The 452,692-nt window shown below is 70.4% G+C and carries 298 protein-coding genes, 2 tRNA genes, 2 rRNA genes and 3 pseudogenes (2 of these 305 cut by a window edge); 141 read left to right on the top strand and 164 right to left on the bottom strand.

Translation table 11 applies throughout. The features are described from left to right. Positions 1-2,598 (top strand): 23S ribosomal RNA (locus tag ACX9TP_RS24985) (it extends 366 nt beyond the left edge of the window). Positions 2,599-2,761: 163 nt separating this feature from the next. After that, positions 2,762-2,878, top strand: a 5S ribosomal RNA gene (gene rrf / locus ACX9TP_RS24980). Positions 2,879-2,961: 83 nt separating this feature from the next. Here the strand turns inward: rrf and recD2 are convergent. Then, complete coding sequence (recD2, locus tag ACX9TP_RS24975; protein ID WP_482973119.1) at positions 2,962-5,172, bottom strand: SF1B family DNA helicase RecD2; 2,211 nt, start codon at positions 5,170-5,172, stop codon at positions 2,962-2,964. 248 nt (positions 5,173-5,420) lie between these two features. Further along, positions 5,421-7,841 (bottom strand): CBM96 family carbohydrate-binding protein, encoded by a 2,421-nt coding sequence (locus tag ACX9TP_RS24970; RefSeq protein ID WP_482973118.1) that lies wholly within the window; start codon positions 7,839-7,841, stop codon positions 5,421-5,423. An 865-nt stretch (positions 7,842-8,706) separates the two neighbouring features. On the opposite strand from ACX9TP_RS24970, the gene ACX9TP_RS24965 reads away from it, so the two are divergent. Then, complete coding sequence (locus tag ACX9TP_RS24965; RefSeq protein ID WP_482973117.1) at positions 8,707-10,047, top strand: serine hydrolase domain-containing protein; 1,341 nt, start codon at positions 8,707-8,709, stop codon at positions 10,045-10,047. A gap of 216 nt (positions 10,048-10,263) precedes the next feature. Here ACX9TP_RS24965 and glgB read toward each other — a convergent pair whose 3' ends face one another. Genes glgB through ACX9TP_RS24945 form a run of 4 tightly spaced genes read right to left on the bottom strand, consistent with a single transcriptional unit; the run spans position 10,264 to position 17,460 of the window. Continuing rightward, positions 10,264-12,468, bottom strand: coding sequence for a 1,4-alpha-glucan branching protein GlgB (glgB, locus tag ACX9TP_RS24960; protein WP_482973116.1), 2,205 nt, complete (start codon positions 12,466-12,468; stop codon positions 10,264-10,266). Beyond that, entirely contained in the window at positions 12,465-13,799 is a 1,335-nt protein-coding gene (locus ACX9TP_RS24955) for a phosphotransferase (protein WP_482973115.1), read from the bottom strand. Before ACX9TP_RS24955 ends, glgB begins: the two co-directional genes overlap by 4 nt. Next, positions 13,796-15,451 (bottom strand): maltose alpha-D-glucosyltransferase, encoded by a 1,656-nt coding sequence (gene treS / locus ACX9TP_RS24950; protein WP_482973114.1) that lies wholly within the window; start codon positions 15,449-15,451, stop codon positions 13,796-13,798. The genes ACX9TP_RS24955 and treS overlap by 4 nt, the downstream gene beginning before the upstream one ends. A 14-nt stretch (positions 15,452-15,465) precedes the next feature. After that, positions 15,466-17,460, bottom strand: a complete 1,995-nt coding sequence (locus ACX9TP_RS24945; protein WP_482973113.1) for an alpha-1,4-glucan--maltose-1-phosphate maltosyltransferase — start codon at positions 17,458-17,460, stop codon at positions 15,466-15,468. Between the two features lie 189 nt (positions 17,461-17,649). Between ACX9TP_RS24945 and ACX9TP_RS24940 the strand changes: the two genes are divergently transcribed. Both ACX9TP_RS24940 and ACX9TP_RS24935 read left to right on the top strand, forming a co-directional pair. Continuing rightward, positions 17,650-18,249 carry a sigma-70 family RNA polymerase sigma factor gene (locus tag ACX9TP_RS24940; RefSeq protein WP_482973112.1) on the top strand — a complete coding sequence of 200 codons (600 nt, stop codon included), beginning with the start codon at positions 17,650-17,652 and terminating at the stop codon, positions 18,247-18,249. Between the two features lie 42 nt (positions 18,250-18,291). Then, a complete protein-coding gene (locus ACX9TP_RS24935) occupies positions 18,292-20,181 on the top strand; it encodes a hypothetical protein (RefSeq protein WP_482973111.1) in 1,890 nt (629 codons plus the stop codon). Positions 20,182-20,215: 34 nt separating this feature from the next. Here ACX9TP_RS24935 and ACX9TP_RS24930 read toward each other — a convergent pair whose 3' ends face one another. Beyond that, entirely contained in the window at positions 20,216-22,972 is a 2,757-nt protein-coding gene (locus ACX9TP_RS24930; protein ID WP_482973110.1) for an Ig-like domain repeat protein, read from the bottom strand. 103 nt (positions 22,973-23,075) lie between these two features. After that, complete coding sequence (locus tag ACX9TP_RS24925; protein WP_482973109.1) at positions 23,076-23,450, bottom strand: hypothetical protein; 375 nt, start codon at positions 23,448-23,450, stop codon at positions 23,076-23,078. A 904-nt stretch (positions 23,451-24,354) separates the two neighbouring features. Here ACX9TP_RS24925 and ACX9TP_RS24920 point away from each other — a divergent pair. The 5 genes from ACX9TP_RS24920 (at position 24,355) to ACX9TP_RS24900 (ending at position 30,605) form a co-directional block, all read left to right on the top strand. Then, a complete protein-coding gene (locus tag ACX9TP_RS24920) occupies positions 24,355-26,010 on the top strand; it encodes a patatin-like phospholipase family protein (protein ID WP_482973108.1) in 1,656 nt (551 codons plus the stop codon). An 83-nt stretch (positions 26,011-26,093) separates the two neighbouring features. After that, positions 26,094-27,902 carry a hypothetical protein gene (locus tag ACX9TP_RS24915; RefSeq protein WP_482973107.1) on the top strand — a complete coding sequence of 603 codons (1,809 nt, stop codon included), beginning with the start codon at positions 26,094-26,096 and terminating at the stop codon, positions 27,900-27,902. A gap of 12 nt (positions 27,903-27,914) precedes the next feature. Beyond that, the gene (locus ACX9TP_RS24910; RefSeq protein ID WP_482973106.1) at positions 27,915-28,607 is read left to right on the top strand and encodes a hypothetical protein; all 693 of its coding nucleotides are present in this window, start codon (positions 27,915-27,917) and stop codon (positions 28,605-28,607) included. Positions 28,608-28,618: 11 nt separating this feature from the next. Beyond that, on the top strand, positions 28,619-29,581 hold the full coding sequence (locus ACX9TP_RS24905; RefSeq protein WP_482973105.1) for a hypothetical protein: 963 nt from the start codon (positions 28,619-28,621) through the stop codon (positions 29,579-29,581). A 304-nt stretch (positions 29,582-29,885) separates the two neighbouring features. Continuing rightward, on the top strand, positions 29,886-30,605 hold the full coding sequence (locus ACX9TP_RS24900) for a hypothetical protein (RefSeq protein ID WP_482973104.1): 720 nt from the start codon (positions 29,886-29,888) through the stop codon (positions 30,603-30,605). Positions 30,606-30,720: 115 nt separating this feature from the next. Here the strand turns inward: ACX9TP_RS24900 and ACX9TP_RS24895 are convergent, their stop codons facing one another. The 3 genes from ACX9TP_RS24895 to ACX9TP_RS24885 form a co-directional block, all read right to left on the bottom strand. Then, positions 30,721-31,701, bottom strand: coding sequence for a DUF4382 domain-containing protein (locus ACX9TP_RS24895; RefSeq protein ID WP_482973103.1), 981 nt, complete (start codon positions 31,699-31,701; stop codon positions 30,721-30,723). Between the two features lie 140 nt (positions 31,702-31,841). Further along, on the bottom strand, positions 31,842-33,620 hold the full coding sequence (locus ACX9TP_RS24890) for a DUF6311 domain-containing protein (protein ID WP_482973102.1): 1,779 nt from the start codon (positions 33,618-33,620) through the stop codon (positions 31,842-31,844). A 119-nt stretch (positions 33,621-33,739) separates the two neighbouring features. Next, on the bottom strand, positions 33,740-34,990 hold the full coding sequence (locus tag ACX9TP_RS24885; protein WP_482973101.1) for a hypothetical protein: 1,251 nt from the start codon (positions 34,988-34,990) through the stop codon (positions 33,740-33,742). A gap of 416 nt (positions 34,991-35,406) precedes the next feature. Between ACX9TP_RS24885 and ACX9TP_RS24880 the strand changes: the two genes are divergently transcribed. After that, entirely contained in the window at positions 35,407-36,681 is a 1,275-nt protein-coding gene (locus ACX9TP_RS24880; RefSeq protein ID WP_482973100.1) for a hypothetical protein, read from the top strand. Between the two features lie 14 nt (positions 36,682-36,695). Here the strand turns inward: ACX9TP_RS24880 and ACX9TP_RS24875 are convergent, their stop codons facing one another. Then, on the bottom strand, positions 36,696-38,066 hold the full coding sequence (locus ACX9TP_RS24875; protein ID WP_482973099.1) for a sigma 54-interacting transcriptional regulator: 1,371 nt from the start codon (positions 38,064-38,066) through the stop codon (positions 36,696-36,698). A gap of 131 nt (positions 38,067-38,197) precedes the next feature. Between ACX9TP_RS24875 and ACX9TP_RS24870 the strand changes: the two genes are divergently transcribed. Both ACX9TP_RS24870 and ACX9TP_RS24865 read left to right on the top strand, forming a co-directional pair. Further along, complete coding sequence (locus ACX9TP_RS24870) at positions 38,198-40,591, top strand: serine/threonine-protein kinase (RefSeq protein ID WP_482973098.1); 2,394 nt, start codon at positions 38,198-38,200, stop codon at positions 40,589-40,591. Positions 40,592-40,677: 86 nt separating this feature from the next. Then, complete coding sequence (locus tag ACX9TP_RS24865) at positions 40,678-42,846, top strand: alpha-amylase family glycosyl hydrolase (protein WP_482973097.1); 2,169 nt, start codon at positions 40,678-40,680, stop codon at positions 42,844-42,846. Positions 42,847-42,911: 65 nt separating this feature from the next. Here the strand turns inward: ACX9TP_RS24865 and ACX9TP_RS24860 are convergent, their stop codons facing one another. After that, positions 42,912-43,118 carry a hypothetical protein gene (locus ACX9TP_RS24860; protein WP_163996430.1) on the bottom strand — a complete coding sequence of 69 codons (207 nt, stop codon included), beginning with the start codon at positions 43,116-43,118 and terminating at the stop codon, positions 42,912-42,914. A 231-nt stretch (positions 43,119-43,349) separates the two neighbouring features. On the opposite strand from ACX9TP_RS24860, the gene ACX9TP_RS24855 reads away from it, so the two are divergent. Both ACX9TP_RS24855 and ACX9TP_RS24850 read left to right on the top strand, forming a co-directional pair. After that, the gene (locus ACX9TP_RS24855; RefSeq protein ID WP_163996431.1) at positions 43,350-43,625 is read left to right on the top strand and encodes a hypothetical protein; all 276 of its coding nucleotides are present in this window, start codon (positions 43,350-43,352) and stop codon (positions 43,623-43,625) included. 64 nt (positions 43,626-43,689) lie between these two features. Next, positions 43,690-44,424, top strand: coding sequence for a PHP-associated domain-containing protein (locus ACX9TP_RS24850; protein WP_482973096.1), 735 nt, complete (start codon positions 43,690-43,692; stop codon positions 44,422-44,424). Positions 44,425-44,430: 6 nt separating this feature from the next. Here the strand turns inward: ACX9TP_RS24850 and ACX9TP_RS24845 are convergent, their stop codons facing one another. From ACX9TP_RS24845 to ACX9TP_RS24830, 4 genes are read right to left on the bottom strand one after another with little or no spacing between them, the layout of a single operon-like run. Beyond that, a complete protein-coding gene (locus ACX9TP_RS24845; protein ID WP_482973095.1) occupies positions 44,431-45,183 on the bottom strand; it encodes a hypothetical protein in 753 nt (250 codons plus the stop codon). 45 nt (positions 45,184-45,228) lie between these two features. Then, positions 45,229-45,435 (bottom strand): hypothetical protein, encoded by a 207-nt coding sequence (locus ACX9TP_RS24840; RefSeq protein WP_482982219.1) that lies wholly within the window; start codon positions 45,433-45,435, stop codon positions 45,229-45,231. A gap of 59 nt (positions 45,436-45,494) precedes the next feature. Next, entirely contained in the window at positions 45,495-45,833 is a 339-nt protein-coding gene (locus ACX9TP_RS24835; protein ID WP_482973094.1) for an FmdB family zinc ribbon protein, read from the bottom strand. Positions 45,834-45,848: 15 nt separating this feature from the next. Continuing rightward, complete coding sequence (locus ACX9TP_RS24830; protein WP_482973093.1) at positions 45,849-47,024, bottom strand: hypothetical protein; 1,176 nt, start codon at positions 47,022-47,024, stop codon at positions 45,849-45,851. 441 nt (positions 47,025-47,465) lie between these two features. On the opposite strand from ACX9TP_RS24830, the gene ACX9TP_RS24825 reads away from it, so the two are divergent. Together ACX9TP_RS24825 and ACX9TP_RS24820 are read left to right on the top strand one after the other, a co-directional pair. Further along, positions 47,466-47,957: a Fur family transcriptional regulator gene (locus ACX9TP_RS24825; RefSeq protein ID WP_482973092.1), complete on the top strand. Its 492-nt coding sequence runs from the start codon at positions 47,466-47,468 to the stop codon at positions 47,955-47,957. Then, positions 47,954-48,472 carry a TlpA family protein disulfide reductase gene (locus ACX9TP_RS24820; RefSeq protein WP_482973091.1) on the top strand — a complete coding sequence of 173 codons (519 nt, stop codon included), beginning with the start codon at positions 47,954-47,956 and terminating at the stop codon, positions 48,470-48,472. Before ACX9TP_RS24825 ends, ACX9TP_RS24820 begins: the two co-directional genes overlap by 4 nt. Positions 48,473-48,517: 45 nt before the next feature. Here the strand turns inward: ACX9TP_RS24820 and ACX9TP_RS24815 are convergent, their stop codons facing one another. Then, on the bottom strand, positions 48,518-50,971 hold the full coding sequence (locus ACX9TP_RS24815; protein ID WP_482973090.1) for a penicillin acylase family protein: 2,454 nt from the start codon (positions 50,969-50,971) through the stop codon (positions 48,518-48,520). A 184-nt stretch (positions 50,972-51,155) separates the two neighbouring features. On the opposite strand from ACX9TP_RS24815, the gene ACX9TP_RS24810 reads away from it, so the two are divergent. From ACX9TP_RS24810 to ACX9TP_RS24800, 3 genes are all read left to right on the top strand, one after another. After that, on the top strand, positions 51,156-51,437 hold the full coding sequence (locus tag ACX9TP_RS24810; protein WP_482973089.1) for an FtsB family cell division protein: 282 nt from the start codon (positions 51,156-51,158) through the stop codon (positions 51,435-51,437). Then, positions 51,434-53,599 carry a sensor domain-containing diguanylate cyclase gene (locus ACX9TP_RS24805; RefSeq protein WP_482973088.1) on the top strand — a complete coding sequence of 722 codons (2,166 nt, stop codon included), beginning with the start codon at positions 51,434-51,436 and terminating at the stop codon, positions 53,597-53,599. The genes ACX9TP_RS24810 and ACX9TP_RS24805 overlap by 4 nt, the downstream gene beginning before the upstream one ends. 176 nt (positions 53,600-53,775) lie before the next feature. Then, positions 53,776-54,294, top strand: a complete 519-nt coding sequence (locus ACX9TP_RS24800; RefSeq protein ID WP_482973087.1) for a hypothetical protein — start codon at positions 53,776-53,778, stop codon at positions 54,292-54,294. A 291-nt stretch (positions 54,295-54,585) separates the two neighbouring features. Here ACX9TP_RS24800 and ACX9TP_RS24795 read toward each other — a convergent pair whose 3' ends face one another. Next, positions 54,586-56,823 (bottom strand): di-heme oxidoreductase family protein, encoded by a 2,238-nt coding sequence (locus ACX9TP_RS24795; protein WP_482973086.1) that lies wholly within the window; start codon positions 56,821-56,823, stop codon positions 54,586-54,588. Positions 56,824-57,049: 226 nt separating this feature from the next. Here ACX9TP_RS24795 and ACX9TP_RS24790 point away from each other — a divergent pair, with 226 nt between their 5' ends. Beyond that, positions 57,050-57,853 (top strand): class I SAM-dependent methyltransferase, encoded by an 804-nt coding sequence (locus ACX9TP_RS24790; protein ID WP_482973085.1) that lies wholly within the window; start codon positions 57,050-57,052, stop codon positions 57,851-57,853. Here the strand turns inward: ACX9TP_RS24790 and ACX9TP_RS24785 are convergent. The 10 genes from ACX9TP_RS24785 to ACX9TP_RS24740 form a co-directional block, all read right to left on the bottom strand. Then, positions 57,822-58,493, bottom strand: a complete 672-nt coding sequence (locus ACX9TP_RS24785; RefSeq protein WP_482973084.1) for a DUF6445 family protein — start codon at positions 58,491-58,493, stop codon at positions 57,822-57,824. The genes ACX9TP_RS24790 and ACX9TP_RS24785 overlap by 32 nt on opposite strands. An 11-nt stretch (positions 58,494-58,504) precedes the next feature. Continuing rightward, on the bottom strand, positions 58,505-59,086 hold the full coding sequence (locus ACX9TP_RS24780) for a GNAT family N-acetyltransferase (RefSeq protein WP_482973083.1): 582 nt from the start codon (positions 59,084-59,086) through the stop codon (positions 58,505-58,507). Continuing rightward, positions 59,083-59,748: a TfuA-like protein gene (locus ACX9TP_RS24775; protein ID WP_482973082.1), complete on the bottom strand. Its 666-nt coding sequence runs from the start codon at positions 59,746-59,748 to the stop codon at positions 59,083-59,085. The genes ACX9TP_RS24780 and ACX9TP_RS24775 overlap by 4 nt, the downstream gene beginning before the upstream one ends. After that, positions 59,738-64,132: a YcaO-like family protein gene (locus ACX9TP_RS24770; RefSeq protein ID WP_482973081.1), complete on the bottom strand. Its 4,395-nt coding sequence runs from the start codon at positions 64,130-64,132 to the stop codon at positions 59,738-59,740. The genes ACX9TP_RS24775 and ACX9TP_RS24770 overlap by 11 nt, the downstream gene beginning before the upstream one ends. After that, positions 64,129-65,022, bottom strand: a complete 894-nt coding sequence (locus ACX9TP_RS24765) for a multinuclear nonheme iron-dependent oxidase (protein ID WP_482973080.1) — start codon at positions 65,020-65,022, stop codon at positions 64,129-64,131. The genes ACX9TP_RS24770 and ACX9TP_RS24765 overlap by 4 nt, the downstream gene beginning before the upstream one ends. After that, on the bottom strand, positions 65,016-65,693 hold the full coding sequence (locus ACX9TP_RS24760) for a hypothetical protein (RefSeq protein ID WP_482973079.1): 678 nt from the start codon (positions 65,691-65,693) through the stop codon (positions 65,016-65,018). Before ACX9TP_RS24760 ends, ACX9TP_RS24765 begins: the two co-directional genes overlap by 7 nt. 111 nt (positions 65,694-65,804) lie before the next feature. After that, positions 65,805-65,981: a hypothetical protein gene (locus ACX9TP_RS24755; RefSeq protein WP_482973078.1), complete on the bottom strand. Its 177-nt coding sequence runs from the start codon at positions 65,979-65,981 to the stop codon at positions 65,805-65,807. A gap of 147 nt (positions 65,982-66,128) precedes the next feature. Then, positions 66,129-68,270: an ATP-binding cassette domain-containing protein gene (locus tag ACX9TP_RS24750; protein WP_482973077.1), complete on the bottom strand. Its 2,142-nt coding sequence runs from the start codon at positions 68,268-68,270 to the stop codon at positions 66,129-66,131. After that, positions 68,263-71,070, bottom strand: a complete 2,808-nt coding sequence (locus ACX9TP_RS24745; protein ID WP_482973076.1) for an ATP-binding cassette domain-containing protein — start codon at positions 71,068-71,070, stop codon at positions 68,263-68,265. Before ACX9TP_RS24745 ends, ACX9TP_RS24750 begins: the two co-directional genes overlap by 8 nt. Continuing rightward, the gene (locus ACX9TP_RS24740; protein WP_482973075.1) at positions 71,067-72,251 is read right to left on the bottom strand and encodes an HlyD family secretion protein; all 1,185 of its coding nucleotides are present in this window, start codon (positions 72,249-72,251) and stop codon (positions 71,067-71,069) included. Before ACX9TP_RS24740 ends, ACX9TP_RS24745 begins: the two co-directional genes overlap by 4 nt. A 194-nt stretch (positions 72,252-72,445) precedes the next feature. Between ACX9TP_RS24740 and ACX9TP_RS24735 the strand changes: the two genes are divergently transcribed. Then, the gene (locus ACX9TP_RS24735) at positions 72,446-73,639 is read left to right on the top strand and encodes a DmpA family aminopeptidase (protein WP_482973074.1); all 1,194 of its coding nucleotides are present in this window, start codon (positions 72,446-72,448) and stop codon (positions 73,637-73,639) included. Between the two features lie 23 nt (positions 73,640-73,662). After that, entirely contained in the window at positions 73,663-74,535 is an 873-nt protein-coding gene (locus ACX9TP_RS24730) for an aminotransferase class IV (RefSeq protein ID WP_482973073.1), read from the top strand. On the opposite strand, the gene ACX9TP_RS24725 is transcribed toward ACX9TP_RS24730, so the two are convergent. The 3 genes from ACX9TP_RS24725 to ACX9TP_RS24715 all read right to left on the bottom strand — a co-directional run bounded on the left by ACX9TP_RS24725 (position 74,532) and on the right by ACX9TP_RS24715 (position 78,285). Continuing rightward, complete coding sequence (locus tag ACX9TP_RS24725) at positions 74,532-75,125, bottom strand: Uma2 family endonuclease (protein WP_482973072.1); 594 nt, start codon at positions 75,123-75,125, stop codon at positions 74,532-74,534. The genes ACX9TP_RS24730 and ACX9TP_RS24725 overlap by 4 nt on opposite strands. Before the next feature lie 118 nt (positions 75,126-75,243). Then, on the bottom strand, positions 75,244-76,515 hold the full coding sequence (locus tag ACX9TP_RS24720; RefSeq protein ID WP_482973071.1) for a glycerophosphodiester phosphodiesterase family protein: 1,272 nt from the start codon (positions 76,513-76,515) through the stop codon (positions 75,244-75,246). A gap of 120 nt (positions 76,516-76,635) precedes the next feature. Further along, positions 76,636-78,285 (bottom strand): HAD-IG family 5'-nucleotidase, encoded by a 1,650-nt coding sequence (locus ACX9TP_RS24715; protein WP_482973070.1) that lies wholly within the window; start codon positions 78,283-78,285, stop codon positions 76,636-76,638. A gap of 443 nt (positions 78,286-78,728) precedes the next feature. Between ACX9TP_RS24715 and ACX9TP_RS24710 the strand changes: the two genes are divergently transcribed. The 5 genes from ACX9TP_RS24710 to ACX9TP_RS24690 are packed head-to-tail and all read left to right on the top strand — an operon-like array spanning position 78,729 to position 85,047. Then, positions 78,729-80,834, top strand: coding sequence for a serine/threonine-protein kinase (locus tag ACX9TP_RS24710; protein ID WP_482973069.1), 2,106 nt, complete (start codon positions 78,729-78,731; stop codon positions 80,832-80,834). 4 nt (positions 80,835-80,838) lie between these two features. Next, positions 80,839-81,510, top strand: coding sequence for a response regulator (locus tag ACX9TP_RS24705; RefSeq protein ID WP_482982218.1), 672 nt, complete (start codon positions 80,839-80,841; stop codon positions 81,508-81,510). A gap of 26 nt (positions 81,511-81,536) precedes the next feature. Next, a complete protein-coding gene (locus ACX9TP_RS24700; protein WP_482973068.1) occupies positions 81,537-82,850 on the top strand; it encodes a M16 family metallopeptidase in 1,314 nt (437 codons plus the stop codon). A gap of 20 nt (positions 82,851-82,870) precedes the next feature. Further along, entirely contained in the window at positions 82,871-84,343 is a 1,473-nt protein-coding gene (locus ACX9TP_RS24695) for a M16 family metallopeptidase (protein ID WP_482973067.1), read from the top strand. Continuing rightward, a complete protein-coding gene (locus ACX9TP_RS24690) occupies positions 84,340-85,047 on the top strand; it encodes an RluA family pseudouridine synthase (RefSeq protein WP_482973066.1) in 708 nt (235 codons plus the stop codon). The genes ACX9TP_RS24695 and ACX9TP_RS24690 overlap by 4 nt, the downstream gene beginning before the upstream one ends. Here the strand turns inward: ACX9TP_RS24690 and ACX9TP_RS24685 are convergent. The 3 genes from ACX9TP_RS24685 to ACX9TP_RS24675 are packed head-to-tail and all read right to left on the bottom strand — an operon-like array spanning position 85,034 to position 87,955. Further along, positions 85,034-85,888 carry a hypothetical protein gene (locus tag ACX9TP_RS24685; protein WP_482973065.1) on the bottom strand — a complete coding sequence of 285 codons (855 nt, stop codon included), beginning with the start codon at positions 85,886-85,888 and terminating at the stop codon, positions 85,034-85,036. The two genes, ACX9TP_RS24690 and ACX9TP_RS24685, sit on opposite strands and share 14 nt — an antisense overlap. Beyond that, positions 85,885-87,327, bottom strand: coding sequence for a hypothetical protein (locus tag ACX9TP_RS24680; RefSeq protein WP_482973064.1), 1,443 nt, complete (start codon positions 87,325-87,327; stop codon positions 85,885-85,887). The genes ACX9TP_RS24685 and ACX9TP_RS24680 overlap by 4 nt, the downstream gene beginning before the upstream one ends. Positions 87,328-87,373: 46 nt before the next feature. After that, positions 87,374-87,955 carry a hypothetical protein gene (locus tag ACX9TP_RS24675; RefSeq protein ID WP_482973063.1) on the bottom strand — a complete coding sequence of 194 codons (582 nt, stop codon included), beginning with the start codon at positions 87,953-87,955 and terminating at the stop codon, positions 87,374-87,376. A 186-nt stretch (positions 87,956-88,141) separates the two neighbouring features. Here ACX9TP_RS24675 and ACX9TP_RS24670 point away from each other — a divergent pair, with 186 nt between their 5' ends. The 17 genes from ACX9TP_RS24670 to ACX9TP_RS24590 all read left to right on the top strand — a co-directional run bounded on the left by ACX9TP_RS24670 (position 88,142) and on the right by ACX9TP_RS24590 (position 103,922). Beyond that, positions 88,142-88,957 carry an MlaE family ABC transporter permease gene (locus ACX9TP_RS24670; protein WP_482973062.1) on the top strand — a complete coding sequence of 272 codons (816 nt, stop codon included), beginning with the start codon at positions 88,142-88,144 and terminating at the stop codon, positions 88,955-88,957. A gap of 56 nt (positions 88,958-89,013) precedes the next feature. After that, on the top strand, positions 89,014-89,751 hold the full coding sequence (locus tag ACX9TP_RS24665) for an ABC transporter ATP-binding protein (protein ID WP_482982217.1): 738 nt from the start codon (positions 89,014-89,016) through the stop codon (positions 89,749-89,751). 105 nt (positions 89,752-89,856) lie between these two features. Beyond that, positions 89,857-91,386, top strand: coding sequence for an MlaD family protein (locus ACX9TP_RS24660; protein ID WP_482973061.1), 1,530 nt, complete (start codon positions 89,857-89,859; stop codon positions 91,384-91,386). A gap of 129 nt (positions 91,387-91,515) precedes the next feature. Next, positions 91,516-92,442, top strand: coding sequence for a PfkB family carbohydrate kinase (locus tag ACX9TP_RS24655; protein ID WP_482973060.1), 927 nt, complete (start codon positions 91,516-91,518; stop codon positions 92,440-92,442). A gap of 103 nt (positions 92,443-92,545) precedes the next feature. Beyond that, positions 92,546-92,899 (top strand): TIGR02266 family protein, encoded by a 354-nt coding sequence (locus tag ACX9TP_RS24650; RefSeq protein ID WP_482973059.1) that lies wholly within the window; start codon positions 92,546-92,548, stop codon positions 92,897-92,899. Positions 92,900-92,929: 30 nt separating this feature from the next. Beyond that, the gene (locus tag ACX9TP_RS24645; RefSeq protein ID WP_163996458.1) at positions 92,930-93,661 is read left to right on the top strand and encodes a metallophosphoesterase family protein; all 732 of its coding nucleotides are present in this window, start codon (positions 92,930-92,932) and stop codon (positions 93,659-93,661) included. 76 nt (positions 93,662-93,737) lie between these two features. Next, positions 93,738-94,433: a hypothetical protein gene (locus tag ACX9TP_RS24640; protein ID WP_482973058.1), complete on the top strand. Its 696-nt coding sequence runs from the start codon at positions 93,738-93,740 to the stop codon at positions 94,431-94,433. A 77-nt stretch (positions 94,434-94,510) separates the two neighbouring features. Further along, a complete protein-coding gene (asd, locus tag ACX9TP_RS24635; protein WP_482973057.1) occupies positions 94,511-95,353 on the top strand; it encodes an archaetidylserine decarboxylase in 843 nt (280 codons plus the stop codon). Positions 95,354-95,379: 26 nt separating this feature from the next. Then, entirely contained in the window at positions 95,380-96,642 is a 1,263-nt protein-coding gene (gene hisS, locus ACX9TP_RS24630) for a histidine--tRNA ligase (RefSeq protein WP_482982216.1), read from the top strand. A 254-nt stretch (positions 96,643-96,896) separates the two neighbouring features. Continuing rightward, entirely contained in the window at positions 96,897-97,235 is a 339-nt protein-coding gene (locus tag ACX9TP_RS24625; RefSeq protein WP_482973056.1) for a S24/S26 family peptidase, read from the top strand. Beyond that, a complete protein-coding gene (locus ACX9TP_RS24620; protein ID WP_482973055.1) occupies positions 97,232-97,540 on the top strand; it encodes a PqqD family protein in 309 nt (102 codons plus the stop codon). The genes ACX9TP_RS24625 and ACX9TP_RS24620 overlap by 4 nt, the downstream gene beginning before the upstream one ends. Next, entirely contained in the window at positions 97,540-98,070 is a 531-nt protein-coding gene (locus ACX9TP_RS24615; RefSeq protein ID WP_482973054.1) for a hypothetical protein, read from the top strand. Before ACX9TP_RS24620 ends, ACX9TP_RS24615 begins: the two co-directional genes overlap by 1 nt. 16 nt (positions 98,071-98,086) lie before the next feature. After that, positions 98,087-101,173 (top strand): outer membrane protein assembly factor BamB family protein, encoded by a 3,087-nt coding sequence (locus ACX9TP_RS24610; RefSeq protein ID WP_482973053.1) that lies wholly within the window; start codon positions 98,087-98,089, stop codon positions 101,171-101,173. A 38-nt stretch (positions 101,174-101,211) separates the two neighbouring features. Next, entirely contained in the window at positions 101,212-101,349 is a 138-nt protein-coding gene (locus tag ACX9TP_RS24605) for a hypothetical protein (RefSeq protein ID WP_482973052.1), read from the top strand. 77 nt (positions 101,350-101,426) lie between these two features. Further along, positions 101,427-102,239 carry a hypothetical protein gene (locus ACX9TP_RS24600; protein WP_482973051.1) on the top strand — a complete coding sequence of 271 codons (813 nt, stop codon included), beginning with the start codon at positions 101,427-101,429 and terminating at the stop codon, positions 102,237-102,239. Then, positions 102,232-103,152: a tRNA (adenosine(37)-N6)-dimethylallyltransferase MiaA gene (miaA, locus tag ACX9TP_RS24595; protein WP_482973050.1), complete on the top strand. Its 921-nt coding sequence runs from the start codon at positions 102,232-102,234 to the stop codon at positions 103,150-103,152. Before ACX9TP_RS24600 ends, miaA begins: the two co-directional genes overlap by 8 nt. Before the next feature lie 179 nt (positions 103,153-103,331). Then, positions 103,332-103,922 (top strand): HdeD family acid-resistance protein, encoded by a 591-nt coding sequence (locus ACX9TP_RS24590; protein ID WP_482973049.1) that lies wholly within the window; start codon positions 103,332-103,334, stop codon positions 103,920-103,922. Here the strand turns inward: ACX9TP_RS24590 and ACX9TP_RS24585 are convergent, their stop codons facing one another. From ACX9TP_RS24585 to ACX9TP_RS24575, 3 genes are all read right to left on the bottom strand, one after another. Then, on the bottom strand, positions 103,923-105,659 hold the full coding sequence (locus tag ACX9TP_RS24585; RefSeq protein WP_482973048.1) for a response regulator: 1,737 nt from the start codon (positions 105,657-105,659) through the stop codon (positions 103,923-103,925). It lies immediately after the preceding gene. A gap of 51 nt (positions 105,660-105,710) precedes the next feature. Further along, on the bottom strand, positions 105,711-106,667 hold the full coding sequence (locus ACX9TP_RS24580) for a diguanylate cyclase (RefSeq protein WP_482973047.1): 957 nt from the start codon (positions 106,665-106,667) through the stop codon (positions 105,711-105,713). A gap of 400 nt (positions 106,668-107,067) precedes the next feature. Continuing rightward, entirely contained in the window at positions 107,068-107,811 is a 744-nt protein-coding gene (locus tag ACX9TP_RS24575; protein ID WP_482973046.1) for a tetratricopeptide repeat protein, read from the bottom strand. Positions 107,812-107,907: 96 nt separating this feature from the next. Here ACX9TP_RS24575 and ACX9TP_RS24570 point away from each other — a divergent pair. The 5 genes from ACX9TP_RS24570 to ACX9TP_RS24550 all read left to right on the top strand — a co-directional run bounded on the left by ACX9TP_RS24570 (position 107,908) and on the right by ACX9TP_RS24550 (position 110,733). Continuing rightward, a tRNA-Leu gene (locus ACX9TP_RS24570) sits at positions 107,908-107,993 on the top strand. A 96-nt stretch (positions 107,994-108,089) separates the two neighbouring features. After that, complete coding sequence (locus tag ACX9TP_RS24565) at positions 108,090-108,758, top strand: response regulator (protein WP_482973045.1); 669 nt, start codon at positions 108,090-108,092, stop codon at positions 108,756-108,758. 108 nt (positions 108,759-108,866) lie between these two features. Further along, on the top strand, positions 108,867-110,147 hold the full coding sequence (locus tag ACX9TP_RS24560; RefSeq protein ID WP_482982215.1) for an RsmB/NOP family class I SAM-dependent RNA methyltransferase: 1,281 nt from the start codon (positions 108,867-108,869) through the stop codon (positions 110,145-110,147). A 46-nt stretch (positions 110,148-110,193) separates the two neighbouring features. Next, entirely contained in the window at positions 110,194-110,604 is a 411-nt protein-coding gene (locus ACX9TP_RS24555; RefSeq protein ID WP_482973044.1) for a hypothetical protein, read from the top strand. Positions 110,605-110,660: 56 nt separating this feature from the next. Then, positions 110,661-110,733, top strand: a tRNA-Ala gene (locus ACX9TP_RS24550). Between the two features lie 152 nt (positions 110,734-110,885). Here the strand turns inward: ACX9TP_RS24550 and ACX9TP_RS24545 are convergent. Further along, complete coding sequence (locus ACX9TP_RS24545) at positions 110,886-111,812, bottom strand: class I fructose-bisphosphate aldolase (protein ID WP_482973043.1); 927 nt, start codon at positions 111,810-111,812, stop codon at positions 110,886-110,888. Between the two features lie 290 nt (positions 111,813-112,102). Here ACX9TP_RS24545 and ACX9TP_RS24540 point away from each other — a divergent pair, with 290 nt between their 5' ends. Beyond that, entirely contained in the window at positions 112,103-113,854 is a 1,752-nt protein-coding gene (locus ACX9TP_RS24540; RefSeq protein ID WP_482973042.1) for a TolC family protein, read from the top strand. A 56-nt stretch (positions 113,855-113,910) separates the two neighbouring features. Further along, positions 113,911-114,537, top strand: coding sequence for an MlaC/ttg2D family ABC transporter substrate-binding protein (locus ACX9TP_RS24535; RefSeq protein WP_482973041.1), 627 nt, complete (start codon positions 113,911-113,913; stop codon positions 114,535-114,537). Between the two features lie 96 nt (positions 114,538-114,633). On the opposite strand, the gene ACX9TP_RS24530 is transcribed toward ACX9TP_RS24535, so the two are convergent. From ACX9TP_RS24530 to ACX9TP_RS24520, 3 genes are read right to left on the bottom strand one after another with little or no spacing between them, the layout of a single operon-like run. Next, complete coding sequence (locus tag ACX9TP_RS24530) at positions 114,634-115,635, bottom strand: NAD-dependent epimerase/dehydratase family protein (protein WP_482973040.1); 1,002 nt, start codon at positions 115,633-115,635, stop codon at positions 114,634-114,636. Between the two features lie 19 nt (positions 115,636-115,654). Then, positions 115,655-116,839 (bottom strand): N-acetyltransferase, encoded by a 1,185-nt coding sequence (locus ACX9TP_RS24525; RefSeq protein ID WP_482973039.1) that lies wholly within the window; start codon positions 116,837-116,839, stop codon positions 115,655-115,657. Positions 116,840-116,846: 7 nt separating this feature from the next. Beyond that, entirely contained in the window at positions 116,847-118,397 is a 1,551-nt protein-coding gene (locus ACX9TP_RS24520; protein WP_482973038.1) for an aminotransferase class I/II-fold pyridoxal phosphate-dependent enzyme, read from the bottom strand. 424 nt (positions 118,398-118,821) lie between these two features. Here ACX9TP_RS24520 and ACX9TP_RS24515 point away from each other — a divergent pair, with 424 nt between their 5' ends. The 3 genes from ACX9TP_RS24515 (at position 118,822) to ACX9TP_RS24505 (ending at position 123,574) form a co-directional block, all read left to right on the top strand. After that, entirely contained in the window at positions 118,822-121,344 is a 2,523-nt protein-coding gene (locus ACX9TP_RS24515) for an efflux RND transporter permease subunit (RefSeq protein ID WP_482973037.1), read from the top strand. Beyond that, entirely contained in the window at positions 121,341-122,318 is a 978-nt protein-coding gene (locus ACX9TP_RS24510; RefSeq protein ID WP_482973036.1) for a phosphatase PAP2 family protein, read from the top strand. The genes ACX9TP_RS24515 and ACX9TP_RS24510 overlap by 4 nt, the downstream gene beginning before the upstream one ends. Positions 122,319-122,383: 65 nt before the next feature. Continuing rightward, positions 122,384-123,574: an aminotransferase class I/II-fold pyridoxal phosphate-dependent enzyme gene (locus ACX9TP_RS24505; protein ID WP_482973035.1), complete on the top strand. Its 1,191-nt coding sequence runs from the start codon at positions 122,384-122,386 to the stop codon at positions 123,572-123,574. Between the two features lie 85 nt (positions 123,575-123,659). Here ACX9TP_RS24505 and ACX9TP_RS24500 read toward each other — a convergent pair whose 3' ends face one another. The 5 genes from ACX9TP_RS24500 to ACX9TP_RS24480 form a co-directional block, all read right to left on the bottom strand. Next, on the bottom strand, positions 123,660-124,061 hold the full coding sequence (locus ACX9TP_RS24500; RefSeq protein ID WP_482973034.1) for a nuclear transport factor 2 family protein: 402 nt from the start codon (positions 124,059-124,061) through the stop codon (positions 123,660-123,662). Positions 124,062-124,338: 277 nt separating this feature from the next. Further along, positions 124,339-127,695: a methylmalonyl-CoA mutase family protein gene (locus ACX9TP_RS24495; RefSeq protein ID WP_482982214.1), complete on the bottom strand. Its 3,357-nt coding sequence runs from the start codon at positions 127,693-127,695 to the stop codon at positions 124,339-124,341. A gap of 190 nt (positions 127,696-127,885) precedes the next feature. Beyond that, positions 127,886-128,869, bottom strand: coding sequence for a methylmalonyl Co-A mutase-associated GTPase MeaB (meaB, locus tag ACX9TP_RS24490; RefSeq protein WP_482973033.1), 984 nt, complete (start codon positions 128,867-128,869; stop codon positions 127,886-127,888). Continuing rightward, the gene (scpA, locus tag ACX9TP_RS24485) at positions 128,866-131,052 is read right to left on the bottom strand and encodes a methylmalonyl-CoA mutase (RefSeq protein ID WP_482973032.1); all 2,187 of its coding nucleotides are present in this window, start codon (positions 131,050-131,052) and stop codon (positions 128,866-128,868) included. The genes meaB and scpA overlap by 4 nt, the downstream gene beginning before the upstream one ends. Further along, entirely contained in the window at positions 131,052-132,938 is a 1,887-nt protein-coding gene (locus tag ACX9TP_RS24480; RefSeq protein ID WP_482973031.1) for a methylmalonyl-CoA mutase family protein, read from the bottom strand. Before ACX9TP_RS24480 ends, scpA begins: the two co-directional genes overlap by 1 nt. A 216-nt stretch (positions 132,939-133,154) precedes the next feature. On the opposite strand from ACX9TP_RS24480, the gene ACX9TP_RS24475 reads away from it, so the two are divergent. The 4 genes from ACX9TP_RS24475 to ACX9TP_RS24460 all read left to right on the top strand — a co-directional run bounded on the left by ACX9TP_RS24475 (position 133,155) and on the right by ACX9TP_RS24460 (position 136,359). Beyond that, positions 133,155-133,883 (top strand): class I SAM-dependent methyltransferase, encoded by a 729-nt coding sequence (locus ACX9TP_RS24475; RefSeq protein WP_482973030.1) that lies wholly within the window; start codon positions 133,155-133,157, stop codon positions 133,881-133,883. A 9-nt stretch (positions 133,884-133,892) separates the two neighbouring features. Continuing rightward, positions 133,893-134,876, top strand: coding sequence for a hydroxymethylglutaryl-CoA lyase (locus ACX9TP_RS24470; protein ID WP_482973029.1), 984 nt, complete (start codon positions 133,893-133,895; stop codon positions 134,874-134,876). A 108-nt stretch (positions 134,877-134,984) separates the two neighbouring features. Next, positions 134,985-135,629 (top strand): hypothetical protein, encoded by a 645-nt coding sequence (locus ACX9TP_RS24465; RefSeq protein WP_482973028.1) that lies wholly within the window; start codon positions 134,985-134,987, stop codon positions 135,627-135,629. After that, positions 135,619-136,359 carry a hypothetical protein gene (locus tag ACX9TP_RS24460; RefSeq protein ID WP_482973027.1) on the top strand — a complete coding sequence of 247 codons (741 nt, stop codon included), beginning with the start codon at positions 135,619-135,621 and terminating at the stop codon, positions 136,357-136,359. Before ACX9TP_RS24465 ends, ACX9TP_RS24460 begins: the two co-directional genes overlap by 11 nt. A 6-nt stretch (positions 136,360-136,365) precedes the next feature. Here ACX9TP_RS24460 and ACX9TP_RS24455 read toward each other — a convergent pair whose 3' ends face one another. Beyond that, entirely contained in the window at positions 136,366-138,306 is a 1,941-nt protein-coding gene (locus ACX9TP_RS24455; RefSeq protein WP_482973026.1) for a TIM44-like domain-containing protein, read from the bottom strand. Between the two features lie 102 nt (positions 138,307-138,408). Between ACX9TP_RS24455 and ACX9TP_RS24450 the strand changes: the two genes are divergently transcribed. Beyond that, positions 138,409-139,185 (top strand): enoyl-CoA hydratase-related protein, encoded by a 777-nt coding sequence (locus ACX9TP_RS24450; RefSeq protein ID WP_482973025.1) that lies wholly within the window; start codon positions 138,409-138,411, stop codon positions 139,183-139,185. A 108-nt stretch (positions 139,186-139,293) separates the two neighbouring features. Here ACX9TP_RS24450 and ACX9TP_RS24445 read toward each other — a convergent pair whose 3' ends face one another. Further along, entirely contained in the window at positions 139,294-139,653 is a 360-nt protein-coding gene (locus ACX9TP_RS24445; RefSeq protein WP_482973024.1) for a YtxH domain-containing protein, read from the bottom strand. A gap of 210 nt (positions 139,654-139,863) precedes the next feature. On the opposite strand from ACX9TP_RS24445, the gene ACX9TP_RS24440 reads away from it, so the two are divergent. The 14 genes from ACX9TP_RS24440 to ACX9TP_RS24375 all read left to right on the top strand — a co-directional run bounded on the left by ACX9TP_RS24440 (position 139,864) and on the right by ACX9TP_RS24375 (position 154,829). Next, entirely contained in the window at positions 139,864-141,393 is a 1,530-nt protein-coding gene (locus ACX9TP_RS24440) for an acyl-CoA carboxylase subunit beta (protein WP_482973023.1), read from the top strand. 71 nt (positions 141,394-141,464) lie between these two features. After that, positions 141,465-142,610 carry an acyl-CoA dehydrogenase family protein gene (locus ACX9TP_RS24435; RefSeq protein ID WP_482973022.1) on the top strand — a complete coding sequence of 382 codons (1,146 nt, stop codon included), beginning with the start codon at positions 141,465-141,467 and terminating at the stop codon, positions 142,608-142,610. Further along, the gene (locus tag ACX9TP_RS24430; protein ID WP_482973021.1) at positions 142,610-143,473 is read left to right on the top strand and encodes a hypothetical protein; all 864 of its coding nucleotides are present in this window, start codon (positions 142,610-142,612) and stop codon (positions 143,471-143,473) included. The genes ACX9TP_RS24435 and ACX9TP_RS24430 overlap by 1 nt, the downstream gene beginning before the upstream one ends. Further along, a complete protein-coding gene (gene rnc / locus ACX9TP_RS24425; protein ID WP_482973020.1) occupies positions 143,474-144,307 on the top strand; it encodes a ribonuclease III in 834 nt (277 codons plus the stop codon). A 44-nt stretch (positions 144,308-144,351) separates the two neighbouring features. Further along, a complete protein-coding gene (locus tag ACX9TP_RS24420) occupies positions 144,352-145,077 on the top strand; it encodes a peptidylprolyl isomerase (RefSeq protein WP_482973019.1) in 726 nt (241 codons plus the stop codon). Positions 145,078-145,119: 42 nt separating this feature from the next. Then, on the top strand, positions 145,120-145,704 hold the full coding sequence (locus tag ACX9TP_RS24415; RefSeq protein ID WP_482982213.1) for a peptidylprolyl isomerase: 585 nt from the start codon (positions 145,120-145,122) through the stop codon (positions 145,702-145,704). A gap of 123 nt (positions 145,705-145,827) precedes the next feature. Beyond that, positions 145,828-146,772 carry a GTPase Era gene (gene era / locus ACX9TP_RS24410; protein WP_267862598.1) on the top strand — a complete coding sequence of 315 codons (945 nt, stop codon included), beginning with the start codon at positions 145,828-145,830 and terminating at the stop codon, positions 146,770-146,772. A gap of 1 nt (position 146,773) precedes the next feature. Beyond that, entirely contained in the window at positions 146,774-148,153 is a 1,380-nt protein-coding gene (gene der / locus ACX9TP_RS24405; protein WP_482973018.1) for a ribosome biogenesis GTPase Der, read from the top strand. A gap of 103 nt (positions 148,154-148,256) precedes the next feature. Further along, the gene (locus ACX9TP_RS24400) at positions 148,257-149,066 is read left to right on the top strand and encodes a tetratricopeptide repeat protein (protein ID WP_482973017.1); all 810 of its coding nucleotides are present in this window, start codon (positions 148,257-148,259) and stop codon (positions 149,064-149,066) included. 25 nt (positions 149,067-149,091) lie between these two features. Continuing rightward, positions 149,092-150,240, top strand: a complete 1,149-nt coding sequence (locus tag ACX9TP_RS24395) for an outer membrane protein assembly factor BamB family protein (protein ID WP_482973016.1) — start codon at positions 149,092-149,094, stop codon at positions 150,238-150,240. Beyond that, positions 150,237-150,665 (top strand): (deoxy)nucleoside triphosphate pyrophosphohydrolase, encoded by a 429-nt coding sequence (locus tag ACX9TP_RS24390; RefSeq protein WP_482973015.1) that lies wholly within the window; start codon positions 150,237-150,239, stop codon positions 150,663-150,665. Before ACX9TP_RS24395 ends, ACX9TP_RS24390 begins: the two co-directional genes overlap by 4 nt. Continuing rightward, complete coding sequence (locus ACX9TP_RS24385; RefSeq protein ID WP_482973014.1) at positions 150,665-151,546, top strand: ribonuclease H-like domain-containing protein; 882 nt, start codon at positions 150,665-150,667, stop codon at positions 151,544-151,546. The genes ACX9TP_RS24390 and ACX9TP_RS24385 overlap by 1 nt, the downstream gene beginning before the upstream one ends. 65 nt (positions 151,547-151,611) lie before the next feature. Next, positions 151,612-153,741, top strand: coding sequence for a M28 family peptidase (locus ACX9TP_RS24380; protein WP_482973013.1), 2,130 nt, complete (start codon positions 151,612-151,614; stop codon positions 153,739-153,741). Positions 153,742-154,010: 269 nt separating this feature from the next. Continuing rightward, a complete protein-coding gene (locus ACX9TP_RS24375; protein ID WP_482973012.1) occupies positions 154,011-154,829 on the top strand; it encodes a DUF3014 domain-containing protein in 819 nt (272 codons plus the stop codon). A gap of 165 nt (positions 154,830-154,994) precedes the next feature. On the opposite strand, the gene ACX9TP_RS24370 is transcribed toward ACX9TP_RS24375, so the two are convergent. Beyond that, entirely contained in the window at positions 154,995-155,537 is a 543-nt protein-coding gene (locus tag ACX9TP_RS24370) for a hypothetical protein (RefSeq protein WP_482973011.1), read from the bottom strand. A gap of 304 nt (positions 155,538-155,841) precedes the next feature. Between ACX9TP_RS24370 and ACX9TP_RS24365 the strand changes: the two genes are divergently transcribed. Together ACX9TP_RS24365 and ACX9TP_RS24360 are read left to right on the top strand one after the other, a co-directional pair. After that, on the top strand, positions 155,842-156,204 hold the full coding sequence (locus ACX9TP_RS24365) for a hypothetical protein (RefSeq protein WP_482973010.1): 363 nt from the start codon (positions 155,842-155,844) through the stop codon (positions 156,202-156,204). Between the two features lie 360 nt (positions 156,205-156,564). Then, positions 156,565-158,661, top strand: coding sequence for a S46 family peptidase (locus ACX9TP_RS24360; RefSeq protein ID WP_482973009.1), 2,097 nt, complete (start codon positions 156,565-156,567; stop codon positions 158,659-158,661). 115 nt (positions 158,662-158,776) lie between these two features. On the opposite strand, the gene guaA is transcribed toward ACX9TP_RS24360, so the two are convergent. Further along, on the bottom strand, positions 158,777-160,330 hold the full coding sequence (gene guaA / locus ACX9TP_RS24355; protein ID WP_482973008.1) for a glutamine-hydrolyzing GMP synthase: 1,554 nt from the start codon (positions 160,328-160,330) through the stop codon (positions 158,777-158,779). A 100-nt stretch (positions 160,331-160,430) separates the two neighbouring features. Here guaA and ACX9TP_RS24350 point away from each other — a divergent pair, with 100 nt between their 5' ends. After that, positions 160,431-161,060 (top strand): hypothetical protein, encoded by a 630-nt coding sequence (locus ACX9TP_RS24350; RefSeq protein WP_482973007.1) that lies wholly within the window; start codon positions 160,431-160,433, stop codon positions 161,058-161,060. A 90-nt stretch (positions 161,061-161,150) separates the two neighbouring features. Here ACX9TP_RS24350 and guaB read toward each other — a convergent pair whose 3' ends face one another. Beyond that, complete coding sequence (gene guaB / locus ACX9TP_RS24345; protein ID WP_482973006.1) at positions 161,151-162,608, bottom strand: IMP dehydrogenase; 1,458 nt, start codon at positions 162,606-162,608, stop codon at positions 161,151-161,153. Between the two features lie 175 nt (positions 162,609-162,783). Between guaB and ACX9TP_RS24340 the strand changes: the two genes are divergently transcribed. The 4 genes from ACX9TP_RS24340 (at position 162,784) to ACX9TP_RS24325 (ending at position 214,032) form a co-directional block, all read left to right on the top strand. After that, entirely contained in the window at positions 162,784-165,105 is a 2,322-nt protein-coding gene (locus ACX9TP_RS24340; protein ID WP_482973005.1) for a TIGR02266 family protein, read from the top strand. Positions 165,106-165,258: 153 nt separating this feature from the next. Further along, a complete protein-coding gene (locus ACX9TP_RS24335) occupies positions 165,259-208,407 on the top strand; it encodes a non-ribosomal peptide synthase/polyketide synthase (RefSeq protein ID WP_482982123.1) in 43,149 nt (14,382 codons plus the stop codon). A 154-nt stretch (positions 208,408-208,561) separates the two neighbouring features. Further along, positions 208,562-210,592, top strand: coding sequence for a CHAT domain-containing protein (locus tag ACX9TP_RS24330; protein ID WP_482982122.1), 2,031 nt, complete (start codon positions 208,562-208,564; stop codon positions 210,590-210,592). After that, complete coding sequence (locus ACX9TP_RS24325; protein ID WP_482982121.1) at positions 210,592-214,032, top strand: nSTAND1 domain-containing NTPase; 3,441 nt, start codon at positions 210,592-210,594, stop codon at positions 214,030-214,032. Before ACX9TP_RS24330 ends, ACX9TP_RS24325 begins: the two co-directional genes overlap by 1 nt. On the opposite strand, the gene ACX9TP_RS24320 is transcribed toward ACX9TP_RS24325, so the two are convergent. Continuing rightward, positions 213,957-215,441, bottom strand: coding sequence for a hypothetical protein (locus ACX9TP_RS24320; RefSeq protein WP_482982120.1), 1,485 nt, complete (start codon positions 215,439-215,441; stop codon positions 213,957-213,959). The genes ACX9TP_RS24325 and ACX9TP_RS24320 overlap by 76 nt on opposite strands. A gap of 71 nt (positions 215,442-215,512) precedes the next feature. Between ACX9TP_RS24320 and ACX9TP_RS24315 the strand changes: the two genes are divergently transcribed. Beyond that, a complete protein-coding gene (locus ACX9TP_RS24315) occupies positions 215,513-215,761 on the top strand; it encodes a hypothetical protein (protein WP_482982119.1) in 249 nt (82 codons plus the stop codon). Then, a pseudogene (locus ACX9TP_RS24310) lies at positions 215,725-215,883 on the top strand (IS30 family transposase); the annotation flags it as partial. The gene ACX9TP_RS24315 and the pseudogene ACX9TP_RS24310, both read left to right, overlap by 37 nt. Positions 215,884-215,983: 100 nt before the next feature. Here the strand turns inward: ACX9TP_RS24310 and ACX9TP_RS24305 are convergent. The 11 genes from ACX9TP_RS24305 to ACX9TP_RS24255 all read right to left on the bottom strand — a co-directional run bounded on the left by ACX9TP_RS24305 (position 215,984) and on the right by ACX9TP_RS24255 (position 227,264). After that, positions 215,984-216,823 (bottom strand): hypothetical protein, encoded by an 840-nt coding sequence (locus ACX9TP_RS24305; RefSeq protein WP_482982118.1) that lies wholly within the window; start codon positions 216,821-216,823, stop codon positions 215,984-215,986. Between the two features lie 235 nt (positions 216,824-217,058). Further along, positions 217,059-217,985 carry a hypothetical protein gene (locus ACX9TP_RS24300; protein WP_482982117.1) on the bottom strand — a complete coding sequence of 309 codons (927 nt, stop codon included), beginning with the start codon at positions 217,983-217,985 and terminating at the stop codon, positions 217,059-217,061. Continuing rightward, the gene (locus ACX9TP_RS24295; protein WP_482982116.1) at positions 217,982-220,501 is read right to left on the bottom strand and encodes an AAA family ATPase; all 2,520 of its coding nucleotides are present in this window, start codon (positions 220,499-220,501) and stop codon (positions 217,982-217,984) included. The genes ACX9TP_RS24300 and ACX9TP_RS24295 overlap by 4 nt, the downstream gene beginning before the upstream one ends. A gap of 50 nt (positions 220,502-220,551) precedes the next feature. Further along, positions 220,552-220,794, bottom strand: coding sequence for a hypothetical protein (locus ACX9TP_RS24290; protein ID WP_482982115.1), 243 nt, complete (start codon positions 220,792-220,794; stop codon positions 220,552-220,554). Positions 220,795-220,981: 187 nt separating this feature from the next. After that, positions 220,982-221,785, bottom strand: a complete 804-nt coding sequence (locus ACX9TP_RS24285; RefSeq protein ID WP_482982114.1) for a DedA family protein — start codon at positions 221,783-221,785, stop codon at positions 220,982-220,984. Positions 221,786-221,801: 16 nt separating this feature from the next. Beyond that, the gene (locus ACX9TP_RS24280; protein ID WP_482982113.1) at positions 221,802-222,797 is read right to left on the bottom strand and encodes a hypothetical protein; all 996 of its coding nucleotides are present in this window, start codon (positions 222,795-222,797) and stop codon (positions 221,802-221,804) included. Positions 222,798-222,825: 28 nt separating this feature from the next. Beyond that, positions 222,826-223,296 carry a Crp/Fnr family transcriptional regulator gene (locus ACX9TP_RS24275; RefSeq protein WP_482982112.1) on the bottom strand — a complete coding sequence of 157 codons (471 nt, stop codon included), beginning with the start codon at positions 223,294-223,296 and terminating at the stop codon, positions 222,826-222,828. A 37-nt stretch (positions 223,297-223,333) separates the two neighbouring features. Further along, positions 223,334-223,849: a gamma carbonic anhydrase family protein gene (locus ACX9TP_RS24270; RefSeq protein WP_482982111.1), complete on the bottom strand. Its 516-nt coding sequence runs from the start codon at positions 223,847-223,849 to the stop codon at positions 223,334-223,336. A 46-nt stretch (positions 223,850-223,895) separates the two neighbouring features. Continuing rightward, positions 223,896-225,284 carry a tRNA (N6-isopentenyl adenosine(37)-C2)-methylthiotransferase MiaB gene (miaB, locus tag ACX9TP_RS24265; protein ID WP_482982110.1) on the bottom strand — a complete coding sequence of 463 codons (1,389 nt, stop codon included), beginning with the start codon at positions 225,282-225,284 and terminating at the stop codon, positions 223,896-223,898. Between the two features lie 73 nt (positions 225,285-225,357). Next, positions 225,358-225,879: a hypothetical protein gene (locus ACX9TP_RS24260; protein ID WP_482982109.1), complete on the bottom strand. Its 522-nt coding sequence runs from the start codon at positions 225,877-225,879 to the stop codon at positions 225,358-225,360. A 104-nt stretch (positions 225,880-225,983) separates the two neighbouring features. After that, positions 225,984-227,264, bottom strand: coding sequence for a hypothetical protein (locus ACX9TP_RS24255; protein ID WP_482982108.1), 1,281 nt, complete (start codon positions 227,262-227,264; stop codon positions 225,984-225,986). Between ACX9TP_RS24255 and ACX9TP_RS24250 the strand changes: the two genes are divergently transcribed. Further along, positions 227,263-227,430, top strand: coding sequence for a hypothetical protein (locus tag ACX9TP_RS24250; RefSeq protein ID WP_482982107.1), 168 nt, complete (start codon positions 227,263-227,265; stop codon positions 227,428-227,430). The genes ACX9TP_RS24255 and ACX9TP_RS24250 overlap by 2 nt on opposite strands. Here the strand turns inward: ACX9TP_RS24250 and ACX9TP_RS24245 are convergent. After that, complete coding sequence (locus tag ACX9TP_RS24245; protein ID WP_482982106.1) at positions 227,388-228,815, bottom strand: golvesin C-terminal-like domain-containing protein; 1,428 nt, start codon at positions 228,813-228,815, stop codon at positions 227,388-227,390. The genes ACX9TP_RS24250 and ACX9TP_RS24245 overlap by 43 nt on opposite strands. Before the next feature lie 258 nt (positions 228,816-229,073). On the opposite strand from ACX9TP_RS24245, the gene ACX9TP_RS24240 reads away from it, so the two are divergent. Further along, positions 229,074-230,966, top strand: coding sequence for an ELWxxDGT repeat protein (locus ACX9TP_RS24240; RefSeq protein WP_482982105.1), 1,893 nt, complete (start codon positions 229,074-229,076; stop codon positions 230,964-230,966). A gap of 57 nt (positions 230,967-231,023) precedes the next feature. Here ACX9TP_RS24240 and ACX9TP_RS24235 read toward each other — a convergent pair whose 3' ends face one another. From ACX9TP_RS24235 to ACX9TP_RS24185, 11 genes are all read right to left on the bottom strand, one after another. Further along, positions 231,024-234,155: an efflux RND transporter permease subunit gene (locus ACX9TP_RS24235; RefSeq protein WP_482982104.1), complete on the bottom strand. Its 3,132-nt coding sequence runs from the start codon at positions 234,153-234,155 to the stop codon at positions 231,024-231,026. A 19-nt stretch (positions 234,156-234,174) separates the two neighbouring features. After that, positions 234,175-235,365, bottom strand: a complete 1,191-nt coding sequence (locus tag ACX9TP_RS24230) for an efflux RND transporter periplasmic adaptor subunit (protein ID WP_482982103.1) — start codon at positions 235,363-235,365, stop codon at positions 234,175-234,177. A gap of 146 nt (positions 235,366-235,511) precedes the next feature. Further along, on the bottom strand, positions 235,512-236,909 hold the full coding sequence (locus tag ACX9TP_RS24225; protein WP_482982102.1) for a VWA domain-containing protein: 1,398 nt from the start codon (positions 236,907-236,909) through the stop codon (positions 235,512-235,514). 334 nt (positions 236,910-237,243) lie between these two features. Continuing rightward, on the bottom strand, positions 237,244-238,539 hold the full coding sequence (locus ACX9TP_RS24220; RefSeq protein WP_482982101.1) for a class I SAM-dependent RNA methyltransferase: 1,296 nt from the start codon (positions 238,537-238,539) through the stop codon (positions 237,244-237,246). 47 nt (positions 238,540-238,586) lie between these two features. Next, on the bottom strand, positions 238,587-238,982 hold the full coding sequence (locus ACX9TP_RS24215; RefSeq protein WP_482982100.1) for a TIGR02266 family protein: 396 nt from the start codon (positions 238,980-238,982) through the stop codon (positions 238,587-238,589). A gap of 62 nt (positions 238,983-239,044) precedes the next feature. Continuing rightward, a complete protein-coding gene (locus ACX9TP_RS24210) occupies positions 239,045-239,701 on the bottom strand; it encodes a CoA transferase subunit B (RefSeq protein ID WP_482982099.1) in 657 nt (218 codons plus the stop codon). A 7-nt stretch (positions 239,702-239,708) separates the two neighbouring features. Further along, a complete protein-coding gene (locus ACX9TP_RS24205; RefSeq protein WP_482982098.1) occupies positions 239,709-240,407 on the bottom strand; it encodes a CoA transferase subunit A in 699 nt (232 codons plus the stop codon). A gap of 79 nt (positions 240,408-240,486) precedes the next feature. Then, positions 240,487-241,668 (bottom strand): thiolase family protein, encoded by a 1,182-nt coding sequence (locus tag ACX9TP_RS24200; protein WP_482982097.1) that lies wholly within the window; start codon positions 241,666-241,668, stop codon positions 240,487-240,489. Positions 241,669-241,943: 275 nt separating this feature from the next. Beyond that, entirely contained in the window at positions 241,944-244,526 is a 2,583-nt protein-coding gene (locus ACX9TP_RS24195) for a WD40 repeat domain-containing protein (protein ID WP_482982096.1), read from the bottom strand. 174 nt (positions 244,527-244,700) lie between these two features. Next, entirely contained in the window at positions 244,701-247,223 is a 2,523-nt protein-coding gene (locus tag ACX9TP_RS24190; protein WP_482982095.1) for a WD40 repeat domain-containing protein, read from the bottom strand. Positions 247,224-247,407: 184 nt separating this feature from the next. Then, entirely contained in the window at positions 247,408-249,120 is a 1,713-nt protein-coding gene (locus ACX9TP_RS24185; protein ID WP_482982094.1) for a 30S ribosomal protein S1, read from the bottom strand. Positions 249,121-249,760: 640 nt separating this feature from the next. Between ACX9TP_RS24185 and ACX9TP_RS24180 the strand changes: the two genes are divergently transcribed. Then, a complete protein-coding gene (locus ACX9TP_RS24180) occupies positions 249,761-250,885 on the top strand; it encodes a sterol desaturase family protein (RefSeq protein WP_482982093.1) in 1,125 nt (374 codons plus the stop codon). Between the two features lie 213 nt (positions 250,886-251,098). On the opposite strand, the gene ACX9TP_RS24175 is transcribed toward ACX9TP_RS24180, so the two are convergent. Then, entirely contained in the window at positions 251,099-251,746 is a 648-nt protein-coding gene (locus ACX9TP_RS24175) for a hypothetical protein (RefSeq protein ID WP_482982092.1), read from the bottom strand. A gap of 196 nt (positions 251,747-251,942) precedes the next feature. On the opposite strand from ACX9TP_RS24175, the gene ACX9TP_RS24170 reads away from it, so the two are divergent. The 4 genes from ACX9TP_RS24170 (at position 251,943) to ACX9TP_RS24155 (ending at position 279,611) form a co-directional block, all read left to right on the top strand. Next, positions 251,943-257,651: a type I polyketide synthase gene (locus ACX9TP_RS24170; protein WP_482982091.1), complete on the top strand. Its 5,709-nt coding sequence runs from the start codon at positions 251,943-251,945 to the stop codon at positions 257,649-257,651. Positions 257,652-257,748: 97 nt separating this feature from the next. Beyond that, on the top strand, positions 257,749-277,212 hold the full coding sequence (locus ACX9TP_RS24165; protein WP_482982090.1) for a non-ribosomal peptide synthetase: 19,464 nt from the start codon (positions 257,749-257,751) through the stop codon (positions 277,210-277,212). 36 nt (positions 277,213-277,248) lie between these two features. Further along, complete coding sequence (locus tag ACX9TP_RS24160) at positions 277,249-278,616, top strand: MFS transporter (RefSeq protein ID WP_482982089.1); 1,368 nt, start codon at positions 277,249-277,251, stop codon at positions 278,614-278,616. 356 nt (positions 278,617-278,972) lie between these two features. Further along, positions 278,973-279,611 carry a hypothetical protein gene (locus ACX9TP_RS24155; RefSeq protein WP_482982088.1) on the top strand — a complete coding sequence of 213 codons (639 nt, stop codon included), beginning with the start codon at positions 278,973-278,975 and terminating at the stop codon, positions 279,609-279,611. Between the two features lie 4 nt (positions 279,612-279,615). On the opposite strand, the pseudogene ACX9TP_RS24150 reads toward ACX9TP_RS24155, so the two are convergent. The 15 genes and pseudogenes from ACX9TP_RS24150 to sppA all read right to left on the bottom strand — a co-directional run. After that, positions 279,616-280,050: pseudogene (locus ACX9TP_RS24150) on the bottom strand (acyl-CoA dehydrogenase family protein); the annotation flags it as partial. A gap of 304 nt (positions 280,051-280,354) precedes the next feature. After that, positions 280,355-280,561, bottom strand: a complete 207-nt coding sequence (locus ACX9TP_RS24145) for a hypothetical protein (protein ID WP_482982087.1) — start codon at positions 280,559-280,561, stop codon at positions 280,355-280,357. Positions 280,562-280,624: 63 nt separating this feature from the next. Then, a complete protein-coding gene (locus ACX9TP_RS24140; RefSeq protein WP_482982086.1) occupies positions 280,625-281,770 on the bottom strand; it encodes an acyl-CoA dehydrogenase family protein in 1,146 nt (381 codons plus the stop codon). Positions 281,771-281,780: 10 nt separating this feature from the next. Further along, positions 281,781-282,221, bottom strand: coding sequence for an AgmX/PglI C-terminal domain-containing protein (locus ACX9TP_RS24135; RefSeq protein WP_482982085.1), 441 nt, complete (start codon positions 282,219-282,221; stop codon positions 281,781-281,783). 5 nt (positions 282,222-282,226) lie between these two features. After that, entirely contained in the window at positions 282,227-283,369 is a 1,143-nt protein-coding gene (locus ACX9TP_RS24130) for an acyl-CoA dehydrogenase (protein ID WP_482982084.1), read from the bottom strand. A gap of 36 nt (positions 283,370-283,405) precedes the next feature. Beyond that, positions 283,406-284,104 carry a hypothetical protein gene (locus tag ACX9TP_RS24125; RefSeq protein ID WP_482982083.1) on the bottom strand — a complete coding sequence of 233 codons (699 nt, stop codon included), beginning with the start codon at positions 284,102-284,104 and terminating at the stop codon, positions 283,406-283,408. Between the two features lies 1 nt (position 284,105). Then, the gene (locus ACX9TP_RS24120) at positions 284,106-284,882 is read right to left on the bottom strand and encodes an enoyl-CoA hydratase-related protein (protein ID WP_482982082.1); all 777 of its coding nucleotides are present in this window, start codon (positions 284,880-284,882) and stop codon (positions 284,106-284,108) included. Between the two features lie 19 nt (positions 284,883-284,901). Continuing rightward, the gene (locus ACX9TP_RS24115; RefSeq protein ID WP_482982081.1) at positions 284,902-285,750 is read right to left on the bottom strand and encodes a 3-hydroxyacyl-CoA dehydrogenase family protein; all 849 of its coding nucleotides are present in this window, start codon (positions 285,748-285,750) and stop codon (positions 284,902-284,904) included. Between the two features lie 70 nt (positions 285,751-285,820). Further along, complete coding sequence (locus ACX9TP_RS24110) at positions 285,821-286,255, bottom strand: hypothetical protein (protein WP_482982080.1); 435 nt, start codon at positions 286,253-286,255, stop codon at positions 285,821-285,823. 2 nt (positions 286,256-286,257) lie between these two features. Further along, positions 286,258-286,752, bottom strand: a complete 495-nt coding sequence (locus tag ACX9TP_RS24105) for a hypothetical protein (RefSeq protein ID WP_482982079.1) — start codon at positions 286,750-286,752, stop codon at positions 286,258-286,260. 18 nt (positions 286,753-286,770) lie between these two features. Continuing rightward, the gene (locus ACX9TP_RS24100) at positions 286,771-287,856 is read right to left on the bottom strand and encodes an Mrp/NBP35 family ATP-binding protein (RefSeq protein ID WP_482982078.1); all 1,086 of its coding nucleotides are present in this window, start codon (positions 287,854-287,856) and stop codon (positions 286,771-286,773) included. Between the two features lie 203 nt (positions 287,857-288,059). After that, complete coding sequence (locus ACX9TP_RS24095; RefSeq protein WP_482982077.1) at positions 288,060-288,659, bottom strand: hypothetical protein; 600 nt, start codon at positions 288,657-288,659, stop codon at positions 288,060-288,062. Positions 288,660-288,735: 76 nt separating this feature from the next. After that, on the bottom strand, positions 288,736-289,317 hold the full coding sequence (locus ACX9TP_RS24090; RefSeq protein WP_482982076.1) for a DUF7710 domain-containing protein: 582 nt from the start codon (positions 289,315-289,317) through the stop codon (positions 288,736-288,738). Between the two features lie 36 nt (positions 289,318-289,353). Continuing rightward, positions 289,354-289,959 (bottom strand): hypothetical protein, encoded by a 606-nt coding sequence (locus tag ACX9TP_RS24085; RefSeq protein ID WP_482982075.1) that lies wholly within the window; start codon positions 289,957-289,959, stop codon positions 289,354-289,356. Between the two features lie 6 nt (positions 289,960-289,965). Then, entirely contained in the window at positions 289,966-291,744 is a 1,779-nt protein-coding gene (gene sppA / locus ACX9TP_RS24080; RefSeq protein ID WP_482982074.1) for a signal peptide peptidase SppA, read from the bottom strand. Between the two features lie 106 nt (positions 291,745-291,850). Here sppA and ACX9TP_RS24075 point away from each other — a divergent pair, with 106 nt between their 5' ends. After that, positions 291,851-292,195, top strand: coding sequence for a hypothetical protein (locus ACX9TP_RS24075; RefSeq protein ID WP_482982073.1), 345 nt, complete (start codon positions 291,851-291,853; stop codon positions 292,193-292,195). A 10-nt stretch (positions 292,196-292,205) separates the two neighbouring features. Here ACX9TP_RS24075 and rtcA read toward each other — a convergent pair whose 3' ends face one another. The 5 genes from rtcA to ACX9TP_RS24050 form a co-directional block, all read right to left on the bottom strand. Further along, on the bottom strand, positions 292,206-293,282 hold the full coding sequence (rtcA, locus tag ACX9TP_RS24070; RefSeq protein WP_482982072.1) for an RNA 3'-terminal phosphate cyclase: 1,077 nt from the start codon (positions 293,280-293,282) through the stop codon (positions 292,206-292,208). A 156-nt stretch (positions 293,283-293,438) separates the two neighbouring features. After that, a complete protein-coding gene (locus ACX9TP_RS24065) occupies positions 293,439-295,379 on the bottom strand; it encodes a CocE/NonD family hydrolase (protein ID WP_482982071.1) in 1,941 nt (646 codons plus the stop codon). Between the two features lie 136 nt (positions 295,380-295,515). After that, the gene (locus tag ACX9TP_RS24060; protein WP_482982070.1) at positions 295,516-296,103 is read right to left on the bottom strand and encodes a response regulator; all 588 of its coding nucleotides are present in this window, start codon (positions 296,101-296,103) and stop codon (positions 295,516-295,518) included. 106 nt (positions 296,104-296,209) lie between these two features. Next, entirely contained in the window at positions 296,210-297,655 is a 1,446-nt protein-coding gene (locus ACX9TP_RS24055) for a sigma-54-dependent transcriptional regulator (protein WP_482982069.1), read from the bottom strand. A 341-nt stretch (positions 297,656-297,996) separates the two neighbouring features. Next, complete coding sequence (locus tag ACX9TP_RS24050; protein ID WP_482982068.1) at positions 297,997-299,340, bottom strand: sensor histidine kinase; 1,344 nt, start codon at positions 299,338-299,340, stop codon at positions 297,997-297,999. A gap of 712 nt (positions 299,341-300,052) precedes the next feature. Between ACX9TP_RS24050 and ACX9TP_RS24045 the strand changes: the two genes are divergently transcribed. The 5 genes from ACX9TP_RS24045 to ACX9TP_RS24025 are packed head-to-tail and all read left to right on the top strand — an operon-like array spanning position 300,053 to position 305,102. Continuing rightward, positions 300,053-301,117, top strand: coding sequence for an HlyD family secretion protein (locus ACX9TP_RS24045; RefSeq protein WP_482982067.1), 1,065 nt, complete (start codon positions 300,053-300,055; stop codon positions 301,115-301,117). After that, positions 301,114-301,875 (top strand): ABC transporter ATP-binding protein, encoded by a 762-nt coding sequence (locus ACX9TP_RS24040; protein WP_482982066.1) that lies wholly within the window; start codon positions 301,114-301,116, stop codon positions 301,873-301,875. Before ACX9TP_RS24045 ends, ACX9TP_RS24040 begins: the two co-directional genes overlap by 4 nt. Then, a complete protein-coding gene (locus tag ACX9TP_RS24035; RefSeq protein WP_482982065.1) occupies positions 301,872-302,810 on the top strand; it encodes an ABC transporter ATP-binding protein in 939 nt (312 codons plus the stop codon). Before ACX9TP_RS24040 ends, ACX9TP_RS24035 begins: the two co-directional genes overlap by 4 nt. Positions 302,811-302,817: 7 nt before the next feature. Then, complete coding sequence (locus ACX9TP_RS24030; protein WP_482982064.1) at positions 302,818-303,948, top strand: ABC transporter permease; 1,131 nt, start codon at positions 302,818-302,820, stop codon at positions 303,946-303,948. Positions 303,949-303,965: 17 nt separating this feature from the next. Next, positions 303,966-305,102: an ABC transporter permease gene (locus tag ACX9TP_RS24025; protein WP_482982063.1), complete on the top strand. Its 1,137-nt coding sequence runs from the start codon at positions 303,966-303,968 to the stop codon at positions 305,100-305,102. A 2-nt stretch (positions 305,103-305,104) separates the two neighbouring features. Here ACX9TP_RS24025 and ACX9TP_RS24020 read toward each other — a convergent pair whose 3' ends face one another. Beyond that, a complete protein-coding gene (locus ACX9TP_RS24020) occupies positions 305,105-305,764 on the bottom strand; it encodes a YdeI/OmpD-associated family protein (RefSeq protein WP_482982062.1) in 660 nt (219 codons plus the stop codon). Between the two features lie 135 nt (positions 305,765-305,899). Here ACX9TP_RS24020 and ACX9TP_RS24015 point away from each other — a divergent pair, with 135 nt between their 5' ends. Further along, complete coding sequence (locus tag ACX9TP_RS24015; RefSeq protein ID WP_482982061.1) at positions 305,900-307,327, top strand: M1 family aminopeptidase; 1,428 nt, start codon at positions 305,900-305,902, stop codon at positions 307,325-307,327. 4 nt (positions 307,328-307,331) lie between these two features. Here the strand turns inward: ACX9TP_RS24015 and ACX9TP_RS24010 are convergent, their stop codons facing one another. Continuing rightward, positions 307,332-308,657 carry a hypothetical protein gene (locus ACX9TP_RS24010; RefSeq protein ID WP_482982060.1) on the bottom strand — a complete coding sequence of 442 codons (1,326 nt, stop codon included), beginning with the start codon at positions 308,655-308,657 and terminating at the stop codon, positions 307,332-307,334. Positions 308,658-308,776: 119 nt separating this feature from the next. Here ACX9TP_RS24010 and ACX9TP_RS24005 point away from each other — a divergent pair, with 119 nt between their 5' ends. Then, positions 308,777-309,451, top strand: coding sequence for a DUF2267 domain-containing protein (locus ACX9TP_RS24005; RefSeq protein ID WP_482982059.1), 675 nt, complete (start codon positions 308,777-308,779; stop codon positions 309,449-309,451). Between the two features lie 30 nt (positions 309,452-309,481). Here the strand turns inward: ACX9TP_RS24005 and ACX9TP_RS24000 are convergent, their stop codons facing one another. After that, positions 309,482-309,781 carry a hypothetical protein gene (locus tag ACX9TP_RS24000; RefSeq protein WP_482982058.1) on the bottom strand — a complete coding sequence of 100 codons (300 nt, stop codon included), beginning with the start codon at positions 309,779-309,781 and terminating at the stop codon, positions 309,482-309,484. Positions 309,782-309,807: 26 nt separating this feature from the next. Continuing rightward, a complete protein-coding gene (locus ACX9TP_RS23995; RefSeq protein ID WP_482982057.1) occupies positions 309,808-310,200 on the bottom strand; it encodes a hypothetical protein in 393 nt (130 codons plus the stop codon). 209 nt (positions 310,201-310,409) lie between these two features. Here ACX9TP_RS23995 and ACX9TP_RS23990 point away from each other — a divergent pair, with 209 nt between their 5' ends. Both ACX9TP_RS23990 and ACX9TP_RS23985 read left to right on the top strand, forming a co-directional pair. After that, positions 310,410-312,230 (top strand): ATP-binding protein, encoded by a 1,821-nt coding sequence (locus ACX9TP_RS23990; protein WP_482982056.1) that lies wholly within the window; start codon positions 310,410-310,412, stop codon positions 312,228-312,230. Between the two features lie 69 nt (positions 312,231-312,299). Next, positions 312,300-313,541: an MFS transporter gene (locus ACX9TP_RS23985; protein ID WP_482982055.1), complete on the top strand. Its 1,242-nt coding sequence runs from the start codon at positions 312,300-312,302 to the stop codon at positions 313,539-313,541. A 9-nt stretch (positions 313,542-313,550) separates the two neighbouring features. Here the strand turns inward: ACX9TP_RS23985 and ACX9TP_RS23980 are convergent, their stop codons facing one another. Next, positions 313,551-314,138 (bottom strand): TetR/AcrR family transcriptional regulator, encoded by a 588-nt coding sequence (locus ACX9TP_RS23980; protein ID WP_482982054.1) that lies wholly within the window; start codon positions 314,136-314,138, stop codon positions 313,551-313,553. A 117-nt stretch (positions 314,139-314,255) separates the two neighbouring features. Between ACX9TP_RS23980 and ACX9TP_RS23975 the strand changes: the two genes are divergently transcribed. Then, the gene (locus ACX9TP_RS23975) at positions 314,256-314,900 is read left to right on the top strand and encodes a glutathione S-transferase family protein (RefSeq protein WP_482982053.1); all 645 of its coding nucleotides are present in this window, start codon (positions 314,256-314,258) and stop codon (positions 314,898-314,900) included. A gap of 45 nt (positions 314,901-314,945) precedes the next feature. Here the strand turns inward: ACX9TP_RS23975 and ACX9TP_RS23970 are convergent, their stop codons facing one another. Both ACX9TP_RS23970 and ACX9TP_RS23965 read right to left on the bottom strand, forming a co-directional pair. Next, positions 314,946-315,140 (bottom strand): hypothetical protein, encoded by a 195-nt coding sequence (locus tag ACX9TP_RS23970; protein ID WP_482982052.1) that lies wholly within the window; start codon positions 315,138-315,140, stop codon positions 314,946-314,948. Positions 315,141-315,252: 112 nt separating this feature from the next. Further along, positions 315,253-316,476: a threonine aldolase family protein gene (locus ACX9TP_RS23965; protein ID WP_482982051.1), complete on the bottom strand. Its 1,224-nt coding sequence runs from the start codon at positions 316,474-316,476 to the stop codon at positions 315,253-315,255. Between the two features lie 407 nt (positions 316,477-316,883). Between ACX9TP_RS23965 and ACX9TP_RS23960 the strand changes: the two genes are divergently transcribed. From ACX9TP_RS23960 to ACX9TP_RS23950, 3 genes are all read left to right on the top strand, one after another. Beyond that, complete coding sequence (locus ACX9TP_RS23960) at positions 316,884-318,305, top strand: esterase/lipase family protein (RefSeq protein WP_482982050.1); 1,422 nt, start codon at positions 316,884-316,886, stop codon at positions 318,303-318,305. Between the two features lie 105 nt (positions 318,306-318,410). Further along, positions 318,411-319,817, top strand: a complete 1,407-nt coding sequence (locus ACX9TP_RS23955) for a hypothetical protein (RefSeq protein ID WP_482982049.1) — start codon at positions 318,411-318,413, stop codon at positions 319,815-319,817. A gap of 29 nt (positions 319,818-319,846) precedes the next feature. Then, complete coding sequence (locus ACX9TP_RS23950; protein ID WP_482982048.1) at positions 319,847-321,211, top strand: MFS transporter; 1,365 nt, start codon at positions 319,847-319,849, stop codon at positions 321,209-321,211. Here the strand turns inward: ACX9TP_RS23950 and ACX9TP_RS23945 are convergent. Further along, a complete protein-coding gene (locus ACX9TP_RS23945; RefSeq protein WP_482982047.1) occupies positions 321,165-321,935 on the bottom strand; it encodes a 3-hydroxybutyrate dehydrogenase in 771 nt (256 codons plus the stop codon). The two genes, ACX9TP_RS23950 and ACX9TP_RS23945, sit on opposite strands and share 47 nt — an antisense overlap. A gap of 118 nt (positions 321,936-322,053) precedes the next feature. Between ACX9TP_RS23945 and ACX9TP_RS23940 the strand changes: the two genes are divergently transcribed. After that, positions 322,054-322,521, top strand: a complete 468-nt coding sequence (locus ACX9TP_RS23940) for a hypothetical protein (protein WP_482982046.1) — start codon at positions 322,054-322,056, stop codon at positions 322,519-322,521. Positions 322,522-322,576: 55 nt separating this feature from the next. Continuing rightward, positions 322,577-324,385 (top strand): hypothetical protein, encoded by a 1,809-nt coding sequence (locus ACX9TP_RS23935; RefSeq protein WP_482982045.1) that lies wholly within the window; start codon positions 322,577-322,579, stop codon positions 324,383-324,385. Between the two features lie 15 nt (positions 324,386-324,400). Here ACX9TP_RS23935 and ACX9TP_RS23930 read toward each other — a convergent pair whose 3' ends face one another. Together ACX9TP_RS23930 and ACX9TP_RS23925 are read right to left on the bottom strand one after the other, a co-directional pair. Continuing rightward, the gene (locus tag ACX9TP_RS23930; protein ID WP_482982044.1) at positions 324,401-325,876 is read right to left on the bottom strand and encodes a M16 family metallopeptidase; all 1,476 of its coding nucleotides are present in this window, start codon (positions 325,874-325,876) and stop codon (positions 324,401-324,403) included. 139 nt (positions 325,877-326,015) lie between these two features. Beyond that, positions 326,016-326,669, bottom strand: a complete 654-nt coding sequence (locus tag ACX9TP_RS23925) for a GNAT family N-acetyltransferase (RefSeq protein ID WP_482982043.1) — start codon at positions 326,667-326,669, stop codon at positions 326,016-326,018. Positions 326,670-326,747: 78 nt separating this feature from the next. Here ACX9TP_RS23925 and ACX9TP_RS23920 point away from each other — a divergent pair, with 78 nt between their 5' ends. Further along, complete coding sequence (locus ACX9TP_RS23920) at positions 326,748-327,743, top strand: bile acid:sodium symporter family protein (RefSeq protein ID WP_482982042.1); 996 nt, start codon at positions 326,748-326,750, stop codon at positions 327,741-327,743. 61 nt (positions 327,744-327,804) lie between these two features. Here ACX9TP_RS23920 and ACX9TP_RS23915 read toward each other — a convergent pair whose 3' ends face one another. Then, positions 327,805-329,187: a S8 family peptidase gene (locus ACX9TP_RS23915; protein WP_482982041.1), complete on the bottom strand. Its 1,383-nt coding sequence runs from the start codon at positions 329,185-329,187 to the stop codon at positions 327,805-327,807. Between the two features lie 182 nt (positions 329,188-329,369). Between ACX9TP_RS23915 and ACX9TP_RS23910 the strand changes: the two genes are divergently transcribed. From ACX9TP_RS23910 to ACX9TP_RS23890, 5 genes are all read left to right on the top strand, one after another. Further along, positions 329,370-330,302, top strand: coding sequence for a bifunctional helix-turn-helix transcriptional regulator/GNAT family N-acetyltransferase (locus ACX9TP_RS23910; protein WP_482982040.1), 933 nt, complete (start codon positions 329,370-329,372; stop codon positions 330,300-330,302). 106 nt (positions 330,303-330,408) lie between these two features. Next, entirely contained in the window at positions 330,409-331,137 is a 729-nt protein-coding gene (locus ACX9TP_RS23905; protein WP_482982039.1) for an SDR family NAD(P)-dependent oxidoreductase, read from the top strand. A gap of 119 nt (positions 331,138-331,256) precedes the next feature. Next, positions 331,257-331,811 (top strand): DUF2378 family protein, encoded by a 555-nt coding sequence (locus tag ACX9TP_RS23900; RefSeq protein WP_482982038.1) that lies wholly within the window; start codon positions 331,257-331,259, stop codon positions 331,809-331,811. Between the two features lie 78 nt (positions 331,812-331,889). Next, positions 331,890-332,957 carry a hypothetical protein gene (locus tag ACX9TP_RS23895; RefSeq protein ID WP_482982037.1) on the top strand — a complete coding sequence of 356 codons (1,068 nt, stop codon included), beginning with the start codon at positions 331,890-331,892 and terminating at the stop codon, positions 332,955-332,957. After that, a complete protein-coding gene (locus ACX9TP_RS23890) occupies positions 332,954-333,862 on the top strand; it encodes a fumarylacetoacetate hydrolase family protein (RefSeq protein WP_482982036.1) in 909 nt (302 codons plus the stop codon). Before ACX9TP_RS23895 ends, ACX9TP_RS23890 begins: the two co-directional genes overlap by 4 nt. Before the next feature lie 88 nt (positions 333,863-333,950). On the opposite strand, the gene ACX9TP_RS23885 is transcribed toward ACX9TP_RS23890, so the two are convergent. Then, positions 333,951-335,057 carry an AraC family transcriptional regulator gene (locus ACX9TP_RS23885; protein WP_482982035.1) on the bottom strand — a complete coding sequence of 369 codons (1,107 nt, stop codon included), beginning with the start codon at positions 335,055-335,057 and terminating at the stop codon, positions 333,951-333,953. Between the two features lie 130 nt (positions 335,058-335,187). Between ACX9TP_RS23885 and ACX9TP_RS23880 the strand changes: the two genes are divergently transcribed. Continuing rightward, entirely contained in the window at positions 335,188-336,108 is a 921-nt protein-coding gene (locus tag ACX9TP_RS23880; protein ID WP_482982034.1) for a hypothetical protein, read from the top strand. Between the two features lie 108 nt (positions 336,109-336,216). On the opposite strand, the gene ACX9TP_RS23875 is transcribed toward ACX9TP_RS23880, so the two are convergent. The 4 genes from ACX9TP_RS23875 to ACX9TP_RS23860 all read right to left on the bottom strand — a co-directional run bounded on the left by ACX9TP_RS23875 (position 336,217) and on the right by ACX9TP_RS23860 (position 343,078). After that, positions 336,217-337,260 carry an alpha/beta fold hydrolase gene (locus tag ACX9TP_RS23875; RefSeq protein ID WP_482982033.1) on the bottom strand — a complete coding sequence of 348 codons (1,044 nt, stop codon included), beginning with the start codon at positions 337,258-337,260 and terminating at the stop codon, positions 336,217-336,219. 29 nt (positions 337,261-337,289) lie between these two features. Next, a complete protein-coding gene (locus tag ACX9TP_RS23870; RefSeq protein WP_482982032.1) occupies positions 337,290-338,834 on the bottom strand; it encodes a GMC family oxidoreductase N-terminal domain-containing protein in 1,545 nt (514 codons plus the stop codon). Between the two features lie 18 nt (positions 338,835-338,852). Next, complete coding sequence (locus tag ACX9TP_RS23865) at positions 338,853-341,201, bottom strand: GMC oxidoreductase (RefSeq protein WP_482982031.1); 2,349 nt, start codon at positions 341,199-341,201, stop codon at positions 338,853-338,855. A 155-nt stretch (positions 341,202-341,356) separates the two neighbouring features. Further along, on the bottom strand, positions 341,357-343,078 hold the full coding sequence (locus ACX9TP_RS23860) for a M23 family metallopeptidase (RefSeq protein ID WP_482982030.1): 1,722 nt from the start codon (positions 343,076-343,078) through the stop codon (positions 341,357-341,359). Positions 343,079-343,323: 245 nt separating this feature from the next. On the opposite strand from ACX9TP_RS23860, the gene ACX9TP_RS23855 reads away from it, so the two are divergent. Continuing rightward, a complete protein-coding gene (locus tag ACX9TP_RS23855) occupies positions 343,324-343,746 on the top strand; it encodes a type II secretion system protein GspG (protein WP_482982029.1) in 423 nt (140 codons plus the stop codon). Between the two features lie 143 nt (positions 343,747-343,889). Beyond that, positions 343,890-346,001, top strand: coding sequence for an alkaline phosphatase D family protein (locus ACX9TP_RS23850; protein ID WP_482982028.1), 2,112 nt, complete (start codon positions 343,890-343,892; stop codon positions 345,999-346,001). A 1-nt stretch (position 346,002) separates the two neighbouring features. Here the strand turns inward: ACX9TP_RS23850 and ACX9TP_RS23845 are convergent, their stop codons facing one another. The 3 genes from ACX9TP_RS23845 to ACX9TP_RS23835 all read right to left on the bottom strand — a co-directional run bounded on the left by ACX9TP_RS23845 (position 346,003) and on the right by ACX9TP_RS23835 (position 349,020). Next, positions 346,003-346,482 (bottom strand): hypothetical protein, encoded by a 480-nt coding sequence (locus tag ACX9TP_RS23845; protein WP_482982027.1) that lies wholly within the window; start codon positions 346,480-346,482, stop codon positions 346,003-346,005. A gap of 84 nt (positions 346,483-346,566) precedes the next feature. Further along, positions 346,567-348,459, bottom strand: a complete 1,893-nt coding sequence (locus ACX9TP_RS23840; RefSeq protein ID WP_482982026.1) for a methyl-accepting chemotaxis protein — start codon at positions 348,457-348,459, stop codon at positions 346,567-346,569. Positions 348,460-348,480: 21 nt separating this feature from the next. Next, positions 348,481-349,020, bottom strand: a complete 540-nt coding sequence (locus ACX9TP_RS23835; protein WP_482982025.1) for a PDC sensor domain-containing protein — start codon at positions 349,018-349,020, stop codon at positions 348,481-348,483. 168 nt (positions 349,021-349,188) lie between these two features. Between ACX9TP_RS23835 and ACX9TP_RS23830 the strand changes: the two genes are divergently transcribed. Then, positions 349,189-350,424 carry an MFS transporter gene (locus ACX9TP_RS23830; RefSeq protein ID WP_482982024.1) on the top strand — a complete coding sequence of 412 codons (1,236 nt, stop codon included), beginning with the start codon at positions 349,189-349,191 and terminating at the stop codon, positions 350,422-350,424. A 6-nt stretch (positions 350,425-350,430) separates the two neighbouring features. Here the strand turns inward: ACX9TP_RS23830 and ACX9TP_RS23825 are convergent, their stop codons facing one another. From ACX9TP_RS23825 to tesB, 6 genes are all read right to left on the bottom strand, one after another. Continuing rightward, positions 350,431-351,129, bottom strand: a complete 699-nt coding sequence (locus ACX9TP_RS23825; protein ID WP_482982023.1) for a type 1 glutamine amidotransferase — start codon at positions 351,127-351,129, stop codon at positions 350,431-350,433. A gap of 34 nt (positions 351,130-351,163) precedes the next feature. Continuing rightward, positions 351,164-352,636 carry a TetR/AcrR family transcriptional regulator gene (locus ACX9TP_RS23820; RefSeq protein ID WP_482982022.1) on the bottom strand — a complete coding sequence of 491 codons (1,473 nt, stop codon included), beginning with the start codon at positions 352,634-352,636 and terminating at the stop codon, positions 351,164-351,166. A gap of 781 nt (positions 352,637-353,417) precedes the next feature. Continuing rightward, positions 353,418-355,448, bottom strand: coding sequence for a DUF1592 domain-containing protein (locus tag ACX9TP_RS23815; RefSeq protein WP_482982021.1), 2,031 nt, complete (start codon positions 355,446-355,448; stop codon positions 353,418-353,420). A 13-nt stretch (positions 355,449-355,461) separates the two neighbouring features. Continuing rightward, on the bottom strand, positions 355,462-356,856 hold the full coding sequence (locus tag ACX9TP_RS23810; protein WP_482982020.1) for a DUF1552 domain-containing protein: 1,395 nt from the start codon (positions 356,854-356,856) through the stop codon (positions 355,462-355,464). Between the two features lie 193 nt (positions 356,857-357,049). After that, entirely contained in the window at positions 357,050-357,976 is a 927-nt protein-coding gene (locus ACX9TP_RS23805; protein ID WP_482982019.1) for a hypothetical protein, read from the bottom strand. A gap of 212 nt (positions 357,977-358,188) precedes the next feature. After that, positions 358,189-359,073, bottom strand: a complete 885-nt coding sequence (gene tesB / locus ACX9TP_RS23800) for an acyl-CoA thioesterase II (RefSeq protein WP_482982018.1) — start codon at positions 359,071-359,073, stop codon at positions 358,189-358,191. A 322-nt stretch (positions 359,074-359,395) separates the two neighbouring features. Between tesB and ACX9TP_RS23795 the strand changes: the two genes are divergently transcribed. The 3 genes from ACX9TP_RS23795 to ACX9TP_RS23785 all read left to right on the top strand — a co-directional run bounded on the left by ACX9TP_RS23795 (position 359,396) and on the right by ACX9TP_RS23785 (position 363,040). Next, positions 359,396-360,997 (top strand): M28 family metallopeptidase, encoded by a 1,602-nt coding sequence (locus ACX9TP_RS23795; RefSeq protein WP_482982017.1) that lies wholly within the window; start codon positions 359,396-359,398, stop codon positions 360,995-360,997. Between the two features lie 154 nt (positions 360,998-361,151). Continuing rightward, the gene (locus ACX9TP_RS23790; protein ID WP_482982016.1) at positions 361,152-362,045 is read left to right on the top strand and encodes a bile acid:sodium symporter family protein; all 894 of its coding nucleotides are present in this window, start codon (positions 361,152-361,154) and stop codon (positions 362,043-362,045) included. After that, complete coding sequence (locus ACX9TP_RS23785; RefSeq protein ID WP_482982015.1) at positions 362,045-363,040, top strand: hypothetical protein; 996 nt, start codon at positions 362,045-362,047, stop codon at positions 363,038-363,040. The genes ACX9TP_RS23790 and ACX9TP_RS23785 overlap by 1 nt, the downstream gene beginning before the upstream one ends. Before the next feature lie 81 nt (positions 363,041-363,121). Here ACX9TP_RS23785 and ACX9TP_RS23780 read toward each other — a convergent pair whose 3' ends face one another. Next, positions 363,122-363,646 carry an FKBP-type peptidyl-prolyl cis-trans isomerase gene (locus ACX9TP_RS23780; protein WP_482982014.1) on the bottom strand — a complete coding sequence of 175 codons (525 nt, stop codon included), beginning with the start codon at positions 363,644-363,646 and terminating at the stop codon, positions 363,122-363,124. Between the two features lie 216 nt (positions 363,647-363,862). On the opposite strand from ACX9TP_RS23780, the gene ACX9TP_RS23775 reads away from it, so the two are divergent. Continuing rightward, positions 363,863-364,825: an RNA ligase family protein gene (locus ACX9TP_RS23775; protein WP_482982013.1), complete on the top strand. Its 963-nt coding sequence runs from the start codon at positions 363,863-363,865 to the stop codon at positions 364,823-364,825. 27 nt (positions 364,826-364,852) lie between these two features. On the opposite strand, the gene ACX9TP_RS23770 is transcribed toward ACX9TP_RS23775, so the two are convergent. After that, positions 364,853-366,553 carry a ribonuclease H-like domain-containing protein gene (locus tag ACX9TP_RS23770; RefSeq protein ID WP_482982012.1) on the bottom strand — a complete coding sequence of 567 codons (1,701 nt, stop codon included), beginning with the start codon at positions 366,551-366,553 and terminating at the stop codon, positions 364,853-364,855. A 15-nt stretch (positions 366,554-366,568) separates the two neighbouring features. Then, positions 366,569-368,986, bottom strand: a complete 2,418-nt coding sequence (locus ACX9TP_RS23765; RefSeq protein ID WP_482982011.1) for a DEAD/DEAH box helicase — start codon at positions 368,984-368,986, stop codon at positions 366,569-366,571. 84 nt (positions 368,987-369,070) lie between these two features. Here ACX9TP_RS23765 and ACX9TP_RS23760 point away from each other — a divergent pair, with 84 nt between their 5' ends. Further along, a complete protein-coding gene (locus ACX9TP_RS23760) occupies positions 369,071-370,318 on the top strand; it encodes an ArsB/NhaD family transporter (RefSeq protein ID WP_482982010.1) in 1,248 nt (415 codons plus the stop codon). A 7-nt stretch (positions 370,319-370,325) separates the two neighbouring features. Here the strand turns inward: ACX9TP_RS23760 and ACX9TP_RS23755 are convergent, their stop codons facing one another. Further along, positions 370,326-371,165 carry a hypothetical protein gene (locus ACX9TP_RS23755; RefSeq protein ID WP_482982009.1) on the bottom strand — a complete coding sequence of 280 codons (840 nt, stop codon included), beginning with the start codon at positions 371,163-371,165 and terminating at the stop codon, positions 370,326-370,328. A gap of 171 nt (positions 371,166-371,336) precedes the next feature. On the opposite strand from ACX9TP_RS23755, the gene ACX9TP_RS23750 reads away from it, so the two are divergent. Beyond that, on the top strand, positions 371,337-372,026 hold the full coding sequence (locus ACX9TP_RS23750; protein WP_482982008.1) for a GspE/PulE/PilB domain-containing protein: 690 nt from the start codon (positions 371,337-371,339) through the stop codon (positions 372,024-372,026). Between the two features lie 9 nt (positions 372,027-372,035). On the opposite strand, the gene ACX9TP_RS23745 is transcribed toward ACX9TP_RS23750, so the two are convergent. The 6 genes from ACX9TP_RS23745 to trpS form a co-directional block, all read right to left on the bottom strand. Further along, on the bottom strand, positions 372,036-374,477 hold the full coding sequence (locus ACX9TP_RS23745) for a cyclic nucleotide-binding domain-containing protein (protein ID WP_482982007.1): 2,442 nt from the start codon (positions 374,475-374,477) through the stop codon (positions 372,036-372,038). Next, positions 374,477-376,609 (bottom strand): HEAT repeat domain-containing protein, encoded by a 2,133-nt coding sequence (locus ACX9TP_RS23740; protein ID WP_482982006.1) that lies wholly within the window; start codon positions 376,607-376,609, stop codon positions 374,477-374,479. Before ACX9TP_RS23740 ends, ACX9TP_RS23745 begins: the two co-directional genes overlap by 1 nt. 60 nt (positions 376,610-376,669) lie before the next feature. After that, a complete protein-coding gene (locus ACX9TP_RS23735) occupies positions 376,670-379,429 on the bottom strand; it encodes a pseudouridine synthase (protein ID WP_482982005.1) in 2,760 nt (919 codons plus the stop codon). Between the two features lie 25 nt (positions 379,430-379,454). Beyond that, positions 379,455-380,438, bottom strand: a complete 984-nt coding sequence (gene scpB, locus ACX9TP_RS23730; RefSeq protein ID WP_482982004.1) for an SMC-Scp complex subunit ScpB — start codon at positions 380,436-380,438, stop codon at positions 379,455-379,457. Beyond that, on the bottom strand, positions 380,425-381,294 hold the full coding sequence (locus tag ACX9TP_RS23725; RefSeq protein WP_482982003.1) for a segregation and condensation protein A: 870 nt from the start codon (positions 381,292-381,294) through the stop codon (positions 380,425-380,427). The genes scpB and ACX9TP_RS23725 overlap by 14 nt, the downstream gene beginning before the upstream one ends. 168 nt (positions 381,295-381,462) lie before the next feature. Beyond that, complete coding sequence (gene trpS / locus ACX9TP_RS23720; RefSeq protein WP_482982002.1) at positions 381,463-382,527, bottom strand: tryptophan--tRNA ligase; 1,065 nt, start codon at positions 382,525-382,527, stop codon at positions 381,463-381,465. Positions 382,528-382,797: 270 nt separating this feature from the next. On the opposite strand from trpS, the gene ACX9TP_RS23715 reads away from it, so the two are divergent. Next, a complete protein-coding gene (locus ACX9TP_RS23715; protein WP_482982001.1) occupies positions 382,798-383,982 on the top strand; it encodes a DUF4388 domain-containing protein in 1,185 nt (394 codons plus the stop codon). An 84-nt stretch (positions 383,983-384,066) separates the two neighbouring features. Here ACX9TP_RS23715 and ACX9TP_RS23710 read toward each other — a convergent pair whose 3' ends face one another. Then, on the bottom strand, positions 384,067-387,174 hold the full coding sequence (locus tag ACX9TP_RS23710; RefSeq protein WP_482982212.1) for a VWD domain-containing protein: 3,108 nt from the start codon (positions 387,172-387,174) through the stop codon (positions 384,067-384,069). An 85-nt stretch (positions 387,175-387,259) separates the two neighbouring features. Between ACX9TP_RS23710 and ACX9TP_RS23705 the strand changes: the two genes are divergently transcribed. Further along, positions 387,260-387,445 (top strand): hypothetical protein, encoded by a 186-nt coding sequence (locus tag ACX9TP_RS23705; RefSeq protein ID WP_482982380.1) that lies wholly within the window; start codon positions 387,260-387,262, stop codon positions 387,443-387,445. On the opposite strand, the pseudogene ACX9TP_RS23700 reads toward ACX9TP_RS23705, so the two are convergent. From ACX9TP_RS23700 to ACX9TP_RS23655, 10 genes and pseudogenes are all read right to left on the bottom strand, one after another. Further along, a pseudogene (locus ACX9TP_RS23700) lies at positions 387,391-387,519 on the bottom strand (hypothetical protein); the annotation flags it as partial. The gene ACX9TP_RS23705 and the pseudogene ACX9TP_RS23700 overlap by 55 nt on opposite strands. A gap of 324 nt (positions 387,520-387,843) precedes the next feature. Then, the gene (locus ACX9TP_RS23695) at positions 387,844-389,106 is read right to left on the bottom strand and encodes an RNA polymerase sigma factor (RefSeq protein WP_482982000.1); all 1,263 of its coding nucleotides are present in this window, start codon (positions 389,104-389,106) and stop codon (positions 387,844-387,846) included. Positions 389,107-389,112: 6 nt separating this feature from the next. Next, complete coding sequence (locus ACX9TP_RS23690) at positions 389,113-389,499, bottom strand: YciI family protein (RefSeq protein ID WP_482981999.1); 387 nt, start codon at positions 389,497-389,499, stop codon at positions 389,113-389,115. Between the two features lie 153 nt (positions 389,500-389,652). Further along, the gene (gene xerD / locus ACX9TP_RS23685; RefSeq protein WP_482981998.1) at positions 389,653-390,582 is read right to left on the bottom strand and encodes a site-specific tyrosine recombinase XerD; all 930 of its coding nucleotides are present in this window, start codon (positions 390,580-390,582) and stop codon (positions 389,653-389,655) included. Positions 390,583-390,650: 68 nt separating this feature from the next. Further along, entirely contained in the window at positions 390,651-391,631 is a 981-nt protein-coding gene (locus tag ACX9TP_RS23680; RefSeq protein WP_482981997.1) for a hypothetical protein, read from the bottom strand. Positions 391,632-391,649: 18 nt separating this feature from the next. Next, entirely contained in the window at positions 391,650-392,261 is a 612-nt protein-coding gene (locus ACX9TP_RS23675; RefSeq protein ID WP_482981996.1) for an L-threonylcarbamoyladenylate synthase, read from the bottom strand. Between the two features lie 53 nt (positions 392,262-392,314). Next, on the bottom strand, positions 392,315-393,613 hold the full coding sequence (locus tag ACX9TP_RS23670) for a cation:proton antiporter (RefSeq protein WP_482981995.1): 1,299 nt from the start codon (positions 393,611-393,613) through the stop codon (positions 392,315-392,317). Continuing rightward, positions 393,610-394,827: a sodium:proton exchanger gene (locus ACX9TP_RS23665; protein ID WP_482981994.1), complete on the bottom strand. Its 1,218-nt coding sequence runs from the start codon at positions 394,825-394,827 to the stop codon at positions 393,610-393,612. The genes ACX9TP_RS23670 and ACX9TP_RS23665 overlap by 4 nt, the downstream gene beginning before the upstream one ends. Positions 394,828-394,858: 31 nt before the next feature. Next, positions 394,859-395,197: a hypothetical protein gene (locus tag ACX9TP_RS23660; RefSeq protein WP_267862744.1), complete on the bottom strand. Its 339-nt coding sequence runs from the start codon at positions 395,195-395,197 to the stop codon at positions 394,859-394,861. 38 nt (positions 395,198-395,235) lie between these two features. Continuing rightward, the gene (locus tag ACX9TP_RS23655; protein ID WP_482981993.1) at positions 395,236-395,685 is read right to left on the bottom strand and encodes a general stress protein; all 450 of its coding nucleotides are present in this window, start codon (positions 395,683-395,685) and stop codon (positions 395,236-395,238) included. Positions 395,686-396,037: 352 nt separating this feature from the next. Here ACX9TP_RS23655 and ACX9TP_RS23650 point away from each other — a divergent pair, with 352 nt between their 5' ends. Further along, complete coding sequence (locus tag ACX9TP_RS23650; RefSeq protein ID WP_482982211.1) at positions 396,038-396,772, top strand: TVP38/TMEM64 family protein; 735 nt, start codon at positions 396,038-396,040, stop codon at positions 396,770-396,772. 49 nt (positions 396,773-396,821) lie between these two features. Here the strand turns inward: ACX9TP_RS23650 and ACX9TP_RS23645 are convergent, their stop codons facing one another. Continuing rightward, a complete protein-coding gene (locus tag ACX9TP_RS23645) occupies positions 396,822-397,724 on the bottom strand; it encodes a LysR family transcriptional regulator (RefSeq protein WP_482981992.1) in 903 nt (300 codons plus the stop codon). A 104-nt stretch (positions 397,725-397,828) separates the two neighbouring features. Here ACX9TP_RS23645 and ACX9TP_RS23640 point away from each other — a divergent pair, with 104 nt between their 5' ends. Beyond that, positions 397,829-398,479, top strand: a complete 651-nt coding sequence (locus ACX9TP_RS23640; protein WP_482981991.1) for an NADPH-dependent F420 reductase — start codon at positions 397,829-397,831, stop codon at positions 398,477-398,479. A 42-nt stretch (positions 398,480-398,521) separates the two neighbouring features. Here the strand turns inward: ACX9TP_RS23640 and ACX9TP_RS23635 are convergent, their stop codons facing one another. The 3 genes from ACX9TP_RS23635 to ACX9TP_RS23625 all read right to left on the bottom strand — a co-directional run bounded on the left by ACX9TP_RS23635 (position 398,522) and on the right by ACX9TP_RS23625 (position 404,291). Further along, positions 398,522-399,466: a patatin-like phospholipase family protein gene (locus ACX9TP_RS23635; RefSeq protein WP_482981990.1), complete on the bottom strand. Its 945-nt coding sequence runs from the start codon at positions 399,464-399,466 to the stop codon at positions 398,522-398,524. A gap of 101 nt (positions 399,467-399,567) precedes the next feature. Then, positions 399,568-401,235: a hybrid sensor histidine kinase/response regulator gene (locus ACX9TP_RS23630; RefSeq protein WP_482981989.1), complete on the bottom strand. Its 1,668-nt coding sequence runs from the start codon at positions 401,233-401,235 to the stop codon at positions 399,568-399,570. A gap of 86 nt (positions 401,236-401,321) precedes the next feature. Continuing rightward, complete coding sequence (locus ACX9TP_RS23625) at positions 401,322-404,291, bottom strand: chemotaxis protein CheB (RefSeq protein WP_482981988.1); 2,970 nt, start codon at positions 404,289-404,291, stop codon at positions 401,322-401,324. Between the two features lie 267 nt (positions 404,292-404,558). On the opposite strand from ACX9TP_RS23625, the gene ACX9TP_RS23620 reads away from it, so the two are divergent. Both ACX9TP_RS23620 and ACX9TP_RS23615 read left to right on the top strand, forming a co-directional pair. Beyond that, entirely contained in the window at positions 404,559-405,245 is a 687-nt protein-coding gene (locus ACX9TP_RS23620) for a hypothetical protein (RefSeq protein WP_482981987.1), read from the top strand. 75 nt (positions 405,246-405,320) lie between these two features. Then, entirely contained in the window at positions 405,321-405,941 is a 621-nt protein-coding gene (locus tag ACX9TP_RS23615; protein ID WP_482981986.1) for an SgcJ/EcaC family oxidoreductase, read from the top strand. On the opposite strand, the gene ACX9TP_RS23610 is transcribed toward ACX9TP_RS23615, so the two are convergent. From ACX9TP_RS23610 to ACX9TP_RS23590, 5 genes are all read right to left on the bottom strand, one after another. Further along, the gene (locus ACX9TP_RS23610) at positions 405,904-407,421 is read right to left on the bottom strand and encodes a phosphatase PAP2 family protein (RefSeq protein WP_482981985.1); all 1,518 of its coding nucleotides are present in this window, start codon (positions 407,419-407,421) and stop codon (positions 405,904-405,906) included. The genes ACX9TP_RS23615 and ACX9TP_RS23610 overlap by 38 nt on opposite strands. 64 nt (positions 407,422-407,485) lie before the next feature. After that, complete coding sequence (locus ACX9TP_RS23605; RefSeq protein WP_482981984.1) at positions 407,486-408,406, bottom strand: fatty acid desaturase; 921 nt, start codon at positions 408,404-408,406, stop codon at positions 407,486-407,488. After that, complete coding sequence (locus ACX9TP_RS23600) at positions 408,390-409,361, bottom strand: Rieske 2Fe-2S domain-containing protein (protein ID WP_482981983.1); 972 nt, start codon at positions 409,359-409,361, stop codon at positions 408,390-408,392. Before ACX9TP_RS23600 ends, ACX9TP_RS23605 begins: the two co-directional genes overlap by 17 nt. Before the next feature lie 66 nt (positions 409,362-409,427). Then, a complete protein-coding gene (locus tag ACX9TP_RS23595) occupies positions 409,428-410,204 on the bottom strand; it encodes an SRPBCC family protein (protein ID WP_482981982.1) in 777 nt (258 codons plus the stop codon). Continuing rightward, complete coding sequence (locus ACX9TP_RS23590; RefSeq protein ID WP_482981981.1) at positions 410,201-410,779, bottom strand: helix-turn-helix domain-containing protein; 579 nt, start codon at positions 410,777-410,779, stop codon at positions 410,201-410,203. The genes ACX9TP_RS23595 and ACX9TP_RS23590 overlap by 4 nt, the downstream gene beginning before the upstream one ends. A gap of 149 nt (positions 410,780-410,928) precedes the next feature. On the opposite strand from ACX9TP_RS23590, the gene ACX9TP_RS23585 reads away from it, so the two are divergent. Together ACX9TP_RS23585 and ACX9TP_RS23580 are read left to right on the top strand one after the other, a co-directional pair. Next, positions 410,929-413,838: a carboxypeptidase regulatory-like domain-containing protein gene (locus ACX9TP_RS23585; RefSeq protein WP_482981980.1), complete on the top strand. Its 2,910-nt coding sequence runs from the start codon at positions 410,929-410,931 to the stop codon at positions 413,836-413,838. A gap of 136 nt (positions 413,839-413,974) precedes the next feature. After that, positions 413,975-414,664: an acetoacetate decarboxylase family protein gene (locus ACX9TP_RS23580; RefSeq protein ID WP_482981979.1), complete on the top strand. Its 690-nt coding sequence runs from the start codon at positions 413,975-413,977 to the stop codon at positions 414,662-414,664. Between the two features lie 25 nt (positions 414,665-414,689). Here the strand turns inward: ACX9TP_RS23580 and ACX9TP_RS23575 are convergent, their stop codons facing one another. Both ACX9TP_RS23575 and ACX9TP_RS23570 read right to left on the bottom strand, forming a co-directional pair. Further along, on the bottom strand, positions 414,690-416,483 hold the full coding sequence (locus ACX9TP_RS23575; RefSeq protein WP_482981978.1) for a thiamine pyrophosphate-requiring protein: 1,794 nt from the start codon (positions 416,481-416,483) through the stop codon (positions 414,690-414,692). A gap of 112 nt (positions 416,484-416,595) precedes the next feature. Further along, the gene (locus ACX9TP_RS23570; RefSeq protein ID WP_482981977.1) at positions 416,596-417,876 is read right to left on the bottom strand and encodes a dicarboxylate/amino acid:cation symporter; all 1,281 of its coding nucleotides are present in this window, start codon (positions 417,874-417,876) and stop codon (positions 416,596-416,598) included. A gap of 243 nt (positions 417,877-418,119) precedes the next feature. On the opposite strand from ACX9TP_RS23570, the gene ACX9TP_RS23565 reads away from it, so the two are divergent. The 3 genes from ACX9TP_RS23565 to ACX9TP_RS23555 all read left to right on the top strand — a co-directional run bounded on the left by ACX9TP_RS23565 (position 418,120) and on the right by ACX9TP_RS23555 (position 423,283). Continuing rightward, positions 418,120-418,929, top strand: a complete 810-nt coding sequence (locus ACX9TP_RS23565; RefSeq protein ID WP_482982210.1) for a Uma2 family endonuclease — start codon at positions 418,120-418,122, stop codon at positions 418,927-418,929. A gap of 139 nt (positions 418,930-419,068) precedes the next feature. After that, a complete protein-coding gene (locus ACX9TP_RS23560) occupies positions 419,069-420,175 on the top strand; it encodes an isopenicillin N synthase family dioxygenase (RefSeq protein ID WP_482982209.1) in 1,107 nt (368 codons plus the stop codon). 525 nt (positions 420,176-420,700) lie between these two features. Further along, the gene (locus ACX9TP_RS23555; protein ID WP_482981976.1) at positions 420,701-423,283 is read left to right on the top strand and encodes a response regulator; all 2,583 of its coding nucleotides are present in this window, start codon (positions 420,701-420,703) and stop codon (positions 423,281-423,283) included. Here the strand turns inward: ACX9TP_RS23555 and ACX9TP_RS23550 are convergent. Both ACX9TP_RS23550 and ACX9TP_RS23545 read right to left on the bottom strand, forming a co-directional pair. Next, positions 423,275-424,108 carry a LytR/AlgR family response regulator transcription factor gene (locus ACX9TP_RS23550; protein WP_482981975.1) on the bottom strand — a complete coding sequence of 278 codons (834 nt, stop codon included), beginning with the start codon at positions 424,106-424,108 and terminating at the stop codon, positions 423,275-423,277. The genes ACX9TP_RS23555 and ACX9TP_RS23550 overlap by 9 nt on opposite strands. Next, the gene (locus ACX9TP_RS23545; protein WP_482981974.1) at positions 424,101-425,255 is read right to left on the bottom strand and encodes a sensor histidine kinase; all 1,155 of its coding nucleotides are present in this window, start codon (positions 425,253-425,255) and stop codon (positions 424,101-424,103) included. The genes ACX9TP_RS23550 and ACX9TP_RS23545 overlap by 8 nt, the downstream gene beginning before the upstream one ends. 93 nt (positions 425,256-425,348) lie before the next feature. Between ACX9TP_RS23545 and ACX9TP_RS23540 the strand changes: the two genes are divergently transcribed. Beyond that, positions 425,349-426,629 carry a hypothetical protein gene (locus ACX9TP_RS23540; protein ID WP_482981973.1) on the top strand — a complete coding sequence of 427 codons (1,281 nt, stop codon included), beginning with the start codon at positions 425,349-425,351 and terminating at the stop codon, positions 426,627-426,629. A gap of 46 nt (positions 426,630-426,675) precedes the next feature. Here the strand turns inward: ACX9TP_RS23540 and ACX9TP_RS23535 are convergent, their stop codons facing one another. Continuing rightward, positions 426,676-428,532 carry an SBBP repeat-containing protein gene (locus ACX9TP_RS23535; RefSeq protein ID WP_482981972.1) on the bottom strand — a complete coding sequence of 619 codons (1,857 nt, stop codon included), beginning with the start codon at positions 428,530-428,532 and terminating at the stop codon, positions 426,676-426,678. Positions 428,533-428,832: 300 nt separating this feature from the next. On the opposite strand from ACX9TP_RS23535, the gene ACX9TP_RS23530 reads away from it, so the two are divergent. Continuing rightward, positions 428,833-430,101 carry an MFS transporter gene (locus tag ACX9TP_RS23530; RefSeq protein WP_482981971.1) on the top strand — a complete coding sequence of 423 codons (1,269 nt, stop codon included), beginning with the start codon at positions 428,833-428,835 and terminating at the stop codon, positions 430,099-430,101. A 121-nt stretch (positions 430,102-430,222) separates the two neighbouring features. Further along, positions 430,223-433,726 carry a pyruvate carboxylase gene (locus ACX9TP_RS23525; protein WP_482981970.1) on the top strand — a complete coding sequence of 1,168 codons (3,504 nt, stop codon included), beginning with the start codon at positions 430,223-430,225 and terminating at the stop codon, positions 433,724-433,726. Between the two features lie 60 nt (positions 433,727-433,786). On the opposite strand, the gene ACX9TP_RS23520 is transcribed toward ACX9TP_RS23525, so the two are convergent. The 6 genes from ACX9TP_RS23520 to ACX9TP_RS23495 form a co-directional block, all read right to left on the bottom strand. Then, the gene (locus ACX9TP_RS23520; RefSeq protein WP_482981969.1) at positions 433,787-435,034 is read right to left on the bottom strand and encodes a hypothetical protein; all 1,248 of its coding nucleotides are present in this window, start codon (positions 435,032-435,034) and stop codon (positions 433,787-433,789) included. A 1,410-nt stretch (positions 435,035-436,444) separates the two neighbouring features. Further along, the gene (locus ACX9TP_RS23515) at positions 436,445-438,559 is read right to left on the bottom strand and encodes an AIPR family protein (RefSeq protein WP_482981968.1); all 2,115 of its coding nucleotides are present in this window, start codon (positions 438,557-438,559) and stop codon (positions 436,445-436,447) included. Then, on the bottom strand, positions 438,556-439,560 hold the full coding sequence (locus tag ACX9TP_RS23510; protein ID WP_482981967.1) for a PD-(D/E)XK motif protein: 1,005 nt from the start codon (positions 439,558-439,560) through the stop codon (positions 438,556-438,558). The genes ACX9TP_RS23515 and ACX9TP_RS23510 overlap by 4 nt, the downstream gene beginning before the upstream one ends. Then, positions 439,538-442,366 carry a Z1 domain-containing protein gene (locus ACX9TP_RS23505; protein WP_482981966.1) on the bottom strand — a complete coding sequence of 943 codons (2,829 nt, stop codon included), beginning with the start codon at positions 442,364-442,366 and terminating at the stop codon, positions 439,538-439,540. The genes ACX9TP_RS23510 and ACX9TP_RS23505 overlap by 23 nt, the downstream gene beginning before the upstream one ends. Before the next feature lie 16 nt (positions 442,367-442,382). Then, complete coding sequence (locus ACX9TP_RS23500; protein ID WP_482981965.1) at positions 442,383-443,870, bottom strand: ATP-binding protein; 1,488 nt, start codon at positions 443,868-443,870, stop codon at positions 442,383-442,385. Then, a complete protein-coding gene (locus tag ACX9TP_RS23495) occupies positions 443,858-444,133 on the bottom strand; it encodes a hypothetical protein (protein WP_482981964.1) in 276 nt (91 codons plus the stop codon). The genes ACX9TP_RS23500 and ACX9TP_RS23495 overlap by 13 nt, the downstream gene beginning before the upstream one ends. A gap of 407 nt (positions 444,134-444,540) precedes the next feature. Between ACX9TP_RS23495 and ACX9TP_RS23490 the strand changes: the two genes are divergently transcribed. The 5 genes from ACX9TP_RS23490 to ACX9TP_RS23470 all read left to right on the top strand — a co-directional run bounded on the left by ACX9TP_RS23490 (position 444,541) and on the right by ACX9TP_RS23470 (position 452,478). Continuing rightward, positions 444,541-445,089 (top strand): very short patch repair endonuclease, encoded by a 549-nt coding sequence (locus ACX9TP_RS23490; protein WP_482981963.1) that lies wholly within the window; start codon positions 444,541-444,543, stop codon positions 445,087-445,089. Positions 445,090-445,214: 125 nt separating this feature from the next. Continuing rightward, positions 445,215-446,678, top strand: a complete 1,464-nt coding sequence (locus tag ACX9TP_RS23485; protein WP_482981962.1) for a DNA cytosine methyltransferase — start codon at positions 445,215-445,217, stop codon at positions 446,676-446,678. A gap of 195 nt (positions 446,679-446,873) precedes the next feature. Beyond that, the gene (locus ACX9TP_RS23480; RefSeq protein WP_482981961.1) at positions 446,874-449,855 is read left to right on the top strand and encodes a tetratricopeptide repeat protein; all 2,982 of its coding nucleotides are present in this window, start codon (positions 446,874-446,876) and stop codon (positions 449,853-449,855) included. A gap of 48 nt (positions 449,856-449,903) precedes the next feature. Next, positions 449,904-451,514 (top strand): sigma 54-interacting transcriptional regulator, encoded by a 1,611-nt coding sequence (locus ACX9TP_RS23475; RefSeq protein ID WP_482981960.1) that lies wholly within the window; start codon positions 449,904-449,906, stop codon positions 451,512-451,514. Between the two features lie 142 nt (positions 451,515-451,656). Next, entirely contained in the window at positions 451,657-452,478 is an 822-nt protein-coding gene (locus ACX9TP_RS23470) for a mechanosensitive ion channel family protein (protein ID WP_482981959.1), read from the top strand. Between the two features lie 59 nt (positions 452,479-452,537). On the opposite strand, the gene ACX9TP_RS23465 is transcribed toward ACX9TP_RS23470, so the two are convergent. Next, positions 452,538-452,692 carry the 3' portion of a bifunctional methionine sulfoxide reductase B/A protein gene (locus tag ACX9TP_RS23465; RefSeq protein WP_482981958.1) on the bottom strand. The gene runs 1,006 nt beyond the window's last position, so only the last 155 of its 1,161 coding nucleotides appear in the window; the start codon falls outside the window, past its right edge; the stop codon is at positions 452,538-452,540.

The raw sequence follows: 452,692 nt of genomic DNA, 5'->3' as shown, positions 1-452,692 counted from the left end.
CGTGATAGTCGCGTACGCGAAAGCGAGTTGGAGCTGAGTGGGGTACCCAAGTAAGACGGGACACGTGCAATCCTGTCTGAATCCGCCGGGACCATCCGGTAAGGCTAAATACTCCTTGGCGACCGATAGTGAACTAGTACCGCGAGGGAAAGGTGAAAAGAACCCCGGTAAGGGGAGTCCAAAGAACCTGAAACCGCATGTCTACAAGCAGTCCGAGCACTACGGCGCAAGCCAGTGCGAGGGCGTACCTTTTGCATCATGATTCGGCGACTTAATATACGTAGCGAGGCTAAGCCGTTAGGTGGAGCCGGAGCGAAAGCGAGTCCTAAAAGGGCGATTCAGTTGCGTGTATTATAACCCGAAGCGGGGTGATCTACACATGGCCAGGTTGAAGTGCGGGTAACACCGCATGGAGGACCGAACTCATGAAAGTTGAAAATTTCTGGGATGAGCTGTGTGTAGGGGTGAAAGGCCAATCAAACTCCGTGATAGCTGGTTCTCCCCGAAAGATATTTAGGTATCGGCTCGGGCAATTCAATGCCGGAGGTAGAGCACTGGAACGGCTAGGGGTCTCACCAGATTACCAAACCGTACCAAACTCCGAATGCCGGCAATTGTTATCCCGGGACGCAGTCAGTGGGTGATAACGTCCATTGGCAAGAGGGGAATAACCCAGACCGACAGCTAAGGCCCCCAAATCTAGTCTAAGTGAACACTAGAAAGGATGTGGCAGGTCATTGACAACCAGGAGGTTGGCTTAGAAGCAGCCATCCTTTAAAGAAAGCGTAATAGCTCACTGGTCAAGACAGGCCGCGCCGAAAATGTAACGGGGCTCAAGACTAGTGCCGAAGCTTCGGGTCATGCGCAAAACGCATGGCGGTAGGGGAGCGTCCCAGTTGCAGCGAAGGTCGACTGTAAAGGCGGCTGGAGCGACTGGGAGTGCTGATGCCGAAATGAGTAGCGATAAAGGGGGTGAGAAACCCCCTCGCCGTAAACCCAAGGTTTCCTGGGTCAAGTTAATCTTCCCAGGGTTAGCCGGAACCTAAGCCGAGGCCGAAAGGCGTAGGTGATGGAAAGCAGGTTAATATTCCTGCGCCATCTTGTGAGCGTTGAACTAAGGGAGGACGGAGAAAGCTAGGCGAGCTGACCGGTGGTTGTGTCAGTCTAAAGGCGTAGGGGTGTCGCGTACGATTAAAGGCGCGGCAGCTATCCCCGAGACCCCATGGCGCCCCGTAAGGGGTAAGTCGCTGATGCTCTGCTTCCAAGAAAAGTCCCGTAGGGAGCTCATAGGGTGTCCGTACCGCAAACCGACACAGGTGGGTGAGGAGAAAATCCTAAGGCGCTTGAGAGAACTCTCCTCCAAGGAACTAGGCAAATTTCCACCGTAACTTCGGAAGAAGGTGGGCCTCTGGTAGGTGTAGGCGTACAGCCGAAGCCGAGAGAGGTTGCAGAGAAATGGCGGTAGCGACTGTTTACCAAAAACACAGGACTCTGCGAAGGCGACAAGCCGACGTATAGGGTCTGACTCCTGCCCGGTGCTGGAAGGTTAAGGGGATTCGTCAGCCGCAAGGTGAAGCGATGATCCGAAGCCCCAGTAAACGGCGGCCGTAACTATAACGGTCCTAAGGTAGCGAAATTCCTTGTCGGGTAAGTTCCGACCTGCACGAATGGAGTAACGACTTCCGCGCTGTCTCGGAGAGGGACTCAGCGAAATTGAAATAGCTGTGCCGATGCAGTTTACCCGCAGCAAGACGGAAAGACCCCGTGAACCTTTACTATAACTTGACAGTGACACTAGGGATTGACTGTGTAGGATAGGTGGGAGCCTTTGAAGCCGGGCCGCTAGGTTCGGTGGAGGCAACGGTGAAATACCACCCTGTTGATTTCTGGTGTCTAACCATGTCCCGTCATCCGGGATTGGGACACTGTCTGGTGGGTAGTTTGACTGGGGCGGTCGCCTCCCAAAAAGTAACGGAGGCGCGCGATGGTTCCCTCAGCCCGATTGGAAACCGGGCGGCGAGTGCAATGGCATAAGGGAGCTTGACTGCGAGAGAGACATCTCGAGCAGGTGCGAAAGCAGGTCATAGTGATCCGGTGGTCCTGAATGGAAGGGCCATCGCTCAACGGATAAAAGGTACTCCGGGGATAACAGGCTTATCTCCCCCAAGAGTTCACATCGACGGGGAGGTTTGGCACCTCGATGTCGGCTCATCGCATCCTGGGGCTGGAGCAGGTCCCAAGGGTTTGGCTGTTCGCCAATTAAAGCGGTACGCGAGCTGGGTTCAAAACGTCGTGAGACAGTTTGGTCCCTATCTGCTGTGGGCGTAGGATACTTGAGAGGCTCTGACCTTAGTACGAGAGGACCGGGTTGGAGGCACCGCTGGTGTACCAGTTATCTCGCCAGAGGTATCGCTGGGTAGCCATGTGCCGATTGGATAACCGCTGAAAGCATCTAAGCGGGAAACCGACCTCAAGACCAGGTATCCCGGGCGCAAGCCCCTGAAGACCCGTCGAAGACTACGACGTTGATAGGCCGGGTGTGTAAGCGTGGTAACACGTTGAGCTAACCGGTACTAATGGGTCGAGCGGCTTACTTTCCCCGTTCTCTTCCATGCCTCCTTTTGGGGCGTAAGGGACTCGGGGCCAAGGCCGAGGCTTGAGTGCGAAAGCACTCGCCCGGAAGACGCTTCTAAATAGGCACGGCGAGACTTCTTCTCGCAGAGAATTGAAACTTACCCTTTGTATGCACTGTCGCTTGTTTTCCGGTGGCTATGTCGGAGGGGTCCCACCCGTTCCCATCCCGAACACGGAAGTTAAGCCCTCCAGAGCCGATGGTACTTCGCGGGAAACCGCGCGGGAGAGTAGGTCGCTGCCGGATTCTTTTTGAGAACCCCCGTTGCCCTCGTGGCAACGGGGGTTTTCTTTTTTCTGCGTGTCTTTGCGCGTCTGCCTTTGCGGCCTTCAGTCGCGCAGCCGCGCGGCGAGCCGGGTGAAGCGCTTCTGCGTGTCGCCGTTGCGCACCGCGATGCCCAGCGCCTTCTTGCTTCCCACCAGCACCACCAGCTTCCGGCCCCGCGTCACGGCGGTGTAGAGCAGGTTTCGCTGAAGCAGCGTGAAGTGCTGCGTGTGCAGGGGCAGCACCACGCACGGGTACTCGCTGCCCTGCGACTTGTGCACGCTGGTGGCGTAGGCGAGGACCAGCTCGTCCACGTCAGACCAGGCGTAGGCCACCGGCCGCCCGTCGTAGAGCACCACCAGGGACTGCTCCTCCTTGTCGATGGCCTCCACGCGCCCGATGTCTCCGTTGAAGACGCCGAGCTCGTAGTTGTTGCGCACCTGCATGACCTTGTCGCCCACGCGGAAGGTCCGGTGGCCGCGGGTGAGCTCCTCCCCGGAAGGGTTGAGGTGCGCCTGCAGCGTGGCGTTGAGGTTCGCCGTGCCGATGAGGCCCCGGTTCATGGGGACGAGGACCTGGACCTCGTCCACCGGGTGCAGCCCGAAGCGGCGGGGGATGCGCTCCTTCACCAGCGTCTTCACTGTCTCGAGGATGGCCTCCGGCGCCTCCTTCTCCACGAAGTAGAAGTCGGCCAGCGCGTCCGCGGGCGGCACCTGGGGCAGCTCTCCCTGGTTGATGCGGTGGGCGTTGGTGATGATGAGGCTCGCCTGGGCCTGGCGGAAGATGTGCTTCAGGCGCACCACCGGCACGTGCCCGGAGGCGATGATGTCCTGGAGCACGCTGCCGGGCCCCACGCTCGGCAGCTGGTCCACGTCTCCCACGAGCAGCAGCTGGCAGTGGGGCGGCAGTGCCTTCAGCACGTTGAGCATCAACACGGTGTCCACCATGGACACCTCGTCGAGCACCAGCACGTCGGCTTCGAGCGGGTTGTTCCTGTCCCTGAGGAAGCCGTGGGTGCGCGGGTTGTACTCGAGCAGTCGGTGGATGGTTTCCGCCTCGCGCCCGGTCGCCTCGCCCATCCGCTTGGCCGCGCGTCCGGTGGGCGCGGAGAGCAGGAGCTTGCGGCCCTTCTTCTCCAGGATGGAGAGGATGGCGTTGACCAGCGTCGTCTTTCCGGTGCCCGGGCCGCCGGTGATGACCAGCACCTTGGCCACCATTGCCTGGCGGACCGCCTCCTTCTGCTCGGGGGCGAGCGACAGGCCGTGGCTGCCCTCGAACCAGGCAATCGCCCGCTCCACGTCCACTTCGAGGGGACGCGCGGGCCAGGCGGCGAGCGCCTTGAGGAGGTTCGCGACGCCGACCTCCGAGACGTGCAGCGCCTTCAGGTACACCGCCTCGACGGCGTCCTCGGGGCGGGGGTGGGCCAGGGCGCTGGCCCCCTCCACGGCGAGGTACTCGGCGGCGGCGAGTCGGGTGATGGCCGCCTCCACGAGCTCGGGCGTCACCTCCAGCATCTCCACCGTACGCGCGGTGAGCTTGTCGCGCGGGGCGTAGAGGTGGCCTTCCTCGGAGAACTCCCGGAGCACGTGCAGCACCCCCGCCTCGGCGCGCTTGGGCGAGTGGGTGGGGACGCCCAGCGACTGGGCAATGCGGTCCGCGGTGCGAAAGCCAATGCCATACACGTCGATGGCGAGCCGGTACGGGTTGTCCTGCACCACGGGAATCGCCTGGGCGCCGTACTGCTTGTAGACCTTCACCGCGAAGCTGGCCGGCACCTCGTGAGACTGGAGGAAGACCATCACCTGGCGGATGTCGCGCTGCTCGGCCCACGTCTCGACGAGGAGCTTGCGTCGCTTCTCCCCGAAGCCCTTCACCTCGGCCAGCCGCTCGGGCTTGGAGTCGATGACCTCCAGCGTGTCGAGGCCGAAGTGCGCCACCAGGCGCTTGGCCATGGCCGGGCCCACGCCCTTCACCAGCCCGCTTCCCAGGTACTTCTCGATGCCCACCAGCGTCGCGGGCTTCACCGTGCCGTAGGAGACGACGCGGAACTGCTCCCCGTACTTCCGGTCCTGCACCCACTCGCCGGTGAGGCGCAGGGACTCCCCCGGCTGGGCGCCCAGGAGGTTGCCCACCGCGGTGATGGGCTCCTTGCGGCCATGCACCACCACCCGGACCACGCTCCAGGCGGCCTCCTCGTTGGTGTAGGTGATGCGCTCGAGGCTTCCCTCCAGGACGGTGGTGGGGCGCGGAGGGGCGCCGGCCGCTCCACGGGCCACCGGGGCCCCGTCCCGCACGGAGGGGAGGGCACTACCCGCGTCGGCGGCGTAGACCGGGGGAGGACGGGGGGCGGACATGGTCCTTGAAAATAACAGGGCCTTCGGCCGCTGACGCCGCCTCGAATGCAGTCCCGCCGCGTGCCTGCCTGCCTGCCTCCCAGGCCCGGTGTCTTCAGCGGCGCGCGGAGGTGTGCACGCCCGTGCTGGAGCGAGGCGGCCCTCGCTCCGCCGGGGGCGCACCCGGTCCGCTACGGCCGCAGCTTCAGCAGCAGGATGTCCTGCGAGTTGTTCACCTGCTCGAACACGCGCCCGTCCACCGTCACCGGCACCTCCTGGTTGAAGCGCATGCCGGCGACCACCTCGCCCGTGCTCAGCACGGCGGCCTCCTCCAGCGGCACCCGGCCGGAGGAGCGCAGCCAGCGGACCTCCCCCTCTGCATCGAAGGCGCCGACGAAGTTCCTTCCCGTGCCCAGGGAGGCGGAGCCGAAGGCCGTGGGCCGGCTGAGCTCGCCCACCAGCACCACCTGGCCGTCCGGCCCCACCGACAACGCATGGGAGGACTCGGGGCCCGATGTGCCCAGGTGCCGCAGCCATGCGTCTCCGCCGTGCAGGCTCACCGCGCCCAGGAGGAGGTCATGGTCCAATGGGTAGAAGTCCCCACCCGCCACCTGCGTGTACGTCTGCCCGCCGAAGGTGAACGCCCCCTGGAACTGTCCGGTGAAGAAGGCCCTGTCCCCGGACACGCCCAGGCCCACCATCGAGCCCGTGGCGCCTGACAGCACCCGCTTCCACAGGAGCGCCCCCGCGTCGGAGTACCGCGCCAGGAACAGCGCACGCCCCGCCACCGCCCCGTCCCCAAGGTCCGTGCCTGCCGCCAGCACGCCTCCCACCAGGACGCCTCCTGCGCCGTCCATGGCAAGCACCTGACCCTCGGTGGTCTCCGTCAAGCCACTGGGGAAGGCTTTCGACCATCGGTGCGAGCCGTCCGCATGGAAGCGGGCCAGGAACATGCCGTCCCGCGACTCGGTGGCCCCGGACGCACCAGGCCCCGAAACGAGCACTCCGCCGCCCAGGTCCATCAGCCCGACGAAGACGCCGGTCACCGCCACGTTGCCACCTGCATCCACCGCCACCGCGTAGGGAAACGCTCGCCCCGGAGTGCCACCCCGCAACGCCGCGAAGCCCCGGCTCCACAACGTCTGCCCGTTCGCGTCGAACCGCGCGACGAAGAGGTTGGATGCGCCGGGTTCCACGGGAGGCAGCGCCCCGGCGCCCAGGTCCAACGTGCCGTAATAGGCGCCTGTCACGAGGATGCTCCCATCCCCTGCCACGGCGACCGCTTTGGCCGACACACCCTCCGAGGGGAAGGCTCGCGTCCAGAGGGCGCTGCCGTCCCCCCGGTAGCGCGCCAGCACCATGCCGAACCCCTCCGGCAGCGGGCCCGCGCCGAAGTCGGCCGGGAAGGTACCGCCCCGTGCGAAGAACCCTCCGGCAATCACGTAACCGCCGCTCCCGTCCGCGGCCATGGCGAGCAGCGCCTCGTCACCCTCGGCGCCAAGGTGGCGTGTCGACGACACGGTGCCGCCGATGCCGTCCCCCACGTAGCCGCAGGACGGCGCGTCCTGGGAGAGGACCAGCTCGGGCCGGAAGCCGGCCGCGCCCTCGCGCGAGGTGTAGTCCACGCCGTCACCGCTCGTGGACACCAGGGCGAAGCCGTACGTCCCGGGTCCTGTCACCGCGTTGCTCACGTCGAGCTCCACCCACGAGCCCGTCCGTACGGCGCCCAGGTCCACGAGCGGCGCGCCCTCCAGCGTGGGCCGGGTGTTCCAGGTGACGTCTCCGCCCGTCCAGGACGACGAAACGCGGTGGAGCGCCGGGCCGTTCGAAGAGCCATCCCGCGCGTACAGGCGAAGCCGTGCGTTCCGGATGGGCCGGTCCGTGGCCACACGGAAGAACAGGTACGACTCGCGGCGCGGCGAGCCGTCCGCCACGAGTCGGCCATCCCCCGGCGCACCCGTGTCCGGCGTCGCCTCCGTCACCGTCGTGTCCAGCTCAGGCTCGATGACGGTCGGGCGCGGGGTGGGGCAGGGCTCCAGCTCCAACACGAGCTGGGGATCCCGCTCGTCATCCGTCCCGTTGTCCGACAGGAAGACGACGCCGTCGTCCGTGGTGGAGACGAGGACGAAGGAGTACTCGCCCCCTCCCTGCACCCAGGCCGTCACGTCCCAGTCGGTGAAGGCGTTGTCCGCCACCGGGCCCACGTCCGCCAGCACGGGCTCGCGCGGAGGTGGGGCGTTGTTCCAGGTGAGGGTGCGGTAGTGCCAGTCCGGTGCACTGGCGTAGACCGCCGGCCCGTCCGCGCTGGGGTCCGTCGCGTACATCCTTAGCGTGGCGCGCTTCACCCGCTGGCCATCGAGCCCGCTGCCGACCATGAAGCGCAGGTACGTGCGCCGCTCGGGCGAGCCGTCCACCGTCAGCCGCGTCGCGGTGCCGAAGTTCGTGTCCGGCTCGCGCGCGTCCACCGTGACGTCCGAGAGGACGTTGACCACGTACGTCCCATCCACCGCCTGTCGCGACTCGGCCCAGGGCCGCTCGTCCCTGTCGCCCGTGTCGGTGAGCTCGAATCCTCCGCCGCAGCCCACCATCGACAGCATCCACGTCGCCAGCACGCCCCATCCAAGGCGTGGCCTTCCACCGCCCGCTCCACGTCGCACGACTGCCCCCTCGCTGCATGCCCCCGCCAGGCACTGTCGCTAGCAAGGAGGAAACCAGCGCACGGGGGCCGTGGGACGTGGAGTCCTGGACGGCGCGCATTCAATGACAGGCGCGCACGCGTGCGTCACGGGCGAACAGGAGGGCACGGCTGGGCAAGTGTTTCCCAATCCTGTGGCGTGAGCGCGCCACCTCCTTCCCGACGGCCCACGGCTGGATTTCTGGTGGCTGTTCCAGTCCCTCGGGAGTTGCAAGGACGAGCTGCTCGTCGCCTTCTCGTGCGAGGGACGAGGGGTATGCCCCGCGAGGCAGTGACAGGATCGGCAGTGGATGTGGCGCCCGTCTTCGGCGCGTCCGCCGGCAGGCTGCGGAGAGGGCCCTCGCCGCGAGACGCCACACTGCTGCCAGCGCGCACGCCGATGTCCCAGATTCATTCGAGCGAAGTTGGAGCCTTGTAGGAGGGTCGGATGATGAAGCATCCCGCCTCGCCGAGAGTCCTCGCCCTCGTCGGGTTGCAAGGTGCCGGCAAGACGACGCTGGTCGAGTCGCGGCTGCGTGACATCCCCCAGCGGGGGGCGCTCCATTCTGGAGTACCTGGGACTGCCCATGCTGCCTGCGAAGCGGGCCCCAGTCGTCTCCGCCTCCCCGCACCAGCCCTTCGCTGAGCAAGTGGTCCCAATTCCGCGCCCCCCTCATTGTGGCGCCCCAAGCGTCGACCTCGACGAGACGCGAGCGACCCGGGAACGGCCCAGGAAAAGGTTGGCGCAGCAGGACCTCAACGCCTTCACGAAGAAATGATCTCGACTTGCATGGAGGTTCATCATGCCGTCATCGGCTTTCCGCCTCCTCATTCTCGCGACAGGCCTTGCCATGACGCTTGGACCGGAATCGGGAGGACCTGCCCAGTCCCCTCAACTTTCAGCACGGGAGTCCGACCCGAAGGTCATGGGCTGGATGGAAGGGTTTCCGCCGCCTGAGCACAAGCTCATCACACAGCCGGATTCGGTGTACTTCAGCTTTCCCCGGCTGCGCTGGTCGGTCTGCCACATGCGGGAGCTCCTGCCGACCGAAGAAATCAGCCGCGGCCTCGGCGCCCCTGTTCCGCTTCAATATCTGCCACCGACCGAACTGGACGAGGAGCGGCAGGCAATCGATGCGTTGACCTTCACGCCAATCGGCGCCGAGAAGGCGATGAGCTGGGAGGAATCGCTCTACGCCAACTACACCGACGGAATGCTGATCCTGCACAAAGGCCGCGTCGTCTATGAACGCTATTTCGGTTGCCTGGACGAGGACGGCAAGCACGCAGCCATGTCGATGACCAAATCACTCACCGGCCTCCTGGCCGAGATCCTGGTCGTCGAAGGCAAGCTCGATGAGGACGCGCTGGTTTCCACCATCGTGCCCGAGATCAAGGGCAGCGCCTTTGCCTCCGCCACGGTCCGGCAGGTGATGGATATGACCACGGGGGTCCGTTACTCCGAAGACTATGCCGACCCCAAGGCAGACATCTGGATCTACTCGGCCGCCGCCAGCCCCCTTCCGAAGCCGGAGGGTTACAAGGGGCCCAACGGCTATTGGGAGTATCTCCAGCAGGTGCAGCCCGAGGGCAAGCACGGCGAGGCGTTCCACTACAAGACCATCAACTCGGACATGCTGGGCTGGATCATCTCGCGCGTCTCCGGAAAGGCGATAACCCAGCTCGCGTCCGAGCGGCTGTGGCGCCCGATGGGCGCTGAGCAGGACGCCTACATGAACGTTGATGGAAAGGGTGTGCCCTTCGCGGGAGGTGGTCTGAGCGCGGGGCTCCGTGATCTCGGTCGGCTTGGACTCTTGATGCTGAACGAGGGCGTCATCAACGGAAAGCGGCTGTTCCCCGCCGAGGTTGTACGGAACATCCGCCGCGGCGGCGACCCCGCGAAGTTCGGCAATGCCTACCCAGCGCTGGTGGGTGGAAGTTATACGAGCATGTGGTGGGTCTACCCTGGTGAGCACGGCGTGATTGCCGCCCGTGGCGTGCACGGACAGACCATCTATGTGGATCCAACCGCCCAGATGGTGCTGGTGCGCTTCGCATCATTCCCAAAGGCGCAGAACCCGCTCATCGATCCCACATCACTGCCGGCGTTCCGAGCTGTAGCGGGATATTTGATGTCGAAGTGAGGGGAGGTGGAGGCGCCAAGTGCGTCTGAAACCCGGTCCCACCCGGCGCCCGCGGCGACCGGCCAGTGCTCTCCAGCTCCACCACGCCGCTTCGGACATCGTCACCGGAGCGGCGCCCCGAGGGGACAGAAGAAGAGCCCAGCAACCCCTGAGGGGTGCCAGGCTCTCAATGGCGAGGAGTACGGGGACTGAACCCGTGCCCCGGCGTGACAGGCTTCAGCCCGGGGTGAACCAGAGCACGGACAGCGGGGGCAGGGTGATGGCCGCTGAAGCGGGCTGGCCGTCCCAGCCCGTGGGCTCGGTGTGGATCTGCCCCATGTTCCCCTGGTTGGAACCCCCGTACTCGCCGGCGTCCGAGTTGAGGATCTCCACGTAGCTGCCGTGCAGCGGGAAGCCCACGCGGTAGTTCTCATGCACCGTGGGGGACAGGTTGGCGATGCACACCACGTGGCGCCCCGGCTGACGCGAGCGCCGTACGAAGGCCAGCACATTCACCGCCGCCGAGTCCGGCTGCAGCCACTGGAAGCCCACCGGCTCGCTGTCCGCGTCGTGCAGCGCGGGCAGTTCCTTGTAGAGCCGGTTCAGCGAGGCCATCAGCTTCATGATGCCCGCGTGCCCCGGGTCGTGCGTCAGGTGCCAGTCCAGACTCTTGTCGTGGTTCCACTCCGCGGGCTGGCCGAACTCGCCGCCCATGAAGACCAGCTTCTTCCCGGGGTGCGCCCACATCCACGCGAACAGCGCACGCAGGTTGGCGCGCTTCTGCCACGGGTCTCCCGGCATGCGCCCGTACAGGCTGCCCTTGCCGTGCACCACCTCGTCGTGGCTCAGCGGGAGCATGAAGTGCTCGCTGAACGCGTACAGCAGGCCGAAGGTGAGCTGGTTGTGGTGGTACTGCCGGTAGATGGGGTCCTTCGAGAAGTACGACAGCGTGTCGTGCATCCACCCCATGTTCCACTTGAAGTGGAAGCCCAGGCCGCCCTCGCTCACCGGGTGGCTCACCTTGGGCCAGGCCGTGGACTCCTCCGCAATCACGACCACGCCCGGGTACTTGCGGCGCACCGTCTCGTTCAGCTCGCGCAGGAACTGGATGGCCTCTTCATTCTCGCGGCCGCCCCAGCGGTTGGGAATCCACTCGCCCTGCTTGCGGCTGTAGTCGAGGTAGAGCATGGACGCCACCGCGTCCACGCGCAGGCCGTCGATGTGGTACTCCTCAATCCAGAACAGCGCGTTGGCGATGAGGAAGTTGCGCACCTCGTTGCGGCCGAAGTTGAAGACCAGCGTGCCCCAGTCCGGCTGCGCGCCCTTGCGCGGGTCCGCGTGCTCGTACAGCGATGTGCCGTCGAACTGCCCCAGCGCGTGCACGTCCCGCGGGAAGTGGCCGGGCACCCAGTCCACGATGACGCCGATGCCCTCCTGGTGCAGGTGGTCCACCAGGTAGCGGAAGTCGTCCGGGTGGCCGAAGCGCGCCGTGGGCGCGTAGTACCCGCTCACCTGGTAGCCCCAGGAGCCTCCGTAGGGGTGCTCCGAGACGGGCAGCAGCTCCACGTGCGTGAAGCCCAGGTACTTCACGTACTCGGCCAGCGCCGGCGCCAGCTCGCGGTACGTCATGGGGCGGTCGCCGTCCTCCACCACGCGGCGCCAGCTGCCCAGGTGCACCTCGTAGACGCTCCACGGCTGGTGCGTCACGTCCTGCTTCTGCTGGCGCGACTCCAGCCACGGCGCGTCCTTCCACGCGTAGCGCGACAGGTCGTGCACCACCGACGCGGTGGCCGGCGGCACCTCGGCCTGGAAGGCGAACGGGTCCGACTTGAGCACGCGGGTGCCCCCATGCCCGGGGCGAATCTCGAACTTGTAGCGCGCGCCTTCACCCACCTCGGGGACGAACAGCTCCCAGATGCCGGACGCACCCATGCGCCGCATGGCATGCAGCCGGCCGTCCCAGCCGTTGAAGTCACCCACCACCGACACGCCCGCCGCCGTGGGCGCCCACACCGCGAAGGACACGCCACGCACGCCGTTGTGGTGGATGAGGTGCGCGCCCATCTGCTCCCAGAGGCGCTCGTGTTTGCCCTCGCCCGCGTAATACAGGTCCATCTCCCCCAGCGTGGGGAGGAAGCTGTAGGGATCCCGCAGCTTGAAGACCTTCTTGCCGGGGTACTCCACCTCCAGCAGGTAGGTGAAGGGCTGCTCCTTGCCATTCACGCGCGCCTCGAAGACGCCGCCCATCCGGTGCGTCATGGCGATGCGGCCGCCCGCCTCGGGCAGCACGTGGATGGCGATGGCGTCCGGCCGGAAGGCGCGAATCACCACGCCGTCGCCGTCCGGGTGGATGCCCAGGATGGAATGCGGCTCCGGGTGTCTCAGCTCGATGACACGCTGAAGCTCCGCGTCGACCTGGGCCTTGTCGGCTGGCTTCCTCACTTGGAATCCTCCATGCGCAAGAGGGCCTGGACGGGGATGCGTACCCAGTCCGGCCGGTTCTGCAGCTCATACCGCACTTCGTAGAGGAGCTTTTCCAGTTCGAACGCCCGCAGCATCACGTCGAACGTGGCGTCGTCCGCCGGCAGGTACTTCGCCCCGCGCGTGGCCTTGCGGTAGCCCTCCAGGAAGGCCTCGCGGCTGGGGCCCACGCGGCCGCGGGGCTCGCCGCCCTCCAGCGCCACCGTGGCCTCCGCGTAGTCGAACGAGCGAATCATCCCCGCCACGTCGCGCAGCGCGCTGTACTTCTCGCGGCGCGCCGTGAAGCTCCTCGCGGGCTCACCCTCGAAGTCGAAGATGAGCCACTGGTCATTGGACCGCAGCACCTGTCCCAGGTGCAGGTCTCCATGGATGCGAATCTTCTGTCCCGAAGGCGCCACGTGCGCCAGCCGCTTCGCGTACCCGATGAGCGACTCGCGCCGGCCCTCCAGGTCCGGGTTCAGCCGGGCCGCATCCGCCAGCGTCACGCCCAGCTCGCCCACGATGGAGGCGCTCCAGCGCTGCAAGTCCTCCTGGAGGAGCGGCTCCGGAACGAAGGCCGGCTCGTCCGCGGAGGCGGAGGCGAAGGCATTGTGCAGCTCGCCCAGGCGCATGCCCAGCTCGCGCATTTCCCCGAGGAAGCGCTCGCCCAGCGCCCGCTCCTGGCGCAGCCGGTCCAGCGCGTACTTCCACCCGTCCGTCGCGTCCGGCACGAAGCGGTGGGCCACCGCCACGGTGGCGCCCGCCGCGCCCTCCAGGTGCAGTGCCCCCAGCAGCGTGGGCGTGGCCCGGAAGGACGTCTTGGTGGCGAGGAAGCGGCCCACCTCGTGCTCCGGACTTACCCCCGCCTCGAGCCTGCGGATGATCTTGAGGATGACCTTCTCACCCAGCACGACGGAGGTGTTGCTCTGCTCCACCATCAGCCGCCGCACCGTCAGCGGCGAGGGCAGGGCCATCAGCGTCTCCGGCCCGCCAATCCATTCCCCCACCAGGCGGCCGGAGGCGGAGCTGATGCCGCCGCTCTCGCGCATGACGCGGAAGAGGGAGCGCAGGCACTCGTCGTCCTCGAGCGCGTCGCGCGCGCCGTCGGCCGAGGACTTCACCGGCAGCAGGTAGCGCTCCGGGGTGCCCAGCTCGTACACCACCTCCACCACGGCGAGGGTGAAGGAGCAGGGACCGAACTCCATGGCCGCGTGGTCCACCACGCTCACGTTCTTGATGGGCCATGCCTTGCCGCTGAACCAGCGCTGGTGCTTGAGGTACTCCGGCAGCTTCGTCAGGTCGAGGGTCGTCACGGCAGGTTCCTCCCCGCGCCCGGCTTGTCCAGCCGGAACCACAGGAACATGAAGGGACCGAGAGAGAGCTGGTAGGGCAGGTTGCTGATGCGGGGGAAGGGCGTTTCGCCGATGAGCTCCACCGGCACCGCGCCCTCGTACTCGCGCAGGTCCAGCACCGCCGGCTGCGCGAAGCGGGACAGGTTGCACACCACCATCACCGTCGTGCCCTCGTACTCGCGCACGAAGGAGAGCACCTTGCGGTTCTCCGTCGGCAGGAAGCGCAGGGAGCCCAGCGCGAAGACGGGGTAGCGCTGGCGGATGCGAATCATCCGCTTCACCCAGTGAAGGAGGCTGGACTTCACGCGCTCCTGCGCCTCCACGTTGATGGACTGGTAGCCATACACCGCGTCGGCGATGACGGGGGCGTACAGGCGCGCGTAGTCCGCCCGGCTGAAGCCGGCGTTGCGGTCGCCCGTCCACTGCATGGGCGTGCGCACGCCGTTGCGGTCGCCGAGGTAGATGTTGTCGCCCATGCCTATCTCGTCCCCGTAGTACATGACGGGGGTGCCCGGCAGGGTGAACAGCAGGCTGTGCATCAGTTCAATCCGCCGGCGGCCGTTGTCCATCAGCGGGGCGAGGCGGCGGCGGATGCCCAGGTTGATGCGCATCCGCGGGTCCGTGGCGTACTCCCGGTACATGTAGTCCCGGTCCTCGTCCGTCACCATCTCCAGCGTCAACTCGTCGTGGTTGCGCAGGAAGATGGCCCACTGGCAGTTGTCCGGGATGTCCGGCGTCTGCTGCATGATTTCGACGATGGGCGTCCGGTCCTCCTTGCGGATGGCCATGAAGAGGCGGGGCATCACCGGGAAGTGGAAGCCCATGTGGAACTCGTCGCCGTCGCCGAAGTAGACGCGCACGTCGGCGGGCCACTGGTTGGCTTCCGCGAGTAGCATCTTCCCCTGGTACTCGGAATCAATCGTCTTGCGCAGCTTCTTGAGGAAGGCGTGCGTCTCCGGGAGGTTCTCGCAGTTGGTGCCCTCGCGCTCGAAGAGGTAGGGCACGGCGTCGCAGCGGAACCCGTCCACGCCCATGTTCAGCCAGAAGCGCATGACGTCCAGCATGGCTTCCTGCACTTCGGGGTTGTCGTAGTTGAGGTCCGGCTGGTGGCTGAAGAAGCGGTGCCAGAAGTACTGCTTGGCCACCGGGTCCCACGTCCAGTTGGAGCGCTCGGTGTCGAGGAAGATGATGCGGGTGCCCTTGTAGATTTCGTCCGAGTCGCTCCAGACGTACCAGTCGCGCTTGGGGCTCTTCGGGTCGCTGCGGGCCTCCTGGAACCAGGGGTGCTGGTCGCTGGTGTGGTTGACGACCAGCTCGGTGATGATGCGGATGCCGCGCTTGTGGGACTCGTCCACCAGGCGCTGGAAGTCCGCGAGCGTGCCGTAGTCGGGATGGATGCCGTAGTAGTCCGCGATGTCATACCCGTCATCGCGAAGCGGTGAGGGGTAGTGCGGCAGCAGCCACAGGCAGTCCACGCCCAGGTCCTGGAGGTACGGCAGCTTCTCAATCAGGCCCGGGATGTCCCCGTGGCCGTCGCCGTTGGAGTCGTGGAATGCGCGGAGGTGCAGCTCGTAGATGAGGGCCTTCTTGTACCAGAGGGGATCCAGTTCCATACGCCTCTCGGGTGTCACTCGTAGTAGTCGAACGCCTGCTCGGTGCGGCGGAAGCGATACACAGCCCAGAGGGCCGCGGGTTGTTCGGGCGTGAGGCGTACCTGCACGTCAGGGCCCTGCCAGAGCGAGCGCTGGTCCGACATCAGCTCGTGCACCTGATACGTCTCCTCCGGCTTCGCGCCCAGCCACTCCATGGGCACGTGCAGCAGTGCTTCCTGCGGGGTGTACGGGTCCAGGCTCACCGCCATGAGCACCGTGCTCAGTCCGTCCGGTGAGCGCTTGCCGTAGAAGAGGACGCGCTCGTTGTTCGACTCGAAGAACTCGAGCGTGTCGTAGTGGCGCAGCGCGGGCTGGGTGCGGCGCGCGGTGTTGAGGCGCGTTATCCAGTCCTTGATGTTGCCGGGCCGGTCCAAATCCCACGCGACGAGCTGGTACTTCTCCGAGTCGATGTATTCCTCCTTGCCCGGCAGCGGGCGGCCCTCGCACAGCTCGAAGCCGCAGTACATGCCCCACACGGAGGAGAGGGTGGCCGCCAGCGCCGCGCGCAGCCGGAAGGCGCCGGGCCCGGCGTTCTGCAGAATCTCCGGGAGGATGTCCGGCGTGTTGGGCCAGAAGTTGCCGCGGAAGTAGTCCGACACCGGCGGGTGCGTGAGCTCCTCGAGGTACTCCTGGATCTCCTCCTTGAAGTTGCGCCAGGTGAAGTAGGTGTACGACTGGCCGAAGCCCACCTTGGCCAGGGCCTTCATCACCTTCGGGCGGGTGAAGGCCTCGGCGAGGAAGATGACGTCCGGGTGCGCGTCCTGGACGCGGCGGATGAGCCACTCCCAGAACTGGGTGGGCTTGGTGTGCGGGTTGTCCACGCGGAACGTGCGCACGCCCTGCTTCACCCAGTGGAGGATGACGGACTCCAGCTCGGCCCAGAGGGACTCACGGGCCGGCCCCATCCAGTCGAAGTTGACGATGTCCTCGTAGCGCTTGGGCGGGTTCTCCGCCGTCTTGATGGTGCCGTCCGGGCGGTGCTGGAACCACTCCGGATGCTCCTTCACGTAGGGGTGGTCCGGCGAGCACTGGAAGGCGATGTCCAGCGCCACCTCGATGCCGTGGTTCTGCGCGGCCTCCACGAAGTGGCGGAAGTCCTCCAGCGTGCCGAGCTTCGGGTGCACCGCCTTGTGGCCACCCTCCGCGGCGCCGATGGCCCAGGGGCTGCCCACGTCATCCGGGCCCGCCTTGAGGCTGTTGTTCTTGCCCTTGCGCGCGGTGCGACCGATGGGGTGGATGGGCGGCAGGTAGATGACGTCGAAGCCGAGCTGCTGGATGTACGGCAGCCAGTCCTCGGCGTCCTTGAAGGTGCCGTGCGTCTTCCCGTCGCGCTTCGCGGAGCGGGGGAAGAACTCGTACCAGGCGCCGAAGCGGGCCTTCTCGCGGTCCGCGAACACCTCCAGCACCTTGTCGTAGCGCTTCGCCAGGGTGCGGTCCGGGTACGTGGAGGCGATGGTGGCCAATTCCGGCGCGAGCGCCACGGCGATGAGCTCCGGCTCGGCGGGGCCGCGCAGGCGGGCGGCGGCCTCGGCCAGCACCCGCGCGTCGCCCTCGCTGGCGGGCCGGGCCCGGGCGGCGGCGGCCTCCAGCAGCGCGGCCCCCTCCAGCAGCTCGCTCTTCACGTCCCGCCCGGCGTCCACCTTGCGCTTCAGCTCGGAGGCCCAGGTGCGGAAGAGATCCGGCCAGGCTTCAATCGTGTATTGATAGCGGCCGTTGTGGGCGAGAGGGAACTCTGCCTCCCAGAGGTCGTTGCCCAGAAAGCGCATGGGCACCTCCTGCCAGTCCGTCACTTGTGACCTGGGCGTCACCTGTTTCCAGCGGACGACGGCGACCAGGACGTCATGGCCCTCCTTGAAGACGTCGGCCTTGACGGTGAGGCTCTCGCCGGCGACGCGTTTGACGGCATGGCGGCCCGCGTCCAGCTCGGGTCGGACTCCCTCGATGAACACGCTTCCGATTCGTTCGGTCATAAAGGCTGTCGGCCCTTATAGGGCTTGGGTTCGGTCTGGCCGGGCGGCGTTTTCACGGGCAGCGTTGATGCAGGACGGCTTCCGCGCCGGCCGCGTTGGCTCGTCAACGTTAGGAACGCGATTGCCAGCCGCCCACCGCGTTACTTGAAGCTGGGATCCGCACCGCTGGTTGCGGTATCCGGGACTGACATGGCGCCTCCCCCTCCCTCCGCCCCCCGAGCGACCGACCCGGCGGCTGACAAGGCCCTCCTCCAGCAGGTGGCCCTGGGCAGCGGCGCGGCGATGCGCGAGGTGTACGCGCGCTGTGGCGCCAGGGCTTTCGCCGTGACGCTGCGGCTGCTGCCGTCCCGGGCGGACGCGGAGGAGGTGCTGCAGGAGACCTTCCTCGACGTGTGGCGGCGCGCGCGCGAGTTCAATCCCGAGCGGGGCGGGCTGGAGACGTGGGTGACGACCATTGCCCGGACGCGCGCCATCGACCGGCTGCGCTCCATGGGCACGGCGTCACGTGTGGCGGAGGGCGCCAGCCACCAGCCGCCCCCGGTGAGCGCCGCGCCGACCGCGCCCGATGAAGCGAGCGCCCTGGGGCAGAACCGCCAGCGCGTGCTGGCGGCGCTGAAGCAGCTGCCGGCCGAGCAGCGCGAGGTGGTGGAGCTGGCCTACTTCGAGGGCCTCTCCCAGCGCGAAATAGCCGAGCGCACCGGCGACCCGCTCGGCACCGTGAAGACGCGGGCGCGGCTGGCGTTGGAAAAGCTGGGCGACCTGCTGCGGGAGCTGGCGCCAGACGTGTAGGCCCCGCTGTCTCCAGGGTGTCCGGCGAGTAGTCTGGGCGGAATGCGCAGGGTCCTTCTTTTGGCGGTACTGCTGTTCGTCGGTCCGGTGAGCGCCCAGGCCGCCGAGGAGGGTGTCGCGCCCGCCCGGTATACCCAGGCCGACGAAGGCTACGTTCGCATCTCGGGCATCACGGGACGCAACCTGCAGCGGCGGAAGCACGTGCGCGGTCCCTTCAAGCCCTACTACGAGCAGACCCTCACGGTGGACAACCGCCTGGACCTGGAGCTGCTCCGCGTCGAAATCCACGTGGGTCATGAGCAGCCGCCAGGCCCGTCGGTGCGGTGGGTGAGGCGCGAGAGCTCCTGGCTCGTGTTCAACGCGCGCGGGCCGACCCCGGTGACGCTCAACTACGACCCTCCCGTGCCGGGGCTCGAAGCGCATCCGATCGCCGTCCTGGTGAGCTACCGGCTGGCGGCGGACCCCGCCAGGACGCCGGGCTTCACCCGCACGCTGTTCCTGCTGTCCAACTCCAAGGGTGCCGTCGACCTGGCCGTGGCGGCGGAAAAGCTCTCCGAGCTCGGCCCGGATGCGACGCTCACCCGCGAGGAGGTGCGCAGATGGGTGGCCGGTGGGCCGCTGGGGATTGCCGATGCCTTCGGCCAGGGCATCACCCCGCTGTACGCGCTGCGCCTGCTGGGCCGCGTGGGGACCGGTGAGGACGTTCCGTTGCTGCTCTCCGTGCTGAAGGCCGAGAAGGACTATGCCTGGTACCTGCCCTCGCTCGAGGCGCTGCGCACGAGCCTTCCCGACCACCCGATGACGAACCTGTTCGCCTCCGGCGCGAAGCTGGAGCACATCGTGGAGGACGCGGTGAGGGACCTCCAGCCGGCGCTGGCCGCCCCCGCGCTCGTGGCGTTGGCGTACCAGGACGGGCCCCACCGAAGCGTGGCGCGGAACCTGCTGCGCAAGTGGAAGCCCGAGGAGCTCGTGGGCTTGCTGCGTGGCCCCGGCGCGGCGGACGCGCTGCGAGTGCTCTGCGCCAGCCGCGCTCCGGACGCGGTGCCCATCATGCTGGGGCTGGGGGCGACGGGCGTGGACGGTGTGGACCTGAAGGCGTGCCTGTCCGCGATGCCGGTGAAGGAAACGAACGCCGCGCTGGTAGGGGCTCTGGGCGAGGAGCTGGGGCCGCTGGAGGACACGGTGCTCTCCCTGCTCGCGGCCCGGGGGGCTGCGGTGCGGGCGGCGCTGCGGGCCCGGGCCTCCAAGCTGGAGTTGAAGGAGGCCGCCTCGGACACGGGGGCGCTCGCTCGCGCCATTCATGCGCGGCTGCGCTCGGAGCGCGTGGGCGCCCTTCAGAAGACGCTGGATGGCGTGAATGGCGCGCTGAGCGAGGGGCAGTTCGACACGGCGCTGGAGCTCCTGGAGAACGCCGCGAAGGAGGCTCGAGGCCGCGAGCACAACGCGGAGCTGGCCCTGGCCCATGCCCGGGTGGCGCAGGCGGCGGCCAGGGCGCAACGCCCGGATGCCGTGTCCACGGCGCTCAAACGCATCGAGGTGCCGGTCGCCGGTCGCGAGCATGGGGCCGCGCTGGAGCTGGAGCTGACGGAGGTGGCTCGGGTCCTCATGTCCCAGTGGAAGGACCGGCGTGTGGACTCGCTGCTCGAGCAGGTCGAGGAGCGGGTGAGCGCGCCCACTCGGCCGGAGCTGGCCCGGGTCTACATCGCCGCCCTCGGCGATGAACGCGGAGGCTGGGAACGGGCCATGTATGCGGAGCGGGCGCTCGTGCTGGATTCGAGCAACGTCGCCGCGCGGCAGCACATCGAGGAGTACGCGCGCGAAAAGGCCCGAGATGAACGGCTCCGGTCCCTCGCCGTCGGTGGTGGAGGGCTCCTGGCCGTGGCCCTGTTCTTGTGGTTCATCGTCTCCAAGTTGCGCGCCGCTACGGAGTGAGGGCTCGGGGGACCCGAGCCCTCTGACGGCCGTATCAGCTGCGCGCCTGCCGGCTGGAGCGACGGCGGGACTGGATGGCGGTGAGGCCCATCCACATTCCGAGCAGCAGCAGCGGGGAGCCGCCGCCGGAGCCCGCGCCGCAGCCACAGCCCGAGGCGGTGTCGTCGCCCGGCTCGCCGGGGGTTCCGGCGTCGGTGTTGCCGGTGCCCGTGCCCGCGTCCGGCCCCTGCGTGCCAGCGTCGTTGCCCGGCGTGCTGCCGGCATCTTCGTCACCGGAGCCCGCGTCCGTGGTGCCCGTGCCGGCGTCCGTGTCACCCGTGCTTGCGTCCGGGTTGCCCGTGCCTGCATCGGTGTCACCCGTGCCGGCGTCCGTGGTGCCCGTACCTGCGTCGGTGTCGCCCGCGCCAGCGTCCGGGTTGCCCGTACCTGCATCGGTGTCGCCCGTGCCCGCATCCTCGTGGCCGGAGCCCGCATCGGTGTCACCGGAGCCCGCATCCACATCGCCGGTTCCCGCGTCGGACTCGCCGGTTCCACCGTCCGTGGCCGCGCCGGCATCGGGCGCGGAGCCGCCGTCCTGGTCGCCCGGGCCCGCGTCCGTCGGCTCGGGAGGTCTCACGACCTGCACGACCACCGCGGAGGTGCTCGGCTCGAAGCGCGTGTCGCCCGAGTACGCCGCGGTGATGCCGTGCTCCCCTGGCAGCAGCGTCGCGGTGGTGTAGCTCGCCGCGCCCTGCGCGTTGACGGGGACGGTCGCGAGCGCCAGCGTCCCGTCCAGGAAGGTCATGCTCCCGCCCGGCGTGCCGGCCGCGGGCGGCGCCGCGCCCACCAGCGCGATGAAGGTCACCGCCTGCCCGCTGTCCGATTGAATCCGGGACGACTCCAGCGCGACCAGCGAGGCACCGCGCATCACCGTGACGGCGACCGCATTCGACATGCTTCCGCTGAAGACGTCGCCGCCCTCGTAGTCCGCGGCCACTGCGTACTCACCCGGCTGGGGAAGCGGCGTGCGGAGGCTGGCCCTGCCTGCCGCGTCGAGCGTCAGCGAGACCTCCAGCCCAGGCCCGTCCGCGTCGGTCGACTGGACCCGGACCTGCCCCGAGGGCGTCTGCTCCACCGCGGTCTCGGGTCGCACCTCCACCTGGATGTCCACCGGCTGCCCGTAGACGCTGGTGGTCGGCGACACGGTGAGGACCGTCTGCGTCCGCACCAACGTGACGACCTGCGTGAACACGTCAGACGTGGCCGGCTGGAACCCGTCATCTCCCGAGTACGTCGCCGTCACCGCGTAGGTGTGAATCGGCAGGCCGCTCACGACGAGGGAGGCCTCGCCCTGCTCGTTCAGCGCAGCGGTCCCCAGTTCCTGCGTGACGCCACCCGCGACGGCCTGGAAGGTGACGCTGCCCGAGGGGGAACGCGGAGCAAGGCCGCTGTGCTGCACCACCGCCTGGAAGGTGATGGGCAGGCCCAGCGGACGCTGCGCCCCGTCCGAGCCGAGGAAGACCTCGGTCGCGGCCCGGTTCACGGTGTGAGTGGCCTGTCCGGAGGAGGGGAGGAACGGCGTCTGTGAAGCGAACCTGGCCGTGAGCGCATGCTCCCCAGCCCCCAGCGTCGTGAGCGAGAGGGTCGCCTTGCCGAAGTCATCCACCTGCGCGAAGCCCAGCACTGTCTCTCCGCTCAGGAAGTAGACGTCGCCCCTCGCCGACCCCGTGTCCGGGGCCGTCTGCATCACGGTGGCCTCCAGGGTGACCTGCTCCCCGTAGGTGGTGGAGCTTGCCGGCGTGACGGTCAGCGTCGTCGTCGTCGCATACCCCGTCTGGAGGATGACGGGCACCGAGAGGCTCGACTCGAAGTTGCCGCTGTACTCGGCGGTGAGGGCGGCCGTCCCGCTGGGGAACGCGGGGGCCGTCAGCGTCGCCACGCCGTCCGGCCCCACGGACGCGGTGCCCAGCTCGTGGCCTTCCACCTTGAACGTCACCGTCCCCGAGGGGATGTCCATGCCCTCCGTCAGCGCCACGACGGCGGAGAGCGTCACGCCCTCGTCCGGGCGCGACGGATTCGGTGAGACGGTGAGCGTGGTGGTGGTGGGCGCGGCGACGTTGATGGTGAGCAGGTGGCTCCAGGCTTCGTACGAGAACCGGATCGCCTGGCCGGCCGCGGGCACGGTGAAGGGGATGTTGGCCCCGCCGCGCTCACCGTTCAGGCCGTAGTTCTCGTCCCAGTTCTCATGGTGGGCGATCTTCAGCTCGTAGGTGCCGGCGGGGAGGGACGGGATGCGGAGCTCCTGCACGCCGTCCCCGTCGATGTCCTTCAGCCACGTGATCATGCACGCCGGGTCCCAATCACCAGGGCAGCCCAGCTCGGACTGAAGTGAGCCCGCGAGCACGGCGATGGACGTGAGCGTCGAGTTGGTGACCCAGTGCGTGGCCGGGTCGTAGAAGAACTTCACGTCGATGGAGTCCTCGGTGTGGCTGAAGGAGAGGTTGGCGCCGTCCCGCTGGGCGTTGGCGCCGTAGTTCTCCTCCCATGAGCCGTTGAGGGTGACCTTGAACTCCTGCGGACCTCCCGGGACGGGGAAGACCTTGCGCCAGACTCCGTCCACCGGGTTGGGCTCCAGCCCCGTGTTGCTGCATGCCGGGTCCCAATCCCCGAGGCAGCCCAGCTCGGACTGGAAGGTGCCGACGATGGTGACCGACGTCGGCTCGGCCTGGGCATGGGCTTGCGCGCAGAGGAGGGTGAGCAGCACGGCGCACGCCCGGAAGGACACCGGAACGGTGAAACGGAATGGATGCATGGAGGACGACCCGGAACGCGAAGGGCGAAGGGGCCGCACCTTAACGCGAACGCCATTTCATTCGCGGCGGGGCCCGGATGACCCGGGCCTCGGACTCGCGACTTCAGGAGTAGCGGGCCATGAACGCGGCGAGGAGGGGGCCTCCGGCGCGTGCCTCCGCGGGGGACTTCGGGCCGCCCTCGGTGAGCTTGCCGCAGAGCTCCTCCAGCGCGGGCTTCATCGCGTCGAAGGCGGCGGTGGCCTCGGCGGCGTTGTCGAAGAAGCGGTGGTGGAGGAGCCAGCCCGTCACGGAGCAGGTGAGGGCGTGGAAGGAGCGCGAGTCATCCACCTCGTAGGTGAGGCGCGCCTGTCCGGCGAGCTCCTCGTCGCGGGCAATCGTGCCGCCCTGCGAGCCCATCCATCCGAGCGAGCCGCCGTCTTCATAGGGTTTCCACTCCGCGTCCACCGGTGCACCTCGCGTCAGGGGCTGGGGCGGCATCTTGCTCGAATCCACCTCATGAAACCCACCCGCTTCGCGGTGAGGGACTCGCAGGTGTGACAGTCGCAAGGGGGCGCGGAGCGCGAGGGACAGACGCTCGCAAGCCTCACTGGCTGGTCCCAGGCAGCCAGCCGCGAGCGCATGGGGAAGGAGGCGCTGAAGCGCCGCGCTGGCACCCGAAGCCACGGAAATGATGGGGTTGCACGCCGCGTGGGCGCTCCCCAGTTTTGTCGCAGGTTCCCCTGGCTGACGACGTGCCGGAGGGGGGCAGGCCCTTCGTGACGCAGTCCTCAGCGCGACCGGCCTGGTCCAGTCGAGACGTGGGGTGCGCGTCATGCCAGCCGAACCGTCCAGCACTCCTCACGACAGCGAAGTGACCGGACCCGAGGGTGAGTCCGTCCCCGTCCGTGGGGACGGGGAGCCGGGCAGGGAAGCGGTGGTTCCGTCCTCGGTGCGGGAACGGTTGTCTCCCCTCGCGCTGGGCGCGATTGCCGGGAACCTGCTGGGCGGAGCGCTGTCCTTCGGCTACCTCTCGCTCAGGCGCAAGGGCGCACGGTCCGGAGCGATGGCTCGGCTTGAAGAGGGCGAGAGGGGGCGAGCGCCCGCCGGTTCCCGACGCGAGGCGCATGGAGTCGAGGCTCGCGCTACGCGGGTCGAGAAAGAAGGTGCCAGCACGCGCCCACTCACTGGGGGTGCGCAGCGTGGCGAATCCGAGGAGGCCAGGGGGCGCGCTCCCGTCACCGTGCGGCGTGACTCGTCCGTCGTGGCGCAACGAGCCGCCGCTTCAGCACGTAGCGCTCCGGAAGTCAGCGCAAGGTCCTCCGCGGAGGCTGTCTCCCGTGAGGCGCCTGGCGTCATCACGCAGCCGTCCGTCACACCTGCGCCGCCTGAGAAGCCGGGCGTCATGGCACGACTGTCCAATGCCATTTCGCGACGCGGAAAGGGCGGAGCCAGGGCACACCGGACCGCCGCGAAGAGCGCCGCTTCGGCGCAGCTCCCTGGCAGCAGGGATGGCCGGAAGCGCTCGCTCATCCTCGTGGGCGGCGGCATGCGCGTCGCGTGGCAGGCCGGTGCGATTCGGGCCCTCTCCGACGCGGGCGTCGTCTTCCAGCACGCGGACGGAACTTCGAGCGGCATCCTCAACCTGGCCATGCTGCTCGCCGGCCAGTCGCCCCGGGAAATCTGCCATCGGTGGCGGACGCTCGCCGTGAAGGACTTCCTCACCTTCGCCGCGCCCCGGAAGCCAGTGGACCTGCTCGACGTGGAGGCCCTGGGCGATGCCGGCCCGTTCGTGCATCGCGTCCTGCCCCACCTGGGCATCGATGCCGCGGCGGTCCGCAAGAGCAAGCTCCTCGAGGGCACCTTCAACGTCTGCAACTTCGCCCGCAAGGTGAACGAAGTCTTCCCGCACACGCGCGTGGACACGGACCTGCTGGTGGCCGGTGTCTCGCCGCCCATCCTCATGCCTCCGGTGAACCGCGACGGCACGCTCTACACCGACTCGCTGTGGATCCAGGACGGCAACCTCATGGAAGCCGTGCGCCGGGGCGCGGACGTCATCTGGGTGCTGTGGTGCATCGGCAACACGCCGCGCTACGGCCGCGGTCTGCTCCAGCAGTACGCCCACCTCATGGAGTTGAGCGCCAACGGCGCCCTCTTCGAGCAGCTCGAGCGCATCCATGAAATCAACGAGCGCATCCTCGCCGGCGAGGAGGTGCTGGGCCACCGCCGTCCCATCGCCGTCCACCTCGTGAAGCCCGAGCGTCCGCTCCCGCTCGACACGGACCTCTACGACGGGCGCGTCACCGCCGCCTCCCTCGTCGACATGGGCTACTCGGACACGTGGCGCTACCTCGCGGTGCGCGGTGAGCAGGGCCTGCCGCTCACCCCCGAGATGACCCTGACCACCGAGCCCGCCGCCGACCTGACCTTCCGCGAGTCCCTGACCGGCCCCTTCGCTCTCGGCTCCACGGACCCGATGGCCGGCGCCCTCCATCCCAACGCCCGGCCCCTCACCATCCACCTCACCATCGCCGTGGACGACATGGACGCGTTCGTCAGCGACGTGCGCCACACCGCACGGCTGGTGGCCCGGCTCGATTACGCGCCCTTCGGTGAAGACGTCCCCGTGAGACAGGGCAGCTTCAACCTCTTCCAGTCCCGCGAGGACCCGCGCACCCGGCTGATGCACTACGGCCTGCGCTTCGCCCACGAGGGACGCGAGTACTTCCTCGAAGGCACCCGGGCCATCCGCTACACCGGCGCCTCGGTGTGGAGGGACGCCACCCGGCTCCACTGCCTGCTCCACGAGGGCCCGGATGCCCGGGGGCCCGTGGTGGGCGCCGGCATGCTGACGCTCGGCGTGGAGCAGATTGTCGAGCTCATCTCCAGCATGCACCCGGCCCGCCGGGGAAGCGCGGGGCTGTCCGCCATGGCCCGCTTCGGGCGCTTCTTCCTCGGGCCGCTGTGGGACCACTACGCGCCGCTCGCGAGGCCGGGCCTCGCGAGCGAGCTGGCCCTGGAAACGCGGGGGACGGCTGCTCCGCCGCCCCCGGCTTGAGGAGGGGCCGGGCTGCCCGACGCCGGACGCCACGGCGGCGTCACGACGGCGGCGGCCCCGCTCGACCTCAGCGGAGGCGCACCATGTCCGAGACCCTGACCGTCGACGTGAAGGCCGTTCCAGGCAGGGGCCGCGCGCCCCGGCCCGCCGCTCCGCCCGGGCGGAAGATGGTGTGCTGGTTCGACCCGAGCGTGCTTGCGAAGGCGGGCGTGAAGTCGCTCCTGTCGGCGACCATCGGCAAGCAGGCCGACCGCCGGCTCCTGGACGCGGTGGCCTCTCCGCAGCCGTACTTCTTCGACTTCACCGTGGACGACGCCGGACGCCCGAGGGACGAGCTGTGGCTGGACTACGTGGCCGACCTGGGTGACGGCTGGGACAGCACCTATGCCGTGGCCCTCGCCGTCACGCGGCCGGAGCTGTCACTCGAGGACCCCACCGGCGCCACGCATGTGACGCGGGGAGGTGACGTGCTCGTCTTCGGCGGCGACGCGGTGTACCCCACCGCGAGCGTGGACGAGTACCAGGCGCGCACCGTGCGCCCCTACGAGGCCGCGATGGCCCATGGCCGTCCGTCGCCGCACCTGTTCGCCCTGCCGGGCAACCACGACTGGTACGACGGGCTGGTGTCCTTCCTGCGCCTGTTCTGCCAGGGGCGCGAGTCCAAGGCCTGGCGCACGCACCAGCGGCGCAGCTACTTCGCGCTCAGGCTGCCTCGCGGGTGGTGGCTGCTGGGCACGGACATGCAGCTGGAGTCGGACGTGGACGCCGCGCAGGTGGAGTTCTTCGAGAACGTGGCGAAGACGATGGCCGACGGCGACCGCGTCATCCTCTGCAACGCGGAGCCCGCGTGGATCTACCAGCAGGTGAAGCCCCACGCCGGCCGCGAGTTCATCGACAACAACATCGACTTCCTCCAGGAGATGGTGCTCGGGAAGAAGGTGAGCGTCTTCCTCGCGGGCGATCTGCACCACTACCGGCGTCACGAGAACGAGGAGGGGCGGCTGAAGATCGTCGCGGGTGGCGGCGGGGCTTTCCTGCACCCCACGCACCTGCCTCGCGTGGACTCGCGCCCGGACGGCTACGTCCTGAAGGAGAGCTTTCCCTCCCGCGAGGTGTCCCGGCGCCTGACGTGGCGCAACCTGGGGTTCCTCGGCCACAACCCGTGGTTCGGCGTGTTCATCGGCATCGTCTACGCGTTGCTGGGCTGGGGGCTCGCGGCCGACCTGAATGGCAGCGGGACGTCCCACTCGTTCAGCTCGGTGCTGTCGGGGGCCATCGAGAACAGCGGCTCGATGTTGATGGCCGCGCTGCTGGTGGTGGGGATGGTGGGCTTCGCGGATGGGCGCCTGGGCGTCTGGTGGAAGCGCGTGGCCGGAGGGCTCCATGGCATCGCACATCTGCTGGCGGCCCTGCTGCTGACGTGGGCCGCGTCCGCGCTCTCAGGGGTGTTGATGGGCGGAGGGGACAGCCTGCGTCGGGATGTGTGCAGCGTGCTCCTGCTGTTCGCCGGGGGCTTCGCCGTCGGACCCACCCTGATGGGGGTGTACCTGCTCATCTCCCTCAATGTGTTCGGTTGTCACCCCAACGAGGCGTTCTCGTCGCTGGCCATTCCGGATTGGAAGAACTTCCTCCGGCTGAAGATAGACAGGGAGGGACAGCTGACCCTGTACCCGGTGGGCATCCGGCGCGTGCCGCGGGCGTGGAAGGCCGGCGACACGGTGCGTGAGCCGGAGTGGGTGGCGGACCCGAAGGACGGCGGGTCCACGGCGCCGGAGTTGATAGAGAAGCCCATCGTCGTGGGCCGGACGAAGGCCCCACCCACGAGGGTAGGGAAGGGGAGGACGGAACAGTCGCGCGCGGGGGCGTTTGTGCCGGGGACCGCAACGTCCTAACCTGCCCGGTCCATGAAGGCCCTCCTCGTCTCCCTGTTCCTGCTGGGCGCGGCGCCGGAAGGCAGCGCGCCGGCCCTTCCTCCCGAAGCGCTCGCGGCGCCGCCCGTCGCGGACGACTCGCCCACCGCGTGGGCCTGCAACATCGACACCCTGCGCGCGGGCAAGGAGTGCGTCTTCGAGGCGGACCTGTCCTCCAGCACCGCCAGCGACGGCCAGGACACCGCCAACCGCAAGCTCCTCCAGGACGTCGCGAAGGCGATGTGCTCGGAGGCCGTGAGCACCATCCGCGAGGGCCGCCCGGACGCGACGCTCACCGCCCTGTGCGAGCGCCGCTACACCACCGCCGTGGACCAGTGCGGCCTGGACGGCACCGCGCCCGTCGTGGACGCGAAGGGCCGCTTCGCACCGGGCGCCCGCGACTGCTACCGCGCCCTGTCCGCCGTGCTGCAGGACGTGCAGTTCATGGCCACGGTGGCCTCGCCGTGCTGCGAGTGCGCCGCGCGCGCGGGCTGCCCCGGCACCGGTGACCGCTGCTACTCGGACGTGTCCCAGCAGCTGGCGCCGCCGGCGACGCTCGCGTGTCTCAATGACCGCTGCTCGGACGCGTGCTCCATGGTGCTGCCGTCGCCTTCGTCGGGCTCGCGGTCCGCGCCCACGGTCCGGGAGCACAACCGCTCCACGCAGTCCGGCTCCGCCTCGCTCTAGGAGTTCCTTCCATGCTCCGCCATCCCTGGATGCTCCCCGCCTGGGCCCTGCTGGGCTCGCTCTCCGCCAGTTGCGGCGCTTCGCATTCGCACGTCACGTGGACGGAGCCGCCGCCCCGACAGGAAGCCATCACCGAGCGGCCTCCCGCGGCGCCCGCCGAGCCGCCCGCGCCCAGCGCCCTGGCAGACCCGAAGGCCTTCGCCGCGCGCTATCCGAATCCCGCCCTGTGCGAGGCCGCCGCGCGCCGGGTTCACGCCGAGTCGCGCGACGAGGGCTGGGCCGCGCTCAAGGCGTGCATCGAGAATACCCCCTTCACGCAGCTCAACGCACTGCTCGGCCGAGCCTGGGCGGAGGACCTGCGCGTGCGGCCCGAGGGCGCTGCGCTCATCGCTCGCGTGGTGGCCCAGCGCGGCGGCAGCGTGACGGGTGAGTTGCAGTACCTCCAGGACCGGCGGATTCCCATCTTCTCGCTGTCGTCCGCCATGGACCGGCCGGACACGTACAAGGGCCGCTACGTGATGCTGCGCGCCCGCGTCGCGGACCAGCGCACGGAGGGCGAGCGCCCCACGGTGTGGCTGGTGGAGCAGACGCTCACCTCGGTGGAGACGAATGCGCCGGTGGGCTACAGCGAGCGCTCCGACATGCTGTCCTCGTACTCCGGTGACCTGGACGGGCAGACGCAGCTCACGGGGCCGGGGCGCATCGGCGGCGCGGTGACGTCGCGCCAGCGCGAGGAGCGCAGCGTCACGCGGAAGCACTACGACAACATCTCCGATGAGACGGGGCGCGAGGCGCTCGGGCGGCTGCCGCGCGCGGACCCCTTCCTGGAGACGCGCCGCGACTACGTCATCCTCGCCCGCTTCGACGGCATGCGCGTCACGTCGGGTGGCACCGACGGGGATGACGAGGCGCCGCGCATCCCGGTGCTCACCATCGTCAGCTACCACCCGCCGCATCCGCTCGTCGTGTACTGAGATGCGGCTTCGGGCCGCGGCCTCCAGTCGCGCCCGAAAGAATGACAAGAATCGGGATTGCAAACGCTCATCGAGCGGCAATCCCAGGCGTTGCCAGTGAGAGTGCATTTCGGCGCTCGGGCGGCAATGCCTTGTTCCTGACAGGGATATGTAGCGATTGGGTGCCCGCCGGCTCGGCGGCGCCCGGGCACGGCTATACCAAAGGCGCCGCCCTCGTTGAGCGCTCGCTCAGGAATGCATGGGAAGCCCTGGCCTCGACCAACGGCCTGGCGGCCAGCGTGAGTCCGTCAACCTGGAGGTCGCAATGCATTCCCTGCATTTGAGCAGCGTTCTGGTTCTCCTGACCCTGACGGGTCTGTCCCAGCAGGCGAGCGCTCAAAACCTGGTCATCAATCCAGGCTTCGAGAGCGGTCCGGCACTTTGCAGCAACAGCAATGGCCCCTTCTACCTGGGCCAGGGGTACGTCGACTCCTGGGACGGCATCAACATCGCTTTTCCTGGCAACTACCCGGTCAACACGGGGGTGGTGAGGAGCCAGACCGCCCCCTGCTACTACGGGCAGTTCCCTCAGGGGTATGGCGCAGCCTCGGGAGCTAGGGCCATCTACCTGGACCTGGAGTACAACTCGAACGCTTTCACCTCCGATGTGCGGGCAAGAGGTTCGCTTCTGGCCTATCCCGGCCGCCGCGGCCTGACTCCCTACCAGGTGTGCATCAAGCTCAATGCCTCCCCTGATGCGGGAACCAACTACCCCAAGAACAGCACACTCGAGGTGGTCCTGCGCAGCAGTGTCTGGCCCGCGGAAAGACTCGTCGGTCAGTTCTTCGTCCCGGCGGTGAACGCCTGGAACACGTATACCTCGCTCTTCTCGCTCCTGGCCGAGGAGCGCGCCATGTATGACCGGGTCGAGCTCCGGCTGCTCCGGCGCACGGACATCGGGGCCTATGACTCCGGTGTGTACGTCGACAGTGTCGCCATTCTGGATGTCATCGGTGGCGCCATCGACTGCTCCATCCTCCCTTGACGAGAGGGGACGGCGGCCCCCGGAAATAAAAAACGAGGCGCCGGGGAGCACGCCCCGACGCCTCGTCCGGGTCGGCCCCGCGCCGACCCAACTGCACTGTTGACGCTCGCTCGCGCTACTCCTGCTGCGCGTCGGTGAGCGTGAAGGCCTGCGTGAGGTCCTTGCCGGACCCCAGCTCCACCGTCACCGGCGCATCCGGTGAGGTGTTGAAGGTGACGCCCTCGGGCCCCGCGATGCTCAGCGAGAAGGTGCCCGGGATGAGGAAGTTGAAGCTCGCCTCGAAGGTGCCGTTGCCGTCGCCGTCCGTCAGCGCCAGCTCCTCGCGGCTGCCCGCGGCGTTGATCATCACCGCGCGGAAGTCGCCCAGGGTGACCTGGTGGCCGTCCACCACCGGCAGCGCCACGTCCGCGCCCTTCGTCAGCGTCACGTTGATGCTGCCGGACGCCGTGATTTCGGCGGACTTGATGACCGGGCTCATCACCCAGCGGCCCGAGCCACCCGCCTCCTTGCCGAAGCTCTGCGCGACGTCGAAGTCGATCAGGAGGATCTTCTGCTCACCCTCGATGCTCAGCTTCTCGGTGAACTTCACCTTGAGGCCAGAGCTGCCGTAGCTCGGCATGTGGAGGGCGCCGGAGACCGTCGCACCCTCGGGCAGCCCGGCGTAGTCGTTGGAGGAGGCGAAGATGGACGTGGAGCCGTCCGCGTTCTTCGCCTCGACGTAGCCACCGGTGATGACGAAGCGGATCTCCGAGTAGTCACCGTTGGGGACCACCGCGTCCGACACCAGCTCCGACGTCTTGTTGGCCAGGTCCAGCAGGCTCACCGTGACGGGCTCGTCGAGCAGCACCACGCGGCCGCCCTTGTCGCCGTTGGACTTCCGGATGACGTCGTCGTCGTCGTCGTTGCTGTCGTCGTCGCCACCGCCCTGCAGGTAGATCTCCGAGATGGTGACGACCGCGGTCTTGAGGTTGTCGCCCGGAGCGTCGGTCAGCAGCACCGTGACCTTGCCCTCACCCCCGCCACAGCCCACGAGGGGCAGCAGGACGACGGCCAGGAGGGCAGCAAAGCTCGAGCGAAGGTGTGAAATCCGAGGCATGGGTCGATGTGCTCCATCAGGGCTCCCGAATTGCGAGCCCTTTTGGCTGAAAATGACCCGCCGCGGCGGCGATCGGCCACGGCCCTTCACCCATGGATTCCGAACTTTGCGGGTGCAGGGTGACTGTAGAATTACAGTTGTCACTCCTGTCGTGGAGGGCCCTGGTTGCGCGGCGCAGGGCGCGACACGGCTGAGTGCCGAGCCTCCTGTGACACCCAGGGCTCCGGCAGCGCGAGACGCAGGTCCGTGCCGGGAAGGGGGCTCGTGGCGTAGCCGAATGCGCCGGGCTCGGAGAGGAAGTCCTCCAGCTCGGGGTCCCTCGCGAAGAGCGGGTCCTGTCTCAGGCCGCCGTCGAGGATGATCAGGTCGACGTGCTGTCGGCGCAGGTAGTCGGAGAGGGGCTCGCCCACGCGCCTCGTCCAGGTGGGGATGCGGCGGAACGGGCGCCCCAGGTACACGGACAGGCCGCCCTGCGCGTCCAGCACGCCGATGGACGCTCCCGGCGCGAGGTGCGTCTCCAGCCCGAGCGCGCGGAGGGCGCGCACCCGGTGCAGCTGCTCCTTCTTCACCGCGGACGGGCCGCCCTGGCGTCGCACGAGGTCCGGTACCGACAGCACCAGCACTCCGGCCACCGTCGCGGCGAGCACCAGGCCCATGGGCCTCGCGGCGGGACTCGCACCGTGGGGCCGCGAGGCCGCTGCTGCCCACGCGGCCAGCACGGCGAGTCCCATGAGCCCCTGGAGCACGAGGTAGTGGTGTCGCGGCTGGATGAGCACCGCGGACAGCAGCACGGGCGGCAGCACGACACCCATCGCGATCAGCGTCCCCACCACGCGGCGACGCCGCAGGGCTGGGAAGAGGCGCCGCGCGTTCCAGGCCAGCATGCCGAGCGGGCCGGCCACCGCCACGCAGAGGAGGAGCAGGTGCCCGGCCTGCTCCCGCGTCCAGGGGCTGCGCCCGGGCAGGGGCGACACGCCGCCGTAGCCCGTCGCGAACAGCTTCAGTGACTCGCGCGGATAGCGCCGCAGGTTCTGCCCGAGGTGCACGAGGAGCTCGCCCGGGTTGGCGCGCGCGGCTTCACCGAGGGTCTCCACGTCACCGAACACCTTGCGGATGACCACGTCGCACTCGCTCCATGGGTTCACGGGCATCCGCGTGCGCTGGACGTAGTTGTCCGCGAAGTGCTGGCAGAACGCGTAGAAGCGCCGGTTGCTGGTGTTGCCGAACGGGTTGCCCATCACCGCCACGAGCGCCAGCACTCCCAGCACGTGAGTCACACCCGTGTGCAGGGCTCGTGGCCACCGGGCCCATTCTCTCCAGACACTCCGGATGAGCAGGCCCGCCAGCAGTACGGACGCGAGGAGGAAGGACAGGAAGTACTCGGGACGAGCGAACGACGCGACGAGCAGACCCACGCCCACGCTCAGGCAGGCGCCCACGCGGGAGCGGACCATGGACGCGAGGAGCAGCGCGACGATGATGACGAGGGCCGCGAGCAGGGTGGGGCGCGGCAGGACATGCGGCGCCATGGACAGCAGGTACACCGAGGCACCGGCCAGCGCGAGCCAGGGCCGCGCGCCGACGCGCCTCAGGAGGGCGTAGCCCGCCACGGAGGTGAGCAGCAGCAGGAGCCGGGTGTTGGCGTAGAAGACCTCCACCGGGTCCGGCCACACACGGGAGAGTGCGAAGTACCAGAGCGAGTACAGCGGTCCCCACTCCGCGTCCGGCAGCCCGCGCTCCGGCAGCAGCAGCGCGCGGTGGAGGTAGTCGGCCTCGTCCCAGAGTCCCAGGTCGAGCACTCCCTCGACGCCGCGCCCCAGCTTCACGCAGGCCAGCACGAGCGCGACGAGGCACACGCCTTCCGCGACGAGCGCGGGCAGCCGCTGCTGCGGAGAGGGAGGAAGAGGAGGAGTGGACACGAGCTCGGGGGGGAACGTGTGCCCCGCAGGGTTACCAGAGGCCGGGAGGACGCATCCATGCGGCCGTCTCTCATCTGACGAACAGCCGACAGGCGACGCGGCACCCACCGCCTCACCCGTCACGAGCCCCGGGGCCAGCCCGCGAGGGGGAGCGCGGGCGAGGTGAGGAGCACGTCCTGGGGGAACACGGCCGCGGGCTCCACGCTGGCTTCCACCGCCGCTCTCGAATCCAGCCACCGGCACGCCTGGGGAAAGCGCGTCAATTCCTGGAAGCACTCCGGGTTGAGCGCCACGCGCAGCACGTAGTCCTTCGCCTCGGCGAGCTGCTCCGCCGTCGGGTGCGCGTCCACCACGGGGACACCGCGCTCGCGCAGCCCCTCCTTGAGCGTGCCCAGCTCGGAAGGAATGAAGGGCGCCGCGCCTGGCGGCAGCAGCACCAGGTGCGGGCGCGTCAGCGCGGTGAGGCGAGGCGCACCGGAGCGGCCGCCCGTGCTCAGCACCGGTGGCAGCCCCAGCGGCACCGGACGCCCGGTCTCATCCACGGTGGCGAAGAGGTAGAGGGGCGCCTCGTCGACCACGCCGTTGCGCTCCGCCGTCGTGTTCCAGGTGAAGGCCCGCGTGCCGAAGTCGAGGTACGTCACGCGCCGTCCCCGCAGCCAGACCTCCCCCCTGCCGGGCGCGCCCACGCTGTCACCGGAGAGCGGGCGCAGCGGTGTCACGCCGCCTTCCTCCATGGCGGGCACCACGTCGGCCGGAGCCAGCGGTGCGAGCAGCCCGCCGCCCCGGTGCATGCGCAACCCCGCGGAGTGGAGGTCCACGGCGCTGCGGTAGCGGTCCGGCGGCGTGTCCCGGGGGACGACGACGTACGTCACCTCCCAGAAGGGGCTGTAGAAGACACTGTCCTCTCCGATGTCCACCAGCGGCAGCGCGCCCGCCAGCCGGTGCGCGTCCGGCCGCGCCGGGTCGTAGTCGGTGACGAGCACGTACCAGGGCTGCACCCAGACCTCCGGCACGTGCTCCCAGACCTCGAGCACGGCGAACGCCACGGGCCGCCCCTCGCTGAATGCGGGGAAGACGTTGAAGCCGTCCTGGCCCTGGGTCTGGCGCCGCTCCAGGCGGTGGTAGGGCGGCGACCACTGCGGCAGCGGCCGCCCGCCAGACGTGACGGGCGCACCGATGGCGAGGGCAGTGAGTCGGTTCGGGAGCGGGCGATGGGCGGATGCGTCCTCTCGAAGGTGCCGCAGCGTCCAGGTGCGAGGGACGGGGCCCGCCGGTGCGTCATCCCGGGCGCGGTCGCCGCAGCCGGTGGACAGGAGCGCGGCGAGCAGTGACAGCGCCGCGAGGATGAGTCGGGAAGAGGGAGGGAGCATGGCAGCCCCCGAAGGCTGTGCACGGGGGCCGCGCCCTCAAGGCGTACAGCCCTGGCGGGCAGGCCGGCCTCCACGCATCGCGCGTCGCGCCTCCCCGCGGTCTCACGGGAGTGCGGACCGGAGGACCGGGAACAACGGTTCCTTCCGGAGGATGAGACCCGAGGGATGTGTCCGTGCTGGCTGAGTGATGGACGCGTCCGGGCGTGTGCACACGTGGACTGACGCCGATGGCTGCTCGTCACTGCGTGACTACCTCTGGGGCGCCCGGACGGCTTGGTTGTCCATGCGCGCACCTTCCGGTGTTTCCCGTCCCCGAGGGAGAAGACTCCATGTCACCCCCGAACCCCATCAAGTTGTCGTCTGTCGTTGCTCCGAGTTCCTGGCTGAGGCGGCTCGCAGCCTGTGTCCTCGTCCTCATGGCCTGCGGTCCGTCCGAGGACGTGCCGGAAGACGCGGCCACCGGAACGCTCCGCCAGGCGGTGGACAGCACGTCCATCGATCCGGCACGTCAGTTGTTCGTCACCGACGTGAGCGTCGTGGATGACGCGCGCTTCACGAAGTGGGCCCCCCGGAAGGTGAACAGCGCGCCCGACGGCGGATGGAGCTTCGGCCGGCTCATCGACAACATGCTGCCGGACGCGCTGTACGGGCTGCGGGGACGCGAGAGGGACCATGCGCGGTCGATGTTCGTGCTGCATTGGCTGCGCACGTGGGAGCACGAGCAGCTCATCAACGGCCAGCGCGTGCCGGCACGCCCGGCCATCCGCTCGCTCGTCATCGAACCGTGGCGCGCGGCCAGCGGCTGCATCGGCGCGGACTTCCAATGCGTGCTCGACTTCGACAAGGCGCCCTTCCGGCTGCTGGCCATCGTCTACCGGCCGGACCTGCGGCGCCTGCCCTCGGTGGGCGAGCCGGGCCGCGCGGGCGAGGGACGCTTCGTCTTCGGCGTGCTGGGCCCCGATGGCGAGCGCAAGCCCTTCACCGTCATCTTCGAGTACGCGCTGCCCATCACCGGCAAGCAGGACATCCTCATCTGGGCGAAGCGCTTCCAGGCGCTGGGGCAGCTGCCCTTCGGCCCGGAGTACAACGAGAAGCTGTTCGAGGCGACGCGGAGGTTCACCCGGCGCGGCGCCGCGCGCAGGCGGCAGAACGGCAGCGCGCTGCTCCAGGTGCGCACCAACGAGGTGCCCCTGTCGCCGGCCAGCCCGCAGGAGTGGGAGATGCGGGAGTTCGTCCTGGGCCCCTCGGGTTTGCTGACGCCGGACACGGTGAAGCAGGAGGTGGACGCGGCCCTCAACGGCACGCAGATGCTGGGGGACTGGGCCGCCCGGAACGCGAGCGCCATCCTCGCGGGCACGCACGAGGTGCCCGTCAGGTGGCGGGGCGTGCCCTTCCGCGCGGGCGCGGCGCCGGTGCTCCAGGACAGCCGCTGGCAGGTGCCCGGAGTGACGGAGGAGGTGCGTCATGCCTTCGCGCAGGCCACGTGCAGCGGGTGTCACAAGGCGGAGACGGGGACGAACTTCCTCCATGTCCGCACGCGTGAAGTGGGCGCGGCGTCATCGGTGTCCGCCTTCCTCGCGCAGGAGCTGGCCCCGGACGGGCCCCGCGTGGCGGACTTCGTCGAGCTCCTCAACACTCATGACCTGGCGCGGGTGAGGGACGGCAAGCGCCAGGAGCACAGCCAGGAGTAGCCGCGCGCAAGGGCCTAGGCCGACGACGTGTCCAGCCCGTGCTTGCGCAGCAGCTTGCGCAGGTAGACGCGGTCGATGCCGGCCTCGCGCGACGCGCGGGACACGTTGCCTTCGCAGCGCTCCAGGAGGGTGCGCAGGTAGTCGCGCTCGAAGCCCTCGATGAGGCGCTCCTTGGCCTCCTTGAAGGGGAGGTCCAGGGCCATGGGCACCGTGTTCTCCGGGTCGTCGTCCACGGCGCTCGGGCGCACGTCGGGGATGTCCGGCAGCGCCTCCTCGCCCAGGTTGACGACGCGGTCCACCACGTTGCGCAATTCGCGCACGTTGCCCGGCCACGGGTACTGCGCGAGCAGCGCGCGCGTCTGGTCCGACAGCGCGCTGGGCGGGCGGCCCATGCGCGTGAGCACCGTGTCGATGAGCAGCGGGATGTCCTCCGGGTGCTCGCGCAGCGGGGGCAGCACCACGCGCAGCACCGCGAGCCGGTGGAACAGGTCTCCGCGGAACGCGCCGTTCTTCACCGCGCCCTCGAGGTCCTGGTGCGTGGCCGCCACCACGCGCACGTTGACGGTGCGGTAGTCGTTGGCGCCCACGCGCTTCACCTGCCGGCGCTCCAGCGCGCGCAGCAGGCGCGGCTGCACTTCCAGCGGCAGCTCGCCCACCTCGTCGAGGAAGAGGGTGCCGCCGTGGGCCCGCTCGAAGGCGCCCGCGCGGTCCGTGTTGGCGCCGGTGAAGGCCCCCTTCACATGGCCGAACAGCTCGCTCTCCAGCAGCTGCGGGGCGATGCCCGCCAGGTCCGCGATGACGAAGGGCCCCTTGCTCCGGGGGCTGTGCGCGTGGATGGCCTCCGCGCACAGTTCCTTGCCCGTGCCCGTCTCGCCCTGGATGAGCACGTCGGACTCGCCGGCGGCCAGGCGCTCCAGCAGCGTGAAGACCTCGCGCATGCGGCGGCTGTTGCCCACCAGCCCGCCGAAGCTGCCGCGGGTGGACAGGGGCATGGAGCGCGACTTCTCGCCCTCCGGCACCAGCTTCAGCTCGGTGGTGCCCAGGGTGAGGACCGCGCCGGGGCGGACCTCCAGCTCGGAGAAGCGCATGCCCTCGCAGAAGGAGCCGTTGCGCGAGCCCGGGTCCACCGCGCGAACGCCGTCATCCCGAACCTCGAGGATGAGGTGCTGGCGGGAGACGGCCCGGTCCGGGAGCACGATGTCCGACGTCGCCTCGGAGCCGATGCGGTAGCGCCCCGGCAACAGCGGATAGGCCTTGCCGGCATCCGGCCCCGACAGCACCGCCAGACGCATGCGGACGCGAGGAATGCGGATGGCCGGAAGGGCATCGGTTCGGACCAGCTCGTCCCCGTCCTCGTCTCCCAGACTTGCCACGGCGCGCAACATAGCACGGGGTTTGTCCGGCGCAGCGTCTGGGATTCCCCGGAGATGGGGTAATGTCGCCCCCCGCAATGGCCTTGCAACCCGGAGACAGGTTCGGCCGATATGAGCTGGTGTCGTGGCTCGGTCGGGGGGGAATGGCGGAGACGTGGCGCGCCCGGCTGATGGGCGCCGCCGGCGTCACCAAGTCCGTGCTCATCAAGAAGGTGTTGCCGGAGTACTCCGGGGACGAGGCCTTCATCTCCATGTTCATCAGCGAGGCGCGCATCTCCGCCACGCTGTCGCATGGCAACGTGGCCCAGGTCTTCGACTTCGGACAGGTGGACGGGGACTACTTCCTGGCGATGGAGTACGTGGACGGCCAGCCCCTCCACCGCATCCTGAAGCGGGCGCTGCGCTCCGGGTTCTCCTGCCTGCCCGTGCCGGTCGCCACCTTCATCGCCCTGGAGATGTGCCGGGGCCTGCACTACGCGCACACGCGCACGGATGAGAAGGGCACTCCGCTGGGCATCGTCCACCGGGACATCTCTCCGGACAACGTGCTCATCAGCTACGAGGGCCAGGTCAAGATCGTCGACTTCGGCATCGCCAAGGCGCGCTCGCTGCGCAGCTTCGACACCGCGCCGGGCGTGGTGAAGGGCAAGTACCTGTTCTTCTCGCCGGAGCAGGCGCGGGGCGAAGAGGTGGATGCACGCACCGACGTCTGGGCAACGGGCGTGGTGCTCTACCTGCTGGTCTGCGGGCGGCTGCCGCTGGAGGGGCCCGAGTACGCGGTGATGCGTAACCTGGTCAGCCGGCAGGCGCTGCCGCGGGCGCGCGACGTCCGGCCGGACGTGCCTTCCGCGCTGGATGCCATCCTCCAGAAGGCGCTCGCGATGAAGAAGGAGGACCGCTTCGAGTCCGCCCACGCCCTGGGCGACGCGCTGGCCGGCTTCCTCTACACGTCCTCGCCCCGCTTCTCCGCCATGTCCGTCGCGTACCTGCTGCGCGAGCTGTTCCGCCCGGACATGAGCGAGGAGGGCCGCGACACGAAGGTGCCGCCCGCCTTCGTGGAGGAGCTGTCCGTCTGGCGCGCCGCGCCGCCCATGCCCCGGCCCACGGAGCCGGCGACGGAGCTGATGGCCGAGGAGCCCCGGACGCTGGAGACCGACGCGCTCGCGGCGCCGGATGCCTCGGCACCGGAGAAGGCGGACGACGCCAGCGAGTCCGAGGGCGGCATCCTCCAGGACGGCATCGGCCTGTCGACGGCGGTGGGCGGCGTGGCCGTGCTGGCCGTCCTGGCCCTGCTGTGGGTGAGCTTCACCCGGCTCAGGGCCGACTGGGCGGAGCAGGAGGCGGCGCCCCCTCCCGGGCCTCCGGCGTCCTTCCGGCCCGTTCCTCCGCCCCCGTCGCCCCCGCGGACGGCCGAGGCCCCGGTGCCGAAGTCCTCCGACAAGGCGGAGTCCGACGTCCCGAGCTCCGCCACCTGGCCGGTGGAGTCCTTCCAGCTGGAGGCCCGGCGGCACCTGTTCCGGGTCTCCAGCGGGCGCGCCGGCCTGGGGAAGCTGGACCCCGAAGCGGACTGGCGCCTCGTGGAGACCACCGTCCTCGCTACCGCAGATCGCGGCAAGGCGCAGCCCGCGCTCTTCTTCCTCCTCTCGGGGCCGGGTGTGGACGCCGCCGCGGCGGTGGGCCCCGTGTCGCGCAAGCCCGAGGTCCTCCGCAGCGCCTCCGGGCTGATGCTCTTCACCCTGGGCCCTCCCTCCCCGGAGAACCTGCCCGGGCGCACCGTGTCCCTCACCAGCCTGCGAACCGACGAGGTCCAGCGCCTCGTCCTGCACCCGGAGTGGATGACGGCCGCGCCGGAGCGGGTCTTCGCGCTGTCCGGCCTGCGGCCGGAGGAGTCCTACCGGCTGACGCTGGAGCCGGTGGGCGAGGGTGCCTTCACCCGGGGACGCGAGCGCGGCCCGGTGCTCACGGTGGCCTGCATGCAGCGGGAGCAGCCCGAGGACATGCCCCCGGAGCGCGTCTCACGCTTCCTGGTGTCCCAGGGCGAGGAGGTGCGCATCACCGGGATGCGCGGCCTGGACTGCGGCTTCGTCGACGACGACCCCGCCGACAACACGGGGGCGATGCGCGTGCTCATCGAGAAGACCCGCCCGCTGTCCGAGCGGGGCGCCACGGTGGTCCGTCAGGCCGTGCCCCGGAGCTCCGGCACGCAGCGGCTGGAGAAGCGGACGGGGCCGTTGGAGCTCCCGGAGCCCGTCGCCGGAGGCACGGCCCCAGGGCGCGGCGGTGGGGAGGCCCTGGAGGCGGCGCGCGCCCTCTTCAAGGCGGGGAAGCTCGACGCCGCGCGGACGCGGGCCCGCCAGTGCGTGGCCCAGGCCCCCCAGGATGCCGAGTGCCACCTGCTGCTGGGCTCCGTGGAGGCCCGGCTGGGCAACCAGAAGGAGGGCGCGAAGCACTACCAGCGCTTCCTGGAGCTCGCGCCGGGGGACCACCCCCAGGCCAGCAAGGTCCTCCGCGTCCTCCAGGAGTACGAGGCCCAGTAGGCCCCCGAGTCACGACGCATTGAGTTAAACCCTTCGCCCCCCGGGGCTTGGAAAAGCGAGCGGGGCTCCCGTAGAAAGGTGCTCGCATGACGCCCTTCCGCTTCCCCCGCGCCCTGGCGCTTCCGGCGCTGCTCGTCGCCGCCGCCTGCGGTGACTCCGAAGATTCCATCCCCGTCCGGACCTGCGAGGTGACGCTGACCTATGCCCCGCAGCAGTCGGTGCAGGGCACCGTGTCCGTCATCGGCGAGTGGGATGGTTTCTCCTCCACCCGCCCGCTGGAGCTGAAGGACCGCGGCGACGGCGTCTTCACGGCGCGCCTGGAGGGGCTGGAGCCGCGCGACTACGGCTACCGCTTCCAGCTGGGGGAGAAGCAGCTGATGGACCCCCAGAACCCGTACACCCGCTGGGTGCGCGCGGAGGAGTACTCGCGGCTCACCGTGCCGGACTGCCGGCAGCCGGTGCTGGAGCTGCGGCGCTTCGTGGTGAAGGCGGAGGGCGCGCTGGAGGTGGAGGTCGCCTACCTGGACGGGACGGACGAGGCCGGCCCGGCGAAGGAGGGCGTTTCCATCTCCCTGGACGGCGTGGAGAAGCCCGACGCGTTCGACCGGAGCACCGGCATCTTCCGCCTCGACGCGGTCGCCCTCGTGGGCAAGCACCACGTGAAGGTGACGGCGAAGGACGCCCGGGGCCGCGAGGCCGCGCCGCTCTATCTGCCCTTCTGGATGGAGGCGAAGAAGTTCCGCTGGGAGTCGGGGCTGATGTACTTCGCCTTCACGGACCGCTTCAACAACGCCCGGGCGGAGAACGACGGCCCGGTGGCGGACGTGGACCCCATCGCCAACTACCAGGGCGGTGACTTCGCCGGCATCACCCAGAAGCTCGACGAGGGCTACTTCACCAACCTCGGCGTGAAGACGCTGTGGATCTCCCCCGTGGACCAGAACCCGGAGGGGCGCTTCGTCGGCACCGGCGGCAAGTACTACGCGGGCTATCACGGCTACTGGCCGTCCATGCCGCGCACCACCCAGCACCGCTTCGGCTCGCTCGAGGAGCTGCGCGCGCTCACCGCCGCGGCCCACAAGAAGGGCATCCGCGTCATCGCGGACCTGGTGCTCAACCACGTGCACCAGGAGCACCCGTACTGGATCGAGCACCAGGGCGACGGCTGGTTCAACACGTCCGCCAGCTGCGTGTGCGGCAGCCAGGACTGCGACTGGGAGGAGAAGCGCCTCACCTGCAAGTTCACCAACTACCTGCCCGACTTCAACTGGCGCTCGTCGGACATGGTGGACCAGTTCGTCTCCGACACGCTGTGGTGGCTGGAGGAGGCGGACTTCGACGGCTTCCGCATGGACGCCGTGAAGCACATGGACCAGGTGGCGGGGCGCACGCTGCGCGGGCGGCTGAAGGAAATCACCGCCATGACGGGCACCGAGTTCTACCTCGTGGGGGAGACCTTCGTCGGTGAGGACGGCCGCTCGCAGATTGCCCGCTACATCAGCCCGCGCGAGCTGGACGGCCAGTTCGACTTCCCCCTGTACTGGCCCATCCGCCGCGTCTTCGCGGACGGCGAGCCGATGAGCGTCGTGGAGACGGCCGTGCGCGCCAACGAGGTCTTCTACGCGCCGGGCACGCTCAACTCGCCCTTCCTGGGCAACCATGACGTGGCGCGCTTCATGTCCCAGGCGGCGAAGCAGCTCGACGGCGCCGGGGGAGACCCGTTCAGCAACTCGCGCCCGCCGGCCACGATCACGGACCCGGCCGCCTTCGAGAAGGCGAAGTACGCCTTCACCTTCCTGCTCACCCAGCCGGGCGTGCCGCTCGTGTACTACGGCGACGAGGTGGGCATGCCGGGCGCCGGGGACCCGGACAACCGGCGGATGATGCGCTTCGGCGCCATGCTGGAGCCCATGGAAGGGGAGCTGCTGGAGCTGGTCCAGAAGCTGGGGCAGGTGCGGGCCACGAATGAGGCGCTGCAGACGGGCGCCCGTCACACGCTGCGCGTGGAGAACGACCTCTACATCTTCCAGCGGAGCCTGCCGGACGGGCAGGGCGCCATCGTGGTCATCAACCGCGGCACCGTGCAGCGGCCGCCGCTGGAGATAGACCTGGTGGCGGGCCTGGCGAGCAGGTCGGGGACGTACGCGGACATCTTCACCGGCCGCGAGCTGACGCTCGAAGGGACGGCGACCGTCGTGGAGCTGCCGCCTCGCAGCGTCTCCGTGTACGTGCCGAAACAGGTTCCCCTGCCCTGAGGGCGGGCGGGTGCTTGTCGTAGCCGGCCGGTGGGAGGGGGGACGCCCCTTCCTCCGGCGGCTGGTTACGGCTGCTGCGGCTGCTGGCTCTTCCCGTGCTTGTAGAAAAGCACGAGGGTGTAGCAGTGGAACTCGTTGTCGGACGACTGACAGACGACGCGGTCGACAATCTCCAGATCCGCGTTGCTCTTCAGCCAACGGGTGACGTTCTCACCCAGCTCCTCGCGCTCCTTCGCCTTGGTGGCGGAGAAGACCTTCACGCCCGTGAACATCGCCTGCCACTCCTTGTGCGGTACTGACAAAGGACAATAGGGGGTTATGGCACGTGATTTCCAGAGGTGTCAAAAACCCGGCTTCCCGGACGCCCGGATATTGATCCAACCGGTGCGGGGGTTTGCAGCGCGGGGGACGTGCCTAGATTGCCCAAGTCGCACCTGGTGTGACTGGGGCGCTCGGGGCAGGGGGCCGCGAGTGAGGCGGCGGTTGGGGAAGGGGGAAGGCCCGTGGACATGAAGACCAAGAAGGATCTCGCGGTAGACTTCATCAATACGATTCGCACGATGGAGCCCACTGCGCTCAACGCGCTGATCGTCAAGGAGGCGGGCGAGGAGCTGGCCCAGTTCTTCCTGAACTACAGCGCGAACCTCATCTCCAAGGACCCGTCGCGGGTGCTGGAGAACACGTCCTCGCTGATGCTGATGGGGTACCTCATCCGCACCTATGAGGAGAAGAACACGCAGGCCAAGCAGGGGACCTTCCAGTCCTACGCCTTCGCCTGAGGGGCTCGGAGCGGGCGCGGCAGGCTCGACAGGCCCGGGTGTGGCCTGTTAGGGAGCGGCGCCCATGCTCATCGACCTGCACGCCCATTCCTACCTGTCCAAGGGTTGCGAGCTGGACCCTCGCAACGTGCTGGAGCGGGCCGCGCTGTTCGGCCTGGACGGGGTGGCCTTCACGGAGACGAACACCCAGGACGGCTGTGATGAGCTGTTCGACCTGGGCGCGAAGGCGAAGCTGAAGGTCTTCGTCGGGCTGGAGCTGGTGACGGACCGCGGCCAGTACCTCTGCTTCTTCCCGAAGCCGGAGCTGGCCCCGGAGCCCGTGCAGCTGTGGGGCAGCAACCGCGAGAAGCCGTGGAGCGCCGCCGAGTGCCTGCCCAAGGTGAAGTCCCTGGGGGCGGCCATCGTCGCCGCGCGTCCGTACGACAGGGACTCGCAGAACCCGGCCATGGACTTCATCCGCTCGCTCAACGTGCTGAGCGCGGTGGAGGGCTACAACGCCCGGGTGAAGCAGACCGCCAATGACCTGGCCGTGGAGGCCGCCGAGGCGCTGAAGCTCCCGTGCACCGGGGGCAGCGACGCGCGCGGCTCGCTGGACGAGGTGGGCCGGGGCGCCACCTTCTTCAAGCGCGACATCAAGACGCAGGCGGAGCTGGTGGCGGAGCTGCTCAAGGGCGAGTTCTGGCCCGTCATGGCCGGCGAGCTGCCGCGCCTCACCCGGCCCGGCGAGGCCCAGGCCGCGCGCAAGTCGGGCGGTGGGGGCGGGGGCCGCGGCGGCAAGCAGCGCCGCCGCCGGCAGTAGACCGCCCTACGGGAACAGCGGCTTGCCGGCCTCCTCGGCGCGGGCGAGCCGGCCGTCGGTGAGGAAGGCCTTGCGGCGGCTGCCCGGGTACGTCCACTCCTCGTTCTTCGCCGTGCCCTCGAGCGTGCGGAGCACCCGCTCCGGCGGGCCCCACGCCATGCGCACCGCGTCCATGGACATGTTGGGCACCAGACGCTTCTCGCGGACGGCCTCCTTCACGGCCGGGGGCAGGGCGTCCAGTTGCGCCGTCAGCTCGCGGGGGGCGAGGTACTTCTCCAGCTCCGAGCGGAAGTCCTCCGGGCGCTCCAGGTTGGGCGGCAGCACCAGCACCAGCGGCGGGGCGCCGGGCGCGGCGCCTTCCTCGGCCAGGTACACCCAGGGCCAGGTGCGCGGGGTGTAGAGGACGCGCTCGGCCACCACCCACGAGGTGGGGAACTCCACCTTCGTGATTCGCAGCTTCGTGCCGGCGGGGAGGATGCGCTCCACCGCGCCGGGGTTGATTGGCTTGCCCTTCGTGTCGTCCAGCAGGCGCACGTCCTCGGGCGCGTACGGCGTGAGGAGGCGCTTGGACGCGTCACCGAAGAACGGGGTGACGTGGCTGGAGACGCGCAGGTACTGCACCGCCTCGGGGCCGGTGAGGGCGCTGTGGAGCGAGGTGCGCGCCTCGGGGGGCATCCGGGTGTAGGAGCCACAGCCCGCGGTGAGCGCGGTGAGGAGGAGGACGGCGAGGGAGGACAGTGGGAGTCGGTTGAGCGGCATGGCACCTCCGCGAGGACAGACGGCGCGGGAGGGGGCCTGCTTAGCTCAGCGAGCGGCCTGCGTCAGCGGGGACGGTGCCAGCTCCTCGCGCTTGCTGCCACCGCGGCAGCCGCGCTGGGGAGGGCAGACGGGGCCCCGGCCCAGCGGATCCGCGACGAGCAGGAACCGGCCGAGCCCGCGCGCATCCGTCAACTCCGGGTGAGCGCACAGGGCGCAGTGGCGGGGAGGACGCTTCGAAGGAGGGAAGGGCACGGGACGCAAGTGTGCGCCGCTCCCGTGCCCGGGGCGAATTTTCCGCCTTCCCGCGACTGCTACTTCTTGTCGCCGGATGCCGCGGCGGGTGCTGGCGCGGGCGTGCTGCTCGCGGACGACGAGGACGACGACGCGTCGCTGGAGGACGCGCTGGAGCTGGACGACGCGCTGCTCGAGGAGGAGCTGCTCGACGACGAGCCGCCGTCCTTCTTCGTGGAGCTGTACAGGTCCGAGTACCAGCCGCCGCCCTTCAGGACGAAGCTGGAGCGGCTGACGACCTTGGACAGGGAGCCCTCGGCGCCGCACGCGGTGCAGGCGGCCGGAGTCGGGTCCGAGATCTTCTGCAGCACGTCGATGGTCTTTCCACAGCTCTGGCAGGCGTATTCGTAGATGGGCATGGTGTCAGTGCCTCGTCAGGGTGTTGAAGGGGTGGCGCTGGCGAGCAGCCGCTTGCGCAGCCCCTCCGCCAGGCCCAGGCGCTCGAAAGCGCGGAAGACGAGCTCGGCGGGCGCGCCGTGCTTGCGGCCCACGGCATCCGCCAGCCCGTGCAGCTCGGTGGCCTCGGGGAACTCGTCGGCCACCAGTCGTTCCAGCTCCTTGCGGAGCGAGTCGGAGAACTTCCGCTGGATGCCCAGGTCCGCGAGGTACTTCTCGCGGCCGAGCAAATCCAGCCGGTGCGTCAGGTGAGAGGTGGCCAGGGCCTCGCGGCGGAAGCGCTCGCGCAGGGCCTCCACCTCGTCGCCCACGCCCAGCACGGAGATGAGCCGCTGCAGCTCGGAGGGGCTGAGCCCCAGGGACCAGCCCACGCGGCCAGAGGCCCCGCGCTGATCCGAGTACGCGGCCAGCACCTGGTTCTTCTCCTTCTCCGTGAAGGACTCCAGCAGCCCGTGGTCCTTGAGCACGTTCTCCACGTCCACCAGCGTCAGCTCGCCGCGCGAGCCGTTGTAGCGCTGCGACAGGTTGCGCAGCAGCGCGAAGCGGTGCTCGGCGCCCTCCAGGGCGCCCTCCACCGCCGGCTTGCTGCTCAGGCGCGTCAGCTCCATGAAGGACGCCCGGGGCGCCTCCACGCGGGTGAAGCGGCCCCGGGGACGGGGCAAGTCCCTGCGCAGGAAGCCCAGGTCCTCACCGTCCTCGGGAGGCAGGGCCTCGGCGTCGTCGGCCTCGGCGGTGGCGCGCTTGCGCGGGGCGATGCGCTCCTGGACGGCGGCCTCCTGCTTCGCGGCCTTGCCCGTCTTCTTGCCGGCCTTGCCGTCGCCCTCGTCGGCGGCGGGCGCGGGCGGCGTGGCGAACACGGGCACGTCGGGCGCGGGGGCGGGCGGGGGCGTCTTCTGCTCGCGCACGTACGCCAGCTCCCGGGCCACGTCATAGAAGCCGCACGCCTGCCGCTGGGCGGCCAGGGCGGGGGCGGTGCCGCGGAGGATGTCCACGACGGCGAAGGGGCCGAGCGGGGAGGCCTCCGGCTCGCCGTCCGTCAGGGTACGGACGCGGAAGTCATCGTCCTCGGCCAGGAGGGCGAGCGCTTCGCGGACCTCCGGAGCCGGTGCCGGCGACTTCGCGCGCCTGCAGAAATCCGAGACGGCAACCGCCACGGGGGTGGGTACGTCGTCGGGCTGTCGTCTTCTCTGCCAGGGGCTGGTCATGGAAAGTCGCCGAAAAATGCTCGTTTACGAGGGCGGATGCCTCTATCTTCGCCGCCAGACGGGTGTCAATGAGCCAGTCCGACTCCAATCTAAACAGCTACCGGCGAGTGCAAGCCGGAGGGCCGGCCGGCCGGGGGCGCGGGCGCTCCCTGCGGCCGTCCGCCGGATGTTGCGAGCCGGGGCGGGCGGGGATATCTGGCCCCGCGTTCGGAGACCAACACTCTTCCATGGCGGTTTCTTCGACAGGGGGAAACGTTTCGTTGGCGAATGGCACGGGTCGCGGTAGCCCCGTGGACCGGTTACAACAGGAGCGGAGGGTGGGCTGGGTCGGCCCCCTGCCCGGGGAGCTCGATGCAGGCGCGGACCCACGAGGCGTTTGAAGGAACGGACATGAGTCACAGCCATAGCCACAGCCATGAGCATGATGAGTCGAAGGACGAGGTGCTCGCCCGGTACATGGCGCAGCACGGGCTGAAGAGCACCCGCCAGCGCAGCCTCATCATCGACACCTTCTTCGCCGTGGGCGGCCACCTGTCGGTGGAGGAGCTGTGGAACAAGGTGCGCGAGCAGGACACGAAGGTGTCCGTGGCCACCGTGTACCGCACCATGAAGCTGCTCAACGAGTGCGGCCTGGCCCACGCGCGCAACTTCGGCGACGGGCAGACGCGCTACGAGGCGGCGGCCGGCCGGGAGCACCACGACCACCTCATCTGCACCCGGTGCGGCACCATCGTCGAGTTCGAGAACGACCGCATCGAGGCGATGCAGGACGCGGTGGCGCGCAAGCACGGCTTCAAGGTGACGTCGCACAAGATGGAGCTGTACGGGCTGTGCAAGGACTGCCAGCGCGCCGCGGGCGTGGCTCCGACGACAGCGGCATGAAGAGGGCCGCGCGAGTCCGGGTGTGCGCGGCCCTGCTCGTCCTGGGGCTGTCCGGCTGCCGCGGCTCGAGGCCGGTGGATGCGGGGCCCGCCTTCCTGTACGCGCTGGCCCTGCCGTCGGTGGGGCCCACGCGGCACGACGCGCGCGCCCTGAGCGGCAAGGTGGTGCTCGTCTCCTTCTTCGCGACGTGGTGCTTCCCGTGCCTCGCGGAGATGCCCACGCTGGAGGCCCTGCAGCGCGAATACGGCGCCAGGGGCTTCCAGGTGGTGTCGGTGGGCATGGACCTGGACGGCGAGAAGGTGCTCCAGCCCTTCGCGGACCACTACGCGCTCCGCTACCCGGTGCTGGTGGCGAACGACGTCATGCGCGAGGGCCAGACGGCGTTCGGCCACATCCGCGCGCTGCCCACCACCGTGCTGCTGGACCGCCGCGGCCGCGCCGTGGCCGGGTGGCAGGGCGTGGAGGGCCACGGGGACGTGGCGAAGGCCATCGAGAAGCTGCTGGCCGAGGAGTGACGGCTCCACCTGACTCCAGGCGGAGCCGCCGGTAGCGAAGCCGCGCTACTCCTGCAACACCGTGACGGTGAGCTCCGGGTCGCTGGCGATGTCCGCCTCGGTGAAGCGCATGTCCACCCACTGCTTGCGGGAGAACAGCCACGTCTGGTCCGCGAAGTACGGCGAGGCCGGGCTGCTGGACTGCGAGTAGGCCAGCACGGAGCGGCCCACCGGGCCGGCGTCCGTGAAGGACACCGCCATCACGAAGCTGGTGCCGAGGAAGGGCACGTAGGTGTAGTCCGGCAGGAGCCGTCCGCCCATCGCGTTGAAGCAGCCCTCCGGGTCACCGCAGCCGTGGTAGGGGATGCGCTCATCGTTGCGGTGCGCGCGCTGAACGGAGCCCAGGGAGACATCCAGCGGGAGCCCGCGATCCCGCATCACCTGCACCGCGCCACCCAGCGCCTGCACCACCTGCGGGTGCAGCGTGTTGAGGCCGCGCGGCGTGTTCACCGGGTCCGTGGGCAGGAAGGGCACGAGGTACGGCCCCCCCGTCACGGCCGTCACCCGGGAGATGAACTGGCGCCACAGCAGGCCGCCCGCGCTGTCCAGGTCGCCGCGCAGGTTCCACTTCTCCAGCACCGGGCACGCGGCGCGCACGTCCACCCACCGCCCGTCCTCCAGGAGGACGAACGGGGTGCGCCTGCACAGGGCCACCGCGCCGTCGCGCAGCACCTCGCCGGAGTGGTTGCGGTTGTTGAACATCACCGTCTGCAGCTGCTCCAGCGTGAAGCGCTGGCCCTCCAGCCCGTCCGTGCCGGCCAGGCGCCCCTGCACCATTTTCAGGCCCAGGCGGGTGCGCAGGCCGCGCGCGGTGTTCTCGTCGCCGATGATGCGGTCATACCCGGTGAGCGGCTGGGCCGGGTTGGACAGCCAGTAGCTGTCGTTGGAGTTCGTCACGTAGTCCTGGCGCACCAGGTGCGGCATCCGGCCGGGGCCGAACATGCCCGGCTGCACCGCGTCCGCGTCCGAGCCCCACTCGCAGTCCGCGCGGCTGCCGTCCAGCACCGGGAGCTTCGCGGACTGGTACACGAGCAGCGCCACCGGAGAGAGCACGCAGCGAGTGACTTTCTCGTCCGTGACGTGCGGGACGACGGCGGAGTCCGCGTAGAACGCGCGGCCCTGGTCGTCCGCCGCCACCGTGTTCACCCAGGGGATGCCCTGCCAGTAGTCCTGTGCCTGCCGCAGCTCGTCCACGCTGCCGGCCCTGTTCATGGCGAGGAACTGGTCCAGCACCCGGAAGTTGGCCGCGTTGACGTCGCGGAACGCGTACCCGGTGAGCGCGTTCCACGTCATGTACCCGGCCGGGAAGTCGAACATCGGCCCGAAGCGCGTCCAGTAGAACGTGTGCGTGCGCGGCTCCAGCGTCCCGTCCGCCTTGAGCGCGAGCACCGTGGTGGGGCGCGGCGTCATCTGCTGGAGCTGGCCGTTGTAGAGGTACGTGGTGGGGCTGCCCGGGACGAGCTTCAGCTCGTACGGGGTGAAGCGGAAGCCCGTGGAGACCGTATGGCTCCACGCCACGTGCGCGTTGTGGCCGATGAGCACCGCCGGCACGCCGAGCAGGCTGGCCCCGCTCACGTCGAGCTGGCCCGGGAGCGTGAGGTGGACCTGGTAGAAGCGCTCCGAGCCCTCCCACGGGAAGTGGGGGTTGCCCAGCACCATGCCCCTGCCGTTGCGCGTGCCCTCGCGGCCCAGGCCGATGGCATTGCTGCCGATGCCCAGGTCCGTCGCCTTCGGAATCGCACCGGCGGGGAGCACGTCGGGCAGGGTGAGGGGCACCGGGAGGGCGCCATCCGGCAGCGGCCCGGGCGGCTGAGCGTCGACGATGGAGGTGAGGAACGCGCCGGAGCTGGCCAGCAGGCTGAGCTGGTAGAAGCGCCGGTAGAGGTCCAGCTCGGTGAGGGGGCGGACCCAGGCCGCGCCCCGGCACCGCGGGTCCGGCAGCGCGTCCACGCCCGTCTCGCGCAGGTAGCGGTTGTAGCCGGCGACATAGCCGCGGGTCAGCTCGCGCATCTCCGCCGACGGGCCGCGCGGCGGCGCCTGGGCCAGCAGCGCCTCCACCGTGCCCGCGTCGTTGATGGACTGGTAGAAGAAGTCGCTCTTGAGGTTGGGGATGTCACCGACCAGCGTGGCGGGGTACGTCGCGTCCGGCCCGAAGTACCGGGAGCGCTGCGCGTTGACGGTGACGACGACCTGCGCCAGCTCACAGAGGTTGTCCTGCGCGAAGGCGTAGCCGTACCCGTAGCCGAGGCCGGCGTAGTCCTGGGCCAGCACGTGGGGGATGCCGTGCGACGTCCTGCGCACCGTGGCGGAGAACCCGCCCGTCGAGGCCAGCTTCACCGCGGGCAGGGACGGAGCGTGCGCGGCGGCCGTGGGGCTGCCGGTGTCACAGGCGGTGGCTAGCAACAGCAGGGCCAGCGGCGCCATGCGGGCGCCTCGTTTCGAATCGGAGAAGGGGTTCATGGTGGCGCTCCAGGATGGGTGCGAGACCTCGGGGTCTCCGTGGCCCCAGCCTCCGGGCCCACGGGAGTCCGCGTCTCCCAAGGACAGATTGTGCGGGAGGGGGCCGGTTGGATCGCGCGCGCTGCTACATGCCTGGAGCGGTTTTCTTGCGGGGCAGGGGGTCACTGGTACCTTCGGCGCGTTCATGACGGCGAGGCGAAAGTTCCTGGTGGTGGCGGTGGGTGTGGCGGGGGCCTTGAGCCTGCTGTCGGTGGCGGACGCCAAGGGCTTCCGCCGCTACATGTCGCTGCGCCAGGACGTGGATTCGCTGCAGGAGCGCAACCGCACGCTGGCCGAGCAGAACGAGGCCCTGCGCAAGGAAATCAACGCCCTGCGCAAGGACCCGGCCGCCCTGGAGCGGTCCGTGCGCGAGGAGCTCGGCTACGTGAAGCCGGGCGAGATGGTCTTCCACCTGGAGTCCCCATGACGTCGCTGACCGCGTTTCCGTCTCCCGGAAGGTTGCTGCGTCACGCCGTGAGGGCCATCCCCGCGGTCGCGGCGCTCGCCACGTTCATCCACCTGGCGCGCGGAGGCTTCCGCGGCCTCCACACGCTGGAGTGGACCGAGGCGGCCCTGGTGGGCTTCCTCCTGGTGGGCATCGCCCTGGCCGCGTGGCGCCGTGCCATGCGCGGCGCGGTGGGCGCCGTCATCGACCTGCGCGACGACCTGGACCTGGGCGGCGGGCTCATCGCCGCGGCCTTCATCGTCGTGGCCATTGGCGGCGGGGAGCTGTTCCCCATCGTGTATCTCCTGATGGCCTTCCTGGTGGCGTTCCTGCCGCGCAACGCGGGGCTGACGCTGCTGGGCGTGGCGCTGGTGTTCGACGCGCTGGTGACGCTCGCCGGGCGCCCGCCGAACTTCGCCGGCTTCGCCACGCACGCGGCCTTCCTGGCGCTGTTCTCCGGGCTGTACCACCTGGTGCTGGCGGCGCGGATGGCCGCGGCGCGCCGGGCGGAGAGCGACGCGGTGCAGAAGCGCATCCGCGAGGTGGAGGAGCGCGCGCGCACCTTCCGCCTCGTGTCCTCCGGCACGCAGGACAGCTTCAGCGGGATGAGCAGCGACGAGAAGTGGCTCGTCGCCTCGGTGAAGGAGATCGAGGGCGCGGTGCAGGCGGCCCTGGAAATCGCCGAGACGGGCCTGCGCACGCACACCTGCGCGGCGTTCCTGCTCACGTCGGATGACCGGAGCCTCAAGCTCTACGACTGCCGCTCGGGCTCCGAGCGCGTGCAGCGCGAGCGCTTCTCCGCCGGCGAGGGCATCATCGGCGGTGTGCTCAAGCGCCGGGCCCCGGTGCGGATGAACTCGCCGCAGGGGCTCAAGGGCGTGACGCACTACGAGGGCAGCGCGCCCACGGTGCAGGCGCTGCTCGCAGTCCCCATCCTCGAGGGCAGCGGCCTGGTCCGCGGCGTGCTGGTGGCGGACCGCGTGGCCAACGAGCCCTTCAGCGACCAGGACGAGAAGCTGCTGTCCATCATCGCCGGCGAGGTGCTGCGCTCCATCGAGGTGGAGCGGGTGATGAGCTACATCCGCAAGACGCGCGACGAGAAGGACCGGTTCTTCCGAGCGATCGAGGAGCTGAACCGCGCGGGCAGCCCGGACCAGGTCTTCGTCGCCGTGCTGGAGAGCACCCGGCACCTGGCGGGGCTGGACTTCTGCGCGGTGACGCTGGTGTCCGAGGTGGAAGGCAAGCGGATGCACCGCGTGGTGCGCATGTCCGGCGTCACGGCGCAGGGCCAGGCGCTGGAGGGCCAGTCCTTCCCGGACAACAACGGGCTCGTCGCCAACGTGGTGCGCTACGGCGCGCCGCTGCCGGGCCGGGACATCAAGGCGATGGACCGGCAGATCATCTTCGACGACGAGACGCAGATTCGCGGGCTGGGCGCGCTGAAGATCTTCCCGCTGGTGGCGGGGGACCGCATCCTCGGCACGCTCGTCGCGGGCTCGCGCAAGAAGGCCGCGTTCGAGCAGGACGTGCTGCGGATGATCGAGGTCATCGCCATCCAGGCCGCCCAGGCGGTGCTGCGCGCGCAGCTCTACGAGCAGATGGAGCGGATGGCCACCACGGACGGCCTCACCGGCCTCTACAACCACCGCACCTTCCAGACGAAGGCGGATGAAATCCTCGCGCAGGCGCGGCGCTACCAGCGCAAGTGCTCGGTCATCCTCACCGACGTGGACCACTTCAAGAGCGTCAACGACACCTACGGCCACCCCACGGGAGACCAGGTGCTCAAGGGCGTGGCGCGCATCATCAAGTCGCTGGCGCGCGACACGGACATCGTCGCCCGCTACGGCGGCGAGGAGTTCGTCATCGTCATGCCGGAGACGGACGCCAAGGGCGCCTACACCATCTCCGAGCGCATCCGCGAGGCCGTGAAGGCGGAGACCTTCCAGACCGAGATGGGTCCGCTGAAGATCACCATGTCGCTGGGCATCGCCACGTTCCCGGACAACGGGATGGAGAAGCAGCAGCTCATCGACCTCGCGGACCAGTGCCTGTACCACTCCAAGCGCAACGGCCGGAACCAGTCCGTCACCGTCGCGCAGATGCAGGGCGGCCGGAAGCTCCAGGTGGCGGACGCTTCCTGATTCCGGGCGCGGATGTCGCGCCACCGTGCCGCGCCAGGGGAAAAGTGCGCGGCGCGCGGAACGGCGCCCGCTGTCCCGCAACGCGATGGCACTTTGACCTGGACTGTCTCCGGCGCTCGGCTATCCCGAGCGCACCCGCCGGGCACGTCGCCCCGCGGGCATACCGGAGGAAGTCCATGAAGCGTCTCACCCTCCCGTCGTTCCTCCTGAGCAGCGCCCTGTTCGTCGCCTGTGGCCCCGCCGCCGAGCCCACGCAGCCCGAGCCCACCTCCACCACCGAGCAGTCCGTCACCAACCTGGAATTGGTGGAGACCGCGCTGGACGCGCAGCTCGCCGCCACCGCCGCGCAGGTGGGCGCGGACGTGCACGCGCTGGAAATCAACGAGCCCCTGACCGGCACGGTGAGCCCGGTGGACGCGGCGCCGCTCGCGCTGGAGCTGGTGAGCGACACGCGGATGCCCTGGCAGTACGGCGCCACGCTGACGCGGGCGCAGGTCCGCGCGCAGATTGGCACCACGCTCGCCAATGACATCGAGCGGTACATCAACACCGGCGAGAGCTACACGGCCGTGGTGTACGGCTGGAGCCGCGAGACGCAGCCGGACTACTGCTCCACCGGCCACTTCTACACGCTCGTCTTCAACCAGGCCCGCTTCGTCATGACGGTGGAGGTCAGCGGCGGCAACGAGTGCTGAGTTGAAGGCAGGGGTGCCACCCCGTGTGTTTCAGGGAGCGCGCTGCGGGTCTGCCGCGGCGGCATGGAACTGAGTTGATGGCAGCAGCGCCACCCCGGGTGTTCCAGGGAGCGCGCGCTGCGGCGCTACCGTGGCGGCACGGGCTGCGCTGATGTGAAGAGGCCCGCCACCCCGTACGTTCCGGGATGGCGGGCCTCGGGTCTTTCGTTGCAGCGACCGTGGGAGCTCACGCAGCGCTGAAGCGCCGCCGGCCACCCCGTGCAGTCCGGGGCGGCCGGCTCCTGTGTCTCGCTACAGCGACTGCAGGAACTTGAGCAGCGCCGCGCGGTCCGTGGCGTTCATGCTGGTGAAGGCGTTCTTCGCGCTCTGCCCCTCACCGCCGTGCCAGAGGATGGCCTCGGTGAGGTTGCGGGCGCGGCCGTCGTGCAGGTAGGCCTCGCCGCCGCTGACGCCCGCCGTCAGGCCGATGCCCCACAGCGGGGGCGTGCGCCACTCGGAGCCGGTGGCCTGGCCCTCGCCGAGGTTGTCGGCCAGGCCCGAGCCCATGTCATGCAGCAGCAGGTCCGTGTACGCGTGGATGGTCTGGCTGCGCAGCTCCGCGTTCGGGTGGTACTGGCTGGTGGTCAGCGTGGCCGTGTGGCACTTCGCGCAGCCCGCGCTGGCGAACAGCGTCTCGCCGCGCAGGGCGGTGGCGTCGCGGTAGTCCCGGCGCGACGGAACGCCGAGCAGGGCGATGTAGCGCGTGAGCTTGTCCAGGTCCGAGGCGGACAGCTCCGTGCTGGTGCCCGAGCAGCCCGACTGCTGCGGGCCGCAGTCCATGGACGTGAAGACGGGCGAGGTGACGCCCATGTCATTCACGAGCGCGTCCGCCACCTGGTGCTTCAGCTTCGCCGTGCCGGCCTTCCAGCCGAAGCGGCCCAGCCGCGTCGCGCCCGTCTCCGGATCACGCACCGTCTGCATCTTCCCGGAGATGCCGTCCCCGTTGCTGTCGTTCGGGTCCGCCAGCGCGGCAATGGCGCTCTCCGGCACCGCCTCCAGCAGGCCCATGCCCACCAGCTGCGGCGTGACGCGGGCGGAGTAGTTGGTGGGGGTGACGTTCAGGAAGCTGTAGGTCGGCCGGCGCAGCTGGTACGCGGTGCCGTCACCGAAGGTGCCGCTGCTGTTGGTCCACCCGGAGATGCGCACGTCCGCCTCGGGGGTGCCGCTGGTGCGGCGGGGCTGCAGGCGGAAGCCGAGGAAGGCGTCCGCGCCGCCGCTGGAGTTGCCCACCTTGACCACGTAGTTGCCCAGCGTGGTGTTGACGGCGGGCGGCAGGCCGCGCCCGTTCTGCACGTGGCAGGAGCTGCAGGCCACCGAGACGTAGTTGGGCCCCAGCTTGCCCGCCTGCGCGCTGAACACGGGGTTGGGCTGCTCGGAGTGGTTGCCGTCCCCGAAGTTCGTGTGGTGCAGGCGCCGGCCCTCCACGAAGGGCTGCGCATTCACCGGGGCCATGTTCATCGCCATCTGCAGGAACCGGTTGTCCGGCTCGTTGGACAGGGGCTGGTTCTGCGTCGTCGCACCGCCGCTCAGGCCGGCCGCCGGCATGGGGAACGAGTCCTCCTGCGCGCCGGACACCTCGAACGGGGCGATGCCGCCGGTGCCGACCATGTAGAGCATGGCCGTGGAGTAGTAGTTGAACCGCCCTTCCACCGGTTGCCGAAGGAAGACACCAATCTCGATCTCCATCCGGTCACCCACACGGATGGCGCGTCCTTCCTTCGCGTTGAAGTTCACGCTGGAGGTGTAGAGGTAGTCGTTGACGGTGGTCATGTCCGCGTTGTGGAAGTACTCGGCCACCGTGTTGAGGCCGCGGAAGAACGCGCGGAAGTCCGGGCTGTCGTACGGGTAGTTGGTGCGCAGGTTGACCACGATGCGGCTGCCGCCCTTGGCCACCTCGTCGATGATCTCGACGCTGTGCGTGCGGTTCTGGAAGTAGAACTGCAGGTAGTGGTCATAGGCCTGGTACTCGTCCTCGCGCGCGTGCCTGTCACGCACGCGGTCTCCGACGCGGGTGATGATGGCCGTGGAGGTGTTCTCCACCGTGGCCGGCTCCCGGACAGTGGCGCTGTCGAAGAGCGGGACGATGTTCCCCGGCGGCGGAGGCTGGCCGGCATCGGTGGGCGAGCCCGCGTCGGGCGTGCCCGAGTCCACGGGTGGGGGCTGCGTGCCGCCGTGCGTGTACCGCGTCCACGCGGTGTCGCGGGCACAGTTGCAGGACACGTCCCAGTACGTGAACGAGTAGTCGATGAAGTCGCCCGCGACCAGGCCCGTCACCGTGTACTGGTTGCGGCCGTTGACGATGGCCATCCGGTAGTTGAGCTGCCCTCCGTTGTTCTTCGTGTAGTGGATGTCCGCCCATGAAGTGGTGTCGACGTAGAAGATGGCGGAGGAGCCAGACTGCGTGGCGCCGTAGGTAGCCGCGAATACGTCACTCGCCATGAGGGCGGTGACGAGAACCACCACTGCGAGTCCTGCTGATCTGTTGCGCATGGTTTTCTCCCAGCGAGCCACTTCGGGCGGAAGGGGGGTGACATTCTTCACCGTCCGAAGGAAGTCCAGACTTAGGGCAGCTGGATAAGAATTCCTATAAATTTCGGTAAGCAGGTCTCCCCCTGTCGGGTCCGCGACGGCCCCGCGGGGCTTGATGCGAAGCGTCATCTGCGCTCCACGGAGGCGTTGCCACGGGCGCGGTGTCGGGCAGGATGGGTGGCCTCGAATGGCTCCGATTCCGCTCGCGGTGACGACCAGCACGAAGGTGGACGCGGCCCAGATTCGCGAGGCCCGCGCCGTGGCGTCGCGCTGGGGGCTGCCCTTCCTGCCGCGTCGCTCGAAGGAAGGCATCGCCCCGTGGCTCGGAGTGAAGGCGGACGCGCTACTGGTGGTGGGCGGGGACGGCGTGACGCTGTGGGACAAGGAGGGCTCGTTCGCCTTCCACGCGGGCATGGCGCACCTGCGCCGCATGCGCCTGCGCGAGGGCGAGCCGGATGTCTTCGTGCGCGTGGCGGAGTTGAAGCCCGGGGACACGGTGCTGGACTGCACGCTGGGGCTGGCGCAGGACGCGCTGGTGGCGTCGCTGGCGGTGGGGCCGACGGGGCGCGTGGTGGGACTGGAGAGGAGCCTGGCGCTGGGCGTGGTGGCCGGGGAGGGGCTGCGCCGCTACGAATTGGGTGCGGACTCGGGGCCCATCGAGGTGCGGCACGCGGACGCGCGCGAGTACCTGAAGACGCTGCCGTCCGGCGCGTTCGACGTCGTCTTCTTCGACCCGATGTTCGCGAAGCCGAAGAAGGCGCAGCCCGCGTTCGAGGTGCTGCGCCGCTTCGCCGAGCACGCGCCGCTGACGCCGGAGACGCTGGCGGAAGGGCGCCGGGTGGCGCGGCGCTGGGTGGTGGTGAAGGGGGCGAAGTACTCGGATGACCTGAAGAAGCTCGGGCTCGCGGAGGAGCCCGGCTCGCGCTTCACGGACGTCATCTGGGGCCGGCTGGGACCGGCTACGTCTCCACCAGCGTCATCCCCGGCTTGACGCTCTCGTCGTAGTAGTACTCGAAGTGCTGGGTGAGCCGGCCGTTCTCCGGCGTGCTCCCGAAGACGCCGATGGACGCGTGGAAGAAGTGCGCGTTGAGCAGCAGCGCCCGGTTGAAGACCATCTCCACGCGCTGCACCTCCTCCCAGTTGTCCTTGTTCCGCATGTAGGCCCAGTACTCGGTCCAGTACACGTCCTCGGAAGCACCCTTGAGGTGCTTGAACGTCTCGGCCTCCCACTCCGGCGAGGCCTCCAGCGCCCCGGTGGCCTTGTGCCGGTAGAGGCCCACGGCGCCATGCCCCCGGCAGTCCTCGTCACGGCTCAGGTAGACAATGGCGGACCAGGGCTGCACGTCCACGTGGACGCCGTCCACGCGGCTCTGCTCGTCCCTGCCGAGCGCGATGCGGAACTTGCCCTGGGGGAAGGGCTGCTTCTTGGGGCACGGCCCGTCCACCGGCTCGTGAACGTAGTCGCGGAGGAGCTTGCGCACCGGCTCCCAGTCGACGCCCGGGGCAATGGCCTCGACGCCCGGGTAGGTGGCCTTCGGCTTGGAGCGGTACTCCAGCGACAGCGCGAGCTCTCGCACCGAGACGGGGTCCTCGTAGAAGTCGTCGATGATGACCAGCTTTTGTCGTGCCATGGCGTCGGTGCCTACGGGGTGATGCCGTCGGGGTGGGTGAGGGCCGTGAGGACGTGGTCCTGCCAGGCCCCGGCGATGAAGAGGTAGTCGCGGGCGAAGCCCTCCGGAACGAAGCCGAGCCTGCGCAACAGCCGCGCGCTCCGCACGTTGGTGGGCATGTAGTTCGCCATGATTCGGTGCAGCTTCAGCACGTGGAAGACGTGGCCGATGGCCACCTTCAGCGCGTCGTGCATCACGCCCTGACCCACGGCCCCCTGGTCCAGCTGGTAGCCGAGGTAGCACGCCATGAACGGCCCCCGGACGATGGCGGTGAAGCTGATGTCGCCCACCACCGGCTGTCCCGCCTGCGCGCGCGACAACAGCATGAGGCGCAGGCTGGTGCCCTGCCGCTGCTCCTCCTGCGCCGCCGCCAGCCGCTCCCGCCACGCGGACTCGGCGTGGTAGCCCTCGGGGCGGGGCGGGGACCAGGGCGCGAAGTGCTCGCGGTTGCGCTGGAAGTAGTCCACGACGCGCGGCGCGGCGGCGGGTGACGGGACGGCCAGCAGCACGCGCGCGGTCTCCCCGATGAGGATGTCGTTGTCGTTCATGCTCATGGCCAGAAGTCCGTCGTCGCCACCCGTACGGCAAGCTCCGCGTCCTGGACCTTCGGATGGCAGGAGGGCTCGCGGCTCCAGCGCGCCGCGGACTCGAGCCGCTCCGGAGACATTCCCGCCTGGGCCCACAGGGACAGGAGCCGCCGCCAGCTGCGCTCCAGCCAGTAGATGCCGCGCGCCACCTCGAAGGCCGCGCGCGTCTCCTCGCGGGTGGCCCCCTCGCGCTCCAGGCGGGAGAGGACGGCGCGGACGTGGACGAGCGCTGCGGTGAGCTCCTCGTGCGTGTCGGGGTGGTAGCCCACGGCGACCTCGTCGTCCGCCATCACCACGCCCGAGCGCATCATCAGGTAGATGTCGCCCACGCCCATCATCCCCAGCGACCACAGCTCACTGGCGCGCAGGGCGCCCATGCTCGACGCGCCCCACAGCGTCCAGCCCGCGAAGAGCAGCTCGCGGCACTCGGTGGGGGTGACGGCCATGGACTGGCCGAAGAGGCCGTCGATGATGACGGCGCGGCCCGGCGGCAGCTTCAGCAGGGCGGTGAGGTCGTCCCGGCGCACGGGAGGGCGCAGGTCGATGCGCTCGCGCAGGGGCGCGGGCAGCCGGGAGAGGGAGGGGCCCGCGAAGACGATGGGGCGCATGGTGAGCCGGTCACCCCACATGGCGGCGCCTCCCGGGCTCGATGACCGTGTCCACGAGCCCTGGCACGGCGACGTGCACCACGGGGACGCGGAGCTGCGGATGGGTGAGGTCCGTCACATACACCTCGTCATGGCCGCGGGCCTCGAGGCGGCCGAGCAACTGTGTGAGCTGGCCATGGACCGAGCCCGGGGGCTCGGGTTCCGGCGGCAGGGAGGTGCGCCCCACCGCTTCCGCGCTCGCGCGCATCGCGTGGAAGAGGCGCTCGGCGGCCTCGTGGGTCTCCTCCCATTCCGAGGCGTGGCGGTACAGGTCCTCGCGGCTCCCCTGGATGGCCACGACGCGGCTCTGCGCGGCCTCCAACAACGCGCGGCGCAGCGCCTGCCGGGGTGAGAGCGCCGCGCCCTGGCCGGCGGGCAGCACCGGGGGGCTGGCACCCTCCCACTGCCACGACACCGCCATGTAGACGGGCAGGGCGGCGAGCCCGCTCAGGTCCAGCACGACGAGCTGGACGCCCGCCTTCTCGAAGTGCTCGAGGATGCGCCGCTCCAGCGGGTCCGTCACGGTGGTGAGGTCGAGCAGGGGGACCTTCGCCCCCTCGCGGAACCGGGACACGGCATCGCGCTCGATGACCTCGCAGAGCGCCTGGGAGATGGCCTCGCCGCGCGTGTTGCCGGACGCCAGCCCCGTGGTCGACGGGCGCATGGGCCGCACGCAGCCCTCGGGCGTCACGTAGGGGAAGAGCACCTCGGCCGCGGGCACCCACGTCCGGCGCCCGCTGCGCAGCCCCATGCCCAGCACCCACTCCAGCCGCCGTCCCGTGACGGCGTCCGCGCCGAGCTGCTCCGGCGGACAGACGGCCTCCTCCCCCCCGCGCAGCTCCTCCGGCGTGGCGGTGCGCTGGGCGGGGAACTGGCTCGCGGAGAAGCGCTCCACGGCCTCCTGCAGCGCGGAGACCAACGCGTCCTCGGGCCGCACGCCCTTGCCCTGGTTGACGGTGATCTGGAGCTTCGACACCGCCGGGCGTGTCGCCACGACGACGGGCAGGCCGACGGGGTCATAACCCGTCACGTCCGCCACGCGGGTGATGCCCAGCTTCGCGCGCAGCGGCCACACGGTGTCCAGCGTCTGCTCCACCGTCTTCGTCCGGGTGCGCCCCTCCGGGAGCGGCTGGTGGTCGGCCTCCTCCAGCAGCAGCGAGAGCCCGTTCCAGGACGCGGCGGGCCTGGGGGCGGGCCGCGGCGCGTCCGGCTCGTCCACGAGGAGCAGCCGCGTGGTGGCGAGGTCATCGAGGAAGGCGCGTGCGGCCACCGGGTCTTCCTCTCCTCGCAGGTGGGTGTCGAGCAGCTCCGCGACGCTCCGGCTGCCGTCCGCGTGGCTCAACACGCGGAAGGCCCAGGGGGGAAGCGGGTAGTCGCGGTGGCCGCGCGCACCCGCGATGAGCCGGGCGGTGGGCGTGCCATGCGCGGCCTCGCACACGACGCGCGTCTTGGGCGGCAGGCGGATGCGCGTGTCCCCCTGGAGCGTCCCGGCGCGAAGCTGTTTGGGGCGCACGAGGTAGCGCCCGAGCACGAGCGCATCGAGGTGGGTGGCCAGCAGCAGCTCGATGGCCTGCAGCGGCGTCTCGACGATGGGCTCCCCGCGCACGTTGAGCGAGGTGTTGAGCAGCACGGGCAGGCCGGTATGCGCCCCGAAGCGCTCCAGGACTTCATGCAGCCGCGGCTGGACGTCGCGGTCCACCGTCTGCACGCGGGCGCTGCCGTCGACGTGGGTGACGGCCCCGAGCCGCTCGCGCGCATGCGGGCGCACTGGCACCACGCGCAGCATGTGCGGCGACGGCTGGGTGATGTCGAAGAACTCGGCGGCGCGCTCCGTCGGGACGACGGGGGCGAAGGGGCGGAAGTCCTCGCGGAACTTGATGTAGCGGTTGATGTACTGCCACGTCCGCTTCTCGCGCGGGTCCGCCAGGATGCTCCGGTGACCGAGCGCGCGCGGGCCGAACTCGGCGCCGCCCTCGAACCAGCCAATCACCTGTCCGGCCCGCAGGCGCTCCGCCACGTCCTCGAGACGGACCTCTTCCCACTCGGTCACCGAGGCGTACGCGTCCAGGGCCTTGCGGCAGTCCTCGTCGCGGTACGCGTAGCCGAGGAAGTCGCTCGGCACGGGCTCGCGGCCGGTGTTCCCGGTCAGGACGAACTCGCCCGCGGCCGCCGCGCCGATGGAGATGCCCGCATCGTTGCTGGCCGGCAACACGTAGAGCCGGCTGGCGCCCGTTTCCCGCAGGAGCCGCTCGTTGGCCACGCTGTTGAGCGCGATGCCTCCGGAGAAGGCCACGTCCGGCCTGCCCGTCTGTGACAGGAGGTGGCGCAGCCGCTCCACCAGCGCCTCCTCCAGGTCCTTCTGGACGCGCGCTGCCAGGTCGCGCTGCGCGGCGGGCTCGCGAGCGCCCGTCGCCTTGCGGAACCGGTCCTTCCAGTCCGCCCGGAACTGGAGGCGCCCCTGCGCGTCGCGCGTCAGCAGGCTGGGGCCGAAGGCGGCCGCATCGCCGTAGGGCGCCAGCCCCATCAGCTTGCCGCTGCCCTCCATCCAGTCGCCGAAGATGTACTGGCTGACGGCCGCGTACATCTCACCCAGCGATGACGAGCCGCACCGCGTGTTGAACGAGGGCGCCAGCTCCCGCTCCACGAGTTGGTAGCCGTCACGGGTGAAGGTGTAGCCGGATTGCACATGGAGCGCCGGGCGCTCGTGGAGGGGGCGGGCCAGGTACTCGGCGAGCTCGGCGCCGCGAAGCACGAGGTCCGGCTCGCCCACGGTGCTGCCGCCCGAGCCGTCCGCCACGAAGACGGTGGCCTGCTCGAAGGGCGAGGCGAAGAAGGCGCCGAAGGCGTGTGCCAGGTGGTGCGAGACGAAGAGCGCCCGGTCCCCGAAGGGGTCGAACACGTCGAAGGCCTCGTCCGCGCTCGGCTGTGACAGCCCGACGTAGCCGGGGATGACGGGCTGGAGGTTGAAGGCGAAGAGGTCCACGTCCGCCGGACGCAGCCCCACCGCCTGGAGGCAGTAGTCAATCGTCTCCCGTGTGCTCAGGAACCCGGCGCCGTCATGCTTGCGGCGGGAGAGCCGCTCGAGCTGGATGGCGGACACGAGCCTGCCGTCCTTCAGCACGCACGCCGAGGCGTCATGGCTGGCGGAGATGCCCACCACCACGCGCGGACGGCGGGGAAGGGAGGGGCGCCGCTCTTGCGCGGCCGGGGCCTTCTCAGCCCCGAGTACGGCGAGCCCCAGGCCTTCCACGGGGCCGTCCACGTCGACCGTCACCTCGAGCACCGTGGCCGCGTCCACGGTGAAGTCCAGGCGTGCCCAGTTGCCCGCCGTGACTTCGTGACGTCCCGCGCCCTCCACCCGCAGCGTCACGGAGAGCGGCGGCGCGAGCCAGAGCTTCGACTGGGGGCCGCGCTGGGCCACGGCACAGAGCTGTACGGAGCCCGCTGCTGGCACCCGGACGGTGTACGTCCACCGGGCCGCGTCCTGGCGCCGCTCCGCGACGGCGAACAGCGGCAGGGGCTCGAACAGGGCCGCGTGGGCCACCGCGATCCGGTGCGCCGCCACGGGCGAGGGCGCGGAGGCGGCCAGGAGCACGGCGCGCAGCAGCGCGGGCACGGGCTCCACGCCGAGGGCGCGCAGCCGCTCGCACCACAGCGCCGCCAGCCCGGCGACGATGTTGGCCGCCGCCGACGTGCCGTTGAGGGTGCCCAGGCCGCCGTCCTCGCGCCGGGCCGCGTAGGGCCGGTCCAGCACCAGCAGCTCGGGCTTTCGCGCCTCGGCGTCGACGCTGCAATACGACGTGGGCCGGCCCTCCTCGTCGCAGACGCCGACGGAGAGGACCGACTCACACGTCGCGGGGAAGCGCAGGCCCCGGGGGCCCTCGTGCCCGGCCGCCGCGATGTGCAGGCTGGCCAGCGCGGGGTCGGCATCCGCGAGGAGCGCGAACTCCGCGCGGCCCTCGTGCGCCAGCCCGTGGTGCTCCGGCGCCGAGTACGCGTGCGAGACGACGTCGGGACGCCCGTGCTCCCGCACCACCTCGCGCAGGAAGTCGGTGTAGCCCTGCTCGCCCGGAACCGCGTAGTCCGCGCTGAGGACGTGGGCCTGTGGCGCGACGCCCAGCGGGCCACCCTCGGCGTCCCGCGACTCGGCGCCCTCCGCGCAGAGGGAGGCGCCCCGCGCGGCATGGTGCGTCTGCTGCCGCGGGGTGTCGCTCCCATCCGGGGTGAGGTTGCGGAGCCGGCCGCCCCAGTCCATGGGCGTGCGGAGGCCGTCGTCGAGGAGCAGCAGCTTCGCGCCCCGGCCGGTGACGGCGGGCGCGCGGGTGCCGAACAGTGTCTCGCGGAGGTTCCAGACGCTGCGCTTCATGCGGAGAGGACCGAAGGTGGGGTGTCCTGGCCAATGCGGGGAACGAAGCCGGCCGCGCCGAGCAGGGCGTCGAGCCGGCCCAGGTCCGCTTCGAGGGTCTCCGCGGGCAGCTTCATGCCGATCTCGTACGTCACGGCCTTCAGCTCGGGGCAGAGCGCCACGGCGTCGCGCAGCAGCTCCATCACCGGCTCCATGATGGCCGTGCTGTGGCTGTCGATGTAGCGGAACGGGTGGTTCTTGTTGATGGAGCCGCCCGCCACGTGGACCTCCCACACCTTGTCCAGCGGCAGCGAGCGGAGCACCTCCCCCGGAGGCGTGGAGGTGACGAGCCCGTACGAGAAGACGTGGCTGAGGTCGAGCACGACGGGGCAGCGCGTGCGCCCGACGACGCGGTGGAAGAACTCGCCCAGCGTGAGCCGGCCGGCCACGAACTGGCAGGAGGGCACCTCCGCCAGGAACGGCACCGAGGAGCGTTCCTGCACGCGGAAGATCTCGTCGCAGACGCGCTCGGCGACCTCGGCCTCGAAGAGCGGGGGAATGAAGTAGGGGAGGTTGTATGGACCGAAGGTCCAGATGCCCAGGTCCTCTCCGGCCCACTGCGCATCGAAGACGCGTGAGATTTCGTCCAGCACCGCGAGCTGGCGCAGGTCCGCGCCCGTGGGGTTCGCGGGGGCCACGCCCGTCAGGTGGTGGATGATGGGATGCGCGCCGGCCAGCTCCTTGATGCGCCGCGCGCTGACCACGTCCGGCACCGCGACGATGGAGAGGTGGCTGAGCCGGTCGCGGTAGTGGTTGAACAGGCCGTCCAGCCGGCCGGGATAGCGGCCGTAGTACTGGTGGTCGAGTCCAAACCCCACGCGGGGGATGCGGCCGTCCTGGGTGTTCAGCATGGCTGGCAATCCACGATGACGTTCATGTCGGGGGTGATGCCCACGGTGAGCTGGAAGCTCGCCGGCGCGGTGGTGCTCAGGTGCGCGTACCGGCGGCTGCCCGGGAGCTCCCCGGAGGCGTCGGTCAGGGCCCATCGAGAGGGAAGCTGTTCCGCGATGCTCCCGTCCGGCAGCTCCACGCGCGAGTGTCCCCAGTCCGCCCAGGGCGTGCTCCTGGAGGGGTCGGAGCGCAGGCCATCCACGGCCCCGAGGAAGCGCACCAGGTCGGCGCGCAGCGCGTCGCCCCGGCCCGCCAGCGTCCTCGCGGCGTGGAGGCAGAAGTTCTCCCGCGTGCTCCGGGCCCCCTCCCACCAGAACTGGTCCGAGTCCGCGAAGGCCGCCACCAGCGGGAGGTGCTCGGGCTCGGGAAGGACCTCGAAGACGTCCGCGCTGGAGTCGCGCAGCCACGTCAGCAGATTCCGGGCGCGCGCGCGCTGCTCGATGCCGAGCCGCTCCATGTCGATGGTGCGCAGGAAGGCCGCGGTGTTGCCGGGGAGCCGCGAGGGCTCGCGCTCCAGCCACTCCCGGGTGGCCGCCGCGCAGCGGGGGCTGTAGTGGAGGCGCAGGTAGAGCGTCAGGCGGGCGTCGGCGGAGTCGGTCAGCAGCAGCTGCTCGAGGCCGGACTCCGCCATGGGCGCTTCAGGCGCGGGACGGTTCGGAGAGGCTGAGGAGGTCATGAATCAGGGGGCTCGCGAGGTGCGAAGGGGACCGGAGTCCCCCTCGCGGTTGCTCAGCGGGAGTGACTACTCCTGCCACTCCTTGTTGCCGGCCGTCGCGCCGCCCGTGCGGGGGTCGCCATCGGGGCCGCCCTTGATGCCCGTCTTCACCTTCACGCCGATCTTGAGGGCCTTCTCCGCCTTCTCGATGGCCTCGGTCTTCTGCTCGACGCTGGCGTTCTGCTGCTTCTGCGTGTTGCTCATGATGTCCCTGCCTCGTGTTGAGAATCCCGGAGCACGGCGGTTGGAACACTCCAACGCACTGCGAACCGGGGCAGGGAGATGCACTGGGGGGGTGACGAAATCGTATTGAAGCCTTCGTACAACTGTCAACCGATGACCTCTGCCCGCTCACTCCGCCAGCGTGCCGTGCGCGATGAGCAGTTGCGCTCGCGCGTGCCGCTCCACGCAGCGCAGGGTGCGCTCCAGCGAGCCCGGGTCCAACGCGGCGAGGCTCTCGTCGAGGATGACGAGGTGGGCCCCTTGCAGCAGCGCACGGGCGATGAAGAGGCGGCTGCGCTCCCCGTGCGACAGCTGCCAGCCCTGCTCGCCCACGAGCTGGTTGAGCCCTCCGGGCATCCGCTCCAGGAGCGGCCCCAGTCCCAGCTCCCGGCACAGGGCGAGCGCGTCCTCCAGGTCCCCGGCTTGCGGCGGCCAGGCCCTGCCCACCAGCAGGTTGAAGGCGAACGACTCCGTGAAGACGTGGTTCTCGTGCGTCTGGAGGATGGCGGCCACCTGCCGGCCCCAGCCGAGCTCGCCGAGCGTCCCCACGTCCAGCCCCGCGGACAGCAGCAATCCGGAGGTGGGCTGCCGCAGTCCCGACAGCAGCGAGACGAGCGTGGACTTCCCCGCGCCGGAGCTGCCTTCGAGGAGGATGCGGTCTCCCGCGCGAATCTCCAGGTCGACGCCCTGGAGCACCTCCGTGTTCCGGCCCTCGTGCGCGAAGTGGAGGCGCCGGCCTTCCATCAGCGGCGTGCCCGGCGGCAGTGACTCGGGGCCGGGCACGGGCACGGACGCGTCTCCCGCTCCCCAGTCCAGGGCCCCCGCCTTCCAGAGGGGCGCGGTCTGCTTCAGCGCGAGGGCCGCGTCGATGAGCTGGGTGGCTCCCGAGCCCAGCCACGAGAAGGCACGCGAGGCCAGGAGGACGCCGCCCAGGGCGAGCGCGAGCCCCGCCGTGCCCGCCGTGCCGGCGAGGTAGGCGGGCACCAGCGCGCACAGGCCGACGAGCGTCCAGCCCCGCGGCACCAGCGTCAGCAGCAGCGCCTCGGTCCGGTCCATCCGCGCGCACAGCGCCAGGTACCGGTCGAGCGCGGGGTCCTCCTCGTCGTGGAGCCGCTCCGGTGCCTCCTGCACGAGCCGCGTGCGGTGCCCCACGACCTTCTCCACCATGTCGTGCGTCATCGCGATGCGCGCGGCGCTCCACGCACGACGGCGGCGCGCGTGCACGGCGGCCAGGGCGGCGGTGAGCCCCAGCCAGGCCACGAGCGCCAGCACCTGCGTGAGCCCGCCCGCCCCCGTCGCGAGGAGCGTGACGGCGGCGGACAGCTCGAACAGCGCCGCGAGCGCGAGGAAGCCACCGCTCAGCCCGAGGCTCTCCAGCGTGTCCGACTCAAGCGCGAGCCCGAAGAGCCCACCGCTCCCCCGGCGGCGGATGTCCTCGGACGGCATCCGGAGCGCGCCCCAGAGGAGCCGCTGCTTGAAGAGGGCTCCGAAGCCGAGCGCGAAGCGCCCCTGCGTCCAGCCCACGAGCGCGAGCAGCGGCACGAGCGACAGCAGCAGCAGCACCCATGCCTGGAGCGAGCCCCGGTCGAGCCGCCCTCCCAGCTCCCCCCGTCCGGCGAGGTACCAGGTCAGCGCCCAGAGGCCGTAGAGCGCGACGTTGCCCGCGACGAAGAGGCCGAGCTGGCCCCACAGGCGGGAGTGACGGAGCTGGCGCCGGAAGGGGGCGCTGGCGGGCAGCCGGAGCACCCAGCAGCCGCCCACCGGCCGGTCCTTCAGCCACGCCGCGAGCACGTTCTTCCGCGCGCGCTCTCGACGCGCCCCGGGCACGTCCAGCTCCGCCAGCAGCGCGTCCACGCCCAGGCCCGGCTCGCGCTCGGCGGCCCGCCGCAGCCACCCCAACACCGTGGCCATGGGCCGCCTGCGCACGTCCCCGTCCGGGCACAGCACTTCGACGTGCGCGCGCGTGGCGCGGAGGACGGCGAGGAAGCGCGTGGCCTCGCCTCGCGGAGTGAGCTGGAAGAGGGCGGGGGTGGTGCCTGTCAGCAGCCGCTCCACGTCTCCGTGGCGGGCCTCCACCTGGATGACCTCCGTGCCGAGCGAGGGCCCGGCGCGGTCGAACCAGTTCGCCAGCGCGTGGCGCTCGTGGCCGAGCTTCGGCGGTGGCGGCACGCGCGCCAGCGGCTCCGTGTGGTAGCCCGCGCGCGTCGCCAGCCCTTCGAGGGCCTCACCCAGGCGCGTCAGCGGCCAGAAGTCGCTCCAGTCCTCAGCCACGGGGCGGACCTCCGATGCGCAGCGGTGCCGGTGCGCTCTCACGCTCTTCGGGCCGCGCTTCCACGAGCCGGCCCGCGTCCATGCGCCAGTGACGCCACCCGGTGTCGGCCCGCAGCTCGCGCCAGACGGACTGCTCGGCGTCGAGCAGCGCGCGGTAGCGGGAGTGGGGCCGCAGGGCCAGATCCTCCGGGCGGCCGTCCTCGACGATGCGGCCTTCGTGCACGACGAGGACGCGTGGGAAGGCGAGTGTCTCGCGCAGGGCGTGGGTGATGCAGAGCAGCGTCGCGCCGCGCCAGTGGGCCCGCGCGGAGTCCAGCAGCGCGCGCCGCCGCGCCGGGTCCACGCCCCGCAGCGGCTCGTCCATGATGACCAGGCGGACGCCGGGACGCAGCAGCGCGCGGCCCAGCCGCAGCCGCTGGCCCTCGCCACCCGACAGACGCGCGCCGCCTTCGCCGACGTGCTCCTGGAGGCCCTCGCTCTGGCGCTCCAGCACCTCGTGGAGCGTGGCCGCGTGGAGCACGCCCTGGAGGGGCAGCTCCGCGCCGGGTGGGAGGCCATAGCGGAGGTTGTCCAGGAGGCTGCGGTTCCAGAGCTGCAGCGCCGGGTCCACCCACGCCGTCGCGCGGCGCAGCGCCGTGAGCCGCGGCGCGAGCGGCCCTCCATCCACGAGGACCGTGCCTTCGCTCGGCTCGTGGAGGCCGAGCAGCAGGCCCGCCAGCGTGGACTTGCCCGCGCCGGAGGTGCCGACGATGGCCACGTGCTCCCCGGGCGCGAGGGTGAGGTCCACGCCCTGGAGGATGCGCTGCCCCTGGGCCTGGACGACCACACGCCGCAGCTGGATGAAGACACCTTCCGACGGTGGAGGCTCGGTGGCGGGCGGGGCTTCGGGGGCAACCTCCTCGCGGCCGCCGAGCAGCTCCATCAGCCGCGCGGTGCTGTTGCGCATGGGCGGCACCATGCGGGCCAGGGCGGTGAGCTGCTGGGACAGCACGGGGAGCTGGAGCGCCCAGAAGGCGACGAGGAGCACGCCTCCGGAGGAGCCATTGCGGCCGAGGTAGCCCGCCACCATGCCCGCCGCGAGCGCGAAGCCGAGGAGGGCATGCATGGTGTCGAGGCCGATGGAGGCGCCGAGCAGCGAGCGGGCCGCCCGCGCGTACTCGACGAGGAACTCCTCGTGTCGCTGGCGGATGCGCCGGGCGGCGCGGTGGGCGCGGATGGCCGCGCTGCCCAGGAGCGCGTCGAGATAGAAGCGGCCCAGCGCGCCCCGGAGGCTGCGCATGCGCAGGTCTCGCTCGGTGAGCAGGGGATTGGCCAGCGCGGGAAGGGCGAGCGCGGCCAGCGCGGCGAGGACGGGCAGGGGCCAGCCGGGCGGGTCGAGCCAGATGAGGGCCGCCGCGGTGAAGAGGACCTGGAAGACGGCGCGCAGCAGCCGCGCGGCCAGGTGCGCGAGGCTCCGGACCTGGTGGATGCCATGGCACCGGTCCACGAGGTCCGAGGCGAGCCGCGTCTGGAAGTAGCGGTCGTGCAGCCGGGGCAGCTTGCGCAGGAACGCCAACCGCAGGCGCACCTCCACGCGCTGACCGATGCGCGCGAGCATGGGCGCGAGGCTCAGCTCCAGCAGCACGAGCGCGCCCAGGAAGAGGAGCACGGCGGCCGCGGCCCCCAGCCGCTGCTCGGCCAGCCCCAGTCGCGTCCCCGTGGCGAGCAGCCCCCGGAGCAGGAACACCTCGAAGCCCAGCCCGCCCGCCGCGACGAGGACCGCGAGCAGGATGGAGGGGAGGGAGACGCGCCGGTCCTCACGGATGAGCCGGAACACCTCGGCCAGGGGGCCGGGGGACGGTCCACCGAGCGCCGCGCGAGCTTCCGCCGCCGCGCTTCGGGGAGGCACGGATTCCACCGCGCCTGCCGATGCCGCCGTCGCGCTACCGGGGGACGTCGGTGTCGCTCCCGCCGCGCCTGCCGATGCCGCAGCCGCCCGCGTGGGCTCACGGCCGGAGACGCGGATGAGGACCGCGCCCGACATGTGCACCCGGGGCGGGTCCTCGCCGGCGGAGGTGGGCGTGACGGGCCACGGCGAGTCGGGCAGGGCCGAGGAGAGCGCCTCCGGCCCCTGCGTCCTGAAGCGCTCGCACAGCCGCCGCAGCGCGGTGTGGGCTTCCTCACCGGGCCGCAGCGCTCCGGCCTCCACGAGGGACTCGCAGGTGAGGGACGCGGCCTCCAGCGCGGCGATGGCGGTCCACTCCGGGTCCTCCCGGGCCGCGGCGATGAGGCCCACGCCGTCCTCGGGAATGCCAAGACGGCGCAGACGGTGGCGCAGCGGCGTCAGCCCCAGCTCCGAGAGGGCCCAGTCACGCCAGTCGCTCGCGGGGACCTCGGCGGTGTGGACATAGAGCGTGCTGGCGAGCTCCTTCCAGCGGACCCACCTGCGTCCGCTCGCCGGGTCCATGACCTGGATGAACGGGCCATGCCGTCGCCACGCCACCACGAAGTGCGGCGCCCCACCGGGGATGCGCGTCACCAGGATGGCGGGAAGGGCGCGCGCCTCGGGCAGGGCCAGGTGCTCGACGGGCAGCACCACCTGCTCCGCCTCCAGCCCGAGCTCGCGGAGCAGCTCCTCCAGCGTGTCGATGGAGGTGCCATCCACGTCGGTGCCACAGGCGGTGCGCAGCCGCTCGTAGTGGAGCGGGATGCCGAAGCCCGCGCAGAGCGCGTGGATGGACGACGGCCCGCAGTCCATGGCCGACGTCTGGATGACCTCGGGCACGAGCAGGCGGCGGGAGGTGACGGCGGTGGCGCTCACGGCGCGGCTCCGGCCCGCGCCTCCGCGCGACTGGCCGTCCCGAGCAGGCGCCCCGCGCTCCGGAAGAGGAGCCGGTACGGAGACACCTGCTCCACGGCGACCTCCACCGTCCCCGTCATCCCGTGACGCAGGGGGACGGTGGCGCCCTCGGGAGCCTCCACCGCGCACTCGACGCGCACGGTGCCGTCCCGGCTCTCGCCCGCCACCTCCACCACCGTGGCCGGGAGCATGCCGTACTCCGTCCAGGGGAACCCATCCAGGCGCATCTGCGCGGCCTGGCCCGGGCCAATCCGTCCCACGGCGAGGGCCGGGAAGTCGGCGACGATTCTCACGCTTCCGGTGGGAACGAGGGTGGCCAGTGCCTCGTGCTCCTCGATGACGCTCCCCGGGGCAACGGCGGCGAGCTCGCCCACCTCGCCGGCCAGCGAGGCACGGACCTGATGGCGCTCAATCTCATGCGTGAGGCGCGCGAGGGTGGCCTCACTGTGCCGCAGCTCGCCCCGCATGCGGGCAAGCTCGCGACGCAGCTCCTCCAGCCGCGTCTCGCGCTCCAGGTGTCCCACCCGCTGCTGCCGCTTGAGGCGCTCCACGAGGAGCTGCTGTTCCTCCAGGGACGACTGCTGGGCACGCGCCTCGACCTGGAGGCGGCGGGCGTCCAGCTCCGCGGTGAGCCCCTTCTCATGGAGCTCCTGGGAGGACCGGGCCTCCGCCTCGGCCAGCTGGGTGCGCGCCTCGGTGGCACGCTGCTGCGCGCGGGCCGAGTCGAGGGAAATTGCCTCGGCGCGGGTGGCCTCGGTGCCCAGCTCCAGCTCGCGAGCAAGCTGCGCTTCCAGGCGCGGAAGCTGGGCCTGGAGCGACTCCAGGCGGGCCTGCTCCTCGGCGCGCTCGAGGGTGAGGCGCGTCGCGTCCAGCTCGAAGAGGAGGTCTCCGGGCGCCACCTTCGACCCGAGCTTCACGTGCAGCCTGCTCAGCACACCGTCGAGCGGGGCACGGACCTCCTGGGCCCGGTGGGCGACCTCCAGCCGGCCGGCCCGCGTCGTCTCGTAGAGCGTCACCTCCGCAGTGAGGCTCCACACGAGCCAGCCGCCCAGGAGCAGCACGGCGGCGAGCAGCCCGAGCCGCGGCGCGAGTGAAGGTTCCTCCCCGAGGGAGCGCAGCGTGCGTTGGAAGTGGACCGCCATGCCGCGCTCAGGGTGGAGGGGGCGACGCGGGGCGGTGGAGGCAGGCGCCGTGCTCCCGCGAGCGGAAAGGGGGGGCCAACGAGGCCGTGGCTCGCTTCAACCGCATCGTGCGAGTGTTGGCAGACCGGGTGTTGGAATTCAAGCGACCCACCCGGCGCCCCCATGCGCGGGCCCGGGAGCACAGGAGGCGGTGGATGAGACAGAGTGCGAAGGCCTGGAGGGTGCTGGGGTGGGTGCTCCTGCTGGTAGGGACACCGGCACTCGCGGCGAAGGAGGAGAAGGTGGCGGACCCGAAGAAGGCGCCCACGGAGGCGCGCGTGCGGGCACGGGAGCTCGGGGTGGCGCCGGGCATCTTCACGCCGGGGCCGCACAACGGCATCACCGACGTGGCCGGCGTGCGGGTGGGGCACACCACGCTGGTGTCCGGCGACACGGTGCGTACGGGTGTCACGGCCATCCTCCCGCACGGGGGCAACCTGTTCCGCGAGAGGGTGCCCGCCGCCATCCACGTGGCGAACGGCTTCGGTAAATTGCTGGGCAGCACACAGGTAAACGAGCTGGGGGAGCTGGAGTCTCCCGTCTTGCTCACCTGTACGCTGTGCGTCTGGCGGGTGGCGGACGCCCTGGTGGGTTGGATGCTGGAGCAGCCCGGCATGGAGGACGTGCGCTCCATCAACCCGGTGGTGGGCGAGACGAACGACGGGCGTCTCAACGCCATCCGCACGCGGCCGGTGGGGGAAAAGGAGGTGCGGGCGGCGCTCGCGCAGGCGTCCACGGGGCCGGTGGTGGAGGGCAGCGTGGGGGCGGGGACGGGGACGGTGGCCTTCGGGTGGAAGGGTGGCATCGGCACGTCGTCGCGGGTGCTGCCGAAGAAGCTGGGCGGCTACACGGTGGGTGTGCTCGTGCAGTCCAACTTCGGGGGCGTCCTGCAGGTCATGAGCGCGCCAGTGGGCCGGGCGCTGGGGCGGTATGCGTTCCAGAAGGACGTGGAGGAGCGAGGGGACGGGTCCATCATGATGGTGGTGGCCACGGACGCGCCGCTGGAGCACCGGAACCTCCGGAGGCTCGCGGAGCGTGCCACGCTGGGGCTGGGGCGCACGGGCTCCTCGGCGTCGAATGGCTCGGGGGACTACGTCATCGCGTTCTCCACGGCGGACTCGGTGCGCCGGGCCTTCAACGCGGAACGGATGACGGTGGAGACGCTGGGCAACGACGCGCTGTCGCCGCTGTTCCAGGCGGTGGTGGAGGCGACGGAGGAGGCCATCTACAACTCGCTCTTCATGGCCAGCACGGTGAGCGGGAATGGCCAGAAGGTGGATGCGATTCCCCTGTCGGGCGTGCGCGAGGTGCTGCGCCGGCATGGAATCGGGCAGGCTGGGAAACCCTGAGGCACGAGTACGTCGAGGCGCGCATGCACGTCTATCTGAACGGGGAGTTCCTTCCGTTGGAGCAGGCCCGGGTGTCGGTGGAGGACCGGGGCTTCCTCTTCGGGGACGGGGTGTACGAGGTGACGCGGGTGCTCCCGAGCGGCCTGTTCCTGGAGTCGGAGCACTGGGAGCGACTGCAGCGGGGCATCCAGGAGCTGAAGCTGCCGACGCCGGAGGGCTTCAACAAGGCGCAGGTGCGCGGCATCAGTGAGCGGTTGCTGGAGGCCAACGGGCTGACGGGGCGACAGGCGACGGTGTACCTGCAGCTCACCCGTGGCGCCGCGCCGCGCAACCATGCGTTTCCTCCCGCGGGGACTCCGCCGACGCTCTACCTGTCCGCGTCACCGTTCCAGGTGCCGTGGACGCAGCGGAAGGAGGGGGTGAGCGCGCTGATGCTGCCGGACCTGCGCTGGGCGCGGTGTGACTTGAAGACGGTCAACCTGCTGCCGAACATCATGGCCAAGCAGCAGGCGAAAGAAGCGGGCGTCTTCGAGGCCCTGCTCGTGCGCGATGGCTTCATCACCGAGGGGGCCTCCACGAGCGTGTTCGTCGTGATGGATGGCGTGCTGCACACGCACCCGAAGAACCAGCGCATCCTTCCCGGCGTCACCCGGGACCTCGTGCTGGCGCTGGCCCGCGAGCTGGGGATGACGGTGAAGGAGCAGCCGGCGGCGGTGAATGACCGGGGCCACTTCCAGGAGGTGTTCCTCGCCGGCACGACGACGGACGTGCAGCCCGTGGTGGCGTTGAACGGGGCGAAGGTGGGGGAGGGGAAGCCGGGCCCGATGACGCGGGCACTTCAGCGGGCGCTGCTGCAGCGGATGGGGCTGGAGGTGCCTCCGGACCTCGGGGCCTAGGGATGGGCGGCACCGCCCGGGCCTGGTGACCACAGGAGTCCCAGGTCCAGGGGGACAGTCTCGAAGGGGGCCTCGCGTATTACCGTGTTTCCGCCGTACAGGCCCGTCCGCACCCAGCCGTTCTTCCCGCGTCCGTACACTTCCAGGGTGCGACGCACGGGGTCGATGAGCCAGGCGTGCTGCACTCCCTCGCGGTGGTAGACGGGCATCTTGCGAACCCGGTCGATGGTCCGGGTGGAGGGGGAGAGCACCTCGCATAGCCAATCTGGAGCGGCTGTGAGCCAGGGTGTTTCCGGATCGGTCGGCTCAGGAACCCGTTCGCGCCTCCAGCCGGCGACATCCGGGACCAGGATGTTGGGCTCGAAGTGCAGTTCCGGTTCGGTCAGGAACCACCAACCCGCCGGGCCCGTTGGGGGGAGCTCGAAGGCTTGCATGAGCAATCCCCTCACCCGGGATGCGACCCGCAGGTGGCCGACCGCGGGACGGGGTGAGGCGTACAACTCACCCGCGACGATCTCCCCCACCCATCCCGGCGGAAGCGCCTCGATGTCCTCGTAGGACACCGGCTTCTTCCCCTTGTCCTGCCCCATGCGCACGCCTCCCGGAGAAATGACCTGACAGGTTGGCCATATGGCACCCGATGCATTGGGGAGTCAACCTGCCAGGGCGGGAGTCTACGGAGGGGTCTGACATTCACTGCCAGCGCGACTACAGGCCCATGCAATTCGCGTAATACGTCACGCTGCCGGGCCAGTCGCTGAAGATGCCGATGACGCCGACCTGCCGGGCAAGCACATCGAGCGCGACGTACATGTCCCCGTCGTTGTTGATCGCCGGAGCGACGGACTGGAAGTAGAAGCCGCCGCCCGTCTTCAACGGGCCCGCGCGCTCGAAGGACCAGGTGATGATGTCCAGGCCCGCGGCCCGCGCGGCCTTCGCGTACGCGGACGGGACGATCTTCCCCGCCGAGTCCAGCGTGAGGAGCACGTAGATGGGCGGCGCGATGATCTTCACGCCCGAGCCGACCAGCGCGTCCATGCTGGGGACCCAGGTGGTCGGGTTGTTCGGGTCGAAGATGGTGCCCGGGATTTCGTAGCGGCCGTCCAGGTACACGCCCTGCCTGCCGAAGCGGGGCTCATGCTGGAGCCAGTAGAGGACGTCGTTGAGGTCGAACGACTGCGGCCAGACGTCGCTCGGGTCGACGCGGGCCTGCTTGTACTCGTCGATCATCTGCTGGGCGTACTGCTGCTGCGTGTACTCGCCCTGGAACGGCATGGGGACGCTGGGGGCCTTGAGCTCCGGCGTGAACTTCACGTCGAGCTTCTTGAACAGCTCGATGCTCTCCTTGTGGGACAGGACGGTGCCGCAGGTGGAGTACAGGTCCGTGCGCCAGGTGGCCGTGCCCCCGAGGTACTGGGCCACCGTGGTGGCCGCCGGGTTGGAGGCGTCCATCTTCCCGCAGAGCTGCTTGAACTCGGCGAGGGTGATGTCGCTGGTGCAGCAGAGCGCCGAGGCCGCGCGGCCCGTGGTGGGATTCGCCGGCAGGAAGGGCTGCGTGCACTTCGCGGCCAGCGCGGGGATGGCGAGGATGTTGGTGGTGGTGTGCAGGTCACACTGCGAATGGCGGCACACGAGCTGCCGGTCCTTCGTGAAGGTGACGTCGCACTCCAGGATGCCGGCGCCCATGCGGGCCGCGGCCTCGTAGGACTCCTTGGTGTGCTCGGGGAACTGGAGCGGGGCGCCCCGGTGCCCGATGGAGAACTCCGTCTTGTAGAACGGGCCCTCGGAGCACTGCTGGAGCTTCCGCTTGAGGGGGCTCTCGTCCATGTCGTCGACGAGGTAGTACGGGCGCGGGCCCACCTGCACGTTGAGGCGGCGTGGAGGCTTGAGCTCGTTGTCCCTGGCGGACACGACGGCAGGGGAGGCGAAGCACGCGGTGAGCGTCACCGCGGCAAGGGTCATCAGTCTCGTCGGAGTCATGAGGCGCACGGCTCCTTGCGGGAGTTCGGGGTCGGAAACCGCGCGCACCTTGCAACTCCTCGCTAGAACCGTGACGTCAAGAGTCCGCCACGTTTCCACGGCGGACTCGTGAGCAACGACTCAGTCCTTCCCCGCACCCTTCGGAGGCCCCTCGCCACCCATGGGCGACAGCGCCGCGGTCAGTGCACCGGCCTGCTCGTGCGCCATCTTGTCTCGCGGGCTCCGGTAGTACTGCATGGGCGAGTGGTGCAGGAAGTTCGACACGCGGCTCGTGTACAGACAGGCGTACTGCTCCACCTGGTACCCGAAGCGGCTGTTCTCGTTGCCCTCCTTGAACAGCAGTCCCCAGTACGGGTTGAAGCCCTCTTCGACGTCCTGCTCCAGCGTGTCCGCGATCTCGTTCGCGTCCTTCAGCGCCCGGCGCATCCGGTCCAGCTCGAACTTCGTCTGCTTCCGGAGCTCCTCCGCCTGCACGCGCTCCGTCGGAGACAGCGGCTCTCTATCCAGCCTGCGCTCCAGCGTGTTCAGCAGCGTCTTGTGGTGGTTCACCTCGTCGTCCAGACGCTCGCGCACCACCTCCACCTGCGACAGCGTGCCAATCTCCTCCTGCCGCGAGTCCGTGTAGGTGATCTCGTCTTCAATCTCCTGCACCACCATGCACGTGCGCCACAGTGACGACTTCTTCGACTTCAGGATGTCGCCGTAGATGTGGTCCCCCACGTAGAGGATGTTCTCCCCGCGGTACCCCGTCAGCTCCTCGAACCGCGCCAGGTTGCCGCCCGAGTACACCTTGCCCCGGTCCAGCGAGCTCGCCTCGCCGATGACGCGGCCGTGCTCGGTCGTCGCATCCAGCTCCAGGAAGGGACGCCCCTCCGTGAAGAACCCCGGCTTGCCCGCCGCCGTCACCACCACGTCGAAGTAGTTGCGCCAGCTCGGGTACTCCGCCAGCTGCCCGTCCAGCAGGTACTTCATCATCGCGTCCGTGTAGTCCCACGCCGAGTTCGTCAGCAGGAACAGCCGCTTCCCACCCGAGCGCAGCTTGTGCAACGCCGGCCCCAGCTCCGGGTCCAGGAACACGTAGCGCCCCAGGTCCTTGCGCACCTCGAACTTCAGCGAGTTGTCCCGGTGAATCGTGTCGATGGCCTCGCGGATGTCGTCGTACAGCTTCCCGTAGTCCACCCGCTGCCCGAGCGACTCCATCAGCTCGATGATGCCCGCGAACAGGCACGTCTCCGGCAGCGCGAAGAGCGTGTCGTTCCACGCGAACTGCGGGTTGCGCAGCCGCACCCGCTTGTTGCGGTACAGCTCGCGCCACACCTCGAGCTTCAGCGGGCGCAGCCCGTGGTACGCACGCCCCACGTGGCCGAAGCGGTCCATCTTCAGGATGTTTCCGTTGACGCGGTCCACCGCCAGCCCGCGCATCACGAAGTGGTGGTCATAGAGCAGGCCGCCCACCATCGGCGGGTAGCCGTACTCGGTCACCAGCTTCGCCAGCGTCATGTCGAACGAGAGCTGCTCCAGCCGGCGCATGTGGTAGATGGCCAGCGTGTAGTCCATGTCGAAGCCGATCAGCTCCAGGCTCGACATGCGCAGGTTGCGGTTGACGAACACCTCCCGCGCCCGCGGCACCACGTTCTGCCGCTCGCGCGGCAGGGTGAGCAGCCGGGTGAGCCCCTCGTCGGCCAGCAGCTCCTGGGCGCGTCGTGAGGCGTTCGCCGCTCGCGCCTGGTTGAGTGGAGAACGAAAACTCCCGTGAAGCGGGTCCTGCATGGGCCCGCCCGGGATGGGTCGGAAGGGGGAGAGGGTCTGTGGCACGGGACATCAACACATAGCACGCGCGTGTCCCCTCGGCTCGTCCTTGCCGGGTCCAGAGAGAGCGTGGCACGCTCACCCCCTGCAATGCGCTCGCCCGCCCGACGCCAGCCCTCGGAAGATGCCGAGGAGGTCCATGCGCGCCTGTCCGCCCGGATCGCCGCGCTCGAAGACCGGGTGCGACTCCTGGAGGCCCGGCTCCGCGTGAGCGCCCGTGCGCCCACGGCCGCCGTCCGGCTGGCCTCCAGGCGGACCGACGAGCCTTCGCGTCCCGCCCGCGCGCGGCCTCGCTGCCCCGGCTGTACCCTGGAGCTTCCCAAGGGACGGCGCGGTGAGTCGTGCGTCTGGTGCGGCTTCGTCTTCTCCGCCGTGTCCCGGCGCCGCCCGACACGAAAGAAGCGATGAGCGCCACCTACAGACTGACGGGTCGCATCGAGGCCGGCGAGCTCGCGGAGCTGTACGAGGGCCTCCACCTCCCCGCGACGGAAGTGGTGGTGAAGCTCTTCCACCCCAAGACGTCGGACCCCGCCTACGCGCTGGACCTCGCGGAGACGACGCGGCTGCTCCAGTCCGTGCGCCACCCCGGCATCCTCCACGTGGTGGACATCGGCGTCGTGCGCCAGCGGCTCGCCGTGGTGCGCGAGGACGTGGAGGGCTTCACGCTCGGCACCGCGCTGCAGCGGCTCCACACGAAGGAAGTGGTGCTGCCTCCCGCGGTGGCGCTCCACATCGTCATCCAGTTGCTCGAGGCCGTGCAGCAGGCCCATGAGGCCGGCGTCCTCCACGGCGCCCTCACGCCGGGCAACGTGGTGCTGGCGCGCGACGGCACGCCCGCGGTGTGTGACTTCGGCGCGCTGCGCGCCCTCATGGCGGTGCCGCAGCTGCGCCGCTCGTTCGCCAACCGGGGCCGCGGCACGTACCGCTCGCCCGAGGTGACGCGCGGCGAGGCCTACACCGAGCAGTCCGACGTCTACTCCCTGGGCGCCATCGCCTACGAGCTGCTCACGCAGCGCGAGCCCGTGGTGGCGGGCGGCGGGGGCGTGTCCACGCGCCGCAGCGAGGCGCTGCCTCCGCCCAGCCGGTTGGACCGGCGCATCAACGCGCGGTTGGACCCGCTCATCCTCCGCGCGCTCGACCCGAGCCCCCAGCGGCGCTTCCGCTCGTGCGGCGAGTTCGCCTCGTCCCTGCGCAACTTCCTCTCCGCGAGCGGCGGCCTGCCGAGCGTGGACGACGTGCGCCGCTTCGTGGGCGAGCTGTTCCCCAACGAGGTGAGCCTCGCCGGGACGGTGGGGCCCGCGCCGTTCAAGGAGACCTTCACCCTGGAGCCCATCTCCGGCGCGGAGATGGACGACCTCCACGCCGAAGAGCCCGAGGCCTCCATCATCCAGCGCGCGCCGTTCAGCCGCGCGCTCTCCGAGGAGGAGTCCGGCGCGGACACCCAGGAGGCGGCCGAGCCCGCCTTCGAGGCGTACCGCCCGGAGGACTACGAGCCGGACATCGCGAGGCCCCAGACGCGCACCCGCGCGCCCGAGGCCTCCGCACAGCGAGAGGCTCCGGTGGGGGAGGGCGAGACGACGGGGCCGGGCCAGGCCGGTCCGCTGGAGCGCGGCTGGGAGGCCCCGCCGGGCGCCGCGCCGGCCAGGCCGCGCCGGCAGTTGGTGCCCCAGGGCGGGGCCAACGGGCAGCAGGGCACCCGCGTCGGCGCGCGCAACGCGCGCATGCGGATGGTGGAGGACTTCTCCGGGCCGAGCCCTTCCGAGGACGACGAGGAGCTGTCCGTCTCCGTCTCGACGTCCGGCCGCCGCAACGTCCGGCCGCGCCGCCCGGCCGCCGAGCGCGCTTCCCGTTCGCTGCCCGAGCCGTTTCCCGCCTCCGCGCGCCCGGAGGCGAGGGTGCGCGACGACATCCCCATGCCGCCGCCGTCGGAGCCCCACTCCGAGCGGCTGCTCACGGACGAGATGGACCTGTCCGGCGCCACCCGGCGGCGCGGGAGGATGGTGGCCATCGCCGGCGCGCTGGCCCTGGTGGGGCTCATCAGCTTCGCCATCGCCGCGTGGCGGCTCGGCGGACAGGCCGGGGAGGGCAATCCCTCCATCCCGGCCCCGGACCTCTCGGCACAGGTGCCGGAAGCGCAGGGGCCGACGCCCCCCATTCCGGTGCCGCGGCCTCCGCCCCCGCCGGAGCCCGTGAAGCCGGAGGAGCCCGTCCGTCAGGCCGCGCAGGACGTCTCCCCGGCGGAGGACGAAGACGCCTCCGAGGCGAAGCTCCCGCCGAAGTCCCAGCGCGCGTACGTCACCATCGCCACCAACGGGCCGGCGCGGGTGTACGTCGACGGGGCGCGGGTGGCCGGGCTCGCGCCGCTGTCCCGCCTCCCCATCAAGGCGGGCACGCGGCTCATCCGGCTGGTGTCCGTCGCCACCGGCGAGGCGCAGGACTCCGAGTTGCGCTTCACGCGCGGGCAGCACCGCAAGCTGGTGGTGAACTTCGTCAATGCTCCGAGACGGTGACTCCATGGACCGGACCCGCATCTTCGTCGTCGAGGACCAGCCGCAGCTCCTGAAGAACCTGGTCAAGGTGCTGGGCACCTTCCCCGAGCTGGAGGTGGTGGGCACCTCGCAGGAGGGTGAGTCCGCGGTGGAGGCCATCCTCGAGGTGAAGCCGCAGCTCGTGCTGCTGGACCTGGAGCTGCCGGGCATCAACGGCATCCAGGTGACGCAGCGGGTGAAGCGCCGCGCGCCCGACGTGGAGATCCTCATCCTCACGTCCTTCGACGACGAGCAGAAGGTGTACGAGGCCATCCAGGCCGGGGCGTCCGGCTACCTCGTCAAGCGCGTGGGGCCGGAGAAGATCCGCTCCGGCATCCAGGAGGTGATGCTGGGCGGCACCGTGCTGGAGCCCATCATCGCCCGCCGCTTCTGGAACTACTTCCAGTCCGTCTCCGTACAAGCGAAGCCGGCCTCGCCGGAGAAGAAGGCGGACAACCCCTGGGCCCTCACGCCCACGGAGTTCGAGGTGCTGCGCTACGTGGCCAAGGGCCTGTCCAACGCCGAGGTGGGGCAGGTGATGACGCTGGAGCGGCGCACCGTGCGCACCCACCTGTCACATATCTACCGGAAGATGGGCGTCAACTCTCACGTAGAGGCCGTCGTGATGGCCCTGCGTGCGGGCGTCGTGGATCTATAGCCGCGCTCTGGGTACGGTGGGGGCCTATGCGCAAGGCTTCCCAAGTCACTGCCCCCGCTCGCGCGGCGGATCCCGCCCTCGAGTCCCTGTTCGACGTGCACGAGGCCACGCTGCCCAACGGCCTCCAGGTGCGGTTGCTGGCCAACCACCAGGCCCCGGTGGTCAGCCTCTACACCTTCTTCCAGGTCGGCAGCCGCAACGAGCGGCCCGGCATCACCGGCATCAGCCACCTGTTCGAGCACATGATGTTCAACGGGGCGAAGAAGTACGGCCCCAAGATGTTCGACAAGACGCTGGAGTCCAGCGGCGGCCGCTCCAACGCGTACACGTCCAATGACATGACGGTGTACTACGACGACTTCGCCGCCGACTCGCTGGAGACGGTGCTGGACCTGGAGTCGGACCGGATGCGCTCGCTGCGCATCTCCCAGGACACGCTGACCAGCGAGCGCGAGGTGGTGAAGGAGGAGCGCCGCGTCCGCGTGGACAACGACATCGCGGGCATCATGGACGAGGAATTGGGCACGCTCGTCTACAAGGCGCACCCGTACCGCTGGCCCGTCATCGGGTGGATGGCGGACATCGAGAACATCACCCGCGAGGACTGCCAGGAGTACTTCCGCACGTACTACGCGCCCAACAACGCGGTGCTCTACATCGTGGGGGACATCGACCCGAAGAAGACGCTGGCCCTGGTGCGCAAGTACTACGGGAACATCCCCCGCGGCCCCGCGCCCGCGAAGGTGCTCAACGCGGAGCCGGAGCAGAAGGGCGAGCGCCGCGCGCTGGTGCGCCACCCCGCGCAGTCGCCCGCGCTGATGCTCGGCTTCCGCGGCCCCTCCGCGCGCGAGGACGACACCTTCACCCTGGACGTGGCGCAGTACGTGCTGACGAAGGGGGAGGGGAGCCGGCTGGTGCGCTCGCTGGTGTACGAGCAGAAGCTGTGCGTCTCCATCATGCTCGACTGGAGCTGGCGCATCGACCCGGGCACCATCCTCTTCTACCTGGAGCTGAAGCCGGACTCCGACCCGCAGAAGGTGGAGGCCGCATTGTACGCGGAGCTGGAGAAGCTGGCCCGCGAAGGCATCACCGACCGCGAGCTGCAGAAGGCGCAGAACAACCTGCGCGCGGACCACATGCGCGAGCTGGCCACCAACAACGGCCGCGCCCACGCGCTGGGCCACTACGAGGCGCTGCTGGGTGACTGGCGCCGCCTGCTCACGCTGCCCAATGCCTACTCGTCCATCACCAACGACATGGTGAAGGCCGCCGCGGCGAAGTACTTCGCCCCGGAGCGCCGCTCCGTGGTGACGCTGCTGCCCGCCCCCTCCGAGGCCTGAACCAGAAAGCCCCAATGCCCATGGCCTCTCGCAAGAGCTCCTCCCTGAAGACCTCCGTGAAGTCCACCGTCGCCCGCGCCGTGAAGGCCCCCGCCCGGGCCCTCAAGCGCGCCACCCGCAAGGCGGCCTCCGGACGGACGGCCTCGCCCCGCAAGGCGGCGAAGGCGTCCACCGGCGCACTGAAGCTGCCCACGCTGCACGAGAGCACGACGTCCAGCGGGCTGAAGGTGATTGCCGCCGAGCGCGGCCCGCTGCCGCTGGTGTCCATGCGGCTGGTGCTGCGCGCCGGCAGCGCCACCGACCCCGAGGGCAAGCACGGCCTGGCGGACTTCACCGCCCGGCTGCTGCGCCGGGGCACGCGCCGCCTCACCGCGCAGGCCATCGACGAGACGGTGGAGTTCGTCGGCGCCAGCCTGGGCGTGGGCGTGGGCGAAGACACCCTGTCCATTGCCCTCACCACGCCGGCCGAGCACTTCGCCCAGATGCTGGGCGTGCTGGGCCAGTTGGTGCGCGAGCCCACCTTCCCCCAGTCCGAGGTGGACGACGCGCGCGAGCGCGCCCTGGCCCAGTTCTCCAACGATCTGGACGACCCGTCCGTCATCGCCGACCGGGCGATGGTGCGCGCGCTCTGGGGTGACCATCCGTACGGGCACGACGTGGGCGGCTCGTCGCGCACGGTGCGCACCTTCACCCGCGACGACGTGGTGCGCTTCCACCAGGAGCGCATGGGCCCGAAGGTGGCCATGCTCGTCGTGGTGGGCGCGGTGAAGCCGGAGCGCGTGGCCGCGGCGGCGGAGGAGGCCTTCGTCGGCTGGACGGGCGGGCCGGACGCGCCGCCCACCGTGCCGCCGCTGAAGCGCATTCCGCAGGCCGGGCGCGTGCTGCTGGTGGACAAGCCGGACCAGACGCAGTCCCAGGTGCGCCTGGGCGGCCCCGGCTTCCGCATGGGGCACGAGGACTACTTCCCGGCCACGGCGATGAACATCGCCCTGGGCGGCGGCTTCACGTCGCGGCTGATGAACGAGATTCGCGTCAACCGCGGCCTCACCTACGGCGTCAGCTCCTGGTTCGACGCGATGAACGCGGGCGGCGTCTTCGCGCTGTCCACCTTCACGAAGACGGCCTCCACGCGCGAAATCATCGACGTGGCGCTGGGGGAGATTCGCGGCGTCCGCGAGAAGGGGCTCAAGCCGAAGGAGCTGGCGGACGCGCAGGCGTACCTCGCCGGCCTCTACCCGCTGCGCACGGAGACGAACGAGTCCATTGCCGGCAGCATCGCCGACACGCGCATCCATGGGCTGGGCGATGACTGGGTGGAGAAGTTCCGAGATCGGCTGCGCGCGGTGACGCCGAAGCAGGTGGCCGCGGTGGCGAAGAAGTACTGCCTGGCGGATCCGCCCGCCGTGGTGGTGCTGGGCCGCGCGGAGGAGGTGAAGAAGCACCTCAAGGGCCTGGGCCCCATCACCGTGGTGCCCGCGTCGGAGTACGAGTGACGGACGCCCGCATCCTCTTCGAGGGCGGGGGCGTGCTCGTGGTGGACAAGCCGCCCGGGGTGCCGGTCATCCCCGGGCGTGACGGTGGGCACTCGCTGCGAGACGCGCTCGAAGCGCAGCGGGGCCAGAAGGTGTTCGTGGTGCACCGGCTGGACAGGGACACGTCCGGGGTCCTCGTCTTCGCGCTGGACGCGGCGGTGCACCGCGCCCTCTCCGTGGCCTTCGAGTCCGGCAAGGTGCGCAAGCGCTACCTGGCGCTGGTGGAGGGCCGGCTGGAGGCGCCGCGCCTGGTGGACGCGCCGCTGGTGGCCGCGCGCAAGGGCCGCATGCGCGTGGCCCGTCCGGGAGAGCCGGACGCCAAGGCGTCGCGCACGCGGGTGCGGCCGGTGGAGCCCTTCGAGAAGGCGTCGCTGGTGGAGGCCGAGCCCCTCACCGGGCGCACCCACCAGATTCGCGTGCACCTCCTGTCCCTGGGGCACCCGCTGCTGATGGACCACCAGTACGGCCGCGACGCGGCGCTGACGGAGAAGGACCTGGGCGGGGAAGGGGAGGCGGTGGTGCTCGCGCGGACGCCGCTGCACGCGGCGCGCGTGGAGTGGCCCGCGCTGCCCGGCGTGGAGGCCCGCGCGGTGGAGGCGCCGCTGCCCGGGGACATGCTGCGCGCCCGGGAGCTGCTGCGCCGCGCGGCGGCTACTGCACCTTGAAGCCGTTGCTGGTGCCCTGGGCACCGTAGGCATCCGTCACCGTGAGCTTCACGTTGCCGCCGTGCGCGTCCACGGTGACGAGCTGCACGCACAGGCCGAAGTCGAACGGGCCCAGCTTGAGGGGGCTCACGCCGCCGTTCTGCTTGTTGACGGTCAGCTCCACGCTGTCCTGGAAGTGCCCGGCGCGCGGCCCCAGGGCGCGGACGGTGACGAGGAAGGGGACGCCGCGCCGCTGGTCTCCCAGCGCGTCCAGCTCGAAGCCGGTGATGTCTCCCGGGAGGATGGGGTCGAAGGGGCCGGGTCCGCCGTCGGGCACCGTCACGACTCCCGAGTCCGGGGCCGTCCCCGCGTCCTCGGGCGAGCCTCCATCCAGCATGATGAGGGGACCCCCGTCCTCGCCTTCGGGGACGTCCACCGTTCCCGAATCGGTGACCTGCCGGTCGTCTTCCCAGTGGATGAGGGTGAGGACGGAGGAGCGCGTCGACTCGCGCCCGTCGGACAGCGCGACGCGGACGTCGTAGCTGCCGGTGTCGAGCGCTTCGGGCACATCCACCTTCAGGGTACCGTCCTCCTCCACCAAGGATACGTGGGCCTCCTCGGAGCCAATCCACACCCGCGCGGCGTCGGTGCGCACCTGCTCCTCGCCGTAGTCCACGCGGACGGGAATCACCGCGTCGAGCGACACCTGGACGGGGGCGCGCAGCTCGACGGGGACCTCGCGGGGCACGCCGACCTGGTTGGGGGTGACGGAGAGGATGTCCGGGGCGGGCAGGGTCGTGCTGGAGTCGCAGGCGCAGAGCAGCGCGGCGACGAGCAGCGCGGTGGCCCGCCCCGGGCTCATGGCTCGAACCTCGCGCCGAGCAGCCCGCTCAGGCCGCCGAGCTGCGCGTCCAGCCAGGGCGTGCGCGCGGGCGCCCACGCACCACGCACCTCCGCCAGCGCGCTCCAGCGCCCGAGTCGGTACGCCCCCTGTACGGAGAGGAACCCCATCCCCGCCAGCTTGCTCTCTTTCAGGTCTTCCTGGAAGTCGCTGCGGAGCTGGTGCCGGAAAGGCAGCAGTCCTCCTCCTGCTCGCCCGTGCAGGGAGAAAGCGGCACGCTGGAAAATGACACCCCGCACCGAGAGGAGCACCGGCACCGCCAGCACGCGTGAGCTCACCGTCCCCAACGCGTCCACGCTCCCGTCGAAGGTGGCGCTGCGCAGGCCCGCCTCGAGCTCGGCGGCGAAGCGCCCTCCCCACCATGGCGGTGACAGGGAGGCGCCCACCGCGCCCGCGGGCCCCGTGTTCGCCCCGCTCGCGATGGCGCCACCCGCGAGCACGAAGACGGAGGGCCGCCAGGGCCCTGTCACAGGGGGGGCGGGCGTTGGCGTTTCGGGCCGTGGCGCCGGAGCGGGAGGCGGCACCACCACCACCGGCACGCGCATCACCTCCGCCACCGCGCGAGCCCGGTCCTCGTGCCCCTTGCGGCGCACCGTCACGGTGACGGCGGTGGCGTCCGGCGCGGGCGTGACGCGGTAGCGCAGCGGCGTGCCCTCCGAAACGGCGAACGGTGTCGCGCCGGCGGAGGGATGCACGAGGGCGCGCGTGGAGGGGCCTTCACCCTCGGACAGCATGGCGCCCTCCGCCGACACCTCCAGCGCGTCCGCGAGCAGGCCCTCTTCACCGGCGACGAGCAGCCAGCCGCCCTCGTTGACGGGGAGGGGCGCTGGCGTGAGGGCCGCGACGAGCGGCACCTCCTGCGGCGGGTCCAGGGGAATGGTGGCGCGGGTGCGCAGCGTCTCGCGCGTGGCCAGCACGCTCGCGGAGCGGGCCCCGGGAGGCACCTCCACCGGCACGCGGGCCCGGCCGCGGTCATTCGCCTGCACGGGGCCGAAGCGCGTGTCGCCCACCTCCACCACCACGCTGGCCCCGGCCGCGGTGGACACGTCCAGTTGCGTCTTGCCCAGCAGCGGAATGCGGATGACGGCCGGGTCCAGGGGGGCCTGCGCGCCGCCTTCCAGCCAGAAGGCGAGCACCGCCACCAGCGGGTAGCGCACGGAAGGGGGCGTCCACTCGAAGGCGCGCACCTCGCCGCCTTCCATCCGCTCCCGGGCGAAGGTGCCGGAAGAGGCGGCGCCGCGTACGGGGCCGGAGCCCGGGGGGACACGCACCTCCACCGTCACCCGCGTGTCCTGGCCAAGCACCACCCGTGCCGGCGTCCAGGACACCGTCACTCCGGGCGGGGCCGCCCACGTGAGGGGGGCGGCGAGAAGCAGCAGGAGGAGGGGAAGGAGACGCATGCTCACGAACCGTGGCATCGACTTCACCCCCTCCGTCCCGATGCGGTCAACCCTCGGTGGAGACCGGGGGCTCGCCGTTGGCCGCGGGCTCGGCCGGGGGCTCGGTGCCCTGGGGAGGCTGGGGCTTGTCCGCCGGGCCGGTGGACCGGGCGTTGGGCGGGCTGAAGGCGGGCTTCTCCGTGGGGGCGCCGCCGCGGCCGTGCACCAGCGTCTTGGTGTCGGTGCGGAAGGTGATGTCCACCTTGTCGCCCCGCACCGCCGTCACGAAGCCCGTGCCGAACGTCGGATGCTGGATGACCTGGTCCACCTGGTACGTGTCCTTCGGGCTGTACTTCGGCGCGTTGGCCACGTCCTTGCCGGCCAGCTGCTCCTCGAAGGAGATGATGACCTTCTCAGCCTTGGCGGCCGCCGCCGTCGCGGCCCGGGCCGCGCGCGCGGTGCTGCTGCTGGACGCGGACGGCCGGTCCGTGACGCCCGGAGCGGCGCGGTACACGTGGTCTCCGCCACAGGTGTTGCAGCGCACCCGCGCAATCTTCGGCCCCACCATCGCCAGGATGGTGTGCGCGAGGGTGAGTTTGCAGCGGGTGCACTGAGCGTCCACCTCGCCGCCGACCTTTTGAGTTGCCATGTTCGTCTGTTTCTCGGCCCCGGCAGGAGGCGCCGGGCGTGTGATTGAAGCTTAAGGGGCGCGGAACATAACGGCTTCGCTCCGACGGGAGGAAGTGTCTTCGACGCCCGCCTCCTCTCCTGCCCCGGAGTCATCACTTCGCTTGTGCCCACCCGCCGGTCAGTTAAGAGTAGGTTCCACACCGCAATGACCACGCAGACCCCCAGCAGCCCGAACCGCGAGCCCGGATTCCTCCATCAGTCCGTGGCCAGCTTCGGCAAGGGCCTCATCGACGTCGTCAGCACCCTCGGGGGCGTGGCGACCCTGGGGCTGGACGTGTTCCGGTGGGCCGTCCGGCCCCCCTTCCGGCTGACCAACCTCTTCGCCCAGCTGGACTTCGTGGGGGTGGGCTCCATCTTCATCGTGGGCCTGACGGGCACCTTCACCGGCATGGTGTTCGCCCTCCAGACGTCCACCGCCTTCGCGCTCTTCGACGCGGAGAGCCTCGTGGGCCCCACGGTGGCCCTGACGCTCACCCGCGAGCTGTCCGCCGTGTTCTCCGCGCTGATGGTGACGATGCGCGCCGGCTCCGCCATGTGCACCGAGCTGGGCACCATGCGCGTCACCGAGCAGGTGGACGCGCTGGAGACCATGGCCGTCAACCCGGTGCAGTACCTGCTCGTCCCCCGGGTGCTGGCCGGACTCTTCATGGTGCCGGCGCTCACCATGCTCTTCAACACCACGGGTATGGCTGGCTCCTACCTCGTGGCGGTGGGCGCGCTGGGCATCTCTCCCGGCACCTTCTTGTCACGCACCCAGCAGTGGCTGGCGCCCGCGGACATCTACGAGGGCCTGGTGAAGGGGGCCGTGTTCGGCCTCGCCGTGGCCCTCATCTGCTGCTTCAAGGGCTACAACGCGTCCGGCGGCGCGAAGGGCGTGGGCCAGGCCACGACCGAGGCCATGGTGGCCAGCGCGCTGTCCATCTTCATCCTCGACTTCATCCTCGGCCTCATGTGGCACTGATGGCGGCTCCCGAGTCCACCCGCGCGGGCGCAGGCCCCGCCGCGTCCACGACGCCGATGATTGAAATCGTGGACCTGCACAAGACCTTCGGCGAGACGAAGGTGCTCACCGGCATCAACCTCAAGGTGCCCGCTGGGAGCACGTGCGTCATCCTCGGTGGCTCCGGCTCCGGCAAGACGGTGCTGATGAAGCACATGATCGGCCTGCTCAAGCCGGACAGCGGCAAGGTCATCATCGACGGGGAGGACATCGTCCCCATGGGCGTGCGGGGCCTGCAGCAGGTGCGCAACAAGTTCGGCATGGTGTTCCAGGCCGCGGCCCTCTTCGACTCGATGACGGTGTTCGAGAACGTGGCCTTCCCCCTGCGCGAGCACACGAAGGACTCCGAGGACGTCATCCACCAGAAGGTCCGCGCGCGGTTGGATTTGATGGGCCTCAAACCAGCGGTGGAGGACAAGTTCCCCGCGGACCTGTCCGGCGGCATGCGCAAGCGCGTGGGCCTGGCCCGCGCCACCATCCTGGGCCCCAAGATCGTCCTCTACGACGAGCCCACCACGGGCCTGGATCCCATCACCACCGACTATGTGGACGACATGATCCTGGCCGCGCAGAAGGGGCTGGGCGTCACCAGCGTGGTCATCAGCCACGACATCGCCTCCGCCTTCAACGTGGCGGACCAGATCGCCTTCCTCTCCAAGGGCGTCATCGTGGAGAACGGTCCCCCGGACCAGGTCCGCGAGTCGCAGCATCCCGCGGTGAAGGTCTTCCTCCAGACCTGGTTCGGAAAGAACTGAGCCGGGGTTCAGGTGGGAGGCCGGGGTGCCCCTTCGGAAAAGGTGGCACTCCGGATGCAAAACGTTAGAGTCGCGCCCGGCCGGTAGCCCTCGGAGTCACATCAGGTGAAGAAGCTCGTCACGCCCTTCCGTGTTGGCCTCCTGGTCATCGCCGCGGGTGCCTTTCTCGTCACCTTCGTCCTGTTCGCCCGCAAGGGAGGCTTGAGCGACAGCGAGTCCCTCGTCGTCTGGGCCTATTTCCGTGACGCCTCGGGTCTCGCGGTGCGCGGCCGGGTGCAGATCGCCGGCATCCCCGTCGGAGAGATTGACGCCATCACCCTGGAGGGCACGCGCGCCAAGGTGTTCCTGCGGATCCGCAAGGACGTGGACCTGCGCGAGGACGCCGTCGTCACCAAGCGCTCGGAGTCGCTGCTCGGTGACTACCTGCTGGACCTCAACCCCGGCACGGAGAGCGCGCCGGCCATGGAGGACAACGGGCAGATCCGCCGCGTCATCGACACCGCCGGCATGGAGGCCGTGTTCGAGTCGCTGTCGCAGATCACCGCCGACATCCAGCAGGTGACGGGCTCGCTGCGCGAGGTGCTGGGAGGGGAGAAGGGCCAGGGCTCGCTCCAGCGCATCGTGGAGAACCTGGTGCGCCTGTCGGACTCGGTGGACGCCACGGTGCGCCGCAACGCGGACCGGCTGGACATCATCGTCGGCAACGTGGAGGGCATCTCCGAGGACGTGCGCAGCATCACCCAGAGCAACTCCGCGGACGTGTCGCGCATCGTCGACAACATCGAGATGATCACCCGCGACGTACGCGAGGTGCTCGCGAGCGTGAAGAACATCGTCGGCACCGGCGAGGGCGACGTGAAGGAGACCGTCGCCAGCCTGAAGGAGACGCTCAACAAGCTGGACGGCACGCTGGGCAACCTCGAGGAGATCACCCGCAAGGTGAAGGACGGGGAGGGCGCCGCGGGCGTGCTGCTGGCCGACGAGGGCGTGGGCCGCGAGGTGCGCGAGACGGTGCAGGACGTGGCCCGCTTCGCCGCCAGGCTCACCGACCTCCAGACGGAGGTGGGCATCCAGTCCACCTACCTGGCCGCCCAGGGCCGCTCGAAGAACCTGCTGTCGCTGCGGCTCATCCCCAAGCCGGACAAGTACTACCTGCTGGAGCTGGTGGACGACCCGCGCGGCACCGTGTCCACGCAGGTGGTGCAGACCAACCCGCCCTCCGAGGGCGACCCCGTCATCCAGACGCAGAAGGTGACGAAGGAGAGCCTGAAGATCAGCGCCCAGTTCGCCAAGCGCTGGTACTTCACCACCCTGCGCGTGGGCCTCATCGAGTCCACCGGCGGCGTGGGCGGCGACCTGCACTTCTTCGAGGACGCGCTGACGCTGAAGCTGGACGCCTTCAACTTCGCGGCGGACGAGCTGCGCTACCCCCGGCTGCGCGCCACCCTGCGGGCCCAGGCCTTCGACCACCTCTTCGTGGTGGCGGGCATGGACGACATCCTCAACGCCCAGCAGAGAGACCTGACGACGCAGCGGCTGATCGCCGGCCGGGACTTCTTCGTCGGTGGCGGCCTCTTCTTCACCGACGACGACCTGAAGGCCATCCTCACCGCCACGGGCGTGCCGACGCCCTGAGCTTCCGGGCTCGGGCCGCCGCCCTCCATCCGTTCGACTCTTGACGGAAGGCGGGAAAACACGTACCCGGCTACGGCACGGGGTTCCCGGGGAGCGCCGTGCACCACACCGGCCTTCCCAGGAAGCTCCATGTCTCTGCTCGTCGTCGGCTCCGTCGCTCTGGACTCCGTGGAAACCCCCTTCGGGCGCAAGGAGGACATCCTCGGCGGCTCGGCCACGTACTTCTCCACGTCGGCCTCGTTCTTCACCCCGGCACGCGTGGTGGCGGTGGTGGGGGAGGACTTTCCCGAGGCGCACCTCAACTTCCTGCGCGGCCGGGGCATCGACCTGGAGGGGCTCACCCGCGAGTCCGGCCGCACGTTCCGCTGGAAGGGCCGCTACGGCTACGAGCTGAACGAGGCGCAGACGCTGGACACCCAGCTCAACGTCTTCCAGTCCTTCTCTCCGAAGCTGCCGGAGGCGTACCGGGACACGCCGTACGTCTTCCTCGGCAACATCCACCCGGAGCTGCAGGCGCAGGTGCTGGACCAGGTGCGCGCCCCGAAGCTGGTGGCCGCGGACACGATGAACTTCTGGATCAACGGCAGCCGCGCGGCGCTGCTCAAGACGCTCAAGCGCGTCAACCTGCTCTTCGTCAACGACGCCGAGGCCCGGCAGCTGGCGGGGGAGCACAACGTGGTGAAGGCGGCCCGGGCGATTCTCGCCATGGGCCCCCAGCGCGTGGTCATCAAGCGCGGCGAGTACGGCGCGCTGCTCTTCGACCACGGACACATCTTCGCCTGCCCGGCCTTCCCCCTGGCCGAGGTGTTCGACCCCACCGGCGCGGGTGACACCTTCGCGGGCGGCTTCATGGGCGCGCTCGCCACCTCGACGGGCAGCCCGGACGCGTCGGTGCTCCGCCGTGCCATGGTGATGGGCAGCGTCATGGCCTCCTTCACCGTGGAGAAGTTCAGCCTGGAGCGGCTGCGCGAGGTCACCCGGCCGGAGATCCACGCCCGCTTCGCCGAGTTCCGGCAGCTCACCCACTTCGACGACCTGGGCCCCCTGGAGCGCTGATCCGCCCGTCGTGGGGGTGGGGGTTGCTCCCACCCCACGAACTTGACGGTGGATTCATGCCGTCCGTAGGCTGTGATTTTGGGTGCCGGAAGAAGGAAGCGGGTTGAGCGAGAACCGAAAGCACACGCGGATCCCCACCCAGCTGCGGTGCTGGTGCGAGGGCGATAACGTCACGCTCTACGCGCGCATCACCAACCTGAGCGAGGGAGGCCTCTTCCTCCGCACGAGCACCCCCCTGGCCCGCGGCGCCCGAGCCGTTGTCCGCCTGACGCCTGGGGGGGATCCGGCGATCCACGCCCAGGCCACGGTGGTATGGCTGCGGGAGGCAGAAGAGCGGGCCTTCCCTCCCGGCATGGGTTTGCGCTTCGAGTCGCTCGACGGCGAAACCCTGGGACGGCTCCGGCAGATGATCTCTCAGCAGAAGCAGAACCAGGTGAAGGTCGGCTGGGCCGGCTGATCCTGACCCGGTCCCCCACCGAGGCCCCTCATGCGTATCGCGGTCATCTCCGACATCCACTCCAACATCGAGGCGCTCACGGAGGTGCTCCGCGCCGCCGAGCACCAGAAGGTGGACCGCTTCGTCTCGCTGGGGGACATCGTCGGGTATGGGGCGTCTCCCAATCCGTGCTGTGACCTGGTGCGCTCGGTGGCGGAGGTGACGCTGCTGGGCAACCACGACGCGGCGGTGGCGGGGCGGATGGACTACTCGTACTACTACGACGCCGCCCGGCACGCGCTCGACTGGTCCGCCAACGTCCTCACGGACGAGAACATGGCGTGGCTGCGCAGCCTCCCGTACACGTACCGCATCGGCGACGTGGGCTTCTGCCACGGTTCACCCATCGACCCGAAGGCGTACGAGTACATCTTCGCGCTGGAGCAGGCGCGGGAGCTGACGCCCTACGTGGCGGAGCTGCCCGAGGTGACGTTCATCGGCCACAGCCACCTGTGCCGCGCCTTCGCCATCGGCAATGGCGAGGTGAACGACGTGGTGGCCCAGAAGTTCGGCATCCGGAAGGGCTACAAGTACATCATCTCCGTGGGCAGCGTGGGCCAGCCGCGCGACTACGACAACCGGGCCTGCTTCGTCATCTGCGACACCGACGCGCGCACGGTGGAGTACGTCCGCGTGGAGTACGACATCGAGACGTCCGCCCAGAAGATCTTCGACGCGGACCTGGCGCTCAACTTCGGCAAGCGCCTGTTCCTCGGGGTGTGACGCGGCGGTACACAAAAGTCGGCACAGGCGCGGGGAAATGACATAAACCCGTCCTGTGCGTACCCCCGTCCTTCGAGTGTCCCTCCGGCCCCTCGTGGGCATCGCCTCCGCCGTCCTGCTCGTGCTGGCGCCCCTGGCCTGCAAGCGCGACTCGGGCCCGTCCGCCGACTACGAGGAGGCTGCCCGCCGCTTCCGCTCGCTGTACGCGCAGAAGCTGGATGCCGCCTTCCTGGACCCGCAGATTGGCGAGATTGAAGCGCAACTGCAGCGCGTGCCGGCGGACAGCCTGGACGCCCAGGGCGCGCGCGAGCTGCTCCAGCGCATCCAGGACGGCCGCAACCGCATGCAGGCCGAGGCGAGCGCCACGGACAAGGCCATTGCCACGGCGCGCGAGGTGCCCGCCGGCACGTCCATGCCCACGCTCACTCCGCCGGCGCCTCCGGCCGTGGCCGAGCCCCCGGACGCCGGGCCGCCGGACGCGGGGCTGAGCGGTCCCCAGGCAGGCACCCCCGCGTCCGAGCTGGTGTCGGGCTTCCGGGGCTGCTTCCTGCGCGGGACGCCCATCGAGGTGGAGGGGCGGGGAATGCGGGAGACGTGGGCGCTGGCCGACCGCACGTCCTGCCGCCTGGAGTACCCCGGGCATGTGGACTCGCTGCTCCTCGTCGAACAGGGACGGGTGCTGACGCTGTTACCCAGGAGCGCCGTCCGAACCGTGACAGTCACCGCCGATGGCGGCACGGTGCCGCAGCCCGCGGCGGACGCCGGACGTTAAGACTCCAGGCCTTTTTCGCCGCACGGGGCCGTCAGGCGCGACGGGCCCCTTTCGACTCCTTTGGGAGCGTTGAGCCGATGAACGAACAGACCTTCATGAAGCTGATGCAGTTGTTGCCCAAGTCGGCGCTCTCCACCGCGGTGGGCATGGCCACGCGCCTGCCCGCTCCGGCGCCGGTCCACCGCATGGCGATGCGGGCCTTCGCCAAGGCCTACAACGTGGACATGGAGGAGGCCGAGCACACCTTCGAGCGCTACCCCACCTTCGCCGAGTTCTTCACCCGTGGCCTGAAGCCGGGTCTGCGCCCCATCGACCCGGGCGAGAAGGTGGTGGTGTCCCCGGTGGACGGCCGCGTGTCCCAGGTGGGCTACTCGGACCAGGGCCGGTGCCTGCAGGCCAAGGGGATTGAGTACACGGTGGACGAATTGCTGGGGGACGCGCAGGCCGCGAAGCCCTTCCACGGCGGCGCCTGGACGACCATCTACCTGTCCCCGCGCGACTACCACCGCATCCACGCGCCGCTGGGCGGCACGATCACAGGCTACGCGTACATCCCCGGCGAGTTCTGGCCGGTGAATCCCGCGTCGGTGAAGAACAAGCAGTCCCTGTTCTGCGTCAACGAGCGGCTCGTCACGTACCTGGACACGGTGGCGGGCAAGTGCGCCGTGGTGAAGGTGGGCGCCACCTGCGTGTCGCGCATCAAGGCGTCGTACGACGAGGTGCTCACGCACTCGGGCAAGCCCGGCAAGGTCCATAAGTACGACTCGGGCTTCAAGGTGGAGAAGGGCGGCGAGCTGGGCCGCTTCGAGATGGGCTCCACCGTCATCCTCCTGTTCGAGCCCAAGCGCGTCACCTGGGACGACAGCCTCAAGGAGGAGGCGGTGGTGCGGCTGGGCAAGCGCATTGGAGTGATTACGTGAGCCAGAAGATCTCCGGCGTGAAGGGCATGAACGATCTCCTCCCCGGGGAGATCGAGATCTGGCAGCACGTGGAGGGCACGGCGCGCGAGCTGTTCGGCCGGTTCGGCTACGGGGAGATCCGCACGCCCATGGTGGAGGACACCGCGCTCTTCGTGCGCAGCGTGGGCGAGGAGACGGACATCGTCGGCAAGGAGATGTACACGTTCCTCGACAAGGGCGAGCGCAGCCTGTCGCTCCGTCCCGAGGGCACCGCGCCCGCGGCGCGCGCGTACATCGAGCACTCCGTCAGCAACCAGGAGCCCGTCACCCGCTGGTTCTACATGGGGCCCATGTTCCGCTACGAGCGGATGAAGACGGGTCGCTATCGCCAGTTCTATCAAATCGGCGCGGAGGCCTACGGCGCGAAGGAGGCCGCCCAGGACGCCGAGATGATGGACATGGTGGTCCAGTTCCTGAACGCGCTGGACCTGAAGGACGTGTCCCTCAACCTCAACTCCCTGGGGGACGAGGCGTGCCGGCCCGCGTACCACACGAAGCTGGTGGAGTACCTGAAGGCGCACCGGGACGAGCTGTGCGGGGACTGCCAGCGGCGCATGGAGACCAACCCGCTGCGCGTGCTCGACTGCAAGAACGAGAAGTGCCAGGCCGTCGCCGCGGCGGGGCCCAACGTGCTCGAGTTCCTGTGCGAGCCGTGCCGTGCGCACTTCGATGACTTGCAGCGCAAGCTGACGGCGCTGGGCATCAAGTACGTGGTCAACCCGCGCATGGTGCGCGGCCTGGACTACTACACGCGCACCGTCTTCGAGTTCATCGCCGCGCACCCGGCGCTGGGCACCGCCAGCACGGTGGGCGGCGGCGGCCGCTACGACAAGATGATGAAGGGGCTGGGTGGGCCGGACGTGCCCGCCGTGGGCTTCGCCATGGGGCTGGACCGGCTGGTGCTGCTGCTCAAGGAGAGCGGTCGCAAGTACACCGCCGCGCCGGACCTGTTCGTGGCCGTGGCGGACGAGGGCTCGCAGGACCTGGCCTTCACGCTGGCCAGCCGCCTGCGCCGCGAGGGGCTGCGCGTGGACTTCGACACGCGCGGCGGCAGCCTGAAGAGCCAGATGAAGCGCGCGGACAAGAGCGGCGCGCGCTTCACCCTCGTGCTGGGCGAGGCCGAGCGCACCAGCGGCCAGGCGAAGCTGAAGCCCATGGCCGGCGGTGACGCCATCCCCGTGACGCTGGACACCGTGGCGGAGACAGTCCGCCGCGCCAGGCTGGCCACCGAGCCGGCGGGTTCCGCCTGAGACTCCAGGCGCTTCCGGGGCCGCCCGCACCCTGTCAGGCGGGCGGGGTGGCCTCCGGAAGGCCCGGGACTCCCGTAAGACTCGCGAAGAGCGAGCAGGCGTGTAACCCCCGGGAAAGTCAGGGAAGAGTGGAGCCGGGTGTACTCGCCGTGACAGTTCCGGTGCGGTAGACTGCGCTTCCTTCCATGCAGCCAGAGTCACCTCCTTCCACCGTCCCCATGGACCTGCGCTGGATCCCCGTGCGAGGGGACAGCATGTGGCCGTCGTTGCGCTCGGGAGACCTGGCGGGTGTGGAGCCGCTGGCTCGCGAGCCGCGTCCCGGTGACGTGGTGCTGGCGCGGTTCGACCATGCGCTGGTGCTGCACCGGGTGAAGCGGTGCGAGGCGGGAGTGCTCGCGCTGCGCGGGGACAACTCGCCGGCGGAGGACCCACCGCTGCCGCCGTCGCGAGTGCTCGGGCGGGTGCGGCGGGTGCAGCGGCGCGGGGTGATGCTGGAGGAGGAGTGGGACCGGGGCCCGTCGCGGCTGGGGCGCTGGCGGGTGGCGGTGAAGTGGCGCCTGGCGGCGCTGCTGGGGCGGGGAGGGCGCTCATGAGCGCGGGCTTCAACGCGGGCTTCGGGGCCGACCGTGTTCCCCGGCCGCGCGAGGGCGTGTCGGGGCAGCGGTTCGGCTCGGACTACATCGTGCTGGACGCGGAGGGGAACACGCTGCGCGGGCTGAACGCGACGGCGGTCCGTGTCTGGGAGCTCTGCGACGGGAAGCGCACCGCGCGCGCCGTGGCGGAGCAGGTGGCGGCGGAATTCAAGGTGGACGCGCGGCAGGTCCTCACGGACACGCTGCGTTTCCTGACGGAGTTGGCCCGGTTGGGCCTCATTGACGAGCTTCAGGAGGTACGGTGATGCGAGCGCGCACGGCGTTCCTCGCGGCGGCGTTGTGCCTGTCCGCGTGCACGGAGGGGGTGTCCCCCCTCGCCCTGGTCGGTCGGGGCAACACGGATGAGCAGCCCACGGAGCCCCTTCCCGCCACGGACGTCCTCGCGGACGGGCCGGAGAACGTGCGGACGCCTCCGCAGCAGGAGATTGAACCCGCGCCCGTGGTCATTCCGGTGACGGGCAGCGCGGCCGTCGTGGGCCTGGAAGAGGGCGCCCGGGGCCTGTCGTCCGTTCCCCAGGTGGACGTGGACCTGACGGTGGGCGGCGTGCGCGGGAAGGGCACGGTGGAGGTGGAGTTCGTGTCGCCGACCGGCCATCCCTACGAGCGGCGCTCGTCGGTGGTGGAGGCGCCACCGGATGTGTCGCGCACGGTGCGCTTCTCGCTGCCGGTGGCCGGTACCACCGTGGCCACGACTGGCATGAGCGGGACGTGGCAGGTGCGCTTCTTCCTCGACGGCGAGCCGCTGACCACGGCCGCCTTCACCCTGGAGCCGTGACGTGAGGCCCTCCGCCATGAAGCCCTTCAACGCCCGCCTCGCGGTGCTCCTTGCCTTCCTCGTGCCGACCCTCGCGGCGGCGCAGACCTCCCGGTCCTGGAGCGCGACCGCCGTTCCCGCGCCGGGTGAGACCGCAGCGCGGGTGGTGATGGACGAGGTCTCCGTGCTGACCATCCACGCGGTCAACACCTCGAACAACAACTCGCGCCGGTTGTCCCAGTTCTCCTTCGTCCTGCCCACCGGCTACACGCTGCTGGACACCGACCCGCCCACGGGTTGGGAAGTCACGGATCTGAACGTCCAGTCGCGGCGCATCATGTTCACGTCGACGGTCGGCTCGTGCGCGAACGACACCCACGGTCTGCCCGCGGGAAGCTCTGTCACCTTCACCATCCGGGTCATTCCGCCCGCGGTTGCCGCGGATGTCGCCGCGGACCGGTTCGTGACAGGCAACACCAACACCTACGGCAGGGACCACTGCGACAACTCCCTCTTCACCGCGAACCTGACCGCCGCGGCGTGGACCCGCTCGGGCCTGTACACCCAGGCCGCCATCCGTCCGCCCGCGCTGGGCGTCGGTGAGGAGACGGAGGCGCGCATCGTCGTCGAGAACCGCACCACGGGGGCGCAAACCGGCGTCACCGCCGTGGGGCCGTCCTCTGGCTCCATCACGTTCGACGTGGTGAGCCTGGAGCCCAATCCGTTCCAGGTGAACATCCCCCTGCGGAACGCGGGGGTCCTCGTGGCTCGCGTGCGGCCGACCTCCGCGGGCGCCACGGTGGCCCAGGTGCAGGCCGTCAACGCCGCGAACACCACCACGTCGCAGGTGTCCGACACGGCGATGTTGAACGTGGCGCCGATGGCGTCCGCGCTCGACGTGGACACCGTGGACGCCTTCAGCGGTGACACGGTGCGGGTGCGGATGACGGTGACGAATACGTCCACCACCGACTCGCTCGTGGACGTGCGGCCGCGGGGCCTGGTCACCCAGGGCTCGGCCACCTTCGCGGCCCTGTCGGGGCCCACCCCGGCCAGTGTGAGCCGGCTCGCGCCGGGGACGTCCGCGCACTTCGTCTGGACCTACCAGCTCACTGGCGCCGAGCGGGCGACCTACAACTTCCGGGCGCAGGCGGATGCGACCCGGAATGGCACCGCCGTGGCGGGTGACCTCGTGGACTCGGAGCAGGGGAGCATCGTCCGGCACCGCGTGCGCATCAGCCCGGCCGCCCTGGCGGGCAACGCTACCGCGCAGACCGTCACATACACGGTGCAGAACCGCGGGACGCTGCCCATCACCCAGGTGCAGCTGCTGCGGCCCGCGGTCAACTACTTCACCTGGTCCAGCACGCCGGCGGTCTCCGGGTGGAGCGCGAACCGCAACGCCACCACCGGCATCATCGTCTGGACGCCCACCGGCGCGGGCATTCCCGTGGGAGGGGAGCGGACGTTCTCCGTGGTGTATTCGAACTTCGGCTCCGGCACGTCGCTCACCGGGCCCACGGCGTTCCGCCACCGCATGCACCTGGTGGACAACTTCCAGCTGCCGCCCAAGCGCATCGAGGCGCCGGTGACGCTGCTGGCCGGCACCGCGCCGGAGGTGGAGCGCCTCACGGCGGTGGCTCGCGATGCCAGCGTGACGCTGACCTGGGACAACCCCGCGCTGCACAGCGGCACCCTGGTGCTGCGCGCGGCGGGCGCCGCGCCGAACACCGCGCCCGTGCAGGGCCAGAGCTACGCGGTGGGGGCCACGTTGGGCAATGCCACCGTCGTCTACTCGGATGCCTTCAGCACGGCCTCCACCTTCACGGACTCCACCGTCACCAACGGCACCACGTACTACTACCGCGTGCACAACGCGGATGACGTGCGCTGGTACTCGCCGGGCAACCGGCCCACGTCGGCGGCGCTCGTCGCCACGCCCCGGGCCCGGCTGACCAATGAACCGCTGTGGTGCTACTCGGTGGGCCTGGACGCGCGGCAGCAGCCCATCACCGAGCTGGGCGTGGGCATCTTCAGCTCCTTCAACAACTCCGTGGTGGCGAACACCACGCAGGTGAGCAACCCGGCCCAGGACGGCGCCGAGCGCTGGAGGCCGCTGCCCCTGTCGGGCCTCATCGGCAGCCGCTTCCCCGTGGTGCCGCTGCACGGGCTGTCCGGCCAGTACATCCTGGTGGGAGACCAGGCCGGCGTCGCCCATGCCATCAACGCCGGCACCGGTCAGGTGCTGTGGCGGTGGGACAACGGCGGCGCGCCCATCGGCACCATCCAGTCATTCCCCGTCACGCAGCTCCATGACTTCGCCAACGCGGCGTACAAGGCCGCGCACCCCAACAGGGACCTGGTGTTCTTTGCCACGCGGCTGGCGAACCCGGCGCAGAACCGCGTAGTGGCGCTGAATGCCGCCACGGGCGCGGTGGTGTGGACGTACCAGCCCGGAGACCTGGGCATGGTCAGCGGCGGCATGGTGGTGGACTACACCACCAACCGGCTCTTCATCGGCATGAAGACGCATGCGGGCTCCACGGACACGCTGCGCGTCCTCAACACGCTGGCCCCCGGGCCCACCGCACAGGAAATCGCGCGGCTGCCCGTGGGTGACATCGACCTGAGCCTGGTGCGCAACGCGGTGAGCAACCTCATCTTCGCGACGGACAGCGACGGCACCGTCCACGCGGTGAGCGTGAGCACGCTGCAGCCGGCGTGGAACCTGACCATCGCCTCGCGCCCGGCGCCGAGCACGCCCGCCTTCACCAGCTTCGTGCGTCCGCAGGGCGCGGGCTTCGTGGCCAGCCTCGCCGAGGGCCAGGTGGCGTTCTACGACACGACGAACGTCACCGTGGCGCCGACGCTGCGGTGGAGCACGCCCATCGCGTCTCCGTCTGGCACGTTCTCCTTCAACCGCAACGCGGTGGCCCGCGTGTACGTGGGCAGCTCGGACGGGAAGGTGCACCAGCTCGAGCTGACCAACGGCGTGGACTCGCAGCAGGTCTCGATTGGCGGGGCGCAGCGCATCGGCACTCCGACGGTCGACACCACCGTGAGCCGCCTGCACGTGGGCTCGGAAGATGGCCGCATCTGCGCTTTCCCGGTACCCTTCCCGTGAGAAAAGAGCCTTCCTCCATGACGGCCCGGAACCCTGACATGAACGCCTCGCAGGCCCCCGCCACCGAGGCGCGTCCGAAGTACGAGGCGCCCGCCATCCTCTGGGAGCAGCCCTTCGTCGCGCTGGCGCAGATCTCCCAGTGCAACATCCCGGGCGAGTCGGAGTGCACGCCCTGAGCGCCTCGGGAACCGGCTCGCCCGGTCCCGGTGGCTCCGGCAGTTCCGACGACGCTCCCCAGTCCACCGGTGTGCACGTGAGCATCGCCGGGTGGACGGTGGCGGTGGAGGCGGCCGACGCGGGCCTTCAGGGCTCGCTGCGGCGGCTGTTCTCCCGGTTCCTCGTCCCCGCGTCGGAAGGCGGCGCGGTGGCGAAGCTGGAGGTGGTTGCGCCCGAGGTGGCGAGGCCCGCGCCTGCCGTCCGCGAGCTTCCCCGGGTCCAGCGTGCTCCGGACGGCTCGCTGCGGCTGGAGGGCGAGGACTACTTCGCGACGCTCGCGGCGGAGGGCCTGCGTGCCACGGTGGTGGGGCAGGGCCGCTTTCCCGTGGAGACGGTGCTGAAGGTGATGCTCGCGGGGGCGCTTGCCCGGCGCGGGGGCCTGCTGGTGCATGGCGTGGCCGTGGCGCACCTGGGGCGGGCTGCGTTGTTCGTGGGGCACTCGGGGGCGGGGAAGAGCACCCTGGGGGCGTTGTGGGCGGAGGCGGGAGAAGCGCTGCTCTCCGACGAGCTGGTGGCCGTGTGGCCGCAGCGAGGGGCAGGGCTCCCTGCATGGCGGGTCGCGGGGACGCCGTGGAACGTGGGTGCCCCGGTGGAGGCGTGGTTGAAGGCGGTGGGCACGTTGGCGTGGGACACGGGCTCGCGGTGGGAGTCACAGCCCGCGGGCGAGGTGGGGCGCATGCTGCTGCTCAACGCGCTGTTGCCCGAGGCCACCGCGGCAGGGCGGGGCGGACTGCTGGCGTCGGCGGGCAGGCTGCTGTCGGAGGTGGCCCCGGTGCGGCTCGTGTTCGCGAAAGATGCGTCCGCGGCGGCGGTGGTCCGTGGCGCGCTGGAGGCGGCGGGACATGGGTGAGGGCGTGGAGGGCAGGCCGCTGCTGACGGTGATTGCCGGGCCCACCGCGTCGGGCAAGACGGCGCTCGCGCTCGAGCTGGCGCGCCGGGCGGGCGGAGAGATTGTCAGCGCGGACTCGCAGCAGGTGTACCGGCACTTCGACATCGGCACCGCGAAGCCCTCGGCCGAGGAGCTGGCCTCGGTGCCGCACCACCTGGTGTCCGTGGTGGACCCGATGGAGGCCTTCTCCGCCGCCGAGTACCAGCGGCGCGCGGATGCGGTCATCTCCGAGATTGCCGGGCGGGGGCGGCCGGTGTTCGTCGTGGGCGGCACGGGGCTGTACCTGCGCGTGCTGCTGCACGGCGTGGTGGACGCCCCCGGCGCGCTGCCCGAGTTGAGGGCGGAGCTGGAGGCGCTCGCCGCCGCGGAGGGACGCGAGGCCGTGCATCGTCGGCTGGCGGAGGTGGACCCGGAGACGGCGGCGAAGCTGCCCCCGCAGGACCTGGTCCGCGTCGTCCGCGCGCTGGAGATTCACGCGCAGACGGGCGTGCCCGCGTCGGAGTTCCGCAGGGCGCATGCGTTCTCCGCGGACCGGTATCCCTTCCGGCTCTACGTGCTGGACCCGCCGCGAGAGGCGCTCTACGAGCGCATCAACGCGCGCACGGAGGCGATGTTCTCCGGGGGGCTGGTGGAGGAAACGCGCGAGCTGCTGGCCCGTGGGTACGCAGACGCGGCCCCCATGCGCAGCGTGGGCTACGTGCAGGCGCGCGCGGTGGCGGAGGGGCGGATGACCGTGGCCGAGGCCATCCACGACACGGCGCAGGAGACCCGCCGCTACGCCAAGCGCCAGCTCACGTGGTTCCGCAAGGAGCCTGGAGCGGTGTTCGTGCCGCCGCCGTACGAGGTCCTGCTCGAGCGCTCTCGCGAGAGCTGAGGGCCCCCCGGGGTGGGGCAGGGGAGGGACGGAGCGGGAAGGGCGCGCATTGTCCCCGCCGCCCCGCGCTCCCATGTTCGCGGGTGGACGAGCCCCGGCCCCGGACGCCGATGTGCGGCCGCTGGACGGACGCACGGCCTCCCGGCCGCCAGGGTGCTCACAACGCGGGAGCGGACGTCATGGCCATCACCATCCAGCGCAATCGGGAGACGGCGCCAGACGACAGGCCGAAGGTCACCTCGTCCCTCTGGGGCGGCCCCTTCATCCTCGGACTCCTGCTGACGGCCCTGGGCATCGTCGCGCTGGGCACCGCCTTCCTCACCAGCCTCATCTCCATCATCTTCTTCGGCGCGGTGCTGACCTTCGCGGGCGTCGCGGAAATCGTCTCCGCGTTCCGAGTCCGCAAGTCCGGCGGGCCGTTCATGCTCTACCTGCTGGGCGGCGTCCTCACCACCGTGGTGGGGCTGTTCGTCCTCGTGTACCCCGGCGCGGGGCTGGCCGCGCTGACGCTCCTGCTCGCCGGCTACTTCTTCGCCAGCGGCCTGTTCCACGCCATCACCTCCGTCGTGGACCGCTACGCCCGGTGGGGCTGGGACCTGCTCTACGGCGCCGTCTCCGTCTTCCTCGGCGTCGTGGTCATGGCCCAGTGGCCCATCTCCGCCGTGTGGCTGGTGGGCACCATGGTGGGCATCGGAATCCTGTTCCGAGGCGTCGCCCTCATGGCCGGCTCACTCACCCTCCGACGCTCGCTGCGCCAGGTCACCGCGTAGTCAGGACGCGTAGCGGTCCGAGCCCAGCGCCTCTTCGCTCATGCCGGGCCGGGCCTCCGGCTCCACCGCGGAAGACGCCACCGGGACGTGTCCGGTGAGCAGGCGCAGCAGCCGCTCGGGGTCCACGGGCTTGGGCAGGAAGGCCTCGGCCCCCGCGTCCAGCGCCCGCTGGCGCACGTGCGGCCGGTTGAGCCCGCTCATCACCACCACCCGCGTGTTGCGCGTGAGCGGGTGCTGCTTCAGTCCCTCCGCGAGCCGCAGGCCGTCCACCCAGTGCAGCACCACGTCCAGCAGGATGGCCGTGGGCGGCCGCCGCGCCACCGCGCAGAACAGCGCCAGCTCATCCGCGAACGACACCACCTTCGCGCCCGTGCTCTCCAGGAGCGCCGTCAGCGCCTCGCGCGCGTCCGGGTCGTCGTCCACCACGTAGTAGAGGTCCGGCTCCAGCTCGGGCACCACCGTGGGCACCGGCTCCATCGTCGTGCGCATCCACGAGCCCACCACCTCGCGCAGGCCCGCCCAGCGCGCCGCGCCCAGCAGCGCCGTGGGCGTGGGCGCGCTCATGCCCAGCACGCCGCCGCCGTACACACCGCCCATGCCGCGCCGGCCCTTCGCCGCGATGAAGGCCGCCGGTGCCCGCTTGCCCGCGCGGCGCAGCCAGGTGATGGAGCGCGCGCCCGCCGCCGCGTCCTCCATCAGCTCGCCCAGCCCCTCGCGCACGTACCGGCGCTCCAGCGCGGCCGCTTCCAGGCCGCCGTCCAGCAGCGCCACCGCCGCGCGGCTGCACGACGCCAGCGTCTCCGACAGGCCCACCTGCAGCGGGTGGCCGAAGGCCGCGGGGCCCACCACCACCTGGCCCGGGGCCACCAGCGTCCGGCCCGGCCCGTAGGGCAGGCGCGTCGTCTCCAGCGCCGCCAGCTCGAAGCCTTCCTCCACCAGCCCGTCCCGCGCCGCCATCATCAGCGCCTGGCACAGGTCCGCCGGCGTCACCGCGGGGCCGAAGGCCAGCGCGTACACCGACCCCGCGGCCGGCAGCAGGAACAGCCCGTCCACCGTGGGCAGCGGCGCAATCCACAGCCGCGCCAGCGGCGCCAGCTCCAGCCGGGGCGAGGCGTGCCGCAGCCGCGCCTGCACCGCCGCCACCGTGGGCGCCGGGCGGAAGCCCTTGAAGAACGCGTCGCCCATCAGCGGCCCCGCGCCCGTGGCCAGCGCCACCGCGTGGAAGCGGTCGCCGCTGCCCTGCGCGCGCACCACCAGCGGCCCCGCGCCCCGCACCGACGCGGGCGCGTCCGGCGCCGGAGCCTGCCGCTCCACCTTCTCCACGTGGCGCGAGACGAAGCGCGCGCCCTGGGCGCTCGCCGCCGTGGCCAGCACGTCCCGCACCTGCTCCAGTCCGCCCTGGCCCTGCGGCCAGCCGTCCACCACCCACAGCCCACCCGAGGCCGCGGGGAGCAGCTCGCGGCGGCCCTCGGCGATGACTTCCACGCCGCGCAGCTCATGCGCGCGCCACTCGGTGGGGATGCGGCAGCCCAGGGCGGCCAGGCGCGAGCGGCACTCCGGGGTGAGCACCGCCGGGGGCGCCGTGCGCTCCGACGTCCCGCCCGCGTACACCCGCACGTCCAGCGTCAGGCCGCGCGCCCGCCCGTTGAAGAGGAGCGAAGCCGCCAGCCCCGCGCCGGCAATGCCGCCCCCGACGATTGCCACCCTCGAACCGCTCGCCAGCCTGTTGCCCTGCATAGCCTCGCCCTCGCTGCCCCGCCGTTGCCTGCCTCGCCCGAGCTGCTCTCTTCAATGCCGCTGCACCGGTGGGGAGATCACCGGCCGGCCGAACACCACCACCCGATCCCGCCCCTCACGCTTCGCCTCGTAGAGGGCCGCGTCCGCCGCCTTCATCAGCGCGTCCGGATCCTCCTTCGGCCCTTCCAACGTATGGTCGGCGATGCCCACGCTCACGCTCAGCCCGAAGGGGGCAGGGCGGCCGTCGCTCTTCTGCACGCCCACGGTGCGCAGCCCGGTGCGGATGCGCTCGGCGAACACGGCCGCTTCCAGCGCCGTCTGATGGGGAAGCAACGCCACGAATTCGTCGCCGCCGAAGCGGGCCGCGAAGTCGGACTCGCGCAGGTTGCCCTTGAGCTGCGACGCCAGCGCGGCGATGGCGCGGTTGCCCACGTCGTGCCCCATGCCGTCGTTGATGGCCTTCAGGTGGTCCAGGTCGATGACCACCACGCTCAGCGGGTACTGGTAGCGCTGCGCCCGGCGGAGCTCCTCCTCCAGCCGCACCGTCAGCGCGCGGAAGTTGGCCAGCCCGGTGAGCGCGTCCGTCTGCGCGAGGATTTGAAGCCGCCGCTGCTGCTCGCTCTGGCGCAGCGCCCGGTCGATGCGCGCCAGCAACTCGCGCGCGCTCGCCGGCTTGTGGATGAAGTCGACCGCGCCCATTTCCAGACACCGCTCCAGCGTCGCCTCGTCCGCGTCACCGGTGAGGAAGATGACCGGCACGGCCTCCGTGCGCGCGTCGCGCTGGAGCGCCTCCAGCACCATCAGCCCGTCGCCGCTGGGAAGGAAGCGGTCCAGGAGGACGAGGTCCGGCCGGTGCTCGCGCGCCAGCTCCAGCCCCGCGTCCGCGTCCGGCGCCGCGAGCACGTCGAAGCGGGAAGCAAGCAGGTCCATGAGACTCTCACGGACTCCCGCGTCGTCCTCGATGATGAGGAGGAGAGAGCGCCCCGAGGTACGGCCACGCCGTTCCATGCACCACTCCGCTTCGCTCGCCTGCTCCGAAATGGCAGGCCGAAAGTCTCGGGTGCCACGCCCGTCCGAGTGCTCCCGACGCCCCAGCGCCCCACGCGCATCCGCCGCCACCCAGTCCTGCAAGCACCCGCCGACTCCCGCAACCTTCACCCGAGACCTCCGGCTGCCAAGCCCGTTCGCCGCCGCGCCGCGGGCCCGCTTCAAAGCCCAGCGCGCGCACGGCCCTGGAGCAAGCAGCATGCCCCGCGCCGGCACAGGCCCGTCACAGTGATTTCAGGTGGTTGCGTGCCCTCTCCGTCGCCCCGTTTTAACGGGTCGGAAGACGTTCCAGCATCGTCTTGAAGGGCCCGGTAGGAATTGCCGTACGCGGGCGGACGATCGCCCGCCCCGCGCAGGGCGATCAGCGTCGCGTAGTGAACTGCATCCGACGGCCGCCGCCCATGGGGGGCATCGTCGGAGGGGCCTCGAGCCCGAACTGCCACCACATGGGCTCATAGGGCTTCATCTTCAGGCGCTTGTCGTTCTGCAGCTGCGCGAGGCTCCCCTTGAGCTTCTCGTCCTTGGGGTTCTCCTCCACGCCGCGCGCGAGCACCCGCAGCGCGTCGTCCTTCTCCTTGTTCTGCAAGAGGCACCAGGCGTACACGGCCCAGACGATGGACTCCTTCTTGCCGCTCTTCACGGCGGCCTCGAAGGAGGCCTTCATCGCCGGGAAGTCCTTGCGCTGGTAGAACAGGGCGCCCTGCATGGCCTTGGCCATGTAGTTGCGCGCGCTGGCCTTCGCGAAGTGCGCCTTGGCCCCGTCCAGGTCCTTCACCATGTACTTCAGCATGCCGATCTGGGCGTGGATCTCCGGGCCGACGAGGAACTGCCACTTGTCGTAGACGAGCCCCTGCTCGAGCGTCTTCACCGCCCGGTCCACCCGTCCCTGGGCATCCTTCTGGCTGGTGGGTTGCGACTGGAGGTCCTGTTGCACCACCGTCATCAGCGCCTGGATGCGGCCGGCCACCCGGCGGGCGAGCAGGACGAAGGTGCCGATGAGGGCGATGATCCCGGGAACGAGGCCGGCCCAGAGGGAGAAGCCCGCGAGCTTCACCAGGAGCGCGACGACAATCCCCACGGCGAGGGAAATGAGAAGGTTGTACATGCGGGGCCCCTCTTAGCGATGTGCGTGCGGCACCGCAATCTTCGGATGCACAAGGACGCGGGTCGCGGTATACGTCTGGTCGTTCCAGCAACAAGCGGCCCTCTGTCGAAATTGGTAGACGAGGCGGACTCAAAATCCGCTGCGGCTGACCCCGCGTCCCGGTTCGAGTCCGGGGAGGGCCATAATCCGAATGGGCGGACCGGCGGGGGTGACCGTGTCGGTCCCACCCGGGTCCAGGTAGGACCGGCAGCTGTCAGGCCCGACGGAGGCCCCCCGCAATGAAGGTGCTGCTGGTCGAGGACGACGCGAGCCTCCGGGAAGGCATGGGCGAGATCATCGCCGAGCTGGCCGAGGTGCGTGAGGTCGGGACCGAGACCGAGGCGCTGGAGGCCCTGCGCGAGGAGCGGTTCGACCTGGTCATCACCGACCTGCGCATCGCCGGCCATGAGCAGGGGGGGCGGACGGTGCTGGAGGCCGCCCGGCGCGGCCAGCAGGCGGTGGCCATCGTCAGCGCCGCCGCGCCCGACGAGGTCACCCGGACGCTGCGGCCCCACCTGCCGGACGCGGTACTGGTGAAGCCCTTCCAACTGGACGACATCGTCGCCCTGGTGCAGCGCTTCCTCGCCCTGCGCAGCCGGGCGGAGCAGGTGGCCGCCGCCGGGGCTCCCGTCCCGGGAGACGCCTGGACGGAAGCCGGGCCCGGAGTCCGCACGGCGGCGACGGGCCCCGAGGCGGACGCGGCCTGGGTGCGCGTGGCGGCCGGTGGCCGCTTCCCCTGGCGGCCGGGCGCGAAGGGCGGCGAGGGCGCGCTGCTCGTGGAGGGAGACCTGGAGGTGGCTGGCGAGCGGCACACCGCACCCCGGTACTTCTTCGTGGGGGCCGACCAGGCGCCCGAGGTCCACTCCCGCGAGGGGTGCCTCGCCATCACCCTGGCGCTGAAAGGTTAGAGGCGCTCCTTCGTGGACTCCGTGTGGCCTTCGACACCGCTGGACGCGGCCCGGCTCGGGCGTCCGTCGCGCAGCGCCGCCACCGCGGCCCTCCAGGCCCACATCAAGGTGCTGCGGGGCGAGCCGCTGAAGGCCGCGCTCGCGGAGGCCCTGCGCGAGGCGGACGGCCTCGGTGGGCAGGAGCGGCGCTTCGCGGCCTTCGCCGTGCGGGAGCTGTCCCGGCACCAGCGGCTGCTGGACCTGGCGGCGCGCCTGCTCGGCCACAGCATGGGCAAGGTGGGGCTGACGGAGGACCAGGCGGTGGTCCGCTACGCCCTCTGGCGGCGCATCTTCTGTGGCGAGGGCTGGAAGCGCATCGGCCCCGAGGTGCGGCTGCCCGGCCCCGTGCGGCCCCGCACCATCAAGGACGACCTGCTCCAGGAGGTGGTGGAGTCCCCGCTGCCGGAGGCGCCCCTGCCGGACTCGCCCGCGGAGCGGCTGGCGGTGCGCTACTCGTTCCCCACCTGGTTCGTGGTGCGGCTGGCGGAGGTGTACCCGGAGGACGTGCTGGAGGGGCTCTTGTCCTCGCTGGACGAGGAGCCCGCGCTGCACTTCCGCGTGCGCCCCCCCGGCTCGCGCGACGCGGTGCTGGCGGCGCTGGCGGAGGAGGGCGTCGCCGCGGAGCCCGTGGCCGCCGCTCCGGACGCGGTGCGCGTGGTGGACGCCAGCCACCGCATCTTCGAGACGAAGGTGATGAAGTCCGGGAAGCTCCAGGTCCAGGACGTGGGCAGCCAGCTCATCTCCGAGCTGTGCCGGCCCGCGGGCGGCTCGCTGGCGGGGCTCATCGTGGCGGACGTCTGCGCGGGGGCGGGCGGCAAGACGCTGGCGCTGGCGGACTTCGTGGGCCCTACCGGCAGGGTGCTGGCGGGAGACCGCTCCCGGCGCCGGCTGGCCGAGGCGCGCGAGCGGGTGAGCCGGCTCTCGCTGCGGCAGGTCGCCTTCCCGCACCCGCTGCCCCTGTCCGACGCGGACGTGCTGCTCATCGACGCGCCGTGCAGCGGCACGGGCTCGCTGGCGCGCGAGCCGGACCAGAAGTGGAAGCTCACCGCGGCGGAGATCTCCAAGTACCAGACCACCCAGGCCGGCCTGCTGGAGGAAGTGGCGGCGCAGGCGAAGCCCGGGGCGCTCATCGTCTACGCCACCTGCTCGGTGATGCCGGAGGAGGACGAGTCGGTGGTGGAGGCCTTCCTGGCGAAGCACCCGGACTTCACGCTGGAGCCGGTGGGAGACGTGCTCGGAGCGGAACGGGCGGCGCTGGCGGCCCAGGGGCCATACCTCAAGGCGCTGCCCCCTCGCGTGCCCGGGGGCGGGTTCTTCGCGGCGCGCCTTCGCAAGGCGGCGCGGAGTTGACAGCCCGCGAGCCCACACGCTACGCAACTGTTGGAATTCCCAAGGGGTGACCCACGTGGCGGCCGACCCGAAGCAGTCCGAGGTGGTGAAGCAGATCAACGAGGCCTTCCAGGCGGCCCAGGCCCGTCTGGCACAGCTTCGCGAGGCGGTGGAGCGCAACACGGACCTGGCCCGCGCCAACGCCAAGGCCACCGTGCTGAAGGATCAGAAGGAGCGCGCGCTGAAGGAGCTGGGCGAGGTCGTCTGGCGCCAGGTGCAGAAGGGCCGGCTGGAGCTGCCCGCCGGCTTCGCGTCCGTCCTCAAGGCCGTGGAAGCCGCCGAGCAGGCGGCCGAGGCCCACGCCCGCGAGCTGACGGACATCCTCCGGGAAGGAGAAGAAGTCGCTGAGCGGTTGAAGGGTGGAAAAAACGCCACGAAGCCACAAACAATTGTGGCCAACGGCGGAAAGAAGCGGTAGAAGGCACCCACTTTCGACGTCGGGCCGCTCCCCACAGCGGCCCAGCAGCAAAAGACGGGGCTATAGCTCAGCTGGGAGAGCGCTTGAATGGCATTCAAGAGGTCATCGGTTCGATCCCGATTAGCTCCACTCTGAAATGAAGAGGCCCGCCCGGGAAACCAGGCGGGCCTTTTTGTTTTCCGGCGCGGCGCCGTGGCTCTCGCGTGCGACGGGCCGAATGAAAAAGGGCCCGCCAGGAAGACCTGACGGGCCCCATGCGCTGGCGCGCGATGCCTGGGGGGCTAGCCCCTGCCGCCGGCGAAGATGTTCATCACGTCCTTGAGCAGCTTCACGGACTCGCCGTGCGGACGCTGGAAGGCGTTGCGGCCCATGATGGAGCCGAAGCCGCCACCGGCGTTGATCTGCTTGATCTCCTCCAGCAGCGCCGCCGTGTCCTTGGCCTCGCCGCCGGAGAAGATGACGATGCGCTTGCCGTTGAACGCGGAGCGCACCACCTCGCGCACGCGGTCGGCCATCGTCTTGGTGGAGATGCCGGCCTTCTCGAAGGCCTTCTTCGCCTCCGGCTGCTCGATGTGGTCCTGCGGCGGCTTCACCTTGATGATGTGCGCGCCGAGCTGGGCGCTGATCTGCGCCGCATACGCCACCACGTCGATGCCCGTCTCACCCTCCTTGGACATGTTGCCGCGGGGGTAGGCCCAGACGACGGTGGGCAGGCCGTAGGACTTGCCCTCGGCGATGATCTCGCGGAGCGCCTCGTACTGCTCGTTGCGCGCGCCGGAGCCCGGGTAGATGGTGTAGCCCACCGCGACGCAGCCCAGGCGGACGGCGTCCTTCACCGAGGCCGTCACCGCGGACATCGGGTTGGGGACCTTGGCCAGCGAGTCGGAGTTGTTGAGCTTGAGCAGGAGGGGAATCTCGCCCGCGAACTTGCCGGCGATGGCCTCCAGGAAGCCCAGCGGCGCCGCGTACGCGTTGCAGCCCGAGTCGATGGCGAGCTGCGCGTGGTACTCGGGATCATAGCCGGCGGGGTTCGGGCCGAACGAGCGCGCGGGACCGTGCTCGAAGCCCTGATCCACCGGGAGGATGACGAACTTGCCCGTGCCGGCGAGCGTGCCGGTGTTCATGAGGCGGGCCAGGTTGGTCAACGTGCCGGGGCTGTCGGACGTGTACCAGGACAGGATCTGCTTGACGCGATCGGTATAGGCCATGTGTGGGGGTCCTCGGTATGCGGGCCCTTCGGCCCGAGTCGGGAACGGCCGCAATCTGCTGCATACGTCACGTCCAACCAACTCATTTTCTTGCCCGAGTGTCAGCGGTCCTACGCGAGCCCGCGGAATCGCCCCCCGGCAGGACGGCCACCGCGCCGCCAGGGCAGGGCTTCCGGGGGACACCGGACGATGGAAATGGGACGAACATGCTCGGTGACGGCGCCTCGCGGAACGAAGATGCTGCGCTGTCGCTGGCAACTCGGATATGGGGCCCGCACGAGGCGGTACGAATGCGCAGACACCTGGATCGAGGCGTGACAGTGGCGCTGGTGCTGGCGGCCGGACTCTCGGCGGCACAGCTCACCCCCGGGACAGCGGGGCCGGGGAGCAGCCCGTCGCCGACGCCTGGCACCTCCGGGACGGGCACGACCTCGACGCCTGGCACCTCCGGGACGGGGACGACCCCGACTCCCGGGACGGGCACCTCCGCCACGCCTTCGCCGGGCCCGGCGCCTTCGGGCGGCACCACTCCCGCGCCGACGACGGGCACCGGGGCCACCAGCCTGCCACCCGGGCCTCCGGTGATTGCTCCGAACACGGTGGACGCCCCGACCGCCATGCCCTCGGGAGGACGGACCGTGTCTCCCACGCCTGCGCGCCAGCCCGCGCAGGAGGCGCAGCAGGCCACCGAGGCCGTGAGCGAGGCTCCTGACTCGCAGGGGGCCGCCTCCGGTCCGGCGCCGCTGACACTGGCGCAACTGGTGGAGAAGGCGCGGGCCACGGACTCGCGGGTGGAGGAGGCCAGCGCGGAGCTGCGCAAGTTCCAGGCGCTCTACCAGCAGGCGAAGTGGGCCTGGTTCCCCAAGTTCGAGATCACCGTGGGCGTGGGTGGCCCCGTGCCCGAGGCACGCAATGACGGGCTGGGTGGACCGCCGACCACCGAGGCGTCCCTCGAGGGCGACCTCAACTTCGGTCGCGTGGGCGTGACGGCCTTCTCCACGGGCAACGCGGTGCTGCCCATCTACACCTTCGGCAAGCTGTCCGCGCTGGAGAAGGCGGGCGCCCAGGGGCCGGTGGTGGGCGAGGCGCTGCGCGAGCGCGTCCGCGACGAGGCGGGCTTCCAGGCCGCGCAGGCGTACTACGGCTACCAGCTCGCGCGCTCCGGCCTGCAGCAGATTGAGGACGTGTCCAAGCGCCTGGAGGACGCCGCCGAGCGCATCGACGCGCTGCTGAAGGAGGAGTCGCAGCAGGTGTCCCAGGTGGACACCTACAAGGTCCGTTTCTTCCGGCAGCTCGTGGAGGCGCGCAAGGCGGAGGCGCGGCAGGGGCGGGAGCTCGCGCTGGTCGCCATCCGCCTGCTGGCCAACGCCCCCGAGGGCGCGCCGGTGGCGGTGGTGGAGGAGGACCTCGCGCTCGACGAGGACGTGGCGCCGCCCCCGCTGGAGCGTGCGCTCCAGCTCGCCGAGCAGTACCGGCCGGAAATCACCGCCATCGCCGCGGGTATCATCGCGCGCGAGGCGGAGGTCCTCATCCGCGAGCGCAGCTTCTTCCCGGACCTGGGGCTCGCCGGCTTCTACGACGTCCGCTTCACCACCAGCGCCACGCGCCAGCGCAACCCCTTCGCGTATGACGCATACAACGACCGCACCGTGGGCCTGGGCCTGGTGATGCGCGGGACGTTCGACGTCCCCATCAAGGACGCGCAGCTGGACCAGGCGAAGGCGGAGCTGGACAAGCTGCGCGCCCAGGAGAAGCAGATCCACGCCGGCATCCGCCTCGAGGTGACGAAGGTGCACGGCGAGCTGGTGGCCGCGTGGGCCCGCGCGAAGGCCTTTGGCGAGGCGGAGAAGAATGCCCGCCGCTGGGTGACGGCCGCCTTCGCCGCGTTCGACCTGGGAACGGGGGAGACGCGGGACCTGGTGGATGCCTTCAGCGCCTACGCCCAGGCCTCCGGCGACAAGTCGAAGAGCTGGCACGACGTCCGGCTCGGAATGGCCGCCCTGAACCGGGTCACCGGGACACCGCCCGCGCCGGGTGAATAACCCGGCCCCTGCAGCTGTCCTCTCTAGCGTCCTCCAACACGGAGCGTAAAAACCACATGATTGCATCCCTGCTCGCCGCCACCCTGCTTGCCGCCGCGCCAGTCAGCCCGCTCTCGGTCGTCAAATCCGGGAATGCGGACGTGCAGAAGGCCGCCAGCGCGCCCGGCGCCACCGTTGACTCGCTCGCCACCGTCGTCGAGAAGTTCGTCGATTTCGAGGAACTGGCGAAGCGTGCGCTGGGCGACAAGCAGTGGACCTCGCTCACGCCCGTGCAGCGCAAGGAGTTCACCGACACGATGACGGGCCTGCTGCGCGCGTCCTACGCCCAGAAGGCCATCGGCCAGGCCCAGGCGGACGTGAAGTACGTGAAGGAGCAAGCGGAGGGGAACGAGGCCACCGTCCACACCATCCTCACGCTGAAGAAGGACAACATCCCCATCGAGTACCGGCTCTACCGCCCCGACGCGAAGAAGGAGTGGCGCATCTACGACGTCATCACCGACGAGGTGTCGCTCGTGGACACGTACAAGGGCCAGTTCCGCAAGCTGCTCGCCGACAAGGGCTTCGACGGCCTGCTCTCCACCCTGAAGAGCAAGCGGGCGCAGCTGGAGAAGGAGAACGCCGGCAAGTCCGCCAAGGGCGCCGCCGCCACCCCGGCCAAGGCCGAGGGCAGCGCGAACTAGCCCTCGCGCTGGAGTGGAAGCGAGCCGAGGCCGGGTGTCCCTCCCAGGAGGGGCCCCGGCCTTCGTTCGTTCAGCGGTGGGGCTTCTGGAGCCCGTCTAGAGCCCGCTGGCCAGCTGGTACGTGGCCAGAGTGCCCGCGATGCCCTGCGCCAGGGGGATGCTGGGCGCGAAGCCCAGCTCGCTGCGCGCGCGCTCGGTGGTGCACGTCCACGCGGGGCACGTCATCTCCCGGACCTTGTCCCGGTTGAGGATGGGCACGGTGCCCTTCATCCGGGCCATGAGCTCCGAGCCCAGGCCAATCAGGTAGCCGATGAAGTCCGGCACCGGCACCACCGTGGGGCGGCCCCGGCCCAGGGCGCCGGCCAGCGCCCCGCAGACGTCCTCCCACGTGTACTCGCGGCCGTCGGACACGGTGTAGACACCGCGCGCCGGGTCGCCCTTCGCCAGCGTGGGGCCGCGCTCGGCGGCCGCCAGCAGCGCGGTGCACAGGTCATCCACGTGGATGAGCGAGTAGCGCTTGGGCCCGAAGCCGCTCTTGATGGCCAGGCCCTTCTTCGCCATGGGCAGCATCGAGGGGATGAACTCGGTGTCGCCCGGCCCGTAGACAATCGGCGGCCGGAGGATGACGCAGGGCACGCGGTCCGCGTACTCGCGCACCGCCTCCTCGCCGCCCAGCTTGCTGCGGCCGTAGATGGAAACGGGCGCCGGAGGGTCCTCCTCGCGCCGCGGGCGGTCCGGGGTGGACGGGCCGGCGGCGGCCAGGGACGAGCAGTAGACGAGCCGGGGCGGGCGGGGCAGGGCGGCCATGGCCTCCACCACGCGGCGGGTGCCGTTGGCGTTGCCCTCGAAGTAGCTGGCGCGCTCGCGGGCCTTGGTGACGCCCGCCAGGTGCAGCACGCAGTCCACGTCGCGCACGGCCTCGGCCAGGCCCTCGCCCGTGTTCAGGTCGCCCATGGCGAAGCGGGCGCCCATGGCCTCCAGGGGGCCTCGCTTCGAGCTGGGCCGCACCAGCGCGGTGAGGGTGTCCCCCCGCTCGAGGATGCGGCGTGCGAGCCGCTGGCCGATGAAGCCGGTGCCACCGGTGAGCAGGAAGTGCAAGGCGTGACTCCGTGGGGGATTACAGCGCGCGCTGGTAGACGCGGTACGTCTTGGAGCGCTGGGCGCCCATGGACTCGATGGCGCGGTTGACGAGGTGGTTGTCCTCCAGCGTCCAGGAGATCTCCCCACCCACGTAGCCCAGCTGCTTCGCCATGCGCAGCGTGTCCAGGTACAGGATGGCGTCCAGGCCGCGGCGCCGGTAGCCCTCCTTGATGCCGAGGATGACGAGGCGCAGCCGGTTGATGCGGCGCGAGGCCAGCGCCAGCTTCACCAGGCCAATGGGCAGGCCGAAGTGGGTGAGCCGCCCGTTGGCCTCCCGGATGGCCTGGTTGGCGTCGGGGACGGTGAGCGCGAAGGCCACCGGCTCGCCCTTCACCTCGGCCATCAGCGCCAGCTCCGGCCGGACGATGGCCTTCAAGTCCTTGGCCAGGTGGTCGAACTCGGCGTCGGTGAAGGGGACGAAGCCCCAGTTCTTCTCCCAGGCGGAGTTGTAGATGTCGCGGATGCGAGCGACCTCGGCCGACAGGTTCTTCATGTCGACCGGGCGCACGGTGACGCCCTCGCGCACGCGGAGCTTCTCCGCGATGCGCACCACCTTCTCCGGCGGCGCGGCGGACGAGGACAGCTCGAAGGCGTACAGGTCCTTCGCCTTGGTGAGGCCGCACGCCTCCAGCAGCGCCGCGTAGTAGGGCGGGTTGTGCGGCATCATGATGGCCGGGGGCGTGTCGAAGCCGTCAATCAGCAGGCCCCAGTCCTGGTTGGACGAGAAGTTGGCCGGCCCGAGCATGGCGTTCAGGCCCCGCTCGCGCAGCCACGCCGCCGCCGCGTCCAGCAGCACCCGGGTGATGCCCGCGTCGTTCACGCACTCGAAGAGGCCGAAGAAGCCCTCCTTCGTGCCGTGGACCTCCATGTGGCGCGGGTTGCGGATGGCGGCGATACGGCCCACCACCTCGCTGCCGCGCCGCGCGAGGAACAGCTCCACCTCGCCGTACTCGAAGAAGGGGTTCTTCTTCGGGTCCAGGAAGTCCTTGCGCTCCATCTCCAGCGGCATCACCCAGTTCGGGTCGCTCTTGTAGATGCCGTAGGGGAAGCGGATGAACTGCATCTTCTCCGCGGAGCCACGCACGGGAGTCACCTGCACGTCCGAGGGCAGGGGAGGGAGCGAAGCGGTCGCGGGCGAAGAAGGCTCGGCGGGGAGGGCCATGGGGGCTCTAGTTCCTGTCTTCGGACTGCGTGCCGTTGGTGCCGTTGCGCATGAAGAAGTGAGCGCCCTTCTCCAGCAGGAGGCCCGGCAGCTCGCCCCGCTTCTCCCACAGCTTCATGGGCGCGTTGCCCAGCTTGCGCAGGTCATCCGGCTGCAGGTTGGCGGCGCGCCAGGTGAGCTGCTCCACCGCGTCGAAGAGCTTGCCGGCCACCTCGCGCGAGGACATGCGCGACAGCTGGTCCAGCGTGATGCCGCCCTTGTCCGCGAGCATGCCCGAGGAGCCGGCCGCCCACTTCTCGCTGGCCTTGTTGTTCAGCACGCGCGTGCCCGGCCGGGCGATCTTCACCGGCTCGTACACGGTGGGGCGCGTCTCCGGAATCACGTTCAGCTTGCGGCCGATGGTCTCGAAGGTGTCCAGCACGCGGTCCAGCTGCGCGTCCGTGTGCGTGGCCATGTACGAGGTGCGGATGAGCGCGTGGCCCGCCTCCACCGCCGGCGGAATCACCGGGTTGGCGAAGACGCCCGCCTCGTGCAGCGCGCGCCAGAAGCGGAAGCACTTCACCTGGTCGCCGATGTGCACCGGCACCACCGGCGTCACCGACACGCCCGTGTCGAAGCCCATGGCGCGGAAGCCGTTGTGCATCTTCTCCGCGATGTCCAAGAGCCGCTCGCGGCGCTGCGGCTCGGCCTCGATGATCTCCAGCGCCTTGAGCGCCGCGGCAATGGACGCCGGCGTCATGGACGCGGAGAAGATGACCGAGCGCGCCTTGTGGCGGATGTAGTTGATGACCTCGAAGGGCCCGGCCAGCACGCCGCCCAGCGACGCGAAGCTCTTGGAGAACGTCCCCATCACGAGGTCCGTCTCCTTCTCCAGGCCGAAGTACTCGGAGGTGCCGCGGCCCTTGTCGCCCAGCACGCCCATGGAGTGGGCGTCATCCGTCATCACCCGGGCGTTGTACTGCTTCGCCAGCTCCACGATGCGGGGCAGGTTGCAGACGTCGCCCTCCATGGAGAACACACCGTCGGTGACGATGATCTTGCCCGCGTTGGGCTCCGCCTGGGCCAGCAGCTGCTCCAGGTGCTCCATGTCGTTGTGGCGGAACTTGCGCTCGGTGGCGAAGGACAGGCGGATGCCGTCCACCAGCGACGCGTGGTTCTGCCGGTCGCTGAAGACGATGTCGTGCCGGCCGAGGATGGACGCCAGCGCCAGGTTCGTCTGGAAGCCGGTGGAGATGACGATGGCGGCCTCGCGGTTGAGGAACTTCGCCAGCTTCGCCTCCAGCTCCTCGTGCAGCGCCAGCGTGCCGTTGAGCAGGCGCGAGCCGGAGCACGTGGTGCCGAACTTCTCCACCGCCTTGATGGCGGCTTCCTTCACCCGCGGATCCGCGGAGAGGCCCAGGTAGTTGTTGGACCCCACCATGATGACCCGGCGGCCTTCGATCTCCACCTCGGTGGCGCCGTGCGACGCTTCGATGGCTCGGAAGTACGGGTAGAGGCCCGTGGCCTTCGCGATGCGGTAGTCCTTCCAGTTACTGCACTTGTCGAAGACGTCGCTCATGGGTGGTCTTTCTTGAAGCTGCGTCGGGAGGGTGGATCCTCTTGGGGGGGACAGCGGATCTCCGGCCGCCGCCCCTTGCAGGGCTCGTTCCGGCCTCGGAAACCTGCGTCCAGCGACCTCCCACGGGGGACGCGGGGCCGTGAATAAAGAGGGTTAGCGACAGTGTCAAGGCGCGGACTGTTGCTCGGGTCCCTTGCAAGGGCTCCCGAGCAGGCCCCTGGCTTGACAGCACCGTGACTTTGATGGCACGCCGCCGCGACACGAGCGTTGTCCAGTGGATACTGGAAACCACCGTGCACAGACGGCTGCACGCCCGCCGGAGGGCCTCCGGAGGCCTGGAAGACTTCGTCCAGGCCTGTTGTTTGCGGGGGCCATTTGACTGGCGGGGAATTTGCTTTCCCCCGCCTTCATCGAGGAGTGGACGGTGGCCAGGTCGCTGCGACAGCGGTGGTTCGAGGGATTCATCCAGGCGGCCGTGTCCCGTCCTTGGCAGGTGCTGCTCGTCTGCGCGCTCCTGGCGGCCGGCGGTATGGCGCTGGCGTCGCGGTTGGAGTTCCGTGGGTCGTTCGTGGAGCTGCTCCCCCAGGGCGCCCGCGAAGTCCAAGACCTGACACGCGTGTCACAGAAGGCGGGCGGCGACGGGTACCTCGTCATCCTGGCCAAGGGGGACTCCCCGGAGCGCCTGCGGGCCTACGCGACGGAGCTGAAGGGCCGCCTGGAGGCGCTGCCGGAGGTCCGCTACGTCGAGCACAGCTATGACGTGGACTTCTTCCGCCGACACGGCCTGCTGCTGCTGCCCGCGGAGAAGCTGGCGGAGCTGCGCAAGGACCTGGAGGCCCGCGTCCGCTACGAGCGCCAGCAGGCCAACCCCTTCTACATCGACCTGGGGGCCACGCCGCCGCCAGCGGACTTCGAGGCCATCTCGAAGAAGTACACGCCCAACGCGCCCATGAAGGAGTACCTGGCGAACGCGGACGGCACCGAGGTCTACCTGATGCTCAAGCCGTCGGGGACGGCGGGGGACCTGGACTTCGCGCGACGCTTCGTGGAGCTGGCCATGGGCACCGGCCGCACGCTGGCGGCGGAGCGCTACCCGTCGGTGAAGCTGGAGGCGACGGGCAACTTCCAGAACCGCATCGAAGAGGACGCGGTGATGCGCGGTGACTTGTCGCGCGCCGGCATCCTCTCCGCGCTCATCGCCGTGGGCCTCATCCTGCTGGCCACCCGGCGCATCGCCGCGCTGGCGGTGGTGGGCCTGCCCGTGATGGTGGGCATCCTGCTCACGTTCGGCTTCGCGCAAATCTTCATCGGCCACCTCAACGTGGTGACGGGCTTCCTCGTCGCCATCCTCATCGGCCTGGGCATCGAGTACGGCGTGCACCTGTGCATGCGGTACTGGGAGGAGCGCGAGCACCTCTCCGCGCGCGAGGCGCTGAAGGCGGCGGTGGGCGGGACGTTCAGTGGGGCCGTCACCTCGGCGGTGACGAACGCGGCGGCCTTCTTCGTGCTGCTGCTGGCGCAGTTCCACGCCTTCAACCAGTTCGGTCTGCTGGCCGGCATGGGCGTGCTGCTCGCGGTGCTGGCGGCGTATGGCATGGGCCCCTCGCTGCTGGCCATCGCCGAGCGGCTGCGCCCCGCGCGCAAGGACACCGTGGCCACGGCCGTCCCGGCGCCCGCCTCGGTGGAGTCCACGGTGGCGGCGAGGCCGGAGCGACAGTGGAAGCGCTGGCCCACGTCGGTCATCGCGGTCCTCGCCCTGGCGGTGGTGGGCTTCGCGGGCTTCTCCGTGGCCATCGCCCCGAAGCTGGGCTTCGAGACGGACATGCGCAAGCTGAAGGGTGACTCGCCGGCCTCGCGCCTGGACGACCATGTCACCGAGCAGCTCGGCCAGCCGCTCAACCCGGCCATCTTCCTGGTGGACGACGTGACGCAGGCCGCGCAGGTGGAGGACGTCATCGCGGAGGTGAAGCGCGCGAATGGCGCGGACTCCGTGTTCCTTCGCACCACGTCCCTCAACGACCTGGTGCCGCATGACCTGCAGCGCCGCGAGGCGGAGATTGCCGGCATCCGCACGCTGCTGGACGGGCTGCCCGAGTCGGCGCGCGAGGACGCCCGGCTGAAGGACTTCACGCAGATGGTGGAGTCGAAGCCCTACGGGCTGGACTCGCTGCCGGTGGAGGTCCGCCGCCGCTTCGAGGCCACGGACGGCAAGGGCACGTTCCTGCTGCTGTTCCCCTCGGTGTCGAACTACGACACGAAGGACCTGAAGCGCTGGGCGGCGCAGATCGACCAGGTGGTGGACGGCGCGAAGGCGCGCGGCATCGACATGTCGGTGCTGGACAGCAACCGCATCGCCGCGCGCATCTTCGCGCTGGTGCGCGGGGACGGGCCGCTCATCCTCTGGTCCGCGGCCGGCGTGGTGTTCTTCGTCATCCTGCTCAGCCTGCGCAGCTTCAAGCGCGCGCTGCTCGTCACCGGGCCGCTGTTCCTGGGCATGACGTGTCTGGCGGGCGGCATGTACCTCTTCGACGTGCAGCTCAACTTCATCAACGCGGTGGTGCTGCCCAACCTGCTCGCCATCGCCGTGGACAACTCGGTGCACCTGTTCCACCGGTACGAGGAAGAGGGGCCCGGCTCGCTCGGCAAGGTGGTGCGGCACACGGGGCTGGCAGCCGTGGTGGCCACGCTGTCGAACGCGGCCGGCTACGGCGCGCTGCTGGTCGCCAACCACCAGGGGCTGCGCAGCATCGGACAGATTGCGCTGCTCGGGGTCGTGTGCACCTTCCTGGGGACCACGGTCTTCTTCCCCGCGATGCTCGCCCTGCTGGAGCGGTGGAAGGCGAGGAAGACCGCCGCGGTGGGGGAGGGTGCCCTCGTGCGGAGCCTCGAGCTCGGTGTGACTGGCGTCAGCAGCAACGAGGCGTCGGGGGAGCGGAAGTCCGCGTGAGCTCCTCATTCTCCTATACCCCCCGAGGCATGGCGTTCCTGACGAAGGGGCGCGAGGTGCAGGTCCGCCTGAATCCGACGGACCTCATCGTCGTGGTTGCCTGTTCGCTGGCCGCGATGGTGCTCGTGGGCCCGGGCCGCTGGGCGCCGAGCGCGCTGCACAACGCCGGCCTGTTTGCCTTCATGGCGGCCGGGCCCCTGGTGCTGCGGACGCTGGAGGCCTCGTATCCCGGCCAGCGGTGGCTGACGGTGGCGGCGGATTGGTGGCTGCTGCCGGTGGCGGTGCTGTCGCACAGCTGGCTGTCGCCCGTGGTGGACACGCTCAACCCCATCCTGAAGGACGCGCAGCTGGTCGCCGCCGACCAGCGGCTGTTCGGCTTCCAGGCCGCGGTGGTGCTGGCGCACATCGTTCCGCCGTGGCTCAACGACATCCTGCTCATCTGCTACTACGGCCACTTCGTCTGGCCGCTGGTGCTGGGCGTGGCGCTGTACCGGCGGGCGAGTGGCGTCTCCTCTGACTTCAGCGAGTACCTCACCGGGTTGGGGCTCCTGTTCCTGCTCAACTACGCGGCGTACGCGCTGGTGCCCGCGGTGGGGCCGCGCTACTTCCTCATCGGCTCGTTCGACGGGCCGCTGCAGGGCGCGTACCTGACGCCGGTGCTGGACTCGCTGATGCGCGCGCCGAGGTACGCCCGAGACTGCTTCCCCTCGGGCCACACGGGCACCACGCTGCTGGTGCTCTTCTACGCGTGGCGGTTCCACCGGCCGCTGTTCTGGATCATGCTGGGGCCGGGCATCGGCCTCATCACCGCCACGCTGGCCGGGCGCTTCCACTACGCCACGGACCTGGTGGCCGCGGTGCCCCTGGTGATGGTGGTGGCGGGGCTGGCCCTGGGCCTGTGCCGGGCCGCCCGACAGCGGGAAGGCGAGAGGGCCGCGCGCTCCGTCCCCGTGGACGCTATCGTACGGCCCTGAGAGCCGGCCGGCCCCCGCGTCACCCCCCAACCCCATCAGGGCCCGGCCATGAGGAGCCTCCTTCCATGTCCCGGCCCGCGTCCGCGCAGCGAGTCACCCGCTTCGGCACCACCGTCTTCTCCGAGTTCAGTGCGCTGGCCGCGAAGCACGGCGCCGTCAACCTGGGACAGGGGTTCCCGGACTTCGACGGGCCGGAGGCCGTCAAGGAGGCCGCGCAGAAGGCCATCCGCGACGGCGTGAATCAGTACGCCATGGGCATGGGCGCGAAGGACCTGCGCGTCGCCATCGCCGAGCACGCCGCGCGCTTCTACGGCCAGCAGGTGGACCCGGACACCATGGTGACGGTGACGAGCGGCGCCACCGAGGCCATCCTCGATGTGCTGCTGGGGCTCGTGGACCCGGGCGACGAGGTGGTGACCTTCGAGCCGTTCTACGACTCGTACGACGCCAACATCACCTTCGTGGGCGCCACCGCGCGCTACGTGCCGCTGCGCCCGCCGGACGCGTCCCACGCGGAGTGGTGGTTCGACCGGGACGAGGTCCGCGCCGCCTTCGGTCCGAAGACGCGGCTGCTCATCCTCAACTCGCCGCACAACCCCACGGGGAAGGTGTTCACCCGCGAGGAGCTGGAGTTCCTCGGCGGGCTGTGCGCCGAGCACGACACGAAGATTCTGTCGGACGAGGTGTACGAGCACATCGTCTTCGCGCCGGCGAAGCACCTGCGCCCGGCCACGCTGCCGGGGCTGGCGGAGCGCACCGTCACGGTGAGCAGTGGTGGGAAGACCTTCAGCCTCACCGGGTGGAAGGTGGGCTGGGTGATTGCTCCGCCGCCGCTGCGGGATGCGGTGCAGCGGGCCCACCAGTTCGTGACGTTCGCCACGGCGTCACCGCTGCAGGCGGCCATGGCGGCGGCGCTGCGGCTGCCGGATTCGTACTACGCGGAGCTGGCGGCGACGTACGCGGCGAAGCGGGAGCGGCTGCTCGGCGGTCTGCGTGAGGCGGGGCTGACGGCCTTCGCGCCGCAGGGCAGCTACTTCATCCTCGCGGACATCGCGAAGTACGGCTTCGCGGACGACATCGCCTTCTGCCGCCACCTGGTGTCCGAGGTCGGCGTGGCCGGCATCCCGCCGAGCGTCTTCTACAGCCCCGAGCACCGCCACCTGGGCCAAGGGCTGGCGCGCTTCGCCTTCTGCAAGACGGACGCGGTGCTGGACGAGGCGGTGAAGCGACTGCGCGCGAAGCTGCCACGCAAGTGACGGAGATGATGCGGCACCAGAGTGCGACGCCGGCGCATTGTTGCCGAAGGCCCATCCGGTACCTGAGTGAGACCGGACGGACGCGCTAGCGGGTGCCTTTCGTCCACGCCCAGGCCGACACGCGCCAGCCTTCCGCGGTCTTTCGCAATGCAACGGTGAACATCGCCCCGGACTGCGTGACCTTCGTGCCGTTCAGGTCGAAGGTCATGGTCGCCGGTAGGACGACATAGGCGGCATCGCCTGTGATGTCGTTGTGCAGCGGCTCCCCAACACTGGCGCAATAGCCGGAAGCACCGTGTGCCTTGCCTTCTCTCAGGACGTCCCTGTACCAGTCCTGAGTCGCTGTCGGCCCCTGCCAGACGTGCGGTGCCATGCCGTCGAGAATCTGGCCAGGGACAGCGAACGTCGCTGTCATTCCATGCACGTCGCCTCGGTTGAAAGCATCGAGGTATTGGCGCACTGCCGCCCACGGCGTCTCGGTACCCACGTGTTTGCCCTCCCGTCCGCGGGCTGCCCCGTCCATGACCGGGTTGGCCTGTCATCGCGCCGAGGCCAGCGTCACTCCATGATGCGCAGGCGGCCAACCGAAACGAGTCGCACCGGGGTCGCAGTGGACGCCGACAGGAGAACACAGGCCCCCGCATGGGGCGAATGGGCAGGCAGACAGGGGGGAGCGTGTCGCGCTCGGTCGCGGCTGCTGAAAACAACAATGCGGCGCCAGCTCGTGAAGCCGGCGCCGCATCGCTGACCCAACCTGGCGCTGTCTACATGTTCCGCCGGTACTGCCCACCCACCTCGTACAGCGCGCGGGACAGCTGGCCCAGCGTACATACCTTGCACGCGTCCATCAGCGCGGCAAACACGTTGCCGTTGTCCAGCGCGGCGCGGCGCACGGCCTCCAGCGCCTGGGGCGCCGTCGCCGCGTTGCGCTTCCAGAACGCGTCGCGCGAGGTGATGGAGTAGTCCTTCTCCTCCTTCGTCGCGCGAATCACCTCCGGCGGAGTGACGGTGGGCGAGCCCTTCGGGTCCAGGAAGGTGTTCACCCCGACGATGGGCAGCGTCCCGTCGTGCTTCAGCGTCTCGTAGTAGAGCGACTCCTCCTGAATCTTCGAGCGCTGGTACATGCGCTCCATCGCGCCCAGCACGCCGCCGCGCTCGGAGATGGCGCGGAACTCCGTGAGCACCGCAGCCTCCACCAGGTCCGTCAGCTCCTCGATGATGAACGAGCCCTGGTTGGGGTTCTCGTTCTTCGACAGGCCGAACTCCTTGTTGATGACCAGCTGGATGGCCAGCGCCCGCCGCACGCTCTCCTCGGTGGGCGTCGTGATCGCCTCGTCATACGCGTTGGTGTGCAGGGAGTTGCAGTTGTCATTCAACGCCAGCAGCGCCTGCAGCGTGGTGCGGATGTCGTTGAAGGCAATCTCCTGCGCGTGCAGCGAACGGCCGGACGTCTGGATGTGGTACTTCAGCTTCTGCGAGCGGTCATTGCCGCCGTACTTGTCCCGGATGGCCTTGGCCCAGATGCGCCGCGCCACGCGCCCGAGCACCGCGTACTCGGGGTCCATGCCGTTGGAGAAGAAGAACGACAGGTTGGGCGCGAAGTCGTCGATGTGCATCCCTCGCGAGAGGTAGTACTCGACGAAGGTGAAGCCGTTGGCCAGCGTGAAGGCGAGCTGGGAGATGGGGTTCGCCCCGGCCTCCGCGATGTGGTAGCCGGAGATGCTCACCGAGTAGAAGTTCCGCACCTTCTGGTCGATGAAGTACTGCTGGATGTCGCCCATGACGCGCAGGGCGAACTCGGTGGAGAAGATGCAGGTGTTCTGCGCCTGGTCCTCCTTGAGGATGTCCGCCTGCACCGTGCCGCGCACCTGCTGGAGCGTCTTCGCGCGGATCTTCTCGTAGACCTCCTTGGGCAGCACCTCGTCGCCGGACACGCCCAGCAGCAGCAGCCCCAGCCCGTCATTGCCCTGGGGCAATTCGCCCTGGTAGCGGGGGCGGGGCACGCCGCGCTCGCGGTAGAGCGCGTCGATCTTCTTCTCCACCGCCTCCACCTGGCCCTGCTCGCGAATCCACTTCTCGCATTGCTGGTCCACGGCGGCGTTGAGGAAGAAGCCCAGCAGCATGGGTGCCGGGCCGTTGATGGTCATCGACACCGACGTGGACGGGTCCGCCAGGTCGAAGCCCGAGTAGAGCTTCTTCGCGTCGTCCACGTTCGCAATCGACACGCCCGAGTTGCCCACCTTGCCGTAGATGTCCGGCCGGTGGTCCGGGTCCTCGCCGTACAGCGTCACCGAGTCGAACGCCGTGGACAGGCGCTTCGCCGGCAGGCCGCGCGACACGTAGTGGAAGCGCTTGTTGGTGCGCTCCGGGCCGCCCTCGCCGGCGAACATGCGCGCGGGGTCCTCGCCCTCGCGCTTGAGCGGGAAGACGCCCGAGGTGAACGGGTAGGCGCCCGGCGCGTTCTCCCGCAGGAGCCACGTGAGGATGTCACCCCAGTCCTCGTAGCGGGGCAGGGCAATCTTCGGGATGCGCAGGTGCGAGAGGGACTCGGTGTACAGGTCCAGCTCGATGACCTTGTCGCGCACCTGGTACTGGTACTTCGCCGCCGCGTAGCGCCGCTTCGTCGCCGGCCAATCCGCCAGCAGGCGCCGGCAGTCCGGGTGCAGGCGGCCCTCCAGGTCCTGGTACAGCGCCACCAATTCGCTCAGGTACGCGGGCTCACCCTCCACGCGCTCCGTCACCTGCACCACGTCGGAGGCGTCCTTCGGCTCGACGATTTCCAGGTGCTTCTTGCCCACGTTGGCGCGCAGGGCCTGGATGGTGCCGTGGAGCTGGTACATGCGCCGGGCGATGGCGGCCTGCGCGCGCACGAAGCCGTCGTAGGACTCGCAGGTCTCCACGATCTCCGCGAGGTAGCGGGTGCGCTCGGGCGGGATGATCCACTTCTTCTCGCTCATGCCGGGGGTGAGCTGGAAGTGGGACTGGAGCGGGGCGCCGGTCTTCTTCACCACCGCGTCCATGATGGCGCGGTAGAGCTGGTTCATCCCCGGGTCGTTGAACTGCGAGGCGATGGTGCCGTGCACGGGCACCGCGTCGTCGGAGACGGTGAAGGCGTTGTGGTTGCGCTTCCACTGCTTGCGCACGTCGCGCAGCGCGTCCAGCGAGCCGCGCTTGTCGAACTTGTTGATGGCGATGACGTCCGCGAAGTCGAGCATGTCGATCTTCTCGAGCTGCGTCGCCGCGCCGTACTCGGCCGTCATCACGTAGAGCGACACGTCCGAGTGCTCGGTGATTTCGGTGTCCGACTGACCGATGCCGGACGTCTCCACGATGATGAGGTCGAAGCCCGCCGCCTTGCAGACCTCGATGGAGTGGGCCACGTGCCGCGACAGGGCGAGGTTGCTCTGCCGCGTGGCCATCGAGCGCATGTACACGCGCGGGTTGTCGATGGCGTTCATGCGGATGCGGTCACCCAGGAGCGCGCCGCCGGACTTGCGCTTGGACGGGTCCACGGAGAGCACGGCGAGCGTCTTGTCCGGGAAGTCCGCCAGGAAGCGGCGCACCAGCTCGTCCACGAGGCTGGACTTGCCCGCGCCGCCGGTGCCGGTGATGCCGAGCACGGGCACCCGGGGGGCGTCCACGTGGGCCTCCGCCATGGCCTTGCGCAGCTCCTCACCCGCGTCCGCGAAGTTCTCCGCGACGGTGATGAGCGAGGCGATGCGGTCGGGCTGGCGGGGCAGGGGACGGGCCACCAGCGACTGGAAGTCCGCGGGGCGCTTCTCGAAGTCGCACTTGGCGATGAGGTCGTCGATCATCCCCTGCAGGCCCATGGCCCGGCCGTCGTCCGGCGAGTAGATGCGCGTGACGCCGTACTTGTGGAGCTCGTCGATCTCCGTGGGGAGGATGGTGCCGCCACCGCCGCCGAACACCTTGATGTTCGCGCCGCGCTGACGGAGCAGGTCGATCATGTACTTGAAGAACTCGACGTGCCCGCCCTGGTAGGAGGTGATGGCGATACCCTGGACATCCTCCTGGATGGCGCAGTCGACGATCTCCGACACTGAGCGGTTGTGGCCCAGGTGGATGACCTCCGCACCCGACGCCTGCATGAGGCGGCGCATGACGTTGATGGCCGCGTCGTGGCCGTCGAACAGGCTGGCGGCCGTGACGATGCGGACGTGGTGACGGGGCTTGTAGGGCTGGGGAGGGGCGTTCGGCTGGAGCTGTCGCACGCGCGTACACTAAAAGTGCGGTGCGGCACCGGCAAGCGATTGAAGTTGCGGGTGCTCGCCGTACGACGCGGGCCGTCAGTCAGGCCGGCATACGGGGCAGGAAGGCGCCTAATACCCGCAGTGCGGCGGAGGTGGGCGTCGCGCGTCCCTCGCGCACGTCCGTCTCCAGCGAGGGCACGAGGGCGGACACCTCGGGGTGCGCTCGCAAGGCCGACCGGAGGCCGTCCTGCACCATGGCCCACATCCAGCCCACCTGCTGCTCCTGGCGACGGCGCGAAAGCTCCCCCGACGCGGCGCGCCGTGCGACGCGCTCCGTGAGCGAGTCCCACAGCTGCTCGATGCCGGTGCCCTCCAGCGCGCTGCACGTGGTGACGACCGGCTCCGCGCCCGGCCGCATGAGGTGCAGGGCGGCGCGGTACTCGGCGCGGGCCCGCTCGGCGCGGGGCGCGTTGTCGCCGTCCGCCTTGTTGATGGCGACCATGTCCGCCATCTCCAGGATGCCGCGCTTGATGCCCTGCAGCTCGTCGCCCGCGCCCGCGAGCATCAGCACCAGATAGAAGTCCACCAGCTCCGAGACGACGGTCTCCGACTGGCCCACGCCCACCGTCTCCACCAGCACGACGTCGAAGCCCGCGGCCTCGCACAACAGGAGCGTCTCGCGCGTCTTGCGCGCCACGCCGCCCAGGGTGCCGCTGGACGGGCTGGGACGGATGTACGCGGCACTCTCGCGCGACAGGCGGGCCATGCGCGTCTTGTCGCCCAGGATGCTGCCGCCGGAGACGCTGCTGGACGGGTCGATGGCGAGCACCGCCACGCGGTGGCCCCTGCCCACGAGGTGCATGCCCAGGGCGTCGATGAAGGTGCTCTTGCCCGCGCCCGGCACGCCGCTGATGCCCACGCGCCGGCTGTTCCCCGTGTGGGGCAGCAGGCGGGTGAGAACCTCCTGCGCAAGCGCCGCGTGGCGCGGATGCTCGCTCTCCACCAGGGTGATGGCGCGCGCGAGCACGGCCCGGTCTCCGGCGCGGACGCCGTCGACGTAGGTGTCCGCGGGCAGCAGCTTCACGCCGCCTCCAGCTCGGCGGCGAGCTTGTCGAGCAGCTCCAGGGCCGCCTTCGCGATGACGGTGCCAGGGCCGAAGATGGCGGCGGCGCCCGCGGCGCGCAGCGCGTCGTAGTCCTGGGGCGGAATCACGCCGCCCACCACCACCATGATGTCCTCGCGGCCCAGCTTCGCCAGGGCCTGCTTCAGCTCCGGCACCAGCGTGAGGTGGCCCGCGGCGAGCGAGCTGGCGCCCACGATGTGGACGTCGTTCTCCACCGCCTGGCGCGCGGACTCGTCGGGCGTCTGGAAGAGGGGACCGATGTCCACGTCGAAGCCCAGGTCGGCGAAGGCGGTGGCGATGACCTTCTGGCCGCGGTCATGCCCGTCCTGCCCCATCTTCGCGATGAGGATGCGAGGCCGGCGGCCGAAGCGTGCGAGGAAGGAGTCCGCCTTCGCCCGCGCCTCGGCGATGCCGCTCGCGGAGCCGGCCTCGGCCGAGTACACCCCGGAGATGGTTCGCACGGTGGCCTCGTAGCGCCCGTAGACCTTCTCGAGCGCGTCGCTGATTTCTCCCACGGTGGCCTTCGCCCGCGCCGCGTCGATGGCGAGCGCGAGGAGGTTGCCCTCGTTGCGCCGGCCCGCCTCGGTGAGCGCGTCCAGGCGGCGGCGGACCTCGTCGGCGTTGCGCTCGGCGCGCAGCTCGCGCAGGCGGGCCACCTGGGCCTCGCGCACCGCGGAGTTGTCCACCTTGAGGATCTCGATGCGGTCCTCGCGCTCGGGCGGGTACTTGTTCACGCCGATGATGGCCTGGCGCCCGGAGTCGATGCGCGCCTGGGTCTTCGCCGCGGCCTCCTCGATGCGCAGCTTGGGCAGGCCGGCCTCAATCGCCTTCGTCATGCCGCCCAGCGCTTCCACTTCCTGGATGTGCGCCCAGGCCTTGTGCGCCAGCTCGTGGGTGAGGCGCTCCACGTAGTAGCTGCCACCCCACGGGTCGATGACGCGCGTCGTTCCGCTCTCCAGTTGCAGGTACAACTGGGTATTGCGAGCGATGCGCGCGCTGAAGTCGGTGGGCAGGGCAATGGCCTCGTCCAGCGAGTTGGTGTGGAGGCTCTGCGTGTGGCCCTGGGTGGCGGCCATGGCCTCCACGCAGGTGCGCACGACGTTGTTGTAGACGTCCTGCGCGGTGAGGCTCCAGCCGGACGTCTGGCAGTGCGTGCGCAGCGCCAGGCTCTTGTCGCTCTTGGGCTTGAAGTCCTTGAGGAGCCGGGCCCAGAGGAGGCGGGCCGCGCGCAGCTTGGCCACCTCCATGAAGAAGTTCATCCCGATGGCCCAGAAGAACGACAGGCGGGGCGCGAAGGCGTCCACGTCCAGGCCGGCGGCGAGGCCCGCGCGCACGTACTCCACGCCGTCCGCGAGCGTGTAGCCCAGCTCCAGGTCCTGGGACGCGCCGGCCTCCTGCATGTGGTAGCCGCTGATGCTGATGCTGTTGAAGCGCGGCATCCGCTCCGCCGTGAAGCGGAAGATGTCCCCGATGATGCGCATGCTGGGACCGGGCGGATAGATGTACGTGTTGCGGACCATGAACTCCTTGAGGATGTCGTTCTGGATGGTCCCGCTGAGCTTCTCGGGGCTCACGCCCTGTTCCTCGGCCGCCACGACGTAGAGCGCGAGCACGGGGAGCACGGCGCCGTTCATCGTCATGGACACGGACATCTGGTCGAGCGGAATCCGGTCGAACAGGATGCGCATGTCCTTGATGGAGTCGATGGCCACGCCCGCCATGCCCACGTCGCCGGAGACGCGCGGGTGGTCGCTGTCGTAGCCCCGGTGCGTGGCGAGGTCGAAGGCGATGGACAGGCCCTTCTGACCGGCCGCGAGGTTGCGGCGGTAGAAGGCGTTGGAGGCCTCGGCGGTGGAGAAGCCCGCGTACTGGCGGACGGTCCACGGCTGCTGCACGTACATGGTCGCGTACGGGCCACGCACGAAGGGCGGCAGGCCGGGCAGCGAGCCCAGGTGCGCCACGCCCTCCAAATCCTCGGGAGCGTAGACGGGCTTGACGGGGATGCCCTCGGGCGTGTCCCAGCGCTCGGCGGCGCGGGTGGCCTCGCTCGCCTGGCGGCGCTGGGCGTCGCGCACGGCAGGGGAGGGCTGCGTCTCGGGGGCGTCGAAGGCGACGCGGGAGAAGTCCGGAACGTTGGAGCGCATCAGGCCACCACTCCGAGCTGCTGGTGCAGCGTCTTCAGGAGCTGGAACAGGTCCGCTCCCGCATAGATGAACAGGTCCACACCGGCCGCGCGGAAGGCGGCCTCGTTATCACCAGGACGGCCGGCCACGGCGACCGTGCGCGCGCCCTTCGACTTGAGCGCGCGGGTGAGCGCGGGCACCTGGTCCGGGTACAGCGTGTCCGGGCCGGAGATGACCGCGAGCGGCGTCCCCGAGCCAGCAAAGGCCTCCGCCGCGTGGAGCGCGTCCGTGAAGTCGCGGTGCTCCACCGTCTCGATGCCGCCCACGGCCAGCGCGTTGGTGACCCACATGGAGCGCGTGGTGTGCTCCGCCACCGTGCCCAGGCTCAGCATGAAGGCGCGAGGCCGCGAGCCGGACAGCCCCAGGTGCCTGTCGCTGGCGTCGCGCAGGCTCTCGAAGGCCTCCGCCACGCGGACGGGGCGCAGCGGCGCGAAGCCGCCCTCGGCGGGGGCCACGGCCGTGGGGTGCGGCTCACGGTGGACGGGGGTCTCGCCCAGGTGGGGGAACTCGCTGACGCCCACCATGGGCAGGCGGCGGCTGCGCACGGCCTTGTCGCGCGCGGCCACCGTCTCGGCGAGCACGCGGGCCAGGTCGCCCTCGACGAGCGCGCGCGTCATGCCGCCCAGCGACTCGATGCGCTGCAGCTCCGTCCACGCCGCGCGGGCCACTTCGCCGGTGAGCTGCTCCAGGTAGTAGCTGCCGCCCGCGGGGTCCGCGACGCGGTTGAGGCTCGACTCGTCGCGCAGGATGAGCTGCGTGTTGCGCGCGAGCCTGCGGCTCTGCTCGTCCGGGGTGCCCAGGGGCTCGTCGAAGGGCGAGGTGCTCACGCTGTCCGCGCCCGCGACGACGGCGGCGAAGGACTCCGCGGTGGCGCGCAGGATGTTCACCCACGGGTCGCGCTTCGCCTTGGTGCCGCTGGCGGTGCGCGCGTGCAGCGACATGGCCTGGGCCTCGGGAGCCCCACCGGAGGCGGCGACGACCTTGGACCAGAGCAGCCGCGCCGCGCGCAGCCGGGCAATCTCCGGGAAGAACTGGCCGCCCACCGACAGCGCGAACTGCATCGAGCGCGCCGCGTCTCCGGGAGCAACGCCCGCCTGCTCCAGCTTGCGCAGGTACTCCACGCCGGTGGCGATGGCCCACGCCAGCTCCTGCACGGGCGTGGCCCCCGCGTCCGCCCAGGCGCGCGAGGACACCAGCAGCGCGCGCAGGCCCGGCGCTTCCTTCAGCAGCGACGTCACCACCGGAGCTGCCTGCACGAGCGTCCCGGCCACATCCACCTTCGCCGCGCCCGCACGGGCCATGGCGCCGATGGGGTCGATGCCCAGGCTGCCACTCAGCGCCTTGCGCGGCACGCGCAGGGCGTCCGCGACCTGGAGCAGGAGCGACGCGGGGGCGAGCACATCACGCGCCGGCTCCAGGTGTACGGGCGTGCGCTCCAGCGGGACATGCGCGAGGAGCCGCCGCAGCGAGTCCGCGTCCTTCACGTCGAGGCCGTGCGGCGCATCCAACAGCAGCCAGACGCCCTGGCCGCCGCGCTCCAGTTCATTGCGGAGCACCTCGGCGGTGGCGGCCACGTCGGGGCCGGCGTACTCCTGGCACACCGTCCAGCCGCCCTCCGTGTGGCCGAGCGGCTGGGTGCCGCGCACATAGGGGGCCACGCCGGGAGGCTCCGTGGGGGCGGGAGCGTCCTGGGGCGTGTAGAGCGGCTGGAGGGACAGGCCACCTTCCAGGCTCGACTGGAGGGACGAGAAGGGCTTGCCCTTCAAGTCCTTCTCGACGAGCCGGCGCCACGCGTCGAGCGACGGGGGCGGGAAGTCCTTGTCGGAGGGGGGAGGCACTTGCGACATGCTGCGTCCTCGCGGAGAGATGAGGCGCCATGCCCTTCAGGGCAGCACCGTGCCCATCCCATAGGCGCAATGCCCGCCCGGGGCAATGGGTCTGATGAGGCCACCATGTCCAACGTCCAGCGAGTGGGAGCAGGGTGCCGGGAACCCCTCGCGCGAGCGGGGCGCCGGTATTCATTCCGGTGGCCTCACTCCCATTGAGGTAGGAGCCACACGCCCGTGTCCTTCTTCGGAGAGCTCTACCTTCGCAGCACGCTGCCCTTCCTCTCGGAGGCCGTCACGGCCCGGGAGGTGGAGTACCTCGCTCACGCCTTCTCGGACGTGGCCGGACCCGCGCCGGTGGTGGACCTGGGCTGCGGCCATGGCCGTCACGCGGCGCGTCTGAATGCCAATGGCCCCCTGGCCGGGCGCGTCATCGGCCTGGAATTAGACGCGCTGTCGCTTTCCATGCGGCGGCCGGGGTTTCCCGCGGTGCAGGGGGACCTTCGTGCACTGCCGTTCCAGGAGGCCTCATTGGCGGGGGCCTACGCCTGGTACTCGACACTCTTCGCCTTCACGGATGAGGACCACGTGCACATCCTGCGCGAGGTGGCGCGGGTGCTGCGGCCGGGAGGGAGGCTGGTGTTCCAGACGGTGCCGTACGAGCGGTTGGTGGAGTCACCGGCGGCGGCCTTCCAGCAGACGCTGCCGGACGGAAGCATCTTGGAGGAGCAGAGCCGTTTCGACGTGGTTACGGGTAGGGACGAGGGACAGCGGACGCTCACCCTACCGACCGGTCGGAGTCTCACCGCGTCATATTCCATCCGCTACTATCCCCTTGCGGAACTGACACGTCTGTTGGAAAGCACGGGGTTTTCCAGGGCCTGGGTGCACGGTGGGCTGGACGGTGGGCCACCGACATCCGGGTCGACCGATTTGATTGTGGGAGCAGCGCTTCGACAGCGCTGAGCTCGTCCAGTGGATCCGAACCAGAATTCCCGAGCGCATACAGGCTGGCTGGGCCAGCTCCCGAAGCGGGTCGACGTCTATGAGGTCGGCCCCCGGGATGGCTTGCAGAACGAGCTGCGCACGCTGCCCACGCGGGACAAGGCGCGGCTCATCGACGCGCTGGTCGCCGCGGGCGAGAAGCGCATCGAGGTGACGTCGTTCGTGTCACCCAAGTGGATTCCGCAGCTCGCGGACGCGGAGGAGCTGCTGCGGCTCGTGGGGCGGCGGGAGGGCGTGGTGTTCTCCGCGCTCGTGCCCAACCTCAAGGGGCTGGAGCGGGCGAAGGACGCGGGCCTGGAGGAGGCGGCGGTGTTCATCTCCGCGTCCGAGGCCCACTCGAAGAAGAACATCAACAAGAGCATTGCCGAGGCGCTGGCGGGTGCACGCGAGGTGACGGCGTCGGCGCTCGCGGCGGGCATGCGCGTGCGCGGCTACCTGTCCACGGTGTGGGGCTGTCCGTACGAGGGCCACGTGCCGGTGGAGCGGGTGGTGGACATCTGCCGCCAGCTCGTGGACGCGGGGCTGTACCAGCTGAGCCTGGGGGACACGATTGGCGTGGGGACGCCGAGGCAGACCGAGGGCATTCTTGAGGCGCTGCTGAAGCACATCCCCGCGGAGAAGCTCGCGCTGCACATGCACGATACGCGCGGCACCGCGCTGGCCAATGCGCTGGTGGGGCTGTCCGCGGGCGTGACGACGTTCGACGCGAGCATCGGCGGGCTGGGTGGGTGCCCCTACGCGCCTGGCGCGGCGGGCAACCTGGCCACCGAGGACGCCGTGTTCATGCTGCACGGCATGGGCGTGGAGACGGGCATCAACCTGGACCGGCTGGTGGAGGCCGGGGAGATTGCGCAGGAGCTCATCGGCCGGAAGCTGGCCGGGAAGTACCTGCAGGCCGCGCTCGGTGAGCGGGAGAAGAAGGCGTCCCGTCGCGCGCAGAGCGCGCAGACCTGAGCGCGCGACTCCCGGGTTGAACGCAATGAGGGTGGCACCGGAAAGGTCTCCGGGCCGCCCTCAATTTGCATCTCTGCCGTTGAGTCTTCCTGAGTAGGCTCATTTCGAATGAGCCAGCTTCCTCGGTTCCGCAGCCTCGTGCTTCTGGTTCAAGCCTGCTTCCTGCTTTCCTGTGGTAGCAGTGTCCGTTCCGTACTTCTGCCTGCGCCCGAGGAACTCTCCAGCCTGGCCCTGGTCATCCAGGAGCGGGCCGATGGCCAGGTGGTCCACTCGTGGCGGCCCGCAGCCGAGTTCGAGGATGCGCTGCGGAGCCTGCCGTCCTACGGCAGTCGCAGTGCGCCCTCAAGGCCCATCGTCCTTGCGAGTAGCCGCCGTCGGGACTGTGACCAGGAACTGATCGACTGCCACCGGAACTGCATGAAACGCAAGCTCCCGGCTCCTCACAACTACATCCCGCGTGGGCACCCCAGGCACGATCAGATTTGCCGCGACAATTGCCGGCCCGCCTACGAGGACTGCGTGGAGGCCGCGAGCGCCCGGGCTCTGCGTTTTCCAGCGGTGAATGGTGCGGTTGAGTGGCTGAAAGAACATCGGACAGAACTTCTCGTGGGAACCGGAGTCGTCATCGCAGGAGTGGCCTTCGTCGTCGTTTCCGCGGGAGCAGGGCTGCTCGTACTTGCCCCGCTTGCCCTGATGGCCTCGGCCGACAGCATGGATGCGCCGTTGTGCGGGGGAGGTGGGCATGAATCGTGATGAACTGGACCGAAGCGTAGGAGCCATCCGTAAGGCCCAGGAGCTGCTCAGCGGAGTTCCCGAGGTCGCGGAGGCCCTCACGCCCGCCTTGCACGCCTCCTACTTCCTGCTCGACGGCCATGGGCACAACTTCGAGGACTACCTCGCTGCCTTCAGGGGCTCCTCACTTCCATTTCTCGGCACGTTCTCCAGCCGAGCGGAGTTCGACGCCTGGCTGAAGATGCACTTCGTGCCCCCACCACGAGGCGCTCTGCAGGTCGCGGGTGAGCGGTACACCCTTGGCTACGCCCGCTCGAGTGGCGAACCTCTGTTGTTCCGGCTCCCTCACGTCGAGGCCTTGAGAAGGCCGGGAGGAACGAAGGAGCAGGAGCAGCTCTGGCACGCGCTCGACGATGCGCAGGCCGTGCTCGGTTCCTCACCAGCGGACGTCGAAGGTCTGCATTCTGCCGCACTGGCCCTGCACTTCATCTACGAGGCAGGTTGCGGACGCGAGTTCGCGCATTTCCTGGCGCATCTCGATGAGCACCTGCCGCCTCTCCGCTCGTTCGCCACGCGCGAGGACGCGGAAGAGTGGCTGAAGCGCCATCCGAGTCCTCCGGATGGCGCATGCGTGCTGGTGGGGGACGAGCAATTCACAGTGGGGTACTGGCCCCGGAGCGGACTCCGGAGCTTGCTGCGCTACCCCAAGGACGAAGCGCTTGGCGAAGTGACGGAGGACGAAGACCGCTGAACGGGCCTACAGCTCGCCAAGCATGGACGACAGCTTCTCCTTCAAGCCCAGGTGCGCAGCTGCGGTCTCCAGCATCCGCCGCTCCTTGCGGTCGATGCGTCCGTCCACCATCGCAATCTCCACGATGTTGCGGAGGATGAGCTCAGCCTCAGGCGAGCCGCGCGGCACCAACCTCTCGAAGAGCTGCGTGCCCGCGCCCAGCGCCATCTCCACGTTGGACCACTCCACGCCCCAGCGCTCCGAGCACAGCTTGAGCAGCTTGCGCTCGCTGGACGACACCTCGCCGTCGGCCGCGGCGATGGCCGCCATCATGTAGAGCAGCCGCTGACGCTCCTGCACGTCCATGACCACGTCGGCGCCAGGAGCAGGCACGCGCTCTCGTTCCCTCTCGGTGCTCACGGCCTTGCGGAGCACATTGGCTTGGTACCGCTGGTCCTGCTCCACGTTCCACGCCTCGTAGGGCAGGGCGGACGCCAGCACCCAGTCCCGCTCACCGGTGCCCAGTTGCGTGTTGCAGAAGTCGCACGTGGTGGCGGCACTGTCGGTGAGCGTCGCGTTGCAGTTGGGGCAGCGGTCCGTGGACATACCGTTCTCAGCGTTCGTCTGCGCGCCATGCCTGCGCACCAGCGAGAAGATGAATCGCTGCGGCACCGTGGGCAGCTTCGGAGGCTTCTCGTTCAACGGGCCCACGCCCATGCGCGCGCTCCAGCGCACGTCCACGTGCGCCACGTCGTACCCCTGTGGATTCACCTGCAACGCGCAGACATCCACCGCGCCCACCGCGCACTCCAGGAAGACGCGGCGCCGGCCCTTGCGGCGCAGCTCCTCCAGCTCCGAGCCCAGCCGCTGCACGGCCTCCGAGTTTGCCACCTTGGACAGCGTCTTCGCCTCGCCGCGGCTCTGCGAGTCAATCCACTTCCAGAACAGCAGCGACGCGCGGTCCTCCAGGATCTCCAGGTTGAGCGCGGGGTCCGCGGCACGCGCCTCGCGCAGGCCGTCCACCGTCTTGTGGTAGCGCACGTGCTCCACGCCCTGCGTGATCTCCGACAGCGTCCAGTCGTAGTTGCCGGAGTTCACCACCGCGTTGCAGTACTCGCACTTGTTCGCCGCACCGCCGGCGAACGGGGCGCCGCAGTTGGGGCACTTGCCCTGGTACAAGTCCTCCCCCAGCTTCGTCTGCGCACCGGGCTTGCGAACGAAGGTCCACACCTCGGTGAAGGCCTCACCAGGCACCTTGCGCGCCGCATCCGTGGCCTGCGCGTCCGTGAACGAAGCCGGCACATCCGTGTCCCGCATCCGCGCCTGGACGCGCAGCTGGATGCTGTCGAACCACTGGCTCTGCGTGAGGCCGATGAGCTGGAGGTCCAGAACCTGGATGTCGGTAATCGCATCTCGCACGCCCTGGGACTCCAGGAGCTTGAGCTGCACGTTGAAGCGCTGCCACGTGGCGTCCGAGAGGAACGGCCGCACCGGCGTCATGTCCCGCAGGAACCACGCCTTCTGCAGCTCCATGAAGAGCCACCGCGTCTTGTCGAGCACCGGCTGCAGCTCGAACGCGGGGTCCTTCAGCTTCAGGGCATTCACCCAGCCCTGGACGTCCCGGTGTCCCACCTGCGTGCGCCGGTCCGCGTCGTGCTGGTCCAGGGCGCGCCGGGTGGTGGCGTCCGGGTGCAGGTTGCGCTTGTAGAACCACCAGACGCCGAAGCCGATGGCGAGCAGCGGCAGCATCACCTTCGGGTAGCGGAAGACGAGCGAGAACAGCTCGTAGATGAGCCAGAAGGGGATGCCCCCGTCGCCCCCGCCATCGTCGCGAGAGGGACGGGTGTAGTGCTCGCCGCCGCCGCCCCGGGCCAGGGCCATCAGGGGGGCGAGCAGGGCCACCAGGGCGAGCGCGGAGGGCAGCCAGGGGGCCCACCGGTAGGGACGAAGCGTGAAGCGCGAGGACATGCGTCCAATGCTAACCGTTTCCGCCTTGCCAGACCCGGCTTCCCGCCGCACTCTGCCGCGTCCCAGGCGGCCCGCCGGACGGGCCCGGGGAGGGGAGCGCACATGCCGGAATTCAAGGTCGACGCACGGGGTGCCATCGAGATCTGGACCATCGACGGCGAGGGCCGCCGCAACGCCATCAGCCGGGCCATGCTGAAGGAGCTGGGCGACCTGGTCACCCGCGTGTCCTCGGACCGCAAGGTGCGCGCCGTCATCATCACCGGCGCGGGCGACAAGGCCTTCTGCGCGGGCGCGGACCTCAAGGAGCGCGCCACCATGACCGAGGACGACGTCCGCGCCTTCCTCGACGGGCTGCGCCGCACCTTCCGCGCCATTGAAAAGAGCGACTGCGTCTTCATCGCCGCCATCAACGGAGCGGCCTTCGGCGGCGGCTCCGAGCTGGCGCTGGCGTGCGATTTGCGCGTCGCCGCGCCCGCGGCGGAGATGGGGCTCACCGAGACGCGGCTGGGCATCATCCCCGGCGGTGGCGGGACGCAGCGGCTGTCGCGGCTCATCGGCGTGGGCCGGGCGAAGGACCTCATCCTCACCGCGCGCAGCGTCAACGCGGCCGAGGCCTTCACCATCGGCCTGGTGAACCGGCTCGCTCCGGAGGGGCACCTGCTGGAGGTGGCCTTCGGGCTGGCCGAGTCGGTGGTGAAGAACGCGCCCCTCGCCGTGGGCACGGCCAAGCACGCCATCGACGAGGGCACCGGCCTGGAGCTGGACGACGCGCTCGCGCTGGAGCTGCGCAAGTACGAGGACATCCTCAAGACGGAGGACCGGCTCGAGGGCCTGCGCGCCTTCGCGGAGAAGCGCGCCCCCGTCTACAAGGGCCGCTAGTTCCCCACGCGGTGCCCCCGGAAAACACCCGGGGGCACCGGCCTGGATGAACCAGACCCGTGCCCCCGGAGGACTTCTGTCAGGTCATGGACCGGAAGGCCGGGCGCCTCAGGCGCTCGCGGTCTTCTCGGGGCCGACGTTGACGCCCTGCTTGTTCATGTAGCCCATCGCCCGGTCCTTAACGGTGGTGCGCAGCTCGGTGCCCGTCTTCGGGGCGAGGAGCAGCGCCGCCACGCCACCGGCGGCCACGCCGAGGATGAAGGCGCCCAGGCCCCCCAGGCCCACCGTCGCGGGCTTGCGGGTGGTCAGCCCCACCACACGCAGGACGTCATCGGCGTCGAAGTCGTCCCACGTGTCCCGCGCCGCACGGGGCAGGTCATTGATGAGCCGCTGCGCCACGACCTTCCGGATCAGGTCGCTCTTGGCCAACCCCTTCGCCATCCACTTGGTCTTCTTCGCTGCGAACATGCGTCCCTCCTGGGCCAGATGAGTGCCGGAGGCGCGGTATTGCTCGCGAGTACGCCCCCGTTGAGGCTCCAAGGTAGGCAGGGGAGCCTTCAACGGCACCCCCCGCGCCCCCTCGTTCACACGGTGCGTCGTAAGCTGGACGTCACGACGCGCCGCACCCTCGGAGAGAAGGCAGCCAGGCGGGGACCTTTCTGCTATGTGGCCCGGGCCATGTCCCAAGACTCGAAGCTGCTGGAGAAGATCGCGCAGGTGGAGAAGGGTGGCGCGCAGAAGTACCACGCGAAGAACACGGAGGCGGGCAAGCTGTTCGCCCGTGAGCGCATCCGCCTGCTGGTGGATGAGGGCTCCTTCGTGGAGGACGCGAAGCTCGCCAACAACCTGGACCCGGAGCTGCCCTCGGATGGCGTCGTCATCGGCCTGGGCAAGGTCGCCGGCCGCACCGTGGCCATCATGGCCAACGACTCCACGGTGAAGGCCGGCAGCTGGGGGGCCCGCACGGTGGAGAAGATCCTCCGCATCCAGGAGACCGCCCGCTCGCTCCGCTGCCCGCTCTTCTACCTCGTGGACTCCGCCGGTGCGCGCATCACCGACCAGGTGGAGATGTTCCCCGGCCGCCGCGGCGCCGGCCGCATCTTCTACAACGAAGTGCACATGTCCGGCTTCGTGCCCCAGGTGTGCCTGCTCTTCGGCCCTTCCGCGGCCGGCGGCGCGTACATCCCCGCCTTCTGCGACCTGGTCATCATGGTGGACGGCAACGCCTCCATGTACCTGGGCAGCCCCCGCATGGCGGAGATGGTGATTGGCGAGAAGGTGACGCTCGAGGAGATGGGCGGCGCGAAGATGCACTGCTCCATCTCCGGCGTCGGCGACGTGCTCGTGAAGACGGAGCAGGAGGCCATCGCCGCGGCGAAGAAGTACATCGGGTACTTCCCGGAGAACTTCGGCCAGCGCGCGCCCGAGGCCCCCGCGATTGCCCCCAAGGCCAGCGGCAAGCGCGTGGACGAAATCGTCCCCGCCGACCAGAACAAGCCCTTCGACATGCATGCGCTCATCAAGGAGCTCATCGACGAGGACAGCTGGTTCGAGGTGAAGAAGCTCTTCGCGCAGGAACTCATCACCGGCCTGGCCCGCATCGACGGCATGCCCGTGGGCATCGTCGCCAACCAGCCCAAGTACAAGGGCGGCGTGCTGTTCGTGGACAGCGCGGACAAGGCGGCGCGCTTCATCTGGTTGTGTGATGCATTCAACATCCCGCTGCTCTACCTGGCGGACGTCCCGGGCTTCATGATCGGCACCAAGGTGGAGCGGGCCGGCATCATCCGCGCTGGCGCGAAGATGATCTCGGCCGTGTCCGAGGCCAGCGTCCCGAAGATCTGCGTGGTGGTCCGCAAGGCTTACGGCGCCGGCCTCTACGCCATGAGCGGCCCCGGCTTCGCGCCGGACGCCACCCTGGCGCTGCCCGGGGCGATGATCGCCGTCATGGGCCCGGAGGCGGCGGTGAACGCCGTCTACTACAACAAGATCCAAGAGCTGCCCGAGGCGGACCGCCCGGCCTACGTCCAGAAGCTGCGCGACGAGTACAAGGCCGACGTGGACATCTACAAGCTGGCCAGCGAGCTGATCATCGACGAGATCGTCCCCGGTGACAGCCTGCGTCAGGAGCTGTCCCAGCGTTACCGGCTGTACGCCCAGCGCCACCAGCCCCGTGCCGAGAAGAAGCACGGTGTCTATCCCGTCTGAGTAGAAAACCTGCTCCTTTCGCAAGCCCCCGGCCTGCGCTGGGGCGCTTTGCTATAGATCCTGCCGACACCATGGATTTCGAACTTCCTGAAAGCCACCGCGCCCTCCAATCCTCCCTCCGGGACTTCTGCGAACGCCGGGTGAAGCCGTACGCCCGTGACTGGGACAAGGACGAGAAGTTCCCGATGGAGGTCGTCCGGGAGCTGGGCCAGCTGGGCGTGATGGGCATGCTGGTCGCCGAGGAGTACGGCGGGGCGGCCATGGACTCCCTGGCCGTGGCGGTCGCCGTGGAGGAGATCGCCCGCTATGACGGCTCGCTCGCGCTCACCGTGGCCAGCCACAACGGCCTGGGCACCAGCCACCTGCGCGTCTTCGGCAGCGAGGCCCTGAAGAAGAAGTTCCTGCCCAAGCTCGCCACCGGTGAGTACCTGGGCGCGTGGGGCCTGACGGAGCCCGGCTCGGGCTCGGACGCCTCCGGCATGAAGACGACCGCGGTGCGCCAGGGCAACAACTGGGTGCTCAACGGCTCCAAGATGTTCATCACCCAGGGCACCGTCGGCGACGTGTTCGTGGTGCTGGCGGTGACGTCCCCGGCGAAGAAGCAGAAGGGCGTCACCGCCTTCCTGCTGGAGAAGGGGATGCCGGGGTTCAGCCAGCGCGCCATCCACGGCAAGCTGGGCATGCGCTCGTCGGACACGGCGGAGCTGGTGATGGAGAACGTGGAGGTCCCCGACTCGGCCCGCGTGGGCGAGGTGGACCACGGCTTCATCGACACCATGAAGATCCTCGACAAGGGCCGCATCACCATCGGAGCGCTGGCGGTGGGCCTGGGGCGGGGTGCCCTGGAGGAGTCCATCCGCTACTCGCGCGAGCGCACCGCGTTCGGCCAGCCCATCAGCGAGTTCCAGGGCCTGCGCTGGATGATGGCGGACATGAAGACGGAGATGGACGCGGCCCGGCTGCTGGTGCACCGCGCGGCGAAGCTGGCGGACGAGGGCAAGCCGTACTCGAAGGAGGCCTCCATGGCGAAGCTCTTCGCCTCCGAGGCGGCCATGCGCGCCTGCAACAAGGCGGTGCAGATCCACGGCGGCTACGGCTACACCCGCGAGTTCCCCGTCGAGCGCTACCTCCGCGACGCCAAGCTGTGTGAAATCGGCGAGGGCACGAGCGAGATCCAGCGCACCATCATCGCCCGCGAGCTCTTCAAAGGGGCGTGATGGACACCGCTCGACTGGAGGGACTCGGGCTGCAGGTGAGGGAGGACGCGGCCGGCACCGAGGCGGTGCTGGACCTGGAGTCCTCTCCGCTGGTGAATCCCGTCACCCGGGCCTTCATCCCCGAGGTGACCTTCCAGGTGATGGGGGACCGGCTCATCCCCATTGCCCCGGCGGCGGTGGTGGGGCTGGCCCCCATCCTGGTGGGGGCCCTCAGCGACGTCTCGGACATCGAGGCGCTGCTGTCGGACGCGTTCAACGAGCACATCTTCCACGTCCAGCGGCGCTCGGCGGAGCTCCAGGTGCTGGGGCTCGCCCCGCGCGTGGACCCGGAGACGCTGGAGCTGTCCTCCGAGGTGGTCGACGGCGACCTGACCGTCACGCTGGTGGCGGACCGCCTGGGCAACTTCCGGGTGGCCCGGGTGGTGCGCGGCGGTGAAGAGGTGCGCACCGCGAGCGGCCACACGCTGGAGCTGTCGGAGTTCCGGGAGCGCGTCGCGCTGACGGGCTACCTCGCCGCGCTGTTCGGCGAGCCAGCGTCCCGGCCCCAGCCCGTTCCGGTAGGCGCCGGGCTGGTGCGCTTCGCGGACATCGTGGCGAAGTTCGGGGCGGAGGCGTTGGTGCCGCCGCGCAGCAGCCTGGAGCTGCTGGCACAGCTGGAGGTTCAAGGCCGTCCCTACCGCTTCGCCGCCGCGAGGGTGGCGGGGCGCACGTTCCGGGGGCTGCTGGCGGGGGCCCAGGGCAAGGTGTGGGCGGGACGGTTCGAGCTGGATGAATTCCCCGGCATCGTCCAGATGGTGGCGGACCTGCTGAAGGTCTCTCCCGAGGCCGTGAGACTGGTGGGGCCGGACGCGCCACAGGAGTGAATGACGTTGAGTGGTTCCGAGAAACCCGGCCTCACCGAGCGCGTGCAGCTCCTCGAGTCCCGCCTGGGAGTGTCCATCTCCCGGCAGGACCTGGCGATTGAAGCGCTGACCCACAAGACGTACGTCAACGAGAACCCGGACCTGCGCCTGAAGGACAACCAGCGCCTGGAGTTCTTCGGCGACGCGGTGGTGAACCTCGCCGTCGCGGACCGGCTGTGGCGGCGCTACCCGGACGTGCCGGAGGGCTTCCTCACCAAGGTCCGCGCCCGCCTCGTGCACGAGGAGGGGCTGGCCCTGGTGGCGCGGCGGATTCCCCTGGGAGATCTGCTGCTGCTGGGCCGGGGCGAGGACAAGTACAAGGGGCGCGAGAAGAACTCGCTGCTGGCGGACGCCATGGAGGCCGTCTTCGGCGCCGTGTACCTGAGCTCGGGCATGGAGCCGGTGCTCCAACTGGTGGACCGCTTCTTCGCGGAGCTCATCGACGAGGCCGCCGGCAGCCTGGACAAGGACTACAAGACGGCGCTGGGCCAGGTCATCCACGAGCGGCTGAAGATGCCCCCGCGGTATCGGGTGGTGTCGGAGTCCGGCCCGGAACACTCGAAGATCTTCGAGGTGGAGGTCCTCATCGGCGACGAGCCCTTCGCGCGCGCCACGGGGCGCAGCAAGAAGGAGGCGGAGCAGGCGGCGGCCCGGGTGACGCTGGACATGCTCCCGCAGCGGCTGCCGCCGGGCGGCGCCCCGGCCCCGGCGCCCGCCTGTGAGCCCCGCGCCCAGGGGGAGGAGCCCTCCGCGCCGGCTCCGGCCGAAACGTCAGGGGGCGACACCCCGGCGTGAAACCGCTTGGACGGGGGAGGGGTGGCGCATAAGGTGCCCGCCGAATGAGACCCTCCTCCCTCCGAATGACGCTCGCGATGGTGGCCTGCCTGATGGCGGTGACCGCCTCGGCTGCCCCCGCCGCCTCCGGCAAGTGGACGAAGAAGGTCGAGTCCGGCAAGGACCTCTACGCCACGCTGAAGACGAGCCAGGGCGACATCGTCCTCCGGCTCTTCTCCAAGGACGCTCCCAAGACGGTGGCCAACTTCGTGGGCCTGGCCGCCGGCGAGAAGGAGTGGAGGGACCCGAAGTCGGGCGAGAAGACGAAGAAGCCGATGTACGACGGCACCATGTTCCACCGCGTCATCCCCGACTTCATGATTCAGGGCGGAGACCCGCAGGGCACCGGCATGGGCGACCCGGGCTACCGCTTCGAGGACGAGTTCCAGAGCGGCCGCACCTTCGACAAGGTCGGCCTCCTGGCCATGGCCAATGCGGGGCCGAACAGCAACGGCAGCCAGTTCTTCATCACCACCAGCATGCCCACGTACCTGAACAACAGGCACACCATCTTCGGCGAGGTGGTGCAGGGCTACGACGTGGTGACGAAGATTGGCAACGTGCCCCGCGACAACCGGGACCGGCCCCAGCCGCCGGTGGTCGTCAACCGGGTGGTGCTGAGCGACAAGGCGCCCGCGGGCGTGAAGGCGCCGGCCCCGGGGCCGAAGAAGGCCCAGGACAAGACTCCGGAGAAGGCTCCGGGCGCGACGCCGGCTTCACCGAAGCAGTAGTGGCACGGCGCGCGGGACAGTGGACCTGACACGGGCCCGTCCATCCGGCCGGGCCCCAACAGACGGGAGGGCAGCATGGGAATGATGGACGAGGCCCAGGCGGGCAAGGACCTTTACGCCACCTTCGACACCACGCAGGGGCAGATCGTCGCGCGCCTGTTCGCGAAGGACGCGCCCAAGACGGTGGCGAGCTTCGTGGGCCTGGCGACGGGCGAGCTGGAGTTCCAGGACCCCCAGTCGGGTGAGAAGACCAAGAAGCCGTACTACGACGGCATCATCTTCCACCGCGTGATTCCGGGCTTCATGATTCAGGGCGGAGACCCGACGGGCACCGGCCGCGGTGGCCCGGGCTTCAACGTCCCGGACGAGTACCAGAGCGGCCGCACCTTCGACAAAGTGGGCCTGCTGGCGACGGCCAACATCGGCCGCCCCAACACCAACGGCAGCCAGTTCTTCATCACCACGTCCAAGCCGACGTACCTCAACAACAAGCACACCATCTTCGGTGAGGTGCTGAGCGGCTACGACGTGGTGGAGAAGATCGCCGGCGTGCCGCGCGACGGGAGCGACCGCCCCCGGACGGATGTGCGCATCAACAAGCTGACCATCTCGACGACCCAGCCGTAGGCCGCCCGCCTGCCGCCCGTCCGTGCCTGAATGGCCGGGCGGCGGGGCTGTTATAGGGCGCTGTCAGACGTTCCCCCTTCGGGGCTCCCTTTTCTCGGGGACTCCCAGATCACCTCCGAAGCAATGGCCTCCCCCAAGACACATCGCAGCGGCTTCGCCGCGCTCATCGGGCGCCCCAATGTGGGCAAGAGCACGCTGCTCAATGCGCTGACTGGCGAGAAGATCGCCATCGTCTCGCCCAAGCCTCAAACGACTCGCAACCGCATCCTCGGCGTGGTGACGCGCCCGGAGGGGCAGGTGGCGTTCCTCGACACGCCCGGCATCCACCAGGCCAAGGGCGAGCTCAACCGGTACATGGTGGAGGTCGCCCTCAGTGCGGCCGAGGAGGTGGACCTGGTCCTCTTCCTCATCGAGCCGCCCGCGGGCGAGAAGCTCGAGGTGAGCCCGGGCAACCGCACCATCCTCGAGCGGCTGCAGAAGGTGGGCAAGCCCACCTTCCTGGTCATCAACAAGATCGACTCCATCCCCAAGGCGATGCTGCTGCCGCTCATCGACCTGTACCGCAACGAGTTCCCCTTCGCGGAGGTGGTGCCCATCTCCGCGCGGGAGAAGGACGGCGTGGAGCGGCTCTTCGACGCGGTGCTGGGCCACATGCCGGAAGGGGAGAACGTCTTCGACGACGACATGCTCACCGACCAGCAGGAGCGCGTGCTGGTGGCCGAGTACATCCGCGAGCAGGTGCTGCGCCACTGCCGCCAGGAAATCCCCTATTCCACCGCGGTGCTGGTGGACATCTTCGACGAGTCCGAGCGGGAGCCCCGGCCGGGCACTCCGCCGAACCAGCTGGGCGGGCTCATCCGCATCGCGGCGTCCATCTACGTGGAGCGCGACAGCCAGAAGGCCATCATCATTGGCAAGCAGGGGCAGATGCTGAAGACCATTGGCACGGACGCCCGCAAGTCCGTGCAACGCCTGCTGGGCGCGCACGTGTACCTGGACCTCCGGGTACGCGTGGAGCCGCGCTGGAGCGAGCGCCCCGAAGGCCTCAAGAAGCTGGGATACGACTGAGATGAAGCCCCTGGTTGCAATTGTCGGACGCCCCAACGTGGGCAAGAGCACGCTGTTCAACCGCCTCGTCGGCAAGCGCCTCGCGCTGGTCGAGGACATGCCCGGCGTCACGCGGGACCGCCACTACCACGACGCCGAGTGGGAGGGCCGGACCTTCACCTTCATCGACACGGGCGGCTTCGTCCCCGGCGACAAGGACTCGCTGCTCCAGCAGGTGCGCGAGCAGGCGCAGCTCGCGGTGGAGGAGTGCCACGTCATCATCTTCGTCGTCGACGCGCGCGAGGGCATCACCCCCGCGGACGACGCGGTGGCGAAGTACCTGCGCAAGAGCGGCAAGCCGGTGGTGGTGGCCGCCAACAAGCTGGACAACACCACCGGGCAGATGCAGGCGCTGGCCGCCGAGTTCTACAAGCTGGGCCTGGGCGAGGTGCAGGCCATGTCCGCCGAGCACGGCCTGGGCGTGCCGGGCCTCTTCGACGAGGTGGTGGCGAAGCTGCCCCCCAGGGAAGACGACGAGGACGCCGAGGCCCCGCCGGACGACGGCGTCATCCGCGTGTCCATCATCGGCCGGCCCAACGTGGGCAAGAGCACCCTGGTCAACGCCATCCTCAAGCAGAAGCGGGTGGTGGCCAGCGAGATTCCGGGCACCACGAGAGACCCTGTGGACTCGCCGCTGACCTACAAGGGCGAGCAGCTCATCCTCACGGACACCGCGGGCATCCGGCGCAAGAAGACCATTGCCCAGCGCGTGGAGCAGTTCTCCGTCATCTCCGCGCTGAAGACCATGGAGCGCAGCGACGTGGCGGTGCTGCTGATGGACGCCATGGAGCCGGCGGTGGACCAGGACGCGAAGCTGGCGGGCCTGGCGGAGGAGCGCGGCCGGGCGCTCGTCATCGTCGTCAACAAGTGGGACCTGGTGGACGCGGACCAGCGCCGGCAGGAGACCTACCGCGAGTCGCTCAAGTACGCGCTCAAGTTCGTGGGCTATGCGCCCATCCTCTTCACCTCCGCCCTGAAGGGCTCGAAGGTGGAGAAGGTGGTGGACGTGGCGGTGGAGCTGGCGAAGCAGTTCCGCTTCCGGGCGCCCACCCCGCAGCTCAACCGGCTCCTGGAGCACATGGTGGACAACCACCCGGCGCCCATCGTCCGGGGCAAGCCCCTGCGGCTGTACTACATCTCCCAGGTGACCACGGCGCCGCCGACCTTCGCCATTACGACGAATGCCCCCGAAGGCGTCCCGGACATGTACAAGCGCTACATCACCAACCAGCTCCGCAAGACGTTCGACCTGCGGGTGCCCATCCGCCTCATCTTCCGGGAGCGCCCCGGGCAGGCCAAGCGGCAGGCCCGCAAGAAGCCGCACCTCCAGGGGAAGAGCTGAAGCGTCACTGCGTTGACACTCGCGGCGCGCGCTCCGTACAGTGCGCCGCTCTTTCACGCTCTGCCAGGGTAGAGCAGCGTCGTATCTAGAGAGGTTGCCAGACGTGGCCGGAACCACCAAGACCGAGAAGATTCGCCAGAAGGAGCTTCGTCAGCCGGACACCTTCCAGAAGGTGGGGGTCGAGGCCAGTGACTGGCTGGCTCAGCGGCAGAAGATGATCGGCATCGCCGCGGGCGTGCTGATCCTCGGCGGCCTGGGCGTGGCCATCGCCAGCCAGGTGTCCAAGAGCGGCGAGGAGAAGGCCTCCCAGGCGCTGGGTCAGGCGCTCGCCGTCCTGGAGCGGCCGGTGGAGGGCGTGGAGCCCCCGCAGCCCGGCGACACGGAGCCCGCCTTCAAGACGCTGAAGGAGCGGGACGAGGCGCTGGTGACGGCCCTCAACGACTTCCGCAAGGCGCACGGCGGGACGCGCTCCGCGACGACGGCGGCGCTCACCCTGGGCAAGGCGCAGTTCCGGCTCGGCAACTACCCGGCGGCGCAGGAGGCCTTCGCGGCCTTCCTGAAGGACGCCCCGGAGAACGAGCCGCTGCGCGCCGGCGCGCTGGAGGGCCAGGGCTACGCCCAGGAGGCCCAGCAGAAGTACGACGACGCCAGCAAGTCCTTCGAGCAGATGGAGGCGGCGGGCGGCGGCGAGTACCTCACCGGCATGGGCGCGTACCACAAGGCGCGCATGCTCATCCTCCAGGACAAGAAGGAGGAGGCGGCGCAGGTGCTCTCGAAGATCTCCACGGACCACCCCAACACCGCGGCGGCGCGGCAGGCCAGCGAGCGGCTGGCGGTGCTCGCCTCGGAGGGTGTGAAGGTCCCGCCCCCGGCGCCTCCGGCGGCGCCGGCCACGGGTCAGGACGCGGGGTAGTACGGACTTCATGAAGGAGCGGCTCGTGAGCTGGAAGCGTTGGCTGGGTGGCGCCGCGGTCGCGGGGCTTCTGGGAGGATGCAGCACGGCGCCGCTCTACACGAACCCGGAGCTGCCCCGGCCCGCGGCGTCGCGGCCGTTGGACTACTTCTCGGTGAACTGGTGGGCCCCGCTGGCTCCGCCCACGCGGCTGGAGTACTCGCCGCGCGAGGTGGCCTCTCCGGCGTACGACGCGGACAACAAGCACGTCATCGCGCTCACGCGGGACGGCTACGTCCGCGCGGTGGGCTCGGACGGCAAGGTGAAGTGGTCCTTCCAGACGGCCGTCCGCTTCAACGCGGGCGCCCGGGTGAGCGAGGGCGTCGTCTACGTTCCCGGTGGGGACGGCGTGCTGTACGCGCTGGACTCGGCCACCGGCGAGGTGAAGTGGAAGTACACCGCGGGCGAGTCGCTGGCGACGGTGCCGGTGCTGGCGGACGGCCTGGTGCTGGTGGCCTCGGAGAGCGACACGCTCTTCGCGGTGAAGGCCGCGGACGGGGTGTGGGCTTGGCAGTACCGGAGAGATCCTCCGTCCGGCTTCACCATCCGTGGCGCGTCCACGCCGCTGGTGCACGAGGGCACCGCCTACGTCGGCTTCTCCGACGGCTTCCTGGTGGCGCTGAGCCTCTCGGATGGCAGCGCCTCGTGGGAGAAGTCGCTGTCCGGCGCGGGCACCCAGTTCCTGGACGTGGACACGCCGCCGGTGATGAACGAGGCCGGGCAGCTGTTCGTGGCCTCGTACAAGAACGGCATCTTCGCCCTCGAGGCGGAGACGGGCGACATGGTGTGGAACACCACCGTGGGCGGCGTCACGTCGCTGCTGACGCGGGGGCAGATGGTCTTCGCGTCGGGTGACGGCCGGGTGGACGCCTACCTGGCGGACAGCGGGAAGCTGCTCTGGTCCCTGCCCCTGGGGGAACGGGCGGCGTTCGCTCCGGTGTTCGCCCAGGGAATGCTGCTCGTGCCCATCCAGCGCTCGCTGCTGTTCCTGGACCCGAAGACGGGCAGGTCCCGGCTGGCGTGGAACCCGGGGGACGGCATCAGCGCGACGCCCTTCGTCCGGGGCAAGCAGGTGTTCGTGCTGTCCAACAACGGCTTCCTGTACGCCCTGGACGTGAACAGGATTCGCGGGTGACGGTGGTGGCGACCAGGACGGTCCGCGTCGTCGCGGCACTGATTCCGGGGCTCGAGGACGGCAGCCGGTTCCTGGTGCAGCAGCGGCTCCCCGGCGGAAGCCGGGCCCTGCTGTGGGAGTTCCCCGGCGGCAAGGTGGAGCCCGGGGAGTCCGACGAGGCCGCCCTGGCCCGTGAGTGCCGCGAAGAGCTGGACGTGGAGCTCTCCGTGGGCCGGCGGCTGTGGGAAGGCCGGCACACGTACCCGGACCTCACGGTGGAGCTGGTGCTCTATGCCGCCCGGATGGTGACGGGCGAGCCGAAGCCGCTGGGCGCCCACATGCTGGCGTTCCACACGCCGGCGGAGATGCAGGCCCTGCCGTTCTGCGAGGCGGACATCCCGCTGCTGAACGACCTGGTGGCGGGAAGGCTGGGCTCGCTCGATTGATGCTGCAGCGGACCTTCCAGCACATCCCCGGCGTGGGGCCCTGGCGGGAGAAGGACCTGTGGTCCCGAGGCATCCGGACCTGGGACGACTTCCCGGCGGCCGGCACCGGGGTGGCCATCAGCAAGAAGACGGACGACGTCGCCCGGGCGCGAATCGCGGAGGCCCGTGAGGCGCTGGAGCGCAGGGATTTGCGCAAGCTGGCGGAGCTGCTGCCGCCCCGCGAGCACTGGCGGCTGTACCCGGCGTTCCAGGACGACGCCGTCTACTTCGACATCGAGACGGACGGGAAGGACGCGCAGGCGCCCACGGTGGTGAGCCTGTTCGACTCGCGTGGGCTGCACGTGTTCATCCAGGGCCGGAACATGGACGCGCTGCCGGAGGCGATGGCGGAGCGGCGGCTGTGGGTGACGTTCAACGGCTCGTGCTTCGACGTGCCAGTGCTGCGGGACTACTTCGGGCCGGGGCGCTTCCCGGTACCGGACGCGCACATCGATTTGCGCTTCGTCACGCGGCGGCTGGGCATTGGCGGCGGGCTGAAGGAAATCGAGGGGAAGATTGGCGCCGAGCGGCCGCAGCACCTGAAGGGCGTCAACGGGTACGACGCGGTGCTGCTGTGGCGGGCGTACCTGCGCCGCGGGGACGTGGAGGCGCTGCGGTACCTCGTCGAGTACAACCTCTACGATTCGTTCCAGCTCCGGACGCTGATGGACTTCTCGTACAACCGCGGCGCGGACGAGCTGAACCAGGACGTGCCCCGAGTGCCGGTGTTCGACCGCGGCGACGTGCTGTACGACGTGAGCAAGATCATCCTGGACCTGGGGCCCACCGAGAGGGATTTGCACACGCTCGCGAGGGTCCGGGCCATGGAGCAGGATTCCTGAGCGGGTAGGGTGCCAGGTCGTGCAAGGTGCCGGTGCTTCGCTCCTGACGAAGTGAAAGGCCCCGCATGCTTCCCGCCGCCGCCCTCGTCGCCTTTGTTGCGCTCAGCGCCGCCGCCCAGTCCCCCTCATCCCCGGTGGGCCCCGTGTCGCCCACCACGGGAATGGTGCTTCGGGACGACGTGGTGCGAGCCCTCATCCACGAGAGCTCTGGCGACCGCATCCACGACAACGTGCAGCGCATCTCCCTCCTCGCCCGCGACACCCAGGGGGGCTATGCCGAGGCCGCCGTCTGGATGAAGGCCGCCGCCGAGGCCGCGGGGCTGCGGGACGTGCGGATGGAGGCGATGAAGGACGGCCCCCAGTGGCGCGCCACCCGTGGCGAGCTCTGGGTGGCGGGCCCCCACCGGTACCGGGTGACGTCCTACGACGACCTGCCCATGTCCCTGCCGGCGGGCAGCGGCAGCTTCGAGGGCACGGGCCTGGAGTTGGTCGACGCGGGCACCGGCATGCAGGACGCGGACTTCGCGGGCAAGGAGCTGAAGGGCAAGGTGGTCCTCGTCCGCGGCCCTCCCGGTTTCGCCGTGCGCAAGGCGGTGGGCGAGCGTGGCGCCGTGGGCGTCATCTCCTCCTATACGACGCCGCCCTGGAACACCCCCCACCGCATGGACGGTGACTTCCCGGACCAGGTGGGCTGGGCGCAAGTCTCCTCGAAGCTGCTGCCGCCGGGCACGCCGATGCCCTTCGTGTTCATGGTGTCGGACCGCCAGGGGCGCGAGCTGCGCGCCCAACTGCAGGCAGGGCCGGTGAAGGTGGACGTGAGCGTCGCCACCGAGACCTTCGAGGGGCACTACAGCATCGTCAGCGGCGTCATCCCCGGCACCCGCGCCGGAGAGGAGGTCGTCCTCACCGCGCACCTGGACCACTACAAGCCCGGGGCCGACGACAACGCGTCGGGGGCGGCCACCCTGCTGGAGATGGTGCGCACGTACACCTCGCTCATCCGTCGTGGCGTGCTGCCGCCGCCGGTACGCACCCTGCGCGTGCTGTGGCTGCCGGAGTTCGAGGGCACCCGCGACTGGTTCTCCCACCACGCCGGGGACCCGGTGCGACGGGTGGCCAACTTCAACTTCGACATGCTCGGAGCGAGCCTGACGCGGACCCACTCGCGCTTCCTCGTGACGTACACGCCGGACTGGAACGCAAGCTTCGTGAACGCGGTGTCCGAGTCCACGGTGGCCTTCATGAACCGCTTCAACGGCGTGGCCTACCCGCCGCGGAAGGACTTCCGCATCGGCTCCGTCACCGGCTCTCGCGATCCGCTGGACGTCCACATGGAGCGCTACAGCCGCGGGTCGGACCACCAGCTCTTCAACGACCACGGCATCCCGGGCGTGTCCTTCACCACCTGGCCCGACGACGGCTACCACACGAGCGGCGACCGGACGGAGAACGTGGACCCCACCCAGCTGCACCGTGCCGCCTTCGCGGGCCTGGCCTCGGTCACCGTCGCCGCCTGGGCCGACGGTCCGGGAGCCCTGGAGCTGGCGCGCCTGGTGGCGGTGCACGGCGGGCGGCGCGTGGCGGAGGACGAGTTCACCGCCCGCGGCGACCTGGCCGCGGCGCCCGCCGAGCAGCTGCCCGGTGCCTACCGCCTGGCCCGCGCCGTGGTGCGCGCCGGCTACCAGCGCGAGCGAGAGGCCCTGCGCTCCTGCCTTCCCCTGGGCGCGACCGCCGCGCCGGTGCAGGCCATGGCGAAGGCGCTCGAGGCCGCCGAGAGCCAGGCCCTGAAGCGCCTGGAGGCGGACGGCAAGGCGCGTGGCGCGTCCTTGAAGGAACCGGCGCCCACCGAGGCCGAACGCCAGGCCCGGGCCTTCGTCCCGCGCCGTGTGAAGGGGCAGGAGCTGGCCTCCTTCGACGAGGTGGCGGGCAAGGTCGGCCCGGAGAGCCAGGCCCGGTTGGCCGCCGTGCAGGCCGTGATGACCGCCGCGACCACCGCCCTGAGGGAGCGTGGCGAGGACGAGCTACGCTTCTTCCAGCTGCCGGACGCCATCGCGAGCTACGCCGACGGCAGGCGCTCCGTGGCGGACATCCGCGACGCGGCCTATGCCGAGTACGGCCACGCCTTTCCCGTGGAGGCCCTCATGGACCTCTTCGGGCTGCTGGAGCAGGGCGGCATCATGACGCGTGCCCGCTGAAGGTGGCCTCGCCGGGGCGCGTAAAGGACGCGGCGGCGGTGAAGCTCCAGCAGGGCGTGCCCCCGGACAAGCGGCGCTACGCGATGGGCGCGAAGTGGCCCGGGGCATGCGGTGGCGCCGGGCGATGTGAGGTGCCCGCCATAGGCTCGAAGTGGCCCGGGGCATGCGGGGGCGCCGGGCGATGTGAAGTGCCCGCCATCCCGGACGCGGTCCGGTGGAATGCGCCGGGGGCCCGTTTGTAGGTTCTGGGGTCCACGACGGAGGAACGCATGAGCGACCCGATGAATCCGACGCCCGCAGGAGCCTCGCCGCCGCCGCCCTCGGAGCCGCCGCGAGGCTCTCGGGCGAAGACGCTGGCCGTCGTCCTCCTGCTGGGCGGGCTGGCGCTGGTGGCTTCGTACTACGGGCTCCGACGGCAGGCTCGCCCGCCCGAGGTGGTCAGCGCTCCCGTGGTCGACGCGGGGCCCGCCGCACCGCCTGTGGAAGAGGCCTCACTGCCAGAGAGCGACGGCCGCGTCCGGGATTTGATGGGCCGGCTCTCGGGCGAGCCCGAGTTCGCGAAGTGGCTCCAGGAAAAGGACCTGGTCCGGCGCTTCACCGCGGCGGTCAACAACGTGGCCGAGGGCGCCAGCCCGCGGATGGTCCTGGGGTTCCTGGCCCCGGCCGGTGGCTTCGAGGTCTCCCAGATCGACAGGGCGACGACCATCATCGACCCGCGAAGCTACGGGCGCTACGACCTGGTGGCCCGGGTGTTCGGCTCGCTGGACGCACAGGCCGCGGGCAGCGTGTACCGGGAGCTGAAGCCGCTGATCGACCAGGCCCACCGGGAGATCGCACCGCCGGGCCAGCCGTTCGACAAGACGTTCAGCCAGGCCATCCAGCACCTGCTGGCGGTTCCGGTGCAGGAAGGGCCCGTGGAGGTGAAGCCGCAGGGCGCCCTCTACGCGTATGCGTCGCCGGAGCTGGAGGGCCTGAGCCGCGCCCAGAAGCACCTGCTGCGAATGGGGCCGGAGAACATGCGGACCCTCCAGGCGAAGCTTCGCGAGCTGCAGAGCGCTCTGGGGCTGCCTCCGGTGGCCGAGCGCTGAACGGCGGATTGCCGGCAGGGCGCCCAGGAACATTCTTTCGGCCAAAAAGAACATTCTTTCGGGCCGAAAGGGCGCCAAAGAACATTCTTTTGGGCTCAGGAACATTCTTTCGGATCCGGCGGGTGCCAGAAGAACATTCAGGGCGCCGGGTGGCACATGGCCGGGCTACTTGCGTTTCTTCTTCTTGGCCGGCGGAGGCGGAGGAGCCAGCTTTTCCTTCTCGCCAGCGACCTGGAACGGGGCCCGGAGCTCTTCGACGTCGCGGCCCAGGGCGTCGGTGAAGCCCGAGCCGCTCTGGGCGTCGACGACCAGCGTGTACTCGAAGCCCGTTTTCAGGGGCTGCGGAAGGTTGATGCGGTACACGACGCCGGCATCGGATTCCTCGACGTCATCGTCGGAGACCATGGCGCGCTCGGCCTCGTCGAAGAGCCGGACCCGGTAGTTCCGGAGGCCCACGGAGCTGCGCAACTCGAGCGCCGACGTGGGCTCGATCAGCGGCTTTTCATCCGGCGCGAGCGAGATCTCAGCCAAGCCGGCATCCGGGGACTGGTAGGTCAGCGAGAACCGGGCAGGCGGAGGCGTCGCGGGAACCTGGACGGCCTCGGCGGTGCCGGCATCGGCCGTGGCCGCCGGCTTGTCGGGGCAGCCAGCCAGCATGAGGGCGCCGCAGCAGGTGACACCAGCCAGGCCGAATCGAAGGAAGCGCATGGGCCGGTCACGGTATGCGCGTGAACGGGCTCCGGAAAGCACGGAGTGCCATGCAAGCAGGCGAGCCTCAGGCGGAGTGCCGGACGCGGAACACGCCGTGGTCCGGAGGCCGGGAACCGGGCCCGGAGCAGCCCGAAACGCCCCAGGTCTCCCTCTGTCGGAACGTCCGATAACATGCGTTATGTAAACTAAGCCTCTGCGCGACCAGGGGCCCTGAAATCCAGCTCCCCAGGCCGGGCCAGCCGGGCCTCCCCGCCCCGGCGAACCCGCGCACAGCGCCTGTTCCGCACGGTAGAACCGCCGCATGAACTGCTTCCGCCACGCCCCGGCCGCGGCCGTGGGCATCTGCAAGAACTGCCAGCGCGGCGTCTGTCCCGAGTGCCTGACGGACCTGGGTGACGGGCTCGCCTGCCGCGGCCAGTGCGAGGCGAAGGTCCAGAGCCTCAACGCGCTGCTCAGCCGGTCCCCCGGCGCGTACTCCGCCGCGGGCTCCGGGTACCGCATCGTCGGCGGCCTCTTCGGCGTGGTCGCGGTCCTGACGCTCATCGCGGGGCTGGACGCCGTCAGGACCAAGGGCTGGCTGAATGTCTCCATCGTCACGGCGCTCGTCTTCGCCATCTTCGGCGTGATGTTCTTCCGCCTGGCACGCCGCTACCGGCCCACGTGAGCCGCTGCCAACCGCTGCCGCTCGAGGAGCCTTCCCAGGTCCGGACACGGTGATCCCGGAACCGACGCACAACGCACCGCGCCAGCCCCGCCAGGTTGCTTGTCCGCGCCCTTCCGGCACGCCGTATCGCGCGACCTTGGCGACCCAGCTCCGTTGATTCTTCCAGGGCCCGGAATTCGCACTGCGCATCGAGCAATTACGAGGGAAACCGACGTAGCGCCTCCGTGCGGTGGCGTGGAATCGAATCACCGCTCGCCTGTTCCGTGCGCCGGGAATTATTCCCGGCTTTTTACCGGCTTGACCCAGCCGGGGGAGTCCCGCAGAACGCGGCCGTCCCCCGGTTCTGGAAAGGACCTGTTCATGAAGCGCTTGTTCGTGATTGCCACCCTCCTAGGTGCGGCGCCCGCGCTGGCCGACGAGGGAATGTGGACCTACAACAACTTCCCCGCCGCGAAGGTGAAGGAGAAGTACGGCTTCGAGCCGACGCAGCAGTGGCTGGACAAGGTGCGCCTGTCCTCGGCGCGGCTCGCGGGTGGCTGCTCGGCCAGCTTCGTGTCCCCCGAGGGCCTGGTGATGACCAACCACCACTGTGCCCGCGGCTGCATCGAGCAGCTCTCCACGGCGAAGAAGGACTACATCGCCAACGGCTTCTACGCGAAGACGCAGGCCGAGGAGAAGCAGTGCCCGGCCATGGAGATCAACCAGCTGGAGAGCATCACCGACGTCACCGAGACGCTGAACAAGGCCACCCAGGGCATGTCCGGCAAGCAGTACGCCGACACGCTCAAGGGGAAGATGTCCGAGCTGGAGCAGACCTGTTCCGCCGGTGACGCCAAGGTGCGCTGCGACGTCGTCACGCTGTACCAGGGCGGCAAGTACAACCTGTACAAGTACCGCCGCTTCCAGGACGTGCGCCTGGTGATGGCCCCCGAGCACGCCATCGCCTTCTTCGGCGGCGACCCGGACAACTTCGAGTTCCCCCGCTACGACATGGACATGACGTTCCTGCGCATCTACCAGGACGGCAAGCCGGTCAGCACCAAGGACAACTACTTCAAGTGGTCCGAGAAGGGCGCCAAGGAGGGTGAGCTCACCTTCGTGTCCGGCAACCCCGGCCGCACCTCGCGCGGGCTGACGGTCGCCGAGCTGGAGATGCAGCGTGACGTCGTCCTGCCCAAGACGCTCATGTTCCTCTCCGAGATTCGCGGCCTGCTGACGGAGTTCCAGAAGCGCGGCCCCGAGCAGAAGCGCATCTCCAACAACATGCTGTTCGGCGTGGAGAACGGCCTCAAGGCGAGCAAGGGCCGCCACGAGGCGCTGCTGGACAAGAAGTTCTTCGCGTCGAAGGTCGCCGCGGAGCAGGAGCTGCGCAAGAAGGTCGACGCCAACCCGGAGATGAAGAAGAAGTACGGCGCGGCGTGGGATGAGATCGCCAAGGCCCAGGAGCAGCTCGTCAACATCCGCAAGGAGCTGGGCTTCATGGAGCAGGGCCAGGGCCTGTCCTCCTCGCTGTTCAGCGTTGCCCGCACGCTGGTGCGCGCCTCCGAGGAGCTGCCCAAGGACAACAGCCAGCGCCTGCGTGAGTTCAACCAGGCCGGCCTGCCCGCCCTCAAGGCCCAGCTGTTCAGCCCCGCCCCCATCTACCCGGAGCTGGAGATTGCCCGCTTGGCCTTCGGCCTCACCAAGATGCGCGAGGAGCTGGGCGCCGACCACCCGTTCGTGAAGAAGGTGCTCGGCAAGGAGTCCCCGGAGACGCTGGCCACCCGCGTCATCAAGGGCACGAAGCTGCGTGACCTGAAGGCGCGCCAGGCCCTGTTCGACGGTGGCAAGGCCGCCGTGGACGCCTCCAAGGACCCGATGATCGAGCTGGCGAAGCTGGTGGACCCGGATGCCCGCGCGGTTCGCAAGAACTACGAGGAGAACATCGAGGCCGTCGTCCGCAAGAACAGCGAGCTCATCGCCAAGGCGAAGTTCGAGGTCTACGGCACCAACCAGTACCCCGACGCCACCTTCAGCCCGCGCCTGTCCTACGGCTCGGTGAAGGGCTACATGGAGGACGGCAAGCAGGTGGCTCCCATCACCCAGATGGCCGGCACCTTCGAGCGCCACACCGGTGAGGACCCGTTCGCCCTGCCCCAGTCCTGGCTGAAGTCCCAGAAGATCCTCAACGGCAGCACGGGCATGAACTTCGTCACCACCAACGACATCATCGGCGGCAACTCCGGCTCGCCCATGATCAACAAGGAGGGTGAGATCGTCGGCTTGGTGTTCGACGGCAACATCCAGTCGCTCGGTGGCGAGTACGGCTTCGACGAGAGCGTGAACCGCACCGTGGCCGTCCACAGCGACGCCATGATCGAGGCGCTGCAGAAGATCTACGGCGCCACCCGCGTCCTCGAGGAGCTGCGCCCCGGCAGCACCAAGGTGCCGCCCGTGAAGACCAACCCGGCGGGGTGAGTCGTCCCGCGGGATAGGGGCCCGGGCTTTCACGCCGGGCCCTGAAGCACGAAGAGGCTGCCCGGAGTGAACCCGGGCAGCCTCTTTGCTTTCACCCTACGTCCGCCCTACCCGCTCACTCCCATTCAATCGTCGCGGGCGGCTTGGAGGAGATGTCGTAGGTGACGCGGTTGATGCCGCGCACCTCGTTGGTGATGCGCGTGGAGATGCGCTCCAGCACGGGGAACGGCAGCCGGGCCCAGTCCGCCGTCATGCCGTCCACGCTGGTGACGGCGCGCAGCACGCAGGTGGACTCGTAAGTGCGCTCGTCGCCCATGACGCCCACGCTCTGCACGGGCAGCAGCACGGCGAAGGCCTGCCAGACCTCCTTGTAGAGGCCGGCGGCGCGAATCTCCTCCTGGACGATGGCGTCCGCGCGCCGCACCAGGTCCAGGCGGGCCTCGGTGACTTCGCCCAGGACACGGATGGCCAGGCCCGGGCCGGGGAACGGCTGGCGGGACACCATCTCGTCCGGCAGCCCCAGCTCGCGGCCCAGGGCGCGGACCTCGTCCTTGAACAGCTCGCGCAGCGGCTCCACCAGCTTGAGCTTCATCGTCTCCGGCAGGCCGCCCACGTTGTGGTGGCTCTTGATGGTGACGGACGGGCCCTTGTACGAGACGGACTCGATGACGTCCGGGTAGAGCGTGCCCTGCGCGAGGAACTCCGCGTCCTGGATGTCGCGCGACGCCTCCTCGAACACAGCGATGAACTCGCGGCCGATGATCTTCCGCTTCTTCTCCGGGTCCGTGACGCCGGCGAGCTTCTCCAGGAAGCGGGCCCGCGCGTCCACCGTCTTGAGCGGCACGTGGAAGCGGTCCACGAAGAGCGCCTCCACCTGGGTGCGCTCGCCCTGCCGCAGCACGCCGTTGTCCACGAAGATGCACTGCAGGCGCGGACCGATGGCCCGGTGCAGGAGCAGCGCCGCCACGGAGCTGTCCACGCCGCCGGACAGCGCGCAGATGACCCGGCCGTGCTCACCGACCTGGCGGCGGATGGTCTCCACCGCCTCGCCGATGAAGCCCTTCATCGTCCACGAGCCCGTCACCTTGCAGTCGTTGAACAGGAAGGCGCGCAGCATCGCCTTGCCCTGCGGGGTGTGGACCACCTCCGGGTGGAACTGGAAGCCGTAGAAGGGCTTGCTCGCATGGGCGGTGGCGGCGAAGGGCGAGTTGCCGCTCCGGCCGATGGCCTCGAAACCGGGGGGCAGCTCGTCCACCCGGTCGCCGTGGCTCATCCACACCTGCACCCGGTCGCCCACGTTGAACTCGGCGAAGGGGCCGCGGCGGGCGAGCACCTCCACCTCCGCGTTGCCGAACTCGCGGTGCGCGCCGCGGTCGATGCGGCCGCCGAGCAGCTTGGCGATGAGCTGGAGGCCGTAGCAGATGCCCAGCACGGGCACCCCGGCGTCGAAGACGAACGGGTCACAGCGCGGGGAGCCGGGCGCTTCCACGGATGCCGGCCCTCCGGAGAGGATGATGCCGCGCGGAGCGAAGCGGCGGATGTCCTCCGCCGGGAGGTCCGGGCGGTGGATCTCGCAATACACACCCAGCTCCCGGACGCGCCGGGCGATGAGCTGCGTGTACTGACTCCCGAAATCGAGGATCAGGATCTTCTCGGCGTGCAGGTCCACCGGGGGTCTCCAAGGGGGGCGTCGTTGACGGCTGGGGGCCCTTATCGCTACAAACTTCGGGAAATCAACGCCCAAGTACCTTCAATTGTTCGAGGTCTGGATGCTCCGCCGCCTGTCCGCCCCCACTGCTGTGACGTTGCTCCTGCTGTCCGCCCCAGGTTGCGTGAAGGAGATCACCTCGGATGAGCGGCTGGACCGAGAGACGCAGAACCTCGCCGTGAAGGACACCCCCGGCGCCGCCGAGCTCCAGAAGCTGACCTGTGACGACACCACCGACGCGCTCGGCAAGGCGCGCAACGTGAACCGTCCGGAGACGGACCGGCTGGTGGACTACATCGAGCTGTACTCCTCGCTCCGCAAGCGCACCACCACCTTCGAGGAGGCGATGAACCGCAACCCGGACCTGAGCTACCGCGAGGGCAGCCAGCAGCTCGTCAGCGCCAAGGACACCTGCATCCAGCAGACCGCCGACGTGCGCGTGGAGTTCGAGACCTACATCCGTGAGCTGGTGGACGTGCCCACCGTCCAGGAAATCAAGGGCGGCAACACCGTCACCATCGCCCGGCTCGACTTCAACACCCTGCGCCAGGCGATTGAGACGCTGGAGCCGGACGACAAGGAGTCGCTGCTCACGCGCGTGGCCAACGCGGAGAAGAAGGTGGCCCCGGCGTCGGCGCCCCCCTCCGAGGAGCCCGCCACCACCACCGGCGGTCGCAAGCGCGGCAAGTAGTCCGCGAGCCCGCTTCCGCTGGAAAAAAGGGCCCCGCCGCGAGGCGTGGGCCCTTCTTCGTTCCACCGTGGGCCCGGGAGGGCCGCGCCACTACTCCACGCGGTAGTTCGGGGCCTCTTCCGTGATGATGACGTCGTGCACGTGGCTCTCCTTGAGCCCGGCGGACGTGATTCGCACGAAGGTGGCCTGGGTGCGCAGCTCGTCGATGGTGCGGCAGCCCACGTAGCCCATGCCACTGCGGATGCCGCCCAGCATCTGGTGGACGTTCATGCCGAGCGTGCCCTTGTACGGGACGCGGCCCTCGATGCCCTCGGGGACCAGCTTCACGGCCTCCACGTCCGACTGGAAGTAGCGGTCCTTCGCGCCCTGCTTCATGGCGCCCATGCTGCCCATGCCGCGGTAGCTCTTGTAGCTGCGGCCCTGGTACAGGATGACGTCGCCGGGAGCCTCCTCGGTGCCGGCGAAGAGCGAGCCGATCATCACCGTGCTGGCCCCCGCGGCGAGCGCCTTGACGATGTCGCCAGAGTACTTGATGCCGCCGTCGGAGATGATGGGGATGCCGTGCTTCTCCGCCTCGCGGACGCAGTCGTCCACCGCGGTGATCTGCGGCACGCCCACGCCGGCCACCACGCGGGTGGTGCAGATGGAGCCGGGGCCGATGCCCACCTTCACCGCGTCCACGCCCGCCTGGATGAGCGCGTGGGTGGCCTCGGAGGTGGCCACGTTGCCGGCGATGAGGTCGAAGCCGCGGAAGTTCTTCCGCGTGTCGCGCACCCCGTCCACCACGCCCTTGGAGTGTCCGTGCGCGGTGTCCACCACGATGACGTCCACGCCGGCCTTGATGAGCGCCTCGAGCCGGGCCTCGCGGTCCGGGGAGACGCCCACGGCGGCGGCGCACAGCAGGCGCCCCTTGGCGTCCTTGGCCGCGTTCGGGTTGGTGCGGCGCTTCTCGATGTCCTTGATGGTGATGAGGCCCTTCAGCTCGAAGTCCTCGTTGACGATGAGGAGCTTCTCGATGCGGTGCTCGTGCAGCAGCTTCTGGGCGTCTTCCTGGCTGATGCCCTCGCGGCCGGTGACGAGCTTGCGCGTCATCATCGCCTCCACCTTCTGGGTGAAGTTGGTCTCGAAGCGCACGTCACGGCTGGTGACGATGCCCACCAGGCGCCGGCCCTTCACCACCGGGATGCCGGACACGCCGTGCTGGCGCATCAGCTCCAGGGCGCGGCCCAGCGGGGCCTCGGGGTCGATGGTGACGGGGTCCACCACCATGCCGCTCTCGAACTTCTTGACCTTGAGCACCTCGAGCGCCTGCTGCTCGGGCGTCATGTTCTTGTGGATGACGCCAATCCCGCCCTCCTGGGCCATGGCAATGGCGGTACGGGACTCCGTTACCGTGTCCATGGCGGCGGACAGCAGGGGGATGTTCAGACGGATGTTGCGGGTGAGCCGGGTCGTCAGGTCGACGTCCTTGGGGACGACCGAGCTCTCGGCCGGAACCAGCAGGACGTCATCGAAGGTGAGGGCGAGCCGGATATCGGGGTTCAGCATGAGCGGCGCTCCCGGGGCGTGAAATACCCGCCGGGCACCAGCGCCTGCGGGTGCGGTTCCATACGAGGTACGCTGTCAGTGCGCAACTCGGAAGGGTTGTCTTTTTGACGCCCGTTCCCTCGGAGTTCGGGCGATAATCAGCAGGGTTTTCCCCTCTCGTCTGCAGGAACCCGCTTTGACGGAATCGAATCAGGCTGCGGTCGGGCTGGTCGTGAAGCTGCCCTTCGCGACGCCCGAAGAGTTCCTGGCGAAGTACGGCAGCAACGTCACCCGCGGCGGCATCTACCTGCGCGCCCGCGCGGTGAAGCCCCCCGGCACCGTCGTCACGCTCGACCTGAAGCTGGCGAGCGGAGAGCGGATCATCTTCGCCTCCGCCGTCGTCCACTTCGTCACCGGCCAGGGTGGGCAGGGCGTCACGGGCATGGGCCTGCGCTTCCTGAACGTGGATCCGCACACCCGGCGCTTCCTGGACTCGGCCGTCGTGGCGATGCCCCACGCCCAGTCGGACGCCCCTCCCGTCCCCAATGGCGTGGGAGCGGCTGACTACACCGTCCCACCTCCGGCGGCCGCCCCGGTGGCTGCTCCCTCCCCTGCCCCGGCTCCCGTCGCGACGGTGGGAGCCTCCCCGGCGGTCCCCTCGAGCCCGGGGTCGGCCCCCGGGGCGGTGGCCGGAACGCCCGGCGCGGGTCCCGTCATGATGACGGACGCCGCGCTGGAGCTGAACACGGAGGAGCCCAAGCGGGCGGGGCTCATCATCGGCATCGACCTGGGGACGACGAACTCCTGCGCGGGGTACGTGCGCAACGGGAAGCCCGGGGTGCTGCACAGCCGCGAGGGCCACAACACGGTGCCCTCCATCATCGCCGTCAACACGCGCGGCAAGCTCGTCGTGGGCCACCCCGCCAAGGGGCAGATGCTCACCAACCCCCGGCAGACGGTGTACGGCGCGAAGCGGCTGGTGGGCCGTGCCTATGCGTCGCCCGTCGTCGAGCACATCAAGGACCGCTTCCACTACGAGATCAGCCCCGGGGCGAACGGCGACGCGGGCGTGAAGCTGGGAGAGCGCGTCTACACGCTGCAGCAGATCTCCGCGCTCATCCTCCGCGAGGTGCGCGAGGTGGCGCAGAACCAGCTCGGGCAGCCGGTGTCCCGCGCGGTCATCACCGTCCCGGCGTACTACAACGACAACCAGCGCCACGCGGTGCGCGAGGCCGGGAAGCTGGCCGGGCTGTACGTGGAGCGCATCCTCAACGAGCCCACCGCGGCGGCGCTGGCGTACGGCTACGGGCGCAAGCTCAACCAGCGCGTGCTGGTGTACGACCTGGGCGGCGGCACGTTCGACGCGTCCGTGCTCGAGCTGAGCGACAACGTCTACGAGGTCATCTCCACCGGCGGCGACACGTTCCTCGGCGGGCTCGACTTCGACAACGCCATCGTCGCGTACCTCCTGGAGGAGTTCCAGAAGAAGACGGGCCGCCCCTTCCAGGGGGACCGTGTGGCCATGCAGCGCATCAACGACGCCGCCGAGCGCGCCAAGTGCGCCCTCTCCGAGCGCACGGAGATGCGGGTGCACGTGGCCTTCGTGACGATGATCGACGACAAGCCGTATGACCTCGACGTCACGCTGACGCGCGCGAAGCTCATCGAGCTGACCGAGGGACTCGTCGACCGCACCGTCCAGGTCTGCGACGACGTGCTCAAGGCGAAGGGGCTGGGGCCCAAGGACGTGGACGAGGTCATCCTCGTCGGTGGCCAGAGCCGCTTCCCGCTGGTGCACGAGAAGATCTCGAAGTTCTTCGGCAAGCCGCCCAGCAAGGGCGTGCACCCGGACGAGGCCGTGGCCCTGGGCGCGGCGCTGCTGGCGCACAGCCTGGGACAGCTCGAGGGCGTGGTGCTCATCGACGTGCTGCCCATGGCCATTGGCGTGGGGCTGCCGGGCGGGCGCTTCAAGCCCGTGATGGACCGCAACACCTCGCTGCCGTCGACCAAGAGCTACACCCTGACGACCCACCGCGATGAGCAGACGGAGCTGGAGCTCACGGTGTTCCAGGGTGACTCGGACAAGGCGGCGGACAACGAGTACCTGGGCACGCTGAAGCTCGCGGGGCTGCCCAAGCGGCCGCGCGGCGCGGTGCAGGTGTCCGTCACCTTCGAGGTGAACAACGAGTCGCTGCTGAAGGTGACGGCGCGCGAGGGTTCCACCGGCCGCGAGGTGTCCAGCACGTTCTCCACGCGCGACACGCCGGAGTCCGTGAAGGCGAAGTTGTCGCAGCTCGAAGCGGAGAGCGCACCCGCCGCGGCGCCCCATGCGGGCGCGGTGGCCACCGGCCCCGCGACGAGCGGCGCAGTTCCCGCGACACCTGCCGCGTCGAAGCACACGCCCGCACGCGGAACCACCCAGGCGCCGTCGCCCTCACACGCGGCGCCCTCCGTTGTCACCGCGCCGAAGCAGAAGGGCTTCATGGGCTGGCTCAAGGGCCTGTTCGGAAGGGCCTGAGCGCACGCTCGCCGAGGGGCCAGTAGCTCTGCTCCGTGCTCGTGTAAATCCCGAGCAGGCGTAACACTGTGACGACTCTGTCCAATCTTCAAACGTTGGCGCGGCCTGATATGAGGCGCCCCGTCTACAACTGGACGGAAGAGCGCCGCGCCAATGCCCTCGCACACCCCCCGAACCCTCAGCGACGTCCTGTTTCACCGCGCTTCCGGAAACAAGGCCCACGAGCGTCAGTACACGTTCCTCGGCGATTCCGACGGTGAAGAAGTCTCACTGAGCGCACTCGAACTGCACGAGCGCGCGCAGCGCATCGCCGCCGTACTGCAAGCGCGAGGGGCGGTGGGACAGCGGGTGTTGTTGCTGTATCCGCCGGGGCTCGACTACGTCGCGGGCTTCTTCGGCTGCCTCTACGCCGGCGCGGTGGCGGTGCCCGCGTATCCGCCGGACCCGGTGCGCCTGGAGCGCACACTGCCCCGGCTGCGCGCCATCATCCAGGACGCGGAGGCCACGGTGGTGCTCACCACCTCCGGCATCCTCGCGCTCGCGGACTTCGTCTTCGAGCAGGCGCCGGACTTCCGCGCGCTGCAGTGGCTGGCCACGGATGAGCTGCCCGCGGGCGGAGAGGCCGCGTATCGCGAGCCGGACGTGGGCCCGGACTCGCTGGCGTTCCTCCAGTACACGTCCGGCTCCACGGGCACGCCGAAGGGCGTGATGCTGTCTCACGCCAACCTGCTGCACAACCTGGGGCTCATCGCCAACGCGTTCCAGGTGCGCGAGGACAGCACGGGCGTCATCTGGCTGCCGCCGTACCACGACATGGGCCTCATCGGCGGCATCCTCCAGCCGCTGTACGCGGGCTTCCCCGTCGCGCTCATGTCGCCCATGTCCTTCCTCCAGCGCCCCATGCGCTGGCTGGAGGCCGTGTCCCGCTTCAAGGGCACCATCAGCGGCGGGCCGAACTTCGCCTTCGAGCTGTGCGCGCGCCGGGCGACGCCGGAGGAAGTCCAGGCGTTGGACCTGAGCTCGTGGGAGGTGGCGTTCTGCGGCGCGGAGCCCATCCGTGCCGCGACGCTGGAGCGCTTCGCCGAGGTGTTCGCCCCCAGCGGCTTCCGCCGCGAGGCCTTCTACCCGTGCTACGGCCTGGCCGAGGGCACCCTCATCGTCACCGGTGAGGAGAAGGGCCGCGTCCCGCGCGTGCACACGCTGGAGGACACCGCGCTCACGCGTGGCCGGGCCGTGCGCGCGGAAGCCGGCGCGGCGGGGACGCGGGAACATGTGGGCTGCGGCCTGACGCTGGCCGAGCAGCGCCTGCTCGTGGTGGACCCCGAGTCCCGCGTGCCCTGCGCGCCGGGCCACGTGGGGGAGATCTGGGTGTCCGGCGGGAGTGTCGCGCGGGGCTACTGGCGCAAGCCGGAGCAGAGCGTGGAGACGTTCCAGGCCGTCCCCGTCGGCGCGGAGGACGGGCCGAAGTACCTGCGCACCGGCGACCTGGGCCTGCTGCTGGAGGACGGTCAGCTCATCGTCACGGGCCGGCGCAAGGACCTCATCATCCTGCGCGGTCGGAACCTGTACCCGCAGGACGTGGAGTCCGTGGTGGAGCGCGCGCACAAGCGCGTGCGTCCGGGCGGCGTGGCGGCCTTCTCCGTGGAGACGCCCGCGGGCGAGGCGCTCGCGGTGGTGGCGGAGGTGGGCCGGGAGCTGGCCGAGGCCGCGGACCCCGCCGTGCTGGAGGCCCTGGCGGACACGGTGCGGCAGGCGATTGCGCGCGAGCTGGAGGTGCAGCCGCACACGATTGCGCTGCTGCCTCCGGGCGCCGTGCCCAAGACGTCGAGCGGGAAGATTCAGCGCTTCGCCAGCCGCGCGGCGCTCGTGTCGGGTGAGCTGTCCGTGCTGTGGCGCACGGACGCGGCGGTGTCACCGGCTTCCGCGCCCGTGCCCGCGCGGGAGCTGGAGACCCCAGCGCAGCCGACGCCGGCCATCGCGGAGCTCGAGCAGGCCCTGCGCGAGGAGCTCGTCGCGGTGCTCGGACCGGACGCCGCGCGGCAGGACGCGGAGGCGCCGCTCACGCGGCTCGGCATGGACTCGCTCGCCGCCGCGGACCTCCAGGGGCGCATCGAGAAGCGGCTCGGCCTGCGCGTCTCCGCCGCCGCCCTGCTCCAGGACTTGAGCCTGCGGGGGCTCGCGGAGTCGCTCTCCCGGGGTACCGGGGCTCCCTCGCTGCCGCCCCTCCGCCGTCGCGAGGACGGGGCTGGCGCCATCCCCGCGTCGTTCGCCCAGCAGCGGCTGTGGTTCATCCAGCAGCTCGAGCCGGCCTCCACCGCCTACCACATCCCCCTGGCCCTCTCGCTGCGCGGCCCGCTGGACGTCACCGCGCTGGAGCGGGCCCTGGCGGAGCTGGTGCGCCGTCACGAGGTGCTGCGCACCACCTTCAGCTCCCACAACGGCGAGCTGCTGCAGCACGTCCACGCGCCGGCCCCCGTGCCGCTGCCCCGGGTGGACGTGACGGACCAGCCGCCGGAAGCACGCCAGTTCGTGCTCGACAAGCAGGCCGGCCTCGACGGGCGGCAGTCGATGGACATGACCACCGGCCCGCTGTGGCGCTGCTCGCTGCTGCGCTTCGCGCCGGAGGACCATGTCCTCATCGTCTCCATCCACCACCTCATCGCGGACGGCTGGTCCGTGGGACTGCTGGTGCGCGAGCTGGCCGCCCTGCACGCCGCCTACTCGGAGGACCGTCCCTCTCCCCTGCCCGAGCCCGAGCTCCAGTACGCGGACTTCTCCGCGTGGCAGCGCACCCACCTCACCCCGAAGGCCCTGGGCAAGGAGCTGACGTGGTGGCGCCAGTCGCTCGCGGAGGCGCCGTCGCTGCTGGCCCTCCCCACCGACAGGCCCCGGCCGCCCCGGCTGTCCTTCCACGGTGCCCGTCGCTCCCGCCTCCTGCCCGCGTCGCTGATGACGAAGCTGCACGCGCTGGGCCGGCGCGAGGGCGCCACGCCGTTCATGTGCGTGGTGTCCGCGCTGTCGACCGTGCTGCACCGCTGGAGCGGCCAGTCCGACTTCGTGCTCGGCTCGGCCATCTCCGGCCGCGACGTCCCGGGCATCCGCTCGCTGGTGGGTGACTGCACCAACTTCGTTCCGCTGCGCGTGCGCCTGCCGGCCGAGGCCACCGTGACGGGCCTGCTCGCGGCGGTGAAGGCGAGCACGCTGGGCGCGCTGACGCACGGCCACTGCCCGTTCGACCACGTGCTCGCGGCGGTGCAGCCCGGCTCGCAGCGGCGCGAGCTGTACAACATCGCCTTCGTCCTCGACGACTACGACATCCCGCATGGCATGCCCGCGGGCAACGGCCTGACGGTGGACGTGTCGCTGCTGGACAACCGTACCACCGAGCTGGACCTGACCTTCGAGGCCGCCCACGGCCCGGAAGGCCTGCTCATCGGCTGCAAGTACGCCACGGACCTCTTCGACGCGGAGACCATCGACCGGCTGCTGGGCCACCTGGAGGTGGTCATCGGCGGCATGGTGGAGGCCCCGTCGCGGCGCCTCACCGAGCTGCCCCTGATGCCGGAGGCCGAGCACCAGCAAGTGCTGCACGCGTGGAACCCGCGCGTGGACGCGGCTCGCGACGGCACCCTCGTGGAGCGCTTCGAGGCGCAGGTGGACCGCACGCCGGACGCCATCGCCGTCAGCTTCGAGGCGAAGCACCTCACGTACCGGGAGCTGGACGGGCGCGCCAACAAGCTGGCCCATGTCCTGCTCCGCCACGGCGTGGGCCCGGACGTGCTCGTGGGCGTGTGCCTGGAGCGCGGCCTGGACCTCGTCGTCACGCTGCTGGGCATCCTCAAGGCCGGCGGCGCGTACCTGCCCATCGACCCGTCGTACCCGCGTGAGCAGCTCGCCTTCATGCTGGAGGACGCCCAGGCCCCCGTCCTGGTGACGCAGCCCTCGCTGGAGGACCGCGTGCCCGCGTCCGGTGACGCCGCCGTGGTGCGCATCGACGCGGTGTTCGAGACCGGCACCAGCGCCCCCCGGCCGCCCCGGTGCAACGCGCCGACGGACCTGGCCTACGTCATCTACACCTCGGGCTCCACCGGCCGCCCCAAGGGCTGCATGGTGCAGCACGACAACGTGGTGCGCCTCTTCACGGCCACGGACCCGTGGTTCAACTTCGGGCCCAAGGACGTGTGGACGCTGTTCCACTCGTACGCGTTCGACTTCTCCGTCTGGGAGTTGTGGGGCGCGCTGCTCTACGGCGGCCGGCTGGTGGTGGTGCCCTACTGGGTGAGCCGCTCGCCCGAGGCCTTCCACAAGCTGCTGGCCGACGAGGCCGTCACCGTCCTCAACCAGACGCCCACCGCCTTCCGCCAGCTCATCCACGCCGAGCAGCAGGCCGCGGCCCTGGGCGAAGTCCCGGCCCTGGCCCTGCGCTACGTCATCTTCGGCGGCGAGGCACTGGACCTGGCTGCGCTGCGCCCGTGGTTCGAGCGGCACGGCGACGAGCGTCCGACGCTCGTCAACATGTACGGCATCACCGAGACGACGGTCCATGTCACCTACCGACCGGTGCGGATGGCGGACCTGGACCGCCCGTGGTCCAGCGTCATCGGCTGCCCCATTCCGGACCTGCAGATCTACCTGCTGGATTCGTCCGGCCAGCCGGTGCCGGTGGGCGTGCCCGGAGAGATTCACGTCGGCGGATACGGCGTGGCGCGTGGTTACCTGCGCCGCCCCGAGCTGACCGCCGCGCGCTTCGTGGACGACCGCTTCGGGCCGGTGCCGGGCCGCAAGCTGTACCGCGCGGGAGACCTGGCGCGGCGCCTGCCCAACGGAGACCTGGAGTACCTGGGCCGCATCGACAACCAGGTGAAGATCCGCGGCTTCCGCATCGAGCTGGGGGAAATCGAGTCCACGCTCACCACCCACCCCTCCGTGCGCGAGGCGGTGGTGATGGCGCGCGAGGACTCGCCCGGTGACAAGCGGCTGGCGGCGTACCTGGTGCTGGGAGACCTGAAGGACGCGGGCCCGGTGGACCAGACGTCGCAGTGGAAGGCCGTCTACGACGAGACGTACACGGAGGGCTCGCGCAGCGAGGACCCGACGTTCGACATCTCCGGCTGGAACGACAGCTACACCGGGGACGCGCTGCCCGCCGCGCAGATGCGCGAGTGGGTGGACACCACCGTGCGGCAGATTCTCGCGCTGAAGCCCCGGCGCATCCTGGAGCTGGGGTGCGGCACGGGCCTGCTCCTGTACCGCCTGGCCCCGCGCTGCGAGGCGTACTGGGGCATCGACTTCGCGAAGCCGGCGCTGGACCGCATCGAGCGCCAGCGTGAGCGCCTGGGCGAGTCGCTCGCCTCCGTGAAGCTGCTGCACCGCTCGGTGGACGACCTCACCGGCATCGAGCCGGGCTCGTTCGACACCGTCATCTGCAACTCGGTGCTCCAGTACTTCCCCAGCGGGGACTACCTGCTCCAGGTGATTCGCGGCGCCGTGAAGGCGGTGCGCCCCGGGGGCCGCATCTTCCTGGGCGACGTGCGCAACCTGGCGCTGCTGAACGCCTTCCGCGCGTCCATCCGCCTGCACCGCGCGCCGTCGAACCTGTCCTCCGCGCAGCTGCTGTACCGCGTGCAGCGCGACGTGCTGGCCGAGGAGGAGCTGGTCGTTTCTCCCTCGTTCTTCACCGCGCTCGTCCAGCAGATTCCCGGCATCTCCCGCGTGGAGGTGCTGCCCAAGCACGCGCGCTATGACAACGAGCTGAGCCGCTTCCGCTACGAGGTCATCCTCCACGTGGGCGGCGCCGCGAGCGCGTCCGTCCAGCCCGAGTGGGTGGACGGCAGCGGCTTCAACCTGGAGGCGCTGCGCGAGCGGCTGGAGTCGAAGCCCGCGATGCTCGCCGTGCGACGGCTGCCGAACGCGCGTGTGGTGGATGACGCGCGCCTCGTCGACCTGCTGACGGGCTCGGGCCGGCCGCCCACCGTGGCCGCGCTGCGTGACGTGCTCCGGGACTGGCCGGGGCCTCGCGGCGTGGAGCCGGAGGACCTGTACGCGCTCGGAGGGGCGCTCGGGTACGAGGTGCGGGTGAGCTGGGCGTCGGCGTACGCGGACGGCTCGGTGGACGTGGTGTTCGCGCGCCCGGGTGAAGGCGCGGCCGTGGACCTGATGCCGGAGGCCCGGGAGCCGGCGGTGTCGCTGGAGCGGCTGACCAATGACCCGCTGCGCGGGGCCCGGAGCGCCCGCGAGGTGGCGCGCATCCGGCAGGCCCTGGTGGAGAAGCTGCCGCCGCACATGGTGCCCTCCGCCTTCGTGGTCCTGCCGTCCCTTCCGCTGACCCCCAGCGGCAAGGTGAACCGGGGCGCGCTGCCCGCGCCCGAGGCGGACCGGCTCGTCATCGAGGACGAGTACGTCGCCCCGCGGACGCCCGCCGAGGAGGCCGTGGCCCGCATCTTCACCGAGGTGCTCGGCCAGACGCGCGTGGGCGCGAATGACGACTTCTTCGCCCTTGGTGGGCACTCGCTGCTGGCCACCCAGGTGGTGACGCGGCTGCGCGCGCAGCTCAAGGTGGAGCTGTCCCTGCGCTCCGTCTTCGAGGCCCCCACCGTGGCCCGCCTCGCCGAGCGCGTCCAGGCGATGCAGGGCTCGTCGGCCCGGGTCTCCGCCGAGGCTCCGCCCCTGGAGCGGCTGCCGCGCGCGTCCGCTTCCGAGGACACGCTGGCGGTGTCCTTCGCGCAGCAGCGGCTGTGGTTCATGGAGCAGCTCCAGCCGGGACAGGCCGCGTACAACATCCCCGTGGCCCTGCGGCTGTCGGGCGCGCTGAAGGTGGACGTGCTGCGCCGCACCTTCGCGGAGGTGGTCCGCCGCCACGAGGCGCTGCGCACCACCTTCGTCTCCCGCGACGGTCAGCCCATGCAGCGCGTGCAGGCGGCTCCCGCCGAATGGACGCTGCCGGTGGAGGACCTGAGCGCGCTGGAGCCCTCCGCGCGCGAGGCCGCCGTGCAGCGGCGCCTGCGCGAAGAGGCCCACCGTGCCTTCGACCTGGAGCAGGGCCCGCTGCTGCACACGGTGCTGCTGCGCTCGGGCGCGGACGAGCACGTGCTGGTGCTGAACATGCACCACATCGTCTCGGACGGCTGGTCCATGGGCGTGCTGGTGCGCGAGGTGGCCGCGCTGTACGAGGCGCTGGCCCTGGGCCGCGAGGCCGTGCTTCCCGCCCTGCCCGTGCAGTACGCCGACTACGCCGCGTGGCAGCGGCGGGTGCTGGAGGGCGAGGCGCTCGCGTCGCAGCTGGAGTGGTGGCGCTCGCGCGTGCGGAACGTGCCGGCGCTGGAGCTGCCGACCGACTCCGTGCGCCCGGCCGTGCGCTCCCTGCGCGGCGCGACGCACTTCTTCACGGTGCCCCCGGCGCTGGTGGCCTCGCTGGACAAGGTGGGGCAGAGCCACGGCGCCACGCTGTTCATGGTGCTGATGGCCGGGTGGCAGACGCTGCTGGCGCGCTACTCCGGCCAGACGGACTTCTGCGTCGGCACGCCCGTGGCGCACCGCACGCGCCCGGAGCTGGAAGGGCTCATCGGCTTCTTCGTCAACACGCTGGCGCTGCGCTGCGACCTCGCCGGTGACCCGACCTTCACCGGGCTGCTGGCCCGCGCGCGCGAGGAGTCCCTGGGCGCCTTCGCCCACCAGGACGTGCCCTTCGACCGGCTGGTGGAGGCGCTCGGCGGCGAGCGGGACCTGTCCCGCACCGCGCTGTTCCAGTCCCTCTTCGTGCTCCAGAACGCGCCCATCCAGCCGCCGTCGCTGCCGGGCATGCGGGTGGAGCTGCTCCCGAGCGCCACCGAGACGTCCAAGTTCGACGTGACGCTGTCGCTCATGGAGCGCGACGGGGCCCTGGAGGGCCAGCTCGAATACAGCCTGGACCTCTTCACGCAGGACACCGCGCGGCGCATGGCGGAGCACTTCCAGCGCCTGCTCCGGGGCATCGCCGAGGACGCGCAGCGGCGGCTCAGCGAGCTGCCGCTGATGGGCGAGGCCGAGCGCCAGCAGGTCCTCGTCGCCTGGAACGACACGCACACGGACTTCCCGTCCGACACCACCGTGCACCAGCGCTTCACCGCGCAGGCCCTGCGCACTCCCGACGCCGTGGCCGTGTGCTTCGAGGGCCGCACCCTCACCTACGCGGAGCTGGACGCGCGCTCGAACCAGCTCGCGCGACACCTGGTGTCGCTGGGGCTGGGCACGGAGCCGCGCATCGGCGCGTGCTTCACCCGGAGCCTGGAGCTGGTGGTGGGCCTGCTGGGCATCCTCAAGGCGGGCGGCTGCTACGTGCCGTTGGACCCGGCGTACCCGGCGCAGCGCCTCGCGTACATGTTCGAGGACTCGGGCATCGCCGCGGTCCTCACGCAGCAGGCGCTGGTGTCCGTGCTGCCCGCGGGCTCGCGGCCCGTCGTGTGCCTGGACTCCGACTGGGAGCTCGTGGCGCGTCAGCCCGCGCACGACGTGGCGGGCCCGGCCCTCACGGACAGCCTCGCGTACGTCACGTACACCTCCGGCTCCACAGGCATGCCCAAGGGCGTGGCCATTCCGCACCGGGGCGTGCTGCGCCTGCTGTTCGGCACGGACTTCTGGAAGCTGGGGCCCGACGACGTCGTGCTCCAGGTCGCGCCGCTGAGCTTCGACCCGGCCACCCTGGAAATCTGGGGCACGCTGCTGCACGGCGCGCGACTGGTCCTCTCCCCCGCGTCCACGGCCGACGTGGCGGAGCTGGCGCGGCTCATCACCGAGCACCGGGTGACGGGCATCGTCCTGGCGACCGCCCTGTTCGACCTGATGCAGCAGCACCAGCCGGAGGTGCTGGCCCGCGTGTCCGAGCTCGTCGTCGGCGGAGACGTGATTCCCGCCGCGCGCGTGCGCGAGCGGATCGCGCAGGGCGGCAGCGTCGTCAACGGCTACGGCCCCACGGAGGTCACCACCGCCACCACCATCCACCGGCTGTCGCCCGGTGATTCCGTTGGTGACTCCGTCCCCATCGGCCGGCCCATCGCCAACACGCAGGTCTACGTGCTCGACGAGGCGCTGCGCCCCGTGCCCGTGGGCGTGCCCGGTGAGCTGTTCATCAGCGGCGAGGGCCTGGCCCGCGGCTACCTGGGCCGCCCCGCGCTCACCGCCGAGCGCTTCCTGCCCCACCCGTTCTGCTCCACTCCGGGGGCGCGGCTGTACCGCTCGGGAGACCGCGTGCGCTGGCTGCCGGACGGCACGCTGGAGTTCCTGGGCCGCATGGACTCGCAGGTGAAGGTGCGCGGCTTCCGCATCGAGCTGGGCGAAGTCGAAGCCGCCCTGCGCGCGCACACCAACATCAGCGAGGCCGCGGTCGTGGTCCGCGAGGACGTGCCCGGCGACAAGCGCCTGGTGGCCTACGTCGTGCCCGCGGACGCGGACGTCGCGAGCCTGCGTGAGTCCCTGCGCGAGCGCCTGCCCGAGTACATGGTGCCGTCGGCCTTCGTGCCGCTCGCGGCCCTGCCCCTGTCGTCCCACGGCAAGGTGGACCGCAAGGCCCTCCCGGCGCCGGCCGCCTCGGGGGCCTCGGCGGACTTCGCCGAGCCCCAGTCGCCTCGGGAGCAGCAGCTCGCCGCGCTGTTCCGCGAGGTGCTCCGCGTGGAGCGCGTGGGCCTGCACGACGACTTCTTCCTCCTCGGCGGGCACTCGCTGCTGGCCACCCAGGTGGTGACGCGGCTGCGCGCGCAGCTCGGCGTGGAGCTGCCCCTGCGCGTGTTCTTCGAGGCCCCCACCGTGGCCCGCCTCGCGGCGCGCATCGACGCTGTCAAGCCCGGGGCCGCGCTTCCGCCCCTGGAGCGGGTGTCCCGCGCGTCCGGCGATGCGCTGGAGGTCTCCTACGCGCAGCAGCGGCTCTGGTTCATGGAGCAGCTCCAGCCCGGACAGGCCGCCTTCCACATGCCGGCCGCGCTCAGCCTGCGCGGCCAACTGAACGTAGACGTGCTGCGTCGCACCTTCGCGGAGGTGGTCCGTCGCCACGAGGCGCTGCGCACCACCTTCGCCACGCGTGACGGCCGGCCCGTGCAGGTCGTCCATGCGGCTCCGGCCGAGTGGGCGGTGCCCGTGGAGGACCTGGGCGCGCTGGAGCCCGCCGCGCGCGAGGCCGCCGTGCAGCGGCGCATGAGCGAGGAAGCGCACCGCGCCTTCGACCTGGAGCACGGCCCGCTGCTTCGCACGGTGCTGCTGCGCTCGGGCGCGGACGAGCACGTGCTGGTGCTGTGCATGCACCACCTCGTGTCGGACGGCTGGTCCATGGGCGTGCTGGTGCGCGAGGTGGCCGCGCTGTACGGGGCCCTGGCGCAGGGGCGCGAGGCGGTGCTGCCCGCCCTGCCGGTGCAGTACGCGGACTACGCGGCGTGGGAGCGGCGCTCGCTGGAGGGCGCCGCGCTGGCGCCGCAGCTGGAGTGGTGGCGTGCCCACCTCCAGGATGCTCCGGTGCTGGAGCTGCCCACGGACCAGGCGCGGCCCGCGTCGCGGAGCCTGCGCGGCGCCACGCACTTCTTCAGCCTGCCGGCGGGACTCATCGCCGGACTGGAGAGCGTGGGCCGGAAGCAGAACGCCACGCTGTTCATGGTGCTGATGGCCGGGTGGCAGGCGCTGCTGGCGCGCTACTCCGGCCAGACGGACTTCTGCGTCGGCACCTCGGTGGGCCACCGTGAGCGGCCCGAGCTGGAAGACCTCATCGGCTTCTTCGTCAACCCGGTGGCGCTGCGCTGCAAGCTCGATGGGGACCCGACCTTCGCGAGCCTCATCAACCGCGTGCGCGAGGAGTCCCTGGGCGCCTTCGCCCACCAGGACGTGCCCTTCGACCGGCTCGTGGAGGCGCTCGGCGGGGAGCGGGACTTGTCCCGCACGCCGCTCTTCCAGACGCTCTTCGTCCTCCTCAACATGCCGCTGGAGGCGCCCTCGCTGCCGGGCCTCGACGTGCGCCTGCTTCCGCTGGCCACGGACACGTCCCGGTATGACCTGACGCTCGCGATGACGGAGCGCGGGGGCGTGCTGGAGGGCCAGCTCGAGTACAGCCTGGACCTCTACACGCCGGACACGGCCCGGCGCATGGTGGAGCACCTCCGCGTGCTCCTGGAGGCCGTCGCCCAGGGCGCCGCCGAGCAGCGTCTCAGCGAGCTGCCGCTCATGGATGAGCGCGAGCGGCACCAGGTCCTCGTGGCCTGGAACGACACCCGCGCCGACTACCCGGCGGACGCCACGGTCCACGCCCTCTTCACCGCGCAGGCCCGGCGGACTCCCGAGGCCGTGGCCGTGGAGCACGAGGGCCGCACCCTCACCTACGCCGAGCTGGACGCGCGCTCGAACCAGCTCGCGCACCACCTCCGTGCGCTCGGCATCGGCGCCGAGTCGCGCGTGGGCGTCTGCCTGCACCGGAGCCTGGAGCTGGTGGTGGGCGTGCTGGGCATCCTCAAGGTCGGCGGCGCCTACGTGCCGTTGGACCCGTCGTACCCGTCGCAGCGCCTCGCGTTCATGTTCGAGGACTCGGGCGTCGCCGCGGTCCTCACCCAGCAGTCGCTGGAGGACGAGCTGCCCGCGGGCTCGCAGCCCCTCGTGTCCCTGGACTCCGAGTGGGAGCGGATTGCCCGCCAGCCCGCGCACCCGGTGGACGTCACCGTGGGCCCGGAGCACCTCGCGTACGTCACGTACACCTCCGGCTCGACGGGCACGCCCAAGGGCGTCGCCATCCCCCACCGGGGCGTGGTGCGCCTGCTCATCGGCTCGCGCTTCGTGAACCTGGGGCCCGGCGAGGTGGTGCTCCAGCTGGCGCCGCTGGCCTTCGACGCGTCCACGTTGGAGCTGTGGGGCGCGCTGCTGCATGGCGCGCGGCTGGTGCTCTACCCGCAAGGGACTCCGGACCTGGCGGAGCTGGGGCAGGCGCTCGTCCGGCACCAGGTCTCCGTGCTCTGGCTGACGGCGGCCCTGTTCGACCAGATGCAGCAGCACCAGCCGGAGGCGCTGGCGCGTGTGCCGCAGCTCCTCGCGGGTGGCGACGTGCTGCCGGTGCCGCGCGTGCGCGAGCGGCTGGCGCGGGGCCAGTCCCTCATCAACGGCTACGGCCCCACGGAGAGCACCACCTTCACGGCGACGCACCGGCTGTCGCCCGGTGAGGCCGTGGGTGACTCCGTCTCCATCGGCCGGCCCATCGCCAACACGCGGGCGTACGTCCTGGACGGGGCGCTGCGCCCCGTGCCGGTGGGCGTGCCGGGTGAGCTGTTCATCGGCGGCGACGGCCTGGCCCGGGGCTACCTGGGCCACTCCGCGCTCACCGCCGAGCGCTTCGTGCCGAACCCGTTCTCGACGACTCCGGGCGCGCGGCTGTACCGCTCCGGGGACCGGGTGCGGTGGCTCTCGGACGGGACGCTCCAGTTCCTGGGCCGCGTGGACTTCCAGGTGAAGGTGCGGGGCTTCCGCATCGAGCTGGGAGAGGTGGAGGCCGCGCTGCGCCTGCACTCCGCCGTGGCCGAGGCCACCGCCGTGGTGCGCGAGGACGCGCCCGGTGACAAGCGGCTCGTCGCGTACGTGACGCCCGCGGACGTGGACACCGGCGCGCTGCGCGAGCACCTGCGCCGGCACCTGCCGGAGTACATGGTGCCCTCCGCGTTCGTCGCGCTGGCATCGCTCCCGCTGTCGCCCAACGGCAAGGTGGACCGCCGCGCGCTGCCGGCGCCGGACCTGTCGCCCGCGGACGCCGGATCCACGGACACAGGCTCCCTGCCCCTCCTCCAGCAGCAGCTCGCGGCTCTGTTCCGCGAGGTGCTCCGCGTGGAGCGCGTGGGCCCGAACGACGACTTCTTCGAGCTGGGCGGCCACTCGCTGCTGGCCACGCAGCTGGTGACGCGGGTCCGCGCGCGGTTCGGCGTGGAGCTGCCCCTGCGCACCCTGTTCGAGGCCCCCACGCTCGCGCAGCTCGCGGAGCGCATCGAGGCGCTCCTCCTGCACGCGTCCCGCACGGAGATGCCGCCGCTGCTGCCCGTGCCGCGTGACGGCGCACTGCCGCTCTCCTTCGCGCAGCAGCGCCTGTGGTTCCTGGAGCAGCTCCAGCCGGGACAGGCCGTCTACAACGTCCCGGTCGCCCTGCGGCTGACTGGCGCCCTGGACGTGGAGGTGCTGCGGAGCACCTTCGCGGAAGTGGTGCGCCGTCACGAGGTGCTGCGCACCACGTTCGCCATGCGCGACGACCAGCCCGTGCAGGTCATCAACCCCGCGCCCGCGCGCTGGGCCCTGCCGGTGGAGGACCTGCGCGCCCTGGACGCGTCCACGCGTGACGCCACCCTGCGCAAGCGCATGGCCGAGGAGGCCCACCACCCGTTCGACCTCACCACCGGCCCGCTGCTGCGCACGGTGCTGGTGCGCACGGGTGAAGCCGAGCACGTGCTCCTGCTGTGCATGCACCACATCGTCTCGGACGGCTGGTCCATGGGCGTGCTGGTGCGCGAGGTCGCCGCCGTGTACTCGGCCCTCCAGGAGGGCCAGCCGTCTCCGCTGTCCGCGCTGCCGGTGCAGTACGCGGACTTCGCCACGTGGCAGCGACGCTGGGTCGGGTCCGAGGGCATCCAGGCCCAGCTCGAGTCCCTGAAGTCGCGCCTCCAGGGCGTCCCCACGCTGGAGCTGCCCGCCGAGTCGGGCCGGCCGGCGACGCGGACGCTGCGCGGCGCCAACCACTTCTTCACGCTGCCCGAGGAGCTCATCCAGGCGCTGGAGAAGGTGGCCCGTGAGCAGGGCGCCACCCTCTACATGGTGATGCTGGCCGCGTACGAGACGCTGCTGTCGCGCTACTCCGGCCAGGACGACTTCGCCGTGGGCAGCCCCATTGCCCACCGCACCCGGTCCGAGCTGGAGCCGCTCATCGGCTTCTTCGTCAACACCCTGGTGCTGCGCGCGCGGATGGAGGGAGACCCGACCTTCGCGGAGCTGGTGGACCGCGTCCGCGAGTCCGCGCTGGCCGCGTACGTCCACCAGGACGTGCCCTTCGACCGGCTGGTGGAGGCGCTCGGCGGCGAGCGCACGGAAGGGCGCGCGCCGCTCTTCAACGTGATGTTCGCCCTGCAGAACGCGCCCATGCAGCCGCCGTCGCTGCCGGGCGTGCAGGTGGACCTCATGCGGAGCGTCACGGACACCGCGCGCTTCGACCTGAGCCTCTCGCTCATGGAGCGCGGCGGGGCCCTGGAGGGCGCGCTGGAGTTCAGCCTGGACCTCTTCTCCCCGGCCACCGCCGAGCGGCTGGCCCGGCACTTCCGCGTCCTGCTGGAGGCCGTGGTCCGCGACGCGAAGGTCCGCGTCAGCCGCCTGCCGCTGATGGACGAGGCCGAGCGCCACCAGGTGCTGGTCGCCTGGAACACGACGCCGCCCGCCGTGTTCGGGCCGGAGTCCATTCCGTCCCTCTTCGAGTCCCACGCCCGTCGCGCGCCCGGCGCGGTGGCCGTGGAGCACGAGGGCCGCACCCTCACGTACGGAGAGCTGGACGCACGCGCGAACCAGCTCGCGCGATATCTGGTGGCCCTGGGGCTGAAGCCCGAGGCGCGCGTCGCCCTGTGCGTGGAGCGCGGGCCCGAGCTGCTCGTGGGCATGCTGGGCATCCTCAAGGCCGGCGGCTGCTACGTGCCGTTGGACCCCGCGTACCCCCGCCAGCGCCTGGCCTTCATGCTCCAGGACTCGGGCGCCGCCGCGGTGGTGGCGCAGCAGTCCGCGCTGGCGTCGCTGCCCGAGCATGGACAGCCCACGGTGTGCGTGGACTCGGAGTGGGCGCTCATCTCCCGCCAGCCCGCGACGGCGCTGTCGGGCGTGTCCGTCCAGCCGGGGCAGCTCGCGTACATCCTCTACACCTCGGGCTCCACCGGCACGCCGAAGGGCGCGGGCGTGGAGCAGGCCTCCGTCGTCAACCTCGTCCGGGACACGAACTACATCCGCCTGACGCCGGAGGACTGCATCGCCCAGGTGGCCACGCCGTCATTCGACGCGGCGACGTTCGAGCTCTGGGGCGCGCTGCTCAACGGGGCGCGGCTGTCCATCATCCCGCGTGACGTCACGCTGTCCCCGCCGCGGCTCGCGACGAAGCTGCGCGAGGTGGGGGCCACCACCCTCCTCCTCACCTCGGCCCTCTTCAACGAGGTGGCCCGTCAGCAGCCGGGAGCCTTCAACCCGCTGCGCAACGTCCTCTTCGGCGGCGACGCCGGAGACCCGCGCGCCGTGCGCGCCGTGGTGGGCGCGGGCTTCCGGGGACACGTGCTGAACTTCTACGGCCCCACCGAGGCCACGGTCGCCGCCACCGTCCACTCCTCCGCGGGGCTCGCGGCGGACGCGGTGTCGGTCCCCATCGGCCGGCCCCTGTCCCGTGCGCGCGTGTACGTGCTCGACGGCAACGGTGAGCCCGTGCCCACGGGCGTCATCGGCGAGCTGTTCATCGGCGGCGAGGGCGTGGGCCGTGGCTACCCCGGCCAACCCGCCCTCACGGCCGAGCGCTTCATCCCGGACCTGTTCAGCCCCACGCCGGGGGCGCGCCTGTACCGCACGGGCGACCGCGCGCGCTGGCTGGCGGACGGGACGCTCGACTTCGCGGGCCGCGTGGACGCGCAGGTGAAGGTCCGCGGCTTCCGCATCGAGCCGGGAGAGGTGGAGTCCGCCCTCAAGGCCCACCCCACCGTGCGCGAGGCGCTGGTGGTGGTGCGCGAGGACGTGCCCGGTGACAAGCGGCTCGTGGCCTACGTCACGGGCTCGCCCGCTCCGGACGCGGCCACCCTGAAGTCCTTCCTGGCGGAGCGGCTGCCCGCGCACCTGGTGCCGTCCGCCTTCGTCGCACTCTCCGCCCTACCCCTCACTCCCAACGGCAAGCTGGACCGCAAGGCCCTGCCGGCACCGGACACCACCATGGCCTCCACGTCCGCTCCCGCCGTCCCCGAGCGCCTCACCCCGTTCCAGCAGCGCGTCGCCAGCATCTTCCGCGAGCTGCTGCGCGTGGAGCACGTGGGCCTGCACGATGACTTCTTCTCCCTGGGCGGACACTCGCTCCTGGCGACGCAGCTCATCTCCCGCCTGCGGTCCACCTTCCAGGTGGAGCTGCCCCTGCGCGCCCTCTTCGGCGCACCCACCGTGGCGCGCGTCACGGAGTTCGTCGAGGAGCAGTTCCTCGTCCGCACCTCCGAGCCGAAGACGCCGCCGCTGCGGCCCGTGCCTCGCGACGGGGAGCTGCCACTGTCCTTCGCCCAGCAGCGCCTGTGGGTGCTCGACCAGCTCCAGCCCGGGAGTACCCACTACAACATGGTGGGCGCGCTCCGGCTGGACGGCACGCTGGACGCCGAGGCGCTGCGCCGCGCGCTGGAGCACCTCGTCGGTCGCCACGAGGCCCTGCGCGCGACGTTCGTGATGAAGGAGGGCCAGCCCGTCCAGGTCATCCAGCCGCACGCCGCCTGGACGCTGCCCGTCACGGACCTGGAGTCCATGCCCGCGGAGTCGCGCGAGGCGGAGGCCCTGCGGCTGTCCACCGAGGAGGCCAGCCGGCCCTTCGACCTGGGCGCGGGGCCGCTGCTGCGCTCGCGGCTGTTGCGGCTGGACGCGGAGCACCACGTCCTGCTGCTCGTCATGCACCACATCGTCTCGGACGGGTGGTCCATCGCCGTGATGATTCGCGAGGTGGCCGCGGGCTACGAGGCCTTCGCCTCCGGCAAGGCGCCCATGCTGCCGTCGCTGCCGGTGCAGTACGCGGACTTCGCCGCGTGGCAGCGTGGGTGGCTCCAGGGCGACGTGCTCGCGCGTGAAATCGAGTGGTGGAAGGAGCAGCTCGCCGGGGCGCCTCGCGTCCTGGACCTGCCCACGGACAAGGTCCGGCCCGCGGTGCGCACCCCGCGCGGCGCGCTCCTGCCCGTCCACCTCCCCCGCGAGCTGGTGGTGCGCCTGCTCACCCTCGCGCGGCAGGAGGGCACCACGCCCTTCATGGCGCTGCTCGCCGCGTGGCAGGTGCTGCTGGCGCGCTACAGCCGGCAGGAAGAGGTGCTCGTCGGCTCGCCCATCGCCGGCCGCCGCCAGGGCGAGCTGGAGGGGCTGGTCGGCTTCTTCGTCAACACCCTGGTGCTGCGCGGCCGCGTGCGGCCGGAGGACTCGTTCCGCGCCCTGCTCGGCCAGGTGCGGGACACCACCCTGGCAGCCTTCGAGCACCAGGACCTGCCCTTCGAGAAGCTCGTCGAGGAGCTGAACGTCTCGCGCGACATGAGCCGCACCCCGCTGGTGCAGGTCATCTTCGCCCTGCAGAACGCCCCCACCGAGGAGCTGCGGGCACCGGGCATCACCATGCGCCCGCTGGAGGTGGACAACGCCACCGCCCGGTTCGAACTGGGCCTCCTGCTCTCCGAGGCGCCCGACGGGCTGCGCGGCGTCATCGAGTACAGCACCGACCTGTTCGAGGCCGCCACGGTGGCCCGCCTCGCCGGCCACCTGCGCACGCTGCTGGAGGCCGCCGTCACCACGCCGGACCGGCCGCTGGCCACCCTGCCCCTCCTCACGCCCGAGGAGCGCCACCAGCTCCTCGTCGGCTGGAACGACACCACCCGTCCGTACCCCGACATCACCATCGCCGAGGCCATCTCGCGGCAGGCCACGCTGCGCCCCGACGCCATCGCCCTGGAGTGCGGCGACCAGCGCGTCACCTTCGGGCAGTTCGAGGCGCGGGCCAACCGGCTGGCGCACCTGCTGCGCTCGCACGGCGTGGGCCCGGACACCCGGGTGGCAGTGAGCCTGGAGCGCGGCATCGAGCTCATGGTCTCCCTGCTGGGCATCCTCAAGGCGGGCGGCGCGTACGTCCCGTTGGACCCGGCGTACCCGGCGCAGCGGCTCGGCTTCATGCTGGAGGACGCGCGGCCCCGGCTGCTGCTCACCTCGCGGGCCGTGCGTGAGCAGCTCCACCTGCCGGAGGCGTCGCTGCCCTGCCTCTTCGTGGAGGAGCTGGCGCTGGAGTCGCAGCCGGCCACGCCTCCCGAGTCGGGCATCGGCCCGCGCCACGTCGCCTACGTCATCTTCACGTCGGGCAGCACGGGCCGGCCCAAGGGCGTCGCCGCCGAGCACCGGGGCGTCCTGCGCTTCGCCCATAGCGAGCCCTACGTCAGCGCCGGCATGCGGGAGACGGGCCTGCTCGTGGCGCCCATCTCCTTCGACGGCTCGGTCATGGAGATGTGGCTTCCGCTGCTGCACGGCAGCCGGCTCGTCATCCTCCCCGCGAAGGCGATGCCCAGCGACCTGGACACGCTGGGCCAGGTGGTGGAGCGCCACGGCGTCACCTTCATGCACATGTCCGCGGGCCTGTTCTCCCAGCTCGTGGAGCACCGGCCGGACATCCTCCGCCGGCTGAAGGTCATCCACCAGGGCGGAGACGTGCTCTCCGTGCCGCACGCGCGCGTCGCGCTGGAGACGGTGGGCCGCCCCGTCACCAACGGCTACGGCCCCACCGAGGTCACCGTCGTCGCCACCGCCTTCACGATGGACCGGCCCGAGCAGGTGGGTACGTCCGTCTCCATCGGCACGCCGCTCGGCAACACGCGCGTGTACGTGGTGGACGGGCACATGCAGCCGGTGCCCGTGGGCGTGCCGGGAGAGCTGCTCCTCGGCGGCGACGGCGTGGCCCAGGGCTACGTGTCGCGCCCGGCCCTCACCGCCGAGCGCTTCATCCCGGACCCGTTCTCCACCGCGCCCGGCGAGCGCCTCTACCGCACGGGCGACCTCGCCCGCTGGCGGGCCGACGGGCAGTTGGAGTTCCTGGGCCGCCTCGACTACCAAGTGAAGGTGCGCGGCTTCCGCATCGAGCTGCCCGAGGTGGAGGCCGCCCTGCGCGCCCTGCCCGCCGTGCACGAGGCCGCCGTGGTGGTCCGCGAGGACGGGGCCGGCGAGAAGCGGCTGGTGGCGTACGCCATGCCCCGCGAGGGCCAGTCGCTCGACACGGCCACGCTCCGCACGGAGCTGCGCCAGCGGCTGCCCGAGTACATGGTGCCGTCCATCTTCGTGACGCTGCCCGTGCTGCCGCTCAGCCCCAGCGGCAAGGTGGACCGCAAGGCGCTGCCCGCGCCGGACGCCGCGTCCACCGGCCGCCTGGGCCGCTTCGTGGAGCCCTCCAATCCGCTGGAGCAGCAGATTGCCGCGCTCTACGCGAGGGAGCTGGGCGCCGACCGGGTCGGCGTCCACGACCACCTCTTCGAGGAGCTGGGCGGCACGTCGCTGTCCGTGGTCCGCATCGCCGCGCGCCTGCGCGAGGAGCTGAAGCGCGAGCTGCCCGTGGTGTGGCTCTTCGAGCACCCCACCGTCCATGACCTCGCCGCCCGCCTGGAGCGCGAGGCCGCGGGCACGGCCGTGCAGGAGCCCGCGCCCGGCCACCGTCCGCGTGACACCCGGCCGGCCGAGAAGGGCTCGGGCTCCATCGCCATCATCGGCATGGCGGGCCGCTTCCCCGGCGCCACCTCCGTGCAGGAGTTCTGGCGCAACCTGCGCGAGGGCATCGAGTCCATCTCACGCTTCTCCGCCGACGAGCTGGAGCACATGCCGGGCCTGCCCGACGGCATGGAGCTGTGGCAGCACCCGAACTTCGTCCCCGCGGCCGGCGTGCTGGAGGACGTGGACCGGTTCGACCACGCCTTCTTCGACATGTCCCTGCGCGAGGCGCAGTGGATGGACCCGCAGCAGCGCCTCTTCCTCCAGTGCGCCTGGGGCGCGCTGGAAGACGCGGGCATCGACCCGGAGCGCTTCCCGGGGGCCATCTCCCTCTACGCGGGCGCCACGGACTCCGGCTACACGGACGCGGTGCGCGCCACGATTCCGCTGGATGGCGCCGCCATCTTCGAGCTGTACGGCACCGCGACGCACGAGAGCCTGGCGACGAAGACGTCCTTCAAGCTGGGGCTCACCGGTGAGAGCACGCTCGTCTACACCGCGTGCTCCACGGGCCTGGTGGCCGTGCACCATGCCTGCCAGAACCTGCTGGCCGGGCTGTCCGACGTGGCGCTGGCCGGCGCGACGCGCATCACCGTGCCGCAGCGCACGGGCTACGTGTACCAGGAGGGGATGATCTTCTCCCCGGACGGGCACTGCCGCGCGTTCGACGAGAAGGCGCAGGGCACCATCGGCGGCAACGGCGTGGCGTCCGTGGTCCTCAAGCGGCTGGAGGACGCGGAGCGGGACGGCGATGCCATCTACGCCGTCATCCGCGCCACGGCGACCAACAACGACGGCCGCCACAAGTCCGGCTTCACCGCGCCCAGCGTGCAGGGCCAGTCCGCCGTCATCACCCAGGCCATGTCTCGGGCCGGCGTGGAGCCGAAGGACATCGGCTACGTGGAGACGCACGGCACCGCGACGCCCATCGGTGACCCCATCGAGGTGGCCGCGCTCCAGCGTGCGTACGGGCTGGGGGCGGACCGCCGCGGCACCATCGCGCTGGCGTCGCTGAAGACCAACGTCGGCCACCTGGACACGGTGGCGGGCCTCGCGGGCCTCATGAAGGTGGCGCTGGCGCTCCACCACGGTGAGGTCCCTCCGAGCCTGAACTTCGAGCGCCCCAACCCTCAAATCGACTTCGATTCCGGACCCTTCTTCGTCAACACATCCCTGCGGTCGTGGCCGAGGGGCGAGGCGCCGCGACGCGCGGCCGTCAGCTCCTTCGGCATTGGCGGCACCAACGCCCACGCCGTGCTCGAGGAATCCCCCATGTCCCACAGCGGCTCCACCACGAGGACCCACCACGTCGTCACGCTGTCGGCGCGCACGCCCGAGGCGCTGGAGGCGGCGTCGAAGCAGCTCGCGGCGCACGCGGAGGCGAATGCCGCGGACCTGCCGATTGCCGACGTGGCCTTCACGCATGCCGTGGGCCGCAAGGTCTTCGAGCACCGCCGGGCCGTCGTCGCGACGGACGCGGCGGACCTGGCGAAGCAGCTTCGCAAGCCGTACACGGCGGTGAAGGTGAAGGACGAGGCGGCGCGCCGGCGTCGCGTGGCCCTCGTCTTCCCGGGCCAGGGCACCCAGCAGGTGGGGATGGGCCGCGAGCTGTACGCGGCCGAGCCCGCCTTCCGCGTGCACGTGGACGCGTGCCTCGCGCTGCTGGAGGAGTCGCTGCGCTCCCGCGTGCGCTCGCTGCTCCAGGCGGCGCCGGGACAGCAGGACGCGGAGTCGGCGGCGCTGCTCGCGGACACGCGCGTGGCCCTGCCCGCGCTGTTCTCCGTGGAGTACTCGCTGGCGCGGATGTGGCTGGACTGGGGCCTGAAGCCCCACGCCGTGCTGGGGCACAGCTTCGGCGAGTACGCCGCCGCCTGCGTGGCCGGCGCGCTGCCGCTGGAGGACGCGCTGAAGCTGGCGGTGGCTCGCGGTGAGCTGATGCACCGCATGCCTCCGGGGGCGATGCTCGCGGTGGCCATGTCCGAGGCGCAGGTGGCGCCGCTGCTGTCGGGGCGGCTGGAGCTGGCGGCCGTCAACGCGCCGGACCGGTGCGTCGTCGCCGGGCCGGTGGACGAGGTGGAGCGGCTCCAGGCGGACCTGAAGCGCCGGGACGTGGGGGCGGTGCGCATGCCCGCGCCGCATGCGTTCCACTCCGCGGACGTGGAGCCGCTGATGCCGGAGCTGGAGCGCGTGGTGGCGTCCCTGCGCCGCGCGGAGCCGACGCTGCGCTACGCGTCCAGCGTCACCGGCACCTGGGCGAAGCCGGGAGCCCTGGCCGAGCCGCGCTACTGGGCGGACCAGATGCGCCAGCCCGTGCGCTTCAGCGAGGCCGTGGGGGCCCTGCTGGAGGAAGGCTGCAGCGTGGTGCTGGAGGTGGGGCCCGCGCAGGACCTCACGCCGATGGTGCGCGCGTGCCTGGGACAGGACAGGGACCGCGTGAAGGCGCTGGCCACGCTGCGGCGCGGCGGCACCACCACGGAGCACTCCGGGCTGATGCAGGCCGCGGGTGAGCTGTGGACGCAGGGCGTGGAGGTGGACTGGTCCGCCTTCTACGCGCACGAGCAGCGCCGGAAGCTGCACCTGCCCACGTACCCGTTCCAGGAGAAGCGCTGCTGGGTGGAGGCGAAGCCCGGGCAGGCGCAGGCGACTGGCGCGTTCGCCCCGGTGCCGGCGGCGCAGCCCCGGGCTCCCGGGGAGCTGGGCCACGTGAAGGTGCACGGCACCATGGTGGTGACGCCCGCTGGGCAGGCTTCGGCGCCTGTCTTCGCTCAGCCGCCGTCGGCGCCTCCCGCCTCGGCGCCCGTGCCGGCGGCGGTGCCCGTGTTCGCCCCGCCCGCCGTGGCGCCCGCGCGCGTGGCCGTCGCGTCCTCCGGCCAGGTCGCGGCGCCCGGGCCCGTTCCGTCGACGGTGGTTCCCGCGCCCGTCCCGCCCTCCGCGCAGGTCGGCGCGTCCGGGCCCGTTCCGCCGCCGGTGGCTCCCACGCCCGTCCCGCCCTCCGCGCAGGTCGGGGCGTCCGGGTTCGTACCTCCGGGCGCGCCCGTGCCGCCGACGCTCCCGCCCGTCCGGGCTCCGGCCACCACGCAGCCCATGGTGGCGTCGTCCGCGGTGCCCGTGCGCGAGGACGCGCCGCGCGGTGACGTCGAGGAGCGCGTCGCCGCCCTGTGGAGGGAGCGCCTCGGCCTGGAGTTCGTGGGCCGCGACGACAACTTCCTGGAGATTGGCGGCAACTCGCTGATGGCGGCCCAGCTCCTCAACCAGATGCGCGAGGCCTTCGGCGTCCAGCTCCCCCTGGCCGCGCTCTTCGAGGCCCCCACGGTGGCCGGCATCGCCGAGCGCATCGAGCCGCTGCTGAGCCAGGCCCCCTCCGTGGAGCAGAGCCGCGAGCTGCCCCTGGTGCCGCTGCCGCGCACCCAGGAGCTGCCCCTGTCCTTCGTGCAGGAGCGCGTCTGGCGCCTGGAGCAGCACCTGCCGGGCCTGTCCGCGTACACCATCCCCTTCGTCCTGCGCCTCGAGGGCTTCCTGGACGCGGACACCCTCCAGCGGAGCGTCCAGGAAGTCGTCAACCGCCACGAGGCGCTGCGCACCACCTACGACGTGGTGGACGGCCGCCCCGTGCAGCGCTTCCACGCGCACATGCACATCCCGCTCGACGTGGTGGAGCTGACCGGCTCCGCCGAGCACCGCGAGTCGGAGGCCATGCGCATCGCCCGCGAGGAGTCCGCGCGGCCGTTCGACCTGGTGAAGGGCCCCGTCATCCGGACGGTGCTGCTCAAGCTGGGCGCGCAGCACCACATCCTCGTGGGCGCCATCCATCACGTGGTCTGCGACACGCTGTCCGTGGCCATCTTCGTCCACGAGCTGGGCCAGCTCTACGGCGCCTTCCGCCAGGGCCGGCCGTCGCCGCTGCCGCCGCTGCCCGTGCAGTACGCGGACTTCGGCGCGTGGCAGCGCCGCAGCATCGCCGAGCACCTGATGCCGGAGCAGGAGCAGTGGTGGCGCAACCGCCTCGCCGGCATGCCGCGCAGGCTGGACATGCCCACGGACCGGTCCCGTCCGGAGAGCTGCCCGCTCACCTCCGTGCGCATGCTCGTCGACCTCCCGCCCGCGCTCGCCCGCGAGGTGGGCGCGTTCGGCAAGCGCGAGGGCGTCACCTCGTACATGACGGTGCTGGCCGCGTGGCAGACGCTGCTGCACCGCTACAGCGGGCAGACGGACATCATCGTCGGCACGCCCATCGCCAACCGCACGCGTCCGGAGCTGCTGGGGCTCATCGGCTACGTGGCCCACTCGGCGGCGTTCCGCACCAGCTTCGCGGGCGACCCGACGTTCCGTGAGCTGCTCGTCCGTGTGAAGCAGGAGGTGTCGGACGCGCAGTCCCGGCCGGACGTGCCCTTCGAGCACCTCGTCGAGGAGCTCATCCCCGGCAAGGACATTGGCCGGGGCCGAATCACGGACTCCATCTTCGTGTATCACTCCAGCGTCGGCGGAGGCGCGGCGGCGCTGGAGCTGACGGGCGTGCGCGGCTCGCTGGTGGAGGTGCCCGATGCCCCCGTGCAGTGGGGCGCCACGCTGTCCGAGCTGACGCTGGTGCTCTCCGAGGAGGGCGCCCGCATCCACGGCGCGCTCGAGTACGCCACCGAGCTGTATGACGCGTCCACCATGCGGCGCTTTGTGGAGCACTTCCAGGTCATGCTGGCCGCCGCCCTCGCCAGGCCGGACGAGCGCGTCTCGCGCCTGCCCATGGTGACGGAGACCGAGCGGCGCGCGTGGCCCCTGCCCCGCCCCGCCTCCGAGTCCGCCGCCGTGCCCGCGCTGCTGGCGGAGCGCGCGCGCCGCGGCCCGGCCTCCGTGGCCGTGAGCCAGGGCGACACGCCGTGGACCTGGGCGGAGCTGTCCGCCCGTGCGAGCCGCGTGGCCGCGCGCCTGCGGACGCTCGGCGTGCGGCCGGGAGACCCGGTCGCGGTGTGCCTGGCGCCCTCGCCCGCGAAGCTCGCCGTGCTCTGGGGCGTGCTGGAGGCCGGCGCCGCCGCGGTGACGCTCGGCGCCAGCGACCTGGGCGGGCTCGCCGTCTACGCACCGGAGGGCGCCACCGCGCCGGTGCTCGTCACCTGGCGCGGGGTCGTCACCTCCGCGAAGCTGGACGCCGCGCGCACGGTGTACGTGGAGGAGACCCTGGAGGTCGCCTCCGCGCCCGTGACGCCACACGTCCAGGCCGACTCGCTGGCGTGGCTGCTGCCGGCGGGCGCGGGCAGGCCGGCGTGGGCGCTGAACCACCAGGCCCTGAGCGAGCTGTTCGAAGCGATGGACGGCCGGCTGCGCCCCACCGAGGGCGGCACCTGGCTGGCGGCCGCCGAGCCCACGGCGGACCGCGCGGAGCTGGAGTCCCTGTGGGCCCTCTCGCGCGGCATGCGCGTGGCCTTCCCGTCGGAGCGGATGGCCGCGCAGTTGGTGCGCCTGAATGGCGGCGGGCCGCGCACCCAGGCCATGGACCTGAGCCTCATCTACTTCGCCAACGATGAGGACTCGCTCTCCGGCCCCAAGTACGAGCTGCTCGTCGAGGGCGCGAAGTTCGCGGACGCCCACGGCTTCTCCGCGGTGTGGACGCCCGAGCGGCACTTCCACGCCTTCGGCGGCCTGTACCCGCAGCCCGCCGTCGTGGCGGCGGCCCTGTCCACGGTGACGCGCAACCTGCACCTGCGCTCGGGCAGCGTGGTGCTGCCGCTGCACGACCCCATGCTCATCGCCGAGCAGTGGTCCGTGGTGGACAACCTCTCCCAGGGCCGCGTGGGCCTGTCGGTGGCCACGGGCTGGCACGTGCAGGACTTCTCCTTCAACCCGTCCGCGTACGAGGACCGGCGCAACGTCCTGCTGCGCAACCTGGAGACGCTGCGCGCCATCTGGCGCGGCGAGAAGCAGCGGCGCAAGGGCGGCGGCGGCGTCACCGTCGAAGTGGCCCTGCGGCCCAAGCCGGTGCAGAAGGAGCTGCCGGTGTGGCTCACCGCGACCTCCAGCCCGGAGACGTTCCGGATGGCGGGCGAGCTGGGCGCGGGCGTCCTCACGGGCCTGCTGGCGCACTCGCTGGAGGAGATGAAGCCGAAGGTGGCGCTGTACCGCGAGGCGTGGCGCCGCAACGGCCACCCGGGCCGGGGGCACATCACCTGCATGGTCCACACCTTCATCGGTGAGGACTCACAGGAGGTGCTGCGCACGGTGCGCAAGCCGCTGCTGAGCTACTTCCGCAGCTCGGCGGACATCGTCGCCAGCCTGCTCGCGGCGCAGGGGTTCCAGGGGGAAATCGACAAGGTCTCCGAGGAGGACATCAACGCCATCCTGGAGCACTCGTTCGAGAACTTCGCGATGGTCACCGGCCTCATCGGCACGGTGGACAGCGGCATGCAGCGGATGCGCGACATGCGCGAGGCCGACGTCGACGAGGTGGCCTGCCTCATCGACTTCGGCGTCGCGACGCCGGTGGTGCTGGACGGCCTGCGCCACCTCGCCTCGCTGCGCGAGCGGATGGTGGCCGAGGCCTCCGTCCGCCAGGAGCAGGTGCTGGTGGAGAGCAGCCAGGGCGTGGGCGAGCTGCTGGAGCTGGCGCGTCAGTCCGGCGCCGTCCACCTGCACACCTCCGCGCGGCTGGCGCGCACGCTGACGGAGCTGCCGAAGGCCCGTGAGTCGCTGGCCCCGTTGGGCACCCTGGTCCTGGAAGGCGCGTCGGCGGAGCTGGCCACCGCGCTGCACCAGAGCGCGGGCGTGGAGGTGTTGCTCGCGGGCGGCACCGGGGAAGGCGCCCTGCTCCCGAAGGCCCCGGGCGAGCGCGTGCCCGCGGGCCTCCAGCTGTGGGTGCTGGACGAGGTGGGCCTGCCCGTGCCCACGGGCGTCGTGGGTGAGCTGGCGCTGGAAGGCGCGGGCCTGCCCCGGGGCCTCTGGCGCTCGGCGGAGGAGGAGCGCCGCCGGCTGGTGCCTCACCCCACGGGGGCGGCGCGTCGCCTCTACCGCACGGGGCGGCATGTCCGCCTCCGCGCGGATGGCCGTGTGGAGTCCGTGAGCCTTCCCGCCGCGAAGGCGCCCGTGGCTCCGGCGCCGAAGGCCCCCGCGCCCGCGGCCAAGGCTCCGGTGGCCAAGGCCCCGGCGGCTCGCGCGGCCTCGGCGCAGTCCATTCCGCGCGCGCCGCGAGACAGGCCGCTGCCGCTCTCCTTCGTGCAGCAGCGGTTCTGGTACCTCCAGCAGCTGGAGCCGACCAGCGTGGCCTACAACAACGCGTCCAACTTCCGCCTCACGGGCGCGCTGGACACGGCGGCGCTCCAGGCGGCGCTGGACGAGCTGGTCCGCCGGCACGAGGTGCTGCGGACGACGTACACGCTCTCTGACGACGGCACCGCGGTGCAGATCATCCAGCCGGGGGGCAGCCTGCCCATGCCGCTGGAAGAGGTGCCCGGCGCCACGCCCGAGGAGCGCGAGGCGGCGACCATCCGTCGCTGCCAGGAGTTCTCCGCCATCCCCTTCGACCTGGAGAAGGGTCCGGTGGTGCGCGCGGTGCTCCTGCGCGTCGGGCCCCAGGAGCACGTGCTCAGCCTCATCCTCCACCACGCCGTCTCGGACGCGTGGTGCAACATGGTGCTCGCGCGCGAGCTGACCATCCTCTACGCCTGCTTCGGCGCGGGCATTCCCTCGCCGCTGCCCGAGCTGCCCGTGCAGTACGCGGACTACGCGGTGTGGCAGCGCCAGTACCTGGAGGGCGCGGTGCTGGAGGGGCAGCTCCGCTACTGGAAGGACGAGCTCCAGGGCGTGCCCGCGCTGGAGCTGCCCACGGACCGTCCGCGGCCCGCGGTGCAGTCGTACGCGGGTGGCCTCTACGCCTTCGAGTGGCCGCGGGAGCTGTCCGACCCGCTGCTCGCGCTGGGCCGCCGCGAGGGCGCCACGTCGTTCATGGTGATGCTGGCGCTCTACCAGTTGCTGCTGGGGCGCTACTCGGGCCAGGACGACTTCGCGATTGGTACGCCCATCGCCGGCCGCTCCCAGCCGGAGGTGGAAGGGCTCATCGGCTGCTTCCTCAACACGCTCGCCTTCCGCACGCGGCTGTCCGGGGCTTCGACGTTCCGCGAGCTGCTGGGCCGCGTGAAGCAGCAGGCGCTGGGCGCCTATACGCGCCAGGACGCGCCCTTCGAGCGGCTGATGGAGCTGCTCCAGCCGCCGCGTGACTTGAGCCGCACGCCGGTGTTCCAGGTCATCATCAACGTGCTCAACACGCCGGAGCCGGATGCGACGCCGCAGTCGCTCAAGATTGGCCAGGTGGTGGTGCCCGCGAGCACCGCCAAGTTCGACCTGGGCCTGGAGGTCTGGGAGCACCGCGGCGGAATGACGGTGCGCTTCGAGTACTCCTCGAGCCTCTTCGACCGGGCCACCGTGGAGCGCATGGCCGAGCACCTCACCGGGCTGGCCCGCGCCGTCGTCGCCTCGCCCGACCTGTCGCTGCCGCTGCTGCCGCTGCTGCCGGAGGCGGAGCGGGAGCAGGTGCTGGTGGACTGGAATGCCACCGCGTCGGACTACCCGCGCGAGGCGTGCATCCACCACCTGTTCGAGCAGCAGGCGACGCTGCGTCCGGACGCGGTGGCCCTGGAGTTCGGGGACGAGAAGCTCACCTACGCGCAGCTCGACACGCGCGCCAACCAGCTCGCACATCTGCTGCGGCTGCACGGGGTGGGGCCGGATGCGCTGGTGGCCGTGTGCCTGGAGCGCTCGGTGGAGCTCATCGTCTCGCTGCTGGCCATCCTCAAGGCCGGTGGCGCGTACCTGCCGCTGGATGCCTCGTACCCGGCGCAGCGGCTGGCCTTCATGCTGGAGGACGCGCCGCCCAGGCTGCTGCTCACGACGCAGGCCCTGCGCAAGGGTCTGCCCGTGGCGGAGTCGGTGCCGTGCCTCTTCGTGGAGGAGCTGCCCCTGGCCGCCCTGCCGCGCACGCGGCTGGTGTCCGGCGCCACGTCGCGCCACCTGGCGTACGTGGACTTCACCTCCGGCAGCACGGGCCGTCCCAAGGGCGTGGCCGTGGAGCACCGGGGCGTCATGCGCCTCCTGCACGGGGCGCGCTACGCGCACCTGGGGCCGGAGGAGACCTTCCTCCTCATCGCCCCCATCTCCTTCGACGCGTCCACGCTGGAGGTCTGGGGCCCGCTGCTCTTCGGCGGCCGCCTGGTCGTCTTCCCGGCGCAGTCCCCCAGTGACTTGGAGCTGCTGAGCACGGTGCTCACGCGGCATGGCGTCACCACGCTGCACCTCACCGCGGGCCTCTTCTCGCAGGTGGTGGACTTCAAGCCGGAGAGCCTGAAGGGCGTGCGCCAGCTGCTCACCGGTGGCGACGTGGTGAGCGCGCCCCACGTGCGGCGGGTGGTGGAAGGAATGTCCATTCCGGTGACGGCCTGCTACGGCCCCACCGAGTCCACCCTCTTCACCTCCACGTACCGGATGACGGACGCCTCGCAGGTGGGCACCGCCATCCCCATCGGCCGGCCCATCGCGAATACGCAGGTGTACGTGCTGGACGAGTACCTCCAGCCGATGCCCCCCGGCATCCCCGGGGAGCTGTTCATCGGCGGCGACGGCCTGGCGCGCGGCTACCTCTCGCGGCCGGACCTGACGGCGGAGCGCTTCATCCCCAACCCCTTCAGCGCCGTGGCCGGAGAGCGGCTCTACCGCACGGGCGACAAGGCGCGCTGGCGGGCGGATGGGGTGCTGGAGTTCCTGGGCCGCATCGACAACCAGGTGAAGGTGCGTGGCTACCGGATTGAACTGGCGGAAGTGGAAGCCGCGCTGCTGACGCACCCCGGGGTGCGCGAGGCGGTGGCGGTGGTGCGCCAGGACACGCCGGGCGACAAGCGCCTCGTCGCCTACGTCACCGGCGACGCGGGGCCGCTCGACTCGACGGAGCTGCGCACCTACGTGCAGGAGCGCCTGCCCGAGTACATGGTGCCCTCCGCGGTGGTGCACCTGGGCACCCTGCCCCTCACGGCCAACGGCAAGGTGGACCGCAAGGCCCTGCCCGCGCCGGACGTCGCCGTCGCCCAGCGCGGCCGGTACGTCGCTCCGCGCACTCCGAATGAGCAGGCACTCGCGGACCTGTTCGCGCAGCTGCTCGGCGTCAGCCGCGTGGGCACGCAGGACAGCTTCTTCGAGCTGGGTGGCCACTCGCTGCTGGCCACGCAGCTGGTGGCCCGCGTGCGCACCACCTTCGGCATGGAGCTGCCCCTGCGCACCCTCTTCGAGGCGCCCACGGTGGCCGCCCTCGCCGCGCGGCTGGACTCGCGGCAGCAGGCCTCCACGGGCGCACGGGCGGTGCCGCCGCTGACTCGCGCGGACCGGACGTCGCGGCTGCCCCTGTCCTTCGCGCAGCAGCGGCTGTGGTTCATCGGCCAGCTCGGCGCCGGGGCCAGCGCGTACAACATCCCCATGGCCATGACGCTGGAGGGCGCGCTCGACGTGGCCTCGCTCCAGCGGGGCTTCGACGAGCTGGTGCGCCGCCACGAAGCGCTGCGCACCACCTTCAGCGCGGAGTCGGGTGAGCCCTTCCAGGTCATCCACCCCGCCACCTCGCTGCCCATCGAGTCCGTGGACCTGATGCGCCTGGCCGACGCCTCGGTGCGGCAGACGGAGGCCGTGCGCCTCGCCACCGAGGAGGCGCTCCGTCCGTTCGACCTCGTCAACGGCCCGCTGGTGCGCGCGCTCCTGCTGAAGGTGGAGGAGAAGCGCCACCTGCTGGTGCTGAACCTGCACCACATCATCTCGGACGGCTGGTCCACCGGTGTGCTGGTGCGCGAGATGGCCGCCCTGTACGCGGCCTTCAGCCAGGGCCAGCCCTCGCCGCTGCCCGAGCTGCCGGTGCAGTACGCCGACCACTCCGTCTGGCAGCGCAACTGGCTCCAGGGCGAGGTGCTCGACGAGCAGCTCGGCTACTGGCGGAAGCAGCTCACGGGCGCGCCTGCGCACCTGGAGCTGCCCACGGACAAGCCGCGCCCGCCGCGCCAGTCCTTCCAGGGCGCGCCCCTGCCGCTCCACCTCTCGCGCGAGCTGAGCGAGGCGGTGGAGGCCCTGGCGAAGCGCGAGGGCGCCACGCCCTTCATGCTCCTGCTCGCGGCCTTCCAGGTGCTGCTGGGGCGCTACTCGGGACAGGACGACGTCTCCGTCGGCTCGCCCATCGCCGCCCGCCGCCATGCCGAGTCCGAGGCGCTGATCGGCTTCTTCGCGAACACCCTCGTGCTGCGCACGCGGATGCAGTCCGGCGCCACGTTCCGCGAGCTGCTGGCGCAGGTGCGGGAGACCACGCTCGGCGCGTACGAGCACCAGGACGTGCCCTTCGAGAAGCTGGTGGAGGACCTGCAGCCGGTGCGCGACCTGAGCCGCACGCCGCTCTTCCAGGTCATCTTCGCCCTCCAGAACGCGCCGCTGCCGGAGCTGGCCCTGCCCGGCCTGTCGCTGCGCTCGATGGAGCCGGAGCACGGGCTCATCCGCTTCGACCTGGAGCTGTCCTTCCACCGCACGGAGGACGGCTTCCACGGCGGCTTCAACTACAACACGGCGCTGTTCGAGCGGGCCACCATGGCCGGCATGGCCGAGCACCTCCGCGTGCTGCTGGAGGCCGCCGTCGCGTCGCCGGACCTGCCGCTGGCCCGGCTGCCGCTCCTCACCCGCGAGGCGCGCCACCAGGTGCTGTCCGCCTGGAACGACACCTCGGTGGACTACCCACGTGACACGCCCGTGCACGCGCTCTTCGCGCGGCAGGCGTCCCGCGCTCCCAACGCCGTGGCCCTGGTGTCCGGCTCGCGCACCGTCACGTACGGCGAGCTGGACGCGCGGTCGAACCAGCTCGCGCAGCACCTGCGAGCGCTGGGCGTGCGCCCGGGCACCCGCGTCGGCCTGTGCGTGGAGCGCTCGCCGGAGCTGGTCATCGGAATCCTCGGCATCCTCAAGGCCGGCGCGGCGTACGTGCCGGTGGAGGCGCATCATCCGGCGGAGCGCATCACCTGGATGTTGCGTGAGGCCGGCGCCAGCGTGGTCCTCACGCAGCAGTCCCTCGCGGACGGGCTGCGTGACGTCGGCGGCTCGCGCGTCCTGCTCGACGCGGAGTGGAACGCCATTGCGTCGCGTCCGGCCACCGCGCCCGACGTGGCGGTGAGCGCCGAGGCCCTGGCGTACGTGATGTTCACCTCGGGAAGCACGGGCCGCCCCAAGGGCGTCTGCGTGCCGCACCGGGGCGTGGTGCGCCTGGTCCAGGGCAGCCGCTTCATGCGGTTCGGCCCGGACGAGGTCATCCTCCAGCTGGCACCGGCGGCGTTCGACGCGTCGACGCTGGAGCTGTGGGGCGCGCTGCTGCACGGAGCGCGGCTGGTGCTCGCTCCGGCCGGAGCCCTGGCACTGGAAGACCTGGCGGCGCTGCTCGTGCGCGAGCGCATCACCACGCTGTGGCTGACAGCGGCTCTCTTCGAGCAGATGGCGCTGCACCAGGGCGAGGCCCTGGCGAAGGTGCGTCAGGTGCTCGCGGGCGGTGACGTGCTGCCCGCGCAGCGGGTGCGCGAGCACCTTGCCCGGCTGTCCCCGGACGCGGTGCTCATCAACGGCTACGGCCCCACGGAGAACACCACCTTCTCCGCCACGCACACCCTGCGCGCGGCGGACGACGTGGGCCGCTCGGTGCCCATCGGCCGGCCGCTGTCCAACTCCACCGCGTACGTGCTGGACGCCTCGCTCCAGCCGGTGCCGTCGGGCGTGCCCGGCGAGCTGTATGTGGGCGGAGACGGCCTCGCGTGGGGCTACCTCAACCGCGCGGACCTGACGGCCGAGCGCTTCGTGCCCCATCCCTTCGCCTCCACCCCGGGTGCGCGGCTGTACCGCACCGGTGACCAGGTGCGCTGGCGCGCGGACGGCACGCTGGAGTTCCTCGGCCGCACCGACTTCCAGGTGAAGGTGCGCGGCTTCCGCATCGAGCCCGGCGAGGTCGAAGCCGTCCTGCGCCAGCTCTCCGGCGTGCGCGAGGCCGTGGTGCTGGCCCGCGAGGACGTGCCCGGCGACAAGCGCCTGGTGGCGTATCTGGTGCCCGCCACGCCAGGCCTGGACACCGAGGCCGTGCGCACCTTCCTCGGACAGAAGCTGCCCGAGTACATGGTGCCCTCCGCCTTCGTGGAGCTGGCGGCCCTGCCCCTCAACACCAACGGCAAGGTGGACCGGAAGGCCCTGCCCGCGCCGGAGGCTCCTGCCGCGTCCGACGGTCAGTACGTGGCACCGCGCAACGAAGTAGAGGCGAAGCTCGCGGCCATCTTCGCGGAGGTGCTGCGCGTGGAGTCGGTGGGCATCCACGACGACTTCTTCCGGCTGGGTGGCCACTCGCTGCTGGCCACGCAGGTGGTGTCGCGCATCCGCGCCGCGCTGAACGTGGAGCTGCCGCTGAGCGAGCTGTTCTCCGCGACCACGGTGGCGGGGCTCTCGGCCCGCCTGGGAGCGGCCGGTGGCACCCGGGCTCCGGCCCTCACGCGGGCGCCGCGCACGGGGGACCTGCCCCTGTCGTTCGCGCAGCAGCGGCTGTGGCTCATCCACCAGCTCCAGCCGGGCAGCTCGCTCTACAACGTCCCGCTCGCCTTGAAGCTGGAGGGTGCGCTGGACGAGACGGCGCTCCAGCGCAGCTTCGACGAGCTGGTGCGCCGCCACGAGTCGCTGCGCACCACCTTCGGCACCGTCGCGGGACAGCCGGTGCAGCAGGTCCAGTCGTCGCTCTTCGTGCCGCTCCAGAAGGTGAACCTCTCACGCATCGAAGAGGACGACCTCCGGCGGGCCGAGGCGGTACGCGTGGCCACCGAGGAGTCGCGCCGTCCCTTCGACCTCACCCGCGGTCCGCTGCTGCGCACCCTGCTGCTGAAGCTGGGCGCTCGGGAGCACGTGCTGGTGCTCCACCTGCACCACATCGTCTCCGACGGCTGGTCCATGGGCGTGCTGGTGCGGGAGCTGACGGCGCTCTACGAGGCCTTCCGCATGGGGCGGTCCTCGCCGCTGCCGGAGCTGCCGCTGCAGTACGCCGACTACGCCGTCTGGCAGCGCACCTGGCTGCGGGACGAGGCGCTGGAGGCTCAGCTGGGCTGGTGGAAGCAGCAGCTCGAAGGCGCGCCCCACGCGCTGGAGATGCCCACCGACAAGCCTCGTCCGGCCGTCTTCTCCCACCAGGGAGCGACGCTGCCGGTGCGTCTGCCGCTGGGCCTCACCCAGAAGGTGGAGGCCATGGCTCAGCGTGAAGGCGTCACGCCCTTCATGCTGCTGCTGTCCGCCTTCCAGACGCTGCTGCACCGCTACTCGGGCCAGGACGACCTGCTCGTCGGCTCCCCCATCGCCAACCGCGACCAGGGGGCCACCGAGGGACTCATCGGCTTCTTCGTCAACACGCTGGTGCTGCGCGCGCGCTTCACGCCGTCCCTCACCTTCCGTCAGTTGCTGGCGCAGGTGAAGGAGCGGACGCTGGGGGCGTACGAGCACCAGGCCGTGCCCTTCGAGAAGGTGGTGGAGGCACTGCAGGCCGGACGCGACACGAGCCGCACGCCGCTGTTCCAGGCGATGTTCACGATGCAGAACGCTCCGGTGCCGCAGCTGGCGCTGCCCGAGCTGTCCGTGAGCCCCGCCACCATCGAGGACACCGGCACGGCGCTGTACGAGTGGAGCCTGGACCTGTTCCGTCCGCCGGAGGGCTTCGTCGGGACGCTCAACTACAGCACCGACCTGTTCGAGCCCGCCACGGCCTCGCGCTTCGTCGTGCACTTCCGACAGCTGCTCGAGAGCCTCGTGTCGGGACCGGACACGCCGCTGTCCTCGCTCCCTCCGCTGACGGACGGTGGAGGGGAACCTTCCTCCACTCCGGACGCCTCGGGCGCGGCATCGGCGTCCGCCTCGGCCTGCCTCCACACACACTTAGAGGCGCAGGTGGCCCGCACCCCGGACGCCCCCGCCGTGGTGTTCGAGGACACGGTGCTGTCCTTTCGCGAGCTCAACGCCCGCGCCAACCAGCTCGCCGTGCACCTGCGCTCGCTGGGGGTGGGGCCCGAGACGTGCGTGGGCCTGTGCATGGAGCGAGGCCCCGACGGCATCGTCGCCCTGATGGCGGTGCTCAAGGCCGGGGGCGCCTTCGTGCCGCTCGACCCGTCCGCGCCCGCGCAGCGCAGGTCCTTCGTCCTCCAGGACTGCGGCGCCTCCGTGCTGCTCACCACCCAGCACCTGGCCGATGCGTGGAAGCCCGAGGTGCGCCACGTCGTGTGCCTCGACACGCAGGCGGCGCGGCTCGCCTCGCTGCCGGATGGGAACCTGCCCACGTCGGCCCGCGTGGAGAACCTCGCGTACGTCATCTACACCTCGGGCAGCACGGGCACGCCCAAGGGCGTCATGGTGCGGCACAGCTCCGTGCTCTCCCTGCGCGAGGCACTGCTACAGAGCTTCTACGCCGGGCTGCCGGTCGGCTCGCGGGTGAGCATCAACGCGCCGCTGTACTTCGACGCCTCCGTCCAGCAGGTCATGCAGCTGCTCGACGGGCACTGCCTCTGCATCGTCCCCGAGGAGGCCCGGAGGGACCCGCGCGCCTTCATGCGCTGGGTGGAGCGCTCGCGCGTCGACACGCTCGACTGTACGCCGTCGCTGCTGAAGCTGCTGGTGGAGGCCGGCCTGCTCCAGTCCGAGTTCGCTCCCCGGCTGGTGCTGCCCGGCGGTGAGGCCATCGACGAGGTGCTGTGGCGGCAGCTGGCGGCCGCGCCGCGCTCGCGCGTCTTCAACGTCTACGGCCCCACCGAGTGCACCGTGGACGCGACGGCCGTGGAGGTGCTGCCGGACTCGCGCCCCTCCATCGGCGTGCCGCTGGCCAACACCCAGGCCTACGTCCTGGATGAGCGGCTGCAGCCCGTGCCGCCTGGAGTTCTCGGAGAGCTGTGCCTCGCCGGAGAGGGGCTCGCCCGGGGCTACCTGGGCCGGCCCGCCCTCACCGCCGAGCGCTTCATTCCCAACCCCTTCACCCCCGAGCCCGGTGCGCGGCTGTACCGCACCGGAGATCAGGCGCGTTGGCTCCCGGACGGCACGCTCGACTTCGTCGGCCGCATCGACTTCCAGGTGAAGCTGCGCGGCTTCCGCATCGAGCTGGGGGAAATCGAGGCCGCGCTCCGCCAGCACTCCGGCGTGCGGGAGGCCGTGGTGCTGGCCCGCGAGGACGTGCCCGGAGACCAGCGCCTGGTGGCGTACGTGGTGCCCGCGGCGCCCGGCGTGGACACCGAGGCCCTGCGCACCGGCCTCGCGCGTCAGCTGCCCGAGTACATGGTGCCCTCCGCCTTCGTGGAGCTGGCGGCCCTGCCCCTCACGTCCAACGGCAAGGTGGACCGGAAGGCGCTCCCGGCCCCGGTGGCCTCCGCTCCCGCGGGCCAGGGCGCGCCGCCGCGCAATGAGGTGGAGGCGAAGCTCGCGGCCATCTTCGCGGAAGTGCTGCGCGTGGCGTCGGTGGGCATCCACGACGACTTCTTTCGCCTGGGCGGCCACTCGCTGCTGGCCACGCAGGTGGTGTCGCGCATCCGCGCGACGATGGACCTCGAGGTTCCCCTGGGCGAGCTGTTCTCCGCGCCCACGGTGGCGGGCCTCGCGGCGCGTCTGGGAGCCACCGGAGGCACCCGGGCGCCGGCCCTCACGCGGGCGCCACGCACGGGAAAGCTGCCCCTGTCCTTCGCGCAGCAGCGGTTATGGCTCATCGACCAGCTCCAGCCGGGCAGCGCGCTCTACAACGTCCCGCTCGTCTTGAAGCTGGAGGGCGCGCTGGATGAGTCAGCGCTCCAGCGCAGCTTCGACGAGCTGGTGCGCCGTCACGAGTCGCTGCGCACCACCTTCGGCACGGTCGAGGGAGAGCCTGTCCAGGAGTTCCACCCGACGGTCCTCGCGCCTATCCAGAAGGTGGACCTGTCGACGATGGACGTGCCCGACCTCCGGAGGGCCGAGGCGGTGCGTCTGGCGACCGAGGAGACACGGCGTCCCTTCGACCTCGCCCGCGGCCCGCTGCTGCGCAGCCTGCTGCTGAAGCTGGGCGCTCGGGAGCACGTGCTGGTGCTCCACCTGCACCACATCGTCTCCGACGGCTGGTCCACGAGCGTGCTGGTGCGGGAGCTGACCGCGCTCTACGAGGCCTTCCGCCGGGGCCTGCCCTCGCCACTGCCGGAGCTGTCTCTTCAGTACGCCGACTACGCCGTCTGGCAGCGCGCGTGGCTGCGGGGCGAGGCACTGGAGTCCCAGCTGGGCTGGTGGAAGCAGCAGCTCGAAGGCGCGCCCCACGCGCTGGAGATGCCCACCGACAAGCCCCGTCCGGCCGTCTTCTCCCAGCGGGGAGCGACGCTGCGGGTGCGCCTGCCGCTGGGCCTCACCCAGAAGGTGGAGGCCATGGCCCAGCGTGAAGGCGTCACGCCCTTCATGCTGCTGCTGTCCGCCTTCCAGACGCTGCTGCACCGCTACTCGGGCCAGGACGACCTGCTCGTCGGCTCCCCCATCGCCAACCGCGACCAGGGGGCCACCGAGGGCCTCATCGGCTTCTTCGTCAACACGCTGGTGCTGCGCGCGCGCTTCACGCCGTCCCTCACCTTCCGCCAGCTGCTGGCGCAGGTGAAGGAGCAGACGCTGGGCGCGTACGAGCACCAGGCCGTGCCCTTCGAGAAGGTGATGGAGGCGCTGCAGGCCGGACGCGACACGAGCCGCACGCCGCTGTTCCAGACGATGTTCACGATGCAGAACGCGCCGCTGCCGGAGCTGGTGCTGCCCGAGCTGTCCGTGTTCCCCGGCGACTACGAGGACACCGGCACGGCGCTGTACGAGTGGAGCCTGGACCTGTTCCGCCCGCCAGAGGGCTTCGTCGGGACGCTCAACTACAGCACCGACCTGTTCGAGCCCACCACGGCCACGCGCTTCTTCGCGCACTTCCGCCTCCTGCTGGAGGGCATCCTGTCGCGTCCCGAGGCGCGGGTGGACGCGCTGCCCCTGCTCGCGGACTCGGAGCGCCAGCGGTTGCTGGTGGAGTGGAATGGCACGCGGGAGGCGCTGCCTCGCGACGCCCGCATCCACGCCCTGTTCGAGGCGCAGGTGCGGAGGACGCCGGACGCCCCGGCCGTCGTGGCTGGCACCACGGTGCTGACGTATCGCGAGTTGGATGACCGGGCCACCCGACTGGCGCGGCGGCTGCGGGAGCTCGGGGTCGGTGTGGAGACCCAGGTGGCGGTGTGCGTGGAGCGCTCGGTGGAGCTCATCTCCGCGCTGCTCGGCGTGCTGAAGGCGGGCGGCGCCTACGTGCCGTTGGACCCGGAGTACCCGTCCGAGCGGCTGGCCTTCATGCTGGAGGACAGCGGCGCGCGGGTGGTTGTGGCGCGCGGCCGCTTCCGCGAGAAGCTGGGCGAGGCCTCCGGACGCGTCTGGGTGGACGTGGACGCGCTGCCGGACGCGGGGGGCCTTCCCCTTGCTGACATCGACGTGCCTCCCGAGGCCGCGGCGTACGTGCTCTACACGTCCGGCTCGACGGGTCGGCCCAAGGGCGTGGTGGTGCAGCACCGCTCGCTGGTGAGCTTCACCCACGCGGCGTGGCGCGCCTTCCCGGTGGAGCCGCGGGACCGCGTGCTGCAGTTCGCCTCCATCAGCTGGGACACCAGCGCGGAGGAGATCTACCCGTGCCTCACGCGCGGCGGCACGCTGGTGCTGCGCACGCCGGAGATGCTGGACGCGCCGGACGCCTTCCTCGCGAAGGTGGAGGCGTCGGGCGTCACGCAGCTCAACCTGCCCACGGCCTTCTGGCACGAAGTCACGGCGAGCCTGCATGAGGGCAAGGCGCGCCTTCCCCCGGCCGTGAAGTGGGTGGTCATCGGCGGCGAGCGCGCGGTGCCCGAGCGCGTGGCGCAGTGGCGCCGTCACGTAGGCACCCGGGTGCCGCTGCTGAACACCTACGGGCTCACGGAGGTGACGGCGGTGGCCACCTCGGTGGACCTGGCGTGCGCGTCCGAGCCCCTGGAGGACGGCCGCGAGGTCTCCATCGGCCGGCCGCTGACGAACGTGCTGCTGTACGTGCTGGACGCAGACCTCGTGCCGGTACCGGTGGGCGTCCTCGGTGAGCTGTACGTGGGCGGCGAAGGCGTGGCGCGCGGCTACCTCGGGCGGCCGGACCTGACGGCGGAGCGCTTCGTCCCCAGCCCCTTCGGCAATGGCGAGCGGCTGTACCGCACGGGAGACCAGGTCCGCTGGAGGCAGGACGGAAGCCTGGAGTACCGCGGCCGTGGGGACTCGCAGGTGAAGCTGCGCGGCATCCGCATCGAGCTCGGTGAGGTGGAGGCCGCGCTGCGCGCCCACGCTCCGGTGCGGGACGTGGTGGTGCAGCTGCGCGAGGACATGCCCGGCGACCAGCGCCTGGTGGCCTACGTGATTGCCTCCGACACCCTGGACGTGGCGGAGCTGCGCACCACGCTGCGCCAGCACCTGCCCGAGCACCTGGTGCCCGCGGCCTTCGTCGCGCTCCCCGCCCTGCCCCTCACGCCCAACGGCAAGGTGGACCGCAAGGCCCTGCCCGCGCCGGAGGCCTCGCAGCTCCAGTCCGCCGCGGCCCACGAGCCGCCGGCGACGCCGGTGGAGGCCCGCCTCGCGGAGCTGTTCCAGGCGCTGCTGCGCGTGCCCGCCGTGGGCCGCCGCGAGAGCTTCTTCGAGCTGGGAGGACATTCGCTCCTGGCCACGCAGCTGGTGGCGCGCATCCGCACCGCCTTCGACGTGGAGCTGAGCCTGCGCGGCTTCTTCGAGGCCCCCACCGTGGCCGCCCTCGCCGAGCGCATCGGCACCGCGCCTACGAGCACCCGGATGCCGCCGCTGGTCCCGGCCCGCACGGAAGGCCGCGTCCCGCTGTCCTTCGCGCAGCAGCGCCTCTGGTTCCTGGATCAGCTCCAGCCGGGGCAGGCGCTCTACAACATGCCCTCGGCGCTGCGCCTCACGGGCACGCTGGAGCGGGCCGCCTTCGAGCGCGCCTTCGCGGAGCTGGTGCGCCGCCACGAGTCGCTGCGCACCACCTTCCACTCCGAGGGCGGAGAGCCCTACCAGGTCATCCACCCGGCCACGTCGAGCCCGCTCCAGTTCGTGGACCTGAGCGCGCTGCCCTCCGAGCAGCGTCAGTCCGAGGCCCTGCGAGTCGCCACCGACGACGCTCAGCGGCCGTTCGACCTGGCCACGGGCCCGCTCCTGCGTGTCACGCTGGTGAAGCTGGAGCCGACCGAGCACGTGCTGCTGGTGTGCATGCACCACAGCATCTCCGACGGCTGGTCCATGGGCGTCCTCGTCCGGGAGGTCGCCGTCATGTACGAGGCCTACCGTCACGGCCAGCCCTCGCCGCTGCCGGAGCTGCCGGTGCAGTACGCCGACTACGCCGTCTGGCAGCGCACGTGGCTGCGCGGCGAGACGCTGAAGGCGCAGCTGGGCTGGTGGAGGGAGCAGCTCGGCGGCGCACCGCACGCGCTGGACCTGCCCACCGACAAGCCGAGGCCCGCGACACTCACGCACCAGGGCGGGGCCGTGCCCGTGCACCTGCCGGCCGCGCTCGCTCAGCGCGTGGAGGCCCTGGCGCAGCGTGAGGGCGCCACGCCCTACATGCTGCTGCTGGCGGCCTTCCAGGCGCTGCTGCACCGACACTCGGGGCAGGATGACGTGCTGGTGGGCTCGCCCATCGCGGGCCGGCGCCACGCGCAGACGGAAGGGCTCATCGGCTTTTTCGTCAACACGCTGGTGCTGCGTGCGCGCTTCGCCCCGTCGCTCAGCTTCCGCCAACTGATCGCCCAGGTGCGCGGCACCACCCTGGGCGCGTACGAGCACCAGGACATCCCGTTCGAGCGCCTCGTCGAGGAGCTCCAGCCCGCGAGAGACCTGGGTCGCACGCCGCTGTTCCAGGCCCTGTTCGTCCTGCAGAACACGCCCGACTCGGCGATGTCCCTGCCGGAGCTGACGCTGCGAGGCGTGGACGTGGAGCACGTGGCCAGCCGCTTCGAGCTGGAGCTCGGCCTCACGCGCGCGCCGGACGGCTACCGCGGCGGGCTCGTCTTCAGCACGGAGCTGTTCGAGCACTCCACGGCCGAGCGGCTCATGGCCCACCTCCAGCTCCTGCTGGAGGGCGCGCTGGATGCTCCGGACGCGCCCCTCTCCGCGCTGCCCATGCAGACGGCCGGGGAGCGGCAGCAGGTGCTGGTGGAGTGGAACGGCGCGGCAGCGGACTTCCGCCGCGACACCTGCTTCCACACGCTCGTCGCGCAGCAGGCTCGCCGCACGCCGGAGGCCCCCGCCGTCCAGCTCGGTGACTCCGTGCTGTCCTACGCGACGCTCGACACGCGGGCGAACCAGCTCGCCGCGCGGCTGCGCTCGCTGGGGGTTGGACCGGATGTCACGGTGGGCCTGTGCCTGGAGCGCACGCCCGAGGCCATCGTCGCCCTGCTGGCGGTGCTCAAGGCCGGGGGCGCCTTCGTGCCCATCGACCCGGCGGCGCCCGCGCAGCGCAAGTCCTTCGTGCTGCGGGACTGCGGCGCGTCCGTGCTGCTCACCGTCCAGCATCTCGCGGATGCGTGGAAGCCCGAGGTCCGTCACCTGCTCTGCCTCGACTCGGAGGCGGCGCGACTGGCGGCCCTGCCCGGGGACGAGGTGCCTTCTTCCGCCACCGCGGAGAACCTGGCGTACGTCATCTACACGTCGGGAAGCACGGGCACGCCGAAGGGCGTCATGGTGCAGCACCGCTCGGTGCTCCACCTGCACGAGGCCACGGCCCGGACGCTCTACGCGGGCATGCCCCGGGGACTGCGGGTCAGCCTCAACGCGCCGCTGTTCTTCGACGTGTCCATCGAGCAGCTCATCCACCTCGCGGACGGGCACTGCCTGTGCCTGCTGTCCGAGGACACACGCAAGGACCCGGAGGCGATGCTGGCGTGGCTGGAGCAGCAGCGCGTGGACGTGCTGGACTGCACGCCCGCGCAGCTCACGCTCCTCGTCCAGGCGGGCCTGCTGGAGCGCACCCACGTGCCGCGCCTGGTGGTCTGCGCGGGCGAGGCCATGGACCTGTCCCTCTGGCAGCCGCTCTCGCGCACCCGGCGCACGCGCACCGTCAACGCGTATGGCCCCACGGAGGGCACCGTGTACGCCACCACGTGGTGTGTGCAGGACTCGTCGGTCGCGGTGCCCGTCATCGGCCGGCCGCTGCCCAACACCCGGGCCTACGTCCTGGATGCGCAGCTGCGGCCCACGCCGCTGGGAGTGCCCGGAGAGCTGTACCTCGCGGGCGAAGGCGTGGCGCGCGGCTACCTCGGCCGGCCCGAGTTCACCGCGGAGCGCTTCGTGCCCGACGCGTTCAGCACCGAGCCCGGCGCGCGGCTGTACCGCACCGGTGACAAGGCACGTTGGAGGCAGGACGGCACGCTGGAGTACCTGGGCCGCCTGGACTTCCAGGTGAAGGTGCGCGGCTACCGCATCGAGCTGGGAGAAATCGAGTCCGCCCTGCGCACGCACCCGGCCGTGAAGGACGCGGTGGTGCTGGCGCGGGAGGACGTGCCCGGCGACAAGCGGCTGGTTGCGTACGTGGTGGCGGCGCCGTCCGCCGAGCCGGCAACGCAGGCCCTGCGCGCCCACCTGCAGCAGCGCCTGCCCGAGTACATGGTGCCCGCCGCCTTCGTGCCCCTGGCCTCGCTGCCGCTGACGGCGAACGGCAAGGTGGACCGGAAGGCCCTGCCCGCGCCGCGCACCGGTGACTCCCCTGCCCTGGCCTACGTGGCGCCGAGGGATGCGCTGGAGCTGATGTTGGTGCGCACGTGGGAGAAGGTGCTGGGCGTGCAGCCGGTGAGCGTGCGCGGCAACTTCTTCGAGCTGGGAGGCCACTCGCTGCTGGCCGTGCGCCTCATGGCCGCCATGCGCGAGGCCACGGGCCGGCAGCTCCCGCTCGCCGCGCTCTTCCAGGCGCCCACCGTGGAGCAGCTCGCGACGCTGCTGCGCGGCGGAGGCACGGGGGCGTTCTCACCGCTGGTGCCCTTCGGTGCGCCCGGGACGGGCACCGCGGCGCCGTTCTTCTGCGTTCATCCGGTCGGCGGCAACGTGCTCGCCTATGCGGAGCTGGCGCGGCTGCTCGGAACGGAACGTCCGTTCTACGGCCTGCAGGCCCGGGGGCTGGATGGCAGCGCGCCGCTCGGCACCGTGGAGGAGATGGCCGCCGAGTACGTGAAGGCGCTGCGTGGGGTCCAACCGTCCGGTCCCTACCACCTGGGCGGCTGGTCGATGGGCGGCGTCATCGCCTACGAGATGGCGCGGCAGCTCCGGGCAAGCGGCGAGCAGGTGGCGCTGCTGGCGATGGTCGACTCCTACGTCCCGGTGGCGACGGAGCCGGAGCCGGACCGCGTGCAGCTCGCGCTCCTGTTCGCGCGGGACTTGATGGGCGCGTCGCTCGCGGACCTGCCGGTGGACCTGGACGGGCTCGTGGGACTGGAGCCGGACGCGGTGCTGGAGCGGCTGCTGCAAGCAGCGGCCAGCGCGGGCGCCCTGCCCCCCGGCATGGATGCCGGGCACCTGGGCGCGCTGTTCCGCGTGTTCGAGGCCAACCTGCTCGCGTCGCGGCGCTACGTGGCCCCGGCCTCCGAGGACCGCGTGGTGCTGTTCAAGGCGACGGACGACGCGGAGGGCCTGCCGGAGGACGGCGGCTGGTCCGCGCTGGTGGGCAACGCGCTGGAGCGGCACCTGCTGCCCGGTGACCACTACAGCCTGCTGCGGCAGCCGGGAGTCGGCGCGCTGGCGGAGCGGCTGCGGGAGGCCCTGAAGACCGCGAAGTAGGCGGTTGTGGAACCGGGTTCCGCTGCGCCTCCCTGGCGCGGCGGAGCCCGGGCGACCCGGCGGGGGCGCGTCGGGTGTTCGACCGTGCGTGTGCGCGAAGCCGGTGCCATCACAACCGCGTCCTGGCGGCTCTCCCTCTTCCGGGAGGACGCTGATGGACCAGAGACCGTGGTTGGAGATCGACATCGCTCGCGTCGGCGAGCGACTGGAGGCCCGCGGCCGGACCAGTGACGACCGCTATCCCAGTCCGCATCTCCTTCCCGAGGAGGTCACGGTCAGGAAGTTGATGGCCTTTGGCGAAAAGGTCCGCGAAGCAGCGCACGACGGTCGTGCGCTCAACGAGGAACTGGGAGAGGCCCAGCAACTCTACGCGGCCCTGTTCAAGGACGACCTCCGAGACGCGATGCAGCTGCAGCGCGGGAGCCGCGAGAGGGAGCCCCACCTCCTGCGCTTGATCCTCAAGCGGGACCGCCAGCTCCAGGCTGTTCCGTGGGAGGCGCTCTGTGAGCGTGACTCGAACGTGGAGTTCCTGGCCAACTCGTCGGAGCTGCTCGTGGCGCGAGCCGTCACGTCGAAGGCGCCCGCGGATCTCCGCGAGGTCAGCGGACCCGTCCGCGTGCTGGGCGTCTCGCTGGTCGGGCATGCGACCGTCACCCGGCTCGAGGCCGCGCTCGAGAAGTCCATCCAGGCCGGGGAGGTCCAGTTCGATTCCCTCGTGAAGCACCAGGCGCGCCACTCCGCCCTCATCGAGCGCCTGTCGCGCCCTCCCTCCCCGCACATCATCCACTTCGTCTGTCACGGGCAGCTGGGCCCGGGCGGGCACCCCCAGCTGCAGATGCTCGATGACAATGGCAAGCCGATGTGGATGGACGTGGCGCTGCTCGCCCAGGACCTCCGCGACCACTGTTCCGAGCACCTGCGGTTGATTGTCCTGGATGCATGCGAGGGAGCCCAGCCCGGGGGACTGGCCAGCGCGGCGGAGAGCTTCGCCGAGGAGACCGTCGCCGCGGTCGTCGCCCACCTCTGGCCCGTCAAAGGGGACATCACCGGGCACTGCTCGGAGGCCTTCTACCGTTCGCTCACCCGTGAGTCCGCGCGATACGGCGACGTGGCCGTCAGCCTCAACGCGGCCCGGCGGGCCCTGCTCAAGCGGTTTCACCATTCCGCCGAGGCGTTCTCTCCCGTGCTGTACCTGCGCGGGAACAACTCCACCCTCTTCGACTTCTCCCGCCGCCACGTCACCCCGCTTCCCAAGGACGCTCACATCCCCGGCAGGGGCAAGCCCTCGCCCGCCTTCTACGAGCTCCTGGAGAAGCCCTTCACGCTGGTGCTCGGAGATCGGTGGATCAACGAGCGCGGCCTGCTGGAAACCTTCCGGAAGCAGCTCAGCGAGGCCCTCGCGGTGAGGGTGGGCCCGGTTCCCACCGGAGTCCCGATGAGCGCGCTCACCCAGCACTATGCGCTGCGCTTCGCGGAGCAGAGCCTGGAGTTCGAATTCCAGAAGGCGTTCGGCAAGTTCGCCAGCACGATGCCGCTGCTGGAAACGCTGGCGCCCCGGCTCAAGCCCGGTGTCCACGTCACGCTCCTGCGCTACCCCCTGCTGGAACAGGCGCTCGCCGAGCACCAGCCGAAGGCCACCATCCACGTCATCAACCCGCCCGGACGCACCGGGAAGATGGCCACGCTGCTCCGGCGCCAGGCTGGAGCGCGCGACTGGGAGAACGTCACCTCGCCCCCCAGCTCGCTCCGGCCAGACCGCGACCTCATCGTGCTCCGGCTCTACTGCGGCTACCTGCCCGCGAGCGTGTACATGCGCCCCATGCTGACGGAGGACGACTACCTCCTGGGGGTCAACAAGCTGGTGAGCATGCTGGCCGGACCACCCGGGAGCATGTTTTCCATGGAGCTCGCCGAGGAGCTGGCGGCCAGCCTGTCCAAGCGGGCCGCCCTCGTCCTGGGCATGTCGATGCTGACCTGGCACCACCGGATGTTGCTCCACCGGCTCTTCGACGAGCGGCCCCTGCCGGATGGCAGCCTGGTCATCCTGGAGCCGGGCGGGACGGAGCAGGAGTTGTGGATGCGAGGGCAGTTCCTGTCCCCACAGGGAAAGGCCCAGGTGCTGGAGGTGAGCGCCTCGCAGCTCGCGGCCCCGTTCGGCACCGAGCCCCGTGCGGAGGGACCTTGATGAGCGCCGATGGGTCCCTCAACCCCTTCCTCGGCCCCCAGCCCTACCGTGCGGAGGACCAGGCCCGCTTCTTCTGTCGGGACGACGCCACCTGCCGGTTGACGAACAGCATCCTCGCGCACGCGTGCGTCTCGCTCTTCGGCCCCTCGGGTGCGGGCAAGTCCTCGCTGATGCAGGCGGCGGTGCTTCCCCGGCTCCGGGAGCAGCACGGCTTCCGCACCATCTGCATCGATGCCTGGCTGACCTGTGAAGCCCCGCTGCACCAGCTGGCCCGCGCCATGTTCGAGGGCCTCGGCCTGGGCGGCCTGCCTCCTGGCCGGGAGCCCCGGGCGCTCATCCAGGAAGCGTTCGAGCGCGCGGAGCGGCGCTCCTCGCGCCCCATCCTCCTCTTCCTGGACCAGCTGGAGCAGACGCTGCTGCCGACGACCCGGCCCGGCTGGACGCGAGAGCTGATCAACACCCTGGCGGAGGTCATCCGGGCGCCCGTCCGGGGCCGGCAGCTGGTGCTGTCCCTGCGCGAGGACTACCTGGGGCGGCTGCGCGACCAGGCCCGGGAGAATCGGGAGCTGCTGGACCGGGGCTTCCGGCTGGGGCCACTGACGGTGGAGGAGATGACGGACATCGCCTGCCGGCTGGCCGCGGAGGGCAAGCCCCCGCAGGACTGGTGCCCGGAGGAGCTCAAGCAGCTCATGCGCGAGATGCGCACGCCCGGCCAGGTTGCCACGACGGACGAGGAGAGCGACAAACACGAGGTCCAGGCCGCCTTCGCGCAGATTGTCTGCCGGGCCTTGTGGGAGGAGCGCAGGACGTGCGGCGAGAGCGGCCCGGTGGTGGCCGAGCCCCTCCTCCACCGGTACCTCTTCACGACGCTGAACGCGCTCGGCCCCGCCCAGCGGGAGGCCGTCCAGGAGCTGCTGGAAGAGAAGCTGGTGACCGAGAGCGGGAGCCGGACCCTGGTGACGCAGGAGCAGGCCTATGAGGTGCTGTCTCTCGCGTCCGCGGACCTGGTGCTGTCGCGCCTGCAGGAAGCGGCCGTGCTGCGCGCCGAGTACCACGAGGGAGCCCGCTACTTCGAGCTGGGCCACGACTGGCTGGCGAACAAGGTCCTCGAGCTCAAGCGTGAGCGGCAGCAACGGGAGGCGCGCGCGCAGCGGACCCGGATGCTCCACCTCATCCTGGCGGTGGGGTGCTTCGCCCTGCTGATGTTCCTGCTGGCCGTCGCGGCCTGGACGTCCAAGCGAGACGCGGAGCTGAACAAGGAACTGGCCTTCACCCAGTCCGTGATGACGGGCGCGCGCGAGGCGATGCAGAGCGGCCAGCCCGCCGTGGCCATGAAGCTGCTCGCGGAGGTCGAAGAGCCCTGGCTCGGGCCGAAATGGAAGGCGCTCGCCATGGAGGCCCTGGACTCCAACTTCCTGGAGGTGACGCTCCACGGTCCCGAGGGCCAGTCCGTCAACGCGGCGTCCTTCAGTCCGGACGGGAGTCACATCGTCACCGCCTCGGATGACGGAGCCGTCCGCGTCTGGAACGCCAACGGCCACGAGGAGCCGCGGGTGGTGGGCAGGCACGCCGCGCCCGTCACCGCCGCGGAGTTCAGCTGGAATGGCGCGCTCATGCTCTCCGCGTCGTGGGATGGCGCCGTGCGGGTGTGGAGCACGGAAGACCCGGGGCGCTACCGCGAGTTCAAGCACCCGGGCGCGGTCCGCTCCGCAACCTTCAGCCCGGACGGCCGGCGCATCGTCACCGTCTCGTCGGCCGGGGTGGCGCGGCTGTGGCGTGTCGACGCACCCGAGCGGCCGCCCGACGTCCTGAACGACGCGTCCGAGGTGACGTTCAACTTCGCCACCTTCAGCCCGGACGGGCAGCGGCTCGTCACCACCTCGTGGGACCGCACGGCGCGGCTGTGGCGGGCCCGCGGGGACTCTTTCGTCGAGGACGGCACGCTCACGGGGCACGAGGGCCCGGTCGTCTTCGCCGCGTTCAGCGCGGACGGCCTGCGCCTCCTCACCGCGTCCCTGGATGGCTCCGCCTGGCTGTGGCACACCAAGGGCCCGGAGCGCCCGTTCCGGAGGGACAGGCGGCTCGAGGACCATGACGCCCCCGTCACCTCCGCCGCCTTCAGCCCGGACCGCCAGTACATCCTGACGGCATCGCAGGATGGCACCGCCCGGGTGTGGCAGTGGGAGGGCACGGGCCCCCCCTACATCCTCCGGGGCCATACGGCGCCCGTCACCTGGGCGGCGTTCAGCCGGGGTAGCGAGCCTCAGCGGCTCGTGACGGCGTCACAGGACGGCACCGCCCGGGTGTGGCACGCGGACGAGACGAAGCAGCCCCTCTACTCCCGGGTGATGCACCATGAGGAGCCCGTGGTCTCCGCCGCCGTCAGCCCGGATGGCCGACAGGTCCTCACCGCCTCCCAGGACCGGCGGGCGCGGTTGTGGGACGTCGACGGCGACGCGCCGCCCACGACGTTGCCGAACGGGCACACGCAAGCGCTCACCTCCACGGCGTTCAGCGCGGACGGCCAGCGCCTCGTCACCACCTCCTGGGACAAGACGGCCGCGCTGTGGCGGCGCGGCGAAGAGGGCTGGCGGCGGACCCGCGTCTTCCCACACCCGAGCCCGGTCTCCTTCGCCGCGTTCAGCGCGGGCGGCCAGCGCCTCGTCACGGCCACCCAGGACGGACGCGCGTGGGTGTGGTCCGTGGAGGGCGCGGACACGCCGCCCGTCGTCCTGGGACGACACGAGGGCCCGGTCACCTCCGCGGCCTTCAGCGTGGATGGCCGGTTCGTCGTCACCGCCTCGCGAGACACCACCGTGCGCGTGTGGGCGGTGGACGACGGCACGGGCCGGGAAGTCCGCCGACTGGAGGGACACCGGGGACCGGTGGCGTCCGTGGCCTTCAGCCCGGAGGGCGAGCGCCTCATCACGGCCTCCCAGGATGGAAGCGCGCGGGTGTGGGACTGGCAGACCGATGCGGCCGCGTCGCGCATCCTCCAGCTCGACGGCCCGGTCCTCTCCGCCAGCTTCAGTCCGGACGGGCAGCTCATCGTCACCGCGTCCTGGGACGGGGCGGCACGGGTGTGGCCCGCGGACGGAGACGACGTGCCCCGGGTGCTGAAGGGGCACGAGGGGCCGGTCCGCTCCGCCGTGTTCACCCGGGATGGCCGCATCGTCACGGCGTCCTGGGATGGAACGGCTCGGGTGTGGCTCCTGCCGGAGGACCTCGCCGCCCCGAGCACCGCGGAGCTGCGCGAACAGCTCCAGAACCGGAACTGGGACTGCCTGATCCCCCGGATGCGCAAGGCCTATCTCGGCGAGAGCGAGGAGGCCGCGAAGGACGGCCATGCCCGGTGCGAGCGGGCCTACCGCCGCGTTCCGGACCGCTCCGTGGCATTGCGCAGCGACAGCCTCGCCGCGGGGTCCCCGAGAAGGATGTAGCCGCGCAGATCATTGCGGAGCATCCAGCGGCAGGCATGTGTCTCGGGCTCGATGGGGTCCGGCTTGTGGCCCTGCTCCGCCCGCCGCCGGACGTCGAAGTCCGCCGTCAGGTCCGCGTTCACTTCCCGGTAGCTGTCCATCAGGTCGTCGAGGGCGACTCCCGCGCGGCTGCCGTTCGCCAGGATCTCCAGGACGGAGATGATGCGCGAGGCACGACTGTGCTGCGCCTCGCTGGCGTCCGAGAAGCTGTAGACCCAGGCCAGGTCGCTGTGGCCGATGACGGCCAGCGGCCCCCGCGGATTCGCCAGGGCCGCCTGCGGCAGCGCGGCGACGAAGGGCTGCTGGCCGGGCGCGGGCAGGCACTTCAGCACGTCGTCGAGCCCCACCTCGAGGCCGGGCTGTGGGGCGAGCCCCGCCAGCCAGGGGTGGAACATGCTCCGGGACGGCGTGGCGGCGCCGAAGCACGCGACGCAGAACCACATGCCCCCGGGAAGGAAGGGCCCGTCGCGCAGGTGCTGCGCGGTGAGCACCTGCCCGGCCCCCAGGTCGAGCGCCCCCTGGAGGGCCTGCTGCCGCTCCGCCGTCGTCTCTCGCGAGGCCAGCCCCAGGCCATGGGACAGCGACAGCATCACCCCCGAGCGAGTCCTGGCGGCCGTGTCCCGCAGCGCCTCCAGCCGCGCGCGCTCGTCCACGAGCACGTGGAGCTCCAGGCCCTTGCGCGCCAGCTTCCACTCGGCCTCCACCGTCCAACGGCAGGGGTCCACCAGCAGCTCGCGGCCATACTTCGTGGGAAGCGAGCCATCCGCCGCGGCGAAGAGGACGACCTCGGGCTCCGTGCGCTCGGCGGTGCCTGTCTCGAAGGCCCGCACCTTCTCCGCATAGGCGGAGTGGCCCTCCAGGTCCGGCGCCCCCGACGGCTTCGCGACGTGGAGCCTGCCCACGTAGGCGCCGTGGGCGAGGACATGCTGGAGCTCGATGGAGACCTGGTGGAGGTCTCCGAGCAGCAACAGGTACTTCGGTCGCTCCCGCTTGGGGAGTTTCTCGGAGAGGTAGACCTCGTCCCTCCACTTCGCGGCCGCCGCTTCATCCATGTCCGCGGGGACGCGGTAGGGAGGGCGCAGGGGGACGCCCTGCTCCCGTTGCCGGTGCTCGAGCAGCGGCGCCAGGGCTTCGAGCAGTGCGTCGCCCTGGGGGCCCTCGGGCGCCACGACGCCCCAGCGCTGCGCGGACAGGTCATTGGGGTTGGCGTCCGACCTTGCGAGCCGTGGCACCGCCTCCCTGTCCGGGAGCTCCTCGGGCTCCGGCGCATTCCAGGCTGCGTCCCCTGGAAGCCCCTGCTCCAGGAAGGGCCGCTGCGCATCGGCGCGCGACAGGAGCAGGTGCAGTGCCTTCCCGTGCCGGGAATCCATGTGCGAGTCCCCCTCGCTCGGGGAACCCACGGGCCCGGAGTGTTCGTCCCGCCCTGCTTCGCGGTCCGGGCATGGATGCCGCGCAGCTGGGCGCGCTGTTCCGCGTGTTCGAAGCCAACCTGCTCGCGTCGCGGCGCTACGTGGCCCCGGCGAGCGAGGGCCGCGTGGTGTTGTTCAAGGCGAAGGACGACGCGGAGGGACTGCCGGAGGACGGCGGCTGGTCCGCGCTGGTGGGCGGCGCGCTGGAGCGGCACCTGCTGCCTGGTGACCTGACCACTACAGCCTGCTGCGCCAGTACATGCCCAAGGGCATGGACTTGAGCTGCCTCTGCGAGCAGCAACTCGATGCTATCGCCGCCCAACTCAACAGTCGCCCACGTCAGACGCTCGACTGGCACACCCCCGCCGAGGTATTCGCCCGGGCTGTTGCGATGACCGGCTGAAACCGCCCGCGGCGAAATGTCCCGACATTTCCGAACAGGACGGTGCTTGAAGCGCCGTCAGGCTTCCCTGCTGAACCTCCCGGCCGAGCCTGCTGCAACCTCAACGCTTTTCGAGCAGTTCGAGCGTTTCCTTCGCCAGCGTCGCGGTTGCAATCGTCGAGGCAGGGTCATCCCTGAGCTGGAGCAGCAGCGCCCACGCCTGCTCGTGTTGGCCCTGGTCGTAAAGAATCATGGCCCGGTTCAAGTGGAGGTTGCCGCGTGTCTCGGCATCGGGCTCCAGCGTCAGGGCCTTGTCGATGAGCCGCAGTCTCTCGGCATCATCCCCCGATAGGGATGCGAGCTCCTTCAGGGCCGGGGCGAAGCGCGGCGCGGACTTCACGAGTTCCTCCAGCAGCTTCCGCTTCTTCGCCGGGTCCTGTTCCCATTCCACGCTCAGCAGCCGCAGGTAGGTCCCTTTCGGGAGCTGTCCCTGCTCTTCCCGCTGTAGGGCGGCGAGCGCGGTCTTGGTGGTGAAGAAGCCTCGCGGTTCGAGCGCATCCACCCGCGCATACGCCTCGCGCGCCTTCGCATCCTCCTGCATCAGCAGGTACGTGAAGGCCGCGTCGTAGGAGGGATAGGGCCAGCGCGGCGCGAGCGCTTGCGCTTCCTCGAAACGCTTCAACGCCTCGTCGTACCTGCCCTGCTGGCCCAGCCAGCGGCCCTCGTCGTGCAGCTGCACGGCGCGCGGTGGCACGACCTCGGCGGAGGGAATCTCCCAGCCAACCGCCCCCGTCTTTCCGGCGAGTTCGTCATGCGACACGGGCTTCCCGCCGTCGTCCTTGAATTCGACCCGAGCGGACGCTTCCTTCCTCGGCGGCGGATTCATCTCGTCTGGCTCCTTCTTCCGGGTGCAACCCAGGGTTGCAGACAGGATGGCGAGCACGGCGAGGCTGCGATTCATGGGGACGTCCCGGGTTTCGCGCGGTGGGCGCTACGTGAGGATGCCATACACCGACAGCCTCCCGCAGATGCTCGGAGCGATGTAGTCGGTGAGCATCGGGGGGATGGTGGGGAGCGTGGACACGTCGATGACGATGCCCGCCGCCACCTGGGACGGGTCGAACGTGCTGTGGCTCTCACCGAGACCGCGCGCGGCGGCAATCTTCAGGCCTTGGCGGAGCGCGAAGCGGACCGAATCATGGACTGCCCCCGCTCTCCTCGAAGCGCTTCATCGCTTCGTCCGTTACCTGGCGGACCATTTGGGCAAAGGGCTGATCGTCGTCGCGCATCTCAAGCAGCACCTGGAGCTCGCGATCAATGATCTCCTCGATCAGGAGCGACAGATCCTCCGTGAGGTCCTTGTGGTCGAGCACCCGCGCGAGCGCCTCGACGACGAAGATGCGGTGCTGCACGAAGCGCAGCACGAGCTGCCGCGCGCGGACGAGCTCGGTGCGATTCAGCCCGTAGATCTCGATCGAGCGGAGCCCGCGCTCGCTCGGCCGGTGGTTCTCGTCGAGCGCGGCCGTGACGAGCCCATTCGGCTGGAACCGGAGGTGCTCCTCGATCGCGAGGTTGCGCTCGCAGGGATCGAGGAGCGCGGGCCGCTCCAGCTCCAGCTTGTCCTTGCTGAGGAAGTTGGCGCGCCTGGCCTCGTCGAGGAGGGGGAACAAGCACTCCTTGCCTGACTTCGTGGCTTGCGTAGCGCCCCCGCTGCGCCTCTCGACCTGGTTGCGCTCACGGTTGCAGTCGATGCAGGAGGGAACCAGGTTCGTCCACTCCGCGGCGAGCCACCAGTAGCCCGGGCGCAGCACCTTGCCGTCGTGAAGCCGGATTTCGCTCTTGGGGCGGAAGTGCTCGACATCCATGGGCTGCGACGCAGCATAGAGCGTCTCGCAATACGCGCACTTCCCTTCGAAGAGTGCTTGCAGCGCCTTCTTCACGCTCTCATCGGAGTAGGCGCTGAACTCGAAGCTCTTGATGATTGCGCTGTTGCCCGCCTTCTTCACGCGGGCTTCTTCTTTCTTGTAGTGCTCTTTCGCGCGCTCGTGCTCCTTCACGCCCCTCCCCTTGGGAGGCGTGAGCGCCGCGGGCGGCGCGACCTTGCTGCGGTCCCTGCGGATCATGGGCCCTCCTTGAGCTTGCTCCTCCCCTTCCAGAGGGCGAGCACGCGCGCCTTGGTCTCGGCGCGGAGCAGCTTCACTGCTGCGGGGTCTTCCTCTGTTTCCTCCTCCCGCTGGGGCCTGGGAAGGAAGTCGCGTGCGATCTCTTCGTCGACGATCTCCAGGAGGCGCTGCTCACGCAGCGTGGACCCGAGACGCAGCGCGACGACGTTTCCTCGCTCGGCGGTCGCGCCGGTCTGCTGGAAGATCCGGCCCCTCAGCTCCTCGACCTCGCGCGCGAGCGTATCGAGATCATGAGAGGGCTCGCCGTCGGCATGGGCGCGCGCATCGAGGAGCTCATCCCTTGCGCTGTCGAGCGCTCGGCGCTCGGCTTCGAGCTGCTGCTGGAGTTCCTTGATCCGTGCCTCATGTGCGTCGATCCGTTCGACGAGCGGTCCAGGCTCGGAGGCGCGCCTGGACAGCGCCGCTTCACGGCTCGCGACGAGCCTGGCCAGCTTCTCGTAGTAGTGGCGGAACAGCTGATCCAGGCCTTCGTCGATCGTGCTTTGCAGGCCGAAGAAGCGCGACGTCAGGATCTGATCCGCGCGCATTCCTGCCGGGCTCGGGGCTCCGTCGCCGAAGACCGTGGGCCGCTCGTTCGCGCGGAGAAGCACGATGCGATCCTCCTTCTGGAGCCCTTGAAGGCAGAGGGGCTCATGCGTGCTCGCGATAAATTGGATGTTGGGCAGCGCCTCGCGAAGGTCTCGCACGATCCGCCGCCGCCAGCGCGGATGGAGATCCGTGCCGATCTCATCGAGCAGCACGACGCCTGTGAGCTCGTGTGGATCGATCGCTTCGCCATCCGGCATACCGGAGAGGATGTCGGCGATCAGCGAGACCGTGGACTGGTAGCCCGCGCTCAGCTCGTCGAAGGCGAAGTCCTCGCCATCAACCTTCACATACAGTCTGGCATCCGTGTCCGAGACGTGGAGATAACGGTCTTCCGAGGGAGCAGTCCCCTCCTCCTCACTCCGCTCTGGCAGTCGCGCGCCGCGGAGGACATCCCAGACTGCGCGGACATAGAGATCGAACGTCGAGGAAACATTCTTTCCGAGGTGGGAGGCCTCCTGTTCGGTCGCGCCCTTGAGCGAGCTGAAGAAGTGCTCGACATTCACGAGCCCTTCACGTGGGGAGAACAGGTTCGCCACGTCGATGTTCAGACGCTTGATTTCATTGCCAGGGAGTCGCGCCCTTCCGTAGCCGCGGACCAGATGAGCCAGCGGCTCCCCTCCCTCGTCGAAGTGGAACCCGGTTCCATTGATTCGCAGGCGTATCGTGCGCTCCTCGGTGCCCTCGCGGAGCACGACGGTGATGCGGCCGACCCGCTTGCTCTTCGTCAGCCATCGCTTGGGGTGCAGTCCCAGCTTCGCGATCCCCTCTTGCCCGATCAGCGCCAGCGCGAGGGCTTCGAGGACGGTGCTCTTCCCGGTCGCATTCTCACCCAGCAACAACAGCCACGGCAGTGTCTCCTGGCCGCCTGCCAATGAGTCCTCGGGGCGCACCACGCGAGTGGCTCGATCGTCGGGGATATCGAGGGTGAGCTTGCGCACCGCGCGGACGTGCTCGAGCTCGATGCGGCGGATCCGGACCGCTACCGCCCGCTTGCTGAGGGCGGGTGCTGCCGTTGTCGGGAGGCCGCGAGGACCGGAAGTGCTCACTGCGGGCTGATTGCGATCCCTGGCGAAGAGCACCTGCACCGTATGTGGGGGCACGCCGCAGCGGCGGAGGTAATCATCCCAGGCGTCGGCCGTGCCATTCGCCTGGGCGCTTCGAGCCAGGCACTGCCAGAGCGCTTGGGAATACTCGCTGCTGAGAATCACGAGTTCCGGCTCTCTTTTTATTTTTACTGGATCGAGGTGAGCGAGCGGCTTGAGTTCTCGCACCAGATGCCTTCTGGAATCGACCAAGGGTTGTCGATTCAAGCGAAGGATGTCGATGGTCGTGGCGCCGCGGGGCGTGAGCCCCTCCACTCGGCCGTCGTCCAGGAAGCGCAGGTGCTCTTCCGGCCAGTCCTCGCAGGGATCGAGCAGGAGCGGCCGCTCGCGCAGAGTGGAGTCGCCGGGACTGAGCGCCCGCGCAGATTCATCCTCCAGAGGGAACGCATCGCCCTTGTATACCGAGCAGTCCTTGCAAGTGAGGTAGAGGTTCTGCCACTCGTAGGCCAGCCACCAATATCCACGATCCAGTCGAGTCCCCGAAGCATCGCGAACGCTCGACTTCGGTCGGAAGTGATCGACCTCGCCCTTCAATGAGGTCGACTCCAGCTGAGACTCGCAATAGGCACACTTTTCGGCGAACAGATTGAAGAGCGAGCTACCAGCCCCCAGCCAGATCCTCGACTCGAAATCGAATCGGTCCTGCTTTCGAACCGCACCTACCCTTTTCTGGAAGTACGCGTGCGCGCGATCTCTTGCGTTCGCCGCGGCAGAGGACGAGAGGATCTTCGGGGCCAACTCTGCGTTGCGATCGACGTGACGCATAAGGGCATCATCGCAAAGTGCGGGAGCAATAGGAGCGCTGTTGAGGGGCGCTACCGTGACACCAGCCGCACCAGCTGCCCGCACGTCAGGTGCCGCCGCCCGGTCCAGGTCCCCACGAGCTGGCCCCTGCCACCAGGGTGCGGATACCGCGTGGAGAACCGGCGCTCGCAGCGGGGGCAGGTAATCCACCCGTGCGCGTCGACCGTAGCCTCCAGCTCGGGCCCGTCCTCGGGGAAGCAGCGCACCACCTGCGTCGTGGTCCCCAGCCCCTCACAGGCGGCACAGGTCTCCATGACATACGCAGCGCCCTGGAGCGTGCAGGACTTCCCTCGCCCTGCGCACGCCGGACAGTCCTCGAGGATCCACGGGTTGTGCCCGTTCTCATCCGAGAAGACGGCGTCACGCCGCCGCGGATATTGCGACAGGCGGAGCCGTCTCTCGATCTCCTCCTTGCGGCGGGCGGCGTCCATCCCCGCGAGGCTACGTCTTCTGCAGCTCTCCGCGCACGGGCTCGGAGGCAACCACCTTCTCGGAGCCCGAGGCCGCCGAGGTGACGTCCTTGAACAGGGGCTCGTTCATGCCGGTGGCGGTGTTGCGCACGCTCGAGACCGCCGGCTCCTGGCCGCGGGCGGGGACGGCCACGGACTGTAACGCGGAGGTGCTCGCGGCCACCTTGCGGCGACGGCGCCACAGGAAGTACCCGGCCACACCCACCGCCAGCACGCCCATGACGACGAACTGACCTTCCTTGAACTTGGCGATGAGCGTGTCGAGCTCGCTGCCGAAGTGGAAGCCGAGCCACACGAAGACGGGCGCGGACAGCAGCGCCGCCAGCCCGTCCCAGAAGATGAAGCGCCAGTAGGACATGCCCACGGAGCCGGCGGTGAAGTACGTCACCGCGCGCACGCCGGGCATGAAGCGGGCGATGCAGACAATCTTCTGCCCGTGCTTGGCGAACAGCCCTTCCACCTTCGCGCGTTTCTCGGCCGTGACGATGCGCGCGAAGAAGCCTCCGCTGGCGCCCTCGTTGCGGCCCAGCTTCCCGCCCAGCCGGCGGCCGGCGAAGAAGATGAGGCTGTCACCCACGAGGATGCCGGCGAAGCCCACCACCATCATCACCGGCAGGCTCGCGGCGCCCTTGTGCGCCAGGAAGCCGCCCAGGATGAGCGAGATGTCCTCGGGGAGCGGAATGCCCAGACCGCAGGCCACCAGGATGCTGAAGACGGTGGCATAGGCGACGAAGCCCTGCGCATCGCCAAGCATGTGGGTGAGGAGTTCTTGCACGCGTTGTCCCGTCCGTTCACTTCCGGAGGGCCTGTCCGGGATTTACCCGGTTCAGCCCATCCAGCGCCCAGGCATCAACCGGGCGCGGGTCGTCAAAACTCCGGGCCAGGGCCTTCAAACCGAAGTATCCCTGGCGGCCGGCCGCCTCGTAGGCCGCTTCCTGGGCACCCGTGGCCATCAGCGCCAGTGCCCGGCTCAACAATGCCACTCCGTATTCCCCGACAGTGGCCTCCCCCGCCCCCGCCACCCGGGCCTCGCGGAGTGCCACCGCGCCGCCCGTCCACCTGCTCTCCAAGCGTGCGCCCATCCGCGACGAAAGCACACCCCGCGCGAACTCCCGGACGACAGGCTCCACCTCCGGCCGTCTTGTGGCAGGTCCCACCACCAGCACCCACCCGCGCCCCGTCTCCACCCGCCGGATGCTGCCCTCGGCGTCGAGCAGATTAACCACCACCTCCAGAGGCGGCTTGCCTTCCGGCAGGCCCAGGAGTCGTGCCGCCTGTTGAAGCGGCGCATCCAACAGAGGCAGCCAGGCGCGCTGTTCCGCACGGTACAGGTCCAGCGTCTCCGCCCGGAGCGCCGCCACCGGCCACTCCGCCTCCACGCGGGCCAGCAGGGCCTCCAGCCCGTCCAGCCCGCGCGCCGCCCCGGAAGCCTGGGGCCCGCCCATGAGCCGGGCCAGGTAGTCCTCCACCGGCACGGGGTGCGCGTCGAAGAAGGCCTGGGCCTGCGCCACCACCGCCGGGGAGGCCGCGACCAGCGCCTCGCGCACGCGCGTGCGGGCCGGGCCGTAGCGGAAGGCGGGCACGGGGTGCTCGCGGTAGCGCGGGCCGGCGTCATGGCCCAGGCGGTTCAGCAGGGCGAACAGGGTGAAGACGCGGCCGTCGGCCCGGACTTCGACGCCGCCGGCCGAGTACACGCTGGAGAACCAGTCCTCCGTCCCCGGCGCCTGGGCGAGCGCGGGCCCGGAGGCCCCGAGCAGGACGAAGATGACCAGGAGGGGGGCACGCATGGACGTGCCCGACGCTAGCACGGCGCCGTCAGGCGGCCGGGGCCTTTCCGACGAGCGTGCGCAGCATGTCCCGGTTGTCCCGCGCCTTCTGGCCGAAGTGGGCGACGATTCCCATCAGCAGCTTCACGCACGCCTGCGGCTTGGACGCCAGCAGCTTCTGGAAGTCCGAGGCGCGAATCTCGAGGGCCGAGACATCCGTGGCGGCGGTGGCGGTGCACAGCCGCTCCCCCTTCTGGACGAGGGCCAGCTCGCCCAGGGGCTCGCCGGCGCCCACCTCGCCCAGGGGCACGTCGTCGCCCGAGGCGCTCTTCGCGCTCAGCCGCACGGTGCCCTCGCCGACGATGAGGAGCGACTCCCCCGCCTTGCCCTCGGTGAAGAGCGCGGTGCCCTTGGGGAAGGCCCGGGGCACCGCGACGCCGGCGAAGATCTGGATGCCGGTGTCGGTGAAGCCCTTGAAGATGGGGCACGCCTTGAGGGTGGTCGCGGGCACTAAAGCCATGCGGAAATTCCTAACACGGGGCGCACGGGCCCGCGAGTCAGCGGCTCGCGCGGTGCTCGGCGGCGAGGTGGACGTAGTGCGCGGCGGACAGCTGGAGGAAGGCCCGCTCCTCCTCTGTAATGGGCCGCTTCACCTTGCCTGGAGAACCAACGACCAGCGAGCCCGGGGGCACCTTCGTCCCGGGAGTCAGCAGCGCCCCGGCGCCGATGATGCACTCGTCCCCCACCTCGACGCCGTCCATGAGGATGGCGCCCATGCCCACCAGCACGCGGTTTCCCACCACGCAGCCGTGGAGGATGACCCGGTGGCCCACCGTGACGTCGTCCCCCACGTGGGTGGGGTGCTGCTCGGTGGTGACGTGGACCATGGTGAGGTCCTGGATGTTGGTGCGCTTGCCGATGCGGATGGGGTTCACGTCCCCGCGCAGCACGGCGTTGAACCAGACGGAGGAGTCCTCGCCCAGCTCCACGTCGCCCACCACCTGGGCGGAGTCCTCCACGAAGCAGCTGGGGTGCACGCGGGGAGTCACTCCGCGGAACGGCCTCAATGCCATGACGTCACCTCGGGTGCGAAGCGAACGGGCGGATGGGAGCTGGGAGCTACGCCTCGGCGACGACGTGGAACGGCGAGGCGGCCGGAGCCAGGGGCAGCGGCTCCACGGTGGGCAGGGACAGCACGGAGAGCTGCTTCCCGGCGAGCGCGTTGGGCGTGGAGCGCTCCACCTTCACCGTCACCAGGGCGCCAGTGGGGGCGTCCCCGTCGAAGTTGACGGTGCGGTTCTCCGGCGTGCGGCCGAAGCGCTTGGTGGCGTCGTAGCGCGAGTGACCCTCCACCAGCACCTCCACCTCCGTGCCCACCAGCGCCGCGGTGACTTCCGTGCTGATGCGCCGCTGCAGCTTCTGCAGGCGCTCCAGCCGGGCAATCTTCACCTCGTGCGGCACGGGGCCCCACTCGTTCTCCCGCAGGGCGGCGCCTGTCTTGGGGCGCGGGCTGAAGACGAAGGAGAACTGGTTGTCGTAGCGGACCTGCTCGGTCAGCTTCATCGTCATCTCGAACTCCTCCTCGGTCTCCCCGGGGAAGCCCACGATGATGTCGGTGGTGACGGCGATGCCCGGCCGCGCGGCGCGCAGCTTCTCCAGCCGCTCCAGGTACTGCACCACGGTGTAGTCGCGGCGCATCATCTTCAGGACGCGGTCGCTGCCGCACTGCACCGGCAGGTGGAAGTGCGGGGCAATCTTGGGCTGCGTGCGGAACGCGTCGATGAGCTCGTCCGACAAGTCGTGCGGATGGCTGGTGGTGAAGCGCACGCGCTCGATGCCCGGCACCTCCGCGGTGCGCAGCAGCAGCTGGGCGAAGGAGATGCCGCCCGCGTACGAATTCACATTCTGGCCAATCAGCGTCACCTCGCGCACGCCGACCTTGGCCAGGTCATTGACCTCCAGGAGCACCTCCGGGAAGGCCCGGCTCACCTCGCGGCCCCGCGTATGCGGCACCACGCAGAAGGAGCAGACGTTGTCGCAGCCCTTCATCACCGTGACGAACTCGGTGACCTTGCCGCGGGACGTCTCCGGGTCGGCGCGCGGGAAGACGTACTCCTCCGAGTGGACGAAGGCGGCCTCCACCACGCGCGCGCGGTCCTCGGACACGCGGCCGATGATGTCGGGGAGCTTGGCGATGTTGTCGGGGCCGAAGACGAAGTCCAGGTACGGCACCTTCTTGAGGAGCTTGTCCTTCTCCTGCTGCGCCACGCAGCCGCCCACGCCGATGAGCGCGCCCCGGCTGGCCTTCACCGGCTTGTAGCGGCCGAGCGCGGACAGCATCTTGTCCTCCGCCTTCTCGCGGATGGCGCAGGTGTTGAGGATGATGAGGTCCGCGTTCTCGGGCACCGGAGTCGGCTCGTAGGACATCTTCGCCAGCACCTCGCTCATGCGGAGCGAGTCGTTGACGTTCATCTGGCAGCCGAAGGTGTGGATGAAGTAGCGCTTCATGTCAGAACCCTGAGGAAGAACGTGCCCTTATGCGATGACCGGGCGCGGAATGCAACCTGACGCATGGCCCGGTTCATCCCCGACTGAGCAGGCGCGTCATCCGGGTGTGCAGGTCCACCAGCTCCGTCTCCCGGGCGCGCAGCAGGGCCAGGGTGTCCGGGCCGAAGCGCCGGCCCAGGGCCTCGGTGGCACGCTCCTGCTTCGTCAGCTCCTCACGGAGCCGGGTGCGCAGGTCCTCCACGTCGGGGGTGTTGGCGCCCTCCACCTGGCGGAGCTTGTCCTGGAGCTTCAGGGCGGCCCAGCGCCGGCCGCAGAAGGAGCGCAGCATGGCGGTGAGCTGCTCCGCCGTCTTGGAGTCCAGGCCGGAGACGCTCAGCGCCTCCGTGTGGGCGCGGCCCAGCGCGTCCGGCCCCTTCCCGGCCTCGGCGTGGGACAGGTAGCTCTGCTGGTAGCGGACCAGGGAGTCGAGCAGGGCGCCGTCCACCGGCCGGTACGCCATGCGCAAGGTGCGGTCATCCGCGGCGTCCAGGTTGCTGGAGCGCTCGAAGTTCCGGACGTCTTGGAAGCCCGCGTCGTCGAAGAGGGAGGGTGCCATGCACCCGCTTCTAACAGCCCCGACGGGGCCCGTGTAGCGCACCGGCGGGGACGGAGGTGCGAGAGGGGGCCGTCCACTCGCTGACGGTCCCCTCCCCGGCCAGCTCAGGGGCAGGCGTTGTTCGGCTCGTCGTAGAGGTAGACGGCGGCCGGATGGCTGTCGACGTCCGTGTCGATGCGGTAGACGTGCTGGGCCTTGCCGCTCTGCAGGCACTGGGTCACCCACGTGCCGCGGTAGCCGCCGGCGCCCAGGCTGGTGAAGACCAGGGGGTAGAGGCCGTTGCTGCGCGTCCCGCAGGCGGTGATGACCTGCTCCGGCCAGCGGAAGTCCGCCCACCGCGAGTAGGCGTCCTTCCCCGTGGCCGTGGTCTGCCACACGTATCGGCCACTCAAGTCAGGAGTGCACTGGGTGATCCACAGCCCCGAGGCCATCGGGTAGCGCACGTCCAGGCGCTCGCTGCTCATCACCCCACCCCCTCCGCCGGTGACGGAGCAGATGGAGGCCTGCGAGTACGCCTTGCAGCTCAGCGTGGGCGTCGGCGTGGCGCCCGTCGTGGAGGTGATCCAGTCGCTGTAGGTCCCCTTCTCGAAGCCAATCCACCCCTTGCCCCGGGCGTAATAGAAGATCTCCCCCGCGCCCGGCCCGCTGACGGCGCGCACGCGGATGACGTCCGAGTGGCTGTTGTACGAGGCCATGTGCTTGATGGCGATGGTCGACGACTGGGACGTGCCCGCCGGAGACGAGTGCCACGAGTCGCAGCTCGTGCAGTTGCTCTTGCGCTGGGCCCGCGTCACCGAGGAGCCCAGCACCACCTGCGTCTCGTTCTCTCCGGACAGGGTGACGGTGCGGGGCAGGAAGCGCGCGCCCAGGCTGGTGTTGGTGGCGTCGCGAGGCGCGTTGAACACGAACTCCGCGGCCCCGGCGCCGTGGGACCAGAGGCACTTGCAGGTGGACGTCGGCACGCCGACGGGGCCACAGACCTCGTCGCAATACGGCGTCGGCGGGCTGCCGCACGCGGGCTGGGGCGGGTGGTTGTCGTGGGCCCACGACGCGTCGGTCCAGAACCGGATGTACGCCGAGTCGATGGTGAACTCGAGGAAGGCCGCGCCGTCGGACGACGTGACGTACACGTACTTGCCCCGCCCCGCGGAGTCCACGCCCATGGGGATGTAGCGCCGCATGCCCGTCGCGGTCGTCAGGTAGGCCCGGGGCGAGCCGCAGTCCGGAATCACGTACTGCGCCAGGTCATACGTTCCCGAGGCCGCGGCGGTGACGGCGCCCGTCTCCTCGGCGTCCGCCACCTCGGTGCGGACCTCACAGGCCCCCTGGGACAGGGACGTCACCAACAGGGCGGACCACAGCATTCGCTGGAGTGGCTTCTTCATGGATGTTCCTTGGGAGGACTGCGGGACGAACTGGACGGCAGCGAAGCCGAACGTGCGGCAGGTGCTGACCACCGCACCCGCCGCGTCGCTCGGCTCCACGTATCCGGTGCCGTTGGCGGCGAGCTACTTCGTGAACTTCACCGCGTCGACGCCGAGCATGCGGTAGGTGTTGGCCGCCTCGCCCGTCGCGTCGCTCAGCTCCACGTACTCGGTGCCGTTGCCGGAGAAGTAGAACGCGCCCAGGCTCACCCACTGGTCGTAGTACGCGTTCTGGTTCACCGCGACGGTGTGGTTCACCCCGTTGTGGTAGACGCGGTACGGCGCCTGGAGCGACGTGCCGTAGTTGTTCGGGATGAAGACGGAGACGGTGTAGTTGCCAGCGCCGGGAAGCGTGGGCCTCCACTGGGCGTAGTTGCTCTTCACCGTGCCATTCACATACGTGTACCACATGCTGCCGCCGTGCCCGATGGCAGCCGAGTACCAGTAGTTGCTCGGGCCGTACTTCGTGAAGCCGGCGCTCGTGTTGTCGACGACGACCTCGGTGGTGGAGGTGCCACCGCCCTGGCTGGACCACAGGCTCTCGCTGAAGTGCACGTTGGTGCTGGAGAAGACCTTCCCGTCGAGGGTGATGCTCTTGGACGGCAGGTACACGTGCAGGTGCGTGCCGAAGGAGCTGCCGCAGGCGGTGACGACACCGCTCGGCGTCGAGTACAGCATGCGACCCAGCCTGGTGCCGGTGGTCACCGCCTTGCCCTGGTAGATGCCGGCGTTGACCATGGACGTGCGGTCCAGGTGCAGGTAGCCGACCCGCTCGGAGGTGCCGCTGGTGGTGATGCCCACGAGCGCCTGGGTGCCGTCATCACAGATGTGCGAGACGGTGCCGGGGCCCCCCGCGAGGATGTCGGAGTTGCCGCCGCCAGCGATGGCGAAGTCGAGGCTGGTGCCGGCCGGATAGCGGAAGTCCCAGGTGTAGTCGTCGTGCCAGCCCTGGGTGGTGCGGAAGTCCACGTTGGCGGGCCAGAAGAACTTGTAGCTGCCGTAGACCTGGGCCTGCACGGCCTGCTGGGCCTGGCCGGACTTCTTCAGGAACATCGCCTCGCGGGCCTCGGGCGCCAGGCCGGACTCGGGGATGCGCTCGAGCAGCGCCGCGGCGCGGGCGTCTCCCTCGAGCGCCGCCTCCCAGCCGCTCTCCGTCTGGACCAGCACGACGGAGAAGAGGCCTTCGAGGCCCAGGTGCGACTCCGCGCCCGCGGGCAGCGGCTTCTCCAGGTCGGCCGTCGTCACCGTGCCCAGCGCCCAGGTGCCCTCCCAGCGCAGGCTGATGAGGGACACGGCGCCCTTCAGCTCCGAGCGCGCCGCCGCGGCGACGAGGGCCGCGCGGGCCTCCTCGGGCAGCACCTCGCGCGCGGACGGCGTCACCAGCCGCAACTCGGTAACAGGCGCGGTGTCAGCGCCGTCGGCGGCTCGGCCCTCGAAGTCACCACAGCCGCTCGCCATCATCCCCAGCGCCAGCACCGGCGCGACCCGCAGACCCGTCTTGAACGTCATCATTGTTCACCCCTCCTCTTGCTGCGGCGAGGGTAGACGCGTGCGGACGAGGCACTGAATTAAGCCGAATTAAATGGCATACAGGGAATTCCGCGTGACCGACCGGGGGGCGGCGTGCCAGGAAACAGGCTGTCGTTGTACCCTGGATAGATGGGAAATCGCGCTTGGAACCTGAAGCAGGGATGCATTGGGTTGCTGGGGCTTCTCGGGGTGGGCGGCTGCATGGAGGACCCACCTCCGCGCCCTGGGATTTCGCGGCCGGTGGCTTCCCAGCCGCTGGCGTTGGCCCCGGCGACGAAAGTCACGACCTTCTCCGGCTCGCTGCGGGCGGTGCAGCTGGTCTCCTTCGAGGACTGGCTCCTCGTGGGCCTGCGCTCTTCGGACTTCCGGGACGTGGAGCTCTGGCGCTCGGATGGCACGGCGCCGGGGACGCAGCGCCTGCACCAGGCCTCACATGCAGAAGGTGTTTCCTTCTCCATGGCGCCCCTGGGAGAGCGGGTGCTCTTCTCGTCCGGGGCCGAGCTGTGGTCCACCGACGTGACGCCGGAGGGCACGGCGCGCGTGAAGGCGCTGCCCTCCCCTTCCTTCTCGCTCCAGAGCACGGGCACCCACGTCTTCCTGTGGAACCTCGCCGGCGCCCTGTGGCAGTCGGACGGCACCGAGGCGGGCACCCATGCCGTCGAGGGCGCGCCCTCGGGTGTCGCGCTCGTCTCCGTGTCCCAGGGCCGTGCCTGGTTCTCCGGCGCGGACTCCTTCACGGGCCAGGAGCCCTGGACGAGCGACGGCATGCCCGGGGGTACCCGGCTGCTCCTGGACATCGGTGGGGGCCCCCGGGACTCCTCTCCCGGGGAGTTCACCCCGCTCGGGCGCCTGACGTACTTCAGGGCCACCGGTCGCGACACGGGCATCGAGTTGTGGAAGTCGGATGGAACGGCGGCGGGGACGAGCGTGGTGAACCTGGCGCCCGGCAACTGGGACAGCGCGCCCTTCGACCTCTACCCCTGGAAGGACGACCTGTACTTCTGGACCCTGGGGATTGGCATTGCGCAGGGGCTCTACCGCTCGGATGGCACGGTGGCGGGGACGCAGCGGGTGAGCCCCACGGCGAGCAGGGGCGAGGTCGCAGCGGACTTTCAAGACTGGGGGGACGTCCTCTTCTTCGTGGCGAGCGACAACATGGGCACGGGAGGGACGGAGCTGTGGCGCACGGATGGGACCGCCGAGGGCACCGAACTCGTGGCGGACCTGAACCCGGGCACGGGGTCGTCCAATCCGGCCTCACTGACGCTGATGTCTCCGGAGGGGCCGCTGTTCTTCGTCGCCACGACTCCGGACACGGGCCGCGAGCTGTGGCGCGTGGACTCGCCCACGGCGCGGCCCGTCCTGGTGGACGTCCTTCCTGGCACCGGCTCGTCGAATCCCGAGAACCTCACGGCGCAGGGGCCGGTCCTCTACTTCACCGCGAATGATGGGACGGGCGAGGGACTCTTCAAGCTGTCGGGGCTCGTGCCCGACACGCGGTCGCCCCGCGTGACGTGTCCCGAGGACCAGACGGTGGCCGCCACCAGCCCCGCGGGAGCAGAGGTCATCTTCCCGGCGGCTGCCGTGCGGGATGACTCGGGTGAAACGCCGTCGCAGACCGCGGACCCGGCGCCCGGCACGGTGTTCCCGGTCGGGGTGACGGAGGTGACTGTCACGGCGGTGGATGCGGCCGACAACCGGGCGACCTGTACCTTCGACGTCACCGTGGAGCCGTGGGTGGTCGTGGATGCGGGGACGGAGGAGGACGGAGGCACCCTGCCCGTCGACGGCGGCGTGGAGGTGGACGCGGGGACGGAGCCGGATTCAGGTGTCCCGCCGGAGGACGCGGGGACGGAGCCGGACTCAGGTGTCCCGCCGGAGGACGCGGGCTCGGAGCCGGATGCCGGCGAGGAGGACGCAGGCTCGGAGCCGACGGATGCGGGAGCGGCGGACGCGGGCACCCTGGATGCAGGAACGGAGGACGGGGGCACCTCCGAGGAGCCTCCACCCGACCCCGACACTGGCTGTGGCTGCCAGTCCACCTCCGCGTCGGTGCCGTGGGGCCTGATGATGCTGGGGCTGTTCGTCCAGGCACGACGTCGCCCGAAGCGCGACGTGCTGAAGGAACGCTGACGGGAGGGCCCGTCCCCCGGAAGCATCGAGCCTCCGAGGGACGGGAAGCAGCGGGAGTCAGTGCCCCTGCCGCCCCGCGGATGCCGGGACGAGCTGCGCAGCCGCCGCCTCGGAGCCCGCGTCGGTGACGGAGGCCGTCCGCGTCCGGGCGATGAGCAGATAGATGGCCGGGACGAAGTACAGCGTGAAGAGCGTGCCGATGGCCATGCCCGTCACCAGCACGAGCCCGATGCTGTTGCGCGCCGCCGCGCCCGGCCCTTCCACGAGGACCAGCGGGAAGTGGCCCGCCACCGTCGCCACCGTCGTCATCAGGATGGGACGCAGCCGCTCCGCCGCGGCTTCCCTCACCGCCTCCAGCTTCGTCCTGCCCTCCTCCTGCAGCCGGTTGGCGAAGTCCACGATGAGAATCCCGTTCTTCGCAATCAGCCCCACCAGCGTCACCAGCCCCACCTGCGAGTAGATGTTCAGGGTGGTGGTGAAGCCGTCGGTGAAGAACGGCATCGTCGGGTTCGGCATCCTCAGGAACGTGGTCAGCAGCGCGCCGAAGAGCGCCAGCGGCACCGAGCCTGCGAGGATGATGAGCGGATCCCTGAAGCTGTTGAACTGCGCCGCCAGCACCAGGAAGATCAGCACCACCGCGAGCAGGAAGGCGGAGAGGAACTTGTTCCCCTCCACCCGGAGCTGCCGCGACTCACCCGTGTAGTCGAGCACGTAGCCCTTGGGGAGGATCTTCCCCGCCTCCGTCTCCAGGTACGTGAGCGCCTCGTCCAGCGGCCGGATGGCCACGCCACTGAGCTTCACGGCATTCAGCTGCTGGAAGCGGTTGAGCGAGCGCGGAGCCACCGTGTCGCGCAGGGTCGCGATGGAGGAGAGCGTCACGAGCTTGCCGTCGGGGCCCGTGACGTACACGTCGCTCAGCTGGTCTGGGTTGAGCCGTGACACGCGCTGCAGCTGAGGGACGACCTTGTAGCTGCGCCCGGAGATGTTGAACCGGTTGACGAAGTTGCCGCCCATCGCCGCGCCCAGGTCCTGTCCCACCGTCCCCAGGTTCAGCCCCAGCTGCGCCACCTTCTCGCGGTCCACCACGACCTCCGACTGGGGCTGGTCGATCTTCACGTCGATGAGCGGCGGGAAGGCGAACAGCCCGCTCTGCGCCGCCTTCGCCTGGAGCTGCTGGGCGAACGACAGCAGCTCATCCGCCTCCGCCGTGGAGGCGATGACGAACTCCACCGGGAAGTTGCCGCCGCCGGGCAGCGCGGGCGGCAGGATGGGGAACGTCTGGATGCCGGGGATGACGCCGACCCGCTGCTGGACATCCACGAGCACCTCCGCGGCGGAGCGCTCGCGCTGCTCCCACGGCTTCAGGCCCAGGCCCCAGAAGCCTCCGCCCGGGTTGGTGATCTGGAAGCTCAGCTGCGACTCCGGCATCTCCATCAGCGTCTGGTTCACCTCACGGACGAACGGCGTGAGCTGCTCAATCGTGGAGTTGGCCGGGGTGTTGACGACGCCGAAGATGAAGCCCTGGTCCTCGGTGGGGGCCAGCTCCTGCGGCGACTGCGAGAACATCAGGAACGCGAGCAGGCTCAGCACGACCCACATCGTGTAGACCACCGGCCGCGCGCCCAGGGCCCCGTCCAGCGAGCGCGAGTACGCGGCCCGCAGGCGCGCGAAGCTGCGGTTGATGAAGCCCGACAGCCCCTGGTCCTCGTGGCCGGCCCGCAGGAGGAAGGCGGACATCATCGGCGAGAGCGTCAAGGCCACCACGCCCGAGAGCGTGACGGCCCCCGCGAGTGTGAGCGCGAACTCGCGGAACAGCGAGCCCGTCAGCCCGCCCTGGAAGGCGATGGGGGCGTACACCGCGGCGAGGGTAATCGTCATCGCGATGATGGGCCCGACCAGCTCCCGGGCTCCCTTGAGGGCCGCTTCCACGGGGCTCAGGCCCTCGCGCAGGTGGCGCTCCACGTTCTCCACGACGACGATGGCGTCGTCCACCACCAGGCCCACGGAGAGCACCACCGCGAGCAGGGTGAGCAGGTTCACCGTGAAGCCGAAGAGCTGCATCAGGAACACCGTGCCGATGAGCGACACCGGGATGGCCACCACCGGAATCAGGATGGAGCGCACGGAGCCCAGGAAGAGGAAGATGACCACCACGACGATGAGGAGCGTCTCGAGGAGCGTGCCGACCACCTCGTCGAGCGCGTTCTGGATGTACTCCGTGTCGTCGAAGGACACCTCCGCCTTGAGCTGCTCGGGAATCTCGCGCTTGATGGCCTCCATCTCCACCCGGACGCGCTTGATGACGTCCAGCGAGTTGGCGTTGGGGAGCGCCCAGATGCCGATGAACACCGCCGTCTGCCCCATGACGTTGACCTCGGTGTCGGAGTCCTCGGCGCCCAGCACCACGTCCGCCACGTCCGACAGCCGCACCACGGCCCCGTCGTCCTGCCGCACGATGAGCTGCTTGAACTCCTGCACCGAGCGCAGGTCCGTGTTCGCCGTGAGGTTCACCTGCACGAGCGAGCCCTTCGTCTGCCCCACCGCCGCCAGGTAGTTGTTGGCGGCGAGCGCCTGGCGGATCTGCGCCGGGCTGATGTTGAGCGCGGCCATCCGGTCCGGCTTGAGCCACACCCGCATGGCGAACGTCCGCGCTCCGAGCAGGTCCGCGCGCTGAACGCCCTCGATGGCCGTCAGCCGCGGCTGCACCACCCGCACGAGGTAGTCGGTAATCTCGTTCTGCTTCAGGAACTCGGAGGAGAAGCTGAGGTAGGCCGCCGCGAACTGGCTGTCCGCCGACTCGATGTTGATGACCGGGACCTGGGCCTCGGGCGGCAAGTCACCCCGCACCTGGTCGACCTTGGCGCTGATCTCACTGAGCGCCCGGTTGGCGTCGTGGTTGAGCTTGAGCCGGGCCCGGATGGTGGAGATGCCCTGCAGGCTCTGCGACTCGAGGTAGTCGATGCCATCCGCCGAGGCGATGGCCCGCTCCAGGGGCGTGGTGATGAAGCCGCGGACCAGCTCCGCGTTGGCGCCGATGTAGGCCGTCGTCACGGTGATGTCGGCGTTCTCGCTGCGCGGGTACTGCCGCACGTTGAGGGACTGGATGGCCTGCAGTCCCGCGATGACGATGAGCAGGTTGACGACCAGCGCCACCACGGGCCGGCGGATGAAGAGCGAAGTGAAGTTCATGGGCGCGCCTTCCAGGCCTCTAGCGGTCCACCGGCTGGGGGGCGACTTCGGGCTTCGGCGCCAGCGCGTTGTTGACGAGGACGGCCGCGCCATTGGTCAGCTTGAAGGCGCCGTTGTTGGCGACGACCTCTCCCGCCGTCAGGCCGGAGGTCACCTCGACGAAGTCGCCCCTGCGCTCGCCCAGTCGCACGAAGCGCTGCTGCGCCACGCTGGCCGGCTGACCGGCCGCGTCCTTGCCGTCCACGATGACGAACACCGAGTCACCGTACGGCGCGAAGAGCACGGCGGTCGTCGGAATGGCCACGACGCTCTTCTTGCCCTCCGCGAGCACCTCGACGTTGGCGAACATCCCCGGCAGCAGGCGCCCATCCGGATTCGGCACGGTGACCCGCATGCGCACGTTCCGCGAGGACAGCTCCACCTCGGGGTTGATGGTCGTCAGCTCCCCCTCCCACGTGTCCTTGGGGAACACATCCACGCGGACGCGGGCCTTCTGCCCCAGCCGGGCCTCCGACAGCGCCTGCTGCGGCAGGAGGAACTCCACATGGACGGGGTCGACGGACTGGAGCGAGGCGATGGGGCTGCCCGGGGAGATGACCTGGCCCAGCTCCACCTGCCGGATGCCGATGCGCCCGTCGAAGGGCGCGCGGATGACCTTCTTGGCGATGATGGCGCGCAGGTTGGCCGCCACGGCCTCCGCCTGGACCGAGCGGGCCTGGGCGGACTCGAGCTCCGACTGGGTGTTGGCGCCCTGACCGTGGAGCGACTGGGAGCGGGCCAGCGACAGCTTGGCCAGCTCCGCGTCCGCCTCGGCCCCGGTCAGCTGTGCCGCCTCGCTCGTGGTGTCGAGCCGGAGCAGCACCTGCCCCTTCTTCACGGCCGCGCCATTCTCGAAGCCAATCTCGCGGACGATGCCGGCCATCTCGGCCCCGAGCGTCACGCCGCGCACCGCGCGAATGGAGCCCACGGCGCCGCGGGCCGCCTGCCACTCGACGGTCTCCACCGTGGCCGAGGTCACCGCCTCGGGGGGAGGGACGAAGGCGGCGCCCGCGTCAATCATCGCGCCAATCTGCGCCGCCTTGATGCCGACGAGCACGCCGACGATGGCGAGCAGCGTCAGGATTCCAAGGGCCCACTGCTTCTTGCGCCCGCGGGCAGGTTGCGTGGCACGGGACTGCGCAGCTTCGGAAGGAGCTGTTGTGGAGGTCATCGACGGGCTCGCCAGGGGGTTGTAGGCGGGCCCTCTATACGAATTGCCGCGTGCGCGTGCTCGCTAAATTGCGCGACGGAATGTAACTCCGTGGCAGAAAAAATAATGCGCCATTCCGCCCGAAAGTGTGTCCCGCGAAACGGCCCTCACGCCGGGACGAGCTGGTCCGCGATGCGCGCCAGGTCCGACACGGAGGTGACGACCACGGCCTGGTGGCAGTGCTTCTCGTAGGTGAGCATCTCGCTGTCGCCGATGCCCCAGTTGCCGCGCTCCTCGGGGCAGATCCACAGGAGGCGCCTGGCCTTGCGGCGCAGGTCCTTCAGCGCCCAGGCGTTGTTCGCGTTGTAGTTGTTCCGCCCGTCGCCAATCACCATCACCGTGGTGCGGCGGGTGATGCTGCCCAGGTGGTCCCGGGTGAAGTCCGCCAGCGCCCGCCCGTAGTTCGAGTTCGCACTCAGCGACACCGTCTTGCCCGCGGTGGCCATGTCGATGGCCTCGTCCACGTCCAGGTCCTTGAAGTACTGCGTCACCTCGCCTACGTCGGACACGAAGACGAACGAGCGCACGCGCACGAACAGCGACTGCAGCGTGTGCATGAACAGCAGCATCATCCGCGACGCGTTGCGCACCGAGTCGGACACGTCGCACAGCACCACCAGCTCCGGGCGCTCCGGCCGGCGGCGGCGGAACTGGGGCACCATGGGCACCCCACCCCACGGCATGTTGCGGCGCAGGGTGCGGCGCACGTTCAGCGCCCCCCGCCGGTACGAGCGCTGCTTGCGGATGAGCCGGCTGCGCAGCTTCTCCGCGAGCGTCCGCACGGCGGACTCCATCTGGTCCACCTCCGCCTGCGTCAAGAGATGCAGCGGCTTGTCCTGCACCGTGTCCGTGCGGCGGCGGATGCGGGCCTCGGCCTGGCGCTTCACCTCCTGGCGCGCGGCCTCTTCAATCTTCCGCATCGCGGCCGCGACGTGGCGCGAAACAATCTCCACGCCCTCGGGGGCCAGGCCGCGCGCGCGCAGCTCGTCCTCCAGGGACTTCATGTCGGAGCGGGCCTTCTCCATGCCCGCGCCGGCCAGCAGGCGCCGCGAGAAGAAGCCGGCCTGGAGCGGGCTCTCCAGCTGCGACAGGTCCAGCTGGAGCGACGCCATCCGGAAGATCTGTGCCAGCCGCGCCCGGTCGCCTTCGAGGATGGCCTGGGCCAGCGGCGACATCTCCGGCAGCAGCTGCGCCATCTGGATGATGACCATCTTCAGCAGGTCGCCCTCCAGGTAGCCCTCTTCCTTGAGCTGGTCCGCCAGCGACTTGTCGATGCCCTCGAACGTCTTCGCCGCGCCGGAGAAGTAGAAGTCGAACGCGCGGTTGAACGTGTCCACGTCCAGCTCGCGCTTCACCAGCGTGGTGCGGAGCACGGAGCGGAACAGGCTCCGCTCCTTCAGCCCCACCTCGGCGGTGGCGCGCAGGGCGTCCTGGACCTCGGACGTACTGACGCGCACGCCGTTCTGGCGGAGCACTTCGGCGAACTCGACGATGCGGGCATCCACCCGACCATCATGTCCGGGCGCCGCTCTGGTGCAATCCGGAATGCAGCAGGCGGAAGGAGGCGGTCGCTTCCTCCCCTGGTACACGCGGTGTAATCACTAAAATTTAGTGATTTACCGGTTAAGCCAGTTTGATTCCGTCGAGAGCATCACTTCTGCCGAAAGAGAAGCGCGCCTCCCAACTGGCCAGAAACGCACTACCGGTGCGTGTTCGGACAGGGCCGTAGGGGGCCTGCCCCGCCCTCTGCCCCACGTCGGACGGGCGGAATGAACGTTCCTTCCGCGGCCGCCGCCCGCCGGAGGGCCCATCCCTCCGCGGGACGCCCCGAGCCTCGAATCAGGCCTGCCGCTCGAAGGACATGACGGCTTCGACGTGGTGCGTCTGGGGGAACATGTCCACCACCTGGAGGGCCAGGGGCTTGTAGCCCGCCTCGACCAGGCCCGCCGCGTCACGGGCCAGGGAGGCCGGGTCGCACGCCACGTAGACCACCCGGCGCACGCCCAGGGCGGTCATCCACTTCGCCAGCCCGGGCGCTCCGGTGCGCGGCGGGTCCGCCAGGCACACGTCGAACTTCCGCCCCTCCGACACCAGCCCGTCACACGCCTTGCGCGCGTCGCCCTGGATGAAGCGCACGTTGCCCACCCCGCCCTCGCGCGCGCTGCGCTGGGCCAGCTCCACACCCACGGGCGAGGACTCCACGCCCAGCACCGACGCGGAGACCGCCGCCAGCGGGAAGGTGAAGTTGCCGTTCCCCGAGTACAGCTCCAGCACGGAGTCCCCGTCCCGCGCGGCCAATTCGTAGATGGCCGCCGTGACGAGCCCCACGTTGGCCTCGGCATGGGCCTGGGCGAAGGCATCCGGCCGCAGGTACAGGGGCACCTCCGGCCGCAGCGGCGAGTACGAGCGCAGCGCCGGCTTCCCCAGCACGCGCGGCGAGCCCTCCTTCGGCACCAGCACCGCGCCCTCCAGCCGCAGCGCCCGCACCGCGGCCTCCGCCGCCTCCACGTGCCGCGCCGTCACCGGCCCCGACAGGTTCACCGCGAAGGCGGCCTTGTCGCCCTCGGCCAGCAGGAGCACCTCCTCGGTGTCCTTCGACAGCGGCTTGAGCAGCGGGGCCAGCTTCCCCGGCAGCTCCCGCAGCACGGGCGTCAGCGCGCCGCACTCCGGCACGGGGACGCGCTCATGGCTCCGCCGCCCGAAGTACCCCAGCGTCCCCTTCCCCGTCGGGTGCAGCACCGCGCGGCGCCGGTAGCCCCAGTCCCGGGGCGCCACCAGCAGCGGCCGCACGGTGAAGGACTCCCTCGACAGGTGGCCCAGGTGCTCCAGGGTGGAGAGGACGATCTCCTGCTTCGCGGCCCGCTGCGCCGGCTCGGCCAGCCCCAGCCAGTCGCAGCCGCCACACTCGCCGGCCCACGGGCACTTCGGCTCGCGCCGGTCCGGCCCGGGCGTCACCACCTGCCGCAGCAGTCCGCGCAGCACGCGCCCCTGGGACTCCAGGTGCACGCGCACGGTGTCGCCGGGGAAGGCGCCCGGGATGAACACGGTGCGCCCCTGCCAGGAGGCCACGCCCTCGCCGAGCTGGCCCAGGCGCTCAATCGTCAATTCAACGGGGGTCTCGGGTAACGGCAGCATTCAGGGGCTCGGTGGGCGGCGCCCAGCCCAAGACCGAGCGCCACCTGTCACTTCCGGGTAACCACGGCCGGCTCGTCCGGGGGGAACTCCGTGCGCAGGCGCTCCACGAACTCCCCGATGCGCGACCGCTTCTCGTCGTCAACGTCCACGAACTCCACCGCCATCCCCGGCGACTGATTCGCCACGTGCGCGCCCGGAGCATTGGTGCGCGTCACCCGGCCCTTCAGCTCCACCGGGAAGTGCGCGCCGGGCAGCGTCACCAGCAGGCGCACCACCGTGTCCACCGGCAGCGGCTTGTCGGTGTTGATGTACAGGCCGCCGCGCGACAGGTTCACTGCCCAGTCCGTCACGAACCCGGCCACGCTGCTGTAGGCCACGGGCAGCTCGTACTCGACGCGCGGCGCGCGGTCGCTGGGATTGGACTTCTGCGAAGTGTCGGCCATGGCTGGAGTCCCCCGCGGGCCGTGGACGAAGGCCCGCGGGGCGCCACCCTAGCCCCGTGCGCTCAGAATTTCATCTCGCGCACGTCCGGGGCCACCTTCAGCGCCGGCTCCGTCAGCTTCCGCACCTGCTCCACCGTCACGCCGGGGGCCACCTCGCGCAGCACCAGCCCCTCGGGCGTCACGTCGATGTACGCGTGGTCCGAGACGATGTGGTGCACGCACTTGAGGCCCGTCAGCGGCAGCGAGCACTTCTTGAGGATCTTCGGCTGGCCTTCCTTGTTGGCGTGCTCCATGGCCACGTAGATGCGCTTGGCACCCACCGCCAGGTCCATGGCGCCGCCCATCCCCTTCACCATCTTCCCGGGGATCATCCAGTTGGCCAGGTCACCCTCTTCGCTGACCTCCATGGCGCCCAGCACGGCCATGTCGATGTGGCCGCCGCGGATCATCCCGAACGACAGCGCGGAGTCGAAGAACGACGCGCCCTTCACCGTCGTCACCGTCTCCTTGCCGGCGTTGATGAGGTCCGGGTCCTCGCTCCCCTCGAGGGGGTACGGGCCGATGCCGAGCAGGCCGTTCTCCGACTGGAGCACCACCTCCACGCCGGCCGGGATGTAGTTGGAGACGAGCGTGGGGATGCCGATTCCCAGGTTGACGTAGAAGCCGTCCTTCAGCTCCTGGGCGATGCGCATCGCAATCTGTTCACGAGTCAGTGGCATGGGCTCCTCACGCCTGCTTGCGGACGGTGCGCCGCTCGATCCACTTCTTGAGGTTCTTCGCCTGGACGATGCGGTGCACGAAGATGCTCGGGATGTGCACCAGGTCCGGGTCCAGCTCGCCCGGCTGAACGATGTGCTCCGCCTCGACGATGGTCGTCTTGGCGGCCATGCACATCATCGGCGAGAAGTTCCGCGCGGTCTTGTTGAACACCAGGTTGCCCCAGGTGTCCGCCTTCCACGCGTGGACGATGGCGAAGTCCGCCTTCAGCGGCGTCTCCAGGACGTGGAGCTTGCCGTCGATCATCCGCGTCTCCTTGCCCTCGGCCACCTGCGTGCCGGCGCCCGTGGGGGTGAAGAAGCCGCCGATGCCGCAGCCGCCGGCGCGGATGCGCTCGGCCAGGGTGCCCTGCGGATTCAGCTCCACCTCCAGCTCGCCGGAGAGGAACTGCCGCTCGAACTCCTTGTTCTCTCCCACGTAGCTGGACACCATCTTCTTCACCTGCTTGTTCTGAAGAAGGATGCCGAGCCCGAGCTCGGTGGTGCCGCAGTTGTTGGAGATGATGGTGAGGCCCTTCACGCCCTTGCGGTGAAGTGCCTCGATGAGATTCTCCGGGTTGCCGCACAGACCGAAGCCGCCGCTCATGAGCGTGCAGCCATCCGGGATGTCGGCGACCGCCTCGTCCGCGTTCGCGTAGACCTTGTTCATCCGCCCTCCCGATACGGAAACGGGGTGAAGGCCGCAAAGGCCCCCACCCCGCCCCTCTTCCCCGAAGGGAAGAGGGAGATTACCGCTCCACCATCAGCGCAATGCCCTCGCCGCCGCCGATGCACAGCGACGCGACGCCCCGCTTCTTGCCCAGGTCCTTCATCGTGTGCAGCAGCGTCACCAGCACGCGCGCGCCCGAGGCGCCAATCGGGTGGCCGAGCACCACCGCGCCGCCGCGCACGTTCACCTTCGACGGGTCCAGCCCGAGGATGCGGTTGTTGGCCAGCGACACCACCGCGAACGCCTCGTTGATCTCCCACAGGTCCACGTCACCCGCGGACACTCCCTTCTTCTTCAGCAGCTTGTTGATGGCGTCGGCCGGGGCAATGGTGAACTCCACCGGCTTGCGCGCGGCCTGGTCATAGCCGGTGATGCGGCCGAGGATGGTGCGGCCTTCGGCCTTGGCGCGCTCCTCGCTCATCAGCACCAGCGCCGCGGCGCCGTCATTGATGGAGGACGCGTTGGCGGCCGTCACCGTGCCGTCCTTCTTGAAGACGGGCTTGAGGCCCGGAATCTTGTCCGGCTTGGCGTTGCGCGGGCCCTCGTCCTCGGTGACGGTGACGATGTCCTCCGGCTTCTTGCCGGGGATGTGCACCGGGGCGATCTCCGCGGTGAACAGGCCGTCCTTCTGGGCCTGGATGGCGCGGCGGGTGGACTCCAGCGCGTACTCGTCCTGGTTGGCGCGGCTGATGCCCTGCGAGGTGGAGCACTCCTCCGCGCACAGGCCCATGTGGACGTTGCCGTACACGTCCCAGAGGCCGTCGTGGATCATCGCGTCCTTGAACTCCACGTTGCCCATGCGCGAGCCGCCGCGCATGGTGTGGCTGAGGTAGGGCGCGTTGCTCATGGACTCCATGCCGCCGGCGACGACGACGTCCGCGTCACCCAGGGCAATGGCCTGCGCGCCCGCGATGACGGCCTTCAGGCCGGAGCCGCAGACCTTGTTCAGCGTGGTGGCGGGAACGGACTCGGGGATGCCGGCGAAGATGCCTGCCTGGCGGGCGGGCGCCTGGCCCACGCCGGCCTGCAGCACGCAGCCCATCAGCACCTCCTGGACGGCCTCGGGCTTCACGCCCGCGCGCTCGAGGGCCGCCTTGATGGCCACCGCGCCCAGCTGCGGGGCCGTCAGCTTGGACAGCGAGCCCTGGAAGGAGCCGATGGGAGTACGGGCCGCGCCCACGATGACGACTTCACGAGCCATGAAAACTGCCTCCGTTCGAGGATGACCGAAAGACTTTCGCTAACAGCGACGGGGGCCCTTATCACCGGGCACTCCCTGGAGTTCAAGCGTCCTCGCTCGGCCTCCAGACGGGAGCGTCCACTGGCGACGACGCGCTGCGCCAGCCACTGTAAGTCCTTGAACGGAAAGGCCCCTGGGTCCATTCAGGAAGCCCAGGCCCCGCCCGACCGGTCGGATGGTTTCGCCCTGCTCCGGGTGGGGCCGAGGCGTACTCCGATGGCCTCCAGTAGCGCGGCTCAGGGCACGAAGCGCCAGGTGCTCAACGCGGCGTCGGAGCCACCGGTGGTGAGGACCCGTGCGTCGGAGCGCCACGAGACGGTGATGACGTTGCCGGCGTGGGAGCCGACCACGGTCGACTCGAGGGCGGCGTGCGTGTCCCAGGCGAAGACCAGGCCGCCCGCTCCGCCTCCGGCGAGGTAGCGCCCATCCGGGCTCCAGGTGAGTGCGTACGGGGTGAGGTCCCCGAACGACACCTCGCTCAGGAAGGCGGACTGGAGCAGCTCACCGGTCGCCAGGGCTCGGACCTGCAGCCCGTCCTGCACCCCGAGCGCGAGCCGCGTTCCATCCGGGCTGAGCGCGACGGCCAGCGACTGCTGCTCCTTCAACCCGGGGTCCACCCGGCGCACCTCGCCCGTCTGACGGTCCCAGAGCTCCCACGTCATGTCGGAGTCCGCCGCCAGCAGGTAGCGGCCCTCCCCTGTCCAGACGAGGGCCTGCACCCACCGATTCGTCCGAGGGAAGCGGAACACCTCCGCGCCCGTGTCCAGGTCCCAGACCCTGAGCGTCCCGTTGCCGGAGAACTCGGGTTTCGACTCGGACACGCTCGCCAGGAGGCGGCCGTCCGGGCTGAACGCGACGCGGTGGACCGCGACGGACACGGGCTGCTCCGGGGTGCCATTCACGTGCGGGAGCGGCGGCCGCACGAGCGTGCCGTCCTCCGCGTTCCACACGCGCACCTGCCCGTCCGCGCCGCCGCTGGCGAGCCGGGTGCCGGTGGCGTCCCAGGCCAGGGCCCGGACCGCCTTGCCCTCGTGTCCGGACAGCGTGCGCAGCCCCAGGCCCTGCCGGTCCCAGAGGCGGACGAGCCCCTCGTCTCCGGACGACGCCAGCCGGTCTCCCGACGGGCTCCACGCGGCCACCTGCACGGTGTAGGCGTGAGGCAGCAGCTCGCGGGTGCTCACGGTGTGGGCCGCCTCGTCGAACGTGAGGACGTTGACGGCGGCGGGCAGCGCTTGCGAGACGACGAGCTCCGGCTTCGACGGGTGGAAGCGCAGCGTCTCGTATTTCGCTTCGGTCGTGCCGGAAGGGGCCGCTCCGCTCGCGTCCACCACCACGGCGCCGGTGTCGGCCGCGAGCACGAGCAGGGCGCCGACGCCATTCCCCACGCCGAGCCACCGCCCATCCCGACTCCAGTCCAGGAGCGCGACCGGGCCCGGCGTGGCGCTCCGGACGGACTCGAGCGCGTGGGTCGCCGTCGTGTGCACACGCACCTCGCGGTAGGCGCCCACGGCGTAGCGCGTGCCGTCCGGGCTCCAGGCGAAGCTGGCCATGTTCGTGTACAGCGCCTCCCGTCGCGAGGAGGTCGCCCCGTGGATTTCCACCCACGGCTGCCACCCCGTGCCCGTTTGGCCGAGACCTGACTCCAGCGCGATGCGGCTCCCGTCCGGGCTCCAGGTCAATCGCCGCACGGCGTCCACGCTCGTGAGCGGCGTTCCCCCACTGGCCCCGGTGCCGGAGTCCCAGAAGCGCACCGCGCGGTCCTTGGTGTCCGCGCTGGCGAGCCTGCGTCCATCCGCGCGCCACGCCAGCGCGCGCACCGCGCCGGAATGGGCCTTCCACTCCCGGATGACACTCCACGTGGCGGCGTCCAGCAGGGTGACGTTCCCATCCGAGCGCCCCGTGGCCACCTGGTCTCCGAGCGGACTCCAGGCCACCGAGGCGAAGTTCCGCTCCCCGCTGCCGGCGCTGAGTTCCTTCACCACGCGCCCGGTCTCCGCGTCCCAGACCCGGAGGCGGTTGATGCCCGAGGCGGGACTGTCGAGCGCGGCGAGCCGCGAGCCATCCGGGCTCCACACGGGGGATTGGGGCAGGCGCGCTCCCGTCCGGCGCCACTCGGCGGAGGACTCGGCCTCCGGGGCGAAGCGCGCCAGGCAGTACTCGCGGCTGGCGAGCTTGAACGTGTGGGGACCCTCGCGGCCCCGGGCATCACAGCCCATGCCCGCCCAGCCCACGAAGCGCCAGCCCGCCTCGGGCACCGGCTCCAGCGTGATTTCCGTACCGGTGTCGAACCAGCCGCGGCAGTTGGCCGGACAGTCGAGCCGCGCGGGCGTGGTCGTCACCCGCCCCCGGCCGAACACGTCGACCCGGACCTCGAGCCGGCTCGAGCCCTCTTGAGGAGGCTGGACGGTGTAGCCCACCGACATGGACCACGGGCCTTCCTTCCCCTGCGCATCCACGGCGCGGCAGCGGGCCTGGTAGGCCCCTACCTCGAAGATGACGCGCGCCTGCTCGAAGGCCGTGCCGCTGGGGACCTCGTCCGAGAAGTGCGTCGCGTCGCTGCCGTCACCCCAGTCGAAGACGTAGGTGAGCGCGCCGCCCCGCGAATCGTTGGCGACGCAGCGGAGCCGCACCTCGGAGCCGGGCTCGACGGACGTGGCCGCGACCTCGAGGCGGGCCTCGCCGGGGTCCGTCGGCAGCGGCGGTGGCCGGTCCCCGCTGTCGGAGCAGGCGGACACCACGCCCGCCGCGAGCACCAGGGAGAGGAGGACACGGATGCGCCCGGCGCGGGCGGAGGCCAGGGACACAGGAGGAAGGTTCATGGTTCTTTCCCGCACGCCCCGGCCCCGGTCGCGCGCGGGCCCTTGAGTAGCCGCGCCCCCGTGGGAAGTCAAAGGACACCATCATCGCGCAACCGCCGTCGGTGCCCGGAGATGGGAACGGCCGGACTCCCACCGGGAACCCGGCTGTTCCACTGCGCGGAAGGAAGCCCCGGCTCAGGGCGTGAAGCGCCACGTGCTCAGCGCGAAGTCGGTGCCGCCCGACGTGAGCACCTGCCCGTCGGGGCGCCACGAGACGGTGTTCACGTCACCGGCGTGGAAGCCGAGGACGCGCGAAGCGAGGTTGGCCGACACCTCCCAGACGAAGACCAGGCCGCCCACCCCGCCTCCAGCGATGCGGTTTCCATCCGCGCTCCACGCGAGCGCATACGGGGTGAAGCCCCCGGCGGCGTCCGCCCGCGCCGCGCCCGTCTGCAAGTCACGCACGAGCAGCCCGTCCGGCGTGCCGATTGCGAGCCGTGTGCCGTCCGGATGGAGGGCCACGGCCAGCGTCGGCGTGTCCACCCCGGGGTCCACGAGGCGCAGCTCGCCCGTCTGCGCATCCCACAGCTCCCAGCTCACGTCCGCATACGCCGCCACGAGGTACCGGCCCTCCGGCGTCCAGGCCAGGGTCCGCACCGCGCGGTCCTTGCGCGGGAAGCGGAACACCTCCGTGCCCGCGTCCACGCTCCAGACCCGCACCGTCCCCCCGGCAGCCGAGGCCGGGTTGAAGCCGGCATACGTCGCCAGCCGGCGGCCATCCGGGCTCAGCGCGACGCGGTGGACCTCGATGGGGAGTGTCTCTGCGGTGGCGACGTGCTGGAACGCCCGCACGAGCGAGCCGTCCGCCGCGAGCCAGACCCGGGCCTGGCCATCCTCTCCGCCGCTCGCGAGCCGGGTGCTGCTTCCATCCCAGGCCAGCGCGCGGACCGGCTTGTCCCCGTGTCCTGACAGCGTGAGCACGGACGCGCCCTGCTTGTCCCAGAGCTGTACGCGCCCCTCCCGGCCGCTGCTGGCCAGCCGCTCTCCCGAGGGACTCCACGCCACCGCCTCCACGGCGATGGTGTGCGGCAGCAGCTCGCGCTTGCGCAGGGTGTGGGCCTGCTCATCCACCGTGACGACGGCGACCTCGGTGGGCAGGTCCTCCACGACAACCAACTCCCCCTTCGACGGGTGGAAGCGCAGCCCGTCGTAGCCTCCGGCGCTGAGGACCGGGGGCCCGCTCTCGCGGAGCTCCGCCACCACGGCGCCGGTGGCGGCCGTCAGGACGACCAGCGTCCGCCCCGGGTCACCGACGGCGAGCCACTTCCCGTCCGCGCTCCAGTCCAGCAGCGTGGTCCTGCCCCAGTTGCCGCTCCACGTGGCCATGAGGTCGTGGAAGGTGCTGTCGTAGACCCGCACCTGGCCCTGGCCGCCCACGGCATAGCGCTGGCCATCCGGGCTCCATGCGACGCTGCTCACGTCGGTGTGCACCTCGTCCGCGCTGAAGCCGTTCGTTCCGTGGATCTCCACCCACTCCGAGCCCGCGGAGCCAGGGGAGCCCAGCTTGAGCGCGAGCTGGCGCCCGCCCGGGCTCCACAGCAGCCGCCGCACCCGGGCCTGCGTCCTTGAGGCCACCTGACCGGCGCCGGTCTCGGCCGTCCACAGCATCACCTGCATTCCCGTGTCTCCCGTGGTGGCGAGCCGGAGCCCATCCGGGCTCCATGCCACGGTGCTCACGTCGTTGGCGTGCGCCCTCCACTCGCGGACGAGAGCGCCCGTCGCCGCGTCCACCAGCGTGAGGGCTCCATCCCTGCGGCCCAGGGCCACCACGTCCGCCTTGGGGCTCCACGCCACGGACAGGAAGCTGCGCTCCCACGGGCCGGCTTCAATCGTCCTCAGCAGCCGGCCGCTCGCCACGTCCCAGATGCGCAGCCGGTTCGGCTCCAGGGAGGCGCTGATGGTGTCGAGCGCGGCGACGCGCGTGCCATCCGGGCTCCACTCGGCGGCCAGGGGGCGGCGCGCGCCCGTGCGCTGCCAGGCCGCGGCGGACTCCGGCTCCGGCGCGAAGCGCGCCATGCAGCTCACGTCCCGGTCGACCACGAAGGTGTACGGCTCCGCCTTTTCGCCGCAGCCCAACCAGCCCTCGAAGCGCCAGCCGGGCTCCGGCGTCGCCTCCAGGGTGACGGAGGTGGAGGCCAGGAACCGGAACTGGCACGTGTCCGTGCAGTCGAGTCCGGCGGGAGTGCTCGTCACCCGCCCCCGGCCGTACACCTGGACCCGGGCGTAGGGCCGCTTCGAGGCGGAGTCCGAGATGGTGTAGCCCACGCCCGCGGACCACGGCCCCTCATGCCCCTCCGCGTCCACGGCGCGGCAGCGGGCCTGGAAGGTCCCCTCCTGGAAGAAGGCCCGCTCCCGCTCGACGGGCTTGCCGCTGGGGGCCGCGTCCGGGACGTGCGCCACGTCGCCGCCGGCCCCCCAGTCGAAGTCATACGTGAGCGCACCCCCTCGCGGCTCCTCCGCGACGCAGCGGAACAGCAGCCTCACGCCAGTCTCCACGGGGCTGCCGACGACTTCGAGCCGGGCCGTGCCGGGCGCCGAGGCCGGCGGTGCCTCATCGCCGGAGCAGGCGGGCAGCGCGCCGGCCGCGAGGGCCAGGGTGAGGATGAAGAGGAAGCGCCCGGAGCGGGCCGCGGCCAGGGACAGAGGAAGGGTGTGCATGCGGTTCGTTTCCACGCGCCCCGGCCCCGGTAGCGCGTGAGCCGGTGAGTAGTCCGCCCGCCCGTGGGAAGTCAAAGGACACCTTCACCGCGCAACCGTCGTCCATGCGCGGAAACGGCAACGGCCGGGCCCCCTCTGTGGGAACCCGGCCGTCTTGCGCCGTGTGGCGCGTGCCGCTGAACGACTACTTCTTCAGCTTGCTCGCCATCACGTCGCCGAGGCGCGCCTTGGAGCCTTCCGCCTGCTTGCGGAGGTACTCGCGGTAGTCCTCGCCCTCGCCGATCAGCGCCTTCATCGACAGCGCCACCTTCCGGTCCGGGGTGTTGATGTCGATGATCTTCACTTCGACATCCTGGCCCTCGTTCACCACGTCACGCGGGTTCTCGACACGCTCCTCCTTCAGCTCGGAGACGTGGACGAGGCCCTCGATGCCCGGCTCGATCTCCACGAACGCGCCGAAGTCGGTGACCTTGGTGACCTTGCCCTTCACGCGGCTGCCCACCGGCAGGCGCTCGGACAGCGTCTCCCAGGGGTCCGGCTGGAGCTGCTTGATGCCCAGGCTGAAGCGCTCGTTCTCGACGTCGATGTTGAGCACCACCGCCTCGACCTCGTCGCCCTTCTTGAACATCTCGCCCGGGTGCTTGATGCGCTGGGTCCACGAGATGTCGGACACGTGCACCAGGCCGTCCACGCCCTCCTCGACGCCGACGAACACGCCGAAGTCGGTGACGTTGCGGATCTGACCCTTGATGACGGAGCCGATCGGGTACTTGTCCTCGAGCAGCGTCCAGGGGTTCTGCTCGATCTGCTTCATGCCCAGCGCGATGCGCTTGGCCTTCGGATCGATGTCCAGGACGACGGCCTCCACCTCCTGGCCGACCTCCAGGATCTTGGACGGGTGCTTGAGGCGCTTGGTCCAGGACATCTCGGACACGTGCACCAGACCCTCGACGCCCTGCTCGATCTCGATGAACGCGCCGTAGTCCGTGATGGACACGACCTTGCCCTTGACGCGCGTGCCGACCGGGTACTTCTCGTCGGCGCGGTGCCACGGGTCCTCCTGGATCTGCTTGAGGCCCAGGCTGACGCGCTCCTGCGTCGGGTCGAACTTGAGGACGACGACACGGACCTCGTCACCCACGTTGAACATCTCGCTGGGGTGACCGATGCGGCCCCACGACATGTCCGTGATGTGGAGGAGGCCGTCGATGCCGCCGAGGTCGATGAACGCACCGTAGTCGGTGAGGTTCTTGACCACGCCCTTGAGGACCGCGCCCTCGCGCAGGTTCTTCAGGGTCTCCTTCTTCATCTCCTCGCGCTGCTTCTCGAGGAGGACGCGGCGGGACAGCACGATGTTGCCGCGCTTCTTGTTGAACTTGATGACCTTGAACTCGAATTCCTTCGAGATGTACTGGTCAAGGTTGCGCACGGGGCGGATGTCCACCTGGGAGCCCGGGAGGAACGCCTTCACGCCGATGTCGACGGAGAGGCCACCCTTCACGCGGCCGACGATGGTGCCCTTGACGATCTCGTCGCGCTCGCAGGCGGCGCTGATCTCGTCCCAGATGCGCATCTTGTCGGCCTTCTCCTTGGAGAGGACGACCATGCCGGTGTCGTTCTCACGGCTCTCCAGGAGGACCTCGACGGGGTCGCCGGCCTTGACCGAGACCTCACCGCGAGGATTGGTGAACTCGGAGATCGGGACCTGTCCCTCGGACTTGTAGCCGATGTCGACAATCGCGAAGTCCTTCGTCACCTGGACCACGGTGCCCTTGACGATCTCCCCTTCCTTCAGGATTCCGTCGCCACCGCGCTCCTTGAGCGAGGCCTCGAACATTGCGGCAAAGTCTTCGTCGCCGCCGTCCATCCCGACCTGCTGGTTCACGTTCTGCTGCATGAAGTTGAAGTCCTTTGAAACGGTACAGCTGCCCCCTGATGGTGGGTAATACGGAGCAGCCTGCGGGGAGCAACGGGCCGCTGCGTTCGTCCTCCTCATTGAGGACTGGAATGTGATGGAAGCCGCGCACCCTAGACACCGATAATTCCGGGAGTCAAGCGAGGGCGTGCCCCATGTGCTGATCGGTGGATGGCCCACCCCGGACATGTCAAGCCCCGGGGCCGGTGTCCGGCCGGTTGGATTCCAGGCGGACGGACACAAATCCCGGCCGGATGGACTCTGCACCTAGTTAAGAACGGCCTCCCCCCCGCGCAGCCCTCCCGCCGCGAGCGGCACCCCGAGCGCCCCGGTGGCCCGGCTGGTGTGCGGACGTCCTCCGGCGGCCCGAAGCCGCTGGAAATCCCGTGGATTGCGACATTTTCCGGGCGCTTCCGTTCACGATTCGGGTGGAGGCCCGCGAGTCCAGTGACCGGCGTATGTCACGGGGGAGGTGCGCCCGGGGGGGTGAACTGTTCCCGAACGTCGGCGGCCGCGGGCCCCTCCCTTCTTTCCTTCCTGGCGCACGGGCACCCGGGCCCTTCTTCCGGGTGGGCAGCCGACCTGCATAAGCTCACACGTCCCCGTTGAGCCAGGAATCCGCGTGTCCACCCTCCTCTCCCCCGCCGTCCGCACGGACCTCGGCAAGCGCGCCGGTGTCACGGCCGGCCTGCTCGGCGTGCTGTGCATCCTCGCCGAGTTCTGCTTCCTCTTCCCGCACCTGCTGGTGACGAACGACGCCCGCGGCTTCTACGCCGACCACATCGGCGTGTTCCGCGGCATCCTCCAGGCCTCCATCATCCTCACCTTCGCGCTCGGCATGCTGAGCGTGCTCACCCTGCGCTCCAAGGCGCACGGCGGCATCGCCATGGCGCTGGCGCTGGTGGCGCTGCTGATGGGAGGAGCGGAAGCCGAGCCGCTCACCCACCAGGCGCGCGGCTTCAGCGCGGGGCTGGACTACTTCATCCTCGAGCTGCTGGTGCTGGGCCTGCTCTTCATCCCCATGGAGCGGCTGTGGGCGCAGACGGAGCAGCCCATCTTCCGGGTCGGCTGGCAGACGGACCTCAAGCACCTCTTCGTCAGCCACATGGGCGTGCAGCTCATCGCCTTCGCCACGCTGATTCCGGCGCAGGTGTTCTTCTCGTGGGCGGTGAAGCTGGACTTCCAGGCCGCGGTGGCCGCGCAGCCGCTGTGGCTCCAGTTCTTCGAGATCCTCTTCGTCATCGACCTGGTGAGCTACTGGATCCACCGCGCCTTCCACCACTTCCCGTGGATGTGGAAGTTCCACGCCATCCACCACTCCAGCCTGCACATGGACTGGCTGGCCAGCTCGCGCTCGCACCTGGTGGACGTGCTGGTGAATCGCACGCTGGGCTTCGTGCCCGTCTTCATCCTCGGCTTGGCCCCGCCCGCCATCTACGCGTACCTCGTCTTCGTGTCGTTCCACGCCGTCTACATCCACGCCAACGTCAACCACCGCTGGCCGGTGCTGCGGTGGGTGTTCGCCACGCCCGAGTTCCACCACTGGCACCACACGTCCGACGACGAGGGCATCGACAAGAACTTCGCCGTCTTCCTCTCCTTCATCGACTGGATGTTCGGCACGGCCTACCTGCCGGCCCACATGCCGAAGAACTACGGCACCACGAAGTTCCAGCCGCCGGAGACGTACCTGGGCCAGCTCGCCTATCCCTTCCAGAAGCACGAGGAGCAGACGCCGTACGGGTAGACGTCGCGGCTCCAAATCAACACGCAGCCGCCGTCACCCGGATGTTTCACGGCTGAGACATGGGCCGGAGCACCCGGAGCAACGCCTGTAGCCGCCCACGCTACAATCCCTGTCGCGGTGTTGCTCCGGAAGCAACAGCCCCGCTTGTACCAGGGCCTGAGAACGCAAGATTTGCCGGCGGAAGTTGCTGATCCGCCGGCCGGGCCCTTCGCATCAGAAGCTGCCGAACTTGAAGAACAGCGTGCCCGCGAAGTTGCTGAGGTCGCTGCTCTTCAGCCCCTCCAGGTCCACGCTGCCCAGGTACCGGTAGCTGATCCCCGCGCCCACCCGGAAAAAGCTCAGGACGTTGACCTCGGTCGTCACCGTGGGCTCCACCGCGAAGAGGGCGTCGAACCCCAGGGTCTCCTCTCCGGGGAACTCCCCATTACGTCGGCCCAGCCACCCTCCTCCGACGAGAAGGCCCACCGTGGAGTGCACCACGCGGTGAGGCGTGAAGACGTACTCCAGCCACAATCCGCCATACCCCAGGCGAAGATCGTAGCGCTCGTCCGTTCTGACGGAGAACGCCGAACGCGTGGGGATCAGGCCATTGACGGCGCCCCCCACCCCGAAGCGTCCATTGAGGAGCCATGCGCCGCGCCCACCTACGAGCAGCACGTTCGAGCCCAACATCCGTGAGTACGTCGCCGAAGGACCGCCGTAGCCCCCGTGCTCAAAGTCGCCCCCCAGCAAAGTCTGCTGCTCGGGACGTGACCCGGGCGATCCGTCAGTGGCACTTGGCACTGTCTCTGCATTGGCTGCGCCTCCAGCCAACAGCAGCGCGGCCATCATCCCGTAGGAACCCACAACTCGATGTTTCATGACTGCCCCCTCTGTGAGCCAACTGAACACCGGATGAATTCGAAGCTGTCACCCGGAAATAACGAAAAGCCGCATTGACCGACTATAAAGATCTGTTGTACTAAAAATTTATTGCGGGTTTGAGTCTGTCTATTAGGGGACCCGCAGGCGACCTGTCAAACATTGGGGAAGGTCGCAATTCAGAGGGGGAAGCACCATGGACGGGAGCACCGTCGAGAGCGGTATTGGTCTGTCTTCAGCTCAGAACTCGCAATCCCTGCTGGAGCCCATTGCAATCATTGGCATGGGCTGCCGGTTTCCCGGGGCGAGCCGGCCGGAGGCCTTCTGGAAGATGCTGACGGGCGGCGTGGATGCCGTCGGTGAGATTCCGAAGGACCGCTGGGACATCTCCACGTTCTACGACGCGTCACCCGACCGACCGGGGAAGGCGACCACGAAGTGGGGGGGCTTCGTGGATCAGCCGCTGGGGGCGTTCGACGCCCTCTTCTTCGGCATGTCGCCGCGCGAGGCGGCCTACCTGGACCCGATGCAGCGCTGGCTGCTGGAGGTGGCGTGGGAGGCCATGGAGGACGCGGGCTTCAAGCCCGAGTCGCTGGCGGGCAGCAAGACGGGCGTCTTCGTGGGCGCCTTCACGGTGGACGCCTCCATCTTCCAGCTCCAGCCGAGCAACGCGGAGCTGCTCGGGCCCCACAGCGGCACGGGCACGGCGATGACCATGGTGTCCAACCGCCTGTCCTACTGGTTCGATTTGCGCGGGCCCAGCGTGTCGCTGGACACGGCGTGCTCGTCCTCGCTGGTGGCGGTGCACCTGGCCTGCCAGAGCCTCTGGAGCGGCGAGTCCACGCTGGCCCTGGCGGGAGGCGCCTCGGCCATCTTCCAGCCCGGCTACACCGTGTCCGAGTCCAAGGCGGGCATGCTGTCGCCGGACGGGCGCTGCAAGACGTTCGACTCGCGCGCCAACGGCTACGTGCGCGGTGAGGGCGCGGGCCTCGTCGTCCTCAAGCCCCTGTCGAAGGCGCTCGCGGACGGCGACTCCATCTACGCCGTCATCCGCGGCACGGCGGCCAACCAGGACGGCCGCACCAACGGCATCACCGTCCCCAACGGGGAGGCCCAGAAGGCGGTGGCCCGCGAGGCGCTGAGGCGCTCCGGCCTGTCGCCGCACCAGGTGCGCTACATCGAGGCGCACGGCACCGGCACGCCGGTAGGCGACCCCATCGAAGCGCGCGCGCTGGGCGAGGTGTTCGGCCAGGGGCGTGGCGAGGGCGAGCGCTGCGTGGTGGGCTCGGTGAAGACGAACATCGGCCACCTGGAGGCGGCGGCGGGCATCGCCGGGCTCATCAAGGCGGCGCTGTGCCTCAAGCACGGGCAGATTCCGCCGCACCTGCACCTGCAGCGCACCAACCCCAACATCGACTTCGACGCGCTGAAGCTGCGCGTCCCCCGCGCGCTGGAGCCCATGCCCCAGGGCGACGGGCCGGCGGTGGTGGCGGTGAACTCCTTCGGCTTCGGCGGCACCAACGCGCACGCGGTGCTCTGCGAGGCGCCGCCGGCGCACCAGGCGGACACGGTGGCCCCGGTGCAGCCGGGGCCGACCCTGGTGACGCTCTCCGCGCGCAGCCCGGAGTCGCTGCGCCAGACGGCGTCGCGGTGGAAGGAGCTGGCGCAGACGAACGATCACGACGGCGCGCCCGCGCTGCGCGAGCTGGCGGGCGCGGCGGCCGCGCGCCGTCAGCATCACCCGCACCGGCTGGCGCTGGTGTCGGGCTCCTACCGCGAGCTGGCGGACACGCTGGGCGCATGGCTGGAGGGCGCGGAGCGGACGGGCCTGTCCTCGGGGCAGGCGTCGTCGAAGGCACGCGGGGAGCTGGCCTTCGTCTACACGGGCATGGGCCCGCAGTGGTGGGGCATGGGCCGGGCGCTGCTGGCCGCGGAGCCGGTGTTCCGGCAGGCGGTGGAGCGCTGCGACGCCATCCTGGGCCAGTGGACGGACTGGTCGCTGATGAAGGAGCTGACGGCGGACGAGTCCGTCTCCAAGATGACGGAGACGCGCATCTCCCAGCCGGCCAACTTCGCGGTGCAGGTGGGGCTCACGGAGCTGTTGCGCTCGTGGGGCATCCACCCTTCGGCCATCGTCGGCCACAGCACGGGCGAGGCGGCGTCCTTCTGGGCCTCGGGCGTGCTCACGCTGGAGCAGGGCTGCAACGTCGTCTACCACCGCAGCCGGCTGCAGCACCTGACGGCCGGCCAGGGCAAGCTGGTGGCGGTCGGCATCCCCTACGAGGAGGCCGTGACGCTCATCGACGGCTGCGCGGGGGTGTCCATCGCCGCGGTGAACAGCCCCAGCTCGGTGACGCTGGCGGGTGACCCGGCGGTGCTGGAGAAGCTGGTGGCCCCGCTGGCCGCGCGCGGCGTCTTCGCCCGGTTCCTCAAGGTGGACGTGCCGTTCCACAGCCACTACATGGACCCGCTGCGCGACGAGCTGCTGTCGTCCCTGGCGGACCTGCGCCCGGTGCGCGCGAAGGTGCCGCTCTGGTGCACCGTGACGGGCCAGCGCGCCGCCGGCCCGGAGCTGGACGCCCATTACTGGTGGCTCAACGTGAGAGACCCGGTGCGCTTCGCGCTGGCCGCGCAGAACATGATGGCGGACGGCTACCGCACCTTCCTGGAGGTGGGCCCGCACCCGGTGCTCGGCGGCTCCATCACCGAGTGCGCCCAGCAGCGCAACACGCCCGTGCGCACCCTGCCCACGCTCAAGCGCGGCGGGGATGACGTGCAGGGCATGCTGGGCACGGCCGGCGCGCTGTACACGCTGGGCGTGCAGCCGGACTGGGAGGGGATGTTCCCGGGCGCGGCGAAGCGCCCTGCCCGGCTGCCCTCGTACGCGTGGGACCGGCAAATCTATTGGCACGAGGCCGCGGAGTCCCGCGCCCAGCGCCTGGAGCCCATCACCCACCCGCTGCTGGGCAAGCGCCAGGTGGCCCCGGTGCCGACGTGGAAGGGCCAGGTGATGCGCAACGGGCCGACGTGGCTGGAGGACCATGCCATCCAGGGCGCGGTGGTGTTCCCCGGCGCGGGCTACCTCGAGATGGGGCTGGCGGCGCTGCGCGAGGCCACGGGACGCGCGAGCGGCCCGGTGGAGCTGCACGACATCCGCTTCCGCAACGCCCTCTTCCTGCGCGAGCCCACCACGCTGCAGACGGTGGTGGACACGGACGAGCCGCGCTTCACCGTCTACAGCCGCGCCAGCGCGGCGGACCCGAACTGGCAGCCGCACACCGAGGGCCGCTTCCGCGCCATTCCCACCCAGCCCACCGCGCCGGGGCGGCTGGCGGCGGTGCGCGCGTCCTTCGCGGGCGCCCCGGAGTCCGGCGCCGCGGAGTGCTACGAGCGGCTGCGCGCCCAGCACTTCGAGTACGGCCCTCGCTTCCAGGGCATCCAGAAGCTGTCCGCGCGGGGCGACGAGACGCTCGCCCTGGTGGAGCTGAAGGACACGGCGGACCTGGCCGGCCTCGAGCTGGCCCCGCCCCTCTTGGACGTCTGCTTCCAGGTGCTCATCGCCGGCTCGCTGGCGTCGGGCGCGAAGGAGGCCTCGCTCCCTGTCGGCATTGACAGGCTCTCCCTCTTCGGGCCGCTGACCGGACGGGTCTGGGTGCACGGCCGGGTGCGCAACACCAGCCGGCGGTCGATGACGGGCTCGCTGGACGTGTACGCGGAGGACGGGCGGCTGCTGGTCGCGCTGGAGGGCATCCGCGTGCAGTCGCTGGAGGCCTCGGCCCGCTCGCACGCGACGCCGGACATGTTCTACGAGATGACCTGGCACCCGCTGGAGAACGCCCCGGCCGGTGAGCCGGCGCGGGCCCCGGGGGCGTGGCTGGTGTTCGAGGACGGCCAGGGCCTGGGGGACAGGCTGGCCACGACGCTGGAGGCGGCGGGCGGCACCGTGGTGCGCGTGCGGCCTTCAACGGCCTACCGTGCGTCGCGGGACGGGCTGCGCTTCGAGCTGAACCCGGACAAGCGCAAGCACTTCGACCGGCTGCTGGACGACGTGGGCAGCCGCCTGCGGCCGGACGGCGTGCTGCACCTGTGGGGCCTGGATGCGCAGGCCACGCGCGAGCTGACCACGGAAGGGCTGATGGAGGCCCAGGGCCCCGGCCTGGTGGCGCTGATGCACCTGACGCAGGCGCTGCAGGCGGCGGCCTGGCCGAAGCCCCCGCGCCTGTGGGTGCTCACCCGGGGCGCGAAGCACGTGCCGGGTGACGTGCGCCCGCTGGAGGTCGCCCAGAGCCCGCTGTGGGGCTTCGCCAGCGCCCTCTTCCAGCAGGAGTTCCCGGAGCTGGCCGGCGGCGCGGTGGACCTGGACCCGTCCGAGTCCATTTCGGAGGTGGAGCGGCTCCTCGCGCTCCTCCTTCGCCCGTCGACCCACGACTCCCTGGTGGCCATGCGCGGCGAGCAGCTCTGGGGCGAGCGGATGGTGCCGGCGCCGAAGGTGGCCTCGGGCTCGCTGCCGGCGCAGCTGCGCCCGGACGCCACGTACCTCATCACCGGTGGCCGTGGCGGCCTGGGGCTGGTCTTCGCCCACTGGCTGGTGAAGCGCGGGGCGCGCCGGCTGGTGCTGGCGGGCCGCACGGCGCTGCCGGACCGGCGCCGGTGGCACATGCTGGACGCAAGCTCGTCCATCGGCCGGCAGGTGGCCGCCGTGCGCGAGCTGGAGGCCCTGGGCGCGAGCATCCACCCGGTGGCGCTGGACGTCACCGACGAGAAGCGCATGCGGGAGTTCGTCGAGAACTTCCGCCGCGAGGGCTGGCCGTCCATCCGGGGCGTCATCCACGCGGCGGGCGTCGTCCAGCCCCGGCGCTTCGCGGACCTGGAGTCCTCGCAGCTGCGCGACACGCTGGCGCCGAAGCTGGCCGGCGGGTGGAACCTGCACAAGCTGCTGGCGGAGGAGACGCTGGACTTCTTCATCCTCTGCTCGTCCGTCAACGCGCTCGGCTTCTCCATGGGCGTGGCGGACTACGCCGCCAGCAACTCCTTCCTGGACAGCCTGGCGCACTCCCGGCGCAACCAGGGGCTGCACGCGCTCTCCGTCAACTGGAGCGCCTGGGACGAGGTGGGCATGGCCAGCGAGGAGCAGGTGGCCCACGACTTCGAGCGGCGCGGCATCATCCCCATCCGCCCGGCCCAGGGCGTGGAGGCGCTGGAGCGCGGCCTGGAGCACGACCTCCACCAGGTCGTCGTGCTGGCGGCGGACTGGCAGCGCATCCTCCGCACCGGCTACCCGACGACGCAGCCGCCGGCCATGGTCCTCCCCATCGTCGAGCAGCTCGCGGCGAGCGCCCCGGCCCAGGAGGGCGAGGGACAGCAGGACGACGTGCGCGCGAAGCTCGCGGAGGCCGCGGACGACAAGTCCCGCCGGCAGGTGCTGGAGGACTTCCTGGCGGACACGGTGGCCCGCACGCTGCGGCTGTCGAAGGAGCAGGTGGACCGCCAGCAGCTCCTCCAGGGGCTGGGGCTGGACTCCATCGTCGCGGTGGAGCTGCGGCTCCAGATGGTGAATGGCCTGGGCGTGGGCCCCACCCTCATCGAGCTGCTGCAAGGCGCGAGCGTCACGTCGCTCGCGACCCTGCTGCTCTCGCGCCTGCAACCCGCCGCCGGAGCCACGGCCGCGCCCGAGCCGGCGAAGGTGGCACCGGCCCGCGTGGAGCCCGCGAAGGTCCAGCCCATCGCCGCAGCCGTCGCGGCCATCCGGGAGCTGCCGCCCGCGCCGCAGCCTGTCGCGGAGGTCGGTGACCTGGCGAACAGCCTGAAGGACCTGTCCCAGGAGGAGCAGGCAGCGCTGCTCCTCGCGCTGGAGCAGGAGCTCGTGCAGGCGGAGCACGCCGGCGGCGAGCGAGTGACCCACTAGCCGGGTCTTCCTTCCCCATTCCAGCAATTCGTCCACATCGGGGGGGCCCTCGGGCCCCTGCCTTGTCTGTTCTTTTTTTCAAGAGAGTGACGCGGACATGCAGAACTCGTTGAAGGATCGGTTGGCGGCGTTGTCTCCGGAGCAGCGGCAGCAGCTCGCGCAGCTCTTGAAGCAACAGGGTGCGTCGAGTTCGAACACGCTGTTCCCGCTCTCGCAGAACCAGTGGGGCCTGTGGTTCCTGTACCAGCTGGCGCCGGAGGCCGCCGCGTACAACGTGGCGCTGCCCATCCGCGTCCACGCGCCCGTGGAGCTCAGGGCCATGGAGCGCACCCTGGAGCGCATGGCCGCGCGCCACGCGGTGCTGCGGACGACCTACGAGACGACGGCCGAGGGTCCCCGCCAGCGGGTCAACGAGCGGCAGGGCATCGCGCTCGAGCAGCACGACGTGGCGGACGTGACGGACGCCCAGCTCTTCGTCCACATGCGCAAGAGCTACCTGCGTCCGTTCGACCTGCAGCACGGCCCGGTGGCGCGGCTGGACATCTTCTCCGTCGGGCCGGAGGACCACGTCCTGCTGCTCGTCATCCACCACATCGCCACGGACCTGTGGTCGATGGCGATGTTGCTGGAAGAGTTGCAGCAGCTCTACCGCGAGGAGACGGGCGGCGCGAAGGCGGAGCTGGCGCCGCTGCCGTTGGACTACGCGGGCTACGTGCGCCAGCAGCGGGAGATGCTGGACGGGCCGCGCGGGGGGAAGATGGAGCAGTACTGGCTGGGCGAGCTCCAGGGCGGCCCCCAGCCGCTGGACCTCCCGGCGGACCACCCCCGCCCCCCGGTGTGGACGTTCCGGGGCGCGGTGCATGAGCTGAGCTTCGGCCCGGAGCTGTCCGCCAGCGTCCGGGCGCTGGCGCGCGCCGAGGGAAAGACCGTGTTCGCGGTGATGCTCGCGGCCTGGCAGGCGCTGCTGCACCGCTACACCGGACGCACCGACATCATGGTGGGCACGCCCATGTCGGGCCGCACGCAGCCCGACCACCAGCGGCTGTCCGGGTACCTGGTCAACTTCGTGGTGATGCGCGGCGACCTGGAGGGCGACCCCACCTTCCGCGAGCTGACGGAGCGGCTCTACCGGAAGGTGCTGGGCGCACTGGAGCACCAGGACTTCCCCTTCCACCGGCTGTCCGAGCGGCTGGGGATGAAGCCGGACTCGAGCCGCCCGCAGTTCATCGAGGCGGGCATCTCCGTGGACGCGATGCTGCGCCTGCCCGGCCTGGGCGCGGGCTCGTCGCTGCCCGGCGAGCCGGTGCCCTTCTTCGCGCAGCAGGACGGCCAGCTCGACGTCCACCTGCACCTGGTGGACACGGGCTACGACATGATGGGCGCGCTGCGCTACTCGGCGGACCTGTTCACGCCGCAGACCGCGGCGCGCATGGTGACGCACCTGCGCCGGCTGCTGGAAGGCATCGTCCGCGCCCCCAACGCGCGCGTGTCCGAGCTGCCGCTGCTGGCCGAGGACGAGCGCCGCCGGCTGATGGTGGACTGGAACGCCTCCGCCGTGGCCCTGCCCGCCGAGCCCCTGGCGCACCACGTCTTCCACCAGCAGGTGGAGAAGGCGCCGGACGCGCTCGCCGTCGTCGCGGGGGGCGTGTCCCTCACGTACCGTCAGCTCCAGCAGCGCGCGCGCCAGCTCGGCGGGCACCTGCGCTCGCTCGGCGTCGGCGTGGAGAGCCGCGTGGCGCTGTGCCTGGAGCGCGGCACCGCGGACCTCGTGGTGGCCATGCTCGCCACCCTGGAGGCGGGCGGCGCCTTCCTGCCGTTGGACCCGGCGCATCCGCCGGAGCGCCTGGCGTACCTGCTCCAGGACTCCGCCGCGCAGGTGCTGCTGACGCACCGCGAGCTGAAGGAGAAGCTCCCCGCTCACGGCGCGGTCGTCGTGTGCCTGGACGTGGAGTCGGAGGCCCCGTCGCAGAAGGCTGAGACGGCGGCGGCCCCCGCCCTCTCGCCGGACGACCTGGCCTACGTCATCTACACGTCCGGAAGCACGGGGCGGCCCAAGGGCACGCTGCTGCACCACCGCGGCCTCGTGAATACGGCGCTGGCGGCGGCGGCCAGCCTGCGCCTGGGGCCCGGGGAGCGCGCGCTGCAGCTCGCGTCGCCGGCCTTCGACGCGTCGGTGTGGGAGGTCTTCTCCGTCCTGCTGTCCGGGGCCACGCTGGTGCTGGCGTCGCGCGAGCAGCTGATGCCGGGCGACGAGCTCCAGGCGCTGCTGTCCGCCGAGCGCATCACCGCCATCACCTCCACGCCGACGGTGCTCTCACGCCTCCAGCCGGAGGCGCTGCCCGAGCTGCGCACGGTGGCCTCCGCCGGTGAGGCCCTGCCTCCGGCCCTGGCGCGCCGCTGGGCCGAGGGCCGCTTGATGCTGAACGCGTATGGCCCCACGGAGACGACGGTGTGCGCGTCGGTGACGCCGGGCCCGGTGGACCCGGACCGCATCACCATCGGCCGGCCGTTCGCGAACACGCGGCTGTACGTGCTGGACGCGCGGCTGCGGCCGCTGCCCGTGGGCGTGCCGGGCGAGCTGTACATCGGCGGCACGGGCGTGGCCCGGGGCTACCTGGGGCGGCCGGAGCTGACGGCGGAGCGCTTCGTCCCGGACGCCTTCGGCACGGAGCCCGGAGCGCGGCTGTACCGCACGGGCGACCGGGCCCGGTGGCTGCCGGACGGCGAGCTGGAGTACCTGGGCCGCCTGGACTTCCAGGTGAAGGTGCGCGGCATCCGCATCGAGCTGGGCGAGGTGGAGTCCGAGCTGGTGAAGCACCCCGCCGTGAGCGACGCGGTGGTGGTGGCGCGCGAGGACGCGGAGGACACGCGGCTGGTGGCCTACGTCGTCGCTCCGGACGTGGACACCGCGGCCCTGCGCGCCTGGCTGCGCGAGCGCCTGCCCGAGTACATGGTGCCCACGGCCTTCGTGGCCCTGGAGCAGCTGCCGCTGACGCCCAACGGCAAGCTGGACCGCAAGGCCCTGCCCGCGCCGGCGGCGGCCCAGCCGGTGTCCGTGGACCCGTCCGAGGCCCCGCGCTCGCCGGTGGAGCAGCTGGTGGCGGACGCCTTCGCGGAGGTGCTCGGCCTGCCGCGCGTGGGCGTGAATGACGACTTCTTCGCGCTCGGAGGCCACTCGCTGCTGGCCACGCGCGTGGTGTCCCGCATCCGCGCCAGCCTGGGCCTGACGCTCACGCTGCGCAGCCTCTTCGAGTCGCCCACCGTCTCGGCGCTCGCCCGGAACCTGGCGGCCTCCGCGACGAAGGCGCAGGCGCCCGCCCTGGTCCGCGCCTCGCGCGACGGCGCCCTGCCCCTGTCCTTCGCCCAGCAGCGCCTCTGGTTCGTGGACCAGCTCATCCCCGGAGACGCCGCGTACAACATCCCCGCCGCGCTCTGGCTGTCCGGCCGGCTGGACGTGGAGTCGCTGCGCCGGGCCTTCGAGGAGCTCGTCCGCCGCCACGAGGTGCTGCGCACCACGTTCACCGTGAAGCACGGCGAGCCGGCGCAGCTCATCCACCCGCCCGCGCGCTTCGAGCTGCCGGTGGTGGAGCTCTCCGCCGAGTCCACGCCGGAGTCTCGCGACGAGGCGCTGCGCCGCTGCCAGGACGAGGCGCGCCAGGCCTTCTCCCTCTCCGAGGGCCCCCTGCTCCGCGCCTCGCTGATGCGGCTGGGCGACGAGGAGCACGTGCTGCTCATCAACATGCAGCACATCATCTCCGACGGCTGGTCCGTGGGCGTGCTGGTGCGCGAGCTGGCCACGCTCTACGGCGCCTTCCAGGCCGGCCGGGCCTCCCCGCTGCCGGAGCTGCCGGTGCAGTACGCGGACTACGCCGTCTGGCAGCGCGACTGGCTGAAGGGCGAGGTGCTCGCCTCGCAGCTCGGGTGGTGGAAGGAGCAGCTCCAGGGCATCGCCCCGCTGGAGCTGCCCACGGACTTCGCGCGCCCCGCGGTGCGGCGCCAGCGCGGCGGCATGGTGGGCGTGGCCTTCCCGAAGGCGCTGGCCGACGGCCTCCAGAAGCTGGCCCGGCAGGAGGGCGCCACGCTCTTCATGGTGCTGGTGGCGGGCTTCCAGGTGCTGCTGTCCCGCTACTCCGGCCAGAAGGACGTGACGATTGGCACGCCCATCGCGGGCCGGAGCAGCCAGGAGCTGGAGTCGCTGCTCGGCGTGTTCGTCAACACGCTGGTGCTGCGCGGGCGCATGGAGGACCGGCCCACGTTCCGCACCCTGCTGTCCCGGGTGAAGGACATGACGCTGGGCGCCTTCGCCCACCAGGACGTCCCGTTCGAGAAGCTGGTGGAGGAGCTGGAGCCCACGCGTGACTTGTCCCGCCAGCCGCTCTTCCAGGTGATGTTCGCCCTGCAGAACGCGCCCCTGGGCGACCCGGCGCTCCCGGGACTCTCCGTGCGCCTGCAGGAGATCGACAACGGCACGTCCAAGTTCGACTTCACGCTGTCCCTCGCGGAAACGGCGCAGGGGCTGGGCGGCTACCTCAACTACGACGCGGACCTCTTCGAGGCCGCCACCATGGAGCGGCTCGTCGCTCACTACCAGCGGCTGCTGGAGGGCGTCTGCCGGACGCCGCAGCAGCGGGTGGACACGCTGGCGCTGATGACGGAGGCGGAGCAGCGCGAGGTGCTGGTGGAGTGGAACGCCACCGGGACGGAGTTCCCGCGCGAGGCGTGCGTGCACTCGCTCTTCGAGGCGCAGGCGGAGCGCACGCCGGAGGCCGTGGCCATCGTTTCCGGCGACGAGACGGTGACGTACGCGCAGCTGGAGCACCGGGCCAACCGGCTCGCACGCCGGCTGGTGGGCATGGGCGTGGGGCCCGAGGTGCGCGTGGGCATCTGCATGGAGCGCTCGGTGGACCTGGTGGTGGCGATGCTCGCCATCCTCAAGGCCGGCGGCGCGTACGTGCCGCTGGACTCCGCGCACCCGTCCGAGCGGCTCGCGTACATGCTGGCCGACAGCGGCGTCCCCATCCTCCTGACGCACGGCACGCTGGGTGAGGGGCTGGAGGCCCCCGGCATCCTCCCGCTGAACCTGGACACGGAGCAGCCCGTCCTCAACGCCCTGCCCCACCAGCGCGTGCGCTCGCACGTCACGCCGGACGGGCTGGCGTACATCATCTACACCTCCGGCTCCACGGGCCGGCCCAAGGGCGTGGCCGTGCACCACCAGGCCATCGTCCGGCTGGTGATGGAGACGGACTACGTCCGGCTGACGCCCGAGGACCGGGTGGCGCAGCTGTCCAACACCTCCTTCGACGCGGCGACCTTCGAGGTGTGGGGCGCACTGCTGAGCGGCGCGCGGCTGGTGCTGGTGCCCCGCGACACGGCGCTGGTCCCCGCGGACCTGGCGAAGGCCGTGCGCGACGGTGGCATCACCACCCTGTTCGTGACCACGGCGCTCTTCAACCGCATGGCGCGCGAGTACCCGGAGGGCTTCGGCACCGCGAAGCACGTGCTCTTCGGCGGCGAGGCGAGTGACCCGGAGGCGGTGCGTCGCCTGCTGGAAGCGGGTGCACCGCGGCGCCTGCTGCACGTGTACGGCCCGACGGAGACCACCACCTTCGCCACGTGGCACCGGGTGGAGTCGGTGGACCTGCGGGAGCGGAGCATCCCCATCGGCCGGCCCCTGGCGAACACCACGGGCTACGTCCTGGATGCGGCCCTGCGGCCGGTGCCGCGGGGCGTGGTGGGCGAGCTCTTCCTGGGCGGCGAGGGCGTGGCGCGCGGCTACCACGAGCGCCCGGAGCTGACGGCGGAGAAGTTCATCCCGGACCCGTTCTCCACGGAGCCGGGCGCGCGGCTGTACCGCACCGGAGACCTGGTGCGCCTGCGCTCCAACGGGGCCATCGAGTTCATCGGCCGGGTGGACCACCAGGTGAAGCTGCGGGGCTTCCGCATCGAGCTGGGGGAGATTGAAACCGCGCTCCAGAAGCACCCCGGCGTCACGGAGGCGGTGGTCGTGGTGCGCGAGGTGCACGGCGACCGCAAGCTGGTGGCGTACCTGATGGCGGTCGAGGGCCAGTCCCCCACCCCCGCCGAGCTGCGCGAGCACCTGGCGGGCACGCTGCCGGACTACATGCTGCCGGCCGCCTTCGTCACCCTGGCCGCCTGGCCGCTCAACGCGAACGGCAAGGTGGACCGCAAGGCCCTGCCCGCGCCGGAGGGTGAGCACGCCGCCCTCGCCGTCGAGGCCGGCGTCGCGCCGACCACGCCGGTGCAGCAGCTGGTGGCGGACGCCTTCGCGCACGTCCTGGGGCTGCCCGCCGTGAGCCTGGGCGATGACTTCTTCACGCTGGGCGGCCACTCGCTGCTGGCCACGCGCGTGGTGTCCCGCCTCCGCGACAGCCTCGGCGCCGAGCTGCCCCTGCGCCTGCTCTTCGAGGCCAGCACCCCGGGCCGGCTTGCGGAGCGCATCGAGGCGCTCGGGCTGACGGGCACGCGGCTCCCGCCGCTGGTGCCGGCCTCGCGCGAGCGGCCCCTGCCGCTGTCCTTCGCCCAGCAGCGCCTGTGGGTCGTGGACCAGCTCATGCCGGGCGACGCCTCGTACAACATGCCGGTGGCCCTGTGGCTCACCGGCGCGCTGGACGTGGAGTCGCTGCGCCGGGCCTTCGAGGCGCTCGTCCACCGTCACGAGGTGCTGCGCACCACCTTCGCGGTGGGCCCGGAGGAGGGCCAGCCGGTGCAGGTCATCCACCCGCCCGCACGCTTCGAGCTGACCGGGGTGGACCTGTCCTCCCTGTCCGACGCCGAGGCTCGCGCGGAGGTGCAGCGCCGCGCCATGGAGGACGCACGCGCGCCCTTCTCCCTCTCCGAGGGCCCGCTGATGCGGACCTCGTTGCTGAAGCTGGGCGAGCACACGCACGTGCTGATGCTCAACACGCACCACATCATCTCGGACGGCTGGTCCGTGGGCGTGCTGGTGCGGGAGCTGGGCGCGCTGTACGTGGCCTTCCACGCCGGCCAGCCCTCGCCGCTGCCCCAGCTGCCGGTGCAGTACGCGGACTACGCCGTCTGGCAGCGTGGCTGGCTCCAGGGCGAGGTGCTCGACTCGCAGCTCGGCTGGTGGAAGCAGCAGCTCGCCGGGCTGGAGCCGCTGGAGCTGCCCACCGACTTCCCCCGTCCCGCCGTGCGCCGCCAGCGGGGCGGCACGGTGGCCGCGCGGTTCCCCAAGGCGGTGGCGGAGGGCCTCAAGACGCTGGCCCGGCAGGAGGGCGCCACGCTGTTCATGGTGCTGGTGGCCGGCTTCCAGACGGTGCTCGGACGCTACGCCGGGAAGAAGGACATCGCGGTGGGCACCCCCATCGCGGGCCGCCGCACGCAGGAGCTGGAGTCGCAGCTGGGCATGTTCATCAACACGCTGGTGCTGCGCGCCAGCCTGGAGGGCAACCCGACCTTCCGTGAGCTGCTGGCCCGGGTGAAGGACTCCACGCTGGGCGCGTACGCCCACCAGGACATCCCCTTCGAGAAGCTGGTGGACGTGCTGGAGCCCACGCGCGACTTGTCCCGCCAGCCGCTCTTCCAGGTGATGTTCGTCCTCCAGAACGCGCCCACGAGCGCGCCCGAGCTGCCCGGCATCTCCGTGCGGCTCCAGGAGCTCGACAACGGCACGTCCAAGTTCGACCTCACCGTCTCCGTGCAGGAGACGGCGGACGGGCTGGAGGGCACGTTCAACTACGACGCGGACCTCTTCACGGCCACCACCGTCGAGCGCATGGTGGGCCACTTCGGGCGGCTGCTCGAGGGCGTGGCCACCTCCGCGGACCAGCGGCTGGCCGAGCTGCCGATGCTGGCGGACGCCGAGTGGATGCTGCTCGCGGCTGGTGGGAACCCCAAGGCCGCCGACTACTTCAGCGACGCGTCGCTCTCGTCCCTCTTCGAGGCCCAGGTCGCGCGCACGCCGGACAACGTCGCCGTGGTCTACGAGGAGCAGCACCTCACCTACCGGCAGCTCGACGAGCGGGCCAATCGCATCGCGCACCACCTGCGCTCGCTGGGCGTGGGCCCCGAGGTGCCGGTGGGCCTCGCGGTGGAGCGCTCGCTGGAGCTGGTGGTGGGGCTCATGGCCATCCTCAAGGCCGGCGGCGCCTACCTGCCGTTGGACCCGGCCTACCCGAAGGACCGCCTCGCCTTCATGTGCGAGGACACCCGCGTGCCGGTGGTGCTCACCCAGCGCCACCTGCGTGACGAGGTGCCCACCGGTAACGCCCGCGTGCTCTGCCTGGACGACGCGTCCCCGGCCTGGGCCGATGAGCCCACGCACGCGCCGGTCTCCGGCGTGCAGCCGCACAACCTGGCGTACATCATCTACACCTCCGGCAGCACCGGCCGCCCCAAGGGCGCGCAGATCGAGCACCGGCAGGTGGTGCGCCTGTTCCGCGCCACGGACGCGTGGTTCGACTTCGGCGCGAAGGACGTGTGGACGTTGTTCCACTCGTACGCCTTCGACTTCTCCGTGTGGGAGCTGTGGGGCGCGCTGCTCTACGGCGGCAAGCTGGTGGTGGTGCCCTTCGAGGTGAGCCGCACCCCGGCGGACTTCCACGCGCTGCTGCGCCGCGAAGGCGTCACGGTGCTCAACCAGACGCCCTCCGCCTTCCGTCAGCTCATCCACCACGAGGAGCGCTCGGGCGAGCACGAGGGGCTGTCGCTCCGCTACGTCATCTTCGGCGGCGAGGCGCTGGAGTTCGCCGGCCTGCGCCCCTGGTACGCGCGGCACAAGGAGGACGCGCCCCGGCTCGTCAACATGTACGGCATCACCGAGACGACGGTGCACGTGACGTACCGGCCGCTGTCCGAGGCGGACTCGCGCGAGGCGCAGGGCAGCGACGTGGGCGTGCCCATCCCGGACCTGAAGGTGTACGTGCTGGACGAGCACATGCAGCCGGTGCCGGTGGGCGTGCCCGGAGAGATGTACGTGGGCGGCGCGGGCCTGGGCCGCGGCTACCTGGGCCGGCCGGAGCTCACCGCCCAGCGCTTCGTGCCGGACCCGTTCTCCACGGTGCCGGGAGCGCGGCTCTACCGCAGCGGCGACAAGGCGCGGTGGCGGGAGAGCGGCTCGCTGGACTACCTCGGCCGCCTGGACTTCCAGGTGAAGATCCGCGGCTTCCGCATCGAGCTGGGAGAGATTGAGACCGCGCTGCTCTCGTACCCGGGCGTGCGCGAGACGATGGTGCTGGCTCGCGAGGACGAGCCGGGCCACAAGCGCCTCGTGGCGTACGTCGTCCCCTCTCCCGTGGCGGAGGGGGCGGAGCCTGTCGCCCTGGATGTGACGGCGCTGCGCGGCCACCTCCAGCAGCGGCTGCCCGACTACATGGTGCCGGCGGCCTTCGTCGTGCTGGAGGCCATGCCCCTCACCCACAACGGGAAGATTGACCGCAAGGCGCTGCCCGCGCCGGACGCGTCCAACAACGCCCAGGTGGGCTCGAACTTCGTCGCGCCTCGCGACGAGGTGGAGCAGAAGCTGGCCGACATCTGGGCCGCCGTCCTGCGCCTGCCCCGCGTCGGCATCCACGACAACTTCTTCTCCCTCGGCGGCGACTCCATCCTCAGCCTCCTGGTCGTCTCCCGCTCGCGCCAGGCTGGCTTCCCCCTCACCGCACGGCACCTCTTCCAGCACCAGACGGTGGCTCAGCTCGCCGTCGCCGCGCGCACCGCCTCCGCCCTGGCCTCCATCGACCAGGGCCCCGTCACCGGCCCCGTCCCGCTGACGCCGGTGCAGACGTACTTCCTCCAGCACCAGGCCTCCCACCCGCACCACTTCAACCAGTCGCTGCTGCTGGCCGCGCACCAGCCGCTGCAGCTGGACGTGCTGGACAAGGCCCTGCGCACCCTGCTCGTCCGCCACGACGCCCTGCGCCTGCGCTTCTGCAAGCAGGACGACGGCAGCTGGGCCCAGGACAACGCCGCCGTTGACGAGGCGCCGCTGCGCCTGGAGCACCACGACCTCTCCGCGCTGCCGGCCTCCGAGCAGCTCACCGCGATGGATGCGCATGCCACGCGCCTGCAGTCCTCCTTCGACCTGGGCCAGCCGCCGCTGCTCTGCGCCGCCCTCTTCCAGCTGGCGGGCTCCCAGCGGCTGCTCATCTGCGTGCACCACATCGTCGTGGATGCCGTCTCCTGGCGCGTGCTGCTGGAGGACCTCCAGACCGCCTACCAGCAGCTGGCGAGAGGCGTTGAGCCCTCGCTGCCTCCGAAGACGACGTCCTTCCAGACCTGGGCGAACAAGCTCCAGCAGTACGCGAAGTCCGACGCGATGAAGCAGGAAGCCCGGACGTGGCTGCGGCACGTCGCCACGCCTCCGGCGCCCCTGCCCACCGACAGCGCCGGCCTCAACACCTACGCCTCCGTGCGCACCGTCACCCTCACGCTGGACACCGAGGAGACGCGGGCCCTGCTGCGCGAGGTGCCCACCGCGTGGCGCGGCAACATCCAGGACGTGCTGCTCACCGCCCTGGCCCAGGCCCTCTCCGACTGGACGGGCCAGCAGGACGTGTGGGTGAACCTGGAAGGCCACGGCCGCGAGGACTCCCTCATCGAGGGCGTGGACCTGTCCCGCTCCGTCGGCTGGTTCACCAGCATCTACCCCGTGCACTTCCCCATCGCTCGCGGCGGGACGGCGGGTGACGGCATGCGCGCGGTGCGAGAGTCGCTGCGCCACATCCCCCACCACGGCGTGGGCTTCGGCATCCTCAAGTACCTGGGCCCGGACGAGGTCAGCGCCCCCCTGCGCGCGCTGCCCACGCCGGAGGTGGCCTTCAACTACCTGGGCCAGCTCGACGCCTCCTCGGATGCCAACGCCATCCTCTCCCTGTCCAACGACCCGTCCGGCGCGCACTTCGCGCCGGAGGCGATCCGCATGCACCCGCTGGAGCTCAACGGCTCCGTGCTGGACGGGCGCCTGAGCGTCCTCTTCATCTACAGCGAGAACCTGCACGCGCGGACCACCATCGAGGCGCTGTCCCAGGGCTTCCTCACGCACCTGCGCGCCCTCATCACCGAGAGCCGCTCCGACGACGCGAAGCGGCCCGGCACCGCGGACTTCCCGCTCGCCACGCTGACCCAGCCCGCGCTGGACGCACTGCTCCAGCAGGAGGGCGCCGGTGTCGAGGACCTCTACCCGCTCTCCCCGCTCCAGCAGGGCCTGCTCTTCCACACCGTGCTCTCGCCCGAGTCCGGCGTGTACTTCGAGCAGCTCGCGTGGACCGTCAGCGGGGCCGTGGACATGGCGCACTTCCGCCGGGCCTGGCAGGCGCTCATCGACCGCACGCCCGTCTTCCGCACGAGCTTCGCCTGGTCCGACCTCGAGTCGCCGCTCCAGGTGGTGCACGCGCACGCGGAGCTGCCGTGGGAGCAGCTCGACTGGCGCTCCCTGCCCGAGGCCGAGCAGAAGACCCGCTTCGCCCAGCTCCTGAAGGATGACTGCGCGCGGGGCTTCGACCTGCGCAAGGCCCCGCTGATGCGGATGACGGCGGTGCGCCTGAACGAGGACACGTGGCGCTTCCTGTGGAGCCACCACCACCTGCTGCTCGACGGCTGGAGCCTCAGCCCCGTGCTCCAGGATGTCTTCACCCTGTTCGACGCCTCCGCCTCGGGCCGTGAGCCCAGGCTGCCGGCCCGGCCGCCGTACCGCGACTACATCTCCTGGCTGCAGCGTCGCGACACGGAGGCGGACGACGCCTTCTGGCGGGCCGCACTCCAGGGCTTCAGCTCGCCCACCCCGCTGCCGGCCGACACCCACGCCACCGTCCCCGAGGGCCAGCACGCCGCCCAGCACATGCTGGAGGTGGCGCTCACGCTGGAGCAGTCGAACGCGCTCCAGGCCTTCGCGCGCCAGCACCAGCTCACGCTGTCCATCCTGATGATGGCGGCCTGGGGCTTCGTCCTCGGCCGTCACAGCGGCGAGCAGGACGTCGTCTTCGGCAACACCGTGGCGGGCCGTCCGCCCGAGCTGCCCGGCGCCGAGGACATGGTGGGCCTGCTCATCAACACGCTGCCGGTGCGCATCCCGCTCCCGGACGCGTCCACGTCCGTGCCCGCGTGGCTGCAGGGGCTCCAGGCCACGTACCAGCAGTCCCGCAACCACGAGCACACGCCGCTGGCGCGCATCCAGTCGCTGGCGCCGGTGCCCCGGGGCACGCAGCTGTTCGAGTCCCTGCTGGTCTTCGAGAACTACCCCATCGACGACTCGCTCACGCAGCGCACGTCGGCCATGTCGGTGCGGGACGTGGAGGGCGTGGAGCGCACCAACTACCCCATCACCGCCACCATCCTCCCCGGCCAGAAGCTGCGCCTGCGCCTCACCTTCGAGGAGCCCCGCTTCGCGCGGGCCAACATGGAGCGCGTGCTGGAGCAGTGGCGCCTGGCGCTGCTGTCCCTCGCGGCCCCGGAGACGCGGAACCTCGGGGACGTGACGATGATGGAGGCCGAGGAGCGGCGCCGCGTCGTGGTGGAGTGGAATGCCACGGACGCCGCGCTCCCCGCGGACCTCTGCGTCCCGCAGGCCTTCCACCAGGTCGTGGAGCACATGCCGGACACCCCCGCGCTCGTCGCGGGGGACGTGTCCCTCACGTTCCGTCAGCTCCAGCGGCGTGCGCGTCAGCTCGCGCACCGGCTGCTGTCGCTCGGCGTCGGCGCGGAGGGCCGCGTGGCCCTGTGCCTGGAGCGTGGCAGCCCGGACCTCGTGGTGGCCATGCTGGCCGCGCTCGAAGCGGGTGGCGCCTTCCTGCCGCTGGACCCGGCGCACCCGCCCGAGCGGCTGAAGTACTACCTGGAGGACTCCGCCTCGAAGGTGCTGCTGACGCACCGGTCTTTGGTGGAGCGCCTGCCGGCGCACGGCGCGCAGGTGCTGTGCCTGGACGAGGAGTCCGAGGCCCTGTCCCGCCTGCCAGACACCGCTCCGGCGGCGAGCGTCGCGCCGGAGAGCCTCGCGTACGTCATCTACACGTCGGGCAGCACGGGGCGGCCCAAGGGCACGCTGCTGCACCACCACGGCCTCGTGAACACGGCGCTGGCCATCATCCAGGGCCTGCGCATCCAGCCGGGCCAGCGTGCGTTGCAGCTCGCGTCGCCCGCGTTCGATGCGTCGGTGTGGGAGGTCTTCTCCTCGCTGCTGTCCGGAGCCACGCTGGTCCTGGCCACGCGCGAGCAGCTCCTGCCCGGTGAGCCGCTCCAGGCGACCCTGGCGCAGCAGCGCATCGAGGTGCTGCTGGCGACGCCCACGGCCCTGTCCACGCTCCAGCCCGAGGCGCTGCCCGAGCTGCGCATGGTGGCGTCCGGTGGCGAGGCCTGCTCCCCCGCGCTGGCGCGGAGCTGGGTGAAGGGCCGCACCTTCGTCAACGCCTACGGCCCGACGGAGATCACCATCGTCGCGACGATGACCCGGGGCTCCATGAACCCGGAGCGCCTGAGCATCGGCCGGGCCATCCCGAACGCGCGCCTGTACGTCCTGGACTCGGCACTGAGGCCGCAGCCCATCGGCGTGCCCGGAGAGCTGTACATCGGCGGCGTGGGCGTGGCCCGGGGCTACCTGGACCGCCCGGAGCTGACGGCCGAGCGCTTCATCCCGGACCCGTTCAGCACCGAGCCCGGAGCGCGCCTCTACCGCTCGGGAGACCGCGTGCGCTGGACGGAAGACGGCGAGCTCGAGTACCTGGGCCGCGTCGACTTCCAGGTGAAGCTCCGCGGCCTGCGCATCGAGCTGGGGGAGATTGAAGCCGCCCTGATCGACCAGCCTTCCGTCCACGAGGCGGTGGTGCTGGTTCGCGAGGATGCCCCGGGAGACAAGCGCCTCGTCGCCTACGCCGTCCCGAAGCCCGGCGCCGAGCTGGACCTCGCGGCCCTGCGCAACGCCCTCAAGCAGCGGCTGCCCGAGTACATGGTGCCCTCGGCCTTCGTCGTCCTGGCCGCGCTGCCCCTGAACGCGACGGGCAAGCTGGACAAGAAGGCCCTGCCGGCGCCGGACGCCACGCAGCAGCTCCCGCAGGGTGAGTACACCGCGCCCCGAGACGAGGTGGAGCAGAAGCTGGCCGACATCTGGGCCGCCGTCCTGCGCCTGCCCCGCGTCGGCATCCACGACAACTTCTTCTCCCTCGGCGGCGACTCCATCCTCAGCCTCCTGGTCGTCTCCCGCTCGCGCCAGGCCGGCTTCCCCCTCACCGCTCGTCACCTCTTCCAGCACCAGACGGTGGCCCAGCTCGCCGTCGCCGCGCGCACCGCCTCCGCCCTGGCCTCCATCGACCAGGGCCCCGTCACCGGCCCCGTCCCGCTGACGCCGGTGCAGACGTACTTCCTCCAGCACCAGGCCTCCCACCCCCACCACTTCAACCAGTCGCTGCTGCTGGCCGCGCACCAGCCGCTGCAACTGGACGTGCTGGACAAGGCCCTGCGCACCCTGCTCGCGCACCACGACGCCCTGCGCCTGCGCTTCCGCAAGCAGGACGACGGCTCCTGGGCCCAGGACAACGCCGCCGTTGACGAGGCGCCGCTGCGCCTGGAGCACCACGACCTCTCCGCGCTGCCGGCCTCCGAGCAGCTCTCCACGATGGAGGCTCACGCCACCCGCCTGCAGTCCTCCTTCCACCTGGGCCAGCCGCCGCTGCTCTGCGCCGCCCTCTTCCAGCTGGCGGGCTCCCAGCGGCTGCTCATCTGCGTGCACCACATCGTCGTGGATGCCGTCTCCTGGCGCGTGCTGCTGGAGGACCTCCAGACGGCCTACCAGCAGCTGCTCAAGGGCGCTCAGCCCTCGCTGCCTCCGAAGACGACGTCCTTCCAGACCTGGGCGAACAAGCTCCAGCAGTACGCGAAGTCCGGCGCGCTGAAGCAGGAAGCCCAGCGGCACTGGCTGAAGCACGCCGCCACGCCTCCGGCGCCCCTGCCGGTGGACCACGAAGGCCCCAACACCTTCGGCTCCGCCCGCACCGTCACCCTGGCCCTCGACTCCGAGGAGACGCGGGCCCTGCTGCGCGAAGTGCCCACGGCCTGGCGCAGCAACATCCAGGACGTGCTGCTCACCGCCCTGGCCCAGGAGCTGGCGGAGTGGACGGGACAGCCCGACGTGTGGGTGAACCTGGAAGGCCACGGCCGTGAGGACTCGCTCGTCGAGGGCGTGGACCTCTCCCGCTCCGTCGGCTGGTTCACCAGCATCTACCCCGTGCACCTGTCCATGCCCCAGGGCGGCACGCCGGGTGACGGCGTGCGCGCGGTGCGTGAGTCGCTGCGCCACGTGCCCCACCACGGCGTGGGCTTCGGCATCCTCAAGTGGCTGGGGCCCGACGCGCTCAGCGCTCCGCTGCGCGCTCTGCCGCTGCCGCAGGTGGCCTTCAACTACCTGGGCCAGTTCGACGGGGCCTCCGACACGTCGGCCATGCTCTCGTTCGCCAGGGAGTCCGCCGGCACCGAGGTCCCGAACGAAGCGCTCCGGATGCACCCGCTCGAGGTGGGCGGCTCCGTGCGCGAGGGCCAGCTGCAGCTCACGTTCGCGTACAGCTCCAACCTGCACCGCGAGGCCACCATCCAGGCGCTGGCCCAGCGGTTCCTCGCGCGGCTGCGCACCCTCATCACCGAGAGCCACACCGACGACGCGAAGCGCCGGGGCACGGCGGACTTCCCGCTCGCCACGCTCACCCAGCCGACGCTCGACACGCTGCTCCACGACGGCATCGAGGACCTCTACCCGCTGTCCCCGCTCCAGCAGGGCCTGCTCTTCCACACCCTGCTGTCTCCCCAGTCCGGCGCCTACTTCGAGCAGCTCGCCTGGACGGCCAGCGGCTCCGTGGACGTCGCCTGGTTCCGGAAGGCGTGGCAGGCGCTCATCGACCGCACGGCCATCCTCCGCACGGGCTTCGTCTGGGACGGCGTGGATGCGCCGCTCCAGGTGGTGCACGCGCACGCGGAGCTGCCGTGGGAGCAGCTCGACTGGCGCTCCCTGTCCGCGCCGGAGCAGAAGGCCCGCTTCGCCGAGCTCCAGGCCGAGGACCGTCGTCGTGGCTTCGACCTGCGCCGGCCGCCGCTGATGCGGATGACGGCGGTGCGCCTGGCGGACGACACGTGGCGCTTCCTGTGGAGCCACCACCACCTGCTCCTGGACGGCTGGAGCCTCAGCCCCATCCTGCAGGACGTCTTCATCCTCTTCGACGCCTTCGCGTCCGGCCGCACGCCGAAGCTCCCCGCGCGCCCGGCGTACCGCGACTACATCGCCTGGCTGCAGCGCCGCGACACGGCGGCGGATGACGCCTTCTGGCGCACCACGCTCCAGGACTTCACCGCGCCCACCCCGCTTCCCGCGGACACCCATGCCGCGCCGTCGGCGGGCGTCCAGGCCCGGCAGCAGACGCTGGAGCTCCCGCTCACGCAGCAGCAGTCCGCCGCGCTCCAGGCCTTCGCGCGCCAGCACCAGCTCACGCTGTCCACGCTGACGATGGCCGCGTGGGGCTTCGTACTCAGCCGTCACAGCGGTGAGCAGGACGTGGTCTTCGGCAACACCGTGGCGGGCCGCCCGCCCGAGCTGGCCGGCGCCGAGGCCATGGTGGGCCTGCTCATCAACACCGTACCCGTGCGCGTCCACGTGCCCGCCGCGGCCACGCCCGTGGCCACGTGGCTGGAGCAGCTCAAGTCCCAGCAGCAGCAGACGCGCAACCACGAGCACACGCCGCTGGTGCACGTCCAGTCGCTGTCGCCGGTGCCGCGCGGCACCGCGCTGTTCGAGTCCCTCCTCGTCTTCGAGAACTACCCCATCGACGAGGCGATGGAGCAGCGCACCAGCGCCATGTCGCTGAAGGACGTGGAGGGCGGAGAGCACACCCACTACCCCCTCACCGCCCTGGTGATTCCGGGCCGCACCACGAAGCTGCGCCTCACCTACGAGGAGCCCCGCTTCGAGCGCGAGAGCGTCCAGCGCGTCCTGGAGCAGTGGAGCCGCGCGCTGCTGTCGCTCGTCGCGCCCACGACGAGCACGCTCGCGGACGTCACCATCATGGACGAGCAGGATCGCCAGCGCGTCCTGGTCGAGTGGAACGCCACCGACCTGGACTTCCCGCGCGACGCCTCGCTCGCCTCCCTCTTCGAGCAGCAGGCCGCCCGGACGCCGGACGCGGTCGCCGTCATCGCGGGCGAGGAGTCGCTCACCTTCGCCGAGCTGGACGGGCGCGCCAACCGGCTCGCGACGCTGCTGGGCTCGCTGGGCGTGCGTGAGGAGACGCCGGTCGGCGTCTGCCTGGAGCGCGGGCTCGACCTGGTCATCTCGCTCCTGGCCATCCTGAAGGCGGGAGGCCACTACGTCCCGCTGGATCCGGCCTACCCGAGCCAGCGCCTGGGCTTCATCCTGGAGGACTCGCGGGCGGCCCTCGTGCTCACCCGCGCCGCCCTCGCGTCGGTGCTGCCCGAGAACTCGGCGCGCATGCTGTGCGTGGACTCGGACGAAGTGCAGGCCAGCGCCGCCGCGCCGTCGGCCGTGCTGCCCCGGGTCTCCAGCCACCAGCTCGCGTACCTCATCTACACGTCCGGCTCCACGGGCCGTCCCAAGGCCGTGGCCATCGAGCACCGCAACGCGGTGGCCTTCCTGGCCTGGGCACGCACCATCTTCCCGCCCGAGGTGCTCGCCGGCACGCTGTTCGCCACGTCCATCAACTTCGACTTGTCCATCTTCGAGCTGTTCCTCCCGCTGACCACGGGCGGCACGGTGGTGGTGGCGGACAACGCCCTGGCCCTGCCCACGCTGCCGGCTGCGCACCGCGTGACGCTCGTCAACACGGTGCCCTCCGTCATGGCGGAGCTGCTGCGCTCGGGACCGCTGCCCCAGAGCGTGCGGGTGGTGAACCTGGCCGGTGAGCCGCTGTCCACGTCCCTGGTGCGCCAGCTCTACGCGCAGCCCCACGTCCAGAAGGTGTACGACCTCTACGGCCCGTCCGAGACGACGACGTACTCCACCTACGCCCTGCGCCAGTCGGACGGACCGGCCACCATCGGCCGTCCCGTCGGGAACACGCAGCTCTACGTCCTCGACGACCAGCGGCAGCCGGTGCCGGTGGGCGTGCCCGGAGAGCTGTTCATCGGCGGCGAGGGCGTCGCGCGCGGCTACCTCGGCCGGCCGGAGCTGACCGCCGAGCGCTTCGTCCACAACCCCTTCAAGCCCACGCCCGGTGCGCGCATGTACCGCACGGGAGACCGCGTGCGCTGGAAGGCGGACGGCACGATGGAGTACCTGGGCCGTGTCGACTTCCAGGTGAAGATCCGTGGCTTCCGCGTGGAGCCGGGAGAGGTGGAGACCGTCCTCTGCTCGCACGAGGACGTGCGCGAGGCCGTCGTCGTGGTCCGCGAGGACCTTCCGGGAGACAAGCGCCTCGTCGGGTACGTGGTGCCCAGGGCCACCACCGCCAGCGTGGCGTCCATCCGGACCTTCCTCCAGCAGAAGCTGCCGGAGCACATGGTGCCCTCGGCGCTCGTCGTCCTGGACGCGCTGCCGCTGTCGCCCAACGGCAAGGTGGACCGGCGGGCGCTGCCTGCGCCGACGCAGGGGGGCTCGGACGTGGCGCACGTCGCTCCGCGCGACTCGCTGGAGCTGGCCGTGGCCCGGGTCTTCGAAGAGGTGCTCGGCGTCCCCTCGGTGGGCATCCACGATGACTTCTTCTCGCTGGGTGGCCACTCGCTGCTCGCGGTGCGCCTCATGGGCCTGCTCCGCGAGCGCACCGGACGCAAGCTGCCGCTGGCCGCCCTCTTCCAGGCGTCCACGGTGGAGCAGCTCGCCGTCCTCGCGCGGCGCGAGCCCGCGCAGTGGACGCCGCTCGTCCCCATCCAGACGGGCGGAGACCTGCCGCCCTTCTTCTGCGTGCACCCGGTGGGCGGAGGCGTGCTCACCTACGCCGCGCTGGCGCGGGAGCTCGGGCCGCGGCAGCCCTTCTACGGACTGGAGGCCCAGGGGCTCGACGGCGCGGAGTCGCCGCTGGAGTCCATCCTGGAGATGGCCTACTTCTACATCGAGGCCATCCGCACCGTTCAGCCGCACGGCCCGTATCGACTGGGCGGCTGGTCGCTCGGCTCGGTCATCGCCTTCGAGATGGCGCGGGCGCTGCGCCTGCGCGGCGAGGAGGTGGAGGTGCTGGCCCTCATCGAGCCCAGCCCCACGGCCTACGCCCGGGGCGAGCCCGTGCCGGACGCCTCCGCGCTGGCGGGCCTCTTCGAGGCGGATCCTGCCCGGCAGGCGGCCGTGTCCGAGGAGCAGCGGCAGGCGCTGGAGCGCGTCTTCACGGCGAACCTCGGCGCGCTCCACGCCCACACCCTGAAGTCGCAGGCGGGTGCGCTGACGCTGCTGCTGGGCGCGGACACGCAGGGCCTCCAGGGGGACAGCGCGGCGCGTGGCTGGGATGCGCTCGTCGACACCGTGGACGTCGTCACCCTGCCCGGCGATCACCACTCCCTGCTGAGCGCTCCGAACGTGGAAGCGCTGGCTCGCGTCCTGGCCTCCGTGCTGTCAAAAGCCGGAGCGGACGCGACCGACACCGAGACTCCGCGCCGGGTGGGCTGAGCCCCCGAGCGACCCACCCTTCACATGACTGCCTCCATGAACCCGACTCCACAGTCCGCAGCCCCCCGCCCGACGCGCGCGTTCGGCCTCACCTGGCTGGGCCAGGTCGCCTCGCTCGTCGGCTCGGGCGTGACGCACTTCGCGCTCGGCATCGAGATCTACAAGCGCTCCGGCTCCGTCACGCAGTTCTCGCTGCTCACCTTCTTCTACCTGCTGCCCATGGCGCTGGTGTCGCCGCTGGCGGGCGCGCTGGTGGACCGGTGGGACCGGCGCAAGGTGATGCTGCTGAGTGATTTGGGCTCTGGCATCGCCTCCCTCTGCATCTGGGGGCTGCTCCAGGCCACCGCCTCGGGAGCCTGGACGCTCCAGTCCTGGCACTTCTACGGCCCCATCATCCTCAGTGCGCTGTTCAACGCCTTCCGCTGGCCGGCCTTCCAGGCGAGCACGACGCTGATGGTGCCGAAGGAGCAGCTGGCGAGGGCCAACGGCTTCGTGGAGCTGGCCTCGGGCGTGGGGCAGCTCGTGTCTCCGGTGCTGGCCGGCGTGCTGCTCTTGAAGATTGGGTTGGAGGGCATCGTCCTGATGGACCTGTGCACCTTCGCCTTCTCCATGGTGACGCTGCTGATGGTGCGCTTCCCGAAGCCGCCGGTGTCCGCGGAGGGCGCGGCAGCGCGTGGCTCGCTCTGGAAGGAGATGGGGCTGGGCTGGCGCTTCATCCGCTCGCGGCCGGGGCTGGTGGGGCTTTTGGGGCTGCTGGCGGTGGTCAACATCGTCATGGGCATGGTGATCGTGCTCATCACCCCGCTCATCCTGAGCTTCACGGACGCGGCGACGCTGGGGAAGGTGATGTCCCTGTCGGGGCTGGGCATGCTCGTCGGTGGCGTCGCGATGGGCGTCTGGGGCGGGCCGAAGCGCCGCATCCACGGCGTGCTCGGCTCCGTGATGCTCGCGGGCCTGCCGCTGATGCTGGCGGTGCTGCCGCCGAGCCCGTTGCTGATGGGTGTCTGCGCGGCGCTGTTCCTCTTCAACATCCCCATCGTGTCGAGCTGCGCGCAGACCCTCTGGCAGAACAAGGTGCCGCCGGACGTCCAGGGCCGCGTGTTCTCGGTGCGGCGCATGGTGAACCTGCTCGCCGCGCCGGTGGCGTCCGTGCTGGCCGGCGTGCTGGCCGACACGTTCTTCGAGCCGTGGATGGCGAAGGACGGAGCGCTCGCGAACAGCGTGGGACAGGTGGTGGGAACGGGCACGGGGCGCGGCATCGCGCTGCTGTTCGCGGTGATGGGCGCCGTGCTCGTCGCGCAGGCGATTGCCGCCTGGCAGAACCCGCACATCCGCAACCTGGAGGAGGAGTTGCCGGACGCGGAGCCCGGGCCGACCGCCGCGGTGGCCCAGCCCGCGAGCTGACATAAGCATCCTCAAGTCGCGAATGCACCTGCCTGCTTGGTCGGCCAGCAACCTGGCCGATTGCCTTCGCTCTTCACAAGCAGGAGGTGTCAGGCTTGCGGCCTGCAGCCGTCACTTGAATCTTCCCCTCCTCAAGGGAGTCATCTGTGGGCATAAACACACCTGATAACTATGGTTTCGCCGAGTTCAACGTCGTGGGCGTAGTGGGGAAGCAATTGCTTGGCGCATCACGACTAGAGATTCAAATCGCTGTACAGCCAAATGTACAGTACGAGCCTGTCAAAGGAGCCACTCTTACCGCACTCACTGCGGAGCTTCAGATCTCAGGCCGGAGTGGAACGAGCAGACCTCTGGGCGTGATTACGTCAGACGCACCTGTATGGATTGAAGCGCTGCGCAACAACCCTATGCACGTGCGATTGGGTATGTCCCTCGATCTACGGCGCATTAATGCAATTGAAGAACTGCGGGATGGAGGCAGCGTATCGCTCCACCTTGTACTGAATGGACAAGTCTATCAGCACGGAAAATTTCACGCAGGTGATCAGACGCTCCAGCCCTACAAGATAGAACAGAGCCTCTGGCTGGAAGTGCTCAAGTCAATGGCGGATAGACGAATCCTGCTTGTCGAGATCCCTCTTCCCGAGGGTGCCAATCCAGATCTCGCAAGGGCAATAGAAAACTTTGTTTCGGCGCAGAATGCTCTGCTGCGCGGGGATTATAAGGGGGCGGTCGGAGCATGCCGGCCTGTATTGGAGGCGTTGACACGAACCCTCCAGGATGAAAATAGACTGCCACCCGAATGGGCAAACCTGCTCAGTAGGAATAGAACCCAGGCCTGGACCAAGGATACCCGGATGAGCGCAATCCGGAAGGCGCTGCTAGTTTATACCCATCTGGCAATGCACGACGGAGCCGAGCCGGTGTCGTTCGACCGCTCCGAAGCCCTAGCAATTCTCTCCATCACCGCTGCATTGCTTCGGAAATTTGAGTAGTGCCTCAACCCAGCAGCTTGAACGTTTTGCGGACAATCACCATCCGCTGTACTTCGCTGATGCCCTCGTAGATGGTCTGCACGCGGGCGTCGCGGAAGTACCGCTCCACCAGGAACTTGTCGATGTATCCGTAGCCCCCGTGCAGTTGCACGGCCTTGTCCGCGAGCTTGTTGCTCATCTCGCTGGCGAACAGCTTCGCCATGGAGGCCTCGCGGGAGAACGGCTGGCCCTGCTCCTTCATGTACGCCGCGCGCAGCGTCAGCAGCTCCGTCGCCTCAAGCTGCGTCTTCATGTCCGCCACCATGAAGCGCGGGGCCTGGAACTCGCCAATGGCCTGCCCGAAGGCCTTGCAGTCCTTGGAGTACGCAATCGCCGCCTCCAGCGACCCCCGGCCCACGCCGCACGCCTGCGAGGCGATGCCGATGCGCCCGCCGTCCAGCGGTTCCCACGCGCCACCGCGATGGTTAAGTTGGACAGCGACCTACGTAAATACAACTACGAGCTGGGTCTTTTGGCTCAATCCCTGTCCTACAGAGGGCAACACGCGCCACTTTGTGACAGTGTACTGCCCACCACCATGAATCAGGATCGGGTCAGGTGCACCCTCGCGAGGCGGAGGCCCGTCGATTAGAAGGACAGCAGACCCCTCTTGCCCAGGGATTGGCGCTTGGAACTGATGAACAGTACAGGAGGTTCCGCTTGCGCCTTGCCTAAGGGTTGACATTGTGCCCTCCAAGGTTTGGCTATGCTACTTGAGATACCACAACAAACGTTTTGCGCACGATGCCACCACCCTCGGAGACATCACGTTCCTCAACTCGCTCTACTTTGTAGTGCTGGTGTGAAACATAGTCTCGAAGAATAAGTTCGTCGCCTGGCGCTGGTAGCTTGGCATACTGCGCATCAGGGTCGATTACTGAGCCATTGAGTTCCACAGAGACCTTCGGCATCTGCGCATCTCCTTGTCAGGCTACGAACCGCAAACCAAATGCAGTTTGAATTGCTGAACCAGCTCAGCCCAGCAGCTTGAACGTTTCGCGAGCAATCACCATCCGCTGCACCTCGCTGGTGCCCTCGTAGATGGTCTGCACGCGGGCATCGCGGAAGTACCGCTCGACGGGGAACTCGTCGATGTACCCGTAGCCGCCGTGCAGCTGCACGGCCTTGTCCGCCAGCTTGTTGCTCATCTCGCTGGCGAACAGCTTCGCCATGGAGGCCTCGCGGGAGAAGGGCTGGCCCTGCTCCTTCATGTACGCCGCGCGCAGCGTGAGCAGCTCCGCCGCCTCCAGCTGCGTCTTCATGTCCGCCATCATGAAGCGCGGGGCCTGGAACTCGCCGATGGCCTGACCGAAGGCCTTGCGGTCCTTCGAGTACGCAATCGCCGCCTCCAGCGACGCCCGGCCCACGCCGCACGCCTGCGAGGCGATGCCGATGCGCCCGCCGTCCAGCGCCGTCATCGCCAGCCGGAAGCCCTGCCCCTCCGAGCCCAGGAGGTTCTCCGCGGGAATCTCACAGTCCTCGAACGTCAGCGCCACCGTGTTCGAGGAGCGCAGCCCCATCTTGTCCTCGTGCTTGCCGATGATGAGACCCTTCGTCCCACCCTCCACGATGAAGCACGACAGGCCCTTGTTCCCCGTCGGCGCCGTGCGCGCCCACACCACCATCACCCCCGCGTACGCACCGGAGGTGATCCACTGCTTGCTGCCGTTGAGGACGTACGTGTCCCCGCGCTTCACCGCCGAGGTGAGCATCGCGCCCGGGTCCGAGCCCGCGTGCGGCTCCGACAGCGCGAAGGAGCCGGCAATCGCCTCGCCCGAGACCAGCTTCGTGACGAACTTCTCGCGCTGCGCCTCCGTGCCGAAGGCGTTGATGAGCTCCGCGCACATGTTCGTCACGGCCATCGTCACCGACGTGGACGCGTCCGCCGCCGCCATCTCCATCATGGCCAGCGCGTAGGAGACGACGCCCGCCTCCGAGCCGCCGTACTTCGCCGGGATGTTCACCCCGAGCAGGCCCAGCTCACCCATCTCCTTGTAGAGCTCCGTGGGGAAGCGCTCCTCACGGTCCAGGGTGCGGGCCTGGGGGGCCACGCGCTCGCGCGCGAACTTGCGGGCGGTGTCGCGGATCAGCGTCTGGGTCTCGGTCAGCTCGAGGTTCACGGCGGTCTTCCTACTCGATGGCCTTGAGGTTGAACGGATACTCGATGGGGTGGTCCGCGCCGTCCGGAGGCTTGGGGAACGTCATGGACGACAGCACCGCCACCACGCAGTCGTGCAGGCCCGGGTCCTTCAGCGTGCTCGACTTCTTCACCACCTTCGCGCCCTTCACCAGGCCGTTGGCGTCGATGGTGAAGGACGTCATCAGCCGGCCCTCCACCTTCTTGTTCTTCTCCGCCAGGTGGTCCTCGTAGCACTCCTGGATTCGAGGCTGGTTGTAGGTGACCACCTGCCGGATGGAGTCCGGAGTGAAGGGCAGACGCTCGACATCCGGCCCCTCGCTCTGCGCGGGGGCCGAGGCGGGCTTCCCGCCGGAGGGCTTCTTCGCCGGAGTGCCCTGTGCGAGCGCCACCGCAGAAACAAGAAGGACCGCTGGGAGAAGGACCCGCTTCATCACGCCTACTCCTTCAAGAGGTTGGCCGAGATGACGATGCGCTGGATCTCGCTCGTCCCCTCGTAGATTTCGGTGATGCGCGCGTCGCGCACGTGGCGCTCGGCGTCCATCTCCTTGCTGTAGCCCATGCCGCCGTGCACCTGGAGGGCCTTGTTCGCCACGCGGCTGGCCATCTCGCTGGCGTACAGCTTGGCCATGGCGCTCTCCGGGCTGTGGCGCTGGCCCTTGTCCTTCATCAGCGCCGCGCGCCACACCAGCAGCCGGGCCGCGTCGATCTCCGTGGCCATGTCGGCGATCATGAACTGGATGGCCTGGTGGTCGCGGATGGGCTTGCCGAAGGACTTGCGCTCACCCGAGTAGCGGACCGCCTCCTCGTACGCCGCGCGGGCGATGCCGAGCGCCTGCGACGCGATGCCGATGCGGCCGCCGTCCAGCGTGCTCATGGCGACCTTGAAGCCGTCGCCCTCCTTGCCCAGCATGTACTTGGCCGGCACGCGCATGTCCTCGAAGAACATGGAGCAGGACCAGGCGGCGCTGATGCCCATCTTCTTGTCGGGCTCGGCGCGGATGAAGCCGGGGGTGTTGGTGGGGACGACGAAGGCGGTGATGCCCTTGTTGCCCTTCTCCTTGTTCGTCATCGTGAAGAGGACGATGGCGTCCGCCTTCGGACCGTTGGTGATCCAGTTCTTGGAGCCGTTGATGACGTACTCGTCACCGCGGCGCACCGCGACGGTCTTCTGAGCGGCGGCGTCGCTGCCGGCCTCGGGCTCGGTGAGGCCGAAGCAGCCGAGCTTGTCGCCGCGGGCGAAGGGCGTGAGGAACTGCTCCTTCTGCTCCTCGGTGCCGAACTTCATCACCGGGTCGCAGTAGAGCGAGTTGTTCACGCTCATGATGACGCCGGTGGAGGCACAGCCACGGCTGATCTCCTCCATGGCGATGGCGTAACAGACGTTGTCCAGCCCGGCGCCGCCGTGGCTCTCGGGGACGGCGACGCCCAGCAGGGACAGCTCCGCGAGCTTCTTCACCGCGTCCGTGGGCCACGCGTGGGTCTCATCCCACTTGCGGGCGTTGGGGATCAGCTCCTTGGCGGCGAACTCGCGGGTCATCCGCTGGATCTCGCGCTGGACGTCGGTCAGCTCGAAGTTCATGAGACTCCTCGACAGCGGGGAGGAAAAGAGAAGGGCCTACATAGTATGGGGGCTTCCCCTCGGGAACAGCGAAGAGGAGGGCCCCCACTGCAAGCGCGGGTTGACGTGCCGATTAGAGGACGACCGGGCGGCCGGCTCCCGGGAATCCAAGGGTGAGCCAAAGAACATGTTGAGGGGCACGGTGACGTCGAAGGTGACGTCCGTCCGGTCGCCCTCCCCCGTCCAGGCCCGCCGGAGGACCAGGGACAGGGTCCACGGCACGGTGTGCCGGTGGCGCTCGATGAGGTCATACGTCAGCCCCACACCCGCCACCCCGCCCGAGCCGTCCTCGCCCCACAGCCCCGCACCTTCCACGAGCGCACCGAAGCGCAGCGTGTCCGGGAAGGCGTACACCCGGGCCCCGGCGAGCAGCCGGAAGACCGACGGCTTCAGCCGGAGCTGGGGCTCCACGAAGGGCGAGACGATGAGTGTGGGCCCGGGAATGTCCAGGGGCGGCGAGGCCCACGGGTGGACGGGCCAGGACAGGAGCCACCGCTCCTTCGAGTCCGCGCTCCACTCGTAGCGGACGTCGGGAAAAAGCGGCTCGAGCGCGCACGCGGTGTAGAGGCAGAGCGTGCGCTTCCAGGAGACGAGCGCCGGGGCGCGCCCGTCCTCGTCCCCTGCTTCCGCGGCCGGTGAAGGCGCCGCGGCCAGGAGGCAGGTCAGCAGTCCCCCGGCCGCGAGCGCCCGGCGCACTTCACTTGCCGGTGAAGGAAGCGGGGCGCTTCTCCAGGAAGGCCTTCATGCCCTCGCGCTGGTCCGCCGAGCCGAACAGCTCGCCGAACGTCTTGCGCTCCAGCTCGTTGGCGGCGCGCAGGTCCTTGTCCGCGCCCTCTTCGATGACGCGCTTGGCCTTGGCGATGGCGAGCGGGCCGTTCTTCAGCATCTTCGCGGCCACCTCGCGGCAGTGCGGCAGGAGCGCCTCGGGGGCGAACACCTCCAGCACCAGGCCCAGCTCCTTCGCCTTCGCCGCGTCGATGCGCTCACCGGTGAAGATGAGCTCCTTGGCGCGGGCGCGGCCCACCGCGCGGGTGAGGCGCTGGGTGCCGCCGAAGCCGGGGATGACGCCCAGGCCCACCTCGGGCAGGCCGAGCTTCGCCTTCTCCGACGCGTAGATGAAGTCGCACGCCAGGGCCAGCTCGCACCCGCCGCCGAGCGCGAAGCCGTTGACGGCCGCGATGGTGGGGATGGGCAGCGCCTCCAGCATGGCCATGACGCGGTGGCCGAGCGCGCCGAACTCCTGCGCCTGCGACTCGCTCAGCGCCGCCATCTCCGCGATGTCCGCGCCGGCGACGAAGGCCTTCTCGCCGCCGCCGGTGACGATGAGCACGCGCACGTCCGTGCCGATGGAGCCCAGCGCGGCCTCCATCTCCTGCAGCGTCTTGCTGTTGAGGGCGTTGAGCGCCTTGGGCCGGTCGATGAAGAGCGTGGCGACCGCGCCGTCCTGCTCCAGCCGGATGTTCTCGTAGGCCATGTGCGTGGGCTCCGTGGGATTAGTACTTGTAGAAGCCGCGGCCGCTCTTCTTGCCGTACCAGCCGGCGTCCACGTACTGGCGCAGGAGCGGGCTGGGGCGGTACTTGGAGTCACCGAGGCCCTTGTGGAGCACCTCGGCGATGTAGAGCACGGTGTCCAGGCCGATGAAGTCCGCGAGCTGCAGCGGGCCCATGGGCTGGTTGGTGCCCAGCTTCATCGCGGTGTCGATGTCCTCCACCGTGCCCAGGCCCTCCATCAGCGCGAAGCAGGCCTCGTTGAGCATGGGGATGAGGATGCGGTTGACGATGAAGCCCGGGTAGTCCTTGGACACCACCGTCGTCTTGCCCATCTTCTCGGCCAGGGCGCGCGTGGTGGCGTACGTCTCGTCGGACGTGGCGGCGCCGCGGATGAGCTCCACCAGCTGCATCACCGGCACCGGGTTCATGAAGTGCATGCCGATGACGGACTCGGGGCGCTTCGTGGACGCGGCGATGCGCGTAATCGGAATGGACGAGGTGTTGGTGGCGAGGATGCCGCCCGGGCGCACCACGGAGTCCAGGTCCTGGAAGATGCGGCGCTTGAGGTCCTCGTTCTCCGTCACGGCCTCGACGGCGAAGTCGACGTCCTTCGCCTCCTTCACGTCCGTGAGGGTGGCGAGGTTGGCCTCGGCGGCGGCGCGCTTCGCCTCGTCGAGCTTGCCCTTCTCCACCAGCTTCTTCAGGCCGCCCTTGATGCGGTCCGCGCCCTTGGCGAGCCCTTCCTTGGACACGTCCGCCAGCGTGACGCGCAGGCCGGCCTGGAGTGCCACCTGCGCGATGCCCGCGCCCATCTGCCCCGCCCCGACGACGACGATATGCTCCGTTGCCATGGTGTTCGCGAACCCCTTGCTGGGAATGTGAGTGACGTGCGGCCGCCCATAGCCCACGCGTCCGGGACGGTCAACGACCGGTGGGCGGCATCCGCAGCTGGCGGACGATGTACTGCGCCTCTCCCACCTCCAGCGTCTCCTCCAGCTTCATGCGGCGGTCGAACCCCTCCAGCTTCACGAAGATGCGCACCCGCCAGGTGCCTTCGGGAACGTCCAGGGCGAACGTCTCCTCGGGCGGAGGCCCCGCGGTGTAGAAGCGCTCCTCGCGCTTGAGCACGTTGCCCTCGTCGTCCACCACCTGGAGGTCCAGGGCCCGGGCGATGTTCCACTCCGTCCCATCGAACTGGAGCCGCAGCTCGTGATCGGGCTTGCCCGGGTTCTGCCAGAGCCACAGGCCGAAGCCCGCCAGGATGAGCAGGGGCAGCCGCTTCAGCAGCGGGTGCGAGCGCCAGTGGCGGCGCTCGGGAATGGGGGCTTGCTCGGCTGGGGAAGGCGTGTCCGCCACCGCTACTCCTTCTTCGTCCGCTTGGAGCCGGGGCGCCGCGCGTTGAGCTCGGAGACGACCACGCGGGGCGTGCCGGCCTTCTTCTCCTTCGGCTCGCTCGGCGTCTCGTTCTCCGCGTCCGCCTTGTCCGGCGGCACGAGGCGGATCTGCGCCTTGATCTCCACCGTCATGCCGGACATGAGCTTGAGGAACTCGTCGCGCAGCTTCTCCGACTGGAGGAAGCGGCGCAGCTCGTCGGTGACGACGCGGGTGATTTCGTCCTTGGTCTTCTCCGCCTGACCGAGGATGAAGCCCAGCGCCTCCTTGGGAAGCTTGAGCTGACCGGCGAGGTTGCGGATGCCCTCCTCCGTCATGAAGAGGGCACCCAGGCCGGCCACGGCCATGCGACGCACGAACTCCGGCACGAAGCCCGCGGGGCCGCTGGAGCGCCCCGCCTGCCGGTCGTCATCGTCGAGCAGCGGGTCGGGCGGGAAGTCGTCGTTGCCGGCCGAAGCCATGAAGCCTCTCCTTGGGAGTTATCGGGCCTGCACCACCGGAAGCGGCACGCTCTTCATGCTCTGCGTGGACACCCTGCCCGCCACGTTGCGAGCGACCTCCAGGAAGGCCTTCGCCTCCAGGCTGTCCTTCGCGCCCAGCACCACCGGCACGCCCGAGTCTCCGGACTCGCGCACCTTCAGGTCCAGGGGGATCTCCCCGAGGAATGGGATGCCGAACATCTCCGCCGCCTTGCGGCCGCCACCGTGGTTGAAGATGGGCGTGACGTGCGAGCAGTTCGGGCAGACGAACTGGCTCATGTTCTCCACGATGCCCAGCACGGGGATGTGGACCTTGTCGAACATCTGCTTGGCGCGAACCACGTCGGCCAGGGCCACGTCCTGCGGCGTCGTCACCAGCACGGCGCCCGCGGCGCGGATGGACTGGGACAGCGACAGGGCCACGTCACCGGTGCCGGGCGGCAGGTCGAGGACGAGGTAGTCCAGCTCGCCCCAGTTCACGTCGCGCACCAGCTGCATCAGCGCGCCGTGGAGCATGGGGCCGCGCCAGATGAGCGCCTGGTCCGCCTCCACGAGGAAGCCGATGGACATCACCTTGAGGCCGTGGGCGAGGAGCGGGTCCAGGGACTTGCCGTCCGGGCTCACCGGCTTCTTGTCCGCGAGGCCCGTCATCATGGGCACCGAGGGGCCGTAGAAGTCCGCGTCGAGCAGGCCCACCTTGGCGCCGTGCATGGCCAGGGCGGTGGCGAGGTTGAGGGCCACGGTGCTCTTGCCCACCCCGCCCTTGCCGGCGCCGACGAGGATGACGTTCTTCACCTGGGGGAGCAGCGCGCCGCCGGGGACGCCGCCACCGGCCGCGCGGACCTGGGCGCCCCACTCGATGTCGAAGGTCTTCAGCCCGGGGACCGTCTTGAGCGCGGCCTCGGCGTCCGCCTGGATCTTCCCCTTGAGCGGACAGGCCGGCGTGGTGAGCTCGATCTTGAGCTTCACCGAGTCCCCCGCGATGCGGATGTCCTTCACCATCCCCGCCTTCACGAGGTCCACGTGGAGCTCGGGGTCCATGACCTTCGACATCGCCGCGAGGACGGCCGCCTCGGAAACGCTCATCTGAACACCTGAAACCTTTTGGAAAACGGGCGGTTGGGGGCCGCCAACGGGCGCGGAATCTGCCAGCCCCCCGGGGGCTGTCAACGTCGATTAACGCCGTTGGACGTCGGGCGCACCCTGGCGGGCTGCCGCCCGGTGGAGCATGGCCGGCGGGCTGAAGGGGTCCATCAGGAGGACTGGAGGATCAGCGGGCGGGCAGGCCGTCACTCGATGGAGGCCACGCGGTACTCGCCGTCTTCGAGCACCAGCACCACGGCGCGGTCCTCTCCGAGGGGGAACAGGGCCTCCCCCGCGCCGACCCGGACGTTGGCGTTGAGGGCGAGCCGGGCCCGGCGCAGGCGCTCCTTCGCCAGGGGCTCGCGCTCGAAGTCCTCGCGCAGGCGCTCGGGGGTGTAGCGGGCGCGCAGCGGCGCGGCGAGCAGGCTCCAGGCCTTCTGCCACTCGCGGGCCTCCACGGTGTCCAGGAAGCGCGAGAGGGCCGCCCGGGGCACGTCCGCCGGCCGGGCCTCCACCACGCGCCAGCCCTGGGCGGTGTGGGCCAGGGTGACGGAAGGGGCGCGGGCCTCCAGCACCTGGGTTCCGGAGCGCACGGCGGCGGCGCGCTCTCGGCGGGTGGACTCGTCGGAGTAGCGGTCCAGGAAGGCGACCTCGCCCTCGGGCCCTCCGTTGGTGAGGGCGTAGGCGTCCTGGAGGCGCCCCTCGTCCAGGGCCCGGGCATAGGCCTCGGCGACGAAGACGGGCTCGCGTGCGGGGGTGGCGCAGGCGGCCAACAGGGGCAGGCAGAGGAGGACGGTGCGCTTCATGGGCGCGCGGAGGGTAGCACCGGAGCCGCTCGTCGCGCGCGCGGCGATTCCATCAACCGGAATGTGCCCGACACCTTCAGTCTTTGACCTGCCTGCCTTCAACGTACTCATAGCGCTCACCCAGGACGCCGACGTACCGCTGCGACTCCTCCCGCTCGAGCACGGGGACGCTGGATGGCCTCAATCTTCGTTCGAAGTCGTATTGCGAGACATCCAATGGATGGGCCACGAGCGTGCCAGAGAATCGAGTCCGGGCGAGCCATGTGTCCGCCAGCTGCTTGCGAGAGAAAACGGCGGTGGGCTCCGATGCGCCTGTGCCCGTGAAGACCCAGACCGCGCCTCGCGCCTGGAAGAGTTGAAGCCGCTCTTCCGAGGGCAGCTGGCGCGTTTCGAAGGGGGCGTTCAGCCCGAGCGCACGAAGGGCCTCGACCACCCGCGCTGCCTCCGGCGGGTCCGCGCTGACAGAGACGCAATTCACGGGCTCGAGCCAGATCAGCACGAGACGAAGCCCGTCCTCCATCTCGAATGCCCAGAACCACTCGCGCCCGCCCGCCGTGCGCGTGGGATCGTCCTCGATGTAGCCAGGCTCACCCAGGACCTGGAGCAGCTCGCGATTCGCCGGAAACTCCACCACCCACCCGGAGTGTCCGTACGGCATGACGACTGGGAATCGTAATCGCTGCATGGAGCCCCCTCACTTCCGTCGGTGCACCCTCGTCCCGAAATATGCCTTCTGCTGGTCGAGCGACTCAAAGGTGGAAGGCGCATCCGGGTAGAGCGCCCGCAGACCGGCCTCCGCGGCCTGGACGACATTGAGGCACCCATGATCAAGGGAGGACACCAGGAAGGGGCCGCCGGACGCGTAGCGGCACTGGCCGACCAGGGACACGGTGGTCGCCCATTGTTCGCAGGCCGCTCGGATGCGGTACGGAGGCGCTACCAGCTTCGCGAGGGCCTCCCGTTCACACAGCTTCGCCCGGTAGTTCAGCGCGTAGTACGCAAGCTCCTCGTCCCGGTCGCTGGAGAGCTTCCTCATGAGCCTCGCCACGTCCGGACGCGAGGGCTGGACGTACAGGGCGAACGCCAGCACCCGGCGCTGAGCACCGGCCGCACGTTGGATACGCGATGCGAGCACCGCGGAGTCGTAGCGACGCGCCAGCTCCCGAGCCAGCTCCCAGTCCGAGGCCTCGCACTTCAGGGCATCCCCCGCGCAGGACAGGACCTGCTCGAGTTCCATCTGCTCGAGAGGCGGAGGCGCCGGAACCTCCGCCATCATGAGGACCAGCAAGAGGGTCAGCATGGCCATTCATCCACGGTCATACGCACGATCGTTCCACAGCTCCGCCAGGAGGTCGCGGACCCTGTCGCCCAGGAGGTCCGAGACATCATCGAACGCCTCGGCACCCCACGGCCCACCCAGCCTCCACGCCGTCGGACACAGCGCATACGTCTGCGCCCGCGCCGAGCCCATCAGCAGCTTGAGCAACGAGAGCCGCTTCTTCGGCCCACCGTAGGTAATGATGTCGAACCGCTCCGCGGACACCTTCGCCAATTCCAGCGCGCGGCCACACGCCGCCTCGAAGCCGCCGACGTGGTCCACCAGCCCCACCCCCTTCGCCCGCATCCCCGAGTACACCCGCCCCTCCGCCAGCGTGTGGATCTCCTCCGGCGTCCGGCCGCGTCCCTTCGCCACGTACCCCAGGAAGCCCTGGTAGACCTCCTCCACCTCCGCCTCCAGCGTGGCGCGCTCGCGCGGGGTGAAGCCCCGTGAGTTGGAGTTCAGCGCCGCGTTCTCCCCCCGGACCAGCACCGTCTGGTGCACGCCCAGCCGCTCCAGCAGCACGGACGCATCGAACTTCCCCGCGAACACGCCAATCGAGCCCACCACCGCGTGCGGCGTGGACCAGATCTCCTTCGCGCCCACCGCGACCATGTACCCGGCGCTGGCGCACACCCGGTCCATGAACGCGATGACGGGCTTCTTCCGCCCCACCCGCTGCACCGCCTCCAGCATCTGCTCCGACGCCAGCGGCGCGCCCCCGGGACTGCTGATGTAGAGCACCACCGCCTTCGTGCGCCTGTCCCTCCCCGCCGCGCGCAGGGCCTTCACCACCGCGCCCGACGACGCCATCCGCTCACTATTCGCCCCCTGCCCGGGGACGATGACGCCCGACACCGGCACCAGCGCCACGCGCGGCGGCCGCTTCAGCCTCCGCCAGCGCACCGGGGGGAAGGGCACCGTGGACAGGTACGTCGCCATGGACTCCAGCTCCCTCTCGTCCTCGTGCGCCTCCCCGGCCTTCACCAGCCCCAGGTGCGCCGGCAGGTCCGCCTCGCTGACCAGCGCGTCCACCAGCCCCGCCTCCACCGCCCGCCGAGCGCTGAAGGGCCCCTGGTCGATGAGCGCCCGCACCTCCTCCGGCGTCTTGCGGCGCCCGCGCGCCACCGCATCCACGAGGTCCACGTAGCGCTCGTCCAGGAACGACTCCACCGTCCGCGCCTGGATGTCGGACACCGTCGCGTGGGTGAAGAGCTCCGGCGCCGTCTTGTAGTCACCCCGCCGCACGAAGTGGGCCTGGATGCCCACGCGCGACAGCCCCTCGCCCAGGGCCGTGGCCTCGGCCGAATAGCCCACCACGTCCACCCGGCCCATGGGCGCCAGCAGCGCCTCGTCCGCCGCGCACATGACGGGGTAGGCGTCCGTCTCCACGCTCACCGCCCAGGCCACCACCCGCTTGCCCGCCCTGCGGAACTCCGCCACCACATCCACCAGCGCGTCCCGCTTCGCCGGCGGCACGGCCAGGTTCTCCACCTCCAGCAGGATGCCCTTCACCCCGGCGTCCCCCGCCAGCAGCCGCAGGGACTCCCGGAAGCGCTCCACCGAGGTGACGGCGGCCGGCTCCGGGCGCGTCCCTCCCAGTTGGAATCGGGACTTGCGCCGCTCGCGGTACGGCGGGTCCCCCGTCAGCCGGAAGCGCACGTAGGCCGGCCGGTGGCGGGCGGCGAGCAGCCGGAAGGGCAGCCCCAGCAGGCTCCGCAGCAGGAGGAAGAGGTTGGCGAGGGCGATGAAGGGCAGGCGCAGCATGGCGTCCCCGGGGAGGAAATGTGGGCGTTCTGCGCCGTAACGGAGCCCCCCCAACCGCGCAAGCCCTGTTCAGCCCGTACGTTGGGTCGTGTTAGCCTCCGCCCCCATGCGAAACGCCCTCCCCCGGCTCGTTCTCGTCCTCGCCCTCTGCTCGGGCGGTGCCGCGCTGGCCCAGCCCCGGCGCCAGGTGCAGGAGTTCAAGGCCCAGCGCGAGCTGACGGCCGAGGAAAAGGAAATCGCCAAGCAGCGCGCCATGGGCAACAACCTCAACTCCTATGGCAAGGACATCCAGGTGAAGCAGCCGCCCGTCCCCTGGATGGCCATTGGCCTGGTGGTGCTCGTCTTCGCGGCCGCCGTGCCCTTCGGGTTCCGGGCCTACCGGAACACGACGAAGGAGATCTCCGGCGCCAACACCTTCGGTGCCAACCGGGGTGACGAAGAAGAGGCCTGAGCCTCGCGCGTCAGCGCGGGCGGACCTCCACGGCGCCGCTCGCATCCACGCTGACGTGCACCGGCAGGAAGCGCTCCACCACGCGGGCATGCGTGGTGAGGTGGTCGGTGATGCGCGCCGCCGTGAAGCGCGTCGTGCCCGGCGTGGCCGGCCCCAGCCGTCCGGAGGCCAGCAGCGCCGCGGGCAGGAGGATCTGATCCGCGAGGTGCTCGTCGAGCGCGCCCCCGGTCTCCATGAAGTCCGCCAGCGCCACGGCGGCCTCGCGCCCCACCTCTTCCGCGGCACGGCCCCGCTCGCCCAGCGCGGTGAAGCCGGCGATGGTGTGCTCGAACTGGGCCAGCACGAAGGTGACGGTGCCCACCGAGCGCGTCACCGGCAGCGGCCGGTTCTCCGCCTCGGCGAGGATGCCCCGCTCGCGCAGGGCGGCCACGGCGGCGCGGGACTGGCGCTCGGCGATGGTGAAGGGCAGCCCGCCGGTGAAGGATGACACGCGCACCTCGCGCAGCATCCCGCGCGCGGGCAGTTCCACCAGCAGCGGCGGCTCCTGGGGCGGGCCCACCTCCGCGACGATTTCCCCCGCGCCCTCCGGGTAGAAGCCCGCGTGCGGCAGGGTGAGCTGCACGGGCAGGCCGTACGCGCGGGCCACCGGCTGCCAGACGTTGGCGATGTAGTGGTAGCTGGGGCTGTGCGGCAGGTGCGTGCCGCCGCGCAGGATGAGCTCCCCGCCCCCGGCCAGGGCCAGCGGATAGACGAGACACTGGAAGAGCAGCGGCGTGCTGCCGGCGGTGCCCACTTCCAGCAGGTAGCTCCCCGCGCGCACGGGGCCCGGGGTGAAGGAGAGCTCGGAGGCGCCCACGGTGGCGCCCTCGCTGGAGCCGTCGCTCAGGGCCTCGGCGCCGCGCACGCAGGCCAGGTGCTGGGGACGCAGGCCCGGTGGATCTCTCTTCTCGCGCAGGCGCGTGATGTGGAAGGGACGGCCGGTGATGAGCGACAGCGACAGCGCGGTGCGGAGGATCTGCCCTCCTCCCTCACCCTCACTCCCGTCGAGCTCCACCCGCCCGCTGTCGGGCCCCTCCGTGCCAGTCATGTCCCTCACGTCCAAGGCGTCTGCCGCGTGACAGGTGCAGCGTAACAGGAACGCACGGTGATCTCCCGTGCGGAACGGACGTCGCGCTGCGTCCTCCCGCCGCGGATGTCGGGCCGGAAGCACTGCGACTTCCGGCCCGCACGTCGACTCCGCGCCCTACTCGTCCGCCGACGGCAGCACACCCACCTTCACGGAGCTGGGGTGCGCGGCGGACATGTACACGCGGTGGAACGCGCGCGTGAAGTCCGTGTCCTTCGCCTCGAAGATATTGGGAACGTAGGTCTGCGGGTTGCGGTCGATGAAGGGGAACCAGCTCGACTGCACCTGGATCATCACCCGGTGCCCGCGCTGGAAGGTGTGGAACACGTCGTTGATGACGAAGCGCACCTTCGTCACCTCGCCGGGCTTGAAGGGCCTGGGCTCGCTGTAGCTGTCGCGGAAGCGGCCGCGGAACGGCTCACCGCGCACCAGCGTCTGCTGGCCGCCGCGGTTGCGCTTGCCCTGCTCGTCGTCGCTCTGCTTCCACCCGCGCAGCTTGCCCGGATTCACGTCCACCAGCTTCACCACCCAGTCCGCGTCCGTGCCGGTGGTGGACACCCACAGCTCCGCCTCCAGCGGGCCCGCCAGCGTCAAGTCACTCGCGAGCGGCTCCGTCTCGAACACCAGCACGTCCGGCCGGCGCGACGCGAAGCGCTGGTCCTCCGCCATGTAGTTCTTGCTCCATCCGGGGTTCAGCTCCTGCGTGTACGGCACCGGCTTGTCCGGGTCGCTCACGTACTCGGCGAAGGACTCCGTGGTGCCCGTGGGGGCCTTGTTGAAGGACAGCGCGCCCTTGGGCTGGAAGTAGAGCCGCGTCTCGCGCAGGCCCTTCGGCGGCCAGCTCTCGAAGCGGCGCCAGCGGTTGGCGCCCGTCTCGAACACCAGCGCCTCCGGCAGCTCCGGCTTCTTGCCGTCCTTGAGGTACGCCTTGAAGAAGTCGAGCGCCAGCTCCTGGTACGTCTCGCTCGTCTTGAAGCCGAACTCCGCGTCACCCAGCTCGGTGCCCTCCGTGCCCTGCCAGCCGCCGTGCCGCCACGGGCCCATGATGAGCGTGTTGGTGGTGCCGGGGTTCTGCTTCTCGATTGCCGCGTAGGTCCGCAGCGGCCCGTACAGGTCCTCCGTGTCGTACCAGCCGCCCACCGTCATCACCGCCGCCTTGATGTTCTTCAGGTGCGGCAGGAGGTTTCGCGCCTGCCAGAAGGCGTCGTAGTTGGGGTGCGCGACGAGGTCCTTCCAGAAGGAGATCTCGCCCTTGAGGTGCTTCGTGTCCGCGTTGCTCAGCGCCCCCACGTCCAGGAAGAAGTCATACGCGTCCGGCGTGCCGATGTCGTACGGCTTCCACTCCTCGGCGTCCGTGGGCTGGGGCCGGGGCTTGCCGAACACGGAGAAGAAGCTGAACGCCATGCCCAGGTTGAAGGCGCCATGCCGGTGCATGTCGTCCCAGAACCAGTCGGCGATGGGGGCCTGCGGGGACACCGCCTTGAGCGCCGGGTGCGAGTCGATGGCGCCCGCCGACGTGTAGAAGCCGGGATAGGAGATGCCCCACTGGCCGACACGGCCGTTGTTGTTCGGCACGTGCTTCACCAGCCAGTCGATGGTGTCGTACGTGTCCGTGCTCTCGTCGATGTCCTTCGGCCCGGACTTCTTCGGGTTGTGCGGGCGCACGTTGAGAAACTCGCCCTCGGACATGTGGGCACCGCGCACGTCCTGGCCCACGAAGATGAAGCCCTCCTTCTCGAAGGCCTCGCTGGGCCCCAGCGAGTTCGCGTACCGGTCCACGCCATACGGCGCGACGGTGTAGGGCGTGCGCACCATCAGGATGGGGTAGCGCTTCGTCGGGGACGCATCGACGGGCACGTAGACGGACGTGAACAGCCGCTTGCCGTCGCGCATGGGGATGCGGAACTCGTACTTGGTGTAGCGCGAGCGGATGCGGTCTTCCCGCTCTTGGGACCAGCCGTAGGGCGGCTTCGGCGCCTGAGGGCCGGGCTGCGCGCCCGCGGGGGCGGCGAGGGAGAACAGCAGCAGTGCCGCGAGGCTGCGGGACACGGAGTGCATGCACGCTCCTGGAGGAGAGGGCGTCATTCTGGGGGACCACCACCGGCGTCGGAAGCTCCGACTCCGGGGCGCCACCAACGCACATCCCGTGCTTTTGTTCCCCAGTCCGTGCAACGCCGCGGCGCGGCACGCCGCCCTACTCCGAAGGCGGCCCCCCCGGCAGCGGACGAGGCCCCGCGCGGAGGGCGCGCAGCTCGCGCTCGGCCTCCTCGAGCCGGGTGGACAGCTCCTGCACCTGGCCTTCCTGCCGGCGCAGCGCGGCCTGCGTCTGCCGCAGCTCCACGAACAGGGCCACCCTGTCGCGCAGCACGTCCGACACCAGGGGCTTGCGCATGTAGTCCACCGCGCCCTGCTTGAAGGCCGGCTGCAGCTCCGGGGAGTCTCCGTCCAGGCCCGTGAGGAGCAGGACGGGCGTGCGCCGGTTTCGCTCGCGCTGGCGCAGCAGCGTCAGCACCTCCACCCCGTTCATGTCTCCCAGCCGCAGGTCCAGGAGGATGACGGCGAAGTCCTCGTCGAGCACCCGCCGCAGCGCCTCCTGACCGGACGCGGCACGCACCAGGCGCTGGCCGAGCGGCGCGAGGATGCACTCCAGCGCGAACAGGTTCGCCGGGAGGTCGTCGACCAGCAGGATGCTCACCTGCGAAGTCGCGGAAGTGGGACGTGGGGGCGTGGCGTCGGGCACGGGTCTCGAGCGGAGGGTCGCGGGCACGGTGCGGCGAAGCATGGCCGGATCCGCGCCGCTTCCAGCGGCATCTCTCCTGACTACCGCATCGTCATGCCGACAAGAAAACACTTCACCCCGGGAGTGGACGCTCCCCGGCCCGTGCGTCCTACCCCCGCCCTTCCCCGCCCTCGTCCGGGGCCGCGTCCAGGCCGTACTTGCGCAGCTTGTCGTGCAGCGTAGCGCGGCCGATGCCCAGCCGCCGCGCGGCCTCGCTGCGGTTGCCGCCGGCGATGCGCAACGCGTCCAGGACGAGGCCCCGCTCGTACGCCTCCACGCGCTCCTTGAGGCCCACGCCGTCCGGTGCCTCCGCGCTCGCACCGGGGCCCGGAGCGCTGGCTCCCGCCGGGGCACCGGGCGCCGGGGAGTCGGGGACGGGCAGCAGCCCCAGGTCCAGCTCGCCGTCGCTGGAGAGCGCGACGAGGCTCTCCAGCGTGTTCTCCAGCTCGCGCACGTTGCCCGGCCACGGCAGTGCGCGGAGCTTCTCGAAGAAGCCTTCGGGTACCTTCAGCGGGCCCGTGTGGAAGCGGTCGCTGAAGCGGTCCAGGAACATGCGGGCCAGCACCGGGATGTCCTCCGGGCGCTCGCGCAGCGGCGGCACACGGAGCTGCACCACGTTGAGGCGGTAGTAGAGGTCCTCGCGGAACGTCCCCTCCGCTGCCCGGCGGCGCAAATCCCGGTGCGTGGCCGCGAGGATGCGCACGTCCACCTTGACGGGCCGGTCCTCGCCCACCGGCCGCACCTCGCCCTCCTGCAGGACGCGCAGCAGCTTGGCCTGGAGCGGCGGGGCCAGCTCCCCCACCTCGTCCAGCAGCAGCGTGCCGCCGTCCGCCTCGCGGAAGAGGCCCTGGCGCACGCGGTGCGCGCCGGTGAAGGCGCCCTTCGAGTGGCCGAACAGCTCCGCCTCCGCCAGCTCCTCCGTGAGCGCCGCGCAGTTGAAGCGCAGGTAGGGCCTGTCCGCGCGCGGCGAGGCCCGCACCAGCGCCTCCGCCACCCGCTCCTTGCCCGTGCCGCTCTCGCCCGTAATCAGCACCGTCACGTCCCGCGAGCCCGCGCGCTGGACGAGCTGCGCCAGCCGCCCCATGGCCTCCGAGGCGAACACCAGCGAGCGGGACAGGTTCAGCTCACCCGCGAGCCGCTCGTTCTCGTCGCGCAGCCGCACCGCCTCCAGCGCGCGGGTGACGACGGCCAGCAGCTCGTCCACGTCGAAGGGCTTGCGGAAGTAGTCGTACGCGCCCGCCTTCACCGCCTCCACCGCGAAGCGCTCCGAGCCGTGCGCCGTGACGACGATGATGCGCGGCGCGTGGGGCTGGCCGTGCAGCCGCTTCACCAGCTCCATCCCGTCCACGCGCGGCATCCGCAGGTCGGTGATGACCAGCTCGTACGGCCGCGCCGCCAGCTTCGCCAGGGCGACCTCGCCATCCTCCGCGACGTCCACCGAGACGCCGGGCAGGCTGCGCAGCGTCTCCTTCAGCGTGAAGCGCACGCCTGCGTCGTCGTCCACCACCAGCACGTGGTGGATGGCCTCCGCTGCCGTGCCCGCCTCAACCGGCATGGGCCACCTCGCGTCCTGACTCGGGCTCGCACTGGGTGGGCAGCGCCGCGTCCGCTCCATTCAGGACGCGGCTGGGGACTGCGGGGAACAACCGTGGCCGCTTCCGGAACGCCTCAGGGCGGAGCCGGAGGCGTCCTGTTCGGAAATGTCGGGGGTTTTGCGGCGCGAAAGGTCCCGACATTTCCGAACAGGACGGTGCCGCGAGCGTCCGGACCGCTGCCCCAGCCACTCCCTCGTCAAGAAGCATGTCTCTTCCAGCTCCGCTCGCGACGGCCCGCTCCGCTGCGGACCGCCAGGCCAGGGCCACCGCGAGGCCCTGCCGACCTCCTCCGCGCCCGGAATCAACCGGCATGGGCCACCGCGCGCTCGCCCACGGGCTTGAGGATGTCCGCGGGCAGCTCTCGCGGGAGCACCAACTCCGCCACGCACCCGCCACCCGTCCGGTTCGTCAGCGTGACATCTCCTCCGTGCTGGCGCGCCAGCGCGCGCGCCACCGTCAGCCCCAGCCCGGAGCCTTTCGCCTTGCTGGTGACGCCCGCCTCGAACGCGCGGCCGGCCACCTCCGGAGGCAGGCCCGAGCCCGTGTCCTTCACGGACACCCGGGCCTCACCGATGGAGTTGGCGTCCACCTCCAGGAGCACCTGGCCACCCCGGGGGCTCGCCTCGATGGCGTTGTGGAGCAGGTTCATCACCACCTGCTTCACCTTGCGCGCGTCACACACGGAGAGCACGGGCCCCTGCCCCACGCGCTCCAGCCGGACCTCGCCCTGGGCGGCGAGCCCCTCGTGCAGCACCAACGCCTCGTCACACAGCGCCACCAGGTCCACCGCGCTCACCGACAGCGGGACGAGCGGCCGCGAGAAGTTGAGGAACTCCTCCAGGATGCCCTGCATGCGCACCACCTCGCTGGACAGCACCTCCAGTCTTTCGGTGGGCTGGGCGCGGCCGGCCTCGCGCACCATGAGCTGGGTGAGTCCCTTCACCGTGGCCAGCGGGTTCTTCAGCTCGTGGGCAATCTCCCCGGACATGGACTCCAGCGCCCGCGAGTAGGAGCGGTGGGTGGCCAGCAGCTCGTCCCGCTGCGCCAGCGCCTCGCGGAGCATGTCGTCGAAGGTGCCGCGGATGGCGGCGCCCACCGCGTTGATCATGATGATGAACACGAACATCAGCAACGCGGTGGCGAACATCAGCGGCCGGGGCGGCGCGCCCAGGAAAGACAGCGGGAGCATGGGCAGCCAGCCCGCCAGCTGCGGCAGCGCCATGGCCGACAGCGCCACCAGCTCCACGACGAACAGGCGCAGGTGCCAGCCCCGGGGAAGCGCGGTGGCGCCCACGAAGGCCAGGGGGATGACCATGGGCAGCAGCGGGCTGGCGAGCCCTCCCGTCCCCGTCACCAGACTCTGCTGGAACAGCACGCCCAGCAGGAGATTGACGGGCACGCTCCGCCGGGTGAGCCCCTCGCGGTTGTAGCGGCGCAGCTCGTAGATGAAGAACGTCAGGGCGGACACCACCTGGGCGGCCAGCCACGTCAGCCGCCATGGCGCGGGGTCCATCGCCGCCATCCACGCCACCGCCAGCATCAACCCCGCGCCGACGGAGGCGCGCAGCACCACCATGCGCCCGAAGATGCGGCCGATGTGCCGGAGCTGGATGTCGTCGAAGTTGCGCCGGGTCCTCGAGTCCATGGCCTGCCCCTTCCACTCACACCGCGCCGGTCATGGTACGCCGGCGCGGCCTCCATCAATCACCCGTAGCACGGGCCGGGCCACGCGCCGCTTCCCGCGCGTCCCCTTGCCGCCCTGCCCGCCTCCGTCCTCCCCCTGGCGCGACGGCTTCCGGCTCCCGGGTGAAGACTGCCTTCCGGAGCCGCCCTTCGCCCGGGGCGACGCCCTGGCGGCTGCGCGCGTGGGGCTCGGGAGCGGCAGACAGAAGAACAGGTACATGTCGAGCAGCATGGGGCGTCTTCCCCTTCCTCGGGTGCGCACGGGATGTGGCGCACGACTCGCTGAGCAATGGTGATGCCACCGCCCATGGCCGCCACCGGCGGCCCCTCTTCCCCAGGGGAAGAGGACGGGCGCAAGGTGCCACGCAGCCCTTCGCCCGAGCCCGTGAAGAAGCATGAAGAAGCGGTAGCGAAGGACCCGCCCCCTCGGAGGGAGCCCCGCATGCGGTGCATGCGCAGCTTTCCTCCGGATGGGGTGGTGGCAGGGGGAATGTGGACGCCGGGCCAGGAGGAGAGCCGTCGGCCTTCCGGCGGGGGTGCCGGGTTTCCGGCAGGGAGAGCGCGCGGGCATCCGACACCCGGGCACTCCCTCCGACTGACGCGCTCACGGCATGAGGCTTGCCATGCGCTTCCCCGTCACCGCGCGACGTGCCGCGGCTTCGAGGGGAGAGTCCATGCGACGTGCCGTCCTGTTGTTCGTGGTCCTGGTGGGAGCGCTCGGCGCCCTGCTGGGGTTGCGCATCCTGAAGGACCGCCGGGCGGCGGAAGGGCCCGCGGGCGGCTCGGGCGTGGTGGAGGGCACGGGCGTGGACGTGCGCGCCCGCATCAACGCCCGCGTGCTGGCGCGGCATGTGGAGGAAGGCGCCCGGGTGGCCAAAGGCGCGCTGCTCGTCACGCTCGACTGCACGGAGCCGGAGGCGGGCCTGGCGGAGATGGAGGCCCGGCTGGCCATGGCGCGGGCGCAGGCGGACGCGGCACGGGCCGCCTCCCTGGCCGCCGGCCGCAACACCGAGGCCGTCGCCGCGCAGGCCTCCGGCAGCCAGGCGCAGATTGCCTCGCTGGCGGACCAGCAGGGCCTGGCGAAGCGGCAGGCGGAGCGCCTCCAGCAGATGGGCGGGGCCACCACGGAGGCGGCGCTGGATGAGGCGAAGGCCCGGGCCGCGTCGCTGGAGCAGCAACTGGAGGCCGCGCGTCACTCCAGCACGGCCGCCGGGCGTCAGGCGCGGGCCGCCATGGAGCAGGAGCGCGCCAGCCTGCAGCAGGCGGAGGCCGCCGTGCGCGCGGTGGAGGCCGCCGAGGCCACGCTGCGCCGCGCCCGCGTCACCGCCGCGGAGTGCGAGCTGCGCGCGCCCATGGCGGGCACGGTGGAGACGCTGGCGCTGGAGCCGGGTGAGCTGGCCCTGCCGGGCGCGGTGGTGGCGCGGCTGGTGGACACGGCCCGGCCCAAGGCCACCTTCTACCTGCCCAACGCGGAGCTGGCCGCGGCGCACCCCGGGCAGGAGGCCACGGTGCGCGCGGACGCGTACCCGGACCGCACCTTCCCCGCCCGCGTGGTCACCGTGGCGCGCGAGGCGGCCTTCACGCCGCGCAACGTGCAGACGCGCAGTGACAGGGACAGGCTCGTATATCCCGTCGAGGTGCACATCGACGCGCCGGAGGGGCTGCTCCTGCCGGGCATGCCGGTGGAAATCACGCTGGCTCCCGGGCAGGGTCCGGCCGTGGCGGAGCAGCGGCCGTGAGCGAGGCGCCGGACGTCGCGCTCGAGGACGTGCGCAAGGGCTTCGGCGCCACGCAGGCCCTGCGGGGCGTGTCGCTGGCGGTGGGCCACTGCGAGGTGTACGGCCTGGTGGGCCCGGACGGCGCGGGGAAGACGACGGCCATCCGGCTGATGGCGGGCCTGTTGCGCGCGGACGGCGGCCGCGTGCGGATGCTGGGTGAGGACCCCACGAATCCCCGCTCCCAGGTGCGCGAGGGGCTGGGCCTGGTGCCGCAGCGCAACACCCTGTACGGCGACCTGAGCGTGGATGAGAACCTCCACTTCTTCGCGCGGCTGTTCGGCCTGTCGAAAGAAGACTTCGCCTCCCGGCGCGAGCGGCTGCTGGACATCACCCGGCTGGGGCGCTTCACGGAGCGGCGGGCGGATGCGCTCTCCGGCGGCATGTACAAGAAGCTGGCGCTGGCGTGCGCCCTGCTCCACCGGCCGCGGGTGCTGCTGCTGGACGAGCCCACCAACGGCGTGGACCCGGTGAGCCGCCGGGAGCTGTGGGAGCTGCTCTACACGCTGGTCCACGACGGCATGACGCTGATTGTGTCCACGCCGTACATGGACGAGGCGGCGCGCTGCCACCGCGTGGGGCTGCTGTACGCGGGCGAGCTCATCGCCGAGGGCGGGCCCCGGGAGCTGGCGCGCCAGCACGGCGTGGCGGCGTCCAACTTCGAGGCGGTGTTCCTCGCGCTCGTCGAGCGGCGCAACGGCACCGGCGGGAGGGCCGCATGAGCACCGCCATCGAGGTGGAGCACCTGACGCGGCGCTTCGGCGACTTCACCGCGGTGAACGACGTGAGCTTCACCGTGGGGGCCGGGGAAATCTTCGGCTACCTGGGCGCGAATGGCGCCGGCAAGTCCACCACCATCCGCATGCTGTGCGGGCTCCTGAAGCCCACGGGCGGCCATGCGCGGGTGGCGGGCCATGACGTGAGCGAAGCGCCGGAGCGCGTGAAGGCCGGCATCGGCTACATGTCCCAGCGCTTCTCGCTGTACCTGGACCTGACGGTGCGGGCGAATCTCGAGTTCTTCGCCTCGGCGTACGGCGCGCACGGACGCGAGCTGGCGACGCGCATCGGCGAGATGCTGGAGCGGATGCAGCTCGGTGCCATCCAGGACGAGGTGACGGGCTCGCTGCCGGGCGGCCTCCAGCAGCGCGTGGCCCTGGCCAGCGCGGTGCTGCACCGCCCACGCATCGTCTTCCTGGACGAGCCCACCGCGGGCGTGGACCCGGTGCAGCGCCGCTCCTTCTGGGCGCTCATCCGCGAGCTGGCCGCGGGCGGCACCACCGTCTTCGTCACCACGCACTACATGGACGAGGCGGAGTACTGCGCGCGCATCGGCATCATGGTGGACGGGCGGCTGGTGGCGCTGGACACCCCGGAGGGCCTCAAGCGCACGCACGCCCCGGGCCGCGTCCTCGAGGTGCGAGGCCCCCACCTCGCCCCCGCGCTGGACGCGCTGCGCGGCGAGCCCGGCGTGCTGGACGTGAGCCGCTTCGGCTCGGGGGCCACGGTGCGGGTGGACCCGGAGCGGCTGACGGCGGAGACGCTCGGGCGCTGGCTGCGCGCGAAGGGCGTGGACCCGCTGGAACTGGAGGAGTCCGCGCCCACGCTGGACGACGTCTTCCTGGCGCTCACCGCCGGGGCGCAACGAGGGGAGGACTGAAGCCGCCATGGCTACTTCACACGCGAGCCGCACGGTGGGCCGCATCCTCGCCATGGCCGGCAAGGAGGTGCTGCACATCCGCCGGGACATCCGCACCCTCTACCTGGCGCTGGCCATGCCGGTGCTGCTGCTGGTGCTGTTCGGGTTCGGCATCAGCTTCGACGTGGACCACCTGGGCCTGGCCGTCGTGGACCAGGACCGGACCGCACAGTCGCGCGAGCTGGTGCGCCACGTGACGGCGTCGGAGGAGTTCATCCTCCAGTGGGAGGGCACCTCCCCGGAGGACGGGCTGCGCGAGCTGCGGCGCGGCAATGCCATTGCCGTGCTGGTGGTGCCCCGGGGCTTCGCCGAGGACGTGGCGGGCGGGGGCGCCCAGGTGCAGCTCCTGGTCGACGGGGCGGACGGCAACACCGCCACGCAGGCGCTGGCCAAGGCCCAGGCGCTGGTGGAAGCGGCGAGCCGGAAGCTCACGGGCGGGGCGCCGCGGGCGCCTCCGCTGGAGGTGCGGGTGCGAACGCTGTTCAACCCCAACAGCCGCTCCGCGCTGTTCCTGGTGCCCGGGCTGGCGTCGTACCTGCTGGCCATCGTCGCGGTGCTCATCACCGCCCTCACCGTGGCGCGCGAGTGGGAGCGGGGCTCCATGGAGCAGCTCTTCGCCACGCCGGTGGCACGGCTGGAAATCGTCGTGGGCAAGCTCTTGCCGTACCTCGGCATCGGCCTGCTCCAGGTGCTGCTGGTGCTGACGGCGGGCGCGTGGGTGTTCGACGTGCCGGTGCGCGGCAGCGTGGTGGCGCTGGGGCTGGGGGCGCTGCTGTTCCTCATCGGCATGCTGGGCCAGGGGCTGCTCATCTCCGTGGTGACGCGCAACCAGGTGGTGGCCACGCAGGTGGCGACCATGACGTCCGTGCTGCCGTCCATGCTGCTGTCGGGCTTCATCTTCCCGATTGAGAACCTGCCCCCGCCGCTGAAGGTGGTGAGCATGTTGATTCCGGCGCGGTACTTCGTGAGCACGCTGCGCGGGGTGCTGCTGCGGGGCAATGGCGTGGACGTGCTGTGGCCGCAGCTGCTCGCCATGGCCCTGTTCGCGACGGTGATGCTGACGCTGGCCACGCGCCGCTTCCAGCGGCGGCTGGACTGAAGGGAGGGCTGGGACACATGCATCCTCTGGTCGTGCAGTACCGGGCCGTGGTGGTGAAGGAAGTCCGCCAGACGGTGCGGGACAGGCGGGTGATGGCGCTGCTCACGATTGCTCCGCTGATGCAGCTGTTCGTCCTCGGCTTCGCGGTGAACTTCGACGTGCGCCACGTGCCCACGGCGGTGGTGGACCGCGACAACACCTCGGAGAGCCGCGACTACGCGCGCACGCTCCTGGCCGGCGACACCCTGGACCTGAAGGCGGAGCTCCACGACGAGCGCACGGCGCAGGAGCTGCTGGAGCACGGCGAGGCGTCCGTGGCGCTGGTGTTCCCCCCGGAGTTCCAGGAGGACGTGCTGCGCGGAAGCGGGGCCCAGGTGCAGGCGCTGGTGGACGGCTCGGACCCGGTGCGCTCGGGCGTGGCGGTGGACGCGGTGGCGCGGCACGCGGCGCAGCGGGCCGCGCGGCTCATGCAGACGGACGCCGTGGCCCGGGGAGAGCTTCCGCTCCGCCCCCCGGTGGAGCTGGTGCCGCGCGTCCTCTACAACCCGGAGCTGTCCACGGCGGTGTACGTGGTGCCCGGCATCGCGGCGATGCTGCTGCTCGTCGTCACCACCATCATCATGGCCATGGGGCTGGCCCGCGAGCGGGAGAGCGGCACGCTGGAGCAGCTCCAGGTGACGCCCCTGCGGCCCGGCGTGCTGATGGCGGGCAAGGTGACGCCGTTCGTCCTCATCGGCCTGGTGGACGTGGGCCTGGCGCTGAGCGTGGGCGCCTGGGTGTTCAAGGTGCCGCTGCGGGGGAACCTGGGGCTGGTGGCGCTGGCCACCCTGCTCTACCTGCTGTCCACGCTGGGCGTGGGGCTCCTCATCGCAACGCTGAGCCGCACGCAGCAGCAGGCCTTCGTCGGAGGCTTCCTCTTCCTGCTCCCCGCGGTGCTGCTGTCAGGCGTCATGACGCCGATTCACGCCATGCCGGACTGGCTGGCGTGGGTGACGTACCTCAACCCGGTGCGCTACTACGTGGAGGTGCTTCGCGGCACGCTGCTCAAGAGCGCGGGCCTGGCCGACCTCTGGCGGCAGGTGCTGCTCCTGGGCGTCTTCGGCGCCATGGTGATGGGCCTGGCGTCTCGCCGCTTCCGCAAGACGTCGGCGTGACGTCAGGCGTGCAGCGACTCGTGCCGGGCGAGCATCTCCACGAAGTCCGCGATGCGCCGCGCCCGCGTCTCCGCCTTCTTCGCGGTGTGGACGCGCCACAGGATGGCGTAGCGGTTGGCGGCGTTGAGCGTGGCGAAGAACGCGGAGGCCTTGGGATTGGCGGCCAGGGCCGCCGCCAGGTCCTCCGGCACGGTGACCTTGCTCGGTGAGTCGTAGGCCGCGTCCCAGCGCCCGTCGTTCTTCGCGAGCTCCACCGCCGCGAGCCCGGAGGGCCGCATCTTCCCCGCGGCGACGAGGGCCGCCACCTTCTCGCGGTTCACCTTCGACCAGACGCTCTTCACCCCGCGCGGGGTGAACTTCTGCAGCCACCACGCGTCGTCGAAGCTCCCCTTCTGGCCATCAATCCAGCCCCACGCGAGCGCCACGTCCAGCGCCTCCGGATAGGTGACGGACGCCACGCCCGTCGCCTTCTTCGCGAGCTTCAGCCACACCCCGCGCGACGACGCATGGTTCGCCTCGAGCCACGTCTCCCACGCGCGCTGGCTCTCGAACGGGATGATGGGCAGCTCCGCCTTCGGCGCGGCCTTCGTGTCCGTAGAGCGCTTCACCACGGCCTTCTTCGCGGGCGTCTGCTTCACCACGGCCTTCTTCGTCGCGGGCATCGTTGTCGGGCTCCTGGCGGGAACGGTCGGATACCACGGCGCGCGGCGGCCCCACCACCCGCGACGTCCTCAAATCCGGGCCTGGAGGTGTGCTAGGAGGGCCCAGGAGTTACGAGCCTTTCCTGGAAAACATACATGACCATCGTAGCGAGAAGAGTCGCCGTCCTGCTGTCCTTCACGAGCCTCTGGGCCTGCGGCCCCACGGAGCCCGCCGGCCCTGAAGTCTCCCCTGCCCCCGAAGCCGAGGTGCTGGGCGAGACGCAGGAGTCCCTGGCCTGCCCCGCGCTCTCGGAGGGCGCGCAGTTCAGCGGGTGCGCCGAGCTGTGCGCCATCGTGGACCGGCTGCCGCTGCCCCAGCCCCGGGCGAGCCTGTCGCGCAACATCCTCACCACGGCGCTGGACGTGAAGCTCGGCACGCTGAGCGCCACGGCCGCCATCCAGGTGTCTCCGGCGCTCGCGACGGGCCTGTCGCTGAAGGTCGGCAACCTCGTCGTCACCGGCGTGCGCAGCCGCTGCGGCCCGCTGAACTACACCGTGCAGGACGGGCAGCTCGACATCGGCATGCCGCTGTGGGCGAGCACCGTCCTCGTCGACTACACCTTCTCCGAGTCGCCGAACTTCGACGGCTACATGCCCACCGGCAGCACCTTCACGTGGCCGTCCTTCTGCGAGAACCTCTACCCCTGCCACCCGGCGCTGGCGGACGGCGTGAAGTTCTCGCTGAAGGTGGGCAACCTCCCCGCGGGCAAGAAGGCCGTGTACCCCACCCAGGTCCCCGCGGACGCCCCGGCCTACATGCTGGCGTGGGCGGTGGGCGACTACACCGAGCTGCCCCTGGGCCACACCACCGCGGGGACGCAGGTCTCCGTCTGGCACCTGCCCGGTGAGGCGGCCGTGGCCACCTCGGGCACGCTCCACCTGAAGGACTCGGTGGACTTCTTCGAGCGGCAGTACGGCCCGTACACCTTCGGCCGCAAGGTGGGCTCGGTGTCCGCCAACTGGGGCCCCGGCGCGTACGGCGGCATGGAGCACCACCCGTACTGGCACGTGGCGTCGGACGCCATGGAGGACAAGCTGGTGCACCAGCACGAGGCCGCCCACGGCTGGTACGGCAACGGCGTGCGCATCCAGTGCTGGGAGGACTTCGTCCTCTCCGAGGGCACCGCCGAGTACCTCACCGCCCGCTCCGTGCGCGCCACCGAGGGCGCGGATGCCGAGGCGGCCGTCTGGGTGCAGTGGAGGGGCGAGCTGGAGCGCGCCGTCTCCCGCGGCGACACGCTCGCGCTGCCGGACACCACCTGCAACGTGATTGACATCCTCAATCACCCGCTCTGGTCCAACATCCCCTACAAGAAGGGCGCCTTCTTCTACCGCGAGCTGGAGAAGCAGATTGGCACCGCGGCCATCGACCGCGTGCTGTCCCGCTTCTACCGCCAGCACGTGGGCCGCACCGCCCGCATGCAGCAGCTGCTGGACCTCGTGAAGGCGGAGACGGGCCAGGACCCGACGCCGCTCGCCAACGCGTGGCTGCGCAGCCTGGGGATTCCCGCCGAGGCCCCCTGAGCGACTACTGGGGGCCGGACTCCGCGGTGGAGTCCGAGCCCCCACCCAGCTTCTTCTTCAGCGCCTCCAGCCCCTTGCCGCCGACCTCCTTCGCCGCGTTCAGCGTGTCGCCGGCCTCGCGGGCCACCGTGTCCACGGAGACGGCGCTCATGCCCTGGCGCACGCGGTCCATCCAGGCGATGGGCGCGTAGACCTGCTTCGCCTTCTCCGGGCCGAGCACGGTGACGAGGATGTGCTCCAACCCGCCCGCCCGGGCGATGAGCGCCTGGCCCAGGATGACGGCGGCGCGGGCCTGCAGGAAGATGGGCAGCTTCTTGCCGTGCTTGCGCATCTCCTCCGCGTTGGCGTGGATCTCCTTCTGCTCGGCGGCGCCGAGGTAGGGGCTGGCGGCCAGCTTGTCGAGGTACTTCGCCGACTCCTCGTAGCGCTCGCGGCGGAAGTGGATGAAGGCCCAGCCCCACCACGTCAGCTCGTTCTCCACGCCCAGCCGCTCCAGCGAGCCCAGGCCGCGCTCGATGTCGTCCTCCGCGGCGCGCTCGCGCTTGAGCCCCATGCGGTTCCACGCGCGCGCGAAGTAGCCGGCGGCGAGCAGCGTCTCGCGGTACTGCGCGGACGTGACGCTCGCCGTCGCGGGGAACTCATCCAGCGGCAGGGTCTCCACCCCGGAGACGAAGGCGTTCAGCTCCTCCTCGGCCGCGTAGTGGTAGCCGGCGCCGCAGAACGCGAGGCCGCGGTTGCCCTGGACGGCGGTGCGCAGGCCCGCCGGCCACGAGGGCTGGGGCGTGGAGCGCGACAGCTCGTAGAACACCACGTCCGTGGCGGGGATGCGGTTTCCCCGGTCGGCGTTGTCGAGCACCATCCAGACGGCGGCGAGGACGGCGTGCTCCTGCCCCGCGTCGTAGCCCGGCAGGGGGCCCGGCGCTTCCGGCACGAAGCGGTTCCACAGCAGGGGGAACTCGTCCTCGTCGCGCTTCTCCAGCGTCTTCTTCGCCTTGTAGAAGGCGATGGCCAGGTCCAGGTACGTCCGGGCCATCCGTCGGGCATCCTCCTCGCTGACAGCCTTCTCCGGCAGCGCCCGCGTCGCCTCGGCCGCCTTCCAGAGCGCGGCGACCTCCTCGGGCGCGTTCGGCTGGCCCTCGGCGCGGATGGTCAGCTTGAAGGCGCGGTAGGGCACGAGCGCGTAGGAGTCGCGGAGCTTCTTGTCGATTTCCGCCCGCTCCTCGGCGGCCCGCTCGGCGTCCGACTTGCGGCAACCCGCGAGCACGGACAGCAGCACGAGGCAGAGCGCGGCGAGGGTGGGACGTGCTGCGATGGGGGTGTGGGAGCTCATTCGGGGACGGGACGGTAGCACGGGGCCCCTCCCCGCTCCTCGCGGGGCCACCGGGCAGCGGAGCCCGGGCGCGAGGGCGTGGGCATGCACACCGTCTTCGGGATTGGAGGACGGCGAGCATGACGCACGACGAATTCCTGGCGCGAGTCGCTGAACGTGCGGGGCTGTCCGGCCCCGAAGAGGCCGCCCATGTCGCGCGGGCCGTGCTCGGCGTCGTGGGCGAGCGGCTCGGTCGGCGGGAGGTCCGGCGGCTGGCCGAGGACCTTCCCGCCCCGGTGGCGGGCATGCTGCGAACCGAGGACCCCGGCCAGGACTTCGACGAGGGCACGCTCTACGCGCGGGTCGCCGGACGCGAGCACGTCCGTGCGGGCTTCGCGGTGGAGCACACCGGCGTCGTCTGTCAGGCGCTGGCCGAGGCGCTCTCCGAAGGCGCGCTGCACCGGCTCCACGAGGACCTGCCGGGAGCCCTCGGCGCCCTCTTCACGCCTCGCGAGCCGCGCGAGCGCTTCGAGTATGTCCACGTCGAGTCCACCCACCACTCCCTCGCCGAAGGCCAGCCGGGAAGTCAGCACCCGCTGTCGAGGACCCGGCTGGAGCGGGCGCACACGCACTCGGTGGTGAGGGCGGACAACCCGCACGGGGACACCAAGCTGTCCAGCGCCCATGGGCTGACGCAGGAGCGCGAGCACTCGTCGCTGTCGAGCGCCTCCGGGCTCTCGCAGGAGCGCCAGCACTCGACGCTGGCGACGGGCCACCCGGGCGCGAGGCTCGCGCGCGGCGACGAAGAGGACTGACGCCGACTGACGCCGCGCGCGACTGGGGGCCTACCGGCAGAACCAGCCGTTCTGCACCCAGCCCCACTTGTTCACGTTGCCGTAGGCGAAGCCGTACGCCCACTCACCGCTGGGCGAGTACTTCGTCACCTCCATCGACTGCCCGTAATAGAGCGTGCCGATGAAGATGCCCGCCGGGGCGTCGCGGACGTACAGGTCCTGCGCGCACACGGTCAGCCGCGTCCCCGCCCACGCGGGCGTCACCTTGAAGGCCTGCCACGCGCCCACCGCGCAGAGCGCCACCAGCGCCACGCGCGCCACGTACGGCAACACGGTCCGGTTCGTCGTCATGTCGTCCTCCTCGAAGCGCGGCGGGCTCAGAAGCAGCCCGCGATGGGGTTGTTGGCGCCGTAGCAGCGGGTCATGCACGAGCGGAGCAGGTAGCCCCAGTCGTCCGGCCCGTAGTCGAGGATGACGGCCCAGGAGGCCGTGCCCGCGTTCTGGCGGATGCCGACCTTGTCGCCGTAGTACAGCGTGCGGATGGGATTCTGCGGCCCCGCCGTCGTCGAGTAGTTGCCGTACATCGTCGCGCTCTGACACGTGATGATGGCGTGGTCCGTGTAGGCCAGCTCCGTCACCGTGCCGCCCCGCTCGTCCGGACCTTCCTCCACGGCACGCGCTCCGTCCGCGGCGGGCTCGCTTCCACAGCCCGGCATCACGGCCAGCAATCCCGAGACACCCACTACGACGGCGCTTCTCCTGAGGTTCATGGCGACACGTCTCCCTGGAATGAGTCCGACGGCCGGAGATCTGTACCGCCTGTCAGGGATGTCTCTCAATGCTTGATTTTCAGATTATTATAAAACAGGTGTCGCCTCCCGTGCCTGCGGGCTCGGGCCGGAGAACCGGGCATTCGGGGGCCGGGGTGAGCACCCTGTAGGTGAAAGGGAGGCGATTCCCTACGCGCGGGGGGGCGGGCATGTACCCGGAGAGCAGCTCACACGACATCGGTACTCCCGAGGGGGCCTCCGGGCAGGTCGCCGGGAAGCTGGAGAGCCAGCTGCAGGAGCTGCGGCAGATCATCACCCGCCAGCGCCGGATGGACGCCCTGCGGCGCACGGCCCTGCTGGACAGCCCCGCCGAGGAGGCCTTCGACCGGTTGACGCGGCTGACGACGCGGGCGCTGCACGTGCCGGTGGCGCTCGTCACGCTGCTCGACAGGGACAGGCAGTTCTTCAAGAGCTGCACGGGCCTGCCCGCTCCCTGGTGTGATGTCCGGCAGACGCCCCTCACCCACTCCTTCTGCATCCACGTGGTGGCCACCGGGCGGCCGCTCGTCATCGAGGACGCGCGCGAGGATCCAGTGCTGAAGGAGAACCTCGCCGTGGATCAGCTCGGCGTGGTGGCCTACGCCGGGTTCCCGCTGAAGACGCCGAACGGAGAGGTGCTCGGCACCCTGTGCGCCATCGATACCGGGCCGCGCCGGTGGACCGAGGACGACCTGGCCATCCTCGCGGACCTGGCGACCTCGGCGACGACGGAGATTGAGCTGCGCGCCACGCGCGAGCTGGAGGGACAGGCCCGGGCCGCGGAGGCCGCGCGAGTCACGGCCGAGGCCGCGCGTCAGCGCTTCGCCCTGCTGGCGGAGTTGAGCAGCGCGCTCGCGGAGCAGACGGACCTGGGACGCGCGCTCACCCTGGCCGTGCGCTTGTCGGTACCCCTGGTGGCCGACGGCTGCGTCCTCGACCTGCTCCAGGAGGACGGACGGCTGCACCGCGAGGCGGTGGCCCACCAGGACCCGCGCGAGGAGGAGCGGCTGCGCGACGTCTCCGAGCCCCCCGGCCTCCTCCTGGCCGACGCGGGCGACTCGCAGCTGATGGCCGGCCACCTCCGCCTGGGAGACCCCGCGGGCTCCTCGCTCCGCCTGGCGCTGGTGGGACGCGGCCGGGTGCTGGGCGCCATCAGCTTCACCACCATTCCCCCGCGCCGCCTGGGCGACACCGAGGTGGAGCTGGCGCGGGACGTGGCGCGCCGCGTGGCGCTGGCGGTGGACAACCACCGGATGAACCACGAGCTGCTCGAGGCGGTCCGCGCCAGGGACAGGTTCCTCACCACCGCCTCGCACGAGCTGCGCACGCCGCTGATGACGCTGCGGCTCCAGTCCCAGCTGCTGCTGCGCATCACCCACGACGAGAAGCCCTGCTCCTCCAGCGTGCTCCTCTCCAAGGCGGATATCATCGCGCGACAGGTGGAGCGGCTGGGACACCTGGTGGATGAATTGCTGGACCTCGCCCGGGTCCGGGAGGGCCGCCTGGCCTATCACCTGGAGAACCTGGACCTGGCGGAGGTGGTGCGCGAGGTGGCCATGCGCTTCCGCGAGGAGCTGTCACGCAGCGGGAGCACGCTGGTGATGCGCACCGAGGGCAGCGCGAGCGGCACGTGGGACCGGGGCCGCCTGGAGCAGGTGATGACCCACCTGCTGGCCAACGCCATCAAGTACGGGCAGGGGCGCCCCATCACCCTCCAGCTGACAGAGGATGAGCACACCGCGCGGCTCGTCGTCCGCGACGAGGGCATCGGCATCGCGGAGGCGGACCAGGCGCGCATCTTCGAGCGCTTCGAGCGCGCCGTGTCCGAGCAGCACTACGGCGGCCTGGGGCTGGGGCTGTGGATCGTCCGGGAAATCCTCGCGGGGATGGGGGGCACCATCGCCGTGTCCAGCCAGCCGGGGATGGGCGCGTCCTTCACCGTGGAGCTGCCGCGACGGGTGGCCTCCGAGCCGGCGTCGGTCCTCCACTGACGGTGGGGGCGGGCAGGCCGCGGCCGGGGTGGCGCGGGAGGGGCGCGTGGGTTAGAGCCCCGTCCCAGCATGGCCGCCCTCGACGACGCCTCCCCTTCCCGCTCGGTCTTCCGCCATCGTGACTTCCGCGTGTACCAGATTGCACGCCTGTGCGCGGTGCTCGCCATGCAGATCGAGTCCGTGGCCATCGGGTGGCAGGTCTACGAGGTGACGGGGAGCGCGCTGGCGCTCGGCTATACGGGCCTGGCCCAGTTCCTCCCCTTCCTCGCCTTCAGCCTCGTGGGCGGACAGGTGGCGGACCGGGTGGACCGGCGCTCCATCCTCGCGGTGTGCCAGGGGGTGATGCTGCTGTGCAGCCTGCTGCTGCTCACCTTCGCGCTGGGGCACATCCGCGACGTGCGCTTCGTCTACGGGGTGCTGGTCATCTTCGGCTCCGCGCGTGCCTTCTACTCGCCGGCGGGCGCCGCGCTCACGCCGCACCTCGTCCCGCGCGAGGAGCTGACGAAGGCGGTGGCGGTCAGCTCCACCACGTGGCAGGTGGCCACCATCGCCGGCCCGGCCGTGGGCGGCGTCCTCTACGGGTGGCTGGGGGCGACGGGGGCCTATCTCGGGTCCGCCTCGCTGTGCGCGCTCACGGTGGTGTGGATTCTCTCGCTGAAGGTGCGCACGGGCCCCGCGTCCACGGAGAAGCTGTCCTTCGCGACGCTGGTGGCGGGGCTGCACTTCGTGCGCCGGCAGCGGCTGCTGCTGGGCAGCATCACCCTGGATTTGTTCGCGGTGCTGCTGGGCGGCGCGGTGGCGCTGCTGCCCATCTACGCGCGGGACGTGCTGCACACCGGGCCCTGGGGCCTGGGGCTGCTGCGCTGCGCGCCGGCGGTGGGCGCCGCGGTGGTGGCGGTGTTCCTGGCGATGCGGCCGGTGGGTGAGCGCGCCGGGTGGAAGATGTTCGGCGCGGTGACGCTCTTCGGCGCCGCCACGCTCGTGTTCGGCGTGAGCCGCTCGCTGCCGCTGTCGCTGGTGGCGCTGGCGGTGGCGGGCGCCGCCGACATGGTCAGCGTGGTGGTGCGGCACACGCTGGAGCTGCTGGCCACGCCGGACGACATGCGCGGCCGGGTGGGCGCGGTGAACATGATGTGCATCGGCGCCTCCAACGAGCTGGGCGAGTTCCGCGCGGGCGGGCTCGCCGAGAGCGTGGGCGCGGTGAACGCGGTGGTGGTGGGCGCGGTGGGGACGCTGGTCGTGGTGGGGCTCTGGGCGTGGCTCTTCCCGGAGCTGCGCAACGTGGACCGGCTGGACTCCGTCCGCAAATGAGCCGGGCGGTCAGCGCCCGAGCACGGCAAGTGCCTCCGCGCGCGCCGTCGCACGGAGCTTCTTCCGCAGGCGCGGGTCATCCGTGGTCCGCGCCAGCACCATGCCCCCGACGCAGAGGCTGACGATCAGGAGCGCCTTGCGCTCCGCATCGGCGTCGTTCTCCGGGAACGCGGCCCTGAAGACGTGCCCCATGTTCTCCACCAGCGTCGTATACGCGGCGCGGGGCTCCAGGCCGGCGCGGGCCACATCCGAGGGCAGCGCGATGAGCGGGCAGTGCTGGTCGACGTCGCGCAGGATTTCATCCGAGAGGTACAGGTCGACCAGCTCGCGTGCCAGCCGGGGAGGCGGCGGAACGGCCCTGCCCGACTCCTCCTGCAGCCGCGCGAACGGATTGCACGTCGTGAAGCTCCGCACCGCCTCCGCGTACAGCTCGTCCTTGCTCGTGAAGTGGTTGTAGAAGCCGCCGCGGGTCAACCCCGCGAACTTCATGACGTCGTCGATGGACACCTGGTCGAACCCGTGACGGTTGAACATCACCCTCGCGCTCTCGACGATCTTCGCGCGCGTGCGCGCCTTGTGTTCGGCGGAATACGGCATGACATCCCTCCTTCACGGCCCATCCTGGGGCACCGTCTAAATATGTTCTTGAGCATATTTTGCGGCGTCGCAGAGTCGCCCCCTGAAGCCACTCGCCGTCAAGGGAGATACCAGGACATGATCACCATCAGCGCGTTCAAGTGGGTGCCGCCGTTCGCACAGGGCGTGGTGCGAGACCTCCGGGTGCGGTGGGCGCTCGAGGAGGCCGGGCTGCCCTACGAGGAGAGGCTCATCGACCCGGACATCCAGGCGTCCGCCGAGTACCGCGCCCTCCAGCCGTTCGGGCAAGTGCCCATCTTCGAGGAGAACGGCCTCGAGCTCTTCGAGTCGGGCGCCATCGTCCTCCACGTCGCGTCCCGGAGCGAGACGCTCTTCCCCTCCGACGAGGCCGGCAGGGCACGCGCGATGACGTGGGTCTTCGCGGCGCTCAACTCCATCGAAATCCACGTCCAGCAGCTCGCGGAGATCGACCTCTTCAACGCCGGCAAGGAGTGGGCGAAGCTCCACCGCCCGGACGTGGAGAAGGCCACGCTGCGCCGGCTGGGAGAGCTGGCCACCTGTCTCGGAGACCGCGAGTACCTGGAGGGCCGCTTCACCGTCGGCGACCTGATGATGACGACGGTGCTCCGCATCCTCCGCCACACGAACCTGCTCGACGCCGAGCCGAAGCTGAAGGCCTACAAGGAGCGCTGTGAGGCGCGGCCCGCCTTCCAGCGGGCGCTCAGGGCCCAGATGGCGGCGTTCGAACGGCACGCGAACTGACGGACACGGGCCTCCGCTTCACCCTGGCGGAGGCCCGTGGAAGGGCTAGGCCCGCTCTCCCTCGACGGAGACGCGGAGCCCGCCATGGGTGACGGTGAGGGTAGGACGGCCGAACCACCCGCAGTGCTTGCAGACGGCGCTCGGCCCGGACGCGGACACTCGCACCGGAAGGTCCGCCGCGCACACGGGGCAGCCCTCCGGAATCTTGTAGTCACGCGATGTCGGCTGAACTTCGGTCATGCATCTGAGTTAACGCAGGAAGGCGCCTCCGCAACCCACCGCGCCCGGGAGTGTCGGGCGCGCTTCGTTCCGCGGGTGAGCCTGGCTGCCTGCTCTCCGTCCGTCCGGCCGCTCACGCCCCTTCGAGCAGCCGCGAGAAGGCGCGCGCGATGTCCGCGTCCTTGACGTTGCTCCCCACCTCCCCGCCCACCTGCAGCTCCGTCTCGACGACGCCGGGCACGCGCGTGGTGCTGAAGCCGCCGGCCACCCAGATCTTGTCCTCGCGGGCAATCCTGTCCCGCTGGCGGGACAGCGCCGCCGGGTCGCCGCGCAGGTAGACGCGGAACATGTTCGTCTGCACGGGGCGCGGCAGCACGGTGATGCGCGAGTCGGCGGCAATCGCCTCCGTCAGCGACTTCGCGCGCTTCACGTACTCGGGGATGCGGGGCAGCACCTCATCCAGGCGCATGGCCGAGGACGCCACGTAGGGCAGCATCTGGAAGAGGTTGCCGCCGTGCCGGTGTCGCCAGACTCGCGCGGTTTTGACGAAGTCGGCGCTGCCCAGCACCATGGCCCCGCCGAGCGCGCCCACCATCTTGTAGAAGGACACGTAGACGGAGTCGAAGCCGCGGCAGATGTCCGCGTACGAGCGCCCGTAGTAGGGCTGGCTCTCCCACAGCCGCGCGCCGTCCATGTGGAGCTTCACGCCCTTCTCGCGGCAGGTGCGCTTCAGCTCCTCCAGCTGCTCCCACGTCTGGAGCTGCCCGCCCAGCCACCGCACCGGCAGCTCCACGCTGACGGTGCCGAGCGGCTCCTTCGCGTCGCGCACGTCGCTGGCCAGCACCGGGCGCGTCCACGGGCAGAGGATGACCTCGCGCAGCCCGTGCAGCACCGCGTGGGCGTCGTCCTCGTGCAGCACGTGGTGGGACGAGGGATGCACGCCCACCCGCCGGTTGCCGCTCGCGTCCGCGTACATGCGCAGCACGCAGAGCTGGCCCATGGTGCCCGTGGGCATGTAGCAGCCGTCCTCGAAGCCGAGCATGCCCGCGACGCGCTTCTCGAAGGCCTGGATGAACTCACCATTGCCGTAGTAGTCGCGCGACATGCCCTGGCGCTTCACCCACTCGCCAATGCGGATGAGCTCCGCGCCCGGGTCGCTCGGACCGCCGAGCGTCAGCGACGCGCGGCACTCGCGGCGCACCTTCTCCATCTCCGCCCGCGACGGCGGTGCAGCGGGCGCGCTCTTCGCGGGAGCCGGGGGCGTGGCGGCCTCCGCGGTGCCACGCAGCAGCGCCGAGCCGGACAGCAGGCCGGTGAGGGCGAGGAACTCCCCCCGGCTGAGGTGACGTGGATTCATTCGGTGTGCGCCTTCCTGGTGACGGCGGAGTCCATGGGCGAAACGTACACCCATGACGCGCCGCAATGGGCAACTCGCTGCGCAACACCTGACGCACCGCGACGACAGCCTCACGCCACCCGATACCCGACGCACTGCAATACTGAATCAGGCTTCAACTTCCGTGCGTGACGCGCCGCAATACTGAATCAGCCTTCAACTCGAAGCGGCCGAAAGATGAATCAGTCTTCAACTCCGGTTTGATCCCGACGCTCCGGGTTTGGTACGAATCCCTCACTTGCGGCGCTGAGTGTCCACGCCGCGGGCCGGGCTTCCCTCCATCCGGTGCGCCTCGCCGGGGGAATCACCCGCACTTCCATCGAACCCTGTAAGCGATTGCAACGGAGCTACAAATGGCAACGCGTCGCATGAGTATTCGTGCTGTGGCGGTGGTCTTCGGGCTGTGCGGGCTGGCGTGTCAGAACCAGGACGTGGGCGAGGACAAGCCGCCCGTCGACGAGGCGTCGGCCGAGGTGAAGGCCTGTCGCGAGCGCATCGCGGCGAAGACGTCGGAGGTCCAGGCGGCGGGCATCGACATCTCCACCTGGTCCATCCAGGACGCGCAGGAGATGGCGGAGGTCACCACCCTGGAGCCGCAGACCCAGGCCACCTACCGCACCTTTGACGGCCACTACCGCCCGCTGACGAACCACCAGGGCTGCTCGGTGGACAACCTCTACTACGACAAGGCCAACACCACCGGCACCACGCCGTACAAGGACGGCAACAACGACGGCAAGTGGACCGGCGCGGTGGCCTTCGGCGGCCCCAACGCGGCCACGGACTACATCGAAGGCGACAGGGCGAAGATCGACGGCTATCCCTGCGCGGCCAAGGAGTACACCCAGAACAACGAGGACACCTCCCGGCCCATCGTCATCCTGGTGCACGGCAACTCCACGCGCCCGCACACCTGGGAGAAGTTCGTCCTCCCGGCGGGCACCTCCGTCAACACCGCCACGGAGAACGTGCAGTTCACCGCGGACACCACCGCGCGGGAGCAGCTGGCCGAGAAGCTCATCGCGCTGCGCTACCGCGTCATCGCCGTGGACTTCCGCACGGACCTCGTCACCACCCTCGACCCGGCCACCAACAACGACACGCAGAACGCCGCGGGCAACATCGACCATGGCTGGGCCACGCCCATCCTCCAGTCGCTCGTGAAGGCGGTGATGAAGAACAACCCCAACCGCAAGGTGGCCCTCATCGGCCACTCGCTGGGCGTCACCGTCGCGCGGGATGCCCTGCGCCGCATGTACGTGGAGTGGAGCTCCGGCCGCTCGGGCGGCATCAACCCCTTCCCGCAGCTGAGCCACGTCATCCTCGGCTCGGGCGCCAACCACGGCGTGTCTACCTTCGACACCAAGCCCAACTCACTCTGCGCCGCCAATGACACCATGCGCGGCACCATCGTCTGCGAGATGGGCAGCCGCTCCAACTACGTGCAGACGTACTTCCACAAGCCGCTCAACGGCCCCCGGGATCTCTTCGCCACCCCGTGCGCGGACGGTGACTACGCCTTCGGCAAGACGGGCCAGTGCGGCAACAACGTCGTGAAGTACTTCACCATCACGATGACGGACAAGACGAAGGGCACCAACTACCAGGACTTCTACGTCTCCGAGGCCGCCTCGCGCATCGAGATGGAGGGCTGCGTGACGAACACGCTCACCACGCTGAGCGACTACGACACCAGCGGCTACTTCAACAAGGGCTTCATCGCGAACCACTTCGGCTCCATGCGCTCCAGCGCGGGCCTGGACCTGGTGCTGCGCTACCTCGCCCAGTAGCGCGCGCAGTCCCCCCTCCCCCCCAAGCAGCAGGGCCGGCCCCGCCGCGTGAAGTCACGCGGCGGGGCCGGTCGTGGTCTCCCCTCTCCTTCCCGAGCACACCCAATGAAGCGACTCCCCTTCACCGCGACTCTGTGCGCGCTGGCCCTGGGCACCGTGCCGGCCGCCTGGGCCCAGTCCCCCGCTCCCGCAGCGACGGAGGCCGCTCCGGCGGCGCCCGCCGACACCCGCGAGGCTCCCGCGCCCGCGCCCGCGCCGGCCGAGAAGGCCGACACGCCCGAGAAGGTCCCCACCGCCGAGGAGATGGCGGGCACGAGCGAGGTCATCGACACCACGCCCCCGCCCGTCGCCCGGCCGCGCATCGCGGTGGGCAACGAGTCCTTCTACGTGAAGCCGGTGCTCGCGCTCGCGGGCGGCATCCACGTGGAGAACCTCATCCAGACGCTCAACCGCAACCGCGAGAGCCGCGCGACGACGGTGGCCCTCACGCGCTTCGGCTTCGAGGGCCGTCTGGGCCAGTACGTCTCCTTCAAGAGCGAGTTCGAGCGCAACATCCGCGCGCACGGCTCGGGCGTGTGGGAGGGCACCGCGTCCTTCAGCGTCCGGGACCAGGTCATCCGCCTGCAGCGCTGGAATGCAACGGTGGAGGCCGGCATCGTCGTGGACCCGGCCAGCGTGGACTACATCTCCACCCACGTCGCGGACACGCTGCTCGCGGACAAGTACACGCGAGACCCGCTCCTCTACAGCGGCTTCAACCGCGGCCAGGGCGCGCAGGCGGCGTACGACTGGAAGGGCTTCCGGGTGGGCCTGGGCTTCACGGCCGCCAACCCGCTGAGCACGTCCAGTTCCTACCAGGTGGGCGGCTCGTTCGGCGGCGGCAGCCGCTTCTGGGAGCGGCCCCTGGGCAACTACCGCAACGGCCAGCCGGATGACGACCTGCACTTCCAGGTGCTCAGCCCGTCCGTCACGTACACGCACGAGCTGTTCGAGGCCAAGGCCATGGCCCAGGTCTTCGACGTGAACTACCAGACGACGTCGCGCACGGACCCGCTGCTGCACGGCAACAACCTGCGCGGCAACGTGCTGTTCAAGCTGCACACGAATGTGGGCATCCCCCTCTTCATCACCCCGTTCTTCAACATCGCCCGCGTACAGAACGACGTCACCAACAGCACGCCGGGCTTCGCGGACCAGCTGCTGGGCACGCGCTACACGGCGACGTCGCTGTCGGCCGGCGTGGACTTCAACGTGCAGGGCCGCTCGGGCGTGGGCTTCCAGTTCTCCCGCGTGGCGGACCGCTCGCCCAGCTTCGTGCCGCCCACCGGGGACTCGCCCGCCACCGAGCCCATCACCCGCACGACGCAGACGTACCTCAACGTCGGTGGCACCTACTGGTTCACCGAGGACGTGGCGCTGGGCGCCCGCTACGCGCGCTACCAGAAGAAGCAGGACAACGTGGAGGACGAGATTGACGCCTCGTACTTCATGACGCTGCGCCTGCTGCTGTAATCATGTCGTTGGAACCGGGAGGGGAAGGCATGGAACCCACGCAGCGGCAGGACTCCATCATCAAGGTGGCGGTGGCGAGCTTCATCGGCACCGCCATCGAGTGGTACGACTTCTTCCTCTACGGGACGGCGGCGGCGCTGGTGTTCAACCGCCTCTTCTTCCCCTCCCTGGACCCGCTGGCGGGGACGATGGCGGCCTTCGGCACCTTCGCCGTCGGCTTCGTCGCCCGTCCGCTGGGGGGCGTGGTGTTCGGCCACTACGGCGACAAGCTGGGCCGCAAGGCCATGCTCAGCGCCACGCTGATGTTGATGGGCCTGGCCACCTTCGCGGTGGGCCTGCTGCCCACCTACGACACGCTGGGCATCTGGGCCCCGGCGCTGCTCGTGCTGCTGCGGCTGGTGCAGGGCTTCGGCCTGGGCGGCGAGTGGGGCGGCGCGGTGCTGATGGCGGTGGAGCACGCGCCGCCGAATCGCCGGGGCTTCTACGGGAGCTGGCCGCAGATGGGGGCCCCGGCGGGCATGCTGCTGGCCACGGCCGTGTTCTCCGTCTTCTCGCGCCTGCCGGAAGCGCAGTTCCTCGCATGGGGCTGGCGCATCCCCTTCCTGCTCAGCGCGTTGCTCATCGGCATGGGCGTGTTCATCCGGCTGCGCGTGGCCGAGTCCCCGGTGTTCCAGCACCGCAAGCCGGAGGCCGAGGCCCCGCGCATCCCCGTGCTGGACGCGCTGCGGACGTACCCGAAGCAGATCCTCCTGGCCATGGGGGCGCGCTTCGCGGAGAACGGCTTCTTCTACATCATCACCACGTTCGTCCTCTCGTACGGCACCGAGCGGCTGGGGCTGCCGCGCTCCACGTTCCTCAACGGGGTGCTGGTGGCCATGTCGGTGCACCTGGTGGCGATTCCGGCGTTCGGCGCCGCGTCGGACCGCTTCGGGCGCCGGCCGGTGTACCTGGCGGGCGCGGTGGGCTGCGGGCTGATGGCCTTCCCCTTCTTCTGGCTGCTCGACACGAAGGAGACGGGCCTCATCTGGCTGGCCATCTGCCTGGGCATCGTCGCGCACGCGGCCATGTACGGCCCGCAGGCAAGCTTCTTCTCCGAGCTGTTCGGCACCCGCGTGCGCTACAGCGGCGCGTCGCTGGGCTACCAATTGGCGTCGGTGTTCGCCGGGGGCCTGTCCCCTGTCATCGCCACCGCGCTGCTGGCGCGCTCGGGCGGACAGGCGTGGCCGGTGTCGCTCTACATGGTGGCGCTGGCCGTCATCACCCTGGTCTCCGTCTGGCTGTCGGCGGAGACCTTCCAGGAGGACCTCACGGAGGCCCCTCCCCCCACCAGCGCTACGGACGCGGCGCTCAGCGAGCCGTCCAGCCGCAGTCCATCACCTGTGCCGCCCCGGTGATGCCGCCCGCGGCGTCGGAGCACAGGAAGGAGATGTAGGCGGCGACCTCGGAGGGCTCGAGGAGCCGCTTCACGGCGGCGGGGGCGAGCATGACCTTCTCGACGACCTCCGCCTCGGTGATTCCGTGGACGCGCGCCTGGTCGGCAATCTGGCGCTCCACCAGGGGCGTGCGCACGTAGCTGGGGCACACGGCGTTCACCGTCACGCCCTTGTCCGCGGCCTCGAGCGCCACCGTCTTCGTCAGGCCCATGAGGCCGTGCTTGGCGGAGACGTATGCGGACTTGTACGGCGAGGCCACGAGCCCGTGGAGCGAGGACACGTTGATGATGCGCCCCCACTTGCGCGCGTACATCAGCGGCAGGGCGTAGCGCGTGAGCAGGAACGGGCCGACGAGCATGATGCGGATGAGCTGCTCCCAGCGGTCCTCGGGGAACTCCTCCACCGGGGACACGTGCTGGAGGCCCGCGTTGTTGACGAGGATGTCCAGCCGGCCCCACTCGCGCTCGGCGGTCGCCACCAGGGCGCGGCAGTCCTCGCGGGACGACACGTCCGCCCACTGGAAGCGAGCCCCGGGAAGCCGCTTCGCCGCCATGGTGCCTGCGTCCTCGTCGAGGTCCGCCAGCAGCACGCGCACGCCCTGGGACGCCAGGCTCTCCGCCACCGCGAGGCCGATGCCGTTCGCGGCGCCCGTCACGAGGGCGGTACGACCTGAATCCTGATTCACGTTCCACCTCCGCGCGCCATGGTGGAGGAAGCCGGGGCGGAGGGCAATGCCCGGGCGATGGCTCCTTGCCGCCAGCCGCCGCTCCAGGTCGTGACGCGGAAGAGGTATGAACAACACCATGCCCCTTGCACACCCGGAGTTCGCCGACTCTCCGCTCGCCGGAATGGACTTCTCGTGGCTCGCGGTGGATGCCGACGGGCATGTGGCCTGGCTGGTGACGTTTGGCTCGGCCGTGGTGCCCCGCTGGGTGGAGGAGCGAAGCGGGGACTTCGCGAGCGCTGAAGACGCGCTGGCGGGCCTGCCTGAAACGGGAGGGTGCACCGCCAGCGAGACCTCGGCCTCCGTGGAGCAGTGGCTCGCCGCGGCGCGGCGTGGCGTCTTCGCTTTCGACTGGCGCGTCTATAGCGGGCCCTACAGGCTGCTCGCCGCTCCCACGCAACCGCTCCGGGTCGACGACCTGCCTGATGAGCTCGCGCGCCTTGCAAGGCGGACCCGCTTCGCCGGACTCTGCTTCCGGGAACGGCAGGGGCTGGAGCTCCAGGATGTGCTCGCGTGCGAGCGCGAAGCTGTAGCCTCCGCTGACTGACCGGCTTGCAGGCCCGCGGGCTCATCGCCACGGCACAGGAAGGCGCGCCACGTTCATGCCAGAGACCGGGGACACAGCGGGCGGAGGCCCACGGACAGACGAAGCCACGGGGGCGCGTTCCTGGTGGCGCTGGCCCCGCTCGCTGTACCTGGCCATGGGGCTCGGGGTGCTGGTGTCGTTGCCCTCGCTGAACGTGGGGCTCCTGCTCGATGACCTGCTCCACCGCATCATCCTCGCCGGGCAGCTCCGCGAGTATGGCGACTGGGGACCGCTGAGCCTCTACGAGTTCGTGGGCACGGCGAAGACCTCGCCGGCGGCGCTCCGGGAGTCCGGCCTGCTGCCGTGGTGGACGTCCGACGTGCTGACGGTGCGGTTCTTCCGGCCGCTGACCAGTGCGCTGCTCGCCCTGGACGCCTGGCTCTTCGGTGACGCTCCCCTCCCCGCGCACCTGCACAGCCTCCTGTGGTTCCTGGGGATGGTGGCGGTGGTGGGCTGGCTGCACCGACGCCTGCTGCCCCCGCCGCTGGCCGCGGTGGCGACGGTCAGCTACGCCGTGGCCGCGGCGCACCTGATGCCGTTGGCATGGCTCGCGGCGCGGCATCCGCTCGTGTCCGGAGTGCCGGGCGTGCTGGCCCTGGCGTTCCACCTGCGCGCCCGGGAGGACGGCTGGCGGCCGGGGCGCATCCTGGCCCCGCTGCTGCTCGTGGTGGCGCTGCTCGCGGGAGAGCCGGCGTTCGGCGTGGTGGCGCTGCTCGGCGCCTATGAAGTGTTCGGCCGTCGCGAGGGCTGGCGCCGCGCGGCCGTGGCCCTGGCGCCATTTGCCGTCGTGGTGGCGGTGTACCTCACCTTCTACGCGGCCCGGGGCTACGGCGCGCGAGGCAGCGCCGCGTACCTCACGCCAGCGGGAGCGCCGGGGGCCTTCCTGTGGACCGTGGGCCAGCGCGTGCTCGTCCTCCTGGGCGAGCTGGTCGCGGCCACGCCCTCCGACGCCGTCGCATCCGTGCCGCCCCTGCAGCCCGTCTTCGCTGTCTGGGGGGCGGTCGTCACGCTTGGAGCCCTGCTGTTGCTCCGAGCCCTGCGCACACGCCTGTCGGAGCTGGAGCGGAGCACGCTGCGCTGGCTGCTGCCTGGCGGGCTGCTCTCGGTCATTCCCGGGGCGGTGGGCGTCGTCGGTGGCCGGGTGCTGGTGATTCCCCTGCTGGCGGGCAGCGCGCTGGTGGCCGCGCTGCTCGTCCAGGGCTGGGAGGCCGCGCGAGAGCCGGGACGCACGGGGCTGTCGCGCCTGGGGCTGCGGGTGGTGGTCGTTGTCCTCGGGCTCGGGCACTTCCTCACGGGACCGCTGTTCCGGGTGGTCATGGGCGTGGTGCTCGGCCAGATTGCCGAGGCCCAGTGGAGCATCGCTCGCGCGGCTCCACCGTGTGCCGGCACCCTCGTCCTGGTGGCCGCGGCGGACCCCACCATCGCCAGCTATGCCCCCGCGGCCATGATTCTCCTGGGCCGGTCGCCCCGGCACTTCCAGTTGCTCAGCTCGGCGCCCCATGACCACGAAGTGGAGCGAACGTCCGACAGCAGCATCGACCTCGTGGTGCGCACGGACGCGCGGAAGGTCGGGTTCTGGGAGCAGGTGCACCGGGACGTGTCGCCAGCGCCCGGGACGGAGGTGCGCCTTCACGGGCTCCGCGTCACCGTGAAGGAGTCCGTCGAGGCCGGGCCGATGCGCGTGCACTTCGACTTCGACCGGCCCCTGGAGTCACCGGAGCTGTGCTTCATGCGCTGGCACGACGGGGCGCTGCGGCCGCTGGTGCTGCCACCGCCAGGGCATGCTGTGGCGGTGCCTCACGAGCTGGGGCCCTTGAGGCTCTGACGAACGTGTCGGGTCTCAGCGCTTCATGAAGGGGCTCGGCGCGGCACCGGGCTCCGGGAGGATAACCAGCGTCCGCATCCGCGCGGCGCGCACGTACTGCTCCAGATAGGCGGGCAGGACACCCTCGGCGAGGGCCCTGGCCACCTGCTCCTCTCGGACGCCACCGAGGTCCACCCTCCCGGTGGCGCGCACCACCCGCGCGATGTCCATGGCGGAGACCGTACGCGCCTGCAGCTCGAGCTCCTGGTTCAGCGTCGCCCGCACCCAGCCCTCGGTGTACCTCCGGGATGGCATGGGTACGCGGTCGTACTTGTGCTGGAAGAGCCTGCGGGGCCCGTTGGCGGGTTCCCTCAGACTCTCGGTGATGCCGTTGGCGAAGATCTCGAGCGAGCTCAGCAGCGAGGAAGCGCGGCCTCGCGCCAGGCTCTCCGGCATCCCCGGCCGCACGACCAGGGAGCAGTGGAGCAGCGTCACCCCATCCAGCTCTTGGTACGTGACGGTCGCGGTCCCGCGAAGGAAGAGCGAGTCCTGCTCAAGGCTCATGTCCAGCCACCGCTTCAGAACCTCGCGCGCCACCAGTGCCTCGGCGTACCTCCCCGAGTAGCGGCCCGGCACCGTCAGCAGGAAGTGGAGCTGCGGCCCCCTCACGGCCCCGTGCATCACCACCAGCAGCGCTTTCTCGGGAGGGTCTTCGGGGGCCGGAGGCGGAGTGCGCTGGACGGGGGAAGCGGGGGCCCCGGTGCCCACGCCCATGAGGCCGGCGAGGGCCCTGGCCATTCCCGACCTGGCCTCCTCCAGCGGGAGCGGACCGGACACCACCAGCACCGCATGGGCCGGGGTGTAGTTCGCCTTCACGAAGGCACGAACGTCTTCCAGCGTGAGACGGTCCAACGACTCGGGAGTCCCCTGCACGGGGCGGCCGTAGACATGGCCCGCCAGCAGCTTCTCGTGCAGCCACCTGCGCGAAGGCCCCTTGTCCATCGCCTCCTGGCTCACCCACAGCTCGTCGAGCTGCTGGGCGCGCACCTGGCGGAAGTCCTCCTCGGTGACGTGCGCCAGCGGGTCGGCCATTCGCTGGGCCTCCAGCGCCGCCGCCCGGGCGAAGCGTTCCGGTGACAGGGAGCTCCACAGCTCCGTGTCGTCGTAGGTAATCGTGCTCCGCGGCGTCACGTCCGCGGCCATCAGCCGTTCCTCCAATGTCGGCGTGCCCGCGCCGCCGTGACGGGCCCTCGACGACAGGCGCGCGGCCAGCTCCGCCACGCCCTCCTTGCCCTCGGGCTCGTCCGTGGCGCCGGCGCGATAGGACACGTACATCGTCATCAGCTTCGCCCGCGAGTCCTCCCGCACCACCAGCCGCATCCCGCTGGGGAAGACGTCGTTGGACAGAGCCCTCGGCTTGGCAGCGGCACCGGGCCGCGGCGCCGTGGCGCAGCCCCACAGCAGCACCAGGACGAGCAGGCAGGGCATGGAAGCATGGCGGGAGGAAGCCATCACACGTGACGCCTCAGAGATCATTGTTGGAGCGGCACAGTGGCAGGGTCCGCCCACGCGGGGCAATGCCGGCCGGAGCGCTCGGACAGCAGCACCGGGACGTCTCGGCGGAAGAGCTCGTTCCAGACGAGGCCCGGGCTCAGGGCGCCTCCGGAGGCCGCCACATGAACCACTGCGGCGGCCCGCCGTCGAAGCATGGCTCGGTGCGCTGGGTGTCGAAGCCGAAGCCGCGATACCACTCCCGGTTGGACGCCTTCGCCGTCTCCAGGAAGCAGGGGTCACCCTTCTCGGCCGCCAGCTCCAGCCCGCGCTTCATCAACCGCACGCCGAGCCCACGTCCCTGCATGGAGGGCTCGACGGCGATGGCCGCGAGGTACCAGTGCGGAGGCGCATGCGGGTGGTAGCGCTCGAGCCGCGCGAGCGCCTGGAGCGCCAGCCGTGCGCGTCCCGGGAAGTGGCGGAGGCCCGCCCACACCGTCGGAAGGAATCCCGCCTGACGCCGGAGCGACTGGGGGAAGGCGCCCGGCCGCAGCCAGGCCGCGACGCCGGCCAGCCGCCCGTCCTCCACCAGGGCGTGGACGGTGCCGTGCTCCAGGCAGTCGCTGACGGTGGCGCTGTAGAAGCGGGAGGACACCTTCGCGCGCGTCTCCGAGTCGCCGGGGAACAGCTCCGCGAGGAAGGGGTAGTCGTCGAAGGCGCGGGCGCACATCGGGCCCACCTGGTCGAGCAGCTCCGGGCCCAGCTCCTGGAGAGTCACGGTCATGGCGATGCCGGACGGTAGCACGCCCACCATGCCCCTCCCTGGACAAGGCCTCGTGTCACCGAGGAAGCCGGTGGAGCTCTCACGCCGCACGGGGTATTGAGCCCCCACATGCCTCTGCGCCTCGTGAAACGGCTCGTGCGGGATTGGTTCCTGGTCGGGATGATTGTCGCCGTCGTACTGGCCGCCCTCTTCCCCGACTTCGGCCGCACCGGCGGGACGCTGCATGCGGACGTCGTTGCCAACGTCGGCATCTTCCTGGTGTTCCTCCTGTATGGGCTCGGGCTGCCGCTGGCGAACCTGAAGGCCGGCGCCATGAAGTGGCGGCTGCACCTCGTGGTGCAGGCGTTCACCTTCGGGGTGTTCCCCCTGCTCTGGCTGCTGCTCGACCTCGTCGCGGGCCGCTGGCTTCCTCCGGACCTGATGCTGGGCTTCCTGTACCTGTGCGCGGTGCCCTCGACCATCTCCTCCTCGGTCGCGATGACGGGCCTGGCCCGGGGCAACGTGGCGGCGGCCATCTTCAACGCGAGCCTGTCCAGCCTGCTCGGCGTCGTGCTCACGCCGCTGCTCGTCAGCCTGCTGGCGACGACGACGGGACAGTCGCTGTCGCTGGGGGATGCCATCCTCAAGCTGGCGGGGCTGCTCCTGCTGCCGCTGGTCATCGGCCAGCTGCTCCGGCCCGTGCTGGGAGGCTGGTTCGCGCGCTACCGGCGCTACACGAACATGTTCGACCGGGTGTTCATCCTGGTGCTGGTCTACGCCTCGTTCTGTGACTCGGTGAAGTCGGGGCTGTTCACCCACTACGGCGGCGGAATCCTGGCGGTGACGCTTGGCGGGGTGACGCTGCTCCTCGCACTCGTGCTGACGCTGAGCACCACGGTGACGCGGTGGCTCGGGTTCGAGAAGGAGGATGAGATTGCCGCGGTCTTCTGTGGCTCCAAGAAGACGCTGGCCTCCGGAGTCCCCATGGCCCGGCTCATCTTCGGTGCACACCCGGCCCTGGGGCTCATCGTCCTGCCGCTGATGTTCTACCACCAGCTCCAGCTGCTGGTGTGCTCGGTGCTGGCCGAGCGCTACGCGAGCCGGGACACACGGCCCACCTCCTGAGCGTCATGCGCGGCGAGGAGGCGTTCTGGCGTGCCGGCCCACCGGCACAGGAGCCCTCGCCTCAGGAGCCCTCGCCGTTGACGCAACCGCCGCAATCCGACGGGCAGCTGGCGGAATCCTCGCCGTCCTCCTGGCAGACGCCATCGCCGCACGCGGCCACGCGGCAGTCCACCGCGCAGGAGGCCGCGTCCTCGCCCTCGCCGCAGGAGCCATCACCGCACTGCTCCGCGGGCATGCGCACCGTCTGGTCGGGAATGCGCAGCATCCGGTTGGGGGTGTCCTTGGGGTTGGTTATCGCCCCGGGAACGGCCCGGTCGAGGATGGCCGCGTGCACCGTGGAGGGCAGGGCCGTGGGGTTGTTCTGCAGGTAGAGTGCCACGGCGCCCGTCACATGAGGGGCGGCCATCGAGGTGCCCGACATGATGACGGACTGGGTGTCATCGACGTGCGAGGCCGAGACGATGTCGGCGCCCGGAGCGAAGAGGTCCACGCACGGCCCCCGGTTGGAGTAGGCCACGCGGGAGTCTGTCTGCCACATGGCGGCCACCACCAGTGCCGCTGTCACGCGGCTCGGCGAGAAGGTGCAGGCATCCGCATTATCGTTGCCCGCTGAGACGACAAAGGTGACGCCCGCGTCCATGGCGCTCCGGATGGCATCATCCAGGGTCCGGCTGGGAGGACCACTCAGGCTGAGGTTGGCCACCGCGGGCTTCGTGTGGTGCCGCTTCACCCAGTTCACCCCGGCGACGATTCCCGACAAGGCGCCATTGCGGTCACAATCCGTGACGCGCACCGAGTACACGCGCGCCTCCTTGGCCACGCCGTACGAGGCGCCGGCCACCGTGGCCGCAACGTGCGTCCCGTGGCCATTGCAGTCGCGCGTCCCGTAGTCATCCGAGATGGCCGTGAAACCCTCGAAGGCGCGGCCACCGAAGTCCGTGTGGGTGGTGCGGATGCCCGAGTCGAACACGTACACGTTCACGCCCGCACCGGTCAGGTCATACGTATAGCTGCTGTCGAGCGGCAGGCTGAGCTGGTCCACCCGGTCCAGCCCCCAGGACGGTGGCTCACTCTGGGTGGCCGTCGCGCGCATCACTGAATCCTCCTCCACGTACTGGACCGCCGGATCCTCCGCCAGTCGTCTCGCCGTGGCCTCCGGCATCTTCGCCGCGAAGCCTCGCAGGGCATGCTCGTAGACGAAGTCCACCTCGCCGCCTTGCTGGGCCATCAAGGTGTGCGCTGCCGCCGCCACCTGCCCGGAGGCCGCCTCCTTCAGCACGACGATGTAGCGCCCGGGTATCGGGGCGGCACTGCGAAGGAACTTCGAGGCCGTCCGCGCCGGCGCGCAGGGCGCCTCCTGCTCCGTCGCATGACAGGACATGAGCGCCAGGCCCAGGGCGGCGAAGGCCGCTCGAAGCCACTTCCACGGGATGACACGCGTCATTGCAGCCCCTGGCGTTGCGGAGGTGGGACCAGTGTGCCCCACTTCCGGGCCAGCATGCTCCGCCGGAGTGGTCCATGGGTTGAAAAGACGAAGGGACAGGCCTGGTGGAGCCGCCCACCCGGATGGTTGCCTGAGGCAACCAATTCGTTGACAATGGCAACGAATCCGAAAGGAGCGCGGACATGGGCGAGGCCAGGCAGGAGCGGAACGTGGCGGCGGTGCGGCACTTCAACCGCTTCTACACGCAGAAGATTGGTGTCCTGCCCGAGGGACACCTGGAGAGTGACTTCTCCCTCACCGAGGTGCGGGTGCTGTACGAGCTGGCGAACCGGGAGCAGCCCACGGCGGCGGAGCTGAGCCGGGACCTGGGGTTGGACGCTGGCTATCTCAGCCGCGTGCTGCGCGCCTTCGGCACACGGGGGCTCGTGGCGCGGGAGCGCTCGGAGACCGACGGGCGACAGAGCCTCATGCGGCTGACCCGGCGCGGCCAGGACGCCTTCGCCCGGCTCAATGCGCGCTCGAGTGAGGAGATTGGAGCACTGCTGTCCCGGCTGTCTCCGGCCCGGCAGAAGCGCCTGCTGGAGGCGATGCGGACCATCGAGGAGCTGCTCGGAGGGAAGCCGGAGTCGGAGAAGGCGCCCTACCTCCTCCGGCAGCACCGGCCGGGTGACATGGGCTGGGTCATCCATCGTCACGGGGTGCTGTATTCCCAGGAGTACGGCTGGGACGAGCGCTTCGAGGCGCTGGTCGCGAGCATCGCCGCGAAGTTCATCCAGGAGCTCGAGCCCGCGCGGGAGCGGTGCTGGATTGCCGAGCGGGACGGGGAGAATGTCGGCTCGGTGTTCCTGGTGAAGGAGTCGAAGACGGTGGCGAAGCTGCGCCTGCTGCTCGTGGAGCCCTCCGCGCGGGGGCTCGGAATCGGAAAACGGCTGGTGGACGAGTGCGTGCGCTTCGCCCGCGAGGCCGGCTACCGCAAGGTGCGCCTGTGGACCAACGACACGCTCCACGCGGCCCGCCATCTCTATGAGCAGGCCGGCTTCGTCCTCGTGCACTCCGAGCCACATGACAGCTTCGGAGAGGGCCTCGTCGGCCAGACGTGGGAGCTGAAGCTGTAGCGCCAGTGCCCTCCCCGGCCGCCACCTTCCTTGCGCCACGCAACCAATTGCCAGGAGTTCGCCCGGGCCATGCTTTCCTCCCGGCACCTTTCTCACGGAGGCAGTCATGGGTGCATTGGACGGAAAGATCGCGGTCATCACGGGAGGTGGCACGGGCATCGGCTTCGCCATCGCGGAGCGGTTCGCCAGCGAGGGCGCGGAGGTCGTGATTGCCGGACGCCGCAAGGAGCGGCTGGACGCCGCCGCGGCGCAGCTGGGCCCCAAGGCCCGCAGCCTCCCCACGGACGTCGGAGATGACGCCCAGGTCCAGCGGCTCATCGACTCCGTGCCCCGTGTGGACCTGCTCGTCACCTGCGCCGGTGGCGCCGTCTTCGGCCCCGTGGAAGAGGTCCCCACCAAGGCCTGGCGCGACCTGTTCAACGACCGCTTCTTCGGACAGCTCTCCGCCTGCCACTACGCCGTCCCGAAGATGGCCCCGGGCAGCTCCATCCTCTTCTGCTCCGGTATCGCCGGCCATGCCGCCCTGCCGAACTACGCCGGCGGCGCCGGCCTGTGCGGCGCCGTCAATGCCATGGGCCGCTCCCTCGCCATCGAGCTGGCGCCCAGGGGCATCCGGGTCAACGTCCTCTCCCCCGGCCTGACGCGCGACACCGCCATCGACTGGCATGTCCCGCCCGAGCAGCTCGGCGCCTTCATGGACGGCCTCGTCAGCCGCATCCCCCTCAAGCGCCCCGGCACCGTGCGCGACATGGCCGATGCCGCCTTCTTCCTGGCGACGAACGCGTATGCCACCGGCATGGTGCTCGACCTCGATGGAGGCTGGACGGCCGTCTGACGCCGTCACGGGGCGGTGCCGCGCACCGACGGGGTAGGCCCTCCTCCCCCGTTCGAGCCGCACCGTCCCGTGTCCGTGGCACTTGACCCGACGGGGCGGGCCGGGGATGGAATGCCCGCATGGCCGAGCGACTCGTCTTCCCACCCATCGTCGAGGGACTCTTCGTCCGGGGGCTGACCGGGCGGGTCTCCCCGCTGCTCAAGGAGCAGCTCCGGATGGAGGGCCTGGACCTGGACCGGCCGCTGCTCCCCGCGTACCCGCTGGAGACGTGGATCCGCTGCGTGGCGCTGACGGCGAAGGCCATGCACCCGGAAGAGACCGAGGCGGTGGCGTGGCGGATGCTCGGCGAGCGGATGATTGACGGCTACCGCGACACGATGATGGGGCGCGCCCTGCTCGGGGTGATGAAGCTGCTGGGGCCCTGGCGGATGCTCTGGAAGGCCCAGCACGGCTTCCGCACGAGCAACAACTACACCGAGGTGCGCATCACCGAGCGTGGCCCGAACGAGGCCGAGGTGTGGCTCAACGAGCCGGGCGCGCTGCGGTACTTCAAGCAGGGCGTCATGCTGGCCATGGGCCGCGCCGCGGGCGCCCCCGAGACGACGGTGGAGGTGAGCCGGTTCGACGCCGACAGCGCCACCTACCGGGTGATGTGGAACGAGGCCGGCCGCTGACACGGCTTGCCGGGAACACCGTCCCTCTGCGAGCGTTGGGAATCGGACGGCGCAGCGGCCGTCCATGAGGGGGACGATATGCCGTCGAGCGAGCGCGCCAACCTGCCGCGCTGGAAGGGCCAGCCAGGGTTCTTCGAGATCTGGTTCCTGGTGGTGCTCGACCTGAACGGGGAGCGCGCCTGGTGGCTGCGCTACACCCTCTTCACCCCCGCCCCCGGCGCCCCGGGCGAGCCCCGCGCCACCGTGTGGGCCGCCGCCTTCGACAGCGCCTCTCCCACGCCCACGGTGGCGCTGAAGTCCCTCCACCCCATCTCCGAGTTCAGCGCCGGCACGCCGGAGCGCTTCGGCATCCGCATCGGCGACTCGGAGCTGGGGCCGGGCCGCGTCCATGGGCGGGTGGCCTCGGGCGGGCACGCCATCGACTGGGACCTGCGCTTCTCCCCGGAGACGTCCTCGGCGGTGCGCCGCGCGCCGCGAGGCACGGACCTGCTGCCGCTCACCACACACGTGGCGCACGCCTACGATGACGTCGCCTTCACCGGCACCGTCACGGTGGACGGCCGGCGGTACGACGTCCGGGGCGCGCCGGGTCTGCAGAAGCACCTGTGGGGCCACCGGCGCATCGAGGAGCTGACGTGGCTGTACGTCCCCGTCTTCAACGAGGACCCGAAGGCGTCCCTGGAGGCGCTCTCCGTGCTGCCGAAGCGCGGCGGCTTCCCTCCCCGCCTCACGCCCATCCACCTGCGCACCACGCGGCGCTCACACGCGTTCCACGAAGTGCCGGGCCTGTTCTTCACCCGCATGGAGGTGCCGCGCGCGGGCGAGCTGCGCTTCGAGGCGACGTCCGCCACGGCCTCCATGAAGGGCCGCGCGTGGTGCGACCCGAAGACGCTGGCGGGGTACGCATATCGCGACCCCGAAGGCTGGGACGTCCACGTGGCCCAGAGCGACGTGGCCACCTGCGAGGTGGAGCTGTTCACCCGCCCCCACCCCTTCGCCGCATGGCGTCCGGAGGGCCGGCTCACCTCGGCGGTGGGGGCGGTGGAGTTCCACGCACCCGAGCCGCTGGAGGGCGTGCGGTACCTCGGCTGGGATGACACCTCGCTCGACGAGCTGGCGCCCCGTGGCGCCGTGGAGGCGCTGTGAGGCTGCGCAAGGTGCCCGAGGCCCAGCCGGCGGTCATGCGGGCGCTGAATACGAATCGGACGCCGGGGAAGCTCGTCCCGCTGGAGCTGGCGCCCCGGCACGTCCATGCGCTCGGCCTCACGTACGCGGCGCACATCAACGAGACGGGCGGCGAGGCGGACGGCCCGGCCATCTTCACCAAGGACCCGGCATCGCTGCTGCACGAGGGCGACACGGTGAAGAGTCCCTCGCACGATGCGCTGATGATGGCGGTGGAGCGGCTGGACGCGCGGCTGGTGGCCTCGCTGGCGTCGCGGTCCTCCGCGCTGCCGCCGCTGATGGACTACGAGGTGGAGCTGGGCCTGCTGCTGCTGGAGGACGCGCGCGCCGCGGACCTGGAGCGGCCCGGCTTCGCGCCGCCCGTGGGGTACTTCCTCGCCAACGACGTGACGGCGCGCTCGGTGCAGGTGCTGGGCGAGGGCCGGCCGGACAAGATGGCCTTCTGGTGCGCGGCGAAGAGCTTCCCGGGGTTCCTCGTGCCAGGGCCGCTGCTCTGGATGCCGGACACGCCCCAGGCGGCGGCGTGCCTGGACGTGACGCTGTCCCTCACCGTGAATGGCGAGCCGCGCCAGCACGGCCGGACGATGGACCTCACCCTGTCGCCGCGCGAGATGCTGCACCAGGCGGCGCGGGCCACGGCCTCGGGCGTGCTGGAGAAGGGAGACGTCGTGCTCACCGGGACGCCGTCGGGCGTGGCCTTCACCGTGCCGCAGTGGAAGCGCAAGGTGGGCGCGTTGCTGCCGGCGGGCGCGAGGTTGTCCGCCGCGCTGCGGACCCATGCGCGCAACCCTCGCATGCTGAAGCCGGGCGACGTGGTGGAGATGGACGGCGGGGTGCTGGGCCGGCGCCGCTTCACCATCGGCTAGGCTGACGGGGCGCGGACGGTTTACGACGTCGGGGTCGGCATGCCCCGGAAACACGCACGCGGCGGCATCCGGAGAAGCGGCAGGCGCCTCACTCCCCCACGGACTCGCGCCGATAGGCAGCCGGCGTGGTGCCGGTCCAGCGGCGAAAGGCCCGGTAGAAGGTGCTGACCTCCGAAAACCCCAGCAGGAAAGCGACCTCGAGCACCTTGATGTCCTTGTTGAGCAGGTGCCGCAGCGCGAGCTCTCTCCGCGCCTGGTCTGCCACCTCCTGGAAGGTGAGGCCGCGCTCGTGGAGCCGTCGTGACAGCGTGCGGGTGCTCATGCCCATCTGGCGCGCGAGCGTCGCCGCGTCCGGTACGGTGCCGCGCAGTGCCTGCCGGATGCGTTGGCCCAGTTCGTCCACCAGATCCACGGCCTGCGGCAGCTCCTCGAGCCTGCGCTGCGCGTACCGGTCCAGGACGGAGGCAAGGTGGGGATCCGTGCCCTGGATGGGCAGGTCGAGCAGGGCCCGATCGAACTCGAGATGCGCACAGGGCTGACTGAACCGCACGACCGCACCGAACACCCGCGTGTGCTCGGTGTCGTCCGCCGGGCGCGAGTAGGTAAGGGAGACGCCGCGTGGCGAGAAGGCCACCCTCGTCAGGTGCTGGCCGATCCTCAAGAGCTTCGCCAGGATGAAGCCGGTCGCGTGGGGCGGGACCGCGAGCGAAGGCGGAGGCCGGTGGGAGATGCGAGCCACGTCGCCCTCCAGCTCGAGGTGGTAGCTGGCCGCGTCGTGCAGCAGGCGCTGCCAGCGGATCAGCTTCCGGTAACACGCGGCGAGGTCGGCACTGTGGTGCATGCCGTACTCGACCAGATCGAAGATCCCCAGCGGAACCGTCTGCGCAAGGTGGAGGCCCAGCGCGGCGTCATTGAGCCGGCGAGGCACCTGCTCCCACAAGTCGACGAGGAGGGCGTGGGGTACTCGCGCATCGAGCTCCTCGAGGAGCGAGGGAGCGACGCCGTGGTGCTCCAGCAGGTCGTCGACGCGCTCGCCCCGCGCCGCCGCCGCCTGGGCGAGCATCCGCACGAAGACGACCGACGCCGTGAGGTGGGCCAGAGGCTCGCGCCGGGTCAGCGGGCCGCGCGACGATTTCGAAGATGGAGAGCCCATGCGGAACGCGCCGAGCGCGGGCTCAGCGAGGTGGCGAAGCATGCCAATCTTTTGGCGGTCCCGGCCAATGTGAGTGCGGCCTCGCCCTGGCAATTTTCCGTTCGTCGCACCGGTGCGGAGCCGGGCCTGCCGCCCAGGCTCCTCACCATTCCCTTCACACGGAGACACCCTCATGCCTGAGCGCCTCATGTGCGTGCACCGCGGACAAAACACGGTCAATGACAACGCCCAGCACCTCTACTGGACGACGTACGATCCCCAGGCGCAGACCTGGAACGGCGACACGCGGTTCTCTCGCGACAACCAGAGCACGTCCGCGCCGGCGCTCGCGCTCTACAACGGCACGCTGTTCTGCGTGCACCGGGGCAAGGAGGGCGATGACCACCTGTGGTGGACGACCTTCGACTTCAACACGCAGACCTGGGCGGAGGACCTCCCCTTCCAGGCCGACAACCGGAGCAGCGACGCGCCGGCCCTCGCGGTGCTCGAGGGGACGCTCTACTGCGTCCACCGTGGCAGGGTGGACGACCCCGCCCTCTACTGGACGACCTTCGACCCGCTCACGAAGCAGTGGGCTCCCGACGTACCGTTCACCGCGGGGAACCTGGCAAGTCAAGGCCCGGCTCTCGCCGTCTACGAAGGGGTGCTCTACTGCGTTCACCGGGGCCATCGTGACAACAACCTCTGGTGGACCGTCTTCGATCCGCGCAGCCGCACGTGGGCCGGGGACACGATGTTCCGCATCGACACCTGCTCCGACTACGGGCCTGCCCTGGCCATCTACAACGGGACCCTGTACTGCCTCTACTGGAGCTCGGCCCTGGGACGCAGCTCCCAGTCGAACCTCTCGTGGGTCACGTTCACGGGCAACGCCTGGACGCAGCCCACCCAGCTCAGCCAGGGCAACCAGAGCGCGGACACGCCCGCCCTCGCCTCGTACAACGGCGCGCTCTGGTGCGTCCATCGCGGGGGGCAGGACCAGTCCCTGTGGTGGACGACGTTCAATGGCTCCAACTGGGCGCAGGATAGCGTTTTCCCTGGCGGCAACAGGAGCTCGGTGGGGCCAGCGCTGATCGTGGTCTCGTTCCCCTGAGCAGGAAAGAGCCCCACGGGGGCGCCTCGTTCCGCGGCCTCGGGCCGCGTCCCGAGGCGCCCCCTCGGTCGATGGCGCCGCGCACCGGGTGGCGCTCTCGTCCCCGGCTCACCCTGTGGCTTCCAGCGCGTCCAGCACCACCGGGTACGTGTCCCGCGCCGCCGTGCTGCCCATGAACGTGTCCAGGTGCCCGTACCCCTCCAGCACCTTGCGTTGGTAGAGGTCCGCCCCGTTCTCCTCGCGCAGCCACTCGTACGTCAGCTCCGTGGACGCGGGCAGGTACGTGCCGTTCTGCTCCCCGGACAGGAATGTGATGGGCCGGAGCAGGTGCTCGGCCCGCAGGTAGGACGGCGGCTTCTCGCGGCCGTACCGACGGAGGTTCTCCTCCTTCCCGTGGTCGAACCCCACCGCGTGCCCCGCGCGCGCCATCTGCGCCAGGTGGCGGAACGTCAGCATGTTGCAGGGGCCGAACTGCTCCTCCAGCCGCTCATGCGTCTCGCGGTTGAGCCGCGCGTGCTTGTACAGGTGCCCGTACATGAACGTCAGCCGGTGGCACACCGTGCTGTCGCACTCGTGGCTCAGCATGTCCGCGAACTTCCCGAAGGCCGCCTGCCACACCGGATTCTGGGGGTCCTCGTCCGGCGACAGATAATCCAGCGCCACGTCCAGCGTCTCCGGCAGCCGCAGCATCGCCTTGAGCTGCGTCACCGGCGGGACGATGTGGTGCAGCGCCACCTGCGACGCCACCACGCCGCGCACCTCCGGCAGGCGTCCCGCCGCCATCGCCATGAAGAACGCCGCCGAGCCCGCGCAGTGCACCACCGCCTGCACCGAGCCCGCCTTCGTCACCTCCAGCACCTTGCGCACCGCGGCCGGCATGTCGTGCTCGGCCGCATCGTCCAGGGTGAACTGGCGCAGCGGCAGCTCCACGCTCGCACGCCAGTCCAGCAGCCACGTGTCGTAGCCATGGCGCACCAGGAACTGGACGAAGTTCTCCTTCAGCGTGGGCAGCATGAACATGCCGCTCCACACGCCCGCCCCGTGCACCAGCAGCACCGGCCCCTTCGTCCCGCCCTTGTAGCGGGTGAGCCACAGTGGGACGCCGTCGCCCGTCTTGAAGTCGTGCCGCTGTGCCGCTGGAAGCGTGTCCATGGTCATCTCCTCGACGTCACGAAACGGGTTCAGAAGCCGTGGGCCACGGCCTCGGCGATGCGCTCGGCCACCGCGCTGATGGTCATCACCGGGTGGAAGCCGATGGCCGTGGGGATTACGGAGCCATCCGCCACGTGCAGGCCATGGTAGTGGAACACCTCGCCCTCGGTGGAGACGACGCCGCGCTCGGGCGAGTCCGCCAGGTGTGCCCCGCCCAGCGAGTGCACCGTGAAGGGCCGCTTGAACAGCTGCCACGTCACCAGCGGCGCGTACGTGCCGCCGTACTGGGACGCCAGCTCCTGCATCGCCGCGGACATGCGCTTCACCAGCTCCGCGTTCTCCCCGGCGTAGTTCCACTCCACGTCCAGCCGGCCGCCCTTGAGCCCCATGCGCCCGTTGGCGTTGTCCTGGCCGATGCCGAAGAGGTTGCACGTGCGCGCCGGGTCCACGCGGTTGCTCATTGGCTTGCTGAGCAGTCCCTTCGCGAAGGCCTTGTGGACGAGCGGCCCCAGGAACGTCCATAGCGGGTAGCCGATTCCCTGGAAGGGCCCCAGCCGCGGCTGCCCCATGCCCGCCAGCACCCGCGTCGCGGGCTGGTTGAAGGTCGCCTTGACCAGCGTGAAGCGCGGCGCCTCGTCCGTGAAGCGCATCACCGTGGCCACGTCCGGGCCCACCCACGGGAGGATGTCCTCGCGCGCGTTCTGCAGCGAGCCCAGGAAGTCGCCGTTGCCCGAGTACCCGTGCCCCAGCCGCCCGCTCACCCGGGGCAGGCTCTTCGCCCCGTCCCGGCTGCGCAGCAGCAGCTCCACCGTCCCCAGCGTGCCCGCCGCCAGCACCACGCGCGAGCCCTCCACCGTCCGCCGCTCCCCCGTCGCCAGGTCCGTGCAGTGCACCCGGTAGCCGCCGCCCGGCGCCGGCTCCACGTGCGAGACGAGCGTGCGCGGCCACACCGTGGCGCCCAGCGCCTCCGCCCGCGCCAGGTACGTCTGGTCCATCGTGTTCTTCGCGCCGTGCTGGCAGCCGAACTCACACTCCGAGCACAGCTGGCACACCTTGCGCCCCGGGCCCGGAGGCTCCGTCCAGGCCACCGCCTCCGGCGGGTCGAACGTCGGGCGGCCCATCCGCTCCGCCGCGCGCTTGAAGAGCTCTCGCTTGCGCAGGGACAGCGACGCGGGCACCGGCTCCAGGCGCAGCTCCCGGGCCACCATGTCGAAGTACGGCTCCAGCGAGGCGCGGCTGTAGCGCGCCGGCCAGCGCGGGTCGTCGAAGATGGCGGCGTCCGGCCGCACGTGGACGTTGGCGTAGATGAGCGAGCCCCCGCCCACCGCGCTCGCCGTCACCGTGCCGATGCCGGACAGGAAACGCACGTCGTACAGTCCCTGCGCCTCCTGCCGCGACGGGTGGCGCCAGAGCACCTCATCCGCGCGCGTCACGTCGCGGGGGAACTCGCCGGGCCGGTACCTCCGGCCGCGCTCGAGCACCGCCACGGACTTCCCCGCCTGCGCCAGCCGAAGGGCGCTGATGGAGCCCCCGAAGCCCGAGCCTACCACCACCGCGTCGTACCGCGTCGCCATCGCCAAGGTGCACTTCTCCTATTCCAGCTTCGTGCGGGCGAAGACGTCCCAGAGGTGGCCCATGAACATCTTCCCGAAGCGCCGCAGCGCGTCCGCCTTCTCCACCGGCGACTCGGTGCCCAGCACGGCGAAGGTCGTGAGCTGCTGCAGGAAGTCCGGCAGGTGCAGGCGGATGATGCCGCTGGACACCACGGGCGAGTCCCGCTCCGTGCCCCGGCGGATGACGGTGTAGAGCGTGGAGGTGTCGTTCCACATGTCGAAGCCGTCGTCGTCCCGCACCTCCTTGTACCCGTCGAGGACGTACGCCTGGCCGTCCGCGCCGGTGAAGGGCAGCACGTAGAGCATCCGCCGCTCGCTGAAGCTGTCGGTGTCCACGAAGAGGTTGAAGACGCCATTCACGATGTCCGCGCCCTCGGGCGGCGTGAGGCCGGGGACGTGCACCGTGCCCTGGGCGATGCCGCCGTGGGCCTTCTCCGCGAGGAAGCGGTCCAGGCTCGGCAGGGTGATGGTGACGACGAACTCCGCCACCTGCCCCGCCCGCTTCCCGGCCTTCTCCGCGCCCGTGAAGTCGTCCGCCGGCACATGCCCCGGCGCGTGGAAGCCGCGCATCCGCTCCGTGAAGCGCAGGCCCACCACCGGCGTGGGCGAAGGCACCGTACCTCCCTCGGGAATCACCACCGTCCTCATCGGGTCCTCTCTTGGCACCACGCGTGCCGGTTGCGTTTCCGGGGAGAAGCGCAGCCCCGCGCGGAAGGGCTGCGGCTCCAGGGGAGCGCGCTCCGGAGCCACCCAGCCGGGATGGCCCAGGGCGTCGCGGATGGCGCGCTCCACGTTGCGCTCGGCCACCGCGGCGATGGTGGACGACGGGTTGACGCCGGTGCTGGACGGCAGCGCGGCTCCGTCGAGCACGTACAGGCCGGGGTAGTGGTGAACCTGGCCGTCGGGATTGAGCACGCCGTACGCGGGCGCCTCGGACATGGCGCAGCCGCCCAGGTTGTGCACCGAGACGGGGATGTGCAGCCGCTCCCACAGCGGGTTGTAGACGGCGCGCGCGCCCAGGGCCCGGGCGATGTCCTGGCACAGCTGCTCCTGCGTCCGGTACAGCGGCAGGTTGGAGGGCACGTCCCAGCGCGCCTCCAGCTCTCCGGTGAGGGGGCGCAGCGCCAGCCTGCCATTGGCCCTGTCACGCCCCATGGCCAGGAACACGGCCTGGAAGCGCCCGCGCTCGCCCTCCAGGGACGCCGCGGTCCGCGAGCGCTTGCGCAGCGCCTTCACCAGCTCCTTCTGGAGCAGGTCCGCCGGCACCTTGAAGTCAGGGCTCGGGTCCATCGCCTGGAGGATGCCGGCCACCTGTCCCGGGTGCCCGCCCTCCTGGAAGAGGAACCACGTCTTGTCCTTCCCCTGCCCCTGGTCCACCACCAGGCTGGTGGTAATCGTGGGCCCCTCAGACGGGTCCCACAGCTCGCGCGTCTCCAGCGCGAAGGCGAGGAAGTCCCCGTTGGCCGAGTAGCGACAGCCCAGCTTCTCGCCCAGGCGGGGCAGCGTCCCCCACTCGTCCCGGCAGCGCAGCAGCAGCTCCGTGGTGTTCACCGCGCCCGCGCAGAGGAAGACGCGGCGCGCGTCCACCGTGCGCACGCCTCCGCCCGCGCCATGGTCCACGAAGGTGACGCGGTAGCCCTCCGACGACAGCGGTTCGATGCGCGTGGCCTCGGCCTGCGTGGAGACCTGGGCGCCGCGCTGCTCCGCGACGGCGAGGTAGTTGAGGTCCAGCGTGTTCTTCGCGCGGACGTTGCAGCCGATGTCGCACTCGCCGCAGTAGTTGCAGCCCTCCTGCTGCACGCCGAACTTGTTGGGCAGGGGCTCGCCCGCGGGAGCGAAGCGGACGGCGAGGTCCGGGTAGAAGAACTGCGCCTCCCGCCCCAGCTGGCGCGCCACGTCCTTCATCCGCCGCGTCTTGGTGGGCAGCCCCCGCGCGGACGCGGTGATGGGCTGCAGGTCCAGCATGTGCGCCACCAGGTCGAAGTACGGATCCAACGCCTCGCGGCTGTAGCCCTCGGGCCAGTCGGTGGCGAAGGTCTCCGCGGGCGGGCGCAGGTGGACGTTGGCGTAGATGAGCGAGCCCCCGCCGTAGCCCGCCGCTTGGACGATGCTCATCCCCTGCATGAGCTTCACGTCGAACAGGCCCTGACCGTGCTTCCACAGCCAGCCGTTGAGCGGGTTGTCCCAGTCGCGCGGGAAGCCCCCCTTGGGGTAGCGCAGCCCCCGCTCCAGCACCCGCACGGAGAGCCCGGCCTGGGCCAGCCGACAGGCGGCCACGGCTCCCCCGAAGCCGGTGCCGATGACCAGCGCGTCATACGTCGGCGCCATGTTCCCCCCTCGTTGAGGACTAAACGAACGAGGTCCGGATTCTTGAAAGGACCCGGTAATTCTTCAAGCCCGTCTCCTCAAGCCCCTGGAATCGCTAAGGCCCGGCCTGTGGTCCTCGCGGACCCGGGCCGGGCCGAGACATGTTTCAGCGGGGGCTACTTCTCGAAGATGACGCCGTACTTGCCGCCGTACGCGGTGACGTGGCGGACGCGGTAGTTGAAGAGGCCCGCGTAGAGGTCGCGGTAGCTGCGGAACTGGTCCGGGGTGAGGTCGACGAAGGGCACCAGCGTCTTCGCCGTCACGTGCCAGATGGCCTGGTAGCGCTCGCCGAGGCCCGGGTGCCAGTACTTCTGCACGCTGACCATCTTGAAGCCGGAGGCCTTCAGCGTGTCATCCGTGTCCCACAGGGCGGCTTCCGTGAGGCCCTGGTAGGCGTACTGCGCCGTCACCGCCGGCTGCTTCACCCACGTGCCGGTGAAGAAGAGCTGGCCGGCGTCCAGGTACGCCGACGCATCCGTGAGCAGGTAGGCCGCGTTGTAGTTGTCGGTGATCTGCGTGCCGAACCAGCTCGGCGTCATCTTGTGCCGGGCGATGAAGCCGGTGGTGATGGGGGCGTAGATGGAGGTGAAGCGGGCCTCGTCCGGCGCCGTCATGCCCACCACCTTGTCCGGGCGCCAGCCGAGCGGAATCCACGTGTCCGCGTCCGACTGGTGCACCGCGAAGGTGCGGAAGGTGCGCGTGACGGGCGCGGACGGGTTGTACTGGAACGAGCCGCCCAGCTTCCACGTCCAGCCGCTCGACTCGGTGGCGAGCGTGGAGGGGAACCAGCCGAAGGACGCGAAGTAGTTGAACCCTTGCTGGAACTTCCCCGAGTCCACCCCGGCGAAGTCCTGGAAGAAGGGCGCGTAGTGCGCGGCGTGCTGGTCGGCCTGGCCGCCCTGCCCCGTCGGGTACTCCGTCTGGTAGCAGGACGCGCTGAGCGCATAGAGGCCGTGCGGGTCGAAGAACGTCCAGAGGCTCTTCTTCACGCCGCCCACCCAGTGCTCCGCGGGGCGCGCGAACATGATGTGCAGGTGCGTGTTGGTGATGGAGCTGTTCATCCCGTGCGCGCCGGTGAGCCCGGCCATGCCAATCTGCTGCCCCGCCTTCACCGTCTGGCCCTCGCTGACGAGGATGCCCTGCGACGGCGTGCCCCAGCGCGCTTCAATCGCGGTGAGCTGCGCGGACGTCACCCCGTTGGCCAGGGCCACCCCGTCCGCGTTCGCCTGGTTCTGGTAGTTCTTCCACGCGGCGTCCGCCGTCGCGAACGAGCCCACGCCGTTGCCGTTCTCGTAATACGTCTTCGTCAGGCGGGCGCGGGCGATGTCCTCGTCCCGGCCGTCGCGCAGGTGGTGGTAGACGGTGCGGAACTTCGAGCCGTCCCTCGCGGTGTGCTCGATGATGACCACGTTGCCCGGGCTGGGCATGTAGCCCACCCACAGCACCACGCCGTCCGCCACCGCGTCCACGCGGAAGCTGTTGCCGCCGTTGGCGTAGTCCAGCGCGTTGTGGCGCGAGTTGGCGCCATACATCCAGCCCGTCACGACGCCCACCGCGCTGTCGCGGAACGGCTTGTAGACGGGCATGCGCGCCACCGTCGCGTCGAGCCACGCGCCGCGGTTCACCATGCTGGCGGAGCTGATGGGGTAGTAGCCGTCCGGGTGCGAGGCGGCGACATTCCCCATCCCGTCGATGCGGTGGTACCAGTTGTTGGAGGTCGCCGCGGGGGCGCTCTGCGCCGCGCTGTCGATGTCGCAGGCCGCGTGGACGAGCGAGGGCGCAAGGGTGCTCAGCGCCATCAGGCCGCTGGCGGCCGAGGCGAGGAAGTGGCTCTTCATTGGAGGTCCTGAGGGAAGGCGGAGTGGGGCTACGGCGGATGAACGGAAGGGGCCGTGGATATTCCCGCGGCCCCGCTCCCACCCCGGGCACGCCGCCTGCACTGACGCACGCCCGGGCCCGCCGCCGATGGCCGGTGGCGGGCTCCTCGGGCAGCGCCATGCGCGAAGCCAGGGGGCTTCACGACAGCGCGACATCGAGGCGACTCGGTGGCCTGACAGAACGTCACGAGGGGTGCGGAACCGTCATGAACCAGAACAAGTCGAAGCAGCAGCAGCGCCGTCGGAATCGCGGAATGACGCTCATCGAAATCATGGTCGTCATCACCATCCTCGGCCTCATCGCCGCGGCGGTGGGCGTCGCCGTGATTCCCCAGCTGGAGGCGGCCCGGAGGGACCGGGCCGCGCTGGACATCAAGAGCATCCAGGGCGCGATGAAGCTCTTCTACACGAAGAAGGGGAAGTACCCGGACACCGCCTCCGGCCTGAATGCGCTGGTGGAGACGCAGGCGCTGGACTCGATGCCCAAGGACCCTTGGAACAACGACTACGTGTACATCAACGAGGGCGGCAAGCCGGTCATCATCTCCTACGGCGCGGACGGCACCGCGGGTGGTGAGGGCAGCGACGCGGACATCTCCTCCGTGGACGAGCGACAGGGCCGCACGTAGCGCCACCCTGCCCCGCCGCCGGGCCGTGCTGCCGGGAAGCGGACGGGACGGGCAGCCCCGCGTCGGATGGAGCGCGGCCCCGTGGCTCGTAACCTCGTGCGTTCTCCGGGAGCCGTCCTCCCGGAGCACCGAGGAGCCACGCCATGCCGCGATTCCTGGACCGCCGCACCGTCCTGAAGTGCCTGGCCGCCGTGGCCGCGAGCACGGCCTTCGGGTGCTCCGACGATGACGACGACGACCTGCCCATCATCGAGGACCGCACCTTCTACCCGCAGTCCGTCGCGTCCGGAGACCCACGCCCCACCAGCGTGGTGCTCTGGACGCGCGGGGTGGACCCCGGCAATGCCGACGCGGACGTGACGCTCACCCTCCAGGTGGCCACGAATGACGGCTTCACCCAGCGCGTCCTGGAGCTGCCGGGCATCACCGTCACGTCTGCGCATGACCACGTCGTCAAGGTGAAGGTGGCGGGCCTGTCGCCGCGCACGACGTACTTCTACCGGTTCCTCCAGGAGAAGAACGGCCGGCGCGTCGCCTCGCCCGTGGGCCGCACCCGCACCGCGCCGGAGGCCGGCACGGACACGCCGGTGCGCTTCGTGGTGGCCAACTGCCAGAACTACAACGGCCGCTACTACAACACCTGGCAGCGACTGGTGCAGCTCGACGAGGACCTGGACTTCGTCGTGTTCCTCGGGGACTACGTCTACGAGACCACCCTGGAGGCGGCCCTGCCCGGGAGCACGCGCCAGGTGCGCTTCACCGAGCCGGAGGGCGCCCTGCGGCTGACCACCTCCGCGGGCACGGTGCTCGCGGCCGCGTCGCTGTCCAACTACCGCGATTTGTACCGGACGTACCGCACGGACCCGTTCCTCCAGCAGGTCCACGAGCGCTACCCCTTCATCGTCACCTGGGATGACCACGAGTTCTCCGACGACTCGTGGGACGCGCACGCCAACTACACGGACGGGCGCCAGGACGAGAGCCAGCCGGAGCGCCGCCGCAATGCGGAGCTGGCCTTCTTCGAGTACCTCCCGCTGGACCCCGACGACGCGCCCGAGGGCGCGGTGAACCTGGACGCGCTGCAGCGCTACCCGGACACGCGCATCTGGCGCAGCCTGGACTTCGGAGCGGCGCTGCGGCTCATCGTCACCGACTACCGCACCCGGCACCCGGACCACCTCGTCCCCGAGGACGCCTGGCCCGCCACCGTCGCGGTGGATGCGGCGACGCTGACGGCCCTGGGCGTGGCGGGGGCCTTCACGGCGGACACCTTCGCGTACGTGGACCTTGGCGCGCCGGAGTACGCGGAGGCGCAGGGCATCCTCCGGCTGGCCTACGTGCAGCTCGCGGTGGCGGCGGGGCTGACACAGCAGGAGGCGGAGGCGCGCGCGGCGGCCGTCGTCCAGGGCCCCGCGGCGCTGGCGTACGTCAACCCGGTGCTCGCGCAGGCGGGCCGGGCGCCCATCTCCCCCACGGGCAAGCCCCGGGGCCTCGGCTTCGTCCACCTGGGGAAGACGGACCTCTTCTCGCGGCTGGGCTCGCGCTACGTGGTGGTGAAGGACACCTACGACGTGTACGCGGCGGCGAGAGACCTCGCCACCGGCGGCGAGGCGCAGAATGTCCTCGGCGCCGAGCAGTCCGCCTTCGTGCTGGACGCGGCGGCCGGCGCGCAGGCGTGGAAGGTGCTGGTCAGCTCCGTGTCGCCCACCTCCATGGTGTGGGACTTGAGCAACAAGCCGGACGTGGAGCCCGCGACGGTGCGCAACCGCTACTACTTCGACGTGGACCAGTGGGACGGCTATCCCCAGGAAAGGGCCCGGCTGCTGGGAGAGCTGCGCGGGCGCACGTCGGACCGGACCGTGGTCGTGTCCGGGGACATCCACGCGGCGTTCGCCTCCGTGGAGGTGGGCGTGCCCGCCCTCACCGCGCCGGCCATCTCCTCCGCGTCGGTGAAGGAAGAGGCGGGCGAGCAGGTGGCGGCCGCGGGCTTCCCGCCCGGCTCCGCGGTGTACCGGTACGTCGTCACCGAGCAGGACGCCACCCTGCGCGAGGGCAACCCGAACATCGCCTTCGTGGACACCGACTCCCACGGCTTCACCGTGGTGGAGGTGCGCGCCGACGAGGTGCGCGCCGCCTACCACCTCATCCCCAGCGCCGAGGCAGGCACTTCCTACGCCGACCAGCCGGAGGCCCTGGCCGCGCGCTTCACCCGGCGGGACTTCACCGTGCGGGGAGGCGCCATCTCCGCCGGCTGAGTCACCGCGTCGTGGAGATCTCCCCCGCCTCCGTGCGGGTGAACTCGCGGCTGTAGCTCCAGTTGTCGGCGTCCCACTCGCAGTCCTCGGGGCGCAGCAGCTTCAGCTCCCTGTTCCGACTGAAGATGCACCACGCCTCCCCTCCGATGAGGAGGTAGGAACCGCCCGTCCCCTCCGAGGTCCAGTACCCCTCGACGCCGCCGTAGGAGAAGCCGCCATCCGCGTTCAGCACCAGGGTGCCCCGCCTGGACTCCCACGTGCCGATGATTTCCCCCAGCCCGAACGGGGGGTAGTAGTCGTAGAGGGGCGGCTTGTAGCGGTGCGCCTCCCACAGGGCCGCCGGCAACAGCACCGCCTGGATGCCCATGACGACCAGCAGCGGGACAAGCTTGCGCACCTGGCCGTTCGTCCCGCGACCGAATGTCACGAGCGCCGTGAGGACCATCACCGGAAGCCACAGGAAGGCGAAGAGGCAGAGCACCGCGACTCCTTGCCGCTCCCGGGCCGTGTGCCCGGAGCGCGGACGCGGTGACTGCAACGCCCGCGCCAGGAAGGAGCCGGTCCGTCAGACGCGGTAGGTGCTGGCCACCACGTCCATGCGCTGCGCCACGTCGCGCAGCAGCTCGGTGGCGCGCTGGGTGCTCTTCAGGCCCTGCATCGTCTCGTCCATCATCCGGGAGAGGTCCGTCACCGCGGTGAAGATCTGCGCGACGCCCGCGTTCTGCTGCGTGACGGCGGCGGCGATCTGCTGGGCGGCGTTCGCGTTGTCCTGGATGATGCTCGACAGCTCGCGCAGGCTGTCGCCGCTGGCGCGCACCTGGGACAGGCCCGACTCGGTGCGCCGCTGCCCTTCCTCGGACAGGCTCACCGTCGCCTGGATGCCCTGGCGGATGTCCTCGAGAATCTCCCGGACGCGGCCGGTGGAGTCGATGGACTGGTCCGCCAGGCTGCGGATTTCACGCGCCACCACGCCAAAGCCCTTGCCGTGCTCGCCCGAGCGCACCGCCTCAATCGCCGCGTTGAGCGCGAGCATGTTGGACTGGTCCGCCAGGTCCTTCACCGTCTGGGTGATGCCGTCAATCTGCTGCGTGCGCTCGGCGAGCGCGGAGATGCTCCCGGCCACGCGGCCCACCTGCTCGCGCAGCTGCTCGAAGCCCTGGAGGCTGGCGCCGACGGTGGCCTCGCCCGCCTGCCCCACCTCGCGGGCGCGCTCGCTGGCGCCGAGCACCGCCTGCGAGCGGTCCGCGGCCATCATCGACGTCTGCTTGATTTCCTGCGCCGTCACCTGCGTCTCCTGGAGCGCGGCGGCCTGCCGCGTCAGGTTGCGCTCCTGCTGCGAGGCGGCGCTGGTGAGCTCGGACACTGTTTCTCCCAGCACGCGGGTGCCCTGCTGGAGGCTGGCGGTGGACTCGCGCAGGTGGCTCATCATCCGCGAGAAGGCATCCGCCAGCTCGCCCACCTCGTCACGGCGCGCGGGCACCTCCACCTTCTGCGTCAGGTCTCCGTCCCGGACGATGCGGCCCACCACCTCGCTCAGCGTGGAGATGGGGCGCGTCATTCCCCGCGCCAGCAGCCACGCGGCCACGCCGGCGACGAGCAGCGCTCCCACCATGAAGGCCAATGCCACCGTGGCGGTGCGCTGGAGCGGAGCGTAGGCCTCGTCCGGATCCACCGTGGCCACGAAGCGCCAGCCGTCGCCCACGTCCTTCACCGTCTCCTCGTCGACGGCCTCCTCGTGGACGACATCCGCGGGGCGCGACACGCCCGCCTCTTGCGAGTCGTACAGCGTCGTCCCGGTGGCGGAGAGCACCTCCAGCGCGAAGCTCTGGTGGCCCCGGGCCCGGGAGCGCTCCAGGGCGGAGGACACCGCGGTGCCCATCTGGTCCCAATCGAAGGCGGCCAGCAGCACGCCGATGTGCGCCCCGCTGATGGGGCTGAGCACCGGCACCGCGAGCGGCAGCACCCGGCGCTGGAAGACGGGGTCCACCTCCGTGAGGGCGCGGGTGTCCAGCCGGCCCTCGCGCGCCGCGCGGAACCAGTCCGACGCGAGCACCTCCTGCGTGCGGCTGGCGAAGGCCTCGCGCAGCGCGGGCTCGCTGGCGGAGACGGCGCGGCCGTCCTCGGTGAAGAGCACCAGGCCGGAGAAGGACGGGTGGCGCTTCTGGAGCGCGGCGAGCACCGCGTCGCTCTTCTCGAAGGTGTCGAACAGCAGCGCGCCGCGGAGGATGGCGTCCTCCGACCAGCTCCGTGCGTTGGCCTCGCGCTCGGCGAGCACGGCCTCCACCAAATCGCGCAGCCCCTCGGCCTCCACCTTCAGCATGGCGTGAATCTGGTGCTGGAGGTTCTCCGTCGTGGAGAAGCGGACGAAGAGGTTGACGGGCAGCAGGGCGCAGAGAATCAGCAGGGACACCGCCAGCGTGAGGCGGGTGCGCAGCTTCATTCCGTCCAGGAGTCGCATCGGGGAGCGCGGGTGCAAGGTTCAGAGGTCCAGGAGGGAGAGGCCGACGGTGATGGCGCCGATGGTCCGCGCGCCGTCGCGTACCGGGAGGGAGACCTGGATGACGTAGGCCTGGGAGGAGTCGTCGAAGAAGGGCTTCTCGCGCAGCGGCTGGCCCTTCGCGAAGGGCACCTGGAACTTGGCCTCGTCGCCCTGCCAGTAGTCGGACGTGCGCCGCGTGGAGCCCACCAGCGCGCCCTGCTCATCCATGGCGAAGGCCTCGGCCACGATGACGCCCAGCCGCTCGCGGTACCGGTTCAGGACGCGGGAGCACGCGGTGTCCAGCACCCGCTGCTTGAAGGGGGTGAGCATGGGGCTGGCGCGCCAGGTCTCGTCGTGCTCGCGGATGGTGGCCAGCGGGATGCGCCGCGCGTTCTGGGCCCGCACGGCCTGTACGAGCTCGGGGTCCGCCGCCATCCGCCGCAGCGCCGGCATCACCCCGTCCACCTTCTGGAGCTGCGCCGCCCCGTCCGCCGGGAGCTGCGTCAGCATCAGTACCGCCAGACCGCTCAACCAGGACATCCGGACTCCGAGCTTCCCCGGGCGCCAGCGCGACCGGGGCGGGGGCTCACTTCCCCTCCTGAATGATACGGATTGTTGCACAGCCGACCTTCGAGGTTCGAAGGCGGGAGGGCGGCCTTGCCCTCCCCCACCTGTTCTGGATGGGCGCGGGTGGTGAATGATGGGCGCATGACTGCCACCTCCGTCCCGGTCGACCTCCAGCGGGCCGCCCGCCTGGCCATCCTCGTCGCCGCGCTGGGCTACTTCGTCGACATCTACGACATGGTCATCTTCAGCGTGGTCCGCGCGCAGAGCCTGGAGGCCATCGGCGTGCCGGCGGCCGAGCGGATGAGCGCGGGCGTCCGCCTGCTCAACATGCAGATGCTGGGCATGCTGGTGGGCGGCATCCTCTGGGGCGTGCTGGGCGACAAGCGCGGGCGGCTGTCCGTGCTGTTCGGCTCCATCTTCCTCTACTCGGCCGCCAACTTCGCCAACGGCTTCGTGCAGACGATGGAGCAATACGCGGTGCTGCGCGTGCTGGCGGGCATTGGCCTGGCCGGCGAGTTGGGGGCCGGCATCACCCTGGTCAGCGAGCTGATGTCCAAGGAGAACCGCGGCTACGGCACGACGCTGGTGGCCACCAACGGGGTGATGGGGGCCATCGCCGCCGCCCTGGTGGGCAGCCGGCTGGACTGGCGCACGGCGTACATGGTTGGCGGCGGCCTGGGCTTCGCGCTGCTGTGTCTGCGGATGACCGTGCACGAGCCTCGCCTGTTCACCGCGCTGAAGGACCGGGCGGTACAGCGGGGCAACTTCCTCCGGCTCCTGAAGCCGGGCCCGTCCGCGCGACGGTACCTGTCGGTGGTGCTGGTGGGCGTGCCCATCTGGTTCGTGATTGGTGTGCTCATCACCTTCGCGCCCGAGTTCGGCAAGGCGCTGGGGATGAAGGAAATCCCACTGGCGGCGCACGCGGTGCTGGTGGGCAACGTGGGCACGGTGCTGGGGGACCTGGCCAGCGGCCTGTTCAGCCAGTTCACCCGGAGCCGCAAGCGCAGCGTGGCGCTGTTCCTGGGGCTGGGCACCCTGGGCACCGTGGCGCTCTTCACCGTGGGGGGCACGTCGCTGTGGGCCTTCTACGCGTGCTGCGGGGTGCTCGGGTTCTCCGCCGGGTACATGGCGGTGCTGGTCACCATCGCCGCGGAGCAGTTCGGCACCAACCTGCGCGCCACGGCGGCCACCACGGTGCCCAACTTCATCCGGGGCTCCACGGTGCTGCTCACCTCGGGGTTGCAGCTCGCCACGCCGTCGCTCGGCCTGAAGGGTGCGGCGCTGGTGGTGGGCGCGGCCGCGCTGGTCGCCGCCTTCGCGGCCCTGCGCGGCATCGACGAGACGTTCGGCCGCGACCTGGACTTCGTGGAGGAGTGAGCCTCTCTAGCGCCCGGCGGCTTCCGCGAAGTGCCGGGCGAGGCGCTGGAGCAGCTCGGTGTTCTCCGCCTCGGCGGCCTTGAGCTTGGGGAGCTGGGACTTCAACTCCCGGAGGTCCTTGCCGCGCTGCTGCAGGTCCTCCGCCTCCAGGTCGTACCAGCGCCCCAGCTCCGAGGCGGTCAGCTCCAGGTGGAACTGGAAGCCGTAGGACGTGCCGAACCGGAAGGCCTGCTGCGAGTAGCGGTCCGTGGAGGCCAGCAGCGTGGCGCCGGGCACGGGCTTGAAGGTGTCTCCGTGCCAGTGCGCCACCACCGTCTTGGGGCGCACGCCGGCAATCACCGGGTCCTTCAGCCCGTCCTGCGTCCAGCGGACGGGGGCGGCGCCCACCTCGAAGCCATTCTTGCCGGCGAAGACCTCGGCCCCCGCGGCGGACGCGAGAAGCTGAGCGCCCAGGCAGATGCCCAGGCACGGCCGCTCGTTGGCGAGCCGTTCGGTGAGGAGCGCCAGCTCGTCATGGAGGAAGGGGTGCTGGTCCGCCTCGTACACGCCCATGGGGCCGCCCATCACCACCACGAGGTCCGCGTCCACGTCCTCGCGGCGCACGGCGCGGAACCGCGTCACGAGCGTGAAGCCCACCTCCTCCAGCACCGAGCCCAGCAGGCCGACTCCCTCATGCTCCTCGTGCTGGAACACCACCGCGCGCATCGTCGTGACCTCCGTCGGGGAATCGCGCGCGAGCCTAGCGGGATTCCGCGCGGAAGTGCGTCGCGGTCTCCGGTATGTGTCGCTCGCATGGTCGGCGGGATTCCGCGCGGAAGTGCGTCGCGGTCTCCGGTATGTGCTGCTCGCATGGTCGGCGGGACTCCGCGCGGAAGTGCGTCGCGGTCTCCGGTACGTGCCGCTCGCATGGTCGGCGGGATTCCGCGCGGAAGCGCGTCGCGGTCTCCGGTATATGTCGCTCGCATGGTCGCGGAGGACCACGGGGGTCTCGGCGCAGGGGGCGCACTTGCGCCGGGCTGCGAATGCCGGCCGAGGCGGAGGTCCAGGGGAGCCGCGGCGCAAGGGGCACACTTGCACCGGGCTGTGAATGCCGGACAAGAAGGACTCGCGCCCTCATGTACTCGCGCGAGGGGATGCACGGAGCCCGCCGGGTGTGGAGGCCGCAGGTGACGCTCTTCGCGGAGCCGCAACCCCGCGTCTGCAACCTGCGCGGCGTCCTCTTCGCCACCGGCCCTGGGACGGGCGCGAGGCTCATGGACGTACTGGCTGGCAGGATGCCCTCTTCAACCTGCCCATCCTCGGCACGGCGGGGGCGCTGGTGCTGGTAATCCAGGCCGCCGCGCGGCTGACGCGGGAAGAGCGCCTCCACCGGAGTGTCCTGGTGGAGCGCAACCTGCTCGTCGGCGTCACGCTCGACATGCTCGTGGGCACCCTCGACACGTTCCTCTAGGTGCGCGCCCCGTGCGGGGGGCACTGCACTCGTTGACGCCGCAGGGACGGTTCCCGCCGCGAGGCCACCTGTCATGCCGGGCGGGGATTCCTCCGCCCCCGAGGGAGGCGTGCCGGCGCCCCGGGGTCCGGAGTCTTCCGCCCGCGCCAGCGCGCGCCAGAGGGCCTCCGCGGAGGTGCGCACCTCGGCTTCGCCCACCTCGGAGCCCTGCTGGACCGAGCGCGCCAGTTCCAGCAGCGCGCCCCATACCAACCCCTCGCCCACCCGGACACAGCCCGGCACCAGCACTCCCTCCTTCTCGCCCGTTTCCAGCACTTGACGCACCAGTGCCCGGGTGGCTCCTCCATTCGACTCTGGAATGAGAGCGCCCGGAATCCGGGGCCAGGGCGTGGGTGGCGAGTCGGGACCATGGACCTGCGCATGCCAGTGCAGGAAGGTGAAGCCGAAGAGGTCCGGCTCGTGCAGCGCCCACATGGCCAGTTCCCACCAGAAGGCGCGGAAGGCATCGAAGTAGTCCACGCCCGGCCGCTCATGTTTCATGAAGAACTCGACGTCGGCCCGGTAGCTGAGCTGCTTCTCGGTGTAGTCGCGCACCGCCAGGGCCAGGCCCTGCTTGCTGCCATAGCGGCGGTACAAGGTGCCCACCGACATGCGCATGGCCCCGGCCAGCTCGCAGGCCTGCACGTTGTCGTACCCCCGCCGCGCCAGAAGTGCCGCCGCGTCGCGCATGGAGCCAGCGTGCATCATTTCCAGAAACCACATGTCCCGTCCCCCTACCCGCCCCCGGGCGGCTGCCGGCTGGAACGAACGTTCCTTCCGCGTGAACCTGTCTACCGGGTGGGTCTGACATTGGGGCGGTTCGAGGCGATGCCCCGGGTCCTGCGCACCGCAAGCGCATCCGTCCCAGGGGCGAGAGCAAGGTCCTTACGCGCTGGCTCGGGTTCAGCGAACTGAGGCCTCGCGGTGCTACGAGCCCGGGTGGCACGGTGCAGGAGCAGCGGGCGCAAGCGTGGCGTGTGCAATCCACGGCCACTCTTCGCGGACCGCGCCGGCGCGGTTCCATGCACAGACACGGGAGAGGAGCCTCACTGCTCCACCGGCACCGGCAGCGGTTGTGGAATCGCTGCCCATGGGTGGGGCCGGGCCTGGGTTCACTGCTCCACCGGCATGGGCAGCAGGTGTGGAACCGCTGCCCATGGGTGGGGTCGGGCACGGGGTTACTGCTCCACTGGCACCGGCAGCGGTTGTGGAACCGCTGCCCATGGGTGGGGCCGGGCCCGGGGGTACTGCTCCACCGTCACGGGGCTGCGGCTTCGGAAGCGCTACCCGTGAGTGGGGCCCCGGGGGCACTGCTCCACCGGCACGGGCAGCGGTTGCGGAAGCGCTACCCGTGGGTGGAGGCCGAACCCGGGTTCACTGCTCCACCGTCACGTGTAGCGACTTCGGAAGCACTGCCCGTGGGTGGGGCCGAACTCGGGGCACTGGCCCGCCGGCCCATGCAGCGGCTTCGGAAGCGCTGCCCGTGAGAGGTGCGCTCTCGGGTTCACTGTTCCGCCGGCACGGGGCAGCGGTTGCGGAAGCTCTCGCTCATCGCGACGGCCACGAGCAGCTCTGGCAGCCGGTGTCCTCCCTGTGCGAAGCGCTGATCCACGCTGCGCACCACCGGCCAGTCGGCGTCCGTCAGCTCGCGGCCGAGCCCGTAGGCCAGGGCCTTGCGGCTCATGCACTCCGCGAACGCGGGGTCTCCCTTGAGGATACCAGCGAGCTGCCTGGGCCCCTGGAAGGCGGCGCCCTGGAAGTTGCCCGCGGCATCTACCGGTGAGCCGTTGTCCACCTCGCGCCAGGCCCCGGCCGCGTCGTAGTTCTCCAGCCCGAAGCCAATGGGGTCCATCAGGTTGTGGCACCCCGCGCACGAGGGATTCGCGCGGTGCGCCTCGGTAATCTCCCGCAGCGTGGCCCCGGGAGGCAGCGTCGTGGGCAGGGCCTCCACGCCCGGAGGCGGCGGTGGCGGCTCCATGCACAACAGCCGCCCCAGCACCCACTTGCCCCGGCGCACCGGCGAGGTCCGTGTGGAGAGCGACGACTGCGCCAGCAGCCCCGCCTGTGCGAGCAATCCTCCACGCCGCCCGTTGGTGACGGCCACCCGCGAGGCCGACGCCGAGCCCGGCCGGGGCAGCCCGTAGTAGTCCGCGAGCCGGTCATTCACGAAGGTGAAGTCCGCGTCCAGCAGGTCCAGCGCGCTGCGGTCCTCGCGGAGGAAGGTGCGGAAGAAGCTCTCGCCCTCCTCGCGCATCGCCTGCTTCAGCGCGGTGTTCACGTTGGGGAAGAGGGCCGGGTCCGGGCTGATGCCGTCCACCTGCCGCAGCCCCAGCCACTGTCCCGCGAAGTTCCGCACCAGCGCCTCGGAGCGCTCGTCCTTCAGCATGCGCCGCACCTGCGCCTCCAGCACCGCCGGGTCCTTCAGCCGGTCCTCGTCCGCCAGCGCCGTCAGCTCCGCGTCCGGCTGGCTGCTCCAGAGGAAGTACGACAGGCGCGAGGCCAGCTCGCGGCTCGTCAGCTCGCGCCTGCCGGAGTCCGGTGCCGGTGTCTCCACCACCTGGAAGAGGAAGTGCGGCGACAGCAGCACGCCCCGGAGCGCGAACTTCACCGCCAGCTCGAAGCCGTCTCCCGAGGTGCGCACGAGCGAGTACACACCCATCAACTCCGTCACCTCGGCTTCTGTCGCGGGGCGACGCCACGCGCGCCGCGCGAGCCTCTCCACCATCTGCCGCGCGCACGGCTGCTCTCCCACCTGGGCCGGCTCACACACGCGCAGGGCCCGCTCGGCGGTGCCACCCGTCGGTGCCGGCGCCGTCACCTCCAGCCAGTCCACCAGCAGGTTGCGGTCCGTGGACGTGTTCGGGTCATACGTGTCGTTGGTGAAGCGCACGGCGAAGCGCTTCTGTCCGGACGCCGTCACCTTCACCTGCCGCGTGTAGAGCGTGGGCGTGGTGGCGGGCACGTCGAGCGACGCCACCACCGTGCCGTCCAGCAGCCACTCCATCTTCACCGGGTCCGGCGGCGCCTGCGTGCCCCACGCGCGCACGGAGAGCTGGTAGTCACCGGCCCTCGCGAAGTTGAAGGTGGCCGTCAGGTCGCCGTTGGACCAGAGGTTCCACGCGGTGCCATTCGCCTCGGCCGCGCCCGTGGTGGCGCTGGCGGACTCCGCTTCGATGCGCACCGCGGCGCCCGAGGTGCTCGCGGCCACGTCGCGCGCCCACGCCTGGTCGATGAGGCGGCCCGCGGTGGCCTCGTACGCCTCCACCAGCGCGGGCGACACGCTGAGCATGCCCGCCTCGTTGTCGAAGCCCGTGCCGGTGGGGTCCGCCGGGAAGGTGGACGCGGGCCGGCCCGTCTCGCCGAGCAAGTCCCGCACGGTGTTGTCGTACTCGGCGCGGTTGAGCCGGCGCAGGGCATGGGCCCCGTCCGAGCAGCTCAGCGCGGAAGGCTCCTCCGTCGGGGGCCCGGCGGGCTTGTCGCCCGAGCAGGAGACGAGCAGCAGCGGCAGTCCGAACAGAATCGTGGATGAGCGCATGATTCCCCTCCCCTCACGCCAGTCCGGACAGCGGCCCCTGCGCGAGCGGACCGAACCCGCCGCGCGGAATGCCGAAGGCCTGGAGGATGGACAGCAGGACGTCACCACACCGCTTGCCCTGCGCGCGCATGTGCCGCCCGGTGCGGAAGGCGCCGCCCGCGCGGCCCGCGAGGATGACGGGCATGTCGTAGTGGTTGTGCCAGTCGCTGTTGGAGATGTCGCTCGAGTAGTAGACGGCCACGTTGTCGAGCAGCGTGCCGTCCCCCTCGCGCACCGCCTTCAGCCGCTGCACGAGGCGCGCGAGCCTCGCCACCTGCCACCTGTCTATCTCCACCTTGGCGGCCTTCTTCACCGGGTCATTGCCGTGGTGTGACGCGTCTCCGTGGTGCGAGAAGGTCCGGCCATTCACGGTGAAGCTCATCGGGCTCACGCACATGCCGAGCATCAGCGTGGCCACGCGCGTGGCGTCGCACTCGAAGGCCTTCACGATGAGGTCGCACATCAGGTCCGCGTACGCGGTGCGGTCCATGGGGACGCCCACCGGCTGCGCCCCCGGGCTGCACGCGGGCGCTGGGTTGCCCTGCTCCGCCTTCTGGATGGACTGCTCAATCGCGCGGATGCCGGACAGGTACTCGTCCAGCCGGAGCTGGTCTGCCTGGCCGAGCTTCCCCTGCAGCGACTTCGCCTGCGACGTCACGCGGTCCAACACGCTGCGGCGGTACGTCCAGATGCGCCGCTCGGCCTCCGTGGGCCCCGGCGACGACAGCGAGCCGAACAGCCGGGTGAAGAGCACGCGCGGGTTGTAGACGTTGGGCAGGCGCTGGCCCCGGGCGAAGGAGACCATGCACTGCTCACCGCCGCTGCAATGGTCCTGCGTGTCGTCGTAGGACGACGTCTTCGGGTCGATGTACCCGTCACCATTCGCGTCCTGGTAGCCCGGGTTGTAGTAGCCGTTGTTCTCCACGCTCAGCGTGAGCGACGGCACGCGCACCTGCGAGGCGGTAGCCCCGGCAATCACCTGGTCGATGGAGTCGGTGGCGCCCGCGGTGATGTGCTCGCTGGCGGTGAGCATCATCCAGAAGCCGCCCTCGTGCGTCTTCTCGAAGTAGTCCCACGCGCCGAGCCGCAGCCCGCTCAGCACCAGCACGTCGCCCTTCACCGTCTCCAGCGGAGAGAGGCTCGCGGGCAGCGCGTAGCCCGAGCCCTCCGTGGTGGGGAACCACTGGTCCGGGATGACGCCCGCGGAGTGGAACATGCCCACGAAGCGCAGCGGGGGGCTGCCACCGGCGGCCTGCGCTCGCGCCACCGACGGCGCCATGGCCTCCAGCCACGGGAGTGCGAGCACCGCGCCCGCGGCGCCTCTCAGCACGCTCCGGCGGGAGAGCTCCCAGGATTTCGTTTTCGACACGCATTGCCTCGGGGGTGTGAGCCGACGACGCAGTGAGCAATGCGGGTGCCACGTCCGGAAAACCCCAGGAGTCCCGGAGAGTTGCAGCCTCTGTGGATTATCGGGTGTGGGTGGGTGGGGCCGACCCCACAGTCGGGTGTGGGGTGTCGACCCCGGCCGGGGAAGCGTGTGGCGCCTCAGGGCCTACACGGCCTCACGCCGTCTGCCAGAAGAGGGAGAACGCGTCCGGCGCATGGCGCGCGGAGCAGGCGAAGACGTAGGCGCGGCCGGCGCCTCCGAGGTTGAGGTCCTCTTCGAACTCGGCGAACTGGAGCACCAGCTCCCGCGGGGCTCCGCAGGAGCACGGGCCCGGCGTGGCCTCGTCCTGCACCCAGTCCGCGAAGCCGCCCACCTGGATGTCGAGCCAGCCGGACATGGCGGCGTACAGGCTGTACTGCTCGGGCGTTGCGACACCGGCGGGCATCCGCACCGAGGGGCGCGACTCCCAGGTCTCCACCACGTGCGACTTCGCGAGCCGCGGGCCCGTGGGCTCCACGGTGACACCGAGCGGGCCGGCGGGCCGCACCTGCACGAAGCAGCGCTCCGCGCCCAGGTCCACGTCGAGACAGGGACAGATGGCGTCCACCGTCGCAGACGGGTCCACGCGCTGGCAGAGGAACACGTAGAGGAGGCCCTCCTGCGGATAGCGCAGCGGCCGCTCGGGCCCCACCGCGAGCTGCATGACGAAGGTGAGCTGCTGGCCACAGTGCCGGCAGCGCGGCCACTCCACGGGGGCGAGGAAGGCGGGCGGGCCGCCCAGCCGCTCCAGCGTGTCGACGTGCGCGGGCGAGGCCGCCACCATCGGCACCCACGCGTGGGCCACGCCGTCCTCGCCGAAGGCCCGACGGAGGCTCGCCTCGGTCAGCGCCTCCACGGGCACGGGGGGGACGGTGCCGACGACGGGACGGGCCTCCTCACGAGGCGGGCTCCGGAACCGCTCCACCACGAAGACGGCCACCGGGATGAGCAGGCCCAGCAACAGGTAGGGCATGGCCCGCTCGAGCGGGAGCAGCGTGACGAGCGCGGTGGAGGCCGCCGTCCACACGGCGAGGGCAATGAGCGTGACCCGGAGGTTCTTCACTGCCTGCATCGTGCCATGCCCCTCTGAAACGCCCCCCGGGATTTCGCGGGCTGCCCGTCAGGGCATATCGGAGTGCCCGTGGGCCCAGCGCCCTCCTTCCGCGAGCCCGGACCGCGGCTCCCCCGCGGAGGGCTCCCGGACCGCGGAGGGCGGACGGGGCAGCGCGACCGTCCGCCTGGCTCGACGATGCGCGGAAGCACGAGCCCGCGCCCTCAACCGCCGAGCTTCTTTGCGCCCTTCTCGACGATGCGCAGCAGCCCCTCCTGCGCCACCGAGGCCACCAGCCGCCCGTCGCGGGTGAAGATGCTTCCGCGAGACAGGCCGCGCGCGTTGCCGGCCCAGGGGCTGTCCATGGAGTACAGCAGCCAGTCATTCACCTTCAGGTCCCCATGGAACCACAGGGCGTGGTCCAGGCTGGCCCCCTGGATGTGCGGCTGGAAGAAGCTCGTGGCGTGCGGCAGCAGCGCGGTGCTGATGAGGTTGAAGTCGGACGCGTAGGCCATCACGTACCGGTGCACCTGCGGATCCTCCGGCAGGTCGCCGTCCGCGCGGAACCAGACGTGTTTGATGGGCTCGCGCGTGTCGGGGTGGAACGGGTCCACGTACGCCACCGGGCGGATTTCAATCGGCTTGTCGCAGAGGAACTTCTCGCGCAGCCGCTCGGGGATGAGGTGGGCCTGGCGGCGCAGCAGCTCCAGGTCCGTGGGCAGCTCCTCGGGCCCGGGCACCTGGGGCATGGCGGCCTGGTGCGAGAAGCCCGGCTCATCTCCGTGGAAGGACGCCATCAGCGTGAAGATGGGCTGACCCTTCTGGATGGCGACGATGCGGCGGGTGGTGAAGCTGCCGCCGTCGCGCACGCGGTCCACCGTGTAGACGACGGGCAGGCCCGCGTCTCCGGCGCGCAGGAAGTAGCCGTGCAGCGAGTGGACGTGGCGCTCCGGCGTCACCGTCTGGCTGGCCGCCGACAGCGCCTGCCCCAGCACCTGGCCGCCGAAGAGGTTGCGGAAGCCCAAATCCTGGCTCCGGCCGCGGAAGAGGTTCTCCTCGATGGGCTCCAGCTTGAGGAGCTCCAACAACTCATCCAGCACTCGACTCATGGCCTTCCCTCCTAATCGAAGCCGGGTGCCGCTGTCTCGCGCGGCGGTGCCAGCCGTCCGTCAGGAATCGGACCGGCGCCCGGGGCGCCGATGCCTCGGGCCAGCCCTGAATCCCCTATCGTCACGACAGGGCTGACGTGAGCCCCGTCACAGCGGAATGCCGCGCGGTCTCCGATGTTCCCTTCCCGCGGCCACCGTCCCGGCCCTCCTCAAGCGAGCCCACCTCATGCTCCGTCCCCCGCTCCTGCCCGTGCTTGCCCTCCTCGCCACACCGGCCGCTGCAACGGCGCCCCGTGTCGCGCGGACCGATAAGGCCGCTCCGGTGGCTGCACCGGCTCCGACCGCCAGGGCCACCCCGGCCTCCGCCACCGCCCTCTCCCCCGAGGCGGAGCGCTGGTGGGGCCACGTCCGCTTCCTCGCCAGTGACGCCATGCAGGGGCGGGACACCGGCAGCGAGGAGTACCGCAAGGCCGCCGCGTACGTCTCCGAGCAGCTCGCCGCGCTCGGGGTGAAGCCCGCGGCCGGCGACTCGTACCTCCAGGAGATGGAGCTGGTGTCGCGCCGGCTGGTGGAGGAGCGCTCGCGGCTGGCCCTCGTGCGCAACGGCAAGGAGACGCCGCTCGTCCTGGGCACGGACGCCATCATCTCCTCGCGCGCGGGCGAGACGGGCACCGTGGATGCCCCGCTGGTGTTCGTGGGCTACGGCCTGTCCGTCCCCGACGCGGGCCACGACGACTTCGCGGGCCTGGACCTCAAGGGCAAGGTCGCCGTCCTGCTCCACGGCGGCCCGTCCCGCATCGCCGGCCCGCTGCGCGCCCACCATGCCTCCAGCGTCGAGCGCACGAAGGCGCTGAAGAAGGCCGGCGCGGTGGGCGTCATCTCCCTCCAGAACCCCAAGCACCTGGAGGTGCCCTGGTCTCGCGTCGCCGGAGCCCGCAAGAAGCCGGCGATGCAGTTCGCGGACCCGTCCCTCAACGAGGACCAGGGGATGAAGATTGCCGTCACCTTCAACGCCGAGCGCACCGAGCAGCTCTTCGCCGGCAGCCCGCACCGCTTCAAGGAAATCCTCGCGCTCGCGGACGCGGACCAGCCGCTGCCCCGGTTCGAGCTGCCCACGCGCCTCAAGGCCCGCGCCGAGTTCGTCAACGCGCCGGTGAAGTCCGCCAACGTGGTGGGCGTGCTCCCCGGGAGCGACGCGGCGCTGGCCAAGGAGTACGTCGTCCTCTCCGCGCACCTGGACCACGTGGGCGTGGGCGAGCCCGTGAAGGGCGACCGCATCTACAACGGCGCCATGGACAACGCGACGGGCGTGGCCGCGGTGCTGGAGGTGGCGCGGGCGCTCCAGGCCGCGAAGCCGAAGCGCTCGGTGCTGTTCGCCCTGGTGACGGGCGAGGAGAAGGGACTGCTCGGCTCGAAGTACCTCGCCGCCCGGCCGCCCGTGCCCACCGAGAGCATGGTGGCCAACTTCAACCTGGACATGTTCCTGCCCCTCTTCCCGCTGAAGCAGCTGATGGGCCTGGGCCAGGAGGAGTCCACGCTCGGCACGGCGCTGAAGCAGGTGGCCGCGGAGCACGAGGTGAAGCTCGTCGGGGACGCCGACCCCAACCAGATGCGCTTCATCCGCAGCGACCAGTACTCCTTCATCCTCAAGGGCGTGCCCGCGCTCGCCTTCAAGTTCGGCTTCGACAAGGGCTCGCCGGAGGAGAAGGTCTTCAAGATCTGGTACACGAACCGCTACCACGCGCCGTCGGACGACCTGTCCCAGCCCATGGACAAGGAGGGCGCGGCCGAGTTCGTCCGCCTGCTCGCGGGGCTGACTCGTACCGTGGCGGACGCTCCCGAGCGCCCCCACTGGAATGCGAACAGCTTCTTCCGCCGCTTCGACACCACCGGCAACCGCGGGGGTACACCCCGAATGCCGTAGGTCCAATTCACCCCCTCAATCACTGACGCAACGAGCCATCCACTCATTTCGGGGGGTGGCTTGAAGCGGGTCGCCTGATTTTGCAACGATCCTGCGTTCAACGCAGGACACTGCAGGGGGGCGAATGCAGGCGAACGTTTTCACTGGGGTCCTGATGCCCGTGGCCCTGGGCATCATCATGCTGGGCCTCGGGTTGTCGCTCACCCTCGAGGATTTCAAGCGCGTCATCGTCTATCCGCGCGCGGTGATCGTCGGGCTGGTGTGCCAGATGTTGCTGTTGCCCGTCGTGTGCGCGCTGGTGGCCCACGCGTTCAACCTTCCGCCTGAATTGGCGGTGGGGTTGATGCTGCTGTCCGCCTCTCCGGGCGGGGCGACGGCGAACCTCTTCAGCCACCTGGCGCGAGGCGACGTCGCGCTCAACATCACGCTGACGGCGGTGAACAGCGCGCTCACGCTCTTCACCCTGCCCCTCATCATCAACCTGTCGATGACGCACTTCCTGGGCGAGGGGCGCGCGGTGCCCATGCAGTTCGCCAAGGTCATCCAGGTCTTCATCATCGTCCTGGGACCGGTGGGCCTGGGGATGTTCATCCGCTCGCGCCGGGCGGCGCTGGCGCAGAAGCTGGACCGGCCCATCCGCCTGATGTCCGTCCTGTTCCTCCTCGCCGTCATCGGTGGCGCCGTGTACCAGGAGCGGGAGAACGCCCTCGGCTACTTCCAGCAGGTGGGCCCCGCCGCGCTCGCCTTCAACGTGGCCAGCATGACGGTGGGCTACTTCGTGCCGCTGCTGCTCCGGCTGCCGCGCAAGCAGGCGGTGGCCATCGGCATGGAGATTGGCATCCACAACGGGATGCTCGCGATGGCGATTGCCCTCAGTCCCACGCTGCTCGCCAATCCCACCATGGCCATCCCCCCGGCCATCTACAGCCTCGTCATGTACTTCACCGCCGCCGCCTTCGGCTTCTTCGTGAGCCGGGGCCACACCGACGAGAAAGAGTTCCCCCAAGTGTCCCCCACCCCCAACTCCCATCCGGAGAAGGTGTCGTAATGAAGATGCTGCGTACCCCCATGTCGATGCTCACGCTGTCCCTGTGTCTCGGTCTCGCCGCCCCGGCCGTTGCACAGGAGAGCGCCGCAACCTCGGAGACCCCGCAGTCGTCCACGCCGGAAATCCCGCAGACACCCGCGCCCACGGCCGACACCGCCCCGGCCGGCCCGCCCCAGGCGCCGAACCTCCGGCTCTACTTCGCCAACGCCAACTTCCTGCGCGCCAACCCCATTGGCATCGAGTCGCAGAATCGCATCATCCTCCAGAAGCGGCTGTCCGACAGCGACTCGCCGCTGTTCCGTGACACGTTCATCAACGGCGGGCTGGCCGTGAAGCTCAACCCGGCCGCCACGCGAATCGGAGCGGAAGTGGCGCTCCAGCCCCTCGCCCTGTTCAACGTGAAGGCCACCGCCGAGTACGCGCGCTACTTCGGCCTGTTCGGCTTCCTCCAGTCCTATCCGAACCCGCTGGCGGACTTCTCGGATGACTCGCGCAGCACGACCGAGGACAGCGCGTACAGCACCAACGGCATGCACTTCATGCTGGAGCCGACGCTGCAGGGCAAGGTGGGCAACTTCGTGGTGCGCAGCAAGGCGTCCATCGAGTACTGGAACGTGGACCTGCGGGAGGGCTCGGGCGCGTCCTTCTACGACGCGTTCCTCGACACGCTCGTCCCGGGCAAGGGCTGGGTCTTCACCAACGACTCCGACCTGATGATGCTGGCGTCCCCGCAGCTCACCCTCGGCGCCAGGTTCAGCGCCGTGTGGCCGCGCTATGACGACGCGGGCACGGGCGCTCCGCAGCCGGACAACAGCCACATGCGCATCGGCCCCATGGCCGCCTATGCCTTCCACACGCGCGAGGGCTCGTCGTTCAACCGGCCCACGCTCTTCGTCAACGTCGCGTGGTACCTCAAGCACCCGAACCGCGAGGGCGCGATGCCGTACATCGCCACCGGCTTCGCCTTCACCTCCGACCTGCTCGGCGGAAGATAGCGTCCTGCCGTGCAGGTGTTCCCGTGGCCCGTCCCCATTCCGGGGACGGGCCGCGGGCTTCGGGCCTCGAGGGCCGTGCCGTCAGGGCTTCGCGTCCTCGTCGTGGCCGTCGTCGTCGCCGTGGTCGTGGTCATCGTGCGGGCCATGCGCGTGGCCGTGCTCGAGCTCCTCCGCCGTCGCGGCGCGCACGTCGCGCACGGTGACGTCGAAGTGGAGCGTCTTGCCGGCGAGCGGGTGGTTGAAGTCCACCAGCACCTTGTCGCCCTTCACTTCCTTGATGAAGAAGTCCACCTCGTCACCGTCCGGGTCGGTGGCGCTGAGCACGCCGCCGGCCACCAGCTCCAGGCCGTCGGGGAACTCGGTGCGGGGGACCTCCTCGAGGCCGTCCGGGTCATAGTCGCCGTAGCCCTCGTCCGGGGTGACGGTGACCTGGAGGGTGTCGCCCTTCGTCTTGCCCTCCAGCGCCTTCTCCAGGCCGGGGACGATTTCCTCGTGCCCTTGCAGGTAGACGAGCGGCTCGCCGGGCTCGCTCTCGTCCACCGCCTTCCCGTCACCGAGGTGGAGCCGGAAATCGATGGAGACGACGCTGTCCTTGGTAATTTTCATGGGGCCCTCATAGCGCACGGCGATGGCACATGCCTCAATGATGTGCCTGTCTGACAATGGAGCGAGCGTCCCTTCCCCGGCTTCTGTTCGATTCCGGCGAAGGAGGAATGCCGGACAGCCGCGCCGGTATGGGCGCGGGGAGTCAGCCTGGACAGAAGTCGCCCGTCCGGAGGGCACGCGCGGCGCCCTCCCGGTGCCGTCTGCTCCGAGGGTGCCATGCGCTTCCGTCCCTTCCTGAAGATGCCCGCTTCCCGAGAGGTGAAGGAGCGCGCCGGCCCGGGGGGAACCTGGGTCGCGCTGGAGAAGCTCCATGGTGCGCAGCTCGTGATGGGAGTCCGCGCGGGAGCGGTCCGCTTCGGCAAGCGGAAGGCCTGGCTGGCAGACGATGAGCCGTTCTTCGGCTGGCAGCTCCTGCGCGCGGAGCTGACCGACAGCGCCTTGCAGGTCGCCCGCACCGTGGGTGGCGAGGGGCGCGACGTGTACCTGTACGGGGAGCTCTTCGGGGGCCGGTACCCGCACCCGGACGTGCCCGCGGTGCCCGGGATGTCGCCCGTGCAGACCGGCATCTGGTATGCGCCGGACCTGCGGTGGGCGGTGTTCGACGTGCTCGTGGCTGGCTCGGAAGAGGACGAAGGCGTACTGCTGGCCCATCACGAGGTGGAGGCGCTGGCCCGCGCGGCGCGGCTCATGACACCGCCGGTGGTGCGACGCGGGCCGCGCTCCGAGATGGGCACCGTCCCCACCCGAGCCACGACGCGAGTCCCCGCCCTGCTCGGCCTTCCGCCGCTCGCCGGCAACGTGGCCGAGGGCCTGGTCATCAAGGCGGACGCGCGCGCGGCGCCGGGCGAGCGCATGGCCTGGAAGCGGAAGATCGAGGAGTTCGACGAGGCGCGCTTCGACGAGAGCGCCGCCTGGGACGCGGGGCAGCGGCTGTCGCCGGAGCAGCTGCGGGCCTGGGCGGAGCGGCTCGTCAACCCCGCGCGCATCGCGAGCGCGGTGTCCAAGTGCGGCCGGGAGTCGCGGGCAGCGGTGCTCGACGAGGTGGTGCTGGACGTGCGGGTGGACCTGGAGCTGGCCTTCCCCACCGCCTACCGCGCGCTCACCTCCGACGAGGAGGAGCGGCTGGACGCCAGCCTCCGGGAGCGCGCCGCGCAGGAGGTGGACGCGGCGCTGCGGTAGGCGTCCTTACCGGCCCCGGTGCTCCGCTCACGCGTCGGAGCGATGGGGCCGCGCGGAGAGGTCCAAGGGATAGGCCTGGGCCTGGCGGGCCAGCCGTCCCTCGAGGCGCGCGACGCGGCGCTGGTGGTCCTCGGGAAGCTCGGCCGCGGCGGCGAGTCTCGCGTGTTGCAAGGCTCGCGGCAGGTCCTTGAGGGCGTGCTCGTAGAGCTTCGTCAGCTCCAGGTGGAGGGTGGCCGCCTGGAAGCCCCGGGCGGCGTGGAGCGCCTGGTGCAGGTGCGTGGCCGCGGCGGCCGGGTCGCCCGCCTTGCGGGACAGCCGGGAGGCCAGGGCCAGGGCCTCGACGCCAACCGAGCCCTTGTCCCCCGCGGCCGCCGCCCGGGCGAAGGCCTGCGCCCGCGCATAGTCGCGCGCGCGCAGGGCCACGCCCGCGAAGCCCAGCAGGTCTCGCGGGTCCTCGCTCGCGGGCACCGAGGCCCCCGCGCCGCCCGCGCGGAAGCGCCGCACCAGCTCTCCGAGGAGCGCGGCCAGCAGCAGCAGGTCGTTGACGTTGTGCTCCAGCACGGGCGTCAGCGCCGAGCCGTCCCCTCCCCGCAGGAAGCGGAAGTACAGGTCGGGGATGAGCGCGCCGTCCACGTCGCCGACGCGGCGGTGCCCGAGGACGGTCTCCTCCATGTGCACCAGCCGCGCGCCGGAGCCCCGGTGCTTGAAGACGCGGCGGGCGCAGTGCAGCAGGTCCAGGTGGGGCAGGTCGGCGGGCGTGGGCACGCGGTTGAGCACGAAGCGGGTGCGCAGCAGCGGCCAGTCGAAGCTCTTGCCGTTGAACGTCACCAGGCAGGACGACCGGGCCATGCGCTCGGAGAGGACGCGGAGCATGGGGGACTCCTCCCCGAGCCTCCGCAGGAAGAGCTGGTGCACGCGCAGCGAGCGGCCCTCGAACCAGGCGAGGCCCACGAGGAAGGGCACGGTGCCCGTGCCGCCCGCGAGGCCCGTCGTCTCCGTGTCCAGGAAGAGCATCCGCTGGAAGTCCACGCCCGCGAGCTCCGCCTGCAGCGCGAGGCTGGCGACCAGCTCGCCCTCCACGTCCAGGGCTCCCGCGAGGGGGGCGCTGCCGTGGTGATGCTCGGGGGGCAGGAGGCGCTCGGAGACATGCACGGTGCCGAACGTCGTCGAGCGAGACTCCACGGGCAGCGGGCCGGGCGGCGGCGGTGCGGGCGCCTGGGCCCGGCGCGCGGAGGAGGTCTCCTGCCGCTGAGACCAGTCCGCGAGCATCTGGCGCAGAGAGGCGATGCGCGGGTCCTGCGGACGCGAGGGCCCGGCGCCGGCGGACGCCTCAGGGGCGGTGCTTCGCGTGCCGTCACTCGTGCGCGGGGCCGAGCCCGCGCCGCCGACGCCGCCCGCGTTCCAGCGGGGCACACTCGAAGTCGAGGCCGGGTCGGGCGCGGGGCTCGCGGAATGAACGTTCCTTCCACCGCTGCCGCCCGCCGGAGGGGGGCCCCCTTCGGGCAGGCCGTCCCCGGCTCGGGCAGCGAGGGAGGCCGGGCGCACGTCGGGGCTCGCCTCGACCGGAGCGCCGGAAGAAACCGGCCCCCTCTCCTGGCGCGGCTCCACCGGAGCCGACGGCGCGGCTGGCGCCTGTCCCTCGGGGACGACGTTGGCGGAGGGCTTCGCCGGAGCCCTGCCCCCGGGGCCCACGCCATTCAACCGAGCCAGCTTGCTCTTGAGGTCCATGGGCCGGCCCTCCGACTACTGCATCCCCGCGACGCCGAGCGCCGACAGGACTTCGAGTCCCAGCCGCTTGCGGGAGAACGGCTCCACCGGAGCATTCCCGGGCGTCGCCCCCGCCGCGGGGCCGATGCATGCGGGACAGCCCTCCTCGCACGGACACGACTCCAGCAGCCTGCGTGCGCGCAGCAGCAGCTCGTCACGCTGGTCATAGAGGCGCGCGGCCAGCCCCACGCCACCGGGGATGTTGTCGTAGAGGAAGATGGTCGGGTCGAAGCCCACGCCGCCGTCCTTGCGCGGAGGCCCTTCCGCGTCGTCGCGGCTGCCGAGCGTCTTGCCCACGTCCCTCGGGTCGATCATCAACCCCACGCACGCCACCGTACGCAGCGCCGTGGCCACCCCGCGCAGCGCGTCGATGACGGTGGGCCTGGGCGCGCGCATGGAGCGCACCACGGACTCCGGCACCGTCAGCCAGAGCGACGTGGTGTGCATCTGCATCTCCGGCAGCGCCACGTCGCCGTAACCCACGTTCTCGTGCGTGTGGTACTTGATCTTCTTGTAGCCCACCACCTTCTCGATGACGCTGACCTCGCCCATGCCCGCATGGAGGTCCGGCCCCATCGGCGCGGACTGGTCCTCCTGGATGACGTGCACGCGCACGTACGTCATCGCATCGGTGAAGTAGTCCGGCGCCACCTTGCGCACGAAGGCCTTGTGGTTCTCGTAGTCGAACTGCTCGACCTGGTACTGCTCGCCCTCGTGCTGGTAGATGGCCTGCTCGTGCAGCATCGTGTGCGCCGAGCGGAAGTCCATCTCCGCCAGCGTCCGGTCCGTGCCGCGCTCGATGATGACGACGTTGTCCCAGCCCACGCTCCGCAGGGACACGTGGTTGGCCGGGTACGCATCCGTGGACCAGTGGAACACGCGCTTGCCCGCCTCGCCCACGGTGGGGTGCACCACCTCGTGCTGCGCGAGGAACCCGAGCGCCTCCGCCGTCGACTCAGGCGGAACGTCGCCGAAGGGCTCGCCCTCCTCGAAGGGCAGCTCGAACGAGGCGCACTTGAGGTGCTGGACGAGAATCTCCACGTTGTCCGGGTCGATGCGCGCGTGCTCCACCGGAGCGCCGATGAGGAAGCGCGGGTCCGACGCCATGTACTGGTCCAGCGGCGCGCTCGACGTCACCAGGAGCGCCAGGCTTCCCGCCCCGCGCCGCCCTGCCCGGCCGAAGCGCTGCATCAGCGCGGCCACCGAGCCCGGGTAGCCCGCGCACACCACCGCGTCCAGCGAGCCGATGTCGATGCCCAACTCCAGCGCGTTGGTGGCCACCACGCAGCGGACCTCGCCCGCGCGCAGCGCCGCTTCCGTGGCGCGGCGCGTGCCCGGCAGGTAGCCGCCCCGGTAGCCCTGGATGAGCGACGGGTCCAGCTTCTCCTCGACGAAGCGGTCCCGGAGGTACTTGAGCATCACCTCGATGTTGTTGCGCGACTGGCCGAACAGCAGCGTGGACACGCCCGCGCGCACCAGGTCCGCCGTCAGGCGCACCGCCGTCTTGATGTAGCTGGCGCGGATGCCCAGTTCCGCGTTCACCACGGGCGGGTTGAACACCATGACGCGGCGCTCGCCAGACGGGGCGCCGCTCTCGGACACCAGCGCCACGTCGCGCCCGAGCATCCTCCGCGCATGCGCCTGGGGGTTGCCGATGGTGGCCGACGCGGCGATGAACACCGGGTCCGCGCCGTGGAAGCGCGCCACGCGCTGCAGGCGGCGCAGCACGTTGGCGAGGTGCGAGCCGAAGACGCCGCGGTACGTGTGCAGCTCGTCGATGACGACGTAGCGCAGGTTGGAGAACAGGCGCGCCCAGCTCGCGTGGTGCGGGAGGATGCCGGTGTGCAGCATGTCCGGGTTGGTGAGCAGCACGCCGCTGCGCTCCCGAGCGGCCCGGCGCGCGTCCGCCGGAGTATCCCCGTCGAACGTAATCGCGCCGTGGGACAGGCCCGCCTCGCGCATCAGCGCGCGGAGGGCCTCCTCCTGGTCTCTCGACAGGGCCTTGGTGGGGAACAGGTAGAGGGCGCGCGCCTGCGGCTCGCGGGCGAAGCGGTCCAGCAGCGGCAGGTTGTAGCAGAGGCTCTTGCCGGAGGCGGTGGGCGTGGCGATGACCAGGCTCTGCCCCGCGCGGGCCAGGCGGTAGGCCTCCGCCTGGTGGGAGAAGAGCTGCTCGATTCCGCGCTGGCGCAGGGCCTCGCGGACCTGGGGGGCGACGTCCTCGGGCACGGGCGCGAAGGTGCCGGCGCGGGCGGGCGTGGCCTCGTCGAGCACGAAGGAGGGCCAGAGCTGCCGGTCCGAGCGCCATCCCTGGAGGACGGCGTCCAGCCCGCGAGGCGCATTCCAGGGAGTGCGCCGGGGCCCGCCGAAGGCGTCGGTTTCCTTCTCAGGCTTCATGGGTCGGGCACTGTACAGGCGTACACCGAGGCCGACAACGCGCTTGCAGCGTGCCCGGCCGCTCTCGGCTAGGGTGCCGCGCCCGTGGCCCTCGCCATCTTCCTGTTCACCTATGTCTTCATCGCCGGCGCGCGCCTTCCGTTCCTGAAGCTGGACCGGCCCGGCGGCGCGCTGCTGGGCGCCGTGCTCATGGTGGTGCTCGGCGTCGTCACGCCCGCCGAGGTCTTCAACCACAGCGAGAATCCCGCCCGGCATGCCATCGACGGGGACACCATCGTCCTGTTGCTGGGGATGATGCTGCTGGCGGCCTACCTGTCGCAGGCGGCCTTCTTCCGCACCGCGGGGGCGTGGGCCGTGCGCAGGGCGCACACGCCCCGGCTGCTGCTGGTGGCCGTGACGTTCATCTCCGCGGTGCTGTCCGCGTTCCTCGTCAACGACACCGTGTGCCTGATGCTCACGCCGCTGGTGCTCGCCACGGTGGAGGACGCGAAGCTGCCGCCCGTGCCCTACCTGCTCGCCGTGTGCATGGGCAGCAACAGCGGCTCGGTGGCGACCTTCACGGGCAACCCGCAGAACATGCTCATCCAGGGCGCCTCCGGCCTGTCCTACGCCAGCTTCGCCGCGTACATGGCCCTGCCCGCCCTGCTCTCCACCGCCATCGTCACCGGCGCGCTGGTCTACCTCTTCCGGTATGACCTGCCCTCGAAGCGCTTCGACCCGCAGCCGCCTCCGCCTCCGGTGGACCGGGGGCTGCTGGCGCTCACCCTCGTCGTGCTCTTCGGGGTGGTGGCGGCCTTCTTCGCCGGCCTGCCCATGAGCTGGAGCGCCCTGGCCGGCGCCGCCCTGGTCATGGCCCTGTCCCGCCGCGAGCCGCGCGAGGCGCTGGAGCGCGTGGACTGGGTGCTGCTGCTCTTCTTCGCCAGCCTCTTCGTCGTCGTCTACGGCGTGAACAAGCACGGCTGGGCCGAGGAGATTCGCGGGCTCTTCGCCCCCCTCATGGCCGGCCCGCCCTGGCGCGAGACGCTCGGCTTCGCGGGGCTGACGCTCGTGGCGTCCAACCTCTTCAGCAACGTGCCCTTCGTGATGCTCGCGCGCACGTGGGTGCCCACGCTGCAGAACGTGGAGCTGGGCTGGCACGTGCTGGCGCTGGGCTCCACGCTCGCGGGCAACCTCACCCTCATCGGCAGCGTGGCCAACCTCATCGTCTTCGAGGCCGCGCGCGGGAAGGTGAACATGACCTTCCTCGGCTACCTGCGAATCGGGCTGCCCGTCACCCTCGTCAGCTTCGTCGTGGGGCTGGCGGTGCTCTTGGCGGAGCACGCGCTGTTCTGAAGCGTGCCTATTCCGGGTCCGGGTCCGGCAGCTCGCCCGCGGGCAGTTCCTTCTCGGGCGGCTTCGGCGGCTCGGCCGAGCGCTTGCCCGCGGCGCCGGGGACGGTGTCCGGCGCGGACGAGCCGGGCGGGTCCGCCACCGGCGGGCCGCCGCGCCTGTCCCTGGGCGTGAGGTCCTTCACGAAGACGCTGGCCACCTCGTCCAGCATCGTCGTCAGCGCCTGGCGGAACAGGTCCGGATTCTTTCCCACCTTGAATGGGTCCAGGTGCGCGTCGCCCGCGGCCACCTGGTCCACCTCGAACGGGCGGCGCCACACCTCCGAGCGCCCGTCCAGGGTGAACATGCGCCCGTAGCCGCGCACGTAGGCGCCCGCGCGGCCGCCCTTGCTGCGCATGCCGTACTCCTGGACGACGAACTCGACGATGGTGTCCGCGCCCAGCGGCGTCACCAGGTCATAGTCCGGCGCGTTGGCGGGCACCTCCTCCACGAGGAAGCTCTCCAGCACCGACGCCACGCGCGCCGGGTCCACCACGCGCGTCCACGGGTACTCGCGGGGGAGCTGCGTCAGCGTGTTGACGCGCAGGCGCTCGGAAATCTCGAAGCGCGTCACGGCCTGCTGAAGCTTCACCGTCAGCCGCCGGTCGGCCTCCACCGGTTCCAGCTTCTTGAGCTTGTCGCCGTACGCCGAGTCGTCGCGGAACACGACGCTCTTGGGCCCCGCACCGTCCTCGATGCGGGAGATGAAGGCGGGCCGCCGGACGCGGTCCAGGTCCGCGCCGGCCAGCCGCTGCGACGCGCAGCCGGCGGTGAGCGCCAGCACGAGGAAGGAAAGGACGCTTCGTGTCATTCACCCACGGTTGTATCCCAATTTGCGCCTTCATGCTCCTACCCGGCCGTACCCCTTCCCTGTTGGGCACCCTGTAACCGTCCGCTGGTATGCTCCCCGGCCGTGAGTTCCTCGCCTACCCCACCCCCTGTTTCCTTCCCTGGCCGCAAGCGCCGGCTCGGGGAAATCCTGATGGACGCCGGCCTGCTCACGGAGACGCAATTGCGCTCCGCGCTCGCCGAGCAACGCAAGTGGGGCGGCCGGCTGGGCCTCACCCTGGTGCAGATGGGCTTCGTGGACGAGAGCTCCATGGTCCACGCGCTGTCCCGGCAGCTCGCCATTCCCACGGTGGACCTGGAGACCTTCACCCCGTCGCCGGTGGCCCTGCAGGCGCTGCGGGTGGACATCGCCGAGCGGTACACCGTCTTCCCCACCGCCGCGGACCCGGCCAACAAGCTGCTCACCGTGGCCACCGCGGACCCCACCAACGTGGAGTCACTCCAGGAGCTGGCCTTCCACACCGGCCAGCGCATCCAGGTCGTCGTGGCGGCCGCGTCGTCCATCGAGCGCGCCATCCGCCGCAACTACCACCATGAAGTCACGTCCCCCACGGCGACGCCGCTGACGTTCGGCATGGACGAGCCCACCTTCGAGCTGGCCCCGCCCTCCGAGTCGGAGACCGCCCAGGCGATGTCGCGCGTGTCGGCGCACCCCAGCCCCCGGGAGAGCGAGCTGCTCCAGCGGGTGGAGGAGCTGTCCCAGCAGGTGTCCACCCTGGAGCGCATGGTGGCCCAGCAGGCCCGCTCGCTGCGGGCGATGCTGGAGCTGCTGGAGACGCGGGGGCTGGTGACTCGCGACGACTACCTGGCGAAGGTGCGCTGAGCGCGCGCCTCACACCAGGATGAGCTCCTCGTCGACCTCTTCCGGTGCCTGGCCGGTGGAGGAGACCTCGCCCAGCACGCGCCGGGTGCGCGACAGGCGCTCGTCGCTCAGCTCGGAGACGAGCACGAGAATCTGCGGGTGGCTGGAGATGAGCGCGTCGAAGTCCGCGCGCGGCAGCCGCAGCAGCGTGGTGTGACGCGCGGCCGTCACCGTCGCGGTGGCGGGCGTCTTCTGCAGGAGGGAGATTTCTCCGAAGAGGTCGCCCTCCTTCAGCCGCGTGAGCAGGTGGCCGTCCTTGCTCACGTCCACCTCGCCGGACAGCACCACGTAGAGGCCGTCCGTCTGGTCGCCGTCGCGGATGATGGCCTCGCCGCGCTCGACGTCGCGGGCGCGGAAGCGCTCCACCAGCGTGCGCCGGTCCTTCCGGTTGAAGGGCCGGAACAGCGCGGAGGTGTTCATCACGTTGGTCAGCAGCCGCTGCCGGCAGAACTTCTTCAGCGCCTGCGCCACCAGCGGATAGCTGCGCGACAGCTCGGCGAGGACGGGCGCGGAGATCTCCAGGAGCTGGGTGTCCTCGGACGCGCTCTCGACGGAGGCGGTGCGCGCCGCGCCGGACAGGAGCGCCATCTCACCGAAGCAGGCTCCGCCCTCCAGCGTGGCGAGGTCCTGCCGCTGGCCGTCCTCCATCCGGAAGACGCGCACGGAGCCCTCGCAGATGACGTAGAAGGCGTCGCCGTGCGTGCCCTGCTCGATGATGCGCTCGCCCGGGCCGAAGCGGCGCAGCGGGCAGCGCTCGAAGAGCTCGATGAAGGCGTCGCGGGGGAGGTCCGAGAACAGCGGCACGGTGGGGAGGTCGCTCAGCGAGCGTCCGTCGGCACCGACCTCCTCGGTGAGGCTGTAGACCTCTTCCTCGTCCGGACTCGAGGGCATGGCCATGGCGGCGCGCTGGCTCAGCCCGGCCTGCGCGGCGAGCTCCACCGCGTGCAGAAGCGAGTCGCCCTCCAGTTCCAGCTCCGTGAAGGACGAGGGCGCCGCTGCCCGGAGCGACACGCCGAGCTCCGGCGACAGCTCGCGGAGCGGGAGCGCGGTGGCACCGGCGGGTGCCTGCGGCTCGGCACGGCGCGGACGCAGGCCCGGAGGCGCGGAGGAGGCGCTCGTGGGAGCGGGCTCCGAGGGGCTCACTGCGGGCGATGCTGAGTTCGGGTCGCCGATGGGCGACGAGAGCGCCTTCCACTTCCCGCTAGGCGTCCGCGCGGCCGGCGCCGACTCCACGGGAGTATTGCTCGGAGGCGGCGGTGACTGGAGCGCGGCCGGAGGGGCCACACGCTGCGAGGCGCGCGGCGCGAGTCCCGGGGGCAGCGAAGTTGCCGCGGGACGGGCCGAGGCTGTCGTCGGCCCCAGCGCACTCGTCGCGGTCGGGGCACCGTCCTGCGGACGAGCAACCACCGGCGCCGGAGCGGGTGCGCCTGCCACGGCATGGGCCATTTCCTGCCCGTGAACCGCGACCGTCGTCGAGGCAGGCACGCTCGTCGCGGTCGGGACGTCGCCCTTCGCATCGACAACGGCCGCTACGGGAACAGCCACGCTCGTCGGGGCGCCGCCCTTCGCATCGACAACGACCGCAGCGGACGCAGGCGCGCGTGTCGCCGTCGAAGCACCGCCCTTCGCATCGACAACGACCGCCGCGGGCGCAGCCACGCTCATCTCAGTCGGGGCCCCCTCCGCGGTAGACAACGGCTCCGCGGACGCCTCGGCGTGCCCGGCCTCCTCCACCACCTCGCCCACCAGGATCGGCTCGTCGTCAACCTCCCCTTCGGGACGCGCCTCCACGGCGTCATCCGAGAGCCCCACGCTCACGGAGTGGAGGACCACCTCCTCCGAGCCGGACTGCGCCCCCGACTCCGGAGACGCCTCCACGGAGAGCGTCAGCTCCGCGGGCAGCTCGGAGGACAGGTCCACCGGCGCACCCGCCGCCTCCAGGCCGTTGCTCTCGACGTCCACGTCCAGGTCGATGTCCGCCACCGCCGCCAGGACCTCGGCGGGCAGCCGGGACGTCGAGACGGGCGCGGACATCGGAGTCGGCGCCGTGGAGAGCGCGCTGCCCATGGGGCCACGGGCCCTGGCCCCGGCCGGCGTCCCCCTGCGCGCGTACAGGTCCGCGAGCATCTGCTGCACGCCGCGATGCGCCGGGTCCAGTTCGAGGATCAGCTTGCTCGCGGCGATGGCGCGCGGAAGGAAGCCCTCCTTGGCGAAGCCCTCGGCGGCGGACTGGTACGCGGAGATGGCGCGGTCTTTCTGGCCGGCCTTGGCCCAGGCGTCCCCCGTGCGCAGGCGCGACTGGTGGTCCTTCGGGTCGGCCCGGCAGTACTCCTCGTACAGCTCCGCGGCTTTGGAGAAGCGGCCCTTGGTGAAGGCTTCGGTGGCCTTGTCCTTGAGCTTGCGCAGCTCCATCAACGCGCCCCCCCGGCAGCGGTGCCGTCCTTCGTCAGCGCCGCGCCCGCGGACTCGCGGACGGAGCGGAAGTAGTCCCCCTTGAGCGCGGCCAGCGACTCGGCCTGCGCGGGAGTGCCAATCTTCTTCAACGCCGATGCCGCGGCGGCGCGAATCTCCGGCAGGTCGTGGAACAGGTCCCTCGCCACCACCTCGGCCGCCTGCGTGTCACCGATGGCCCCCAGCGCCAGCAGCACGTCCCGCCGCGCCACGCTGTTCGGCTCGTCCAGCGCCTTGATGAGCGTGGGCACCGCGTCCTTCGCCTGCATCCGTCCGAGCAACTCCGCCGCGAGCGCCGCCTCCGGGCCGCCCTCGCGCACCACCGTCTGAAGGGCCGCCGACGCCGAGGCCGCCGGCACGCCCGGGCCCCGCGTGAGCGCGTCCAGCACCAGCAGCTTCTCGCTGCCCATCTTCGGCAGCAGCTCCATCAGCGCCGCCTGGCCGGCCTCGCCCGACTCCGCGAGCGCCTGGGCCAGCGCCTTCTGCAGATCTCTCTCGGGCTCGAGCAGCCCCGCCTTCGCCACCTCCACGCCCTCGGGCCCCAGCCGCGCCAGCCCGACCAGCGAGGCCACACGCAGGGGCGTGCTCGCGTCCTGGCTGTAGCCCTTGAGCAGCTCCAGGGCCCCCGGGGCCTTCAGCGTGCCCAGCGCGCGCAGCACCGTGGCCAGCGGCGCCAGGCGCTCCGGCTCCACGTCGTCGTACAGCTCGGTGGGCACGCGGTGCTGCACCTGCACCTGCCCCGCTTCCTTCGCGCGGGCCGCGTTGAGCGCCTTCACGCGCTCGAAGAGCGTCGCGTGCTTGGCGGCCTTGTCCGCGTCGGCCGCGCCGTGGCCATGGCCATGCGGCTCGGAGGGCGAGGTGGCCGGGTCGAAGCCCTCGCCGTAGCGCTCCGGCAGCGGCTGCGCCACCCAGTCGGCGCGCATCGCCTCCAGCCCCTTCACCTCCTGCTCGTACAGCTTCTGCAGCACGGGGACGGCGGACGTGTCCCCCACCGCCGCCACGGCCTCCACCGCGAGGTTGCGCAGCGAGGTGTCCGGCTGGTTGAGCCACGGCGTCACCTTGCCCAGCAGCGGCAGCGCCGCGGGCCCCAGTCCGATGACGGCCTGCAGCCCGCTGGCCGCGGTGGCCGGACGGGCCAGCCGCTCGCCGATGGGGTCCACCGGGCAGCCGCCGCGAGCGCGCATGCTCCTGCCGGCGTCCAGCGCCTCGGCGGGGGCGCCGTCGAGGACGATGGCGCACAGGGCGGCGTTCGTCTCCGGAGTGCGCGGGAAGGCGAGGATGGCGTCGAGCGCCAGCGGGCTCACCGCGCTCTTCTCCACCGCCACCGCCTGGAGCCGCTGCGCGACGGCCGGGTCCTGCAGCTTCATCAGCGCGGTGATGGCGGACTCGCGCAGCTCGGGGAAGCTCTCGTCCAGCAGCAGGGCGATGGGCCCCACCGCCTGCCTGTCCCCGGCGTCGCCCAGGCCCCGCACGGCGGCGGCGGCGAGGATGACCTGGCTGTCGCGCACGAGCGGGAGCAGCCGGCTCACCGCCTCCGGACGCCCGCTCTTGCCCAGCTCCTCCGCTGCGCCCACGCGCTCGGGGAGCACGCCCTCGGTGACGGCGAGGAGGTTGCGGTCCCACTGGGCCTTGGCCTCGGCGGAGACGACCTCCGCCATGGCGTCGGGGACATTGGCGCTCTTGAGGGCCTGGACGATGACCTGGCGCGTGGCGCGGCCGCGACGGCCGTACTGGAGCGTGAGGTACGCCTTGGCCTTGTCGTTCTTGACCTTGGAGAGCGCCATGGCGGCGCGCCCCTGGACGTCCTCGTCCGGGTCCTCGAGCAGCTCGCCGAGCAGGTCCACCACGCGGGGGTCCTGGCTCTCACCGAGCGCCACGGCGGCCTCGGCCCGGACGATGGCGGCCAGGTCCTTGGCCGCCCGGGTGAACAGGACGAGGTCGTCCGCGTTGCCCTGTCCGGCCAGCTTCTTCACGGCGAGGGCACGGACCTCCGGGCGGGGACTCTGGAGGTCGGCGAGCAGCTGGTCCCGGCTGCCGTTGCAGCCGAGGACCAGTGCCAGGACGAGGATGAAGGGGCGCGCGCCGGTTCGCATCGGTCTCCGCTGCGGGAAACGGTGGAAGATTCGGCGCCCGTTATACCACCGCGCAGGTTCTCAGCGGGGGCGGCGCGGACCACCCTTCGGAGGGGGGCGGCCTGCCCCGCCCCCTCGGGGGCTTCCGCTGCTCCAGCCGGGCTTCCCGGCCCGCTCCTTCTTCTTGCCCCAGTCCTGGAAGCCGCCGGACTTCTCGCCGCCTCCCCGCTCGTCGGCGGGGCCACGGCGTCCGGCACGGACGACGCGCTCGTTGGGATTGCCGCGTGAGTCGGTCGGGCTCCACTCCTTGCGCTCCGGACGGCTGCCTGCCTCCCGAGCACCCGCGCCACCCCGGCCCCGAGGTGCACCACCCTCGGCGCCTCGCGGCGACCACTCCTTGCGCTCCGGACGGCCCGCGCCGCCTCGGGGGCCGGATTCCCGGCGCTCCGGACGACCCGCGCCACGGGGGGCACGGCCTTCGTCGCCGCCCCACGTCTTGCGCGCCGGACGGGTCGCGCCGCCGGCGCCGAAGCTCCGGCCACGCGGCCGGTCCTCGCCACCCGCGCCGCGCTCCGGACGACCCGCGCCGCCGACGCCGTAGCCACGAGCGCGAGGCCTGTCCTCACCACCCGCGCCACGCTCCGGACGACCCGCGCCACCGAAGCTCCGCGCACCACCCGCGCGCTCCGGACGGCCTGCGCCACCGAAGCTGCGTGCACCGCCCGCGCGCTCCGGACGGCCCGCGCCACCGAAGCTGCGCGCGCCACCGGCACGCTCCGGACGACCCGCGCCACCGAAGCTACGTGCACCACCCGCGCGCTCGGGACGACCCGCGCCACCGAAGCCGCGTGCACCACCGGCACGCTCCGGACGGCCCGCGCCACCAAAGCTGCGCGCGCCACCCGCACCACGCTCGGGGCGGCTCCGGGGCGCGCCGCCCTCGTCGCCACCGCCAGACCACTCCTTGCGCTCCGGACGGCCCGCACCACGGCTCCGAGGTGCACCACCCTCGTCACCACCGGCGCCCCACGTCTTGCGCGCCGGCCGAGCCGCGCCAGCCTCGTCACCACCGGCGCCCCACGTCTTGCGCGCCGGCCGAGCCGCGCCAGCCTCGTCACCACCGGCGCCCCACGTCTTGCGCACCGGCCGAGCTGAACCCGCGCTTTCCTCGCGACGCTCCGGACGGCCCGCGCCGCCCTCCTCGCCGCCGCTCGACTCCTTGCGAGCCGGACGCGCCGAGCCGCCCTCCTCGCCGCCCCACGCCTTGCGAGCCGGACGAGCCGAGCCGCCCTCTTCGCCGCCCCACGCCTTACGCGCCGGACGAGCCGAACCGCCCTCTTCGCCGCCCCACGCCTTGCGCGCCGGACGAGCCGAACCGCCCTCTTCGCCGCCCCACGCCTTGCGCGCCGGACGAGCCGAGCCGCCCTCCGCGCCGCCGCTCCACTCCTTGCGAGCCGGACGGCCCGCGCCGCCCTCGCCACCACCGGCGCCCCACTCCTTGCGCGCCGGACGGTCCGCGCCACCCGCACCGAAGCTCTTGCCACGCGGACGGTCCTCGCCACCCGCACCGAAGCTCTTGCCACGCGGACGGTCCTCCCCCCCCGCGCCGAAGCTCTTGCCGCGCGGACGGTCCTCACCCCCCGCGCCGAAGCTCTTGCCGCGCGGACGGTCCTCGCCCCCCGCGCCCCTGGCCGCGTAGCCACGGCCCCGCGACTTGTCCTCACCACCGGCGCCACGCTCCGGACGCCCGGCAGCGAAGCCACGGCCACGCGGCTTGTCCTCACCACCCGCGCCACGGCTCCGGGGCGCGCCCTCATCGCCGCCCCACGACTTGCGCACGGGACGACCCGCGCCACCGCCCTCTTCCGCACCGCGCCCGCGGCCGAAGCGAGCCAGGCCCGCACCACCGGCAGCCGGCTTGCGCTCCCGCTTCTCGGGACGCGAATCCATCGCACGAGCAGCCCTGGCCGCCGTGCGCTCCATCCCGGACGCCGCCTTGCGAGGCGCGGGCGCGTCGTCGTCCATCGACAGCTCTTCCTCGTCCCCTTCGAAGCCCGGCGCCGCGCGCCCGTGCCGGCGCGGAGGCAGCTTCAGCTCCACGGCGGCAGGCTGAGCCCGACCGTCGGACACCGCGTTCAACTGCTCCACCTCGCCCTTCTTCAGCGTGCGCAGCTCACCCGGGCGCATGCCCTCCACGCCGATGCCCGCGTACGCCGGACGGAACAGGCGCACCACCGGGTGCCCCACTGCCGCGCACAGGCGCTTGATGAGGTGCGGCCGCCCTTCGGCCACGACAATCTTCAGCCACGTGTTCCGCTCCGCCGCCTCGAACACGTCCACCGACAGCGGCGTGGCCATGCCGTCTTCCAGCCGCACGCCGCCGCGCAGCTTGTCCAGCGTGGCCGCGTCCGGCGCGCCCTTCACCTTCGCCAGGTACATGCGCGGCACCTGGAAGCTGGGGTGCGTCAGCTTGTGCGCGAGCGCCCCATCGTTCGTGAACAGCAGCGCGCCCTCGGCGTCGTAGTCCAGCCGTCCCACCGGGAACAGCCGCTTGCCCGTCTCCTCGATGTAGTTGGCCACCGTGGGCCGACCCTGCGGATCCGACAGCGTCGTCACGACGCCAATCGGCTTGTAGAGAAGGTAGTACGAGGACTCATCCGGCGGAGTCACCAGCGTCCCGTCCACCGCGACCAGGTCCGTGCCCGGTTCCACCCGGCTGCCCAGCTCCGTCACCGTCTCGTTGTTCACCGTCACTCGGCCTGCGGTGATGAGCTCTTCTGCGTGCCGGCGCGAAGCCACTCCCGCGCGGGCCAGATACTTCTGCAATCGTTCGGCAGCCATCCTTGCCTTCTTCCGTCGTTGCCCGTTACTCGGGCTTGGGCCCCTCTTCGCCCGTCACGGGCTTCGGGGGCGTGTCCAGGACGCTGGAGCTGACCTTCTGTGTTCGGTCCGCGGCCTCCATGGCCTCCTCCAGCTCCTCCAGCGCGGCCTCGCTCGCCGCCGCGCTCTTCTCCATCCGCTTCGTAAACCCGGGGTCCGCCAGGGTGTCCACGGTTCCCGCCGCAGCCGGCGCCGGCTGCGTTTCCTTCTCTACGATCTCCCGGTGCTCCTGCGTCAGCTCGTGGAACTCACGCAGCGTGGGCAGGGCAGACAGGTCCTTCAGGGCGAAGAACTCCAGGAACTCTCGCGAGGTCCCGTAGAGGATGGGACGCCCCACCTCTTCGCGCTTGCCCAATATCTTCACCAGCTTGCGGTCCATCAGTGCCTTGATGACCGCGCCGCAGTCCACACCGCGGATGTCCTCGACCTCCGGCCGGGTCACCGGCTGCCGGTACGCGATGATGGCCAGCGTCTCCACCGCCGCGCGCGTCAGCCGCTGCGGCTTCACCCGCAGGTAGCGCCGCACGTACTCACCCGAGTGCGGATCCGTCCGGAACTGCCACCCTCCGGCCACTTCATACAGCACGATGCCGCTGATGCCGTCACGGTGGATGCCGGACAGCTGGTTGAGCGCCTCGGAGATGAGCTCCCGGTCGATGCCGGTCGCCATGAACAGCTCGTCCACCGACAGCGGCCGCTCCGCCACGAAGAGCACGCTCTCGATGACGGTGCGGATGCGGTCCGCCGACAGCTTCCGGCTCTTGGAGATGAGCTTCTCGAAGGACGTCTCGAGGTCCGGAACGGAGTCGTCCGAGTCCTCTTCAATCGCGACGGCTTCCACCTCGTCGAGGTCATCCGCCGGGCCGGGGCCGGTGACGGCGGCGATCTCGTCCTCGGAGAACGGGCCGGGGCCTCCGGGCGTGCCAGGGGCAGCAGTCTCGTCCTCGGGGCCGTTGCTACCGGTAGTCACTGTCGTCGACCTCCGTGGGGGCCAGCTTCTCCAGCGCGTCCCCGTTGGGTAGGAGCAGGATGGGACCGAGCGGCTCGTCCTGCACCACCCGGATGAGGCGCCGCTTCACCATCTCCAGGATGGCCAGGAAGGTGACAACCACCTCCTGCCGCGTGCGCGTCTCCTGCTCGTTGAACAAGCTCTCGAAGAGGACCTGTCCGTGGGGCCGCAGGCGCTCGACGATGCGGAGGATGGCCTCGGACAGCGTCACCCGCTCGCGCACCACCTCGTGCTGCAGCTTGGGCGTCAACCGCTCCAGCACCCGGTCCAGCGCTTCAATCAGCTTGAGGACGCTGAACTCCTGCAGGCCCACCTCCTCCTCGGGGATGGGCACCGCCTCCACCGGCACGTTGCGGGTGAAGACGTCGCGGCCGAGGATGTCCTGTGTCGCGAGGTGCTCGGCGGAGTCCTTGTACTTCTGGTACTCCAGCAGCCGCCGCACCAGCTCCGCCCGCGGGTCGCCCGCCTCCTCGATGGCCGCGAGTACCTCCGAGCCCTCCTGCACCGCCGCCACGTCCTGCCGGGGCAGCAGCATGCGGGACTTGAGGTGCGCCAGCGTGGAGGCCATCACCAGGAACTCGCCGGCGATGTCCAGGTTGATCTCCCGCATCTTCTCCAGGTGCTGGAGGTACTTCTCGGTGATCAGCGCCAGCGGGATGTCGAAGATGTCGACCCGGTGCTCCTTGATGAGATGGAGCAACAGGTCCAGCGGACCCTCGAAGTTGGGCAGCGCGACGCGGAAGGCGTCACCCGGGGTACGGGGCCCCTCCCCATCACCGAGGCCCTCCTCGGCCGGTGCGCGTCGGCCCTCACTCACCGGAGGTCCTTGGACTGCCCTGGAAGGTGTGTGAGGGACGGCTCGTCATCGCGCAAAGGCCCGACTTTCCTTGGCCTTGGGGCGAAAGTCGGGGGGACACACCTCCTTAGCAGTGCCCCTCTGGTGGGTCAAACAATCGACAGTGAAAGCCCGTTCAGTCACTCCACCTCAGGGGATGCCCACGGCGCGGCGAACCTTGTCCATCAGCCGGGTCGCTTCCTCACGGGCGCGGTTGGCGCCGTCCTGGAGGATGCGCTCCAGCTCGGCCGGGTCGCCAGCCAGCTCGGCGTACCGCTGGCGGGCCGGGCCAAAGGTCGCGTGGTAGGCCTCCAGGAGCTTCTTCTTGTAGTCGCCGTAGCCCTTGCCGCCCGCCCTCCAGGACGCGTCCACGTCGCGGAAGTCGGACTCGGGCAGCATCACCTTCAAGAGGTCGTAGAGCGGCACCTCGGAGCCCTTGCCGCCCTCCGCCAGCTCCGTGCTCCCGGCGGCCTCGGCCGCGGGCACCGGCTTGGGCGCCTCCACCGGCGTGGAGTCCGTCTTGATGGACATGATGCGCTTCTTGATCTCCTTCTCGTCCCCGAACAGGTCGATGGTGTTCCCATACGACTTGGACATCTTCCGCCCGTCGATGCCGGGCACCGTCTGGGTGGAGGACTGGATGCGCGCCGAGGGCAGCTTGAGGATGCCGGGCGCGTGGCCCCGCTCCTTGCCCTCCGGGTCGGCCGGGTCGTAGCCCGGCACGTACTGCATGTTGAACTTCACCGCCCAGTCGCGGGCGAACTCGATGTGCTGGATCTGGTCCTTGCCCACCGGGACGGCGTCCGCGCTGTAGAGCAGGATGTCGGCGGCCATCAGCACCGGGTACGCGAAGAGGCCGAAGTCCGGGCTCTTCCCCTGCGCCACCTTGTCCTTGTAGCTGTGCGCCCGCTCCAGGTGGGCCACCGGCGCGACGACGCCCAGTATCCAGTTCAGCTCGAGCACCTCCTTCACGTCGCTCTGGCGGAAGAGCACCGCCTTCTTCGGATCCAACCCGAGCGCCAGGTAGGACACCGCGGCGTCGCGCGTCAGCTCCAGCGCCCGCTTCGGATCCCTCACCTCGTTGAGCGAGTGGTAGTTCGCGATGAAGTAGTACGACTCGGCCTCGTCCTGCAGCTGCACGAACTGGCGAATCGCGCCGTAGTAGTTGCCGATGTGCAGCTTTCCGGACGACTGGACGCCTGAGAGAATCCGCATGTCGGTTCCGACTCGAGTGACGGGTGGTGGACGCGGCTGGTTCGCATACCCGCGCCGACCCTGCAACCTTCCGTTGCGGCTGCGGTGCTTCCGTCCGCTTCCGGAAACCCACCCCCTCCTTTGGTGAAATTTTGCGACGGCCTGGAAAATTCCCAGGAAATCCGGGCACTTGCGCAGAGAGGACGGTGGGTGGGACGATACCCTGGCTGCACCCCCTGCGAGCACGCGCGGGCACTTCATCGAACGCCAGACTCGGGAGGACGCACCGGCATGGAGTCATTCAACGGGAGTCTCGCCAGCTATCGCCTGCAGATGGTGATGCCACCGCTCTTCACGGCGCCCGGAGTCGACGGGACGCTGCGGGTGGAGCGTGGGGCCGTCCGCCGGTGCTTCCAGGTGAAGGACGGCTTCCTCGTCGGCGAGAGCTCGAATGACCCGCGCGAGCACCTGGCGCAGGTGCTGGTGAATCTGCGCATCCTGGACGCGCCCCGGGCGGCGGCGGCCTTCGAGGCGGCGGAAGGGGCCGGCGTGCCCTACGGCACCTTCCTGGTGCAGCGCTGCTTCGTGGAATTGCCCCGGCTCATCGAGGCCATGGAGCACAAGGCGCGCGAGGCGCTCTTCGACTGCTACGACTGGGAGTCGGGCGAGGTGGAGTTCACGCCCGGGCTGCCGGCGATTGGACGGGCCATCGGGCTGAAGCTGCCGCTGTCCACGCTGCACCGGGACGCGGTGTCGCGGCTGCGCGAGTGGGCGGTGTTCCGGGACATCTTCCCCCGGCAGGACGTCACGTTCCGCGTGTTCCGCGAGTTCGCGGTGGAGACGTTCTCCGAGGAGGAGGACGTGCTGCTGGACCTGGCGTCGGGCGGGGCCACGCTGAGCGAGATGCTGGCGAACGCGAAGGAGGGGCCGCTGTTCGCCGCGCGCTGGGTGCTGCACCTGTACCGGCGTGGAGCCCTGGCGCCGCAGCGGCCCAGGGGCCCGAAGCTGGGCGAGGCGGCGGAATTGGCGGAATTGCTCAACCTGGTGAAGCGCTTCCTGGAGACGGGGAAGTACGACCACGCGGTGGCGCTGGCGGCGCAGGTGCTGGAGCGCGGCCCGGTACCGGAGGCGCACGCGCTGTACCGCGAGGCGGAGGTGCGGCTGACGCTGGCGCTCAGCGACGAGCTGTTCGCGCTGGACGGGCGGCTCGTCTTCGAGCCGATTCCCCGCCCCACCCCGCCGGACCTGACGGCGGATGACCTGTATTTGTATTCGAAGCTACGGGGCAGCCGGAGCATCCGCCAGGCCCTGCGCACCGCGGCCATGGGCGAGCTGGCGGCGTCACGCTCGGTGCACCGGCTGATGGCCTCCGGCCTCATCCACGTGGCCCCGCTGCCCGGCAGCGAGCGCGCCGGCACTCCGCGGCGCACCAGCACGGACCCGTTCGGGACGCCGGTCGCGGGCGTGGGCACCTGAGCCCCGCCTGACGGGTGAGACGGAAAGGGCCACCCCCGCGTGCGCGGAGGTGGCCCTTCCTCATCCAGGCTCAGGCGTTGGCGGCTACTGCTTCGCCGTCACCCGCCACGTCACGCTCTCGGTGCTGGCACCCTTCCCGTCCTCGGCGATGACCTTCCAGAGGTAGTCCCTGCCGGGCGCCAGCGTCACCGCCCTGGCGGTTTCGCGCGTCGGCTTGTCACACGTCTGGAAGGTGAAGTCTTCGTCCACGCTCCAGACGCAGTGCCGGTAGAGGACGGTGTCCTGGTCCCTGTCGAAGGTGCCCTCCCACAGGAAGGACATCGTCGCGGAGGCAATGGCCATGTCCCTCGGGGACACCAGCGCCGGAAGGCCGGGCGCGTTGTTGGCTTCGATGGTCTCCGACTCCACGAACGTGTGGGCGAAGATCGGGTCGCCCGTCCCCGCCACGTCCTGCGCGCACTGCATCCGCCGGTCTGCGTTCACGACGGCGTGGCAGAGTTCGAAGGCCTGCTCCATCGGAATCGACGGCAGCGCGGCCCTGACCGGAATCCCGACGGGCGCTTGGTTGACCTTGCACTCGTCCGCCTTGTACGCCGGCCATTCCTTGAGCGTGTACGACGCGGTGGAGTACCCGGGCAGGTAGTCGAACAGCGACGTGGCGCTCGTCACCCGCCAGGAGTTCTCGAACGTCTCGTACAGCTGCAGGTAGCGCTGGTACGGGTCCGTCGGGCGGGGCCCCAGCTGCGTGCCATCGGAGAGCGTCGGCAGCCAGTTCCCCCGGGCGATGGGACCGAGGATGCCCTCCGTGGCGCGGGCCTGCTGCACGCTGACGTTCATGTAATAGACCTGGTAGTGCGCCCACCAGTCGACGGTGATGATGATGCGCGTCCCACCGGAGCCTTCGATCTGGATGCCACCCTGCGAGGGCGTCCGGACGATGCGCCCGCCGCCGGGCAGCAGCAGCTCCGTGCCGAGCTGCACGGGACTGCCATTGACGCGCAGCTCCAGCCCTTCCCGCCACTGGGGATTCAGGTGGTACGTGATCCGGTTGTTACCGACGCGCACCGCCACCGCCGTCATGATGCTCACGCACGAGGTCAGCCCGGTGTGCGCGTCCGGCCCCACGGGCCCTTCGGTCTGCACGGGCATGTGCCGCGCCTGGATCTCCATGCCCGGGTCGCGGAGCAGCACGAACTCGCCCGCGCTCTGGAAGTCGTAGCGCACGCCGTCGATGGTCGTGAGGTGCGGATCTCCCCACGTGGAGGGATTGCCACCCACGATCCAGCGGCGAATCGTGTCGATGTCCGCCTGGCTCAGCGGGGGCCCGCCACACGGCATCATGCCGCCCGGGCAGCTCTCCGACGCGTTCGTAATGCGGTTGTACAGCGGTCCCGCCAGGCTGGCGGCCCGGGCCAGGGCATCGGCGTGCGGCGCCGTGAGCGGATTCACGAGCGGGCCGGACTGGTCCTCGGCAAGGTTCAGGGCCGTCCCGTAGTTGGAGTACGGCGGATAGTCGAGCCCGCCGTGGCACTCGACGCAGCTCTTGTTGAAGATGCGCTGCACGTCCGTGTACGTCGGCACGGCGTTCGCCGGAGGCAGCAACGCCAGCGTGGAGTTGACGAACGGAATCAGGCTGGCGCAGGCGTACGGTGCCGTGAGGCCCGGGATGGGGTCCGCGGTCAGGTTGGCCTCGAGCGCGGTCCGGAGGGCGAGCGTGTACGAGGAGAAGATGTCGGCGAAGGCATAGGTGCGCGACCGGCCGCGCACGCCCATGGACCACTTGTCCACGGAGACGCCAAGCGGCTCGAGGAGATAGCGGTACAGGGCCATGGGCGTCGTGTTCTGGCTGTAGATCTCCCGGTCCACGAAGAGGCCGAGCATGTTCGTCGCGTCAGCGCTGCCGGCATCGATGATGCGGCGGAACACCTCGCGCCGCAGCCGGGGGAACGAGGCATCCAGGCCCGAGGTGGTCGAGGCGCCGTACTGCGAAACGAGGCCGGGCACCGGGGTCATGAAGTCCACGTACTGGTCTCCGGCCCGGTCGAGGTTGAACTTCTGGATGTCCACCTTCCGGCGCGGCACGCTCTTCTGGCGGGTGTCCGTGTCGGTGCGGATGGCGTTGATGCCGTTGCCGCCGTGGCGCGCCGTGAAGAAGCTCTGGTCGAACGTCAGGGCCCCGTAGGGGCTGGTGACCGCCGTCGAGCCGATGCTGAGGCAGCTCTTCGCGATGGCCAGGGCCACCGGCCGGGGATCGATGAGCACGTTGCCGGTCGCCCAGCGGTGGCTCGCGATTTCATCCGCGACGCGCTTCTGGTTGAGGTTGCCGTCGAGGCCGCCGAGCAGGTCGAACAGCTGGACGCCACGTCCCTCGCCCGCGGTGAAGCCCGAGTGGTGGAACAGCGTGATGAAGGTGCCCTGCCGAATGACGGAGCTGGTCGGGCCCGAGAACGTGTTGTTGAACTGGTACGCGGAGGAGACCGCGGGGCTGGAGCCCACCGGGGCCGGCTCGGTCGTAATCGGAGCCGTCGCGTCGAACGAGAACCGGGGCGTGCCGTCGCCCGGCCCCCCGCGGAAGCGGGTGATGCGGTCGGGCACGGGCACCCCGCCCAGCGGGGGCTGCAGGCGCAACTGCTCGACCAGGGAGCGGATGGCGTGGCTGCTGCGCCACGTCCAGGGGTTGTAGAGCTTGCGGTACGCGGCCGTGTCCAGCGAGCCCTGATACAGCCGGTCCCGGTTGAACGGCACCATGCCGCCCCAGCTGTCGTACGGGTCCCAGTTGGGCTTGTTCTTCGTCTTGATGATGCCCACGGGCAGGCCGTCCGTGCCCGGGAGGGTCGACCGGTTGACCACGTTCCGGGTCGAGTGGCAGCTCGAGCACTTCAAGTCGTCGACTTCGACTTTACGCACGCGCGCCGGGATGGCGCCCATCGCGGGGATGGGCTTCAGGATGATTTCGTGGAAGCGGAAGTTGTTCGTGGCCGCGTCCCACTGCATGTACTCGATGACGTCCGGATGCGAGCCCGGGTAGGCGGAGTGCAGGACGGGCCCGATGGAGAAGACGGACTTCGCGTTGATGCTCGACAGGAGGATGCGCGGGTACTCGGCGGTGCCCGTCTGCAGGCTCTCCGAGCGCGTCATCATGATGGGGCTGTACTTGAACGCGGCGGGCAGCGCGGCGACGAAGCGGGCCACGGTGTCGACGTTTAAGTTGTTGTCGAGGTAGTTCTGGATTTCGGCGGCCGTGATGTTGGTCGGGTCCACCGCCGGGATGGTGGGGATGGGGGTCGAGAGGTTGAAGACCGGCCTCACCGACTTCGCCGTGGCCATGTTCAGGGGGCAGGTCAGCGCCATGCCCGTGCAGTCCGAGGTGGACGCGGTGTCCCCATCGGCGTCGGTGTCCCATCCACCGAAGGTGTACCCCGTGGCGGGCGTGGCGGTGAGCGTCACGGTGACGGCCCCATAGACTGCGTCACAGGTGCCGCCGGTGTCACTGCAACTGATGCCCGGCCCGGTGACCGTGCCCGAGCCGAGCCCCATCGTCATGACCTTGAGGGCCGCGGCCTCCGCGGTCACCGCGAACAGCGACGACGCGACGAGCAGCGCGCCCAGGGCGGGTCGACGGTATGCCCTGGGTGGAGATGGAAGGGGAAGCTTGGGTCTCATGCAGTGAGCTCCGGGGGTGTGCGCCTGTCCGTCGCGGTCGCGGGGCCTGGGCGTGCGCCCGAAAGCTGCAATTGAATGGCCGTGCCCAAGCGTGCGGAAACACGGCACTGCGCACCGAGTCATGTGGCCCTCGGTGCTACAACTCACACGGATGGTAACCCCGGCGGATACAGGCGGGCCGCCGCTGGAATGCGCTCTCTATCCCGCCGCGTCGCTCAGCCGCGCCGCCTGCGTGATGAGGTAGTTCCGCTCCGGGATGCTCGTCGTCCGGCCCGCGGCCTTGCGGTAGTGCGCGATGGCCGCCTCCGTCTCCCCTGCCCGCTCCAGCAGGTGCGCGCGGACGGCATCCAGCCGGTGATGCCCCGCCAGGCGTCCGTCGACGTCGAGCGCCTTCAGCAGCTCCAGCCCCGCTTGCGGCCCGTGCACCATCGCCGTGGCCACCGCGTGGTTGAGCGCCACCATGGGGTTGTCGGACATCCCCATCAGCACGCCGTACAGCGCCTGGATCTGCGGCCAGTCCGTGTCCTCGGCGCGCGCCGCCTCGTCGTGCACGGCGGCAATCGCGGCCTGCAACTGATACTCCCCCACCGAGCCCTTCGACAGCGCCGCGGTGACGAGCGCGATGCCCTCGGCGATGGCCTGTGGGTTCCACAGGCTCCGGTCCTGCTCGGGGAGGGGAATGGGCATCCCGTCCGGCGCGGTGCGCGCCGCGCTCCGGGCATCCGTCAGGAGCATCAGCGCGAGCAGACCCATGACGTCGCCATCGTCGGGCAGCCGGGAATGCAGCATGCGCGTGAGGCGGATGGCCTCGCCGGACAGGTCCGTGCGCTGCAGCTCGGGGCCGGAGCTCGTCGTGTAGCCCTCGTTGAAGATGAGGTAGAGCACGTGCAGCACCGCGCCGAGCCGCTGCGCCGTCTCCTCCGGCGTGGGCAGCTGGAACGGCACGCCGGACGTCTTGATGCTCTGCTTCGCCCGGCTGATCCGCTGCGCCATCGTCGCCTCGGGCACGAGGAACGCCCTGGCAATCTCCGCCGTCGTCAGGCCGCCCACCGCGCGCAACGTGAGCGCGATGGCGGAGGCCGTCGTGAGCGCGGGATGGCAGCACATGAACAGCAGGACGAGCGTGTCGTCCCGCCCCGCCGCCTCGTCACTGTCCGCGGCGAGCGCCAGCTGCAGCTCCGGCGGCACCAGGCTGACCACGAGCTCCTCGCGGCGGCGGCGTGCCGCCTCGGCCCGGACGTGGTCGGTGATGCGCCGCGCCGCGACTTGAATCAGCCACGCGCGCGGGTCATCGGGCACGCCCTCGCGAGGCCACTGCGTGGCCGCCGCGAGCAGGGCCTCCTGCACCGCGTCCTCCGACGCCGCGAAGTCCCGGAACCGCCGGATGACCGCACCGAGCACCTGTGGCGCCAGCTCGCGCAGCAGGTGCTCGGTCCGGGGCTCGTGTGACGAGGGCCTCACGTGAGCTCAGACGGGCGGCGCGCTCATCACCTGCCGCACCTCGATGGCCATGTTGATGGGCTTGCCGCCAGGGCCGGGCGCGGCGGACGCCTCGGCGGCGATGGCGTAGGCGCGCTCGGTGCTCTCGACGTCCACGATCCAGAAGCCGACGAGGTACTCCTTCGACTCGGCGAACACGCCGTCGGTGATGGGCTTGCCGTCGCTCCCGGCGCGGATGATCTTCGCCTGGTCTGGCCCGGCCAGGCCTTCGGCGGCCACCAGCTCGCCCGCCGCGCCGAGCTTCGTGGCGAAGTTCTTCATGAACTCGATGTGCGCCTTGAAGTCAGCCTGCGACCAGTTGGAGATCTGGTACGGCGCCTTGCCCGGGTGGTTCATCATCAGCATGTACTTCATGGTCGGCTCCCTTTCGGTACCAGCGTCCCGTCATCGAGCGCGCTGTCATGGGTATGTCGAAGCCGGACGCGGGCGCTCTACATGCCCCATGACGATTCTTTTCCGGCCGATTTTCCGCCGACCCAACCCATTGTAATTATTAAGGGTTTCCAGTCACGACGCCGTCTTCCGCTTCTTCGGCTTGGGGACGAACACGTCGCTGCGCGGGTGGAACTCGTCGTACACGGAGCGCAGCCGGGCGCTGTTCACGTGGGTGTAGATCTGCGTGGTGGCGAGGTCCGCGTGGCCGAGCATCTGCTGCACGGCGCGCAGGTCGGCCCCCCGCTCCACGAGGTGCGTGGCGAACGAGTGCCGCAGCTTGTGCGGTGACAGCGGCTTGCGGATGCCCGCCTTCAGCGCGTACCGCTTGAGCAGCTTCCAGAAGCCCTGCCGCGTGAAGCCCCCGCCGCGAGGCGTGACGAACAGCGCCTTCGACTGCCGCTTCCCGATGAGCGCCGGCCGGGACGTCGCCAGGTAGGCCTGCACCTTCTCGATGGCCACGCTGCCCAGCGGGACGAGGCGCTCCTTGGCACCCTTGCCCTTCGCCACCAGGTAGCCCGCGGTGAGCTGGATGTCGTTGAGCCCCAGGCCGCACAGCTCGCTCACGCGCAGGCCCGTGGCGTACAGCACCTCCAGCATCGCCTTGTCGCGCAGGCCCGTGGACGTGCGCTCGTCGGGGGAGGCCAGCAGCTGCTCCACCTCCTCCAGCGTGAGGAACGAGGGCAGCTTCTTCGCCGAGCGCGGCGTGTCCAGGTCCTCCGTCGGGTCCTTGTCGGCCATGCGCTCGGCGACGAGGAAGCGGTGGAAGCCCCGCAGCGCGGCCAGGTGGCGCGCCTGGCTGCGCTTGCCCACGCCCCGCTTGCCCAGCGCGGACAGGTGCGCGGAGACGTCCTCCTGCTTCGCCCGCGTCACGTCGTCCAGGCCACGCGCCCGCAGGTCCTCGAAGTAGGCGGTGATGTCCGCGGCGTAGGCGTCCACCGTCTTGCCGGACAGCCCGCGCTCCGCGCGGATGAAGGCGATGAACGCGTCGAGCAACCCTTCCATGGCCGCCACCGTACCGGAGGCCCGCGCCGAGGCAACTCAGTGACTCGCGGCCGCCTGGCTACACCGTCTCAGCTCCGGCGCTCCGCGGCCGTGTCCGTCGAGGCCGCCTCCAGCGCCTGCACCACCCACGGCCACCCCACCAGGATGTTGCCGGGCGAGCGCAGGCACGCATCCGCGACGGCCAGCACCTCCGCCGGCCGCGAGCGCACCGCCAGCGCCAGGTGCCGTCCCAGGAACGGGTGCGGCAGGTAGCTGAGGTTGTGGTGGCGCACCGGCACCCAGCTCAGCGTGGGCTTCCCGGTCCACCGCTCCACCGCGTACGCCACCGCCGACGCCAGCACCTCCAGCGCATACAGCGGCAGCCGGAACGCGCTCATCAGGAAGGCCACCAGCGAGCTCGCGGCCACCGCTCCCGCGAAGGACGCGTTGGACGCGCCGCTCCACACCAGCATGGGAATCACGCTCGTGAAGATGGCCGCCACCTGCACCCGCACCACGGACGGGCCGCGCCCTCCGGAGATGCTCGCGATGCTGCCCGACGCCAGCCCCGCCACCACCCCCAGGCACATGCCCACCGCCATGCCGGCCGTGCCGCCGTGCAGCGGCCCGAAGGCGCCTCCGGCCGTGGCATGCAGCCCCACCAGCATGGACAGGCTCGCCAGCGTCCCCAGCAGCACGCCCGACGCCAGCCCCGACACCAGCGCCAGCATCAGCCCCGCCGCCGAGCAGCAGAGCGCCGACAGGCCCCACCCGCGCTGCAGCGGAATCCCCGCGCCGAAGAGCACCAGCGCCAGGAGCCCCGTCATCAGCGGCGAGCCCACCACCAGCACCAGCACCAGGCGCTTCACGTAGAGGCCCGCGGCCCGGCCTCCCTCCGCCTGCTCACGCCAGAGCTGACCGATGCGGCCGCCCGGCGCGCGGATGCCCGCGGCCCGCAGCCGGTAGTGCAGGTCCACCGGTCTGAAGAGTAACAACAGTAACAACTTGAGCAGCCCAGGCACCTGTTCCGGTGCATCCACGGGCCCTGGCGCCGTTCCCCCCTGTGCCAAGTGTCCCCCCTTCGTCGGTCAATCCCCTAGCCTACCCTTGCCTTGCCTGAGGATTTCAAGCGTATCGCCAATGAGTGAAATCACCGTGGAGGGCTCGTTGAGGGTGACGCCCCCGTCCAGGATGAGGTCCAGGCCGTGTCCGAGCTCGGCCTTGATGTCCTTCGCGTCCGTGAGCGGCACACCCTCCGTGTTGGTCGCGGACGTCGTCACCAGAGGGCGGCCCAGCAGCCGGGCCAGCTCGCGCACCAACGGAGCGTCCGGCACGCGGATGCCCACCTGCTTCTGCTTGGACATCATCAAATCCGGCACCAGCCGCGTCGCCTCCAGGATGAAGGTGAACGCACCCGGAGTGAGACCCTTCATGGTCCGGTAGGCGAAGTTGCTCACGTGCGCGTACCGCGCCACGTCCGACAAGTCCGGGCACAGGAAGGACAGCGGCTTCTTCTTGTCACGCCCCTTGAGCTGGTACAGCCGCTCGATGCCCTTCTTCGAGCTCAGGTCACACCCCAGGCCGTAGTACGTGTCCGTGGGGTAGGCCAGCAGCCCGCCGCGCTCGAGCACCTCCACCGCGCGCTGCAGGTGGCGCGGCGACGGGTGCTCCATGTCCACCTCGAGGATGGGTGCGGCCATGATGTCTCCGTGTCTCCAGTAGCGGGTCGCTGTCCGGTGAGATGCGGATCAGCCTATGCCGTTCCGGACGCCTCGTCCGTGCGGATCTCTCCGCTGGCGGCCAGCGCCCGCCGCGTCAGCACCGGGCCCACCAGCTCGTGCGCGGTAATCATGGCGACGATGAGCACCTCCACCTGCGCGCCGAACGTGGGGAACGTCCGGGACACCAGCGCCGCCAGGCCGAAGGTGACGCCCGCCTGGGAGATGAGCCCCATCCACAGGTGGCTCTTCAGGCGCGGGTCATCCGCGGGCGCCAGCTTGCGACACGAGAACCAGATGGCCCCGCCGCGCAGGCCCACCAGCAGCAGCGCCACCGGCCCCACCGTCACCAGCGCGTCCAGCTTCAGCCCCGCGCCGGCCGCCGCGAAGAAGAGCGCGAACACCGGCAGGCCCGCCTGCTGAATCGCATGGTGGATGCGCTCGCCCGCACGCTCGTCCAGGTTGGCGACGAGCGCCCCGGCCGCCAGCGACACCAGCAGCGGGGACAGGTGCAGCCGCGCGCCGCCCTCGGCCGCCGCGAAGGACAGGCCCACCAGGAACAGCGGCAGGTCCTGCTTCACCCCGCGCATGTAGACGAGCACCGCCACCGCCAGCACGCACCCCACGCCCACCGAGCCGAACAGCTCCCACCCCACCCCGCCCAGCAGCTCCGCCACGTCCAGCCCGCCACCGAAGCTCGCCTTCGTCACGCCCGCCGCCAGCGCGAAGGCCACCATGACGAACAGGTCCCCGATGATGACCAGCGCCATCAGGAACTCGGTGAAGCTGCCGCGCGCGCGCGTCTCCTGGACGATGGCGATGGTGACGGTGGGAGAGAAGGACACCACCACCGTGGACACCAGCGCGCTGACGGCCAGCGCCTGCTGCGTCGTCATGGACGCCATGAACGGCAGCAGCGGCTTGAGGGCGAACGTGGCCCCGAAGCACGCCAGGAACGTCAGCCCGCACACGCCCGCGCACAAGAGCGCCACCCGCGCGCCCACCCGGCGGATGAGCCCCAGCCGCAGCTCCGTGCCCGCCACCAGCGCGATGAGGCTCACCGCCAGCCCCTTCACCAGCTCCAGCCCCTTCACGCCCGCGTTGGGGATGAAGCCCAGCGCGTACGGGCCCACCGCCACGCCCACCAGCAGGTAGCCCGTGAGCCGCGGCAGCCCCAGTCCCTTGGCCACCTTCCCCGCGAACAGGCCGCACAACAGCAGCGCGCCCGCCGCCAGCGTCACCGGCGTGCCCGCGTCCGCGCGCAGCACCTGCGCCCGGCTGATGATGGCCAGCAGCACCACCAGCAACCCCAGCCGGATGACGGCGCCCTTCATGTCGCCACCTCCACGTCCGGCTGCGCCCGCGCGGGCGCCGGTGTGGAGCCCAGCACCTGGCGGAAGGCCTGACCGGCGAGCAGCTCATTCACCACCGCGCCCACCACCACCACGTCCAGCACGCGCTGGGACAGCCCGCCGGGCACCAGCATCCCGTACTCGGCGACGAGACACAGCGCCAGGCCGCCCTGGGCAATCAGCGCGTAGCCCAGCCGCGGGGGCAGCTCCAGCGCGCTGCCCGCGAGCCGCTGCGCCAGCTTCCCGCCCAGCACCTTGCCCAGGAAGCGCAGGCCCACGAAGGCCGGCACCAGCGCCCACGCGCCCCAGTCGCGCGCGTGCACCCCGCAGCCCACCAGGAACACCAGCATCAGGAACGCGGGCCGCTCCACCCGGGCCAGCGAGCGCGACACCCGCTCCGCCGTGCGCCCGCCCACCAGCGCCAGCGAGGCGCCGCAGGCCACCCCCGCCAGCAGCGCCGACACGCGCAGGTACGCCGCCGCGCCCGCCACCAGCGCCACCCCGCCCAGCGTCACCGTGGTCAGCTCCGCCAGGTCCTTCAGCGAGTGCGTGAGGAAGGCCAGCAGCGCCCCGCACAGCACGCCCAGCAGCACCGCCAGGCACACCAGCCCCAGACCCTCGCCCAGGTTGCTCGCCGCGCCCAGCACCAGCGCCAGCGCCAGCACGCCCATGCCCACCGCGTCGTCCAGCATGGTCAGCAGCGCCACGCCCAGCCCGCGCGCGCGGTCCATCCGCCCGGCGCGGTACGCCAGCACCGCGAAGTGGCCGGAGGACAGGCTCGCCGCCGCGCCCAGCAGCGCCGCCGCCCCCACCGCCGCCTGCGGCGACAGCCCGGAGGTGAGCAGCAGGGGCGCCACCAGCGGCAGCGCCACGAAGAAGAAGGCCGTGCCCGCGTGCGCGAGCGCCGCCGAGTACACCGGCCGGGGCAACAGCCGCAGCAGCCGGGGCTCCAGGTTGAGCCCCAGGATGACGCCCGCCACGCCCAGGCCGAGCGCTGTCACCGGGCGCAGGCCTTCCAGGTCGCCCGGGGTGAGCAGCCCCACCACGGACGGGCCCAGGAGGATGCCCATCAGCAGGAAGAGAAAGCCGCTGGCCGCCAGCCTCGCCAACGCCGGGAAGCGCCCGGGGTCCAGCACGCGGCTGGAGGCAAGCAGCGACAGCGCCGCGATGGAAAGGAGGACGAGCAGCGCTTGCACGTGCTGTGCTTACACCGCTCCGTCCCTCACGTCACGAGCGTCGGTGCGTGGGCGCCGAGATCACCGGTAGGGCGACCAGGCGGCCCATGGGCGGGTCGTCCGCATCCATCTCCAACTGTACGCGCTGCACCAGCCGCTCCATCTCCTCGGCGGAGATGGCGGGCAGCAGGCTGACCAGGAGGACACGATCCTCGTCCGCGCCCAGCGCGAGGCTGCGGAGGCCCGCGAACACGGGTACCTCCGCGGACAGCGCGGCCGCGGCGCTCCGAGCGCGAACCACCAGGGGCTCCGGAATGCCAAACTCCCGGAGCCGGCGGATGGCCCGCTCGGTCCCCTCCAGCTGTTCGAGGAACGTGATGACCAGGTACACGCGGCCCGTCTTACCGGGTCCGCGCGTCTGGCGCCACGCTACTCGTTGCCCTGGCCCTGACCGGCCGGCTCGGAAGCCGGAGGCGGCGCCGCCGGAGCCGCGCCTTCCTGCGGGCCCTCACCGGCGGGGGCGGCCATCGCGGCGCGAGCCGCGCGCTTGCCCTCTTCGATGAGCTTCTTCACCTTCTGCCCGCCCTTGCGGCCGATCTCCTCGTAGAAGTTCGGCCCGCGGGTGGCCTTGACGCGGTCACCCCCCTTCTTGCCGATCTCCTCGTAGAACTTCGCGCCGCGCTCGGCCTTCACCGTCTCGCCGCCCTTGCGGCCAATCTCCTCGTAGAAGGAACGGCCCCGCTCGGCCTTCACCGTCGCGCCGCCCTTGCGGCCGATGGTCTCGTAGAACTCCCGGCCGCGCTCGTTGCGGACAGTCTCGCCGCCCTTACGGCCTGCCTCGGCCACCGTCATGCTGCCCTTGTTGTCCTTGTCCGACATATCGCCATCTCCTCTCGTGACTGCCACCCGACCCTCGCCTCGTTGCCCCTTGCCTGAAACCTTGGGACGGAAGCGCCCCGATGCAAGCAAGCTCCGTACACCGCCAGCCGTTCGCGCCTGACACACCACACAAAAACCCGAGTGATTTCAGGCTTTTGCATACGCCTGCCGAGCTTTCGTGCCGGGCGTTGGCCCGCCCGCCAGGACGCTTCATTGTTTGAAACACCGCACTGCACATTGCCGATTCCCGATCCACCTCCCACCTTCTGCCAGCGGCGCGTCCGGCGATCGGCCGCGGGGGAGGCACGGCGTGGCGCAGTCGGCGAAGAGTTGGCTCAAGGTCCTGGCACCGATGCTCGTTTCGGTGGGAGGCCTGGTGATGCTCCGGCTGCTGGGGCCGGATTTCATCGACCAGAAGCGCATCGCCTCCGTCCTGGAGCCGTTCGGCGACGCAGCTCCCCTGGCCTACGTCGCCTTTCTCGCGATCCGCCCGGTGACGCTGCTGCCCGGTCAGCTCCTGACCGCGGTGGGCGGGATGATGTTCGGGACGCTCGCAGCGACCCTCTATTCACTAACGGGCAGCTTCCTGTCTGCCATGTTGCTCTTCGGGGTGGCGCGCAAGCTGGGCACCCGGCCGATGAAGCGCCTGGCTGGCGGCAAGTATCCGGCGCTGGTGCGGGCCGCGAGGCGCCACGACTTCCTCTTCGGGCTGATGGCCTGCATCAACCCGCTGTGCCCCACGGACGTCATGCTGGTGGCGGCGGCGGCCAGCGGCGCGCGGCTGTGGCCCCTGGTCGCCGGCGTCATGATTGGCACCATTCCCGGCACCTTCCTCACCGCACAGTTCGGCAGCGGGCTGGCGCAGGGCCGCACGGTGATGACCGCCGTCTCCGCGGTGGGCCTCGTGGTGTCGCTGGTGCTGGGCGTGTTCATCGGCAGGCGCTTCTACAAGGAAATCAACGACGCACCGGAGGAGGACCCGGACGCGCCGGCCCATGCCGCGTCGGGTGAGCTCCAGGACGAGCGTCCCGGGACACCGGTGCACTCGGGGCAACCCAAGCAGGATGGCGTACCCGCCACCTGGTAGGGCCCCGGCTCATCTCGTTGGACGCGCCTGGCGGCTGAAAGGTTCCCGACTACGCGCGGCCCCCGGGTCGCAGCTCCTCCGACAAGAGCTGCAGGAGCGCCTGCACCCGGGGCACGGACTGCCTTCCGGGGAGGCACAGCGCGTGGACGGGAGGGCCCTCGGCGGAGTGCTCCGCGAGCACCTCCACCAGCCGCCCGTCCCGCGCGCGCTCGTCGAGCATGAAGTCCAGCACCTGGCACAGCCCTGCCCCGGCCGCGGCGAGGTCCAGCAGCGCGGGGCCGTGATTCACGTCCATGGCCGGCGGTGTGCGCACGACTTCCGGCGGGCCTCCGGGTGCGCGGCGGAACACCCACTCCCGCGCCAGGCCGCGCGGGTCCACGAACTTCAGGCACGGGTGTCGCGCCAGCTCCTCCGGATGCGCCGGGGTGCCGTGGCGCGCGAGGTGCGCGGGCGCGGCCAGCGTCACCCAGCGCGTGGACAACAGCCGCCGCGCCACGAGGCTGGAGTCCTCCAGTTCGCCCACGCGGATGGCCACGTCGATGTGCTCGTCCACCATGCGGCTGAAGCGATCATCCATGCGGACGTGGAGCGTGAGCTGCGGGTAGCGCGCCTGGAGCCGCGCGAGCCGGGGCAGCACCACCGGCGCCAGGATGTGCGTCAGCGTCACCGTGAGCGGCCCCCGGGGCGCCCGCTGCGCCTGGGCCACCGTCTCCCGCGCCGCCCGCACCTGCGCCACCGCCTCGCGGGCGCGCTCGAGGAACTCCGCGCCCTCGGGCGTGAGCGCCACCTGTCGGGACGTGCGCTCCAGCAGCCTGACGCCCACGTCCTCTTCCAACCGGCGCACCGCCTTGCTCACCGCCGCCGTGGTGACGCCGAGCCGCGCCGCCGCCTTCCGGAAGCTGCGCTCCTCGGCCACATGCAGGAAGGGGAGGACGCCCGCGAACAAATCCATGGGCCGGATTGTCAACCTGGAGTTGACGATGGTTCAACCCCCGCGTGCTCGATGCGCGCCGGGTTGACGGTTAGGTTGGCCCCACCACGAAGCAGGAGGACCTCATGAAGATTGCAATCCTGGGCACGGGCATCGTCGGCGAGACGCTGGGCAGCAAGCTGGTGGAGGTGGGCCACGAGGTGCGCATGGGCTCGCGCACGGCGAACCACGCGAAGGCGGTGGCGTGGACGAAGACGGCCGGGGCCCGCGCGTCTCAGGGCACCTTCGCGGACGCGGCGGCCTTCGCGGAGCTGGTCTTCAACTGCACCTCCGGCACGGCGTCGCTGGAGGCACTGAAGCTGGCGGGTGAGCAGCACCTGAAGGGCAAGGTGCTGGTGGACGTGGCCAACCCGCTCGACTTCTCCAAGGGCTTCCCGCCCACCCTCTCCGTCTGCAACACGGACTCGCTGGGCGAGCAGCTCCAGCGCGCCTTCCCGGACGTGAAGGTGGTCAAGAGCCTCAACACCGTCACCGCCTCCGTCATGGTGAACCCGGCGAAGCTGCCCGCGCCGACGGACATCTTCGTCGCCGGCAATGACGCCGGGGCGAAGAAGCAGGTGACTCAGCTTCTCACCGAGGGCTTCGGCTGGAAGCGCGTCGTGGACCTGGGGGACATCACCGCGTCGCGCGCCACCGAGGGCCACATGCTCCTGTGGCTCCGGCTCTACGGGGCGTTCGGCAACGCGGACTTCAACGTGCAGCTCGTCCGGGCCTGAGCCGCCTCGGCTTCACGGAGTCCCCGGACGGCTCCCCTCCCGCTACGCATGCAGCGGGGGCACCGAGTACGGCCCGGGCTGCTGCGGCATGCGCTCGCCGGGGCCCACGCCCGTGGGCTGCATGGCGGAGCGGGCCATCTCCTCGCCGTGCCGCATGCGCATGCGAATCATCTCCGGCGAGAAGTCGAGCGTGTTCCCCAGCGGCTTCGCCGGCTCGATGACGGTGATGCGGCAGTACCGGTAGGGCGTGCCGTCGGGACGGCGCAGCGACACGCCCTCGTCGTACGCCTGGCGGACGATGTCGTTGATGCGGATGAAGGTGTCCACGTCGTTGAGGAGGATTTCGTTGATGGTGATGTCGGTGAGGGCGCGCACGGCCACGTCGAGGATGTTGCCCGGGGCCTTCACCGGCTCGACCTTCTGCGAGGAGCAGGAGATGACGACGATTTCCGTCGGACCGAACTCCAGCGCGTCCCCCAGCGGCGTGACGTTTCGCAGGCCGCCGTCGACGAGGTAGGAGGAGCCGATGGGCTCCCAGATGACGGGCATGGTGGCGCTCTGCCACACGGCCTCCAGGAAGTCCTTCGCGTCACTGGAGACCAGCTCGTACATCCCGGACGTCAGCGACACGCGGCCCACGTGCGCGGGCACCACGTAGGGGCGACCCGTGGCGTTCTTCAGGATGAAGTCCCGCAGCGGCGTGCCGTCGTACAGCCCCAGCTTGCGCAGCAGCCCGATGCGGATGGCGATGACGGCCCAGGGGAATCGCCGGTACACGTCCGACTCGCGGATGTTGAGCCAGATGTCGTTCAGCTCCTTGTAGGCCTGCTGCGCCACCATCGTCGCGTTGAGCGCGCCGACGGAGACGCCGAAGACGCGCTCCCACTGGAAGCCGTGCACCTCGCGCAGGACGCGCTCGGCCCCCACCTGGAAGGCCCCCTTGGCTCCACCACCGGACAGCACCAACGTTGCGGGACGGTCCGACATGGCCATGTGACACCTCCAACGAGTGGAGCAGGGATAGGCGCGGAGCGTCTGCGCGCAAATCGCCCCCGAGCGCGGCTCCGTGTCCAACCGGAGCCAGAAGCTCAGCCCACCACCAGCGCGAGCGTCGACTCCAGCTCGTCCACGCGGAAGGGCTTGATGAGCCGAGGGTTCTTCACGTGCTCCAGGAAGGCCTGGGCGCCCGGGGTGAAGGCCCCGCCCGTCATGAAGATCATCCTGCGCGCCTGCTCCGGAAGGGAGGCGCGCACGGCCTCGAAGAGGTCCTCGCCGGTCATCTCCGGCATCATCAGGTCGCAGAGGATGGCATCGAAGGGCGGGCCGGCGTGGATGAACTCCAGTGCCTCCCGGGCCTTCAGGCAGCGCGTCACGTCGTGCGCCTCCTCCAGCAGCATCCCCAGCGTCAGCGCCAGCTTCGGCTCGTCGTCCACGATGAGGATGCGCGCCCTGCGGGAGGGCCTACGCGAGGGCCGCCGCGCCGGGAGCAGGGACGGCGAGACGGGCTCGGCGGGCGCCGCCGGCAGCCGGACGCGGAAGAGGCTGCCCCGTCCCACCTCGCTCTCCACCGTGAGCTCACCGCCCATGCGCGCCAGCAGGCTCTGGCTGATGCTGAGCCCCAGGCCCAGCCCCTGACCTTCCGGCCGGGTGGTGAAGAACGGGTCGAAGATGCGGCCCAGCCGCTCCGGGGGAATGCCCTGGCCGGTGTCGCGCACCTCCACCACCACCGAGTCCCCCTCGTTCCGGATGACGACGCGGACTTCATTCTGGTCCGCGCGGCCCTCCGGAATCGCGCGCGCCGCGTTCACCAGCAGGTTGAGGAACACCTGGCCCAGCCGCCCCTCGTTGGCCAGCACCGGGGACACGCTCGCCTCGTCCCGCACGAGCTTCGCGCGGTGGCGGATCTCCCCCTGGGCCATCCGGATGGAGCGCCCCATCACCTCGCGCACGTCCAGCTGCTCCCGGCGGTCCTCCTCCGCGCGTGCGAAGGCGTACAAATCACGCACGATGGTGCGCAGCTGCTCGGTGCCCACCGCCGCGTCCACCAGCAGGTCCTGCACCTCGCCCCTCGCGGCCCCCAGGGCGCCCTCCCCCATTCGGAGCCGCGCCAGCTCCAGGCACTGGGCGATGAACGCCAGCGGGTTGTTCAGCTCGTGCGCCACCCCGGCCGCCAGCGTGCCCAGCGACGCCAGCCGCTCGGCGAGCGCCAGCCGCGTCTGCGTCTCCCGCAGCTCGGTGACGTCGACCATCGCCACCCGGCACACCTGACCGCCATGCGTCGCTCCGCTCGGAAAGGGCGCGGTGTGCAGCCGGACCTCCGCCCGCGTCCCGGAGATTCGCAGCTTCAGCTCCAGGCTCCCCGCCCCTCCCTCCGCCACGCAGTGGCGCACGTGCTGGAGGAAGCGGGACAGGTCCGCGCTGTCGACGAAGGGCGCGAAGGGCTGGCCCACGAGACTGGGGCGCTCCTTCTTCAACAGCTCCGCCGCCGTGAGGTTCAGCTCCTGGATGCAGGCCCGCGCGTCCAGCGTGAGGTACGCCACCGGAGCGAAGTCATAGAGGTCCACGTAGCGGTGGTGGGACTGCTCCAGCGCCTGCTGCGCCTCGCGCAGCGCGCGGTTCTGCATCTCCAGCTCTATCTGGTGGCGTTGCAGGTCCTGCACCGCGGCGGCCAGCTCGTCCCGGGCGACCAGGACCGGCTCCAGCTGCTCCAGCGCGCGGACCAGCTCGGCCTTCGACATCTGTGCGAAGTGGCTCATCCACCCCCCCAGGGCAGGTGCAACCGCTACCGGTGTACTCTGCCCTGCCCCCCGGTGCCATCCCCCCCGGCAGCCGCCCGGCTGCCCTACGTCCTGCCCGTGACATCCTCGATGGACAGCAGGATGCGCCCCGGGTGTGAGGACTCGCCGACGAGCCTCCGGGCGTTGAGGAGCATCTGCCGCGCCCCGATGCTCTCGAAGGTGTGCTCGACGGGGAAGTCCCGCAGCCGCAAGTCCCTTGGGAGGACTTCCTCCAGGAGCTCGCGAAGCCGGGGGATGTTCCACTGGCCGTTGCCGAGCTCGTAGACGCGGCGGCCCTCGGTCTGCTCCCGGCTCACCTGGAACGTCTGGAAGAAGGCGGGGTTGGCGGCGACCACGCGCAGGGCGCCATCCAGGAGCAGGAATGGCTCGCGCAGCGTATCCAGGATGGCCTGCGCCAGCTCCCGCGCCTGCCGGGCCTCGTCCAGGCTGCGCTTGAGCCGGTCGACGTCCAGCACCGTCATCACCGCGCCCTCGATGCGACTGTCCACCGTCTTGTAGGGGCGCAGCCGGAGCTGGAACCAGCGTCCGTCGCCATCCTGGATGTCGCGCTCGACGGTGGCCAGCGTCTCCGTCACCTCGGTGATGACGGCCCCCAGGTCCGCGGGCAGCAGCGGGGAGTGGACGTCCACCAGGGCCCGCCCCATGTCGCCCGGCGACAGCTTCAGCAGCGACTCCGCCATGGGCGTGAAGCGGCGGATGCGCAAATCACTGCCCACCATGACGGTGGCGATGTGCGTGCTGCCCAGCAGGTTGTTGAGGTCACTGTTGACCTGGCTCAGCTCCTGGTTGCGGCTCTCCAGCTCCTCGTTGACGGTGGTGAGCTCCTCGTTGGTGGCCTGAAGCTCCTCCTTGGCCGTCTCCAGCTCCTCGTTGGTGCTCTGCAGCTCCTCGTTGGTGGACTGGGATTCCTCGTTGGCGACCCGCAGCTCCTCGTGCGCGGTCTCCTGGTCGTCCAGCAGCGCCTGCAGGTGCTCGCGCGTGGTGGCCAGCTCCTCGCGCAGCGCCCGCACCGCCTCCGGGGGAGCGCGGCCCTTCACGCTCCGGGCGCGCGGGGCCACGGCGGGGGAAGGCGGCTCGGCCACCTCCTCGAAGAGGATGAGGAAGTAGCGCTCGTGGGGGCTGGAGGACGCCCGCAGCGGGCGCACGTCGATGTTGATGCGCCGCTCGCTCCCGCCCTCTCGCAAGCGGATGCGCTCGCGGCGCACGCGGGCGCCCTGCCGCTTCGCCTGCCTCAGCGCGGCGCGCAGCTCCAGCGACAGGTCCTCGCGCGCCATCTTCAGGAGCTGGAGGCTCGCCGCGCCGGGCATCGGCTCGAGGTAGGCGCCGGTGTGGCCGCGGAAGTTCATGATCTCCAGCGCGTCGTTGACGATGACGCCGGGCGGCCCGTACTGGGCGAGCACGATGCGGTCGGCCTCCCTCTGCGGGTCCGGCGTCGCCACCGACAGCTCCGGGGGCAGTGCCTCGGCGTACCGGTGGTGCGGCGCCTCCACGCGCGGCAGGAAGAAGCCCGCGCGGGGCGCGATGCCCTTCTTCCGGTAGAACTTGTGCCGCTTGTCGTGCAGGGAGAACAAATCGGACGCGGGGCCCACCGACTCCGAGGACCCGAGCAGCAGGAAGCCTCGGGGATTGAGCGCGTAGTGGAGCGTGGCCAGCACCTTCCGCTGCAGCGCCGGGCCCAGGTAGATGAAGACGTTGCGGCAGCTGATGAGGTCCATCCGCGAGAAGGGCGGGTTGCTCACCAGGTCCTGCCTCGCGAAGATGCACAGGCCGCGCACCCGCTTGGCCACCTGGTAGCCCCCGTCCACCTTCATGAAGAAGCGGCGGAGACGCTCGGGCGAGACGTGGTCGGCGATGGATTCCGGGTAGACGCCGGCGCGCGCGCGCTCGATGGCCGGCTCGCTCAGGTCGGTGGCGAACACCTGGAGCCCCGGCGACGCGTTGTCGGTGGCGAGCGCCTCGAGGAAGCAGATGGCGACCGAGTACGCCTCCTCTCCGGTGGCGCAGCCGGGCACCCAGACGCGCAGCGGCGTGGTGGCGTCACGCCCCTGGAGCAGCTCGGGGATGACGTCGCGCTTGAGCGCGTCGAACGTCTCGGGGTCTCGGAAGAAGCTGGTGACGTGGATGAGCAGGTCGTGCCGGAGCGCATCCAGCTCCGCGGGGTGTGTCTCGAGCCAGGTGACGTAGTCGGCGAGCCGCGTCACCCGGCAATGGAGCATCCGCCGGGCGAGGCGGCGGTAGATGGTGGTGGGCTTGTACTGGGAGAAGTCCACGCCGCTGGCGGCCTTCAGCATGTGGAAGATGCGGGCCATGGCCTCGGGCTCGCTCGCGAAGTCCGGCTCGTCGGACGGGGGAGCCGGGGCCGGATTGGACCTGGGGCTCAGGAAGGCGAGCGCCCGGGCGAGCTCCTTCAGCGGCAGCTCGCGTCCGACGGCGCCCTCGGAGGAGGCGCTCTGGGGCATGCCGGGGAAGCGGGCGGAGCCGGGGGCCTGCGCGAGGGTGGCGCCCCCGGCGGCCTGGATGGCCATCAGCCCGCGCGTCCCATCCGAGCCCGTCCCGGAGAGGACGACCCCCACCGCGCGGGGCCCCAGCTCCCGCGCGAGCGAGCTGAGGAAGTGGTCGATGACCCGGGGCAGCCCCTGCCCTTTCGGGCGGGCCACGAAGCGCAGCACGCCGTCCTGGAGCGCGGGGAGCACCGCCGGGGGGATGACGTAGACGTGGTCGGCCTGGAGCCGCTGGCCGTCACTCGCCTCGACGACGGGTAACGGCGTGGCGCGCGCCAGGAGGGACGCGAGGTTGCTCTCGTGCTCGGGGGACAGGTGCTGCACGAGCACGAAGGCCATTCCCGTCCGCTCGGGCAGGTACAGCAGCAACTCGTTGAAGGCCTCCAGTCCACCGGCGGAGGCGCCAATGCCCACCACGGGCACGAGGGGGGCGGGCCTCGCGCGGTGCGGGCGTGACGGCGCGGAGGCCGGGGTCCGGGCCTTTTTCTTCTTCGGGGACTTCCGGGTGCTCAAGCGGGCGCTCCGGGCTGCGGGTTCCGGCGAGGCCTCGAGACCTTCCGGCGCGCAGCATACGGCAAGCGTCGGGCGGACCACGGGAGGAAGGGGTGTCATGCAATCCGGCCCCGCACTCGTGGAGACTGGTCGGGGACTGCCGCGACGGCTAGCGTGCGGCCCCCCATGAAGTCCGCGCGTTCACCGCTGAGCATCCACCGCAACTCCCCCTGGGTCGTCGTGGGGGCATTTTTCTTCTTCCTCGCCCTTTCGGCGGTCTTCGCCTTCATGACGTTCCGGACTCCCTCGACGCGGCTCGAGGTCATCGTTTCGGTCGGGGTGGCCGCCGTCGTGTGGGGAGGCTTCATCGCCGTGCTCGTGCGCTTCCGTCAGGAATGGGTGGAGCTGCACGCGGACGGCCTCGTCCACCACAAGCGGGACGGCGAGGTGCGACTGCCCTGGGAGCAGGTCACCCAGTACAAGGTGGACCTGCTGGAGAATCCCCACGCGGGCGGCAAGCTGCTCCAGTCCATCTGGTCGCGGCTGGCCGACAACGGCAAGCGTCGCTTCTCGAAGGGGCCTTCCCTGACGTCGCTGACCCTGTACGGCCAGGACGGAGACGCCATCACGTTGCAGCCCCGGCTGCTCGGCTTCTTCGTCCTCGCGGAGAAGTCGCTGGACCGCGTCGACGCGGTGCTCACCCTGCGCCATGACGCGCAGCTGCGCGACGGTCAGCCGGTGGCGTTCGGCGAGGAGGTCCTCCTCACGGCGCAGGGGCTGACGGTCCGCGGAGAGCTCCTGCCGCTGGCGGAGATTGCGCAGGTGCACGCCATCGACGGGCAGGCGCGGGTGCAGCGGCGCAGCGGCGGCTGGGTGGACCTGGGCCGCATTCCCAATGCCTACGCGCTGATGTCCACGCTGCGCGCCTTGCGCACGAGCAACCGCACCAAGACGTCTCCGGGCGCGCGCGGGTAGCGACTTGCCGCGACGTCGTAAGGCTTCCTCCGGCGCTCCGCTTCGACGATGCTCCGCATCCTCTCTGGAGGCCTCATGACGCGGACCCTCGGCGGTGTGGTGGCGGTGGTGCTCTCATTGCTCGCGGCACCCGTGTGGGCCCAGGACGCCGCGGCGGCCGGCACGCCGGCGGACGTGGAGGCCACGCACAACGCGCTGCGCGCCCTCAAGCAGGACATGGAGGACGCGCTCAACACGCAGGACGTGGACCGGCTGCTGAAGCACCTGCACCCGGACATCGCCTTCACCACCATGAACAACGACGTGCGCGTGGGCAAGGACTCCATCCGCGCCTACTACGACGAGATGATGCGCGGGCCGAACCGCGTCGTGGAGAAGGTCACCGCGAAGTTCGAGGTGGCCGAGCTCACCCGCCTCTATGGCAACACGGGCATCGCCCGGGGCTCGTCGAAGGACCACTACGTGCTCACGGACGGCACGGACATCGTCATCGACAGCCGGTGGACGTGCACCCTGGTGCGCGAGGGCGACCAGTGGCTGATTGCCGCGTTCCACTACTCCACCAACGTGTTCGACAACCCGCTGCTCGGGAAGCTGAAGTACTACGGGGCCATCTTCATCTCCGTCGCGACGCTGGCCGCGCTCCTGGCCGGCTACGTCATCGGCCGGACGCGGCGCCCGAAGGCCACGGCCTGACGCTGGCCGGCTCGCGAAGGAACGGCAGGCGGCGCGGCAGCCGCCTCGCCCGGAAGCCCTCGATGGAGCGGTGGAACAGCCGCAGCAGCGACACTCCGGTGCGCCCTTCGAGGGCGGACAACTCCTCGGCGGAGCGCTCCAGCAGCGCGCGTGCGCGGGCGTGCTCCGCGACCACCCAGGCACGTCCCGCCGCCGAGCCCAGCAGGGCTTCGTAGTCCGCCGGGTCCGCGCCCTCGCTCCTCACCTCCTCCGCCACCTCGGCCGGCACGTTGTAGAGCCCCGCCGCCAGGTCCTCGCGCAAGTCTCGCAGGGCGGAGCACCACCCGAAGGCGTCGATGAGCGACGGCACGTCCGAGGCGCGCACGTCGGCTCCGGCCACGAACAGCATCAGGTCCACCGACAGCCGGAAGGTGTCCCGGTGCTGCGCGAGCAGCGCCTCCGCGGCCAGCCACCGCCGCTCGCGCACCCGCTCCCGGTCCCCGCGCATGGTCCGCATGAGCGCGAAGACGTGCGCCCGCGCCTCGGGGGCCTCCAGGCTGTCGAGCAACACCCGGCCCAGCGTGGCCGCCGTCCCGGTGTCCCGCCCCTGCCCCGTCTCCAACTCCGCGAGCAGCGCGTCCACCCAGTCGAGCGGCTCGCCCTCCACGGCCCGGTCTCCGTCCAGCACGTCGTCCACGAGCTGGAGGAAGCAGAACCCCACCCGGGCCACGCGGGCCTGGCGCCGCCAGCGGCCTGGCGAGTAGCGATAGAGCGCCAGGCCAATCAGCGCGTAGCGCAGGTGCCTGCGGGAGAAGCGGAACAGCTCGCGGGCACAGAGCGCCTCCACTCGGAGGGCGGAGAGGAAGTCCTCACGGCGGGCCCTGGGCGCGACGAACCGCCACGTGCCCCAGGCGAGCAGCGCGCCCGCCACCACGTCCACCAGGTGGTGCTCGTGGATGAGCAGCGTGGACGCGGCGATGGCCGCGGCCCACAGTCCGAACAGCGCCCGGGCCCACCCGCCCGAGCGCTCCGCATACGCCAGCGCGGCCGTGCACGCGAAGGCCACATGGAGCGACGGCAGGTAGTTGCGCTCCAGGTTCATCGTGTCGGCCACGAAGAAGATGTCGGCCCAGCCGCCCTGCACGACGCGCGTGGGCCAGGCGACCTCCACGGGCAGCACCAGGAAGCCCACCGCGCCCACCACCGTCTCCGCGCAGAGCGCGAGCGCGAAGGGCACCATGTCCCTCCACGTGCGGAAGACGAACAGCGACAGCAGCAGCAGCACGTCCATGCTCACGTAGACCGCCGCCCACGCGGGGATGAACGGGATGTGCCGCTCGAAGGGCAGGTCCACGCGGAGGCCGCCGGAGTAGAAGCCCGTCACCCAGCTCGCGCCGCCGTACACGGCGAGGAAGAACAGCGCGAAGCCGAGCGCGAGCGAGCCGGTGAGGACGAGCTCCTCCCTCCGGGGCATGCCGAACAGCGCGGCACGCCGGGTCATCGCGCCCCCACGGTGGCGAGCAATGACGCCTCGCGCGGAAGCGGGCCGGACAGGACGGGCTCGCTCATCGCTCCTCCACGGTGGCGGGCAGCGACCGGGGCCCGCGCCACATGGACAGCCAGACGCGCAGGAACGAAGGCCGGGGCACCCCCGGGTCCACGTAGCGGCCCAGGTGCAGCCAGGGCACGTGCGGGTGCCGGTGGTGCGCGCGGTGGTAGTGGTAGTTGAGGAACAGCCAGCGCACGGGCGCGGCCACGCGCAAGTCCCACGCCCCGTCGCGCACGTGCAGCGGAGACCACGCATGGTCCGCGTACTGGAGCCCGCTCCAGTTGACGGCGAAGGCCGCATAGCACAGCGCCTGGCCCGTCACGGACAGCTCCAGCGCCACCGCGAGCCCGGCCTGCACCGCCACCGCCAGCAGCACCTCCCACCGGATGGCCGCCCCCGGGGCATCCTCCAACCGGCCCAGGTACGCATCCGCGCCCGTCTGCTCTCCATAGCGCGTACCCGTGCCGCGCACCCGGTGCAGCAACCCGGGGACGAGGGCGAAGGCCACCGCGCCCACCGGCACGAGGAGCCAGTAGAGGCCACTGAGGATGGAGTACCACTGCGCGCGCTTGAGCCACCGGTTGTCCCCGGGCCGGAAGTAGTCGAACTGCTCCAGCCGCGTCCGGTTGTGGCGGTGGTGGTTGAGGTGGAAGGCGCGCTGCATGGTGAAGGACGTGGGGAACAGCGTCGCCGCCACGCGCCCGAGCCCGTCATTCACGCGGCGCGACGGGTGCAGCACGCCATGCGTCGCCTCGTGCAGCAGCGAGAAGACGGTGTTGTTCACGAACGAGAACACCGCCGCCGCCGCCAGCCGCACGGCCCACGCCTCCGAGTGGGAGGCCAGCCAGAGACACCCGGCGCACGCGGTCAGCGCGGAGACCAGGAGCACGACATTGAGGGTGGCCGGGATGGGCGTGTCCCTACCCTCGCTCGTCATCGCGGTCCTCGGGCAGGCTGGCGGTGAAGGCCATCAACTGGCGCAGGATGGGGTCCTCCGCGGCGCCGGCCGGGTTGAAGCGCATGCCGTGGAGCACGGACAAGTCCCTGCGCAGGAACGACGTGAAGAGCCACCGGGACACCGCGAGCGACAGCCGCTCCATGCCCGGGATGCGGCCCCGGCGCGCGGCGAAGGCCAGCCGCACGGCCATGCCCGCGTCGGTCTCCCGGATGCCGGCGACGAGGGCGCTCCGCGTGCGGCCGAGGTCGCTCTCCACGGAGAGCAGCGTCCCGCCATGCACGGTGATGGTGACGCGGATGTGGTTGCCGGACAGCGTCTTCATCAGCCAGTCACTGGCCCCGGTGCCGGTGACGCGCGAGGTGTAGCGCAGGCGCAGGGTGAACGGGTCCGGCCGCTCGACGACGGGCGCGTCCCGCAGTTCGCGGTGGTGCACGGTGCGCAGGTGCTCGATGTCGAACGAGTTGGCCACCAGTGGCAGCCAGTCACAGCGCACCGTGACTTCGGGCCCGGTGCGCCAGGACAGGTCCGCGGTGCCCACTTCCGGAGGAGGACAGAGGACCACGGGCCCGTTGAAGACGAGGATGGCGCCGTAGCGCTCCACCACGGGGAACGGCCGCTGCCCGGGCCTGCCGCCCACGTCCGCCTGGCAGGCGCCGCTGCCGTCGAAGCGCCAGTGGTGCAGCGGGCAGCGCAGGCAGTCACCAACGACGCTGCCACCCGCGAGGTGCGTGCCCATGTGCGCGCAGTGCGCGGACAGCGCGTGCACGCCGCCGCCCTGCCCCCGGAAGAGCACCAGCTCCCTGCCGCCGAGGCTGAAGCCCCTCACCTGCCCGCGCCGGAGCGACTCGGACGGGCACACGAGGTGCCACGCCCGGAGCCGTCCCGGCTCGGGTTGACGGACCGGGTCCGCCCACGCCACGACATTCACCGCCATGCCGCGAGGCTAGCGGACGGCACCGCCCCGTCGCCACCCGCACGCACGCCGTCTGTCACCGCGTGCTCACGCCGCCGAAAGGAACATTCCTTCCAGCCGGGGCTGCCACCGGGCCCGGAGCGCCTCGACGGCGGGCGCATCCAGCCCCCAGGTGAGCAGGCAGATCCAGGCGCGCACCTCGCCATCGCAGCCGCTGATGTCCACGGTGAGGCGCGCGTCGTTCCACTCCTTCACCGTGATGCCGAGCGCGCGCGGAGGCAGCCACAGGTCCACCTCCCCTTCCAGCGCCTCGCCCGTGACGGCGCGGGCCCGGAAGGTCCGCTCGCCGGTGCGCTCCAGGCCGAGCATGTCCGGCCCCAACAGCCGCTGCCACGCCTGCTCCAGCGTCACACTCCCCACCGGCACGGGCACCATCACCTGCTGCCCGGGGGTGCCCGGGTGCCGCTCCAGCATGTGCTTGAGGTTCTGGAAGAACACCGACCAGCCGCGGTCCAGCGAGTCGAACTCGCCATCCCAGTCCGCGCCCTCACCGAAGCCCGAGTGGACGAGCCGCAGCGTCGTCTCCCCGCCCTCGCCTTCGACATACCAGTCGGTGGCGACCTGCGGCCGCGCGGGGTTGCGCGTCTGGAAGTGCTTCCCCTCCTCCCAGACCTCGATGCGGTCCTCGCCCGCCATGCCGGGCCAGCTCAGCCACACGTAGCCGCCGACGCCCGGCTTCACCTTCGCGTCGAGCGCGAACCAGCGGACGATCTGATCGGCCTCGGTGATGGCGCGCCAGACGGCATCGCGAGGGGCGTTGATCTTCACCTTCTTCTCGAGACTGCGCGTCTTGTCCTGGCTCACTCGGGGCTCTCCTTCTCGGGTGCGGCTGCGGGGTGTACGCCGAGGAAGAGGCGGTAGTGGCGCCCTCCCTCGGCCCTGTCGTCGTGGTAGCGGGCGACGAGCCGGGCGACGGTGTCCGCCAGCTCCTCCGCGAAGGCATGTCGCGCCTTCGCGTTGGGGAAGCGCACGTCGGCCTGCAGGGAAAATGTCGGCAGCGTCTTGCCCGCCGCCTGCGCGCGCTCGCGCAGGGACGCCACCTCGCGCACGCTGCGCGCGGCGACGGCGATGAGGTACGCGGACGAGAAGCGGTCCACCGCCGCGGCGGGGTCCGGGGCCAGCGAGGCCAGGGCCTCGGCGGACACGAGGTACGCGCGCGAGCTGGCCTTCACCAGTCGCTCCACCACGTTGCCCTTGCGGCGCTCCTCGACCAGCTCGACCAGGCCCTGCTGCTCCAGCTCCTTCAGGTGGTAGCCCACCTTCTGCCGTGACGTGTCCAGCTCGCGCGCGAGCGCCGCCGCCGTGGTGGGCGTCGCGAGCCGCTCCAGGATGCGCGCCCGCATGGGCCGGGCCTTCGCCGCGCTGCTGTCCTTCGCCATGCCCCCTTGTAGCTCCGACAAACTTTACCGGTCAAGACAAAGAAAGTTTGTCGGTGAGCCTCGGGGTTTTGTCAGTGCCGGGCTGGAACCCGTCCGGCCGTCCTGCTGTCCTGCGCCCGGTCACGAAGAGGCTGGCTCCGGGAGATGGCATGAAGCGGAAGTCACTCGTGCTGGTGGCGGTGCTGGCGGTCCTCGCGGTGAGCGGACTCTGGTGGGCCGGCGGGTCGGACGACGCCGGGCCGGCTCCTTCCCGGGACACCACTGCATCCACGGCGGCCCCCACCCCTGGCGGCGCTTCCTCACCGGGCGGAGCGGCGGCCACGGAGTCCCGAGGCGCGACGCCCGGCGCCAGCACCGCGGACGGGACGCCCCGCGTCGACGAGCCGATGCGTGAGGAGGAAGGCACCCTGCGCGCGGAGGTGCACACCGCCTCGGGCCCGAAACAGGGCGCGAGTGTGACGCTCTACTTCCGGGGGCTCGGTGCCTCCGGCGCGGGGAAGCCCGGCTGGTTCGTCGCCGGCAGCGGCGTCACCGACGCGGCGGGAGTCGTCGTGCTGCCCGCGCGGCCGGGCAACTACCTCGTCACGGCCCAGGCGGAAGGCCTCGCCAGGGCCCGCGCCTACGTCACGCGTCCGCGCGGTGAAGCCACGACTCCGGTGCGGCTCACGCTCGGCACTGGAGGCACCCTCGAAGGCGTCACGGTGGAGCGGGGCTCACGGACGCCCGTCCCGCTCGCGGAAGTCACGCTGACACCGCGCACGTCCGCCGATGGCCTCGTGCTGCCCCCCACCCTCTCGGCGGGTGCGTCGGTGCCAGAGGAGGAGCGTTACACCACCACCAGCGACGGGCGTGGCGACTTCCGCCTCCAGGGCCTGGCACCCGGCGAGTACCAACTGGACGCCCGCGCACCGGGGCATGCACCCAGGCGGCTCGGTCGCGTGCACGTGCCCACGTCCGGGCTCACCGTCGAATTGGAGGGCTCGGCCTTCATCGAGGGCTTCGTCGAGCGGCCCGACGGCAAGCCGGCTCCCGGAGCACGCGTCATCGCCTCCGGCACGGGAGACGCCGTGGAGACCGACACGAGCGAGGGAGGCGCCTTCTCGCTCGACGTACCGCCGGGCGTGTACCAGGTCGCCGCGCGCCAGGGAGACATGACCGGCGCATCCCCTGCGCGCATCGTCGTGGGCGCGGGAATGACGGTCCGGGACGTGCGCATCCGCCTGGGCTCCCAGGCCGCGCTCGCGGGCGTCGTGCGGCGCAAGGGCTCGGGAGAGCCCATCGCCGGAGCGAACGTCTCCGTCAGCCCGGGCGCCCTCACCTTCAGCTTCGATGCGGACCCGACCGAGGTCGCCAGCGCCGTCTCCGGAGCGGATGGCCGGTTCGAGGCGGGCGCGCTCGCGCCGGGGATGTACGCGGTGACGGTGCGAGCGAAGGGCTTCAAGAAGTGGGTGCGAAGCGGCGTCAGCGTGCTGGACGGCCAGCGCTTCGACCTCGTCGCCGAGCTGGAGGCCCACGGGCGCATCGAGGGCACGGTGGTGGACGCCGCGGAGAAGCCGCTGGCGGGCATCCACGTCACGCCCGAGTCGCGCTGGCGGATGGCGCCGCTGGAGGGCGCGCTCGAGACGGTGACGGACGCACAGGGCGCCTTCGTCCTCGAAGGGCTCCCCCCCGGAGACATCTTCGTCGCGGCCCGGCGTCCCGGCAGCGAGACGAACGGCCGGGAAATGGTGAAGGTCACCCCGGGCGAGACGAGCCGGGTCCGCATCCAGCTCCACGAAGAGGGGCAGCTCGAAGGCACCGTCCGGCTCCAGGGAGGCCGCGTACCGCCCAGGCCCGTCACCGTCTCCGCGCTGCGGGTCGGCGCGCCCTACTCCGAGGTCTTGAAGGTCGCGGCCACGCCCGACGGCGCCTGGTCGATGCGGGTGCGCGCGGGCCGCTACCGACTCACGGCGTGGATGACGGACACCGGCAGCCAGAACGGCGACCAGGAGAAGGTGGTGGAGCTGGAGGCTGGCGGGTCGAAGCACGTGGACCTGGAGGTGCGCGAGGCGAGCCGCCCCATCGTCGTCACGGTGCTCGAGCCCAACGGCGCGCCCAGCGTCGCCGCCACGGTGATGGGCAGCGAGCCAGGCAAGAACGAGGTGCTGCTGGAGGACGTCACCGACGCCTCCGGCCAGGTGACGATGGTGGCGGACGCGGTGGGCGGCCCCGCGGTGCACTTCTGGGCCACCAACGGCGGACGCCGGGGTGATCTGCCCGCGGTGCCTTCCTCGCGCACGGCCGTCACGCTGCAGCTCACCGCGGGGGGCCGGCTGACGGGCACCGTCCGCTCCGCGGGAGGCCGCGCCGTCGAGGGCTTCCGGCTGGTGGTGTCCGCCCTGCGCACCGACGACGACTTCCTCACCCGGCAGGAGCTGGACTTCGCGGGGGACCGCTTCGTCGTCGAGGACATGGTGGCCGGGAAGGTGGCCCTCACCGCCACGCTCCCGGATGGCCGCGCCGGCAAGGCGGAGGCCGCCGTCACCGCGGACGGCACCACCCGGGTGGACATCGTCGTGGAGGCCGGAGGCGCGCTGGCGGGCCGGCTGGTGGAGGCCTCGGGGGCGCCCATCGCGGGCGGGTTCGTGGACGTGGACGGCGTCTTCTCGCCGACGGCGGGAGCGGACGGCCGCTTCCGGGTGGAGGACCTCGCGCCGGGCCCCCACCGCGTCATCGCCTGGGGACGCGGCGGGCAGCTCGCGGAGCGGCAGGTGACGCTCGTGTCCGGCAAGCCGGTGGACCTCGGTGACTGGCGCATGGGTCCCGGCCGCGTGGAGCCCGGGCGCCTGGGCCTCTACTTCGGCATGAGCGGTGACGACGTCACGGTGAGCACCATCGCGGAGGGAGGCCCGGCGGTGTCGCTGCGCGTGGGCGACGTGGTGCGGTCCATCGACGGCGCCACGGTGCTCGACGCGGGCGAGGCCCGCCAGCGCGAGCTGGGCGCCCCGGGCAGCCCGGCCACGCTCGTCATCCTCCGCGAGGGGCGCACGTACCCCGTCACCCTCACCCGCGCCCTGTAACGCGCCGCGCTGCGGCCGGGGGACGATGGACGGACGACCAGCCTGCGTGGCTGGCTCCGAATGATGTGCAGGGGGAATTCACCCGGCCGCTGGGGCCTGGAAGGGCTGCTGGCGGCGCCACATCACAGGAGCCGTCATGACCGCCAGCACCCTCGCCGCGCCGCAGCTCGTCATCAACAGCCGCATGCTCTATTCGAGCTGGATTCCCGCGGACCCGAAGGCCGCCGCCGCGCTGCTGCCGAAGGGCCTGTCGCCCGCGGCCAACCGCGCCCTCTTCATGAACCAGTACGTCGTGGACTCGGCGGACCAGACGTCGGGCTTCGGCGCGTACTCGCTGACGTACATGGGCCTGGACCTCGCGGGCCACACGGCGCCGGACGGCGTGACGCCGGGGCGCTTCTTCACGCACTACCTCAACTCCTCGCAGACGGTGCGCGACTACGTGAGCGAGCGCGGCGTCCCCGCCTCCGCGGGCTCCACCACGCTGGAGCTGGAGGAAGGAAGGCTGGTGGCCACGACGCGCGTGGACGGCATCCCCATCATCCGCACGGTGGCGCGCGTGGGCTCGCAGGTGGCCTCGGTGGCGCGCGGCCAGCTCATGTACGTGACGCAGGTGAAGAACAGGCTGATGGCCGGCAACTACCCCTATGTCGGCGAAATCGCCTCCGGCTTCGAGCTGCTGTCCCTGGAGTTCCTCGCGCCGGACCACCCGGTCTACGCACTGCGCCCGGAGAGCACGCTGCGCAAGGTGGAGGCCTGGTGCTGGTACGCGCCGAAGGACTCGTTCGTCTACCCGGGCGGCGAGTACGAGCTGAAGGCGAAGTAGTGCCGCGGCCCGGCGCGCGCTCGCCCTACTCCTTGCCGCCCTTGTGCGGCAGGAGTGTGCCCACCATCCCCTTGAGGGACTGCTTGAGGATGCCGCCCGAGTTGACGTCGCCCTTCATCAGCGCCTGGGCGTAGTGCTTCGCCTGCTCGAAGGAGATGTGCGGCGGGAGCAGCGGCACGTCGGGGTCCACGTACGCCTCGAAGATGACGGGCCGGTCCGAGCTGAGCGCTTCATCCCACGCGCGCGAGAGCGACTCCGGCCGGTCCACGCGAATCCCCTTGAGGCCGATGGACTCCGCGTAGCGCGCGTAGGGGAAGTCGGGCAGGTCCTGGGTCGCCGGCAGCTTCGGGTCGCCGGACAGCACGCGTTGCTCCCATGTCACCATGTTGAGGTCCCGGTTGTTGAGGACCAGGACGATGAAGCGCGGGTCCTTCCACTCGCGCCAGTACTTCGCCACCGTGACGAGCTCGCCATTGCCGCTCATCTGCATGGCGCCGTCGCCCGCCACCGCGAGGACGGGCCGGTGCGGGAAGGCGAACTTCGCGCCAATGGCGTACGGCACCGCGCAGCCCATGGTGGCCAGGTTGCCGGACAGCGACGCCATCATCCCCTTGCGGATGTGCAGGTACTGCGCGAACCAGCTCGTCCCCGAGCCCGAGTCCGCCGTGAGGATGACGTCGTCCGGCAGCTTCGGTGACAGCTCGAAGAACACGCGCCGCGGGTTGAGCGGGTTGGCGGTGTCCATGGCCAGCGCCTCGGCCGTCTTGCCCCACTGGCGCACGCTCTTCTCCACGGTGTCGCGCCAGCTCCGGTCCTCCTTGCGCTGGAGCAGCGGAATCAGTGCGCGCAGCGTCTCCTGGCTGTCGCCCACCAGGGCGACTTCCATCGGGTAGCGGATGGCGAGCATCCGGCCGTCGACGTCTATCTGCACGCCCCGCGCCTGTCCCTCCTTGGGGAGGAACTCCGAGTACGGGAAGCTGGTGCCCACCATCAGCAGGGTGTCGCAGTCGGACATCAGGTCCCAGCTCGCCTTGGTGCCGAGCAGGCCGATGGAGCCGGTGACGAAGGGCAGGTCATCCGGCAACACGGCCTTGCCGAGCAGCGCCTTGGCCACGCCCGCGCCGAGCAACTCGGCCACCTGCACCACCTCGTCGGCGGCGTTCATCGCCCCGGCACCCACGAGCATGGCCACCTTCTTCCCCGCGTTGAGCACGTCCGCGGCGCGCCGCAGGTCCGGGTCGCGAGGAAGGACGCGCGGCACGCTGTAGCCCACGCTGGAGTGGACGGTGCCATGGGCGCGCTCCGGCTTCTGGTACGTCTCCTCCTGGATGTCGTTGGGGAGGATGATGCACGTCACGGTGCGCTCGTAGAGGGCGACGCGCACCGCCCGGTCCACCGCGTGGCGCACGGCGGAGGGGTTGGTGACCATGGTGACGTACTCGCTGGCCACGTCCTTGAAGAGGGACAACAGGTCGACTTCCTGCTGGTAGTGGCCGCCGAGCACCGCGCGCGACTGCTGCCCGACGATGGCCACCACCGGCTGGTGGTCCAGCTTCGCGTCGTAGAGGCCGTTGAGCAGGTGGATGGCGCCGGGGCCCGACGTGGCGAGACACACGCCCGGCTGCCCGGTGAACTTGGCGTGGGCGCACGCCATGAAGGCGGCCATCTCCTCGTGACGGGCCTGGACGAAGTCGAACTCGGAGGTGCGCCCGAGCGCGCCGAGGATGCCGTTGATGCCATCTCCGGGGTAGCCGTAGATGCGGCGGACGCCCCACTGCGAGAGGCGGTAGAGGAGGTAGTCGGCGACGGTGGCGCTCATGGGTTCCCCGGGGCTGGAGCCAGCAGGGTCAACCTGGGCACCCATCGGAGATGGGGGAAGAAGACCGGGCAGTCAGCCGGGCCCTCCTCCGCCGTGCTTCCGCCTCAGGCGGTCATTCCGCCTCCGCCACGTCCTTCTCGAGGCCCACGTTGGTGGCGGCGCGGTTGTAGACGGCCTCGTCGAGCAGCCCCTCCTCGCGGGCCACCAGCACCGGCACCAGCATCTGCCCGGTGACGTTGGTGAGCGTGCGCATCATGTCGAGCACGCGGTCGATGGCGAGGAGGTAGCCCAGGCCCTCCAGCGGCAGGCCGGCGGAGCTGAGCACGACGGTGGCCATGACCACGGCGGTGCCGGGCACCCCCGCGGTGCCGAAGCTGCCCAGTACGGAAGCCAGGAGGATGATGAAGTACTGCGACGCGGACAGCTGCAGGCCGAAGTACTGCGCGACGAAGAGCGAGGCGATGGCCGGGTAGATGGCGCCGCAGCCGTCCATCTTGATGCTCGCGCCCAGCGGCACGGCGAAGGCCGCGTAGTCCTTGTTGACGCCCAGGTTGTGCGTGACGGCGCGCAGGGCCACCGGCATGGACGCGAAGCTGGACGAGCTGACGAAGGCCACCTGCATGCCGGGCGCGGCGCCGCGGAAGAAGCGCAGCGGGTTGAGCCCGTGCGCCAGCAGCAGGCCGCCGTAGACGAAGAGGACGTGCAGCGCGCAGGCGAGGTAGAGCGCGAACACGAGGCGCCCCAGGGGCAGCAGGCGCTCGAAGCCGTAGGTGCCGACGAGGGCGGCGATGAGGCCGAAGGTGCCCAGCGGGGTCAGCTCCAGCACGAAGCGGGTGACCTGAATCATCGCGTCGCTGGCCTCGCGGACCAGCTCGCGCAGGCGCGCCGTCTTCGCGCCCAGCTTGACCAGGGCGAAGCCGAGCAGGCCCGCGAAGAAGATGACCTGGAGGATCTTCCCTCCGGCGAGCGCGGCGAAGGGGTTGGTGGGCACGACGTCGAGGAGCACCTGCACGGGGCCGGGGACCTCACGCGGCGTATAGGACTCGGCGGGCTGGAGCTGGCCCACGCCGACGCCGGGCTCGAGCAGGGTGCCGGTGGCGAGCCCCACGCCGACGGCGAGCGCGGCGGTGATGGCGAACCAGAGGAACGTCTTCCCGCCGAGCGCGGCCACGCTCTTCTGCCCGTGGAGCGCGGCCACCGCGTTGATGACCGCGAAGAACACCAGCGGCGTGGCGATCATCTTGATGAGGTTGACGTAGAGCGTGCCCAGCGGCTGGAGCCACGGCCCCGCCGGAGGCCCCACCAGCCAGCCGACCAGCGCCCCGAGCACGAAGCCCCCGAGCACGCGCTGCCAGAAGGGAATGCGGAACCAGGCGGAGAAGAGCGTCTTCACGGTGGGCACCTCACGGAGCGACGGCGGACGATAACGGAGTGCATGGAGGCGCGCAGGAGTTCGCGGGCGGGAGGCAGTTGAAGTGTCCATGGACGGGGACACCGCCTCTGGAGTTGGACGGTGGCTGAGCCCGGAAAGCGCGAAGTGCGGGTGTGAAGCGGGCTGCCGAGGCCCGGCCCGTCGCTTGATGAGAGGCCCATGGGGGCATTGACGACCGTGGCCGTGCACAGCACGCTTCAGCGCATGGGACGGCACGCGAACGAACGTGGTGAGGCCTTCCCCCGGGCCCCCACGCAAGCGGAGTGGGATGTGATGGGACCGGAGGAGCGGGCACGGGTGGTGGAGTCCCTGCCCGATGAGGTGACGGACGCAGAGCTGGCGATGCCGGAGGGAGACCTCCACTTCCACGCCAAGGTGGAGACGCGGGACGCGCTCCTGGGCTACTTCGGCCGCAAGAAGCGCAAGGTCTATATCGGCTCGGAGCTGCCCATCTACTACCCGGGTGAGCGGCGCTTCGCGCCCGACCTGATGGTGGTGCTGGATGCGGAGCCCCACATGCGGGGCAAGTGGGTGGTCAGCCACGAGGGCCAGGGACTGGACTGGGTCATGGAGGTCCACGTCGGCGGCGACCGGAAGAAGGACGCCGAATACAACGTGGAGCGCTACGCCCGGCTGGGCATCCCCGAGTACTTCATCTACGACCGCGCGAGGGAGGAGCTGTTCGGGTACCGGCTGGCGACGCCCGGGGCGCGTTCTTACACCCCCATGCCACCCCGGCAGGGGCGCTTCGTCTCGGAAGCGCTGGGCCTGGAGCTGGAGGTCGTGGACGAGAAGCTGCGACTGTGGGCGGGCGAAAAGCTGCTGCTCGAATCCGCCGAGATGCTGGAGCAGCTGCAGGGGACGCTGGAGCAGGTCCAACGCCGCGCGGATGAGGCGGTGCTGCGGAACCTGGACCTGGAGCTCCGCCTGGCGGAAGCCGCTCGACTCCGAGAGGACGCAGAGCGACGCCTGGCCGAGCTGGAGGCCCGGCTGGGCCAGCGCCCGCCCCACTGACCTCCCCGGCCGACCCGGGTTTTCCCCCTGCCTCCCACACCGGGGGCAGGTAGGAGGCGGTCGCCTCCCCGGCTGGTGGCGCCTCTCCCCTCAGCAGGCCCTCCCTTTCGGGCCCGAGGAGCGATACACCTTGGCCACCATGGCCGAGACCTCTTCGCTCAACATCCCGACTGTCGACCTCGCCGACCTCGCGTCGGAGGACCCGGCGCGCATCGAGCGCGGCGCCGCGGCGCTCCGTGAGGCGTTTGGCGTCTTCGGTCTCGTCTATCTGAAGAACCACGGCGTCGACACGCAGGCCCTCAACCGCTACTACGACGCGTTCGCCGAGTTCATCGCCCGCCCCGCCGAGGCCAAGAAGCCCTACGGCCGCGCCGACATCTGGTACCAGCGCGGCTGGACGCCGCCGAACACAGAGGTCGCCGTCGCGGGCAACGGTCAGCCGGACTTCAAGGAGTGCTACTTCGTCGCGCCCTACCCCAACGACGAGCAGTCCGCCATGGAGTTCCCCGAGCTGTACCCGGAGAACGTCTGGCCCCCGGACGCGCCCGCCTACTTCCAGGAGGGCATCATGCAGCTGGGCCGCTCCCTCCACGAGGCCGGCCTGAAGCTCCTGCGCGGCGCGGCCCTGGCGCTGGGCCTGCCGGAGACGGTGTTCGCCGACTACTGCCAGCGCGCTCCGCACGTCACTCGCGCGCTCCAGTACCTGCCGCTCACCGCGTCGCAGGTGAACACGGACATCGTCTGGGGCGAGGAGCACACCGACTTCAACCTGCTCACGCTGCTGCCCGGGGGACGGTTCCTCGACCCGACCGGACGCGCGGCGCCGGGCCCTGACAACAAGAGCGGCCTGTACCTCCGTACGCGCGCGACGGAGAAGGACCCGAAGGGGCAGATGGTGCGAGGCACCGCGCCCGCCGGCTGCATCGTGGCCCAGGTGGGCCAGCAACTGGAGATCCTCACGGGCGGCACCTTCCTGGCCACGCCCCACGTCATCACCGCCCCGGGCGTGCCGGGCTGGCAGCGCCAGTCCGCCGCGCACTTCATGCACGTGCACACCAGCACCGTGCTCTACCCGCTGCAGAAGTTCCGCACCCCCGACGCGGTCCGGAACTACGCGCCGCCGGTGCTCGCGGGGACGTACGACATCAAGACGCTCGTGGACATCGGCCTCGCGCCCCCGAGCGCGCTCGACAAGCTGGGCTATCGCCACTACGACCGCCTCAACCGCCAGCGCTCCGAGTCGTAGGCGTCACTGATACACAAAAAAAACACAATCACAGCTCATGCAATTGCAATCACAGACATTTTCATGTCTGTGATTGTGATTGCATTTGGCTTTGCCATGTCCGGCGCGCCCCGGCGCGAAGCCTCTGCCGCTCCCGAAAACAACTGATAATTCGTTCATGTAGGCATGGCCATTTCCACGCCGCGCCGGCACCGGTGCGCACACGCGCTCCGGCGGTCCAAAAATCACTGAGCAAACGTTCATGTAGGCATTGCTCTTGGAGGCCCTGCTTCCAGGCCGCGCCGCGACCCCTGAAAAATGGCTGAAGACACGTTCATGTAGGCACGACACTTACCGCGCGATGGCGATACGCGGTCGCGACTGTCATTGAGACAACACGAGAGGGCGCCTTCAGGCCCTCTTGCTCAACGGTTCAAGCCGTGCCCGACGTTCGCTGTCGCATCGTGCGGCGCCCTCACGTTAATGGGACGACACGCCCCGCCCGGCGCGGTCAGTTGCGGACGACGAGCGCCACCGCCCTGCACGATGCCCGAAATCATCGACTTCAAATCGCTCTTCGAAGCCTCGCCGAATCCCTACATGCTGTTGGACCGCGAGCTGAGATACGTCGCGGCCAACGCCGCCTACCTGCGGGTGACGGCGAGCCGGCTCGAAGACCTCCTCGGGCGCTACGTCCTGGACGCGTTCCCGAACGACCCGAATGACCCGAACAACGCCAGTGCGCGCCGGCTGCGGGAGTCCTTCCACCGGGTCCTCACCGAGCGCGTCCCGGACAGCCTCGCGCTGATTTCCTACCGCGTGCCCCGGGAGACGGGCCAGGGCACGGTGGTCGAGGAGCGGTACTGGAGCGCCACCCACACGCCCATCCTCGATTCCGCCAGGGAGGTGGCCTTCATCCTCCAGCACACCGTGGAGGTCACCGAGCTGCAGCGGCTGAAGCAGGCCGTGCGGGACGCGGAGCAGGCGCGAGACCTGACCCCTGCCTCGTCGGAACAGGTCGAAGCCGGCGTCCTCCAGCGGGCCCGCTTCGTCCAGGAAGCCAACCTGACGCTGGACGCGGAGCGGCGCCACCTGCGCCGACTCTTCGAGCAGGCGCCCGGCTTCATGTGCTTCCTCCGCGGCCGGCAGCACGTCTTCGAGCTCGTCAACACGGCCTACTACCAGCTCGTCGGGCACCGGGAGATCATCGGCCGAACCGTCCGGGACGCACTTCCCGAAGTGGAGGGACAGGGCTACTTCGAGCTGCTCGACGGCGTCATCACCACCGGCAAGGCCTTCGTCGGCCATGGCCTGAAGGTCCTCCTCCAGCGGCATCCCGGCGCCCCGCTCGACGAGGTCTACATCGACCTGATGTACCAGCCCGTCATCGAGCCGGACGGGAGCACCTCCGGCATCTTCGTCCAGGGCCACGACATCACCGAGCAGAAGCGCGCGCAGGACGAGCTGCGCCGCTATCGCGACCACCTGGAGGAACTGGTCCGCGAGCGCACCCGCGCCCTCGAGGACAGCGAGGCCGAGCGCCGGCAGACGGAGGCCGCGCTGCGGCAGGCCCAGAAGATGGAAGCGGTGGGCAAGCTCACCGGTGGCGTGGCGCACGACTTCAACAACCTGCTCCAGGTCATCGGCGGCAACCTCCAGCTGCTGGACCGGGAGCTGGGCGGCAACGGCGCGGCCCGGCGGCGCGTCACCACCGCCATGGGCGCCGTCGACCGTGGCGCCAGGCTCGCGGCGCAGCTGCTCGCCTTCGCCCGGCAGCAGCCGCTGGAGCCCACCGTCATCAACCTCGGCCGCCTGGTGCGCGGCATGGACGACCTGCTGCGCCGAGCGCTCGGGGAGGACGTCGAGCTGGAGACCATCATCGGCGGCGGCCTCTGGAACACGTTCGCCGACCCCAACCAGCTCGAGAACGTCATCCTCAACCTGGCCATCAACGCCCGCGACGCCATGGACAGCGAAGGCAAGCTGACCGTCGAGGCCGGCAACGCCATGCTGGATGACCACTACGCCCAGCTACACCCGGAGGCGTCGGCCGGCCAGTACGTGCTGCTGGCCGTCTCCGACACCGGCTGCGGCATGACGCCGGAGGTCCTGGAGCGGGCCTTCGAGCCCTTCTTCACGACCAAGCCCGAGGGCCGGGGCACGGGGCTCGGGCTGAGCATGGTGTATGGCTTCGTCAAGCAGACCGGTGGCCACATCAAGATCTACAGCGAGGTGGGGCACGGGACGACCATCAAGATCTACCTCCCCCGCTCGCTCCAGGCGGAGGTGGCGCGCACCGACACCGTCATGGAGCCGGTGGAGGGCGGCACGGAGACGCTGCTCGTCGTCGAGGACGACCCCGAGGTGCGCGCCACGGCCGTGGAGCTGCTGACGGAGCTGGGCTACCACGTGCTCAAGGCCTCGGATGGCGTCAGCGCGCTCGCGGTGCTCCAGAGCGGCATCCCCATCGACCTGCTCTTCACCGACGTGGTGATGCCGGGCCCGCTGCGCAGCCCCGAGCTGGCGCGGCAGGCCCGGGCGCTCCTGCCGGACCTCGAGGTGCTCTTCACGTCGGGCTACACGGAGAACGCCATCGTCCACGGCGGACGGTTGGACCCCGGCGTCCACCTGCTGAGCAAGCCCTACCGGAGGGAGGACCTGGCCCGCAAGGTGCGCCAGCTGCTCCGGGCCCGCCAGCAGCGGCTCGCGGACCGCGAGCTGCTCGCCGTGGCGGCCGGGCGTGCTCCCTCGAAGGTGACGCCCCTGCGCATCCTCTTCGTGGAGGACGACGAGCAGATCCGCCTCCCCGCGAGCGAGCTGCTGGAGAGCCTGGGGCACGACGTGATGGCTGTCGGGAGCGCGGAGGAGGCCCAGGACGTACTGGCCAGCTCGCACGTCGACGTCCTCTTCACCGACGTGAGCCTGCCCGGCATGTCGGGCATGGAGCTGGCGCGCTGGGCTCTCGCCGCGGAGCCCGGCCTGGGCGTCATCATCGCCTCCGGACATGGCGGCACGGTGACACAGGGGAGCGGAGACGCGCTGGCGCGGGCGGTGGTGCTGCCGAAGCCGTACGACATCGCCCGCCTGACGCGGGCCCTCGAGAAGGTGGGACGCCAGCGCTCAGAATGACTGCCGCAGCAGCGCCTCCACCGCGGCCTTGCGGCCGGGGCTCAGCCGCAGGCGCGTGTTGTCGCGCAGCACCACCACCCAGCCCTTGTCGACGTCCGGCTCCAGCTCGCGGATGCGCTCCACGTTGACGAGCGTGGAGCGGTGCACGCGCACGAAGCGGCGTGGATCCAACCACTGCTCCACCTGGTTCAGCGTCTCGCGCAGCATGGGGCTGCGGGCGCCCGCGTGCAGCACCACGTAGTTGCCCTCCGCCTCGCACCAGTCCAGCTCCTGCACGGGCAGCAGCAGCACCTTGCCGTTCGTCTTCACGGCGATGCGCTCGATGTAGCCGCCCTCGGGGGGCGCGGGCGCCACCGTGCGCTCGGGCTCCGGCGCATGGGCCCGGTGGAGGTCGAGCAGCGCGGACAGCCGCTCCAGCAGGGCCTTGTCACGGCCCTGGGCCCGCTGCCGTCTCGCGCGCTCCAGCGCCTCCTCGAAGCGCCGGTCGCCGAAGGGCTTGAGCAGGTAGTCGAGCGCGTTCGCCTCGAAGGCCTTCACGGCGTACCGGTCGAACGCCGTCACGAAGATGACCGGCGGCATCCGCTCCGGCCCCACTTCTCGCAGCACGCCGAAGCCGTCCACCTCCGGCATCTGCACGTCGAGGAAGACGAGGTCCGGACGCTCGCGGAGGATGACCTCCACGGCCTCGCGTCCTCCCTCGCACTCGCGCACGGCCGTGACGTCCGGCGCGCGGGCCAGCAGGTGCTTGACGTTGTCGCGAGCCAGCGGCTCGTCGTCCACCACCAGCACGCGCCAGCCGGCCTGCTCCACATTGCCCTCACGCACGGCTCCGCGCCTCCTCGTCCGGCCCGTCCGCCCCGGCCTCCATGAAGGGCAACTCCACGCGCGCGAGCACGCCTCCCTCCGGCAGGTCCACCAGCGTCAGGCCATGGGGCGCACCATAGCGCTGACGGATGCGGTCTCTCGTGTTGGCCACGCCGATGCCCGTGCCCCCTGCCCCACCCGCCCGGAGCCCGGGGCCGTCGTCGCGCACCTCCAGCCGCAGCACGTCCCCGGCGCGCACGCTGCGCACATGGATGTGGCCCCGGCCGGCGCGGCGCGCAGTGCCGTGCTTGATGGCGTTCTCCACCAGCGGCTGGAGGATGAGCGACGGCACGAGCGCGCGCAGCGTCCCGGGCTCCGGCTCCAGGTGCACCTCCAGGCGGCCACCGAACCGGAGCTGCTCGATTCCCAGGTAGCGGCGCACCAGCTCCAGCTCCTCCTCCAGTGGCACCTCGTGGTCCCCGCGTCCCTCCAGGCTCGCGCGCAGCAGGTGGCCCAGCTCCACCAGTGCCTCCACCGCCTCCGGGTTGCGCTGCTGGCGCACCAGGCCCGTGACGGCGTTGAGCGTATTGAAGAGGAAGTGCGGGTCCAGCTGCGCGCGCAGGGCCCGCAGCCGCGTCTCCGCGAGCTGCGCCGCGAGGCGAGACTCCGCCAGCTCCCGCTCTCGCGCGCGCCTCGCGGCCCGGAGCGCGGCCCAGGCGGCCAGGAAGAGCAGGTACTCGAAGTACCCCACCGCGCCGCGCCGAAGCAGCAGCTCCCACAGTCCCGCTGTGAAGGACTGGCCGCGCGCGCTCCACTCCTGGAGCACGGCCATGACGGGCGCGAGGAGCAGCACGTGGAGCTGGGCGAAGCCCGCGCCCGCCACCAGCAACACGCCCAGGTGGCGCCCCAGCCTTGCCCCCTCCGGAGGCACGCGCTGGAACACGGCCAGCACCAGCGGGCCCAGGAGCGCCCAGGCGCTGTAGGGCACCAGCTCCAGGGCCAGCTTGAAGAGGAAGTCGCGCGGCTCCTGGGCATACGCGCGCAGGGCATGCGGCAGCGCGCCCAGGGTGCCCGCCGCCATGCCGAGCGCCCACACCTTCAGCGTCGCGGGCCAACGCCCGGGGCGCTCCGGAGCCTTCACCGTCTCCCACGCGCCGCCGTGGCTCATGACCCCTCTCGCACCATCGAAGGCCCAGCGTAGCGGATGAACCGCCCGGAGCGGCGAGCCAGGGGGCCCCTCAGGCTATGCTGTCGCCGCGCCGTGACCACTGGTTCCCTGGGCTCCGAGCCCGAAGACACCCCACCTGCCTCGCCCACGCCTCCGTCCCGGGTGCGTGGAGGCACGCTGTACGTGGAGGCAGAGGACGACCCGGAACCGCGGCCAGGCCCCCGGAACGCGCGCGGTCTCCGGCTCTCCACGGTGCTCACCGCCCTGATGGTTGCCGCGGGCCTGGCGCTCCCCGGAGTCGCCTCGTTCCTCCTGCGCCCGGAGCTCCCGCCGCCCAAAGCGCCGGCAGCGGGGCCGAACAGCCCCGGTACCACCGGCGCGTTGCCCGCCTCCACCCAGGGGGCCGGCCCCACCGGCGAGCCGCCCGCTCTCCGCGCGTCCATCACCACCAGCGCCCCGGGCACCCCCGGCGCTTTGCCGGCTCCTCGCGAGGCCACCTCCATCCAGGGCTCCGGCACCACCACCACCGGTGCGGCGCCGGCTCCCCGCGAGTCCACGAAGCGACAGGTGGTCGCCCGACTCGAACCACGCACCACGGAGCCTGCGAGCAAGGCCCTCCCCCTCCACGACTTCACGGAGGCGGAGCTGCGCGCATTGCTCGATGACCCGGACCGGCCCGCCGGGGAGCGCTCGGCGGCGGCGCTGGAGCTGCTCGACGGCCAGCTCATCCGGGGACGCTCGCGCTCCCTCGCGCGGGACGCGGAGCGCATCTTCCGGATGGACCTGCCCCGTCACCAGGGGCGACTCCCCGCCGAGCAGGCCGGCTGGCACTGGGTGAATGCCCTGAGCGTGCAGGGCGACAAGGCGAAGGTGCCCGAGGCGGGAGCAGCCTTCCTCCAGCGCTTCCCGGACAGCGCCCTCGCCCCCGTCATCGGCACCACGGTGAGGTCCACCGAGATGGTGCTCGCCAGCGAACAGCGCGCCCGACGGGAGATGGAGAACACGCTGCGGGCCCTGGAGGAAAAGCTGGAGGCCGAGTGCGCCCGGCTCGAGAGCCGCGGCGAGCCCACCACCCGGCTGCGCAGGGAGTTCGCCCGCCAGCAATGCACCGAACCGGCGAACGCGCGGTTCCATGACATGTCCGTCGTCACGTGTCGCGCCTTCCTCGACGCCTGGGCGCCCGGAGAGACCCGGGCGGAGCGCCTCGTGGTGCGAGACGCCCGGGTGGCGGAGATTGTCGCGCTCGTCGGCCTGCGCCGCTACACCGAGGCCCGTGAGCGCCTGGCCGCGTTCCGCGCCGTCGACCCCGAAGGAGAGCAGCAGACCATCGCCGCCTCCATCGTGGCCACCATCCCTTCCGGCGAAGACGAATGACGGCGCGGCGGGCCCGTGTGTCCACGCCCGCCGCGCCGCACTGCCACTACGGCTTCGGGAGCTTCGTCACGAAGCCGTCGGGGTTGCCCATCACCGTGTTGCCGTCGAAGGAGCCGCTGGTGAAGCCCCCGACGTACAGGTTCCCGGTCGCGTCCACCATCACCCCGGTGCTGTACGTCACCTCGTCCGCGCCATTGAGCCGCGCTGCGTCCTGCTGGACGACCCACTGCCGGTTGCCGGCCGTGTCGTACCTCGCGACGAAGTTGTGCGCCGCCGTCGTGCTGGCGCCCGCGGCGTTGCCGACATCACCGGAGCCGCTGCCCGACAGGTACACGCCGCTGGCATCGATGAAGAGCCCCATGGACCAGGAACCGCCGCCCGGGCCGCTGAGCTCCCGCGTCCACTGCTTCACGCCGGCCGGGTCATACTTCGTCATGAAGGCATCCGAGCCGGACGTCGGGTTCGGGTTGCCGTCCAGGCCGCCCCCGCTGTAGCCCGAGACGTAGACGCTGCCCGCCGGGTCCACCGCCGAGCCATACAGCCACACGTCCGTCGAAGGCGACCCGAGCTGCCGCGTCCACTGCTTCACGCCGGCGCCGTTGTACTTCACGACGAACAGGTCCTGCGCCCCCATGCGCACGTTCCCGTCGAGCGCCCCCGCCGTCCAGCCGGACACGTAGACATTCCCCGCGCCATCCGCGGAGACGCGCCGCCCGTTCGTCCGCGTGCCCGCCGCGCCCACCTTTCGCGTCCACAGCCGGTTGCCGGCGGCGTCGTACTTCGCCACGAAGGCGTCCGACGTGCCGATGGCGGGATTGCCGTCCAGGGCGCCCTCCACCGTGCCGGCGAGGAGGACGTTGTCCAGGCCGTCCACCGCCACGCCAAAACCCTCCGTCTTGGAGCCCGTGTTCCCGAGCTGCCGGGTCCACTGCTTCACTCCCGTGTAGCGGTACTTCGTCAGGAAGGCCTCGCGGAAGCCCGTCGTCGGCGTCCCGTCGATGGAGCCATCCACCAGTCCGGCCACGTAGATCTCCTCCCACGTCTGGTTGTGCGCGATGCCGTAGCCCAGGGCGATGCCGCCGGGCGCGCCAATCTGCGCCGAAAAGATCTTCGCTCCGCTCCAGTCCCGCGCCTGGAGGAAGGCGTCCATCAGGCCGACGAGCGGGGCGCCGTCCAGGCCCGGCTGCGTCATGCCGGTGATGTACGTACGGCCGGCCGGGTCTCCGGTGAGGTCATGCACGCGGGTGAAGCCCGCCGGCGCGCCGGTGGTCCGCGTCCACAGGGCCTGCTTCGTCGGGTAGGCCGAGGTGGAGCAACTGAGCAGCTCCAGCTTCCCAATCGACACCACGACGACGCCGGAGCGCGTGTCGTTGTCGTCCGTGATGTTCAGCCGGTAGCGGGTGTACGCGCCGGGAGACGCCACCACGAACTCGCGCCGCTCGTGGCCCGCCCAGTTGATCTGGTTCGTCCGGGTATCAATCACCACCCAGGCGGAGCCGTTCCAGCCCTCGAACGTCCACTGCTTCGGCGCTCGCGTGGTGATGGAGCCGTTGGCGTAGTTGATGGCGTAGCGCTGGATGCTCTTCGCCCCGTTGAACCACTGGTAGCCAATCCAGGCCGGCGTCTGGTTCTCCGCGGAGATCCACAGGGAGTTGGTGCCGTCGAACGCCTGCCAGGCCTCGTACGACGCGCTGTAGACACCGGAGCGTGACACGAGGCCGGAGGGCGTGGAGGCCCCCGTCATGACCGGGACCATGTTCTCGCAGGACAGCGCCTGCTCCTGGCTTCGCGGCGTACCCGCGGCCTCGGTGTCTGGGACCTGCTCTCCCCCGCAGCCCGGCGCGGACGCCAGGGCCACCGCGGACGTCAGGAAGATGCTTCGGATGGACTTCGGGACTCTCACGATGCCTCCTCGGAATCCGTGCGTGAATGCACGGAGACACCCGAAGGCATACCGACGCCTGCCCATACGCCCGGTATCAATGTGATGAAACAGCCGGAGCCAGGGACGAAGCCGTCCCCAGAGGGGACGAAGCCCTGACGCCGCGCCGCGTCTTGACCGGCAGGGCGTCCCGGGCGGATAGCCTGCCTGTCCGGACCTGAATGCTGATTCATATCTCACGCGCCCTCGCAAGGGGCGGCCCCCTCCCCGGCACGGTGCTTGCCCCTTGCTCCACGACCCGTAAGGTCCCTTAATCCCCCTATGAAATTCCTGAGAGATCTCCGCTCGGTCCTGAACCTGACCGTCGTGGTCGCCGGGCTTGGGTACTTCGTCGACCTCTTCGACATCACGCTGTTCGGCGTGGTGCGCCGCGCGTCGCTCATCGACCTCGGCATCACGGACCCGGCGGAGATCCTCCAGAAGGGCCTGCTCATCTACAACGCGCAGATGGTGGGGATGATGTTCGGCGGGCTCATCTGGGGCGTGCTCGGCGACAAGCGCGGGCGCCTCTCGGTGATGTTCGGCTCCATCCTCCTCTACTCGTTCGCCAACCTGGCCAACGCGTTCGTCTGGGACGTGAACGGCTACGCCATCTGCCGCTTCCTCGGCGGCGTGGGCCTCGCGGGCGAGCTGGGCGCGGCCATCACCCTGGTCGCCGAGTCCCTGCCGAAGGACAAGCGCGGCCTGGGCACCACCGTCGTCGCCACGCTGGGCATGCTCGGCATCGTCGCCGCGGCCTTCGTCGGCCAGCACCTGAACTGGAAGACGGCCTACATCTCCGGCGGCCTGATGGGCCTGGCGCTGCTGTTCGCGCGCTTCAAGGTCTCCGAGTCGGAGCTGTTCACCAAGAAGATGGACCCGTCGCGCGCCAACCCCTTCCTGCTCCTGCAAGGCGGGCGCTTCCTCAAGTACATCTGCTGCATCCTCATCGGCGTGCCCATCTACTTCACCACGGGCATCCTCTTCACCTTCGCCCCCGAATTGACGGCGGGCCTGGGCGTCCAGGGCACGGTGACGGCCGGCAACGCCATCCTCTACGGCTCCATCGGCCTGACGTTGGGCGACCTGCTCGCGGGCGTCTTCAGCCAGTGGCTCAAGAGCCGCAAGCGCGCGGTGGCCCTCAACCTCGTCGCGGGCTTCTCGCTGATGCTCCTGTACGGACTCGTCCCCGGGCTCACCAGCACGATGGTGTACATCCTCAGCTTCTTCATGGGCATCACCGTGGGCTACTGGGCGGTGCTGGTGACGATGGCGGCCGAGCAGTTCGGCACCAACATCCGCGCCACCGTGGCGACGACGGTGCCCAACTTCGTGCGCGGCTCGGCGGCGCTCGCGGCCAGCGGCTTCGCCTGGCTCAAGGGCGTGGAGGGCATCACCGTGGCAAACGCGGCCCTCATGGTGGGCAGCCTGTGCTTCGGCTTCGCGCTCCTCGCGCTCACGCGCATCGAGGAGACCTTCCACCGCGACCTCGACTACGAGGAGACCGCCGGCAGCCCGCAGCCCGCCGCCCAGTCGCACTCCAGCACCTGACGCGGATCGGGCACGCAAGTGCCCTTGCGTCCGATATCCGTCGCGGATCACCGCCCTAAAGGCGACGTTCCGTCCCGCGACGGTTGCGCCAGGGTGTGGGGAGTGACTAACAGCGCGCGATATGGTCCTCCCTCCCCTGAAGCCCATCCAGAAGGTGCTGTGCGCCAACCGCGGTGAGATTGCCATCCGCGTGTTCCGCGCGTGCAATGAGCTGGGCATCCGCACCGTCGCCATCTACAGCGACGAGGACCGCACCCACGAGCACCGCCACAAGGCGGACGAGGCGTACCTCGTGGGCCGCGGCAAGCGTCCGGTGGAGGCGTACCTCGGCATCGACGAGATTCTCGACGTGGCCCAGAAGGCCGGCGTGGACGCCATCCACCCGGGCTACGGCTTCCTGTCGGAGAACGCCGACTTCGCCGAGGCGTGCGAGCGCCGGGGCATCCGCTTCATCGGGCCGCGCTCGCCGGTGGTGCGGACCATGGGTGACAAGGTGGCCGCCAAGACGCTCGCCCAGAAGGTGGGCGTGCCGGTGGTGCCCGGCGTCACCCTGGAGGGCGACGACGCCCGGGTGCTGGAGCAGGCCCGCGCCTTCTTCGTCCAGCACGGCGGCCCCGTCCTGGTGAAGGCCGCGCACGGCGGCGGTGGCCGCGGCATGCGCGTGGTGCGCGAGGAGAAGGAGCTGGAGTCGGCGCTCGCCTCCGCGCGCTCGGAGGCGAAGAGCGCCTTCGGCTCCTCGGCGGTGTTCCTGGAGAAGTTCCTGGAGCGCGTGCGCCACATCGAGGTGCAGCTGCTGGGGGACTTGCACGGCAACCTCGTGCACCTGCATGAGCGCGACTGCTCGGTGCAGCGCAGGCACCAGAAGGTCATCGAGATTGCCCCCGCGCCCAACCTGGCCCCGGCGCTGCGCACCGCCATCTGCGACGCGGCGGTGCGGCTGGCGCGCGAGGCGGGCTACTCCAGCGCGGGCACGGCCGAGTTCCTCGTCTCCAGCGACGCGTTCTACTTCATCGAGTGCAACGCCCGGCTCCAGGTGGAGCACACCGTCACCGAGCAGGTGACGGGCGTGGACCTGGTGCAGAGCCAGATTCGCATCGCGGAAGGCTACCGGCTGGACTCGCCCGAGGTGGGCATCCCCTCGCAGGAGGCCATCATCCCGCGCGGCTACGCGGTGCAGCTGCGCGTCACCACCGAGGACCCGGCCAACAACTTCATGCCGGACGCGGGCATCATCACCGCGTGGCGCGCGGCCCACGGCTTCGGCATCCGGCTGGACGGCTCCAACGGCTACACGCAGGCGCACATCTCGCCGTACTACGACTCCATGCTGGTGAAGGTCATCGCCTACGCGCCCACGTTCCAGGGCGCGGTGATGAAGGGCCAGCGCGCGCTGCGCGAGTTCCGCATCCGCGGCGTGAAGACGAACCTCCCCTTCCTGGAGAACGTGCTGCACCACCCCGCCTTCCAGAAGGGCGAGACGTACACCCGCTTCATCGACGAGACGCCGGAGCTCTTCCAGCTCGCGCCCCGGAGGGACCGCGCCAGCAAGCTGCTGCACTACCTGGGTGACGTCATCGTCAACGGCCACCCCACCATCAAGAAGCACCAGCGGCTCAAGCCCACGCAGTTCCTGGAGCCGCGCCTGCCGGTGACGCCGTCCGGGCCCGTGCCGCGCGGCACCGCGCAGATTCTCGCGGAGAAGGGCCCCCGGGGTCTGGCCGAGTGGGTGCTGGCCCAGAAGAAGGTGCTGCTCACCGACACCACCATGCGCGACGCGCACCAGTCCCTGCTGGCCACGCGCATGCGCACGCGGGACATCCTCCGCGTCGCTCCGGCCACCGCGCACCTGGCATCGGACCTCTTCAGCCTGGAGAGCTGGGGCGGCGCGACGTTCGACACCAGCTACCGCTTCCTCAACGAGGACCCGTGGGCCCGCCTGCGCGCGCTCAAGGCCGCGGCGCCCAACCTGCTCCTCCAGATGCTCCTGCGCGGCGCCAACGCCGTGGGCTACACCAGCTACCCGGACAACGTGGTGGAGGCCTTCATCGACGAGGCGGCCGAGGCGGGCGTGGACGTCTTCCGCATCTTCGACAGCCTCAACGATTTGGGCAGCATGGAGGTGTCCATCCGCCGCGTGCTCAAGACGGGCAAGGTGGCGGAGGTGGCCATCTGCTACACGGGCGACGTCGCCAACCCCAAGCGCAAGAAGTACACGCTGGACTACTACGCGGACCTGGCGAAGCGCATCGAGGACTCGGGCGCGCACTTCCTGTGCATCAAGGACATGGCGGGCCTGCTGCGCCCGCGCGCCGCGGCCATGCTGGTGGACAAGCTGCGCGAGGTGACGCGCCTGCCCATCCACCTGCACATGCACGACACCGCGGGCAACGGCATCGCCAGCTACCTGGAGGCCATCGAGCACGGCGTGCACATCGTCGACGTGGCGCTCGGCAGCATGGCGGGGCTCACCAGCCAGCCCAGCCTCAACGCGCTCGTCAGCGCGCTGCGCGGCCACCCGCGCGAGACGGGGCTGGCCAACGCGCGCCTGCAGCCCCTGGCCAACTACTGGGAGGACGTGCGCGAGTACTACGCCCCCTTCGAGAGCGGCCTCAAGAGCACGACGAGCGAGGTCTACTACCACGAGATTCCGGGCGGTCAGTACTCCAACCTCCGGCCGCAGGTGGCGGAGATGGGGCTGTTGGGCCGGTGGAACGACGTGAAGGACGCCTTCGCGCTCGTCAACGCGCTGGTGGGGGACATCCCCAAGGTGACGCCGTCGTCGAAGATGGTGGGTGACTTCGCCATCTTCCTCCTGAAGAACGACCTGGCCGTGCGCGGCGCGGACCTGGGCGACAGCGCGGCGCTCACCCGCGCGAAGCTCATCGCCGAGGCGCCGCGCCTGGACTTCCCCTCCAGCGTGGTGGGCTACTTCCGCGGCGAGCTGGGCCAGCCGCCCAACGGCTTCCCGGAGGATTTGCGCGCCGCGGTGCTCAAGGGCCTGCCGCGCGTGGAGGGCCGGCCGTCCTCCAGCATGCCGCCGCTCGATTTGGGCAAGCTCCAGCAGGACCTGTCCCAGAAGGCGGGCCACCCGCTCACCCGCGCGGACGCCATCTCCGCCGCGCTCTACCCGCGCGTCATGGCGGGCTTCCTGGAGGACCAGGCGAAGTACGAGGACGTGTCCATCCTCGACACGCCCAACTACTTCTACGGCATGGAGGTGGGCCAGGAGGTCTGGGTGGACCTCGAGCCGGGCAAGACGCTGGTCATCAGCCTGTCGGCCGTGGGCGAACCGGACGACGACGGCTGCCGCACCGTCTACTTCGCGCTCAACGGGCACAACCGCACGGTGCTGGTGAGAGATCGCAGCCTCGCGGCGAAGGTGGAGGCCCGCCGGCAGGCGGACCGCTCCAACCCGAACCACGTGGCGGCGAGCATGCCGGGCACCGTCATCGCCCTGCACGTCAAGCCGGGGGCGCGCGTGGAGTCCGGCGCGCCGCTCGTCACGCTGGAGGCGATGAAGATGGAGACGGTGGTCCGCGCCCCGCGCGCCGGCACCGTGGCGGAGGTGGTGCCCTCGCTCAAGGGCGCGGTGCAGGGCGGAGACCTGCTCGCGGTGCTGCAGTAACCGTCAACGCCACCGCCCCTCACGCGCGAGCGTCGGGGGGCGGTGGGGTGCCGCGAGCCTTCAGCAGTCCCGGCCGTACTGCTCCTCGAACACCAGCACGCGGTGCGACTCCGGGAAGAAGATGACGTCCAGCTCCCAGACCATGCACGCATCCGGCCACATCGGGTACGAGAACCGGTAGCCGCCCACCTGCACGTTCTCCGTGCCGTTGCTGTACTCATTGAGCAGGTCCGGAGCCAGCGAGTAGAACTGGGGCCGCAGCCGGTACTGCGCGAACTCCGCGTAGCTCATGGCATCGAGCTGCGAGCCGTAGAGCGCATTGCTCTGGGAGATGGCGGCCACCGCCTCCACGGCCTTGTCCAGGCTCGGCGGCAGGGCGTGGTTCCACGAGAAGGCGTAACCGTGGGCCGCGCCCGTGCACATCTCGTTCTGGCCGCAGGCGGTGTTGATGGCCGCCAGCTCCGACTGGAGGCCCGCGCTCAGCGTCTGCGAGCTGAGGGACAGCGAGTACAGGCCGTAGTCCACCGAGTAGTAGTCCAGGCACTTCGGCCACATCCACTGCGTCCAGGCGGGCTCGCCGCCCGCGCACCACGCGGGCTTGAAAGGGTTGCCCGCGTAGCAGTTCCCCTCGTAGATGGCGTGCGAGTCATCCGCGCCGAAGCACCGGCTGAAGGCCTCGCTGGTAGGGACGCCCTCGGCATTCCAGTGGGACATGCACTCCTCGACCCAGGGCTCCACGTGGGCCGTGTCGCACGTGGCATAGACGGACGGGTCCACCGGGTTGCAGGTGCCATTGAGACAGTCGAGCTGGAGGCGGAACTGCTTGCCCACGCCGGTGCCGGTGCTGACGACGACGAGGTACTCACCGCCCTGGGTGAACGTCACCGACGCCAGCTTGCTGAGCTGGCCGTAGCCGGACTCGTCGTCCTGCGCGAGCACCGTGGTGCCATAGCTGCCGCTGGAGTTCTTCGGGCCGTACACGAAGAGGCCCGTGTCCAGGTACATGCTGCTGCCCAGGTGCGTCACCTCCAGCTTCGCCTGCGAGCCGGCGCTGACGGTGATGCCAAAGGAGAAGTACTGCGGGTTCGTCGTGAACTGCGTCTGCACCGCGCCGGGCACCGCCACCTGGCCCATGTACGTGGTGCTGTCGAGGATGTTGCCGCTGACCGGCGCGGGGGGCGCGTAGAGCACACCCTGCGTCACCGTGTCGGTGGTGGAGGGCTCCGCGTCCGCGGGGGCTTCGGTGGGAGCGCAGGCGCCCAGGAGGAGCGCGGGGAACAGCCAGAGGGACTTCGGGGAACGGCGCATGAACGAGCCTCGTTGCTTGGGGTGCTTGGGAAGGCAAACTCCGCCGCTCGCCGCCGCCCTACCCGCCTGGAGCAGGCCGCGCGCAGCATAGGACGTCCCCCCGCCCCGTCCGCGTTTCAGGGCCGTGAATTCATCGCGTACCACTGGAGCTTGCCGCAAACCCGGGCACACGAACCTCGATCGACTGACGGCGCGAACGACCTTGTCGGCGGCTTAAAGATCGGACGCTTCGAGGGTCAAAACGAGGCGGGGACGCCATCCTGGCTGCACTGATCACACCCTTGATCAACCAATATCCAGGCAGCGGACGAAATCACAACGCTCAAACTACTTCTCCGTCCCCCTGCTGCGCCGTCACGTGCTGCTCGCCGCCGAGCACGTGCCTCACGTAGAACACGGAGGATCACAAAAGCAGAGCATTTTCAGCTTGGAGGTCCTAACAAACCGCCTCACCTGCTGCCGCGTCATCCTTAAAATGGAGGGCCCTCCAATTTGTCAGGGCCTCCAAGTTCACTGCCAAGTGTAAGCCCACGTTGTTGTGAGCTTCTCTCTTAAACGCTCCTCTTCGTTGTACATCCACCCGGAAGGGTGGTGTGTCGGAGCTACTCGCCCTGCATATCCAAGTCGGGACAAGAAATTGAACACATTAGGCTTAAGAGCGTCTGTGCACCCATTGAGTATTATGCCGGGCTGATATCCCCGCACTCTTTCCGCAAAATAATTCCGCACAAAACCCAGACGCCACAGCTCTAACCAGATGCGATTTCGGATTTCCTTGCGAAGCTTGTCTCGCGTCAGGAGACGGGCAAGTGAGGCTTGCCACGGCACAGGGTTGCACAGCGTTACATCTACATCCGCTAGGTCTGGCAGACTCCAGTGTTCAGCGACAGCAGTTAGGACCTGAGAGAGATACATCAAGCGCCATCTCTGGCCGGTTAGGGGCTCCAGTGGAATCATCGTCCCGCTCACGATGTCGCAGTCATATTCGTCACGGTGGGGCGACTCGAGCAGCAACAATAGGCCCCCGCGCCGGGGACCTCTATTCGTCTTCAGCAGGTTCCCATTTTGAAAACGAAACGTAATGTCGTCCAACTTTGCCTGCGTACAAAACTGGGTTTTGGGGATCTTTATTGCGCCATCAGGCGTGTGGTACCTTTCCTGAATCCAACGTAGCCACCCGCGGTATGAGTCATTGAAACGGCGTTTGCGCTTCCAGCGATCAAACTCAATACTGAAGGAGATTTTCGTCACATCCATATCCTTCAAGCCGTTGAACGCATGCTGCCATTGCCATCACTAATATGCAGGAGCCCTGCCAGAAGCAAGTACGTTAGCAGCGCTGAAGAACCGCCAGTCCTGCTGCCGCGCCCATCTGATACCTGCGGGCCCCTGCCGGGTTTGTTAGAGTTCTTACTCCTGACTTGGCTTGGCAGATGAGATGGACGCGACCGACGAGAGCCCACTGAGCAGCGTAGCGGTGATTTTTTCGTGAACGAAGCCCCGCCTGTGCGCATCCAAAAGGAGAACCCCTCCTTGAACCGTCTGCTTCGGCGAAGGTAGCCGCCCACGCGTAGCAAGAATACCGAGGGACACCGCGAGACTTCGTTGCCAAGGATGAAGCGAACCGGTCTCTTTCGCCCAGCTGGCTGTAGTGAACCAGACGTCCGCAGGGACAGAGTTGACTGCCCGCAGGAGGGCATCCGCCGCAGCCACAACCGCAGGCCCTGCAGAGCCAGCAGGCGCGTCAACCAGCCCCACCGGGATTTCTAGCTTGATGTCGCGCTCCAGCAACCGGTGCCAGCACTCATCCTTCTTACACCACTCCGTCGGATTCTTCTGACTGTCTGGCGGCTGGCTGATAACGCCGCGCGCGGCAATGATGATAAGGTTGAGGGCCTGATTGAGCCAATCCGGAACGGCTTGCTTGTTCCAGATTTCACGCCACGGGAGCTGCCTTCGAAGCGCATGGGAGAGCCGGGCAACAGCATAGGCGACTACCTGTGCCCGCAGGCCTTGGTACCCCAGTTCGCCATAAAGCGTCTCAGCGGACTGGAACACCATCATCTGCGCAATGATACGTTGAAATTCGTCCTGATCCGGCGCCCCGCGACTCTCGCGAGTGAGTTGCCCCATGAAATCAAGGAAGGACTTCTGAGCTCCTCGACTCACCAGCGCCGGACGCTCTTCCCAGGCAAGGAGGACCTTCGCCAAGTCCGTCTTCGTGAACTTCTGTGGGGATGGATTTTCGATGCGAAACTTCCGCCGGCCAGCGGCTGTTGGATTCGCGGCCAGTTCATCCGCGTACTGGCCGCGCGAGCGCTCGTAATACCAACGCGTCCCGCGTGGGGAGTCGGATGTCGGGGCCGTCCATGACGCACGCGACAGGCGCTCCAGTGCAATGTGCCAAGGGTGATTGGCGCTGAAGTCTGCCTCTTGAATCCGGTTCTGTGTGTTCGCGTATTTAGAGATGAGACCGACGAGGCCATCGACCTGATCGGCCGGTACAACCGTCAGTTTCATCGCCACGGAAACCGCACTCAGGTCAGCGTCGTCGCGACGCGCACAGCTTGCAATGGATGCGGTTGTCTGCCCGCCGTTCACGATCTGGAAGTCATGCACAGCGCGGATGCGCGCCAAGCCAGCGCCGACCTCCTCCAGTTCAACTCGGGAAGCGGTGGCCGCAAGGCCATTGTTGTAGGCGAGAAACCGCTGTGGATGATTGACGATGGTGTCCCGGATGCCTTTGTTCACCTTCCCCGTGAACTGAAGAAAAGACCGGACATTCCGTTCAAGGAGGCGTGCCCTGTAGGTATTGTAAATGGTGGCAAGCACCTTCGCGGGGATGCATGCGAGCATGACCTGAAGCCCATCGTTCCCCACCGAAGTCGCAAGACACGGGATGGCTCTCTGGTGCTCATTGACGAAGTCAACCGAAATGCCCTCTGCGCGCGACCCACCGCACACGCGCTGCAGCCGGAGAAGGTCCCAACTTTCCCGCCGCACGTCGCCTTCCTTGGCATCGACGACAGCCCCCCGGTCTGTGAGCGTGCCGGTGGTGACGACGTGGAGTTCGATGGTGCGTCGCGTCCGGAGCGACTCCGTGATGAGATTGAAAAGCTCATATGCGGGCTGAGCCTCGTCGACATCACCAGGGATCCCCTTCTTCGCCATGCGGACGCAGGCATCCAGTCGCCGGAACGCACGGCTCATTTCCTCCTTCCGCGTACCAGCAACCGTCGCCGGGTCTCCGAGAGCAACGTCCTCATAGGCGTCGACGAAATAGAAGAGGGAGAGCACGTCATCATCGGCATCGAAGGAGTAGCCATGCATTTCGGCGTGCACGTTGCCCTGTTCATGCCGGTAGAAGGCTACATGCGCATCGGGCACGACAGCGGCCTCCTCCAAGAGGGCAAAAAGCTCCTCCGCCAGCGCAGCAAGCCGGAAATTTCCCTGGCCCGGCGCATGCGCCCTGTTGAAGACCTCACCCCGAAGATTGTCCAGGAATGCTTGCAACTCTCTCATCATGGCTTTTCAAACTCAGGCAAGGCGGCCCCCACCACCGTCCCGGGCGCTACGGAGAACGTTTCGAGGTCCGAGATGCTCAAGGAGAACGTTACGTCCTGGACCGCCGCAGGAATGGACGCCCTGCGAAGCCGCGGAAACCCCTCAATGACCGCGAAGGTCTGCACCGGCCCGACGCCATACCGGAGCGGATACCGGTCCGCATGCACGGAGAGGTACCCGTAAGCCGCTAGCTTCTCCTCAAACTCGCTCCGAAGCCCGCTCCCCAGCAACTCTGCGAGGAGGGCGATGTAGTCCGGCAGGGTTCTGCCAGTGCTGTCCACGCGCGCAATCTCCACTGCCGCCAGGAAGAGCGGACGGTGTACGTCGCGCTCAAGCTGCTCGGGGCTGTTGATGCGGACTTTTCGCCCACTGTCCGCTTGATACGTCTTCACTTCGATGGAGGCATCAGGCAACTGGAAGTCGCGGAGACTCTCGCCGGGATTCTCCCAGGCATCCAATGCTGTCGCGGGGCCGAATCTACCAACCAGGCGCGAGAGCACTGTGAGTTCACCCAGCAGACCTCGCACCTCCTCCTCTGAAAGTGGACGTGCTCCAGCCAGTACGAACAGGCGCCAGCGCTCGATGGTTCGCGTCAGCGCAGCAGCAGCTGCTGCTGTGGTCGGCGAGCTTCTGAATGCACTCAAGACGTCCGCACACAGAAGCTCGAAGAGGGTGGAGAACCCACCATCTCGAAGGTGGATGGTGAGGGCTGATCGTCCAGCCGACAGGCCCAGAAGCTGCGCGCCGTGCACGCTGAATGCACTCGTACGGATGTTCCGACCATCCAACGTCTTCAGGCCTGCCGGAACCTCGAAGAGAAGGCCGGGGGTGTCGTTTGAAACGTCAAGGGAGGCGAAAACGCGAATGTCGCCTCGTGTCTCGAGAAGCTGTAGGTGGAAGCCTCCTTGTGCTGGCTGGTTCCGCAGTGATGCCCATATCTCAGACAGCCTGTCCGTCGGCATTCCAGTCTCCGATAATGCCATGACGCTGCAGCCATACATCATTCACGCGGTATTCCAACGGCTGCGCGGTCCTGGAGGTCGGGAAGCTAATCGCGACCGCAGGTACGTAGTCGGGCGCATCCTTGTCTCCCAGCTTCGGGTCGACGAGTGCATCCTTGTCTCCCGGCTTCGGGTCGAGCGGGTAAACAAGCAGCAGCCCGCGTTCGGCAGGTCGCGCATCCCGCATTAGATCTCGCTTGCCAGCTTCCTCCCCATCGGACTTGGAGCGCAATGCTTCTACAACCGTGCCGTACTCCTGCTCCGACAGGTCCAATCCTTCCTCTTCGGTTCCGACCACCGCCTGCAGCTCAAGGTAGTCGCTGTCCTTCTTGTCATCATTGGGGGTGCGATAGAGGCGGGTGACGCTTTCGCCCCCTACCTTGATCTGCTTATCCCCCTTCATTTTGGAGACCACCACGACAGTCCAATGGGTCAACTCACCGGCCCGCACCTGCTGGCGGATGTAACTCCTCAGATTCTCGCATCCTCCGAGGAACGATGCCGTCTCGCTGGCTTGGTAGCTCTCAAGAAACCTGAGAACGCGGTCTGCATCTACGTCGGTCCAGACTCGGTGGGGAACCTTCCTACCACGCACGGTATCCGAGGGCTGGGCAAGCCCCTTCAGCAGTGCCTCGACAGCGCTGATGTTGTCGATGGCTGCCTGTTTTCTCCGTGGAATTTCGAGCGACTGCACCAACTCGCCCGCGAATCGGACTTGAACATTCTGCCCTGTACGAAGCTTGTTCGCAGCGGTGATGAGCAGCCCCTCCGAGGGCGTGCGAATACGCAGTCCAAAATCCAGAGGCGTCTTGTTGCCAGCCTTTGCCATCCGGTCCAGGTCCTTTCGAAGGTCATCGAGCGCAAGAGCAACCTCTCGGAATGCCTTGTAAAGACCAGAAGGTGTGTAAACCCGGCAGAGATCAATGTAACCCGGCCGGTAACCGAACCAGCGCCCCATTTGCAACAGGGTGTCGAACATCTTCGATGTCCGCAGGAAGTAACTGACCGACAGGCCCTCCAGGGTAAGACCTCGGCTCAATTTGTCGCCGCCAATGGCGATGACGTAGAGCCCATCCTTCTTCCTGGAGTACGCGAGAGAGTCCTCGGACTCGCCATGCACCGCCATGACTTCAAGGCGTGACACGGAGGGCTGGACTTCCGCCCAAACACGATCCCACTCGGGCAAGGGCGGGCAGGTATCAAGCAACCGTTCCTTGAACTGGCCGTGGACATCCGCAATCCGCTTTCTCCAGATGTCGCGGAACTCGTCCTGAAGCGCCGCAACTCTTTCCTCAGAACCGGAGCCGAGGATGTTGAGGAGCCCGGAAACGACGTCCTTCACCTGGTCCGTGACGCGGTCCTGCACGAGGGTGAAGCGGGTTGCATGCACGAGCATGCTATTATGTACATTTACCATTCCACGAACGCGCCGGGCTGCACAGACAAGCACGAAGAGCCGGATCGCCTCCTTGAGGGACTCGGGTAGCAAACCGGGGTTGTGCGTCTTTTTGTGCTTGTCCGGAATCCAGCCACCGAAGTCGCCCACCGACACATGCATGGGCAGTGGCGGTTTTTCCGGAATGTTCGCCGACTCATCTCCACGGTGCCCAAAGACCACATCGGGGCCCACATAGTCGGATGGCGGCTTCAAATTGACGATGAAGCTTTTGGGAAAGAGATCCGGACCGAACTCGGGGTGATCCTCCTCCGGTGGGATGAAGATGTTCGCGAACGGTGTTGCCGTGTAGCCAACGAACGACACCCGGTTGAAGTTGCAGAGGAGTTCGCGAATGAGCCGGTTGACCTTGGTCGGGTCCGCCTCCGGATCGCGCTCTGTATTGATGGACGCGTGGTCCGCTTCATCATCGATGACCAGGGTTGGTGCATTGATCCGCTTGGCATTCCCAGAGCCGCCTACGATGTTCTGCGCACGCAGCCATTGGCTCAGGTTTCGAAGAACAGTCACATTCTTCTTCACCACCATGACCATGCGCAGCCCGTCGCTCAGCGTGAGCCCCCCCACCTTGTTCGCAACTCCGGCAACGAAATCACCATCGTCAGCCGATGTAGTGCAGGTCACGATAGAGAACTTTGGCTGGTCCTGGCCCAGGCGCAGGTCACGCTCACCTACGCCAATAGGCACCTTCGAGGCCTTGTTGCCCTCTCTCTTCACCTGTTCCAGGAAGGCAGCGCTGTCGTACCCGATGAGGTACTTGTCGATGCGTTCGTGGGTCTGGCTCCGCAAATTGTTATGGATGCCCGCCAGGATGATCACCAACTGGTATCCCGCGTCGAGCGCCTTGGCTGCGAGCGTCGTGTAGTGCGTCGTCTTTCCCGACTGCACCAAGCCGACCACCATGCCGCGGCGATCCCACCGTCCTGAACGATGCGGTGATTCGAGGCGCTCCAGTGACTGATCTGTGGATCGATTCAGCTCCGTCACAACCGCAGGAGGAATGCCGTCCACCTTCTTCAGATAATCGAAGAGTCGGGTTGACAGTCGCCATGCCGTTCGGTCGACCTGGGGCAGCCACTCTTCGTGGTCCTTGTCATCAACAAGAACGGAGGCCGATCCAACTCTGACCTTCAAACGTTTCAGTACGCTATCGACAATTTCGGGGGCAGCCGGCTTCAGCGCAGCGAACGGGCCGACGAGCATCGCGTGGACCGTGTTTTCGACCTCGGCGAGCGTGGGAACCGCATCGCCAGCGAAGTTCTCGACCAGAAGGTCCGCGACTTGAGCGGCAGTCATTGGAAGTGAGCGCATGATGTTCTCGTGAGAGTCAACTATGCTTCTGCAGAAAGTGGAGGATGATTTCCCGATGCCGCACAAAAGGCTCGGCGGAGAGGACGGTATCGCGTGCCTCGGCGGGCTTCCGGCCCGTTGAAACGAAGAAGCGGATGGCGTGCTGCGCCATTTCCGCCAATTGCTGCAACTCCGCAGACGTCGGCGCAGCCGATACGCTTCCTTCAATCGCCCGCGCGGGTTCCTGGAGCATCGTGGAAATGGGGATGCTCGCTTCAATGACGCCGAGCGCCGCATTCAACAATTCTTGATGTGCGCACCCGACATGCAGGAGCGACTGGATCAGAGGATGCGTTCGGTCGATCCGGTACCGCACGCCGGTCCGGGTCTCCTCTCGCTTCCACACGAAACGCTGCGGCGGAGCCTCGACAGGCGCCTGCCTCTCGCCGCGGTGACGGTATACCTGGGAGGCCTGATTCCGGGTTTGCTGGGCGATGCGCCGCAGGTCATCCCGCAGCCAGGCCGGCGCGGCAACGTGCGACTTCATGACGTTGAGCTGCCAGTCCGCATCCATGCTGTTCGGCAGGTCCAGTTGGATACGCGCAAGCTTGTAGTGCTCCTCCTTCTTGAGCTGAAGGTTCAGCCAGGTCCCCGGAACAATGAGTCGGCCGCACCTGTACACATAGAAGCCCTGATGCGCGTTCCAACCGTTCGGACCTCCGGCCCGAGCATGCTCCTCCTCGGTGAGCTTGCTGTGGTGGGGCAGAACCCATGGCGTGATGGCAACCGCCCCCCCTTTGAGCCGGATTGTTTCCGTTTCCCTTTGTGCGGACTTCTTGCCACGGAGGAAAGGATCCCATGGCGCAATGGGCTGAGTTCCGAGACGGATCTCCATTCCATCTTCAATGAAGCGGTGGAATACCATTGCGAGGTGTTGCCGCACGCTTTCGAGCGCAGCACCAAAGTGCTCATCCCTCTTGGCTGGCAGCACCTGCAGGAAGCTCGGCCTATCCAGCTCCTCGAGCACGATGGCAGTTCCTTGAGATGCCGCAGACAACTCCTCCAGGAATCGCTCTGCGAGGGTGGTCGGGGTCTGCAGGAGCTGCCACTTCCCGCTCTTCTGGATGTGCCCGATGCTCCAGCAACGGACGATGGGCTTCTTGCCCTTCTGCCGCGTGATGACGGTGAAGGTGCGCCCCTGCGAAAGGGACGCGGTCTTCATTCCAAGGCCGAAGCGGCCCAGATCGCCTGCGGTACGCGCGGCATCAGGTCCCCTCGTACCCATCCGCATGGCCTCGACCAACGTCTTGAGGTCCATGCCACTCCCGTCATCCACGACGGCGATGTATGGCGCCCGTGGCGAGTCCTCAATGACGACCCGGATATGCCGAGCACCAGCAGTAATGCTGTTGTCGATGAGATCCGCGAGAGCAGTCTGGAGCGTGTAGCCGAAGTCCCGGAGTGACTCAACGAGGCTACCCGCGTTGGGTTCAACCTCTTCGGCCCCAGTTTTTACGACCGCCATGTGCACCTCCGCATGGCGCCCACCAGCCCGGCCTCGAACCTCCCACGGACGTCATCCTGCATGGTGCCGTACGAGTCCTCGCCACTGCCGTGGAAGGTGAGCCAGGGGCTGCAACCCTCCACGGTGATGTTGTTGTCGGTCAGGTCAGCCCGCGTCTTCTTCAGGCTGTAGTTCACAGCCCGACGCGCGTTGAGGGTGGGAGACGCCCGCAGCTCTGCAATCTCGTAGTCGGCCTTCGACACGACTTCGCCAACCTTGCGCAACGCGCCCTCGTCTTCTCCGCAATGCACCTGGAAGCGTGCATTGCCTCCCGATCACGAGAAGCCAGCCCCCGGTGGAAACCCTATTCCACATTACCTGGTTTCCTTGTTCCCAAGAAGTGGTCCCGCGAGAGCCGACCAAGCAGCCAGACAGGCATCTCCACTGGTACGGCACCAGCCTTCCCAAGGTCCCTCTGGTGACAAGGAGTCGGCTGTGGTAGGCGCGGCGAAGGTGCAGTCCAAGGCGACGGTGGGTGGGCGTCATCCTCCCGCACCTGGAACTGGCACCGCAGCGGAACAACCAGCCCAACACGCCCGATCTGGTACAGCCCTCTGCGCCCGTCGACCGCCCACCAGACCACCCATCGGTGATGCAACGGTCGACAGGACCTGTTAGGTAGGCATTTCACATGGGCCTCTCCCGTTCCGAGCAAATGTCGAGGATTCGCGGCCGCGACACCTCTCCCGAACGTCTACTCCGGTCGGCGATCTGGCGGGCCGGACTGCGATTTCGCCTGCACGCCCGAACCCCGCACGGAAGGCCGGACGTGGTCTTCCCAGGGCACAAGGTCGCCGTATTCATCGATGGCTGCTTCTGGCATGGATGCCCCGAGCACTACGTGCGGCCGCGAACGCGCGACGACTTCTGGTCTTCCAAGCTGCGCGAGAATGTGGAACGGGACCGGCGACAGACGCTCCTCCTCGAAAAAGATGGCTGGCGCATCTGCCGCTTCTGGGAGCACCAGATCTTCGAGTCCTTGTCCGAAGCCGTGGAGTGCGTCCGTGCCGCAATCCATGATGGAAAATGGACTCCCTCCGCAGCATGGAGGGTCGTCCAGGTCACTCCGCTGGCCGGTGAGGGCGATATGGAGCAGCGCTGGATGGAGGACCTTCGAGACGCCACCGCGAAGCGCGCTGTGGTCGGGCAACGAAGCACGAAGAAGTGGAAGAGGGCATGATCTCCAGGCCGAAGCAGGAAGCCAAGAAGTGGGACAGCCGGAGGCCCTACGGTATAAGCCGTGGCGGGATGGATCGAGGCATCGGAACGAAGCTGGAGAGGCTCGGGAGAGGAGAGCCGCTCCGGGTGCTGGACCTGTTCTCCGGGTGTGGAGGCCTCACGCTCGGCTTCGTCAGTGCGGGCTGTGTCAGCGTCGGCGGAGTAGAGCTCGATGAGCATGCCGCCGAGTCCCACGCATTGAATTTCCATCGACTGAAAGACGGCTCGGCGGATACACGGCACGCCCTGGCCAACGACATCTTGAAGATCAAGCCCAGGCCGCTGCTCCAGTTCCTGCAGCGGCACTCTGCGGATAAAGGCGTCGACCTGATTGTCGGCGGTCCACCCTGCCCCGCCTTTACACGCGTCGGCCGCGCGAAGCTCCGGGAGGTGTTGCAGCATCCCGAGGCCTTCAAGCAGGACCCGCGCGCCACGCTCTATGTGCAGTACCTCCAATATGTCCGAGCGCTCAGGCCCCTGGCGCTCGTCATGGAGAACGTCCCCGACATCCTCAACTGGGGTGGGCACAACCTCGGAGATGAAATCTGCGAGTCGCTCACGGCCATGGGCTACCGGTGCGCGTATACCCTCCTGAACGCGGCGAGTTACGGAGTTCCGCAGATGCGCGAGCGGTTCTTCCTTGTCGCCGTCCACAAGGTGACCGGGAGCGACCCCAGCTTTCCCGTGCCGACGCGGAAGGTTGATTTTCCACGAGGATATTCCAGCAGCCGGAATGTGGCGTTGAAGAACATCCTGGCGAAGGTCTCGGGTAGGGAGTCCTGGTACGTGTCTCCGCCTGCCGCCCCAGCGGATGCACCTCCCGCTGTGACCGTCGCCGAGGCAATTGCGGACCTGCCCCCGTTGACGGATCACCTCCACAACCGGGACCGTCGTGGCGCGCGCTATCTGGACGGTCACGTGCCCCATACCGCAAGTCCTCACAGCGCATATGCACGGCTCATGCGGCAGTGGCCCGGATTCGAATCCGATGGCTTTCTCAGGGACCACGTCACCCGCTGCTTGACCCTGCGTGACTACCGGCTCTTCAAGGACATGGAACCCGGTGAGGACTACCCGAAGGCACATGCACGGGCCACGCAGTTCTTCGAGAAGGCACTGGAGAAACAGCGAAAGGCGGGCGCTCGCTTGGCGCACGGATCGCCCGAGTACGAGGATCTCGAAGCCGCTTATGTTCCTCCGTACGACCCCGGAAAGTTCCCCAACAAATGGCGCAAGATGGCCGCCGATGAGCCCGCGAGAACGCTGATGGCTCACCTGGGCAAGGACACCTACAGCCACATCCACTACGACTCGGCGCAGCAACGGGTGATTTCGGTGCGCGAGGCTGCGCGCCTTCAATCCTTTCCGGACGGATTCCGTTTCGCCGGCACCATGAATCCAGCCTTCCGGCAGATTGGAAACAGCGTCCCGCCGCTCCTGGCCTGGTACATCGCGGACGAACTACTCCGTCGCCTGAACATCACTCCGAAAGCGCTGCCAGATCTTTCGGATGAGCCAGGAAGAGCCCAGGCCAGAACCCGGGTCGCGTAGCTGCGGCACAGGACCAAGCGCGGCACCCCGCCCCCGAAGACCTCCGCCGGAAGCGCACCGCACCACGCGTGCGGATAGCCAGCCTTCAAAGTCCAAGAAGCGAAGACCCCGGCACGCAACCATTGAATTCCCGACAACCACGTCAGCCCTTACGCAGGGTATGGTCGGACGCGGGGGCGATGTACAGTCGTGGACATGAGTCCTCTTCGGCCCAGGGGGGCGTCCGACGTCAACGCGCCTGAAGAGACGCTCACCCTGGGGCCCCCCTCCGCCCCGGGTCGGGAAGGCACCGCGCCGCCGACGCCGGGCGACACGCACGACACCGTCCGTCCGGGGAGCTCCATCGCCTCGCCGCCTCCGGGACGGGTGCTGGCGGAGCGCTACACCGTGCTGGACATGCTGGGCCATGGCGGCATGGGGCTCGTGCTCTCCGCCTACGACGTGCGGCTCAACCGGCGCGTGGCGCTCAAGCTGCTGCGCCCCATCTGGAGCCTCGACACCAGCGACGACGCCCAGGTGCGCCTGCTGCGCGAGGCCCAGGCCATGGCGCGGCTCAACCACCCCCACGTGGTGCACGTCTACGACTCCGGCCGGCTGGAGGACGAGTCCGTCTTCATCGCCATGGAGTACGTGGAGGGCCGGACGCTGCAGCAGTGGCTCCGCCAGCAGCCGCGCACCTGGCGCGAGGTGCTGCGCGCCTTCCTGGACGCGGGCCGGGGCCTGGTGGCCGCGCACGCGGCGGGCCTCGTGCACCGCGACTTCAAGCCGGACAACGTCCTCGTCGGCGAGGACGGCCGCGTCCGCGTGACGGACTTCGGCCTCGCGCAGGCCGCACACGGCGCCAGCCAGGAGGACGCGGTACCGCAGGCCTCCGCCGAGCCGCTGCCGAGGACGTGGATGGAGCCGCTCACCGAGTCCGGCAAGGTGCTCGGCACGCCGCGCTACATGGCCCCCGAGCAGCTCCAGGGCCACGCCGTGGACGCGCGCAGTGACTTGTACGCCTTCTGCGTGGCCCTCTACGAAGGCCTCTACGGCGTGCGGCCCTTCGAGGGGGACACCTTCGCCGCGCTGCTCGACGCCCGCGCCGCGGAGCGCATCGTCCCCCCGCCGCCGCACAGCGAGGTGCCCTCCTGGGTGGCGCGCGCCGTGCTGCGGGGGCTGAAGGCGGACCCGCTCCAGCGTCCGGGCTCCCTGCGCGAGCTGCTGGCGGAGCTGGAGAACGACCCGGAGCAGCGGCGGCGGGCCCGCCTGCGCGCGGGGGCGCTCGCGGGCGGCGTGGTGCTGCTGGGCGTGGCGGCCGTCTGGGGCTGGGTGCGTCAGGAGACGCCCGCCTCCGCCTGCGTCGACATGGACCGGCGCCTGGCGGGCATCTGGGACGCGCGACTGGCCGGGCAGCTGGAAGAAGTGATGGTGGGCACGGGGCTGCCGCAGGCGAAGGACACCTCCGCCCGCGTGGCCCGGATGCTGAACGCGTACTCCGAGGAGTGGGTGAAGCAGCGGACGGAGGCGTGCGAGCTGGCGCGGCAGGAAGGCACGGCGCAGCCCCAGCGGCTCGCGGTGCTGCGCGAGTACTGCCTGGAGCGGCGGCGCGGGCAGCTCGGCGCGCTCACGGTGCTGCTCGTCAAGGAGCCCGACGCGGAGCTGGTGGACACGGCCGCGCAGGCGGTGCAGTCGCTGCCGCCCTTGAGCGACTGCGCGGACACGCGCCTGCTCACCGCCGCCGTGCCGCCGCCCGAGGACCCGGCGGTGCGCGCCCGCGTCGAGGCCTTCCAGCCCCTGGAGGACCGGCTGGAGGCCCTCCACCGCGCGGGCAGGTACAAGGAGGGACTGGCCCTGGCCGAGGAGCTGCGGCCCCAGCTGGTGGCGCTGGGCTACCCGCCCGCCCATGGACAGGCGCTCTTCTGGCACGCGATGCACCGCGACGGGGCCGGCGACTACAAGGGCGCGGAGCTCCTGCTGCGCGAGGCGCTCATCCAGGCCGCGCAGGGCCGGGACGCGGTGCTGGAGTCGCAGGCCTGGAGCTTCCTCGTCACGGAGGTGGGCGCGCGGCAGTCCCGCTACGCCGAGGCCATGTGGCTGGAGCTGCCGATGATGGCGGCCGCGGAGCGGCTGGGCGACGAGCAGCTCCTCGCGCTGGCGCTGGAGACGGTGGGCAACGTGCGCTGGATGACGGGCGACTACGCGCACAGCCGCGAGTCCTACGCGCGCGCGCTGACCCTCCTGGAGCGGTCCCCCAGGCCGGAGCGCCTCAGCCTGTCGCGCGTGCTCAACGGCCTGGGCAATGTCCTCATGGACCAGGGCCGGTACGCGGAGGCCCGCGAGCACTTCGTGCGCGCCCTCGCGCTCAAGGAGGAGACGCTCGGCTCCGAGCACCCGGCCATCGCCGTGACGCTGAACAACCTGGGCATCGTCCACGAGGAGCTGGGCGAGTACGCGCAGGCCCAGGCCCTGTACGAGCGCTCGCTGGCCATGCGCCGCAAGCTGCTGGGCCCCGAGCACCCCATGGTGGCGTCCTCGCTCGCCAACCTGGGCGACGTGCTGCTCGCCCGCGGCCAGCTGGAGCAGGCGCTGGAGCACCACGAGCGCGCCCTCGCCCTGAGGCGCCGGACGCTGGGAGACGCGCACCCCGGCGTCGCCCACTCGCACGCCAGCATCGGCGAGGTGCGGGCCGCGATGGGGCAGGACGCCCGGGCGCGCGACGACTTCGAGCGCGCCCTGGCGCTGCACGAGAAGGTGGCGGGCGGAGACCCCGCCGACGCCGCCCAGGTGTCCGCGCTGCTGGGCCGCACGCTGGTGCGGCTGGGCCGCTTCGAGGACGCCGCCCGCCAGCTCCAGCAGGCCCGCGACGCCGGGGCGCGGCAGGCCGCCACCGACCCCCGGCTCCTCGCCCTCGCACGGCTCGGGCTGGGTGAGCTGGGCCTGGCCCGCCACCAGCCCGCCGCGGCCGTCCCCCTGCTGGAAGAGTCGCTCGTGCACATTCCCGTCCGCGCGCGCACCGAGGCACGGTGGGCGCTGGCTCGGGCGCTGTGGGAGGCGAATGCCGACCGCGCTCGCGCTCGCGCGCTGGCGACCCAGGTCCGCGAGGATTACGGAAATATTGGCCAGGAACGGAAGGTCACCGAGGTGGCTCAGTGGCTTTCGTCACATCCCCCCTCCACGGCCGCGGAGATCCGATAGGGCGTCGTGGGGATTGCTGATAGACGACGCGGAGACGCGGGAAGGACCATGCAGCAGAAGATCTCCGACGACATGTCGCAGACCGCCGAGCACTCGCATGGACGGGAGACTCCCGCCCAGCGCGTGATTCCGGCGCTGACCGTCATGTCCCATCCGCATCCCCAGCGCATCGGCGAGCAGCTGCTGCTGGAGACGCTGGCCACCTCCGGGCAGACGGCGTCCCTGTCGCGCAACGCGCCGGAGTTCTCCCGCGCGGGGGGACTGGTGACGCAGCCGCTGGGGGACCCCTTCATCAGCCGCACGCCCATCCATTTCGAGCCGGGGACGCGGGGCACCCTGAGGCTGGTGGTGCCGGAGGGTGGGACGCGGGTGTGGGTGGCGGACGCGCCCGTGCAGGGCGTCCGGGAGTTCTCCCCCGAGGAGCTCGCCGCGGGCGTGCCGCTGGTGCTCGCCGACCGCGTGGTGCTGCTGCTCCACCTGGCCGCGAGCCGCCGCGAGCCCGCCCCCGCGGACCTGGGCATCGTCGGCCAGGGCGACGGCATCCGCCAGGTGCGCGAGGACATCGCCCGCGTCACCGACCTGAACGTCCCCGTGCTCATCCGCGGCGAGACGGGCACGGGCAAGGAGCTGGTGGCGCGCGCCATCCACGAGCAGGGCCCCCGCCGCGCGGGCCCCTTCGTGAGCGTCAACCTGGGCGCGCTGGCGAAGGAGCTGGTCTCCGCCGAGCTGTTCGGCGCGCAGAAGGGCGCGTACACCGGCGCCACACGGGACAGGGAGGGCTTCTTCCGCGCCGCCCAGGGCGGCACCCTCTTCCTGGACGAGGTGGGCGAGGCTCCACCTGAGGTGCAGGCCGCGCTGCTGCGCGTGCTGGAGACGGGCGAGGTGTACCCGGTGGGCGGCCACACGCCGGTGCCCGTCGACGTGCGGCTCGTCTCGGCGACGGACTCGGACCTGGAGTCGCGCATCCAGGAGCGGCTCTTCAAGGCGCCGCTGCTGCACCGGCTCGCGGGCTACGAAATCCACATGCCGCCCCTGCGCGCGCGCCGCGAGGACATCGGCCCGCTGTTCATGTTCTTCGCCCGGCAGGAGCTGGAGACCACCGGGGACTCCGGGCCGCTGTCGGCCACGGACCCGCGCGCGGAGCCGTGGCTGCCGGCGACGCTGGCCGTGCGGCTGGTGCGCTACGGCTGGCCCGGCAACGTGCGCCAGCTCCGCAACGTCGTCCGCCAGCTCATCATCGGCAGCCGGGGCCTGCCGCACCTGCGCGTCGACGCACGCCTGGAGCAGACGCTCGACGCGGACGCCATGCCCGTCCCCGGCCGGGAGCCAGCCTCCCCGACCACGGCGGACGGCGGCGAGGCGAAGGCCCCGCGCCGCAAGCCCTCCGAGGTGAGCGAGCAGGAGCTGCTGGAGGCCCTGCGCGCCTGCTCCTGGGACCTCAAGGCCACCGCGGACTGGCTGGGCATCCCCCGCCCCTCCGTCTACGTGCTCATCGACAAGAGCTCCTTGCTGCGCACCGCGCGGGACTTGAGCCCGGAGGAAATCACCCGCTGCTTCCACGAGTGCGAGGGCGACCTGGACAAGATGGTCCAGCGGCTGGAGGTCTCCAAGCGCGCCCTCCAGCGCCGCCTGCGCGAGCTGGGGCTGGGCGGCTCCTGACGCGTCAGCCCTCCCGGTGGGTCCGCCTCCGGACACGTCAGCCCTGGCCGCACCTGTCCGGACACCGGCCCCCGACTCTTGGAATTCCAAGGACTTGAGGGATTAGGTGTCCTGGCCCGACGCCTGCAAATATCGCCGGCCCATGGACGCAATCATCGCGCAGTTGCAGTCATTGGCCCTCACCTCGGCCCTCCCCTATCTGCTCAAGTTGATGGGCGCGCTGGTGTTGTGGTTCGCGGGCCGCGCCGTCATCAACGGGTTCCGGCGCGTGCTCAACCTGGCGCTGCAGAAGCGCCGGCTCGACGCCACGCTCATCCGCTACGTCGAGTCGCTGTTCAGCGGCTCCCTCACGATGCTCCTGCTGCTCGGCATCCTGGGGACGATGGGCGTGGAGACCACGTCCTTCGCGGCGCTGCTGGCGGCGGCGGGCATCGCGATTGGCACCGCGTGGTCCGGCCTGCTCTCCAACTTCGCGGCGGGCGTCTTCCTGCTCGTGCTGCGCCCCTTCCGCGTGGGCGACGAAATCTCCGCCGCGGGCGTCACCGGCGTGGTGCAGGAGATTGGCCTCTTCGCCACCACGCTCGACACGTCGGACAACCTGCGCATCTCCGTGGGCAACAACCGGCTGTTCGGCGACAACATCATCAACTTCTCCCACCACCCGCACCGCAAGCTCGTCATCAAGCTGCCGCTGCTCCATGGCGGTGACGTGCGCATGCAGATGCGCGCGCTCCAGGAGATGGTGTCCACGGTGCCCGGCGTCCTGCAGCAGCCCGCGCCTTCCGTCGAGGTGGCGGAGTTCACCGCCCTGGGGCCGGTGCTCGGCATCGGCGTGTACTGCAAGCCGACCCAGGCCACGGCGGTGCAGGACGACGTCATGGGCGCCGCCGCGGACTTCCTCGTCGCCTCCGGCTACTCCGTGCCGTTCGACACGGTCCGGCAGCTCACGGCGAAGGCGGGCTGAAACCCGCGGTCCTGAAGGCCGCCCGCCAGGCCCACCGCGCGCTCATCGAGGAGCGCGCGTCAGTCGCGGAGGTAGTGGCAGGTGTAGCCGCCCGGGTTCTTCTCCAGGTAGTCCTGGTGGTACTCCTCGGCGGGGGTGAACTCGCCGGCCGGCGTGATTTCGGTGACGACGGGGCGGTTCCACTTGCCGGAGGCGTTGACACGGGCCTTCACCG

The organism is Pyxidicoccus sp. M15 (assembly GCF_056858435.1).
The sequence above is the reverse complement of the archived record's forward strand: the minus strand, read 5'-3'. Positions and strand labels throughout refer to the sequence as shown.

Excerpts from the sequence above, each read along its gene's own strand:
- ACX9TP_RS24965 (WP_482973117.1), top strand. The coding sequence starts at position 8,707 with ATGCCGTCATCGGCTTTCCGCCTCCTCATTCTCGCGACAGGCCTTGCC.
- treS (WP_482973114.1), bottom strand. The coding sequence starts at position 15,451 with ATGGAACTGGATCCCCTCTGGTACAAGAAGGCCCTCATCTACGAGCTG.
- ACX9TP_RS24945 (WP_482973113.1), bottom strand. The coding sequence starts at position 17,460 with ATGACCGAACGAATCGGAAGCGTGTTCATCGAGGGAGTCCGACCCGAG.
- ACX9TP_RS24940 (WP_482973112.1), top strand. The coding sequence starts at position 17,650 with ATGGCGCCTCCCCCTCCCTCCGCCCCCCGAGCGACCGACCCGGCGGCT.
- ACX9TP_RS24935 (WP_482973111.1), top strand. The coding sequence starts at position 18,292 with ATGCGCAGGGTCCTTCTTTTGGCGGTACTGCTGTTCGTCGGTCCGGTG.
- ACX9TP_RS24930 (WP_482973110.1), bottom strand. The coding sequence starts at position 22,972 with ATGCATCCATTCCGTTTCACCGTTCCGGTGTCCTTCCGGGCGTGCGCC.
- ACX9TP_RS24925 (WP_482973109.1), bottom strand. The coding sequence starts at position 23,450 with ATGCCGCCCCAGCCCCTGACGCGAGGTGCACCGGTGGACGCGGAGTGG.
- ACX9TP_RS24920 (WP_482973108.1), top strand. The coding sequence starts at position 24,355 with ATGGCACGACTGTCCAATGCCATTTCGCGACGCGGAAAGGGCGGAGCC.
- ACX9TP_RS24915 (WP_482973107.1), top strand. The coding sequence starts at position 26,094 with ATGTCCGAGACCCTGACCGTCGACGTGAAGGCCGTTCCAGGCAGGGGC.
- ACX9TP_RS24910 (WP_482973106.1), top strand. The coding sequence starts at position 27,915 with ATGAAGGCCCTCCTCGTCTCCCTGTTCCTGCTGGGCGCGGCGCCGGAA.
- ACX9TP_RS24905 (WP_482973105.1), top strand. The coding sequence starts at position 28,619 with ATGCTCCGCCATCCCTGGATGCTCCCCGCCTGGGCCCTGCTGGGCTCG.
- ACX9TP_RS24900 (WP_482973104.1), top strand. The coding sequence starts at position 29,886 with ATGCATTCCCTGCATTTGAGCAGCGTTCTGGTTCTCCTGACCCTGACG.
- ACX9TP_RS24895 (WP_482973103.1), bottom strand. The coding sequence starts at position 31,701 with ATGCCTCGGATTTCACACCTTCGCTCGAGCTTTGCTGCCCTCCTGGCC.
- ACX9TP_RS24885 (WP_482973101.1), bottom strand. The coding sequence starts at position 34,990 with ATGCTCCCTCCCTCTTCCCGACTCATCCTCGCGGCGCTGTCACTGCTC.
- ACX9TP_RS24880 (WP_482973100.1), top strand. The coding sequence starts at position 35,407 with ATGGCCTGCGGTCCGTCCGAGGACGTGCCGGAAGACGCGGCCACCGGA.
- ACX9TP_RS24875 (WP_482973099.1), bottom strand. The coding sequence starts at position 38,066 with ATGTTGCGCGCCGTGGCAAGTCTGGGAGACGAGGACGGGGACGAGCTG.
- ACX9TP_RS24870 (WP_482973098.1), top strand. The coding sequence starts at position 38,198 with ATGGCGGAGACGTGGCGCGCCCGGCTGATGGGCGCCGCCGGCGTCACC.
- ACX9TP_RS24865 (WP_482973097.1), top strand. The coding sequence starts at position 40,678 with ATGACGCCCTTCCGCTTCCCCCGCGCCCTGGCGCTTCCGGCGCTGCTC.
- ACX9TP_RS24860 (WP_163996430.1), bottom strand. The coding sequence starts at position 43,118 with ATGTTCACGGGCGTGAAGGTCTTCTCCGCCACCAAGGCGAAGGAGCGC.
- ACX9TP_RS24850 (WP_482973096.1), top strand. The coding sequence starts at position 43,690 with ATGCTCATCGACCTGCACGCCCATTCCTACCTGTCCAAGGGTTGCGAG.
- ACX9TP_RS24845 (WP_482973095.1), bottom strand. The coding sequence starts at position 45,183 with ATGCCGCTCAACCGACTCCCACTGTCCTCCCTCGCCGTCCTCCTCCTC.
- ACX9TP_RS24835 (WP_482973094.1), bottom strand. The coding sequence starts at position 45,833 with ATGCCCATCTACGAATACGCCTGCCAGAGCTGTGGAAAGACCATCGAC.
- ACX9TP_RS24825 (WP_482973092.1), top strand. The coding sequence starts at position 47,466 with ATGAGTCACAGCCATAGCCACAGCCATGAGCATGATGAGTCGAAGGAC.
- ACX9TP_RS24820 (WP_482973091.1), top strand. The coding sequence starts at position 47,954 with ATGAAGAGGGCCGCGCGAGTCCGGGTGTGCGCGGCCCTGCTCGTCCTG.
- ACX9TP_RS24815 (WP_482973090.1), bottom strand. The coding sequence starts at position 50,971 with ATGAACCCCTTCTCCGATTCGAAACGAGGCGCCCGCATGGCGCCGCTG.
- ACX9TP_RS24810 (WP_482973089.1), top strand. The coding sequence starts at position 51,156 with ATGACGGCGAGGCGAAAGTTCCTGGTGGTGGCGGTGGGTGTGGCGGGG.
- ACX9TP_RS24805 (WP_482973088.1), top strand. The coding sequence starts at position 51,434 with ATGACGTCGCTGACCGCGTTTCCGTCTCCCGGAAGGTTGCTGCGTCAC.
- ACX9TP_RS24800 (WP_482973087.1), top strand. The coding sequence starts at position 53,776 with ATGAAGCGTCTCACCCTCCCGTCGTTCCTCCTGAGCAGCGCCCTGTTC.
- ACX9TP_RS24795 (WP_482973086.1), bottom strand. The coding sequence starts at position 56,823 with ATGCGCAACAGATCAGCAGGACTCGCAGTGGTGGTTCTCGTCACCGCC.
- ACX9TP_RS24790 (WP_482973085.1), top strand. The coding sequence starts at position 57,050 with ATGGCTCCGATTCCGCTCGCGGTGACGACCAGCACGAAGGTGGACGCG.
- ACX9TP_RS24785 (WP_482973084.1), bottom strand. The coding sequence starts at position 58,493 with ATGGCACGACAAAAGCTGGTCATCATCGACGACTTCTACGAGGACCCC.
- ACX9TP_RS24780 (WP_482973083.1), bottom strand. The coding sequence starts at position 59,086 with ATGAGCATGAACGACAACGACATCCTCATCGGGGAGACCGCGCGCGTG.
- ACX9TP_RS24775 (WP_482973082.1), bottom strand. The coding sequence starts at position 59,748 with ATGTGGGGTGACCGGCTCACCATGCGCCCCATCGTCTTCGCGGGCCCC.
- ACX9TP_RS24770 (WP_482973081.1), bottom strand. The coding sequence starts at position 64,132 with ATGAAGCGCAGCGTCTGGAACCTCCGCGAGACACTGTTCGGCACCCGC.
- ACX9TP_RS24765 (WP_482973080.1), bottom strand. The coding sequence starts at position 65,022 with ATGCTGAACACCCAGGACGGCCGCATCCCCCGCGTGGGGTTTGGACTC.
- ACX9TP_RS24760 (WP_482973079.1), bottom strand. The coding sequence starts at position 65,693 with ATGGCGGAGTCCGGCCTCGAGCAGCTGCTGCTGACCGACTCCGCCGAC.
- ACX9TP_RS24755 (WP_482973078.1), bottom strand. The coding sequence starts at position 65,981 with ATGAGCAACACGCAGAAGCAGCAGAACGCCAGCGTCGAGCAGAAGACC.
- ACX9TP_RS24740 (WP_482973075.1), bottom strand. The coding sequence starts at position 72,251 with ATGGCGGTCCACTTCCAACGCACGCTGCGCTCCCTCGGGGAGGAACCT.
- ACX9TP_RS24735 (WP_482973074.1), top strand. The coding sequence starts at position 72,446 with ATGAGACAGAGTGCGAAGGCCTGGAGGGTGCTGGGGTGGGTGCTCCTG.
- ACX9TP_RS24730 (WP_482973073.1), top strand. The coding sequence starts at position 73,663 with ATGCACGTCTATCTGAACGGGGAGTTCCTTCCGTTGGAGCAGGCCCGG.
- ACX9TP_RS24725 (WP_482973072.1), bottom strand. The coding sequence starts at position 75,125 with ATGGGGCAGGACAAGGGGAAGAAGCCGGTGTCCTACGAGGACATCGAG.
- ACX9TP_RS24720 (WP_482973071.1), bottom strand. The coding sequence starts at position 76,515 with ATGACTCCGACGAGACTGATGACCCTTGCCGCGGTGACGCTCACCGCG.
- ACX9TP_RS24715 (WP_482973070.1), bottom strand. The coding sequence starts at position 78,285 with ATGCAGGACCCGCTTCACGGGAGTTTTCGTTCTCCACTCAACCAGGCG.
- ACX9TP_RS24710 (WP_482973069.1), top strand. The coding sequence starts at position 78,729 with ATGAGCGCCACCTACAGACTGACGGGTCGCATCGAGGCCGGCGAGCTC.
- ACX9TP_RS24705 (WP_482982218.1), top strand. The coding sequence starts at position 80,839 with ATGGACCGGACCCGCATCTTCGTCGTCGAGGACCAGCCGCAGCTCCTG.
- ACX9TP_RS24700 (WP_482973068.1), top strand. The coding sequence starts at position 81,537 with ATGCGCAAGGCTTCCCAAGTCACTGCCCCCGCTCGCGCGGCGGATCCC.
- ACX9TP_RS24695 (WP_482973067.1), top strand. The coding sequence starts at position 82,871 with ATGGCCTCTCGCAAGAGCTCCTCCCTGAAGACCTCCGTGAAGTCCACC.
- ACX9TP_RS24685 (WP_482973065.1), bottom strand. The coding sequence starts at position 85,888 with ATGAGCCCGGGGCGGGCCACCGCGCTGCTCGTCGCCGCGCTGCTCTGC.
- ACX9TP_RS24680 (WP_482973064.1), bottom strand. The coding sequence starts at position 87,327 with ATGCGTCTCCTTCCCCTCCTCCTGCTGCTTCTCGCCGCCCCCCTCACG.
- ACX9TP_RS24675 (WP_482973063.1), bottom strand. The coding sequence starts at position 87,955 with ATGGCAACTCAAAAGGTCGGCGGCGAGGTGGACGCTCAGTGCACCCGC.
- ACX9TP_RS24670 (WP_482973062.1), top strand. The coding sequence starts at position 88,142 with ATGACCACGCAGACCCCCAGCAGCCCGAACCGCGAGCCCGGATTCCTC.
- ACX9TP_RS24665 (WP_482982217.1), top strand. The coding sequence starts at position 89,014 with ATGATTGAAATCGTGGACCTGCACAAGACCTTCGGCGAGACGAAGGTG.
- ACX9TP_RS24655 (WP_482973060.1), top strand. The coding sequence starts at position 91,516 with ATGTCTCTGCTCGTCGTCGGCTCCGTCGCTCTGGACTCCGTGGAAACC.
- ACX9TP_RS24645 (WP_163996458.1), top strand. The coding sequence starts at position 92,930 with ATGCGTATCGCGGTCATCTCCGACATCCACTCCAACATCGAGGCGCTC.
- asd (WP_482973057.1), top strand. The coding sequence starts at position 94,511 with ATGAACGAACAGACCTTCATGAAGCTGATGCAGTTGTTGCCCAAGTCG.
- hisS (WP_482982216.1), top strand. The coding sequence starts at position 95,380 with ATGAACGATCTCCTCCCCGGGGAGATCGAGATCTGGCAGCACGTGGAG.
- ACX9TP_RS24625 (WP_482973056.1), top strand. The coding sequence starts at position 96,897 with ATGTGGCCGTCGTTGCGCTCGGGAGACCTGGCGGGTGTGGAGCCGCTG.
- ACX9TP_RS24620 (WP_482973055.1), top strand. The coding sequence starts at position 97,232 with ATGAGCGCGGGCTTCAACGCGGGCTTCGGGGCCGACCGTGTTCCCCGG.
- ACX9TP_RS24615 (WP_482973054.1), top strand. The coding sequence starts at position 97,540 with ATGCGAGCGCGCACGGCGTTCCTCGCGGCGGCGTTGTGCCTGTCCGCG.
- ACX9TP_RS24610 (WP_482973053.1), top strand. The coding sequence starts at position 98,087 with ATGAAGCCCTTCAACGCCCGCCTCGCGGTGCTCCTTGCCTTCCTCGTG.
- ACX9TP_RS24605 (WP_482973052.1), top strand. The coding sequence starts at position 101,212 with ATGAACGCCTCGCAGGCCCCCGCCACCGAGGCGCGTCCGAAGTACGAG.
- miaA (WP_482973050.1), top strand. The coding sequence starts at position 102,232 with ATGGGTGAGGGCGTGGAGGGCAGGCCGCTGCTGACGGTGATTGCCGGG.
- ACX9TP_RS24590 (WP_482973049.1), top strand. The coding sequence starts at position 103,332 with ATGGCCATCACCATCCAGCGCAATCGGGAGACGGCGCCAGACGACAGG.
- ACX9TP_RS24585 (WP_482973048.1), bottom strand. The coding sequence starts at position 105,659 with ATGCAGGGCAACAGGCTGGCGAGCGGTTCGAGGGTGGCAATCGTCGGG.
- ACX9TP_RS24580 (WP_482973047.1), bottom strand. The coding sequence starts at position 106,667 with ATGGAACGGCGTGGCCGTACCTCGGGGCGCTCTCTCCTCCTCATCATC.
- ACX9TP_RS24575 (WP_482973046.1), bottom strand. The coding sequence starts at position 107,811 with ATGTACAACCTTCTCATTTCCCTCGCCGTGGGGATTGTCGTCGCGCTC.
- ACX9TP_RS24565 (WP_482973045.1), top strand. The coding sequence starts at position 108,090 with ATGAAGGTGCTGCTGGTCGAGGACGACGCGAGCCTCCGGGAAGGCATG.
- ACX9TP_RS24545 (WP_482973043.1), bottom strand. The coding sequence starts at position 111,812 with ATGGCCTATACCGATCGCGTCAAGCAGATCCTGTCCTGGTACACGTCC.
- ACX9TP_RS24540 (WP_482973042.1), top strand. The coding sequence starts at position 112,103 with ATGCGCAGACACCTGGATCGAGGCGTGACAGTGGCGCTGGTGCTGGCG.
- ACX9TP_RS24535 (WP_482973041.1), top strand. The coding sequence starts at position 113,911 with ATGATTGCATCCCTGCTCGCCGCCACCCTGCTTGCCGCCGCGCCAGTC.
- ACX9TP_RS24525 (WP_482973039.1), bottom strand. The coding sequence starts at position 116,839 with ATGGCCCTCCCCGCCGAGCCTTCTTCGCCCGCGACCGCTTCGCTCCCT.
- ACX9TP_RS24520 (WP_482973038.1), bottom strand. The coding sequence starts at position 118,397 with ATGAGCGACGTCTTCGACAAGTGCAGTAACTGGAAGGACTACCGCATC.
- ACX9TP_RS24505 (WP_482973035.1), top strand. The coding sequence starts at position 122,384 with ATGTCCCGGCCCGCGTCCGCGCAGCGAGTCACCCGCTTCGGCACCACC.
- ACX9TP_RS24495 (WP_482982214.1), bottom strand. The coding sequence starts at position 127,695 with ATGCGCCGCCTCATGCAGGCGTCGGGTGCGGAGGTCATCCACCTGGGC.
- scpA (WP_482973032.1), bottom strand. The coding sequence starts at position 131,052 with ATGCGCTCCAACGTTCCGGACTTCTCCCGCGTCGCCTTCGACGCCCCC.
- ACX9TP_RS24480 (WP_482973031.1), bottom strand. The coding sequence starts at position 132,938 with ATGTCGCAAGTGCCTCCCCCCTCCGACAAGGACTTCCCGCCCCCGTCG.
- ACX9TP_RS24465 (WP_482973028.1), top strand. The coding sequence starts at position 134,985 with ATGAGCCAGCTTCCTCGGTTCCGCAGCCTCGTGCTTCTGGTTCAAGCC.
- ACX9TP_RS24460 (WP_482973027.1), top strand. The coding sequence starts at position 135,619 with ATGAATCGTGATGAACTGGACCGAAGCGTAGGAGCCATCCGTAAGGCC.
- ACX9TP_RS24455 (WP_482973026.1), bottom strand. The coding sequence starts at position 138,306 with ATGTCCTCGCGCTTCACGCTTCGTCCCTACCGGTGGGCCCCCTGGCTG.
- ACX9TP_RS24450 (WP_482973025.1), top strand. The coding sequence starts at position 138,409 with ATGCCGGAATTCAAGGTCGACGCACGGGGTGCCATCGAGATCTGGACC.
- ACX9TP_RS24445 (WP_482973024.1), bottom strand. The coding sequence starts at position 139,653 with ATGTTCGCAGCGAAGAAGACCAAGTGGATGGCGAAGGGGTTGGCCAAG.
- ACX9TP_RS24440 (WP_482973023.1), top strand. The coding sequence starts at position 139,864 with ATGTCCCAAGACTCGAAGCTGCTGGAGAAGATCGCGCAGGTGGAGAAG.
- ACX9TP_RS24435 (WP_482973022.1), top strand. The coding sequence starts at position 141,465 with ATGGATTTCGAACTTCCTGAAAGCCACCGCGCCCTCCAATCCTCCCTC.
- ACX9TP_RS24430 (WP_482973021.1), top strand. The coding sequence starts at position 142,610 with ATGGACACCGCTCGACTGGAGGGACTCGGGCTGCAGGTGAGGGAGGAC.
- rnc (WP_482973020.1), top strand. The coding sequence starts at position 143,474 with ATGACGTTGAGTGGTTCCGAGAAACCCGGCCTCACCGAGCGCGTGCAG.
- ACX9TP_RS24420 (WP_482973019.1), top strand. The coding sequence starts at position 144,352 with ATGAGACCCTCCTCCCTCCGAATGACGCTCGCGATGGTGGCCTGCCTG.
- era (WP_267862598.1), top strand. The coding sequence starts at position 145,828 with ATGGCCTCCCCCAAGACACATCGCAGCGGCTTCGCCGCGCTCATCGGG.
- der (WP_482973018.1), top strand. The coding sequence starts at position 146,774 with ATGAAGCCCCTGGTTGCAATTGTCGGACGCCCCAACGTGGGCAAGAGC.
- ACX9TP_RS24385 (WP_482973014.1), top strand. The coding sequence starts at position 150,665 with ATGCTGCAGCGGACCTTCCAGCACATCCCCGGCGTGGGGCCCTGGCGG.
- ACX9TP_RS24380 (WP_482973013.1), top strand. The coding sequence starts at position 151,612 with ATGCTTCCCGCCGCCGCCCTCGTCGCCTTTGTTGCGCTCAGCGCCGCC.
- ACX9TP_RS24375 (WP_482973012.1), top strand. The coding sequence starts at position 154,011 with ATGAGCGACCCGATGAATCCGACGCCCGCAGGAGCCTCGCCGCCGCCG.
- ACX9TP_RS24370 (WP_482973011.1), bottom strand. The coding sequence starts at position 155,537 with ATGCGCTTCCTTCGATTCGGCCTGGCTGGTGTCACCTGCTGCGGCGCC.
- ACX9TP_RS24365 (WP_482973010.1), top strand. The coding sequence starts at position 155,842 with ATGAACTGCTTCCGCCACGCCCCGGCCGCGGCCGTGGGCATCTGCAAG.
- ACX9TP_RS24360 (WP_482973009.1), top strand. The coding sequence starts at position 156,565 with ATGAAGCGCTTGTTCGTGATTGCCACCCTCCTAGGTGCGGCGCCCGCG.
- ACX9TP_RS24350 (WP_482973007.1), top strand. The coding sequence starts at position 160,431 with ATGCTCCGCCGCCTGTCCGCCCCCACTGCTGTGACGTTGCTCCTGCTG.
- guaB (WP_482973006.1), bottom strand. The coding sequence starts at position 162,608 with ATGCTGAACCCCGATATCCGGCTCGCCCTCACCTTCGATGACGTCCTG.
- ACX9TP_RS24335 (WP_482982123.1), top strand. The coding sequence starts at position 165,259 with ATGCCCTCGCACACCCCCCGAACCCTCAGCGACGTCCTGTTTCACCGC.
- ACX9TP_RS24330 (WP_482982122.1), top strand. The coding sequence starts at position 208,562 with ATGGACCAGAGACCGTGGTTGGAGATCGACATCGCTCGCGTCGGCGAG.
- ACX9TP_RS24325 (WP_482982121.1), top strand. The coding sequence starts at position 210,592 with ATGAGCGCCGATGGGTCCCTCAACCCCTTCCTCGGCCCCCAGCCCTAC.
- ACX9TP_RS24320 (WP_482982120.1), bottom strand. The coding sequence starts at position 215,441 with ATGGATTCCCGGCACGGGAAGGCACTGCACCTGCTCCTGTCGCGCGCC.
- ACX9TP_RS24315 (WP_482982119.1), top strand. The coding sequence starts at position 215,513 with ATGGATGCCGCGCAGCTGGGCGCGCTGTTCCGCGTGTTCGAAGCCAAC.
- ACX9TP_RS24305 (WP_482982118.1), bottom strand. The coding sequence starts at position 216,823 with ATGAATCGCAGCCTCGCCGTGCTCGCCATCCTGTCTGCAACCCTGGGT.
- ACX9TP_RS24300 (WP_482982117.1), bottom strand. The coding sequence starts at position 217,985 with ATGATCCGCAGGGACCGCAGCAAGGTCGCGCCGCCCGCGGCGCTCACG.
- ACX9TP_RS24295 (WP_482982116.1), bottom strand. The coding sequence starts at position 220,501 with ATGCGTCACGTCGATCGCAACGCAGAGTTGGCCCCGAAGATCCTCTCG.
- ACX9TP_RS24290 (WP_482982115.1), bottom strand. The coding sequence starts at position 220,794 with ATGGAGACCTGTGCCGCCTGTGAGGGGCTGGGGACCACGACGCAGGTG.
- ACX9TP_RS24280 (WP_482982113.1), bottom strand. The coding sequence starts at position 222,797 with ATGCGTGCCCCCCTCCTGGTCATCTTCGTCCTGCTCGGGGCCTCCGGG.
- ACX9TP_RS24275 (WP_482982112.1), bottom strand. The coding sequence starts at position 223,296 with ATGGCTTTAGTGCCCGCGACCACCCTCAAGGCGTGCCCCATCTTCAAG.
- ACX9TP_RS24270 (WP_482982111.1), bottom strand. The coding sequence starts at position 223,849 with ATGGCATTGAGGCCGTTCCGCGGAGTGACTCCCCGCGTGCACCCCAGC.
- miaB (WP_482982110.1), bottom strand. The coding sequence starts at position 225,284 with ATGAAGCGCTACTTCATCCACACCTTCGGCTGCCAGATGAACGTCAAC.
- ACX9TP_RS24260 (WP_482982109.1), bottom strand. The coding sequence starts at position 225,879 with ATGGCACCCTCCCTCTTCGACGACGCGGGCTTCCAAGACGTCCGGAAC.
- ACX9TP_RS24250 (WP_482982107.1), top strand. The coding sequence starts at position 227,263 with ATGGATGTTCCTTGGGAGGACTGCGGGACGAACTGGACGGCAGCGAAG.
- ACX9TP_RS24255 (WP_482982108.1), bottom strand. The coding sequence starts at position 227,264 with ATGAAGAAGCCACTCCAGCGAATGCTGTGGTCCGCCCTGTTGGTGACG.
- ACX9TP_RS24245 (WP_482982106.1), bottom strand. The coding sequence starts at position 228,815 with ATGATGACGTTCAAGACGGGTCTGCGGGTCGCGCCGGTGCTGGCGCTG.
- ACX9TP_RS24235 (WP_482982104.1), bottom strand. The coding sequence starts at position 234,155 with ATGAACTTCACTTCGCTCTTCATCCGCCGGCCCGTGGTGGCGCTGGTC.
- ACX9TP_RS24230 (WP_482982103.1), bottom strand. The coding sequence starts at position 235,365 with ATGACCTCCACAACAGCTCCTTCCGAAGCTGCGCAGTCCCGTGCCACG.
- ACX9TP_RS24220 (WP_482982101.1), bottom strand. The coding sequence starts at position 238,539 with ATGCTGCCGTTACCCGAGACCCCCGTTGAATTGACGATTGAGCGCCTG.
- ACX9TP_RS24215 (WP_482982100.1), bottom strand. The coding sequence starts at position 238,982 with ATGGCCGACACTTCGCAGAAGTCCAATCCCAGCGACCGCGCGCCGCGC.
- ACX9TP_RS24210 (WP_482982099.1), bottom strand. The coding sequence starts at position 239,701 with ATGCCACTGACTCGTGAACAGATTGCGATGCGCATCGCCCAGGAGCTG.
- ACX9TP_RS24205 (WP_482982098.1), bottom strand. The coding sequence starts at position 240,407 with ATGAACAAGGTCTACGCGAACGCGGACGAGGCGGTCGCCGACATCCCG.
- ACX9TP_RS24200 (WP_482982097.1), bottom strand. The coding sequence starts at position 241,668 with ATGGCTCGTGAAGTCGTCATCGTGGGCGCGGCCCGTACTCCCATCGGC.
- ACX9TP_RS24195 (WP_482982096.1), bottom strand. The coding sequence starts at position 244,526 with ATGAACCTTCCTCCTGTGTCCCTGGCCTCCGCCCGCGCCGGGCGCATC.
- ACX9TP_RS24190 (WP_482982095.1), bottom strand. The coding sequence starts at position 247,223 with ATGCACACCCTTCCTCTGTCCCTGGCCGCGGCCCGCTCCGGGCGCTTC.
- ACX9TP_RS24185 (WP_482982094.1), bottom strand. The coding sequence starts at position 249,120 with ATGCAGCAGAACGTGAACCAGCAGGTCGGGATGGACGGCGGCGACGAA.
- ACX9TP_RS24175 (WP_482982092.1), bottom strand. The coding sequence starts at position 251,746 with ATGAAACATCGAGTTGTGGGTTCCTACGGGATGATGGCCGCGCTGCTG.
- ACX9TP_RS24170 (WP_482982091.1), top strand. The coding sequence starts at position 251,943 with ATGGACGGGAGCACCGTCGAGAGCGGTATTGGTCTGTCTTCAGCTCAG.
- ACX9TP_RS24165 (WP_482982090.1), top strand. The coding sequence starts at position 257,749 with ATGCAGAACTCGTTGAAGGATCGGTTGGCGGCGTTGTCTCCGGAGCAG.
- ACX9TP_RS24160 (WP_482982089.1), top strand. The coding sequence starts at position 277,249 with ATGAACCCGACTCCACAGTCCGCAGCCCCCCGCCCGACGCGCGCGTTC.
- ACX9TP_RS24145 (WP_482982087.1), bottom strand. The coding sequence starts at position 280,561 with ATGCCGAAGGTCTCTGTGGAACTCAATGGCTCAGTAATCGACCCTGAT.
- ACX9TP_RS24135 (WP_482982085.1), bottom strand. The coding sequence starts at position 282,221 with ATGAAGCGGGTCCTTCTCCCAGCGGTCCTTCTTGTTTCTGCGGTGGCG.
- ACX9TP_RS24130 (WP_482982084.1), bottom strand. The coding sequence starts at position 283,369 with ATGAACTTCGAGCTGACCGACGTCCAGCGCGAGATCCAGCGGATGACC.
- ACX9TP_RS24120 (WP_482982082.1), bottom strand. The coding sequence starts at position 284,882 with ATGGCCTACGAGAACATCCGGCTGGAGCAGGACGGCGCGGTCGCCACG.
- ACX9TP_RS24115 (WP_482982081.1), bottom strand. The coding sequence starts at position 285,750 with ATGGCAACGGAGCATATCGTCGTCGTCGGGGCGGGGCAGATGGGCGCG.
- ACX9TP_RS24105 (WP_482982079.1), bottom strand. The coding sequence starts at position 286,752 with ATGGCTTCGGCCGGCAACGACGACTTCCCGCCCGACCCGCTGCTCGAC.
- ACX9TP_RS24100 (WP_482982078.1), bottom strand. The coding sequence starts at position 287,856 with ATGAGCGTTTCCGAGGCGGCCGTCCTCGCGGCGATGTCGAAGGTCATG.
- ACX9TP_RS24095 (WP_482982077.1), bottom strand. The coding sequence starts at position 288,659 with ATGAAGCGCACCGTCCTCCTCTGCCTGCCCCTGTTGGCCGCCTGCGCC.
- ACX9TP_RS24090 (WP_482982076.1), bottom strand. The coding sequence starts at position 289,317 with ATGCCGTACGGACACTCCGGGTGGGTGGTGGAGTTTCCGGCGAATCGC.
- ACX9TP_RS24085 (WP_482982075.1), bottom strand. The coding sequence starts at position 289,959 with ATGCTGACCCTCTTGCTGGTCCTCATGATGGCGGAGGTTCCGGCGCCT.
- sppA (WP_482982074.1), bottom strand. The coding sequence starts at position 291,744 with ATGCTGCGCCTGCCCTTCATCGCCCTCGCCAACCTCTTCCTCCTGCTG.
- ACX9TP_RS24075 (WP_482982073.1), top strand. The coding sequence starts at position 291,851 with ATGCGAAACGCCCTCCCCCGGCTCGTTCTCGTCCTCGCCCTCTGCTCG.
- rtcA (WP_482982072.1), bottom strand. The coding sequence starts at position 293,282 with ATGACTGGCACGGAGGGGCCCGACAGCGGGCGGGTGGAGCTCGACGGG.
- ACX9TP_RS24065 (WP_482982071.1), bottom strand. The coding sequence starts at position 295,379 with ATGCACTCCGTGTCCCGCAGCCTCGCGGCACTGCTGCTGTTCTCCCTC.
- ACX9TP_RS24060 (WP_482982070.1), bottom strand. The coding sequence starts at position 296,103 with ATGCTTCGCCGCACCGTGCCCGCGACCCTCCGCTCGAGACCCGTGCCC.
- ACX9TP_RS24055 (WP_482982069.1), bottom strand. The coding sequence starts at position 297,655 with ATGCCGGTTGAGGCGGGCACGGCAGCGGAGGCCATCCACCACGTGCTG.
- ACX9TP_RS24050 (WP_482982068.1), bottom strand. The coding sequence starts at position 299,340 with ATGGACTCGAGGACCCGGCGCAACTTCGACGACATCCAGCTCCGGCAC.
- ACX9TP_RS24045 (WP_482982067.1), top strand. The coding sequence starts at position 300,053 with ATGCGACGTGCCGTCCTGTTGTTCGTGGTCCTGGTGGGAGCGCTCGGC.
- ACX9TP_RS24035 (WP_482982065.1), top strand. The coding sequence starts at position 301,872 with ATGAGCACCGCCATCGAGGTGGAGCACCTGACGCGGCGCTTCGGCGAC.
- ACX9TP_RS24030 (WP_482982064.1), top strand. The coding sequence starts at position 302,818 with ATGGCTACTTCACACGCGAGCCGCACGGTGGGCCGCATCCTCGCCATG.
- ACX9TP_RS24025 (WP_482982063.1), top strand. The coding sequence starts at position 303,966 with ATGCATCCTCTGGTCGTGCAGTACCGGGCCGTGGTGGTGAAGGAAGTC.
- ACX9TP_RS24020 (WP_482982062.1), bottom strand. The coding sequence starts at position 305,764 with ATGCCCGCGACGAAGAAGGCCGTGGTGAAGCAGACGCCCGCGAAGAAG.
- ACX9TP_RS24015 (WP_482982061.1), top strand. The coding sequence starts at position 305,900 with ATGACCATCGTAGCGAGAAGAGTCGCCGTCCTGCTGTCCTTCACGAGC.
- ACX9TP_RS24010 (WP_482982060.1), bottom strand. The coding sequence starts at position 308,657 with ATGAGCTCCCACACCCCCATCGCAGCACGTCCCACCCTCGCCGCGCTC.
- ACX9TP_RS24005 (WP_482982059.1), top strand. The coding sequence starts at position 308,777 with ATGACGCACGACGAATTCCTGGCGCGAGTCGCTGAACGTGCGGGGCTG.
- ACX9TP_RS24000 (WP_482982058.1), bottom strand. The coding sequence starts at position 309,781 with ATGACGACGAACCGGACCGTGTTGCCGTACGTGGCGCGCGTGGCGCTG.
- ACX9TP_RS23995 (WP_482982057.1), bottom strand. The coding sequence starts at position 310,200 with ATGAACCTCAGGAGAAGCGCCGTCGTAGTGGGTGTCTCGGGATTGCTG.
- ACX9TP_RS23990 (WP_482982056.1), top strand. The coding sequence starts at position 310,410 with ATGTACCCGGAGAGCAGCTCACACGACATCGGTACTCCCGAGGGGGCC.
- ACX9TP_RS23985 (WP_482982055.1), top strand. The coding sequence starts at position 312,300 with ATGGCCGCCCTCGACGACGCCTCCCCTTCCCGCTCGGTCTTCCGCCAT.
- ACX9TP_RS23980 (WP_482982054.1), bottom strand. The coding sequence starts at position 314,138 with ATGCCGTATTCCGCCGAACACAAGGCGCGCACGCGCGCGAAGATCGTC.
- ACX9TP_RS23975 (WP_482982053.1), top strand. The coding sequence starts at position 314,256 with ATGATCACCATCAGCGCGTTCAAGTGGGTGCCGCCGTTCGCACAGGGC.
- ACX9TP_RS23970 (WP_482982052.1), bottom strand. The coding sequence starts at position 315,140 with ATGACCGAAGTTCAGCCGACATCGCGTGACTACAAGATTCCGGAGGGC.
- ACX9TP_RS23965 (WP_482982051.1), bottom strand. The coding sequence starts at position 316,476 with ATGAATCCACGTCACCTCAGCCGGGGGGAGTTCCTCGCCCTCACCGGC.
- ACX9TP_RS23960 (WP_482982050.1), top strand. The coding sequence starts at position 316,884 with ATGAGTATTCGTGCTGTGGCGGTGGTCTTCGGGCTGTGCGGGCTGGCG.
- ACX9TP_RS23955 (WP_482982049.1), top strand. The coding sequence starts at position 318,411 with ATGAAGCGACTCCCCTTCACCGCGACTCTGTGCGCGCTGGCCCTGGGC.
- ACX9TP_RS23950 (WP_482982048.1), top strand. The coding sequence starts at position 319,847 with ATGGAACCCACGCAGCGGCAGGACTCCATCATCAAGGTGGCGGTGGCG.
- ACX9TP_RS23940 (WP_482982046.1), top strand. The coding sequence starts at position 322,054 with ATGCCCCTTGCACACCCGGAGTTCGCCGACTCTCCGCTCGCCGGAATG.
- ACX9TP_RS23935 (WP_482982045.1), top strand. The coding sequence starts at position 322,577 with ATGCCAGAGACCGGGGACACAGCGGGCGGAGGCCCACGGACAGACGAA.
- ACX9TP_RS23930 (WP_482982044.1), bottom strand. The coding sequence starts at position 325,876 with ATGGCTTCCTCCCGCCATGCTTCCATGCCCTGCCTGCTCGTCCTGGTG.
- ACX9TP_RS23925 (WP_482982043.1), bottom strand. The coding sequence starts at position 326,669 with ATGGTGGGCGTGCTACCGTCCGGCATCGCCATGACCGTGACTCTCCAG.
- ACX9TP_RS23920 (WP_482982042.1), top strand. The coding sequence starts at position 326,748 with ATGCCTCTGCGCCTCGTGAAACGGCTCGTGCGGGATTGGTTCCTGGTC.
- ACX9TP_RS23915 (WP_482982041.1), bottom strand. The coding sequence starts at position 329,187 with ATGACGCGTGTCATCCCGTGGAAGTGGCTTCGAGCGGCCTTCGCCGCC.
- ACX9TP_RS23910 (WP_482982040.1), top strand. The coding sequence starts at position 329,370 with ATGGGCGAGGCCAGGCAGGAGCGGAACGTGGCGGCGGTGCGGCACTTC.
- ACX9TP_RS23905 (WP_482982039.1), top strand. The coding sequence starts at position 330,409 with ATGGGTGCATTGGACGGAAAGATCGCGGTCATCACGGGAGGTGGCACG.
- ACX9TP_RS23900 (WP_482982038.1), top strand. The coding sequence starts at position 331,257 with ATGGCCGAGCGACTCGTCTTCCCACCCATCGTCGAGGGACTCTTCGTC.
- ACX9TP_RS23895 (WP_482982037.1), top strand. The coding sequence starts at position 331,890 with ATGCCGTCGAGCGAGCGCGCCAACCTGCCGCGCTGGAAGGGCCAGCCA.
- ACX9TP_RS23885 (WP_482982035.1), bottom strand. The coding sequence starts at position 335,057 with ATGCTTCGCCACCTCGCTGAGCCCGCGCTCGGCGCGTTCCGCATGGGC.
- ACX9TP_RS23880 (WP_482982034.1), top strand. The coding sequence starts at position 335,188 with ATGCCTGAGCGCCTCATGTGCGTGCACCGCGGACAAAACACGGTCAAT.
- ACX9TP_RS23875 (WP_482982033.1), bottom strand. The coding sequence starts at position 337,260 with ATGGACACGCTTCCAGCGGCACAGCGGCACGACTTCAAGACGGGCGAC.
- ACX9TP_RS23870 (WP_482982032.1), bottom strand. The coding sequence starts at position 338,834 with ATGGCGACGCGGTACGACGCGGTGGTGGTAGGCTCGGGCTTCGGGGGC.
- ACX9TP_RS23865 (WP_482982031.1), bottom strand. The coding sequence starts at position 341,201 with ATGGCGCCGACGTATGACGCGCTGGTCATCGGCACCGGCTTCGGGGGA.
- ACX9TP_RS23860 (WP_482982030.1), bottom strand. The coding sequence starts at position 343,078 with ATGAAGAGCCACTTCCTCGCCTCGGCCGCCAGCGGCCTGATGGCGCTG.
- ACX9TP_RS23855 (WP_482982029.1), top strand. The coding sequence starts at position 343,324 with ATGAACCAGAACAAGTCGAAGCAGCAGCAGCGCCGTCGGAATCGCGGA.
- ACX9TP_RS23850 (WP_482982028.1), top strand. The coding sequence starts at position 343,890 with ATGCCGCGATTCCTGGACCGCCGCACCGTCCTGAAGTGCCTGGCCGCC.
- ACX9TP_RS23840 (WP_482982026.1), bottom strand. The coding sequence starts at position 348,459 with ATGCGACTCCTGGACGGAATGAAGCTGCGCACCCGCCTCACGCTGGCG.
- ACX9TP_RS23835 (WP_482982025.1), bottom strand. The coding sequence starts at position 349,020 with ATGTCCTGGTTGAGCGGTCTGGCGGTACTGATGCTGACGCAGCTCCCG.
- ACX9TP_RS23830 (WP_482982024.1), top strand. The coding sequence starts at position 349,189 with ATGACTGCCACCTCCGTCCCGGTCGACCTCCAGCGGGCCGCCCGCCTG.
- ACX9TP_RS23825 (WP_482982023.1), bottom strand. The coding sequence starts at position 351,129 with ATGCGCGCGGTGGTGTTCCAGCACGAGGAGCATGAGGGAGTCGGCCTG.
- ACX9TP_RS23820 (WP_482982022.1), bottom strand. The coding sequence starts at position 352,636 with ATGTGGTTTCTGGAAATGATGCACGCTGGCTCCATGCGCGACGCGGCG.
- ACX9TP_RS23815 (WP_482982021.1), bottom strand. The coding sequence starts at position 355,448 with ATGCGCTCATCCACGATTCTGTTCGGACTGCCGCTGCTGCTCGTCTCC.
- tesB (WP_482982018.1), bottom strand. The coding sequence starts at position 359,073 with ATGAGTCGAGTGCTGGATGAGTTGTTGGAGCTCCTCAAGCTGGAGCCC.
- ACX9TP_RS23790 (WP_482982016.1), top strand. The coding sequence starts at position 361,152 with ATGCCCGTGGCCCTGGGCATCATCATGCTGGGCCTCGGGTTGTCGCTC.
- ACX9TP_RS23785 (WP_482982015.1), top strand. The coding sequence starts at position 362,045 with ATGAAGATGCTGCGTACCCCCATGTCGATGCTCACGCTGTCCCTGTGT.
- ACX9TP_RS23780 (WP_482982014.1), bottom strand. The coding sequence starts at position 363,646 with ATGAAAATTACCAAGGACAGCGTCGTCTCCATCGATTTCCGGCTCCAC.
- ACX9TP_RS23775 (WP_482982013.1), top strand. The coding sequence starts at position 363,863 with ATGCGCTTCCGTCCCTTCCTGAAGATGCCCGCTTCCCGAGAGGTGAAG.
- ACX9TP_RS23770 (WP_482982012.1), bottom strand. The coding sequence starts at position 366,553 with ATGGACCTCAAGAGCAAGCTGGCTCGGTTGAATGGCGTGGGCCCCGGG.
- ACX9TP_RS23765 (WP_482982011.1), bottom strand. The coding sequence starts at position 368,986 with ATGAAGCCTGAGAAGGAAACCGACGCCTTCGGCGGGCCCCGGCGCACT.
- ACX9TP_RS23755 (WP_482982009.1), bottom strand. The coding sequence starts at position 371,165 with ATGACACGAAGCGTCCTTTCCTTCCTCGTGCTGGCGCTCACCGCCGGC.
- ACX9TP_RS23750 (WP_482982008.1), top strand. The coding sequence starts at position 371,337 with ATGGACGCCGGCCTGCTCACGGAGACGCAATTGCGCTCCGCGCTCGCC.
- ACX9TP_RS23745 (WP_482982007.1), bottom strand. The coding sequence starts at position 374,477 with ATGGAGCTGCGCAAGCTCAAGGACAAGGCCACCGAAGCCTTCACCAAG.
- ACX9TP_RS23740 (WP_482982006.1), bottom strand. The coding sequence starts at position 376,609 with ATGCGAACCGGCGCGCGCCCCTTCATCCTCGTCCTGGCACTGGTCCTC.
- ACX9TP_RS23735 (WP_482982005.1), bottom strand. The coding sequence starts at position 379,429 with ATGGCTGCCGAACGATTGCAGAAGTATCTGGCCCGCGCGGGAGTGGCT.
- trpS (WP_482982002.1), bottom strand. The coding sequence starts at position 382,527 with ATGCGGATTCTCTCAGGCGTCCAGTCGTCCGGAAAGCTGCACATCGGC.
- ACX9TP_RS23715 (WP_482982001.1), top strand. The coding sequence starts at position 382,798 with ATGGAGTCATTCAACGGGAGTCTCGCCAGCTATCGCCTGCAGATGGTG.
- ACX9TP_RS23705 (WP_482982380.1), top strand. The coding sequence starts at position 387,260 with ATGGGGGTCGAGAGGTTGAAGACCGGCCTCACCGACTTCGCCGTGGCC.
- ACX9TP_RS23690 (WP_482981999.1), bottom strand. The coding sequence starts at position 389,499 with ATGAAGTACATGCTGATGATGAACCACCCGGGCAAGGCGCCGTACCAG.
- xerD (WP_482981998.1), bottom strand. The coding sequence starts at position 390,582 with ATGGAAGGGTTGCTCGACGCGTTCATCGCCTTCATCCGCGCGGAGCGC.
- ACX9TP_RS23675 (WP_482981996.1), bottom strand. The coding sequence starts at position 392,261 with ATGGCCGCACCCATCCTCGAGGTGGACATGGAGCACCCGTCGCCGCGC.
- ACX9TP_RS23670 (WP_482981995.1), bottom strand. The coding sequence starts at position 393,613 with ATGAAGGGCGCCGTCATCCGGCTGGGGTTGCTGGTGGTGCTGCTGGCC.
- ACX9TP_RS23655 (WP_482981993.1), bottom strand. The coding sequence starts at position 395,685 with ATGTCGGACAAGGACAACAAGGGCAGCATGACGGTGGCCGAGGCAGGC.
- ACX9TP_RS23650 (WP_482982211.1), top strand. The coding sequence starts at position 396,038 with ATGCTCGTTTCGGTGGGAGGCCTGGTGATGCTCCGGCTGCTGGGGCCG.
- ACX9TP_RS23645 (WP_482981992.1), bottom strand. The coding sequence starts at position 397,724 with ATGGATTTGTTCGCGGGCGTCCTCCCCTTCCTGCATGTGGCCGAGGAG.
- ACX9TP_RS23640 (WP_482981991.1), top strand. The coding sequence starts at position 397,829 with ATGAAGATTGCAATCCTGGGCACGGGCATCGTCGGCGAGACGCTGGGC.
- ACX9TP_RS23635 (WP_482981990.1), bottom strand. The coding sequence starts at position 399,466 with ATGTCGGACCGTCCCGCAACGTTGGTGCTGTCCGGTGGTGGAGCCAAG.
- ACX9TP_RS23630 (WP_482981989.1), bottom strand. The coding sequence starts at position 401,235 with ATGAGCCACTTCGCACAGATGTCGAAGGCCGAGCTGGTCCGCGCGCTG.
- ACX9TP_RS23620 (WP_482981987.1), top strand. The coding sequence starts at position 404,559 with ATGACGTTCCGGACTCCCTCGACGCGGCTCGAGGTCATCGTTTCGGTC.
- ACX9TP_RS23615 (WP_482981986.1), top strand. The coding sequence starts at position 405,321 with ATGACGCGGACCCTCGGCGGTGTGGTGGCGGTGGTGCTCTCATTGCTC.
- ACX9TP_RS23610 (WP_482981985.1), bottom strand. The coding sequence starts at position 407,421 with ATGACCCGGCGTGCCGCGCTGTTCGGCATGCCCCGGAGGGAGGAGCTC.
- ACX9TP_RS23605 (WP_482981984.1), bottom strand. The coding sequence starts at position 408,406 with ATGACGAGCGAGGGTAGGGACACGCCCATCCCGGCCACCCTCAATGTC.
- ACX9TP_RS23600 (WP_482981983.1), bottom strand. The coding sequence starts at position 409,361 with ATGGCGGTGAATGTCGTGGCGTGGGCGGACCCGGTCCGTCAACCCGAG.
- ACX9TP_RS23590 (WP_482981981.1), bottom strand. The coding sequence starts at position 410,779 with ATGGCGAAGGACAGCAGCGCGGCGAAGGCCCGGCCCATGCGGGCGCGC.
- ACX9TP_RS23585 (WP_482981980.1), top strand. The coding sequence starts at position 410,929 with ATGAAGCGGAAGTCACTCGTGCTGGTGGCGGTGCTGGCGGTCCTCGCG.
- ACX9TP_RS23580 (WP_482981979.1), top strand. The coding sequence starts at position 413,975 with ATGACCGCCAGCACCCTCGCCGCGCCGCAGCTCGTCATCAACAGCCGC.
- ACX9TP_RS23575 (WP_482981978.1), bottom strand. The coding sequence starts at position 416,483 with ATGAGCGCCACCGTCGCCGACTACCTCCTCTACCGCCTCTCGCAGTGG.
- ACX9TP_RS23565 (WP_482982210.1), top strand. The coding sequence starts at position 418,120 with ATGGGACGGCACGCGAACGAACGTGGTGAGGCCTTCCCCCGGGCCCCC.
- ACX9TP_RS23560 (WP_482982209.1), top strand. The coding sequence starts at position 419,069 with ATGGCCGAGACCTCTTCGCTCAACATCCCGACTGTCGACCTCGCCGAC.
- ACX9TP_RS23555 (WP_482981976.1), top strand. The coding sequence starts at position 420,701 with ATGCCCGAAATCATCGACTTCAAATCGCTCTTCGAAGCCTCGCCGAAT.
- ACX9TP_RS23545 (WP_482981974.1), bottom strand. The coding sequence starts at position 425,255 with ATGAGCCACGGCGGCGCGTGGGAGACGGTGAAGGCTCCGGAGCGCCCC.
- ACX9TP_RS23530 (WP_482981971.1), top strand. The coding sequence starts at position 428,833 with ATGAAATTCCTGAGAGATCTCCGCTCGGTCCTGAACCTGACCGTCGTG.
- ACX9TP_RS23525 (WP_482981970.1), top strand. The coding sequence starts at position 430,223 with ATGGTCCTCCCTCCCCTGAAGCCCATCCAGAAGGTGCTGTGCGCCAAC.
- ACX9TP_RS23520 (WP_482981969.1), bottom strand. The coding sequence starts at position 435,034 with ATGCGCCGTTCCCCGAAGTCCCTCTGGCTGTTCCCCGCGCTCCTCCTG.
- ACX9TP_RS23515 (WP_482981968.1), bottom strand. The coding sequence starts at position 438,559 with ATGATGAGAGAGTTGCAAGCATTCCTGGACAATCTTCGGGGTGAGGTC.
- ACX9TP_RS23510 (WP_482981967.1), bottom strand. The coding sequence starts at position 439,560 with ATGCCGACGGACAGGCTGTCTGAGATATGGGCATCACTGCGGAACCAG.
- ACX9TP_RS23505 (WP_482981966.1), bottom strand. The coding sequence starts at position 442,366 with ATGCGCTCACTTCCAATGACTGCCGCTCAAGTCGCGGACCTTCTGGTC.
- ACX9TP_RS23500 (WP_482981965.1), bottom strand. The coding sequence starts at position 443,870 with ATGGCGGTCGTAAAAACTGGGGCCGAAGAGGTTGAACCCAACGCGGGT.
- ACX9TP_RS23490 (WP_482981963.1), top strand. The coding sequence starts at position 444,541 with ATGGGCCTCTCCCGTTCCGAGCAAATGTCGAGGATTCGCGGCCGCGAC.
- ACX9TP_RS23480 (WP_482981961.1), top strand. The coding sequence starts at position 446,874 with ATGAGTCCTCTTCGGCCCAGGGGGGCGTCCGACGTCAACGCGCCTGAA.
- ACX9TP_RS23475 (WP_482981960.1), top strand. The coding sequence starts at position 449,904 with ATGCAGCAGAAGATCTCCGACGACATGTCGCAGACCGCCGAGCACTCG.
- ACX9TP_RS23470 (WP_482981959.1), top strand. The coding sequence starts at position 451,657 with ATGGACGCAATCATCGCGCAGTTGCAGTCATTGGCCCTCACCTCGGCC.